365 protein-coding genes, 9 tRNA genes, 5 pseudogenes, 1 riboswitch and 1 other annotated feature (1 of these 381 running past the window's edge) are annotated in these 351,271 nt (G+C 46.5%); of the genes and pseudogenes, 342 read left to right on the top strand and 37 right to left on the bottom strand.

Annotation, left to right across the window (positions count from 1 at the left end; all coding sequences use genetic code 11):
• Positions 1-807: argininosuccinate lyase (gene argH, locus AC5SXE_RS09770; protein ID WP_493917274.1), on the top strand; the 807-nt coding region annotated here is incomplete at its 5' end.
• Positions 808-872: 65 nt separating this feature from the next.
• A tRNA-Lys gene (locus AC5SXE_RS09765) sits at positions 873-948 on the top strand.
• Positions 949-1,619: 671 nt separating this feature from the next.
• On the opposite strand, the gene AC5SXE_RS09760 is transcribed toward AC5SXE_RS09765, so the two are convergent.
• From AC5SXE_RS09760 to AC5SXE_RS09740, 5 genes are all read right to left on the bottom strand, one after another.
• On the bottom strand, positions 1,620-2,159 hold the full coding sequence (locus AC5SXE_RS09760) for a hypothetical protein (protein WP_323721672.1): 540 nt from the start codon (positions 2,157-2,159) through the stop codon (positions 1,620-1,622).
• 21 nt (positions 2,160-2,180) lie between these two features.
• Positions 2,181-3,581, bottom strand: coding sequence for a DNA methyltransferase (locus tag AC5SXE_RS09755; protein WP_323721671.1), 1,401 nt, complete (start codon positions 3,579-3,581; stop codon positions 2,181-2,183).
• 395 nt (positions 3,582-3,976) lie between these two features.
• Positions 3,977-5,296 (bottom strand): HEPN domain-containing protein, encoded by a 1,320-nt coding sequence (locus AC5SXE_RS09750; RefSeq protein ID WP_303884145.1) that lies wholly within the window; start codon positions 5,294-5,296, stop codon positions 3,977-3,979.
• Positions 5,297-5,392: 96 nt separating this feature from the next.
• Complete coding sequence (locus tag AC5SXE_RS09745) at positions 5,393-5,863, bottom strand: ImmA/IrrE family metallo-endopeptidase (protein WP_493917273.1); 471 nt, start codon at positions 5,861-5,863, stop codon at positions 5,393-5,395.
• Positions 5,864-5,896: 33 nt separating this feature from the next.
• Positions 5,897-6,340, bottom strand: a complete 444-nt coding sequence (locus tag AC5SXE_RS09740; RefSeq protein WP_493917272.1) for a helix-turn-helix domain-containing protein — start codon at positions 6,338-6,340, stop codon at positions 5,897-5,899.
• Between the two features lie 169 nt (positions 6,341-6,509).
• Between AC5SXE_RS09740 and AC5SXE_RS09735 the strand changes: the two genes are divergently transcribed.
• The 16 genes and pseudogenes from AC5SXE_RS09735 to AC5SXE_RS09660 all read left to right on the top strand — a co-directional run bounded on the left by AC5SXE_RS09735 (position 6,510) and on the right by AC5SXE_RS09660 (position 15,363).
• On the top strand, positions 6,510-6,773 hold the full coding sequence (locus tag AC5SXE_RS09735) for a helix-turn-helix domain-containing protein (RefSeq protein ID WP_493917271.1): 264 nt from the start codon (positions 6,510-6,512) through the stop codon (positions 6,771-6,773).
• Between the two features lie 2 nt (positions 6,774-6,775).
• The gene (locus AC5SXE_RS09730) at positions 6,776-7,402 is read left to right on the top strand and encodes a putative metallopeptidase (protein WP_493917270.1); all 627 of its coding nucleotides are present in this window, start codon (positions 6,776-6,778) and stop codon (positions 7,400-7,402) included.
• A gap of 37 nt (positions 7,403-7,439) precedes the next feature.
• Positions 7,440-8,732 carry a hypothetical protein gene (locus AC5SXE_RS09725; RefSeq protein ID WP_493917269.1) on the top strand — a complete coding sequence of 431 codons (1,293 nt, stop codon included), beginning with the start codon at positions 7,440-7,442 and terminating at the stop codon, positions 8,730-8,732.
• Entirely contained in the window at positions 8,729-10,027 is a 1,299-nt protein-coding gene (locus AC5SXE_RS09720) for a DnaB-like helicase C-terminal domain-containing protein (protein WP_493917268.1), read from the top strand. Before AC5SXE_RS09725 ends, AC5SXE_RS09720 begins: the two co-directional genes overlap by 4 nt.
• A 12-nt stretch (positions 10,028-10,039) precedes the next feature.
• Entirely contained in the window at positions 10,040-10,432 is a 393-nt protein-coding gene (locus AC5SXE_RS09715; RefSeq protein ID WP_493917267.1) for a RusA family crossover junction endodeoxyribonuclease, read from the top strand.
• Between the two features lie 5 nt (positions 10,433-10,437).
• Complete coding sequence (locus tag AC5SXE_RS09710) at positions 10,438-10,599, top strand: hypothetical protein (RefSeq protein ID WP_493917266.1); 162 nt, start codon at positions 10,438-10,440, stop codon at positions 10,597-10,599.
• The gene (locus tag AC5SXE_RS09705) at positions 10,596-10,739 is read left to right on the top strand and encodes a hypothetical protein (protein WP_461368997.1); all 144 of its coding nucleotides are present in this window, start codon (positions 10,596-10,598) and stop codon (positions 10,737-10,739) included. The genes AC5SXE_RS09710 and AC5SXE_RS09705 overlap by 4 nt, the downstream gene beginning before the upstream one ends.
• Positions 10,736-11,040, top strand: a pseudogene (locus tag AC5SXE_RS09700) (dATP/dGTP diphosphohydrolase domain-containing protein). Before AC5SXE_RS09705 ends, AC5SXE_RS09700 begins: the two are co-directional and overlap by 4 nt.
• 368 nt (positions 11,041-11,408) lie before the next feature.
• A complete protein-coding gene (locus AC5SXE_RS09695) occupies positions 11,409-11,549 on the top strand; it encodes a hypothetical protein (RefSeq protein ID WP_493917265.1) in 141 nt (46 codons plus the stop codon).
• Complete coding sequence (locus AC5SXE_RS09690) at positions 11,539-12,201, top strand: hypothetical protein (RefSeq protein ID WP_493917264.1); 663 nt, start codon at positions 11,539-11,541, stop codon at positions 12,199-12,201. Before AC5SXE_RS09695 ends, AC5SXE_RS09690 begins: the two co-directional genes overlap by 11 nt.
• Positions 12,202-12,222: 21 nt before the next feature.
• Positions 12,223-12,960 (top strand): hypothetical protein, encoded by a 738-nt coding sequence (locus AC5SXE_RS09685; protein ID WP_493917263.1) that lies wholly within the window; start codon positions 12,223-12,225, stop codon positions 12,958-12,960.
• A 352-nt stretch (positions 12,961-13,312) separates the two neighbouring features.
• Positions 13,313-13,735: a hypothetical protein gene (locus AC5SXE_RS09680; protein ID WP_493917262.1), complete on the top strand. Its 423-nt coding sequence runs from the start codon at positions 13,313-13,315 to the stop codon at positions 13,733-13,735.
• 332 nt (positions 13,736-14,067) lie between these two features.
• Complete coding sequence (locus AC5SXE_RS09675) at positions 14,068-14,283, top strand: DUF1659 domain-containing protein (RefSeq protein ID WP_493917261.1); 216 nt, start codon at positions 14,068-14,070, stop codon at positions 14,281-14,283.
• Between the two features lie 36 nt (positions 14,284-14,319).
• Complete coding sequence (locus tag AC5SXE_RS09670) at positions 14,320-14,532, top strand: DUF2922 domain-containing protein (RefSeq protein WP_493917260.1); 213 nt, start codon at positions 14,320-14,322, stop codon at positions 14,530-14,532.
• A gap of 109 nt (positions 14,533-14,641) precedes the next feature.
• Entirely contained in the window at positions 14,642-14,815 is a 174-nt protein-coding gene (locus AC5SXE_RS09665) for a YvrJ family protein (RefSeq protein WP_303883994.1), read from the top strand.
• Positions 14,816-14,925: 110 nt separating this feature from the next.
• On the top strand, positions 14,926-15,363 hold the full coding sequence (locus AC5SXE_RS09660; protein WP_493917259.1) for a glycoside hydrolase family 108 protein: 438 nt from the start codon (positions 14,926-14,928) through the stop codon (positions 15,361-15,363).
• Between the two features lie 103 nt (positions 15,364-15,466).
• Here the strand turns inward: AC5SXE_RS09660 and AC5SXE_RS09655 are convergent, their stop codons facing one another.
• Complete coding sequence (locus AC5SXE_RS09655; protein ID WP_493917258.1) at positions 15,467-17,470, bottom strand: DUF2779 domain-containing protein; 2,004 nt, start codon at positions 17,468-17,470, stop codon at positions 15,467-15,469.
• A gap of 252 nt (positions 17,471-17,722) precedes the next feature.
• Between AC5SXE_RS09655 and AC5SXE_RS09650 the strand changes: the two genes are divergently transcribed.
• The 4 genes from AC5SXE_RS09650 to AC5SXE_RS09635 all read left to right on the top strand — a co-directional run bounded on the left by AC5SXE_RS09650 (position 17,723) and on the right by AC5SXE_RS09635 (position 21,304).
• Positions 17,723-18,913 carry a hypothetical protein gene (locus AC5SXE_RS09650; protein ID WP_493917257.1) on the top strand — a complete coding sequence of 397 codons (1,191 nt, stop codon included), beginning with the start codon at positions 17,723-17,725 and terminating at the stop codon, positions 18,911-18,913.
• 98 nt (positions 18,914-19,011) lie between these two features.
• On the top strand, positions 19,012-19,572 hold the full coding sequence (locus tag AC5SXE_RS09645) for a hypothetical protein (RefSeq protein ID WP_493917256.1): 561 nt from the start codon (positions 19,012-19,014) through the stop codon (positions 19,570-19,572).
• A 184-nt stretch (positions 19,573-19,756) separates the two neighbouring features.
• Positions 19,757-20,251: a hypothetical protein gene (locus tag AC5SXE_RS09640; RefSeq protein WP_303882144.1), complete on the top strand. Its 495-nt coding sequence runs from the start codon at positions 19,757-19,759 to the stop codon at positions 20,249-20,251.
• A 24-nt stretch (positions 20,252-20,275) separates the two neighbouring features.
• On the top strand, positions 20,276-21,304 hold the full coding sequence (locus tag AC5SXE_RS09635; RefSeq protein WP_493917255.1) for a hypothetical protein: 1,029 nt from the start codon (positions 20,276-20,278) through the stop codon (positions 21,302-21,304).
• A 664-nt stretch (positions 21,305-21,968) separates the two neighbouring features.
• Here AC5SXE_RS09635 and AC5SXE_RS09630 read toward each other — a convergent pair.
• From AC5SXE_RS09630 to AC5SXE_RS09620, 3 genes are all read right to left on the bottom strand, one after another.
• Positions 21,969-22,094 (bottom strand): DUF3800 domain-containing protein, encoded by a 126-nt coding sequence (locus AC5SXE_RS09630; protein WP_323720845.1) that lies wholly within the window; start codon positions 22,092-22,094, stop codon positions 21,969-21,971.
• A gap of 234 nt (positions 22,095-22,328) precedes the next feature.
• Positions 22,329-23,120, bottom strand: coding sequence for a hypothetical protein (locus tag AC5SXE_RS09625; RefSeq protein ID WP_323720846.1), 792 nt, complete (start codon positions 23,118-23,120; stop codon positions 22,329-22,331).
• A 290-nt stretch (positions 23,121-23,410) separates the two neighbouring features.
• Entirely contained in the window at positions 23,411-24,358 is a 948-nt protein-coding gene (locus tag AC5SXE_RS09620) for a tyrosine-type recombinase/integrase (protein ID WP_310848763.1), read from the bottom strand.
• A gap of 513 nt (positions 24,359-24,871) precedes the next feature.
• On the opposite strand from AC5SXE_RS09620, the gene AC5SXE_RS09615 reads away from it, so the two are divergent.
• From AC5SXE_RS09615 to AC5SXE_RS09465, 31 genes are all read left to right on the top strand, one after another.
• Positions 24,872-24,947, top strand: a tRNA-Glu gene (locus tag AC5SXE_RS09615).
• Positions 24,948-24,962: 15 nt separating this feature from the next.
• Positions 24,963-25,038, top strand: a tRNA-Thr gene (locus AC5SXE_RS09610).
• Between the two features lie 75 nt (positions 25,039-25,113).
• Complete coding sequence (gene fliW, locus AC5SXE_RS09605) at positions 25,114-25,611, top strand: flagellar assembly protein FliW (RefSeq protein ID WP_310848765.1); 498 nt, start codon at positions 25,114-25,116, stop codon at positions 25,609-25,611.
• Complete coding sequence (gene csrA, locus AC5SXE_RS09600; RefSeq protein ID WP_310848767.1) at positions 25,612-25,848, top strand: carbon storage regulator CsrA; 237 nt, start codon at positions 25,612-25,614, stop codon at positions 25,846-25,848.
• Positions 25,849-26,030: 182 nt separating this feature from the next.
• Positions 26,031-26,678 (top strand): histidine phosphatase family protein, encoded by a 648-nt coding sequence (locus AC5SXE_RS09595; protein ID WP_303882162.1) that lies wholly within the window; start codon positions 26,031-26,033, stop codon positions 26,676-26,678.
• Positions 26,679-26,718: 40 nt separating this feature from the next.
• Positions 26,719-27,297 (top strand): sigma-70 family RNA polymerase sigma factor, encoded by a 579-nt coding sequence (locus AC5SXE_RS09590; protein WP_303882161.1) that lies wholly within the window; start codon positions 26,719-26,721, stop codon positions 27,295-27,297.
• A gap of 31 nt (positions 27,298-27,328) precedes the next feature.
• Positions 27,329-28,009 (top strand): hypothetical protein, encoded by a 681-nt coding sequence (locus AC5SXE_RS09585; RefSeq protein WP_310848771.1) that lies wholly within the window; start codon positions 27,329-27,331, stop codon positions 28,007-28,009.
• Between the two features lie 16 nt (positions 28,010-28,025).
• Positions 28,026-29,615, top strand: coding sequence for a BamA/OMP85 family outer membrane protein (locus AC5SXE_RS09580; protein WP_493917254.1), 1,590 nt, complete (start codon positions 28,026-28,028; stop codon positions 29,613-29,615).
• Positions 29,587-29,859 carry a BamA/TamA family outer membrane protein gene (locus AC5SXE_RS09575; protein WP_493917253.1) on the top strand — a complete coding sequence of 91 codons (273 nt, stop codon included), beginning with the start codon at positions 29,587-29,589 and terminating at the stop codon, positions 29,857-29,859. Before AC5SXE_RS09580 ends, AC5SXE_RS09575 begins: the two co-directional genes overlap by 29 nt.
• A 321-nt stretch (positions 29,860-30,180) precedes the next feature.
• Positions 30,181-30,256 (top strand) — tRNA-Glu (locus AC5SXE_RS09570).
• Between the two features lie 15 nt (positions 30,257-30,271).
• Positions 30,272-30,347 (top strand) — tRNA-Thr (locus tag AC5SXE_RS09565).
• Between the two features lie 75 nt (positions 30,348-30,422).
• On the top strand, positions 30,423-30,920 hold the full coding sequence (gene fliW / locus AC5SXE_RS09560; RefSeq protein ID WP_310848765.1) for a flagellar assembly protein FliW: 498 nt from the start codon (positions 30,423-30,425) through the stop codon (positions 30,918-30,920).
• Positions 30,921-31,157: a carbon storage regulator CsrA gene (csrA, locus tag AC5SXE_RS09555; RefSeq protein ID WP_310848767.1), complete on the top strand. Its 237-nt coding sequence runs from the start codon at positions 30,921-30,923 to the stop codon at positions 31,155-31,157.
• A 182-nt stretch (positions 31,158-31,339) separates the two neighbouring features.
• Entirely contained in the window at positions 31,340-31,987 is a 648-nt protein-coding gene (locus AC5SXE_RS09550) for a histidine phosphatase family protein (RefSeq protein ID WP_493917252.1), read from the top strand.
• Between the two features lie 46 nt (positions 31,988-32,033).
• Positions 32,034-32,612, top strand: a complete 579-nt coding sequence (locus tag AC5SXE_RS09545; RefSeq protein WP_493917251.1) for a sigma-70 family RNA polymerase sigma factor — start codon at positions 32,034-32,036, stop codon at positions 32,610-32,612.
• A 32-nt stretch (positions 32,613-32,644) separates the two neighbouring features.
• A complete protein-coding gene (locus tag AC5SXE_RS09540) occupies positions 32,645-33,325 on the top strand; it encodes a hypothetical protein (protein ID WP_493917250.1) in 681 nt (226 codons plus the stop codon).
• Between the two features lie 16 nt (positions 33,326-33,341).
• Entirely contained in the window at positions 33,342-35,120 is a 1,779-nt protein-coding gene (locus tag AC5SXE_RS09535; RefSeq protein WP_493917249.1) for a BamA/OMP85 family outer membrane protein, read from the top strand.
• Positions 35,104-35,268, top strand: coding sequence for a BamA/TamA family outer membrane protein (locus AC5SXE_RS09530; protein ID WP_493917248.1), 165 nt, complete (start codon positions 35,104-35,106; stop codon positions 35,266-35,268). The genes AC5SXE_RS09535 and AC5SXE_RS09530 overlap by 17 nt, the downstream gene beginning before the upstream one ends.
• 43 nt (positions 35,269-35,311) lie before the next feature.
• Positions 35,312-35,920 (top strand): hypothetical protein, encoded by a 609-nt coding sequence (locus tag AC5SXE_RS09525; protein WP_493917247.1) that lies wholly within the window; start codon positions 35,312-35,314, stop codon positions 35,918-35,920.
• Entirely contained in the window at positions 35,805-36,518 is a 714-nt protein-coding gene (locus AC5SXE_RS09520) for a hypothetical protein (RefSeq protein ID WP_493917246.1), read from the top strand. Before AC5SXE_RS09525 ends, AC5SXE_RS09520 begins: the two co-directional genes overlap by 116 nt.
• A 25-nt stretch (positions 36,519-36,543) precedes the next feature.
• On the top strand, positions 36,544-37,605 hold the full coding sequence (gene lpxD, locus AC5SXE_RS09515) for a UDP-3-O-(3-hydroxymyristoyl)glucosamine N-acyltransferase (RefSeq protein WP_493917245.1): 1,062 nt from the start codon (positions 36,544-36,546) through the stop codon (positions 37,603-37,605).
• Positions 37,574-38,209, top strand: a complete 636-nt coding sequence (locus tag AC5SXE_RS09510; protein ID WP_493917244.1) for a UDP-3-O-acyl-N-acetylglucosamine deacetylase — start codon at positions 37,574-37,576, stop codon at positions 38,207-38,209. The genes lpxD and AC5SXE_RS09510 overlap by 32 nt, the downstream gene beginning before the upstream one ends.
• Positions 38,210-38,216: 7 nt before the next feature.
• Entirely contained in the window at positions 38,217-38,417 is a 201-nt protein-coding gene (locus tag AC5SXE_RS09505; RefSeq protein ID WP_493917303.1) for a UDP-3-O-acyl-N-acetylglucosamine deacetylase, read from the top strand.
• 8 nt (positions 38,418-38,425) lie between these two features.
• Entirely contained in the window at positions 38,426-38,884 is a 459-nt protein-coding gene (gene fabZ, locus AC5SXE_RS09500) for a 3-hydroxyacyl-ACP dehydratase FabZ (protein ID WP_493917243.1), read from the top strand.
• Positions 38,884-39,699, top strand: coding sequence for an acyl-ACP--UDP-N-acetylglucosamine O-acyltransferase (gene lpxA, locus AC5SXE_RS09495; protein ID WP_493917242.1), 816 nt, complete (start codon positions 38,884-38,886; stop codon positions 39,697-39,699). The genes fabZ and lpxA overlap by 1 nt, the downstream gene beginning before the upstream one ends.
• A 60-nt stretch (positions 39,700-39,759) precedes the next feature.
• Complete coding sequence (locus AC5SXE_RS09490; protein ID WP_493917241.1) at positions 39,760-40,167, top strand: KdsC family phosphatase; 408 nt, start codon at positions 39,760-39,762, stop codon at positions 40,165-40,167.
• A 5-nt stretch (positions 40,168-40,172) separates the two neighbouring features.
• Positions 40,173-41,303 (top strand): LptF/LptG family permease, encoded by a 1,131-nt coding sequence (locus AC5SXE_RS09485; protein ID WP_493917240.1) that lies wholly within the window; start codon positions 40,173-40,175, stop codon positions 41,301-41,303.
• Between the two features lie 4 nt (positions 41,304-41,307).
• On the top strand, positions 41,308-42,117 hold the full coding sequence (locus AC5SXE_RS09480) for an LpxI family protein (RefSeq protein ID WP_493917239.1): 810 nt from the start codon (positions 41,308-41,310) through the stop codon (positions 42,115-42,117).
• The gene (locus AC5SXE_RS09475; protein ID WP_493917238.1) at positions 42,114-43,217 is read left to right on the top strand and encodes a lipid-A-disaccharide synthase; all 1,104 of its coding nucleotides are present in this window, start codon (positions 42,114-42,116) and stop codon (positions 43,215-43,217) included. The genes AC5SXE_RS09480 and AC5SXE_RS09475 overlap by 4 nt, the downstream gene beginning before the upstream one ends.
• Entirely contained in the window at positions 43,214-44,317 is a 1,104-nt protein-coding gene (locus AC5SXE_RS09470) for a glycosyltransferase family protein (RefSeq protein WP_493917237.1), read from the top strand. Before AC5SXE_RS09475 ends, AC5SXE_RS09470 begins: the two co-directional genes overlap by 4 nt.
• On the top strand, positions 44,305-46,089 hold the full coding sequence (locus tag AC5SXE_RS09465) for an ABC transporter ATP-binding protein (protein ID WP_493917236.1): 1,785 nt from the start codon (positions 44,305-44,307) through the stop codon (positions 46,087-46,089). The genes AC5SXE_RS09470 and AC5SXE_RS09465 overlap by 13 nt, the downstream gene beginning before the upstream one ends.
• On the opposite strand, the gene AC5SXE_RS09460 is transcribed toward AC5SXE_RS09465, so the two are convergent.
• On the bottom strand, positions 46,086-47,684 hold the full coding sequence (locus AC5SXE_RS09460) for a Na/Pi cotransporter family protein (RefSeq protein WP_493917235.1): 1,599 nt from the start codon (positions 47,682-47,684) through the stop codon (positions 46,086-46,088). The genes AC5SXE_RS09465 and AC5SXE_RS09460 overlap by 4 nt on opposite strands.
• Before the next feature lie 147 nt (positions 47,685-47,831).
• Here AC5SXE_RS09460 and lpxK point away from each other — a divergent pair, with 147 nt between their 5' ends.
• From lpxK to AC5SXE_RS09420, 8 genes and pseudogenes are all read left to right on the top strand, one after another.
• Positions 47,832-49,418 (top strand): tetraacyldisaccharide 4'-kinase, encoded by a 1,587-nt coding sequence (lpxK, locus tag AC5SXE_RS09455; RefSeq protein ID WP_493917234.1) that lies wholly within the window; start codon positions 47,832-47,834, stop codon positions 49,416-49,418.
• Between the two features lie 25 nt (positions 49,419-49,443).
• A complete protein-coding gene (locus AC5SXE_RS09450; RefSeq protein WP_493917233.1) occupies positions 49,444-50,133 on the top strand; it encodes a hypothetical protein in 690 nt (229 codons plus the stop codon).
• Positions 50,126-50,878: a 3-deoxy-manno-octulosonate cytidylyltransferase gene (gene kdsB, locus AC5SXE_RS09445; protein WP_323720854.1), complete on the top strand. Its 753-nt coding sequence runs from the start codon at positions 50,126-50,128 to the stop codon at positions 50,876-50,878. The genes AC5SXE_RS09450 and kdsB overlap by 8 nt, the downstream gene beginning before the upstream one ends.
• A pseudogene (gene kdsA / locus AC5SXE_RS09440) lies at positions 50,863-51,713 on the top strand (3-deoxy-8-phosphooctulonate synthase). Before kdsB ends, kdsA begins: the two are co-directional and overlap by 16 nt.
• A gap of 7 nt (positions 51,714-51,720) precedes the next feature.
• Complete coding sequence (locus AC5SXE_RS09435; RefSeq protein WP_493917232.1) at positions 51,721-52,737, top strand: KpsF/GutQ family sugar-phosphate isomerase; 1,017 nt, start codon at positions 51,721-51,723, stop codon at positions 52,735-52,737.
• Positions 52,738-52,782: 45 nt separating this feature from the next.
• The gene (locus AC5SXE_RS09430; protein ID WP_493917302.1) at positions 52,783-53,985 is read left to right on the top strand and encodes a 3-deoxy-D-manno-octulosonic acid transferase; all 1,203 of its coding nucleotides are present in this window, start codon (positions 52,783-52,785) and stop codon (positions 53,983-53,985) included.
• Positions 53,986-54,024: 39 nt separating this feature from the next.
• Entirely contained in the window at positions 54,025-55,188 is a 1,164-nt protein-coding gene (locus AC5SXE_RS09425; protein WP_493917231.1) for an iron-containing alcohol dehydrogenase, read from the top strand.
• On the top strand, positions 55,188-56,393 hold the full coding sequence (locus AC5SXE_RS09420; protein ID WP_310848806.1) for a DegT/DnrJ/EryC1/StrS family aminotransferase: 1,206 nt from the start codon (positions 55,188-55,190) through the stop codon (positions 56,391-56,393). Before AC5SXE_RS09425 ends, AC5SXE_RS09420 begins: the two co-directional genes overlap by 1 nt.
• Positions 56,394-56,463: 70 nt before the next feature.
• On the opposite strand, the gene rimI is transcribed toward AC5SXE_RS09420, so the two are convergent.
• On the bottom strand, positions 56,464-56,958 hold the full coding sequence (gene rimI, locus AC5SXE_RS09415) for a ribosomal protein S18-alanine N-acetyltransferase (protein ID WP_493917301.1): 495 nt from the start codon (positions 56,956-56,958) through the stop codon (positions 56,464-56,466).
• 201 nt (positions 56,959-57,159) lie between these two features.
• Here rimI and AC5SXE_RS09410 point away from each other — a divergent pair, with 201 nt between their 5' ends.
• From AC5SXE_RS09410 to AC5SXE_RS09395, 4 genes are all read left to right on the top strand, one after another.
• Positions 57,160-57,693: a DUF8052 family protein gene (locus tag AC5SXE_RS09410; protein ID WP_493917230.1), complete on the top strand. Its 534-nt coding sequence runs from the start codon at positions 57,160-57,162 to the stop codon at positions 57,691-57,693.
• Between the two features lie 6 nt (positions 57,694-57,699).
• On the top strand, positions 57,700-59,325 hold the full coding sequence (locus AC5SXE_RS09405; protein WP_493917229.1) for a carbon starvation CstA family protein: 1,626 nt from the start codon (positions 57,700-57,702) through the stop codon (positions 59,323-59,325).
• Between the two features lie 105 nt (positions 59,326-59,430).
• Positions 59,431-59,706: a DUF7990 family protein gene (locus AC5SXE_RS09400; RefSeq protein WP_303883535.1), complete on the top strand. Its 276-nt coding sequence runs from the start codon at positions 59,431-59,433 to the stop codon at positions 59,704-59,706.
• A 58-nt stretch (positions 59,707-59,764) separates the two neighbouring features.
• Positions 59,765-60,700: an ArsA family ATPase gene (locus AC5SXE_RS09395; protein ID WP_303883534.1), complete on the top strand. Its 936-nt coding sequence runs from the start codon at positions 59,765-59,767 to the stop codon at positions 60,698-60,700.
• An 86-nt stretch (positions 60,701-60,786) separates the two neighbouring features.
• Here AC5SXE_RS09395 and AC5SXE_RS09390 read toward each other — a convergent pair whose 3' ends face one another.
• Both AC5SXE_RS09390 and AC5SXE_RS09385 read right to left on the bottom strand, forming a co-directional pair.
• A complete protein-coding gene (locus AC5SXE_RS09390) occupies positions 60,787-60,948 on the bottom strand; it encodes a hydrogenase expression protein HypA/HybF (protein ID WP_303883533.1) in 162 nt (53 codons plus the stop codon).
• 58 nt (positions 60,949-61,006) lie between these two features.
• Positions 61,007-61,723: a DUF554 domain-containing protein gene (locus tag AC5SXE_RS09385; protein WP_323720862.1), complete on the bottom strand. Its 717-nt coding sequence runs from the start codon at positions 61,721-61,723 to the stop codon at positions 61,007-61,009.
• 251 nt (positions 61,724-61,974) lie between these two features.
• Here AC5SXE_RS09385 and glgB point away from each other — a divergent pair, with 251 nt between their 5' ends.
• Together glgB and AC5SXE_RS09375 are read left to right on the top strand one after the other, a co-directional pair.
• On the top strand, positions 61,975-63,891 hold the full coding sequence (gene glgB, locus AC5SXE_RS09380) for a 1,4-alpha-glucan branching protein GlgB (RefSeq protein WP_310848817.1): 1,917 nt from the start codon (positions 61,975-61,977) through the stop codon (positions 63,889-63,891).
• A 44-nt stretch (positions 63,892-63,935) separates the two neighbouring features.
• Positions 63,936-66,344 carry a DUF3536 domain-containing protein gene (locus AC5SXE_RS09375; protein ID WP_310848819.1) on the top strand — a complete coding sequence of 803 codons (2,409 nt, stop codon included), beginning with the start codon at positions 63,936-63,938 and terminating at the stop codon, positions 66,342-66,344.
• 75 nt (positions 66,345-66,419) lie between these two features.
• Here the strand turns inward: AC5SXE_RS09375 and AC5SXE_RS09370 are convergent, their stop codons facing one another.
• From AC5SXE_RS09370 to AC5SXE_RS09355, 4 genes are all read right to left on the bottom strand, one after another.
• Positions 66,420-67,121 carry a hypothetical protein gene (locus tag AC5SXE_RS09370; protein WP_332636338.1) on the bottom strand — a complete coding sequence of 234 codons (702 nt, stop codon included), beginning with the start codon at positions 67,119-67,121 and terminating at the stop codon, positions 66,420-66,422.
• A gap of 20 nt (positions 67,122-67,141) precedes the next feature.
• Positions 67,142-67,627 carry a 2-amino-4-hydroxy-6-hydroxymethyldihydropteridine diphosphokinase gene (gene folK, locus AC5SXE_RS09365; protein WP_310848824.1) on the bottom strand — a complete coding sequence of 162 codons (486 nt, stop codon included), beginning with the start codon at positions 67,625-67,627 and terminating at the stop codon, positions 67,142-67,144.
• Between the two features lie 5 nt (positions 67,628-67,632).
• Positions 67,633-68,478, bottom strand: a complete 846-nt coding sequence (gene folP / locus AC5SXE_RS09360) for a dihydropteroate synthase (protein ID WP_310848826.1) — start codon at positions 68,476-68,478, stop codon at positions 67,633-67,635.
• Between the two features lie 77 nt (positions 68,479-68,555).
• A complete protein-coding gene (locus tag AC5SXE_RS09355) occupies positions 68,556-69,209 on the bottom strand; it encodes a histidine phosphatase family protein (RefSeq protein WP_310848828.1) in 654 nt (217 codons plus the stop codon).
• A gap of 268 nt (positions 69,210-69,477) precedes the next feature.
• Between AC5SXE_RS09355 and hrcA the strand changes: the two genes are divergently transcribed.
• The 73 genes and pseudogenes from hrcA (at position 69,478) to lptB (ending at position 147,348) form a co-directional block, all read left to right on the top strand.
• On the top strand, positions 69,478-70,494 hold the full coding sequence (hrcA, locus tag AC5SXE_RS09350; protein WP_493917228.1) for a heat-inducible transcriptional repressor HrcA: 1,017 nt from the start codon (positions 69,478-69,480) through the stop codon (positions 70,492-70,494).
• Between the two features lie 26 nt (positions 70,495-70,520).
• A complete protein-coding gene (locus AC5SXE_RS09345) occupies positions 70,521-71,147 on the top strand; it encodes a nucleotide exchange factor GrpE (RefSeq protein WP_310848833.1) in 627 nt (208 codons plus the stop codon).
• Positions 71,140-72,982, top strand: a pseudogene (dnaK, locus tag AC5SXE_RS09340) (molecular chaperone DnaK). Before AC5SXE_RS09345 ends, dnaK begins: the two are co-directional and overlap by 8 nt.
• Positions 72,983-72,995: 13 nt before the next feature.
• On the top strand, positions 72,996-74,126 hold the full coding sequence (gene dnaJ / locus AC5SXE_RS09335; RefSeq protein WP_310848836.1) for a molecular chaperone DnaJ: 1,131 nt from the start codon (positions 72,996-72,998) through the stop codon (positions 74,124-74,126).
• A 175-nt stretch (positions 74,127-74,301) separates the two neighbouring features.
• A complete protein-coding gene (locus AC5SXE_RS09330) occupies positions 74,302-75,168 on the top strand; it encodes a 50S ribosomal protein L11 methyltransferase (protein WP_310848838.1) in 867 nt (288 codons plus the stop codon).
• On the top strand, positions 75,140-75,883 hold the full coding sequence (locus AC5SXE_RS09325) for an RsmE family RNA methyltransferase (RefSeq protein ID WP_493917227.1): 744 nt from the start codon (positions 75,140-75,142) through the stop codon (positions 75,881-75,883). Before AC5SXE_RS09330 ends, AC5SXE_RS09325 begins: the two co-directional genes overlap by 29 nt.
• A complete protein-coding gene (gene mtaB, locus AC5SXE_RS09320) occupies positions 75,871-77,220 on the top strand; it encodes a tRNA (N(6)-L-threonylcarbamoyladenosine(37)-C(2))-methylthiotransferase MtaB (RefSeq protein ID WP_323720872.1) in 1,350 nt (449 codons plus the stop codon). The genes AC5SXE_RS09325 and mtaB overlap by 13 nt, the downstream gene beginning before the upstream one ends.
• Positions 77,221-77,248: 28 nt before the next feature.
• A complete protein-coding gene (locus AC5SXE_RS09315) occupies positions 77,249-78,301 on the top strand; it encodes a bis-aminopropyl spermidine synthase family protein (RefSeq protein ID WP_323720873.1) in 1,053 nt (350 codons plus the stop codon).
• 36 nt (positions 78,302-78,337) lie between these two features.
• On the top strand, positions 78,338-79,927 hold the full coding sequence (locus AC5SXE_RS09310; RefSeq protein ID WP_493917226.1) for an Hsp70 family protein: 1,590 nt from the start codon (positions 78,338-78,340) through the stop codon (positions 79,925-79,927).
• Positions 79,924-80,835, top strand: coding sequence for a J domain-containing protein (locus AC5SXE_RS09305; protein ID WP_310848846.1), 912 nt, complete (start codon positions 79,924-79,926; stop codon positions 80,833-80,835). Before AC5SXE_RS09310 ends, AC5SXE_RS09305 begins: the two co-directional genes overlap by 4 nt.
• A gap of 31 nt (positions 80,836-80,866) precedes the next feature.
• Positions 80,867-81,208, top strand: a complete 342-nt coding sequence (locus tag AC5SXE_RS09300) for a histidine triad nucleotide-binding protein (protein WP_310848848.1) — start codon at positions 80,867-80,869, stop codon at positions 81,206-81,208.
• 32 nt (positions 81,209-81,240) lie between these two features.
• The gene (gene rpsU, locus AC5SXE_RS09295; RefSeq protein WP_303883042.1) at positions 81,241-81,414 is read left to right on the top strand and encodes a 30S ribosomal protein S21; all 174 of its coding nucleotides are present in this window, start codon (positions 81,241-81,243) and stop codon (positions 81,412-81,414) included.
• Between the two features lie 280 nt (positions 81,415-81,694).
• Positions 81,695-82,150 carry a transcriptional regulator NrdR gene (gene nrdR, locus AC5SXE_RS09290; protein ID WP_310848851.1) on the top strand — a complete coding sequence of 152 codons (456 nt, stop codon included), beginning with the start codon at positions 81,695-81,697 and terminating at the stop codon, positions 82,148-82,150.
• A 20-nt stretch (positions 82,151-82,170) separates the two neighbouring features.
• Positions 82,171-84,294, top strand: a complete 2,124-nt coding sequence (gene nrdD / locus AC5SXE_RS09285) for an anaerobic ribonucleoside-triphosphate reductase (RefSeq protein WP_310848853.1) — start codon at positions 82,171-82,173, stop codon at positions 84,292-84,294.
• Positions 84,291-84,971 (top strand): anaerobic ribonucleoside-triphosphate reductase activating protein, encoded by a 681-nt coding sequence (locus AC5SXE_RS09280; RefSeq protein WP_310848855.1) that lies wholly within the window; start codon positions 84,291-84,293, stop codon positions 84,969-84,971. Before nrdD ends, AC5SXE_RS09280 begins: the two co-directional genes overlap by 4 nt.
• Positions 84,972-85,002: 31 nt before the next feature.
• The gene (locus AC5SXE_RS09275; protein WP_310848857.1) at positions 85,003-86,184 is read left to right on the top strand and encodes a glycine C-acetyltransferase; all 1,182 of its coding nucleotides are present in this window, start codon (positions 85,003-85,005) and stop codon (positions 86,182-86,184) included.
• Positions 86,185-86,502: 318 nt separating this feature from the next.
• Positions 86,503-87,648 (top strand): ABC transporter substrate-binding protein, encoded by a 1,146-nt coding sequence (locus AC5SXE_RS09270; protein WP_310848859.1) that lies wholly within the window; start codon positions 86,503-86,505, stop codon positions 87,646-87,648.
• Positions 87,649-87,737: 89 nt separating this feature from the next.
• Positions 87,738-88,631 carry a branched-chain amino acid ABC transporter permease gene (locus AC5SXE_RS09265; RefSeq protein ID WP_310848861.1) on the top strand — a complete coding sequence of 298 codons (894 nt, stop codon included), beginning with the start codon at positions 87,738-87,740 and terminating at the stop codon, positions 88,629-88,631.
• Positions 88,631-89,674, top strand: a complete 1,044-nt coding sequence (locus AC5SXE_RS09260) for a branched-chain amino acid ABC transporter permease (protein ID WP_323720878.1) — start codon at positions 88,631-88,633, stop codon at positions 89,672-89,674. Before AC5SXE_RS09265 ends, AC5SXE_RS09260 begins: the two co-directional genes overlap by 1 nt.
• A complete protein-coding gene (locus tag AC5SXE_RS09255; protein ID WP_493917225.1) occupies positions 89,667-90,464 on the top strand; it encodes an ABC transporter ATP-binding protein in 798 nt (265 codons plus the stop codon). The genes AC5SXE_RS09260 and AC5SXE_RS09255 overlap by 8 nt, the downstream gene beginning before the upstream one ends.
• A complete protein-coding gene (locus tag AC5SXE_RS09250) occupies positions 90,451-91,155 on the top strand; it encodes an ABC transporter ATP-binding protein (RefSeq protein WP_323720880.1) in 705 nt (234 codons plus the stop codon). The genes AC5SXE_RS09255 and AC5SXE_RS09250 overlap by 14 nt, the downstream gene beginning before the upstream one ends.
• 46 nt (positions 91,156-91,201) lie before the next feature.
• Positions 91,202-91,723, top strand: coding sequence for a CDP-diacylglycerol--glycerol-3-phosphate 3-phosphatidyltransferase (gene pgsA, locus AC5SXE_RS09245; RefSeq protein ID WP_493917300.1), 522 nt, complete (start codon positions 91,202-91,204; stop codon positions 91,721-91,723).
• Between the two features lie 24 nt (positions 91,724-91,747).
• Positions 91,748-92,971: a M20 family metallo-hydrolase gene (locus tag AC5SXE_RS09240; RefSeq protein ID WP_493917224.1), complete on the top strand. Its 1,224-nt coding sequence runs from the start codon at positions 91,748-91,750 to the stop codon at positions 92,969-92,971.
• A 202-nt stretch (positions 92,972-93,173) separates the two neighbouring features.
• A complete protein-coding gene (gene secA, locus AC5SXE_RS09235; RefSeq protein ID WP_493917223.1) occupies positions 93,174-95,840 on the top strand; it encodes a preprotein translocase subunit SecA in 2,667 nt (888 codons plus the stop codon).
• 3 nt (positions 95,841-95,843) lie between these two features.
• Positions 95,844-97,721 (top strand): hypothetical protein, encoded by a 1,878-nt coding sequence (locus AC5SXE_RS09230; protein ID WP_493917222.1) that lies wholly within the window; start codon positions 95,844-95,846, stop codon positions 97,719-97,721.
• A 19-nt stretch (positions 97,722-97,740) separates the two neighbouring features.
• Positions 97,741-99,417 carry an arginine--tRNA ligase gene (gene argS, locus AC5SXE_RS09225; RefSeq protein WP_493917221.1) on the top strand — a complete coding sequence of 559 codons (1,677 nt, stop codon included), beginning with the start codon at positions 97,741-97,743 and terminating at the stop codon, positions 99,415-99,417.
• Entirely contained in the window at positions 99,418-99,714 is a 297-nt protein-coding gene (locus AC5SXE_RS09220) for a septum formation initiator family protein (protein WP_310848876.1), read from the top strand. It begins immediately after the preceding gene.
• 167 nt (positions 99,715-99,881) lie between these two features.
• A complete protein-coding gene (gene rpsF / locus AC5SXE_RS09215) occupies positions 99,882-100,166 on the top strand; it encodes a 30S ribosomal protein S6 (RefSeq protein ID WP_310848879.1) in 285 nt (94 codons plus the stop codon).
• Between the two features lie 12 nt (positions 100,167-100,178).
• Positions 100,179-100,652: a single-stranded DNA-binding protein gene (locus tag AC5SXE_RS09210; protein WP_303883025.1), complete on the top strand. Its 474-nt coding sequence runs from the start codon at positions 100,179-100,181 to the stop codon at positions 100,650-100,652.
• A gap of 25 nt (positions 100,653-100,677) precedes the next feature.
• Positions 100,678-100,908 carry a 30S ribosomal protein S18 gene (gene rpsR, locus AC5SXE_RS09205; RefSeq protein WP_303883023.1) on the top strand — a complete coding sequence of 77 codons (231 nt, stop codon included), beginning with the start codon at positions 100,678-100,680 and terminating at the stop codon, positions 100,906-100,908.
• Positions 100,909-100,982: 74 nt separating this feature from the next.
• A complete protein-coding gene (locus AC5SXE_RS09200; RefSeq protein WP_310848884.1) occupies positions 100,983-101,939 on the top strand; it encodes a YybS family protein in 957 nt (318 codons plus the stop codon).
• Between the two features lie 6 nt (positions 101,940-101,945).
• Complete coding sequence (gene rplI / locus AC5SXE_RS09195; RefSeq protein ID WP_310848886.1) at positions 101,946-102,389, top strand: 50S ribosomal protein L9; 444 nt, start codon at positions 101,946-101,948, stop codon at positions 102,387-102,389.
• Between the two features lie 5 nt (positions 102,390-102,394).
• Positions 102,395-103,738 (top strand): replicative DNA helicase, encoded by a 1,344-nt coding sequence (dnaB, locus tag AC5SXE_RS09190; RefSeq protein ID WP_310848888.1) that lies wholly within the window; start codon positions 102,395-102,397, stop codon positions 103,736-103,738.
• 97 nt (positions 103,739-103,835) lie between these two features.
• On the top strand, positions 103,836-104,813 hold the full coding sequence (locus tag AC5SXE_RS09185) for a DUF72 domain-containing protein (RefSeq protein WP_310848890.1): 978 nt from the start codon (positions 103,836-103,838) through the stop codon (positions 104,811-104,813).
• Positions 104,810-105,205, top strand: a complete 396-nt coding sequence (gene queD / locus AC5SXE_RS09180; RefSeq protein ID WP_310848892.1) for a 6-carboxytetrahydropterin synthase QueD — start codon at positions 104,810-104,812, stop codon at positions 105,203-105,205. Before AC5SXE_RS09185 ends, queD begins: the two co-directional genes overlap by 4 nt.
• Entirely contained in the window at positions 105,202-106,170 is a 969-nt protein-coding gene (locus AC5SXE_RS09175; RefSeq protein ID WP_310848895.1) for a 2-hydroxyacid dehydrogenase, read from the top strand. Before queD ends, AC5SXE_RS09175 begins: the two co-directional genes overlap by 4 nt.
• 34 nt (positions 106,171-106,204) lie before the next feature.
• Positions 106,205-106,903, top strand: a complete 699-nt coding sequence (locus AC5SXE_RS09170) for an HAD family hydrolase (RefSeq protein ID WP_310848899.1) — start codon at positions 106,205-106,207, stop codon at positions 106,901-106,903.
• On the top strand, positions 106,904-109,123 hold the full coding sequence (locus tag AC5SXE_RS09165) for a vitamin B12-dependent ribonucleotide reductase (protein ID WP_493917220.1): 2,220 nt from the start codon (positions 106,904-106,906) through the stop codon (positions 109,121-109,123).
• 103 nt (positions 109,124-109,226) lie between these two features.
• Positions 109,227-110,072, top strand: coding sequence for a biotin/lipoyl attachment domain-containing protein (locus AC5SXE_RS09160; protein WP_493917219.1), 846 nt, complete (start codon positions 109,227-109,229; stop codon positions 110,070-110,072).
• Positions 110,066-110,770, top strand: a complete 705-nt coding sequence (locus AC5SXE_RS09155) for a YggS family pyridoxal phosphate-dependent enzyme (protein WP_493917218.1) — start codon at positions 110,066-110,068, stop codon at positions 110,768-110,770. The genes AC5SXE_RS09160 and AC5SXE_RS09155 overlap by 7 nt, the downstream gene beginning before the upstream one ends.
• Before the next feature lie 30 nt (positions 110,771-110,800).
• Entirely contained in the window at positions 110,801-111,190 is a 390-nt protein-coding gene (gene sepF / locus AC5SXE_RS09150) for a cell division protein SepF (RefSeq protein WP_323720893.1), read from the top strand.
• Positions 111,183-111,647: a DivIVA domain-containing protein gene (locus AC5SXE_RS09145; protein WP_493917217.1), complete on the top strand. Its 465-nt coding sequence runs from the start codon at positions 111,183-111,185 to the stop codon at positions 111,645-111,647. The genes sepF and AC5SXE_RS09145 overlap by 8 nt, the downstream gene beginning before the upstream one ends.
• Positions 111,634-113,724 (top strand): ATP-dependent DNA helicase RecG, encoded by a 2,091-nt coding sequence (gene recG / locus AC5SXE_RS09140; RefSeq protein WP_332636318.1) that lies wholly within the window; start codon positions 111,634-111,636, stop codon positions 113,722-113,724. Before AC5SXE_RS09145 ends, recG begins: the two co-directional genes overlap by 14 nt.
• A gap of 124 nt (positions 113,725-113,848) precedes the next feature.
• Positions 113,849-115,207, top strand: a complete 1,359-nt coding sequence (locus tag AC5SXE_RS09135) for a sodium-dependent transporter (RefSeq protein ID WP_303883528.1) — start codon at positions 113,849-113,851, stop codon at positions 115,205-115,207.
• 90 nt (positions 115,208-115,297) lie between these two features.
• Positions 115,298-116,821, top strand: a complete 1,524-nt coding sequence (locus AC5SXE_RS09130) for a sodium-dependent transporter (protein WP_303883525.1) — start codon at positions 115,298-115,300, stop codon at positions 116,819-116,821.
• A 468-nt stretch (positions 116,822-117,289) separates the two neighbouring features.
• A complete protein-coding gene (rny, locus tag AC5SXE_RS09125) occupies positions 117,290-118,828 on the top strand; it encodes a ribonuclease Y (RefSeq protein WP_310848923.1) in 1,539 nt (512 codons plus the stop codon).
• A gap of 10 nt (positions 118,829-118,838) precedes the next feature.
• Positions 118,839-119,645 carry a TIGR00282 family metallophosphoesterase gene (locus AC5SXE_RS09120; protein WP_310849328.1) on the top strand — a complete coding sequence of 269 codons (807 nt, stop codon included), beginning with the start codon at positions 118,839-118,841 and terminating at the stop codon, positions 119,643-119,645.
• A gap of 143 nt (positions 119,646-119,788) precedes the next feature.
• Entirely contained in the window at positions 119,789-120,025 is a 237-nt protein-coding gene (locus tag AC5SXE_RS09115) for a HypC/HybG/HupF family hydrogenase formation chaperone (protein WP_310848925.1), read from the top strand.
• Positions 120,003-121,091, top strand: a complete 1,089-nt coding sequence (gene hypD / locus AC5SXE_RS09110) for a hydrogenase formation protein HypD (protein WP_310848927.1) — start codon at positions 120,003-120,005, stop codon at positions 121,089-121,091. The genes AC5SXE_RS09115 and hypD overlap by 23 nt, the downstream gene beginning before the upstream one ends.
• Positions 121,091-122,068, top strand: coding sequence for a hydrogenase expression/formation protein HypE (hypE, locus tag AC5SXE_RS09105; RefSeq protein WP_310848930.1), 978 nt, complete (start codon positions 121,091-121,093; stop codon positions 122,066-122,068). Before hypD ends, hypE begins: the two co-directional genes overlap by 1 nt.
• A gap of 87 nt (positions 122,069-122,155) precedes the next feature.
• Positions 122,156-122,251: riboswitch (glycine riboswitch) on the top strand.
• A 119-nt stretch (positions 122,252-122,370) separates the two neighbouring features.
• A complete protein-coding gene (locus tag AC5SXE_RS09100; RefSeq protein ID WP_310848933.1) occupies positions 122,371-122,787 on the top strand; it encodes a GrdX family protein in 417 nt (138 codons plus the stop codon).
• Positions 122,771-123,091, top strand: a complete 321-nt coding sequence (locus AC5SXE_RS09095; protein ID WP_303883000.1) for a thioredoxin family protein — start codon at positions 122,771-122,773, stop codon at positions 123,089-123,091. The genes AC5SXE_RS09100 and AC5SXE_RS09095 overlap by 17 nt, the downstream gene beginning before the upstream one ends.
• A gap of 36 nt (positions 123,092-123,127) precedes the next feature.
• Complete coding sequence (locus tag AC5SXE_RS09090; RefSeq protein WP_310848936.1) at positions 123,128-124,417, top strand: glycine/sarcosine/betaine reductase component B subunit; 1,290 nt, start codon at positions 123,128-123,130, stop codon at positions 124,415-124,417.
• Between the two features lie 25 nt (positions 124,418-124,442).
• The gene (grdA, locus tag AC5SXE_RS09085; RefSeq protein WP_310848938.1) at positions 124,443-124,928 is read left to right on the top strand and encodes a glycine/sarcosine/betaine reductase complex selenoprotein A; all 486 of its coding nucleotides are present in this window, start codon (positions 124,443-124,445) and stop codon (positions 124,926-124,928) included.
• Positions 124,929-124,953: 25 nt separating this feature from the next.
• On the top strand, positions 124,954-126,261 hold the full coding sequence (grdB, locus tag AC5SXE_RS09080) for a glycine reductase complex selenoprotein B (RefSeq protein WP_310848939.1): 1,308 nt from the start codon (positions 124,954-124,956) through the stop codon (positions 126,259-126,261).
• Positions 126,262-126,367: 106 nt separating this feature from the next.
• Positions 126,368-127,918 carry a glycine/sarcosine/betaine reductase complex component C subunit beta gene (grdC, locus tag AC5SXE_RS09075; protein ID WP_310848941.1) on the top strand — a complete coding sequence of 517 codons (1,551 nt, stop codon included), beginning with the start codon at positions 126,368-126,370 and terminating at the stop codon, positions 127,916-127,918.
• Positions 127,919-127,953: 35 nt separating this feature from the next.
• Complete coding sequence (gene grdD / locus AC5SXE_RS09070) at positions 127,954-129,096, top strand: glycine/sarcosine/betaine reductase complex component C subunit alpha (RefSeq protein WP_493917216.1); 1,143 nt, start codon at positions 127,954-127,956, stop codon at positions 129,094-129,096.
• A 253-nt stretch (positions 129,097-129,349) separates the two neighbouring features.
• On the top strand, positions 129,350-130,726 hold the full coding sequence (locus AC5SXE_RS09065) for an alanine/glycine:cation symporter family protein (protein WP_310848945.1): 1,377 nt from the start codon (positions 129,350-129,352) through the stop codon (positions 130,724-130,726).
• A gap of 599 nt (positions 130,727-131,325) precedes the next feature.
• A complete protein-coding gene (locus AC5SXE_RS09060) occupies positions 131,326-132,702 on the top strand; it encodes an alanine/glycine:cation symporter family protein (RefSeq protein ID WP_310848948.1) in 1,377 nt (458 codons plus the stop codon).
• A 67-nt stretch (positions 132,703-132,769) separates the two neighbouring features.
• Positions 132,770-133,885, top strand: a complete 1,116-nt coding sequence (gene alr, locus AC5SXE_RS09055) for an alanine racemase (protein ID WP_310848951.1) — start codon at positions 132,770-132,772, stop codon at positions 133,883-133,885.
• An 81-nt stretch (positions 133,886-133,966) separates the two neighbouring features.
• Entirely contained in the window at positions 133,967-135,085 is a 1,119-nt protein-coding gene (ald, locus tag AC5SXE_RS09050; RefSeq protein WP_310848954.1) for an alanine dehydrogenase, read from the top strand.
• 223 nt (positions 135,086-135,308) lie between these two features.
• Positions 135,309-137,237, top strand: a complete 1,929-nt coding sequence (locus AC5SXE_RS09045; RefSeq protein WP_310848957.1) for a transketolase — start codon at positions 135,309-135,311, stop codon at positions 137,235-137,237.
• Between the two features lie 5 nt (positions 137,238-137,242).
• On the top strand, positions 137,243-138,028 hold the full coding sequence (locus tag AC5SXE_RS09040; RefSeq protein ID WP_310848959.1) for a tRNA (adenine-N1)-methyltransferase: 786 nt from the start codon (positions 137,243-137,245) through the stop codon (positions 138,026-138,028).
• 1 nt (position 138,029) lies between these two features.
• The gene (locus tag AC5SXE_RS09035) at positions 138,030-138,563 is read left to right on the top strand and encodes an epoxyqueuosine reductase QueH (RefSeq protein ID WP_310848962.1); all 534 of its coding nucleotides are present in this window, start codon (positions 138,030-138,032) and stop codon (positions 138,561-138,563) included.
• 10 nt (positions 138,564-138,573) lie between these two features.
• A complete protein-coding gene (locus AC5SXE_RS09030) occupies positions 138,574-139,548 on the top strand; it encodes an AIR synthase related protein (RefSeq protein WP_310849331.1) in 975 nt (324 codons plus the stop codon).
• 92 nt (positions 139,549-139,640) lie between these two features.
• The gene (gene rd, locus AC5SXE_RS09025) at positions 139,641-139,799 is read left to right on the top strand and encodes a rubredoxin (RefSeq protein WP_303881179.1); all 159 of its coding nucleotides are present in this window, start codon (positions 139,641-139,643) and stop codon (positions 139,797-139,799) included.
• 156 nt (positions 139,800-139,955) lie between these two features.
• Positions 139,956-141,170 (top strand): ISL3 family transposase, encoded by a 1,215-nt coding sequence (locus tag AC5SXE_RS09020; protein ID WP_310846065.1) that lies wholly within the window; start codon positions 139,956-139,958, stop codon positions 141,168-141,170.
• A 66-nt stretch (positions 141,171-141,236) separates the two neighbouring features.
• Positions 141,237-141,466, top strand: a binding site (T-box leader).
• Between the two features lie 48 nt (positions 141,467-141,514).
• Entirely contained in the window at positions 141,515-142,558 is a 1,044-nt protein-coding gene (thrC, locus tag AC5SXE_RS09015; protein WP_493917215.1) for a threonine synthase, read from the top strand.
• On the top strand, positions 142,552-143,508 hold the full coding sequence (gene thrB, locus AC5SXE_RS09010) for a homoserine kinase (RefSeq protein WP_310848967.1): 957 nt from the start codon (positions 142,552-142,554) through the stop codon (positions 143,506-143,508). Before thrC ends, thrB begins: the two co-directional genes overlap by 7 nt.
• Positions 143,490-144,740: an aspartate kinase gene (locus AC5SXE_RS09005; protein WP_493917214.1), complete on the top strand. Its 1,251-nt coding sequence runs from the start codon at positions 143,490-143,492 to the stop codon at positions 144,738-144,740. The genes thrB and AC5SXE_RS09005 overlap by 19 nt, the downstream gene beginning before the upstream one ends.
• A gap of 1 nt (position 144,741) precedes the next feature.
• Positions 144,742-145,740 (top strand): aspartate-semialdehyde dehydrogenase, encoded by a 999-nt coding sequence (locus tag AC5SXE_RS09000; RefSeq protein ID WP_323720913.1) that lies wholly within the window; start codon positions 144,742-144,744, stop codon positions 145,738-145,740.
• Positions 145,741-145,765: 25 nt separating this feature from the next.
• Positions 145,766-146,614: an LptA/OstA family protein gene (locus AC5SXE_RS08995; protein ID WP_310848972.1), complete on the top strand. Its 849-nt coding sequence runs from the start codon at positions 145,766-145,768 to the stop codon at positions 146,612-146,614.
• A gap of 8 nt (positions 146,615-146,622) precedes the next feature.
• Positions 146,623-147,348, top strand: a complete 726-nt coding sequence (gene lptB / locus AC5SXE_RS08990; RefSeq protein WP_310848974.1) for an LPS export ABC transporter ATP-binding protein — start codon at positions 146,623-146,625, stop codon at positions 147,346-147,348.
• Here lptB and AC5SXE_RS08985 read toward each other — a convergent pair.
• Positions 147,338-147,793, bottom strand: coding sequence for a hydrogenase maturation protease (locus tag AC5SXE_RS08985; protein WP_310848977.1), 456 nt, complete (start codon positions 147,791-147,793; stop codon positions 147,338-147,340). The genes lptB and AC5SXE_RS08985 overlap by 11 nt on opposite strands.
• A gap of 70 nt (positions 147,794-147,863) precedes the next feature.
• Here AC5SXE_RS08985 and murJ point away from each other — a divergent pair, with 70 nt between their 5' ends.
• The 125 genes and pseudogenes from murJ (at position 147,864) to AC5SXE_RS08360 (ending at position 265,335) form a co-directional block, all read left to right on the top strand.
• A complete protein-coding gene (murJ, locus tag AC5SXE_RS08980) occupies positions 147,864-149,411 on the top strand; it encodes a murein biosynthesis integral membrane protein MurJ (protein WP_493917213.1) in 1,548 nt (515 codons plus the stop codon).
• 1 nt (position 149,412) lies between these two features.
• A complete protein-coding gene (gene hslO / locus AC5SXE_RS08975) occupies positions 149,413-150,300 on the top strand; it encodes an Hsp33 family molecular chaperone HslO (protein ID WP_493917212.1) in 888 nt (295 codons plus the stop codon).
• Positions 150,297-150,842, top strand: coding sequence for a hypothetical protein (locus tag AC5SXE_RS08970; RefSeq protein WP_310848984.1), 546 nt, complete (start codon positions 150,297-150,299; stop codon positions 150,840-150,842). The genes hslO and AC5SXE_RS08970 overlap by 4 nt, the downstream gene beginning before the upstream one ends.
• A gap of 200 nt (positions 150,843-151,042) precedes the next feature.
• Positions 151,043-152,029 (top strand): tRNA (adenosine(37)-N6)-threonylcarbamoyltransferase complex transferase subunit TsaD, encoded by a 987-nt coding sequence (tsaD, locus tag AC5SXE_RS08965; protein WP_310848986.1) that lies wholly within the window; start codon positions 151,043-151,045, stop codon positions 152,027-152,029.
• A gap of 198 nt (positions 152,030-152,227) precedes the next feature.
• On the top strand, positions 152,228-152,518 hold the full coding sequence (groES, locus tag AC5SXE_RS08960) for a co-chaperone GroES (RefSeq protein WP_303881203.1): 291 nt from the start codon (positions 152,228-152,230) through the stop codon (positions 152,516-152,518).
• Positions 152,519-152,568: 50 nt separating this feature from the next.
• The gene (gene groL, locus AC5SXE_RS08955; protein ID WP_310848989.1) at positions 152,569-154,188 is read left to right on the top strand and encodes a chaperonin GroEL; all 1,620 of its coding nucleotides are present in this window, start codon (positions 152,569-152,571) and stop codon (positions 154,186-154,188) included.
• Between the two features lie 118 nt (positions 154,189-154,306).
• Positions 154,307-155,053, top strand: a complete 747-nt coding sequence (larB, locus tag AC5SXE_RS08950; protein WP_493917211.1) for a nickel pincer cofactor biosynthesis protein LarB — start codon at positions 154,307-154,309, stop codon at positions 155,051-155,053.
• On the top strand, positions 155,050-157,005 hold the full coding sequence (gene rnr, locus AC5SXE_RS08945) for a ribonuclease R (RefSeq protein ID WP_493917210.1): 1,956 nt from the start codon (positions 155,050-155,052) through the stop codon (positions 157,003-157,005). Before larB ends, rnr begins: the two co-directional genes overlap by 4 nt.
• A gap of 5 nt (positions 157,006-157,010) precedes the next feature.
• Positions 157,011-158,108 (top strand): AI-2E family transporter, encoded by a 1,098-nt coding sequence (locus tag AC5SXE_RS08940; protein WP_493917209.1) that lies wholly within the window; start codon positions 157,011-157,013, stop codon positions 158,106-158,108.
• Between the two features lie 18 nt (positions 158,109-158,126).
• Positions 158,127-158,762 carry a molybdopterin-guanine dinucleotide biosynthesis protein B gene (locus tag AC5SXE_RS08935; RefSeq protein ID WP_310848994.1) on the top strand — a complete coding sequence of 212 codons (636 nt, stop codon included), beginning with the start codon at positions 158,127-158,129 and terminating at the stop codon, positions 158,760-158,762.
• A gap of 231 nt (positions 158,763-158,993) precedes the next feature.
• Entirely contained in the window at positions 158,994-160,955 is a 1,962-nt protein-coding gene (locus AC5SXE_RS08930) for a sodium-translocating pyrophosphatase (protein WP_310848996.1), read from the top strand.
• 114 nt (positions 160,956-161,069) lie between these two features.
• The gene (dnaG, locus tag AC5SXE_RS08925; RefSeq protein WP_493917208.1) at positions 161,070-162,821 is read left to right on the top strand and encodes a DNA primase; all 1,752 of its coding nucleotides are present in this window, start codon (positions 161,070-161,072) and stop codon (positions 162,819-162,821) included.
• A 137-nt stretch (positions 162,822-162,958) separates the two neighbouring features.
• The gene (gene rpoD, locus AC5SXE_RS08920; RefSeq protein ID WP_493917299.1) at positions 162,959-164,053 is read left to right on the top strand and encodes an RNA polymerase sigma factor RpoD; all 1,095 of its coding nucleotides are present in this window, start codon (positions 162,959-162,961) and stop codon (positions 164,051-164,053) included.
• A 28-nt stretch (positions 164,054-164,081) separates the two neighbouring features.
• A complete protein-coding gene (locus tag AC5SXE_RS08915; protein ID WP_493917207.1) occupies positions 164,082-165,227 on the top strand; it encodes a baeRF10 domain-containing protein in 1,146 nt (381 codons plus the stop codon).
• A 211-nt stretch (positions 165,228-165,438) separates the two neighbouring features.
• On the top strand, positions 165,439-165,711 hold the full coding sequence (locus tag AC5SXE_RS08910) for an RNA-binding S4 domain-containing protein (RefSeq protein ID WP_303881230.1): 273 nt from the start codon (positions 165,439-165,441) through the stop codon (positions 165,709-165,711).
• Positions 165,712-165,734: 23 nt separating this feature from the next.
• Positions 165,735-167,027, top strand: a complete 1,293-nt coding sequence (gene eno, locus AC5SXE_RS08905) for a phosphopyruvate hydratase (RefSeq protein ID WP_310849005.1) — start codon at positions 165,735-165,737, stop codon at positions 167,025-167,027.
• A complete protein-coding gene (locus AC5SXE_RS08900) occupies positions 167,024-167,662 on the top strand; it encodes a redox-sensing transcriptional repressor Rex (RefSeq protein ID WP_310849007.1) in 639 nt (212 codons plus the stop codon). The genes eno and AC5SXE_RS08900 overlap by 4 nt, the downstream gene beginning before the upstream one ends.
• A gap of 110 nt (positions 167,663-167,772) precedes the next feature.
• Positions 167,773-168,078: a preprotein translocase subunit YajC gene (yajC, locus tag AC5SXE_RS08895; RefSeq protein ID WP_303881237.1), complete on the top strand. Its 306-nt coding sequence runs from the start codon at positions 167,773-167,775 to the stop codon at positions 168,076-168,078.
• A 67-nt stretch (positions 168,079-168,145) separates the two neighbouring features.
• Complete coding sequence (gene secD / locus AC5SXE_RS08890; protein ID WP_493917206.1) at positions 168,146-169,549, top strand: protein translocase subunit SecD; 1,404 nt, start codon at positions 168,146-168,148, stop codon at positions 169,547-169,549.
• Entirely contained in the window at positions 169,549-170,448 is a 900-nt protein-coding gene (gene secF, locus AC5SXE_RS08885) for a protein translocase subunit SecF (protein WP_493917205.1), read from the top strand. Before secD ends, secF begins: the two co-directional genes overlap by 1 nt.
• Before the next feature lie 168 nt (positions 170,449-170,616).
• Positions 170,617-170,913, top strand: a complete 297-nt coding sequence (locus AC5SXE_RS08880) for a hypothetical protein (RefSeq protein WP_310849011.1) — start codon at positions 170,617-170,619, stop codon at positions 170,911-170,913.
• A 36-nt stretch (positions 170,914-170,949) separates the two neighbouring features.
• The gene (locus AC5SXE_RS08875) at positions 170,950-172,401 is read left to right on the top strand and encodes a radical SAM/SPASM domain-containing protein (protein ID WP_310849013.1); all 1,452 of its coding nucleotides are present in this window, start codon (positions 170,950-170,952) and stop codon (positions 172,399-172,401) included.
• Between the two features lie 33 nt (positions 172,402-172,434).
• Positions 172,435-172,800 (top strand): LapA family protein, encoded by a 366-nt coding sequence (locus AC5SXE_RS08870; RefSeq protein ID WP_303881248.1) that lies wholly within the window; start codon positions 172,435-172,437, stop codon positions 172,798-172,800.
• A gap of 101 nt (positions 172,801-172,901) precedes the next feature.
• Positions 172,902-174,449: a DHH family phosphoesterase gene (locus AC5SXE_RS08865; protein ID WP_310849016.1), complete on the top strand. Its 1,548-nt coding sequence runs from the start codon at positions 172,902-172,904 to the stop codon at positions 174,447-174,449.
• A 24-nt stretch (positions 174,450-174,473) separates the two neighbouring features.
• Positions 174,474-176,765, top strand: a complete 2,292-nt coding sequence (locus tag AC5SXE_RS08860) for a RelA/SpoT family protein (RefSeq protein WP_493917204.1) — start codon at positions 174,474-174,476, stop codon at positions 176,763-176,765.
• 6 nt (positions 176,766-176,771) lie between these two features.
• The gene (dtd, locus tag AC5SXE_RS08855) at positions 176,772-177,227 is read left to right on the top strand and encodes a D-aminoacyl-tRNA deacylase (protein ID WP_493917203.1); all 456 of its coding nucleotides are present in this window, start codon (positions 176,772-176,774) and stop codon (positions 177,225-177,227) included.
• Positions 177,224-177,862 carry an MBL fold metallo-hydrolase gene (locus AC5SXE_RS08850; protein WP_493917202.1) on the top strand — a complete coding sequence of 213 codons (639 nt, stop codon included), beginning with the start codon at positions 177,224-177,226 and terminating at the stop codon, positions 177,860-177,862. Before dtd ends, AC5SXE_RS08850 begins: the two co-directional genes overlap by 4 nt.
• Positions 177,863-177,946: 84 nt before the next feature.
• Positions 177,947-178,984, top strand: a complete 1,038-nt coding sequence (locus tag AC5SXE_RS08845; protein ID WP_310849023.1) for a rod shape-determining protein — start codon at positions 177,947-177,949, stop codon at positions 178,982-178,984.
• A gap of 40 nt (positions 178,985-179,024) precedes the next feature.
• Positions 179,025-179,831: a rod shape-determining protein MreC gene (gene mreC / locus AC5SXE_RS08840; RefSeq protein ID WP_323720941.1), complete on the top strand. Its 807-nt coding sequence runs from the start codon at positions 179,025-179,027 to the stop codon at positions 179,829-179,831.
• Positions 179,832-180,296: a hypothetical protein gene (locus tag AC5SXE_RS08835; RefSeq protein ID WP_310849027.1), complete on the top strand. Its 465-nt coding sequence runs from the start codon at positions 179,832-179,834 to the stop codon at positions 180,294-180,296.
• The gene (gene mrdA, locus AC5SXE_RS08830) at positions 180,297-182,030 is read left to right on the top strand and encodes a penicillin-binding protein 2 (RefSeq protein ID WP_493917201.1); all 1,734 of its coding nucleotides are present in this window, start codon (positions 180,297-180,299) and stop codon (positions 182,028-182,030) included.
• A gap of 2 nt (positions 182,031-182,032) precedes the next feature.
• On the top strand, positions 182,033-182,674 hold the full coding sequence (gene minC, locus AC5SXE_RS08825) for a septum site-determining protein MinC (protein WP_310849030.1): 642 nt from the start codon (positions 182,033-182,035) through the stop codon (positions 182,672-182,674).
• A 27-nt stretch (positions 182,675-182,701) separates the two neighbouring features.
• Complete coding sequence (minD, locus tag AC5SXE_RS08820; RefSeq protein WP_323720943.1) at positions 182,702-183,502, top strand: septum site-determining protein MinD; 801 nt, start codon at positions 182,702-182,704, stop codon at positions 183,500-183,502.
• Between the two features lie 38 nt (positions 183,503-183,540).
• Complete coding sequence (gene minE / locus AC5SXE_RS08815) at positions 183,541-183,810, top strand: cell division topological specificity factor MinE (protein WP_303881273.1); 270 nt, start codon at positions 183,541-183,543, stop codon at positions 183,808-183,810.
• Between the two features lie 11 nt (positions 183,811-183,821).
• Positions 183,822-184,919 carry a rod shape-determining protein RodA gene (gene rodA / locus AC5SXE_RS08810; RefSeq protein WP_493917200.1) on the top strand — a complete coding sequence of 366 codons (1,098 nt, stop codon included), beginning with the start codon at positions 183,822-183,824 and terminating at the stop codon, positions 184,917-184,919.
• Positions 184,920-184,950: 31 nt separating this feature from the next.
• On the top strand, positions 184,951-186,744 hold the full coding sequence (locus AC5SXE_RS08805; RefSeq protein ID WP_310849040.1) for a TIGR03960 family B12-binding radical SAM protein: 1,794 nt from the start codon (positions 184,951-184,953) through the stop codon (positions 186,742-186,744).
• Positions 186,741-187,325: a TIGR03936 family radical SAM-associated protein gene (locus AC5SXE_RS08800; RefSeq protein ID WP_323720945.1), complete on the top strand. Its 585-nt coding sequence runs from the start codon at positions 186,741-186,743 to the stop codon at positions 187,323-187,325. Before AC5SXE_RS08805 ends, AC5SXE_RS08800 begins: the two co-directional genes overlap by 4 nt.
• Positions 187,326-187,350: 25 nt before the next feature.
• Positions 187,351-188,847, top strand: coding sequence for an Rne/Rng family ribonuclease (locus tag AC5SXE_RS08795; protein ID WP_310849046.1), 1,497 nt, complete (start codon positions 187,351-187,353; stop codon positions 188,845-188,847).
• The gene (gene smc, locus AC5SXE_RS08790) at positions 188,822-192,229 is read left to right on the top strand and encodes a chromosome segregation protein SMC (protein ID WP_323720946.1); all 3,408 of its coding nucleotides are present in this window, start codon (positions 188,822-188,824) and stop codon (positions 192,227-192,229) included. The genes AC5SXE_RS08795 and smc overlap by 26 nt, the downstream gene beginning before the upstream one ends.
• Positions 192,226-192,966, top strand: coding sequence for a tRNA1(Val) (adenine(37)-N6)-methyltransferase (locus AC5SXE_RS08785; protein ID WP_323721131.1), 741 nt, complete (start codon positions 192,226-192,228; stop codon positions 192,964-192,966). The genes smc and AC5SXE_RS08785 overlap by 4 nt, the downstream gene beginning before the upstream one ends.
• Entirely contained in the window at positions 192,963-193,811 is an 849-nt protein-coding gene (gene rsmI / locus AC5SXE_RS08780) for a 16S rRNA (cytidine(1402)-2'-O)-methyltransferase (protein WP_493917199.1), read from the top strand. Before AC5SXE_RS08785 ends, rsmI begins: the two co-directional genes overlap by 4 nt.
• Positions 193,801-195,741 (top strand): methionine--tRNA ligase, encoded by a 1,941-nt coding sequence (gene metG, locus AC5SXE_RS08775; RefSeq protein ID WP_493917198.1) that lies wholly within the window; start codon positions 193,801-193,803, stop codon positions 195,739-195,741. The genes rsmI and metG overlap by 11 nt, the downstream gene beginning before the upstream one ends.
• Positions 195,742-195,773: 32 nt before the next feature.
• The gene (locus tag AC5SXE_RS08770; RefSeq protein WP_493917197.1) at positions 195,774-196,547 is read left to right on the top strand and encodes a TatD family hydrolase; all 774 of its coding nucleotides are present in this window, start codon (positions 195,774-195,776) and stop codon (positions 196,545-196,547) included.
• A gap of 3 nt (positions 196,548-196,550) precedes the next feature.
• Positions 196,551-197,681 carry a tRNA guanosine(34) transglycosylase Tgt gene (gene tgt / locus AC5SXE_RS08765; RefSeq protein ID WP_493917196.1) on the top strand — a complete coding sequence of 377 codons (1,131 nt, stop codon included), beginning with the start codon at positions 196,551-196,553 and terminating at the stop codon, positions 197,679-197,681.
• Complete coding sequence (locus AC5SXE_RS08760; protein WP_493917195.1) at positions 197,678-198,670, top strand: L-threonylcarbamoyladenylate synthase; 993 nt, start codon at positions 197,678-197,680, stop codon at positions 198,668-198,670. The genes tgt and AC5SXE_RS08760 overlap by 4 nt, the downstream gene beginning before the upstream one ends.
• Positions 198,671-198,732: 62 nt before the next feature.
• Positions 198,733-198,819: transfer RNA gene (locus AC5SXE_RS08755), tRNA-Leu, on the top strand.
• Positions 198,820-199,009: 190 nt separating this feature from the next.
• On the top strand, positions 199,010-202,552 hold the full coding sequence (rpoB, locus tag AC5SXE_RS08750) for a DNA-directed RNA polymerase subunit beta (protein WP_310849060.1): 3,543 nt from the start codon (positions 199,010-199,012) through the stop codon (positions 202,550-202,552).
• Positions 202,553-207,508, top strand: coding sequence for a DNA-directed RNA polymerase subunit beta' (gene rpoC, locus AC5SXE_RS08745; RefSeq protein ID WP_493917194.1), 4,956 nt, complete (start codon positions 202,553-202,555; stop codon positions 207,506-207,508).
• Positions 207,509-207,618: 110 nt separating this feature from the next.
• The gene (locus tag AC5SXE_RS08740) at positions 207,619-207,888 is read left to right on the top strand and encodes a ribosomal L7Ae/L30e/S12e/Gadd45 family protein (RefSeq protein WP_323720953.1); all 270 of its coding nucleotides are present in this window, start codon (positions 207,619-207,621) and stop codon (positions 207,886-207,888) included.
• A 19-nt stretch (positions 207,889-207,907) separates the two neighbouring features.
• On the top strand, positions 207,908-208,279 hold the full coding sequence (gene rpsL, locus AC5SXE_RS08735; protein ID WP_303881384.1) for a 30S ribosomal protein S12: 372 nt from the start codon (positions 207,908-207,910) through the stop codon (positions 208,277-208,279).
• Between the two features lie 27 nt (positions 208,280-208,306).
• The gene (gene rpsG / locus AC5SXE_RS08730) at positions 208,307-208,777 is read left to right on the top strand and encodes a 30S ribosomal protein S7 (protein WP_310849067.1); all 471 of its coding nucleotides are present in this window, start codon (positions 208,307-208,309) and stop codon (positions 208,775-208,777) included.
• Positions 208,778-208,813: 36 nt separating this feature from the next.
• A complete protein-coding gene (gene fusA / locus AC5SXE_RS08725; protein ID WP_493917193.1) occupies positions 208,814-210,889 on the top strand; it encodes an elongation factor G in 2,076 nt (691 codons plus the stop codon).
• A 58-nt stretch (positions 210,890-210,947) separates the two neighbouring features.
• A complete protein-coding gene (gene tuf / locus AC5SXE_RS08720) occupies positions 210,948-212,150 on the top strand; it encodes an elongation factor Tu (RefSeq protein ID WP_493917192.1) in 1,203 nt (400 codons plus the stop codon).
• A 29-nt stretch (positions 212,151-212,179) separates the two neighbouring features.
• Positions 212,180-212,485, top strand: coding sequence for a 30S ribosomal protein S10 (gene rpsJ, locus AC5SXE_RS08715; RefSeq protein ID WP_303882624.1), 306 nt, complete (start codon positions 212,180-212,182; stop codon positions 212,483-212,485).
• A gap of 32 nt (positions 212,486-212,517) precedes the next feature.
• Positions 212,518-213,147 (top strand): 50S ribosomal protein L3, encoded by a 630-nt coding sequence (gene rplC / locus AC5SXE_RS08710; protein WP_310849073.1) that lies wholly within the window; start codon positions 212,518-212,520, stop codon positions 213,145-213,147.
• A 2-nt stretch (positions 213,148-213,149) separates the two neighbouring features.
• Positions 213,150-213,776: a 50S ribosomal protein L4 gene (gene rplD, locus AC5SXE_RS08705; protein ID WP_493917191.1), complete on the top strand. Its 627-nt coding sequence runs from the start codon at positions 213,150-213,152 to the stop codon at positions 213,774-213,776.
• Positions 213,773-214,072: a 50S ribosomal protein L23 gene (gene rplW / locus AC5SXE_RS08700; protein WP_303882630.1), complete on the top strand. Its 300-nt coding sequence runs from the start codon at positions 213,773-213,775 to the stop codon at positions 214,070-214,072. Before rplD ends, rplW begins: the two co-directional genes overlap by 4 nt.
• A gap of 13 nt (positions 214,073-214,085) precedes the next feature.
• Positions 214,086-214,919 carry a 50S ribosomal protein L2 gene (rplB, locus tag AC5SXE_RS08695; protein WP_493917190.1) on the top strand — a complete coding sequence of 278 codons (834 nt, stop codon included), beginning with the start codon at positions 214,086-214,088 and terminating at the stop codon, positions 214,917-214,919.
• A 16-nt stretch (positions 214,920-214,935) separates the two neighbouring features.
• Complete coding sequence (gene rpsS / locus AC5SXE_RS08690; RefSeq protein ID WP_310849080.1) at positions 214,936-215,217, top strand: 30S ribosomal protein S19; 282 nt, start codon at positions 214,936-214,938, stop codon at positions 215,215-215,217.
• An 11-nt stretch (positions 215,218-215,228) separates the two neighbouring features.
• Complete coding sequence (gene rplV, locus AC5SXE_RS08685; RefSeq protein ID WP_303882633.1) at positions 215,229-215,561, top strand: 50S ribosomal protein L22; 333 nt, start codon at positions 215,229-215,231, stop codon at positions 215,559-215,561.
• Between the two features lie 12 nt (positions 215,562-215,573).
• Complete coding sequence (gene rpsC / locus AC5SXE_RS08680) at positions 215,574-216,248, top strand: 30S ribosomal protein S3 (RefSeq protein WP_310849083.1); 675 nt, start codon at positions 215,574-215,576, stop codon at positions 216,246-216,248.
• A 7-nt stretch (positions 216,249-216,255) separates the two neighbouring features.
• The gene (gene rplP, locus AC5SXE_RS08675; RefSeq protein ID WP_303882638.1) at positions 216,256-216,684 is read left to right on the top strand and encodes a 50S ribosomal protein L16; all 429 of its coding nucleotides are present in this window, start codon (positions 216,256-216,258) and stop codon (positions 216,682-216,684) included.
• Positions 216,681-216,896 (top strand): 50S ribosomal protein L29, encoded by a 216-nt coding sequence (rpmC, locus tag AC5SXE_RS08670; RefSeq protein WP_310849086.1) that lies wholly within the window; start codon positions 216,681-216,683, stop codon positions 216,894-216,896. The genes rplP and rpmC overlap by 4 nt, the downstream gene beginning before the upstream one ends.
• A 13-nt stretch (positions 216,897-216,909) precedes the next feature.
• The gene (gene rpsQ / locus AC5SXE_RS08665) at positions 216,910-217,203 is read left to right on the top strand and encodes a 30S ribosomal protein S17 (protein WP_310849089.1); all 294 of its coding nucleotides are present in this window, start codon (positions 216,910-216,912) and stop codon (positions 217,201-217,203) included.
• Between the two features lie 5 nt (positions 217,204-217,208).
• Positions 217,209-217,577 carry a 50S ribosomal protein L14 gene (gene rplN, locus AC5SXE_RS08660; protein ID WP_310849091.1) on the top strand — a complete coding sequence of 123 codons (369 nt, stop codon included), beginning with the start codon at positions 217,209-217,211 and terminating at the stop codon, positions 217,575-217,577.
• Positions 217,578-217,592: 15 nt separating this feature from the next.
• Positions 217,593-217,919 carry a 50S ribosomal protein L24 gene (gene rplX, locus AC5SXE_RS08655; RefSeq protein ID WP_310849092.1) on the top strand — a complete coding sequence of 109 codons (327 nt, stop codon included), beginning with the start codon at positions 217,593-217,595 and terminating at the stop codon, positions 217,917-217,919.
• 19 nt (positions 217,920-217,938) lie between these two features.
• Complete coding sequence (rplE, locus tag AC5SXE_RS08650; protein ID WP_303882648.1) at positions 217,939-218,481, top strand: 50S ribosomal protein L5; 543 nt, start codon at positions 217,939-217,941, stop codon at positions 218,479-218,481.
• A 19-nt stretch (positions 218,482-218,500) separates the two neighbouring features.
• Positions 218,501-218,686, top strand: coding sequence for a type Z 30S ribosomal protein S14 (locus AC5SXE_RS08645; protein ID WP_303882649.1), 186 nt, complete (start codon positions 218,501-218,503; stop codon positions 218,684-218,686).
• Between the two features lie 26 nt (positions 218,687-218,712).
• Entirely contained in the window at positions 218,713-219,117 is a 405-nt protein-coding gene (gene rpsH / locus AC5SXE_RS08640; RefSeq protein ID WP_303882651.1) for a 30S ribosomal protein S8, read from the top strand.
• Positions 219,118-219,131: 14 nt separating this feature from the next.
• Positions 219,132-219,671 (top strand): 50S ribosomal protein L6, encoded by a 540-nt coding sequence (rplF, locus tag AC5SXE_RS08635; protein ID WP_493917298.1) that lies wholly within the window; start codon positions 219,132-219,134, stop codon positions 219,669-219,671.
• A 15-nt stretch (positions 219,672-219,686) separates the two neighbouring features.
• Positions 219,687-220,055, top strand: coding sequence for a 50S ribosomal protein L18 (rplR, locus tag AC5SXE_RS08630; protein ID WP_303882653.1), 369 nt, complete (start codon positions 219,687-219,689; stop codon positions 220,053-220,055).
• Between the two features lie 15 nt (positions 220,056-220,070).
• A complete protein-coding gene (gene rpsE, locus AC5SXE_RS08625) occupies positions 220,071-220,568 on the top strand; it encodes a 30S ribosomal protein S5 (protein WP_303882654.1) in 498 nt (165 codons plus the stop codon).
• Between the two features lie 15 nt (positions 220,569-220,583).
• A complete protein-coding gene (rpmD, locus tag AC5SXE_RS08620; RefSeq protein ID WP_310849093.1) occupies positions 220,584-220,766 on the top strand; it encodes a 50S ribosomal protein L30 in 183 nt (60 codons plus the stop codon).
• 16 nt (positions 220,767-220,782) lie between these two features.
• A complete protein-coding gene (rplO, locus tag AC5SXE_RS08615) occupies positions 220,783-221,229 on the top strand; it encodes a 50S ribosomal protein L15 (RefSeq protein ID WP_303882656.1) in 447 nt (148 codons plus the stop codon).
• Positions 221,230-222,522 carry a preprotein translocase subunit SecY gene (gene secY / locus AC5SXE_RS08610; RefSeq protein ID WP_493917189.1) on the top strand — a complete coding sequence of 431 codons (1,293 nt, stop codon included), beginning with the start codon at positions 221,230-221,232 and terminating at the stop codon, positions 222,520-222,522.
• A 25-nt stretch (positions 222,523-222,547) separates the two neighbouring features.
• A complete protein-coding gene (locus AC5SXE_RS08605) occupies positions 222,548-223,207 on the top strand; it encodes an adenylate kinase (RefSeq protein WP_323720957.1) in 660 nt (219 codons plus the stop codon).
• Complete coding sequence (gene map / locus AC5SXE_RS08600; protein ID WP_493917188.1) at positions 223,194-223,967, top strand: type I methionyl aminopeptidase; 774 nt, start codon at positions 223,194-223,196, stop codon at positions 223,965-223,967. The genes AC5SXE_RS08605 and map overlap by 14 nt, the downstream gene beginning before the upstream one ends.
• Positions 223,964-224,263 (top strand): KOW domain-containing RNA-binding protein, encoded by a 300-nt coding sequence (locus AC5SXE_RS08595; RefSeq protein WP_310849335.1) that lies wholly within the window; start codon positions 223,964-223,966, stop codon positions 224,261-224,263. The genes map and AC5SXE_RS08595 overlap by 4 nt, the downstream gene beginning before the upstream one ends.
• A 20-nt stretch (positions 224,264-224,283) precedes the next feature.
• The gene (infA, locus tag AC5SXE_RS08590; RefSeq protein WP_303882662.1) at positions 224,284-224,502 is read left to right on the top strand and encodes a translation initiation factor IF-1; all 219 of its coding nucleotides are present in this window, start codon (positions 224,284-224,286) and stop codon (positions 224,500-224,502) included.
• A 22-nt stretch (positions 224,503-224,524) separates the two neighbouring features.
• Positions 224,525-224,650, top strand: coding sequence for a 50S ribosomal protein L36 (rpmJ, locus tag AC5SXE_RS08585; RefSeq protein ID WP_303882663.1), 126 nt, complete (start codon positions 224,525-224,527; stop codon positions 224,648-224,650).
• Positions 224,651-224,656: 6 nt separating this feature from the next.
• Positions 224,657-225,040, top strand: a complete 384-nt coding sequence (gene rpsM, locus AC5SXE_RS08580; protein WP_303882676.1) for a 30S ribosomal protein S13 — start codon at positions 224,657-224,659, stop codon at positions 225,038-225,040.
• Positions 225,041-225,070: 30 nt separating this feature from the next.
• Positions 225,071-225,463 carry a 30S ribosomal protein S11 gene (gene rpsK, locus AC5SXE_RS08575; protein ID WP_310849096.1) on the top strand — a complete coding sequence of 131 codons (393 nt, stop codon included), beginning with the start codon at positions 225,071-225,073 and terminating at the stop codon, positions 225,461-225,463.
• A 36-nt stretch (positions 225,464-225,499) separates the two neighbouring features.
• Complete coding sequence (gene rpsD / locus AC5SXE_RS08570) at positions 225,500-226,126, top strand: 30S ribosomal protein S4 (protein WP_303882678.1); 627 nt, start codon at positions 225,500-225,502, stop codon at positions 226,124-226,126.
• Between the two features lie 20 nt (positions 226,127-226,146).
• On the top strand, positions 226,147-227,175 hold the full coding sequence (locus AC5SXE_RS08565) for a DNA-directed RNA polymerase subunit alpha (protein WP_493917187.1): 1,029 nt from the start codon (positions 226,147-226,149) through the stop codon (positions 227,173-227,175).
• Between the two features lie 3 nt (positions 227,176-227,178).
• Positions 227,179-227,532, top strand: a complete 354-nt coding sequence (rplQ, locus tag AC5SXE_RS08560; RefSeq protein WP_310849098.1) for a 50S ribosomal protein L17 — start codon at positions 227,179-227,181, stop codon at positions 227,530-227,532.
• 6 nt (positions 227,533-227,538) lie between these two features.
• Positions 227,539-228,375, top strand: a complete 837-nt coding sequence (locus AC5SXE_RS08555) for an energy-coupling factor transporter ATPase (RefSeq protein WP_323720960.1) — start codon at positions 227,539-227,541, stop codon at positions 228,373-228,375.
• A complete protein-coding gene (locus tag AC5SXE_RS08550) occupies positions 228,366-229,217 on the top strand; it encodes an ATP-binding cassette domain-containing protein (RefSeq protein WP_493917186.1) in 852 nt (283 codons plus the stop codon). Before AC5SXE_RS08555 ends, AC5SXE_RS08550 begins: the two co-directional genes overlap by 10 nt.
• A complete protein-coding gene (locus AC5SXE_RS08545; protein ID WP_493917185.1) occupies positions 229,205-230,017 on the top strand; it encodes an energy-coupling factor transporter transmembrane component T family protein in 813 nt (270 codons plus the stop codon). Before AC5SXE_RS08550 ends, AC5SXE_RS08545 begins: the two co-directional genes overlap by 13 nt.
• Entirely contained in the window at positions 229,930-230,805 is an 876-nt protein-coding gene (gene truA, locus AC5SXE_RS08540) for a tRNA pseudouridine(38-40) synthase TruA (RefSeq protein WP_493917184.1), read from the top strand. The genes AC5SXE_RS08545 and truA overlap by 88 nt, the downstream gene beginning before the upstream one ends.
• A gap of 29 nt (positions 230,806-230,834) precedes the next feature.
• Positions 230,835-231,881 (top strand): rod shape-determining protein, encoded by a 1,047-nt coding sequence (locus AC5SXE_RS08535; RefSeq protein ID WP_310849103.1) that lies wholly within the window; start codon positions 230,835-230,837, stop codon positions 231,879-231,881.
• A gap of 36 nt (positions 231,882-231,917) precedes the next feature.
• Complete coding sequence (flgF, locus tag AC5SXE_RS08530) at positions 231,918-232,691, top strand: flagellar basal-body rod protein FlgF (RefSeq protein ID WP_310849104.1); 774 nt, start codon at positions 231,918-231,920, stop codon at positions 232,689-232,691.
• A gap of 34 nt (positions 232,692-232,725) precedes the next feature.
• The gene (flgG, locus tag AC5SXE_RS08525; RefSeq protein ID WP_310849105.1) at positions 232,726-233,514 is read left to right on the top strand and encodes a flagellar basal-body rod protein FlgG; all 789 of its coding nucleotides are present in this window, start codon (positions 232,726-232,728) and stop codon (positions 233,512-233,514) included.
• A 3-nt stretch (positions 233,515-233,517) separates the two neighbouring features.
• On the top strand, positions 233,518-234,435 hold the full coding sequence (gene flgA, locus AC5SXE_RS08520; protein ID WP_493917183.1) for a flagellar basal body P-ring formation chaperone FlgA: 918 nt from the start codon (positions 233,518-233,520) through the stop codon (positions 234,433-234,435).
• Positions 234,432-235,010 carry a flagellar basal body L-ring protein FlgH gene (locus AC5SXE_RS08515; RefSeq protein WP_323720965.1) on the top strand — a complete coding sequence of 193 codons (579 nt, stop codon included), beginning with the start codon at positions 234,432-234,434 and terminating at the stop codon, positions 235,008-235,010. The genes flgA and AC5SXE_RS08515 overlap by 4 nt, the downstream gene beginning before the upstream one ends.
• A gap of 29 nt (positions 235,011-235,039) precedes the next feature.
• Positions 235,040-236,173, top strand: a complete 1,134-nt coding sequence (locus tag AC5SXE_RS08510; protein ID WP_493917182.1) for a flagellar basal body P-ring protein FlgI — start codon at positions 235,040-235,042, stop codon at positions 236,171-236,173.
• 1 nt (position 236,174) lies between these two features.
• Positions 236,175-236,504 (top strand): hypothetical protein, encoded by a 330-nt coding sequence (locus AC5SXE_RS08505; protein ID WP_310849109.1) that lies wholly within the window; start codon positions 236,175-236,177, stop codon positions 236,502-236,504.
• Positions 236,461-236,913 carry a YkgJ family cysteine cluster protein gene (locus AC5SXE_RS08500; protein ID WP_310849110.1) on the top strand — a complete coding sequence of 151 codons (453 nt, stop codon included), beginning with the start codon at positions 236,461-236,463 and terminating at the stop codon, positions 236,911-236,913. Before AC5SXE_RS08505 ends, AC5SXE_RS08500 begins: the two co-directional genes overlap by 44 nt.
• A gap of 118 nt (positions 236,914-237,031) precedes the next feature.
• The gene (lat, locus tag AC5SXE_RS08495; protein ID WP_493917181.1) at positions 237,032-238,399 is read left to right on the top strand and encodes an L-lysine 6-transaminase; all 1,368 of its coding nucleotides are present in this window, start codon (positions 237,032-237,034) and stop codon (positions 238,397-238,399) included.
• A gap of 123 nt (positions 238,400-238,522) precedes the next feature.
• Positions 238,523-239,719 carry a DUF3084 family protein gene (locus AC5SXE_RS08490; RefSeq protein ID WP_323720970.1) on the top strand — a complete coding sequence of 399 codons (1,197 nt, stop codon included), beginning with the start codon at positions 238,523-238,525 and terminating at the stop codon, positions 239,717-239,719.
• A gap of 46 nt (positions 239,720-239,765) precedes the next feature.
• A complete protein-coding gene (locus AC5SXE_RS08485) occupies positions 239,766-239,996 on the top strand; it encodes an alcohol dehydrogenase (protein WP_310849115.1) in 231 nt (76 codons plus the stop codon).
• A 2-nt stretch (positions 239,997-239,998) separates the two neighbouring features.
• Positions 239,999-240,421, top strand: coding sequence for a GNAT family N-acetyltransferase (locus AC5SXE_RS08480; RefSeq protein WP_310849117.1), 423 nt, complete (start codon positions 239,999-240,001; stop codon positions 240,419-240,421).
• A gap of 135 nt (positions 240,422-240,556) precedes the next feature.
• Positions 240,557-241,756 (top strand): methionine adenosyltransferase, encoded by a 1,200-nt coding sequence (gene metK / locus AC5SXE_RS08475; RefSeq protein WP_310849119.1) that lies wholly within the window; start codon positions 240,557-240,559, stop codon positions 241,754-241,756.
• 18 nt (positions 241,757-241,774) lie between these two features.
• Positions 241,775-242,431: a ComF family protein gene (locus tag AC5SXE_RS08470; protein WP_493917180.1), complete on the top strand. Its 657-nt coding sequence runs from the start codon at positions 241,775-241,777 to the stop codon at positions 242,429-242,431.
• A 201-nt stretch (positions 242,432-242,632) separates the two neighbouring features.
• Complete coding sequence (flgM, locus tag AC5SXE_RS08465) at positions 242,633-242,911, top strand: flagellar biosynthesis anti-sigma factor FlgM (protein WP_310849124.1); 279 nt, start codon at positions 242,633-242,635, stop codon at positions 242,909-242,911.
• A 7-nt stretch (positions 242,912-242,918) separates the two neighbouring features.
• On the top strand, positions 242,919-243,380 hold the full coding sequence (flgN, locus tag AC5SXE_RS08460) for a flagellar export chaperone FlgN (protein WP_493917179.1): 462 nt from the start codon (positions 242,919-242,921) through the stop codon (positions 243,378-243,380).
• 20 nt (positions 243,381-243,400) lie between these two features.
• Entirely contained in the window at positions 243,401-244,390 is a 990-nt protein-coding gene (gene flgK, locus AC5SXE_RS08455) for a flagellar hook-associated protein FlgK (RefSeq protein WP_493917178.1), read from the top strand.
• Positions 244,391-244,583: 193 nt separating this feature from the next.
• Positions 244,584-245,873 (top strand): flagellar basal body rod C-terminal domain-containing protein, encoded by a 1,290-nt coding sequence (locus AC5SXE_RS08450; protein WP_493917177.1) that lies wholly within the window; start codon positions 244,584-244,586, stop codon positions 245,871-245,873.
• Positions 245,874-245,899: 26 nt separating this feature from the next.
• Positions 245,900-248,578 (top strand): flagellar hook-associated protein FlgL, encoded by a 2,679-nt coding sequence (gene flgL, locus AC5SXE_RS08445; RefSeq protein WP_493917176.1) that lies wholly within the window; start codon positions 245,900-245,902, stop codon positions 248,576-248,578.
• Between the two features lie 19 nt (positions 248,579-248,597).
• Positions 248,598-251,153 (top strand): motility associated factor glycosyltransferase family protein, encoded by a 2,556-nt coding sequence (locus AC5SXE_RS08440; RefSeq protein ID WP_493917175.1) that lies wholly within the window; start codon positions 248,598-248,600, stop codon positions 251,151-251,153.
• Positions 251,154-251,275: 122 nt separating this feature from the next.
• Complete coding sequence (locus tag AC5SXE_RS08435) at positions 251,276-252,919, top strand: flagellin N-terminal helical domain-containing protein (RefSeq protein WP_303883794.1); 1,644 nt, start codon at positions 251,276-251,278, stop codon at positions 252,917-252,919.
• A 137-nt stretch (positions 252,920-253,056) separates the two neighbouring features.
• Positions 253,057-253,443 (top strand): flagellar protein FlaG, encoded by a 387-nt coding sequence (locus AC5SXE_RS08430; RefSeq protein ID WP_303883792.1) that lies wholly within the window; start codon positions 253,057-253,059, stop codon positions 253,441-253,443.
• A 355-nt stretch (positions 253,444-253,798) separates the two neighbouring features.
• Positions 253,799-254,881: an FkbM family methyltransferase gene (locus AC5SXE_RS08425; protein ID WP_303883790.1), complete on the top strand. Its 1,083-nt coding sequence runs from the start codon at positions 253,799-253,801 to the stop codon at positions 254,879-254,881.
• A gap of 60 nt (positions 254,882-254,941) precedes the next feature.
• Complete coding sequence (locus AC5SXE_RS08420) at positions 254,942-256,087, top strand: glycosyltransferase family 4 protein (protein ID WP_303883789.1); 1,146 nt, start codon at positions 254,942-254,944, stop codon at positions 256,085-256,087.
• A 151-nt stretch (positions 256,088-256,238) separates the two neighbouring features.
• On the top strand, positions 256,239-257,243 hold the full coding sequence (gene pseB, locus AC5SXE_RS08415) for a UDP-N-acetylglucosamine 4,6-dehydratase (inverting) (protein WP_303883787.1): 1,005 nt from the start codon (positions 256,239-256,241) through the stop codon (positions 257,241-257,243).
• Between the two features lie 2 nt (positions 257,244-257,245).
• Positions 257,246-258,442 carry a UDP-4-amino-4,6-dideoxy-N-acetyl-beta-L-altrosamine transaminase gene (gene pseC, locus AC5SXE_RS08410; RefSeq protein ID WP_310849147.1) on the top strand — a complete coding sequence of 399 codons (1,197 nt, stop codon included), beginning with the start codon at positions 257,246-257,248 and terminating at the stop codon, positions 258,440-258,442.
• A 25-nt stretch (positions 258,443-258,467) separates the two neighbouring features.
• The gene (locus AC5SXE_RS08405; protein WP_303883783.1) at positions 258,468-259,184 is read left to right on the top strand and encodes a glycosyltransferase family protein; all 717 of its coding nucleotides are present in this window, start codon (positions 258,468-258,470) and stop codon (positions 259,182-259,184) included.
• On the top strand, positions 259,181-260,236 hold the full coding sequence (gene pseG / locus AC5SXE_RS08400; protein ID WP_310849148.1) for a UDP-2,4-diacetamido-2,4,6-trideoxy-beta-L-altropyranose hydrolase: 1,056 nt from the start codon (positions 259,181-259,183) through the stop codon (positions 260,234-260,236). Before AC5SXE_RS08405 ends, pseG begins: the two co-directional genes overlap by 4 nt.
• A 1-nt stretch (position 260,237) precedes the next feature.
• Positions 260,238-261,176 (top strand): NAD-dependent epimerase/dehydratase family protein, encoded by a 939-nt coding sequence (locus AC5SXE_RS08395; RefSeq protein ID WP_493917174.1) that lies wholly within the window; start codon positions 260,238-260,240, stop codon positions 261,174-261,176.
• Positions 261,177-261,218: 42 nt separating this feature from the next.
• Positions 261,219-262,214 (top strand): ATP-grasp domain-containing protein, encoded by a 996-nt coding sequence (locus AC5SXE_RS08390; protein ID WP_493917173.1) that lies wholly within the window; start codon positions 261,219-261,221, stop codon positions 262,212-262,214.
• Positions 262,215-263,267: a pseudaminic acid synthase gene (gene pseI, locus AC5SXE_RS08385; protein WP_493917172.1), complete on the top strand. Its 1,053-nt coding sequence runs from the start codon at positions 262,215-262,217 to the stop codon at positions 263,265-263,267. It abuts the gene before it with no gap.
• 245 nt (positions 263,268-263,512) lie between these two features.
• Positions 263,513-263,710 (top strand): hypothetical protein, encoded by a 198-nt coding sequence (locus AC5SXE_RS08380; RefSeq protein ID WP_493917171.1) that lies wholly within the window; start codon positions 263,513-263,515, stop codon positions 263,708-263,710.
• Positions 263,652-264,014 (top strand): annotated as a pseudogene (locus AC5SXE_RS08375) (Rpn family recombination-promoting nuclease/putative transposase). The gene AC5SXE_RS08380 and the pseudogene AC5SXE_RS08375 overlap by 59 nt, the downstream one beginning before the upstream one ends.
• Positions 264,015-264,135: 121 nt before the next feature.
• On the top strand, positions 264,136-264,294 hold the full coding sequence (locus tag AC5SXE_RS08370; RefSeq protein WP_493917170.1) for a hypothetical protein: 159 nt from the start codon (positions 264,136-264,138) through the stop codon (positions 264,292-264,294).
• 317 nt (positions 264,295-264,611) lie between these two features.
• Positions 264,612-264,980 carry a hypothetical protein gene (locus AC5SXE_RS08365; RefSeq protein ID WP_493917169.1) on the top strand — a complete coding sequence of 123 codons (369 nt, stop codon included), beginning with the start codon at positions 264,612-264,614 and terminating at the stop codon, positions 264,978-264,980.
• A gap of 280 nt (positions 264,981-265,260) precedes the next feature.
• Positions 265,261-265,335, top strand: a tRNA-Ala gene (locus AC5SXE_RS08360).
• A 153-nt stretch (positions 265,336-265,488) separates the two neighbouring features.
• Here AC5SXE_RS08360 and AC5SXE_RS08355 read toward each other — a convergent pair.
• The gene (locus tag AC5SXE_RS08355; protein ID WP_303882879.1) at positions 265,489-265,752 is read right to left on the bottom strand and encodes a type II toxin-antitoxin system HicB family antitoxin; all 264 of its coding nucleotides are present in this window, start codon (positions 265,750-265,752) and stop codon (positions 265,489-265,491) included.
• Between the two features lie 235 nt (positions 265,753-265,987).
• On the opposite strand from AC5SXE_RS08355, the gene speD reads away from it, so the two are divergent.
• The 5 genes from speD to AC5SXE_RS08330 all read left to right on the top strand — a co-directional run bounded on the left by speD (position 265,988) and on the right by AC5SXE_RS08330 (position 270,954).
• Positions 265,988-266,398 (top strand): adenosylmethionine decarboxylase, encoded by a 411-nt coding sequence (speD, locus tag AC5SXE_RS08350; protein WP_493917168.1) that lies wholly within the window; start codon positions 265,988-265,990, stop codon positions 266,396-266,398.
• Positions 266,399-266,448: 50 nt separating this feature from the next.
• Positions 266,449-267,540, top strand: a complete 1,092-nt coding sequence (locus AC5SXE_RS08345; protein ID WP_493917167.1) for a mechanosensitive ion channel family protein — start codon at positions 266,449-266,451, stop codon at positions 267,538-267,540.
• A gap of 10 nt (positions 267,541-267,550) precedes the next feature.
• Positions 267,551-268,252: a nucleotidyltransferase domain-containing protein gene (locus tag AC5SXE_RS08340; protein ID WP_493917166.1), complete on the top strand. Its 702-nt coding sequence runs from the start codon at positions 267,551-267,553 to the stop codon at positions 268,250-268,252.
• 82 nt (positions 268,253-268,334) lie between these two features.
• A complete protein-coding gene (locus tag AC5SXE_RS08335) occupies positions 268,335-269,492 on the top strand; it encodes a MalY/PatB family protein (RefSeq protein WP_493917165.1) in 1,158 nt (385 codons plus the stop codon).
• 133 nt (positions 269,493-269,625) lie between these two features.
• Entirely contained in the window at positions 269,626-270,954 is a 1,329-nt protein-coding gene (locus AC5SXE_RS08330; RefSeq protein ID WP_493917164.1) for an N-acyl-D-amino-acid deacylase family protein, read from the top strand.
• Here AC5SXE_RS08330 and AC5SXE_RS08325 read toward each other — a convergent pair.
• The 3 genes from AC5SXE_RS08325 to AC5SXE_RS08315 all read right to left on the bottom strand — a co-directional run bounded on the left by AC5SXE_RS08325 (position 270,951) and on the right by AC5SXE_RS08315 (position 271,392).
• Positions 270,951-271,202 carry a hypothetical protein gene (locus AC5SXE_RS08325; RefSeq protein ID WP_310850171.1) on the bottom strand — a complete coding sequence of 84 codons (252 nt, stop codon included), beginning with the start codon at positions 271,200-271,202 and terminating at the stop codon, positions 270,951-270,953. The genes AC5SXE_RS08330 and AC5SXE_RS08325 overlap by 4 nt on opposite strands.
• Before the next feature lie 24 nt (positions 271,203-271,226).
• Positions 271,227-271,302: transfer RNA gene (locus AC5SXE_RS08320), tRNA-Glu, on the bottom strand.
• Between the two features lie 15 nt (positions 271,303-271,317).
• Positions 271,318-271,392 (bottom strand) — tRNA-Gln (locus tag AC5SXE_RS08315).
• Positions 271,393-271,574: 182 nt separating this feature from the next.
• Between AC5SXE_RS08315 and AC5SXE_RS08310 the strand changes: the two genes are divergently transcribed.
• The 23 genes from AC5SXE_RS08310 to AC5SXE_RS08200 all read left to right on the top strand — a co-directional run bounded on the left by AC5SXE_RS08310 (position 271,575) and on the right by AC5SXE_RS08200 (position 298,913).
• Positions 271,575-272,846, top strand: coding sequence for a class II fructose-bisphosphate aldolase (locus AC5SXE_RS08310; RefSeq protein WP_493917163.1), 1,272 nt, complete (start codon positions 271,575-271,577; stop codon positions 272,844-272,846).
• A gap of 91 nt (positions 272,847-272,937) precedes the next feature.
• Complete coding sequence (locus tag AC5SXE_RS08305) at positions 272,938-274,698, top strand: ribonuclease J (RefSeq protein WP_310850169.1); 1,761 nt, start codon at positions 272,938-272,940, stop codon at positions 274,696-274,698.
• A complete protein-coding gene (locus tag AC5SXE_RS08300) occupies positions 274,695-275,489 on the top strand; it encodes an undecaprenyl-diphosphate phosphatase (protein WP_493917162.1) in 795 nt (264 codons plus the stop codon). Before AC5SXE_RS08305 ends, AC5SXE_RS08300 begins: the two co-directional genes overlap by 4 nt.
• A gap of 36 nt (positions 275,490-275,525) precedes the next feature.
• Positions 275,526-276,128 (top strand): Maf family protein, encoded by a 603-nt coding sequence (locus tag AC5SXE_RS08295; protein ID WP_310850166.1) that lies wholly within the window; start codon positions 275,526-275,528, stop codon positions 276,126-276,128.
• Positions 276,125-278,047 carry a DUF5693 family protein gene (locus tag AC5SXE_RS08290; RefSeq protein WP_493917161.1) on the top strand — a complete coding sequence of 641 codons (1,923 nt, stop codon included), beginning with the start codon at positions 276,125-276,127 and terminating at the stop codon, positions 278,045-278,047. Before AC5SXE_RS08295 ends, AC5SXE_RS08290 begins: the two co-directional genes overlap by 4 nt.
• Positions 278,031-279,080 (top strand): polysaccharide pyruvyl transferase CsaB, encoded by a 1,050-nt coding sequence (csaB, locus tag AC5SXE_RS08285; protein ID WP_493917160.1) that lies wholly within the window; start codon positions 278,031-278,033, stop codon positions 279,078-279,080. Before AC5SXE_RS08290 ends, csaB begins: the two co-directional genes overlap by 17 nt.
• Complete coding sequence (locus tag AC5SXE_RS08280; protein ID WP_493917159.1) at positions 279,059-279,910, top strand: transketolase; 852 nt, start codon at positions 279,059-279,061, stop codon at positions 279,908-279,910. Before csaB ends, AC5SXE_RS08280 begins: the two co-directional genes overlap by 22 nt.
• Positions 279,907-280,854 carry a transketolase family protein gene (locus AC5SXE_RS08275; RefSeq protein ID WP_493917158.1) on the top strand — a complete coding sequence of 316 codons (948 nt, stop codon included), beginning with the start codon at positions 279,907-279,909 and terminating at the stop codon, positions 280,852-280,854. Before AC5SXE_RS08280 ends, AC5SXE_RS08275 begins: the two co-directional genes overlap by 4 nt.
• A 4-nt stretch (positions 280,855-280,858) precedes the next feature.
• On the top strand, positions 280,859-281,554 hold the full coding sequence (locus AC5SXE_RS08270; protein ID WP_310850155.1) for a cell division ATP-binding protein FtsE: 696 nt from the start codon (positions 280,859-280,861) through the stop codon (positions 281,552-281,554).
• Positions 281,541-282,425 (top strand): cell division protein FtsX, encoded by an 885-nt coding sequence (locus tag AC5SXE_RS08265; protein ID WP_493917157.1) that lies wholly within the window; start codon positions 281,541-281,543, stop codon positions 282,423-282,425. The genes AC5SXE_RS08270 and AC5SXE_RS08265 overlap by 14 nt, the downstream gene beginning before the upstream one ends.
• Positions 282,426-282,448: 23 nt before the next feature.
• The gene (locus AC5SXE_RS08260) at positions 282,449-283,675 is read left to right on the top strand and encodes a murein hydrolase activator EnvC family protein (protein ID WP_493917156.1); all 1,227 of its coding nucleotides are present in this window, start codon (positions 282,449-282,451) and stop codon (positions 283,673-283,675) included.
• A 184-nt stretch (positions 283,676-283,859) separates the two neighbouring features.
• A complete protein-coding gene (locus AC5SXE_RS08255) occupies positions 283,860-285,035 on the top strand; it encodes a S41 family peptidase (RefSeq protein ID WP_493917297.1) in 1,176 nt (391 codons plus the stop codon).
• 72 nt (positions 285,036-285,107) lie between these two features.
• Positions 285,108-286,052: a divergent polysaccharide deacetylase family protein gene (locus AC5SXE_RS08250; protein WP_493917155.1), complete on the top strand. Its 945-nt coding sequence runs from the start codon at positions 285,108-285,110 to the stop codon at positions 286,050-286,052.
• Positions 286,053-286,092: 40 nt separating this feature from the next.
• Positions 286,093-287,379 (top strand): adenylosuccinate synthase, encoded by a 1,287-nt coding sequence (locus AC5SXE_RS08245; protein WP_493917154.1) that lies wholly within the window; start codon positions 286,093-286,095, stop codon positions 287,377-287,379.
• 53 nt (positions 287,380-287,432) lie between these two features.
• Positions 287,433-288,773, top strand: coding sequence for a mitochondrial fission ELM1 family protein (locus AC5SXE_RS08240; RefSeq protein WP_493917153.1), 1,341 nt, complete (start codon positions 287,433-287,435; stop codon positions 288,771-288,773).
• A 166-nt stretch (positions 288,774-288,939) separates the two neighbouring features.
• Positions 288,940-289,989: a glycosyltransferase family 4 protein gene (locus AC5SXE_RS08235; RefSeq protein ID WP_493917152.1), complete on the top strand. Its 1,050-nt coding sequence runs from the start codon at positions 288,940-288,942 to the stop codon at positions 289,987-289,989.
• Positions 289,983-291,173: a glycosyltransferase family 9 protein gene (locus AC5SXE_RS08230; RefSeq protein ID WP_493917151.1), complete on the top strand. Its 1,191-nt coding sequence runs from the start codon at positions 289,983-289,985 to the stop codon at positions 291,171-291,173. Before AC5SXE_RS08235 ends, AC5SXE_RS08230 begins: the two co-directional genes overlap by 7 nt.
• 2 nt (positions 291,174-291,175) lie before the next feature.
• Positions 291,176-292,249, top strand: a complete 1,074-nt coding sequence (locus tag AC5SXE_RS08225) for a glycosyltransferase (RefSeq protein ID WP_493917150.1) — start codon at positions 291,176-291,178, stop codon at positions 292,247-292,249.
• Positions 292,250-292,296: 47 nt separating this feature from the next.
• Positions 292,297-293,514: an O-antigen ligase family protein gene (locus AC5SXE_RS08220; RefSeq protein WP_493917149.1), complete on the top strand. Its 1,218-nt coding sequence runs from the start codon at positions 292,297-292,299 to the stop codon at positions 293,512-293,514.
• Complete coding sequence (locus AC5SXE_RS08215) at positions 293,507-294,568, top strand: glycosyltransferase family 2 protein (protein ID WP_493917148.1); 1,062 nt, start codon at positions 293,507-293,509, stop codon at positions 294,566-294,568. The genes AC5SXE_RS08220 and AC5SXE_RS08215 overlap by 8 nt, the downstream gene beginning before the upstream one ends.
• Positions 294,569-294,582: 14 nt before the next feature.
• A complete protein-coding gene (locus AC5SXE_RS08210; protein WP_493917147.1) occupies positions 294,583-295,593 on the top strand; it encodes a glycosyltransferase family 9 protein in 1,011 nt (336 codons plus the stop codon).
• A 27-nt stretch (positions 295,594-295,620) separates the two neighbouring features.
• A complete protein-coding gene (locus AC5SXE_RS08205) occupies positions 295,621-296,685 on the top strand; it encodes a glycosyltransferase family 4 protein (RefSeq protein WP_493917146.1) in 1,065 nt (354 codons plus the stop codon).
• Positions 296,686-297,098: 413 nt separating this feature from the next.
• Positions 297,099-298,913 carry an S-layer homology domain-containing protein gene (locus tag AC5SXE_RS08200; protein ID WP_493917145.1) on the top strand — a complete coding sequence of 605 codons (1,815 nt, stop codon included), beginning with the start codon at positions 297,099-297,101 and terminating at the stop codon, positions 298,911-298,913.
• A 58-nt stretch (positions 298,914-298,971) separates the two neighbouring features.
• On the opposite strand, the gene AC5SXE_RS08195 is transcribed toward AC5SXE_RS08200, so the two are convergent.
• Positions 298,972-300,066: a glycosyltransferase family 4 protein gene (locus tag AC5SXE_RS08195; RefSeq protein WP_493917144.1), complete on the bottom strand. Its 1,095-nt coding sequence runs from the start codon at positions 300,064-300,066 to the stop codon at positions 298,972-298,974.
• Positions 300,067-300,268: 202 nt separating this feature from the next.
• Here AC5SXE_RS08195 and AC5SXE_RS08190 point away from each other — a divergent pair, with 202 nt between their 5' ends.
• Genes AC5SXE_RS08190 through AC5SXE_RS08175 form a run of 4 tightly spaced genes read left to right on the top strand, consistent with a single transcriptional unit; the run spans position 300,269 to position 302,880 of the window.
• Entirely contained in the window at positions 300,269-301,027 is a 759-nt protein-coding gene (locus AC5SXE_RS08190; RefSeq protein ID WP_493917143.1) for a hypothetical protein, read from the top strand.
• An 11-nt stretch (positions 301,028-301,038) separates the two neighbouring features.
• The gene (gene pfkA, locus AC5SXE_RS08185; protein WP_323721134.1) at positions 301,039-301,998 is read left to right on the top strand and encodes a 6-phosphofructokinase; all 960 of its coding nucleotides are present in this window, start codon (positions 301,039-301,041) and stop codon (positions 301,996-301,998) included.
• A gap of 25 nt (positions 301,999-302,023) precedes the next feature.
• Positions 302,024-302,398 (top strand): glutamate cyclase domain-containing protein, encoded by a 375-nt coding sequence (locus AC5SXE_RS08180; RefSeq protein WP_493917142.1) that lies wholly within the window; start codon positions 302,024-302,026, stop codon positions 302,396-302,398.
• Complete coding sequence (locus AC5SXE_RS08175) at positions 302,365-302,880, top strand: glutamate cyclase domain-containing protein (RefSeq protein ID WP_493917141.1); 516 nt, start codon at positions 302,365-302,367, stop codon at positions 302,878-302,880. The genes AC5SXE_RS08180 and AC5SXE_RS08175 overlap by 34 nt, the downstream gene beginning before the upstream one ends.
• Here the strand turns inward: AC5SXE_RS08175 and AC5SXE_RS08170 are convergent.
• Together AC5SXE_RS08170 and AC5SXE_RS08165 are read right to left on the bottom strand one after the other, a co-directional pair.
• Positions 302,877-303,146 (bottom strand): ubiquitin-like small modifier protein 1, encoded by a 270-nt coding sequence (locus tag AC5SXE_RS08170; protein WP_493917140.1) that lies wholly within the window; start codon positions 303,144-303,146, stop codon positions 302,877-302,879. The two genes, AC5SXE_RS08175 and AC5SXE_RS08170, sit on opposite strands and share 4 nt — an antisense overlap.
• Positions 303,147-303,148: 2 nt before the next feature.
• Positions 303,149-303,379, bottom strand: coding sequence for a putative Se/S carrier protein (locus AC5SXE_RS08165; RefSeq protein ID WP_323721013.1), 231 nt, complete (start codon positions 303,377-303,379; stop codon positions 303,149-303,151).
• 216 nt (positions 303,380-303,595) lie between these two features.
• Between AC5SXE_RS08165 and AC5SXE_RS08160 the strand changes: the two genes are divergently transcribed.
• A complete protein-coding gene (locus AC5SXE_RS08160; protein ID WP_310850100.1) occupies positions 303,596-304,024 on the top strand; it encodes an OmpH/Skp family outer membrane protein in 429 nt (142 codons plus the stop codon).
• 93 nt (positions 304,025-304,117) lie between these two features.
• On the opposite strand, the gene AC5SXE_RS08155 is transcribed toward AC5SXE_RS08160, so the two are convergent.
• Positions 304,118-304,690 (bottom strand): hypothetical protein, encoded by a 573-nt coding sequence (locus AC5SXE_RS08155; protein WP_493917139.1) that lies wholly within the window; start codon positions 304,688-304,690, stop codon positions 304,118-304,120.
• Positions 304,691-304,904: 214 nt separating this feature from the next.
• Between AC5SXE_RS08155 and AC5SXE_RS08150 the strand changes: the two genes are divergently transcribed.
• Genes AC5SXE_RS08150 through AC5SXE_RS08140 form a run of 3 tightly spaced genes read left to right on the top strand, consistent with a single transcriptional unit; the run spans position 304,905 to position 307,401 of the window.
• The gene (locus AC5SXE_RS08150; protein ID WP_323721015.1) at positions 304,905-305,756 is read left to right on the top strand and encodes an HAD-IIB family hydrolase; all 852 of its coding nucleotides are present in this window, start codon (positions 304,905-304,907) and stop codon (positions 305,754-305,756) included.
• A complete protein-coding gene (locus AC5SXE_RS08145) occupies positions 305,749-306,246 on the top strand; it encodes an adenosine-specific kinase (protein ID WP_323721016.1) in 498 nt (165 codons plus the stop codon). The genes AC5SXE_RS08150 and AC5SXE_RS08145 overlap by 8 nt, the downstream gene beginning before the upstream one ends.
• A 57-nt stretch (positions 306,247-306,303) precedes the next feature.
• Entirely contained in the window at positions 306,304-307,401 is a 1,098-nt protein-coding gene (locus tag AC5SXE_RS08140) for a hypothetical protein (RefSeq protein WP_493917138.1), read from the top strand.
• Between the two features lie 14 nt (positions 307,402-307,415).
• On the opposite strand, the gene hisIE is transcribed toward AC5SXE_RS08140, so the two are convergent.
• Genes hisIE through AC5SXE_RS08110 form a run of 6 tightly spaced genes read right to left on the bottom strand, consistent with a single transcriptional unit; the run spans position 307,416 to position 311,971 of the window.
• On the bottom strand, positions 307,416-308,057 hold the full coding sequence (hisIE, locus tag AC5SXE_RS08135) for a bifunctional phosphoribosyl-AMP cyclohydrolase/phosphoribosyl-ATP diphosphatase HisIE (RefSeq protein ID WP_493917137.1): 642 nt from the start codon (positions 308,055-308,057) through the stop codon (positions 307,416-307,418).
• Positions 308,058-308,063: 6 nt separating this feature from the next.
• The gene (gene hisF / locus AC5SXE_RS08130) at positions 308,064-308,825 is read right to left on the bottom strand and encodes an imidazole glycerol phosphate synthase subunit HisF (RefSeq protein ID WP_493917136.1); all 762 of its coding nucleotides are present in this window, start codon (positions 308,823-308,825) and stop codon (positions 308,064-308,066) included.
• Complete coding sequence (locus tag AC5SXE_RS08125; protein ID WP_493917135.1) at positions 308,818-309,531, bottom strand: 1-(5-phosphoribosyl)-5-[(5-phosphoribosylamino)methylideneamino]imidazole-4-carboxamide isomerase; 714 nt, start codon at positions 309,529-309,531, stop codon at positions 308,818-308,820. The genes hisF and AC5SXE_RS08125 overlap by 8 nt, the downstream gene beginning before the upstream one ends.
• A gap of 32 nt (positions 309,532-309,563) precedes the next feature.
• Positions 309,564-310,130: an imidazoleglycerol-phosphate dehydratase gene (locus tag AC5SXE_RS08120; RefSeq protein ID WP_493917134.1), complete on the bottom strand. Its 567-nt coding sequence runs from the start codon at positions 310,128-310,130 to the stop codon at positions 309,564-309,566.
• The gene (gene hisG / locus AC5SXE_RS08115; RefSeq protein ID WP_332636193.1) at positions 310,123-310,770 is read right to left on the bottom strand and encodes an ATP phosphoribosyltransferase; all 648 of its coding nucleotides are present in this window, start codon (positions 310,768-310,770) and stop codon (positions 310,123-310,125) included. The genes AC5SXE_RS08120 and hisG overlap by 8 nt, the downstream gene beginning before the upstream one ends.
• Positions 310,763-311,971: an ATP phosphoribosyltransferase regulatory subunit gene (locus tag AC5SXE_RS08110; protein ID WP_332636192.1), complete on the bottom strand. Its 1,209-nt coding sequence runs from the start codon at positions 311,969-311,971 to the stop codon at positions 310,763-310,765. The genes hisG and AC5SXE_RS08110 overlap by 8 nt, the downstream gene beginning before the upstream one ends.
• 267 nt (positions 311,972-312,238) lie before the next feature.
• Here AC5SXE_RS08110 and radA point away from each other — a divergent pair, with 267 nt between their 5' ends.
• The 5 genes and pseudogenes from radA (at position 312,239) to holA (ending at position 319,170) form a co-directional block, all read left to right on the top strand.
• Positions 312,239-313,579 carry a DNA repair protein RadA gene (gene radA, locus AC5SXE_RS08105; RefSeq protein ID WP_493917133.1) on the top strand — a complete coding sequence of 447 codons (1,341 nt, stop codon included), beginning with the start codon at positions 312,239-312,241 and terminating at the stop codon, positions 313,577-313,579.
• A complete protein-coding gene (locus tag AC5SXE_RS08100; protein ID WP_493917132.1) occupies positions 313,576-314,901 on the top strand; it encodes an NfeD family protein in 1,326 nt (441 codons plus the stop codon). The genes radA and AC5SXE_RS08100 overlap by 4 nt, the downstream gene beginning before the upstream one ends.
• Positions 314,882-315,681 (top strand): annotated as a pseudogene (locus AC5SXE_RS08095) (slipin family protein). Before AC5SXE_RS08100 ends, AC5SXE_RS08095 begins: the two are co-directional and overlap by 20 nt.
• 79 nt (positions 315,682-315,760) lie before the next feature.
• Positions 315,761-318,235 (top strand): leucine--tRNA ligase, encoded by a 2,475-nt coding sequence (gene leuS / locus AC5SXE_RS08090; RefSeq protein WP_493917131.1) that lies wholly within the window; start codon positions 315,761-315,763, stop codon positions 318,233-318,235.
• Positions 318,235-319,170, top strand: coding sequence for a DNA polymerase III subunit delta (gene holA, locus AC5SXE_RS08085; protein ID WP_493917130.1), 936 nt, complete (start codon positions 318,235-318,237; stop codon positions 319,168-319,170). The genes leuS and holA overlap by 1 nt, the downstream gene beginning before the upstream one ends.
• On the opposite strand, the gene rpsT is transcribed toward holA, so the two are convergent.
• Positions 319,155-319,457 carry a 30S ribosomal protein S20 gene (gene rpsT / locus AC5SXE_RS08080; RefSeq protein WP_323721028.1) on the bottom strand — a complete coding sequence of 101 codons (303 nt, stop codon included), beginning with the start codon at positions 319,455-319,457 and terminating at the stop codon, positions 319,155-319,157. The genes holA and rpsT overlap by 16 nt on opposite strands.
• Positions 319,458-319,609: 152 nt before the next feature.
• Here rpsT and AC5SXE_RS08075 point away from each other — a divergent pair, with 152 nt between their 5' ends.
• From AC5SXE_RS08075 to coaD, 11 genes are all read left to right on the top strand, one after another.
• A complete protein-coding gene (locus AC5SXE_RS08075) occupies positions 319,610-320,542 on the top strand; it encodes a DUF445 domain-containing protein (RefSeq protein WP_493917129.1) in 933 nt (310 codons plus the stop codon).
• 104 nt (positions 320,543-320,646) lie between these two features.
• Positions 320,647-320,808, top strand: a complete 162-nt coding sequence (rpmH, locus tag AC5SXE_RS08070) for a 50S ribosomal protein L34 (RefSeq protein ID WP_493917128.1) — start codon at positions 320,647-320,649, stop codon at positions 320,806-320,808.
• Positions 320,809-320,813: 5 nt separating this feature from the next.
• On the top strand, positions 320,814-321,218 hold the full coding sequence (rnpA, locus tag AC5SXE_RS08065) for a ribonuclease P protein component (RefSeq protein WP_323721030.1): 405 nt from the start codon (positions 320,814-320,816) through the stop codon (positions 321,216-321,218).
• Entirely contained in the window at positions 321,211-321,462 is a 252-nt protein-coding gene (gene yidD / locus AC5SXE_RS08060; RefSeq protein WP_310850074.1) for a membrane protein insertion efficiency factor YidD, read from the top strand. Before rnpA ends, yidD begins: the two co-directional genes overlap by 8 nt.
• 9 nt (positions 321,463-321,471) lie before the next feature.
• Positions 321,472-322,272: a YidC/Oxa1 family membrane protein insertase gene (locus AC5SXE_RS08055; protein ID WP_493917127.1), complete on the top strand. Its 801-nt coding sequence runs from the start codon at positions 321,472-321,474 to the stop codon at positions 322,270-322,272.
• Positions 322,273-322,294: 22 nt separating this feature from the next.
• On the top strand, positions 322,295-322,948 hold the full coding sequence (jag, locus tag AC5SXE_RS08050) for an RNA-binding cell elongation regulator Jag/EloR (RefSeq protein WP_323721032.1): 654 nt from the start codon (positions 322,295-322,297) through the stop codon (positions 322,946-322,948).
• Positions 322,949-323,081: 133 nt separating this feature from the next.
• On the top strand, positions 323,082-323,342 hold the full coding sequence (gene rpsO / locus AC5SXE_RS08045; RefSeq protein ID WP_323721033.1) for a 30S ribosomal protein S15: 261 nt from the start codon (positions 323,082-323,084) through the stop codon (positions 323,340-323,342).
• Positions 323,343-323,383: 41 nt separating this feature from the next.
• Complete coding sequence (locus tag AC5SXE_RS08040; protein WP_493917126.1) at positions 323,384-325,597, top strand: polyribonucleotide nucleotidyltransferase; 2,214 nt, start codon at positions 323,384-323,386, stop codon at positions 325,595-325,597.
• Between the two features lie 2 nt (positions 325,598-325,599).
• A complete protein-coding gene (gene dut, locus AC5SXE_RS08035) occupies positions 325,600-326,052 on the top strand; it encodes a dUTP diphosphatase (protein WP_323721035.1) in 453 nt (150 codons plus the stop codon).
• Positions 326,053-326,093: 41 nt separating this feature from the next.
• Positions 326,094-326,600 (top strand): RsmD family RNA methyltransferase, encoded by a 507-nt coding sequence (locus AC5SXE_RS08030; protein WP_493917125.1) that lies wholly within the window; start codon positions 326,094-326,096, stop codon positions 326,598-326,600.
• Positions 326,601-326,602: 2 nt separating this feature from the next.
• Complete coding sequence (gene coaD, locus AC5SXE_RS08025) at positions 326,603-327,094, top strand: pantetheine-phosphate adenylyltransferase (protein WP_323721037.1); 492 nt, start codon at positions 326,603-326,605, stop codon at positions 327,092-327,094.
• On the opposite strand, the gene AC5SXE_RS08020 is transcribed toward coaD, so the two are convergent.
• Positions 327,087-328,295 carry a nucleotidyltransferase gene (locus tag AC5SXE_RS08020; RefSeq protein ID WP_493917124.1) on the bottom strand — a complete coding sequence of 403 codons (1,209 nt, stop codon included), beginning with the start codon at positions 328,293-328,295 and terminating at the stop codon, positions 327,087-327,089. The two genes, coaD and AC5SXE_RS08020, sit on opposite strands and share 8 nt — an antisense overlap.
• A gap of 48 nt (positions 328,296-328,343) precedes the next feature.
• Between AC5SXE_RS08020 and AC5SXE_RS08015 the strand changes: the two genes are divergently transcribed.
• The 11 genes from AC5SXE_RS08015 to fabF all read left to right on the top strand — a co-directional run bounded on the left by AC5SXE_RS08015 (position 328,344) and on the right by fabF (position 337,473).
• A complete protein-coding gene (locus AC5SXE_RS08015; RefSeq protein ID WP_493917123.1) occupies positions 328,344-329,549 on the top strand; it encodes an acetate/propionate family kinase in 1,206 nt (401 codons plus the stop codon).
• A gap of 41 nt (positions 329,550-329,590) precedes the next feature.
• Positions 329,591-330,217, top strand: coding sequence for a DUF177 domain-containing protein (locus tag AC5SXE_RS08010; RefSeq protein ID WP_493917122.1), 627 nt, complete (start codon positions 329,591-329,593; stop codon positions 330,215-330,217).
• Positions 330,174-330,371, top strand: coding sequence for a 50S ribosomal protein L32 (gene rpmF / locus AC5SXE_RS08005; protein ID WP_303881895.1), 198 nt, complete (start codon positions 330,174-330,176; stop codon positions 330,369-330,371). The genes AC5SXE_RS08010 and rpmF overlap by 44 nt, the downstream gene beginning before the upstream one ends.
• A gap of 207 nt (positions 330,372-330,578) precedes the next feature.
• Positions 330,579-331,145: a transcription factor FapR gene (fapR, locus tag AC5SXE_RS08000; protein WP_323721041.1), complete on the top strand. Its 567-nt coding sequence runs from the start codon at positions 330,579-330,581 to the stop codon at positions 331,143-331,145.
• Positions 331,146-331,200: 55 nt separating this feature from the next.
• Complete coding sequence (gene plsX / locus AC5SXE_RS07995) at positions 331,201-332,202, top strand: phosphate acyltransferase PlsX (protein WP_323721042.1); 1,002 nt, start codon at positions 331,201-331,203, stop codon at positions 332,200-332,202.
• A 1-nt stretch (position 332,203) separates the two neighbouring features.
• Entirely contained in the window at positions 332,204-333,202 is a 999-nt protein-coding gene (locus AC5SXE_RS07990) for a 3-oxoacyl-ACP synthase III family protein (protein ID WP_493917121.1), read from the top strand.
• Positions 333,203-333,213: 11 nt separating this feature from the next.
• Positions 333,214-334,176, top strand: coding sequence for an enoyl-[acyl-carrier-protein] reductase FabK (gene fabK, locus AC5SXE_RS07985; protein WP_493917120.1), 963 nt, complete (start codon positions 333,214-333,216; stop codon positions 334,174-334,176).
• Between the two features lie 12 nt (positions 334,177-334,188).
• A complete protein-coding gene (gene fabD / locus AC5SXE_RS07980; protein ID WP_493917119.1) occupies positions 334,189-335,142 on the top strand; it encodes an ACP S-malonyltransferase in 954 nt (317 codons plus the stop codon).
• On the top strand, positions 335,139-335,885 hold the full coding sequence (gene fabG / locus AC5SXE_RS07975; protein ID WP_493917118.1) for a 3-oxoacyl-[acyl-carrier-protein] reductase: 747 nt from the start codon (positions 335,139-335,141) through the stop codon (positions 335,883-335,885). Before fabD ends, fabG begins: the two co-directional genes overlap by 4 nt.
• A 25-nt stretch (positions 335,886-335,910) precedes the next feature.
• Positions 335,911-336,162, top strand: a complete 252-nt coding sequence (acpP, locus tag AC5SXE_RS07970; RefSeq protein ID WP_493917117.1) for an acyl carrier protein — start codon at positions 335,911-335,913, stop codon at positions 336,160-336,162.
• Positions 336,163-336,234: 72 nt separating this feature from the next.
• Positions 336,235-337,473 (top strand): beta-ketoacyl-ACP synthase II, encoded by a 1,239-nt coding sequence (gene fabF, locus AC5SXE_RS07965; RefSeq protein WP_493917116.1) that lies wholly within the window; start codon positions 336,235-336,237, stop codon positions 337,471-337,473.
• A 157-nt stretch (positions 337,474-337,630) separates the two neighbouring features.
• Here the strand turns inward: fabF and AC5SXE_RS07960 are convergent, their stop codons facing one another.
• Positions 337,631-337,786, bottom strand: coding sequence for a hypothetical protein (locus AC5SXE_RS07960; protein WP_493917115.1), 156 nt, complete (start codon positions 337,784-337,786; stop codon positions 337,631-337,633).
• A gap of 47 nt (positions 337,787-337,833) precedes the next feature.
• On the opposite strand from AC5SXE_RS07960, the gene pyrR reads away from it, so the two are divergent.
• From pyrR to AC5SXE_RS07920, 8 genes are all read left to right on the top strand, one after another.
• Positions 337,834-338,373 (top strand): bifunctional pyr operon transcriptional regulator/uracil phosphoribosyltransferase PyrR, encoded by a 540-nt coding sequence (pyrR, locus tag AC5SXE_RS07955; RefSeq protein ID WP_323721049.1) that lies wholly within the window; start codon positions 337,834-337,836, stop codon positions 338,371-338,373.
• Positions 338,374-338,389: 16 nt separating this feature from the next.
• Positions 338,390-339,319 carry an aspartate carbamoyltransferase catalytic subunit gene (locus tag AC5SXE_RS07950; protein ID WP_323721050.1) on the top strand — a complete coding sequence of 310 codons (930 nt, stop codon included), beginning with the start codon at positions 338,390-338,392 and terminating at the stop codon, positions 339,317-339,319.
• Positions 339,316-340,629, top strand: a complete 1,314-nt coding sequence (locus tag AC5SXE_RS07945; RefSeq protein WP_323721051.1) for a dihydroorotase — start codon at positions 339,316-339,318, stop codon at positions 340,627-340,629. Before AC5SXE_RS07950 ends, AC5SXE_RS07945 begins: the two co-directional genes overlap by 4 nt.
• Positions 340,619-341,395, top strand: coding sequence for an iron-sulfur cluster-binding protein (locus AC5SXE_RS07940; protein WP_493917114.1), 777 nt, complete (start codon positions 340,619-340,621; stop codon positions 341,393-341,395). Before AC5SXE_RS07945 ends, AC5SXE_RS07940 begins: the two co-directional genes overlap by 11 nt.
• Positions 341,382-342,332 carry a dihydroorotate dehydrogenase gene (locus AC5SXE_RS07935; protein ID WP_493917113.1) on the top strand — a complete coding sequence of 317 codons (951 nt, stop codon included), beginning with the start codon at positions 341,382-341,384 and terminating at the stop codon, positions 342,330-342,332. The genes AC5SXE_RS07940 and AC5SXE_RS07935 overlap by 14 nt, the downstream gene beginning before the upstream one ends.
• Positions 342,333-342,337: 5 nt before the next feature.
• Positions 342,338-343,009: an orotidine-5'-phosphate decarboxylase gene (pyrF, locus tag AC5SXE_RS07930; protein ID WP_493917296.1), complete on the top strand. Its 672-nt coding sequence runs from the start codon at positions 342,338-342,340 to the stop codon at positions 343,007-343,009.
• Between the two features lie 2 nt (positions 343,010-343,011).
• A complete protein-coding gene (gene pyrE / locus AC5SXE_RS07925) occupies positions 343,012-343,593 on the top strand; it encodes an orotate phosphoribosyltransferase (protein ID WP_493917112.1) in 582 nt (193 codons plus the stop codon).
• Positions 343,594-343,703: 110 nt separating this feature from the next.
• Positions 343,704-344,489, top strand: coding sequence for a TroA family protein (locus AC5SXE_RS07920; RefSeq protein ID WP_323721055.1), 786 nt, complete (start codon positions 343,704-343,706; stop codon positions 344,487-344,489).
• Here the strand turns inward: AC5SXE_RS07920 and selD are convergent, their stop codons facing one another.
• Entirely contained in the window at positions 344,490-345,536 is a 1,047-nt protein-coding gene (selD, locus tag AC5SXE_RS07915; RefSeq protein ID WP_493917111.1) for a selenide, water dikinase SelD, read from the bottom strand.
• Entirely contained in the window at positions 345,533-346,312 is a 780-nt protein-coding gene (locus AC5SXE_RS07910) for a biotin--[acetyl-CoA-carboxylase] ligase (protein ID WP_323721057.1), read from the bottom strand. Before AC5SXE_RS07910 ends, selD begins: the two co-directional genes overlap by 4 nt.
• 106 nt (positions 346,313-346,418) lie before the next feature.
• On the opposite strand from AC5SXE_RS07910, the gene prfB reads away from it, so the two are divergent.
• The 6 genes from prfB to AC5SXE_RS07880 all read left to right on the top strand — a co-directional run.
• Positions 346,419-347,538 (top strand): peptide chain release factor 2 gene (gene prfB, locus AC5SXE_RS07905; RefSeq protein WP_323721058.1). Its coding sequence is split into 2 segments (ribosomal slippage): positions 346,419-346,484 and positions 346,486-347,538, totalling 1,119 coding nucleotides; the frame shifts between segments, so codons are not numbered across the junction.
• 2 nt (positions 347,539-347,540) lie between these two features.
• A complete protein-coding gene (locus AC5SXE_RS07900) occupies positions 347,541-349,316 on the top strand; it encodes a SpoIVB peptidase S55 domain-containing protein (protein ID WP_493917110.1) in 1,776 nt (591 codons plus the stop codon).
• Between the two features lie 29 nt (positions 349,317-349,345).
• Complete coding sequence (locus tag AC5SXE_RS07895) at positions 349,346-350,125, top strand: MlaE family ABC transporter permease (protein WP_323721060.1); 780 nt, start codon at positions 349,346-349,348, stop codon at positions 350,123-350,125.
• Positions 350,125-350,892, top strand: coding sequence for an ABC transporter ATP-binding protein (locus tag AC5SXE_RS07890; RefSeq protein WP_493917109.1), 768 nt, complete (start codon positions 350,125-350,127; stop codon positions 350,890-350,892). The genes AC5SXE_RS07895 and AC5SXE_RS07890 overlap by 1 nt, the downstream gene beginning before the upstream one ends.
• Positions 350,889-351,206, top strand: coding sequence for an MlaD family protein (locus AC5SXE_RS07885; RefSeq protein ID WP_493917108.1), 318 nt, complete (start codon positions 350,889-350,891; stop codon positions 351,204-351,206). Before AC5SXE_RS07890 ends, AC5SXE_RS07885 begins: the two co-directional genes overlap by 4 nt.
• Positions 351,182-351,271 carry the 5' portion of an MlaD family protein gene (locus AC5SXE_RS07880; RefSeq protein ID WP_493917107.1) on the top strand. It continues 978 nt past the right edge of the window, so the window shows 90 of its 1,068 coding nt (coding positions 1-90); the start codon lies at positions 351,182-351,184; the stop codon falls past the right edge of the window. The genes AC5SXE_RS07885 and AC5SXE_RS07880 overlap by 25 nt, the downstream gene beginning before the upstream one ends.

Below are 351,271 nucleotides of genomic sequence, written 5' to 3'. Positions count from 1 at the left end.
ACCTTTCCTTTGGATCGGCATCTATCTGCCAAGTTGTTACGCTTCTTTAAGCCTACTGAAAACAGCATAGATTCCGTTGCTAACCGCGATTACATTGCTGATTTTTATCACTTCGCTTCTTTGTTTTTAGTTCACTGCAGTCGACTAGCGGAAGATTTAATAATATACAGCAGCGACGAGTTTGGGATTGTGCAGCTTCCTGATGCTTTCTGCACCGGTTCAAGTATCATGCCGCAAAAGAAAAATCCCGACGTGCTTGAATTAGTGCGCGGTAAGGTCGGTCAGGTTTTGGGAAGCTATATGGACCTTCTAATCATGCTGAAAGGCCTTCCCCTGGCTTATAATAGGGACCTGCAAGAAGATAAGCGAAGCCTGATGAATGTTTTGCAGACCTTACATGGCATATTAGACGTTTTGCCACCGCTGATTTTAAAAGTAGAAATTGATGTCGATGGGGCGTCTAAAGCCTTCGAGGATGGATTTATTCTGGCTACAGATGTAGCTGACTATCTGGTCTTGAAAGGTGTTCCTTTCAGGAAAGCTCACTGGCTGGTGGGCAATGCCATTAAGTGGTGTTTAAATGAGGGCAAAAACTTTTTAGATTTGAGCCTGGAGGAATGGCGAAGCCTGATCCCTCAATTTGACGAAGAGATTCTTGAAAATTTAAACCCTCGCTCCTCCGTTGAAAGGCGCAAGACTTACGGAGGAACTGCATTTTCAGAAGTAATGCGTCAGCTAAGTGAGGGTAAAAAGATCATTGAAGAGGTGGAAAAATTTTTGTCTCTATGGCCGGAAGATGTTGACTAATTTCGCAAGCTGTGATAACTTGCTATTGCTCGGGCTTGAGGTTATTGCTGATAAACTTTACAAAAGGGCCGTTAGCTCAGGTGGCAGAGCACCGGACTTTTAATCCGGGAGTCGCAGGTTCGAATCCTGCACGGCTCACCAGAAATCAGTTCCTGACAGCCTTCTTGGCCTGTCGGGAATTTTTTTGTCCAAATTTAGGAGCGCCGGACTGGATTTTATAATGCAGTGCTTTAGATAACTCCTAGAAATCCGCATCTTTCCCAAAATGTAAGGTCTTTCCTCCCTTCCTGTGGTGTAATATGTTTTTATTCCAGTTAGTTTATATTCTATTTCTCAACGATATTCAAGTCCGGCGTTTATCTTTCATGGACGGTTTTGCGTCTCCGGCAGTTGTGGCCGGTAAACATGAAAAGCTGCCGTCCAGACGCCTTGGAAGGCCTCAAAAAGAGGAAAGACGATGAATGTATCGTCTTGGTCGAAGATGACGCCTTAAAACAGCTCCTGGGACTAACAGGCAAAAGTATGTTTAAAGGCATTACGACCTGCGACATGTCTTTACCATGTCTTACCTGCGAAAGGTTGGGGATCTGCTGTCGTTGCAGAGTATTATGGGCCATACCGATTTTGCAATGACCAAACGTTACGTAGCCTACACGCTAGGCAACATAAAAGAGCAACATGCCATGCCTCGCCTGTCAATAAGCTTGTGTCGGCGAGGAAGAGGGTGGGGAGGGTGAAAGATGCGAAGAAATAAGAGATAACGTTGGATTAATATCAAGGTTGTTTCAATTTGTCTGGCATATTTTTATTTTTTATTTATCTAGTAAATGTTTATATTTCTCATATAAAGATGAGACCTCATTTTCATCCTTGCATTTTTTTAACATATCGTAATTGTTCTTTAAAAATGGTATTTTATTGATTGAGATACTATTCTGGTTAAGTTTTTCAATTAATATTGTGGGAACAAAGTAAAGATCATATCCCTTATCTCCCTCATCATTCAATCGAGGAGTTACTCCGATGACAACATCGGATGTTTTTTTAGATTGTCTATAAATCTTAACGCCTGATTTGTATTCCCTATCGACTCCGCCCCTAGTGCCACCAGTGAAAGATATAGATTTAGTAGCAGTTTTTACCTGAGCGCGGATAATATTTTCTGAACCATCTTCAGCTTTTAGAACTATGATTAAGTCGTAGGGCGATAGAGGCAAATCCACTAAGGAGACATTTTGGTATCGCTTCATTAAAATCCCAGCAGCTATAAGCTCATGGGCAAATCCACTTACTGATGCTTGTTTCCCCTTTTCTTGATTTTGGCTCAGTTCGGTTTCTTGATTGCTACTCATTTTAATCCACTACCTCGCTTTCTATCTTTTCGTTAACACCAAAATCCAATCTGTATCTATACGCTCTTCTCGTGGTACTTTAATGAAATGCTTAATAATTTCTGACGCGAAATAATTTTCTAATACAAATCCTATATTTTCTGCCATCGAAATTATATATTTCCAATTTTCAAAAACTTCACCTCTTATTTTATTATTGCCGACAACTATAACGTATTTTCCATTGGACTTCAAAACTCTGTAAATTTCTTTTAAGTTGGTTTCCATATCCATCAAATACTTATAAGCTATGTATGCTCTGCGAGGGTCCTTGTTATATATCCTTGTAATCACTTTATCGGCCTCTTTTATCCCAGTTAAGTGTAAATCTTTGTACTTTTTAGCAGTTACACTTTCCGTTCCTACCTGTTTTTTCTTTAATGTTGCAAGAGAGCCCTTAGCAAAACCTAACCAATAAGTTTCTAGCTGATGCATCCTTGGATAGTCCACTGCATTAGCATAAGGTGGAGAAGTTAGTGCAAGATCAAAAGTTTCATTTTCGTATTTTATATTTCTCGCATCCATATCTTCGGGAAAAGTAACGCTTATATTTTTGGGGCACAAATTAGAAAATTCTATCATTTTAGGGATATTTGTAAGAATGACCTCTGCAAACCTCCTGAGTGCATCAGAGGGGTTCACTGTTTTTTTAAGCTTTTTGCGTATCACTGTTCTAGTGCAATTGTCATCGGCATTGGAAACGGAGCGAATTATAGATGAAAAACATATTTTAAAAAAATCTTTAATATCTTCACTAGTATCTAAATTTTCAATGCATTTTTTAATATATGCTAATTCTAATATGATTTCTTTATTAAACCAATTATCACGATAAGGAAAGGTAGGTATATCTTCATTAGCTACTTTTTCGGGGCGATAATTCACCAATAGGCGTAACATTCCTTTTTTGCACCTTTCAAGCTCTTGTTCATTTATCGGCGTAACTTTGACCTTAGCGAGAAACCTGGAAAAGGGAGAAATGTCTATGCCAACAGAATGTCTTCTTGCTAAAAGTGCTTCTACATTTGTTGTGGCACTGCCCATAAATGGGTCAATAACTAAGTCTTTATCTTTTGAATAGCGTTTTATTAACCAACGTGGAAGTTCGGGAAAAAATTTAGCTGGATATTTATGCAAACCATGCGTCAAACTAGATTGATCATAACTTATGAACAAAAATCTATCTCCATTGTTAATTGGTAGATCGACCGGTATCTCGCCATCAACTCGAATAATTTTCTCACCAAAATCATTTGTAATTTCTTTCACGTTGTCCAGAGGTTCGACATCTTCGCATTTTTGCATCCAGTTTCGTTTTAGTTTTTTTAAGACTTTTGCCTCTATTTCATCAAGTGAGATAGGATAATAATCTGATACCTGCATTTGAAAGTATTCACCCCTTTTATGTTTAGAATTTGATGTTTACCGTTTTACTAACATAAGAAATTCTAGTCTAAGCTTGTGTTGCAAGTAAAACAGCTTTAAAAGAAATTTAATAGACTTAACATTATCAGCGATACTAAATTTAGCTACAAAATCACACAGATTTATTAAAACATACGCTAATACTAGAAAGGTATTATTGCCATAACTAAGGGCTATTGAAATGATATCATGAATATGTCCAAATTAGAAGGTCAAAAATGTACAACATGATTGCTTTTCGCGGCTTCACCCCCCAAGAAATTTATTTTCTGGGAAAGGTGGGGCGGCTCAGTTTCGCAAACTCTGCCCTTTTTCTATGAGTCCACAGATCATCACCATTCCTACTTCATATTTTACTGAGCGTCATCCACTAATAAACGCCCTGACAACATGGCTTGATCAAACCAATTGTCTATTTCCTGCTCTTTGGTCATCGACGTAAAAGGCTTTTCAGTAAGTATACGCTTTATACAGGCGATCGTTAATTTGCTAATCTTTCCAACATCCGCATCGGTCACCTCATAGTGGCCAGAGTGAACGATTTCTGACCTTATATCATACAAATCTCTGACTTCCTTTTTGATTTCTGTTCGCTTTTCCAGCGTTTCTCCAGCCAAAAGCGCCGTACGCATTCTCAATTTATATGCAATTTCCTTATTTTCCTGCCTTCCCAGCATTATGGTCTCAAGAGCGATCGCGTAATGGAGGAATGCCTCTTCGGGGCGTTGTTGCAGTTTTACTGCAGCTCGGCCTGCCCATTGAACGGATGCCAATATTCGCTCCTCGATTTGGCTTCGGTCATCTTTTGCAAGGATTTCATTTATACGATAAAAACCTACCTTTTCTGCTCTGGATGGTTCTATATCCTTTAAAGACAAAAGGGCAAAAGGCCCTATGCGCCTGGGTAATTGGTAATAAGAATGCTGATGAGTTTCAAAAGCTAATAAAACTTCTCTCGTAGGCTGGAGTTCCCCTACAAAATATATCTGGGCGCCAAGGTCAGGTCCGCTATAGAAATTGATCACGTCCATGGTTAAACGCAATTCGCGCCGTGCCGCAGAGCAAGCGGCTTCTCCGTCACAAGCGCATACTTCTACCGTTGCTATTGGATGATTAAAAAAATATCTTTTAATAAAATCCTCAAAATCGGTTTTCAAAAATTCTTTTGTTTCTAGAGGTTCCGTCCTGGAATCGACGATGGCATTATGCTTATCTTTCAATTTTTCTAAGTTATGTTCATCGGCTATCCAAAACTCAACTTTTCCAAATTTATATGGCAGATCTTCTGGCGCCACCCCACCAATGCGCATATGAACCTTCCAATGCGTTGGGGAAGTAATAAGCTTGTCTCTCAGTTTATTTATAGACTCACCTAAGCGATCCTTAAATGGTTTATCAGGCCTCTTGTGATTGATATCCAATGCATGCAAGATCGCTTCTTGGATAAACAGTTCAACAGCTTTTTTGCTGTGCTGTTTGTATATATCGACAGAATAAGATTTCCTTTTATATTTAGAAAAATAAAGTTCATTTAGACATTCCCGATATTTATCCATATATCTCAAAAATATCCCAATCTCAGAAGGCTCTAACTTCCGTTTGCTGAGGTCTCCCTTTTCTTCAAGGCTTGTTATAAAGCTCTCGAGCTCGTCTAAGGCATCTTCCATTGTCATGACTTGCCCTCCCAGTAAAAATATTATATAGCTGACAAATGACTAAAAATTGTAACAGCACGATCAATTATTAATATTACATTAATTGTAACAAGGTTAACTCCCTTTGCACACCAACCCCAGCTCTTTAAGCCTTATCTCCATGGCCTGCATGGAGACCAAATAGCGGCGGGCAAGGGCCCTTAGGCTGTATCTGTGCGCCTCGCGGGCCAGGAGCTTTTTGGGCATCAAAAACTCCGCGGCGAAGGCATTGGCCGCGCGCTCCTGCCTGGGGTCGCGCTTTATCATGCCGGCTCCGCTCTCGGAAAAGGAAAGCGAGTTGTGCCCAAGCAGGTAGTGGCCTATTTCGTGTGCAACGGAAAACCGCCTCCGGCACAGCGGACGGCTTGAGTTTACCGCTATGACGGGCTTACCGGGCGGAACGTGGATCAGCATTGCGTCGATGCTGTCCGCCATGCCCCGTATCACCTCGATGCCGAGCTTCCTCAGTGCCAATAAAACGACATCTTCATCGCAAGGCGCGCCGACCTCCTCCAAAAGCCGACGCGCCGCTATTGATGGATCCATAGCAGCGCCTCCTGTATGTGAAGTTGGATATTTTTACTCTTCCATGCGCTCCCTGACGCTTTTCAGCGCGTATGAGATTGTGTTTATGATGAACTTCTTGTCCGCGGGCGAGAGCTTGTCCCAGCTTTCCATGACGCTTCGCAGGTTTGCCACGGCCTCTGCGTCCCGCTCCATGAGGATGGCAAGCAGCTTTTCGAGCTCTGCCGTGTACTCGTCGGCTTCTTTCGACATCTCCTCTTCCGCCCCGGTCAGGAAATACGACACCGGGACGTTAAGCGCCTCTGCCAGTGCGAACAGTTGAGGCACGCTCACCCCCCGCCTGCCTCCCTCAATGGCGCTTAAGCTCATCGGATGCATGCCCACCTTCTCGGCCAGGTCTTTCTGCATCATTCCCGCCTTTATCCTAGCAAGCTTGATCCTTATCCCTATGCGCTTTGCCAGCTGAGCTTCGTCTTTACCTTCAGAACCCCTGCTCAAAGATGTATCCCCCCATGTATATCATTTAGGTTATATATTATTCCATTTGTTTGTATTAAGCAAGTTGTACCTATCCGGCTTTATATAAAGCATTATAGATTTTCTCATTGAAAGAAAGTCAATTTGCCTGTATAATCGATGCCGAAAGCCAGTGAAAGGGGGAAGGTGCGTGTACACCTGGGACAGGAAGAAGATCGGCAAGAACCTACGGATCATGAGGGTAAAAAAGGACCTCTCGCAGGCAGAGCTGGCAGAGGCTTTAGGCGTCGCCCAAGGGCACTACTCAAATATAGAACTTGGCAAGCGTCAACTTTCGCTGCATTTGTTAGCAAAGATATGCGAGATGTTCGGCGTCGATCCGGCAGAGATCATCGCCGACATAGACGAACCTTCGACGTCTCCCGATCCGGAAGATGAAAAGGCAGAGGTCTAACCATGCTCACGCTTGAGCTTGCAGCAAAGCTTAGCAAGGGCAAAAACAGGGTTGCCTGCGTATATCGGCGGGCGGCCTGGATGCTCGTCAAAAAGTTCGACATGCCGGCAAACCCCGACGAGATATTGTTCCTCGTCGACTGCGTCTCAAGGAAGGCAAAGGAGCCTGCCTCCATTTGGCAGATGCCCGAGTGGGTGGAAGACGTCATCTACCAAATAGCGGGCGTAAGGCTGAAGTTCGTCATAAAGCTACGCCTTGCGATGCTCGACCGCCTGCCGCCTTCTGCCGTTACGGCCGTTTTATACCACCAGCTGAGGCACATAAAGGAGGACGCGGACGCGACGACTTACCTTGACATGCGACACGACGTCGAGGACTTTCAGGAGCTTTTGCCCTTCAGAAACTACGTTTACGGCGCAGACATACCGAACCTGCTTGACGTAAACCCGGCGGAAGTCTTTACAGACATGCCCCTGCAGCTTCAGCTTGGAGTGAGCGGAAGCGGACAAGGGCAGGGAAAAGATGCGGCGGATGCAGCAGACATGGAAGACATGCAATACGAGAAATACGCGGAAGACGCGGAAGGCTCGGCGGAAGGCGAAGAGGTGGGAAGCTATGAAGTGGTTTAAGCACGACACCTCATCATCACGGACGGAAAAACTTGCCATGCTCAAGGCGACGAGAGGCCTTGAGGGGTACGGCTTTTACTGGAATATCTTGGAGATCATAGCGGAAAGTGCCGGGAAAACGGGCGCGTCCGCGTCGGGTTCCGCCTGCTTTCCGCTTCAAACTTGGTGCGGACTTATAGGAGTTCCGCCTCAAACCTTCCGGAAACTTGCGGAAAACTGCCGGGAACTTGGCCTGTTTTCGGTGAGTTTCCGCAAAGTTTCGGGCGTGGAGGTGGCGGAAATCTCGACCGACGCTTTAGCGGAAATGGCCGACGAATACAGCAGCCGCAAGGCTTCTCGAAAAAAGGAGCAGGCGGAAACCTCGGAAGAGTGTCGGGACAGTGTCGGGACAATGTCCGCTGTAGATAAGAATAGAACAGATAAGAATAGAGAAGATATAGATATTACTTCCGCTTACGCGGAAGCGTCCGCGGACGAATCCGACGGACTCACCAGTAGGGCAGAAAAACTGACAGGTACATCTCAAGATACGGCAGTTAGGGCAGAAGCCGAAACTTCCGAGACGAAACCGACAGAACGAACAGAAAGCTGCGATGCGGTAGAACCTAAAGACAGCTTATGCCCTAACCAGCCTAAAGTACTTGAAACTACCGCCAGCGCCACGGGCGGCCCTGCCGGCTCGGTTGGCCCGACCGCTTCAAATACCGACGCCGAGGCCGGCGAAAAGCCCGCCTCCGTCCCGCCCTGTCCGCACAGGGACATCGTCGCCATTTACCATGAGGTCTTGCCCGAGCTTCGGGCCGTCAAAGTCTGGAACTCGACGAGAGAAAAGCGCTTGAGGGCGAGGTGGCGCGAGGACAAAAGCCGTCAGACGCTCGACTGGTGGCGGAAGTACTTCGAGTCCGTACGGGCAAGTGACTTTCTGATGGGACGCAAGGCCGACTGGTCAGCGGATTTTGACTGGCTGATTTGTCCCACGAACATGGCAAAGGTGCTTGAGGGCAGGTATCACGACGGATCGGCTGTCTCCAGTTTACCCAAAGGTATGGCGGATCGCCTTGAGTCGCTCTTCCGCGACCTTGCCTCGGCCTGGCCCGCCGACAGGATAGGCGACGCAAAGGAGGCAAAAAGGCTATTTTTTGCTGTCTTTTCGCCCGATGTGCTGGCAGACAAGGAGAGGGCAAATATGCGCCTTTCAAACATCGAGGCCTGGGCCCGTGTCGTGCTTTCCCGAGACGTGCAGTACGTGCCGCGCCTCGACCGCTGGTTGTCCGGCTTAGATCCTGACATCGCGCCCGCCGACAACGGCGAGAGGGAGGAGGTGGCATGACGATGGCGGATAAAATGCGCACAGAGACAGCCCAGACGGAAACAGCAGAAGGCCCGACATGGGACACGAGCTGGACGGACGAAGACGACACGCCAAAGCCCGAAATTAGGCCGGAATCCGAGGACGATCACGTCGCCCGCGTGGTCGCCGTAACGAGCGAGCTCGTCTCTTCCATGCCCCACGATGAGGGCTTGTTCGTCATCGAGCAGATGATCGAATCGGAGACAAAAAGGCTTTACGGCCGTGGCCTGAAGGCGCCCGACATCGCCGCCTATGTCCGAGACATCATAGGCAGGGTTGGTTTTCCCTTGCCCGAGCAGGCCTTGAGGCGCGCCGTAACGCGGGCCATAACAGAAGAGGTAGCGTCGGCAGGCAGGCTTGATTTTACAGCTACCGGCTACGTCCGTCGGCTAAAGGAAGAGGTCAGAAGGTGGGACGACTCAGACAAGTTCGGCTTCGGCATCGAAGAGCTTGACAACTCCTTCGGCCGGCTGCTTCCCGGTGAGCTTCTCGTGCTGGTCGGCGCTCAAGGGTCGATGAAATCGTCTTTGATGCTCACCGGGATCGAGCAGTACCTCACAACAAACCAAAACGGCACGGCCATGCTTTTTTCCCTCGACATGGCGCCCGAAGTGATAGCCGAAAGGCTGCTTCAACGCGAGATGCATGCTACAGCCGACCGCGTGCGCTGGCATGTCAAAAACGAGACGGAAAGCTTTAAATGCGCGATGAAAAAGATACGGGAAAGGTACGCCGACAGGCTCTTGATCTACGGGGCAGAGGCTCCGACGGCGCAGCTTCTCGGCAGGTGCGAGCGCATGACCATAGACGACTTAAAAAACGAGGTTGAAGCCTACATGCCGTCGCTCGTGGCGGTAGATTACCTGACGCTTCTGCGTAAGCCGCGGCAGTCAGACCTCGACTGCGTAAACGAGGTCATGCCGACTTTGAAGGAGCTGGCCCAGAGGTACGGCATTATGTTTCTCCTCCTTTCGCAGATGGGAAGGGCAAGCAAGCAGCTTCAGGCTTCCGGTTCGCTGTTTTCTGGTAGCGCTAAAGGCGGCGGCATCGTCGAGGAATTGGCCAACGCCCAAATAGACCTTTTTAAGGACGCACCCCTTGAACCTTACGGCGCGCCGCGCATCATCGCTACTGTCTCAAAGACCCGTCGGGGCGTGGCTGGGCGGTCTTTTGAGCTCGCCTACGATGGCGAGTCGATGAGCTTCACGGGGCAGGCAAGGCCGGTGAGGCGAGAGCGCGAAGTTAAGCCGATCTTCAAGGCGGGGTTGTTTTAGGTGGTTGCCATGATGACCTCGGACGGGGCAAAGACTTTTGAGGCAGAAATCCCGGGAGTGCCGCCGAGTTTGTGGCGCTGCTACGGCGTAAACCCGAGGGGCGGGATATTTCTCACGAAGACGGGCCGCAGCTGGAAGAGGGAGGCGATGTTTGCCCTGCTTCAGGTTCCTCACGACAGGCCGCTTCGAGGGCGCATAGCCATACGCGTGCAGTTTTTTGCCCACTCGCGGGGCAGGTGGGACATAGACAACAGGTTTAAGGTGCTCTTTGACGCCATGACGGAAGCAGGAGTTTGGTCCGACGACTCGCAGGTAGACAGGTTAGAATCCGAGGTCGTCATTGTGCCGACGAAGACGGCGTCAAGGACGGTAGTTGTGGTAAGCGAAATTGAAGAAGGGAAGTGATCGCGATGCTCTTGTTCGTGAAGTGCAGCAAATGCGGGACGAAGGTCGAAGATGAGGATATATGCATGCTTGGGACGCATTTTCCATGGACGTGTCCGGCATGTGGAGCGGAAAACAGGCCCTTGAAAGTCCACTTTGAGACGGCGGACGAGGACGAAGAGCTATGACGGACAAACTTAAGGCCATGTGCGGAAACTGCCTGCACAGGTCGGGCGGGAAGTTCTGCAAGGTCGTGGGCGATGACGTGCCCGCCTGGGGCCTGCCCTGCTTTCTTTACACGCCCATAGTAAGAGGGGACGAAGAATGACCCAGGCCGTAAAAGACGACGCGGGAAAGCTCAGATACGACCTCATCCCGCCCTTTGCCCTAAAGGAATTGGCCCGTGTCTTTTCGTACGGTGCCGAAAAGTACGGGGAAAGGAACTGGGAGGCGGGCCTTGATTGGGGGAGGCTTTTCCGGCCGCTCAAAGGCACCTCTGGAGCTGGTGGGCAGGGGAGGACGCAGACGAAGAGACGGGCATAAGCCACCTGGCCCATGCCGCATGGAACTGCCTCGCCCTGCTTGAGTTTGCCAGGACTCACCCGGAAAGAGACGACAGACCGCTTTAGCTGCTTTAAAGGAAAATTTGACGGCCTCGGGACGCAAGCCCGGGGCCTTTTATTTTGGCCGGCTTCCCGCCCGCCGCGTGCCCTTGCCAGCTCGCACATGGCTGCCCTCGCCCACGCCCCGAGGGCGTGTGCTCGCGGTCGGCGGGTGCTCGCTGGCTGCGCTCACGCGGCGGGCGGGCGGTGGGGCGGGGCGGAAGAGAGGGCGAGCCGCTTTCGGATTCAAGGCCAGCTTTCCCGGCCCGCAGCGGCTGACGCCGCCCATAAGGAAGGTCAGCAATGGTCATATAAAGTCTATATGATTTTATCATTGACATAAAGCCTTTAAGATATATAATATACCTATAAGACATGAACAAGGAGGCAAAATCATGAAGATTGTCAAAGAAAACGGCGCGGTCGTAGCAAGCACGGGAAGCTGGACCATCAAGATCGAAAACGACGAGCAGGCCATCGCGGCACAGCTTGCCGCCTACAGGTGGGCCAAAAGGGGCGATAAAAATGGCGACTAAGAGAGCTTTTAAGAGGGCAAGGGCGCATCAGCGTTACCGCCTCGCGGACGGAACGATCGTTCCGGGCGTAACCACAATAGTTGGCCTCTTAAACAAGCCTCACCTCGTGGCATGGGCGAACAAAATGGGCCTGCAGGGCATAGACACCACCGCCTACACGGCCGCCGCAGCTGGTGCCGGCAGCTGCGCCCACGAGATAATCCAGGCCATGGTCGGCGGCCCCGAAGTCGATTTTTCAAAGTACACGGGCGAGGAAATCGAGGCGGCTCGCAACGCAGCCGACAAGTTCCGCGCATGGCTTGTAAACCACGACATGCAGACCCACATGATAGAGGAACAGATTGTAAGCGAACGCTACCGCACAGGCGGGACGATCGACTGGTACGGCGAGCTTGATGGGAAGATGACTTTAGTTGATATCAAAACTTCCGGAAACGTCTACGCCGAGCACGTCATACAGGTCGCGGCATATGCGCAGCTTCTGAAAGACGAAGAATACCCGATCGAAGAAGTGAGGATCCTGCGCTTTTCGCGGGAAGACGACGATGACCACCGCGACATGAGGGTGAGCGACCGCCTGCTTGAGGCGGGGTTCAATATTTTCCTGCACCTTCGGGAAGTTTACGACCTTCAGAAAGAAATAAAAATCTAAAACATACAGGAGGGCATAAAGATGGCGACGGTAAGAGAAGATGTGATGATTGAAAGGGTGGAAGACGAGCTTTCGATAGTAGCCAGAAAGGACCCGCGCGAGCTCGCCGCGGCACTGGCAAAAATAGGCGCCTTTCAGGAGCTTGTCAAAACGCAGCTGCAGGAAGGCAGGGACTACGGCGCAATACCCGGGGCGGGGGATAGAAAGGTGCTCTTGAAGCCCGGCGCGGAAAAGATAACGGTCTTGCTGGGACTGCGCAGCAGATTTGAGATAGTCGGGAAAGTCGAAGACTTTGAGGCCGGATTTTTTGCCTACATGGTGCGCTGCTCGCTGGTGGCCGCAAACGGCGAGACGATCACCGAAGGCTTAGGTCAGGCGAACACGAAAGAGCGCAAGTACGCCAAGCAAGACCCGTATACGCTTGCGAATACTGTTTTGAAGATGGCCAGAAAGCGCGCACTTGTGGACGCAGCGCTGACCGTAGGTTCGCTTTCAGACATCTTCACCCAGGATCTCGAGGATGCAGACCTCGCCGCCGAGGTGCGCGAAATTCCTCCGGCAGGCGCAGCATATTCCGCCTCTGCCCGCGCCGTGCCGCTTCACGCCGAGCGCATGGCCACGGAAAACCAGCGCAAGGCCATATTTGCCATATGCAAGAAGGCCGGGGGGACGAAAACACGATCCGAAACATCATCCATGACCGCTACGGCGTATCGAGCACGGCAGACCTCACGATGGAGCAGGCAAGTGAGCTTATAGATTACCTTGACGCGAACTTAAGGCAGGCAGCCAACGAGAGATAAAGAAAACTAAGGCAGGCCCGGCACACAGCCGGGCTTTTCTTTTGCCTGCCCCCGCGAGCAAGCGAGCGGGAAAAGAGGGACCACGCAGGCAACAGCGCGCCGAAGTGCGCGCCCACGAAGGCAACCCGAGCACGACAGAGGAGTGGAAACCTAAACATTTTTCCCCAAACGGGGGCGGACGCCTTTGTCTTTGCGAGAGCAAAGGCGCCTTGTCAAGCGTCGGCGCAGCCGACCCGGAGGGCCTGCGCTTGACAAGGCGACTGCTCGAGCATGCTTTTTAGTCCGCCCACCGTTTGGGGGCGGAAAATGTGATGTTTCCTTGTTTTCTCTCCCCCCTTTTGGGGGGAGACCCCGAGAATCGGGAGAGGGGGGGTTATGAAGGCCGCCGCCGTGCGAAGCGAAGCGCGCTTTTGCGAGCGGGGGCGGGCGGGGGGAGGGAGCTAAAGCGCGCAAGCGGAAGCGAGGCGGCGGGCAACCTCCAGGCCTTGAGGCTGCATGAGATAAAAGCCCTGCGACCGCCTTCCTGTCCTTTCCCTTGCCCTCCGTCGGCAAGCCATGCGCCATCTGCGGCTTTGCCCGCCTTTGCTGCGCAGGCTTTTGCGCATGGCGCCGACGGGGCTAGGCCGCCTGTTGAGCGCGCAGGGCATGCATGCTTTCAAGCCGCCATTGAGTTGAATGGCTTGACCGCGGCAACCTGCGCGCTCGTGGCGGCCGTGAAAGCTCCTCAATGAAGATGTTTTTACCTTGCAAGATGCCTTTTACCGTAAAGGCCGGCCTTTTCTCGCCTCCTGCCTAAAGCCTGCGACGACAGGTTTTCCATGCTTTCACGTCTTCCTTTGGCCGCACGTCGGCTGGAAATGCTTCTGTCATTCCTTTTGCCTAAGGTCGCAGGGCATTTGCCTTGCCGTTAGCGCCTGCCGGGCGAACTGGCAAATGGCAGAAAGACAGCGTCCGCCCTCATGTCTGCAACTTTCTTCCTGTTACCGCGTAAATTATGCGAATTGAATGTGTCTTTACTCCAGTGTATTGTGAGCTTAAAGACATTTGAGAAGGGGGGATAAAGATGGCAGAATATCAGCCCATAGCAAGCCGTCTTACGTTGAGGCTCAGGACCGGTGCGGACGAGTGGGGAAAGCCTAAGCTCAGGAGCAAGTCCATCGCAGGCATCGACGTAGCGGCCGAAGCTGCTGACGTGCAGGCGGTGGCTAACGCAATCGCCGGACTTTTGGCATACCCGCTGGTCGAGATCCAAAAGGTAGACACGGACAGAGTGCAGTAAGCTTTAGCAAACTTTAACGAATGGAGGTGATACGAAATGGAACCTAAACAGACCAGAAGGCTGAGGATGACCTTTGAGACCGAAGACGGCCCGTGGACTTTGACTATCTCCGACGTAAAGGACGGACTGACTGCCTCAGAAGTGGAGTCGGTGATGAACACTATCATATCTCAAAGCATATTCGGCATACCGCCCACGGCGATCGTCAAGGCCGAGCTCGTAGAGACCGGCACCGTTCAGCTGGTGTAGCAAAACTACTTAAGGGCGCTGCCCTACCTATGTGGGACCTATGTGGTGATTGCATTCACGGCGGGAAGCATCGCTCCCGCCTTTACCTTTAACAAAAGGAGGTGAAACCTTGGAAGAGTTTTTTACTTCGACCGTCCAGACGACCTTTTCCATCGCCGTGGCGGCTTACCTGCTCGTCCGCATGGAAACGCGCATGAGCGAGCTCACAAAAGCGATTAACGAGCTGCAGGCCGGCTTGAGGAAGTGCATAGAGTGCGACTTTTACAAGACAGAAAGGAAGTGAGAAGATGACTAAAGAGGCTGAATTGTTCATCCTGGCCGCAGAAGGCGGCTGACGTAGACCACCCGAAAGACCCTGGCGGTGCCACGAACTACGGCATCACCACCGCCACCTTGAAGCAGGCAAGAAAGACGATCCCGGGCCTGCCCGGTAACGTTAGAGACCTCACGGCCGAGCAGGCTTTAAAGATATACGACGCCTTTTACTGGAAGCCGGCAGGGTGCGATAAACTGCCCAGCCCTATCGACCTGCTCGTCTTTGACGGGGCCGTAAACTGCGGCGTCAGGCAGGGTGTGAAGTTCCTGCAGGAGGCGCTAAACGTGATGAACGAAGACAAAGACAAAGACCAGCTCGTAACTGACGGAATCATCGGCAAAAAGACCCTGGCGGCCGTGGCCGAACGGGCAAGTTCCTTAAGGTCTTTATGCGCCGTCGTCTTATGGCAGCGGACGCTTTACTACCAAAGCCTAACCGCCGACAAGGCAGCCTTCCGCGCCTTCCTTCGAGGCTGGATAAACAGGCTGGCAAGGCTGTGGGAGAGGTGCCGGTGAAGTTTAACGTGTGGATTACCGTGCTTACAGATTTTAATGGCCCTCCAGCTGTTTTGTTTTGCATGATGCCGGAGGGCCATTGATGTTTTTATCTATTAGATTCTTAGGCGCCCACCATATCTGCCCACCCCTGGTAGATCATGACCATTGCCAGCGTGTCAAGCTCACAGTATTTCAGGAGAGCTTCTGTGATCATTTTCCGCTCGCTGTCGGACATCTCCGAAAACTGCATCCTGCACCAGGCCATGGTGGCCGTTCCGCCCTCGTGAATTTCGTCGAAACAGGAGAGGAAGTCCTCGAGTTCTTCTTTGTCGAGGCCCTCAAAAATCTTTGGAAGCAGGCCGTAAGGGTCGCAGACGCGTCCGTTTTCCTTTTTCACCCAGGTCCAATCCATGAAGTTAAAGCTTTTGATGCCGTCTTTGGCGCCGTATACTGGCCTGCCGTAAAATTCCTGCAGGAAAGCGGAGCCGTTGAGCATCGCAGGAAGCACCGCCTTGATGGAGTTGGAACCCTTCATGGCCGGGTCGTAATAATATCTTTTTACCAGTTCGAGCATGTCGACCATGTTCCTCGGGCCGGCGACCTTTTCCCTCGTCTCCGCGTTTCTCGTTTCCGTTATCTCCCGTATAAAGGAGATGAGATCAGAAGCGTCTGCGGGAGGCAGAGGGTCATCCTGAAGCTGGGCCGCTATGAAGTTTAAATATGTATTTTCGTGAGCTCCGTACCTGAATATCGTGCCGTCGTCTTTTTCAAGCTGGCTTTTCAAGGCTCGAACGAAGCTGTAGTTTGGAAAAACTCCAGGGCTTGATTCGATGAACTGCCCGGCGTGGCGGACCGATCCGTCCCGCTCGACGACGTGGTGCGAAAACTGGAAGGCGATCGCTTCGTAAGGACGGCGTCCTTTGTTGAAGGGCACTGCAACCGTGGCGGTCTCGAAGTCGATGAAGTGAAGCGGAAACCTCCAGGACCGCATCTCGCTTTTAAGGCCCTCTTTGTCGATGTAAGGACTGCTGTCGCCGGATACGGCCTTTTCTATCTGCAGCCACTGCCTTTCGCTCGTCGTTAGGCCTCTGCTTTTGTTCTTTGGCTTGGGCAGGTCCTCTTTACCCAGATCGGCCAGAAAAATTTTCTTCCGGGAGATCAACTCGTCCTTTTTGCGGAAGTTCCACAGGTCGAGGATCAGCGGTTTGTTAAAATCGCTGTCGGTCAAATTAAAGCTTTCCTTCCAGCATTCCCTGAAGCCGCAGCAAAGACCCTGCTGTATCTGTTCCTCACTAGCCTTAAACTCGCAGTACTGGCACTTGGCGCCGGGCTGAGGTTTTATCTTTTCGTCTTTCAAGTAAAAGTCCGCAAGGCCCAATATAACCTCCTCCAGAGTTTTGCCGTCGAGCATGTCGTGAAGGCTGTCTGCCCTGCTTTCAAGGAGCGCGCAAACGGCCTCTTCCGCCGGAACTTCCTCAAGTATGCGCTCGCTCAGGTCTTCATCGGCAAGGTTGCTTTGGATTTCGACGCCCTTGCCGTCGGGGAACCTTTTTATCCGTATCCTCTGGTTTAGGCCGTCGGTGGGGCACCTTTTGGCCTTGTCAGGCATCATGAGGTACGGTTTCACGGTGTAACCCGGCATGGCCTTCCCGAGGACGAAGTACTGGAAGGCTAAGTCGAGCAGGTAGGGCAGCCATTCGGGGCTGACGCTTCCGTTTTTCGACAAAAAGCCCGCACCTTTCGCCGAGTCGTACGATTTGGCCTTGACCTCGATTAAGCGCAGGGTGTTTCCTTCTTTCTTCAGGATGTCTGCCCGCATGAAGAGGTTTTTATACCCAAATGCCGGCTCAAATAGGACAACGGAATCCTTTTGCAGCAGATCGTACGTCCTGCGCTTTGCCTTGTCGGGGTCTGTCTCGTTGACCATGGTGGCTTCGCCTTCGTGGCGGTAATACTCCCTGGCAAGCTCTCCCACCTGGAAGCCTCCGTCGGCCAGAGCCTGCAAAAAGGGATCGTCCAGGGTCCTGTTGGCGTACTCTTTTTTTCCCGCGTAGTACAGCTTTGTCGGGCACGTCATCGCGAGGTTAAAAAGGGTTTTCGTCAAGAAACGAGGTTGTGTCTGCATAGGCTTACTGCTCCTTTCCGGGTTTATCGTTAAAAAATTGGCGTGAATTTACGACATTATATCACCTTAGAATGACATCGGCATATCAGCAGCTGCTAGCCGAAGGCCAGGCCTTTGAACAATTTATGCAACAATATAATAACAAATCCTAAAAACCCTTGGTAAACAGTCCTGAAAGGTATTGACAAGTATCCTTATGCAGGTATAATTGTGTATAAACAAATTATACAAAAAGAAGGGGAAGTGATTTTGATGAAAGTACTATCTGCTTTTTTGGGGGACAGAAAGAACGAAAGGTTGGCGTTTATGGCCGACAAGGCAAATTACTATCTGGGTTTGGAGAAAAAGGTCATACTGCTGGCGTCAGATGCCGATACCCTAGGGATCTTGAAAGAAGCTGAAGTCCTGGCACCAGGCCATGCCGAAGACTTTGCCGTAGACTTTGCCCAGGACGTAATGGTGGCGATAGGGAACGTGAACGTAGCTGCCAGAGACCTGGCTAAGGCGCTGGTCCCGGACGATGTCATAAGCAATGCTAACGAACCCTTTTGGGAAACGAGCGCGAAAATGTGCATCGAAGCCATCATAAAGACTGCGGCCCATGCAGAAGCATTTATCCGCAGCAACACCCAGCCTCCCTACATGTCCTTAGCAGGCAGGATAACGACGATCCACTCCGAGATGGCAGAGAAAGTGTATGCCAGCCTAGAAAAGAAAAAGTGGTGGGAGGAATACCTTCCAGACCAGACCATTGAGACCATGATATTCAGCAACGCAAAACGAACGGCCTCCTGCATGCTTTCGGTGGTGCAGTCGTACCTGGAGCCGCTTTGTCGGATATCCAGCTCTGAAAGGACGGCTCCGGTAAACGACAATAAACGGCCTCTTGCAATATACGCGCCGGCCTACGACATAGTGGAGCTAAAGCTCGTTTTAAAGCTCCTTTCCGCCATATATCCAAAGGACTCCGTGCTGCTCGTTCCAGAAGCGGACAACTATAAGGAAGCGGTGGAAAATACGAGCTGGGACGTCGTCTTTTCCTCGTGCCGTCCGGTGGCCGATTCGGATTCCGTCGTCTTCGGCTTCAGCCGCCATTCCCTTCTTTACTTTGTAAACATGACGAAGGAGACCACGGGATTTGAACGGCTTACGAACCTGGCCTACGAAAGGCCGGATGTCCTGACTTACGGCAAGGGCATAGCCTGGGAATTGGGCGAGTGGCACATCGTAGACTTGCCCTATGACGCTGTTTCTCCGAGAAACCTGGTTGCGAACTCAAGGGAATTGGACGAGACCGTAGCGGCTTTAATTGCTCCCACGCCGAAAGACGTCAAGGGCAAGGAGTTTGACCCGGAACCCTTCCTGCATGACGATGATGAGTTTTACGACCTCGATCAGTTGCTAGCTAACAGTGATTATCAGTTGCTAACTGACGATGATTAGCGGCGATAGGTAATTAGCATTGGGTTGCGTAAGCTGGACAGGTTTAAATTTTCAGCTGTCAAGCTTCTAAATATGGGCCGAGATTGGGGTGTTTTAAGGTGTCGGATGAAATAGAAAAGGTGATGGAAATCCTTAAACGAGCTGCTGTTTCAAGACCTAAAAGAAACGTCTGGAAGCCTGTGGCGGTGATAAGTACGACGGCGCTGGTCTTTTTATTGGCTTTCGCAATATGGTCCAACCTGCCCAAGGTCCCTCCGGAAGGGGAAGTGGCGGATCAGGTTACGCGCATATTGGCAGGCTCGGGGCCCTCGTATAGCTGCGGCTACCTCCATGGAGCAAACGTCAAGCTGACCTCTCGTGGAATTGCGTCGGGAAACATAGACGTTACCTGCTTTTTCATGCCCTACAGGGCGTCTAAAAGGCTTGATGAGATTAAAATGTATTGCACCGCGAAGCTGAAACAGCTCTATGAAGAGCTTCCATGGCTGAAGGAGTGCTCCTTTACGATAAAGTGCCCTTATCACAGCAGGCCCGGAGGGCCGATAGAGTGGCGCCAGGAAGTTAGCTTTAAGTTCGACAGATCCCTTTACGAAAAGATAGACTGGGGAAAGTTTTTCTACGCAGACATCTTGAAAGTCGCAGAAGACGTGGAATTTTAAGGACTGCAGGCGTGCTGACTGCCTCATCATCAGGGCAGTCAGCATTTTGCCCGTGGGGGGAAGCCCGAAGATGTAGTTTTACACAAACAACTTCAAGGTTTGACTGCAATATGTTCAGCAGTTACAATTGATTTAGTTGCTAGATATTCGGCATCGTACATTGCTTTTTAAGGGAGTGAATGCTGTGGAAGAGCGAGACGTCGTAGTTCCTGCGGAAGTCATACGAAAAATACAGGAGGACTTTGAGTTAGACAAATACGAACTGGCAAGCTTTTTCGGCATAAGCCTGCGTTCCGCCATAGACTGGCTTAAACACGGAATAAGAGGGGAGAGGGGTCTAAACGTCGCCATGATAGACTGCCTCCTTTCCCTACAGATCCTTGCCCAAAAAGACCCGGAGTCCTTTATGACCTTCCAACAGCTTAGAGGTTTGACGCAGAAAATAGTGAGGGAGCCGAGCCTCGTGTTTTTTCAGTTTACGCCCTACGAAGACAGCCTTGATCCCATAGCTCTCCTGTCCCTAAAGCACCCGAGGATAACTTCCCTTTTTATGTCCGCGATCTTCGCCTTATATTTGAGGAACAAGGGAAAGCCCTTCAAATTCAAGGACACTTCAAAGGCCTTTGAAGACCAAAACGTTTACAAGTTCTTTATGGACCAATTGCCGGAGGACAATTGAGCGTGGGCGGCGGGAGGCGGCAAGATGACGCAGGACGAACTTAAGGTATGCACGGATTGTCTGAAGGCGGGCGGAGACGTTACTTACGAGGAAGCCGACGGCATATTTCGCTTACTTTGCTGTAGCAAAACGCCTGAGGAGGTAGGTCTGCTCCTCGAATGGTACAGGGCCGTGCTAGACAGGCTCGAGGCGGGCAAGGGGAAATTTGTCAATACCCTGCCCGTTTCTTATAACTACGCTTATCTTCTTTGCCGGGAAATTGCGCAGGTTATCTCGCAGTGTTTGAGACTGCTTGACCCTCTTGAGAAAACTCCATCGTGCACGCTCGGCCGGGGTAATGGGAAGGTTATTTCAAAGAGCTTCGGCAGGGCCTTTGCCGTGAAGCGGGAATTTCAGGATCAGGAATTCGAGGAGATCTGCGCAGGCGATCTTGTCAACGGCTGCAAGCTGTGGCACGACGTTAAAGAACATTCTAAGATGACAAAACGAGAGGTGCTTTTAAAGGTCTGGCTCATGCCTGAGGGCGCTGAGGTCGAAGCGGCTTTTATAGAGTACCTGCGCTGTCGAAAAGGCATAGACGTCATGGTCTTTAAGAAGGAATACGGCTTGCATAACAAAAAAGATGACTATAGGGGCGAGTACTCTCTGGCCGTTCCGAGGGTACACGTTTCAACGGCGGAGAATCTATTTAGAGGTTTGTTTAGGAATTGCTTAATGGAGTGTGAGTTAGCATATTATGAGGCTTACAAAACGCTGCTGTCTGGGGATAAGCCAGATGAGGAGCCTAAAAGCTTAGTGAACGCGAGGTGGCTTGACTCCACCCTTCGTTTGGCGCTTGTTTTCGACGGGAAGCATTTGTACCTGTCGAGCGTGCCGTCTAAAGGCGAAAGAACCGGCAAGGAAGGCAAGGCAAGCTTTTACAGGTTGAAATCGACAAATATATTCCAGATCATGATGGATCTGTTTGATAGCAGGATTAAACTAGCAGCTGAATACCTAAGGCAGAGAGAAGAAGCACTTAATGACGATAGTTGGCTTGAATTTAATCGTTAGCCGTAGGTTTCTACCCTATTAGCCCATACCTTTAACCTTAGCCCATTGCTCATGTCAGGCCTTCAAGTTTTATGAGCGAACCCTTTGGCCTTACCCGTGCGAGAAACCTTGGCCAGTTGACATACGATCGCAAAACAAGGCGATGCCGTCTCGTGTGCCTCCCTCATGTCGGACTCGGCCAATGCGATGTAAAGCTTTGCGGTCTCAAGATTTAAGTTTCTTTTTATGGTCTATAAAACAGAGGGGCTTATGCCGCTGCCTAGGAAGAGCCTTGCCTTCACTGCCGTGTGTAAGTTTAAAGTAACATCTGCATTAATTATCCGGAAAGGCCGGAAAATCATACATAAGCTCGTCGCGACTCAAAACCTAGAGCCAAAAATTTGGCTGTTATTTAAATTTTGTTATAATATCATTATGTAATTGAGGGCTGGGGGCTGCGTAGCGGACTCCAGCCCTTAATGTTTAATCTTTCGGCAGTGCAATCAACCCGTAACCTTCTATTCGACCAGTTTTGCTGTCCTTACGAAATTTAGTTTTTATGATTTCCCAATCCTCGTGTGCCCTTTTCCCATTGCCCACCAGCCAATAGGGGTTACGACAAGGTCAGCTATCTGAAGCCCGGCTGCGTTATCTTTCTTATCCACCAGTTTTAGTTCCCTATCAATCAGAGAAAAGATTTGTGTCTCGGACAGATAATAGGTGCCCTTTCTGCGAGGACAAAGACCGGATATGCAGGGTCAACATTGCGTAAATTGGTATCTCCAGATTCATCCAAAAACAAAATTTTCATATAACAGCATCCTCCCAGTGAAGACAAGATCGACGACATTAAAAGATAGACCTGTCCCTTACCTCGCCCGAAGAGATGAAAAAGGCGCTTGAAGAGCTCACAGAACGCCCGTCTTGTCGCTGACATGGCAGAAGATAAACTTTTTTAAAGTTTATCAAAGAACCCATCAAACCATAAAGGCGTATTTTAGTGCGCTTTGGTTGTGCGTTGTCTCAAATGACAGATTCTTGCAGCCTAACAAGGCCTAGCTTCCAAAGGGCATCTTTTAGGTTTTGACCTTGCCCGTTCCAAAAACCTTGACCAAACGACACCATAGCTTCCGAGCTCTTCTGGTATGGCTTTAAGTATCGCTTCAAGGTGCCTGGCAGTTTCGCCGAAAGGATCCTTTGCTATCCTTCGTGCAAGCCTTTTTGCGTCTTTGAAACTGCCGCGCAGGATTGCGTCTTCAATGCCCGGCGGCGTCATGTTAAAGTTGTCGTCAACGTGGCGGTGTTTAGTTTTCGGCTCGCCGTTTTCGTTGGTTTCTTTACCCTTCAGCATGAGATTATCGAACATGATGTCTGCTATCTTTTGGCATCTTTCAAGGACGCATTCCCAGGAACAGGGCACGTTGCGCTTCCTTTCGTCCGTAAGGTCGTAGGGCTTCGGATCGCTCAACATCCGTATCAGCTGAAAAAGTGCCTTTTCCGAACACTCAGGCTGCGGGTAGCAGTCGTCGAATTTTGACAGAGCTTCGATTATCTCGTCAGGCGACATAGTATCGCAAAACGAGACGAAGTCTGCGTACTCGTTTACGCCGTTCCGCGTAATGACGAGCCACCCCTTTATCCTGCACATTTCGGCCTTCGTAGGCACTTTTACTCCGTTTACTACTTCCGTTTCAAGCGGCATGTCCCTTTTAAAGTTCCGTATGCCTATGTCAACGCCGCAAAAATGCTTCAGGTTTAAGGACGAAATCCCGGAATGTTTCGTACCAATCCCGGCTAACAGCTCTAAGGAACCTAAGTCGTCCTGCAGGTCTTTCAAACCGTTGACACGCTCCTTTGTTGCTGTTTTTTATTCACGTACGACGCTAAAACAATTTGAAGCACTTGGGCTGTGCCTATAGGGTACATTATACGGCGGCTTTTGTTCTTAAATTAATAATAATTAATATCGTGAGGCTAATTTCGCACAGATAGGCAGAACGTACCGCCCTATAAGCTCTTTCTAGGTTAGATTGACAGCAATGACTAGTCAAACAATAGTCTGCAACCTTGTGCGCCGATGTGCCTCGCATTGCTGGTTTGCCGTTGCTTTCTGCCTGCCGTCCATCCTCACCTCACCCTCTTGTTCTTCCCTATCAATCTTCTCACCGGCGATGCCTTTTCCTGCGCCTCGCGTATGTCGGCCTCGACCAGCGCTATGTAGTGCTTCGTGGTCTCTAGGTTTGAATGTCCCATGATGGCCTGAAGGGCAAACGGGTTCATGCCGTTTCTAAGGAAATACAGCGCCGCGTCGTGGCGCAGGTCGTAGGGCGAAAGGCGCTTAAGGCCGAGCTTTGGCGCGTAGTGCCTCTGCAGCTTCTGCCTCCAGCCGGAAACGGTTAACATGTCTCCCTCGTGGTTGGTAAAAAGCAGCTTCGTGTCCCACTCCTTCGGCCGCATTGAGATCATGGCCTGCAGGGCCTTTGCCGTCTCAAGAGAAAAGGGCAATATCCTGCTTTTTCGCGTCTTTGAGACGGAAGCTCGAACCAGCACGGTCAGATCGTCTAAATCCACGTCGTCAAGGGTCAAAGCCAGCGCCTCGCCCGGCCTTATCGCCGTGTCGATCGAAAGGCATATAAGGGCGTAGTCGCGCTTGCCGCAGTAAGTAGACTTGTCCGGAAGCTTAAGCAGCTTTTCCAAGACTTCCGCCGGATGCTGGACGATCCTCGGTTCGGCCTTCCTTCTTTTGATCCCCCATGCCGGATTTTCCGGGAAGGCGCCTTCAGCCACCAGCCAGGAGAAGAAGGCCTTTATGTAGTTCAGCCTCAGATTAAACGTGGCGGGAGCGATGCCGTCCTGGGCCAGATAGGAAAGCACCGCCGCCTTGGCCTTGCTCGGGCATGCCGGGTCCCAGGCCTGCGGGCGTTCCTTAAACAGGTGCGCGATGTGGTAGCGGTAGTCCTCGATCGTCCGCTTCGAGTATCCTTCGGCCTTCCTGAAGAGGATAAACGCCTCGAGCGCCTCCTCCCATGAGGCAAATTTCTCGTTAAACAGTACAATCTTTCCCTTTTCTTCCATAACATCAACCAGACATCTCGGAAAGCCTGCGTTTTTAGGAGCGCCGGACAAGGCCTTTTTTATGAAAATTTTGCGAAATGGGCTTGAACAAAAGTCCGCATATATGCTACTATAAGCTGCGCCGTGAGATCGGTTAGCCGGACGTGGCCTTTTAATCCGGGAGTCGCAGGTTCGAATCCTGCACGGCTCACCATTTTTAAGAATTCAGATGTTACAGGCATTTTAGACACTTTTCGTCAGACTCTTAACTTCTTTAGCTTAAATATACTTAAATATAACCAAAAAGCTTGAGCTCGTAGTGCATGGCCAGCCAAGTTATTTGCACTCCTACCTTTCACTCCCTTGCCGCCGACACGAGGCGGAGGGGAGTGTTTTTATGGCTGTCATGCCTTGAAAATTGTAGTAAAGTTGATGCGATCCAAGTCTCAATAAACTTGACTTATAAAATACGTGCATGATAATATACAACGGCGGTAAGCGGAAATGCGAGATCCATTTCGTGTCCCTCGGAGCGGTCCCATCGTCTAGAGGTCTAGGACACCGCCCTTTCAAGGCGGCGGCACGGGTTCAAATCCCGTTGGGACCGCCATTTTATAATCGTCATGCCGGTGTAGCTCAACAGGAAGAGCAGCGCACTCGTAATGCGCAGGTTGGCGGTTCGAGTCCGCCCGCCGGCTCCATTTTTGACTCAACGTATGCCCCATCGGATTTTCCTGGCGATAAAATACAAAAGGTTGAACCTGGAGGACAGTTAAATGCGAGAGTTTAAAACCTTGAGATTTGGGGTGTTGAAATACGACGACAATGACATCGTGTATTTTCCCAAAGGTATTCCTGGTTTCGAAGACCATAAGGCGTGGTTGTTGGTCGGGAACGATGAAAGCGCTATAAAGTGGCTTCAAAGTTTGAAAGATGGCGACGTTGCCCTTCCCATTGTACCTCCCGATTTTATAATTTCAGATTATGACCCACAATTGTGTAAGAGCGACATAAACGAGCTAAAAGCTCCTATAAAAGATCTTTGTTTTTTCGTGGTAGTAGCTGTTCCTGAAAATGCTCCGTGGGAAGCTACCGCAAATATTCGTGCTCCCATAGTGGTGAATGCAAAAGAACGCCTAGGCAAGCAAGCAATAGGTCAGAGGGAAGATTACGACATAAAGCATTATATATTTGACGACTCCACTAGAGAGAAGATGAGGAGTGCTTTTGCTCAGGCTAGCAGTGCGGCACCAAGTAAAGGGGGTGCCTCTTAAGTGTTAGTATTGTCCCGCAAAGAGGGCGAATCTCTGGTCCTTAATGGTACGATTGAGGTAATGGTGGTTCAGATAGGCAAGGGACAGGTTCGCTTGGGAATTAAAGCGCCAAAGGATGTTTTGATCCTGCGCAAGGAACTTACCGAAGAGGTAGCCGAGTCAAATAAGCTTTCTGCACAAACTAGAGATATAGAGATTTTGGGATCTGCTCTTAAAAAGTCACGGGTGCAATCTTAAAGTAAATCGTATCCGATGACTAGTGAAGATTTGCCAGTTTACATAATAGAGGCTGCCTTAATAGCTGGTCGCAAAATTTGCATGACCCCCTAAGATTAAGGGGGCTTTTATTTTTTAAGACATAGAGAAAAAGGACTTTTAACGTTAATATATCTATAATACATGCGATGAGGTGATGTCGCTTGAAGCGTATCATTTTTTTGCGTCACGGCAAAACTGAATGGAACATGCAATCTCGCTATCAAGGTAAAACCGATGTTCCTCTTAGTGATGAAGGTCGTTTGCAAGCGCGGCGAGTTGCTTTGAGGCTAAAGTCTTTGGGTATAGATGCCATATATGCAAGTTCGCTTGCGCGAGCGAGCGAAACTGCTGCAATAGTGTCTAAGCTTATAAAAGTACCGATAAAAGGCTTGCTGAAAGAGCTGCAAGAGATGGATTTTGGGGCTTGGGAGGGAATGGTGGTTACCGATGTTGAAAGAACGTATCGTGATGCTTACCGCTGGTGGAGACAATCTCCTGAAGAGGCCAAAATTCCCGGAGGAGAAGATTTTGTAGAAGTAGTTGAGCGCGTGACCGGTGGAATGCAAAAAGTTTTAAAGGAAGCCGGTGAAAACATCTTGGTTGTTGCTCACGGTGGTTCAATAAGGGCTGCATTAGTGGGACTTCTTGCTTTGGATGCTTCCGCCGTTTGGAGGATTAGGATAGATAACTGCAGTTTAACTTCCATGGAGCTATGGGATGGGAGAGTGATGTTGGCCTTCGCGAACGATACACTCCATCTTTTGGTCGATGATCTGGATCTAGTGTGCAACCTCCCTATATTGGCGTAATTTCGGTCTGTTTTTAGAAATTAGAAAAGGAGACAGTTAAATGCGTGATATCGAGCCTGAACCTTCTAATGATTCGAATCTTTATGAAGATGAATTAGAATTATGGAAAAAGATAAGGTCTGGTGACGAAAAAGCACGAGAAGAAGTGATAATTTCTTATAGACCCATGGTGTTTTGGCTTGCGAGCAAATTACATGTGTCTCCGGATTCTCATCAAGATTTGATACAAGAAGGCATGGTGGCCTTGATAGAGGCGGTCGATAGATATGATTTCGAAAGGGGAGCCAAGTTCATAACTTATGCCTACTATCGCGTTAAAGGGCATATGATTAATTTTTTGGAAAGATCGGAGGCAAAGGCTCCTGAGCCAGTGGATTTGGATAACTATGTTTATCAGCGTGAGACCGTCTATATTGACGAGAGGGAAGGTTGGCTCATTGACCTTGAAAGGGCCATAGAATCGTTAACGGCCAAGGAGGCTGAAGTTATAAGAGCGATTGACCTGGATGGATTAAGCGCTAAAGAGGTGGCTCGAAAAAGGGGAGTAGACATTAGCTACATTTACAGGCTAAGAAGAAGGGCTATTGCAAAGCTCAGAGAGATTTTAGGGGTAACGTAACCTAATTTTTTAAGTCTGAGGGGGCCTTTTAATGGAGAGGCGTCTTTTGAGAATTAGGCGTTGGATCGATAGGAGCATAGAAGCATGGAGGCGTGGAAGGCCAAAGGAAGTTATCATGGAACTTGAGTGTGCCGAGGCGGAGATGCGAATCGCAAAAGACGAAATTTTTACTCACGTCTCTTCCGACAGCAAGATTGGGCGACGCCGCGGTGCTTTGGAGCAAGTTTTGATTTCCTTGCTTGCAGCTGCAATATTTTTGATGGCCTTGGCTTTGCCGACCTCGAGAGAAAGTTTTGTGCAATACCAGGAGGGCCAAAATCTATCTACAAAGCGGGAGGCCAACTCGCTTCACTTGAGCTTGATAACGGATGACGAAGAGCGGCTCATCGTGGCCTTGAGGAAGAGCTTAAGTGATACTAACATGGCACGGGTCTACGACGTGGGCGATGTAAAAGTTGCCTCCTCTCAATTAGAAAAAGTAGCAGCAGTAGCAGAAAAAGATGAACAAAAAATCAGCAACACTCCATCCAAGAGCGGTGAAATAAAGCGCATTATTGAGGCGAAAGAAAATACGCCAAAGGAATTACCCGAGAAAAGGGATCATGATGTATCATTTGAAGAAGAGATGCTAGAGGAATTATTCAAGTTGGTTCGGCTGGGAGAGAAAGCCCTTCGCGATCAAAGTGGAATAGATGTGGAGCTTTCAGACTGAAGGAGTGATCTTGAAGATGAAGTTTTGCACGAAACTTATGCTAGTGAGCTTAGTTTTTTTATTGCTAAAACCATCTTTAGTTTTTGCTCAAACCTACCCTGACGTCGTTGAATTGAAGGTGGAAGGCAACCAGCAGGTGGATACTAATTACATATTATCTGTCGTTGGAACCAAAGTTGGCCAACCCGTGGATAAGGAACAGCTCGACAAGGACATCGAAGCCATCTACAATTTAGGTTTTTTTGCCTATGTCGACGTTATGATTGAGCCCTTGGTTGAAGGTGTCAGGGTAACTTACGTCGTACAAGAAAATCCCATTGTTCGGGAAGTTAGATTTGAAGGAAATGAAGTATACACCGAAGAGGAGCTAAAAGAACTCGTCTTCACAAAACCTGGCAACATCTTTAACTCCGTGTTTTTCAGGCACGACCTCGAGAGGATTAGAGATAAATATCAAGAAGACGGATACGTTATGATGCGAATCCAAGATGTACAAATTCAGGAAGGCATCATAACGGTCAAGATCTTAGAGCCAAAGGTAGGAGAGATCGTAGTTCAGGGAAATGAAAAGACGGAGACGTTTGTCATCGAACGGGAGATAAAGCTTAAGTCGGGCGATTACTTTAATGCTAAGGTGCTCAGGCATTCCTTGAACAAACTTCAAAGGCTTGGGTATTTTGAGACTGTAAACGTCGGATTTGAGCCCACAGAAGACCCAAGTATCGTAAACATCATCGTATCCGTGGAAGAACAAAGGACGGGAAGGATAGGACTGACCATAGGACACGGTTCAAGCAGTGGATGGAGCGGTGGCTTGTCTTACGAGGACACCAACTGGAAGGGGTTAGGGCGTACCGCATCCGTCGGCTTTGAAACCGGAAAAAGAGATCAATATTGGATCACCTACGAGGAACCGTTCATGGACGTGGATTATTATTCCTGGAGAGTGAATTTATTTCGATGGGAATGGGAAGACATAGAAAATTATGTAGGCGGCGAGTCGGTATTCGAATACGAAGAGACCAGGACGGGAATATCAGTCGGAGCCGGAAAGAAGTTTCCCCGCGATCCCAGACTTAGTTGGTATGCAACGCTTAATTGGCACGATTCTGATATATCAGAAGATTCAGTTAATTGGTTTCTTTTTAGGACGGATAAGGAGAAAAAAGAATTAATTGATTGGATGGTAAAGCACGACGTTGGCAAGAAATATATAGACCCTGAAAGTATAGGGGAAATCCCAGATGATGAAATAGTAAAACGTATTCAGGATAAGTACTTCGAGGAACACATGAAGTCGGGAAAGACCTTCTCCGTCACGGGCAGGTTTCAGCGTTCCACCTTGGACGAGTACTTAAGCTATCCCAAAGGAGATGTAATGAGCATTAACGTGGAACAGGCTTTGGATTTTTTGGGGAGTGACTGGAATTTCACTAAATATTGGTTTGAAGCCAGGTATTATACTCCCGTGACCAGGATTGGAGAGGTATTCGATATAGAGTTGGGAACGAGGGATACGCCGGTTTTGTTTGCCGCAAGGGTCAGGGCCGGTTTTTCGAGCAGGCGACATTCCCTTCATGGATCAATATTTTATCGGAGGGGATAGAGATCTGCGGGGATATGAAGAAGATGAATTCTATGGGACCGAGATGTTATTGGCCAATTTTGAACTCAGGATACCCATCGAAGAAGCCTTTGGCCTGGTTTTCTTCTACGATGCCGGCAATGCATGGGGCGATAGCGATCCCTTTGTAGATTATCTTTACAGGACTGTGGGACATGGTGCTAAGAGGACTTCCAGCTTCGATATAACCATTTTTTTAAGAATTCAGATGTTACGGGCATTTTAGGCACTTTTTGTCAGACTCTTACGTTCTTTAGCTTAAATATGCTTAAATATAACCAAAAAGCTTGAGCTCGTAGTGCATGGCCAGCCAAGTTATTTGCACTCCTACCTTTCACTCCCTTGCCGCCGACACGAGGCGGAGGGGAGTGTTTTTATGGCTGTCATGCCTTGAAAACTATAGTAAAGTTGATGCGATCCAAGTCTCGATAAACTTGACTTATAAAATACGTGCATGATAATATACAACGGCGGTAAGCGGAAATGCGAGATCCATTATCGATGATACGGAAAGTTATCACTAGTGATTTTTCGTGCTCCTCGGAGCGGTCCCATCGTCTAGAGGTCTAGGACACCGCCCTTTCAAGGCGGCGGCACGGGTTCAAATCCCGTTGGGACCGCCATTTTATAATCGTCATGCCGGTGTAGCTCAACAGGAAGAGCAGCGCACTCGTAATGCGCAGGTTGGCGGTTCGAGTCCGCCCGCCGGCTCCATTTTTGACTCAACCTATGCCCCATCGGATTTTCCTGACGATAAAATACAAAAGGTTGAACTTGGAGGACAGTTAAATGCGAGAGTTTAAAACCTTGAGATTTGGGGTGTTGAAATACGACGACAATGACATCGTGTATTTTCCCAAAGGTATTCCTGGTTTCGAAGACCATAAGGCGTGGTTGTTGGTCGGGAATGATGAAAGCGCTATAAAGTGGCTTCAAAGTTTGAAAGATGGCGACGTTGCCCTTCCCATTGTGCCTCCCGATTTTATAATTTCAGATTATGACCCACAATTGTGTAAGAGCGACATAAACGAGCTAAAAGCTCCTATAAAAGATCTTTGCTTTTTCGTGGTAGTAGCTGTGCCTGAAAATGCTCCGTGGGAAGCTACCGCTAATATTCGTGCTCCCATAGTTGTGAATGCAAAAGAACGCTTAGGCAAGCAAGCAATAGGTCAGAGGGAAGATTACGACATAAAGCATTATATATTTGACGACTCCACCAGAGAGAAGATGAGGAGTGCTTTTGCTCAGGCTAGCAGTGCGGCACCAAGTAAAGGGGGTGCCTCTTAAGTGTTAGTATTGTCCCGCAAAGAGGGCGAATCTCTGGTCCTTAATGGTACGATTGAGGTAATGGTGGTTCAGATAGGTAAGGGACAGGTTCGCTTGGGAATTAAAGCGCCAAAGGATGTTTTGATCCTGCGCAAGGAACTTACCGAAGAGGTAGCCGAGTCAAATAAGCTTTCTGCACAAACTAGAGATATAGAGATTTTGGGATCTGCTCTTAAAAAGTCACGGGTGCAATCTTAAAGTACATCGTATCCGATGACTAGTGAAGATTTGCCAGTTTACATAATAGAGGCTGCCTGAACAGCTGGTCGCAAAATTTGCATGACCCCCTAAGATTAAGGGGGCTTTTATTTTTTAAGACATAGAGAAAAAGGACTTTTAACGTTAATATATCTATAATACATGCGATGAGGTGATGTCGCTTGAAGCGTATCATTTTTTTGCGTCACGGCAAAACTGAATGGAACATGCAATCTCGCTATCAAGGTAAAACCGATGTTCCTCTTAGTGATGAAGGTCGTTTGCAAGCGCGGCGAGTTGCTTTGAGGCTAAAGTCTTTGGGCATAGATGCCATATATGCAAGTTCGCTTGCGCGAGCGAGCGAAACTGCTGCAATAGTGTCTAAGCTCATAAAAGTACCGATAAAAGGCTTGCTGAAAGAGCTGCAAGAGATGGATTTCGGGGCTTGGGAGGGAATGGCGGTTACCGATGTTGAAAGAACGTATCGTGATGCTTACCGCTGGTGGAGGCAATCTCCCGAAGAGGCCAAAATTCCCGGAGGAGAAGATTTTGTAGAAGTAGTTGAGCGCGTGACCGGTGGAATGCAAAAAGTTTTAAAGGAAGCCGGTAAAAACATCTTGGTCGTTGCTCACGGTGGTTCAATAAGAGCTGCATTAGTGGGCCTTCTTGCTTTGGATGCTTCCGCCGTTTGGAGGATTAGGATAGATAACTGCAGTTTAACTTCCATGGAGCTATGGGATGGGAGAGTGATGTTGGCCTTCGCGAATGATACACTCCATCTTTTGGTCGATGATCTGGATCTAGTGTGCAACCTCCCTATATTAGCGTAACGTAACTATGGTATATTTTTAGAAATTCAAAAAAGGAGACAGTTAAATGCGTGATATCGAGCCTGAACCTTCTAATGATTCGAATCTTTATGAAGATGAATTAGAATTATGGAAAAAGGTAGGGTCGGGTGACGAAAAAGCACGAGAAGAAGTGATAATTTCTTATAGACCAATGGTGTTTTGGCTTGCGAGCAAATTACATGTGTCTCCGGATTCTCATCAAGATTTGATACAGGAAGGCATGGTGGCCTTGATAGAGGCGGTCGATAGGTATGATTTCGAAAGGGGAGCCAAGTTCATAACTTATGCTTACTATCGCGTTAAAGGGCATATGATTAATTTTTTGGAAAGATCGGAGGCAAAGGCTCCTGAGCCAGTGGATTTGGATAACTATGTTTATCAGCGCGAGACCGTCTATATTGACGAGAGGGAAGGCTGGCTCATTGACCTTGAAAGGGCCATAGAATCGTTAACGGCCAAGGAGGCTGAAATTATAAGAGCGATTGACCTGGATGGATTAAGCGCCAAAGAGGTGGCTCGAAAAAGGGGAGTAGACATTAGCTACATCTACAGGCTAAGAAGAAGGGCTATTGCAAAGCTCAGAAAGATTTTAGGGGTAACGTAACCTTATTTTTTTAAGTCTGAGGGGGCCTTTTAATGGAGAGGCGTCTTTTGAGAATTAGGCGTTGGATCGATAGGAGCATAGAAGCGTGGAGGCGTGGAAGGCCAAAGGAAGTTATCATGGAACTTGAGTGTGCCGAGGCGGAGATGCGAATCGCAAAAGACGAAATTTTTACTCACGTCTCTTCCGACAGCAAGATTGGGCGACGCCGCGGTGCTTTGGAGCAGGTGTTGATTTCTTTGCTTGCAGCTGCAGTATTTTTGATGGCCTTGGCTTTGCCGACCTCGAGAGAAAGTTTTGTGCAATACCAGGAGGGTCAAAATCTATCTACAAAGCGGGAGGCCAACTCGCTTCACTTGAGCTTGATAACGGATGACGAAGAGCGGCTCATCGTGGCCTTGAGGAAGAGCTTAAGCGATACTAACATGGCACGGGTCTACGACGTTGGCGATGTAAAAGTTGCCTCCTCTCAATTAGAAAAAGTAGCAGCAGTAGCAGAAAAAGATGAACAAAAAATCAGCAGCACTTCATCCAAGAGCGGTGAAATAAAGCGCATTATTGAGGCGAAAGAAAATGCGCCAAAGGAATTACCCGAGAAAAAGGATCATGATGTATCATTTGAAGAAGAGATGCTAGAGGAATTATTCAAGTTGGTTCGGCTGGGAGAGAAAGCCCTCCGCGATCAAAGGGGAATAGATGTGGAGCTTTCAGACTAAAGGAGTGATCTTGAAGATGAAGTTTTGCACAAAACTTATGCTAGTGAGCTTAGTTTTTTTATTGCTGAAACCATCTTTAGTTTTTGCTCAAACCTACCCTGACGTCGTTGAATTGAAGGTGGAAGGCAACCAGCAGGTGGATACTAATTACATACTATCTGTCGTTGGAACCAAAGTTGGCCAGCCTGCGGATAAAGAGCAGCTCGATAAGGACATAGAAGCCATTTACAATTTAGGTTTTTTTGCCTATGTTGACGTTATGATCGAGCCCCAGGATGAAGGTGTCAGGGTAACTTATGTCGTGCAAGAAAATCCTGTCGTCCGGGAAGTTAGGTTTGAGGGAAATGAAGTATATACCGAAGAAGAGTTAAAAGCGCTCGTCTTCACAAAGCCTGGCAACATCTTTAACTCCGTGTTTTTCAGGCACGATCTCGAGAGGATTAGAGATAAATATCAGGAAGACGGATACGTTATGATGCGAATCCAAGATGTACAAATTCAGGAAGGCGTCATAACGGTCAAGATCTTAGAGCCAAAGGTAGGAGAGATCGTAGTTCAGGGAAATGAAAAGACGGAGACGTTTGTCATCGAACGGGAGATAAAGCTTAAGTCGGGCGATCACTTTAATGCTAAGGTGCTCAGGCATTCCTTGAACAAACTTCAAAGGCTCGGGTATTTTGAGACTGTAAACGTCGGATTTGAGCCCACAGAAGAGCCAAGTATCGTAAACATCATCGTATCCGTGGAAGAACAAAGGACGGGAAGGATAGGACTGACCATAGGACACGGTTCAAGCAGCGGTTGGAGCGGCGGTTTATCTTATGAGGACACCAACTGGAAGGGAACGGGTCGGACGGCGTCCATCGGATTTGAGACCGGAAAAAGAGATCAATATTGGATCACCTACGAGGAACCGTTCATGGACGTGGATTATTATTCCTGGAGAGTGAATTTATTTAGATGGGAATGGGAAGACATAGAAAATTACGTAGGCGGCGAGTCGGTATTCGAATACGAAGAGACCAGGACGGGAATATCAGTCGGAGCCGGAAAGAAGTTTCCCCGCGATCCCAGACTTAGCTGGTATGCAACGCTTAATTGGCATGATTCTGATATACCGGAAGATTCGGTTAATTGGTTTCTTTTTAGGACGGATAGGGAGCGAAAAGAATTAATTGACTGGATGAAGAAGTATGATATTGCAGGTAAGTATATAGATAGAAATGCTAACTTTGACGATGAATTCAGCAGATGGCTGGCAACAGAAAAAATTAAGGATAAGTACTTCGAGGAACACATGCAATCGGGCAAGACTTTTTCCGTCACCGGCAGGGTGCAGCGTTCTACCTTGGACGAGTATTTAAGCTATCCCAAAGGGGATGTAATGAGCATTAACGTGGAACAGGCTTTAGATTTTTTGGGAAGCGACTGGAACTTCACTAAATATTGGTTTGAAGCCAGGTATTATACTCCCGTGATCAGGATTGGAGAGATATTCGATATAGAGTTGGGAACGAGGGATACGCCGGTCTTGTTCGCTGCCAGGGTCAGGGCCGGTTTTTCAAGCGGTGAAATTCCCTTCATGGATCAGTATTTTATCGGAGGGGATAGAGATCTGCGGGGATATGAAGAAGATGAATTCTATGGGACCGAGATGTTATTGGCAAATTTTGAACTCAGGATACCCATCGAAGAAGCCTTTGGCCTGGTTTTCTTCTACGATGCCGGCAATGCATGGGGCGATAGCGACCCCTTTATAGACTATCTTTATAGGACCGTTGGGACATGGCGCTAAGAGGTCTTCAAGCTTCGATTTATCGGATCTGCATGATTCATATGGCATAGGCGTTCGAGTCAGGACGCCGCTCGGTAATTTACGTATAGATTTGGCTGAAGGAGAATACGAGACTTATACTCATTTTGGGTTCGGGGAGTTGTTTTAGGATGCCAACATGAGGCAAAAAAAAGCGGGGATCGTGGTTTTTATTGTTATTATGGGCGATCCTTTTTGGGGCCATTCGGGCACAGGCGAGCGTGATTGTAAAAGGGCCGCCCGAGTGGCTTTCTAATGCTGTTAAAGAAAGCATTATAGCTGTAATGAGGGAAATGCCTAGCTATGATTTGGCCAGCCAAGAAAGGCTTCTTGCTATGGTTTCAGATAGGATCTTTGAGGGCTACAAAATAAAGTCACTTAGCGTCAAAAGCAGAGACGATGTCTTCGTTGAATTTGTGCCAACCAAGCTTGTGGACTGGAAGATCAAAGTGACGATTCCCAGGTTAAATTCGCCCTGTGACGAATGGTTTCGCCTCGACGCTTCGGGTCTTGAAGAAATCCTTTTGAGCATGGTCCAAGGCGTGCCCGTCGAGGCGTTAAAATGGGCTGACGAAGTATTTTTAAAAGAAGTAAAAAAAATAACCTCTTTGCGCATGCCAGGGTGGGAGCCTCATGTCTTAGTAAGCAAGGAGGACAATTTCACACGTGGTGAATCTATCCTTTGTAGCCACTCAAGATTTGGTGCTAACCGTGGATACCCACGTTTTCTCGAAGTCGCTGCCCTCTTTTTGGCAGTACGAGATGCGCGAGAAGTTGCTTGAAAGCCTCTCTCCAATTATCGGTGTTCCCGTGGATTGGGCTGCTAAGCATCAGGATAAAATAGAGCGTCTGATTAGTGCAAAGTTAAAAGGCACAAGACTGGCGAGCACCGCTAAGATCGAGTTCGATACGCAGTTTGTTCCTTCCAGGATAGCGAGGACCGACGTGAGAGCAGAAAGCAAAAGATACTCGCTTTACGTTTGGGGAGCAGCTTATGGAGGTACGGAGGAAAAATCCACCGAACTTGGGTTGCACTTAGGTCGCAAGGCGCAGCCTTTTCCTTCGTGGGATATAGAGCTTTACGGCGAAGCAATACTTTTTTTGGACGATGGTGATAGCGAGGAAAGACTTGGCTTAAGATGGTCTCCTTATAGGGACATTTGGTTGGGGGCAGAAAGGGAATTGGAGGAGGACAAAACTTGGTATCGTCTATGGGTGGAGGGAGGTATAAAAGCCTTTTACGTGTGGTGGCGTCATTCCGATGAGAGCGAAAATAACGCCGCTTTAGGATATAGATTCACGGAACACCTTTCCTTGGAATTATACCTAGATGAGCGTGACGACGACGAGGTCAGCGTAAGGGCGGTTGGCAATTTTTGATCTTTGCATGGAAAGGAGAAGAGAAGTGAAAGAGTTTGACAAGGCTTGGAAGCTTTCACAGGTCGCTTCCTACTTGGGCGGCAACCTGGTTGGCGATCCCGAAAGGCTCGTCTTGGGAGTGGCTTCTCCCGAAGAAGCCACCTCAAAACATATATGCGTCCTTTGGGAAAAGAGATCTTTTAAAGAGTTAAAAGAAGATGTTCCAGTGGTAGTGCCCTGCAATTGGCTTGAGCCTAACAGAGTGGGCGTGGAGGTTAAAGATCCCAAGCTAGCCTTTGTAAAGTTACTTTCGCTCTTTGAGAAACCACGTGCCACGAAAGGTGAAATCCACCCGACAGCAGTGGTATTTGATGGTGCCCGTGTTCACCCTCGTGCTTATGTTGGCCCGCTATGTGTTGTCGGAGAAGGGGCAGATATTGCTGCCGATGCTGTTTTAGAGGCACAAGTTTTTGTCGGGAAAAACGTTCACATAGGTGAGGGTACTATAATTGAACCGCATGCCACCATATATCATGATGTAGCCTTGGGAAAAAGATGTCTAATTCACGCCGGCGTATCACTGGGGGGCGAGGGTTTCGGTTTTTATAGCGTAAATGGCAAATTAATCAAGATCCCTCAAGTCGGGGGTGTTGTTATCGGCGATGACGTTGAGATTGGTGCTTTGACGAGCATCGATAGGGGAACTATAGGCAACACCTACATAGGTCCCGGTACCAAGATAGGTGATTGCGTTCATGTTGGTCATAACGCTAAAATTGGCGCCAATTGTATTTTGGTTGCCATGACTGGGATTGCGGGAAGCGCTGTGATCGAGGACAACGTGATAATGGCTGCTCAAAGCGGTGTAAAAGATCACGCGAGGATTGGCAAAGGTGCAATAATTGCCGCTAAGTCGGGTGTTACAAAAGACATACCTCCCGGCAAGATAGTTTCTGGTTTTCCAGCAAGAGACCACCGCGAAGAGCTTAAAGTTCAGGCTCTTACGCAAAGATTGCCCGAAATGTATGAAAGGCTTTTGCGTCTTGAACGCCTATACAAAGGGGTCGAAGGCGAAGATGAAGAGGGTAACTCTTCAAAGGCCAATTGAAGTTAAAGGATTAGGGTTGCATAAGGGAAAAGAAACCAAAGTTCTCATGCTTCCCTCTGAAGAAGAAAGTGGTATAATGATTGGCACCTCAAAAGAGGGGCGACGGTATCCTATCGGAGAATGCGAGCTTTTTTCTCCGGGACGTGCTTCATGTATTCTGCTTCCCGATGGTCAGATGATTTATACCATGGAGCATCTGCTGTCCGCTTTTTATGGCATGGAAGTCGATGACGCCGTGATATTAGTAGATGGCGAGGAAATTCCGATTTTCGATGGCAGTGCTGAACCTTGGGTTCGAAGCATAATAGAAGCGGGTTTAAGGGAAAAAGAAGATACAAAAAGAACGGCTTGTACTTTGCTATCCCCCATTTACCTTGAGGATGATTTCGGTGAAGCTTGGATTGCTTGCTTTCCATCGGAAACCCTTAAGGTAAGTTATATAATATCTTTTGATGATGCCTTTATAGGAACTCAAATATTTGCCAGTTTTGTCACCAGGGAGACGTTTTGTAAAGATATCGCGCCTGCCAGGACCTTTGTACGGTTAAAAGACGTGGAGGAACTTCAGAAAAGAAGGGTTAGCCCTTGGTGGAAACTTGAATAATGCTTTGGTGTTCGACGACAAGGGCCTTCTTAATTCGACGCAGCTGCGTTTTCGTGACGAGTGCGTACGGCATAAAGCACTTGACTTGCTGGGTGATCTTGCTATGTTGGGCTTACCATTGCAAGCTCATGTGGTTGGCTACAAGGCTGGACATAGGCTTCATTTGCGTATGGTTCATCGTTTAAGACGTTTGCGTAGGGGTGGTTGAAATTGTCTATGGACTTTAAGCAAATGGTGGATATTCACAAAATAATGGAGTTTCTTCCCCACCGATATCCATTTTTGTTGGTGGACAGGATTTTGGAGGTTGGTGAGGGGAGAATTGTGGGGTTGAAAAACGTCACCATCAATGAGCCTTTTTTTCAGGGCCACTTTCCCGGCGAGCCGGTCATGCCCGGAGTTCTTGTCCTAGAGGCAATGGGGCAAGTTGCGGCGATGATGATAGTCCTTCGCCCCGATATGCAGGGCATGGTAACTTATTTGACCGGGGTAGATAAAGCTAAGTTTCGTAAGCCTGTCTGCCCAGGAGACCAGTTGATCACGGAGGCAAAGGTGTACAGGCTGAGGGGGCGTGTCGGACAAGTGAAGGCTGTGGCTCACGTAAATGACGAAATGGTGGCAGAGGCAATGTTTAGCTTTGTGGTCGCCAAGAACTTGCTGCAGAGGGGTAGTTGATGAAGAGGACTATACATTCAACTGCTATTGTATCTCCTAGGGCCGAGCTCGGCGAGGGGGTTATCATTGGACCCTATAGCATCATAGAAGATGAGGTTTGCATAGGGGAAAATACTGTCATTGGTGCTTACGTAAGGGTGCTTAACTTCGTCGAGATAGGTGAGGATTGCAAGATATACGAAAATTCGGTTTTAGGCAGGGAACCGCAGGACCATGCATTTCGTGGAGAGGAAACGAAGGTCATCATAGGCGACCGAACCATAATAAGGGAGAACGTAACCATAAATCGCGCCACAAGCGAGGGACAGGCGACGGTTATCGGTCAAGACACGTTCTTAATGGAAGGCGTACACATAGGACATAATGTAAAAATCGGAAATTATGTCATTGTGGCGAACAAGAGCGGATTGGCGGGCTACTGTGAAGTAGGAGATTTCGCTAATCTCGGCGGAATGGTTGGCGTTCATCAATTTACTAAGATTGGCAAATTGTGCATGATAGGCGGCCTGTCCAAGGTGGTCAAAGACATTCCGCCCTTTACATTGGCTGACGGGCGTCCTGCGAGGATTTATGGGATAAACAAGGTTGGCTTGCAGCGTGCAGGCTTTAATGTGATGCAAAGGAAGCAAATAAAGGAAATATACAAAAAGCTCTATCATGATAATTTGCCATTAAGGCAAGCTGTTGAAATGATTCGCAAAGAAAATATCAATGATGCGATTGTGGCCGAGATAGTGAAGTTCTTTGATAATTCTCAAAGAGGATTAGCACCATGGCCCCACGGCCATGTTTCTTTCGGAGATGTTGGAGAATGAACATAAAGCTTCTTGTTTTAGACGTTGATGGAACTTTAACCGATGGATCGGTGTACATGGATGGCGAAGGCCACGAATTTAAGACGATTTGATATCCAAGACGGCATGGGCATTGTCATGCTTAAGCGCGAAGGTATCGAGGTAGCCATTATCAGCGGGCGTTTTTCGGCATCTACGGATCAACGGGCTAGTGATTTAGGTCTATCGTTTGTGTTTAACGGAGTAAAGGATAAATTGGCGACTCTAATGTCTTTGTCGGAAAAATTGGGCTTAAAAGCAGATGAAGTGGCCTATATGGGCGATGACATTAATGACATCGACTGCATCAAATGGGCTGGCTTTGGAATTGCGGTATCAAACGCTAGATTAGAGGTAAAAGAGATAGCCGATTATGTCACAAAATCTCCTGGGGGTCAGGGAGCCGTTAGAGAAGTAGCAGACTTACTGCTTAGCAAGGGGCATCTATAATAATTATGGCTGAATTGCGTGACGGATTTGACCTTTTTACATTCAAATTTAAATTGTTGGATAAGTTTGTCATTAACGAATTTTATCCGACCTTTGTATTTGGAGTCATGGTGTTTACCGTTCTTTTGGTCGCGGGCGATTTGCTTTTTGATATCGCCGATTTACTTATTCAAAGTCGAGTGCCATTCAATGTTGTCGTGAGGCTTTTTTTGTATCGATTGCCTGGTGTGGTGGTGCTTACTCTGCCTATGGCCGCGTTGCTGGCTACGATACTAAGTTTTGGGAAGATGGCAACACAATCGGAGTTGACGGCTCTAAAAGCTTCAGGAATAAGTTTTTACCGCATTTTACGTCCTATCGTTTTGGCCAGCATCATAGTTGGTGGTTCTGCCCTTCTTTTTAACGAAACCATAGTTCCTTTGACGGATAAGGCTGCTGATAACATCATGAGATATGAAGTGGCTCGGCAGAAGCCGTCGCTCCTCAAGGAGCAGATGTTTCTCAGGGAGGAAAAAAATGGCGAACTCTCGAGGGTCATCTATATCGGAAAGTTGTACCCCAGTGAGGGCAATATGAATAATGTGCTAATCCAGGAGTTCGAAGGCGGTGAGATCGCCCGCATAATGACGGCTAAAAGCGGCGAATGGAAGGAGGGGGAATGGTGGCTTCATAATGGCCAGGTTTTCAGTGTTAAGGATGATGGGTTGGTAGAGCCACTCTTTGGTTTCGAAAGGCAGCAACTTGCTCTCCCCCTGTCTCCGTCACAAGTCGTTGAAAGCTTACAAAACCCAAAGAAAATGGGTGCCTTTGAGCTTTATAACTATATAAAACTGATGAAAATCCAGGGAACAGATGTCGAATCTCTGTGGGTACTTTTGCATTTGAGGTTGGCTGTTCCTTGGGCCAGTGTGGTGTTGGCTTTGGTTGGGGCTTCGGTTGGAGCAGGGACTAAAAAGTCAGGTTCCGGCATGGGCATAGGGGTATCCATTATCTTAGTTTTCTCCTACTATGTTTTTATGTCTTTTTGTCGTTCTTTAGGTCAAGGTGGTTATATTCCTCCCATCGCAGCAGCTTGGATTCCGAACCTCATGTTCCTTTCATGCGGAGTATTTATGGTTAAAAAGGCTAACAGGTGAAAAGATGGCACACTTCAAGAATATTGCTCTCATAGCAGGAGATGGTCGCCTGCCCCTGGAAATTGCACGCCGCCTCACTTTTAAGGGGTGTCCTCCTGTCATATACTCCTTCGGTGAGCATGTTGAGGATCTTTCAAAATTCGCCTTGGAACTGGTTAAGTTGTCAAGTTTAAATCTTGGCCTCATCGTTAATGATATGCAATGCAAGGGAATACACGAGATAATCATGGCGGGACTGGTGCCCAAAACGTTGATGTATCATCAAAGGTTACATGACGAGGAGCTAGATAAATTGCTCCGGGGTTTGCATTCCAGAGACGATCATAGCTTGCTGGCCAATATCGTCTCGGCTTTAGAGAGCAAAGGGTTCAATGTCATTGGCTACAAGGATATTATACCGGACTGGCTTGCTCCCGAAGGTCACTTTGCAGGTAGGCTTCCGACTCGGGAAGAGCTTGATGATATAAAATATGGAAAAAAAATTGCAAAAGTTCTGCTGCCGCTCTCCTTTGGTCAGACATTGGTAGTTCACAAAAAAGCCATCGTCGCTGTGGAAGCCATGGAGGGAACGGACGCCATGTTGCTCAGGGCTGGCGGTTTGTCTAGTGGGGGAATAGTCCTTAAAATGATGCGTCCCGATCAAGATGAACGTTATGACTTGCCCACTGTGGGGGTAAGGACTTTGCAAAACATGCTTGACGTCAGACTTAAATGTCTTGCCGTAGAGGTGGGCAGGACGGTGATCATAGAGCCTGAAGACTTCAAGAGCTTCGCTGCCGATTCTGGTATAGCGGTTTTGGGGGTAAGGCATTGAGCCTTTTTGTGAGCTGCGGTGAAGCCTCGGGCGATCATTACGCGGGAAGTCTCGTAAAAGCCATAGAGGGTAAGCTCGGTCGTTGTTGGGGCATGTTAGGGCCCGAAGGCGTATCAGCTGGCGGTCAGGCTCTTTGGGATTACAACCAGCTTCAAATCATGGGAGTTATGGAAGCACTAAAGAGCGTTCCTCGGTTGGTTCGCCTAAAGAACCGGATGACGAATAAGATATTAGAAGATATGCCATCATGCGTGGTTGTCATAGATAGCCCCGACTATCACATTCCTTTGATAAAGGACCTTAGAAGAAAAGGATACTCTAAGCCTATTTTTTACGTTTCACCGCCTACGGCCTGGGCGTGGAGAAAGCGTAGAGCAGATGTGATAAGGGATCTAAAGGTCATATGCCTTCCTCTCTTTGGGCTAGAGCATAATTTTTACAGGGATAGGGGCATTGAAAGTCACTGGCTAGGTCATCCGCTTTTAGATGATTTATACGATTACGTTCCGAGCCCAGATGTGTTAAATATATACGAAGGCAGGTGCGTAGTTGCACTTTTACCCGGCAGCAGGTCGGCTGAAGTCAGACGCCTCGCTCCTGTTTTAAAAGAAGTCGGCCTTTGTTTGATAAAGGCGGGTTATTATCCGGTGTTTTCCATCGCAGAAAGCTTATCGCCCGCCAGCAAGGAGGCCTTAAAAAAAACGGGCAACCCCCTGCCCTTCTTTGAGGGAAGTGGAGTTGATCTCATTTATGTATCCAATTTTGTCATAGGTGCCTGTGGAACTGCAGCCGTGGAAGCTATGATATTAGAGAAGTTCATGCTTGTTTTGTACAAGGCTTCGCTACTGAGTTATATAGTTTACAAGTTGATGGTAAAGACGCAGTGGGTGTCAATGCCAAATGTCTTGTTAGGACGGGAAGTCTACCCAGAGTTACTTCAAGGCAAGGCTAATGCCTCTTTGATAAAAGAGTCGCTGCAAAGATACTTGCAAGACACGACAAAAATACGCGAGGATTTGCTCGAGGCCAAAAAGAAATTGGGCCAGCGAGGTTCCTATAAGTTTTGGGCCGATGTCATTGTCAAGAGGGTGGAGAAATGAAGCACGTATACATACTTACCAATGGTCCCGGTGAGCTTTGGGATTGGGCTCGCCCCTTGGCTCATGAACTAAACCAGAGGGGAATCAGGCCCGTTCTTTGGTTGCTGCCATGTCAATACGCTTCTGGCATGGAACGCGCTTGTGCAAAGTCTCTTCCCTTTTACGATGTAATTGGCCCTTACGGCTGGGCGAAAACCTTTTATGAATTGAGAAAGACAAAAGATGTAGGCTTGATTGTACAGCTTGGCGGAGATTTAATGTTTGGCAGATTTTTGTCCAAAGCCACCAATGCAGAACTTTTTTGCTATACCTATGGCAAGAAAAAGGGCTTGAGCAGTTGCAGTTGCGTGTTTACTGCCTATGAGGTTATGGCTAGAAATATCGAAAGTGATGGTGTTTATCCCATCGTCATCGGTGATCTGGTCGCAGATTCATTAAAGTTAGATATGGAGAAAAAACGTGAAGCGAGTTTGCCCGTGGAAGATTCGTCTTCTTTTAAAGTTGCCTTTTTTCCGGGAAGCAGGCCGACGATAAGGCGAAGGGCTTTGCCCTTCTTGTGTGAGGTATACGAGCACTTGAGTTCTATTTTGGATGCGGATGTAGTGACTTTGCTTTCTCCCTTTTCCTTTGATGAGGAGGTAAAGATCTGGGAAGATGCGGGTTTAAACCCGAGCAAGGAAAGTACCCCCGTTGCCTTAAAAGGGGTGGATTTGGCTTTGACGCAGCCTGGTACGAATACTCTGGAACTGCTTTACTTAAAGGTACCGACGCTGGTGGCCGTTCCTTATGTCTTTCTTGAAGATATACCTTTTAGTGGATTAAAGAGATTTATATTTCGTTTGCCCTTGGTTAAAACTAGGTTGTTGAAGGTTTTTTCCGAGAATAAAAGGATGCTGTCGTGGCCGAATATAATAATGGGGAAGGAATTGATCCCGGAACTTGTGGGAGACTACACGCCAAGACAAATTGCCGAAAAAATGGCAAACTATTTATGCGATAGCTCGTGGTTAAAAAATATTTCTGACTTAATGAGCAAGTTCCCATCGGTTCGGGGTGCTTCCAGAAGATTAACGGAGGAGATAATTGGATGTCTTCCATAAAGAAGCCTAATCTGCGTAAAGCTCAAAGGAGTACTTACCTGCGATTAATAAGTTATTTAAAGCCTTACGTGGGAAGGCTATTTGCAGCTATGGCATGTATGGCCATTTCTTCGATATTAGCGGTATTGCCACCTTGGTTGCTCAAAAACATTGTTGACGATGTGTTGATACAAAAAAACCTCTTGATGCTCAATTTTCTGGCTTTGGGGATCATCGGGATTTATTTGTGCAAGGCTCTGTTTTCTTACGGTCAGACCTATTTGATGAATTGGGTTGGGCAACGCGTAATAATGGACATAAGGGTTCAGCTTTACGATCACATGCAGAAGATGTCGTTTCGATATCTTTATAAGTCGCGGATTGGTGATTTGATATCGCGAATGACGAACGACGTTATGATCCTTCAAAATTTAGTTACAAATGTCGTTGTAGACTTAGTAGTTCAAAGCATTACCTTTGTTGCCGTGATCATATTTTTGCTTGCCTTGAATTGGCGGCTTGCCTTGCTCACCTTTATTGTATTGCCCCTTACAGGATATGTTTTAAATGTAGCTTCGAAAAAGCTTCGCTCTGTGGGCTACCGGATTCAGGAAGAGTTGGGCAGAGTCGTGTCCATAGCCCAAGAGGCCCTTTCCGCCGTAAGGATAGTTAGGTCCTTTGCCACTGAGGATGAGGAGTTGGATAAATTTAAGGATCAAAACAAATCAAACTTCCGCGCTCTCATGCATGGAATACAAATTCATGCCGTTTTAGAGGGAGCCGTAGAAGTCATATTAATAGGAGCCCTTGCCTTAATTTTGTGGGTCGGCGGGAGGGAAGTCGTAGGGGGCAGGAGCACGCCAGGGGAGTTGATAGCCTTCATAGGTTATCTAGGACTGCTGGTCCAGCCCGTTAGAGTATTGAGCAAGGTCGTTTCGGGGGTACAGAGGGGTTTGGCTGCGGCTGACAGGATATTTGAGGTGCTTAACATCACGACAGAGGTATGTCCACCTCGTTCGCCCGTGATATTAAAGCGCATAAAGGGAATGATAGATTTTGAAGATGTCTATTTTGCTTATGAGGATGAACTTTGGATTTTAAAAGGTATTACCCTTCACATCGAGCCTGGAGAAAAGATTGCTATCGTTGGTCAGACGGGGGCAGGAAAGTCCACCTTAGTTGATCTCATTCCCAGATTTTACGATCCGGACAGGGGAAGAGTTAAGATAGACGGATGCGACGTGAGGCAGCTGGACTTAAAGACGCTTCGAAGACACATAGGCATCGTGCCTCAAGATCCCGTATTGCTCAAGGGTTCCATAGCTTATAACATTGCTTACGGATGTCCTTGGGCTTCCCATGAAGATATCGTAAGGGTGGCTGAACAAGCCGGCATACTAGATTTCGTAAGAAGCTTGCCAAATGGTTTTGATACTGAGATTGGCGAGCGAGGACTGACACTCAGTGGTGGACAACGTCAACGCATTGCTATAGCAAGAGCAATAGTGAGAAATCCTCGAATCCTTATAATGGATGAAGCCACATCATCCTTGGATGCGGCCATGGAACGACATATTCAGGAATCTATGCAAAAAGCTGCAGAGGGTAGGACATCCCTTATCATAGCCCATAGACTTTCTACCGTGCGAAATGCAGATCGCATAGTTGTCTTAGATCAAGGAGAAATCGTCGAAGAAGGCGATCACGAGGCCTTGCTGAAATCAAAGGGGTTATATGCAAAGCTTTATTCGCTTCAGGTGGGAGAGAAAAGCCCGAGTGCTATAAATGGTTAAGTCGCAATTATTTCTTCGGCTATGTTCACAGCGTGATCTCCAATTCTTTCAAGGTGACTAAGCATGTCCAGGAATACCACGCCTGAAGCGGGATAGCATATACCGTGATTTAACCGTTTTATGTGCCTTGCACGCAGCTCCCTTTCCAGATCGTCAAGTATATCGTCCATAGCGATTATGCTTGCTGCTTTTAGCTTGTCATTATTTTCAAGGGCATCAACTACAACCCTCACTGATTCGACCGCCTTTGAGATCATGTCATCTAGCTCCTTAACTGCTTCATCGGAAAAGGGAAGATTGTGGTTTTCCTTGTAATCTGCAAGCTCAACTATTGCCGTAGCATGATCTCCGATGCGTTCCAAGTCAGCGGAGATACTTATGGCGGAAGTTAAAATCTTTGCCTGAGCACTATTTACTTCTTGTTGAAAGATCTTAGCCACATAATAGCTGATGGCTTCCTCGATTTCGTCAATCACGTCTTCTATGTTATCGAAACGTTTTCTGTCCTTTCTTTTATCTCCCCAAAATATTGCTACCGCAGTTTCTAGATTCTCGAGGCATAGCTTTGCCATCCTAACTACTTCCTTTTGCGTTTGTACAACTGCCATGAAAGGAATGGATACGAGCTTTGCGTCCAAGTACTTGGGACCATGCTCGAGAGTTAGTTCGTGCCCCTTTACTAGCTTGCAAATTAAGGCTACAAATTGAGGCGCTAAAGGAAGTAGCAATAGAGTAGTTACTACGTTGAAAATGGTATGCGCGTTAGCTATTTGTCTCGCTGCGTTTAAGCCTGAACGAGCTGCTATGCTTTCAAGCGGCCCTAAAAGAGGCAAAAATATCAGCACGCCGATTGCATTAAAGAGGAAGTGAGCATAGGCTGTTCTCCTGGCGGCCAAAGATGTATTTATAGAAGCCAGCAGTGCCGTGAAGGTTGTTCCAATGTTTGCACCCAGTAGCATCGGAAGGGCTGCGCTTAAATCCATGACGTTCCGAGAGGCCAAAGTCACGAGGAGGCCTGTCAATGCCGATGAAGATTGCAAAAGCGTCGTAAATATTGTTCCCATGACTATTCCAACTAGAGGGTGCGTTTTTCCAATGTGCAAAAGATTTACGAAAGGCGCGTAAGATTTTAAAGGTGCTACTGCGTCTCCAGTAATGGATAGGCCTAAAAACAGCATGCCAAACCCCAGAAAGAAATCGGCGCAACCTTCTTTTACACTTTTCCTTTTGCCTAACAACATTAATGCCATACCCAGAGCAATTGCGGGCAATGCCACCTTTTCAAGCTTAAAGGCTACAATTTGTGCGGTGACCGTGGTCCCTATGTTTGCGCCCATGATCACCCCTATTGCCTGTTCAAGCTCCATAATACCAGCATTTACAAAGCTTACACACATCACAGAAGTGGCGCCAGAAGATTGAATTATCGCTGTCACTATTAGTCCCACAATTACGGCCGAAAGGCGATTAGATGTAAGAGTTTCAAGGAACTTTCTTAGCTTATCGCCGGCAATCTTTTGTAGACCCTCGCCCATTTTTGCCATTCCATACAAAAATAGGGCTACTCCTCCTAAGGCCATTAATATCGTTTCCAAATCAAGGTCCCCCACTTTTAGTATTTGACCTATATTATTTTATAGCATACTTTCGATAAGTTGAATGATATAATTAACGATACCGTTTTTCTCTTAATTTTGACAGCTTCTGAAATATACCATGTTTATCCTCAGATGGTGATTCGAATGTCAGGATCTTTAAACAATTATCTAGAGTATACGAGAGGGAAGGTAAACAGCGTCCTTTATGGACTGTTTTTTACTCCTTTAAGTTTGATTTATGGACTTGGCGTCTCGCTTCGTAACTTTGCCTATGATCACGGCCTGGTTTCATCTTTTGAACCCTCGCTTCCAGTTATAAGCATTGGGAACATAACGATGGGTGGAACAAATAAAACTCCCTTTGTAGAGATGCTTGCCAGAAAATTTTTAACCTTAGGTTTAAATCCCGGCTTGGTCACAAGGGGATATGGCGGAAAACACAAGGACAAGGGCCCGATTCTCGTAGTAAACGGCAAGGGTGATCGCGGTCAGGTCGGAGATGAATCCCTCCTTCTTTCATCTAGACTGCCTGGTGTTCCTGTCGCCGTTTCGCTCGATAGGCTTGCGGCACTTGAGATGTTGCGATGGGAAAACAAGGTTGATATTGCCATATCGGACGACACCTTTCAGCACAGGCGAATGGTGCGTGATGTAGATATAGTGTTGATAGATGCCACATGCCCCTTCGGCAACGGCAAGCTTTTTCCTGCCGGTGCCTTGAGAGAGTCCCCTAAAAATTTGAAGCGAGCTCACATTTTGGTGATCACTAAGGCGGATCAGGTAAAAGAGGAAGCGCTAGCTGAACTGATATCTTTGGTCCGCAAGTATGCATCCGACAAACCAATTTTCACGTCAAGGTTAGTTTTAGAACGGTGGCAGAAGTGGGATGGAGACCAATTTGTCGACACAGATCCTTTAAATCCCAATCTCCCTGTATCGATTTTTTCAGCCATAGGAAATCCAGAGAGCTTCCGTAATTTCATCGAGAATATGGGGTATAACGTTAAAAGCGAAATGCGTTACAGGGATCACCATATGTACTCGAAAAAGGACTTGGACAACATAGCCCGTCGTTGCAAGCTGGTAGGTGCAAAAGTCGCAATATGTACCGAGAAGGATGTTTATAACTTACCACAGGGTTGTTTGATCGATATTCCTATCTATGTTCCAAGTGTAGTGACTGTGGTAAGTGAAGAAAGTCGTTTTTTTGAAACCCTAATAGAAACGTTGCGACCAAAAATTGTCATCTCGTCCAACGGCCATGGCGAAGATTCGATGGCATGTCTTTTGGCCGAACGCATACGAAAAGACCTTCCTAAGGCCAAATTGTACGCCTTTCCTTTGGTTGGAAAGGGTAAAATTTTTGAGGATTCGGGCATAGAGGTGTATCCTCCCCCTCTTGATACTCCAAGTGGTGGTGTAATAAAATACAGTTTCTTTGAGCTCATAAAAGACGTTCGGGCGGGGCTTTTAGGACACGTGAAAAGACAACTGGATGCATGGTCCCGGCTCAGAGGCAAGATTAGGACTCCCATATGCGTAGGTGATGTTTATCTATTGTTGCATGCTTTGTACGGGCAGGGAGTGCCGCCCCTTCTTTTGGCAACAGCTAAAACAGTTTATTTGAGGGGCCATTTCCTGATAGAAAAACAGATTCTGAGGAAGAAATCGAGAAAGGTTTGGACGAGGGACGAAATGACGGCTCGTGAACTGAGAAAAAGTTTCAGTTAACGCCGTTTACGTGGGAAATCCAATTATGGATTTGACAGGTGATAATAATAATGCAGCCTGTAAAGATCCGTGGACGGATAAAGAAGGACGTAGGATACTACTGTTGCCTGGTAGCAGGCAGGATGCCTACAAAGATGTAAGATTGCTTTTAAAGGCGGCTGAGCTGGTAACGAAGCAAATAAAGGCTAACTTTTTGATGGTCATAGCTCCCAGCATTGAGTGGAGCAAGATGATATCAAGCCTTGAGGGGTATTTGTTTGAGGACAATCTATTAAGGAAGGGCGATTTAGAAGTTGCGATATCCTTTTGTCCTGTTGCCACGGCTGCAAAAAAAGCGGATCTGTTGCTCGGGCTTGGCGGTACGGCCAATCAGGTATGCGCGGGTCTGGGAGTTCCAGTAGTCTCTGTCGATGACAAGGGAAAAAGGGTTCAGAAAAAACTTTTGGGTGATGCCGAAGTGCTCCTTAAAAGAGACCCGCAGGTAATTGCCGCCGAAATTATATCGATTCTGGGTGATAGCGAGAGGTACCAAGCTATGTCTTTGGCGGGCAAGGAGAGGATGGGCGAGCCTGGCGCAATAGAGGATGTAGCAAAGTATGTTTTGTGCGAGTTGGGATGGAAGCATAGGCATGATTTGTATTGCGCTCTGCAAAGAAGATTTCTCTATCCCCTTGAAAGTGTGAAGAAAGAAGAGGTGGAGGTTAGCGTTGAGTAAAGACATTTTAGCGGTAGTCCCTGCAAGGCATGGCAGTACGAGATTGCCCTGTAAGCCTCTCGTGAAAATAGGTGGCAAGCCTCTGCTGTATTGGGTTTTAAGGGGTCTATCTGAGTGTGAGGTCAGCGAAATAGTGGTAGCCACCGATCACGAAGAGATAGCCGAATTTGTTTTCAAACAAGGTTACGAGGCTGTGATGACGCCTTCAGAATTGCCTTCCGGTAGCAACAGGACGGCTTGGGTTGCACAAAGGAAGTCTGCTGACATAATATTGAACGTTCAAGTTGACGATCCGATGGTGGGTCCGGATATGGTCGATCCTTTAATAAAGGCCTTGGCGAACTCGGAGGAAGCAAATGTTGCCTTGCTTGTGAAGCAGATTGAAAAGGCAGATGAAATTTCTAACCCCAACATCGTAAAGGCAGTGTTTGACCAAAAGATGCATGCGCTTTATTTTAGCAGATCTCCCATTCCATATGAGAGGAACAAAGGCGCAGTGTATTATAAACACATAGGTCCCTATTGCTACAGGCGCGAATTTTTGCTTGAATTCGATTCGTGGCCGCAAAGCCCCTTGGAGAAGACGGAAAGCTTAGAGATGTTACGTATACTTGAAAGAGGTTACGATATCTTATGCATAGAATCCGAGAGGGACACAATTGAAATTGATACCCCAGAAGACGTTATGATCTTCGAACGGTATTTAGAAAAGCACGGAGATGAGATGCCATGGTTAAAAGGGTAAAGGTTGGTGATATAACGATAGGGGAAGGGCGGTTTGTATTGGTTGCGGGTCCCTGCGTCCTTGAAAGTCTAGAGTTGGTTCTTGAGGTGGCTAGCGGAGGTCAAAAAAATGTGTGATGATTTGGGTTTAGCTTACATATTTAAGTCCTCCTTCGATAAGGCAAATCGCACGTCTATCCATTCCTTTCGTGGCCCTGGCCTTGAGGTTGGTTTGAGGTGGTTAGAACAGGTGAAATCAATGATTGGAGTCCCAGTGCTTACCGATATTCACGAGCCAAATCAAGCAGAACGCGCAGCTCAAGTTGTAGACGTAATACAGATACCAGCATTTTTATGTAGGCAGACCGATTTGCTCGTATCCGCGGCAAAAACTGGCAAGCCGCTCAATATAAAGAAAGCTCAATTCGTGAGCCCTTACGATATGCGTTTTGTGCTTGAAAAGGCAAGGGAATCGGGCAACGATAGGGTAATTTTATGCGAGAGGGGAGCTGCTTTCGGTTACAATGAGCTAGTTGTGGATTTCCGTTCCATCCCCATTATGAGGTCCTTTGGGTGTCCCGTTATGTTCGATGCGACACACAGCGTGCAAATGCCTGGAGGACTGGGAGGGGTAAGCGGTGGGGACAGGAGGTTTGTCCTACCTCTTGCAAGAGCCGCGGTGTCCATCGGGATAGATGCTTTATTCATGGAGGTTCACCCGAAGTCCGAACGAGGCAAAAAGTGATGGTCCCAATATGATAGCTTTGTCCGATTTAAGGGATCTCCTTGGTCAATTAGTTGCCCTCGATGACCTGGTAAAAGGCAAACTTGGATATGTTGACGTGGGGGAGGCGTAACTTGGTAGTGAAAAAGGATTTCGCTGACAGAGATGTTTTAACTCTTTCTCATGAGGATGAAAGGTTGCTCGAAATCGGGAAGAAAGTGTTGATGCAAGAGGCAAGGGAGTTGATCAATGCGTCATCTCGTTTTGGGCTAGAAATGATAGAGGCCGCTAAATTAATATTTGAATGTAAAGGCCGCGTAGTCGTTTGTGGTTTAGGAAAGTCCGGAATAATAGCGAAAAAGATTGCTGCAACATTCGCGTCTTTAGGCACGCCCTCTATTTTCCTCCATGCTACTGAGGGAGTGCATGGCGATTTAGGAATGGTGTGTCGCGGAGATATAGGCATTTTTTTGAGCAACAGCGGGCAAACCAACGAAGTATTAAAAATAATTCCCTATTTCAAACGGCTTGGCATTCCTGTCATAGCAATAACCGGCAACGTTTCTTCAAGATTGGGCAAGGAAGCGGACATAGTGATAGATGCGAGTGTGGAAAAAGAAGCTGACCCTCTGGGGTTGGCTCCCACGAGCAGTGCGGTTGTTCAGCTCGCCATTGGAGACGCCCTTGCAGCCATGGTCGCAGATTTGCGAAAACTTAAAAAAGAGGATTTTGCCCTTTTTCATCCCGGAGGCTCCTTGGGGAAAAAACTTCTTCTAAGAATTAGCGATGTTATGGCGAGCAATGAAGGGCTTCCTGTGGTCTCAGAAAAGGCGTCCGTAAGAGAAGCGCTCTTTGAGATAACTAGTAAGGGGTATGGCGCTACGATTATAGTGGACGATGAGGGCAGGTTAAAGGGCATATTTACAGATGGCGATCTTCGTAGATTGATAGAGGATCGAGGGGAGACGGGAGTGCTTTCGTTACCGATTGTGGAAGTAATGACCAGAAATCCAAAGACGATCGGTGTAGATGAATTAGCCGTTAAAGGAGTTCTTTTAATGGAAAAATACGAGGTAAGCGTCCTTGTCGTCATGAAAGAGGGATTTCCCGTGGGGATGGTTCACCTACATGATATGCTGAAGGCGGGGGTGGCTTAGCTGAATTTAAAGTCCTACTCTTTTTTGATCAGCCTTACCTATTTGGTGCTTTACCCTTATTTAAGAATTCGTTACCGGGAAGGTTTTAGCGATAGGGTAGGCAGGGTGAATAAAGAGCAATTTAAAGCACTTGACAATGATCCTATATGGGTTCATGCGGTCTCAGTTGGTGAAGTTCAGGCAGCTTTTCCCTTGATTTTACGAGCACGTAAATGTAAATACAGTGCTCCCATATTCATTTCAACGGTGACTTGTACCGGAAAAAGGATGGCTCAAAAGCTGCTTTCTGATCTGGTCGATGGTCATTTTTATTACCCTTGGGACGTTCCATGGGTGATAAGGCGATCATTGGACATTCTCAATCCTAAGGCGTATATAAGTGTGGAAACTGAAATTTGGCCCTATCTTCTCCACGAACTAAAAAAAAGAGAGATACCGTCCTTTTTGGTTAACGGAAGGTTTTCCGATAGATCCTTTAAAAAGGCTTGCAGATCACTCCAATTTTGGAAAGAGACCTTGGAGTGCTTTTCTGGTATTTTAGTCAAGTCGTCCGATGATGCTGAGAAGCTTTATTATTTAGGGGTCAACCCAGATAAAGTAAAAATCATTGGCGATGTTAAAATAGATGCCCTGCTTTTAAGGCAAGATAGGGTCAATCCAGAAAAGCTGAGGAAGAGGTTGCGTATAAAGAAAGGAAACCCTTGTTTCATAGCAGGCAGTACCCACAGCGGCGAGGAAACCGTGGTGCTTGAGGCCTTTGAGTTAGTAAAAGAAAAACTACCCCAGTCCCAGCTGGTCTTGGTGCCGAGACATCCCGAGCGTGCAAAGGAAGTTTGTGCTTTAGCTGGTCAAAAGCACAAAGTCTCCTTGGTTTCTGAAATAAAGCAAGGCTGGGATGTGTTAGTAGTAGACGAGGTGGGACTTTTGTTTGACCTTTATTCACTGGCAACAGGTGCCTTTGTTGGAGGTAGCTTAATTCCCAAGGGGGGACAAAACGTGCTTGAGCCCGCCTGTTTTGGAGTACCGATTGCCTTTGGTCCCTACATGGAAGATTTTTCATTACCAGCTACAGAACTGCAACGCCGTGGCGTAGCTGAGGTCGTAAAAAACGGCCAAGATCTTGCCAACGTTTGGTTGCGTGCATTAAACGTAGAAGCTGAACTAAAGAAGAAGGCTGTGGACTATATAGAAAGTTTGAGCGGAGCTTCAAAGCTGGCGTGGAATGAGATAGCTTCATGTTTGAGATGATTTTACTTTGACTTTGATGAATTGATGGGAGGGATTGGCTTGTCCTTTGAGATGTTTATTCCTGGAAAGGCATTTTTCGGAGCGGGTGTGGTTTCTAAAGTTACAGAGTTAATAGGCAATGACGTAAAAAAAGTGTTTCTGGTGACGGACGAAAATTTAGTGAAGCACGGTACGGCAAGCAGGGTTAAGCAAATTCTCGAGGCAGGGGGCGTGGAAGTCGAGATTTTCGGCGAAGTAGAACCTGAGCCATCGGTCGAGACCACGGATAAAGCGGCTGCCTTAGCACGAAATTTTGGGGCTCAAGCAGTGGTAGGTTTAGGCGGAGGAAGCTGCATGGACGTAGCTAAGGCCGTAAGCGTGCTTGTAACGAACGAAGGCTCAGCAGCCAATTATCAGGGTTTAGGCCTAGTTAAAAAACCGGGAGTTTTGAAGATTATGATCCCCACGACTGCGGGCACTGGTTCCGAAGTTACGTTTACTGCAGTATTAATACGTAGAAGTGATGGGTTCAAGGGCGGGATAAACGATGAAAAGTTGTTTGCTGATTACGCCATTTTAGATCCAGAGCTTACCATGACAGCCCCACCCAAAGTCACGGCTGCATCTGGCATGGATGCTTTAATTCATGCCCTGGAAGCCTATACGAGTATACACGCGACGTGGTTTAGCGATATGTTTGCCCAAGAAGCCATCAGACGTATAGGAAAGTGGATCAGAATTGCTACATGGAATGGCAAAAACTTGGAGGCCAGAAGCCACATGCAGTATGCGGCTTATTTGGCTGGTTTGGCCTTAGTTCACGCAGGGGTAGGAGCTTGTCATGCCCTTTCATACCCCTTGGGTGGGATGTTTGGGGTGGGGCATGGAATTGCCAATGCTCTGTTAATACCTTACGTAGTCAGGGCCAACGCTTTCAGTTGTCCTGGCCGTTATACCAACGTCCTCAAGTGGTTAGGGTATGTCGATGAAGGAAGCAATATCAATGTTCGTGACGGTGCTTTGCTTTGTGCTGAAGCTTTAGATGAGTTGCTTGAAGATTTGGAGTTGCCCAGGACTTTAGAGTCCCTGAGCGTAGGTATAACGAGCGAACATTTTCCCGAGATGGCAGAAAAAGCTTTAGCCGTAAGCAGGCCTATGGAAAATAATCCTAGGCCTTTTGATAAGGAGCTTTGCATCAAAATTTACGAGGAGGCGATGAAATAATGCCGGGCTTTGAGTTGTTCGATCAGAAAGAAATTGATGCCTTGGCGGATGTTATCAAAAGAAAAGTTGTGCACAGGTATTCCTTCCAGGACGTCAGAGAAGGAATTTATCGGGTAGCAGAATTTGAAGAAGCCTTTGCAAAAAGGGTAGGGACTAAATACGCTTTAGGCGTGAGCAATGGCTCGGCGGCTCTCTACGTAGGCCTTAAGGCCCTTGGTATAGGGCCTGGCGATGAAGTGATCACTAGTGCTTTTACCTTTATCGCAAGCATTGAGGCCATACTGGAGTGCGGGGCTATTCCTGTGCTGGCAGATGTCGACGAAAGCTTGAATCTTGATCCGAGTTCCGTTGAAAGTTTAATTACGGATCGGACCAAAGCTATAATGCCTGTTCACATGTTTGGCGCAGCTGCCGATATGGACGCCTTCAAGGAGATATGCGATCTGCATGGCCTTTATTTGATTGAAGATGCGTGCCAGGCTATCGGGGCTACTTACAAGGGCAGGGGTTGCGGCGGTCTTGGAGTTTGGGGCGCCTACAGTCTCGATCCTTATAAGGTCATAACCGTGGGCGAAGGCGGAATGTTATTCACTAACGATGAAGAATTGTACAAGAAAATGGAGTACTACCATGATCATGGCCATATACACGACTTGAATATAGATAGAGGAGCTGAGGGAAAGGCTTGTCTTGGTTTCAACTTCAGAATGGGTGAGCTTCAAGGTGCCCTGGGGTTGGCGCAATTATCTAAGCTTGATACAGTCATTGAAGCGCAAAGGAATAACAAGAAAAAAATCTTAGATGCTATAGGTGAGGTAGAGGGAATTTCCTTGCGGGATTTACCTGACAGGGAAGGCGAAATTGCGTCTCATTTGATTTTAATCTTGCCAGATGCCAGCGCTGCGATGCGTTTCAAAGAGGCATGCACCGAAGCTGGGGCAGGCTGCTCCATATTGTCCGATAACACCTGGCATTATGCGAAACACTGGGCCACCTTGAGGGAAGGTAAGTACTACTCCAGGGTGCGCTGTCCCTTTGACTGTCCCTACGCTGAGGACATGCCCTTATATCGTCCCATTGAATGGACTCAAACCGAGGAAATACTTTCGCGATCCGTCATGTTTGCTATAGGCGTAGTGATGGACGATGCGAAGATAGAAAAAATTGCCAATGCAATAAACGCAGGTATAAAGGCAGCCCTTTAAGCTGAATCGAGAGTACTTTTAAAGAAAGGGTCGCGATCTTAATGACTAGGTTAGCGGTGCGGCCCTTTCTTCATTCGGACTGAGTTTCTGCATTATCCTTTGGCAATACGATCTGAAAAGGCAACGGCGATTCCATTAAGTAGGCGTCTTCGCCATCTTGATAATAGTGCGACAGGAGACGTATGGGCTTAAACCCAAATTGCTCGTACAACAATCGCGCAGGATGATTGGTGACCCTTACCTCTAAAAGGACACTTTTACACCCTAAGCTTACTCCCAGCTCTCCCATTGCAAGCAGTAACTGAGATCCTATCTTGTTGCGCCTGAAGTCAGGATGGACAGCGAGGTTCATGATTTTAAGCTTTCTCTTTTCTCGACGACAGGTGCCAAAACCACACAACTTGTCTTCCCACCAGGCGCCTATGTAAAAAATCCTGCCTATTTTACGCTTAAGATCCGCTTCGAAGATTTCGTAAGGCCAAGGGTATTCGTAAGCTGCCCTTTCAATGAAATAAATTTCGTTTAAGTCTTTTAAACTGCAATACCTTATATCGACTAAAAACATCACTAGAGGCCCCTTCTATCGTTTTTCTTGCTACCGCTACAAATACAAAATAGATCCAAAGACCTCAGAAATATTTTACAACCAAAATTGTTTTTTGCGACGTATGAAAACGTTAAGTATAATGGAATTACAGGTTTACTAACTTAAATATCCCTAAAGACGCAGCGTGCTTAAAGGAAGCGAAATAGAGGTGTTTGAAAGGTGGATAAAACGGCTTACCTGATGATGCTTGAAAATAGGCACAAACGATACTTTGATGTCTATAGAAATTACGAGATAAAAGGCAAATCCTTCGATTTATACGCCGAGTGCCATGTTCGGACCGAGCGCACGATACTGGGATATGCCCTTGATGCTTACGAAGCTCATGATTATAGAATGATAAAGTGCTACGATGGGCTGCCGCTATCGGAGATAGTCGACCTTTACAGTTGGATTACCTTAGAATATGATAATTGGGTAAATCCAAAGGAGAATCATATGTGCACATTTCTTACTTTAGTGGTAGTATTGAGCAAAGGAGCTTCACGTGAGCTCGTTCGTTTCGTTGAAGGAGTAAAACATGGTCGTCATTTCAAATTTGGCTTGAGGGGATGGTACGATTTGAGGTTTTTACTCGTCGATTTAAGCAACGAACGGGTGTGGAGCAATGTTAGTGGAAGGCAAATAAAAGAGGATTTTATTATAAAGCCAGAACCTAAGAGTTTTTTGAAAAAAATATTTACGTGGAGGTGAGCTTTGATGAGCGGTGTAATGTTGATGTTGGTCTCTTTCTTGCTTTTTTTATTGGCTTACATATTTTACGGCGGTTGGCTTGCAAAGCAGTGGGGTATAGATCCGCAAGCAAAAACCCCAGCTCATGAGCTTTACGACGGAATTGACTACGTTCCTGCAAAGGCTCCTGTCCTACTGGGTCACCACTTCGCTTCCATTGCGGGAGCAGGGCCAATTAACGGCCCAATACTGGCTGCGGTCTTTGGATGGCTGCCTGTTACGCTGTGGATCGTCATTGGCAACATATTTATTGGAGCTGTTCACGATTTTGGTTCTCTTGTAGCTTCGATCAGACATAAAGGCTTGTCCATCGGCGGCATCATCGATGCAAACGTCGGAAGGGCAGCCAAGAGGCTATTTTTGCTCTTCTCCTGGCTTACCCTAGTACTCATCATTGCGGCTTTTGCCAATATAGTAGCTGACACTTTTGTCTCTACCCCTGAAGCTGCTACGGCGTCGCTATTGTTTATTCCCTTAGCCATGGTTTTTGGATTTGCAATATACAGGAGAAATGCCCCATTGATCGTGAGCACTGTTGTTGGTGTTGCGCTTTTGGCGTTGTGCATATGGCTTGGGGTTGTCTTCCCACTGAAATTGTCCAAACAAGCGTGGTTGATAATATTGTCACTGTATATTGTAGTGGCTGCTATTTTGCCTGTGTGGATGTTGCTTCAGCCTAGAGACTACCTTAACTCTTTCTTGTTATATGCCATGATCCTGGGTGGGTTTATAGGCGTTCTCTTATACCATCCCAGGATAGCAATGCCAGCGGTGACTGCTTTTAAACATCCAACTCAAGGTTATCTTTTTCCAATGCTTTTCATAACGATAGCCTGCGGAGCTATATCGGGTTTCCACTCGCTTGTTGCTTCTGGTACTACGGCAAAACAGATTGACAAAGAAGGAGACGCAAAAGTAATCGGTTACGGTGGCATGTTGATAGAAGGTGCACTCGCAATTCTTGCTACTCTTACGGCAGTTTACCTAACTTCGGATGGTTATGCGGAACTTTTAAAAGGAGGACCTGTTAACGTATTTTCAACTGGGTTAGCTACCTTCATGACCAGCTTTGGCGTAGATGCTACGATGGGAAAAACCTTCACTGCCCTGGCTGTGTCGGCCTTTGCGCTTACCACTTTGGATACAGCAGGTCGACTTGGAAGATTTGCCTTTCAGGAATTCTTCCAGGAAACGTCTGCTACGGAGTCATCAACATCTGGAACGTCGATCCTTAGCAATAGATACGTTGCTTCCGTCATAACAATTGGCGTTTCAATTTACTTGGCCTTTACGAGTTGGGGATTAATATGGCCCATGTTTGGTTCTGCCAACCAACTTTTGGCAGGCGTGGCTTTCCTCGCAGTGGCTGCGTGGCTTGCCAACAAGGGAATGAATAACAAGATGTTAATAGCTCCGATGATATTTATGTTTGTAGTCACCCTTACAGCCCTGGTATTCTTGATCAAATCAAATATTGCAAAGGGAAACTATATATTGGTCTTCTTTGGAGCCCTTCTTTTTGTACTGGCAATTATCTTGATAGCATTAAGCTACAATGTTTTAACTGGAAAGAAGAAAGAGCAGCAGGCATAGTTCCTTTGATCCCCAGGGGAATGTGTTTTTCGTGGATTCCCCTGGGGATGTCGGGATCTGGAGTTTAAATGTGAATTTTTGTAATTTAATAAAGGGGGAACAGTGATGTGGAAAAAGGTGGCGGCCTTCTTTAAGGACTTTTTTGCCACCCTATTGAAGCCTATAAATAAAACTCACCCCATGGTGATGAAAGAGGCGCTCGATACTAATGATGCTTTTATGATCCTCGTTTTTGGCGATCTTCTAGGCATACCTAATCCAACATCTTATTACACTTTAGAGTTGTTGCCTTACTTGGCTGACGATATAGAGCGTTGGCAACAACGCATGGCGGTTAAAGGCACAGTCTTGGAAGAAAAGGCTGCGCAATTTGATTTCTGATGTTAAACTTTCACCCCGTTGGGGTGATTTCAAGGAAATTGGGAGGACGTGACACTATATGAGCGTGGCTGTTTTATTCGACAAAAAATACGTGTTTTTTGGAGGCAAGGGCGGCACTGGTAAAACAACTTGTGCCGCCGCTTTTTCTTTGAAAGCGTCAGAGAGGGGCAAGCGAATATTGCTGGTTTCCACCGATCCAGCTCACTCTTTGTCCGACATCTTCGATAAAACCATTGGTCCAAAGGGAGCTCAAATTTTAGATAATCTGTTTGCTCTTGAGGTAGATCCGGAAATCGAGGCTAAGAAATACATTGAAGGCGTCAAAAGACAGCTATCAGGTGCGGTCAGCAGCGTTGTAATTGATGCTCTGCAAAAACAAATTGATGCAGCCTACATGTCACCTGGTTCGGAGGAAGCGGCAATATTCGATAAGTTCATTGAAGTCATGGAAGAAGCGGAGAAATCCTTTGATATGGTGGTCTTCGATACCGCTCCTACGGGGCATACTTTAAGGCTCTTGTCCTTGCCCAAGCTTCTTGACCTGTGGATCAATGGCCTCATAGAAAAGCGCGAAAAGGCGTTAAAATTATTTCAAAGGGCATCCGGCGTTGTAAAAGAGGACCCGATTTTACGCATTTTGCAAAAGAGAAAAACCCTCTTTGAAAAGGCGTGGGACGTGTTAAGCGATCACGAAAAGACGGCCTTCGTCTTTGTGGTAACTCCGGAGCGATTGTCTGTCTTTGAGACGGAAAGAGCCCTTAAATATTTAGAAAGCTCGGGTATCAAGGTCGCCGGCATTGTGATCAACGGCGTTATCCCGCAGGAACTGAGCGGGAATTTCGTAGATAAGCGAAAAGAAGTTCAAGAAAAATACATAAATGTGATTTACGAAAAGTTTGGCGATAAGGTGTTGACAAAAATCGAGCTTCTTGACAAAGACGTGTGGGGTTTGATGGACCTTAGAATCATAGCGGACATGTTGATTGCGGGATAGGACATATTTATATTTAGCAAAAACAGTAGGGATAAAAGCACTTCCCTACTGTTTTATGAAAACTTCTAATGAAATTTTCATAAAGATTAACTTACGCTAAAGCTTTTGCTGCTCCAGGGTTTACCCCTAAAAGGTTCTCCTTCAACTAGCTCGATGAAGCGGGCGTGACACTTCGGGCACTTCATCACAGGGGGGACGTCTTCTACCTCAAATTCGTACTTACAAACGAGGCAGCGAAATTTTCTCATGATGACACCTCCCATCTTGCCTTTACTTATATTATACACAACTTTGGCCATTCGTGTTTTATAAAAATAGCGAGAATGCTATTACAAAGAGTAAAGAAGGGATCATGTTGAATACTTTAAAATGTTTTATATTTAATAGGGAAAGACTAAGTCCAAGAAGTAAGATCCCTCCAACTGCTGTTATGTTATCGATTAGCGTGTTTGATATGAAGTCGTTGAAGCAAAGGGTTCCCAAGGTGATTCCTCCTTGATACAGCAAAAGGGGAATTGCAGAAAAAAGCACTCCGACCCCTAAAGTGGAAGCCAGTGCAATTGAAGAGACTAAGTCCATCAAGGACTTGACCAGTAACAACCTGGGCGGCTTGCCGATTCCTTCTTCAAAAGCGCCCAATATCGCCATCGATCCCATGCAGAAAAGCAAAAAGGCAGTTAAAAACCCCTCGACCAAGTGGTCTCCGCCGAATTGAAATCCCTGCTCAATCATGTTAGTTCTCAAGCCCTTTAGTCCATTTTGCAATCTTTCTTCCAGTTCTAGTGCTTCCCCAACTATTGCGCCTAGGAGCACGCTCAACATCATGATTAAAATGTTTTTTCCCTGCATGGTCATCTGCACTCCCAGCGTTAATATGAACAATCCTATGACTTGAAAGGCAACCATTGTAATTCTTTCTGGTATTCTTCTTTTTATTATCAGGCCAATGGCGCTGCCCAAAACAATTGCTAAGGCATTTATTATGGATCCTGCCGCAGGGATGTTGCTTATAAAGTCATACATTTATATACCTCCCGTTGATAAAAACATATACAAGGAATTCTACCTTCAACGAGAAGAATATTCCACCCGCACGTCAGATTTGAGGTGGGTTTTTTTAGCTTGGATCAACGTTACAAGGTTGTAACTCAGAAAATTTAACGGGTCTGATTTAATAAAAAGAAAGGGTATAATTTGTCATATGTACGAGGTGGTTCAAAAGGTGCGAATGCTTTGTTTATAATTTTCTTATAAGCGGAAAGGTGTGATCTTTTTTGGAAAAAGTAAGATACGATATATCGCTTTGGTCCGATTTCGATATATATTTATTTAAACAAGGGAATCACTTTAATTTGTACGAAGCGATGGGCTCTCACCTCGTTGAAGCAGATGGGGAAAAGGGCGTTTATTTCGCGGTATGGGCACCGAATGCCAGTTCGGTTTCCGTAATGGGGGATTTTAATAATTGGTCTAAGGAGGCACATCATTTAAAGGTAAGAAGTGATGATTCGGGAATTTGGGAGGGTTTTATTCCCGGTTTACAGGAAGGGGTTCATTACAAGTATCATATTTCATCTCAATATAATAACTATAAAGTGGACAAAGGCGATCCTTACGCTTTTTTCTGGGAAAAGCCACCCAAAACCGCCTCCATTGTCCATGATCTGTCTTACCAATGGAACGACGAATGGTGGATGAAAAATAGGACGTCACGCAACTCTCTAAAATCGCCCATTTCTATATACGAGGTGCACCTGGGATCTTGGGGACGCGTTCCCGAAGATGGCAATAGGTGGCTGACTTATAGAGAATTGGCCCATCATTTACCGGAATATATAAAAAAGACGGGATTTACCCATGTGGAATTTTTGCCGGTAATGGAACATCCCTTTTACGGCTCCTGGGGATACCAGATCACTGGATACTTTGCCCCAACCAGCAGGTACGGCACACCACAAGATTTCATGTATTTGATTGACAGGCTTCATCAAGCGGGAATTGGAGTCATTTTGGATTGGGTACCTTCCCATTTTCCAAACGATGAGCATGGGTTGGTCTACTTTGACGGGACGCATCTTTACGAACATGCCGATCCCAGAAAAGGATTTCACCCCGATTGGAAAAGCTGCGTTTTTAACTATGGCAGATATGAGGTTAGGGCCTTTCTCATAAGCAATGCCAGATTTTGGTTCGAGAAATATCATATTGATGGCATAAGAGTGGACGCTGTGGCCTCCATGCTATATCTCGATTATTCCAGAAAAGACGGAGAGTGGATTCCAAACGAATATGGTGGGAGAGAAAACCTGGAGGCCATATCTTTTTTGAAGCGATTAAACGAAGTTATTTACATGGACTTCCACGGCATTCAGACCATCGCCGAGGAATCGACCGCATGGCCAATGGTAACTCGTCCTACCTATATCGGTGGACTTGGTTTTGGCATGAAATGGAACATGGGGTGGATGCACGATACTTTATATTATATGTCGCTTGACCCTATATACCGAAAGTATCACCATGATCAGCTGACTTTCAGCATATGGTATGCCTTCAGCGAAAATTTTGTACTTCCTTTGTCTCATGATGAGGTAGTACATGGCAAGGGCTCGCTCATTTCAAAGATGCCAGGCGATCAATGGCAAAAATTTGCGAACCTGCGCCTGCTTTATGGGTACATGTTTACTCATCCCGGAAAGAAGCTATTGTTTATGGGAGGAGAACTGGGGCAGTGGTCCGAATGGAACCATGAAAGCAGCATTGATTGGCATTTACTGGCATATCCCTTCCACCAAGGGGTTCGACGATGGGTACATGACCTCAATGAATTATATACTGGTGAACCGGCTTTTCACGAGTACGATCACGAACCTGAAGGCTTTGAGTGGTCCAACTTTTCTGATTGGCAGCAAAGCGTAATCTGTTATCTGCGAAAGGGGACGCAGGAAAAGGGTCTTTTCTTAATTGTATGTAACTTTACTCCCCTTCCCCGTTTCGATTACAGGGTTGGCGTGCCAAGGACTGGTTTTTGGAAGGAGGTATTAAATAGCGATGCCATTGATTATGGAGGAAGCGGCGTGGGTAATTTGGGAGGGGCGGTGTCTGAGCCTATTCCTTTTCAAAGGTGGCAATATTCCTTACCCTTAACACTTCCACCTTTGGGAATCTTGGTATTCAAACATGAAGGCTAAATTTACAATAATTGACTATTATTCATTGAAAAGAGGGTGCGAAGGTGAAACGTTACGTGTGTATTCATGGCCATTTTTATCAACCACCGCGGGAAAATCCGTGGCTTGAGTTTGTGGAGCGTCAAGAATCCGCCCATCCCTATCACGATTGGAACGAAAAAATTACCATCGAGTGCTATGCTCCCAACGCCGCCTCGAGGATATTAAACAGTGACAAGCATATAATTGCTATTGTAAATAATTACTCTAAAATCAGCTTCAATTTTGGCCCTACACTCCTTAGTTGGATGGAAAAGGAATTTTCTTGGGTTTATGAGTCTCTGCTAGAGGCCGATCGGATCTCGATGAAAAACTTTGGTGGACACGGATCGGCAATAGCTCAGGTATACAATCACATCATCATGCCCTTGTCTAGCTATCATGATAAATGGACACAAGTTTATTGGGGAGTTAGAGATTTCGAAAGGCGGTTCAATCGTTTTCCCGAGGGCATGTGGTTGCCCGAAACCGCAGTTGATTTGGAGACTCTTGAAGTCCTTGCTGACCAGAATATCAAATTTACCATACTAGCACCACATCAGGCAAAACGCATTAGACCTCTTAGGGGCGGGAGATGGAAGGAAGTGACAGCCGCAACTTTGGATACAAAAAAAGCTTATTTGTGCCGTCTTCCTTCCGGCAAAGATATTTCGCTGTTTTTTTACGACGGACCCATTTCGCAAGATGTGGCCTTTGGCGGACTTTTGAGTGATGGAAAGCTTTATGCGCAAAGACTCTCGGACGCTTTCAGGCAGGATGACGGTTTCCCGCAACTGGTTAATATCGCAACGGACGGGGAAACATACGGCCACCATCACCGCTTTGGAGATATGGCTCTTGCATACTGCATATATTTCTTGGAGTCCAAAAACCTGGCAAGGATTACGGTTTATGGTGAGTATTTAGAAAAGTTTCCGCCTAAAGATGAGGTGCAAATAGCGGAGAACACCTCTTGGAGTTGTGCCCATGGCATAGAAAGATGGCGCGGCAACTGTGGATGTGACACCGGAATGAATCCGGGGTGGACACAGGAGTGGAGAAGACCTCTTAGAGAGGCAGTAGACCTGCTGGACGAAAGGGCAACGGCAATTTACAAAACTTATTCTTCAAAGCTTTTAAAGGATCCCTGGCGCGCAAGGGACGATTATATAAATGTGATATTGGACCGCACTCCCAAAAACGTTGAAGACTTTCTCCATCGCAACGCCAGGAAGGATCTTTCAAAGGATGAAAAAGTAATCGCCTTGAAGTTGCTTGAGATGTCAAGAAACGCCATGTTGATGCTCACCAGTTGTGGCTGGTTTTTTGATGACATCTCGGGTCTGGAGGCCACGCAGATCATGACTTATGCCGCACGCGTTGTTCAATTGGCAAGAGACATAAGCGGTAAAAATTTAGAAACGGATTTCCTCACTTTGCTTGAGAAAGCTAAAAGCAACGATCCGGCAATGGAAAACGGCAAGCGGATATACGAGAAAATTGTGTTCCCTAAGGTTTTGGACCTCCTCAGAGTTGGCGCCCATGGAGTGATGGCATCCATGTTCCTAAACGGAAGTGTTAAAAAGAGCGTTTATTGCTATGAAGCTGAGAATGTGGATTTAAAAAGTTTTGGATTGAGAAAATTTGTTTTACACTTGGGCAAGGTTCGCGTATTCTCTTCAATTACTTGGGAAGAAGATCTTTTGGGGTTTGCCTCTTGTTATCTTGGTGGATTGCAGCTTTTCTGCAGCGTGATCGAACATGTAGACGAGGCATCTTATGCTTTAATGTTGAGAGAGCTGGAAACCGCCTTTGAAGATCAGGATGTTCCTGAGATAGTTAGAAAGATGGATAAGCACTTCAAAGGCAGGATTTTTTCCTTAAAGCATCTCTTTCGAGATGAGCAGTACAAGATTGTCGATAGCTTGATTGAAGATGCTCTAGATGTGATCATGGTGGCTTATGAAGAGGCATTCAACGCGAACTATTCTACAATGAAGGTGCTTCGGGAGTTGAAAATCCCCCTTCCAAGGGCTTTTCGCGCCACAGTTGATGTAACATTGAGTGGCAAGCTAGATGAAATTTTAAAGAATCCAGAGATTGACGTCGAGGACTTGGAGAAGATATGCAGGGAAATAAAGGATTGGAATGTACTGATTGACGAAGGTCAAATTAGCAAGATAGCATGTGAGAAGATCAACTCACTATTGGAAAGTTTTAAAGCTCAGGGAAGAGATTTAAGCTTATTGCTCAAGGCCGGAAGGATCATAGAACTTTTATCGCAGATTGATGTGAAGTTAGATCTATGGAAGGCGCAAAATATATATTTTGATATCGTCACTAACTACTTGGGGCAAAACAAAACTATCGAAAGCGAAGCTTGCAATGTAATTAAACGTCTTGGTTTACAGTTAGGCGTAGAGGTTCAGGTTTAATGTTTGGTGACTAGCGTTTAACGAGTGCTCATTACAAAGAGAAAGCTCTGTCAAAGGCCCTTTGAACCAAAATCGCTACCAGGTTATTTTAAATTCCTTTTTGAGATTTAACATCTTAGCTATATTATCGATATTTTCGCCCTGAGCAAGCTGAGTAAGGGTGCCTATTGTTTTTTGCGTCCTTTCGCTTTCAAAAATTCCTTTAGATTGCGCAAAGGTTATAGCAAGTGGTATGAGTTGCTGGTATAGTTCCGTTACTGGCGTGAAAGTTAGCCCCTTTTTTGTAAGCGTTATAGTGAATATATTTGACAAAGATGTCTCATCCCCATCGGGCTCATAAGATATAAAAAGGAACACTCCTTCAGGAAGTGGTAATTGCAAGATTGCTCTGGACCATTCGTTGCGTCGTGATTTGCCGCTGGCAACCTCTATGATTTTCTTCTCCTGTATGTAGGCAATCCATAGTTGCATCAACTCTGCGGGATTGTCTGGCTTTGCGAAGCCTAATTTCCACAAAAAGCACCGGGTACCTTTATTTGCTTTTGTATTGACCATTTCTTGTTGCTTCAAAACATATCCTTCTATGGATTTGATTTGATGCGAACCAGCCGGTGTACCCAAATAGGCTTGAGAGATTGTGCCATCTTTTTCTTCCATCACGAGGTAAATGGGACATTTCTTTGCAGTAACAATAGACATAGCTGAAGCTATCCTGCTCGTTAAGAGCAAAAGGATTAATGAAAATAGGAGCTTGTCACAGAAAAAGCGTCTTTTCATAGGTAAATCCTCCCATCACATCAAAGGTTTGTTATCCTGATTACTGAAGAAGCATCAATATTTTTGTATAGATCTTCTACGGTGACACCTAGTAAGGGGTGTCGCCATTTAGGACATATCTGGAGCAACGGCATAATCACAAAGGGCCTTTTATGAAGTTGTGGATGAGGTATGACGAGCTCATCGTTACTGAGCACTAAATCATCGATAAACAAGATGTCTAAATCAATTTCACGTGGTCCCCAACGCTCGCGCGACTTTCTCCCGATTCTTGCCTCGATCTTTTTGAAGCACCTTAATATCTCCTCTGGCTTTCCATCGTACTCTGCCAGAAGGCAGGCATTTAAGAAATATGGTTGTTCTTCAACTCCGAGAGGCGGAGTCTCAAAGACATCGCTTCGATCTTTTACAAGAAAGCCACAATTTTTAAGCAACTCTACGGCTTGGCGCAGATTGTTCAAGCGATCCCCTAGATTGCTGCCTAATCCGACACCTATTGTCCGCATTTCAATCAAACCCTTTGAATGGCGGATATCATATCCACGATGTGCCTATTTTCCAAAACATCATGGACTCGAAGTATTTCGATATTATTTAGGGCACAATAAGCAGAAATGGCTAACGTTCCGTAGAGCGCCTCTTCAGGGCCTTTGCGTCTCAATACTTTGTATATCGTGCCCTTCCTCGAGTGGCCTATTAAAATAGGCCTCTCGAGCGATCTAAATTCCTGAATATGCTTTAATATGAGCAAATTGTGCTCATCGGTTTTTCCAAATCCCAGCCCAGGGTCCAGTATGATTTGATCTCGTCTTATGCCATGTTCAACTGCAAGTTCCATTTTCTCTTTCAGGAAATCTTTGATCTCCCTTATGACGTCATCATATCTTGGATCTTTTTGCATATCCTTGGGTGTACCTTTAATGTGCATTATTATTATGGGAACTCCGAAGCTTGCCACCATGTTGGCCATGTTGGCGTCAAAGGATAAGCCCGATATGTCATTTATTATATCTGCTCCAACTTCCAGTGCAGCCTCTCCGACCGTGGACTTATAAGTATCGACTGATATGACGGCCTCGGGCAAAGCATTTCTTAACGCTTTAAGAGCCGGTATAAGTCTTCCAATTTCCTCTTCTAATGGAACGGGGTCTGCGCCAGGTCTTGTGGATTCAGCTCCAACGTCTAAAATGTCCGCTCCTTCTTCGATCATTTTTTTTGCCCTTTCAACGAGCAGGGTCATATCGGGTATTCTGCTTTGTGGAAAAAAAGAATCGCTGGTTAGATTTAAAATTCCCATTATTAACGGCTTTTCGCCGAGTGCTAGCTTTCGTTCTCTTGGCAAGTCTAAAGCTATCATTAAAATCTAACTCCTTTGTCTTTAAGTGAAGTCTTTCATTTTAATTATATTTTATTATTTATAATACTACTTATAACTTATACCCACTCGCTTGTAAAACTCTTTAAATGCTTTGTTTGATTGAGCAGGGTCAAGCAGTATCCTCTATTTTCGTCGTGCATTATTATGCTATAGGATGCAGTATCTACGTGTATCCGCCAAAAATAGGGGTCAGCTATCTGAAGGCAAGCGGCGATTAGGGGCTTTATGACAGCACGATGACTTACTATTACAAGAGCCTTTCCTTTATATTTTTGCACGATGAATTCCAGGGTCGAAAAGGCACGTCTTTGCACATCGGGTATGCTCTCCGCGTTAGGCAACCTTAATCGTTCGGGGGAATTTATCCACAAGGCCCATTCTTCGGGATATTCCTGCATTATGTCCGATTTTTTGCGGCCCTCCCAGGGACCCAGGGAGATGTTGGTAAAACCCTGCAAAGGCGTTATTGAGACTCCCCCGTTTTTCTGGGAGATTATTTGAGCCGTATGAAACGCTCTTTTAAGTGGACTGGTAAAGATGGAGTCTATCGGGCCCAGGCTTGCGATTTCCTCTGCTAAGTATTGAGCCTGTTTGATGCCGTTTTCGTTCAAAGGGAAGTCGCTGCGACCTCGAAACAAGCCCTCTATGTTGCCATGACATTCCCCATGTCTAACCAGTAAAATCTTAGTTGCCCCCACAGGATTCGACATTAAGTCATCCCCCCATCTTAATGGATTTCGCCTGAACCATTGTACACCTAAGTTCGAAGAAAAACGCTTAGATTGTATTATTTAACTATGGATCTCGAACTCACTAAAACTTTTAATAAATGCATACATGAAGTACCCTTATAAAAAGAGGGCTCATTTGACCTGTCTTGACAATCCCCGTGTAAAGTTGATAATCTATTCTGCGAGCAATTAGCACCCAAGGGAGGTAAGTGCTAACTAGGTGTCCTTGCTCTAGGGGGTGGGAAAGGTGTTAAAGGAGTTAACGGACCGTCAGTTGGATATACTGTATTCCATAGTACATGAATATATAAGGACGGGAGAACCTGTAGGTTCGAGGACAATATCTAAGAAGTATCTAACACACAGAAGTGCGGCGACCATTCGCAACGAAATGGCAGATCTGGAGGAAGCGGGATACTTATGCCAACCCTACACGTCAGCGGGGCGCATCCCAACGTCCAAAGCATATAGAGTTTATGTGGATATGATATTGCAAAAAAGGTCATTACGGGCACCTTTAGTAGCCAGAGAAAAGCTGGAAGCATTGAAGGAAGAAAAGAGAAGCATAGAAAAGATGTTGTCCTATTTAACCCAGCTTTTAGGCAGCATAACTCATTATATATCTGTCGCAGGCATAACCGTCTTAAGCGACGCAACGTTAAACAGGTTAGATTTAGTTAAAGTGGATAGCTTTCACGTGCTGTTACTGATAATACTAGAAGGCGGTTTTGTGCACCATGACGTTATAAGGACTGAGCAAGAAATAACGCAAGAAGAGCTAGATGATTTGAGTTCTTATCTCAACTGTATAATATCGGGTCGTTCTTGGTTCGAGGCCCGCGATGTCATTAGAGAAAAGATGCTTAGAGAACTCATCCATTACGCTGAAATATGTCTTCAAACGCTGGATGAAGTGGATCTCGTTTTGAAAAAGTCTCGTTATAGATTTTTTACGGGTGACACTAGCAACATATTGCTGTTGCCAGACTTCAGGGACATGGAAAAATTGCGCTCCTTGCTGGTTTTGCTCGAAAACGAGGAAGAATTTGCAAGAATCTTGGAAGCCTGTGCCACTGAGGAGCCCATAAGCGTAATTATCGGCGATGAAAACCCCGTGGAAGCCATGAGAGATTGCTCTCTGGTGCTTGCGAGTACCGAAAATGGCGTTAAAAAGACCATACTCGGGGTAATAGGTCCAGTTAGAATGGATTATGAAAGGACAATCGGAGTGCTCGAGATGTTGTGCGAACACCTGTTGGATTAGATTCTCTATGAGGGAGGAGTTTGAAGTTGCCTGATAAAGATTTAAATGCAGGACTGAAGGAAGGGCTTGAAGAGCTGGCAGGGGACAGCGAAGTCGACAAAAATCGAGTCCTGGATTTTTGCAAGGCGAAAGATATCGAGGAGCTTATTAATGAAAAAGAGACTCTAGAAAAGGAGCTATCCAATCTGAAGGAGCAATACAATGCTTTGTACAACGAAGCTGCGAGGGTAAAGGCTGATTTTTATAATTATAAAAGGAGAATGGAGTCCAATATTGAGAAACAAAAAAACTCGATCGTTGCAGAAATTATATTAAATTTACTGCCGATAATGGATAATTTTGAACGCGCCTTAGATTGTGAGGTTGAAAAGGGATCCGCCTTCTATGAGGGAACATCAATGATTTACCGGGAGTTTTTGAACGTCTTGGCTAAATTCGGTGTAACTCCTATAAAGGCGATTGGCGAACCCTTTGACCCTCTGTTTCACGAGGCCGTCGCGGTACAAACAGTTTCTGATATTGACAGCGACGGAAAGGTCGTTCAAGAGGTGCAAAAAGGGTACACTTTGAAAGGAGAAGTTATCAGGCCTGCAAGGGTAATAGTAGGTAAATTGAACGAAGAAACCGATAAAGAGGTGGGTAACGATGAGTAAAGTAGTGGGAATTGACTTTGGAACAACCAACAGCGTCGTTGCTGTGAAAGAAGGAGATAATGTTGTAGTGATACCGAATGCCGAAGGAAGTAGACTAACTCCTTCGGTGGTAGCCTTCACAAAAGACGGAGAGCGCTTGGTGGGCCAACTGGCTAAGAGGCAGGCTATCATTAACCCTGAGCGCACTGTCCTCTCCATAAAGAGAAAAATGGGAAGCGACTACAAGGTCAAAATAGACGAAAGAGAGTATACTCCTCAGGAAATTGCAGCCATGATCTTGCAAAAGTTAAAAAACGACGCCGAAGATTATTTAGGTGAAGAGATAAAACAAGCAGTCATAACCGTTCCAGCCTATTTTACCGATGCCCAGAGACAAGCCACGAAGGACGCAGGTAAAATAGCAGGGCTAGAGGTCCTTAGGATAATTAACGAGCCCACAGCTGCCTGTTTGGCTTACGGAACTGAAAAGGGCGGAGAATTCAAGGTTTTAGTCTTTGATTTAGGGGGAGGCACCTTCGACGTGTCTATATTGGACATAGGAGAGGGTGTATATGAGGTTATGGCTACAAGTGGCGATAACCATCTAGGTGGCGATGATTGGGATCAGCGCCTTGTAGATTGGATGATCGAGGAATTCAAGCGCCGCGAGGGCATTGATTTGGGAAGAGATAAAATGGCTGTACAGAGGTTGCGCGAGGCTGCGGAGAAGGCAAAGATTGAGCTATCTTCCATGTCTGAGACCATGATATCCTTGCCTTTCATTACAGCCGATCAAAATGGGCCCAAACATCTCGAACTTGAAATAACCAGGGCAAAATTTGAGGAGATGACGGCGGACTTACTGGAAAGGGTCGTAGGTCCGGTTCAAAGGGCCTTATCAGACGCCGGATTAACTTACGCCGAAGTGGACAAGATCCTATTAGTTGGCGGGGCAACGCGCATGCCAATGGTGCAACGCAAAATTAAGGAGTTGTTGGGCAAGGAGCCAACAAAAGGAATAAATCCGGATGAATGTGTTGCCGTTGGAGCGGCCATTCAGGCAGCCATCTTGTCAGGGGAGCATAAGGATATAGTTTTGGTCGACGTTACGCCGCTTTCCCTGGGAGTAGAGACATTGGGTGGTGTGTTCACCAAGATAATAGAAAGAAATACAGCCATCCCCGTGTCGAAAAGCCAGATCTTTACCACAGCTGTCGACAATCAAACACGAGTTGAGATACACGTCTTACAGGGCGAAAGGCCAATGGCGGCAGATAACGTCTCTTTGGGGAGGTTTTTCCTAGATGGCATACCTCCAGCACCGCGCGGTGTGCCTCAAATTGAGGTCACCTTCAACATCGATGTGAACGGCATCTTAAACGTGACGGCCAAAGACCTGGCTACGGGCAAAGCACAGCAGATTACGATTCAATCCTCCAGGCTATCGGAAGATGAAATTGAACGTATGCGCAGGGAGGCCGAAGCGAATGAAGAAGCCGACAAGAGAAAGAGAGCTGGCCGATGCCAGAAACGAGGCCGACAGCGCCGTATATAACGCTGAGAAGTTGTTGCGCGACTTGGGTGACAAGGTGACTCAGGACGAAAAAAACAAGGTGCAATCAAAGATAGAGGCGGTCAAACAAGCTTTGAGCAAGGATGACGTGCTGGCGATTAAATCTGCTTGCGAAGATCTGACGAAGGATTTAAACGAATTGGCTGTCAGGCTGTATTCTCAAGCTGCTCAAGAGAAGGCAGGGGTTGGAAGTGCTGGAACTTCCGAAGCAGGGAAGTCTCAAGAAAATCCTAGTGAGGGTCCCACGGTTGATGCTGAGTACAAAGATCGCGGAGAGGCATAAGAGGTGACCGAAATTGCCAGGCCCCGCTAGCGGAAAAGATTATTATGAAATATTGGGCGTAAGGCGGGATGCCTCACAGGAAGAGATAAAAAAAGCATACAGGAAGTTGGTGCGTCAGTACCATCCCGACGCCAACCCCGGTAACAAAGAAGCTGAAGAAAAGTTCAAGCTTATAAACGAAGCTTACGAGGTCTTGAGCGACCCTCAAAAAAAGGCCCAATATGACCAATTCGGCTTTGCGGGCGACGTTCCTCCCTATGGCGGCGAAAGCGCCTGGGATTTTGGTGGTTTTGGAGACCTCTTTGGCGATCTCTTTGGTGACTTCTTTGGAGGATTTGGCCCCAGAAGGGAAGTTAGGACGCCGCAAAGAGGATTGGATTTAGAGATGCCCCTAATCGTCACCTTAATGGAAGCCGCTTATGGTGCCACCAAAGTTGTGCACATACCCAAATGGGAAAAGTGCACGACTTGTGGTGGTAGTGGAGCAGCACCTGGGACCTCACCTGTACGCTGTTCCCTTTGCGGAGGAAAGGGTCAGGTAGAGACGAGGTCAAAAACGCCCTTTGGTGAATTCGTTACAGTTCGCACTTGCTCTCGTTGCGGAGGGTCGGGTTATGTCATCAACGATCCTTGCAAAGATTGCGGAGGTCGAGGAAGGATCAGGGTAAAGCGCAAGATAGAAGTTAACATACCCCCTGGAGCAGATACAGGAACTCGCCTTAGGATACGAGGCGAAGGTGAAGAGGGCAAAAACGGCGGACCGCCGGGCGACCTGTTTTTGGTCATAGAGGTTGAAGAAGACCCCATCTTTCAAAGGCAAGGCGATGATCTTCATATGACGGTCGATATACCCTTTCCGGTGGCGGTCTTGGGAGGCAAGGTAAAGGTACCTACGCTGGAAGGAGAAGAGGAGTTAGAATTAAGCCCAGGAACTCAAGCAGGCGCTACCAAGAAGATCAGAGGCTTAGGCATGCCCCGACAGAGGGGCAGTGGGCGCGGGGACCTGATAGTTCATATAAATATCGCTGTTCCACGTAATTTGACTGACAAGCAAAGGGCCTTGATAGAGGCCTTGGCTTTGGAGATGGACGTGCCTGTCAAGTCCTCTGGACTGATCGAAAAGCTAAAGGGGTTGTTTGCTTAACAATTGCATGATAGAGGGAAATGCGCAGAACTGTAATTTAATGGTCGATGGTTCGCTTCTATGAATAACGAGTTTTACTAAAATAATGAATGTTGATTTTTTTGTGCAAGGGGGGCTTGAGGCTCCCCTTGATGCTTCTTGAGTAGGAAGAATTGCTAAGGATGGAGTGGCATATATGAAGGACGAAGTTTATTGGTGGTATATTATTTTAGAGTCGAAAAAGGGCTCGGAAGAAGTTCTTTATCATGTTGCTCAAGCATCAAATAGCATAGGAGCTGAAACATCCGAGGCCCAAGATGGCTTAAAGACAAAATTGTATTACCGCTCGGATATGGAGTTGGAAGAATGGATTGGAAGGGTATCGTCACTGATAAAGGGCTTTGTAGACCTTTGCATCTGCGACGCTGGCAAAGAGGAATGGCGGCCGTGGATAAAAATGCACAAGGATGCCTTTCCTCCGCTCTTGGTGGGGGATCGCTTGGTGGTGTTGGCGCCATGGCATAAACACAAGGCACCACCCGGGCGGATACCCATATACATCGAGCCAGGTAGCGCTTTTGGCACAGGATACCATGCCAGCACGCAAATAGCTTTAAAGTTGCTTGAAAAGTATTTAAAACCGGGAGACAAAGTTTTAGATGTAGGTACTGGCTCTGGTATACTTTCCATAGCAGCACTCAAGCTTGGAGCTGCAAAAGTAATCGCCAGAGACATAGATCCCGCGGTAAAAAAGGAAGTTGAGAAAAATGCCCTTTTAAACGATGTAACTACTGGGTTGATTCTTGAGATTGCGGATGGGACGATAGGTTTCGGCGAAATTGTTGACTGTATAGTTGCAAATATATTGTATGAGCCCTTGGTTGCTATGCTGGATTCATTTAAAAAGATACTAGCTGAAAGCGGGTTTATGATATTATCTGGTTTGTTATTGAAGGAACGCGAATCCTTTGTTGAAGCGATGGAAAGGGCAAAATTTTCGATCGTAGAAGAGCTCGAGAAGGAGGACTGGTGGGGTGTCGTTGCCTCGCACGAGGTTAGATAAGGCCGAGAGTCTTTCTAGCAACGTATGGGTTTTGGATGCCAGGGAGTCTCACCATTTGATGCACGTAAGGCGATGTCGCATAGGAGATGAAATTGAAGGCCTGCTTGAAGGCAGAAAGCTTTTGCTTGTCATCGAGGGATACAAAGATGGCAGGGTCATCGCAAGGGAGATAGATAAGCTTCCTCTGAGTGAAATGAAAATTCGAACGACGCTCTTAGTTGCCCTTGTGAAATCTAGTGCCTTTGAAGACGTGCTGGGCCATGTTACTGAGTTGGGTGTAACCGAAATTATACCTCTCTTGGCCGAACGATGTATTGTTAAATTAAAGGGAGATACCAAACGTAAAAAGGCGAGATGGGAAAGGATCATCGATGAGGCCACAAAGGTCAGTGGTATAAGCAGTCATCCGATTTTGCACGAACCTTTGAGGATTTCCGATTTGAAAGCAGAGAAGTTGCCTCCCCTTCGCTTATTTGGTGCTTTAACTGATGATGCGAAACCCTTGGGCCAAATTAGAGTAGATGGCGAAAGAGATGTGGCATTTGCCGTTGGTCCCGAGGGCGATTGGACGGAGGAGGAAATGTCTTTGTTTTTAAAAGCGGACTTTATTCCTGTTTCACTGGGACCGAATATATTGCGGACAAACACTGCGGCGGTAGCTGGATTGTCCTATATAATTTTGAGTGCTGAAGGTGTGTCATCTTGCGATCCTTAGAGGGCGTAAAGGTAAGGATTAAATGTTTGGGATGTCGAACTAACATTTACGAAGCTGAGGCGATAGCCGACTGCTTTCGAAATGAGGGAGCCATCATCGCTGACGGTAGCGAATTTGACGTTGGTGTGTTGGTGAGCTGCGCTGTGACCAAGACGGCGGAGAAAAAGTGTAGGCAGGCGCTGCGGCGTATGCAGAGAGAATCTCGCCAAGCCATGACGGTTTTATGTGGTTGTTATGTGCAGGGAAGACCCGATGAGGATCTGCTCGAATTGGGCGCAGATCTTTACGTAGGAAATAGATTGAAGGCGGAGTTGACGAACATTGTAGCTAGCATGATTAAAGGAGGGATAAGAAAGCCTTTAATTTTAAAAACGGATGTGTTGCACGACGAAAGGTGGGATCCCCTTAGGCTATCAAAAGTTAGCTTTCATACAAGATCTTTTGTTAAAGTGCAGGACGGATGCGACTCCTTTTGTTCTTATTGTATAGTACCTTTTTTGAGAGGGCGTCCTACCAGTAGGGATATGCAAGAAGTTATAGATGAAGTCGAACGTCTAGTTAGCCAAGGGTGCAAAGAGGTTGTGTTGACGGGCGTGCATCTTGGGCTTTACGGCAGCGGGTGTGATTTTGACCTTGGAGACTTGGTTAAATCGCTTACCAAAATAAAGGGGCTGAAAAGGCTGCGCTTTGGTTCGATAGAACCTCTGGCCCTGGATGACAAGTTACTGCGCCTTTTAGCGGAAAGCGAGATCTTCTGCCGCCACCTCCACATCCCACTTCAAAGTGGCGATGATGGCATTCTTGATCTCATGAAAAGAGGTTACAGAGCCAAGGATTTCGCGAACATCATTGAAAATGTGCGACGTCATTTGGGAGATGATGTTCACGTAAGTACAGATATCATAGTGGGGTTTCCGGGAGAGGGCGAAAGGGCTTTTGAAAACACTTTGACTTTAATCGATAATTTGGGAATAGGGAGGGTTCATGTTTTTCCCTTTTCACCTCGCAAGGGAACGAAGGCTTACACCATGCCCGAAAGATTGGACAAGCGCGAGCTTGAGTCAAGAATAGACAGGGCAATTAATCTTGGAAGGAAACTTTTGCAAAGGTTTGCTCGTAGGTGGGTGGGACAAAGGGTTGAAATCTTGGTTGAACATTGCGATGGAGCAAGAGTTAAAGGTCTTTCAAGGCATTACTTGGAAGTGGAGGCTGACATAGATCGAAGGCCAAAAGAGCCGCGAGGATGTCTTGAAGGGCAAATTGTGGGTCTTGAACGTCAAATTTATGTAACGAAAGCCGAGCATGGCATCTTGCATGGCGTCTCATCTGAGACTTAAGGTTAGCAGACTAAAGGGGGAGTTTGATGTGAATAAGGACATTTTATCTAAATACGTTTCGAAGAACGCGAACATCCCTTGGGGAACCCGCAATGCAGAGAGAGTTTTATCTGCTTTGCTTGTAGCAGACAACTTTTGGGATATAGTTTCTTTTAGTTGCGAACCCTTGCCAGCAGTGGCAGAAGCTTTAAAGCTACTTGCTGATAGAGGTCTGATAGAATTTACCGACCAGGGTGTCTTATTAACCCAAAAAGGGCGCATGTTTATTGAAAAAGAGGGCGTTTTTCCCTTACATTTTCATACATGTCCTCGTTGTGACGGCAAAACAGTAGTAATAGATGAGTTTAGGAAAGCCTTTGATGAGTTTTTAAGGATCCAAATCGACAGACCGGAGGCAATTAGGGAATTCGATCAAGGTTACGTTACCCCGGAAACGACATTTGCCCGCATAGCGTTAGCGGACAGTAGGGGCGATTTGAGGGGTAAGGAAGTTGTAGTATTGGGTGACGATGATTTAGTTGGAGTTGCCTTAGGCCTCACAGGTTTGGTTAAAAGTGTTGTGGTGCTTGAATTGGATGAGCGTCTCGTTGCCTTCGAGCAAAGAATTGCTACGGAGCTTGGTCTTCCATTGCAGGTTATCAGACATGACTTAAGAAAGCCGCTAACAAAGGAATTGCTCAGTAAGTTTGATGTATTTTTCTGTGATCCACCCGAAACTATTGAGGCCTTTGATGCCTTTGTCGGCAGAGGGATTATCGCATTAAAGGGTGAGGGATGCGCTGGCTATTTTGGCATCACCCATGTGGAAAGCTCCTGTTATAAGTGGCGCTTGCTCGAAATGAAACTACTTCAAAGAGGGCTGGTCATCACAGATATCATTCATGATTTTAACGTTTATATGAATTGGGAATATGTTGATGAAATGCTGGCGTGGGATTTAGCGCCCATTAAGCAACCCCCTATTCGAAATTGGTATAAATCCTCGATGGTAAGGGTTGAGATGGTGGAGAAACTTGAGATACCTAACGAGGATTTGACCAATCGCGATATATATAACGATCCAGAAAGCTCAACTACATAGCGAAACGTGACTGTTGGAAAGAGGAGTTGACCCTACATGGAGAGTATCCCCGTGGGAATCGATGTGGGTACGCGACATTCAATCCTGGCCATTATCGATGACCATATAGGACCAAGGGTCATCAAGAATCGATGGGGAAATGAGAAAACTTCTTCCTTCGTTGGCTGTCGTCACGGTAGATTATGTGCAGCGGAAGATGTCCTTCCTGCAGTTTTTGCTTACCCTGGTGGCTCTTGCGTGAGCGTAAAGCGTCATATCGGTGCTTCGCAAAAGCTACGACTTGGGGGCAGGACATTTGCAGCCGAGGAACTTCTTCAGGTTCTTTTGCTTTACCTTAGAGAAGATGCCGAGGCTTATCTGCAAGCAGTTGTAAGGGAATGCTTTATCGCTGTTCCTTCCTGCTTTGATTTCAAACAAAGGGATATGGTAAAAAGGGCAGCCCAAAAAGCTGGATTTAGTGGTGTCAAATTGATAAATGAACCCACGGCTGCCGCTATGGCGGTGAGCCTAGAAGGAAACGTGCTGGTGTTTGATTTCGGTGCCGGGGCTGTTGATATATCGGCCGTTGAAAAGAAAAGCGATCTTTGTCATGTGCTTGAAAGTATCGGATCGACCAAGTTTGGAGGTATGGATCTAGATAAAGAAATAGCTCTTTATATATGGAAATTAATGGGAGAAAGAGGAGATCCTAGTGAGGATCCAAGATGGCCTTTACTCTTAATGGAGGCTGAAGCGATCAAGGAATCATTGTCCTTTACAAATGTGGTGAATTGGTGGCCAAGGACTGGTGGATTTATTCTTCATAGAAACAAACCATTAGCAATATATCGTGAAGAAATAGAAAGCTTGATCGCTCCATTTATCTTGCCTGTTTTAGATCTGGCAAAAAGGACATGGGATAGATATAATTGCCAGATACTTCTTTTGGCAGGAGGTTCTGCGCGGATGCCGTTAGTGCGTCGGTTGTTGGCTGAAGCAATAACTGAACCGGAAAAAGTGCAAATTTGTCCCGATGAGGCCATCGCTGTGGGAGCTGCCGTCTTAGCCGGGAAGCGAGGAAAGCTTTTTATAGATGTATTGTCCTGTGATTTAGCCATTAGCACGACCGATGGCGGGATCTCGGTGATCGCTTCGAAGGGCACGCCGCTGCCCATTAAGTTGGCAAAGCGGTTTATGGTGGTTGGGTCGGGCTCGGTTGAAGCGAAGGTTTTGCAGCTCAAAAGCGATGAGTCTGGATCGAGAGTAGAAACACTGTCTACTTTAGTTATCAAAGGGACAAGATCAGGGGATGTGGTGAAAGTGATCTTCCTTGTTGATGGTAGTGGGCTTTTAAGAATCGACGTGGCGAATGAAAAAGGGAATTTGTATCTAAGCCAGGATGTCGAAATTCCCAATTTTCCTTCCCGCGATTATTATTTCAAAGAGCGAAAGCATAAAATTGAGGAACTCGAAAGAAAGTTGGCTCTCTTTTCGTATCTCTTCGATCCCCCTTTGGAAAAGAAAATAACCGAACTTTTTAACAGCGTTAGATGTCTCCAAAGTGCGGAAGAAGACCTGTGGCAAGATGCCTTGGCGGTTTTGGAATCAACCGTAAACATGATTGCCCAGGTGGTGAAAAATAAGTGAAGTCGCTTGAAATGAGTTATAAGCTTTTAGATTTACAACCCGGCGTTTGCTTTGCTGACGTTAAAAAAGCGTTCCGCAAGAAAGCGCTTCTGTGCCATCCCGATATTGCAGGGGAGGAATACTCTTTTCAATTTCAACAGATTAATGAGGCTTATCTTGCTTTGAAAAATGCCTTGCTCAATAAATCGGCAGTTAAGAGTCCCGCAAAAAGTCATACTAAAACTAGTGGTGATACAAAAGATCTTTTGATAAAAAAAGAGATAGAAAATATACTCAAGGAAGCCCAGGAATATCTATCGGAGCTTGTAAAAACAGTTGGTGATGACTGTAAAATAAAATTATCTGATATTCTTTTGCGCTTGCAAAGCAGACATCCCGAGGTGAGGTTTATAGCAGCTGATCACTTAAGAAGGTTGGAATGGGAAGAAAGTTACATGGATGAACTGATGAAAACAATACCAAAGATCCTGTTCGATGATGCTATGCTCGATGTCATGCTTGATTTTCTGAGCAAAGCTCCTCGGCATTGCCAAAAACAGATAATCCCACTGTTCTCAACTGGCGTTAAAAATCTCGGTGAGAGAGCGTGTATTAAACTTTTATATTGGGGTAAGCAGGCAGGTTGGAGCGTGAAGGCATTAATGCCTCTTTTATCCCATCCTTCAAGTCGAGTTGTTTCGCTTGCCCTATCCATGTTACCATCGATTGATGAAGTTCCTTTGACGGTTGTGTTATCCCTCATTAAAGTGAAGGACGAAGAGGTGTTGATACCTTTACTCAAGAAATTAAAGGGGAACAGATATTTATGTTGTTTGCAGGGAAAAGTAAGAGAACTTGCCGCAGATCATCCCTCGTTAAATGTTCGCGCATGGGCGAGTTGGCTTGTACGAGACATGAATGTAGGGTAAAATAGATTAAAAGGTTTTGGAGGAATGGCGTGTGGTTAGTAATTGCGTCTTTTGCAAGATCATAAATGGCGATATAAAAAGTGACGTTGTATACGAAACGAAAGATGTCTTAGCAATTAGGGATGTAGCACCACAAGCACCTCATCATTACTTGATAATCCCAAAATTACACATACCAACCTCTCAAGACGTAAGAGATCCTTCCATCTGGGCTAATCTCATGGAAGTTTTAACAATAGTAGCACAGCGGATGGGGCTAGTAGACTCTGGTTACAGGGTCGTTATAAATTGCGGGAGCCAGGCGTGTCAGAGCATATTTCATCTTCACCTACATTTGCTTTCTGGGCGCAAATTTGGTTGGCCCCCCGGTTGAAGCTGTCATGAGATGCGAAAGGGGGGAGAGAGATGGCTAAAGTTTACAGAAGGGAAAACGAATCGATAGATGATACTTTGCGCCGCTTTAAAAGAGAGGTTAAGAAAGTTGGAGTTCTTCGAGATGCGAGGAAACACGAGCACTACGAAAAGCCGAGCGAGATAAGAAAGAAGAAAAGATCAAGTCCAAGAAAGCGCCGGGGTTAGTGAGTCCCCGCTATAAAAGTCGGGCTTGTTGTTTTCTGCTTGCAAGTTAAAAGGGGAAGACGAATATTCGTCTTCCCCTTTTAACTTTTAAATAAGTGCAACACAGTCTTGAAGATTGGTAGACATCAAATAACAAACCAAAGCCTTTCAAGTTTGATTGAGTCCTAAGGACCAAAAATTAGAGCAACTTTAAGCGTAAAGGCCTTTCAGTCATTCCGGACAGGAATTACACTATATGTAGTAAATAAAAAAGACATATACCATACAGGTAGGGTTATGCATGCGTTGTCCAAGATGTAACCATGATGATAGCAGGGTTATAGAGACGAGAGCGGTGGAAAATGGTATCGTCATCCGCAGAAGGAGGGAATGCCCTAAATGCGGTCGGCGATTTACGACTTATGAGAGGATCGAAAGGAGCACGGTGCTTTTGGTCGTCAAAAAAGACGGTCGAAGAGAAGCTTTCGATAGGGAGAAGGTTTTAAGGGGGATGATACGCGCCTGTGAAAAACTACCCGTGCCCTTGGAAACCCTGGAAAGCGCGGTTGCTTCAATAGAAGAGGAGCTTTTCGGGTTAGCCGTGGGAGAAGTTTCGAGCGCAATGATAGGAGAGATGGTGGCAGATGCCTTGAAGAGCATCAACCACGTTGCTTACGTTAGATTTGCCTCCGTATACCGTGAATTTACAGATTTAAATAGTTTTATTGAAGAGATATCAAGGCTTTTGGAGAGGTAAGAGGGGAGGAGAATATAGCGATGGCTTCGTCTATGAAGTTTGACCGTTTTTGCGATGAGGAAATGAGCATACAGCAATTTTTGTTCAACAGGCCAGAATCAACGGATCTTGCCTTGATGGTGGAGACTCATTCCAAGGAGGAACGCAGTCCATGGGACGCCGCTAAAATAAAGGATGCCCTCATCAGAGAGGCTGGGGTCGATCCAGAAACGGCCCTTTCGATTGCCGTAGAAATTGAGGAAGAGGTGATTCGCCGCGGCAAGGACAGGCTAACCACTTCGATAATAAGAGAAATGGCTAACACCAAACTTTTTCAAAGGGGGTTGGATGCTTATCTTGTCGATCATTCCAGGGTAGGTATACCTGTTTATGATCTTGAGACTTTGATGTTTTCTCCAAATAAAGAAAATAGCAATACATCTTACAACCCGGAATCCGTTAATTTGACGATAGCCGAGATGATCATAAAAGATTACGCCTTGAGTAAGCTCTTTTCCCGCGATGTCGCACGCGCACATCTAGATGGCGACATTCACCTTCACGACCTTGGGATGGTAATAAGGCCCTACTGCAGCGGACAGAGCCCCGCATATGTGGCTAGGTTTGGGCTAAACTTGCCTTCCATAACGAGCGTCTCATCCCCGGCCAAACATCCGGATGTGCTTTTGGCCCATTTACTCAAGATGACTTCGGTGTTGCAGAATAACTTTGCCGGGGCCATCGGTTGGGATGCCATTAACATGTTTTTCGCTCCCTATCTTGAGGGTTGCAGCGATCGCGATCTACGTCAATTGGCCCAGATGTTGATATTTGAATTTAATCAATTAGCTGGTGGCAGGGGAGGGCAAGTAGCCTTCACGGACATAAACTTGTACTATGAAATTCCAAAGCACTTCCGCCATGTGCCAGCCATTGGCCCTGGTGGTAAGTTAAGTGGCAAGACTTATGGAGATTACAGTTTAACCTCAAAACGTTTTTTGCGAGCCTTGTTTGAAGTTTACTTGGAGGGAGATAGCAGGTCTCAACCCTTCTTTTTCCCAAAACCGCTTCTTCACATAACTGATGCCTTCTTTGAGGAAGATGGATGGCAAGAGATGCTTGAGTTGGCTTGTATGGTAGCTTCGGAAAAGGGCAACACCTATTTTGTTTTCGACAGAGGAGGCGTGACTAAGCTCAGTGAATGCTGTCGCCTCTCCTTCGAGCTAACTGAGGAAGACTTGCTAGAAGCCAAAACTCCCTGGAAAATGAGATATTCAGCCTTGCAGAACGTAACTATAAATTTGCCCCGCGTTGCTTACAGGTCTCAAGGTGATCTCGGGACATTTTTTGGAATACTGGAAAATTTGATGGAAATTGCGCTTAAAGCACATGTTCAAAAAAGAAGCTTCATTAAAAATCTGCTAGATTTAAAGGACAAAGGGCCGTTGTCCCTCTTGACAGTAGAGCATGATGGCGAGAGTTACATAAGGCTGGAAAAAGCAAGCCACTTAATAGGATTGCTTGGCCTTAATGAAGCGGTGCAAGTTTTATGTGGCAAGCAGCTTTACGAAGGAAAGGAAGCAGAAGAGCTAGGGTTGGCCATAGTAAAGTTCATGGAACTCAAATGTCAAGAAATGACCGAACGAGTTGGATTTAAAGTTGTGTTAGAACAAACTCCAGCCGAGAGCGCTGCTCATAGGCTTGCCAGATTGGACTTGAAAAAGTTTCCCGAGGCAAAGCACGTAGTTAAGGGCAATGTTGAGGCAGATGAGGTATTTTATACGAACAGTACCCATATACCCTACGAAGCGGATGTTGACCCAATTGAAAGGGTAGTCAGAGAAGGACGATTCCATCCCTTCATCAAAGCTGGTGCTATAACTCACGTATGGATGGGAGAACATAAACCTGATGCCAAAGCTTTGGCCTCTTTTGTTCGCAAAATTTTCTTGCATTCTCAGAACGCACAGGTGGCCTTTAGCCCAGAGTTCACCATATGCAACGACTGCGGCATAGTTGAGAGGGGCTTGCTGTCTTCTTGCAATAGATGCCGTTCGACGAACGTTGATGGAGTGACGCGAATAACGGGGTATTTTACCAAAATCTCCTCTTGGAATGCTGGAAAAAGGGCAGAGCTTGAAGGCAGAAAGAGATGGAGTTTATGAGGCCTGATATTAAAGGCATAGGAGGCTATATTCCTTCGTCATTCATAGACTGGGAGGGACATGTGTCGGCTGTTTTGTTTTTTAGGGGGTGTAATTTTAGATGCCCCTTTTGTCATAATGGTTCAATGGTAATGGGGCAGTTGCCTGATTTAAACGAGGAGCTCATTGTGGAGCACATTAGATCGAGGAAAGATTTCTTGGACGGGGTTGTCATAAGTGGCGGTGAACCTACGCTGGATCCCCATCGTTTGAAGATGTTATTGTCACGCTTTAAGGATATGGGCTTGCCCATAAAGCTAGATACGAATGGCAGCAACCCCATAGTCATTGAAGAATTGCTGTCAAGGAGACTTGTCGATGCTATCGCCATGGATGTAAAGGCGCCTTGGGGAAAATATGATCTTTTGTGCGGTTGTACCGTCGATACAAATCTGCTGCAAAGATCCCTGTCTTTGTTATTGCATCTTGACCTCGAAGTCGAAATTCGAACGACCTTCGTCCCAGCTTTAATGAATTATGATGACCTTTCTATAATTCAAAGCTATTTAGTCGAAAACGTCCGTTGGGTGATACAGTGTTTTAGGCCTGGAAATGCCATGGATGAAACTTTGAAGAGAACAAAGGAGCCTGAACGTGAGGTTTTGCGTGAGAAGTTTCCCAGTGCTATCATTAGATAGAATATGACAATCTCAAGGAGGGACTGCGGGCATGTCATCTAAAATGAAGTTCGTGGAGGAGGAGCTTAAGCGCCTTAAGGACGAGGGATTGTACGTCCATATAAGGGTCCTTGAAAGCCCTCAAGGTCCATGGGTACAAATAGAGGGAAGACAAGTTTTAAACTTGTGTTCAAATAATTACCTAGGGCTTTGCAATGATCCCAGGTTATGCGAAAAGGCCAAAGAATACATCGATAAATTCGGTGTTGGACCGGGCGCCGTTCGCACTATCGCTGGTACGATGTCAATACACGTAGAGTTAGAGAAAAAATTGGCGGCCTTTAAGGGTGCCGAAGCTGCCCTCGTTGTACAATCCGGCTTTTGCGCCAACTTGTCGGCGATTCCACCGCTAGTTGAAAGAGGCGATCTCATATTCAGCGATGAGTTGAATCACGCCTCGATAATTGACGGTTGCAGGTTGAGCAGGGCTGAGATAGTAAGATATGCCCACTGTGACGTGGTTGACCTCGAGGCTAAGCTGAAAGAATATGTAGATAAAGATTGCAGGAAGCTCATAGTCACCGATGGGGTCTTTTCTATGGATGGGGACATAGCTCCTTTGCCTGATATAGTGGAATTGGCGGATCGGTATGGTGCCATGGTCATGGTCGATGATGCCCACGGCGAAGGTGTTTTAGGTCGTGGAGGAAGGGGAATTGTTGATCATTTCGGTTTGGGCGAAAAAGTTGACATTGAAGTTGGCACTTTATCCAAGGCTTTTGGTGTTGTCGGAGGATTTGTTGCAGGAAGCAAAGAGTTGATCGAGTTTTTGCGTCAAAAAGCTCGCCCTAACTTGTTTAGCAGCGCTCTAACTGTTCCTGACGTTGCTGCCAATATCGCGGCTGTGGATATCTTGGAAGAAAGTGACGATTTAGTGAAAAAGCTTTGGGAAAATGGCAACTACCTCAAGAAGTCCTTGAAGGAGAAAGGGTTTGACATCGGTAGGTCTCAAACACCCATCACTCCGATAATGGTTGGTGATGCGAATAAAGCAAAGGAGTTTAGTTTGAAATTGTTTGAGGAGGGAATATTTATACAATCCATCGCCTATCCGACCGTTCCCTTAGGCAGCGCCAGGTTGAGGACCATGGTTTCAGCGGCACATTCTAAGGAGGATCTGGACTTTGCTGTCGACAAATTTTCTAAAGTAGGAAGGTCCTTGGGCATTATCTAAAAATAGATCCTACAAGCGATTAAAGCTAAGTGAGTGGCCTAAAAATCCATTACTTTGCTCATTACTTAAAGGGATAGCGATTTGCTTAAATTCAAATAGCGGTAACAGGCGTTTTCCGGGCATGAGACTATATAAAATATGTATTTGTTTGTAAAAGCACATTACAGCCTTTTGATGAAAAGGCCCCGCTAAATTGAGATTCCTTTTTTAATCTGGGTATTTTTCAGCTCAAAATAGTTAACACAGCTTCCATTCTCAGCAGGCTTTTTATATAATAACAAAGGGCATTCTAATATCAATACTAGAGGAGGGGTGTAAATGAAAAGATTTATGCGGTTTCTTTTTTTTGCCGGGTTAATTTTGGCGGTTTGTGGGATAACGGCTTATGCTGCCGAAGAGGTGATTAAGATCGGTGTTTATGAGCCACTCACAGGCCAAAACGCCTTCGGTGGTCAGCTAACCGTTGAAGGAATACAGCTTGCCCACGAACAAATTCCCAAAGTACTGGGCAAAAAGGTTGAATTAGTGATTGTGGATAACAAATCCGATAAAGTTGAAGCAGCGAACGCCGTTAAACGCTTAATTGAAAGGGATAAAGTTGTTGCAATCATCGGAAGCTATGGATCCTCGCTATGTATGGCCGGAGGTGAGGTGGCTGAGCAATACGGCATACCTTGTATTACCGACTCAGCGACTAATCCTTTGGTTACGCAGGGTAAAAAATATTATTTCCGTATGTGTTTCATCGATCCCTTCCAAGGTGCAGCCGCTGCTAGATATGCCTACGAACAGCTAGGTGTTAGGAAGGCTGCAATATTGAAGGACGTAGCGCAGGACTACTGCGTTGGGTTGGCGGCTTTCTTTAAGAAGGCCTTCTTGGACCTTGGGGGCGATGTGGTAGCCGACCTCAACTATCAATCAGGCGATCAAGACTTTACTGCACAATTGACCGAAATTATAAGCAAAGACGCTGAACTTCTTTATATCCCTTCCTACTTCGCCGAGGGGGCAATAATCATGAAGCAAGCCCGTGAATTGGGTGGAAAGTTCCATATCATGGGCGGAGATGCAATGGATAATCCCGACATGATCAAAATAGGCGGGGAGGCAGTAGAGGGCTTCATCTACACAACATTCCCCTATGCGCCAGAGATGCCTGATATGAACCCCATTGCACAGGAATTTACCAAAGCCTTTCGGGAGAAGTTCAAAAAAGAACCTAATGCCAATGCTGCCCTTGGATATGACTGCTATATGTTGCTCATTGATTGCATAAAGAGGGCCGGAAAGGCAGATCCTGAAGCCATCAGGGAGCAGCTTGCCGCGACGAAGGATTGGGTTGGAGTAACTGGCCCCACGACTATCGATGAAAACCACAATGCTATCAAATCTGTGGGAATTAAGATGGTTAAAGAAGGAAAACAGATCTACGTTGCTACCGTACCTCCTGAAGGCGGGAAGTAAGGCTAGGCAGCTTTTGGCAAGTGACACAGATACTGCGGGGGAGGCATGCCTCCCCCTATTTTTAGGATGTTGTTTAGAGGAGGAAAATCATGTCGTATCAGATGTTTATACAACATTTTCTGAACGCGATTACCCTGGGAAGTTTGTATGCCTTGATCGCCATAGGCTATTCGATGGTATATGGAATATTGAGGTTGATAAATTTCGCCCATGGCGAAATTTTCATGTTGGGAGCCTATTTCGTCTTCTGGGGGACAACTCTTTTCCATCTGCCATGGGTGGCAGCCGTTCCGGTTGCCATAATAGCCACGGCCTTTTGTGGGGTTTTGGTGGACAGGTGCGCCTATAAACCCTTAAGGGATGCTCCGAGGATTTCTGCCCTGATTAGCGCTATAGGTGTTTCCTTTTTCTTGCAAAACTTTGCCATCGTAGTGTTCTCGGCCATACCACGTCCAGTTTATCGCCCCGACTGGTTGGTAACGCCTTTATTTGTGCATGGCGTTCATTTTTTGCCTCTAACTCTTGTGGTGCCATTAATATCCTTCGTTTTGATGTTAGTGGTTCTTTACGTGGTTTATAAGACTAAACCAGGACTTGCCATGCGGGCGATTTCCAAGGATATCGAGACGAGTCGTTTAATGGGTGTCTCGGTAGACCAAATTATAGCCATAACCTTCATGATTGGTTCGGCCCTGGCTGCAGCTTCGGGCATCATGTGGTCTTTAAGATATCCTCAGGTTCATCCCATGATGGGAATGATTCCCGGATTTAAGGCCTTCATCGCCGCAGTTGTGGGAGGCATAGGTTCTATTCAGGGAGCTGTGATTGGGGGCATGTTCCTTGGCTTCATTGAAATAATGATAGTGGCTTTTTTCCCTAATTTATCAGGGTTCAAAGATGCTTTTGCCTTTATCCTTCTCATTTTCTTGTTGCTTTTAAGACCAACCGGCATTATGGGAGAACGATTGGAGGAGAAGGTATAATGTCATTATCGCGTAACTATATATTAAATCTTTTAGCCGTTGCGGTGTTTGGCCTATTTTTGTGGTGGGCCGAGGGACATCTTTCCGGATATCAGATTCAAATTATAAATTTAATAGCTATAAATACAATATTAGCTTTAGGCCTTAATTTGATCTATGGATTCGGAGGCATGTTTTCTTTAGGGCACGCGGGCTTTATGGCCATAGGAGCCTACACATGTGCACTTTTAATATTACCGCCACTGCAAAAGGAGATGATTTTCATATTGCAGCCTCTAAGGTGGCCTTTTTCGGTATTGCAAGCGCCCTTTTTGGCTGCAGTTCTTTTGGGAGGTGCCATAGCTGCGATCTTTGCAGTATTGATCGGGATTCCCATTCTTAGGCTTGGCGGTGATTATCTTGGAATAGCTACCATGGGTTTCGCCGAGATAGTTAGGGTAGTGGCTAATAATATTCCAAGCATAACAAATGGAGCCTTGGGTTTGAAGGGAATTCCGCCTTATGCAAATCTATGGTGGAATTATGGTTTTCTCTTCGTCGTACTATATATGATGATTAGACTAGTTAACAGCAATTACGGTAATGCGCTAAAGGCAATAAGGGATGACGAAATGGCTGCGAAAGCTATGGGGATCAACGTCTTCAGATATAAGATCGAAGCTTTTGCCATGGGCTCTTTTCTTGCGGGTATCGGTGGAGCATTACAGGCAAGCTTTATAACAACCATAGATCCGAAAATGTACATGTTTACCTTAACCTTTAATGTCCTCATGATGGTGGTAGCTGGAGGGCTTGGATCCATAACTGGCACATGCATAGCAAGCGCTGTAATTACTATATTGTTGGAGTGGCTTAGGATAGTTGAAAGTCCTATGAATCTGGGGCCCATCCATATCCCTGGGATACCCGGCATGAGGATGGTCATCTTCTCGCTAGCCTTGATATTCATAATACTTTTCAGGCGCGAAGGCATAATGGGCATGAGGGAGCTGACGTGGGATGACCTTTTTGGCTACCTGGGGAGGTTTAAAGGACATGAATGATTCCATTGGTTCTACCTTGAAGTTGGAAGGTCTAACTATGAAATTCGGTGGGTTGACGGCCGTCAATGATCTTTCCCTTGAGGTCCCTAAAGGCAGCATAGTAGGTCTCATAGGGCCAAATGGTGCTGGAAAGACTACGGTTTTCAATGTGATAACCGGGTTTTATCAACCCACTGCCGGCAAGATCCTATTTAGGGGAATGGATATATCCGGCAAACAACCCCATGAGGTGTGTTCCTTAGGAATCGCGCGTACTTTTCAAAACATCAGGTTGTTTGTCAACGAGACGGTGCTTCAAAACGTGATGGTAGCTTGCAACGTAAGGATGCCCGTAAAGTGGTGGGAGCCGCCGTTATTGCTACCCTCCACTCTTAAAAAGGAGCGCATGATTAAAGACAAAGCCATGGATTTATTACGTAAGGTTGGGCTAGAGCACCTGGCCGACGAAGTGGCAACCTCCCTTCCTTACGGTCAACAAAGGCGTTTGGAAATAGCACGTGCCATGGCAACTGACCCGGAAATGCTCTTGCTGGATGAGCCGGCGGCGGGGATGAACCCAAGAGAAACCCGCGAATTGATGGAGTTTATCAAAGAGATTAGGGATGTTTTTGGCTTAACTATAATGCTCATTGAACATGACATGCGCGTGGTGATGGGAATATGCGAGCATATATGGGTCTTAGATTATGGCATTTTAATTGCGGAAGGTCCTCCTTCCTTTATTCAATCCAACGAAAGGGTTATTGAAGCTTATTTGGGAGAGGAGTACGCTCGTTATGTTAATAGTTAAAGACCTTCACGTTTATTACGGAGGCATTCACGCCATAAAGGGCATTTCCATTGAAGTGGCAGATGGAGCTATCGTTACCTTGATTGGAGCGAACGGAGCTGGCAAAAGTAGTACTTTAAGATCCATAGCCGGTTTGATTAAACAGAAAAGCGGGAACATAACTTTCAATGACGTGGATATTTCAAAACTGCCTCCCGAAAAAATCGTAGAAAGCGGAATTGTATTGGTCCCTGAGGGTAGAAAGATTTTCCCAAATCTCACTGTCATGGAGAACTTGATGCTCGGTGCATATCTAAGAAAAGATGACGAGGGAATAAAAAGGGATTTGGAGCAAGTTTTTGAGCTTTTTCCGCGGCTGAAGGAAAGGTCGTGGCAGAAAGGGGGAACTTTATCTGGAGGCGAGCAGCAGATGCTCGCTCTTGGCAGGGCACTTATGAGTGATCCGAAACTTATAATGATGGATGAACCATCTTTGGGACTTGCGCCAATCTTGGTAAAAGAAGTATTTGATATAATAAAGAAGATAAATGCGCAAGGAAAGACCATACTTCTCGTCGAGCAGAACGCTTTTGCTGCCCTTAACCTTACTCATTATGCTTACGTCTTAGAAGTGGGCGAGATCGTCCTTGAAGGTTCGGGGGAAGAGTTGATAAGAAATCCGCAGGTGAGGGAGGCTTATCTCGGTGTGTAACGAACCTATTTGCGACGAGAAGTCATCAAAGGAGGGCGCAACTAAGATGGGTAGCGTGAATCTTCCTAATGCATTGAGCCTCTCGAGAGTCTTTTTGGTCCCACTGATGCTAGTTTTTTTAAGTATAGGAATAAAGCATGGCGACGTACTAGCAGGAATTGTGTTTATCATAGCTGCATTTACCGACATGGCCGATGGATATATCGCAAGAAAGCACGGCATGGTCACTAATTTAGGCAAGTTCATAGATCCTTTGGCAGACAAGATTTTGGTCACAGCTGCCTTGGTTGCCTTGGTGGAGCTTCAAAGGTTACCAGCCTGGATAGTAGTTGTCATCGTTTCAAGGGAGTTCATCGTAACAGGATTGCGAATGCTAGCGGCTGCTGAGGGCGAGGTAATTGCGGCATCAAAGGGCGGTAAGGCCAAAACAGTTAGCCAAATTATCGCCATCTTTATGATGATGTTCGAGATCTCTGGTGGCATGGTCATGATGTGGATCGCCATGATTTTGACGATTTGGTCTGGGATGGATTACTTGATAAAGGGCAAAGAGTTTCTTATTAAGTGACGGCGGCAAAGGGGGACGCATTTGTTGGAGGAAAACATGACGGATCTTTTGGATTCCCTGGAAGAGGCTATGGTTCAGCTGCTTTGCGATTTGGTGTCGGTGCCTGCAATTTCACCCGAAAGCGGCGGTAGGGGGGAGGCAGAGAAGGCAGCCTTCCTGAGCCAATGTATCAGGAAATTGGGGATCGGGCATCCGGAACGTTTTGATGCAAGCGATCCCAGGGCAGAAGGAGGCTTGAGGCCAAACATTGTGGTCCGGATGCCGGGCAGCACAACTCAACGCCTTTGGATAGTCACGCATATGGACGTGGTGCCAGAAGGGGATAGGTCCTTATGGAAAACTGACCCCTTTTCCCCAGTAGTTAAAGAAGGCAAGGTATATGGTCGCGGGGCCAATGACAACGGGCAGGAAATCGTCGCCTCTATTTTTGCTGCTTATGCCCTTAAAAAGTTAGATTTACCGCCTGCTAGGGAAACGTGTCTTTGTTTTGTAGCTGACGAAGAAACGGGAAGCCTTCACGGCATTCAATATCTTTTAAAAAACGGCCTGTTTTCACCGCAAGATTTGGTAGTAGTGCCTGATGGTGGAACTGAAATAGGAGACTTTATTGAGATTGCCGAGAAGTCAATCTTGTGGTTTAATGTTCGGGTCTTCGGCAAACAGGTTCATGCAAGCAAGCCCAATGAGGGATTGAATGCCTGCAGGATAGCAAACGAACTTTCGGTGGATTTGGACCAGGCGTTACATTCTGCTTTTCCCGATAAAGATGACATTTTTATACCTTCCCTTTCAACTTTTGAACCCACAAAAAGGGAGCCCAACGTTGCCAATATCAACACAGTTCCTGGAAAAGAAGTTTTTGCCTTTGACTGTCGCATTCTTCCAGGTGTGCTTTTAGATGATGTGCTAAAAGTTATCGATGAAATATGCAGACGCAAAGCAAATGAGAGCGGAGCGCTTATAGAATACGAAATTTTGCAAAGAAATGACGCTGCGCCTCCCACAAATTCCGATGCACCAGTCGTACGTTTGTTGAAAAAAACTGTCAAAGAAGTTTTAGGAGTGGGCCCCGTCGTTGGTGGCATTGGCGGAGGTACCTGTGCGGCATTTTTTAGAGCTCGAGAAATTCCAGCAGCTGTATGGGCTCAGGAAGCCGATACAGCTCATATGCCCAACGAGTACGCAGTAATAGAACATATGATAAATGAGGCAAAAGTCTTCGCTCGTCTTATGCTCCAAGGTCTGTAATCTTGTATATTTGTATATAAAGAAATAAAAACAACTGATTGATTTGTTCGGGAAACATCAAGGTGAGGACGGATTATGCGATAAATAAAAGGGGGTTTGTTCCTTAAGTCAAAAGGCGGATCCCCTTCTTTGCGTTTTTGGATTATAAGAATATTAGAAGTCGTTGATTTTTGGATATTCAGTGTTTTATGAGGTGAAAGGTATGTTTGATGGGTTAAAAAAGATTTTGGGATTAGATACAAATGAAAGAATGTTAAAAAGATATACAGAGGTTGTAAATAAAGTTAATGCCTTGGAAGATGACATTGCTGTTTTAAGCGATGAGGACTTGGCAAGAGAAGTCCAGAGAATACGCCATGAAGTCGTCGAAAATGGACAATCCTTGGACGAAGTTATGTGTGACGTATTTGCCATAGTGAGAGAAGCTGCAAAGCGGAGCTTGGGCATGCGACATTTTGACGTGCAAGTCATGGGTGCCATAGCTTTGCACGAAGGGAAAATTGCCGAAATGAAGACAGGGGAAGGGAAAACCCTAGTTGCCACGATGCCTGTCGTGCTAAATGCTTTGACAGGAAAGGGTGTACACGTAGTAACGGTGAATGATTATTTGGCTAAACGTGATGCCGAGTGGATGGGAAGGGTTTACCGCTTTCTAGGTTTATCTGTAGGCGTGATTTATCCCTTCATGAGCATCGATGAAAGAAAAAAGGCCTACGAGGCCGACGTCACTTATGGCACTAATAGCGAATTTGGTTTTGACTATTTAAGGGACAACATGATTATTTCACCCACGCAGTTGGTGCAAAGGGGCCATCATTACACAATAGTGGACGAAGTTGATTCCATTTTGATCGATGAAGCTCGAACCCCACTTATAATATCTGGTCCATCTGAGGAATCGGTTGAACCTTATAAGCTTGCTGATAAAATTGCGAGATCTTTGACTTTAAATGAGGACTTTGAGATAGACGAAAAGGAAAAAAATGCTGCTTTGACCGAGGCTGGAATAAGGCATTGTGAAAAGATACTAGGGATTGATGATATCTATGCAGAGGTTGAAACCTCTGAATTACTTCATAAAATAGTGCAAGCACTTAAGGCAAGACATCTATTTAAACGAGATGTGGATTATGTTGTAAAAGATGGAGAGGTAATAATAGTAGACGAATTTACGGGTAGATTAATGTACGGACGCCGATATTCCGATGGATTGCATCAAGCAATCGAGGCCAAAGAAGGTGTTACCATTGGCAAGGAAAATCAAACCCTTGCCACCATCACTTTGCAAAATTACTTTAGGATGTACGATAAGTTGGCAGGCATGACTGGTACTGCCGCTACGGAGGCAGAAGAGTTTAAGGAGATATATGGATTGGAAGTAGTGGTTATCCCAACCCATAAGCCGATGATTCGTTGTGATTTCCCTGACGTAATTTACAGGACAAAACGAGAAAAATTTGCGTCTGTGGCGGATGAAATAAAAGAATGTCATGAAAGTCAACAGCCAGTATTGGTGGGGACTACTTCAATAGAAGATTCCGAAAAGTTAAGCAGGCTTCTTGCTGCACGCCATATACCACATCAAGTCTTAAATGCAAAATATCATGAAAAGGAAGCGAAGATAATTGCCCAAGCAGGACGCGTTGGCGCTGTGACGGTGGCCACCAACATGGCAGGAAGGGGTACCGATATATTGCTTGGTGGCAACCCGGAATTTCTTGCACTGGAGGAAGCACAAAAAAAGGGCATTGACATAGAGAAAGACGAAGAGGACTACGAGGCTATCTTAAAAGAATTTAAGAGATTATGCGACAAGGAACACGAAAAAGTAGTCTCTTTGGGCGGTCTTCACGTTGTAGGCACTGAAAGGCACGAGTCCAGAAGGATCGATAATCAGCTAAGAGGACGTAGCGGTCGTCAGGGGGATCCGGGCTCATCCAGGTTTTATCTTTCCTTGGAAGATGATTTGCTTCGCCTCTTTGGGTCAGATAAGATACAAGGCATTATGGAAAAGCTGGGAATGAAGGAAGGGGAGTCCATAGATCATCCCCTTTTAAGCAAAGCCATAGAATCAGCTCAGAAAAAGGTTGAGCAATATCATTTCGACATAAGGAAGCAATTACTGCAATACGATAGCGTGATGAATCAACAGAGAACAGCTATTTATGAGGAAAGAAAGAACATCCTTTTAGCCGAGGATTTGATCGAACACACTTGGCAGATTATAACGGACGCCTTGAACGGGATACTAGAGGCGTATTTCCCTGACGATAAAGAAGCAGATCCCAGGGGTGCCTTTTTAAAGGTCAAGACCATATTCGGCGCTAAAATTGCTGAATGCTTGTCCAAAGTGGACGATCGCTCACTTTTACCCGAAGCACGAGAAAAGATGATAGCGCTTTTGAGAGAAGGATTTGACGCAAAGCTCAAGGAATTGGGTCCGGAAGCGGCGAACGGGATATTCAAAATGATTTTGTTGCGCGTTATTGATGTCCATTGGAAAGAACACTTGCTCGCTATGGATGAGCTGCGCAGGGGTATCGGGCTGAGGGCGTTAGGACAGAAGGACCCCTTGTTAGAGTATCAATTTGAATCCTACAATCTATTTCAGCAGATGTTGGGAAGCATTCGCGAAGGTGTAGCGAGGTTAGCTTTAAGGGTCTCTGTTGTGCCCGAAGAGAGCAGGCCTCTTGCTTCCTTGCGAGAAGGTAGGGACATTGCCTTAGTCGCTTCTGCCCGCGAGCACGGCTCTGACAAAAAGGCGGAATCCAGCCATACCCCGAGACGAGTTCATAAAGTTGGGCGTAATGCGCCTTGCCCCTGTGGAAGCGGAAAAAAGTACAAATACTGCTGCGGAGGGGATGCGTAAACCATGCAAAGGATGGGAAACTTCAAGGGGGGATCGTTTCTTAAGGCCGCTGTTTTGCCTTTTGTTGCCTGTCTTTTGTTGCTTTTAGGGATATCTTCAGTTTTTGCCGAGGAAGAAGATACTTTGGCGCTGATACGAAAGTACGTTCAGCAATCGCCCCCCTTGACCGCATATGGGAAAAATGTTAAGGCAATGGTATGGCATAGAAGTCATACATATAAAATGCTTGCCGATGGCACTTTGGTTAAAACTTCAAGGTGGCTTATATACTCGGAATCGCCTTTGCCAGAAAGTTGGGGCAAGTGGATAATTCCCTTAGTCGGCGACGAAGGGGTAGAGCTTAAAGAAGCCGCGATTTATGATCCAATAGACTTTAAACTGATCAAGACTCTTTCTTCTATTACGGTTGATCATCGAGGCTTATCGTGGCTTGAAATCGATGTTCCTCCTATGGATATTCCTCACGTTTTTTCGCTTTGCTACCTGAAAGAATTTCCCGGCAGATGGAATGTAGATGACGTGGTCCCCATAGATCTTGACCTTCCTCAATGGAGAACTATTGTAAGCGTGAGCGTGCCACATGATTCTTCGCTTGTTTGGGCTACTACCAAGAACAACCATATGGCTCCTGGCCTCGTGCAAGGTGTAGAGGATACCTATCTATGGGAATTTGTAAACCGATTCCCCGCAAGCGAATTTGCCTTGGAAGTAGAAAATAGCAATTTGCTATCATTTAGCATGCGAAACGGTTGGCTCAATGCGATAAAGCCGTTAGAAGACTGGGCAAATAGCCTTAAAACTGTAATGCCCGAGGACGTAAAGAAAATTCTGGAGAAGAAAGACAAATCAAAAAGTGGCCTAGAAATTTTGCAGTGGGCTAAAAATAAGCAGCTACTCCTGGGCAACTCTAGTATTTGGAAGATAAGAAGAAGCGCTGAAGAGATACCTAAGGAGGGGCCATGGACTTTGTGGGAAAGAAATGTCTTGCTAGCTCATTGGCTTTCTTTGGCGGGATGGGATGTGCGGATCAACTGGTTGCCCCTCTTTGTACCGAACAAAAACGAGAATGTCCCCGGCACCCCGCATATGATTTCACGACCAATATTTGAGGCAAGATCACCTGGTAGCGGTTCTTACAAGTTCTATGATTTTGGTGGATCTTTGAGGGAAGAAACAGGCCTTATGCCCGATGCTTTATGGGGAAAAACAGTCTGCTTATACGATGGAATGGACGTAAAGCTCAGGCAATTAGACCGTGGGAACATCGCCGATCATCGATTAAGGGCGAGATGGAATTTAGAACTAGCCGATACTGGAGAAGTACAAGGAACCCTTGAATTAATGTTAAGCGGAGGATGGCCTTACGTTATATTTGGTTGCCAAGGTTATTCTTTGGACATGTCGTCCGTTACCCATCTTTATCCCCCTCAAGTGGATGTAAAGTGGAAAGAAGGGGAAGTCTTAGAAAAACCAAACGGGTTAACCATCATATATCCTGTTACAGGGATGTTGGGAATCACAAGCGGTAACCAAATGCTTTTGATGTTGCCATCGATTTCGTTTGATAGTTTAAGGGCTTTAAGAGGGCTCGATGTTGGAGCAAAATTACGCTTTCCCTTTTTATTAGAAGGGTTCGTGACAATCAAATTGCCTTCAGGATATGAAGCCTTTTCGCTGCCTTACCTGTCATCTAAATCGGATGGAAAAATACGGTGGGAACAATCTATTGACGAGAAAAGTCGTGGTAGAATTGTTGATGCAAGGTGGCGCTTCTTGGTGGAGGAATCCTCTTTGGAAGAAGAGGCACTCTCTACTTTGCACGCAGGCCTTAAAGTGTTGCAACAATGGAGCAATAGAACTGTTCCCATTCGCAGAAGATGACGGAGGGTTGATTGATGTGATGATTGACATGGAATCTCATATAAAAGATCTTTTATCGGATGCCATAAATTCGGCTGTAAGGAACAAAGACTTGGTTTTTCCGGAAGGACTTGAGATAATTCTCGAAAGACCTCGTCGAGAAGGTCAAGGCGATTATGCTACTAACGTGGCAATGTTGATAGCTCGTCAGTGGGGTATGAAGCCAAGGGATGCAGCTGAGATCATAAAGGCGCATTTAGGGCAAAGCGAGTATGTAGAAAAGGTAGAGGTAGCAGGACCGGGCTTTATAAATTTCTTCCTATCCGATGCGTGGCTAACGGGTGTCATCAAAGATATCCTTGCAAAAGGTCCTGATTATGGAAAGTCCAACATTGGCAGGGGTAAAAAAGCCCAAGTAGAGTTTGTGAGCGCTAACCCCACGGGACCTTTACACATAGGTCACGGTAGGGGTGCTGCGGTTGGTGATGCAACGGCGAGCATATTGTCCTTTGCCGGGTGGTACGTGGAAAGGGAATATTACATTAATGACGTAGGACTCCAAACCAAGATCTTGGGCAGATCCGTTCAATCGCGATATTTTGAGTTGCTAGGAAAGCCAGAGCATGCGCCTTTTCCCGAGGATGGCTATAAAGGTGACTATATCTACGAAATTGCTGAAGAGATCATTGCAGAAGAAGGAGATAAATTTTTTAGCCTTCCTACTGAAGAGACCCTTGATTACTTTAGAGATTACGCCCTAGAGGTTATATTAAATGAAATTAAAAAGGATTTGGAAGATTTTCGCGTTAACTTTGACGTATGGTTTTCCGAAAAATCCTTACATGAGCGGGGTCTCATCGATGAAATGGTGGATTTTTTAAAAAGAAGAGGGCTTGCTTACGAAAAGGATGGAGCTCTATGGTATAAATCGACGTTGTTTGGTGACGAAAAAGATAGGGTATTGATTAAATCTAACGGGGAACCTACCTACTTTGCATCCGATGTGGCATATCATAAGGATAAATTCGATAGGGGTTTTGATCTCGTCATAGATGTATGGGGCGCCGATCATCATGGATACGTGCCTCGCATGAAGGCGGCCGTTCAGGCGCTTGGCAAGTCTCCCGATGCCTTGCAAATCCTTCTTATACAATTTGTTAGTTTGATCAAGGGCGGGAAGTTGGTGCCCATGTCAACGAGAGCCGGGCAGTTTGTTACCTTGAGAGAAATGATGGACGAAGTAGGCGTAGACGCGATGCGGTATTTCTTCTTAATGAGGAAGTGCGATTCTCACCTGGATTTCGATATAGATCTTGCTAAGAGCGCGTCAACCGATAACCCTGTATATTATGTACAATATGCTAGTGCAAGGATACACAGCATATTCAAGGAGGCAGCTTCCAGGGGTGTTGCTGTAGTTGATCCCGAAAAGGTTGAACTTTCCATGCTTAGTACTGAAGAAGAGAAGGCACTTATAAAGTGTCTAGCCAGATTTCCTGAAGAGATAAAAAAGGCGGCAAACGATCTCGCTCCTCACATACTCATATACTACGTGTACGATTTGGCCAAGGCCTTTCATTCTTTCTACAACGCTAACAGGGTTTTGGGGGAGGAAAACTCTTTGACTAACGCAAGGTTGACTTTAGTCCGTGCTGTTAAGGTGGTCTTACTTAACATATTGCATTTACTGAAAATAAACGCCCCAGAAGTGATGTAAATGCCGAGGCTAAGGTGGATAGTCATATCGCTTTTTTCAATAATAGTGTTTTTAATGTTATTCAATGGCTATATCCGAGAGGTGAAAAAGCTAAACGAACTCTCGAATTGTATCGATGAACGGGTTCGAATTTTGGTCCAATTAAGATTAGATATTGAGGATAAAAGCGAAAAGATAGCTTACTATAATACGGCTGAGGGAATAGCCAGGTTGGCGCGCCAGGAATTTAACCTTGTCCTACCGGGCGAGAAGATCTATATTTTGGAGTACTATACGCCTGAGGAAAACAAAGAATGATCCCTATCAATCAAAATTGACACATACTTGATGCATATAACATAAAAAACCTGAAGTATGGATCTTGTTAAATATGGCGTTTCTGTTTATAATGCTTTTTCGTTGGTGTCCCTATCCCCTTCATAGCGAGGGGATCTTAAAGGCCAAAGGGAGGAGGTGTTGGTGATATGCGACCCTATGAGTTGATGGTGCTTATTCATCCCGATACTGAGGAAGTAAAAGTTCAGGTCGATGAAATTTCTGAGATTATCAAAAGCTTAGGAGGAGAATTTCTCAAGGCTGATATCTGGGGAAAAAGAAGACTGGCATACCCTATTAACAAGCAAATAGAAGGGTATTACGCCTTGCTCGATTTCAACTTGGAGCCTTCCTATATAGGCGAGGTGGACCGGTTATTGAAGTTGCGCGATTCTGTTTTGAGGCATTTGATAGTACGTCTTGATGAGAAGTAGGAGAAGATAAAAATGGCGCGAGGATACAATAGAATAATACTGATGGGGAACCTTGCTCGCGATCCCGAGATAAGGTATACTGCCTCCAAACAGGCAGTGGCAAGGCTCACTGTAGCTGTGGGACGCAGTTGGAGAGATCACGATGGCAATCAGCAGGAGCGTACCGACTTCATCCCCGTAGTCGTGTGGGGCAATCAAGCTGAAAATTGCGAGAAGTATTTGCATAAAGGGCGTCCTGTATTAGTTGAGGGAAGGTTACAGGTTAGAAGCTATGAAACTAAAGTCGGCGAGAGGCGATGGGTCACGGAGGTTGTGGCGCAAAACGTCATCTTTTTAAGCGGTGGATCTCGCGAATCGCAAGATTATAGGGCATTTCCGGAGCCTGCATCGACCATTGGAAGCTTAAGGGATGAATTCCCCGATGAATTTCCCACGGATATATCTGAGATGGAAGATGAAGGGGAAGAGGCTGATATCCCATTTTAGTTTTTGAAAAGGGAGGTTATTGTGCATGGCGGAGTTTAGACGTCGAAGACGTCGTCCTAAGGTGTGCAGTTTTTGTGCGAATAAGATAGAATACGTGGATTACAAAAACGTTGAACAGCTTAAGAAATTTTTGACCGAGAGGGGAAAGATTTTGCCCCATAGGGTGACGGGAAACTGTGCCAAACACCAGAGACAACTTGCTAGGGCCATTAAAAGGGCCAGGTTCATGGCGCTTTTGCCGTTCACGGTAGAGTAGTTTATAAACTATCAAACTGGCAACGATTTGGGGAGAGGATGTTCTCTCCCCTTTTTTTACCGGGAGGTATTTAGATGAAAAGTACTCGAACCATGGTAGAAACATCGTTACTAGTCGCGCTTTCTGTCGTCCTGTTTCTGGCGAGTCATTTTTTGCCGGTCATCGGAATTATAATATCTTTTTTTTGTCCCGTGCCGCTGGTAATACTAGGACTTAAGGAGCCCGTTCAAAATGCCTTTACAGGAGCCTTCGTAGCTTTTGTCCTTACAACATTCGTCCTGGGATTGTTAGGAGGGTTCTTTTTTCTTTTCGGGTTTGCCTTGATGGGTGTATCACTTGGCGTTTTGGGGAGGCGCTTTGAAAAGGTGTCCGATATTTTGTCCTATGGCTTTTTGATTTCTCTTTCTTGCAAACTTGTCCTCATGGCTTTAGTAAAATTGCTGACAGGCATGAACCCCTTCGCAATTGATCCCGACACCCTTATGGAATCTTTCAATAATGTCATGGGCGTGCTTTCTGGCAGTCATGGAGAAGCTTTTTTAGAGACAATGAGGATGCAGTTTGAGACCATGAGTAGAATAATGGTACATATCTTGCCAGCCATTTTAATGGCTGCCTCCTTTTTGGATTGCGTCATAAGTTATGTTATTAGCGAGAAAATTGCCCGAAGGTTCAGGATAGTTTTCTTGCCCGGGATGCCTCCTTTCGGCGAGTGGCGTTTTCCTAAGAGCACCTTGTTCGCTTTTTTCATTGCCCTTGTTCTTTCTTTTTTTGGCCGCAGCGGTAATAATATTGGTGTGTTATATGTAGTGGGCTTAAACTTAAGGGTTATTTCAATGATGATCTTTTTGATTCAAGGTTTGGCGACTGTTTGGTATTTATTATCGAAATTATCAAAAGATAACATGAAAAGATGGGTCGGCATTTTAGTCGTGGTAATGATTATATTTGTTCCGATCCTCTCTATGGCTGTGATAATGTTAGGTTTTTTGGACATTTTAGTGGATCTTCGGTCAAAATTTTGGAGGTGATCTGATTTGCAGGTAATTTTGAAGCAGGATGTTGATAAATTGGGAAAGAGAGGGGATCTCGTAAAGGTTGCTGATGGTTACGCGAGAAACTATTTGATACCTCGTGGTCTAGCTGAGGAAGCAACGCCCGGTAAAATTAAAAAGCTAGAGGAAATTAAAAAAGTTGAGGAGAGACGAGCGCAAAAGATGGAAGAGGAGGCGCGCGAAAAATCAAAACTACTTCAAGGCAAGCAAGTAACTATACGCGTTAGCGCAGGGGAAAAGGGAAAGTTATTTGGAAGTGTTACCAATGCCCACATCAGCGAGGCTATTTTAGAGCAGTTGGGAGTTGAAGTGGATAAAAGGCTTATAAAAATGGAAGAACCCATTAAAGAGCTGGGTCTTTATCCCATAAAGATAAAACTTCACACAAATGTTGAAGTGGAAATGAAGTTAAAAGTGGAGGCGTGAAAAGCTTGAACCAAGAAATTGACAGGGTAATGCCACATAATCTCGATGCCGAAAGGGCAGTGCTGGGATCTTGCTTGCTCGATAAAGATGCTGCTTTATATGTGGTCGAGACGTTGCGAAAAGATGATTTCTACGATGCTATGCATCAACTGTCATATGAAATTATTTCAGAGATGCTTAAAAAAGACAAAGCGGTGGATCCCCTAACCTTTATAGAGGAGGCAAAAAACCGAGGCTTCCTCGATAGATTGGGAGGGCAATCGTTCATCGCTTCTTTGATAGATACAGTTCCTACAACTGCAAACGTGGAATATCATGCTCGCATTGTAAGAGATAAGTCTGTACATAGAAAGATGATTCAAGTTGGCACTTATATTACAAAATTAGGTTACTCAGAAGAGGTGGAGTTTGAAGAAATTTTGGATGAGGCCGAAAGGGCTGTCTTCGACGTCGCAACTCGCGGTAATTTGGTAGTATTTAAAAAGATAGGAGAGATATTAAAGGCATCCTTCAAAGATTTAGAAAAACAATTTAGTCAGGGCAAGGTTGTTACCGGAATTCCTTCAGGTTATATTGACTTTGATCGGATCACGGGAGGGTTTCATCCAGGATCTTTGGCCATTCTAGCCGCTCGCCCCTCCATGGGAAAGACCGCCTTGGCCTTGAACATAGCGCAGCATGTGGCCATAGCACAGAAAACTCCCGTATTGATATTTAGCTTGGAGATGGGGGCTGAACAGCTTTTACTGCGGTTGCTCGGGTCTGAAGCCAAAGTTAACATTCATGATATGCGAACTGGGGTTTTTCCGGAGGGTGCCTGGGATGAGCTTGTTAAAGCCGCCGGCACGTTGAATGAAGCTCCGATCTACATTGACGATAGCTCTTTTCTGTCCACTTTAGATCTTCGCGCTAGGGCTAGGAGATTTAAAGCGCAATATCCAAATTTGGGACTGATAATTGTCGACTACCTTCAATTGATGAGCTTATCGAGAAGGGTGGAAAACAAGCAACAGGAAGTCGCTGAAATATCAAAATCACTAAAAGGTGTAGCAAGGGAATTAAACGTGTCTGTTCTGGCACTTTCTCAGCTGTCTCGTGCTGTTGAGCAAAGACAGGTAAAAAAACCTCAACTTGCAGATCTCAGGGATAGCGGTGCTATAGAACAAGATGCAGATTTGGTGGTTTTTCTTTACAGGAAGGGTTATTACAATGAAAACGAAAGTGACGATAATATTGCGGATCTAATAATTGCAAAACATAGAAATGGTCCCACTGGAACGGTTCAGTTGCTTTTCTTCAAGGAATATACGCGATTTGAAAATCTTGCCTCCTGGAACTTGCCTAAGTAATTAAATAATCCCTAGGAAACTAATTTATTTCGGGCCTTCTCTTTTGTGTAAATTTGCAAATTGGACATGGCTCGAGGCGGAGGGAATAAAGAGGATTATGAAGTTGGATGTAGATTTTAGGATTGGCACCTGCTCTTGGGCTGACAGGTCACTTCTTTCCAGCGAGTGGTATCCCAAGAATTGCCAAAAGGGCAGGGAAAGATTGCGGTATTATTCCTCATTTTTTGACACAGTAGAAGCAGATAGCTTCTTTTATGCCTTGCCCGATCCATCGGCAATTTATTCTTGGATAGCTGCAACGCCGCCGGAATTTTTGTTCAACGTCAAAGCGCACGCGCTTTTTACAAACCATTTTGTTTCAACGAGGAACCTGCCGCCTTGGTGCAGGGCGAAACTTGACGAAAAAACAATGCGCGTTACTTTAAAGGATCTGGATAAAAAGACTAGAAGGCAATTACTTGAAGAATATAGATCTTTGCTTTCTATCCTGAAATCGACGAATAGATTAGGTTACGTCTTATTTCAGTTTTCTCCATACACGAGGTTCGATGAGCGATGGCTTGTATACATGAAAAGGATACGCGAGATGCTTCCATCCTATCATATCGCCATAGAGGTAAGGCATGTTTCATGGTTCAGTGAAAAGGCGAAAGATAGGTTCTTGGGTTTACTGACAGAAGAAAATATGGCCTATGTGGCTGTCGATGAACCTGCGTTGTCGTGGACGATACCTAATGATTGGTATGTAACCGCTTCTTGGGGAAGCATAGTTAGATTCCACGGAAGAAATGCGGCAGGATGGAGTAAGGGGGCTACAGTTCAAGAGAAATACAAGTATAAGTATACCCTAAAAGAGTTGGAAGCGTGGAGAGACCTTGCATTGAACATGACTTTGCCCAAAAGGGTATTTATAATGTTCAATAATTGCTATAAAGATTACGCAGTTCAAAATGCCCTTTCGATGAAAAGATTGTTTGGGTTGACAAAAGATGATGCTTTGCCGCTACAAATTAGCTTGCTTGGGGCTTTAAAAGAAGCTGAAGATGACGAGATAAAAGGGAGGGAGTTGAGGTGATATTAAAGCGAGAGTTTACCTTTGATGCCGCACATTATTTACCCGATTATCATGGCAAATGCGAGAAATTACATGGACATACCTATAGAGGGGCCATCTATATCGAAGGGGCCCCCGATGAAGAGGGCATGGTCATGGATTTTGTTGAGTTGAAGGAACTCATTCAGGAGAAAATATTATCTAAGCTGGACCATGCCTGTCTCAACGATATTATAAGACAGCCGTCGGCGGAGTACATAGCTCTTTGGATTTGGAGAGAAATTTCGCCTTTTATAAATGATGGTGTGCGTGCATTGAAGCACGTTCAAGTATGGGAAAGTCCTAAAAGCTCCGTTCTCATCGATGAAACGGACTTCAAGAACTTTTGCAACCGTTTAGAGGCTCTATCATGAAGGTGCTTTTTTCTAACACGAGTTTTGAGCGCCTCAAGGAAATAATAGAACCTCTTTTTAGGGGTCACGAGGTTCGCTATGTCAATATCCTCGAGGACCCGAGGCCTCTTCGATGGGCTGAAGTTCTCATAAAAGGTACGGAGCCTTTTACCGCTGAAATGCTTTCTCTTGCGCAAAACTTGAAGATGGTTTGTCAATGGGGAGTTGGCGTTGAAGGCATCGACATCGGAGCTTGTTCGGCGAATGGTGTTTTCGTTTGCAACGTTCCTTCCATTAACACAGGTAATGCTGAAGGGGTTGCCGAAGTGGCCATTTTGCATATGCTGCTTTTGGCCAAAGGTTACAATAAATCGCAAGAGAATTTGCAAAGGGGCAAGATGTTTTCGCCAAGGGGCTTGACGCTTTGGCGTAAGCGAATTTCCATAGTTGGGTTGGGTAACGTCGGCATGGTCTTGGCGAGGCGCTTAAGTGCCTTTGAGGTGAACTTAGTGGGAGTGAATAGATCACGGAAGATGGAATTTGATTCTTTGCCGTTAACTCAATTTTTTAGCCTTGATGATTTAAGTGCCGCTGTAAAAGGGTGCCGATTTGTGGTTGTAACTTTGGCCTTGACTCCCGAGACCAAGGGGCTAATCGGCGAAGAAGTGCTTGAGAGCATGGACGAGAACGCCTTTTTGGTAAATGTCGCACGTGCGGACATAGTACAAAAAAGGGCCCTGGAAAGGGCTTTGAAGGAGCGCAAAATTGCCGGATGTGGATTTGACGTTTTCTGGGAGGAGCCTCCTGACCCAAGCGATTCTTTATTGAAGTTGCCCAACTTTTACGTAACGCCTCACATTGGTGGAACTAACGATGAAACCCTTAAGGGTATACCTGCTTTTATTGCAAGCAACGTGGATAGGTTGTCAAAGGGAGAACTTCCTATTTCTTGCGTCAATATTAATTCGATCCGAAAAGCCACATGACTTTTACTTTGAACTTGAAGCGGAGGTGTTTTTTGTGGAGATAAAGGCGATTATATTTGATTTTGACATGACTTTAGTTGATACGAGCCGTGCCATAGCTTATGCTATGAACCGCTTTGCCGAAATAATGGGATTACGAAAGGTCAGTTACGATGAGGTGTTGGCCACGATTGGCTTGCCCATGGAGAAATCTTTATCTGTTTTGTGGCAGGGGGCAAAGCCAGAGTGGTTGGACATCTACTCAAGGGAATGCAGACCCTTGGAATATGAGAAAATGAGACCTTTTCCTGGCGTGCCTGAAACTTTAAAAGCTTTAAGGTACATGGGATTGAAGCTTGCAATCACATCAAATAGAAGAAGTGTTAAAAAGGCCATTGACTATCTAGGTTTGGGAGAGTATTTCGATCTAGTTTTGGGATTAGAAGAGGTAAATATACCTAAGCCCGAACCCCACATCCTTTTAGAGGCAATTGAAAGCTTAGGAGTTGACCGCGACCAAGTGGCTTATGTGGGAGACACTGTTATCGATATGCTCACCGCAAAAAATGCAGGTATAGTTGGCATAGGATTGACTACCGGACCATCTAGCGAGGAGGAGCTCATGGAAGCCGGGGCTTTTCTGGTCTTGTCAAGCGTAAATGATGTACTGAAAATATTTTTAGATAACACGATTCTCCAGGCGAACGCGATGAAACTACGTGGTAAGCATGCATCGCAGGAGGGTGATCTGTAAATGTCTGAACAAATGAGGCCTTCTTTTTCGCAAAATGCGATCAAGGTTTTAGAGCGTAGATATTTATTAAAAGATGAAAAAGGAAATCTCATGGAAACGCCCGAGGATATGTTATGGCGGGTGGCACGTGCCGTTGCAAAGGCCGAAAGGTCCTTTGGTGACGAAGGAGCAGAAAAAGAGTGGGCCGAAAGGTTTTTCGAAATGATGGCAAGACTTGATTTTTTGCCCAATTCTCCCACGTTGATGAATGCTGGGACACCCGCAGGGCAATTGTCGGCTTGTTTTGTCCTGCCCATCGGCGATAGCATGGAAGAGATATTTGACGCTCTTAAGTATACCGCCTTGGTTCATAAATCTGGCGGAGGGACGGGGTTTAATTTTTCGTCACTTCGTCCTTATGGTGATATTGTAAAAAGCACTAAAGGCGTCGCTTCTGGCCCTGTTTCTTTCATGGAACTTTTTGATCACACTACTGATGTAGTAAAACAAGGTGGGATGAGGCGCGGTGCCAACATGGGGATATTAAATGCTGATCATCCCGATGTGGTTAAATTCATCAAGGCTAAGGTAGAAGAAGGTAAGTTAAGAAATTTCAACATTTCGATAGGCGCCACTCAAAAGTTTATGCGAGCTATTTTAAACGACGGAGATTGGGATCTCGTAAATCCGCGAACGAGAGAAGTAGTGGATAGAATAAAGGCTCGGTATTTATTCGATCTTATCTGCGAAATGGCCTGGAAGACGGGGGATCCCGGAATGATTTTTCTAGATAAAATCGAAGCTTCAAACCCTACCCCTCATTTAGGTCCCATTATCGCCACCAATCCCTGTGGCGAGCAGCCACTTTTACCCTTCGAATCTTGTAATTTAGGAAGCATTAACTTATCAAACATGATTTCATCAAATCGAGAAATTGATTGGAATAAACTAGAACAAACTACTCGAATGGCTGTTCGTTTTTTGGATGACGTGATCGAGATAAACCAATTCCCAATAAAAGAGATTGCCGATAGGACTAAAGCTACAAGGAAAATTGGATTAGGCGTTATGGGTTGGGCTGACGTGCTTTTCAAGGCTCGCATTCCTTACGATAGCGAGGATGCATTGGAGTTCGCTCGTCAAGTGATGTGCTTTATAAGCAAAATCGGACATGAAGAAAGTTCAAAACTTGCGGAAGAAAGGGGCCCCTTCCCTGCATGGAAGGGAAGCAAGTGGGAAGAAAGCGGCCTTCTAATGAGAAACGCCACAGTTACCACCATTGCGCCCACAGGGACCATCTCGCTCATTGCCGAGGTGTCAAGTGGCATAGAACCAGTCTTTGCTCTTGCTTATAAACGAAAGGCCTTTGGTGGAAGTGCTAGCTTGACTTACGTCAATGAAATTCTGCTCGATGCCATTAAAGAAGAGGGATTATATACTGAAGAGCTGATCGAGGAGATATTGACAAAGGGGTCCCTAAGGGATTTGGATTTACCCGAAGACATAAAAAAAGTTTTTGTAACAGCGCACGACATCGTCCCTGAATGGCACGTAAGGATGCAGGCAGCTTTTCAGGAGTTTACCGATAATGCGGTGAGTAAAACCATAAACTTACCTCACGATGCTTCTATAGAGGATGTAAAAAAATCTTTTTTGTTGGCATACGAGCTTGGTTGCAAGGGAATAACAATTTTTAGGGACAGGTGCAAGGAAGACCAAGTGCTCTACGTAGGTGCCAAGCAAGAAACAGGAAAAGAAAGCGATAAAATTGCCGTAATGAGTGTAGTTGAGCAAAGCTATGTTAAGCCCAAGAAACGCCCTCCTGTGCTTTCGGGAAAGACCGTTAAAATTGGGACAAGCTATGGCAATCTCTATCTTACTTTGAACTTTATCGATGGACAGCCCTTTGAAGTATTTGCTACTTTGGGGAAGTCTGGTAAAGATACGCAAGCGCATACAGAGGCTTTGGGAAGGTTAATTTCTTTGGCGCTAAGAAGTGGCATACCCATAGACGAGATAATAAAACAATTAAAAGGAATAGGAGGAAGCACTCCTTTTCTTGAAGGTGATTCCTTGATTTTGAGCTTGCCTGACGCAATAGCGAGGGGATTGGAAAAGGCTTTGGGCAAATTGGTGGAAGTGCAAGAAAGAGGAGATATGTGTCCCGTTTGTGGTGCTCCCTTAATTCACGCAGAAGGGTGTGAACGATGCATCAGTTGCGATTACTGTAAATGTGATTAGGCATATGTAAATATACACGGAGATGAAAGAGAACAAAGGTTTCGCTCAAATCATTTATGCCATATGGTGTGTAGTGCTTGTCTCATTAGCGGTGTTTTTCTTTTTGGCTTGGCAAAACCATCACCGTTTTAAGCATCCTAATGTGGTTATAGCAAAGCCCGCCCTGCACGTTGATGAATTTCCCGTAGAAGGTTGGTTGTTGTGGCAGGAAGAGGCAGTTAGCTCGCCGGTAAAGGGCGTCCTTAAATTTGTTAACGGCGGAAAGGTGGCCAGAGTAGCTAAAAGCGAGGCCATTGCTGTCATAGAAGGCGATGAACGAAAGGTAGTTTGGGCGCCAAAGGCTGGTTATTTTGTTCCGGCGCTGGACGGAGAAGAAGGAAATTGGAACTTTGCCAGGGTTTGGTTGGATTACGACAATTTGCCCAAAGCGGTAAAGGCAAGGACTGTGCCACAAGGAGTTAACGTGCAAAAGGGGACACTCATCGGAAAAGTTATTCCCTTACCCCAGGCGTTACGCTGTGTCTTCTATGTGTATTTGACGCCCAAGGTGAAAGAAAATCTGCAGAAAAATTTTCTGTGGATACGACTTGATGAAATGGACGTTCCCTTTAGGGTTGAAGTGCTTGCGAAGGAAATTTTAGGATTGAAGGCAAGGGTTAACATTGCCTTGACGCCGTATTTTCCTGCTCATTTGACGATTGATCGCAAATTAAACTTCATGATATACGAAGGCAGAAGGCACGGGGTGCTCCTTCCCGAAGAAAGCGTGATTCTCAAGAAAGGCAAGCAAGGAGTATATGTAGTCTCTAAAGGTTTGGCAGCTTTTAAGGAAATAAAAGGCATTCCCATGGAAGGCAATATGTACTTCGTAGAAGAGGGTTTGCTTCCTGGCGAGATCGTGATATTGAACGGTGATAAGGCTAGAGAGGGGAGGGTCTTTCTATGGTAAGCGCAGATGTATATAATAATATCGAAATAGTGAAGTATAAAATCGCTAAAGCTGCAGCAAGCATCGGCAGAGATCCTGATCAAATAAAGATAATCGCAGCCACAAAAGGTCAACCTTTGGAAGCGATGATTCAGGCTGTAGAGACTGGATACATCGATGGAATTGGCGAAAACAGAGTCCAGGAAGCTAGAAAAAAGAAAGAAAAATGGCCTAAAAGCTTAAGCACTACTTGGCATATGATTGGTCATTTGCAACGCAAAAAAGCTAAGTTTGCCGTTCAATTGTTCGATGTCATACAAAGTATCGATAGCGCTAATCTGACAGATATTTTAGAGCAGCGATTAGTGTTGTTGGGAAAGACTATGCCTGTGCTTATCGAAGTAAAGATATCTGGCGAAGCCTCGAAGTATGGCGTTGAGCCAGACCATGCCCGTGCTTTGGCGGAGCATATTTCGGGTTGTTGTCCACATTTAAAATTAATCGGATTGATGGGGATAGGTCCTTTGACGGACGAGAAAAAAAGGATAAGATCGTCTTTCGCTCTGCTTCGCCGCCTAAAGGAAGAATTGGAAGAGGATCTTGGCGTAGAGCTTCCCGAATTATCCATGGGCATGAGCGATGACTTCGAGATGGCGATCGCGGAAGGAAGCACTATGGTGCGTTTAGGTCGTGCCATATTTGGTCCTAGGGGAAATTAAATAAAGTTTACTTTAGGAGGAGAGAGGGGAATGCTTGAACGACTCCTGGCACTGTTGGGCATCACAGTGCAAAAAGAGGAGAATTTGCAAGAGGAAGGCCTAGAATCATATGAAGATGTTGATCGCATCCCACAATCACGTGCCAAGCAGGCTGCATTGGTGTTTTGTAAGGGTTACATGTGTGCGGAACGAAGGGAAGATTTGGCAGAAGCTTTACATAACGGTAAGATCATTATAGTTGACTTGCGCAACGTCGATAAAGCCGAAGGACAGAGCGCCCTCGATTTCATTTGCGGTGTGGCTTATGCTATGAGAGGTGTTGTCATGAGGGTAGCGCCAGCGGTCTTTTTGGCTTCGCCTAATAGAAGCCTCATCGATTTATGGGAGGAGGAAAAAGAGGTGGCCCAAAACCATGAGTGAAGTTTTGTCGGCACTTGACGTCATAAATAAAGATTTTAAGAGATCTTTGCGAGGATACGATCCTATCGAGGTGGATGACTTCTTGGATTTGGTTGCAGAGAGTTTGCACTTTTATGCAGAAAAATGTGGCGAGCAGGAGCGCAAAATTCATAACCTTGAAAGGCAGCTTGAGGATTACAGAAACTTAAGGGAGTCCCTTCAGGAAGCCCTTCTCATGGCGCAGCAAAGTGCAGATGAAAAGATAGAGGCCGCAAAAAGGGAAGCCGAAGCCATCGTCGCTGAGGCAAAAGCCAGGGCCGAAAGGATGCTCAAGGAGGCTTCGCGAGCTTTGGACAGGAATAAAGCCGAGATTGAGAGGATGAAAAAACTCAAAATATCCTTTGTTGCCGAATTTAGGGCAGTTTTGAATAAATATGCTGAAATGATAGAGGCTGAAATGACAGATGATGAAAGTTAACTCATCCGAAGAAAACGTCCTAGGCAAGAGCGTTAGGTTTTTAAAAGGGGTAGGACCCAAGAGGGCCTCCCTTTTGCTAAAACTAGGGGTAAGATCAATCGAGGATTTGCTTTTTTTCTTTCCCCGTCGCTATGAAGACAGAAGGAACGTAATGCCCATAGGGTTGCTTAAGCCTGGCACGTTCGCTACTCTTTTGGTAAGAATCGTGGGAGTAGAAAAAAGGACTACTAGGAGACGCAATTTAGATCTCACAATAGCTACAGTTACTGATGGAGCGGAAATAGCTCAGGCAATTTGGTTTAACAGGAAAAGGCTAGAAAACATCCTTACCCCTGGATCTGTTGTGGCTTTATATGGCAAGATTAAGGAAAACTTCGGTTTATTACAGATAATAAATCCTGAATTTGAGGTGATAGATTTAGAAGCGCCTTCAGAAGAAATGGGACGGATTGTGCCTGTTTATCCCCTCACAGAAGGATTGAGCCAGCGATGGTTGAGGCTTTTAATAAGGGAGGTACTTTCAGAATATCTGCCCTTTGTAGAAGAATTCATGCCCTCCGAGATTTTGCTACGAAATGAGTTATTGCCCCTCAAGGAAGCCATCTGGGGTTATCATTATCCTGATAGCGAAAAGCAGTGGGGCTTATGTCGCAAAAGGCTCGTTTTTGATGAGCTGTTTCTTCTTCAGCTTGGGTTGGCCTTGAAAAAGGAACAATTGGAAAAGGAGACTAATGCCCCAGTTTTACTTTGGCACGGTCCCCTACAGAGTGCTTTCATCAAAGAATGTTTAACCTTTAAACTCACTTGTGCTCAAGAAAGGGTTTTACGGGAAATAGCGGAGGATGTGTCAAAAAGCGTTCCTATGAATCGTTTGCTTCAGGGAGATGTAGGCTCGGGCAAAACCGTAGTTGCGGTGGCAGCGATGCTTGCCTCTGTGGATGCCGGATATCAAGCTGCAATGATGGTTCCGACCGAGGTTTTGGCCAAACAGCATTACACCAAAATAGTAAATTGGTTGTCTAGGTTAGATCTAAATGTTACTTTATTGACTAGCGCCCTAACTCCTCAAGAGAGAAAAGAAAGGTACGAAGATATCTGCGAGGGAAGATCGCATATCGTCATTGGGACACACGCTTTAATTCAAGAAGGGGTTGAATTCCAAAGGCTGGGTTTGGTAGTGATCGACGAACAACATCGTTTTGGAGTGTTGCAACGACGAACCCTGATGGACAAGGGCAGACATCCTCATACTTTAGTCATGACTGCTACTCCCATCCCGCGAACGTTGGCATTGACCGTGTACGGAGACCTTTCCATGTCCGTAATTGACGAACTGCCTCCAGGTAGGAACCCGGTTAGAACCCAATGGATAAGAAAAAATAAATTGCCCGCTCTTTACGAATTTATTAAAGCAAAATTATCCTCAGGCAATCAGGCCTATTGGGTGTGTCCTTTGATAGATGAAAGTGAATCCATAGAAGCGACTTCCGTGCAAGAACGCTATAAGTCTTTATGTCAGGAGTTTTCAAACTTCAGGGTAGGCTTGCTGCATGGTCGTTTGGAGGTTTTTGACAAGGACGAAGCTTACCAGGCCTTTGTGCGCCAGGAGATAGATTTGCTTGTGGCTACCAACGTAATAGAAGTGGGCATTGACGTGCCCAGCGCTAACATAATTGTAATAGAGGACGCATACAGATTTGGTCTGTCTCAGCTTCATCAGCTTAGAGGAAGAGTAGGACGCGGCAAAAGTCAGGGCTTTTGCTTTTTATTGGGAGAAGCTCCTACCCCTGAGGCTAGAAGGCGATTTAAGGTCTTGTGTTCTACCAATGACGGTTTTATAGTAGCTGAGGAAGATTTAAAACTGAGAGGGCCAGGTGCTTTTTGTGGAGTCAGACAGCACGGTATAACGGACTTTAAAGTCGCAGACCTCGTAAAAGATGTTGGCTTGTTGCATAAAGCCCGCACCGAAGCCCGAAATTTGACTTGCCTTGATCCCACCCTATTTCAATATCCAAATTTGAAAAAAAAGCTACTGTTGTCTTTGGGCGACGCCCTATCCCTGATCTTTACAGCATAGTATAATATTTGCTCATTAGTGCCAATTCACTTTATCATTTGTTTGAGTTGGGTCTTTAATCCTAATTTACTTTATATCTAATATGCTATAAAATGATATGCACAATAAAGAGGGGGTGATTGCAGTGGCTGAGAGGGAACAATTAGCTTCCAGATTAGGCTTTATATTGGTGTCCGCAGGATGTGCTATAGGTCTGGGAAATGTGTGGAGATTTCCCTATATTACCGGCCGATATGGTGGAGCAGCTTTTGTAATAGTTTATTTGATTTTTTTGGCCATCATGGGCCTTCCCATCATGGTATGCGAATTTGCCATGGGTCGAGCTAGCCGTAGAAATTTAGCCGGTGCGATGCTTGTCTTGGAGCCGCCTGGAACCAAGTGGCATATTTACGGTTATCTTGGTGTGCTTGGGAACATGATATTAATGATGTTCTATACTACTGTGACAGGTTGGGGCCTGGCCTATACTTATCATGTTGCGGCAGGTCACCTTTCCATGCTTTCTCCTGAGGAGGTGGGCGCCTTTTTTGGATCTTTTATATCCAATACTCCTAAACTGACCATGTGGATGGCCTTGGCTGTCGTCATCGGTTTTCTCGTTTGCTCGATCGGCCTTCAGGCGGGAGTTGAACGGGTTACCAAGATATTGATGTCCGGACTATTCTTATTGCTAATCGTTCTTATCGTGCGTTCCGTTACTTTGCCCGGCGCTGAAAAAGGCTTGGCCTTTTACCTTAAACCTGATTTTTCCAAGCTAAGTTGGGAAGCGGTTTATGCCGCCATGAGTCAGGCCTTCTTTACATTAAGCCTGGGCATAGGAAGCATGTTGATATTCGGAAGTTATCTGAGCAGAGAGAGGACGCTTGCCGGGGAATCGGTTTACGTGGTGATTCTGGATACCCTTGTAGCCCTGATGGCCGGATTGGTCATATTCCCGGCCTGCTTTGCCTTCGGAGTGGATGCCGGAGCCGGCCCCGGATTGATCTTCGTGACCCTTCCAAACGTATTTAACTCCATGATGGGCGGAAGGCTGTGGGGTACTCTTTTCTTCGTCTTTCTCTCCTTTGCCTCCCTCACCACGGTCATAGCCGTTTTTGAGCATCTTATCGCTTTCGTCATGGACGAGTGGAAGTGGAGCCGGAAAAAAGCTTCTTACATCGGCATACTTGTCATGTTCATAGCTTCCCTTCCCTGCGTTTTGGGGTTTGGCCCCTGGAGCGGATTTCAACCCTTTGGAGAAGGATCAGTAGTCCTCGACCTGGAAGATTTTATAGTAAGTTTTAACTTGCTTCCCATTGGTTCGCTTGTTTTTGTGCTCTTCTGCACTTCTAAGTACGGATGGGGGTGGGACAATTTCATAAGGGAGGCCAACACGGGCATAGGACCGAAATTCCCAGAGGGCTTGAGAGGTTATATGACTTATGTCTTGCCGGTAATTATCGCCGTTATATTGATCATGGGTTACATCCAGTTCTTTGGTTAATCAATGTAGGGGAGGTGAAAAAGAAATAGAGATGATTAAATTTGTTTATTTGATTGGCAAGAGTAAAACTTAAAAAAGGAGGAGAGGAGTATGGCAGAAGCTGGAAGAGAAAAGTTTTTAAAGCGGCGTCATATGATTTTTGCAGCAATTGGGTCAGCTGTCGGTTTGGGCAACGTCTGGCGTTTCCCATACATGTGTTATCAATATGGAGGCGCGGCCTTTTTGGTTGCTTACATCATAGGCATCTTTGCCATCGGGATTCCGTGGCTTCTTACCGAGTTTGGAATGGGGCATTATTTTCAAAAAGGGGCACCTGGCGTGTTTAACAGCATAGGTAAAAAATGGGAATGGGTAGGATGGTTTCCAAGCATATCGGCCTTTTTAATTGATACTTATTATTGCGTCATCATGGCTTGGACCCTAATTTACATGTTTAGTTCCATGACTTTAGCTTGGGGTGCCGGAGAAGCCGGCGCTCATCAGGCTGGGGATTATTTCTTCAAAACAGTGCTCAACCTTTCAGAGAGCCCGGGAGAGCTGGGTGGCTTGCAGTGGCCAATCGTAGGAGCTTTGGCCTTCACCTGGATCATAATTTATTTCGTGATATACCGGGGGGCCGAGATCGTAGGAAAGGTATCGGAAGTAGTCATGGTTCTGGCCTGGGTTTTGATTATAGCTATATTGATCAGAAGCTTAACACTGCCCGGAGCCGTGAAGGGGCTTAATTATTACCTCGATGTCGATTGGTCGGTCTTGAAGGGGCCGGGTGTTTGGTTTGCTGCCTTTAGCCAGATAGCTTTTTCGCTTTCCGTCGGCATGGCGGGAATGTATGCCTACGGACGTTTTATCGCTAGAAAGGGAGATATAACGAACAACACCGTTATTACCGTGTTTTGCGATACCAGCTTCGCCTTTCTGGCGGGGTTTGCGGTTTTTAGCACTGTCGGTTATATCATGCAGGCTTTGGGTGTATCCTTGCAAGAAGTGACCATTGCCGGCATAGGAGTAGCTTTTGTTACTTACCCCGTCGGTATATCTTTGATGCCTGCTTTAAATCGATTAACAGGCGTTTTATTCTTCCTCATGTTTTGGATAATAGGACTCAGCTCAGCATATTATTTGGCTTACGCCGGATACATAGTCCCAATGATGGATAAGTTCGGATGGGAGCGGAAAAAAGTCACTTTTTGGGGATGCCTAGTCGGATTTTTGATCGGACTTCTTTATTGTACTCAAGGAGGACTTTATTGGCTCGACATCGTTGACAGGACGGTGGCCTTCTATACCTTGCTCATAGGTGGCGCCATCGCTTCGCTGGTCGTAGGGTGGGTCTTTGGTGCCGATAAGCTTCGCGATCACGTGAATGCTACTTCCGATATCAAGGTAGGTCCCTGGATGGATTTTCTCATCAAGATTGTGGTTCCGGTAGGACTTCTTTTCGTCGTAGTTTACGGCGGTTTTATGCAGGACCTTAAGGAACCCTATGGTGGGTATGGGGGTTGGTCTAACTTCATTTGGATTATCATGGTGGCAGTCCTGATCGCTAGCTTCGTATTGCAAGGCATGAAGTCCAAGACAGAAATAAGCAAGCAAGAAGGAGGGGAGGTTAGATGACGAACGCTGCGATTGGAACAACCATATTCATGGCCGTAATTATCATAGGGGGGCTCGCTTTTTGCTTCAGTCGTATTGGCAAGGGGGGCGGAGAGTGGGAGGATTAAACCTGAAGGTTTTTCTCCTCACAAGTGTTAATAAATATAAAATGACATGAGTAAATCAAATAAATCGGGAAGGAAGATCTCCTTTCCCGATTTTTTAATGCGCCCAGCATGGTCGTTATCTTTAAGGCGAAGTTCTGGAGATGTGAAGAAAATGAGAAGTCATAGTTAAGAGACGAGAGCGGAGCTCCCTTTTTTGCTTGATTGGGTACCTGACTTTCACAATCGCACTTGTAGTATTATGAGACATTCTGTAAAATAATGCCCAGGATGTATTTTAAAAACTATTAAATTGCGATGATCTTTTAAAGCGCGTTATGGACATGTCTTGTACCTTGACAATTGAATGAGGGGTGATTTCTAAATGGGATTTGTCATGCTCTTATCGAGCGTGTTGGCTGGCGTGGTCGGTATTGCCGTTGGCTATTACGTTCGAAAAATACATGATGAAAAAAAGATTTTAAGCACGAAGAAAATTGCTGAACAGATAGTTGAAGAAGCAAAACGAGAGGCCGAAACTAAGAAGCGAGAAGTTCTTGCTGAGGCTAGAGAAGAAGCGCTGAGGATTCGACACGAATTGGAAAGAGAACTTAAAGAGCGCAGGAGCGAAATTCAGCGAGCCGAAAGAAGGCTTGAACAAAGAGAGGAAAGTCTCGACAGAAAACTTGAAAATTTAACGAAGAAAGAAGAAGAGCTAAAGGCCAAGTTGACGGAAGTCGAAAAGGCAAAACTGGAGGCCGAAAGACTTTTGCGGGAACGGATCGTTAAACTGGAGGAAGTCGCTGGACTTTCGCGAGAAGAGGCAAAAGAACTCCTACTTAAAGAGGTAGAAGAGGAAGTTTCTTCCTCTATTGGGTTGAAATTGAAGGAGTTGGAGGAAAATTTTAAACGTGAGGCCGATAAGAAAGCAAGGGAAATTTTAACCACAGCAATTCAACGGTGTGCCGTCGATCATACTTCTGAAGTTACGGTTAGTGTCGTACCATTGCCTTCCGATGATATGAAGGGCAGAATAATCGGCAGAGAAGGAAGGAATATCAGGGCCTTCGAAAGTTTGACAGGCGTCGATTTGATTGTGGATGATACGCCAGAGGCGGTGACACTAAGCTGTTTTGATCCTGTGAGGCGTGAGATTGCCCGTATTTCCCTGGAGAGGCTTATACTTGACGGAAGGATTCATCCGGCGCGCATTGAGGAGATCGTAGAAAAAGTGCGCAAGGAAGTTGACGAACATATGCTTGAGGCAGCCGAAAATGCTTTGCTCGAGGTTAATATAGAAGGTGTACATCCTGAGATCGTCAAGACCTTGGGGAGGCTTACCTATAGATCGAGTTATGGCCAAAATGCCTTGGCTCACAGCTTGGAAGTTGCTCACTTGGCTGGGGTGATGGCAGCAGAACTTGGGCTTGATGAAATGATCGCGAGAAGAGCAGGACTGTTGCACGATATCGGTAAAGCTATAGATTGCCAAGTGGAGGGCTCGCACGCTTTAATAGGCGCAGACCTTGCAAAACGATACGGCGAGTCGCAGGTCATAGTAAACGCGATTGCCGCTCATCACGAGGAAGAAGAGCCTAAAAGCGTGTATGCTGTCTTAGTACTTGCTGCCGATGCCGTAAGTGCTTCAAGGCCTGGGGCGAGGCGCGAAAGCATAGAAGCCTATATAAGAAGACTTGAAAAACTGGAAAATTTAGCTTCTTCCTTTACGGGAGTGGAGAAAGCATACGCCATCCAGGCTGGAAGGGAAGTGCGAGTCATGATATCTCCTGAAGCAGGAGATGACGGTACCATATATAAGATTGCATACGATATTGCTCGAAAGATAGAAGAAGACCTTAAGTACCCTGGCCAAGTCAAGGTAACAGTCATAAGGGAGCTCAGGGCCATTGAGTTCGCGAAGTAGGAATGTTGTCATGAGAGTGCTTTTTATAGGAGATATCGTTGGCAGACCAGGGAGAAGGACGCTTCAAAAGCTCTTGCCCAAGGTAAGAAACACTTATGGACCTTTTGATTTCGTCATTGCAAATGTGGAAAACTCTGCCGGTGGTTTTGGTATAACCCAAAAGGTATTAGACGATCTATTGGCAATGGGAATCGATTGCATGACGTCGGGCAATCACATATGGGACAAAAAAGAAGGTTTATCCCTATTGGATTCGGAACCCAAGTTGCTACGACCTGCCAATTATCCTCCAGGCTGTCCCGGCCGAGGAAGCGCAGTTTTGAAGTGCGGAGAGGGAAGGTTGTTAGTTTTGAACCTCTTGGGTCGAACATTTATGTACGACGTGGATTGCCCTTTTAGAAAGGCCGATGAAATCTTACAGGAGGCTTCAACCACCACCGTATTGGTGGATATTCACGCCGAGGCAACATCGGAAAAAAGAGCCTTAGCATTATATCTTGATGGGCGCGTATCGGTGGTCTTAGGCACCCATACCCATGTTGCGACGGCAGATGAAGAGATACTTGACAAAGGAACTGCCTTTATAACCGATGTGGGTATGACGGGAGGGCACGCCGGAGTTATTGGCATGAGGAAGGAATCGGTCATAAGTCGTTTTTTGACGTCAATGCCAGCTCGATTTGATGCGTGCAACGAGGATTTAAGGCTTAACGGCGTTTGTTTGGATATAGATGCGCTAACGGGCAAGGCTTTGAGCATTCGCAGAATTAGCGAGCAAGTGGATGAGAAAAACGATGAACTGGCAACGGACTCATAAGGGTTTCAGTTGCCCCGGGCGATAACGTCGAAAGCTTGTTGAATTGCTTGAATGAACGTTCGGCACAAAAGACGAAGCGGGGCCAAAATTCAATAGGTCCCGCTTTTTTACGCGTTTTAATGGAAGGTGAAGGAGGTAGAAATATGTGTCTGGCTGTTCCACATAGAATAGAAGAAATTTTGGATTCGCGCAGGGTAATTGCACGGGCGGGATCCTTGAAAGTGGAGGCAAGAACGGACTTGATCGATAGTGTAAATGTGGGCGATGTGGTTTTAGTGCACGCTGGTTTTATCATAGAAAAGTGCGAAGAAAAAGAGGGCCAAGAATTGGAAGAATTGTGGAAAGAAGTGTTGAAAGTTGCAGGAAAAAGGCACTCTTAGGGACAAAGCTGAATTACTTCAACGTGCTTTAGGATTTTTTGCCAAAGAGCCCATGACCTTCATGGAAGTTTGCGGCACACACACGGTTGCCATCTACAGGAGCGGATTAAGATCATTGCTTCCAAAAAACATTTCACTTGTCTCCGGGCCTGGCTGTCCCGTCTGCGTTACAGACCAAGGAGAAGTGGACGCGGCGATAAAGCTTGCCGAAAAAAAAGGTTTGGTTTTTGCTACTTACGGAGATATGATGCGCGTTCCCGGTACTAAAGGCTCTTTGCGAAATCTTAGGACTCAAGGAGCTGACGTTCGGGTGGTGAGATCCTGCGATGAGGCGTTGGACCTAGCTTTGAAAAATCCAACGAAGGAAGTTGTCTTTTTAGGTGTTGGATTCGAGACGACAGCTCCCTCTACGGCTGCTATCATTTTAGAGGCAGAAGAGAAAAAGGTCCGAAACTTTTCCGTTCTTTGTTTTCATAAACTTGTTCCGCCGGCATTGCGGCTTCTTGCTGAGTCAGGAGAACTGAAGGTGGACGGTTTTTTGCTGCCGGGGCACGTAAGTGTTGTCCTAGGCATAATGCCCTATGAATTTTTGCCCAGAGATTTTAAAATATCCTGCGCGATTGCGGGATTTGAACCCCTAGATATCATGGAAGGTTTGGTGGAACTAGCTAGACAAGTTCACGATAAGGACCCCAAGGTTAGTCTGCTTTATGCTAGGGCAGTAAGGCCAGAGGGAAACACCCGAGCCAAAAAGTTTATAAGACAAGTCTTCGATGAAGCGGATGCCAGATGGCGAGGACTTGGGAAGATTAAAAATTCTGGGTTACGGTTAAAGCCCGAATTTGCCCGCTTCGATGCCATTACGAGGTTTGATTTAGACATCAAAGAAGTTCCCTTGCCCTCTGGTTGCAAATGCGGTGAAGTATTGATGGGCAAATTAAGGCCGGAGGAGTGTCCCTTGTTTTCGATTCGTTGCACTCCCGATGATCCGGTAGGTCCATGTATGGTATCTAGCGAAGGCAACTGTGCTGCTTGTTATAAGTATTCTTATAAGGTGATGCGATGATGTTTATAGAATTAGGACATGGTAGTGGTGGCAGGCCAACTCAACAACTTATCAAAGAAATATTAAATATATACGGCAATCAGAGCAATAAGGATATGGAAGATTGCGCCTTGATTGAAAATGGCATTGGCGTCACAATTGATGGTTTTACCGTAAGTCCGAGATTTTTCCCTGGGGGAGACATTGGCAAGCTTGCAATATGTGGCAGCACTAACGATCTAGCAGTAAGAGGAGTTAAGCCACTTTATTTAGCTATGGGCATTCTCATAGAAGAAGGATTACTGAAGGAAGAATTGTTAAAAGTCATCGAGAGCGCCTATCGCGTAAGCAGGGATCTGGATGTTAAGCTCATTGCTGGTGATACTAAAGTTTTGCCCAGGGGCCAGGCGGATGGCATGTATATAACTTGTTGTGCCTTAGGAGAAGTCCTTACTGACAACCACTGGGGAATTAAAAATCTATCCCCGGGCGACTCTTTAGTCGTTACTGGTCCTATAGGACAACACGGTGCTTTAATATCGGCCCTTCACTACGGCCTTGAGGTGGATGAATTGATAAGCGATTGCAAGCCTTTGTGGCCACTTATGGAACCCTTAACCGGCATACCAGGCGTTAAGTGCGCAAGGGATTGTACGCGAGGCGGTTTAGGGACTGTCCTGTGCGAATGGGCTGAAGGATCCAACCTCGGCATAGAGATCGAGGAGGAACTCATACCAGTAAATTCAGAGGTAGTATCCGTAGCCGATGTTTTGGGTTTTGATGTGTTGCATTTGGCTTGCGAGGGTACGGCGGTTCTTGCCGTAGATCCGGATTATTTAAGAGAAGTTCTTTCGTCTTTGAAAAAGGTCGCCCCCCATTGTTCTGTCATAGGTAAGGTTACAGAAGATCATGCCGGGATCGTGGGGCTTAAGACAAAAATAGGAGGCATGAGGGTGATCGATATGCTTGTTGGAGAGATGGTGCCGAGGATATGTTAGTGCCTAAAGTGGTCTTGTGGATAAAAGCATGCTTGACCCTTTGAAATCATATATATAAAATGTTAGATGGAAGAATGCACATTCCGGATGAGCATCGCAAGAGATGTCTTGCCTTCTGGGCGAGAAGCCGAAGGTGTAAGGAAAAAGTCCTAATCTCTCAGGCAAAAGGATTGCGATGTGACGGGGCCCTGGAAAAGACCTTTGAAGGTCTGCCAAAGGGGCAAGCCCGATGAAAAGCGGCGAATCCCCGAGGGTAAAGAGGACAGGGGCCAAATTAACCGAATGGAGGGGAGGTTTGGCTAATGTCCTCCTCGTATTATCTTATATCCAATAATCCGCGAATAAGAACCCTTCCCAGGTGCATCTACGTAGAAGGATTTGTTTTAGATGTGCTGGTAGCTGCTCGTGATAAGGTGCACGTGGGATACAAAATTTTATCTCATCCCTTATCTGGGAATATAGCTCCTTCGATGAGGATTTTTATGACAATTATCCTTGCTCAATCCCCCTTTGAAGGTCATTTCACTGATATAGAATCGCTTAATGTAATTGAAAGTGCCTTAGAATTTTGCAAAGATCAAAGTCTTTCAAACATCAAGCTTGATCAGAAAGTTCTGGAAGATATGCAATACCTTGACGAACAGTTGATCATGCCCGTACTTTGTCGGTATGGGATCGTATCAAAACAGGAGGTGTGTTTAATTGATAGAGGTAAATAAGGACAATTTTGAATCGGAAGTTCTGCAAAGTGAATTACCGGTAGTTGTAGATCTCTGGGGACCAAAATGCGGTCCGTGCCTTGCGTTGATGCCTCAGGTGGAGGAGCTTGCCTCTCAATATGAAGGTAAAGTTAAGTTTTGTAAACTTAATGTGGCCGAGAACCGCCGTTTGGCAATTAGTCTAAAGGTCATGGGGGTCCCGACGTTCCTATTTTATCAAGGAGGGGAATTGAAGGATAGAATTACGGGAAATGAAGTTACAATAGAGGCGATAAAAGAGCGAGTGGAAAAGATATTGCAGTAGTTAGTAATTTTAAAAATGAAAAGGAGGTGTGTGTTAGTGAGGCTTGAATTACACAAAGTCAAAATAAAGGACATTAAATGGGGAAATACCACCAAAGTTGAAGACAACGTCCTTTATATTAACCAAGAAGAAATAAGTTCCTTGCTTTCTAAAGACGATCGCTTTGAATCCGTCGAAGTGAATTTGGCTCGTCCTGGAGAAAAGGTTCGCATCGTGCCGGTTAAAGACGTAATAGAGCCCAGATGTAAAATTGAGGGTGAAGGAGACGTTTTTCCTGGCTTCATTGGAGACGTGGAAGGAGCCGTAGGAGAGGGAAAGACCTTAGCTCTCGTCGGAGCAGCAGTGGTCACTTGTGGTAGAATAGTAGGCTTTCAAGAAGGCATAATAGATATGTCTGGGCCGGGGGCGGATTATACCCCTTTTTCCAAGATAAATAATGTGGTCTTGGTCTTTACTCCAAGGGCGGGTATTGAAAGGCATGACTATGAAGCTGCTTGCCGCGTAGCCGGGTTAAAGGTTGCTCACTTTTTGGCCACAAAGGCTAAAGATGTGTCTCCAGATGAAGTGTCTGTATACGAACTTGAAGAGATTACAAAAAGATCCAAGGAACTTGAAAAACTCCCTAAAGTGGCCTACATCTATATGTTGCAATCGCAGGGGTTGCTTCATGATACCTACGTGTATGGGGTAGATGCAAAAAAGATACTGCCTACTTTAATTCACCCTAATGAAGTTTTTGACGGTGCGATAGTATCGGGAAACTGCGTATCGGCTTGCGACAAAAATAGTACCTATGTTCACCAAAATAACCCGGTAATAGAGGCATTATTCAAGCGTCATGGCGAGAAAATAAACTTTATAGGCTGCATAATAACAAACGAAAATGTCACGTTAGAGGATAAAAAGAGAAATTCCTCTTACTCAGTAAAACTTGCCAGGATGTTGGGTGTCGACGGTGTAATCATTACTGAAGAAGGATTCGGCAATCCCGATACAGACCTCATCATGAACTGTAAAAAGGCAGAACTCGCTGGTATAAAAACAGTTCTGATCACAGACGAATATGCGGGTAGAGATGGAGCGAGTCAATCTCTTGCCGATGCGTCGCCGGAGGCCAACGCTGTAGTAAGCGTCGGAAATGCTAACCCTATTGTAAAGTTGCCGCCCATGGAAAGGGTGATTGGTTTTAGTGAATATGTTGACATTATAGCTGGAGGATTTTCCGGAAGCTTAAAGGATGACGGTTCCATCGAGGTCGAATTGCAGGCGATAACTGGAGCTACCAACGAGCTTGGTTTTACCTGTTTCTCGGCCGAGACCAGATAAAATAAAATGGGAGGTGTAATAAGCTATGGCAAAGGGCAAATTGGCCGGTAAAAAGTTGATTCTCCTTGGCGAAAGAGATGGCATTCCTGGCCCTGTCATGGAGGCCTGCTTGAAGGATAGTGGCGCAGAAACAGTGTTTTCCGTGACCGAATGTTTCGTCTGAACGGCCGCGGGAGCCATGGACCTGCAGAACCAACAGCGCGTGAAGGATGTTGTTGAGAAATATGGAGCTGAGAATGTAATAGTTATACTTGGAAGCTCCGATCCTGAAGGCGCCGAAATTTACGCAGAGACCGTGACAAACGGTGATCCGACTTACGCAGGTCCTTTGGCGGGAGTCCCGTTGGGACTCGCAGTTTACCACATTTTTGAGCCAGAAATTAGGAAAGAAATAGATCCGGCAGTTTGGGAAGAACAGATGGAAATGATGGAAATGGTCTTGGATTCCGAGGCCCTGTCTCAAGCAGTTGCAAATATGCGCGAGCAATATAGCAAGTACACATTAGAGTAGCAGCAAGAGATAGGGGGGATAATTAGTGGCTTATAGAGTGGTCCATTATATAAACCAGTTTTTTGCCGGTATAGGTGGCGAGGAAAGGGCAGATTATCCTCCGGAACTTCGCGAGGGCGTTGTGGGCCCTGGCCAGGCTTTGCAGGCAGCTTTAGGAGAAGAGGCTGTTGTGGTTGCTACCTTAGTCTGTGGAGATGATTATTTCGCGGAACATACGGAGGAAGCTGTCGATAAGATCATCGGGCTATTGGAAAGCTATCGCCCAGATGCCTTAGTTGCAGGTCCTGCTTTCAACGCCGGGCGTTATGGGATGGCATGTGGTGCCCTATGCGATGCCGTGAGCAAAAGGTTGGGCATACCAGTTGTTACTGCCATGTATCCAGAAAATCCAGCCGTAGAAATTTACAGAAAAGATTTATACATCGTAGAAACCTCTGATAGCGCTAGGGGCATGCGCGATGCCATACCTAAAATGGCGCGTTTGATACTAAAACAGTTAAAGGGCGAACCCTTAGGGCGTCCCGAAGAAGAAGGCTACATAGAGCGGGGCATACGTGTCAATATCTTTCGTGACCGAATAGGTGCGGAGCGAGCCGTTGACATGCTCATAAAAAAATTGAAAGGCGAGGATTTTGCAACCGAGTATCCTATGCCTTCCTTCGATCGCGTTCCTCCGGCACCAGCAATAAAGAACATAAGGGAGGCTAAGATTGCCCTCGTCACATCTGGGGGTATAGTCCCAAAGGGAAACCCCGATAGGATCGAAGCTTCAAGCGCCACTAAATATGGTGAATACAGCATAGCAGGTCTCGAAAACCTTACGCCCGAAACTCATGAGACAGTTCATGGCGGTTATGATCCGACTTATGCTAACGACGATCCAGACAGAGTGCTGCCATTAGATGTAGCCAGGGAACTTGAAAAAGAAGGCGCCTTTGGCTCACTCCACGATAAATACTATGCAACTGTCGGTAACGGCACGCCAGTCGCTTACTCCAAGATGTTTGGCGAGGAAATCGCCAAAAAGTTGAAAGAAGCTGACGTTGACGGAGTGATACTTACCTCTACTTGAGGGACTTGTACTCGTTGCGGTGCAACGATCGTGAAGGAACTTGAACGAGCTGGCCTACCCACCGTCCACGTATGTACTATTGTCCCCATTTCGCAAACAGTGGGAGCAAACAGGATAGTACCCGCTGTGGCTATACCGCATCCCTTGGGCGATCCCACCAAGCCCCTTGAGGAAGAGAAGGCAATAAGGCGTCGTTTGTTGCTCAAGGCCCTAGAAGCTTTGCAGGCTGATATTGAGGAACAAACTATTTTCGGAAATTGATGAATGTCGTAGCGTTAAAGGGGCCAAAGAATTAAATCTTTGGCCCCTTTTGTGAACTTTTGTAAGATTGAACAGTCATTTTGACAAGAGGAGCGTGCATGATCACATGCGAAAAGTTGCGATAAAAGAGTATGCTTATTGCCTCAATCACACGCCTGAATTAGCTTATCACTATGGCAATACGCCTTTTTGGGAGAGAAAGATTAAGGGAGAATCAGAGTTTCTGCTTTCTCTGTCAAAGTCCATACGAACCTACGACGAAGCCATCGGTTACGCACCAAATCAAGCTTTTATTGGAGGAATATCCCTTGAAGAATTAGAGGCACATCAAACGCCCTGGTATCAAAACCCGTTAAAGGACGTTTCGCGTTACGGTACATTTGGAGAGATAATGCCTGAGGATGAGTTTCTCGGTTTGATGGATATCTGCGATGTCTTTGATATCATTTGGTTGGAGCAGTCTTTTTCTAAAAAAGTTGAAGATAAACTTCAGGCGCATCCGTTGATGAATTCAAGCATTTTGCAGCGTTTGGAGAAGGGGCATATTTTCGAGGAAATTGAAAAGGAAATAAGGGAAGATGGAGCTGTGCCGCTTTATTCGGGGGGCGAAATTGTTGGATGTTGCAGAAAGGCCCATGAGTTTGACGAGTGCTTATCATCTTATGTATTGCTCGAGAATATTGCCTGCAAAGCGGGCGGTGTTTTAGCCTTGCTGCATTTATTGAAACGAGCGAACATGAAGCCAGAGGAAGTGGATTTCATCATTGAATGTTCAGAAGAAGCAGCCGGCGACATGAATCAAAGAGGTGGGGGGAATTTTGCTAAATCCATAGGCGAGATTGCTGGTTGCAGCAACGCTAGCGGATGTGATATACGGGGCTTTTGTGCAGGTCCGGTTTATGCCTTGGTGGACGCAGCAGCACAAGTAGCCTCGGGCGTGAGGGAAAACGTAGTAGTATTGGCGGGTGGGGCCCTTCCTAAGCTTTATATGAACGCGAGAGATCATGTCAAAAAAGGCATGCCAGCATTGGAGGACATGTTAGGCAATTTTGCCGTGTTAATTGCCCCCGAAGATGGAGAGTCCCCAGTAATGAGGCTTGACGCCGTAGGAAAACATTCCATAGGAGCGGGAGCATCTCCACAAGCCATAACGGAAGCGTTGGTTTACAAGCCACTGAAACGCATAGGTTTAGGATTTCTGGATGTGGACAAATACGCTGCAGAATTACAAAATCCAGAAATTACATTGCCGGCAGGAGCAGGCAATGTTCCTGAGGCGAACTTTAAAATGATCGCTGCTTTGGCCGTTATGAAAAAGGAACTTGATAAAGCGGGTATGACTGATTTTATAAAAACTCGCGGAATGCCCGGCTTTGCACCGACCCAAGGCCACATCCCTTCAGGTGTGCCGTTTATAGGTCATGCTTGCGAAAATATAAAAAATGGCAAGATGAAACGAGCCATGATCATCGGAAAAGGAAGCTTATTTTTGGCTCGTTTAACTAATCTTTCTGATGGAGTGTCATTCATGATAGAGGCTCCATTGCCAGCAGTTGAAGAAAAAGTAGAAACCCTTACCAAGGAAGAAATAAAGGACACGATTCTTGAAGTGCTTGCCGATATCGCTGAATCCCTGAAGGGTGCGAATGCGAAGTGAGGTCCGAGAGGTGAAGTATAGTGGAGGAGTCTAAAGTGAAAAAAATCATTGGCGAGGCATTAGATGAGATTGTGAGAGCAGCAAAGGGAAGCGGTGAGCTTGTTCCTATAGGTTTAATGAGCAGCGGAAGCGAACTGGGCTCAAATGAGTTAGCCTTGGGAGGCAGGCTTGCGCAAGAGCAATACCGCTTCATCAAGGTTGTAATGATAGGCCCTCGAATTGAAGGTTTCAGCGACCTTGAATGGATAGAGACCGACGATTGTGAAGCTGACATTCAAAAGGCCATGGAAGAGGCCTTAAGGGAAGGTCTCATAAAGGGAGCGGTAGCTCTTCACTATCCTTTTCCTTTGGGGGTTGCAACCGTTGGAATGATATACACTCCTGCGAAGGGAAGACCCCTAATAATTTCGACTTCGACCGGTACCACCTCGACCGATAGAGTGGAAGCAATGATCTTGAACGCTATTTATGGCACAGCTGTAGCTAAGGCAAGGAACATCGAATACCCGAAGGTCGGTATTTTAAATGTGGATGGGGCACAGATTGTTTACAGATCCCTAAAGCGACTGGAAGAAAATGGGTATGAGATCACATTTGGCAGTACTGTGAGGCAAGAGGGAGGGTCTATCCTGAGGGGAAACGATCTTATAGCTGGCTCGGTTGACGTTTGTGTCACCGATACTTTGACGGGAAATGTCTTAGTCAAGGTATTTAGCGCCTACAACACGGGTGGAAATTATGAGTCGCTTGGTTGGGGGTACGGCCCCTCGGTTGGTGAAGATTGGCCTTACGTTATTTCCATCATTTCTCGAGCCTCAGGGGCTCCTGTCGTTGCAAATGCGATTCATTTTACGGCTGAAGTTGCTTTAGCCGGTTTACCGTCATTGGTCAAACGAGAAGTGACAATGGCAAAAGATGCAGGCCTTGAAATAGTGTTGGCGGAACTTCAGGGCAAGAAGGAAGAGAAAGAAGTTGAGATTGAACCTCCAAAGCCGGAGCCAACTGACGAGGAAATCCAAGGCATAGATGTATTGACCATTGAGGATGCCGTAAAAGTGCTTTGGTCTCATGGCATTTATGCAGAATCAGCCATGGGTTGCACTGGTCCGGTTATAAAGGTACCGTCTCGCTTTCTCGTTGAAGCGAAGCAACTTTTAAAAGAAGAGGGTTATTTATGAGCAAAAACAAACTTTACGCTCATGTCGTACGGCTTTTCCTTTGAATGTTTGTAGGACTTAGGTCGCATAAAAATAACGGAAGGAGTATTGCAATACTCCTTCCGTTATTTTTATGGAAATGGTATAATGCAAGCGTTCAATTTAGTATACCAATATACTAAATAGGGGGTGATATAAACATCCTAGTAGGATAGAAGATCTTTTTGTTAGCCCTGAGAGTCAAAGTCAGTTTGATGAGGAGGGAGAGCTAGGTATGGAATTATTGCTACAGATTAACGGCGTGGTAAATTCTATAGTATGGGGACCTTGGATGTGTGCCTTTTTGGTTGGCACAGGTGTTTATTTGACGATTATATTGGGTGTACCCCAGATACGTTATTTTACCCTTTCTTTTAAGAACGTATTTTCAAAGGGCGCAGTGAGGGGCTATGGCGAGGAAGGGACCATATCTCCCTTTGCAGCGCTAGCTACGGCTCTTGCTGGGACCCTGGGGTCTGGCAACATCGCAGGGGCTGCCACGGCTATTCACTTGGGAGGCCCTGGCGCGGCCTTTTGGATGTGGGTTAGCGCGATATTTGGGATGACTACAAAAATGGTAGAAGTTATTTTGGCGACCCGTTTTAGGGAAAAAGACGAAGCGGGAAACTGGCGTGGCGGCACAATGTACGTATTAAGGGCGGCCACGGGGCAAAAGTGGTTGGCCTGGCTTTTTGCCCTCTTTGCAGCACTGGCAGCCTTCGGAATTGGCAATATGACCCAAGCCAATTCTAGTGCAGAAGCAGTAAAACTAGGTTTTGGCGTCCCTCATATATATACTGGAATAGCACTTGCTTTTTTAACGGCCCTGGTTGTAATTGGTGGCCTAAAAAGCATAGCTAACGCTACCGTCATCATAATTCCTTTTATGTCTGTATTGTACTTTGCTGGAGGCGTGATACTCCTTGTGATAAATATGGACAAATTGCCTGCTGCTTTTGGGGCTGTATTTCGTTATGCCTTCCATGATCCTATGGCAATGCCTGGAGCCGTGGCCGGGTGGACATTAAGGCAAGCATTAGTAAAAGGCACCGCTAGAGGTATCTTTTCAAACGAAGCTGGTTTAGGGTCGGCCCCGATGGTGCACTGTACAGCCATAACGGATCATCCCGTGCGTCAGGGAACAATGGGTATTTTTGAGGTATTTTTGGATACTATAATTATATGCACAATCACTGTTATAAGCATTATTGCCACGGGAACTCTCACTGGTCGACCTGAGCTTACAGGAGCTCAATTAACCTTAACCGCCTTTAGTACCGTTTGGGGCAATATAGGTATGATATTTGTGGCTATCTCTCTTGCCCTTTTTGCCTATTCGACGGTGCTTGCATGGTACTGGTACGGTGAGACAGGAGCGACCTATATATTGGGAGTAAAGGTGATTCCTTACTATAAGGCTCTTTGGATCATCTGCATAGTTCTTGGCGCTTGGGGTGGAAGTGAGTTTTTACGGAACATTTGGGACTTTGCCGATACTTTAAATGGCCTGATGGCTATACCAAACCTAATAGCTTTATGGTGGGTGTCTGGTGAGGTGCGGCGGTTAGTGAGAGATTTTGATGCCAAACGAGCTCGTGGTGAGCTGGCATAGGCGCCAATGCAAAAAAGGGGGCCCTTAGGGCCCCCTTTTTCTTTTTCATCCCGGGGTATCCAGTTATTTGGGGTCCGGGATACAAATATTTTACGCCACCCCCACGCAAGTCTTCATGTATATTTTACTAAAATATATTGTATAATAAATAAAATATTGTATAATTAACGTTGAAGTAGTAGCTTTATTTAAATCATTTAAAAAAGAGGCATTTTTAAAAATGGATTTAGGTTATCCGAAAATGATAAAGGATAACATTTCCAGGATGTAGCTTACCCTCTACAACCGCTAGAAGTGATGTGGCATTTTGAATCGGATAGACGAAAATTACGTGCAAATATCGTACTGCTAAAAACCACCATCATTACAATGTTAGTTTTACTCCCGGAAAAATCAAAAGAGAGTTGATCTTTCACCAGCTCATTTTCAAATGCTTAGTTGAACCATTAAGTCGATAATTTAGATGAATGAAAATTTTAATTTTTGCGACTTTTTAAAATCCCTGCTCAAGGAGGTGACGTGATCTTCATAAAACAAAGCAGAAGCTTTATTGGTTCTTTGTGCTCTAATTCTACCTAATAAGCAAGGAGGGCGAGAATATGGAGGTTTTATTGCAGATTAACAGCGTGGTAAATTCTATAGTATGGGGGCCTTGGATGTGTGCCTTTTTGCTTGGCACGGGAGTTTATTTGACGATTATATTGGGTGTACCCCAGATACGTTATTTTACCCTTTCTTTTAAGAACGTATTTTCAAAGAGCGCAATGAGGGGCTATGGCGAGGAAGGGACCATATCTCCCTTTGCAGCGCTAGCTACGGCTCTTGCTGGGACCCTGGGATCTGGCAACATCGCAGGGGCTGCCACGGCTATTCACTTGGGAGGCCCTGGCGCGGCCTTTTGGATGTGGATAAGTGCGCTCTTTGGCATGACTACAAAAATGGTCGAAGTTATTTTGGCGACCCGTTTTAGGGAAAAAGACGAAGCAGGCAACTGGCGCGGAGGGTCTATGTACGTATTAAGGGCGGCCACGGGGCAAAAGTGGTTGGCCTGGCTTTTTGCCCTCTTTGCAGCACTGGCAGCCTTCGGAATTGGCAATATGACCCAAGCCAACTCTACTGCCGAGGCGGTAAATTTGGGTTTTGGCGTCCCTCATATATATACTGGAATAGCACTTGCTTTTTTAACGGCCCTGGTTGTAATTGGTGGCCTAAAAAGCATAGCTAACGCTACCGTCATCATAATTCCTTTCATGTCCGTGCTATATTTCGTTGGTGGCTTAGTCTTGTTTTTAATGAACATGGATAAATTGCCGGCTGCTTTTGGTGCAGCATTTCATTATGCCTTCCATGATCCTATGGCAATGCCAGGTGCCATTGCCGGATGGTCCGTGAGACAGGCAATGATAAAGGGCACCGCCCGGGGCATCTTTTCAAACGAAGCTGGCCTTGGGTCGGCCCCGATGGTGCACTGTACAGCCATAACGGATCATCCGGTCCGTCAGGGGACCATGGGCATTTTCGAGGTATTTTTGGACACATTTGTGGTATGCACTGTAACAGTTATAAGCATCATTGCCACGGGAACTCTCACTGGTCGACCTGAGCTTACAGGAGCTCAATTGACCTTAACCGCCTTTAGTACCGTTTGGGGCCGCACAGGCGCGATGTTTTTGGCAGTTTCTCTTGCCCTTTTTGCCTATTCGACGGTGCTTGCATGGTACTGGTACGGTGAGACAGGAGCGACCTATATATTGGGAGTAAAGGTGATTCCTTACTATAAGGCTCTTTGGATCATCTGCATAGTTCTTGGCGCTTGGGGTGGAAGTGAGTTTTTACGGAACATTTGGGACTTTGCCGATACTTTAAATGGCCTGATGGCTATACCAAACCTAATAGCTTTATGGTGGGTGTCTGGTGAGGTGCGGCGGTTAGTGAGAGATTTTGATGCCAAACGAGCTCGTGGTGAGCTGGCATAGTAACTGAGACAAAGGAGGAGACTTTAAAGCCTCCTCCTTTGTCTTTTATTAGGAGGGGGTGCTTGGGTTGAATTTAAGACCTACGAGGTATGAAGTTAACCTGAAAAATTTACAATATAACTTTATTAACATAAGGAATTTCGTCGGACCAGAGGCACAAGTAATATCGGTGGTGAAGGCGAATGGTTATGGAATGGGAATTGCCAGGATCTCAAAGGCTTTAGTGGAAGCTGGTTGTCAGAGGCTTGCCGTCGCTACACCCGATGAGGCCGTAAGTTTACGGGAAGCAGGTATCCAAGAACCCGTGCTTGTCCTTGGTCCCTCACCCCATGAAGCTGCAGAATATTATGTCAGATATGATATAGCTGCAGCATTGACCGATATGTCCTTTGCGCATACAGCAAGCCGGACAGCAGAAAAACAAGGTAAACTAGCACGCCTTCACCTAAAAATTGACACAGGCATGGGGAGAATTGGCTTTTTGCCCGAAGAATTGGCGAAAATATTGCCGGAACTAAAAAGCTTGCCTTGTCTCGATATTGAGGGAGTTTTTACTCACTTTGCTACGGCCGATGAGCCTAACCTGGATTATACTCATTGGCAGTTTAAAAGATTTGCTAAAGCCCTGGACATATTGGAGGAATATGGAATTAAAACTAGGTTGCGCCACGTTTGCAACAGTCCGGCGACACTCAATACCCCAGACTATCATTTGGATGCTGTTAGGCCTGGGTTGATATTATATGGAATGTGGCCGTCTGAAACATGCAACAGGCCCTTCGAGCTAAAGCCTGTCTTTCAGATCAAGACTGAAGTGGCTGTTTTGAGGACATTGCCGTTGGGAAGCGGTGTGGGTTACGGATTGCGCTATATGACTCGAGGGGAGGAAAAGATAGCCGTTTTGCCCATAGGATATCACGATGGCTATCCGCGCAACCTTTCCATGAAGGCAAGCGTTTTAGTAAGGGGAGTGCGTGCTCCCATAGTAGGAAGCATTTGTATGGACCAAATGATGGTAAACGTTACCCACATACCGGACGTAAATGTGAAAGACGAAGTAGTGCTCCTAGGAAGTCAGGGAGAAGAACGCATAACGCCAGAGGAGATAGCTAGCTTGCTGGGAACCATGAATTACGAGATACCTAATTTGTTTACTCCGCGAGTCCCTCGTGTATATTTGTGAGAATTTTGTGAGAATATATTGTATAATTAAAGTCGAAGTGATAGTTTTATTTATCTCAATTAAAAAGGGGGCATTTTTTAAATGAGGATAGGCTGTCCGAAGGAGGTAAAAGATAACGAGTTCAGGGTGGGGCTTACTCCAGCAGCCGCAAGGAGTTATGTTGATGCCGGACATGAAGTGGTGGTAGAAAAAGGTGCCGGTACTGGTTCAGGAATTACTGACGAAGAATATAAGGCTGCCGGGGCTAAAATATTGGACACGGCTAAAGAGGTTTGGTCTACTGCTGACATGATCGTAAAGGTTAAAGAACCGCTTCCCCAAGAATACGATCAAATGCGTGAGAACCAGTTAATTTACACTTATTTTCACTTTGCTGCAGATGAGACGTTGACTAAAGCCTGCCTGGACAAAAAGATAGTAGCTGTAGCTTACGAGACCGTTCAAGAAGCCGATGGCTCGTTGCCTTTGTTAAGACCGATGAGCACCATTGCCGGGCGCATGGCCTGTTTAATGGGAGCTTACTACCTGGGGAAGCCTCATGGGGGTATGGGATTGCTTCCCACGGGCGTTCCGGGAGTTGCTCCAGCCAATATATTGGTAATTGGCGGCGGAGGCGTGGGAAGCAATGCCGCGAGAGTTGGCGCCGGACTTGGTGCAAAGGTGACCATACTTGATGTAAATCCGAAGGTTCTTGAAAATTTGACTCAAATCATGCCTCCAAATGTGTTTCCTCTGTTTAGCGATAGCCATACCTTGGAAGCAGAGTTAAAAGAAGCAGACATAGTAGTAGGTGCTGTGTTAATACCTGGTGCAAAAACGCCAAAGCTGGTTCGCAAAGAACATTTGAAGCTAATGAAGCCAGGTTCCGTGATCGTAGACGTGGCGATCGATCAAGGTGGATGTGCTGAAACTTCGAAACCAACAACTCACTCTGATCCCGTATTCGTGGTAGATGGCGTGGTTCACTACTGTGTCGCAAATATGCCTGGGGCTTATTCCAGAACTGCCACCTTTGCTCTCAGCAACAATACCATACGATACGGACTACAGATTGCCAATAAAGGTGTAGAGCGTGCCTGCAGGGAAAATCCAGCGCTTTCGAAGGGATTAAACATGTATAAAGGCGTTATTACCTATAAACCCGTGGCAGAAGCCTTTGGCATGGAAGATTTGTATAAGCCTGTAGAAGAAGTCATATAAAAAGCTGCTTCCTCATAACCCGATAGGTTGTCAAAAGGCGGAAGTTATGCGACTTCCGCCTTGATTTATCCAGCCTTCGCCCGCCATGGCAAGAGATATGAAGAGGTTGCAATAGCCTTTGGTTGCTGGTATAAGGTATGCGTTAACTTTAGTTTGCTGTTTTGTCTATGGATAAAATGTTCAAGTCAATTGTTCTTAATTTTTTTCTGTTGGAGGTAGCCATATGAAAGAATTGCTTTTTTCCCTCACTCATTTTCCTAAAGATGAATTGGATGAGGCGGAGTTAGCGGCTTTCCGCCGTGCTGCTAAAACGTGCCGAGGTTGGATCCTGACAATGACTACGGCAGCAAATAGTGGACATCCCGGAGGTTCCATGTCAAGCATCGAGATGTATTTGCTGACCTATGCCGTTTCGGATTTGCGCAGACAAAACGCCGATGACATAAATAGAGACTTTATCGTCATTAGCCATGGTCATACTGCGCCCGCTGCCTACTCAACACTTGCCTATCTTGGATTCTTTGACCCTACAGAACTTTTGGGAAATTTTAGGCGAGTTGGGAGCCCTTTTCAGGGTCACGTTGAGCGCTCCGTGCGTGGCATAGATTGGGCGAGTGGAAATCTGGGACAAGGATTAGCCGCAGGCGTGGGTTATGCCTTAGCGCAAAAGAAAAGACAAAACAACGGTCACGTATTTGTTTTGATGGGAGACGGCGAACAGACTAAAGGACAAGTGTCCGAAGCGCGAAGAATCGCCGTGAAAGAAGGCTTGGATAACATCACGGCCCTGATAGATTTTAATCATATTCAAATCAGTGGTTTCGTTGAAGAGGTCATGCCCGTTCAATATAAAAAGCTGTGGGAAGTTGATGGTTGGCAAGTATATGAATGCGATGGGCATGACCCTTCGAATATTTACTCTGCTCTGAAAAAGGCATACGAGGACCAAAGACCAAGCGTGGTGTTTTGTAACACCATTATGGGCAAGGGGGTCTCTTTCATGGAAGCCATTCCTGATTTTCATGGCAGGGCGCTGAGCAAGGAACAATATGTGAAAGCAATGGAAGAGCTAGGAGAAGACCCATCGATGTTAGAGGATGCGTTAAGAGCGCGAAAAGGTCCTCTGCCTAATGGCAGGGCTGTTTATCCCACGTCCTTGCCCATTGAAGTAGGTACTCCTTTTGTTTACCCTCCAACCGCCAAAATGGATAACAGGAGTGCTTTCGGTAAAGCTTTGGCAAACATTGGAGACTTAAATTACGGAAAGCCGGTACCCGTTTTGGTCTTTGATTGCGATTTGGCTTCTTCCGTTAGAGTGGATGAATTTGCAAAGAAGTGTCCTGATTGGTTTATAGAAACTGGAATTCAGGAGCACGCTACAGCTACTGTAGCAGGTGCATCGTCTTGTGGGGGCGCAGTGAGCGTTTGGGCCGATTTTGGTGTGTTTGGGCTTTCTGAAGTATACAACCAGCAACGGCTGAACGATATCAACAGGACCAACCTCAAGCTTTTTTTGACACATGTGGGTTTAGACGTAGGAGAAGATGGCATGACCCATCAGTGCATAGATTACTGTGGATTACTTCGCAATCTTTTTGGCTGGAAATCGGTCGTACCCATTGATCCCAACCAAACCGATAAAGTCACCAGATGGGCGCTATGTCAGGAAGGCAACGTATGCGTTGCCATGGGCAGGAGCAAAGTTCCTGTTTTGACGAAAGAAGACGGAGTTACCCCTTTTTATGACGAGGATTACGTCTTTAATTACGGAACTATTGATATGATTAGAGACGGTCACGATGCTTCCGTGTTTGCGATGGGTCATATGGTTTACCGAGCCCTTCAGGCAAGAAAATTGCTGGAAGAAAAAGGCGTTTCCCTGCGCGTTTATGGAGTTTCCTGTCCCTTAGCCTTAGACGATGAAGTTGTGACGAAAGCTGTTAAAATGGGACCTATCTTTACCTATGAAGATCATCATATCCGCACGGGATTGGGTCAGGAGATGATATCAAAGCTCCAACGTTTGGATTTGAAGGGAAGGGTAAAGCCCTTAGGAGTTTGGCGCTTTGGTGATTCAGGACCTTCTGAAGAAGTCTTTGAAGCGATGGGATTGGACTCTAAAGCATTGGTCCATTGTATTTTACAGGAGTGACATTGATGTTAGAAGAGGGGACGCTTGTTTTTTTGCGTTCGGCCAATAGAAAAGATAGTTTTTTGGTTTCTTTGGAAAGCGAGGGAAAGCTAGAAACTCGACTAGGTATAGTATTCCATAAAGAGGTCATGAAGGCCGGTTTTGGCGGTAGGGTTTGCTCCCATAACGGCAACGTTTTTTACATCATGAAACCGACCTTGGGGGAATATCTGCGCAGGATTAAACGTAAAACCCAGATAGTTTTTCCGAAGGAAGCAGGTTTTATATTACTTCAACTTGATATAGGACCTGGTTCAAGGGTAGTGGAATGTGGCACAGGGTCGGGAAGTTTAACTACGGCATTCGCTCACTTCGTTGGAGATGAAGGCCGCGTTTATTCTTATGATGCGCGCGAGGAATTTGTTGAGCTTGCTCGCCGTAATTGTAGGAAGTGGGGCGTTGAGCATAGAGTGGAATTTAACGTGAGACACCTTTCCCAAGGCTTTGAAGAAACTGACGTTGATGCAGTTTTTTTAGATTTGCCTGATCCGTGGAACTACTTGCTGCAGGTCAGAAGCGCCCTTGCATTAGGTCGCCGAATGGGAGCGTTGCTTCCAACTTTCAATCAGATAGAAAAACTCCTTCGCGCTTTGGAGGAAAATTATTTCGTTGACATTGAGGTCCTGGAAATATTTCTCAGAAAACTAAGAATCGATCCGGACAGGATAAGACCTGAGGATAGAATGATAGGTCACACTGGCTACCTAATTTTTGCGACATCAATTGCCCCTTTGAATGGCGGTGTTAGATGACATGAAGGTTTTGCTGCACCTTTGTTGTGCTCCCGATGGCACTATACCGCTTGAGCGTTTGCTCTTTGAGGGTAATTTTGTAATTTGCTTTTTTTATGGCCATAACATCCATCCTCAATTGGAGTACGAAAAGCGTCTTCAAGCCGTAAAGAAGCTGGTTGAATATTTTGGAGTTCAACTTTTAGCACCAGCCTACGATCCCCATCGCTGGTTTCTTGAGACAAAACATTTGGCGAAAGAACCTGAGGGCGGAAAAAGGTGTATGTTGTGCTATCGCCTGCAAATTGAAGAAGCGACGAAGCATGCGATCGCATTTGATTGTAATGCTTGTGCTACGAGTCTTACTGTCAGTCCACATAAGGATCCTGAATTGATAAACGCGATTGGAAAAACCTTATCAAACAATGTAGGTCTAAGCTGGATAGATCGAGTTTGGAGAAAACGCGGTGGATTTATTGAATCTGTCGCAAAAAGCAAGGAGCTCGCGCTTTACAGGCAACGTTATTGCGGTTGTGTGTATAGCATTAGGGGGTGAACGCGTATTGATGGATGACGCTTCCATACCGGTGGGAAAGGTTCCCCCGATTTTATTGCAGCCGCTTCTCAAGGAGCTGAGAGGATTTCATAGAGATGAAGTGTTAATAGGACCGCAGATAGGAGAGGACGCAGCTGTTATCGGGTGGCCTGCAGGTGCCTTTCTGCTTGCTACATCCGATCCCATAGTTGGAGCAGTTAAGGGAACCGGCAATTTGTTGGTTAACGTAAATGCCAACGATATTGCGGCCAAAGGCGGCGATCCAGCTTATATGATAGTGGTCATAATATTGCCCAACACGATGGCGCTAGATGATGTGGCTTCGCTGATGAAAGAGGTTGACGATGAAGCCAAGAAGCTGGGGGTTGCCATCATCGGAGGGCATACGGAATTTTCCGATCGTTACAATTATCCCATACTAGTAGGCACTATGCTTGGGATTGGTCATAAGGTTTTAAGAGCAAGTTCGATCAGACCTGATGACCTAATACTTTTGACAAAGCACGTTGGTCTCGAGGGAATGGTTATACTTGCCAATGATAGGGAGGATTTGCTCGCATCTGTTTTATCTTCTGAAGAAATCGCTGAAGTAAAAAACTGGGCTTCTATGCTATCGGTAGTACCTGAGGCAAGGCTCTTGAGAGACCTGGCTTCCTTCATGCATGACCCCACCGAGGGAGGCGTTGTTGGTGGAATATCTGAGATTGTTTCCCTGACTTCCTTAAAGGTCAAGTTGGATTTTGATGCTTTCCCAATACATCCCATTACTGAAAAGGTTTCCGAGGCTCTAGCCTTCGATCCCTTGCATCTCATTTCTTCGGGAGTGCTTTTGGCAGTCCTGCCGCCCGAGAAAATCGATGTAGCGAAAAATCGCTTGAGAGAACAAGGCATCGCTTATTCAATTGTAGGAAAGTTTGATGATACCGGTATGGGGACAAGTGATCTCATGACCAAAGAGGAACTCTGGCAATTGTTGAGTCGTTGATAAAATTTTTATGCCTTTCCGATGGTGTTGGGTCGACGATTAGTTTATAATCATTACTAGCTTTAGTTTAGATTATTGGAGGAGGGAAGGTCATGGAATACGTTTGCACGGTTTGCGGTTATGTTTATGATCCGACGGAGGGTGACCCCGATTCGGGTATTTCGCCGGGAACTGCTTTTGAAGATTTACCCGATGATTGGGTATGCCCCGTATGTGGAGTCGGAAAGGACATGTTCGAACCGGCAGAGTAGAAGACCTTAACCGTTTTATTTTTGATTGGGCTTAATCGTACAGACAATTGTGGGAAGTTTTGCGGCTCTATAATCTTTAGTGTGGAAAATTTGACTTAAAAATATAATGGTGGTAAGAACCAACCAAACCCATTAAGAAAGGAGGCTCCTACCACCATGGCCAAAGGCCATTTAAATGATATCACTAATTTGCTTGGGTTGGAAGGTCTAAGGGTCATACAAGTAGTTAAAGAGGAAGATTTTGTAGTAATTAAAGTTCAGGCCAAAGGGGAAAGGGCGTTTTGTCCTCATTGCGGCTCAAAGCACCTTTACAGACACGGCCATGCAAGACCAAGAAGGGTGCTGCATGCTTTTATCTGTGGCAAGAGGGTATATCTTGAAATATGGGGACTGCAGAGGTGGAAGTGCAGGTCCTGTGGTCGCACCTTCACTTGGAGGCTTGAAATCCTAAGGCCAAGGAGCAGGCTTACCAATATGGCCGAGATGTGGGTACTGTGGTTGCTAAAGTTCATGAGCTTCAAAGAGGTGGCAAAGCTTCTTCACATATCCTACGGCAAAATTAAAAAGGTGTTGATGGACTTCGTGAGGATGGCTGACTTACCGGGATCAATGATAGACGACTTAGAAGAACTTCACCTAGGGATAGATGAACACAGTTTCAGGCATCAGGACATGGTGATAGTGGTGACAGACGTAATGGCAAAGAGGGTGCTTGGAATACTAAAGGACGATCGCCTTTCTACCCTGGAGGAGTTTTTAAAGAAGATCCCAAGCCAAAGGGTCAAGGAAGTATGCATAGACATGAAGGAGGGCTTTAGAAAGTTGGCTCAAAGGCTTTTCCCCAAAGCCAATGTAGTCGTAGACCATTTCCACATCATAGCAGACGGAAACAGACGCATGGACGAGGCAAGGAGGATAGAACAAGACGTACGTAACAAAAGAAAAGTAAGGATACCCAAAAAGATATTCCTCGTGGGATTTGAGCGGTTAAGCGAAGGCGGAAAAGAAAAGCTAGACGAGCTTTTAAGCCAATACCCAAACCTCAAGGACTTTTACTGGGCTAAGGAAGCTTTGAGGAAACTTTACAGTGCAAGGGACAAAAAAGAAGCTTTAAGGCAGTTGGAGCTAGTCATCATAAACTTAAAGGCCTCTGACGACGCTGAAGCCCGAAGGTGGGCAAATACGCTTAAAAGATGGCGTGAGCCCATCTTAAATTACTTCGACAACAATACTACCAACGCCTATACCGAAGGATGCAATACGAAGGTGAAGATGCTAAAACGAATCTCTTTTGGCCTTAGAAACATAGAGGTCTACGTCAGAAAGATGATGCTAGGGTTCTTGCCACAGAAATTTTTCCACACTATTTGAAATAGAGCCAAGTTTTGCTTGACATATCTCGGAAAAGGTATTATAAGAACCATTAAAGTTGACAAATATGGCGCGATGACGGGGAAGAGTAGTTCATTTTGGCGAGCTCCAGAGAGGGAGCTTTTCGGTGTGAGGTTCCTGTTCGCGGATGGATGAAGACCACCCCTGAGCTGCTATCGAAGCCAAAGCTTTTTGGATAAGATAGCGGGGTCCGCCCCTTAAAGCGGGAAGAGATCCGAAAGAATTTGTTTCGGAAAGTGGAGTGGGACCGCGGGAGCCCTCCTCTCGCCTCCAAAAGAGGCTTGAGGAGGGCTTTTGATAACTTTGTGGAAGGTGGAAAGCTGATGGTTTGTTTATTGGAAAAATATGCTGAATATTTCCCGGTGACCTCAAAAACCCCAATTTTATCGCTGGGAGAGGGCAATACCCCTTTGATCCCTCTTGATAATTTGAGCCTGAAACTTGGCGTCGAGCTTTATGCTAAATGCGAGGGGCTTAACCCTACGGGTTCTTTTAAGGACAGAGGCATGGTGCTTGCTGTTTCTAAAGCTCTCGAAGCAGGAGCCTCCGGCATTATATGCGCTTCTACGGGAAATACATCGGCTTCGGCTGCAGCCTATGCTGCCAAGGCGGGAATAAAATGTCACGTTGTCCTCCCTGCTGGCAAGGTGGCACGGGGTAAACTTATCCAGGCTTTGATATACGGGGCAAACGTTTTAGCCATTCATGGAAACTTCGACGTTGCCCTTGATATGACGCGCAAACTTGCCGATGATCTAGGATTAGATATAGTGAACTCCGTTAATCCCTATCGATTGTGGGGGCAAAGAAGCGGAGCATGGGAAGTATGCGATGAGATTGGGGCTCCCGATTGGTGCGTATTGCCCGTTGGCAATGCTGGCAACATTTCGGCTTATTGGGCGGGCTTTGTTCAATACAGGAGGGCTGGCCTCATTGCTTCCATCCCGAGGATGATCGGAATACAGGCCAAAGGCGCTGCTTCGCTTGTCATGGGAAGGCCCTTTGAAAAGCCCGAGACCGTGGCTACAGCTATACGAATTGGCAATCCCGTAAACGCTAAAAAGGCGATGGCTGCTGTTAAAAGCAGCAAGGGGATGTTTTTGGCTGTTTCTGACGAAGAAATACTAATTGCTCAGAAAGATTTGGCGAGCAGCGAGGGTATTTTCGCCGAACCTGCCTCTTGTGCTACCCTTGCAGGTTTGTATAAGTTGAGGAAACAAGGCGATTTGCCAAAGAAAGTAAGAGTTGTAATGGTGTTAACTGGCAACGGCTTAAAGGATCCAGAGATAGTTGGCAAGATGATTCTGTCGCCGAATGAAGTTGCTGCAGAATACGAGACGTTAAGGGAGGCAATTTTGTCATGTTAACTGTGATTGTCCCAGCATCGAGTGCTAATGTAGGATCGGGGTTTGATTCCTTCGGTGTTGCTTTATCTTTGTATAATCGCTACCAAGTGCTCGATTTACTGCCTCCGCATACATATGATATCGAAGTGATTGGTGAGGGTGGAAAAGACTTAGCTGCAGGCGAGGATAATTTGATCATCAAATCTTTCGAGGCGGCTATAGCAAATTTCGATATACCTCCTGTGGGATTGAAGTTAAGGTCTTACAACGCCATACCCCTATCTAGAGGGCTAGGAAGTTCTGCTTCGGCCATAGTCGGGGGAGTGATGTTGGCAAAGGCAGTAGGGAAGCTCGAACTTTCAAAAGAAAGACTTCTTCCCTTGATGGTGGAGCTGGAGGGTCATCCCGATAACGTTGTTCCTTGCTGTATTGGCGGATTTGTCATAAGCGCTTGGGATGGAAAAGAAGTAAAATATGTAAAGCTGCCGTATTTTAAAGAAAGGATAAAGATAGTGGTTGCCGTACCCGATGTAACTGTGGATACGAAAAAGGCTCGAGAAGTGCTTCCGCAAGAGGTTTCACTCCAAGACGCTATATTTAACTTAAGTCGGGCAGCGTTGCTAGCGGCTTCCTGGGTTACCGGCAAATTAGAAAACCTGCCGTGGGCGATGGAAGACAAGCTTCATCAGCCCTACAGGGCTAAACTCTTTCCTGGAGGGGAAGAGATATTAGAACGTGTAAAATCTGTACCAGGTTGCTTAGGGGTTGCAATAAGCGGATCTGGCCCGAGCATGCTGGCCTTTGTGAAGGGTGATCCAACGCGAACGGCAAAAGAAATGTGCTCGGTTTTTACCGAAAAAGGGCTGAGGTCTCGTTTCTTCGTTTTAGATGTTGACCAGGAAGGTGCAAGAATAAAGGAGACAAAAGCCAAAATGCTTGAGGAAGTGGATCGATGTCCGACCATTGCGTAGTGTTAAAATTTGGCGGGAGTTCCCTTGCCACGGTAGAGCGAATTCGTAACGTCGCGGTGCGCGTAAAGGTCGATTATTTGGATAAAGGGTTTAACGTGGCCGTCGTTGTTTCGGCTATGGGCAAAACGACTGATGGCTTGGTTGAGCTTGCACAAAAGACCTCCAGCGTGTTTAATGGCAGGGAAATGGACCAGCTTTTAGTCATTGGCGAGCAACAAAGCGTGGCTTTATTAGCCATGGCTATGGAAGAAATGGGCATTAAGGCCAAGTCCTTTAATGGACTTCAAGCTGGTTTTATCACAAAAGGCCACCATACTGAAGGAAGGATAGTAGATGTCAACCCCAAAAGGGTTGCTTGTTGGATGGATGAAGGAGGCACCGCTGTAGTTACGGGTTTTCAGGGAATTAATGAATTTGGAGATTTTATGACCCTGGGTAGAGGCGGTTCCGATCTGTCAGCCGTTGCGCTATCCGTTGCTTTAAAAGCGGAATTCTGCCATATATACACGGATGTAGACGGAATATTTACGGCCGATCCAAGGCTGGTCTCTAACGCCAAGAGACTGTCTAGTGTTTCTTATGATGAGTGCATTGAAATGGCCGCTTTAGGGGCAAGGGTACTTCAAGCAAGGAGCATCGAGTTTGCCTCATTGTACAAGATGCCGATTTATGTTAGTTCGAGTATATTAGATGGGGAGGGAACATGGGTGAAGGAAGCAAACATGGAAGAAAACATAAAACATGGAAAAGTTAAAGAAGGTTTGACTATTAAAGCTATCGTCCATGACAAAAACATTGCTAAAATAGCTGTGCTAGGTGTTCCCGATGTTCCCGGGATAGCTGCTGGCCTGTTTAGCAAACTGGCAGAGCGTGGAATAGGCGTCGAGATGATAATACAAAGTGTTATGCGAGGCGATGTCAATGATATAGCTTTTCTGGTCAAAGAGGCGCTGCTTGGGGAAGCCATCGAGGTTTGCAACGACTATGCGCGGGAAATTGATGCTCAGGGCGTGACCTATGATTCGGAGATAGGGAGGGTATCGGTTGTCGGAATTGGCCTGTCGGTATATCCTGATATACCGACTCAAATGTTTTCGGTCCTGTCGCGAGAAGGCATCAATATTGACATGATTTCCTCTACTTCAAATTCGATTACCTGCGTTATATCCTCCTCCTCGATAGACAAGGCTGTATCTTCTTTGCATAGACATTTCATGGAAGGAGAAAAGTGACATGAGGGTAGCAGTATTGGGCGCAACGGGTCTTGTGGGACAGGAGATAATTAAAGTCTTGGAAGAAAGGAACTTTCCAATTTCTGATTTCGTTCCTTTAGCCTCCAGTAAATCAGCTGGAAAGGTTGTTGAATTTCATGGGGCTCCAGTGGAAGTGAAGGAGGTTGCTGACGATGCCTTCAAAGGCGTGGATATCGCATTATTTGCAGCCGGCGCAGGCGTATCCAAAAGATGGGCCAAGGTAGCAGTTTCTAAAGGCGCAGTAGTAATAGATAATAGTTCTGCTTGGAGATTAGATCCTGAAATTCCTCTCATCGTTCCCGAGGTGAACCCAGAAGACGTTATGCGTCACAACGGCATAATAGCCAATCCCAATTGTGCCACAATTCAGGCTGTTGTGGCTCTGGCTCCCCTTCACAAAAGATATTGCCTTGAGTATTTTTCGGCGGTTACATTTCAATCGGTATCTGGCACAGGTAGGCAAGCTCTCGTTGAGCTTGATGAGTGTACACGTGCCATTTTAGAGGGCAAATCCTTTGAGCCGCAAGTCTATCCCCTGCCCATAGGGTTTAATGTGTTGCCCCACATTGGAGCCATGGACGATTCGGGTGTTTCCGATGAAGAGTGGAAGATGTTAAATGAATCAAGAAAAATTTTACATCATCAAAAGTTGCAGGTTAGCTGTACTACTGTCAGAGTGCCTGTTAAGCGAGGCCACTCGGAGGCTATAGTGGCTCAATTTGAAGAACGAGTAACGTTTGAAGAAGCAAATGCAATTTTGTCCGAGGCTCCTGGCATAATAGTCATGGCTGAAAATAAGTATATAACTCCTCTGCAAGCCGCTGGTAGTGACCTGGTTTATGTATGTCGTCTGCGGTGTGATCTTGGAATGCCAAGAGCTCTATCCATGTGGGTCGTTTCGGATAATTTAAGAAAGGGCGCAGCACTCAACGCCGTACAGATAGCCGAGCTAGTTGCATCTAGGACGAAAGCTTTTTAGCGTACTACAACATAGGGGGAACAAAATGAAAAGAAAAAAATTCCTCGGCGTCTTATTGATCTTTTCATGCCTTTTGTTTTTGCTGCCACAATCATGTAGAGGAGAAGAGAGTGCTATAACTGAGGTTATACTGCATTCTGACGAGCTGTTCTACGATCCCAACACTGGCAGGGTAACCGCGAAGGGAAGTGTTGAGGTCACGAAAGAGGACCTAATTGTAAAAGCACCCTTCGCGGAAGGGCTTATAGACGGGGAGCAGTTTCGGTTTTGGGATAATGTTGTCGTTTCTTGGCCTTCGCAGGAAGCAACTTTGACATGTGTAGAGTTAGAAATTAATAGGGACGAAAGGGGCACTTTGTTTCATTCTTTCGGCAAGAGTCATCTGATACGAGGTCAAGACGAGGAAATACGCAGTGATGAACTTGAGTGGCTGCAAGGAGAAAGCGTTTACTACAGCGCAGTTGGCAATGTAAAGGCACAAATGGGAGAAATGAGGATTATAGCGGAAAAAGTGACCAGGCAAGGCGAAAATTTCAAAGCAATTAAAGTGCGCCAATTTGAAGATAAAGGGCGCAATGTTCGTGTCAGTGCCCAGGAAGTGAGTGGAAAGATAACGGAGGAACAGATAGAGGAATTGTGGGCTACAGGAAATGTTGTAGTCATTCACGAGCCTTCAGATGGTGAAAGAACTCATATTACTGGAAAACAAGCTCATTATCTTCGCGGCAAGGGAGTACTCGAAGTTACAGGCGATGCAAAAGCGGTTCAGGAAGGTAGGACCATAGAAGCTGAAAGCTTAATATATTACGTAGATGACAGGCATATAGAGGCATTGGGAAGACCTAAAGTTGTCATTGAAGTTAAGGAGGATTAAAAGTTAACATGGCAGACCTGCTATCTGTTGTCAGACTAGAAAAATCCTTTAAACAGAGAAAGGTTGTCTCAAACGTTACCTTTCAAGTTAGAAGAGGAGAGATAGTTGGGCTATTGGGTCCTAATGGCGCTGGCAAAACCACCACCTTCTACATGATAGTTGGTTTGCTTTACCCTGATGCTGGGGAAGTTTATCTTGATGATGTGGAAATAACGTCCTTTCCCATGCATCACCGAGCAAGGTTAGGATTAGGCTATTTGCCCCAAGAGGCTTCGGTATTTAGGTCTTTAACAGTGGAGGAAAACTTGCGTTTGATTTTGGAGGAACAAAATTTAAAACGCGAAGACATTGAAGAAAGAGTATCCCGTTTAATGACGGAGTTTGGATTACAGAAGATTTCGGACGTTAAAGGCCATTCTCTGAGCGGAGGAGAAAGAAGGCGCGTTGAAATTGCCAGGACCTTGGCAATAGAGCCTGATTTTTTGATGCTGGACGAACCCTTCAGCGGTATAGACCCCATAGCAGTTTACGACATCCAGCAGCTGATATTAGGCTTGCGACATAGAGGTTACGGCATAATACTGACCGATCACAACGTGCGCGAGACATTGGCCATAACTGATAGGGCTTGCATCATTCACGAAGGGCAAATCTTGGTGGAGGGGCACCCTGACATGGTCGCCGAAAGCGAAATCGCGAGGAAATATTACCTCGGAGAGCGATTTAGTTGGTAAGCGGTGGAATGTCGTGCAACCTTGATGCCATGATAATTTTAACAAGTTTTCTTGCAGCCTCATGCACAGAACTGGAAAGTTTTGTGGAGAAACCTCTTGTTTCCGGTTGTATGCCTATTATGGTAACATGACAATTTTTTATTTGAGATTCCAGCAGTGTCAAGAAGGGCAAGCTGTGTGTCAATACAAAGCCCTCGGATTGTGCCAAAGGAATCCTTCTGATACTTCCAGGCGGCAAATTCATTAAGGCTGCATCCACGATGATGAGTTCTTGGGGCTTTTTTCTCCTCAAGGGAAGAATAAAATTTTCGGGAACACTTTCACATATTGTAACTTCAATATAAGGAGGCGAAAGTCTTTTTAACATTTTGGCGACAAATATTCCAACTCCGTCGTCACCCAAGGTGCTGTTACCGACTCCCCAAACGTGAATTTTTACATTCATTGACATCACCTTATAATAACAGATGTAGTTTTTACAACCAAAAAGCAAGAAGCGGGAGGATTGAAAATAATTGGCCAAAGCAATCGATACCATTATACGACATTCGATGGTGATGACCATTGGCACCTTTGCCAGCAGGATATTGGGGCTTATACGCGAAACAATTATAGCTGCCTTTTTTGGTGCGACGCGACAACTTGACGCCTTCTTGGTGGCATATACGTTAGCCAACTTGGCAAGGCAGCTCCTTGCTGAGGGTGCTTTGTCCGCTACTTTTGTTCCTGTTTTTTCTCGAGCTTTAAGCGCGCAAGGAGAAACGAGAGCTAAGGAATTGGGACGCCAAGCTTTGACGCTTTTGATAGTGATTGGTCTCTTTGTAGTTTGTCTTGGTATCATACTTTCCCCCCAGTTGGTTTCACTTATTGCTCCGGGCTTTTCGGGCGAGGAAGCTGCCCTGGCAGTATCTTTTACAAAAAGGCTTTTCCCCTTTTTGTTAATTATCTCTCTTTCTGCACTTGTCATGGGGGTGCTTAACAGCCTAGGTTCTTTCTTTGTACCCGCTGTAGCGCCAGCTGTAAGTAATGTGGTGTTTATCGTGATTGTCCTTTTCTTTTATAAAAAATACGGTATTTCAGTGCTTCCCATTGCAGTCTTAGCGGGTGGGGTATCTCAATTTTGCGTTCAGTGGATATGGAGCGCCTGGAGGGGGTTTGTGCTTTATCCCACTAAAATCAATCGCGCTGACGATGAATTGAAGACGATGATGCGCCTTTTTCTCCCATACGTGGTAGGCCTCTCCTTCAATCAATTGCATCCCATTATAAGTAGGGTAATGGGTTCTTTTTTGGAGGCAGGTTCTATCTCGGTATTGAATTACGCTGACAGATTGCTTCAACTTCCTTTGGGGTTATTTGTAATAGCCATATCGCAGGCGGTATTGCCGACACTTTCTAAGGTGTCATCTAATAAAGATGAATTTGTCGAAATCTTTCGTGATTCGCTTCGGTTTTCATTTTTTTTAATCTTGCCCATCTCGATCATGGCAGTGATATTTTCACCAGAAGCGGTCAATTGCGTATTTTATAGAGGTGCCTTTGACGATTGGGCTTGGAGGGCCACTAGCCAGTCCTTGGCCATTTACTCCCTTGGGTTGCTGGGAATGGCGTTGACTAACGTTACATTAAGGGCAATATATGCCTGTGGTTTGCCTAAGGGTGCCATGCTCGTCACATCCTCCACGGTCGTTGTAAACTTTCTGATAAGCGCCTCTACCATGAGGTGGTTGTCCTATAGGGGTTTAGCCCTTGGCGTGGCTTGCGCTTTTACCAGCGGAGCTTTTTTAGGCATAAGCTATTTAGCAAAGGCAACCGGAAAAAGCTTAAAGATATTCAATCTCAAGTGGTGTGCTAAGTTGGCCCTTTCTGCTTGTCTATTGGTTCTATTTTCTATAGCCTACAAATTTTTGTTACCCTATCCTTTTGGGAGGAGTACAATAGCGAAGGCGCTATGGTTAATTGGTGCCGGAGTTTTAGGAGTATCGGTTTATGGTTTTATAACTTTGTTTTGCAGGCTACAAGAGTGGAAGTGGATAATACGCTCCATCAAAGGGGAAGATTAAAGTGTCTCAAAACGATGGGCATAAAGCAATAGTGCACAGATGCCTGCTTGGAGAAGGAGATGCTCGGGCTATTGCAGTAGAGGCAACCGAGTTGGTGAAATTACTCCAAGATATACATATTTTGTCCTTTTTGGCAACAGCTGCCCTTGGGAGATTGGTCATGGCCTCCATGATGATGGTGGCCGATCAGAAGGTTAAAAGAGCGAGAATTACCTTAAAGGTTGAAGGAGATGGCCCCTTAGGCGAAGTAGTGGCCGACGCTGAAAATCGAGGAAAAGTAAGAGGTTACGTGAAAAACCCGTGGGTTGAACTTCCTCTTACTGAAGAGGGTAAGTGGAACGTGAGTGCTGGCGTGGGCAATAATGGATATCTAACCGTGATAAAGGATCTTGGACTAAAAAGACCGTTGACTTCCAAAGTCCCTTTAGTCTCAGGTGAAATTGCTGAAGATATAGCTTATTACTACGCTAAGTCCGAGCAAATTCCAACAGCAATTGCACTTGGAGTTTTGCAGAAACCCTCCTTAGGTGTCGTATCGGCCGGAGGCTTAATGGTACAACTTTTACCCGATGCCGATGAGTCTTTTGTTGGCATGCTCGAAAGATTATTAGAAAAATATGACTCCATCAGCAGGTTGGCAGAACAGGTTGGATCTTCGCAGGATATACTTGAAACAATATTTAAAGATCTGAGTAAAAAATGGCTGGGAAGTACTTCTTTTGAGTTTGGTTGTAGATGTTCAAGGAATCTCGTCAAGGCATTGCTGCTTTCAATGCCCGAACTAGAGAGTGAACAGGATGTTTTAGAAGTCAGGTGTCATTTTTGCAATAAAGTGTATACTTTTATTCCTGAAGAGATAGAGGAGCTAAAAGGTGGTGGAAGGAGTTGAAGAAACTTTTTTTTCTCATGATAACGATTTTGTTGTCCGTGTTTATCGCAATGATTACATCTGGTGCTGGCGAACTCTGCGCTGATGAATTTGAAGATTTGGTGATAAAGCGGATCACTACGATGTACATCGAGGGTCAAAAGTTTGAAGACTTAGTATTAGGGGCTAGGGCAAGGTTCGATTTTCTTTACATCGATGACTTGCTCGTTAAGGCGTCTATAACTTCTGGAAAGACGCCAGATTGGCTCAAGTGGCACTTGGGTCATTTGGGAAGTCCTCAAACGCGGGGGAAAGAACTCTTTGTGTTGCGATATGAGACCTATAAACCGTTCGAATTTGATCCTTTTAAGATAGTAGTCAACGGGGTGTATTTAACAGAAAAAGAGGTTTTAACAAAGCTTACGCGAATACCATCAGGATCTTTGCCCTCCGGAGCGGTTGGTGACTTAGCTTTTGCGGTTCCTAGGTCTTCGGATGGGGTATATAATATAATTTATGAAGGAAATGAAATTAGAATTGACCTGGATAATTTTGAAAATTGAGCGATAAAGAAAGGGTGATCTTTTTGCATAAATATCGTTGTGTCAGTTGCGATGCTGAGTTTACAAGTACAACCTTCGCTCATAGTTGTCCTAATTGTAGGGGGAAGATATTAATTCATTTGGAGGGAGAAACACCGAGGAAAAAGTCTTGTGCCAGCGGAAGTTGTTCTTCTTGTCATGGTTGTGGCAGGTGACGTTAAATGTTGACCTTGGGCATTGAGACAAGTTGCGACGATACATCTGTCGCGTTGCTTGAAAATAACAAGAATTTACGCTGTTTTTTGGTTGCAAGTCAGTTAAAAGATCACGAGACCTTTGGTGGTGTGGTTCCCGAACTTGCCTCACGCAAACATTTAGAAAACCTTATACCTTTGCTTTCTCAGCTCTTGGATGAATGCGAGATTAAAAATCCACCACGGGAGATACATTTGATTGCCGTCACAGATGGCCCCGGCTTAATGGGTTCGTTGCTAATCGGAACAACGGCAGCGAAGGCATTGGCCCAAGCTTGGGAGGTTCCCTTAATAGCTGTCAATCATTTAGAGGGCCATATATTTTCAAATTATCTGGCACATGACGATTTATTGCCTCCTTTTATAACATTAATAATTTCAGGAGGTCACACAGAGCTTATCCTAGTAAGATCCTTCGGAGATTACAAGTTGCTTGGGGCTACCAGGGATGATGCGGTGGGTGAAGCATTTGACAAGGTGGCACGCTTGTTGGGTTTGGGTTATCCAGGAGGGCCAATGATAGAAAAAATGGCAAGAGGGGGAGATCCCTTTGCTATACCGTTACCTGTCCCGATGGCCGATAGCCCTAGTATTGAGTTTAGTTTCAGCGGTTTGAAGACAGCCGTACTTTGGGCTTTAAAGAGAAATCCGAATTTGAGGGTGGAAGATGTATGCGCCTCCTTCCAGCGTGCAGCCATTGAGGCTCTACTGCGAAAGGTGGATTTGGCTGTAAAAATAACTGGCATAAGTAAAGTTGCTATCTCAGGCGGTGTTGCTGCTAATTCTTGGCTTCGGGAGAAAATAGAAGGAAAGTCTTTGCATGCCTATCTTCCGCCAATAGAGCTGTGTACCGATAATGCCGCTATGATTGCCGCGGCTGGCTACAATGCTTATAAGAGAGGGGAAAGGTCGCCGCTGTCCTTCGTGCCCGATCCTTCCAAATCTTTGGCGTGAAAACCCCAGAAAAATAAAGAAAAAACGACATATTTGCCTCTATTTAGCAGTAAGTTGGCATAAATGCTGTTATTTCTACTTGTAATAAATAGAGGAAGGACCTTAATATATTTATCGGCTTGTTAGCACTGATTGGCAGTGAGTGCTAACAAGCCGATAAACGTGATTATCATTCATTTTAGCAAGGAGGGATGTTAAATGCAGCTCAAGCCTCTAGGAGATCGAGTAGTTATTAAGGTTCTAACCCAAGAAGAAAAGACCAAGGGTGGAATAGTACTGCCAGACACAGCTAAGGAAAAACCACAAGAAGGAGAAGTAGTCGCGGTAGGAAGTGGCAGGGTATTGGAGAATGGTCAGAAGTTGCCCCTTGAGGTGAAAGTCGGGGAAAGGGTAATTTTTAGCAAGTATGCCGGAACAGAAGTAAAGATAGAGGACGAAGAATACCTTATTTTGAGCGAACGTGATATCTTGGCTGTGGTTATGAAATAACTGAAAAATGCCTGATGATCAACCTGAAGCTATAAAGGAGGGAATTTATAATGCCGAAAATACTGAAGTTCGAGGAAGAAGCTCGCAGGGCATTAGAGCGAGGCATAAATAAAGTTGCCGACACGGTGGGCATAACCTTGGGGCCCAAGGGACGAAATGTGGTATTGGAGAAGAAATTTGGTTCTCCCACGATTACCAATGATGGCGTCACCATCGCCAAGGAAATTGAACTGGATGAGCCCTTTGAGAACATGGGGGCACAGCTTTTGAAAGAAGTAGCGTCAAAGACTAACGATATTGCTGGCGACGGAACAACAACTGCCACGGTGCTTGCTAGGGCCATGATACGTCATGGCATGAAAAACGTTGCGGCTGGAGCCAACGGCATGTTGATGCGAAGGGGCATCGAGATGGCGGTAGACGTAGTTGTAGATGAATTGAGGAAGATGGCAATACCTGTTAAGGATAGATCCAAGATTGCCCAGGTGGCGGCTATTTCAGCCAATGACAGAGGAATTGGGGAACTAATCGCCGAAGCTATGTCCAAGGTTGGAGAAGACGGAGTTATCACAGTTGAAGACAGTCAGTCCGTGGGTACCACTTTGGAGATGGTCGAAGGGCTTCAATTCGACAAAGGATACATCAGCCCCTACATGATCACCGATCCCGAGCGAATGGAGACCGCCTTTGAAGATGCATACATCCTGATTCATGACGGAAAAATCAGCAATGTAAAAGATCTGCTTCCCATATTGGAAAAGGTCGTTCAAACCGGAAAACCGCTTTTGATCATTGCTGAGGACGTAGAAGGCGAGGCTTTGGCGACTTTGGTGGTCAACAAATTGCGCGGAATCTTGCAAGTTTGTGCTGTTAAGGCGCCTGGATTCGGCGATAGAAGGAAAGCTATGCTGCAGGATATCGCCATAGTGACTGGTGGTCAAGTCATTAGCGAAGAGCTGGGAATTAAGCTTGAAAACGCCGATCTTTCCATGCTTGGTCACGCCAAAAAAGTGCGTGTTACTAAAGAGGAAACCACAATAGTTGAAGGAGCAGGCGACAGCGAGGCTATAAGGAAACGTGCTGCTCAAATTAAAGCGGAGCTAGAAGAAGCTACATCCGAATACGACAAAGAAAAACTTCAAGAAAGGCTTGCTAAACTAGTAGGTGGCGTAGCTGTTATCCAGGTAGGCGCGGCTACTGAGACCGAACAAAAGGAGCTGAAGCATCGCATAGAAGATGCCTTGAGTGCGACCAGAGCCGCCGTAGAAGAGGGCATCGTAGCGGGTGGCGGAGTTGCATTGCTAAATTGTGTCCCTGCACTGGAGTCCTTCATCGAAACTTTGAGTGGGGATGAGAAGATTGGGGCTCAGGTGGTGTTGAATGCTCTCGCTGAACCCCTGCACTTAATAGCTAAAAATGCCGGATTTCAGGGAGACGTGGTTGTGGAAAAGGTACGAGGCTTGCCCAAGGGGCAGGGCTTAGATGCGGTTACTGGCGAGTATGTCGACATGATCGAAGAAGGCATAATAGACCCTCTAAAGGTTACTCGTAGTGCCCTACAAAATGCCGGCTCGATCGCGGCCATGGTGCTTACGACGGAAGTCTTGGTGGCCGAAAAACCGGAGAAAAAAGAAGCTCCAAGGATGCCTGAAATGCCGGAGTATGATTAATACGCGTGCCAATATAAAAAAACCGCGTTGATTATAAAGGGCTATGGCTTAAGCCATAGCCCTTTATAATTTATAATAGTGATAGATAAAACGGAACGAGAAAGAGGGAACGAGAGCCATGGAAATGCAAAATAGCTTACGGCGTATTTTGGAATTGCTAGAAAATGGGAAAATTGACGTAGATACGGCCATGGAAAATTTATCTTTATTACCCTACGAAGATCTCGGAGATGTCAAATTAGATTGGCATCGATCTATAAGGCGAGGAATCGGTGAAATTATATATACTCCTGGCAAGTCTGACGAACAATTGATAAAGATAGCACAAAGCATCGCCAGGAATCGCTCAAATGCTATCTTTAGCCGTATATCAATGGATAAGCATGAGTTATTGAAGGACTACATTTCAAATATAGAATATCGCAAGGATTCCAGGTTGTCCCTGTGTCGCTTTGAGCCTCCTCAAAAACGGGGCGAAGTTGTCGTAATCGCTGCTGGGAGTTCTGATAAGCCGGTAGCTGAGGAGGCGGCTGATGTTGCGGAATTTGCAGGTTGTCAGGTGAAGAGATTTTGTGACGTTGGCGTAGCTGGCATACATCGATTATTTCCCTTGCTTCCAGATATTAGAAAGTCGCGCGCGATAGTGGTAGTCGCTGGTATGGAGGGTGCTCTTCCAAGCGTCGTGGCTGGTTTAGTTTCGTCCATTGTCATTGCCGTTCCAACCTCTGTCGGTTATGGTGCAAGTTTTGGCGGACTTGCAGCTTTACTTTCCATGCTCAATGCCTGCAGTGGCGGAGTGGTAGTAGTAAACATCGATAATGGTGTCGGAGCGGGCTTAGCAGCTGCATTAGTGGCGTCAAAATGAAATATACCAGAAGGACTAAAAGAAGGGGACGCAGAAGATCCCCTCGAAGAAATATTGCTATAGGCAAACTGGGACTTAACCCTAGGGGCTTTGGTTTTGTCCGCCCCAGGGATAAAAGATTGCCTGATATTTACATAGCCGAAGAAGATATGGACGGAGCCATCCATGGAGACGAAGTTAAGATAGTTATAAGTAAAAACTATCAGAAAAATAGGTTATATGGCAAGGTAAAAAAAGTACTGTCAAGGGGTACCACTGAGATCGTGGGCATAACGAGGTGTCGAAACGGTGTCCCGTTATTGTTTCCCTTAGATCGACGATATAATTTTATTCTCACTTTGGATGATGGCGAGGCTTTGAAGGATGGGGCTGTTGTCGTCGTTGCGATAAAAAAATATCCCCGATTCCCATTTCCCGGAGAAGGCAAGGTGCTAAGAGTTTTAGGCGATGAGGATGATCCCCAAGTCCGGGTGCTAGCTTTGATGGAAGAATATAAAATTAAACCCAATTTCCCGAAAGATGTGCTCGCAGAAGCGGAAGCTTTAAAAAATATCCCCCTCCTTCGCAATTTGCCCGGTGAAAGGAAAGATTTTAGAAATAAATTCACTCTTACCATAGATCCTTCGGATGCCAAGGATTTTGACGATGCCCTTTCTATTGAAGAGATTGATGAGGGTTGGCGCTTAGGAGTTCACATAGCGGATGTATCGGAATATGTTAGACCCGATAGCTGTATTGACCTGGAAGCTAAAGAAAGGAGCTTTTCTGTTTATTTGGTCGATAGGGTAATTCCAATGTTGCCTCCCCAGCTTTCTTCTGACCTGTGTAGCTTAATTGAGAACGAGGACAGGTTGTGTCTTACAGTTGAAATGGTGTTGGATCGCAGAGGAGACATCCTGAGATATGAAATTGTACCAAGCGTGATACGTGTCCGAAAGCGGCTGACCTACGAGGAAGTCCAAGAAGTTTTAGATGGTAAAAGGACCTTGGGAAGAGAGGCTGATAAGATCTTAAGTCACCTTGCAATCCTGTCAAATGCGCTATACAAAAAAAGGAGAAAAGCGGGAATGATAGAGTTCGATTTCCCGGAGACGAAGGTAGAACTTGATGAAGAAGGGACGCCAATCGATATAAAGGCCATTGAGCGGACATTTGCCCATCGCATTATCGAGCACATCATGATACTTGCTAATATCGTAGTAGCGGAATATATATTTAGTAATAGTGCATTAACGATCTATAGAGTTCATGAAAAACCAGATGTGGAAAAATTAACACAGCTGGAAAAAACTCTTTCTTCCATTGGAGTGGGAACAAAGAAAATAAGTCCATCAAACAAGGCCATAAATCGCCTGCTAAAAGGAGTTGAAGGGCTACCTTGCAAGAGATTGGTCCACACTCTAGTTTTACGTTCCTTGCCAAGGGCACGCTATGATTCCAGGTGTTTGGGACATTTTGGGTTAGCACTAAAATATTATTTACACTTTACTTCACCCATAAGAAGATATCCCGATTTAGTTGTTCATAGGATAGTGCACACCTTGATTCAAAAGAACCGGGAAACACTAATTGACTTTAGCGTCCAAGAGCTTTCGAACCTTTCAGCCTATATCAGCGCAACGGAAGAAAAGACAGAAGAAGCGGAGAGGACCTCCATCAAGATCAAAATTGCTGAATATATGGAGAGTAAAGTAGGCGAGGTTTTCGATGGCGTCATATCTTGGGTCACCCCGAGGGGGATGTTCATCGAGCTTGATAATACGGCGGAGGGGTTTGTCCCTTTGGAAAGACTTGAACCTTATGACCATTTTTTTTACGACGAAGACGATCTTTGTTTAAGAGGGCGCAAGGGCAAGGCTTTTCGCTTAGGTGACATTGTAAGGGTGCGATTGACATATGTCGACAAGGTTTCAAACTTGATATACTTTCAGTTGTTCCCTGGTAAGGAGTGATGAGCATGAAAGAGTCTTTCGTCCATAAACCGCCTCAAGGGGGATACCTGCCATTTTTGCTGGTCTTTGCTTTGTTGGCTTTACTTGGCATCTTTATAACTATGCCAATAATTCGTCCTTTGATGTGGGCTGTCATCTTTTCTTTTATTTCATATCCATTGAATGAAATATTGCATAAAAAAGTGTTTCGGGGTAAGCACAGAAACTTAGCGTCTCTTGTTTCTACCGCCTGTGTCGTTTTGCTGCTTTGTGTTCCAATGGGGTTTATTGGGATATCTTTAGCAAAGGAGGCTATAAAGTTTATCTCAAGTTTATCCGATAACCTTGAATCCATACAGCAAGTTTTGATTTCAGCATGGTCTGGTTTGGTAGAGAGACTACCCGATCACTTAATACGATACGCTGGAATTAAAGACGACCCTGCCTTTTTACAAGATTTAATCCATCGTGCGGCTAGCTACTTGGCCTCGTCGTTAGGGGATTTTTCCAGAGGTTTATTGGGCAACGCTTTCAAGATGGGCTATCAACTATTTGTGATCTCCGTTTCTACTTTTTATTTGTTGCGGGATGGTCACATCGTGTTAGAGTTCTTGAATGATGTATTGCCTTTGCCTAAAGAAGAAAGAACGGCGCTTTTTGATAGTGCTACAAGGACGATGAAGTCCATCGTGATTGGCACCACTTTAACGGCGGGAATTCAGGCGTGCTTGGGCGTGACCGGTTGGATATTTGTTGGGCTTCCAGCCCCCATATTGGCCGGTGTTTTTCTTTTTGTATGTGCCATGATTCCTTTCGTAGGCACTCCCTTCGTCCTCATTCCGGGTGCCTTGTATCTTTTTCTGATTGGGAACGTAAAAGAGGGCTTGATATTGGCTTTTTGGGCTGTCTTGGTTGTTAGCACGATTGACAATTTAATCCGGCCCCTCTTCATATCCGAAGGCAGCAAAGTTCATTTCCTTCTGGTCTTTTTGGGTGTGATCGGCGGTATAAGAGTTTGGGGTTTCCTTGGCGTTTTTTTAGGGCCAATAGTTTTGTCTTTGTTCGTATTTTTCCTTGACTGTTACAGGAGGATTTGGAGGACTAAACGAGAGTATTCGGATTAGTTTTTGGAGGTGAGGGCCATGCCTTATATGGTCTCAATTTGCGGCCACAAAAGCAGTGGCAAGACGACGTTGTGTAAAAGATTGATCGAGATCTTAGGCGGCAACTTAGGTTTGGATGTGGGATACATTAAACATTGTCACGATAGCGTAATTTCACCTGAAAACACCGATAGTGGTACCATCGCCACATCAGGAATAAAGGCGGTGTTGTGGGGAACAGATGGGATTAGGGCCGAGGTTTTAAAACAAGATTTTGCATTGCGCGATGTAGAAAGAAGCTTCTTCCCACAACAGGACATCGTTCTTGTCGAAGGTGGCAAATCGTTGCCTCTTCCTAAAATATGGGTTGGAGGGAAGTCCCCCTCTGCCGATGTAAAGGGTATTTTTGCCGTCTTCAATGGCCCGGAAAACTTGTTCCCAAAGTTACCTCATTTTCAACCTCAAGAGGAAGAGAAGCTTGCTGAATGGATTTTACAAAGAATGGGGAGAAAAAGGGAACATGTGGTTCTTTATGTGGGTGGACAAAAGATAGGACTAAACGATTTTATAATGAACTTCATAGCAGGCACTGTTAGAGGGATGATGAGTTCCTTAAAGGGCATCGAGGGAAAAAATCGGGATATTGTTTTGGTGATAAAAGAACAAAAAGGATAGAATAGCAAGAGGCCTCTGTCGTTTTTGTTATTATCGTTGAAATACTTGTTATATAATTGTAATATAAATTTTGCGAGCCTCGAGACTTTCTTTTGCAAATGGTTAATGACTTTTGACCTTGCAAAAAAGGGTCAACCTGCCTATAATTAGGAGCGCTTTGATCGAATACCTAATGCGCCCGCCTTCAGATAAAGGCGGGCTTGAAATTATCGTAAATGGGGGGATCTTTTTATGAACGGGTATGCGTTATGGGCTTCAGCAGGCACAGGTCTAATAGCATTATTATATGCTATAATAATAACTAATCATATCGACAATTACAAGGTCGATCATGAACGAATTAACTATCTTTCCAATATCATTCAAAGGGGAGCTATGGCTTTTCTTTACAGAGAATATAGGGCTCTCGTTCCTTTTGTCATTGTTGTATCTTGCTTGCTTGCTTGGAAGTTGGGAGTCCCCCTCGCAGTGTCATTTTTACTGGGGGCTTTCTGTAGCGGCATTTCGGGCTTTCTTGGAATGAAGGTCGCGACGCGAGCCAACGGTAAGACCGCTTTTGCTGCAACGAACGGAATGAATCAGGCTTTAAGGATTGCTTTTTGGGGCGGTTCTGTCATGGGTATGACGGTGGTTGGCGTCGGAGTTTTGGGCATAGTAATTACTTATGTGTTGTATAAAGATCCAAATATAATAACAGCTTTTGGCTTTGGCGCCAGCTCCATAGCGCTATTCGCGCGCGTGGGTGGCGGCATATACACGAAGGCAGCTGACGTCGGTGCTGATCTAGTGGGTAAAGTGGAAGCTGGGATACCTGAAGACGACCCACGTAATCCCGCAGTTATTGCCGATAACGTGGGTGATAACGTGGGTGATATAGCGGGAATGGGTGCCGATCTTTTTGAATCCTATGTTAATTCGATCATAGCAGCTATGGCGATAGGAGCTGTCCTCTTTGGAGGAAAGGGAATAACCTTCCCCATGTTACTTGCGGCTGTTGGTATTCTTGCATCTCTAATAGGTACATTTTTCGTGCGCATCAAAGAAAAAGGGGATCCTCAATTAGCGCTAAGGAAAGGCACCTTTGCGACTGGCATTTTGATGATCATCGGTTCTTTCTTGCTAACGCGGTTCATGTTTACTGACTTAGCTTTGTTTTGGTCCGTCTTGGCGGGTGTAATTTGTGGGGTAGCAATAGGCTATATTACGGAAGTATACACCTCCTCTTTTTATAGTTCAGTGAAGGAAATTGCCAATGCATCCATCACGGGGTATGCGACTAACATCTTAACAGGGATAGCTGTTGGCATGAAATCTACCATGTGGCCGGTGTTGCTCATATGTGCAGCTATTTTTGTTGCTGTACAATCCGGAGGGCTGTACGGCATCGCTTGCTCTGCAGTAGGCATGTTGGCCATTACGGGAATGACCTTGAGCGTAGACGCCTACGGACCAATAGCAGACAATGCCGGTGGTATATCTGAAATGAGTCATTTGCCTGCGGAAGTAAGAAAGATTACCGATAGGCTGGATGCCGTTGGCAACACGACGGCTGCCGTAGGCAAGGGCCTTGCCATAGGTTCAGCAGCGTTAACTGCTATAGCGCTTTTTTCTGCATATGCCAGTGTTGTTGGGCTCAAGATCATTGATCTAATGGATGCACGCGTGTTAATTGGGCTCTTTATCGGCGGCATGTTGCCATTCGTTTTTTGCTCCAGGGCAATTCAGGCCGTTGGCAGGGCCGCTCAAAGCATGATCGAAGAAGTTCGCCGTCAGTTTAAGGAGATGCCTGGCATTATGGAGGGAACGCAAGAACCTGATTATGAGCGTTGCGTCGATATATCCACCAAGGCTGCTCTCAAAGAAATGATTGTGCCCGGAATGATGGCCATACTATCCCCGGTAATCGTTGGGTTGGCGCTGGGAGCCCCTGCTTTAGGCGGGCTACTTGCCGGTTCCATCGTCACAGGGGTGATGTTGGCAATATTTATGGCGAACGCCGGGGGGGCTTGGGATAACGCGAAAAAATACATAGAAGAAGGAAACTTAGGAGGAAAAGGAACGCCTCCGCATGCTGCCGCTGTCGTTGGCGACACTGTTGGAGATCCTTTCAAGGACACGGCTGGTCCCAGCCTTAATATATTGATTAAATTAATGTCAATCATAGCTTTGGTCATGGCACCTTTGTTAATGTAGTGCGATATGCTATCTATTCATATCTAATTTCATAAAAATTTCCTGTAGTTAAGGGCTATTTTCGGGAGGGCTGATGTCTAACCCCTCCCTTTTCAGTTTTTGGAGGGATAACCCTTGGATAAAACTCAAATAGATGAAATAAAAAGAAGGGTAGATATCCTGGAGGTAGTTGGAGATTATGTGGAGCTACATAAATCTGGCAAAGGTTATAGGGCTCTGTGCCCTTTTCATAGCGAGAAAACACCGTCCTTCTATGTGATGCCTGATAGGCAGTTTTACCATTGCTTTGGCTGTGGTAAAGGAGGAGATGTGATATCTTTCGTCATGGACGTAGAAGGATTTAGTTTCACCGAGGCCATCGAATTGCTTGCAAAGAGAGCCGGTGTGAAGGTTGAAAAAAGAGCCAGAAAAGATAGTTACCCTAATTTTAGCGATGTTTTGGAAAAGGCCCTCAAAATATATCGTGACTACCTTGAAAGTCCCGCAGGCGAAATAGCAAGGAGATACTTAGTACAAAGGAACTTGCCCAAAGAATGGTGGCCTTATTTTGAAATTGGTTGGGCTCCACCCGCGTGGGATTACCTGTGGCGTTCTCTTTCAAGGATGGGTATATTATCTAAGATTGCCATTGAGTGTGGTTTGGTGGTTGAGGGTCCGCGAGGCATATATGACAGGTTTAGAGGCAGAATAATTTTTCCCATAAGAGACGTTACTGGACGTCTAGTAGGATTTGGAGGTCGGTCAATTTCGGGCGAAGGTGCTAAATATATAAATACTCCAGAGAGCCCGGTGTTTCATAAAGGTTCTTGTTTGTATTTGCTTAATTTGTCCAAAAACGACATGCGCAATAAGGTGCGTGCGATTCTGGTTGAGGGTTATATGGATGCTATAAGGCTACACATGGCAGGATTTCACGAAACCGTGGCGTCGCTTGGAACAGCTTTGACGGAAAATCAGGGCAAGTTGTTAAGGCGATATGCCAGGTCTTGTTATGTCTGTTACGATGCTGATACTGCGGGGCAGGAAGCAGCAATAAGGGGCATGTATTTGTTACAGTCGTTGGGCTTGCAAGTGAGGGTAGTAGCGTTGCCAGCCAATGTGGACCCCGACGAGTTTTTACAGAAAGAGGGAAGCAACGCCTTCGAGGACCTTTTGAGCAAGAGTCTTCCCCTTCCTTTGTACCACCTTGAGACCAGAGAAAAGTTTTTGAAGGATCTAAATGTTCGAAAAAGAGTGATTGAGGAGTTGCTCGAGGGTTTTTCAAGGATTCCTTTGCCGGATTTAGCTCCTTTTATGTCTCAGATTGCAGCAGCGCTTGAGATTCCCAGATATGCGCTTGAGGCTATGTTGTTAGATTTCAAAGCAAATATGAAAAGGGGAACAGAGAAAAAAGGGAAACGTGGCGACTTCAGCGTATATATAAATAGACAAAAGCAACAAAAACAAAAGAAACATGTAACTGACGCACAAGAAGCAGCGTTGTTTTCGCTTTTGTGGAATGATCCTGCAAAGAGACGGGGTTTAGATGAAGAGCACATATTTCCTTTAATAAAGGATGTGCGATTAAAAAATCTAATAGCGGCGTTATTAAATGGCGAATCCCCGGAAGAGCTGGAGGAGCGTTGGCTAAAATCAGGGGATCGATTTCCATTGGAAGCCCTAGCGCTAGGTAATGCCTTTTGCCAGCAGTTTGACGAGGGAGTGGATATTTTTGACGTAATCTCAAGCTCCCTTAAGACTAAAGCCATGAAATCGAGATATAACGTTCTTTATTCCAAAATGTTGAAAGGCGAGGCAACCCGCGAAGAAATTGAGGAGATGCAGAAAATAGCTTCCGCATTAAAAGGGGGACGGGAAGACAAATGACTGCAGCAGAAAGAAAAGAATTAAATTATGATAAAAACGGCAATAAGAATGCGAATGCAAGAAACTCTAATGATGATGACGAGGAAAAAGAACATAACGAGCACATTGAGGACCAGGAAGATCTGGACTTCGAAGAAATGGGATCCCAGGAGATAGCAGAGCTTATCGAAAACATTCGCGAGCTTTTACAAGAGGGACGTCAAAAAGGGTTCATCACATACGATGACCTAGAAAAATATTTGCCCCAAGAGGCTTTAAGCGAAGCGGAGATAATGGATAGTGTATATTCTAACCTTCTGGAGCTGGGCATAGATGTTCGTGACGAAGAAAAAATACTGGAACTTCAACAGGCCGAATTACTGCCACAGGCAGACTTAAGCGAACTTACTGAATTAGAAAGCGTTTCAATTGCCGATCCGGTGAGGATGTATTTGCGAGAGATAGGGAAAATCCCTTTGCTTACTAAGGAGGAAGAAGTTGAGCTTGCAAAAAGAGTAGAGGCCGGAGACGAGGAAGCAAAGAAAAAGTTAATCGAAGCAAATTTGCGCCTTGTCGTAAGCATTGCTAAAAAATACATTGGAAGAGGACTTTCTTTCCTAGATTTGATTCAAGAGGGTAATTTGGGTTTGATACGTGCCGTTGAGAAGTTCGATTACAGGAAGGGATTTAAGTTTAGCACCTACGCTACGTGGTGGATAAGACAAGCGATTACAAGGGCTATAGCCGATCAGGCACGTACCATTAGGATACCTGTTCATATGGTCGAGACCATCAATAAACTTATTCGGGTTTCCAGGCAATTGGTTCAACAATTGGGAAGAGAGCCAACCGTAGAGGAAATCGCTCAAGCGCTAGAATTGCCGCCGGAGAAAGTAGAAGATATTCAAAGGATAGCTCAAGAACCAGTTTCCCTTGAAACTCCTATTGGCGAAGAGGAAGATAGTCAGCTTGGCGATTTTATAGAAGACAAGGATTCACCCAATCCCGAGGAAGCCACTGCCGGTCAATTGTTGCGTGAGCAATTGGAAGAGATGCTCGGGGAGTTAACGGAAAGAGAGCGAGAGGTGTTGCGTTTGCGATTTGGCTTGGAGGATGGGCGTGCCCATACCTTGGAGGAGGTTGGCAAGCGCTTTAACGTGACTAGAGAGAGGATTAGACAAATTGAGGCAAAAGCCCTTCGCAAGTTGCGCCATCCAAGCAGGAGCAAACGATTGCGCGATTATTTGGAATGACAATTCGATAACAATGGAGGTGAAATGAGTGTTTGAAAGTGTTGCGAAAACTTTATTAAAAGAATGCGAAGGAAGATCGATGCTAATGTCCTTTTACATCGATTGTGACAGGAGTCGTAGATCCGTCAAGGAAATTTCGATTGATCTTAAGAACCTTCAAAAAAAGGCCATTGAAGAGGGAGCTCTTTTTTGCGGAGAGAGCGATTGTAAACAATATAGTGAAAAAATCACTTCTATTTTAAACAGGCTCAACGAGGAACTGGTTCACGGAGGCTTAGGTGAGGCCAAAAGTATCGCTTGCTTTGTTGATCTGCAGGGCGATTATTATCGATTTGTAGGACTTCCAACTCCAGTAAAAAATCAGGTGAAGTTCTCGGATCATCCCTTCTTGGCGCCACTCATAGAAACTCTATGCCCTCACAAGCTTACCCTCGTGGCAGTTGTAGAGGCAAGGAGAGCAAATTTCTTCCGAGTGTATGCAAGTACTGTAGACAAACTTTTGACCCTAGAGGAAGACGTGCCTCCTAAAGTCAAATCGGCGGGTTGGTATGGCCTTGAAGAGACTCGGATAAAAAGGCACGTAGAGAATCACGTCAAAAACCACCTTAAAAATGTAGCAGCTACTCTTAGGGCACTCTACGAAGACGATGATTATTCCTTGATATTGGTTGGAGGAAACTCAAATTATGCCCTCGTTGTAGCAGACCTCATCAAGGAGATCATAACTAGCGTTCCTATTGATGTCTCAGGGGAATTAGGCATCACCGATCAATCTCATGCAGTTGTGGAAGCGGTGACAACTTATGCCCTAAAGTCCTTCGTGGTAGAAAGCTCAAAGCTAGTTGAAGAGATAATAACTGAATACGAGAAAGGTGGACTGGCAGTTGCTGGGCTCAGGGGCGTCGTTTATGCCTCCAATCTTTTCGCTGTGCATCAACTTCTAATCGATGAATATGAGCCCGTTGCGGGAAAACAGTGTCAGTCGTGTGGTGCTTTGGGGGTCGATGAAGTTGAATGTCCTTTATGCCATGGCGAGATGGGAGAGATTGAAGATTTGATTGATCTTTTAATCTACAAAACGTTGCGAGATAACGGGGACGTATTGGTAATAGGTGGACAATCTCCTTTAAGAGAATATGATGGCATAGGTGCTTCACTTCGCTTTGCTGTGTGAGCTGTATTAAATCAAGTCGAGCAGAAAGGTGTTTTTTTCTGCTCGACTTGATTTTTGTAAAAGCGACTTCATTTACGCTTCTCTTTTCGACTTGAACTTTTTAGGCGTTAATTATAGCTAAAGTTTAGTCAAAACTAAAAGCCTTTGTGTTGATCGATGCGCTCATTGTATTTATACTCATGCAGGAGATCACGACAGGGGAAGTGAATTGATGAGGATAGATAAGTACTTAAAAATTTCGCGAATGGTGAAAAGACGTACTGTAGCACAGGAGATGATACAGGCTGGTGTGGTAAGGCTTAACGGTAGACCTATAAAGCCTTCTTCTGTCGTTCGGGTGGGCGATGTCATCGAAATAGCTTTCCCGAGAAGAATTTTAAAGGTTGAGGTTCTTTGTGACGATGAAATTATGGTGAAAAAGGGGAAAGAAGCTTACGCAATTTTAGAGGAACGCTCAGTAAGTTTAGACGATTCTACAATATAGTATTTGAAAGGGGTGATTTTAAAATGGGTCATATAGTGGGCGTTTACGCTCGTGAAATTTTAGACTCCAGGGGTAATCCTACTGTAGAAGCGGAAGTATGGCTGGATAGGGGTTTAATGGCGAGGGCTGCTGTTCCTTCAGGTGCTTCTACCGGTAAACATGAAGCCGTCGAATTAAGGGATGGAGACAAACGCTATGGCGGAAAGGGAGTACTCAGGGCTGTTGAAAATGTCAATGAAAAAATAGCTCCCGAGATAATTGGCCTCGATCCCACCGAACAAAATCTAATTGATGAGATAATGATTGAACTTGACGGTACGCCGAATAAAAGCAACTTGGGGGCAAACGCTATTCTTGCGGTTTCATTGGCAGTAGCTAGGTTGGCAGCGCTGGAAAGAGACCTCCCTCTCTGGAGATATATAGGCGGATTGGGGCCATTTTCATTGCCGACCCCTCTAATGAACGTTATAAATGGCGGAGCTCATGCGGATAACGACTTGGACATACAGGAGTTCATGATCGTTCCCCATGGAGCTGATAACTTCAATGAAGCTCTTAGAATGGGAGTGGAGATATATCACTCTTTAAAGAAGTTGCTAAAAGATAAGCACAAGAATACTTCTGTTGGCGACGAGGGAGGCTTTGCTCCGAATTTAAATGGAGCAAAAGAAGCACTGGATCTCTTGGTGGAAGCCGTAATTGCTGCTGGATATAAACCGGGAGATGAGGTAAGTCTTGCCCTAGACGTGGCCGCGTCAGAGCTTTACGAAGATGGCCTTTATCACTTTCAGGGCGAGGGTAAAAAATATAACAAAGAACAATTGGTTGAATATTATGTAAAATTGTGCCAATCTTATCCTTTCATCATATCAATAGAAGACGGGATGGCAGAAGACGATTTCGAGGGATGGAAATTGTTAACGCAAGCCCTAGGAAATGAAGTTCAACTCGTGGGTGACGATCTCTTTGTTACCAATGCACGAAGGCTAATGCAGGGAATAACCGAAGGCATGGCCAACTCAATCTTAATCAAGCTCAACCAAATAGGCACGTTAACTGAAACTCTTGAGGTCATAGACATGGCTATTAAACATTCTTATTCAGCCGTAATATCACATAGATCAGGGGAGACAGACGACTCATTCATAAGCGACTTGGCGGTCGCTGTGGGCGTGGGACAAATAAAGACTGGTGCGCCTGCTAGGATCGATAGGGTTGCTAAATACAATCAACTTCTGCGCATTTCAGATGACCTTGGCGGCTTCGCAACCTTTAGCGGACTGAGCACCTTTCGTGGAAAGGAGAGGAAGAGATGAAAATAGCTGAACCCACGGTTGAGAGGTTAGTGCAATACATTCGCTTCCTTCAACGTTGCCGAGAGGCTGACAAAAAGGTAATATCTTCCCAGGAAATCGGGGACGCGCTTGGAATAAAGGCAAGTCAGGTGAGAAAAGATCTTTCCTATTTCGGTGAGATTGGGAAAAGGGGGGTTGGTTATGACGTAGAAAAGTTGTACCAACATTTAAACTCCATATTTGCTCCACCAAAAACGTGGAAGATAGCAATGATTGGTATTGGCAACCTGGGCGAGGCATTGCTCGGGTATAAGGCTTTTGAAAGCGAGAAGTTTCGTATTGTAGCTTTGTTTGATATTGATCCTGACAAAGTTGGGCGCAAGATACACGATATTCCGTGTTACGATGTGGGAATGATGCCCCGAGTACTTAATGACGAGGGCGTAGAAGTTTTGATAATAACGACGCCTTCATCTGCGGCTCAGGAAGTCGTAGATAAAGCGACATCTAGCGCCTCGATTAAAGGAATATTGAACTTTGCTCCAACAGCATTGGCGGTGCCAGAGCATGTTATACTTTACAATGTTGATATATTTGTTGAGCTTGAAAAGTTACTTTTTTACATAAAACTTAAAGAGGAAAGTGGTAAAGTTTAAAAGCTAGCGGGGTAATGAGTCCACGCTTCGGTTGCTATGCAATTTATGCCGAAGCAAATGATAGGCTAGTGTAATAATATATTAATATATACTATTAGGAGGGGTTTTCCTTGGGCGGACAAGCTGGATTGTTAGGAATGATGTGGCCGTTGTTGCTTTTCATAGTGATATTCTATTTTTTGTTGATAAGACCGCAGAAAAAGCGTCAGAAACAACATCAAGATATGCTGAATTCTATAAAGCGCGGAGACCAAGTAGTGACCGCCGGTGGTATTTATGGAACCGTTAGGGATGTTAAAGATGACAGCTTCATTCTGGAAGTTAGTGATGGCGTAAAAATTCGTGTCCTTAAAAACGCGATATCCTTTAAACGAAGTGCTCCCGAAGCCGATGAAACTGAATCAGAGGAGAGATAAACGGCCAAGATAATTGCTTTGCAGCAAAAATTTAATTGTTGCTCACTATTTAGGAGGTAGAAGTCAGTTGCCTAAACATGAACGCTGGAAAATCATATTGATCTTGGTAGTTCTTTTTGCATCTCTTTGGGCTGTGTATCCTCCCAGTGAAAAAATAAAACTCGGATTGGATCTCAAGGGTGGCGTTCATATATTGCTTCAAGCAAAGGGAACGCCAGATAACCCTATTAGCAGTGATACTATTGAGCGCTTGATAGCAGTTTTACGAAATCGCATTGACCAGTACGGAGTTGTCGAACCAGTTATACAACGCGAGGGTAATGACAGAGTAGTTGTTGAGTTGCCTGGTCTGGATGATCCCGAATCTGCCATTGAACTTATTGGGAAAACGGCAATGCTGGAGTTTCGTCCGGTCATTGACGCGACGCCCCGACTTCCTCGAAAGCCTGAGAGGCAAAACTATGGCAGCGATGAAGAATACGAGACAGCGATTAAACGATGGGAAGAATACGAAAGACAAGCTTTGGCAATGGAAAAAAAGTTGTGGAAACATGTCGAAGAAAATCCGTCGCTGTCTGTCTTAAAAGGTGAAGAAGGACAGTCCTATTTGTTGGGACCTGCAGGCATTACAGGTCAACATTTGTTGGATGCAAAGGTCGCTTTTGACAACTTAGGAAGGCCTGTGGTGACGCTCAAATTTAACAAAGAGGGCACACGCCTGTTTGACGAACTCACTGCCCGCAATATTGGAAGACAAGTGGCGATTGTCCTTGATGGGGTCGTAATTTCCGCTCCTGTCGTGCAAGAACGAATAAGCGGCGGAGAAGCTCAGATCAGTGGCCGCTTCACGACGGATGAAGCCCAGAGGCTCGCGATAATGCTTCGAGCTGGAGCATTGCCTGTTACTGTTGAGATCCTCGAAACGAGATCGATAGGGCCTACATTAGGCACCGATTCGATTAGATCAGGCATTAAAGCTGGGCTGATAGGGGCCATCCTGGTCTTTCTGTTCATGTTCATATATTACTCTCGCATGGGGTTGGTAGTTGACCTCGCTTTGGTGATGACTATTATTCTTGTCTTGGCTGGCCTTGCAAGTTTTAGGGCTACCCTTACAATGCCTGGAATAGCTGGGATCATCTTGACATTAGGCATGGCCGTGGATGGGAATATATTGATCTATGAGCGCATAAAAGAAGAGCTGCGGAGCGGAAAAACTGTCATGGCAGCTATTGATGCCGGTTTCAGGATGGCCTTTGTCACAATCATAGATGCAAATTTAACTACCCTCTTCGCAGCTGCATTTTTGTTCTACTATGGCACTGGGCCTGTTCGAGGTTTTGCCGTTACATTGAGCATTGGCATATTCGCAAGCCTTTTCTGCGCTGTTTTTGTGACAAAAGTCTTGCTACGCTTCTTTATGGGCAGGCGAAAAAGTTCAGTCCTTCCCGTGACTAAGGAGAGATCGTGATGTTGGTCAAGTTCAAAGAGAATATCAATTTTATGAAATATCGGAGAATTGCTTTGGCAGTTAGCCTGGCCTTGGTACTAGTAAGCATAGGATTGTTGATGGTGAGAGGGCTGAATTTTGGGATCGATTTCTCTGGCGGTATATTGTTTCAACTGGAGTTCGATGCACCCGTAACGGTCGCTGAGATTAGAAGTTCCTTGAACAAAATGGGCTTCGATAGCTCTGTAATACAGTCTTATAGCGAAAGAGGCGCATTGGTTCGTTTAAAGGACGACAGGGAAAGTGACCAAAGAGAGATACTGAAGTCTCTCAGGAAAACTTTGGGAGTGGATTTTAAGGTTTTGCGTGTTGAGATGGTTGGGCCCGCTGTGGGTAGCCAGTTGCGCAAGAGTGCGACATTGGCCACAATATTAGCATTGCTTGCTATGCTGATCTACATCACCTTTAGGTTTAAGTTTATGTTTGCCGTAGGGGCTGTCATTGCTCTAATGCACGATGTAATCGTTACGCTTGGGATATTTAGCCTTACTTTCCAGGAAGTTTCGATGCCATTCATTGCCGGAATGTTAACTCTTGTGGGTTATTCGATTAATGACACCATAGTGATTTTCGATAGAGTTAGAGAAAACTTTAAACATTTAAAGGATTGGGAAATTGTCGATATTCTTGATAATTCCATAAACCAGGTGTTATCTCGTACCATCAATACATCGCTTACCACTCTCTTTCCTGTATTGACACTTTTCTTGTGGGGTGGTAAGGCCATTTCTGATTTTTCTATGGCACTTTTGGTGGGGATCATTGTGGGCACTTACAGTTCCATATACGTTGCCGGGGCGGTTGTGGTGGAATGGTATTTACGATCCCCGGGAGGATCGCGAAAGCTACAAAGGCGTTAAAGATCATTTGAGCGACCTTAGGAAAGGCCTTAGACTTCGTTCGACAGATTAGCAAATGATGATAACTCTGGTTTTGCGAGAAGTTGCATTGTGCTTGTATATATTATATTTATTAAGTTAGAATAAGTTTAGGGTAAGAGCTTTGAGATAAAAGGAGGGTCCTCCTGTATGGATTCAATAATACAATTACTCTTAGGGGGTTTTGGCGTTAGTGACGACCTTGTCTCTCTGTGTAGGTCTTATATGAGTTCTCTTGTGGAAGAAGGAGCCATGGAACGGTGGGCCGCAGATAAGGTTTTAATGCAGCTTGAAGAGGAACTTGCCAGACGACGAGATACCTTGGTAAGGGGATTTAAAAATGAGATTGAAAAATTTTTATCCTTCTTTCCTTTAGTAACGATAGAACAATTCGAAGCATTAGAGTCAAGGGTAAAGGCGTTGGAGGAGCAGAGAGCTAACCCTTAAGATAAGTTTTTTGTGAGCTCAAAGGAGGCGTTTTTCATGGTTATGAGTTTAGCAGACCGGCTAAAGGGGATGATTTCTGTAGCTCTCTTAAACCAGGTCGTTAAGTTGATTGAAGAGGGCGATGACGAAAAGCTTGCGTCGCTATTTGATGGTATATCACGTTTGGCACCTGCTAAGTTCCAGCGCGAGACCTTTAAAGAACTGGCAGAATTGGCAAGGGAAAATCATCCCTTTGTTGGGGTCTTTAGAAGGGTTTTTGAAGAGCTTCATCCTAATTGCCGAAAGAAGCTAATCGTAAACTTGATAGTGAACTTTATGGTTCTTTCTCGAGGTATTAGAGATAGGAAGATGAATGAGTTAGGGATTCATATTCCTAACTTTATGGTGATAAGTCCAACGATGAGGTGCAACCTAAAATGCAAAGGGTGTTACGCTGGATCATACGATACTTCCAGCGACCTAACCACAGAGGAAATAGATGATCTTATCTGCCAAGCTAAGGAGCTCGGGATGTACTTTTTTACCATATCCGGCGGTGAGCCCTTTACAAGAAAGGACTTGTTTGATATTTGGGCCAAACACGATGATTGTTACTTTCAGGTTTACACTAACGGTACGTTGATTACCGATGAGGTAGCCGATAGGCTAGTTGAGCTGGGCAATGTAGCGCCCATGATTTCCATAGAGGGTACGCCAGAAGAAACGGATTTCCGGCGAGGTCCCGGAATGTACGATAAAATAATAGAAACATATCGCAGGCTTAGAAAAAAGGGAGTGCTGTATGGCTTTAGCGCCACCTGCACTCGTACAAGTGCTTCCTATATATCCAGCGATGAATTCATAGAACACATGCTAGAAGAAGGATGTAAGGTTGGCTGGTTCTTCCAATACATACCCACTGGCCATGACCCCGATCTGTCTTACATGGCTACACCGGAACAGAGAGCTTATTTGAAGAAGAAGGTAGATGAGTGGAGGTCGAAATATCCGATATTCTTGGGAGATTTTTGGAACGATGGTCCTTATGTTGATGGTTGCATAGCAGCTGGTTTTAGATATTTGCACGTGATTTCCAATGGTGACGTTGAACCTTGTGTATTCTGTCATTTTGCCGTAGATAACATTAGGGAAAAAACTCTCGTCGAGGTTCTGTCAAGCCCCTTCTTTGAGGCGGTACGATCACGTCAGCCTTACGATGATGACAATTTGCTTCGCCCCTGCCTCATCATCGATCATCCGGCGGTATTAAGGGAATTAGTGGCCGAGTATGGTGCACATCCAACCCACCCCGGTGCGGACAAGTTGCTCAATGAACTTGCAGCGGGTTTAGACGAATATGCCAGAAGAATGAAGGAGATATACGATCCGCTTTGGGAGGAAGTTGGGCGGGAAAAATATCTTAAAAATCTTGAAAAAGAAGATAGTCCAATGATTCGAAGCAGATATAATCAACGCTGCCTCCATTGCAGTGGGAAGGGTGGAAAATAGTTTAATATATTAATTTTAAAAGGTGGGACTCCCATGAAGAGCTACGTGCTGGCATTAGCATTGGGAATGTTATTAGCGGCTTTTTATGCTGTTCAGAATAGCGGCATGGTGATAGTAAAATTTTTAATGTGGCAGTGGTCACTTCATCAAGGCATATGGGAAGTACTTGTCTTTGCAGCTGGGGCGGTTTTAATGTGGATAACTTCATTTGCTGCTCATATTGAATCTCGAAATAAATATAGAAATGATATCAAGGAGCTAAAAAAGCGCATTGCCGACTTAGAAGAAGAGAAGCGTTCTCTGTTGGATGCTTTGCAACGTGGAAGTGCCTCTTTGACGAAAGAGGCTTCGTCTGAAACTGAATTCGTTGCAAACGAAGGGACAGAATTTGAGAAGTGATTCCTTTACATCCTTATTCGAAATTGCGCGTGTGGAGTTTTGATGATCTTCCCTGTGAGCTGGCGCAATCACTTCAATGTCATGAGTTGGTGGCGCTGGCGTTGTATATAAAATATGGCGAACATTTGGATTTTCAAAAGGCTCGGGCATGGTTGCGTCCGAGCCTTGACTTGTTGATGTCAAATCTTTTCTTATGTAGTAGTGGACGAGATGTGTTTGCTATATTGCAATCGCTTCCGAGGGGAAGTAAAGTGGCACTTTATGGCGATTACGATGTGGACGGCGTTACTTCCGCTCTCCTTGCAAGCGAGTTTGCAAGCTCTATGGGTTGGCATGCGAGATACTACTTGCCTCACAGATTAAAAGATGGATACGGACTGAACGCCGCTGTAGTGAAGACCATTGCGCGTATGGGATTTAATCTTCTAATCGTTACTGATTGTGGAACCAAAAACGAGACAGAAATTGAACAAGCTTTAAATATGGGCTTAAAAGTTGTCATTTTTGATCACCACCATGCGGATACAATATGTCATCATGGATGTATAATAAATCCTTACCTAGGAGGAGATAATGAAGCCAAAACGTTATCCGCAACGGGAGTATTATGGTCTTGGTTGTGGCAAAGCGGGCTCATTTCAAAGGATTGGTTAATGGAAAGATTAGAGATCGTGGCTTTGTCCGTGGTTGGAGATTCGATGCCCTTAGGGGTGTTAAATCGTGCTTTAGTAAAAGAGGGCCTTAAGGGGCTGGAAATCACGCGAAGGCCAGGTTTGCAATATCTTTTCGACAAACTCTCCATAGTGTATCCTATGGATGAAAATCAAATTGCGATGAAGATTAATCCTTGCTTAAACTCTGCAGGGAGGATTTCGCTTGCTGAGATCGCATTGCAAGCGCTTGAAGCTTCGCCTAAGAGCAAGCTAGCAGCACGTGAACTTCTTTCCTTGAATTATCAAAGGAAGAAGCTAAGCAGTACCGTGTATGATCAAGCTGCTTCCCGTTTGCGGACTGGACATTTTAGATATGTGTTAGATTCCGCGCATTGGCCTCTTGGCCTTTTAAGCAGCGTAGCAAGTCGTTTGTGCTATGAATATAATAGACCAATAATTTTAGCTGCACCTCACGGTAGAAATATGAGGGCTTCTCTTCGAGTTCCGGAGGGTTTAAATGCCATCAAGGTGTTGGAAGGCATTGCTTCCTATTTGGCTAGTTGGGGTGGGCACAAAGGAGCAGCTGGATTTAGCGTTGAGGCCAAAAGATGGTCGAGTGTCAAGAAGAAATTGGAGGAAAGCTTGACCGAGATTAGTACAAACTGCAGCGAAGATCGATTTGAAGACGCTATTTCTTTGGAGCCAAAAATATGGAATCTTAAACTGTGGAATTGTTTCAGGGAGCTAGCGCCCTTTGGGGAAGGCAACGAAATGCCCTACTTTTTTGTCAGCCATGAAGTTGGGGATGTTATAAAGCCCTTGAGGGGCGGAGATAATTACCGTGTTTCGTCGCAAAGGGGAGAATTACTGGCCTTTGGCTTTGACGAGATGTCAAGATATAATAATAGGATTAAGGGCTGGTTATATCGCCCATTTGTGGATTCGTTTAGAGGTAAATTGAAAATATCTTCAAAGGTAGAGAAGGTAGTTGTATAGATTAATTAAGGGAGCAATATGATAATGGAAGGTAGCGAAAGCCACATGATATCTGGCTACCAGCAAGGTGAACCAGCACTTTCGTCCTCTAAGGGTATGGAAAGAGCTTTAAGAATATTGCGCGATAGCTTCATGGGTCGCATTCCCGAAGAAGATAGGGCTACTGTTGTCAGTTTGGCTTGGCAAGAACTTTGGAGTAAGGCTGCAAAGTACCTCGAAAAGGACAAACTTAAACTCTTAGGGGAAGCTTTCGTGTTTGCAGCGAACAAACATAAAAAACAAAAAAGGGTGACAGGAGAACCTTACATCATACATGCTCTCTCAGTGGCAGGGATACTTGCGGACATAAATATAGATATAGAGACTCTTGTAGCGGCGCTACTTCACGATGTGGTAGAGGATACCGATGCCACGTTTGAAGAAGTTAAGGAAAAGTTCGGCACGAATGTAGCCTTCTTGGTAGATGGAGTGACCAAGCTTGGCAATATTGACTTTAAAACCATGGAGGATTATCAAGCTGAAAATTTGCGGAAAATGTTCCTGGTCATGGCTAAGGACATTCGGGTCGTGTTGATCAAGTTGGCCGATAGGCTTCACAATATGCGCACCATTCAAGTTTTAAGGAGGGACAAACAGCTTCGCATTGCGAAGGAGACCCTGGAAATATATGCTCCTTTGGCTCACCGACTGGGAATTTATCATATGAAGCGTGAACTCGAGGACTTGGCCTTTAAAGTGCTGGAACCAGATATGTACTATGAAATCCGGCGAAGGGTAAGGAAAAAACTTCCCGAGAGGGAGACGATCATAAAGGAAGCTATAGAAATTTTATCTAAAAAATTAGACGAAGTAGCTACAAAGGCCTTTATAACGGGAAGAGCAAAGCACTTTTATAGTATTTACGAGAAGATGAAGCGCAAGAACCTCACGGTCGAACAGATGTATGACCTTCTTGCTCTGAGGGTGATAACTAACTCGGTTGAGGATTGTTATCAGGTTTTAGGTATAGTGCATACAATATGGAAGCCGATCCCGGGTCAATTCGACGATTACATAGCTAATCCCAAAAGTAATATGTATCAATCACTTCATACTACTGTAGTGGGGCCGAGCGGAGAACCACTGGAAGTTCAGATTAGGACATGGGACATGCATTGGATAGCTGAATATGGGATCGCCGCCCATTGGAGATATAAAGAAGGTCAAATAAAACCAGATGACTTAGATACCAAATTGACGTGGATAAGGCAAGTTTTAGAGACTCAGCTCGAGACTTCGGAGCCCTCCGAGTTCTTGGAGAATTTAAAGGCCGATGTTTTGTCGACGGAGGTATTCGTATTCACCCCGAAAGGTGATGTAATATCGTTGCCTAAAGGGGCCACCCCCCTGGATTTCGCTTTTGCTATTCATACGGAAATTGGCAGCAAATGTGTTGGTGCGATGGTAAATGGTCGTATCGTACCCTTGAGTTATGAGCTTAAAAATGGAGATATCGTAAGAATTCTCACTTCCCCCCAAGGACATCCTTCTAGAGATTGGCTGAGCATAGTCAGCACCAGCCGCGCTAAATCTAAGATCAGGGCTTATTTCAGGGCAATAGAACAGACCGAGAAGAAGGAGCGCCTGGAGAAGGGACGCGAACTCTTACAGGCTGAACTAACCAAGCACGAAGAATATAGAGACTTTGACATCGAATTATCGTCAAGTTCTTTAAATAAAGTGGCCAGAGATTTCGGCTTGTCCAATAAGGAGGAACTTTTCGTTGCTATTGGTGAGGGAAACATGTCCCCTTCAGCCGTTGTCGCAAAGCTTACTGAAGCCGAGCAATATAGGGTAAAAGGCCCCGCTAAGGTTCCTATCCAGGACAAGACGAAGGAAACGGATTCTGAAATAATGGTAGAAGGAACGGGCGGGGTTATGGTTTCTCTGGCTCATTGTTGTTGTCCTGTGCCTGGTGATCAAGTTGTAGGTTACGTTACCACGACTAGAGGAATAACAGTCCATAGGGCTGATTGCCCTAATTTATTAAGGACATCTGCTGATCGAAGGGTTGTCGTTTCTTGGGGGCAGAGGACTAAAGCCTTTTATACCACTAGGCTCAGGCTAGAAGCAGTCGATAGGGCTGGTTTGTTTGCTGACGTAACACAAGCCATAAGCGCTGCTGAGGGCAGCATCATTTCTATTAGTGCTCATGTTGTAGACGAAAGCAGAGCCAGGATGAACATGGAAATTCAGGTTAAAGACGTCGAACAGCTTTATCGCATTATAGCACGCATTAATTCTATTGAAGGAGTGCTAATGGTCCTGAGGGGGTAAAAGGATATGCGCGTTGTTCTGCAAAAAGTGCTTTGGGCAAGAGTTGAAGTTGATGATGTCGTCGTTGGGGAAATAGGCCCCGGGCTATGTCTTTTAGTCGGGATTTCAAGAGAGGATACCTCAGAAGATGTGAGGTATATGGCTAACAAAATCCCTAATCTAAGGGTTTTCCCTGATGCAGAAGGAAAACTCAACCTTTCATTGATTGATGTAAAAGGTTCGATTTTAGCTATATCCCAATTTACGCTGTTCGGAGATTGCAGTAGAGGCAGAAGACCTTCTTTTTCAAATGCGGCGTTACCGGAATTGGCCCATAAATTTTTCGAAGAGTTTTTGCATGAATTAAAAAAAGTCGGGCTCGATGTGCAAACGGGACGTTTTCAAGCACACATGAAGCTGAGCTTGTGCAACGATGGGCCCATTACTTTGATACTAGATAGCAAAGAGGTGCTTAATAAGTGAGGATTGTGAGATTTCCTTTAGGAGCGTTGCTTGCGAATGGTTATTTAGTATACGATGAGCTAGGCAAGGCCTTTTTTGTGGATCCAGGCGGAGATCCTGATGACGTTATGGCTACTATTGATGGAAATTCCCTGAAGCTAGAGTGGATTCTTTTGACTCATGGACATGCAGACCACATAGGTGGGCTGAACGCTTTGAGGAGGCGTTACAATTGTCCTATAGCCATACACGAAAGGGACGCCCAAATGCTTATCGATCCTATGAAAAATCTTTCTCAATTTACGGGGGAAAATATAAAAGTTGATTATCCTGTCCACTTGCTTTCAGACGGAGATGAGATAAAGGTGGGATCGATCTCTATCCTCGTAATACACACTCCGGGGCATACCCCAGGAAGCGTTTGTTATTTGGCAAGTCATGGCAATGAAAAGGCGCTTTTTTCCGGGGACACAATTTTTGCATTGAGCGTGGGTAGAACTGATTTGCCTGGAGGAGATTTTAGCGTCTTGGAGTCATCTTTGATGAAATTGGAAGGCATGCCCGATGATTTAAGAATTTTTCCCGGGCACGGGCCGGAGACAACTTTAGGTAGGGAGAGAAGAAATAATCCCTTTTGGCCGAGAGAGGCACAATGAATATATACAGTTTGCTCGAGGGCCCAAGGATCCGAAGGACGAAGTTTCACGTGACCTTAATTTAATTAGAGGGGGTTCGTTCGTTTGTTTAGGTTTTTATCGGGGTTGTTCGCTCGAGATATGGGCATAGATTTAGGGACCGCCAACGTAGTTGTTTATCAAAAAGGGAAGGGCATTGTGGCGGATGAACCGTCGGTCATTGCTTATCGCAAATCACCGAACACAAAGGATGAAATAATAGCCATCGGAAGGCGTGCTAAGGACATGATAGGCAAGACGCCCCAGAGCATCATCACCTTAAGACCGCTTAGACATGGCGTAATTGCAAACTTTGACGTGACCGAAGCGATGCTGCAATTTTATATAAAAATGGTCAATGGAGAGAGACGGCTTTTCGCGCATCCCAGGGTTATCGTAAGCGTTCCAGCTTGTGTTACAGAGGTGGAAAGAAAAGCGGTAATAGACGCCTGCTTGGGCGGAGGGGCAAGGGAGGCCTATATAATTGAAGAACCCCTCGCTGCCGCCCTGGGCGCCGGATTGCCGATTCACGAACCTAAGGGATCTATGGTCATGAACATTGGGGGGGGCGCTACAGAGGTGGCTGTTTTATCCTTGGGAGGAATAGTTGAGAGTTCTTCCTTGAGAGTAGCCGGAGATGATATCGATGAAGCCATCGTAGAATTACTTCGGCAGAATTTTAAAATGTGCATCGGCGAAGCTACGGCTGAGGAAATAAAGATTTCTGTGGGTTCAGCTTGTCCTCTGGATGAAGAACTATCCATTGAGGTCAAGGGGCGTGACCTGAGCAACGGTTTGCCTAAGACATTGGTTGTTACTTCTTCCGATGTCAGGATAGCCTTAGAGCCCTTGATTAGGAGGATGGAAGAAACAGTACGAGAGACATTGGAGCGTACCTCTCCGGAACTAGTCCGGGACATCGTCGAGCGGGGAATAATTTTGACTGGAGGAGGGGCCATGCTAAAGGGCTTGTCCAAACGACTCTCGCTGTCTTTAAATATTCCTGTAATGTGTGCCGAGCAGCCGCTTTATGCTGTGGCCTTAGGGATTGGAAAGGTCTTGGATGAGTTGGAAAAGATGAAACGAGTTTTGATTTCTATTTAAGTCAAAAAATAACTTTCAAAAAAAGAGGTGCTACTTCCTAGTGCGGAATCGGAAGTTAGCTGAGTTCTGGCAAGTCGCGATAGTTCTCATGGCTTTTTCTATGGTGCTTATGGCAGCACTTGAGTATAATGCCGGTTTCGACCTAAAAATTAGAAATACATTTTACAAGGGTGCGAAGTACTTGGAGCTGCCCGCTGTGGTGCTCAGAGATACGGTCGAAGGTATATTTATTATTAGCAAGGAAAAAGAAGCATTTTTAGAAGAGATAAACTTGCTTCAAAGGGAGAACATCGCCTTAAGATTGCAGCTCAACAAGTTGCGAGAACAGCAAGATGAAGCAATTGCACAGGCCTATCTTCCTTCTCAGGAAGATAGCAATGCTTTGAGGGCGAAGATAATTTACAGGCATCCCGGTTGGTGGTGGAGGTACATGACTGTCGATAAAGGGAGAAAAGACGGTGTGAAGCGTGGCATGCCTGTACTGAGCGGGGAAAATGTTGTAGGGAGAATTTTTCTGGTCGAGGACACGACATCCGTTGTTGAGCTGATAACCTCGCCCGATTTAAGGATACCGGTAGTTGTCGATGATACGAGAGACATTGGCGTGCTTTCAGGTGATGGTAAGGGCAAAATGATTTTACACTACATGCCTAAAGATATTACACTGCCAAGCGATATACAAGTAACAACGGCCTTTGCTATGGGCAACTTCCTTCCAGGATTACTCGTTGGCACCATCGAAAGCCTGCAAGAGGACATGAGTGTAGGGGATTTTACGACATACAAGGTAAAACCAAACGTTAATTTCTCACGGTTGAGAAGAGTCACCATTTTGGAGGTAATGTAGGTGCCTTCTTTGTGGCTCGTTATAGTTATTTCATGGATTGCACAGGACTTATTGAGGGCCCTCATAACCCCTTTTATGGCTGTCCCGGATATGTATATCTTGGCTTTGGGGATGTTGTTTACTAAAGAAAGCTATAACGAGGTTTTAATCTTGGTAGCCGCTTTTATCGGTGGGCTTTTGTGGGATGCGCGGTGGGGTGCTCCTCTAGGTTTTACTTCCATGCTGTACGTTGGATGCTTGATCGTCGTTAAAATAGCCTGGGGAGCAGTATCTCATGCTGCAAAGACTCCCGCTGTGGCGTTTTTTCTCGTTTTCTCGGTACACCTTTGTGCTTCTCTTATTGAGTTGATATTATACCGCAATACGGTCTTATTTCCCGGTTTTTCCTTTATGATGAAGCAAATAGGCGCACTGATCTTTTGCCTCTTTGTACATGCTCGTTTGTTACGTGAGGAGATGGACTGATTGAAGCGGCTTGATCGTCCCATCATAATTGATAAACGCCTCTTATCTTGGATGTATTTGCTTTTCGGCACCCTTATTCTTCTGGCAGTTGCTCTGTTTCAGTTTCAAGTATTGCATGGCGACGATTACGTTAGACTGGCCACTGAAAATAGATTGAGGGTAATCAGGCTCACTCCACAGAGGGGAACCATTTATGATGCTAACCAGATTCCCTTAGCTGTAAGTTTGAGGACCTTTTCTATCCAGGGTTATCCTCTCGCCATTCAAAAGGATGAAACTATTGAAAGGATTGCTTCTTTTTTTAGGAGACATGGGATCATCAAAACTCCCGAGGAACTCAAAGAGATGTTAAAAGGGCAATACACGGTACCCTACAGGTCGGTGGCTTTGGTCAATAATTTGACGCTTGCTCAAATGGCTTCCATAGTGGCAGACCCCGACTTTCCGCAGGAATTGGTTCCCGTCTCCCAATGGCGTCGAGTTTATCCGGCAGGAGACGTGGTAGCACACGTTGTAGGTTACATCGGGAGCATTAATAAAGAAGAGTTAAAAAAATATGGCAGCGAAGGGTATCAGGGTGGCGATGAAATTGGAAAGGCGGGAGTTGAGGCGGAATTTGAAAAAGTTTTGCGCGGACAACCGGGTGGCGAAGCCATTGAGGTGGACTCAAGGGGAAGGCTGGTTCGCAAATTGGACCAAAAGCAGCCGAAGCAGGGCGAAAACGTTTCACTTACCATAGATTTGATAGCTCAACAAAAAGTTTCAACTTTAATGGAGGATCAACGTGGAGCAGTCGTTGTGATGGATGTACACAATGGCGACATAATGGTGCTTTATTCGACTCCTTCATATGATCCGAATCCTATGGTCTGGGGTTTGAGAGACTTTGAATGGAGAGCCTTGACCCAAGACACTTCCTATCCCATGATGAATAGGGCCATAAGTGGTCTTTATTCACCAGCTTCTACTTTTAAAATTGTAGCTGCAATATCCGGACTGTCAGAAGGTGTAATCACACAAAATACTAAGCTGTACTGTCCAGGCTATTTCGAGGTGGGCAACAGGAGGTTTCGCTGCGTTAAATGGCACGGTACCGAAAACGTCGTAGGTGCTTTAAGGGATTCCTGCAATGTTTTCTTCTTTCAAGTCGGCTTAAAATTGGGGGTTGACGTATTGTCCGAGTGGGCTTACAAGTTAGGTTTTGGAAGAATTACGGGAATACCACTGCCTGGAGAGGTCCCCGGAAACCTGGCTGGACGTAAGTGGAAAAAGACAGTTCTTGGCGAGGCGTGGTATCTTGGTGACACTGCTAATTATGTTATCGGTCAGGGATTTGTGTTGGTTACGCCGATACAGCTCGCGAGGGCTTATGCAAGTATAGCGAATGGTGGATTTTTACCCAAGCCCAGGTTGCTTAAAACAGATGCGGTCGATGGGGAATATATATCAGTAAATGAAGAAGTTTTAAGCGTAGTTAGGCGAGGATTGGAGCAGGTGGTAAAAGCTGGCACTGGGCGTTCGGCCGGAAGGTACGGGGTTGAAATAGCCGGTAAGACAGGAACAGCTCAGACGTCGCGGAATAAAAACGATGCTTTATTCGTTGGTTATGCTCCTGCCGCCTCTCCCAAATATGTGGCAGTTGTCTTGCTTGAGGAAGGAGAATCAGGAGGCAGGAAGGTGGCTCCCCTTGCGGGAGAGATTTTGGCCTTTTTGTTGAATGAAAGAGGGGAGTGAACATGGAGTCGTACATCCTTTTAAAGGGTACAAAGGAAGGCATACGGTGTATTTTCCCGGAAGATGAAGGTATAATGAAGATCGAAAAGATGTGTGATGAAGTTTTGAAGGAAAGCGGCCGCATAATGTATGACAGTTCTTTGGTCATTGACCTTCAAGGCAGAGAAAGCGACGAAGAGGAAATTATTGCTATTTTAAGGAACCTAGTTTGGCCCTCTGGAGCAAAGAATGTTGTATGGAGATCCTATGATCCCAAGACAAGAAAATTTTTGAAAACGGCCGGGTTTTGCATAGAGGAGTATCCAAGTTATAAGGGTTCTAGGGGCAGAGGGTTGTTCATATATAAATCGCTCAGGTCTGGACAGAAAGTAGAACATGATAGCGATGTCTTCATCATAGGAAACGTAAACGACGGCTCAGAAGTTTGGGCATCGGGAAATATTTGGATATGGGGCAAGCTTCAGGGAGTTGTTCATGCAGGTTGTCAAGGAGATGAAGAGGCACATATTTTGGCAAAGGTCTTTGAATCAAATCAAGTTAGGATAGGAAAGTTATATAGTAGCATCGAGAGAAACAGCTCTTACTGGGGTAAATCCACGTTGATTTATGCTCAAGAAAACACGCTAATTTTTAAAGAAATTTAAAGTCAGCGTTTCAGGGAGGCGGGTGCATTGGCTGCGAGAACTATAGTTATAACATCGGGCAAAGGGGGGGTTGGTAAAACTACCACGGCTGCCAACCTTGCCGTTGAACTGGCTAAAATCGGCATGAAAGTCGTTGCTGTCGATGCCGATATCGGTTTAAGGAACCTGGATGTGGTAATGGGTCTTGAAAACAGAATAGTATACACTCTTGTTGATGTCATTGAAGGAGCCTGTCGGTTAAACCAAGCCCTGGTTCGCGATAAGAGAATCGAAAATTTATACCTCCTTCCTGCAGCGCAGACGAGGACGAAGGATGCAGTAACTTGGGAGCAGATGTGTGAAATTTGTTCTATGCTCTCCAGCGAGTTTGATTTCGTTCTCATCGATAGCCCGGCGGGTATAGAAAGCGGTTTTAAAAACGCTGCAGCTCCGGCTCAAGAAGCTCTTGTCGTCACTACTCCTGAGATATCTTCCGTGAGGGATGCCGATCGCATCATTGGACTTCTGGAATCCATGGAAAAAGAGAGCATTTCTTTGGTCATCAACAGGCTTTCCCCGAAGATGATCAAAAGGGGTGATATGCTAGACATATCGGATGTGGTTGAAATACTATCCGTCAACCTGATTGGCATCGTCCCTGAGGATGAAACGGTGATTATTTCCACCAACAAAGGAGAGCCTTTGACGTTAGAATCCACCAGTCCAGCTGCAAGGGCGTTTAGCAATCTCGCCAGGCGCCTTCTCGGCGAAAAGATACCCTTCGACGAGCTTGAGTACGTGAACAGTAAGGGTATGTTGGGGCGCATCAAGAAGTTTTTGGGACTCTAGCTTTATAATTATTAGACGTAAATTTGGAGGCATGGAATATGGCTTTTTTGGAAAGATGGTTTGGAAAAGATAAGACAAAAAATCAAGCCAAGGAGCGCCTTCAGCTCGTTTTGATTCACGATAGGACCGATCTTGCTCCAGAGTTGTTGGAGCAATTGAGAGCCGAGCTGATAAAAGTTATATGCAACTATCTTGAAGTGGACGATGAACGCATCGAGCTAGGCCTTGAAAAGGAAGACCGCGCTGTTGCCCTGGTGGCAAATATACCCGTTAAAAACGTAAAAAGATATTTATCAAGTGCAAAATAGATAAGGAATAGATGGTTAAGCGTGGTAAATTGCCCCAAATATTTGGTTTGATCGATTTGCCACTTCTGTTAGTTGTTATAATATTGTACGTCCTTGGCATTGTAACGATATATAGTGCAACCTACCGGCAAGGGTTCGCTTTTGTCGAAAAGCAGTTAATTAATGGCCTCATAGCTGCCGTTTCTTTGGTTGTCTTCTTTTGTCTCGGCGTAAAAAGGCTATTTAACTGGTCTTACTTTCTATATGGCGGACTCATTTTTGTTTTGGTAGTGCTTCTGTTTTTAGGAGACGCAACGCGCGGCTCGCATAGATGGCTTTACGTTGGGAACTTTGCCCTTCAGCCTTCCGAGGCAGGCAAGCTCATATTATGTTTAACTCTGGCTCGATTTTTGGCTCGGGAAGGGGCGAACACCCCTGGAAGATTGCTAAAAGTTTTCGCACTGTCTGGTGCAAGCGGCGTGTTGATCCTGTTGGAGCCCGACCTGGGCACGTCAATAGTTTATGGCGTCATTACGTTGTCCTGCCTTTGGTCGTGCGGTTCGCCGAAAAAATATTTTTTGGCCCTGTTTGCTTCAGGCCTTGCCGCATTACCTCTAATGTGGGCATTTCTTAAGGATTATCAAAAACTTCGAATTTTGGCGTTTTTGAATCCCAACCTTGACCCCTTAGGTGCGGGATATAATGTGATTCAATCTCGAATAGCTGTTGGTTCGGGCAGTATTTTCGGGAAAGGTTTTTTGCAGGGGACGCAAAGCAAACTGCAATTTTTGCCGGAACCGCACACTGATTTTATATTTGGCGTTTTTGCCGAAGAATTTGGGTTTATAGGCAGTTTAATAGCGCTTGCGCTATTTGCCTTTCTTATCTGGAGAATCGTTCTTATAGCCTTAAAAAGCAAGGATGTGAGAGTCAAAATCTTTGCCGGTGGCTTTTCCGGCTGGCTCATTTTTCATGTATTTGAGAGCGTGGGCATGAGCGTGGGGTTAATGCCCGTGACGGGTCTTGCTCTGCCTTTCATGAGTTATGGGGGAAGCTCACTTATTACGATAAGCAGCGCCTTAGGACTCCTTTTGAGCGCCTGTCTAGATTTCCCTAAAAGATATGAATAGTAAAAACTTTGGCTTTTTGCGAGGGGATCAAATGGAAGATCTTTCGTTGGATTTGCATTGGGATAGACGGTGGGATTATCTTACTCAGGTGAAGAGGCCCTCGCGATATATAGGAGGGGAATGGGGAACATTGCCGCCCAAAAGTGGCGAGGAAGATCTCATCAACCTCTGTCTTGCATATCCCGATGTTTATGAAGTTGGTATGAGTTATGTGGGATATCAAATTTTATATTTTTTAGTTAAATCCCTTGATATAGCCGATGTAGACAGGGCCTATGCTCCTTGGCCGGATATGGAAAAATTGCTTTTAAATGACCGGGAACCCTTGATATCCTTGGAGATGAAACGCCCCCTAAAAAGTTTTGATGTCATTGGTTTTACTCTGCAGTATGAGTTGAATGCTACCAACATCCTGACTATGCTTGATTTGTCCTTCATTCCCTTGCGTTCTGTGAATCGTAGCGAGGGTGATCCAATAATCATCGCGGGGGGTCCGGGGGCTTTGGCTCCAATGCCTTACGCTCCTTTCATCGACGTCTTTTGCATGGGCGATGGGGAGGAGTTGGTTGTAGAGCTCTTAACTTTGCTGTCGGAGAGTCGTTTACTGAAGAGGCATGAAAAATTGAAGTTGCTTTCCGAGATCGACGGATGCTACGTGCCCATGATTTCCGGCCCAAATAAAAGCGTTAAAAGAAGAATACTGTCTTTACAAAGGGCATTCGCTCCGGAAGGTTGTATTGTGCCTTCGGATAAAATAGTACATGACCGCGCCTCGGTCGAGGTTTTCAGAGGTTGCTCAAGGGGTTGCAGGTTCTGCCAGGCAGGAATGATCTACAGGCCGGTGCGCTATAGAAATCCCGAAGAGGTGTGCCGGTTAGCGAAAAAAATTCTTTCCAAGAGTGGCTACGAAGAGTTAGGTCTAGTTTCTCTTTCAACGTGCGATTATCCATGGCTTGAGGATGTTTTGGATAATTTGAGCCCTTTTCTGTCAGAAAACAAGGCGATCCTAAACCTTCCAAGCTTGAGGATGGATGAGAAGGCAGTCGATATAGCTTTAAAGTTGGAGAACATGAGGAAAAAGAGTCTTACATTTGCTCCGGAGGCGGGGACTCAACGCTTGAGAAACGTAATAAACAAGGGCGTCACGGAAGAGGATATAAAAAACACGTTGAAGACAGTCTTTGAAGCAGGATGGAACAGGGTTAAACTTTATTTCATGATGGGGTTGCCCACGGAAAGAGATGAAGATCTTCAAGGCATAGTTGATGTTACACGACTTGCTTATTCTATTGGTCGATCCTTTAATAAAAGGGCTTCCATTTCGGCTTCGATAGCTGGATTTGTACCAAAAGCACATACCCCTTTCCAGTGGGAGCCCCAGGATTCTATAGATGAGCTTAAAAATAAGGGGCTTTGGATTAAAAGCCGGTTCCGCGAGAGAAACATATCGGTTAGTTATCACGAACCTACTCAAAGTTTTATCGAGGCGGTAATAGCAAAAGGTGATGAAAGGGTGGGCGACGTCATAGAAAGGGCTTGGAAGTATGGGGCACGATTCGATGGCTGGGGAGAGACCTTTAAGTTTTCTCTTTGGCAAAGGGCATTAGAAGATTGCGGAGTAGATCCCTACAAAATAACGGCAAGACAACTTTCTTACGATGAAGTCCTTCCTTGGGATCATGTAGATGTTGGTGTGACGAAAGAATTTTTGTGGTTGGAGCGAACCAAGTCATTAGAAGGAGAAGTGACCGAGGATTGTAGATGGAGCAGTTGTAACGAATGCGGCCTGCAAAGATTGTGTTTTGCAGATGAGGGTGCGCCATGAGGGTTAGGATTACCTATGAAAAGACTGGTACGGTATGTTTCGTTCCGCACGTGGAAATGCCAACCCTGTTTTCAAGGTCTTTGAGGAGGGCAGGTTTAAGGCAGGTCTTCACAGAAGGCATGTCTCCCCATCCTAAGGTAAGCCTGGGTCCTCCTTTGCCGGTCGGGGTGTTTTCTTTGTGTGAGTTGGCGGACTTTTGGCTAGAACAATGGACGTCTTGCGATTTGACTTCTTGGAACAAATGTCTGCCTAAAGGCTTGAAGGTAACAAAGGCCTGCCCCACAGAAGGCCGTTCTTTGAGCAAATTATGTGACGCTGCTCAGTACATACTTCAATTTAGGTCAATGGGAGAAGTCACCGCTGCCCTTGCTGTTTTAAAAGAGTTCGTTGAATGGGCGAAGATTGTTCCATCGATTGAAAATAGCATAGAGGTAATGCTCCTAAGGCCTTATGAGGTAAGTCCCACCCTTTTTGTCAAAGTACTTTCTGAAAGAAGGGTTATATCTTCTTGGAAGGACATTAGAATTGTAAGGACGATACTCGGAAGATTACATGCACAAAGCGTAGTTTCCCTTCTGTGACTTTCTGTTTTAGGAGGTAGTGTTTTTGAACAATGGCGATAAAAATATCATAGCAAACGTCATAGACCCGGAAGAAGCGCGAGTTGCCATATTGGAAGAAGGGCGTTTAGTGGAGCTTTTTGCTGAAAGGATGTGGGAAAGGCAAAGAGCGGGCGAGATATATAAGGCTAGGATCGACAACATCCTTCCCGGAATCAACGCAGCCTTTGTAAACTTGGGCGAGGGACGAAATGCCTTTTTGTACCTAGGTGACGCAAAGAACGTCAGCGTGAAACCCAACGGTGAAATAGTTGTTCAAGTGACAAAAGTTGCAAGGAAGGACAAAGGGCCGAGGGTCACTGCTCGTATATCTTTGCCTGGAAGGTATGTTGTATTGCTACCCTGCGCTCGCGAGGTGGGGGTTTCTCGGCGCATTGACGATGCTCGCGAGAAGGAGCGACTGAAGGGACTAGCCAAGCAATCCGTGCCTCCAGGCTTTGGAATAATTATTCGTACTGCAGCGGCAGGGATCGATGAGGAAACTTTAAGAGGAGAGATTGATGAGCTTCTAAGCCTATGGCAGGAAATAATGGATCTGGCCGCCAAAATGCCCACGCCTTCTCTTTTATATCGCGATACAGGTTTGCTTGGGAGAGTTCTTCGGGACGAGTTAGATGAAAGGGTTTCTCGGATAATAGTTGATGACCCGGATCATTACGAACAAGTGTTGGATTACGTGGCTAAATATGCCAACCAAACTCATCCTACCGTTGAGTTGTATAATAAAAACATTCCTATATTTGAGTATTTTGACATAGAAAGAGAGATCAGCGCCATCCTGGAAAGGAAGCTATGGCTTCCCTCAGGTGGGTTTTTGATTATAGATCAAGCGGAAGCGATGACAGTAATAGATGTTAACACCGGCAAGTATGTGGGAACCAGCGATTTGAGACATACAATTTTAGAGACGAACATTGAAGCAGCTAAAGAAATTGCAAGACAGCTGAGACTACGAGCGATTGGAGGCATAGTCATCGTCGATTTCATAGACATGGACTATTCCGAAGACAAACAGAAGCTTTTGGATTGCCTGGAGCAGCTTTTTAGAGAAGACAGACACAAATCCAAAGTTTACGGCGTAACGAAGCTTGGCCTGGTAGAAATCACTCGTAAACGCTCAAGGCCTGACCTTAAAACCTATATGACCAGGCCTTGCCCTTTTTGTTCCACGACGGGGTGGGTGTTAAAAGAAGACGTAGTCGCAATGGACATAAAGCGTTTTATGCGCAAGGTGATATTATCAAGTAGGACGGAAGCTTTAATACTAGAAGCTCATCCATCGATAGCATGCTATATCGGCGAAATTTTTTTGTCCCAATGGGTCGAGGAACTTGGACGAGCCATATTTATCGTCGGATCAAAGGATCTGGCATGGGATAAATATCGAATAGAGTTTCAAGGCGCCCTGGATCAAGCTCTATACAAAATAAACTTGCTTGAAGAAGAAGGAGATCTCGTTGTATATAGAGCGCATCGCCCTTAAGGGGTTTAAAAGCTTCGGAGAGCATGTAGAAATATTGCTATCGAGGAAATTAACCGTCATTGCGGGTCCAAATGGGAGCGGGAAGAGCAACATTTTGGATGCTGTTAGATGGGTATTGGGAGAACAATCTCCGACCCGCTTGAGAATCTCAAAGCAAAGCGACTTGCTCTTTCAAGGAAGTCCCTCGTGGCCACCGGCCAAGGAAGCATGGGTTTCGTTTGTGGCTAAACATGATGGCAAATCACGAATCTTCAAGCGCATACTTGATGAAAATGGCTCCACCTTTATAGTGGATGGAAAAAAGATCAGACTCTATGAAATGGAAGAAGAAAAGCGCCTTTTGGGATTAGAGGGGATTGATTTTGCCTTCATAAGCCAGGGTGAAGTATTGGAAGTTATAAACCAAAGACCCAACGACAGAAGAGAAAACCTGGAACTCCTATTTGGCATAGCTTCCTATCGCAAAAAGAGGGAAGAAGCGCTTTTAAAGCTTGTTGGCGTAGATGAGGAAGCACGAAGACTTAAAACATTAATTGATGAGCTAAAACGTAGGCGAAATGATATTCACCCACAGGTGTTAAAGGCTACGAGAAAGAAAGAGCTTCAAGATTCCTTGGAAAATATTACAAAGAGGATGAAGGAGCTTGAATACGCAAAAATTTTGCGTGACCTTGAGGTTCATGTAGCGCACAAAACAGAGATAAATCGCAAATGTTTCGCTGCAGAGATGTGGGTTTTACTTTGGGAAAGGGCCTTGAATTTTTTTGAAGAAAAAGTCAAGGCCCTGGAGATCAAGTATAAGGAAAATAAAGAAAACCTTTTAAATCTTTCTGCAGAAGTTAGAAATTTGAAGAAGAAATTGTCTTCTTTATCTTTGGAACGTAAGAGTACAAAAGACCTCTACTTGCGATTAAAGAAAGAGATTGATGTGGCTCGTAGGTCCATGCAAAAACTTGAGTCGGAGAAGGGAAAACTAGAGTTCGTCATCGAGGACTTAAGTAGCGAGTTAAACGCGAGGAAAAAACAATATAGTGAATTGGGATTGATGATAAATGAGCAGATTTCAAAGATAAAGGAGCTTGCTATAACCAAGGAAAAACTGCTCGAAAAAAAAGCTTATCATGAGGCAGCTGCTCTAGAGTTAAAGCGCAAGATCCGTTTTATGGGGAAAAGCTACGGTGATTTGGTGGCCCAAAGGCTAAATATTCAAAAAGAGCTGTTGAAATATGAAGAGACTTTAAAGGAGATTGATTTCCACTTACATGTGGAAGAGAAGGCCTTTGAGGATTTATCGTCAGAGCGCTCTAAGGCCTTTGCTCAGGTCCAAAATTTAGCCTCTGAGTTGCAGTTTAGAAGGAAAGAAGAGATCAAACTAAGCTCTGATATCGAAAGAATAAAGGACATGCTGGCTTCTGGGGCTTATCCTAGACCGGTAGAATTTCTATTGGCAGCCAAAAGGCTCGGAAAGCTAAACGTAGATTTCAAGGCATTTGTGGATGTTATATCTTGTCCGAAGGAGTACATTGTTGCCTTGCAATCTTTTTTGGGTGGCAGGCAGTTTTGGATACTGGTACATGACGAAGACAGTGCCCACAAGTGTATCGACTATATAAAGAAGGCAAACGTGGGAAGAGCCACCTTCCTGCCTTTAAATAGAGCTAATCCGCGGAGGAAAGCCTTAAATTTCTCACCTAACGGGACAGATGTGATTGGTTGGTTAATTGAACTAATTGATTACGATGCCAAGTGGGATAAGGGAGTCATGCATCTTCTTGGAAACTTGCTGCTCGTAAGAGATTATGAAAGGGGAGCTCAGATCTCAAGGACGCATAAAGCCTTTCCCGTGGTTACCCTGGAAGGGGAGGTATTTTTACCTAGCGGGACAATATCGGGTGGAGGTGTGGTCGAGCCCTCAAAAAATGTGTTAGATCTTAAAAATTCTCTGAGAGAAAAAATAAATGCAATTAAAACCCTTCGAGGAGAAATAAAACAGTTAAATCTTGCGTTAACCAGAGAAGAAAAACGAGAGATATCTTTAAAAGATGAGACTCAAGCAAAATTAGATTTAGTAAACAGTCTTAAGGGAAAAAGAGAAAAAACAATGACATTGCTAGAAAGTGATAGCGAAAAGATTGCCGGACTTGATGTTGAAATTTCAAAATTGAAAAAAGAAATTCGCGAGTGTATCTCTCGTTTGAGCGAGCACAACTTGGGGCTTCAAAAAGCAATTTCTGAAATTGCAGAAATGAAGGAATTAGATTTAAACGATAAATTGCAGGACGACTTAAGCGTGCTGACTAGAGAAATAGAAGTGATGCAAGAGAGGATAAAAGGACGTCAAGATGTTTTAAAGAAGGTTCAGGAAGAGCTGTCCTCCATCGAGGACTACATATCTACGAGGCAAAAGGAAGCGATTAAGGCCGAAAATTTAATCACGGATTACAGTTTTAAGATTTCCAAGGAGGCGTCAGTCTATAAAAATCTGTGGCATGAACAGAGGATGCTTGAAGAGGAGATAAAAGCGTTAGAGAAAGAAAGAGAGAAGGCCGGGAAGTTAGCGCGTAAGATATCTTCAAAGCGCGAAAGAGCCAAAGATCGATATAAACGACTTGAAGTTGAAAGTTCTTTATTGGAAGAAAAGTTGAAAAACCTGTTTGAACAAAAGGCAAAGCTTGAGGAAAACGATGGCAGCGAAATAAAGGAAGTATCCTGCGTTGACGACGATGAAATAAAGAGCCTTAAGACGAAGACCAAGAAGATACAGCATGAGCTTGCTCAGTTTTTTGATGTAGACAACGGTGTTTTGTCCGAAGATGCGTCCTTGGCAGCACGCATTTCTTATTTGTCGGAACAACATAACGATGTGTGCGTGGCTAAAAAAGAGCTCGAATCAATGATAGAAGATACGGACAGACAGGCGGGTATTTTGTTCGAAGAAGCTTTAAGCGCGATAAACCGACGTTTTAACGCGATATTCGTCAGGCTATTCGGAGGTGGCGAAGCGCATCTTGCGATGAGCGATGAATTTGACCTTTGGAATTCAGGCGTAGATATTTCAGCCAGGCCACCTGGAAAGCGTCCTCAAAGTTTAGCCCAGCTTTCCGGAGGTGAGCGCTCCCTTACGGCCATAGCTTATCTTTTTTCGACCATGGAGGAAGCTCTTGTTCCCTTGGCTATCTTAGATGAAGTTGATGCTTCTTTGGATGAAGCTAACCTAAGGCGTTTTGCTGAATTGGTGGAGGAGTATTCGCAAAACATCCAGATAGTGGCAATTACTCATAGAAGGTTAACCATGGAGAAAGCAGACATAATGTATGGTGTTACCTTAGAGGAGCCAGGATTGTCTAAGGTAATAGGAGTAAAACTTTCTGAGTGGGAATGATTCCATTGATAGAGAGCACTTTTGATGACATACTTTATGGAAAATTAAAGATGCGCCAACCCTTGCACGGGCCACGCATATCTGTAGATACGATATTGTTGTCTTGGTTTGTAAAACTCAAAAACGATGACAACGTTATCGAGCTGGGCACGGCTAGCGGAGCAGTGGCCTTGATCCTGGCTAAAAGATGGCCCAAAGTTCCCTTAATAAGGGCCATTGACATTCAAGAAGATCTGATAAAGATGGCCAAAGAAAATGCGGCTATTAACGTCCTTAGCGATCGTGTGGTATTTGAAGTGGGGGATATAAGAAAGATACACGCCCTTTACCCAACCCAATCCTTTGACGTTGTCGTGGTTAACCCCCCTTATAACGAAATTTCTGGAAGCAGGATCAGTCCCAAACGAAATCTGGCCATCTCAAGGCAAGGGATCGCCTGCACGCTCGAAGATGTAATAAAGGCGTCATTTTACTTGTTAAAGGACAAGGGGAGACTTTATCTCATATTGAGGGCAAAGCGCATTTCAGAGCTTTGCTACTTTCTTGAAAAGAGTCGGATGCCGCTTAAAAGGCTCAAATCCGTGTACCCTAAACCGGGAAGGGAGGCCTCGGTAGTCTTGGTTGAGGCCAGGAGGAACGCCGGCCGAGGAACACGTATAGAACCACCTCTATATATCTGTGACGAAACTGGAAATTACACGCCCGAACTTCTTTCGGCTTACAAAATAGGTGAATGACGGTGCCCCTTTTTGTCGTACCCACGCCCATCGGCAATTTAAAAGATATAACTTTAAGAGCGCTTGAGACGATAAAAACTGCAGATGTCCTGCTTTGTGAAGATACGAGACGCACCATGAAGCTCCTTAACTATTACGACATTAAGGTCAAAACGCTTTCTTATCACGAACATAATGAAAGAAGTCGTACGAAAGAAGTCCTAGATATGTTGAGCAAAGGGTTAAAGATAGCTCTGATCTCCGATGCTGGTACCCCCTGCATATCTGATCCGGGGTACATCTTGGTGTCAGAGGCAATAAAGGCTGGATTTGAAGTTGACGCGCTGCCAGGACCATCTGCTATTTTGCCAGCCCTTATCATGTCAGGTCTCCCAATGGATCGTTTCTTTTTTCTGGGCTTTCTTCCGGACAAGAGAGGTGCAAGGCGGAAATTTTTGGTTTCCTTGAAGGAGCTTGCCTTCACTTCAATTTTTTACGTTGCCCCCCACAAATTAAAGCGCGATTTGTCGGATATCATCGGAGTGTGGGGCGACAGACGAGCCGCCCTGATTAGGGAGATATCCAAATTACATCAGGAATGCCGTCGCGGCTTGCTGTCTGAACTCTTAAAAGAAGCCGAAGGGATAAAAGGAGAGCTGACACTTGTGGTGGATGGTTCTCAAGATGTATTTCAAAAAGAAGAGGACGAATCTTGGCAAAAAGTGGCCACTCATTTGCGAAATTGCGGTATGCCACTAAAAGATGTTGCAAAAACGCTATCCGAAAGCTATGGTATAAAGAAAAATCTAGTCAGAAAATTCGTCTTGGATCAAGAAAGATTGGAGGAGGAAAAAGATGAATCGTGAAAGTTGCTTTTATATCACAACTCCCATTTATTACGTGAACGATGTTCCTCACATTGGTCATGCTTACACAACGGTGGCTGCCGATGTGATGGCCAGGTATAAGAGGATGCACGGCTTTGACGTTCTTTTCTCGACCGGTACTGACGAACATGGTCAAAAGGTTCAGCAGGCAGCTCAAAAAGAAGGCGTGACACCTCAGCAGTTGGCCGACAGGACCGTCCAAAATTTCAAAAAGCTATGGGAGAAACTAAACATTTCTAATGACGACTTCATAAGGACTACTGAACCAAGGCACATCGAAGTAGTGCAATACATTTTTAAAAAACTTATGGACCAAGGCGATATCTACAAGGGAACATACGAAGGTTGGTATTGTGTCCCCTGCGAAACCTATGTATCGAAAAGTCAATTGGGCGAAGACAAGATCTGCCCGGACTGCAAGAGACCTTTGGAAAAGATGACTGAGGAAAGCTACTTCTTTCGCATGTCCAAGTATGAGCAGCCGCTTCTTGAGTTTTACGAGAATAACCCTACGGCGATCTTGCCTGAGTCTCGCTACAACGAGATAGTTAGTTTCATAAGGATGGGCCTGAAAGATCAGTCCGTATCTAGGACAACCTTAAAATGGGGAATACCAATACCGGGTGATGACGCTCATGTAGTATACGTTTGGTTTGATGCCCTTATAAATTACTTGACAGTTTGTGGATATCCCGAGGACGAACAAAGGTGGAGGAAATATTGGCCCGTAGTGCATCACTTGGTTGGCAAGGATATACTTCGTTTTCATAGCGTGGTATGGCCTGCTATGCTTCTGGCGCTTGGGGTTAATCCTCCTAAACAGGTCTTCGCTCACGGATGGTGGACTGTTGAAGGAGAAAAGATGTCCAAATCCAAAGGCAACGTCGTGGATCCCTTTGAAATTATCGAGATTTACGGCGTCGATCCCTTTCGCTACTTCCTGCTGAGAGAGGTGTCCTTCGGTTTGGACGGAGACTTTTCGGAAAAGGCGTTGGTGCAGAGGATCAATTTCGATTTGGCGAACGATCTAGGGAATTTGCTATCTAGAACGTTACAGATGGTTGTAAAATATTTCGGTGGAATTGTGCCAGAACCCATGCTTGAGCCCACCAAGGAAGATGCCGAGATAGGAAAAGAAGCAGTTAAAAGACTGATGCAAAAATTTGACAGCTACATGTCTCGTTTTGCCTATGATGAGGCTTTAAGGGAGATATGGGGTTATATTAGTTTAGCCAATAAGTATATAGACGTAACTATGCCCTGGAAATTGGGGGAGGAAGGCGAAAAGGATCGTTTGAGCAACGTGTTGTACAACTTGTGCGAAGCTTTAAAAAACATAGCCCTTCTTGTTGCTCCCTTTATGCCTGAAAAATCGTTTGAGATATGGGAACAGCTCGGCCTAAAGGATAAACTTTCTATGGATAGCTTTGAAACAATAGACAGGCCCTTTCCAGCGGGTACGGCCATCAGTAAAAAGGATGTCCTTTTTCCTCGCATCGATTTAAAAAAATGGGCTGTTGAAAAAGCGGAAAGAGATTCCAAAAAAGGCTTACAACCAGATCCCGGAGAACACGAAGACGAAATATCGATCGATGATTTCAAAAAAGTTGAACTTAGAGTGGCAAAGATCGTTGCCGTTGATCACATCCCCGGAGCCGATAAACTTTATAAGCTGTCGATTGATCTTGGATATGAGCGAAGGGTGATAGTTGCAGGTATAAAGGAATTTTATTCCCCAGAGGACCTTGTAGGCAAAAAAATTGTGGTGATATGCAACTTGAAGCCCGCTAAGCTTCGAGGAATTGTGAGCAATGGGATGCTTTTGGCTGCGGAGTCTCCGGATGGATCCCAACTAGCGCTCCTTACTGTGGACAACGAAGACATACCCTTGGGAAGCCGGGTACATTGAGACGATAATAATTTAAGGGAGTTGTAACTGTAGTGTCCCTAGTTGATACTCATTGTCATATATACATGCCAGCATTAAAGTCAAGACTCGATGACGTCTTGTCAAGAGCTGCCGGTAGGGGCTTAATACGCTTGTTGGTGGTGGGTGCTGACGAGGCCTCAAGCTTTGAGGCCCTATCGCTGGCAAAGGAGATATCTTCGATAAGGACATTCGCTGCTGTCGGCGTTCATCCACATGACGCTAAAGAGTTAAATGGAGTAATACCTGAAGAACTCATTTCTTTGGGTGAAAACGAACATGTCATTGCCATAGGGGAGACGGGATTGGATTATTATCGCAACCTCTCCCCTGCCAGTGCCCAGCGGGACATCTTTGCAAAGCACATAGAGTGGGCCAAAAGCTTGAAAAAACCGCTGATATGTCATATAAGGGATGCTTACGATGAGGCGTTAGCTATCCTAAAGTCGGAAGGCGCCCATGAAGTGGGCGGGATTTTGCATTGCTTTCAGGGGAACAAAGATCATGCAATGAGGGCAATCGATATGGGATTTTATATCTCCTTTGCATGTAATATCACTTATAAGAAAAATGAAGCCTTAAGGGAGGTGTCCGCGTCCATTCCCTTGGACAGGGTACTTTGTGAAACTGATTCTCCTTATCTTTCGCCTGAAAATTCGCGGGGAAAGGTAAATGAACCGGCCAACGTGAGTTATGTTTATGAGACCATAGCTTCATTGCGGGGCATGCCTTTTGATGAGTTAACAAAAGTTGTAATGGAAAATTCGATGAGTCTTTTAGGATGGTAATTTATGAGAAACTACGATTTTTTTAATTACGAGATTGTTGCGGAATGTCCTCATACAGGAGCAAGAGCTGGAAGGCTTTTAACTCCTCACGGAATCATAGAGACGCCTTGTTTCATGCCTGTTGGCACTCAGGCCACCGTCAAGGCCATGGCGCCATTTGAACTGGAGATGTTAGGAGCTCGGATCATCTTGTGCAACGCCTACCACCTATATTTGCGCCCAGGTATCGATGTCATTGAGAAAGCCGGAGGTTTGCACGAGTTTATGAGGTGGGATAGGGCCATTTTGACTGACAGCGGAGGTTTTCAGGTTTTTTCCCTGACCTCTTTCAGGAAAATAAATGATGAGGGTGTCGAATTTCAGTCTCACCTGGATGGCAGCAGGCACTTTTTATCCCCCGCATTAGTCATGTCAATAGAAGAATCGCTTGGCGGTGATATAGCCATGTGTTTCGATGAATGCACTTCCTACCCTATAACCGAAGACGAAGCTAAAGGGGCGACTTTTAGGACCATAAAATGGGCAAAGTTATGCAAGCAGGCCCATTCCAGGAAGGATCAAGCCTTGTTTGGCATAGTGCAGGGGTCGGTGTTTCCTAGTTTGCGCAAATATTGCAGTGATGCCTTAGTTGATATGGATTTTCCCGGTTATGGGATAGGCGGATTGGCCGTAGGCGAACCCAGGGAGTTGATGTATGCTACCTTGGAGCTAATGGATCAAGTATTGCCCAAGAATAAACCCCGGTACTTGATGGGCGTTGGCCATCCTCTTGACATGACGGAAGGGATTGCTAGAGGTATGGACATGTTCGACTGCGTCCTACCGACGCGAAATGCGAGAAATGGCTCCGTTTTGACGTCTAAGGGCAATTTAAACGTTCGAAGGCTTGAACTTCGGGAAGATTTTTCCCCCTTAGATCCGGAGTGCAACTGTTACGTATGCAAAAATTTTAGCCGGGCTTACATTCGTCATCTCCACAAAGCAGGGGAGATCTTGGCCTCAAGGTTATGTACCTGGCACAATCTTCATTTTATGTTAGAGCTTGCGCGTAAATCCAGGAATGCCATTATTGAAGGTAATTTTCCCCAACTCTTGGAAGTTTGCAAAAAAGTATTTGGAGATGAAACTGATTGAAAAAAGTTGCCGTATATAAGGTGGATAAATGGAATCCCGACGTTGAGGTAATAAAACTCGCCGCTAAAAAGATAAGGGAAGGATGTTTGGTAGCTTTCCCTACTGAGACCGTATATGGCCTTGGAGCGAATGCTTTAGACGAAGAGGCTGTAAGAAAAATTTTTCTCGCAAAAGGAAGGCCTCAGGACAACCCCTTGATCGTACATGTAGCAAGTCTGGAGGCGGCACAAAAGATCGCTTACTGCAGTCAAAGGGCCTTAAACTTAATGAAGGCATTTTGGCCTGGCCCATTGACGTTGGTCATGAAGTCAAAAGAGATAGTTCCAAAGATTACAAGCGGAGGGCTTGACACTGTTGCTATAAGGATGCCTTCTCATCCGGTGGCGCTTGCGTTGATAGAAAAATCAGGTATACCCATAGCCGCCCCTAGCGCAAACACTAGCGGAAGGCCCAGTCCCACAAACGCTGAGGCAGTCTACGATGATCTGGGAGATAAGGTAGATGTCATACTGGACAGCGGTCCAACCGATGTTGGCGTCGAGTCCACAGTCATCGATGTTACGGGAGAAAGGGTGGTGCTTTTAAGGCCGGGAGGACTGCCCGTTGAGGCCTTGGAGAGTTTTGGCGAAAGGGTAATACTGCCTGAGGGCTTAAATCGAAACGAAAGAACAGACGAAAAAAGAAGGTCACCTGGCACCCGCTACAGACATTATGCACCGAGTTGTAAGGTTTTGTTGTGGAAGGAAGGCGAGGATTGGCCCGAGCTTGAAGTCAAAAAGATTGGTTATTTGGGCATAAGGAAACCGCCTTCAAGCGTGGGCGATGATGTCATCTTATTTGAATCTCTCGAACATTATGCTCGGGGGCTGTTTATGGCTTTAAGATACCTTGAAAAGAGGGGAGTAGAAGTAATCGTTGCTGATTATCCAAAGAAGGAGGGACTGGGTTTAGCCATTAGGGATCGACTTTACAGAGCGTCCTTGGGCTGAGTTTGACGAGAGGTTATGAAACATAGTATAATGATTAATTGCTTAGAACGTGGTTGAAATGAGGGTAGGTGGCGGAAAGGTAGACGCGCTGGCCTCAGGAGCCAGTGGGCAAGATGCCTGTGGGGGTTCAAATCCCCCCCTGCCCACCATTACATGTCTAAATTATATACATAAATCCCTTCAGAAACGCAGAATATCCATAATTACCTCAAATTATGGAAAAGGTCATTTTGTGATATTGACAGAGTCTTTGGCATCTGTTATCATGTTCGCTTGCATTATAAGCAGTTATTCCCTTTTAACCCATCAAAAACATAGAATAGGGAGGTCGTTGCTCCCATGCCGGAGTTTGTAAAAATGGGGAGAAAACGCAAAAGGTTAACCTTTGGCCCTTCAAAGGAGCTAGTTGCTCTACCTTATTTAGTCGAGTTGCAACATGAATCATATAGTTGGTTCTTGCAACCGGATGTTCCTCCAGATTACAGGAAATCCCAGGGGCTTCAGGAATTGCTCGAGGAGATTTTCCCGATAGAAAGTTATGACGGATCCTTTGTCATAGAGTTCGTGCGCTACTACATCGACCCACCCACTTTGACTGAAGAGGAGGCCAGGCAAAAGGACCTGACATGGTCGATGCCGTTACGTGCCACTGTTCAGCTTGTAAATCGCAATACAGGTGAGATAAAAGAAGAAGAAATTTTCCTCGGAGATTTCCCTGTCATGACGGATAGGGGAAGTTTCATAATTAACGGAACGGAAAGGGTTGTCGTGAATCAGCTTGCTCGTTCCGCTGGTGTGTATTTTAGCATCGAATCGGGTTCACCGGGACAGGAAGTGTGTAAAGCTAAAATAATTCCCGATAGAGGCGCTTGGCTCGAATTTGATCTTACTCCAGGTGACGTCTTGTCCGTGAATATAGACAATCGCCGCAAGGTGCCAGCAACCGTATTGCTGAAGGCCTTTGGCCTTAAGGACAACACAGAGTTGCTGAGAACATTTGGCGGTGTTGAAGAGGAAGTCGACCTCGTCGAGGAAGATGTTAGAGGACGTCTGATAGCGGAGGATATCATAGATGACGCAGGACATGTCATCATACCCAAAAATGACCGCCTTACTAAAGAACACGTGGAAAAATTGTGGGATAGCGGCCGTACGAAGGTGAGACTGTGGAATGTAGATCCTGTTTTTCCCGCTACGCTTGAACGTGACGGGACTGACTCTTCGGAAGAAGCGATGTTGGAGATTTTTAAGCGCATGCGTCCCAACGAACCTCTAAGGGTAGAAAACGCAAAGGAGTACGTTAACTCACTTTTCTTCGATACGAGGCGTTATAACCTTGGTCGAGTTGGAAGATATAAGCTAAATCGAAGATTAGGACTTAATATCTCCGAAGAGGTTCGATTGCTCACAATCGAGGATTTAATAACGATAACTAAGGGAATACTTAACTTGAGAGATGGAATAGAGCGAGAGGACGACATAGACCATTTGGCCAATAGGCGCGTGCGTTCAGTCGGCGAACTTCTTCAAAATCAGATCCGCATCGGATTGCTGAGGATGGAACGAATAGCAAAGGACCGGATGACGACCACACCAGACCTTTCTGCAGCAACTGCACATGATCTTATAAACATACGTCCAATTTCAGCGGCTATAAGGGAATTTTTCGGTTCGAGTCAGTTATCCCAATTTATGGATCAAACTAATCCTTTGGCCGATGTAACTCATAGACGCAGGTTGTCAGCCATGGGACCTGGTGGCTTAACAAGAGAAAGGGCTGGTTTTGAGGCCAGGGATGTGCACCCCTCTCATTATGGCAGGATATGTCCGATAGAAACGCCGGAAGGTCCAAATATCGGATTGGTTACCTCATTGGCCAACTACGCTAAGGTGAATGAATACGGATTTTTAATGTCGCCTAAACGAGTCGTTAGGGACAGCTATGTCACTGACGAGATTGTGTATTTACCAGCTGACGAAGAAGACGAGGCTTTCGTGGCAAGAGCGAACATTCCGCTCGATGAAAATGGTCGAATTAATCAAGAAGACGTACACGTCAGACATCGTGGCTCCATAGTTATAGTGCCTCCTGAACAAGTCAACTATATCGACGTGACGCCAAAGCAGATAGTATCAGTATCGGCAGCTTTGATTCCCTTTTTGGAGCACGATGATGCTAACAGGGCATTGATGGGATCCAATATGCAACGACAAGCCGTTCCTCTGATACAAAGCGAGGCCCCCTTGGTTGGGACTGGCATAGAGGAAAAGGTAGCAAGGGATTCGGGTTCTTGTATCTTGGCAAAAAAGGCAGGTACCGTTACATACGTGGACGCCAATAAAATCCAGGTTACTGCCGATGACGGAGAAATCGATACCTATACCTTGATCAAGTTTAGGAGGTCAAATCAGGGCACAGTTATACATCAACGTCCTATCGTTAAAAAAGGCGATGTTGTTGAGGCAGGTGATTTCCTGGTAGACGGGCAAGCTGTCGATCAAGGCGAGCTGGCCCTTGGAAGAAACGTGTTGGTCGCCTTTATGGGGTGGGAAGGTTACAACTTCGAGGATGCTATTCTCTTGAGCGAGAGGCTCGTAAAAGAAGATGTATACACCTCTATTCACATAGAGGAGTATGAATTAGATGCAAGGGATACGAAGTTAGGGCCCGAGGAGATCACTAGAGACATACCTAATGTTGGTGAAGATCAACTGAAAAATCTGGATGAAAGAGGGATCATTCGAGTAGGAGCCGAGGTAAGGGCGGGAGACATACTGGTTGGCAAAGTTTCTCCAAAGGGAGAAACGGACCAAACACCTGAGGAAAAGTTGCTGAGGGCCATATTTGGAGAGAAGGCGCGCGAGGTTAGAGATACTTCTTTGCGTGTACCTCACGGTGAGGGTGGTAAGGTGGTTGCCGTAAAAAGGCTTTCCCGAGAAGAATATGGAGATGATCTTCCCCCAGGCGTCAACGAAGTTGTTAAAGTTTTTTTGGCCCAGCTCAGGAAAATAACCGTTGGGGACAAGATGGCCGGGCGTCACGGCAACAAAGGCGTGATTTCTCGCATCTTGCCAGTCGAAGATATGCCTTATTTATCGGACGGCACTCCAGTTGATGTAGTCTTAAATCCCCTGGGCGTGCCAAGTCGTATGAATCTGGGGCAAGTGCTCGAGACTGTGCTGGGACTCGTGGCCTATTACAATGGATGGAACGTGGCTACTCCGGTTTTTGAAGGCGCTTCGGTGGAAGAGATATGCGAGTATATTGAAGAAATTCGAGATCGCAAATTCCCTGATCTTACGAGAGACGGAAGCATTGTCCTTTACGATGGTAGGACTGGCGAACCCTTCGAAAATAAGGTAACCGTGGGATATATGTACATGCTTAAGCTTATTCATCTCGTAGATGACAAGATTCACGCACGATCCGTTGGTCCTTATAGCTTGATTACGCAGCAACCTTTGGGAGGAAAGTCCCAATTTGGTGGGCAGCGGTTCGGAGAGATGGAAGTATGGGCTTTAGAGGGGTACGGAGCAGCCCATACCTTACAGGAGATGTTGACAATCAAGTCCGACGACGTGCAAGGGCGACTTAAGACCTTTGAAAGCATTGTTAAAGGTCAAAATATAGGCAGCCCTGGCGTTCCGGAAAGTTTCCGAGTGCTGATCAAGGAACTTCAGGGATTAGGTCTGGATGTGCAAGTGCTATATGACGATGAAAGCATAGGGTATGCCGAGGAGGAAGAAAAACACCTGAAGAAAGAGCCGGAGAAAAAACCGGTCGAAACACAGGCGAAAGAAGAAGCGAAAGTAAAATTGGAAGCCAGGATCTTTGGAAATCCAAGCGAAGAAGAGGTTGACCCTGAGGGGGATGATGCATAAATGGATAAGCGTGAGATTGTTGGCGTTCGAATTAGATTGGCAAGTCCGGAAAGGATAAGAGAACTGTCAAGCGGCGAAGTGAAAAGGCCGGAGACGATAAATTACAGGACGCTTAGGCCTGAAAAAGACGGGCTGTTCTGCGAGCGTATATTTGGTCCTGTGAGGAGTTATGAGTGTGCATGTGGAAAATATAAACGCAACGGACCAAGGTTTAAAGGGATAATTTGTGATCGCTGTGGCGTGGAGGTAACCGACAGCAAGGTAAGGCGGGAACGGATGGGTCATATAGAACTGGCATGCCCCGTTGTTCACATTTGGTATCTGCGCGGTATTCCGAGCAGGCTTAACTTGTTTTTGGGGACGACAGCCAAAGATTTGGAGAGAGTAATTTACTTCGCGCCTATTAGGAGAAGAGAGCTTTTGTATAAGGTCGTCATGGAGGGCAAAAGGCCTGATTTGGCCAAAAAAGGCGATCTCATTCCTGCCTGTGAAGAGCGCATACATAGGCATTATGATCCAAAGTTTAAGGCAGAAGAGGCTTATCGCATTACTAGCGTAGATGATCTACCCTTGAAGGATGGGGATGTGCTCTCGGCTCAGCAGGTATCTCGTTATCGGACGGAGTATGGGGATGACCTCTTTAGGGTTGAGCCGGCTTACACTATAACCGAGATCGAAGAGGGTGCAACCCTGAAGGTAGGGGACGTAGCAAGCCAGAGTGATATCGAACGACTTAAAAAGCAAGGCATAAAAGTCGAATTTGAGAGGTTGGCCATCAAGAATCAGGAAGCCTTTTTGGTAATCGCTACAGTTCGCCTTCCCTTCTCGAAAGATGACATAGTTTCAGCGTCGGAGCTGCAGCTTTATATGAAAAATTATCCTGAAAGGTTTGCTTCTCAGCAGGAAACTGTGGTCGTCGAAGATCCGTCGTATATAGTGATCGATGGCAGCGATTCTCCTTTCGAACAGTGCGACATCATAATAGAAAGGGAACAAAAGTTATGTAAGGCTTACGATAAGGACTTTGCGGCTGGCATCGGAGCTGAAAGCATTTTAGAGTTGTTAAAGATAATAGATATAGATGAATTGGCTGCATCATTGAGAGAGGAAACCGCAAATTCGACGGGTCAAAAGAAGCGCAGGCTGATAAAGCGCCTGCAGGTTGTCGAGGATTTTAGGAAGGGCGACAGTAAGCCCGAATGGATGATATTAAGCGTCTTGCCCGTAATTCCTCCTGATCTGCGACCGATGGTACAGTTGGATGGAGGAAGGTTTGCTACATCTGATTTAAACGACCTTTACAGGCGTGTTATAAATCGAAACAATCGGTTAAAGAGATTGCAGGAACTTCGTGCGCCCGAGATGATAATCAGGAACGAAAAGAGGATGCTGCAAGAGGCAGTTGATGCCCTGATAGACAACGGCCGAGTTGGCAAAGCTGTCCTAGGAGCGGGCAATCGCCCCCTTAAAAGCTTAACGGATTTGCTAAGGGGGAAGAAAGGTCGTTTTCGTCAAAATTTACTTGGCAAGCGCGTTGATTACTCGGGAAGGTCTGTAATCGTTATAGGACCTGAGTTAAAACTATACCAGTGCGGATTGCCAAAGGAAATGGCCTTGGAGTTGTTCAGACCCTTTGTGATGCATAAGTTGATAGAAAAGGGCATAGCTTCAAATGTGAAAGGGGCAAAACGCATAATAGAGCGCAGAAGGGATGAAATCTGGGAAGCCTTGGAAGAGATAATAAAAGATCATCCCGTCATGCTAAATCGTGCTCCCACGCTTCATAGATTGGGAATCCAGGCCTTTGAACCATTGCTCATGGAAGGCAAGGCCATTAGGCTGCATCCCTTGGTCTGCACTGCATTCAACGCTGATTTCGATGGAGATCAAATGGCCGTGCACGTTCCTTTATCCTTAGAATCCCAAGCTGAATCCAGAGTGCTGATGCTTGCAGGACACAATTTATTATCGCCGGCGCATGGGCGGCCTATAGTCACGCCCACACAAGACGTAGTGCTCGGAATATACTACTTGACAGCCATGGTCGAAGGCCAAAAGGGAGAAGGCATGACCTTTAAGGATATAGAAGACGTACTTATAGCACTTGACCACGGGAATGTCCATCCCCATGCAAAGGTCAAAATGCTGTGGGAAGGAGAGTTCATTGAAACCTCTCCTGGAAGGGCTTTGTTTAACAGCGTGCTTCATCCATCTCTCAGATATATAAACAGACAAATAGCCAAGAAGGATTTAGGGTCAATGTTAGATCTGGCTTTTGATAAGGTAGAACACGAAGATCTCGTAAAAATGCTGGATGACATTAAGTTCTTGGGTTATAAGTGGTTTACTAAAAGCGGTGTTTCCTTGAACATTGATTCCGTCGTCACTCCTCCCGAGAAGGAAGAAATTGTAAGAGAGGCCATGAAAAAGGAAAGCGAGCTGAATGCTCAATATGGCATGGGCATTTTGACAGAGGATGAGTACCTCAGAGAAACAGAGTTGCTTTGGACGGAAGCGGCGGCAAGAATTGCAGACTGCATCTTAGAACACATGGATGGATTAAACCCTCTTCGAATGATGGTGGATTCCGGAGCGCGTGGCAGCAAAAGCCAGCTATCGCAGTTGTCCGGTATTCGAGGGGTTATGGCCGACCCATCGGGCAAAGTCATTGATTATCCCATCATATCGAACTTCAGAGAAGGCTTAAACATGTTGGAATATTTCATTTCTACCCACGGAGCAAGGAAAGGGCTTGCTGATACAGCTTTGAGGACGGCCAAATCGGGATATTTGACGAGACGTCTCGTTGATGTATCGCAAGACTTGATCATCCTGGAAGAGGATTGCGGCACCGATAAGGGCGTATTTGTAGCACCCTTGCTTCAAGATGGCAAAGTTGTGATTCCTTTGAGCGAAAGGGTATACGGAAGGACTGCGCTTGAAGATGTGCGACATCCGCTTGAAGGGACAGTACTCGTAAAAGCGGGCGAAATCATAGATCAAGTCAAGGCCGAAAACATAGAAGCGGCAAATATCGAAGGCATATGGGTAAGAAGCCCCATGACTTGTGCCTTACGCAACGGTGTATGTCAAAGGTGTTATGGTCTTGATCTGTCCACGAGGAAGCCCGTTGCCATAGGAGAATCCGTAGGCATTGTCGCTGCCCAATCGATTGGAGAGCCTGGCACTCAACTTACGATGAGGACATTTCATACCGGCGGAGTCAGGATCACGGGAGAGGATATCACCCAAGGCTTACCCCGCGTCGAACAGTTGTTTGAGGCGAGAAAGCCTAAAAAGATAGCCCTACTTTCTGAAATTGACGGTACAGTGGTTGAAATCCGAGATATGGGAGGAAAGAGAAAGATAGTTATACATTCGGATAGCAGGGATGAGAAAACCACATTTAATGTGCCATCGGCCCAGCTGCTTTTGGTGGAAGAAGGAGATGTCGTCAAAAAGGGCCAGATTTTAACGGAAGGCTATATCGATCCGCAACAACTGATGGAAGTAAAGGGGATCGAGGCCGTTCATACATATTTGGTCGATGGAATACAAGAGGTTTACAAATCCCAGGGAGTTTCGATAAACAACAAACATATTGAGGTCATCTTGCGTAAGGTAGCTCCGATGAACAAGGTGCGCATAGCCGATGAAGGTGATACTTCTTACGTGGTTGGAGAGATAGTATGGATAGATGAGCTGGAAAAGGAAATTCAAGAAATCCAGAGCCACAATCAGCGTTGCCTGGATGAATCAGTTGCCTTGTTAAAGGGCAAGATTTTGAGAGATGTTATCGGCAAGGGATCTTTAGAGCATGCGGCGCAATATAAAGGGGAAGTACTCGATGAACAGGCAATAAAAATTCTGCTTCAACCCGGCACAGCGCTTACAGAATTGATCGTAGAAGACGAAGGGGAACTAGTTCGTGTCATAGTTGGAGAGTCGCTTTTCCGGCGCGAACTTGAGGGATTAGAGCTCCTTGAACCCTACGAAGTAGGCGACAGAGTGCGCATTGAGGCCAACTCCCCCTTAACCATCAAACAGCTTGCGCTTATAACCCAAGATTTGCGAAAGCCCTTGCAGGTTTTGGATACCGATAAGCTGTTCTCGCTCTGCGATGTCACTTATTTGGCTGAAGATGTCCTTTGCGATGGGGAGGTCATAGCACATAAAGATGCACTCTTAACGAAGGATATAGCTCTGAAGTTGAAGGAAAAATCGATCAAGGAAATCAAAATATGGAAGGCACCCGAGACCATAGATCTATCCGACGCAATTCAGGAATATTTGATCAGCAAGATTTGGGGACGCTCGCTGAGCAAGGTCATCGATTCAAGTGGTAACGAACCTGAGGACATTCCTCCCATTGTCGATGGCAGCATAGTTCGCGGAATAATCGAGGGCAAAACAACAGCTATTGAAGCAGACGGTGAGATTTACTCGAGGCAAAAGATACTGCATAGCGTGATGACAGAAAAGATCTATGGCAAGGTTTTGCTGGAACCGGTGAAGGATAATTTGGGCAATATAGTGGTTTCTGCCGGAACGGAGATAAATCAACAAGTCCTGGAGCGCATCATAGAGGTTGAACCTACAAAGATTGTTGTAAGACCCATATTGGCCCTTTCTCAAGTCGAAAGGTTAATTCAAAGGGTTATCTTCGTGAGAAAGCTTCGCCAAGAGCCAATATGGAAACCGGTGTTATTGGGGATCACCAAGGCTGCCCTTGCAACTGACAGTTTCCTATCTGCGGCATCATTCCAGCAAACGGCTCAGGCCTTAGCTTCTGCTGCCGTTCGTGGCGAAATAGATTATCTGAGAGGTTTAAAGGAAAACGTCATAATTGGACATCTGATTCCCGCTGGCACTGGAGCAGCCGCAAATCGCAACTTTGAAATAGTGGAAGCCGAAGGAGAAATTTTGTACGAACCTGTGTCCGTGGATCGTTCATGATAAGGTGTATTTCGATCATGGGGTCGACCTGCAAGGAAGACCCCACTTGACATAAAGTCCCAGCGTTGATATTATTCCACGGTGCTCATGTCGTTAAGAGGAGGTTTGTCATGTCCTTACATGAGCTTGTTGAAAGCGATCGCGTCGTAGGAGCCAAAAGTGTTTTGCGTAGATTATTAAGATCTGAGATCAAGAAGATATTTTTCGCACGTGACGCTGAAAGAAAGGTCATCGAACCCATATTAAAGGAAGCAGAGATTAGGGAAATACCCGTGGAATGGGTTGATAATTCCAAGATATTGGGAAGGGCTTGTGTCATTGAAAGACCAGCGGCTGTAGCCGGTTTGTTAAAGGATAAACAGACAAAGGAAGCTCAATAAAGCTAAAGGGGGGACTTTTGTGGCTACCATAAATCAGCTAATACGTCAAGGACGTAAAGGAAAAAAGAAACGTTCTGGTGCTCCTGCGCTTCAGGGAAATCCTCAAAAAAGAGGCGTTTGCACGAGGGTATATACCGTCACTCCCAAGAAGCCGAACTCTGCATTGAGGAAAGTGGCTCGCGTGAGATTGACGAATGGTATTGAAGTGACCGCCTACATTCCAGGCATAGGCCATAACTTGCAGGAACACTCAGTGGTATTAGTTCGTGGGGGACGCGTCAAGGATTTGCCGGGCGTCCGTTATCATATAATACGCGGGGCACTTGATTGTGGCGGTGTGGAAAATCGCCGTCAGAGTAGATCTAAGTACGGCGTGAGAAAGCCAAAATAGCCAAGAACAAGCGAGGAGGTTGATGTCATGCCGCGAAAGGGGCATGTGGCAAAAAGAAAAGTTGATCCTGATCCGTTATATAAGAGCGAGGCCATAGCTAAGTTCATTCATTGTCTAATGTACGACGGCAAGAAGAGCGTTGCTGAACGCATTGTTTACGAGGCCTTGGAACAAGCTGGAAAAAGGCTTAATGTTGCCCCCGATGAAGTATTCGAAAAGGCCTTAGAGAACGTTAAACCTTTAGTTGAGGTCAGGCCTAGACGTGTCGGAGGAGCAACTTATCAAGTACCGGTCGAGGTGGCACCTTATCGGGCCCAGGCGTTAGCAATACGGTGGATTATAAAGAGCGCCAGGTCTCGTAAGGGAATTCCCATGATCGAATGTTTGGCCAGGGAATTTATCGATGCCTACAAAGGAGAAGGTACAGCTATAAAGAAACGAGAGGACACACATAGAATGGCGGAAGCGAACAGGGCATTTGCCCATTATAGATGGTAGGAAACAGGTATCATGCAGGGTGGTGATTTGTAAAGCATGAGCGACGGAGGAATAGATATTCGAAGCATTCGAAACATAGGCATAGCAGCTCATATTGATGCTGGCAAGACGACGACTTCGGAGCGAATATTGTTTTATACTGGTAAAATCCACAAAATAGGCGAGGTTCATGAAGGCGCTGCAACCATGGATTTCATGGAGCAAGAGCGTGAGCGGGGTATTACCATATCTTCAGCGGCTACTACATGCTATTGGAAAGATCACATGATTAACTTAATTGATACGCCCGGGCACGTGGACTTTACGATGGAGGTTGAACGCTCCCTAAGAGTGCTAGACGGGGCAGTTGCCGTATTTTGCGCTGTTGGCGGGGTGGAACCTCAGTCAGAAACTGTATGGCGTCAGCTTGATAAATACAGGGTGCCGAGGATTGCCTTTATAAACAAAATGGACAGAGTTGGCGCTAACTTTTTTGATGTTATGAGGCAAATAGATGAGCGATTGGGGGCAAACCCGGTTCCCATTCAATTGCCCATGGGCGCGGAAGATGCCTTTAGGGGCATTATTGACCTGGTTGGGATGAGAGCCGTAGAGTATGCAGATGAACTGGGCACTCGCATGGAGTTGGATGAGATACCGCAAGCATATTTGGCTGAGGCTCAAAAATGGCGCGAACATCTGATAGAGGCCTTGGCTGAAATAGATGACAAAATTATGGAAGCCTATCTCGAAGGAAAAGAGGTTTCTGAAGAGAAGATTCGAAAAGCATTGCGCCTTGGGACCATCGATCTAAAGCTGGTTCCGCTTCTTTGTGGATCTGCCCTTAAAAACAAGGGCATTCAACTGTTGCTTGACGCTATCATTGACTACCTTCCATCTCCTTTAGAAATTCCTCCGGTCAAGGGCGTTGACCTAAGAACTGGAGAGGAAGTGGTGCGCCACACTGATCCGGAGGGGCCCTTTTCAGCTTTGGCTTTCAAGGTCCTGGTGGATCCCTTTGTGGGCAGAGTGGTTTATACAAGAATATATTGTGGGACATTGCATACTGGCATGACGGTCTTTAACGCAAATACTGAGAAAAGAGAGCGTGTCGGTAGAATATTGAGGGTTCATGCTAGCAAACGCGAAGATATTGAGTCCGCGCCAGCCGGTACGATCGTAGCGCTACCCGGTTTAAAAAGCACTCGAACGGGCGATACCCTATGTGACGAAAGAGAGCCCATACTGTTGGAGGGCATGAACATCCCGGAGCCTGTGATTTCTCTAGCCATCGAACCGGCGAGCAAGGCAGATCAAGTCAAATTGTCAAAGGGTTTAGCTGCCATGTCGGAAGAAGACCCTACTTTTAGGGTTGCAATAGATCACGAGACTGGCCAGACGATAATCTCTGGCATGGGTGAACTCCATTTGGAGGTCATAGTGGAGAGGTTGAGAAGGGAGTTTGGGGTCGACGTGAGGGTCGGCAAACCTCAGGTTGCCTATCGTGAAGCGATCAAAAAACCTGCGGCAGGAGAAGGCAAATTCATACGTCAGTCTGGCGGTCGAGGCCAATATGGTCATGTAGTGCTCGAAATAGAACCAATGTCAGGACATGCGGGTTACGAATTTGAGGATAAAATTGTTGGTGGCGTTATACCTAAAGAGTTTATACCAGCTATACAAAAAGGAATAGAAGAAGCTCTTACCAGTGGCATTATAGGAGGGTACCCCGTCATAGGAGTCAAGGTTTCTTTGGTGGATGGAAGCTTTCATGAGGTTGATAGCTCCGAGATGGCCTTTAAGATAGCTGCTTCTATGGCCTTTAAAGAGGCCATGAGAAAGGCTAATCCTGTATTGATGGAACCAATCATGGAGGTAGAAGTAGTAACTCCGGAAGAATATTTAGGTGATGTGATTGGAGATCTGTCATCACGAAGAGGTCGCATTGAAAACATGACCACTCGATCAGGAGCTAAGGTTGTGAAGGCTTATGTACCGCTGGCGGAGATGTTTGGCTATGCCAGTGCGCTGAGGAACAAGACATCTGGTCGAGCTACCTTTACAATGCAATTTAGTCATTATGAGGAAGTGCCGCCCGAGGTGGCCGAGAAGCTTTTAGCATCGGCGTCTTAGACGTCCGTTTATTAACAATTTAGGCAAATTATTAAATTTTTTAGGGAGGCTGACAAGCATGGCAAAGGCAAAGTTTGAGAGGGTAAAACCACATTTAAACATAGGAACCATAGGGCACATAGACCACGGCAAGACTACCTTGACCGCTGCCATAACGAGGGTGCTGTCCACCGTAGGGTATGCCGACTTCACGGCCTTCGAAGAAATAGACAAGGCACCCGAGGAAAGGGAGCGGGGAATAACGATAAGCATATCCCACGTGGAATACCAAACGGACGAGAGGCACTACGCCCACATAGACTGCCCCGGTCACGCTGACTACATAAAAAACATGATCACCGGAGCAGCTCAGATGGATGGGGCCATACTCGTGGTCTCAGCAGCAGATGGACCCATGCCCCAGACGAGGGAACACGTCCTTCTGGCAAGACAGGTCAACGTGCCGGTCGTAATAGTCTTCATGAACAAGGTGGACATGGTAGACGACGAGGAGTTGCTTGACCTGGTGGAGATGGAAGTAAGAGAGCTTCTTTCAAGCTACGACTTCCCCGGAGACGAAGTTCCCATCATAAGGGGTTCTGCCCTAAAAGCCCTAGAATGCGGATGCGGCAAGAGGGAGTGCGAGTGGTGCGGCAAGATATGGGAACTGATGGATGCCTGCGACAGCTACATACCTCTCCCCGAAAGGCCCATGGATCAACCCTTCCTCATGCCCATAGAGGACGTATTCTCCATAACGGGCAGAGGTACCGTGGTTACGGGAAGGGTAGAGAGGGGAAGGATCACCCCCGGAGAGGAAGTAGAGATCGTCGGAATGAGGGAAGACAAGATAAAGACCGTTGCCACTTCCCTTGAGATGTTCAGAAAAATACTGGACGAGGCCATAGCAGGCGATAACATAGGCATACTCCTTCGAGGCGTGGACAAAGATGAAGTAGAAAGAGGTCAAGTCGTGGCAAAGCCGGGGACCATCACTCCCCACAAGCGCTTCAAGGCCGAGATCTACGTCTTGAAGAAGGAAGAAGGCGGAAGGCACACTCCCTTCTTCAACGGATACAAGCCTCAGTTTTACTTCAGGACGACCGACGTCACGGGCGAGATAACCCTTCCCGAGGGCGTCGAGATGGTAATGCCCGGAGATAACGCCAACATAGAAGTCAAGCTCATAGTTCCCGTAGCACTCGAAAGGGGACTGAGGTTTGCCATAAGAGAAGGCGGTCGTACGGTAGGTGCCGGCGTAGTGACCGAGATACTGGAGTAATCCCCTTAAGGTGAAAGGGGGGACGTGGAATGGCTCAAAACATAAGGATTAGGTTAAAGGCCTTTGATCATCGGGTTTTAGACGCTTCGGCGCTGCAGATTGCAGAAACGGCCAAAAGAACGGGGGCCAAGGTTTCAGGCCCCATACCCTTGCCGACCGTAATTAATAAATATACAGTGCTAAAATCGCCGCATAAGGATAAGGACGCGCGTGAGCAGTTTGAGATGCGCACTCACAAGCGACTAATAGACATAATTGATCCTACACAGAAGACTATGGAAGCGCTGATGCAGCTGAACCTCCCCTCAGGGGTAGATATACAAATACAACTGTAGGGGAGCTCTGAGCTGAAAGGAGAGAAATTTGGATGAGTTTGGGAATATTAGGTTATAAAGTGGGTATGACCCAAATATTTGATGACGAAGGTGTAGCGGTGCCCGTGACCGTTGTAGAAGCAGGTCCGTGTACCGTCGTTGCATTGAGGAAACCGGAAGTTGAGAGGTATTCGGCTATAGTTTTAGGTTTTGGAAGGGCTAAACTAAATAAGTTAAATAAACCATTACAAGGAATGTTTAAAAAGACGGGCATTGAACCAAAACGTTGGTTGCGAGAGTTTCGCGTAGATGACGTTACGGCCTACGAGGTTGGTCAGACCATAGATGTGTCCATCTTTAAGGAAGGCGAAATTGTGGACGTAACTGGGACTAGCAAGGGCAAAGGTTTTGCAGGCGTCGTAAAACGGCACGGCCTTGGAGGCGGTCCTGCGAGCCACGGCACTTCTTTGTTTCACAGAAAACCAGGATCATCGGGGGCCAGCAGTTCCCCGGGCCATGTTTTTAAGGGAAAAGCCATGCCTGGTCGTATGGGAAACGAAAGGGTAACCGTTAAAAACCTTACTGTCGTGGCGATAGACAAAGAAAACAACTTGCTATTGATTAAAGGAGCCATTCCAGGGCCACGTAATGGCCTTGTTATGGTGCATAAAAAGGAGGGCTAGTTATGCCTACTGTCGATGTAATTGGAATCGATGGACAAAAGGTGGGCGAAGTTGCCCTTGCCGATGAGGTTTTTGCGGCCAGAATTCATGTTTCCGCCATGCATCAGGTTGTTGTGGCTTATTTGGCAGCACAAAGACAAGGTACCCATTCGACGAGGACAAGAGGAGAAGCCCGTGGTGGCGGAAGAAAGCCGTGGAGGCAAAAACACACCGGAAGGGCCAGACACGGGAGCATACGCTCTCCTATATGGGTTGGAGGAGGAGTTGCGCATGGGCCTAAGCCGCGTTCCTACGATCAGAAGGTTAATAAAAAGGTCAGGCGTTTGGCCATCAAGAGCGCATTGAGCTTGAAGGTAAGGGAAAACAAATTGCTCTTGGTCGAAGGCATCGAGTCCATGTCGCACAAGACTAAAGATATGTATGCCTTTCTGGCACGCGCTGACGTTCAAAAAAAGCCTTTGATCGTAATACACGAGTCTATGCCTAATCTTTACATGGCTTCTAAAAACATACCTGGGACAAAGGTCTTGCACGTAGATAGCATCAACGTTTATGAGATCTTGAACCACGAGCATCTGATACTCACGAAAGACGCGGCACAAAAATTAGAGGAGGTGTACTCGGCGTGAAGTTAACGGCATACGATATAATACTGCGGCCTATAATTACCGAGAAAAGTAGCCGTCACATGGTTTATAACAAGTACACCTTTGAGGTGCATCCAGGGGCAAACAAGGTGGAGATTAAAAAAGCTGTAGAGGAAATATTTAAAGTCAAAGTTGAAAAGGTCCATACTGTCAACATAAAACCGAAACCAAAGCGCCTTGGGCGATTTTTAGGACGCTCGAGAAGGTGGAAAAAAGCGATCGTTACGTTAGCCCCGGGCGAACGCATTGAGTTCTTCGAGGGCGCTAGGACGATTTGAAGGGGGAAGTCCAATGGGAATTAAGAAATACAAGCCCACGACTCCTGGTAGACGCCAAATGGCTATTGCGAATTTTTCTGAAATTACCAGGAAAGATTTCGAGAAAAGCCTAGTTGTTTCGCCGAAAAAAAAGTCGGCTGGAAGAAATAACGCAGGAAGGATAACAGCCGGTCATCGCGAAGGCGGACACAAGAGGCTCTATCGAATGATTGATTTCAAGAGAAACAAAATTGGCGTTCCTGGGAAAGTGGCCGCAATCGAGTACGACCCCAATAGGTCCGCGAGGATTGCGCTTATACATTATATCGATGGAGAGAAGCGCTATATCCTGGCACCTGTGGGTTTAAAAGTAGGAGACCAGATTATGGCGGGTGAAAACGCTGATATCAGGCCGGGCAACGCTTTAAAGTTGCGTGATATACCCGTTGGTACATTTGTTCACAATGTGGAGTTACAGCCGGGCAGAGGCGGAGTTATGGCTCGTTCGGCAGGAGCTCAGGTTCAGATCATGGCAAAAGAGGGTAAGTACGTATTGCTTAGGATGCCGAGCGGCGAAATAAGATACGTCTTGCAAGAATGCGTTGCTACGGTCGGTCAGGTCGGTAACGTCGAACACGAAAACGAAGTTCACGGAAAAGCCGGCAGGAAAAGATGGCTTGGGAGAAGGCCTCGCACTCGACCTATAGCCATGAATGCCGTCGATCACCCCTTGGGCGGTGGTGAGGGCAGAACGAAGTCGAACAAGCATCCCGTTTCAGCTACCGGAATTCCAGCTAAGGGGTATAAAACTCGAAAGCCCAAGAAGGCCTCGAACAAGCATATTGTTCGCCGCAGGAAAGTTTCGTAAGGGAGGGAATTAACTTATGCCCCGTTCGGTGAAAAAAGGTCCTTATGTGGACCCAAAGTTGCTAAAAAGGATTGAGGAAATGAATGCGACCGGAACGAAGCGAGTCATTAAGACATGGTCCAGAAGATCGACGATCGTCCCAAGCATGATTGGGCATACCGTTGCAGTTCATAACGGACGCACTCATATACCGATTTATATAAGTGAGAATATGGTGGGTCATAAACTTGGCGAGTTTGCTCCAACGCGCAAATTTGGCGGACACGCAGGTCAAGAGCGCAGGACTAGGATAAGGTAGGGTGAGTAAAGATGGAAGCAAGAGCTGTATCCAGACAAGTTAGAATTTCACCCTTTAAGGCGAGACAAGTTTTGTCATTGATCCGTGGCAAGAAGGCGGATGAAGCGCTCTTAATCTTGCGCTATTGTCCCAAAAAAGCAGCACGCTATATTGAAAAAACATTAAACAGTGCTATTGCCAATGCAGATCACAACTTTGGCTTGAGCGTGGACGAACTCTACGTGGTTAAGGCCGTCGCGGATGAAGGCCCCACTTTAAAAAGATGGAAGCCTGTTTCAATGGGAAGGGCTCATCCCTTCAATCACCGAACTTGTCACATTACCATAGTAGTGGCTGAAAAGTAAGGAGGTATAAAGATGGGACAGAAGGTTCATCCCGTTGGTTATCGTCTAGGCGTCATCCGTGACTGGGAGTCTCGATGGTATGCCGACAAAAAGAATTTTGCCAAACAATTGCATGAAGATATCAAGTTGCGAAAGTGGATAAAGAATAGATGGGGACATGCCGGTGTTTCAGCGGTCGAGATAGAAAGAATTGGAAATGTAATACGATTTACGATTTGGACTGCAAGGCCCGGAGTTGTCATAGGCAGAGGTGGAAGCGAAATACAGGAAGTTCGCGATGAACTTCAGAAAATTACTGGTTCCCGGGTAATGATCAATGTGCAAGAAATTAAAGATCCCGATAAGAACGCTCAAATAGTCGCTGAAGGTATAGCATCTGCTTTAGAGAGAAGGGTTTCCTTCAGGCGGGCCATGAAACAAGCCATATTTCGTGCAATGAAAGCAGGTGCATTGGGGATTAAAACCCAATGTTCCGGTCGTTTGGGCGGTGCGGAAATAGCCAGGCGGGAGTGGTATCTAGAAGGTCGATTACCATTATCGACCTTGAGGGCAGATATAGATTACGGATTCGCCGAAGCCAGGACGATGTACGGCATTATAGGCGTAAAGGTGTGGATCTATAACGGAGATGTATTACCCTCGCTCGAAGAAAGACCTCGCGATGAGGTTGCGAGCGAGAGGAGGTGAAGTGGTTATGTTGATGCCAAAAAGAGTCAAGTACAGAAAACCTTTTCGTAGGCCTTTGCGAGGCAGGACGAAGGGTGGCGCAACGGTCGCCTTCGGAGATTATGGATTGCAGGCCCTCGAAAACATCTGGTTAACGGCCAGGCAAATCGAGGCGGCACGTATTGCCATAACACGTAAGATGAAGAAGGGCGGTAAGCTCTGGATAAGAGTTTTCCCTGACGTTGCATATACGAAGAAACCTTTAGAGACAAGAATGGGTAAGGGCAAAGGTAACCCGGAATTTTGGGTTGCTCCAGTTAAACGAGGACGAGTGATCTTCGAAGTGGCAGGAGTTCCCAGGGAAGTAGCAGAAGAAGCGTTCCGTTCAGCTGCGCATAAGTTGCCCATTAAGGTACGAGTGGTTGAAAGGGAAGAAATAGGTGGTGGAGGACAATGAGGCCTAAAGAGTTGCGTGACCTGACCGTTGAAGAGTTAAAGGATAAGCATAAAGAATACAAAAAAGAGTTGTACAATCTTCGCTTTCAGCACGCGATTGGTCAACTTTCCAACACTGCTAGGATAACAGAAGTGAAGCGAATTATTGCCAGGATACTCACTATCATGCGAGAGAAAGAAACCGGGCGAGATCGCTCCTCGGTATTGAGTTAAGGGAGGGAGTTCTATGGAGGGGCGTAAAGCTCAAAGAAAAGTCAAAAGAGGAATTGTAGTCAGCAACAAGATGGATAAGACGGTTGTGGTCAGGGTAGACAGAATAGCAAAGCACGCGTTCTATCACAAGCCTGTCCTAAAGAGTAAGAAATTCATGGCTCACGACGAAGAGAACGCATGCTTAATGGGCGATAAAGTTTTAATTGAGGAAACGCGACCACTTTCACGAAGAAAAAGATGGAAAGTCGTAAAAATTTTGGAGCGTGCTCCTCTCTTGGAGCATACTGAGGCTGTCGAGGAGGAATAAAGGCCATGATACAGTTTCGTACAATGTTGAACGTGGCCGATAACTCGGGTGCGAAGAAAATCAGATGCATCCAAGTCACGGGAGGAAGTCAAAGACGGTATGGTACTGTAGGTGACGTGATTATTGCCTCCGTTAAAGAGGCTATACCGAACAGTAAAATAAGAAAAGGCGATGTTGTGCGCGCCGTTATAGTGCGTGTGAGAAAGGAAATTAGGCGGCGGGACGGAACCTATGTTCGATTTGACGATAACGCAGCCGTGATAATCGATAACCAGGGGAATCCGCGTGGTACACGCATATTTGGTCCTGTGTCCAGAGAATTAAGGGATAAGGGCTATACGCGCATCGTATCGCTAGCCCCCGAGGTCGTTTGAGGAGGCGGATGGCTTATGTCTAAGATGCGAATTAAAAAAGGGGATCTTGTCCGCATAATTTCAGGTAAAGATAAGGGGAAAGAAGGTAAGGTTTTGCGGCGCATGTCTTCAGGAGGCATGGTATTGGTCGAGGGCATAAACATTGTCACCAAGCATACTAGGCCTTCGCAGAAAAATCCTAAAGGCGGGATTGTCCGCCAAGAAGCCCCGATTCACGTGGACAAGGTTATGTTGGTTTGTCCTGCCTGCGGAAAAGCGACACGGGTATCTCGTGCGTTTTTAGAGGACGGACGGAAGGTTCGCCTTTGCAAGAAGTGTGGCGAAATAGTTGATAAGCTTTAAGTTGAGGGGGAACAAGTAAATGGTTCCGCGATTACTTGAAAAATACAGAAGTGAAGTTATTCCGCGCATGATGAAAAACTTCAATTACAAGAACGTCATGCAAGTGCCAAGGATCGAAAAGATCGTCGTGAACATAGGCGTTAGCGAAGCGAAACAGGACATAAGGTATCTAGACGCGGCTATGAACGAACTTGCTATGATTACGGGACAACGGCCGGTTTTAAAAAGGGCAAAGAAGTCTGTTGCTGGCTTTAAGCTCAGAAAGGACATGCCTGTAGCTTGCTGTGTAACGCTGAGAGGCCCGAGGATGTGGGAATTCTTGGACAGACTAATATCGCTCGCTTTGCCGAGAATAAAGGACTTCCAAGGTGTATCGCGCAAAGGACTGGATGGGCGAGGAAACTATAACTTGGGCTTAAAGGAGCAATTGATCTTTCCAGAAATCGATTACGACGATATTTTGCGCATCCGGGGCATGAACGTGAGCATCACGACGACGGCAAATACGGATGAGGAAGCTTACGGGTTGCTAAAAGAGCTAGGAATGCCCTTTAGGCAATGATGAGGGAGGTCAAGATCAGATGTCAAGGAAAGCTCTTGAGATAAAAGCCCAAAGAGAACCAAAGTTTAAGGTGAGAAAGTACAACAGATGTCCCCTTTGCGGTCGCCCTAGGGCTTTTATAAGGAAATTTAACATGTGTAGGTGCTGTTTTAGGGATTTGGCGCGACAGGGAAAAATACCCGGCGTCGTAAAGTCCAGCTGGTAGCCCTATGAAATAAAGGAGGATCGGCAATGTATGTTACAGATCCGATTGCTGACATGCTAACGCGTATACGCAATGCGAACATGGCCTACCACGAGATGGTGGATGTGCCGATGAGCAACATAAAGCATCGTATAGCGCGAGTATTGAAGGAAGAGGGTTACATCAAGAATTTTAGAGTGATAAACGAACCTGGGAAGCCTTATCAGATATTGCGGTTATACTTGAACTATGGACCCAATAAGGAACGCGTAATTCAGGGGTTGCGTCGAGTCAGCAAGCCCGGAAGGCGCATATATGTCAATAGCAGGGATATACCTAAAGTTATTGGTGGGCTTGGAATTGCGATAATATCGACTTCAAGCGGACTAATGACCGATGCGGAGGCCAGAAAAAAAGGCCTCGGCGGGGAAGTCCTATGTTACGTGTGGTAGAAGGGGTGAGGATGTTGTCTAGGATTGGACGAAAACCGATACCCATCCCAAAGGGGGTAAGCGTTACCCTGAACGGTCGTACTGTCAGGGTAAAAGGTCCAAAAGGGGAGTTGAGCTTTGATTTGCTTCCCAACATCGATGTAGAACTAACCGATGAGTATATAAAGGTCACTCGGAAAGGTGAAGACAAAAAAACGAAAGCCTTTCATGGACTCGTTAGGGCGATGTTGAACAACATTGTCCACGGTGTGACTCAAGGGTTCGAAAAGGAGCTTGAGTTGGTTGGAGTGGGATATAGGGCGCAAATGCAGGGGCAAAAGCTCTTGCTCAATCTGGGCTATTCTAATCCCGTTGAATACACACCCCCAGAAGGAGTGGCCGTTACGACCGATGGTCCGACTAAGATAAAAGTCTCAGGGGCAGATAAACAAGCGGTCGGACAAGTAGCCGCGATAATAAGATCTTTCAGGGCACCTGAGCCTTATAAAGGCAAAGGAATTAGATATGTTGGTGAAGTTGTTAAGCGCAAAGCTGGCAAGGCTAGCGCTGCATAAGGGAGGTGGGCCAATTTGATTAAGCGTAAAACGCGTAATGAGATGCGCCTTTTTCGGCACAAGAGGATTAGGAAAGAAGTCCACGGTACTTCCGAAAAGCCGAGACTCTGCGTATTTCGGAGCCTAAAACATATATATGCGCAAGTGATTGATGACGAGCAGGGATGCACCTTAGTTTCCGCTTCAACTTTGGACAAGGAACTCAAACCTCTTCAGACGAACCCAGGTTCCCTTGCGGCAGCTAAAGCAGTTGGACAGCTTATCGCAAAGAGAGCGACAGAGCAAGGCATTAAGGAAGTCGTCTTCGATCGTGGCGGCCATACCTATCACGGCAAGGTCAAGGCGCTTGCAGATGCTGCTCGCGATGCCGGATTGAAGTTATAAAGGGGGAGTCTTTGCATGGTTAGGATAACGATACCAAAAGGCGTGGAACTCACTGAAAGGGTTATCGCTATAAATAGAGTCAGCAAAGTGGTAAAGGGTGGAAAGAGGTTTAAGTTTAGCGTCCTCGTAGTGGTAGGCGATGGCGATCGCTATATAGGCGTTGGCCTTGGGAAGGCCAGAGAAATACCGGAAGCAGTGCGAAAAGGTATCGAAAAGGCTAAGAAAAATCTTGTTGAAGTCAAAAAAGTAGGCAACACCATTCCGCATCCTGTGATAGCCAACTTTGGGGCGGCAAAAGTGTTGTTGAGGCCAGCTGCCCCTGGAACAGGCGTCATAGCAGGAGCCGTTGTGCGTGCCATTATGGAGTTGGGCGGAGTTAAAGACGTGTTGACCAAGGTCATAGGAAGGACGTCAAATCCGATTAATGTCGCCTATGCTACACTTGAGGCGGTCAAAGCCTTGCGTAATCCTGATGAAATAATGAGATTGCGCGGAAAAAGCGAACAGGCTTAGCGGGGGTGATGGCATATGCCCAAGATTCGTGTTACCTGGAAAAAAAGCACCATAGGTCGCCCAGAAAGACAAAAGAGGTGCATACGAGCTTTAGGTTTTAAAAGATTAAATCAAAGCGTGATACATGAGGACACTCCTCAAATTCGGGGCATGATACGCGCTGTTGAACACCTTGTAGTTTGGGACATGGTCGATTAGTTGGGAGGGAATGGAAATGCGTATACACGATTTGCGCGCTCCGATAGGTGCAAAAAAGAAGCCCAAAAGGGTAGGGCGAGGCAGAGCAAGCGGGCATGGCGGTACCTCCACTCGTGGATGTAAAGGGCAAAAATCTCGAGCTGGCGGAAACATACCGATACGATTTGAAGGCGGACAAATGCCTCTAGTTAGAAAGATCCCAAAGCGAGGATTTAATAACGCCCGTTTTGCTAAGAGGTATCAATATATAAATATTTCTTCCCTGGAGGAGAAATTTGAGCCAAATAGCGTTGTTGCGCCGGAGCAAATGTATGAAGCAGGTCTGATAAAAGATGCTTTCGTTCCAGTGAAGGTGTTAGGAAAGGGCGATATCACGAAACCGCTTGTAGTGAAGGCGCACATGTTTAGTGCGAATGCTGAAGCTAAGATCGAGTCAGCAGGCGGCAAGGCAGAGGTGATTTAGGTGTTTAGCGCCCTGCGTGACGTGTTTCGCCTGCCCGATTTAAAAAGCAAGATCTTATTTGTCCTTGGGATCTTGTTTGTGTTTCGCTTAGGGGCACACATTCCTACACCGGGAGTGGACGCGAAGGCGATGGCAAGCTTGTTCGAACAGGGTGGGGTTCTAGGTTTGTTCGACCTTTTTGCTGGCGGTGCGCTTCGTCGATTCAGCATATTTGCTCTCGGAGTGACCCCTTATATAAATGCAAGCATCGTTATGCAGCTTTTGGCTGTTGTGGTGCCTGCCATTGAAAAAATGCAAAAGGAAGGCGAAGAAGGTAGGCGAAAAATTACCCAGTACACCAGAGTATTGGCTATATTGTTTGCCACCATTCAGGCAGTGGGCATGGTATTGTGGCTCAAGAGCATGAACATCATTTATGTGAGCGGTGTTTCTGTGCTGGTCGCCGTCATTACGCTTGTCGCAGGTTCGATAGCTGTCATGTGGCTTGGAGAGATGATCTCCGATCACGGCATAGGCAACGGGATATCGCTTTTGATTTTTGCCGGGATCGTCGTGCGCGTACCGGAGTCCGTTGTTAGAACATTCGTCTTGCTTCGTGCTGGTGAAATGAACTTTCTCACTCTGATAATAGCTGGCGTTATCATGATAGTAGTCATCGCTGGTTGTATCATACTTCAAGAAGGCCAAAGGCGTTTACCCGTTCGATACGCTAAACGAGTCATCGGAAATAAGATTTACGGTGGCCAATCTACGTTCATACCTTTAAGGGTTAATAGTGCAGGGGTAATCCCGATAATCTTTGCTTCTTCCGTTTTGCTGTTTCCTAGTACCATTGCGAGATTTTTTTCTGCCAGTTTTGCACAAACTATATCTAAGGTACTTTCTCCAAGCAGTCCGATTTACATGATTCTTTACGTGCTATTAATTATCTTTTTTACTTACTTTTACACGGCCATCGTGTTTAACCCCATAGAGGTAGCCAATAACCTCAAAAAATATGGAGGCTTCATCCCCGGCATCAGGCCAGGTCGCCCTACAGCGGATTATATAGAAAGGGTATTGTCCAGAGTTACTCTGGGGGGTGCGATATTTCTTGCAGTCATTGCCCTACTTCCTTCGTTATTGACGCAAATGCTTGGTATAACCACTTTTTACTTTGGAGGCACTGCGGTGTTGATCGTTGTTGGCGTAGCGCTGGAAACCGTCCAACAAATCGAGGCCCAGTTGCTCATGCGCCATTACGAGGGCCTTGTGAGGCGGAAAGGGAAAGCAGGCGGAATACTTCGACTGTAATTAACGTGATTAAGGAGGAAGGAAGTTGCGCATGATATTTTTAGGTCCACCTGGCGCTGGAAAGGGAACCCAAGCGGTTAAGCTGGCTGCTAAATACGGGATAGCGCATATATCGACGGGCGACATGCTGCGCGAACACGTTAGAAATGAAACTGAGTTGGGCAAAGAGGCCAAAATTTATATGGATTCTGGTCGTTTAGTGCCCGATGAATTGATCATAGAAATGGTTAGAAGAAGGCTTAAGAAAGAAGACTCTAAAAAAGGTTTTATTTTGGATGGGTTTCCCAGAACGGTCAAACAAGCGGAGGCCCTGGACGAGCTTTTGAAATCCGAAGGGATTGTACTTGATGCTGTCGTGTTCTTCGATGCCGATGAAGAAACGTTGGTGCGACGTCTGTCAGGTAGGCGGGTTTGTCCCAACTGCAATGCGATTTACAATGTCTACAACGAAGATTACCCGAGTGAAGATTGCTGCAAAAATTGTGGCGTCAAGTTGGTGCAGCGCGATGACGATAAGCCCGATGTCGTAAGACAGCGCCTAAAGGTATACGAAAAAGAAACAGCTCCCTTGCTGGCTTATTACAAAGATAAAGGCAATCTCATCGCTGTCGATGCTTCTTTGGAGAGCGATGAAGTTTTGCGCGCCATTGAAGGTTTATGTGGAGGCAAAGATGATTCGAATTAAGAAAAAATGGGAAATCGAGAGAATGAAACGAGCTGGATTGATTGTAGCAGATGTATTAAAGCTCATGAATGACCTCATAAGACCTGGAGTGGATACCAGGAGCTTAGATGTCAGGGCTGAGGAGATGATAACTAAAAGCGGCGGAGTTCCCGCATTCAAAGGCTATTCTTTCCCGGGCGCGCCCTGTCCTTTTCCGGGGAGCATCTGTGTTTCGATCAATGACGAGATCGTTCATGGCATTCCAGATCCGAACAGGATATTAATGGAAGGAGATATTGTAAGCATAGATGTAGGTGCCTGTTTTGAGCGTTACTTTAGCGATGCCGCGTGCACCTATCCTGTTGGAAGCGTGAGCAGAAGCAGGGCCAGACTACTTGAGGTGACGAAAGAGGCTTTATATAGAGCTATAAGAACAGCAAAGGCCGGTAGCACATTAGGTGATGTGGGATATACCATTGAGCATTTCGTAACTTCGCAGAATTATGGGCTTGTTCGAGATTACGCCGGGCATGGCATAGGAAGAAACCTTCATGAGGCGCCCCAAGTTCTAAATTTTGGGAGACAGGGTGACGGGATTGTGCTTAAAAGCGGCTTTACCCTCGCCATAGAGCCAATGGTAATAGCGGGGAAAAACGAGGAAGTGATCGTTTTAGACAATGGATGGACCGTTGCCACGGCCGATCACTCAGACGCGGCACATTTTGAGCATACCGTGCTTATTACCGAGGATGGCGGAGTCATACTTACACCGTGGGAGTGACGATCTTGGATCTCGAGGATTTTGAAATAGGCAGGGTCGTCATCTCTAAAAAAGGAAAGGATAAGGGCACATTTTATGTAATAATAGGCAAGGATGCATTGAATAATCGGGTTTATGTGGCTGACGGCAAGCACCGTTCCATAACCCGCCCGAAGCCAAAAAACCCTAAACATCTTCAGGCTACCAATTGGTACTTACGCGAATTGAAGGAGCGCCTGGAAGATAATCGTGAGATTAGCGATGAGTGGATACACCAACAATTGTTGGTCTACTACGAAAAGAAGGGTTTTAATTAAGAGGGGGTAGGTCAGCGCGCATGGCGAGGGAAGATGTCATCGAGTTACGGGGTACGGTGCTTGAGCCGTTGCCTAATGCAATGTTTAAGGTGGAGCTTGAAAACGGGCATATATTGCTAGCCCATGTCTCGGGTAAGATGCGAATGCACTTCATAAGAATCTTGCCGGGAGACAAAGTCCTGGTTCAAGTATCGCCTTATGACTTGACAAGAGGGCGAATTGTATATAGATATAAGTAGCTTTAAAGGGGGAAGTAGAATAATGAAAGTCAGACCTTCTGTGAAACCTATCTGTGAGCATTGTCAGGTTATTCGACGCCACGGAAGGGTATGGATAATATGTAAAAGAGATCCGAAACATAAACAACGACAGGGTGTAAGGAGGTAATCGAGCATGGCTCGAATAGCAGGGGTTGATTTGCCCAGAGATAAGAGAATCGAAATAGCATTGACCTATATCTACGGAATAGGCCTTCCTTCAGCAAAAAATATCCTGGCTGCCACCGGTATTAATCCTGACACCAGGGTGAAAGATCTTACCGAGGAAGAGATCAATAAATTACAAAGGGAAATAGAGAACAACTATAAGGTCGAAGGAGATCTTAGGCGTGAAGTCAGTGCCAACATCAAGCGATTGATGGATATCGGTTGTTACCGAGGACTGAGGCACCGATTGGGTCTTCCTGTCAGGGGACAGCGCACTCGAACGAACGCTCGTACCCGAAAAGGCCCCAGGAGGGCTATTGCCGGCAAGAAAAAAGCCACAATGAAGAAGTAAGAGAAGTTATTATTTAAGGAGGGAAATTGAGTGGCTAAAAGCACCAAGAGGCGCACGAGGAGAAAAGAAAGAAAGAATATAAATTATGCCGTTGCCCGTATCCACTCTACTTTTAACAACACGATCATTAGCATAACCGATAAACAAGGCGGTGTTATCGCATGGGCATCGGGAGGAACGGTTGGCTTTAAGGGAACGCGTAAATCCACTCCCTACGCTGCTCAAATGGCAGCTCAAGCAGCCGCAAAGCAGGCACAAGATCACGGAGTGGTTGAGGTGGATGTTATAGTTAAAGGCCCCGGGCCCGGCAGAGAATCGGCCATCAGAAGCCTGCAGGCGGCAGGTCTTCAAATAAACATGATAAAGGATGCCACCCCAATTCCGCACAATGGGTGTCGTCCTCCAAAGCGACGACGAGTATAATTTTAGTTTGGAGTCGAAGGAGGGAAAGATCACGATATGAGCAGATATACAGGTCCTTCCTGCAGATTGTGTCGCAGGGCAGGAGTTAAACTTTTCTTAAAGGGCGATAGATGCTATTCGGAGAAATGTGCCATAGCGCGAAGGAACACTATTCCAGGGCAACACAGCCATAGACGCAGAAAATTTAGCGAATACGGACTCCGATTGCACGAAAAGCAAAAACTCAGGAGAATGTACGGCATGACCGAGAGGCAATTCGAGAGGTTCTTTGAGAATGCGAGCAGGATGGCTGGGCAAAAAGGTCATAATTTTATTCAATTGCTAGAGCGACGTTTGGACAACGTAGTTTATCGTCTTGGCTTTGCCTCAAGCAGAGCGCAAGCTCGGCAGTTGGTCTCTCACGGCCATATAACAGTTAATGGCAAGAGGTTAGATATACCAAGCGCTTTGGTAAAAGTGGGCGATGTCATAGGAATTGCCTCAAAGAGCAGAGATATACCCATAATCAAAGAAAACCTGGAGGTAGCTTCGGCTCGAACCACGCCCGAATGGCTGGAATTGCAGGCGGAACGCATGGAGGGGAGAGTAATATCCCTTCCAACGAGAGAGCAAATTGATGTTCCTGTCAACGAACAGCTCATCGTCGAGTTCTACGCTCGATAATTATTAAGGAGAGGATTAGTTTGGAACGCGTTGTGCCGGATATTAATATTGAAGAATGCAGTTCGGGTTATGGGCGAATAAGGATAGAACCCCTAGAAAGGGGTTATGGCGTGACTTTAGGGAACGCCATTAGGCGCGTTTTGTTGTCGTCCATATCGGGAGCTGCTGTTTCTGCCATAAGAATAGATGGCGTATTGCACGAGTTCAGCACAGTGCCCGGCGTGGTAGAGGACGTTTTAGAGGTTATTTTAAATATCAAAAAACTGGCTGTTATATCGCATAGCGAAGAGGTGCGAATACTCAGGCTCGAGGCGCAGGGGCCAAAGATCGTGACTGCCGCAGATGTAGTTCCCGACAGCGAGGTGGAGTTTCCGAATCCTGAGGCCTATATATGCACCTTAGAAGAAGGTCATAAGTTGGGTATGGACCTTTACGTGGAACGAGGCGTTGGCTACTTTACCATGGACAGGCCCAGGCCTAACTATCTGCCCGTGGACGTGTTGTTAATAGATGCGGTGTTCTCGCCGGTTTTGAGGGCTAATTATAGTATTAGTGCTGCAAGAGTTGGTCAGCGGACGGATTACGAGAGTTTGCTGCTTGAACTGTGGACTAATGAAACTATAGCACCCACGAAGGCCTTTCTCGAGTCAGTTAAGATATTAAATCAGTATTTCAGTCACATTGCTTCTCTCTTGGTGAAGAAACCGTCTGCTCCAGAGGAAGTTGGGGTATTGCAGGCACTCTCCGAAGAAGAGGAAGTGGACCCCTTGCTATCACGGCCCATCCGCGACCTGGAACTGTCTGTTAGGAGCGAGAACTGTCTACTTCGTGCGGGCATTCGTACAATCGGAGATTTGATCCAATACACGCGAGAAGATCTCTTGAAGATCCGCAACCTAGGAAAGATTTCATTAAAGGAAATAGAAGAAAAACTTGGGGCCTTTGACCTGACTTTGAGTTCTATCAAGGCAGAATCAAAGGAGGGCAAGGGTCAAGAGGATGACAACACCGGAAACGATTCAGGTGAAAACAAAGGCAAGGAGGAGTAAAGGATGAGGCATCGGGTACGCTCTAGGACGCTTGGGCGCTACAGCGCTCATAGAAATGCGATGCTCATAAACATGGCAGCAAGCCTTATCGTTCATGAAAGCATAGAAACCACGTTGCCGAGAGCCAAAGAGCTTAGGAGATTCGTGGAAAAGTTGGTAACTCGAGCTAAGGGCGGAAGTTTGCATGACAGAAGAATCGTCATATCTAGATTGCGAAACAAAGAGGCGACATTGAAGTTGTTCAATGAGTTGGCGCCTCGTTATGCCAATCGCCCGGGAGGCTATACCAGGATAGTAAAGTTAGGTCATCGTAAGGGAGACGCTGCCCCGAGAGCGATCATCGAGTTTGTCCAGTAATTAAATATGAGTGAAGAGACGATTTTTTCTTTACGGGATGTAACGTTTTATTATCCCGATACAAAGAGACCCGCCATTTCAGGAATAACAATGGACGTGGAAACCGGATGGTGGGTTTCAATCGTTGGGGATAACGGATCGGGTAAGTCTACCCTGGCGAAACATTTAAACGCCCTGCTTGTGCCAACGCAGGGCGTTTGTTTCGTGTTGGGAAATGACACGAAAGACTCGTCTTCGCACTGGAAAATAAGAAAGAATGTGAGCATGGTATTTCAAAATCCTGAAAATCAAATTGTGGCTTCCGTGGTAGAAGAAGAAGTAGCTTTTGGTCCGGAGAACCTCGGGTTATCAAGCGAGGAAATAAAAAAGCGCGTCAATTGGGCATTGGACGTGACTGGCCTTGCTGAATTTGCCCAAAAACCCACATATGCTCTTTCCGGTGGCCAAAAGCAGCGCTTGGCCCTTGCAGGAGCGTTAGCCATGAAACCTAAGTGCATAGTCTTGGATGAAGCTACGAGCATGTTGGATCCGGAAGGCAGAAGAGATTTGATGGAGGTCTTAAAGAAACTGCACGAAGGTGGCATGACAGTAGTCACGATTACCCATAGAGTAGAAGAGATCTTAATGTCAGATTACGTTGCCGTACTTAGACAGGGTAAATTAACCTTCTATGGAAGATTAGGTGATGTTTTAGAGGACTCAAAACTGGTAGAGTTTGGAATAAAGGAACCGGCTATCTTCAGGCTCTGGCGGGATCTTAAGACAAGGGGCCTCCTTGATGACGAGGTTTTTCCTCGTGCTGAAGATATGGCTGAAAATGTGGTGCAAAAGTTATGTCGATAGAGGTACGTGACGTCAGTTATATATATCATAAAGATACTCCATTGGAGACGGTATCGCTTAGTAACGTCTCATTTTGTGTTGAATCGGGAGAATGGGTGGCCATAGTGGGGCATACCGGTAGCGGAAAGACCACTTTGGCTCAAATGCTTAACGGATTGCTGTTTCCCTCTCAAGGCGAGGTTTTCGTGGATGGATTGAAGCTTTATCCCAAGGCTCCTCATCTTAAATCAGTGAGACGCAAGGTTGGTCTTGCCTTCCAATACCCAGAACATCAGCTTTTTGCGGAGACGGTTTTGGAGGAGATGATGTATGCTCCCAAGAACTTTGGTATTCCCGAGGAGGAGGCTCTCAGAAAGATAAAGGAAGCCTTGGAGATCTTTGATCTCGATGAAGAGGTGCTTTCAAGAAACCCCTTTGAGCTGTCTGGAGGGCAGCGAAGAAAAGTGGCTTTAGCGTCCATCGTTGTGACCGAACCTTCCTATCTGGTTTTAGATGAACCAACGGCCGGGCTTGACTTTAAGGGCAGACAAGGTTTGTTTTCCGTTCTTGAAGCCTTTAAAGGCAGAGGTGTGGCCATAGTACAAATCACCCATGATATTGAGATGGTTCTTGACTATTGCGATAGATTGTTAATACTTGAGGATGGACTAAAGAAATTATGCGGACCTCCCGGCGAAGTTGTCGAGGAGCTCATCGAAAGGCCGGCAAAGGGCCTTGTGCTTCCGGATGTTTTGGAATTTGCGCTGCATTTGCGGCGAGCAGGTTTAAATGTCCCCCTTACGTGGAGGGAAGATATTTTACTAGAGAACATTGAAAAAGAGGTGTCTTCATGTCTTTCTTAGAACACCTGTCTCTAGGGCAATACGTCCCAACCCAATCTTTTGTGCATTCATTAGATCCAAGGGCCAAGATCTTAAGTGCTATAGCATTGATAACCTCCGTTTTTCTTGCAAGTACTTCCCTTTGGCCATATTTTCTGTGGTTTATCGTTCTTATCGTCATTAGCGCTTTGAGCAAGCTTTCGTTAAAGACGATTATGGTTTCGATAAAACCGGTCTTGATATTGATAATTTTTACAGTGTTGATAAATTTGTTATTTACCAGCGGCGAAGAATTATTCAGGGTTTTCTTCATATCCGTAACAAAAGAAGGTCTCGCTGCCAGCATTAAGATGGGACTGAGGCTTTTGTTTTTAATATTATTTGCCAATATAACCATGATGACAACGAGCCCCATTGAATTGTCCGACGGAATAGAATCCCTGCTTTCGCCTTTTAAGCGTTTTCACGTGCCTGCGCACGAATTCGCCATGATGATGACAATAGCCCTACGTTTCATACCTACACTTCTTGACGAGACAGATAGAATAATAAAGGCTCAGTTGGCACGAGGCGCGGATCTTGATAGCGGAAGTCTCATAAAAAGATTTAAGGCCTTCATACCTGTATTGGTTCCTCTTTTCGTCATCGTATTTCAGAGGGCAGACGAATTGGCCATCGCCATGGAAGCCAGATGTTACCGCGGTGGCATTGGACGCAGCAGGATGAAACCCCTATGTTGGACTTCATCCGATGGGCTTTACTTGCTGGCCGTCCTTTTGACTTGTTCAAGCGGGGTGGTGCTGGACAAGTGGGTGCTGTGACTCGCTATGCTGCGTTGATATCCTATGACGGTTCAGCCTTTCACGGTTTTCAACGACAAAGGGACCTTTTGACAGTGCAGGCCGTTTTAGAAGAGACTTTGTCTGTTCTAAATAAAGAAAGTGTTAAGGTAACGTGTGCAGGCAGAACTGACAGCGGCGTCCATGCCCTGGGACAAGTTGTTCATTTTGATATGTATTGGCCTCACGGTTTACGAAGCCTGAGAAGGGCCCTGCAAGCGAATTTGCCTCCTTCCATTGGCGTATTTGATGTGGCTTCTGTGAGTGACGATTTCGATGCGAGAAAAAGTGCCCTCTGGAGAAAGTATGTTTATTTTATATGGAAGGGCGAATCCAGGCTTCCTCTCTTAAATAAGTACATTTGGTGGAACAAAAACGCTTGGGACATGGAAAAAGCCAGGTCTTTTCTAACGATGATTGAAGGTTGTCACGATTTTGGCGCTTTTTGCAGAAAGGCCGATCGTCCGTCAAATACGCGACGTACGATAATTGAAGCTGGGATGGAAACTGACGGTTTTGCAGTAAAGGTGACGATAACAGGAAGGTCTTTTTTGACGAACATGGTTAGGATTATTATTGGTACAATGGATCAAATAGCAATGGGTCGTAAAAGTTTATCGGATGTTGGCAGACTTTTGGAAGAAGGATCCCGCGAAGACGCGGGGCTTACTGCTCCAGCTAAAGGGCTTTTTCTGTGGCAAGTTCAATATGACCCATTGCCCTGGAATTCCGCGGAATACATTGCTACCGCACGTAATTTCATTTTTTAAGCTTAAAAGAAAGAAGGAGGTTGCCGTAGGTGTTGGGCATGGATATAGGTATAGATTTAGGGACGGCCATGATATTGATTTACATAAAGGGAAGAGGAGTGGTTATGAGGGAGCCATCGGTGGTTGCCATAGATCAGAACACCAACAAGATTTTGGCCGTTGGCTCGGAGGCAAAAAGAATGCTTGGGAGAACGCCGGGCAACGTCGTAGCAGTGCGTCCCCTTCAAAGTGGAGTCATCGCCAATTACACCATGACGGAGGCCATGATACGACATTTCCTGAAAAAAGTTATGTCCGGCATCAATAAGTTTTTACGCCATCGAGTGATGATCGGGGTGCCTTCGGGTGCCACCGATGTCGAAAGAAGGGCTGTATTGGAGGCAGCCTTGGAAGTTGGAGCCAAAGAAGCGTACCTCATTGAGGAACCTATGGCCGCGGCAATAGGCGCCGGGCTTGCAATCGAAGAGCCGAGAGGGAACATGATCGTGGATGTCGGCGGAGGAACATCCGATATCGCGGTCATCTCCCTTGGAGGACTTGTGGTTGCGGAATCCCCGCGCCTTGGCGGTGATGCGATGGATGAGGCAATAATAAGATATGTTCGAAAGAAATATAACTTGGAAATAGGTTCGCAGACTGCTGAAGCCTTAAAAATATCTATTGGAAACTGCTGCAAAATTTCAAATGATAAGGCAAGGACAATGATCGTAAAGGGCCGAGATGTTGTCCTAGGCCTGCCAAGACAAGTCGAGATGACGACCGATGACGTCAGAGAGGCAATCGAAGACATCGTTTCATCCATAATTCGAAGCATTAGGCGCGTACTCGAGCTAACGCCAGCGGAACTTTCTGCCGATATTATTGACAGAGGGATCGCGCTAACAGGAGGGGGAGCTTTACTTCAAGGATTGCCGGAGCTCATATACGAACAAACGGGCATTCATACCTATGTGGCTGATTCGCCCTTGGAATGTGTAGCCCTGGGTACGGGTAAAGCGCTTGAGGAGTTGAATGCCTTAAGAGAGGCCGGGGCTGTTTATTCGGCTTTGAAGAAGAGCTCAAGCCCTTGGCGTTAGGTGTTTAAGATTTTAAAGAAAGGTGGGCTTTTGGGGATGTATCGCGGTATATATGGCGCTGCATCGGCGATGCTGGTTCAGGAAAAAGCAATTGATGTAACGTCTAATAACCTTGCAAATATTGATACCGTGGGTTTCAAGAGGAGGATTGCGGTCAATAAATCCTTTCCCGAGGTTTTAGTGCAACGCAGAGAGTCTGTTGAGCCTTACGGCAAAGCGGTGTACTGGCCCATAGGCAATTCCAGTCTCAACGTAGTGCTTTCCGAAACGGCAATAGATGCTTCTGAAGGCGTTGTCAGAGTGACGGATAATCCCTTTGACGTAGCCATCTCCGGAAGAGGTTTTTTCTCCCTTCAAGACGGTGCAGGCAATGTATTTTATACCAGGGCAGGCAATTTTACCCTCGACTTCAACGGAGTCCTTGTGACTCAGGAAGGTCAAAGCGTCCTTGGCGAAGGTGGCACCCCCATAGTCGTAGGTGACGCTGATATCGTTGAAATCAATGAGTCAGGCGCGGTCATAGCGGACGGAGAAGTTGTGGGTCAAATCCAGTTGTTTGACTTTCAAGATCCTACTCACCTTAGAAACGTCGGAAAAAATTTGTTTCAAGTAAGCGACGCTTCGGGCGAACCTTTGGCAGTGGAGGTGACTCATCTTATCCCAGGAGCCCTGGAGAGATCCAACGTAAACGTTGTACACGAAATGGTGCGACTTATAGAGGGCCAAAGGGCCTACGAGGCGTCTGCTCGGAGTTTGACCGTTCAAGACGAACAAACGGGATCTTTGATAACGACATTTGGAAGATCGTGATTGATTTTTTGAGTTTTTGCAAGAGGTGATAATGATGATACGTGCTTTGTGGTCAGGAGCCACGGGTATGATCGCCCAACAGTCTAACCTTGACGTCATTTCCAATAACCTCGCAAATGTCAATACCACAGGCTATAAGAAGATGAGGGCAGAATTCGAGGACCTCATATACCAAATAGGGAGGGAACCTGGCGCGCCTGTCGAGCCCGATTCGATGATTCCCACCGGGATACAGATAGGCTTGGGCACGAGGCTGGTAGGTACAAGCCGTGTAATGAGTCCTGGAAATTTGCAGGTTACTGACAACCCTTTGGATTTGGCTATAGAAGGTGACGGATTCTTTCAGGTAACCCTACCCGACGGCACTATTGCCTATAGCCGTGACGGAAGCTGGCACATCGACGGGGAAGGCCAGATAGTCACATCTGACGGCTATCTTCTGGAGCCACAAATTACCATTCCGGAAGATACCGTGGAGATCACCATAAGTCCTACAGGTGAAGTGTACGCAAGACAGCCGGGCGATATCGAGCCTGATGAAATTGGCCAAATTGAGCTGGCTCGTTTTGTCAATCCCCAAGGTTTGAGGGCAATAGGAAAGAACCTATTTTTGGAGACCCCCGCCAGCGGATTTCCCATATTGGGGGAACCGGGCGAGGAAGGAATTGGCACTCTTCGCCAAGGAGCGTTGGAGATGTCGAACGTTCAGGTGGTGGAGGAAATGGTGGCAATGATAGTTTCGCAGCGGGCCTACGAAGCTAATTCAAAAACCATACAAACGGCGGATGAATTGTTGCACATAGCAAACAACCTGAGGCGATAATTTATGTCGTATGTGTGGGGTAAGACTGCTTTTAGAGTTTTATCTTCTCTGGTGCTTTTGCTAGCCCTTACATGTTTAGGTGCACGCCCGGTCTTTGCTGCCCCGGATGTGACAATAAAGATCGATCAAGTTATCATTTTGCCTTCTTCATCATCGGTGAAATTGGGTGCCATATCGGAGATATCAGGAGACCCTCGCTATGGCATGGCAGTGGCAAACATTTCCCTAACGCCACATGACGAAGATGGCATCACGAAGGATTTAATCCTTGACTCGATTCAAACCTCGGGATTGCAAGGGATAACCATTTCCCTCATCATGCCCGACAAGATAAATTTTTCCCTCGAGGATCCTTATAGTGCGGAAATTCGACGTCAAGCCGGGTGGCCTTGGAAGCTAAAAATAACCTCAAAGGACAGTATAGAAGGCGACATGCTTGAAGTTGCGAGAGTCAAACCCGGCACTGAAAAAGCATCTGTCAAGATTCGCCTAAAAGACGGCTCAGTTCGTTACAAGCGCTTTGACGTAAACTGGATAGCACCTACCTTTACGTCGGTGTCTAGTCTTGAATATGGCGATGTTTTGACGCTTAATGATATTGATTTTAAGACTTGTACATGTCGACGCGAAGACATTGCCGGATCCCCGGACGAGCTTTTGGGGAAAAGGCTAAAATGCTCTCTTAAACCGGGTGAACCCATTTACGCACGAGATGTCGAGCCTGTCTATTTGGTCAAAAAGGGAGATAAGGTGCGTTTTTATTCAAAATCCGGAGCTGTTACGATCGAGGCGATAGCAAGGGCCTTGGATTCGGGGGCATTGGGCCAGATTATAAAGGTGGTCAATCTGGACAGCCGTCGTGTAGTTTTGGCTAAAGTCGTTGGTGATGGGGTGGTTGTGGCGAAGGAGGGAAGTTCATGAAAAGACATTTATCATCCTTGTTTTTGCTCTTTCTTCTTATTATAAGCTTTGGGAGTGCAGCGCAAGCTCAATCGCTATGGCAGGATGGCGCCAACCTCTACGCCGATCCCAAGCCATCTCGCGTGGGGGATATCGTCACGGTCATAGTTGAAGAAAGTATAAGAGCAAATGACGAGGCCAATACCGATTTGACCAAAGAAATCAAGCATAACGTTGATGACGGAACGGGCATATTTGATTTCATACGCAAGTTTGGAGTGAAGGCAGATACGGACATGTCGGGGGATACGAGCACTGAAAGGGATTATTCCTTGAAGACTACGATAAGTTGCGTGGTCACGGAAGTCCAGGACAATGGCAACTTAGTGATAGAAGGCTACAGAGATCTTAAAACTCACGATGAAACGCTCAAACTCACTCTTAGAGGAGTGATAAGACCTCTTGACGTCTCTTTCAATAACACCATATCAAGCACTAAGCTGGCCAACCCTGAGCTTTTCGTGGAAGGAAAGGGCTCTTTGTCCAGAGTCCAGAAACCCGGCTTGATTACGCAGATTCTTCAGGCCTTGTTTTAATGTAACGGATAAAAGGAAGGTGTGATCTAATGTTTCGGCGTTTTTTAACACTATGCTTGGTATGCTCAGTGGCCTTCTGTTTTTTAAATCCGATTGGTATTCTTCCTTTGGCGGCATATGCGCAAGAGCTCTCGCCAAAGGTGCGGGTTAAGGACTTGGCCGTGGTGGAGGGTGCAAGGAGCAACCAGTTGACGGGCATGGGGCTTGTGGTTGGACTGCCCGGAACTGGCGATAGGACCGGCATGGCCACGCGCATGATCAGAAACATGGCAGAGCAGTACGGTCTTTCCCTGGGTACGAGAGAGATACGCTCTAGGAACATTGCTGCTGTCTCGGTGGTATGCAATCTTCCTCCTTTTACGAATCCGGGCCAGACAGTGGATGTTTTAGTGAGCACCTTGGGCGACGCCAAGAGCTTGGAAGGAGGTGTATTGCTTCAGACACCCCTTAAAGCCGCCAATGGCGGAGTTTATGCAGTAGCACAAGGTCCCGTTACGGTAGGGGGCTTTACGGCAGAAGGGATGGCGGCTCGCGTTTCCAAAAACGTCACAACCACGGGTAGGATTGCCGGAGGAGCTATTGTCGAAAGGGATGTCCCCATGGGGTATGCGAGTGACTCTAAACTGACCTTGCTGCTTCGTCAACCCGATTTCACTACCGCTCACCGCTTAGCTTCTTCAATCAATGAGAAATTCGGCCGGATAGCTTTACCCATCGATGCAGGTAGGGTGGAAGTAGCCTTTCCGCCGGCATACGCCCAATATCCCGCCAGCTTCGTAGCATCTTTAGAACAATTGGAAATTCGGCCGGACACTGTGGCCAGGGTGGTCATAAACGAGCGTACCGGTACGGTGGTATTGGGAGGAAACGTTAAGATAAGCGCCGTTGCTGTCTCGCACGGCAATTTGACCGTTGCCGTCGCCGAAGCGCCGGAAGTCGTGCAACCCGAACCCTTTGCGGGCGGGAGTACGGCTATAGTGCCAAGAACCGAAGTGGTCGTAGAAGAACAAAGAGGAAGAGTCCTGTCGATGAAGGCCAGTGCTTCAGTTGAGGATTTGGTCGACGCTTTAAATTCTATTGGCGCCACCCCGCGGGATATCATAACTATACTGCAGGCCATCAACGATGCCGGGGCCCTTCATGGGGAACTAGTGGTGATGTAATATGCCATACGATATTTATGTTCCAATCGAACGTTCTTTCTTTGCTGAAGGCCCGTCAAGGAATGACAAACCAAAGGAGCACGATCGTGCTGATGAGGCTTTGAAGAACGCATGCCAGCTCTTCGAGGGATTGTTGTTAGCAGAGATTTGTAAGTCTCAACTGGCCGTGGCGAGGGCCTTGGGGCCTAATCCTAAAGGCCCTTTTCATCAGCTTGAAGAGGTTGCCCTGGATATGGTATGCGAACAAGTTTCGAGCAGTGGCGGCGTTGGCTTTTGGAAGTTTCTTTATGAGGAGATTGCGACAGACTACGATGGGCGAACAGAAAAATAAACGATGGTGGGATGACGGTTTATATTTTTCTTGCCTTGGGTGCGGGAAATGTTGCGGCGGCGAGCCCGGTTTTATTTGGCTTGATTTGAAAGAAGCACAGAAAATAGCCGAATTTCTTGGCATTGAAGCGCCCTTTTTCTTGGCAACTTACACGCACAAAAAGCTTGGCAGGATCAGTATTAAAGAGAAAGAAAACGGGGACTGCCAGTTTTTAGCCGGGGGAAAGTGCGAAATCTATCCGGTAAGGCCTCTTCAATGCAGATTGTACCCTTTTTGGCCCTCTATTCTTTCAAGCCCTCGCAGTTGGAGTTGGGAAGGACGCAGATGTCCGGGCATCGGACAAGGTCGATTTTATCCCGCCAAAATTATAGATCGTATGCTGGTTAAGGCACTACCTTTGGGGCTTTGACACTAAGTTAACCATGCCTAATTTGCTTGTATATATTTTCTCTTCAAGTTAGAATTTAAAATGTAAACCAAAGCAACAAGCAAGTTAAAGATGACTTTAATAACAGGGGGCGATAGGCATGGTTAATGTCAGGTGGGCTGTTACGCCAGAAGAGGTTTTTCCTGTGTTGGAAAGGTGGATCTTGCGCGATGGCTTCAATATAGTCATCGATATGGAAAAGTCAGAAGGCAGTTGGATTGTAGATGCACGCACGGGTGAAAAGTGGCTTGATTTTTACACCTTCTTTGCATCGGCTCCTTTCGGCATGAATCATCCCAAGCTCGCAAATGACGAGTTCAAGGAAAAGATCTTCAGAGCGGCCATTAATAAGGTCGCAAACTCCGATATCTACACCGTGGAGATGGCGGAATTCGTCAAGACTTTTTCGGAGGTAGCAGTGCCAAGCGGTTTTAATCACCTCTTTTTCATCGATTATGGAACTTTAGCCATCGAAAACGCTCTTAAAGTGGCCATGGATTGGAAGGTTAGAAAACTTTTGGCTCAGGGCAAGATAACCAAAGGCGTAGCCATTGATGGCAAAAAGGGAACCAAGGTAATACACTTCAGGGATTCCTTCCACGGAAGAAGCGGTTATACTTTAACTTTGACGAACACTGCTGACCCCAATAAGCATCAGTATTTTGCCAAATATGACTGGCCAAGGGTGCTAAATCCCAAGATCATTTGGCCCCTTGAACAACACATAGAGGCCGTAAAATGGGAAGAAGAGGTCTCTGAAAGCCAGATTTTAAAGTTGCTGTGGGATGACCCTGACGACTATTGCGCCATCATAATAGAGACAATTCAGGGCGAAGGTGGAGACAATCACTTCAGAACTGAGTTTTTCAAGAAGCTGCGCAAGATATGCGATGAGTACGATCTCATGCTGATTTTGGATGAAGTCCAGTGCGGCATGGGCATTACCGGTAAAATGTGGGCCTTCCAGCATCACGACTTTATGCCCGATATCGTGGCTTTCGGCAAAAAATCACAAGTATGCGGGATAATGGTCGGGCCCAAGGTAGACGAAGTACCAGAAAACTGCTTTACTGTGTCAAGTCGCCTTAACTCTACTTGGGGTGGCAATATTTGTGACATGGTGAGGTCTACAAGATACCTTGAGATCTATCGCGATGATAATATCCTGGACTACGTTGCGAACATAGCCGGGCCTCAGCTATTCAATGGATTGCAAGCCCTCGGCGCTGAATTTCCGAAACTTGTTACAAACGTGAGGGGCAAAGGGCTCATGTGTGCCTTTGACTTACCCTGTCCGGATTTGAGGAACGAATTCTTGAAGAAAATGCGAGAAAGACACGTTCTCCTGCTTGCCTGCGGTACGTGTTCCGTGAGGTTCCGTCCAGCTTTAGATATAGCGCCCGAGGAGATAGATCGTGGCCTTTCTCTTGCAAAAGAAACTTTGGCCGAATTGAGCAAAGAAGCGTAGGTTTTTCGGTCGGTTTACTTTTCGTCTGAGAGCATAAGGCGGGGTAGCAACCCCGCCTTTTTGCGTAATTTGCATATGGCAAATTTCAAGTTATAGTGGTATGTTTCAATGGGAGGTGGATCTTTGCATTCCAGTTTGAGCGAGCTTAACTGGGGGTTAGTTGTTTCTCTAATCGTCGCAAGCGCAATAGTTGCTTATATAGGTGATATTTTGGGGATGAAGCTGGGCAAGAAAAGGATCAGTCTTTTTGGCATGAGACCGAGGCGCACGTCCCGTTTTATCACCATAGTGACAGGTGTTTTGATTGCCCTGGTGACGCTTTTTGTTATGGCGATTGCCTCTGATGCCGTAAGAGTGGCCCTTTTTAACATGAAATATATCCAGCGGCAAATATCTACTCTAACAACCGAGCTAAGCAAGAGCCGAAGCGAGCTTGAAGCGCTTCAACTGGATTTATTCAAGAGCCAAACTGAATTATCGGCCAAGGGAAGGGAGTTGCAAGAGGTCGAAGAGAAACTTAGAGAAAGCCTGGCAAACTTGAAGGAAGTAGAAGCCGAAGTGGCGAGGTTAAATAAAAAGGCAAAGGAACTGGAGAGGGATCGCGAGAGGTTGGGCAAGGAACTTGAGGCGATGAAGCAGGAACGAGATAGCCTGGAGACTCAGATTGCCGATCTTCGCCTTCAGGCAGATAGGCTGAGAGAGAGCCTTGAGAAGATGAAAGAAGGCAGGATACTGGTTTTGGCCGGCGAGTTGTTGACGCAGATGCCCATTGACCCCACAAATATTGGCGAGAAGGAAATCGAAAATGCAATTGAAAAGCTGATAAGTAACGCCAAGCTAGCCTTGTCCATACGTACGGGCCTGCGACCGGAAGACATCGATATCCATGTAGGCGAAGAAGAACTGAAAAAAGCCATAAAAGAAACAATGGAGAACAAGAGGCGAAAGGTTGTCAGATTGATAGTAGCCACCAATGCTGTTGTGGGCGAAAGTATCGATTGTCTGGTAAGCGTAAAAGATAGCGTGCTAGTGTATAAGGCAGGAGAAGTACTTGCAAGTGAAGTGTTTACGGAACGCCTGAGCGAGGAGGAAGCAGAATTGGCATTGTACAATTTGCTAAGACAAGTTAACGTTCGAGCCCAGGGAGATGGCATACTTCCCGATCCCATTACTGGTGCAGTTGGTAATCTGGAGGCCACTGAGTTTTTTGACGCCGTGGAAAATTTAAGCAGCGCGAGCCCGCCCTTTAAGGTAAATGTAATTGCTGTCTCAGATATCTACACAGAAGGGCCCGTTCGCGTTAAAATAGAAGTTGACTGAGGGGAAGAGCAATCAGAAATACTAATAATAGGGAGGCGCTTGGTCAATGCTCATAGTCGAATGTCAGGTGTGCGAGGAAATTAAAGTCCTGGCTGGAGATCCGGATTATGACGGGATGGCCAGGGCTTCGTGGATATGTTCTAAGTGCGGTACAGGCCAACTTGTGCAATTACCAGTCAGCAGGGATGCACGAGGAATTGATTTAAGGAAGATTTTGCACGGGATGTCCGTTCATTCTGCTTCGGGCGGTTATATCTCAGTGAACGCCCGCGATTAACCATGGATTTAAGCGAATACACCTTTTATGACAACAGACTTGCCGTCGCTCCTTGGGAGGTAAAGGCGCTATATCGATTCATATGGTGGGGAAAAAGTCGCACTGATGAGGGCATAGCTCGGATGTTGCAGGAAAGCAGCATGTGTTTCTCCGTGCGATATAAAGGTGAATTGGTCGGTTTTTGCCGACTCCTAACCGATTTTGTTTATCGTGCCTCCCTCTGGGATATCATCATTCATCCCGATCACCAGGGGCAAGGACTTGGCACGGCTCTTATGAACTATGTGCTTGAACATCCTGCCGTTAAGGACATTCCTCTAATAATCACTTATGTTAGCGATCTGTATCCTTTTTTGGAAAAGTGGGGCTTCAAGCAGCTACCGGGTGCAGTGCTGCTTTTGCGAAGTCCAATTGAATACTCATGAAAAGATTGGACTTGACAGAAAGGCCAGTTGCGGGTTATAAGAACATGCACCTTTACCTATTGTGCCTATGGGCCCTGGTGCTTTCGTATCCGTGGCATCAGGGTCCGCTATTTTTCATATTCGGAGGTGGAGTTGATGCCAAAAGAGCAGTTGTTGCTTACGTCGGAGTCTGTGACTGAAGGACATCCCGATAAATTGGCCGATCAGATATCAGATGGGATATTGGATGCCATACTTGCCCAAGATCCCATGGGAAGAGTAGCCTGCGAGACCTTGGTTACTACTGGTTTAGTCATGGTTGCCGGAGAAATAACTACTAACTGTTATGTTGATATACCCCGATTAGTTCGAGGTATCGTTAAAGATATTGGTTATACGCGCGCTAAATACGGTTTTGACGGAGATACCTGTGCCGTCATAACAGCCATAGACGAGCAATCCCCGGATATTGCCCAGGGCGTCAATAGGGCACTTGAGGTTAGAGAAGACGATATGACGGATGACGAAATAAACCTCGTAGGTGCCGGTGATCAGGGCATGATGATCGGATATGCTTGCGATGAAACCGAAGAACTGCTTCCCATGCCCATTTCCTTGGCCCACAGGTTGGCAAGACGTCTTGCACAGGTTCGTCGCGAAAAAATAATCCCCTACCTTCGTCCTGATGGCAAGACTCAAGTTACGCTCGAATACGATAATGGCAAACCGGTCAGGGCGGATACAATCATAGTCTCTGCCCAACATCATCCTTCCGTGGAGCAGGCGCAGATAAAAGCGGATATCGTAGAACACGTCATCAAGCCTATAGTTCCACCGGAGCTAATGGAGGATTCCCCAAGGGTACTTGTCAACCCTACGGGTAGGTTTGTACTAGGAGGCCCCTTGGCCGATACGGGTTTGACTGGAAGGAAGATAATAGTCGATACCTATGGAGGAATAGTGCCTCACGGCGGGGGTTGTTTTTCTGGCAAAGACCCCACAAAAGTGGATCGTTCGGGCGCTTACATGGCAAGGTATGCGGCTAAAAATATCGTCGCTGCAGGGTTGGCACGTAAATGTCAAATTCAGGTAGCCTATGCCATAGGCGTGGCCAAGCCGGTTTCCATATCGGTTGAGACCTACGGGACGGGCGTAATACCCGATGAAAAGATAGCAAGGCTTATAAGAGAACACTTTGATTTTAGGCCAGCCGCGATGATAAGGGATTTAGATTTGCGAAAACCACAATATTTACCGCTTGCTGCATATGGTCACATGGGGCGGATTGACTTAAATCCCCTGCCGGCATGGGAGAGGACGGATAAGGCGGAGGAATTAAGAAGGGCAGCCCAGTAAGCGAAGGTCATTTTTGTCATGGCGGGGATAGTGCCTTTTCTTTTGCATTTGATATTTCCCGTGAGGTGTCCTTTGTGCGGAAGGGCAGGCTCATGTGGCTGTGTAGAATGCATAAAAGAGGTGCTATCCCCAAATTTTTCCCTCTGCATCAAGTGCCTGGGGCCTTACCCTTGTTCTGAACACAGTTCCTCTTTTCCCCATTATTGGGGCGCTCGCCATGAAGGTATGGCGCGAAAACTCGTACATCTCCTCAAGTACGAAAACAACGGCGCCCTGGGAGTATCCATGGGAATGGCTTTGGCATCGTACGTGACGGGGATGTCTGCCGACGCTTTGGTTCCCATACCCCTTCACATCGGAAGTCCCAGGTTATTCAATCAATCCAGAAAAATAGCCCAAGGCCTCTCCTTGAAGTTTGACATTCCCATGCGCGATTGTCTTGCCTGGAACATTGAAGTCGCCCCGAGAGCGTCCAAAGGCAGTACAAGAAGTGAACTTCCGGAAAATTCCTTTAAAGTCACCGGTTCGCTTGGGGGTATAAAAACCGCGATAATATGTGATGATGTATGCACTACGGGAGCTACAATACAAAAGGCTGCTTCCTCACTAGCTAAAATAGGCATCGAAGTCGTAGGTTCCATTAGCTTCACCGTAGGCAAAGGGCCGAAGCTCTGAAAGCAGGTCAAATTTAACCCTTTAAACAAACCTGACGAACTTTTTCGCAAGCCCCAGAAACGCCTTTGCGATTGCGTGTTTTTCCTTTGCCATCAAAGCATCAAAGGAGGTGGGAAACTTATAAATTTTACCCCCCGCTAGTAAAGCTATGGCGAATTTATGCCGATAAAATTAACAGGAACGAAAAAAGAGGTGATGACGATGGTCGAACCAATCGATCCAATAAATAGAGCACATGAAACGAAACCGGTCAAAAAGATTCGTCCCAGATCCGAAGAGATACGAAGCGGCGAGGGCGACGAGTTTCAGGTAAGCTCCTTTGCCAAGACTCTAAAGAAGGCCGTCGAGGAAGCTAAAAAAATTCCGGAAGTTAGAGAAGATAAAGTCGAAATATTAAAACGCAAGATACAAGACGGCACGTACGAGCCGGATTTAGATGCGCTCGCTCGGATTTTGCGGAAAGCAGGTTTTAAAGGATGATGATGCCTTGAACGCAAGAGGCTTACCGCCGGAAGAATTGGTCGAAGAGATGACGAGTCTCCTTGATGGGATGTCGCATCAGCTTGAAGATATGGTTGAGCTGCTCAAGAAAGAACGACATCTCTTAGGAGGTGGCGATTATGCTGCCTTGCAGTCCTTGGTCAAAGATTTAGAAAAAAAGACAATAGACTTCTTAGAGCTTGAATCAAAGCGCAACAGCATTGCCCAGATGATTGCCGATGCACTTGTCTGTGAACCTAAAATATCCGAGATAGCTTTAATCATGGGCGAGGAAAAGGCAGCGTCTTTGCTTGAAGCGGCAAGAAAGCTGGAGCGTTCCATGAGAAATTTAAAGTCCGAGTTTGACATAACGACGCACCTGCTCGATGAATCCAAAAGATTCAGCGAGCTTCTCCTGTCCCAGTGGCGTGAGCTGGCAAGCGGAGGCACATTTAGCATTCAGGGTTAGACAAAAAGGGGAAAATTTCGATGATTAATTCATTTTTTGGCTTGGAAATGGGCCGACGGGCGTTGGACTACTTTCGCAGGGGGATGGAGACTGCCGGGCATAATATATCGAACGCCGATGTCGAAGGTTACTCCAGACAAAGGGTAGAGGCAGGTACCACCACGCCCTTTACCGACCCCGCCTTTAACCGTCCGGCAACCCCCGGCCAAATAGGCACGGGCGTTCAAATTGAGGCCATAAGGCGACTGCGCGACTCCTTCTTGGATGCCCAATTCCGAGAGGAGATGTCCGCTTTAGGTTATTGGGAAGCCCTAGAGGAAGCCATAGGACATATAGAGCTTTTCGTGAACGAACCTGCGGGAGAAGGCTTAAAGGTAGCGTTGGACGAGTTTTGGTCTGCCCTGGAAGAGCTGTCGAAGCGACCAGATAACGCGGCAGCCCGGGAAGGCGTGATACAAAGCACTAAAAACCTGACCGTCTTTTTGGATCAGCTGGCGAGAAATTATGACCAATACAGGACGTCTTTGAACCAGGACTTGGAATCTTTGGTCACCGAGGCCAATTCTTTGATAGACCAGATAGCAGCGTTGAACAAAAAGATCTCACAAGTTAAGGCTGTGGGCGGCAACCCAAACGATCTGCTCGACCGGCGGGACCTGCTGACAGAGAGGTTGAGCGAACTCATCGATATATCCGTATCTACCCCCATCCAGGAAGAAGACGGTGACTATAAGATCGACCTTCATGGCAAGATCTTGGTGCAGGGCTCCCAAACGCGGCATCTTGTGTTGGTACCCATACCGGGCAACGACGGCTTTTACGACGTTCAAGTAGAAGACAACCTTTTTGATCCCGTGGATAACACGGATGTGATTTTAGCAGCCATAGAACAGCGAGCCTTAAAGGCCATACACTCCGTTATCGTCCACAGGCTGGCGAGCGAGACCGCCTGGAAGGTCGGCACGCCGGGAAGCATGCCAAATGTGGTAAGCCCTAATCAGGCAGCTTAACCTGCACGGTTCTTTTTCGCTTCAGGTCAGTTCCGGCGGAGTTGTTAAGACTTCACATCAATTTAGCGGCGGTATTCTCCCGCCTCCGGGAACGGACGATCCCCAGCAATACAGCTTTCGCCTGGCGGCAGACGGCTTTGAAAGCGTCATTTCGATAAATTGGAACGGTACAGGATGGAAAATAAGCGACAACATGGGCAACAGCTACGCACCGGTTTCCACTATGGATGTACTGCATTTATCCGAGTTTATAAACACAAATTATTCTTCATATTTTGACGCGGCCACCACCTCAGATGACCGCCTGACGATCGAATCGTCGGACAAGCATTTGGTCTCCATCGTCGATATAAAGGGAGATCTGGCCGGCAAAATGGGCATTGCTGACTCCGCAAAGGTGGTCACCATAAACGTTGAAGAAGAAGACAGCTTAACTGCCATAGCAAACAAGATAAACGGGGCTTACATGAGCGGCGATGGCGCTCCTTCAAAGCCTGAGGAATGGCTCAGGGCTTCCGTGGAGCAGGCTCCCGACGGCACTTATTATCTCGCCCTTGAAAGCCAGGTCATCGGAGAAGCCCAAAGAATCAACGTCCTTGGCGATGAAAACGGCGGCCTTTACGTGGCAAGCAACCTGGGCCTTTTAAGAAGCGACGGGACAACTAACTTCATGACGACCTCAAGCGACGCCCTGTTTACTTTTGACGGCAAAAATTACCTTTCCTCAGTCAACCGTTTTGCTGAGGCAAGGCAGATAACCTCTGCAGACGGTTACGCCGCAAAAACCATGAGCGAGGTGTCTCCCGGCATCACGCTTGAATTAAAGAAAGAAGGAAGTGCTTCCATAACCGTAGATCACCATGTGCAGGGCGGTAAGATATACGGCACTTTGGAGGCGCGCGATGACCTCATTTTATCTCACCTTGCGTCTTTTGATGAGCTGGCCTACCAGTTGGCTTTGGAAATGAACGCCTTGCATTATTCGGGCCACGGCATGGGAGAAAATTCCGCCCTCACGGGAACGGCCTTTTTCGTCCCCCTGCTCAAACAGAGAGGTGCGGCGAGCTCCTTGCTGATTAATCCGCTTTTGGAAAAAGACACGAGCTTAATTGCCGCTGCGGCAGACGACGGAAACGGCAATACTTTGGGAAGCGGCGACGGCACGAAAGCACTTGCCATGGCCAGGCTCAAACAGACAAAGGTGTTGTCCGGTGGCAGCGCCGATTTCAACGAATTTTACCTGAGCTTCATAGCGGAAATAGGGGCTCAGGGCAAAAGGACCGTAACCATGGCGGCTAACCAGCGGGCTTTGACGGATCAGATAAATGCCCAGAGGCAATCGGTCATGGGCGTCAACATCGATGAAGAGATGATGGACATAATAAAATTTCAACAGGCATTCAACGCAATGGCACGTTATATTACGACGATTGACGAAATGCTCGATACGATAATCAACCGCATGGGAACGGTTGGAAGGTAGTATTTTTCTTTCGGGAGGTATGCGAGATGAACCGCGTGACCAATTCGATGATGAACCAGATCTTTTTGGCTGACATGCACAGCAATTTGGAGCGCATGTTGAAGCTGCAAAGGCAGATGTCGACAGGCAAGCTTCATCAGCACCCTTCCGATGACCCTCTGGCAGTCGGCAGGGAATTGTCCCTGTCGACGACAATATTTGAGAACGAGCAATACCTGAAAAACCTGGATGACGGCATAATGTGGCTTTCCAATACCGACGCTGCTTTAAACCAGATCACCGACGTGATACAGCGCATCAGGGAGCTGGCCATTTACGTGGGAAACGGAACCTTCGAAGAGGCCGAATATGCGGCCATCGCCGAGGAGTTGTATCAGCTTCAGGAGGAGCTCATGAACACCGCCAATTTCTCGGTGGAGGGAAGATATTTGTTTTCCGGCCTGAACGCCACACAAAGGCCCTTCGTGCGCGACGCGAATGGCAAAATCGTATACATGGGAAATCAATTGCACGTCGAATATGAAGTGGAAAGGGGAGTTACGGGGCAGGTTTCCTTTCACGGCCGCGAAGTGTTCCCGATTCGCTACCAGCAATACACATTGGCAAGTTACGAAGTCCCCTTGTCCTTCTCATGGACGGGCAGGAGTGAAATACTTCAGATCCGGGTCGGAGACAGGACGGCCAAAGTGTTGATCCCCGAAAAGTGGTCTGACGACGACAAAGACGGAATACCGGAACCTTCCGACGGTAATAACTTTCGAGACGCAGGGGAACTTGCCGGCTACAGCTTGGACGAACTGGCCACCCTCATAAACGAAAGCCTGGCCATGGGAGACGTGGGAAAGCTCGTTTCCCTATCCGTTGAAAAGGACTACAATCGCGATGTTCAAAAACTCGTCATAAAGGGCCACACCGGCGAACCGCTTTCAATTACATCGTGGCCCGCAGCCGACTTTGAGCCCCTTCCGAGCGACGAAACGGTAGGCAAGCCTTTAGATCACAGCCACATAGGTTTAGCCTCCTATTTGGGCATCGAAACTTCCTTGAAAAGCATCGAGTTTTCTCTTTCGGACACGATCGATCCTGCAAGCAATCCGATTTATTGGAGGCTTGAAAGCGGCGACAATTTCGCCGAAATCCGCATAGACAGCGGCCCCAATCTTACCCTTCAAGACCTGGCAGACAGACTGAACAGCGCCGCAGGAAATTGGTTGCAGGCTGTTGTCCAAACGGACGAGGAAGAAATATCAGCAAACGCGGATCACGAAGCGGATCACGAAGCGCCGACTCAAAAGCTCGTTCTTCGCACCCTGGACGGCTCGGCCTTAAACATCTACGACCTCGACCCCACGGCAAGCAAATCGGCTGCCGACTTTGGATTGCAGACGGCATTGGTCATGGATGATACGAATGCCATATTCCCCTTGGACGGGCTTGATCCCAACATGCCTGCCTTGGTAAATGTCGAAGTGGGAGGGCAAAGTTACACCGTTAAGCTTTATCGCGACCAAGTGGGCAGCCTTTCCGGCAGCACCTGGAATGTGGAAGCTCTGAAGGTCGCAAAAGCCATACACTCTCAGGTGGGTTCGGATTTAATCGGCTACCGTGAGCTCGATGACGGCAGGGTGGCCCTTTATTCCAAGACTGGTCAGTCTTTGAGAGTGACTGATTTGTCCTTTGGCGATCCTGCCTTTTCGAATTACACGGCAGGCATTGCGGCAAACCTGGGCATACATTCAGGCATTACGGGAAGCGAAGTTACAGCAGATTCTGCGCCCTCAGACGGCGTCATTCGCATCCGCTCGGGAGGACATGCGGTGGACGTTGCTGTCTCATCGGGCGACACGGCCGAAGATATTGCCAAAAAGATCAAGGGTCTGGCCGGTTCGTGGCTTGACGTCAGCCTGTATGATTCTAATTTGAGTCAATCAGGCGGAAGCGTGCTCCTTTCCCTGGCTTCCAAGGACGGCTCGCCCTTGTCCGTTTACGACGTCCAGGGCGATGTCGCGAACAGCTTTCTGCAAATAGATACGGCTTTGCGGAGTGCCTCCGATGTTTCCGGTTGGACGGGGAACGGGCCGTTAAACATCACAGTTAACGGCTATACCCATACCATAGACACAGCGGGCATGGACATGAACGATCTGGTAAACACCGTTAACGCCAGATTCCAAAGCGGCGACGTCAGGGCTGAAGTTGTAGAAGACTCTCCGGGCGATATGCGGCTTGTATTGTGGTCGCCGAAAGGATACGTAATCGAGGCTCAAGGTGACACTCCGTCATTGCCCGGTTCCCCTTCGCCCTCGAGGGGCGGTGTAGGGCCTTATAATCAGATAACGACCGTTCGAACTTCGGCCGATATCGGCTCCACCGACTTCTTCGGCTTGCTCGACGATCTCATGCAGGCCGTAAGGCAGGGTGACGTCAAAGGTATATCGAGCATAATTTTGCCTAAACTCGACAAGGCCGTCGATGACATCCTTTGCGTTCGCACCCAGACGGGCGCGCTTCAGAAAAGGTACCAAACCTCAAGCTCCAGACTGAAACAGATGAACTTGAATTACAACGAACTTTACAGCAAGGTGTCCGACACCGATCTTGCCGAAGCTGTTACGAAGTTTGCCATGGCCCAAGCCGTCTATCAGGCAAGTTTGGCCACCATAGCCAGGATAATACAGCCCACGCTGGTAGATTTTTTGCAGTGACAGATCGAGGTGTAAGAATATGTCTGTAGCTGTTAAAGAACTTGAATTGACCTGGAAGGCTAATTTAGAAGCCTTAAAACTTATCCAACCTTACCTAATAGAGCTTCTTGAGCAAAGGGCAGAAGATCTGGGCCTTGCTTCGTGGACGGTAAGCTACAAGGGCCCTTACGTCGAACTTCGCGACGTCGATGGCAAACTCCGCTTCGTCGAAAACACAGGGTTATGTTATAACTGCATCAATGAAAATGTCGAAGGCAAGAGCGCCATCGTGTTAGGCTTGGGCCTTGGCGAGCATTTTTTGACCACCTTTGACTCGATGGATGAAAACATAAGGTTTATTTGCTGTGAATCGCATATACCTCTTTTGTATTGGGCATTACATCTGCACGATTTCTCTCGTTTGATTTCCAAAGGAAAGTTATTTTTCGTCGTTGGGGAAAAGAGGGCCGACAGGGAAGCTCAGTGGCGCAGAATATCCCCATGGGTAAGGCTCATGGGCAAAATAGAACCTTCTATATACATACACAAGCAGTATTCCGGAAGCGATATCTCAAAGATGAAGCAGTTCTTGAGCGAATACAGGGGGATGCTCCTTTCCACCATATCAACGAGCACCATTCCCCTGTTCAGAAATTTGACGGAGACGGCTCAGACCGCGGTAAATGCCTATATATACAGGGATAAAAATATCGTAACCCTTGAGGAAATGCAGGAACACTGGAAAGGAAGGCCTGCCATAGTCGTTTCGGCGGGACCTTCCCTGGACAGGCAGGTCGAGCTTTTAAGGAAAGCGCAGTACCACTGCGTGATCGTTGCCAACGACGTCATCACATATTATTTGATGGAAAAGGGCATAATGCCACATGTTGTGGCAGCCCTGGATTATTCCCATATAGTCTACAAAAAATTGGAAAAAGCGATCAAATTCCTATCTTCCTGCGACCTTAAGCCCGTTCTCGCCTTCGGTAGTAAGGTATATCCCAAACTGATCTACGAATGGCCCGGTCCTCTTTTCCCCAACAAATCGGATGCCGTGGGCCCCAAGGTTTGCGAAATATTGGGCTTAAATCCCTTGGATAACGGCTCCTCTGTAGCTCATTTTTGTTATTCTATAGCGCAGGCCATCTGTCCCGAAGAAGTGATATTTGTGGGCCAGGACCTTGCCTACGGAGAGGAAGGCAGGAGCCATTCAGTTGGTTTTGCTGAAGGATCGGCGCCTGCTGATTTGGAGCTTGAGATCACTTCCTGGGACGGTCGCGGAACGGTCAAGACCAACAGGCATTGGTATGGATTTCTCAGTATATTTGAGCACCTTATAACAGCTTCCCCGGTGCCCGTATATAACTGCACCGAAGGCGGCGCGAAGATAAACGGCGCCATCCATGTGCCTTTCAAGGAAAGGCTCGATGTGCATGTTGAAGTTCCTGCTCCACCCTATTTAAAAGGTTCGAGGATAGAAAATATAGGACTTACCTCGGATAACCAACGCCGTATATTAAAATTGATAAATGGTGTTTTGAAAGATACGGAAGATATAAGAAAGGAATTTCTAAAGGTCAAGAGATTGCCTATTTCAAGGTCCGTTAGCTCCATCAAGAAGACCTATGGTGCGGCTCTTGAAACCTGGCGGGATATTTTTTACCACTGTGAGTTTTTAAGGGGTGCAATCACTTCCCTCAGGTTCAGCAGCAGCGGCGATATATTGAGCAAGGCAATGGTTTTAATAAGCAATATTCAAGGCGCAAAAGAGATCGCCGATCTCTTTCTAGATGATGTAGAGTTCGCTCGGGTCTACTTGCAGGAAATAAAAAGCATTTGGTCCATGTTTTCGCCCATCTTTGAAAAAAAGTGTCAAGAAAATCAGGAAAGCCGGAGAGAAAGCGGCTCCATGCAAATGCACGAGTTATGGCTTGCAGTGGCTTCCTCTGGAGAAAGGCCGTGGTGGAGTGTCTTTTTGAATGCAGAGGACGTAAACTACGAAATATTTCTGGAACTTGTCGCGAAGGCTCACGGTGCCCATCTTCAAGCCCCCTTAAACCAGATGATAGAGGATATACAGGAGCGGGTTCCTTCATGGCTTTACGATCTTTCGAGGAGCTGGTACGACTTTTTATATCATGGACATTTCGAGAAATACCTGATGTTTTTGAGGTCTTACCATAAGGCTGAGCAATTTTTAGCAGCTACGGAGTTGTCCATGGGATGGCTTGAAATCATGGCGTCCTTTCTTCCTGCGCAGCTTAGAGCGTTGGCGCCTTTTGTAAAATTTAGCGACTTCAATGATGAAGCCGATACTTCCCTTTTGGCCGACATGATCAACGTCGAAGCCTTATATTGGGAAGGAAGGCGCAGGGAATTTCTGTCCGAGTTGTCCAAATTGCTGGATAAATTTAAAGCAGAACGCAAAGTTGCACTGGCAATAGCCTCGGCCGGAAGGGGAACGTGGGTTACATCTCTTGTGATTCGGACGTTGAATGCCTGCCTGTGCGCCCGTGTTCCTGCGGAAAAATATCAGGAAAAATTTTCTGAAGCCTTTGGAATTCATGTAAAGCTACAACCTCAAAATGCCGATTAATAAAGAGGGGGGTGATTGCCACAAAGATAAAGGTCGATTTATAGGTGTAGCAGGTTTTGCAATAAGGCTTTCTGTCAGGACGGACAGAAAAAATTTACAACTCACGGAGGAGGTTTTGCAAAATGAGAGTGTACCATAACATTCCTGCCCTATTTACGTATAATTCACTGAGCACTACGAACGATCAGCTTCAAAAATCCATCAACAAATTGTCCACGGGTTTGAGGATCAACAGCGCCGCCGATGACGCCGCAGGGCTGGCCATCAGCGAAAAGATGCGCGGTCAGATCAGAGGCTTGGACATGGCCGTAAGAAATGCCCAGGATGGCATATCAATGATCCAGACGGCCGAAGGCGCATTGAACGAGACTCAGTCCATCTTGCAGAGGATGCGCGAACTGAGCGTTCAGGCCGCTAACGATACCCTGACGGCAAACGACAGGCAGGCCATACAGCTTGAGATAGACCAGCTAAAAGAAGAAATCGACAGAATCGCAAACACTACTCAGTTTAACAAGAAAAAACTGCTTGATGGTTCTGCTTCCATCCTATGGTCTACCGATACCCCCGACACCAAGGTCTTCGTCAGGGGCGGCTTGCGCCAGGTCGATGCTTATGGGCAAAAGACTGCTTTGGAAGGCAACTATAAGGTAACGATAGAGGCGCAGGAAATAGGCCAGGGCCAGGTTCTAAAAACCGACATATTCAAACTTAAGCACGGAAGCGCAGCGGAGATCGGCCAAGTAGCATCCTCAGACAGCAAGCTTTACGACATAGATAAATTCTGGGATGCCAACGGCAAATTCATGCTCGACGATCCCCAAACGCTTACCCTCGTTATGGGCGATGGACAACAGCGCAGCGTGACGATATATGCAGATGACACTCTGGCATCATTGGCTGAAAAACTGGGTGGAGCTATACAGGATATGCAGAGTGCCTATGTGTCTACGGCAGCTGTTACAGCAGGCAATCTAGTCCAGTATGTGGCCCCGGGGAGTGCTACTACATCTGGAAACCTTACCGTAGAGGGTACTATTGTCATATCCAGTGCCGTCGTAGGCAAGGCCGGGGAGATCACGTTTATAGGTGACGAGGACCTGCTTAAAGCTTTGAGCTTGAGCCAAGTCCAGGAAAGCAAAGAAAATAGGTTTACGGTTACCGTTACCGATGCACACAGCGGTGATTCGGTGGCTGAGGCCAGCGTTACGGGGAACCTGCTCGTCGGCATAGTCCACGAAAATGTCGATGTGGAGTTCAATAGCATGGCAGATGTAACTGTTTCTTGGTCAATTACAAATGGCAACTGGTCTTTTAAACAGATTAGTTCAGGACCAACTGATGCATTTACCACATATATCCATTTAGCCGACAATACCACAGTCTTTCAGATCGGGGCTAATGAAGGCGAAGATATGGGAGTTGACCTCGGCGATATGTCTGTCCGATCGCTGGGGATCCATCGCGTGTTGGTTACTGACCGCGAATCGGCTGCCCGGTCCATATCTATCATTGACGGTGCCATTGATAAGGTTTCTAGTCAAAGGGCAAAGCTAGGCGCTTACCAGAACAGGTTGGAACACACCATAAACAACCTGACCACTGCATCCCAGAACCTGACCGCTGCCGAAAGCCGCATCCGCGACCTCGACATGGCCCAGGAAATGATGAACTTTACTAAGCTGCAGATCTTGATGCAGGCCGGCAACGCCATGCTCGCCCAGGCTAACATACTGCCTCAGGCCGTGTTGCAGTTGCTGCGGTAACAGGTTAGTTAAAAACGCACAATAATTTGGGCAGTTACTCCTAGCCTTCGCAAGGGAGGAAACCTCCTCCCTTGCGAAGCGATTAAGCGTAGCAACATTTTAAAGCGCGGGTTTCCGTTTCGAGGAGGGTGCGTGTCATGAGCGTCGACGGCATCAGCAGGTTGAGTTCTTTCTCTCAGGGAAACAACGTACCAAAGGCAACTGAGACTAACCTTGAGGGAGCTGTTTACAAAGAAAGCATCAATTTTGAAAGAATACAAGCAAAAGCAAATGATGAAAAAAGTTTGCGGGAATACTCCAAAGAGGACATCAAATCCGCCATCCGCAAGGCCGAACAGATGGCTATTATCTTCGACCGAAGCCTTAAGTTCAAGTACATCGAAGAAGCCGACATCTACCAGGTTCACGTCATCGACCACGCCCACCACGACAAAGTTATCCGTAAAATTCCCCCTGACGAATTAATACATTTTATAGCAAGGGTGAACGAAATGATCGGCGCTCTTTTCGAGGCCAAGGTCTAAAATTCCGGGGTCAGGTCTTTAATCTTGAATTTTAGTTAAACAGGTTAACACAGTTGCTGAAAAATGTTTCATTTCCCTTTAAATAAACTGAGGCCTAAATTAAGGCTAAGCAAAACCAAGTTCTATTGAGCATTTTTGTGATATTGTCAGTTTGCAATGTAATATATATTGGGCTTTTTCTGTAATCTTTTTATCTAAATTAATCGAGTAAAGCAACATAGCCTGATTTTAAAGAATGTACAAGATTTTATGTTTTAATCCCGTTGCTAAAAATGATATCCGGCTATTCAGTTACGTTGCTGAAGATTTTATTAAGATGATGCAGTATTTGAGGAGGTTGGCTTGAAGCGAGATCATGGAAAGCATAAGGGAGCTTGAAAGAGGATTTGTAGACGCGGAAGAAAAGCTTAACAACGCTAAAGAGATCATTGTTTTTGGAGCAAGCAGCGGCGGCAAGAATGTTAAAGCATATTTGGAAACGTATATGAAACTTCGCGTTCATTATTTTGTCGATAACGATCCGGAAAAGTGGGATAAAAGCATAGATGACGTACCGATCATTTCTCCTTCGAGATTATTGGCTATTTATAGTTCATTTACCAATCCGCTGATATGTATCGCCAGCGATTGGGCAAAAGATATAGTACATCAACTGCGAGAGATGGGGGTAAAAAACTACATCGACATTAACTATTTAGGTAAAATGCAAGATAGTTCCGACCGTGAAAAACTCGCAAGTCATATAACAGAGTTGGAAAAGGTATGTCATTTTCTTGCTGATACTGAGTCAAAGGAAATTTTTCTCTCGGTTTTGGAGCATCGCAAATCTTTAGATCCTATCTGTTTAAGAGTTTCTGAGTACGATCAATATTGCCACCCCTTAATAGGTTTTGCGAGATGTAGGGTTTTATTTGATGTTGGGGCATGGACGGGGGATACAGCAATTAAATTTGCAAAACTTATAGATCAAAATGGTAAAATTGTGGCCTTTGAACCGACACCGCATAGCATGGCTAATTTATGTAAAAATATTCACGATGAAGGCCTTGAAAATAAGGTCATTCCGGTAGCTGCAGGAATAAGCGACAGAAACGGATATGCATGGATTCAGCTGAACCAGCACAGCAGTTCTAATTGCATTTCATCAACGGGTTCCGTGTTGGTCAACATCACAACCATAGACGATTTCTGCAATGAAGTCAATTTGGTGCCCAATCTGATAAAGATGGACATAGAAGGTAGTGAGATGGCGGCATTACGCGGGGCAAAGAATACCATTGTTAAATATGGCCCAGGACTTCAGGCGTGCATTTACCATCGCTGTGAGGATTTATGGGAAATTCCGCTTTTCCTCAAAGAACTTCGGCCTGATTATAAGCTTTATTTAGGGCACCATACTCAGAATCTTCGTGAAACTGTGTTATACGCTATGCGTTAAAAAATAATAAACTACGAAGATCTTTTAGTAAGAAGAATTAAATTGAAAGGAATATGATATATGAATATCCTGATGTGTACTACTTTTTTGCACGGCGGTGCAGGAAAGGTAGTTTGCGATTTATCTTGTAGTCTTTTAAATCGGGGCCACAAAGTGTTTGTTTTTGCTTCTAAGACCACATATCCTGGGTATGAACATTACGAAAAGTATCTAGAAGACCTACGACGTCAACATGTCTCAATAATCTTGTGCGATTCCACTTTTAAACGAGATATATATCAAAATATAAATGCCTCTATGGCTCTACGACAGTTATTGATAAAGGAAGATATAGATGTCATTCACTCCCATGCCGCAGTCCCAAGCATGGTGGCAATGATTGCCAGGTCAGGCTTAAATAGATACATTCCGATTTTACAAACTATGCATGGTTGGGGAATGAACAAAACTATGGAACAAGAAAAGATGGATGTTTTTTTACTCGATTGTGTTGACCAGGTCATAGCTGTTTCCAAAGGGGATTATATATTATTGAGATCATTAGGAGTGCAAAACCCTAATATGCGAGTACTCTATAACGGAATTTGTGAGTGTCTTAATTGTGAATATGAATATGATGATCCGGATTGGCAAAAACTGATTTCCCTTAGGCAATCTGGAGTAAAAATCATTGGTTGTATAGGAACTATTGGAAAAAGGAAAAATCAGGCTTTACTTGTTGATGCGTTAAATAAAATCCCATCAGATTGCGGAAAAATAATGGCCGTTTTTATAGGTGAAGGCGATATTGAAATGTTGCGACAGTTAGCTGATGAATTAGGCATAAGAGGCAGTGTTGTTTTTACCGGTTACAAAAAAGAGGCGTCCCATTTTTTAAAGCTTATGGATATGCTAGTGCTTCCTTCAGTGAGCGAAGGGTTGCCGTTAAGTTTAGTTGAAGGAATGCGAGAGAAAGTTATAAGAGTTGGTAGCAATATTCCAGGAATTAATGAAGTAATTGCGGATGGAGAAACAGGCTTTTTATTCCCAAGTGGGGATGCTGACTCCTTGGCCAGAGTATTGATTCACGTACTTGAGATGGATGATGCAGAAAAGAAACGGATTATCGATAAAGCATATGCCGATTTTAAAGCCCGATTTACGTTAGATAAAATGATAAGTTGTCACCTTGACCTATACAATGAAATGCTGAATAGGAGGATATAACTCTGGAAACTATGATGGGTTTTTGTAAGATTGTTTATTAAGTAAAGATAAAGTAACCATTATCGGCACCATTGCTTATCAAAAAATGCAACGGTGCCGATAATTTATATAGAATTTGTATGTGCATGTCATCGAGCAGGGGGATAGTTTTATGTATATGGACGGTAAGGTTATTTTAGTTACCGGGGGGACCGGGTCGTTTGGGAAAAAATTTACCCGCACGCTCCTTGAAACCCACAACCCCAAGGCTGTAAGGATCTTTTCTAGAGGAGAATATTTGCAGTACCAGATGCGCCAAGAGTTCGACGATGACCTTAGGCTAAGGTTTTTCATAGGAGACGTCAGAGACAGGGAGCGCGTATATCGTGCGATGAACGGCGTTGATATAGTCGTCCATGCCGCGGCCTTAAAGCAGGTCCCAACGTGCGAATACAACCCCATCGAAGCAATAAAGACAAACATCGACGGGTCGGCAAACGTCATAGATGCCGCAATAGATAACGGCGTTGAAAAGGTCATGGCCATAAGTACGGACAAGGCCGTGCAGCCCGTCAATCTCTACGGAGCCACTAAGCTTGTCGCGGAAAAGCTGTTCGTTCAGGCCAATGCCTACACGGGGAGCAGAAAGACTAAATTCAGCGTCGTTCGCTACGGGAACGTCGTGGGAAGCAGGGGAAGCGTGGTGCCTTTGTTTTTAACCCAGCGGGAAAAGGGCAGGATAACGCTTACCGACGAACGTATGACCAGGTTTTGGATCACCCTGGAGCAGGGAGTGCGTTTCGTCATCGACAGCATCGGCAGGATGCAGGGCGGCGAGATTTTTGTGCCTAAAATTCCAAGCATGCGCTTAGTTGACCTTGCTGACGTCCTGGCTCCGGGGATATGCAAGGAGACCATAGGCATACGTCCGGGCGAAAAACTTCACGAATGCCTGATTACGGCAGAAGAGGCAAGACACGCCAGGGAATATGACGGCTTTTACGTCATCGAACCGGAGCATTCCTTTTGGAAGAAAGATGACGGCGACGGCGGTAAACCTTTGCCGGACGGTTTTTGCTATACCAGCGACAGCAACGGCTGGTGGCTTACGGGAGAAGAACTTAAAGACATGGTCGAAAGCCTGGACGATTACGCAAAGCAAGGCAAGGTGAATTGAGCTTGGACGATAAAAATACTTTAACTGTAGAGGGAGGTAGTCCCGTAAGAAATACGCTCCTGCCTTACGGCCATCAGTGCATAGACGAGGACGATATAAAAGCGGTCGTCGACGTACTGCGCTCGGATTGGCTGACCACAGGGCCCAAAGTGGCGGAGTTTGAAAAGCGCTTTGCCGAAATGGTGGGGGCTAAATATGCCGTCGCCGTAAACAGCGGTACGGCAGCGCTTCATGCTGCAGCCTTTGCTGCAGGCATAGGTCCGGGAGACGAGGTCATAACGACGCCTATGACATTTGCTGCAAGCGCAAACTGCGTGCTTTACTGTGGGGGACGTCCCGTCTTTGCCGATGTTGAGGCCGACACGCTGCTTTTGGATCCTTCCTCGGTGGAGTCGAAGGTCTCGCCCAAGACGAAGGCCATAATAGCAGTAGATTACGCGGGTCAACCCTGCGATTATGACGCCTTAAAAAAACTTTCCGATGAACACGGTCTTATCCTCATAGCCGATGCCTGTCATGCGCTGGGTGCTACATACAAAAACCGTAAGGTTGGAACGCTTGCCGATATGACCGTTTTTAGCTTTCACCCCGTAAAGCATATAACTACAGGTGAAGGCGGGATGGTTATAACAGATAATCCTGAATTTGCCGTAAAATTGCGCGCCTTTAGAAACCACGGCATTACCACGGACCACAGACAGCGCGAGGCTAACGGCTCATGGTTTTACGAAATGGCCGAACTGGGCTACAATTACAGGTTACCCGACATAAACTGCGCCTTGGGATTAAGCCAATTAAAGAAGCTCGATAAATTCGTGGCAAGAAGAAGGCAAATAGCTGCCCTTTACGACTCGGCCTTTGCTGATATGCCTGCACTTTCTCCATTAGCCCAGCGGGACGACAGGAAGTCTTCGTATCATCTTTACGTAGTTAGGCTTAATTTAAGCAAGCTTAACGCGAATCGCCAGCAGGTCTTTGGCGCCCTGCGGGCCGAAAACATCGGCGTTAACGTGCACTATATTCCCGTTTATTGGCATCCTTATTACAATAAGTTGGGTTATGGAAAAGGTTTGTGCCCTGTGGCGGAGAAAGCTTACGAAGAAATCGTTACGCTTCCCTTGTTTCCTGCGATGAGCGACAGGGACGCCGAGGATGTCATTAGGGCGGTTAAAAAAGCGCTTAGCGCGTACGCTGAGTAAATTAAGCATTTTGGGGTGAATGGATATGACTCGCATAGTAGCTATAGTTCAAGCCCACATGGGAAGCACGCGCCTTCCGGGCAAGGTGTTAAAGGATTTGGCAGGAAAACCCATGCTTGCAAGGGTCGTAAACCGCATGCGAAGGGCTAAGTTGCTGGACGAGGTCGTCGTGGCAACCACGACAAAACCCGGAGACGATGTCCTGGTAGATTTGTGCAAAAGCGAAGGCTGGCCCTGGTTTCGGGGAAGCGAAGAGGATGTGTTGGACCGTTATTACAGGGCAGCAAAACAGTTTTCTGCCGATGTGGTCGTTCGCATCACATCGGACTGTCCTTTGATAGAGCCTGAAGTTACTGATTTGGTGATTAAAGAATTCATCGAGGCAAAACCGGATTATGCCCATACCCGTAATTATCCGCGCGGACTTGATACTGAGGTCTTTGGCTTTGACGTTTTGGAGCGAATATGGCATGAGGACAAAAACCCCGCCTGGCGCGAGCATGTTACGCCTTACATTTACCGCCATCCAGAAAAATTTAGCATAAAGGCCGTTTGCAACGACGAAGATCTGTCTTTCATGCGCTGGACGGTGGACACCCAGGAAGACCTGGAATTTGTCCGCCGTATTTACGACCACTTTGGGCACGATTTGTTCTCCTGGCGCGAGGTGCTAGATTTGCTAAAAGAACACCCCGAATGGCTTGAGATCAATAAACACATCGTACAAAAGACACTGCCATGAGTTTGGTAGGCAATAACGTTTTGTTGGTACGCGTCGACTCCGGCATAAATTTAGGCAGCGGCCATGTAATGCGCTGTCTGGCCCTGGCTCAGGCTTGGCAGGATGGCGTCGGTGATGTGGTTTTTGTCTTGGCAACGGAATCGCCCAACGCAGAGGCAAGACTCACCGCCGAGGGGTTTGAGGCCCTTCATATAAACGCGAAGCCCGGCAGTGCGGAGGATGCACGTTTGACGATGAAGCTGGCGCATAAGTATGGGGCCTCATGGGTCGTTGTTGACGGATATCATTTTGGCGGAGATTATCAAAAGATCATAAAAGAAGCAGGCTTAAATCTTTTGTTCATCGACGACTACGGACATGCAGACTATTACCCTGCCGACATAGTTTTAAACCAAAACATACATGCCGACGAAAATCTTTACCGAAACAGGGCTTCCTATACGAAACTTCTGCTTGGAACCCGCTACGTGCTCTTAAGGCGTGAGTTTTTAAGGTGGCAAGGTTACAAGCGGGAAATACCAGAGATTGCCCGAAAGATGCTTGTCACGATGGGGGGAAGCGACCCGCAAAACGTCACGCTAAAGGTGCTTCAGGCGTTAAAGAATATCGACATAGACGGCTTTGAAGCCGTTTGCGTAGTCGGTGGCAGCAATCCTCATTATGATGCCTTAAAAGATTTTGTTGAGACCGCAAATTTGCCTGTTCGCATCGAAAGAGACGTTAAAGATATGTCCCAACTGATGGCCTGGGCTGATGTGGCTATAACTGCAGGAGGCACAACCTGTTGGGAGCTGGCGTTTATGGGGGTGCCGTTCGTTGGATTGAGTCGTGCGAAGCAAGAGGCAATTTTATTACAAGAAACTACCCGTATAGGCATGTCATTGAACATGGGTGAACATCAGAATCTTGAGCCATGTGATATTAGTGAGGTATTAATGCGTTTGATCAAAGACAAAAGACAGCGCTCGACAACGATCTCTATTGGGTGTTTAAACATAGACGGATTAGGTTTTCAACGACTTATCAAAGCGATGAATGAGGGTGAAATTTGATATGAGGTGGAATGGGAAAAAAGTATTGATTACAGGTTCTATGGGAATAATAGGAAGAGCGCTTGTCAGCCGATTGGTTTCGGAGAGCGCTCAACTTTTGTCCGTGGATATAAAACCTACCAACTGGAGCGATAATTCTATAAAGCACGTTCAAGCAGACCTTTCAAAGGTAATACCTGATGAATGCGCTTCATTTGGGCCTGAGGTGATCTTTCATCTGGCAGCTACTTTTGAAAGAACGATAGAAAGCCCGGGCTATTGGAAGACCAGTTTTGACAACAATGTTTTAGCCACGCACAGGTTGCTGGAAAAGGTATCTTCATTGGATTCTCTTAAGCTGTTTGTCTTTGCTTCCAGTTATTTGATATATGATCCCAAGTTGTATATGGGAGCTATAGAAGTTTGCAGTTTAAAAGAGACTGATCCAATCGCTCCAAGAAACCTGGTGGGTCTTGCCAAATATTTCACGGAGAGGGAGTTAAGTTTTCTAGAAGACACAGAGAGGCAATTTCGAGCAGTTTCCGCGCGTATTTTTAGGGTATATGGTCGAGGCTCGCGCGACGTCATTTCTCGATGGGTTCGCGCTGGATTGCGAGGAGAGCGAATTGAAGTTTGGGGGAAAGACAGCCGATTTGATTACATTTATGCCGATGATGTGGCCGAGGGCCTGATTAAACTCGCCGAATCGCAAAATGCCGAAGGCATTGTTAACCTAGGTTTAGGCAGGTCTAGAAGCATTGGCGAAGTAATCGATATTTTGAAGCAAAGGATAGGTACCTTGCAGATTAACGAAATTACTTCTGATATTCAGAGGGAGTCAAGCCAAGCAGATATGTCTCTGTTTAATAAGATAACAGGCTGGGTTCCCAGCACGACGCTCGAAGAAGGCACACAACAAATTGTCGAATATGAAAGGAAGCTAGTGCGGAATGGACAATAAGTATAAAGTTTTATCCTGGCAACTAGAGGAACTGATTGCTCGATGAACGTCCTAATCACCAGCGTCTCCCGTAAGGTATCGCTCGTAAAAGCCTTTAGCCGGGCTTTAAGCGAAGAAGGCGGGGGAAAGGTAATAGCAATAGACGCAAGCCCAAAGTCCGCAGCGCTGTATTTTGCGGATAAGGCATACATTGTCCCGACAGGTCTGGGCGAGGATTTTCGTGAGACGGTGCAGAATATTTGCAGGAAGAACGAGATAAAACTTCTCATACCTACAAGAGATGAAGAGTTGCCCTTCTTTGTCGGGGAGCGGGAAAGGCTGAACGATATCGGTGTATGCGTGATGGTTTCAAGCTCGCATGCTATTAAAATATGCCAGGACAAAGGCCTGTTCGTTGAATTTTGTTTGAAACACGGCTTTTCAGTGCCTAAAACTTATAAAGAAACGGATATAGTTTTTGATTTCCCCCTTTTCGTCAAGGACAGGTTTGGCAAGGGAAGCAAGAGCGCGTTTCGCGTGAATTCAAAACCTGAGCTGGATTACTTTTTAAACCGCCTAGAGGATCCAATCGTTCAGGAATATGTTGAGGCGCCGGAATATACCGTTGACCTGTTTGCGGATTTCGCGGGTAATATATTGAGCGTAGTTCCCCGTCAGCGACTGTCGATATTTGGCGGTGAGTCGTTCATAGGCAGAACGTGCAAAAATTGGGATATAATTAACGAATCGATGCGCTTGGCCAAAGCCTTAAATTTAATCGGCCATAACACTATTCAATGTTTCTTGCATAACGGACAGGTAAAGTTCATAGAAGTCAATCCCCGCTACGGAGGAGCGGCAAGCCTTGGCTTCGCTGCCGGTGCGTTTACGCCTCGAATGCTTGTGCGCCTTGTTTTAGGTAGAGAAGTCAAACCTTGTGTCGGAGATTTTAAGGATAATCTGCATATGCTTCGCTACACTGACGACATCTTTGTTGATGAAGATAAAATGAAACAAATTGCGCATCGAATAGATGAAATGCGAAAGGAGCCGGGGTAAATGGGTACAACTTTTGCAATTAATAATCGTGATATAGGGCCTGGTTATCCTACCTACATAATTGCCGAAATGTCGGCCAACCACAGTCAGTCTTTCGAGCAGGCCGCAAAAACCGTACGCGCTGCCAAAGAGGCAGGAGCTGACGCTATAAAGCTTCAAACCTATACGCCCGATACCATGACCGTTAAATCAGATTCCTCCTTGTTTTGTCATAAATCCGGCAGCCTTTGGGAGGGCAAGTCGCTTTACGACCTTTATTCCGAAGCCTATATGCCCTGGGAATGGCAACCCAGGCTAAAGGAGATAGCAAACGATATGGGACTTGACCTGTTTTCTACCGCCTTTGACCCGACGGCCGTGGATTTTTTGGAGGAAATGAACGTCCCCGTCCATAAGGTGGCTTCCTTTGAGATAGTCGATATCCCCTTGATCGAAAAAATGGCCAAAACGGGAAAGCCTTTGATAATTTCCACCGGCATGGCAACTTTAGCGGAAATAGATGAAGCCGTAACTGCGGCCAAAAGGGCAGGAGCGACGCAAATTGCTCTGCTTAAGTGTAACAGCGCATATCCCGCGCCCCCTGGGGAGATGAATCTGCGCACGATACCTCACATGGCCGAGGGTTTTGGCGTACCCGTAGGGTTGTCCGACCATACCCTGGGCATAGAAGTGCCCGTTGCTGCCGTTGCCGTCGGAGCCTGCATAATAGAAAAGCATTTTACATTGTCTCGCGATATCCCAAGCCCTGACAGGGCATTTTCCATAGAACCTCACGAGCTTAAGGCTTTGATCGATGCCGTAAGGACGGTCGAGAAGGCCTTGGGCAGGGTCTACTACGGCGTTAGCGAAAAGGAAACGCAAAGCAGGGTCTTTAGACGGTCCTTGTTTGTGGTAAAGGACATGAAGGCCGGCGAAACCTTTACCGAAGAAAACGTGCGTTCCATCCGCCCCGGCTATGGCCTCCCTCCCAAATTTTTAAAGGAAGTTTTAGGCCGAAAATCCGCACGGGACATAAAATTTGGGACGCCGCTTTCGTGGGATTGCATATCGTAAACTCTGGGGAACTCTGGGGTCGGATCTTTAATCTTGAATTTTAATTCAAAAGTTAACAAAGCTGACGGAAAATGCCTAATTTTCCTTTAAATGCAACTAAGGCTTAAATATAGACTAAAGATCAAGTTACGTTCGGCATCTTTTCGTGATATCATCAGCAAACGATGCACCATGTGCCAGCTTTTAGCATTTTCATGCCTTGATTGCTGTATTAAAATCATCTTCAACCAAAGGAGGCCTCACCTTTGCCAAAAGACGACCTAACGCCCAAAGACCCACATGACAGACTGTTTAAAAGGGTAATGTCTGACGAAGCAAACGTAAGACAATTCATAAAGGAATTCCTGCCAATAGGAGCTTTCAAGTCAAATAGATTTAAAGGAAATGAAACTCATTCCCAACAGAAAAGATCAAAGGCTACAACAAGTACTACATGGACATAGCCGTGGAATGCAAAATAGCTCAGACACAAAAGGACAGCTTTACTTCGTATTTGAACACAAGTCATACCCTGATCCCGGAGTTTTACTTCAAATACTAAATTATATGACTCGTCCACGTGGGATGAGCAAAGAAAGAAAAATATAACCACTGACACCTGTAATTCCCGTAGTTATCTATCACGGCTCTTCAAGCTGGAACGTAACAACCCATTTTCAAGGACAGTTCAACAGCTTAAACGAATCCATAAAACCTTACGTTCCTGAGTTCAACTACGTATTGAGTGGACCTAACCCAAATTCCTAACAAAGAGATAGAACAAAAGGCAAAAGATACACCCTTTTTGACTGGCAAGTTTGACTTTTAATGAAGCTGGTAGCCCTAGGGGATATAGAAGGAATCATAAGGATAGCTGTTATAATAAAGCTTGTCCGAAGAGGAAAGGATAATACTGATCCTTTATTTGTTTTATACTCTTGATGTAGACCAAGACACCATGCAACGGATAGTAAAAGAACTTGGAGGTGAAGAAATCATGCCGTCTCTGGCAGAGAAGATTGATGAGACAAGGGGAATCAAAAGGTGAAATCAAAGGTAAACAAGAGTCTGCTTATAAAACAACTGCGCCGCAAATTCGGCCTGTCATCATGCTGAGGAGAAGATGATCCGCTCCGTCACCGATGAAGCTAAACTCGATACCGCAGCCGAAGCCATACTTGATGCAAAATCGAAGGACGAAGTACTTAAAATGCTAGGGTAAAAATTTTGGGTGTGCATCGAACCTTGAACTTTTAGCTACAAACCGAATGGCCCCGGCCCATGGAAATGTCGGGTTTTGTACAGCATGCACTTGCATGAGCGAAAGCATCAACTTTCAAATAATAAAATACGAGAGTTAATTCTATGAGTGCATTAAATTCGCCGATTGATCTTAAAAACATTTCTCCCATGGTTAAGGAAGTTACGAAGGAATGGATGAGAGAAATCCTAGCTTCAGATGAATCCGAAGACCGTTACGATTCAATAAGAAACTTATACAAGAAGTTTAACGAAGCCTTGATGAAGGAATATGGCGATAAAGGATCTGAGTGTGTAAACCAAAAATTCGGTGAGTTAAAACCACAAGTTGACTTTTTAGCCTCTCTTTTTTATTGCATAAACGATGACCTGCGAAACAGGCAAAGGGAGATGAAGTTTGACTCTCCCAAAGAGGGAGACGATTTTTTGCATGGCAGAGACTTCAACAGAGGCCTGCTCGACAGTTCGAGATGAGGAATTTGATGCTGTTCTTGAATCTTTGTTGAGTAAAGTGCGATCCCTCGTAAAAAACGATGCCCTTGAGGCCGGTTGGGCGCTTAATCCCAAAGATCCGCCGTTGAACACATTGGGGTTGGACCTTTAATCTTGGAGGATTTGATATTTCAAGGTAAACCTCTATCTCTAGCGCAGGGAGTATACTTATAAAATCTTTTTCATATAATTCGTTAGTTAAAAAAATTTTAAAATTCCCGTTGACAAAAGCCTCGTCCATTCCTATAATGAGCACTGTCCTGGGGCTGTGGCGCAGAGGGAGCGCGCTTCCTTGGCATGGAAGAGGTCAGGGGTTCGAATCCCCTCAGCTCCACCAGTGAAAATAAAGCCTCCTTTTGCATGTGTATTGCGAAAGGAGGCTTTTGTTTATTCTCATGCCATGTATGGGTGTTTCCCACCCACATATGGACCATCGAAGCCAAACTTGCGTAGCGTTCTTATCAAATCATGCCAGCCAGTTGGTGTGAGTTTAGCCATTAGCCATGAGTCTTCTTTCTGGCTCAGTGATGCGATGTTGTCCTATTGGAGGAATTGCAAGTCCCCGCTGCAGTCTTATGACAATCCAGCCTTCGAGTGTTTCTTTCAAATTGCGCCTGCATTCCTCTAGGGTCTTTCCAGTGGCCCAAACGCCCTCTAATTCAGGAATGGCTCCATAATAAGGCTCTTCGTCCTCGATAATTTCATATTTGGCGCTTTCCAATGCTGCTTCGATGTATTCTGTGAGCACCTGCATCACCTCCAGGCCATATCACCCTTTGTTGCTTTTTATTATACTACAAGTCTCGCAATGTATTTTCTTGACCGCTTGGAAGGTTGAGCGGCCCTTTTCTTATTTTGTTTGCCTCAGGCGTCAAATTGGCTTTTTATATGAGCTCCTTTGTATTAAACTTAGCTTGGTCTTGCTTGGGTAGGTAGGAAAATGTTGGTTGTCCCGTATTAGCCACAAATATAAAAAGGGGGTGTTTTGCATGGATCCGAGGGGACATCATTTTATCGTCGAGGCCTCTGGCTGTAATGACGTGATAGGGGAAATCGAGAAAATGCAGGGAATACTTGTCGAAGCGGCGAAGCGCGCAAAAGCTCATATTTGGACAGTTTCCTTTCATCGCTTCCCGCCGAATGGAGTAAGCGGAGTGGTGGTCATAAGCGAATCTCACCTTTCAATACACACATGGCCCGAGCTGGGGTATGTGGCTTTGGATATATATACCTGCGGCAGCGAAAGTCTTCCGGAGGTTGCCGTGGATTACGTGCTTGAGAGGGTAAATGCAAAACACACCCACGTGACAGAAATCACCCGCGGGCTGGATTATGGCGACCGCGAATTTTATCATTCCATCGTCACTTGGGAAGAGCGACTTCGGGGAAACGGCGGATAAGTGGCCAGCTAAGACAAGTAAATTGACGTAACTTGAAGGAGGTTTTGCCTATGAGCTTGCAAATTTGGGGCAACACCCTGGGCACATGGCTTGCCGCAATAGTCGTCATGGCCATTTCTTTCTGTGTCTTATATTATGCAAAAAGACTCGCGGATAAGTACATCTCGATTCTTTATGACCGCAGGCCCAACGTGGTTTTAGGTTTAATGCTGAATTTGGTGCGGCAAATAAACGTCTATTTTCTGGTTTTGCTCGCCATTCTCATAGGTTCCTCGCTTTTGACCCTCCCCGTAAGGCTGTCGCGAGCTATATCGATTTTGGTGATACTTTTCTTGCTCTTTCAGGTGGGCTTGTGGGGGGATAAGGCCATAAACTATTGGCGAGACACAAAAATCAAGAAGAAAGCCGACGAAGATCCCTCAATGGCAACGATGCTCTCGGCGCTGGGCTTCATGGGAAAGCTCCTTTTTTGGGGTATAATTGTCCTGATCGCACTGGAAAACATGGGCATCGATGTTACGGCCCTGATCGCAGGCTTAGGAATAGGCGGCATCGCCGTGGCTTTGGCGGCGCAAAGCATACTTGAGGATCTTTTTGCCTCCTGGTCAATAGTGTTGGATAAGCCCTTTTTGGTGGGCGATTATATCGTCATAGATGGTTATTCCGGAACGGTCGAACACATCGGCTTAAAGACCACCAGGATGCGAAGCTTGACGGGCGAACAGCTCGTTTTTTCAAACTCAGATCTTTTAAAATGCAGGATCAGGAACTATAAGCGCATGTACGAAAGAAGGGTCGCCTTTTCCTTCGGCGTTGTACTTCAAACTCCCCTTGAAAAGTTAAAAGAGATTCCCCACATCGTCGAAGAAATCATCACTTCCATAGAAAACACGCGCTTTGATCGGGCCCATTTTGCAAGTTACGGCGAATTTTCCCTCAACTTTGAAGTGGTTTATTACGTGTTATCCTCGAGCTATGCCCTCTACATGGACATTCAGCAGGAAATCAACCTGGCGATTTTAGAGGAATTCCAAAAGAGGGGCATAGAATTTGCTTACCCGACTCAGATGGTCTACGTATCGGAAGCTGCGCCGATTGGCCTTTCGGCGAAAAAGCTTGAAGAGGGAGGGGCGTCAAATTAGGGGCGAGATTATGGATGAAATGATCCAATCAATAGTTGAAGTGCTTAAACGAGAGTTTAGCCCTCTTAAGATCATATTGTATGGTTCTTTTGCCAGGGGTACGCATACTTGGGACAGCGATGTAGATTTTTTGGTCGTTGTTCCTCGTGGGGTTAATAAAAGGGATATGGCGGTGGCGATGCGAGTGGCGTTGAGCGATTTTCTGTGCGGAAAGGACGTGGTCGTCGCTACCCCCGAGGAGTTGTCGATCAAGGGCAGCATCCCTGGAACTTTATTGTACTCCATGTTAAAGGAGGGCAAGGTGTTATACGAGGATATGAAGCCTTACGTAGAAGAAGCGCGTATTTGGCTTGACTGCGCGAAAGATGATGTCGAGGTTGCCGAAAAAATTTTGGGACTGGGCTTTAATCGGCATGCCTGCTGGCTGTCTGCCATGGGCGCCGAAAGGGCTTTGAAGGCCTTTTTAATTTCAAAGGGTATTCCTTTTCCGCGGAGCCACGATCTTAACGCCCTTTACAAGCTCATATTAGAGCATTGCCCCTGCGAGGGGCTGTCTTTAGATCACAGTGAGCTTGCGAAATTTTCAGAGTGGGCCGTAGAGGCGGGACACCCCGGCGACTGGCCTGCCGTATCGGACGAAGAGGCTAAAGGGGACGTAGCCTCGGCTAAAAAAATTGTCTCCGCCATTTCAAGCCTTTTTGTTGACAGCTAAGTTTTTCAGGGACATTTCATGCCATGCCTGTAGATTAAGTGTATGAGCGGGCTTGGCCAACTTCACCGGAAGGAGCATTTACATGGCTAGATATGATTTTGATGAGGTCATAGATCGCAAGGGAACGTGCAGCGAAAAGTGGGATGGGCTAAAAGAGCACTTCGGAACAGATGATGTCTTGCCCATGTGGGTGGCCGATACGGATTTCAAGTCGCCTCCAGAAGTGATAAAGACTGTCGTAGAAAGATCTAAACACGGGATCTTCGGATACCCCATGAGGACGGAAAGCTATTATGAGGCCATAATAAATTGGGTCCGCGAGCGGTATGGTTGGGAAATAAAAGGCGATTGGATCGTCGACGTGCCAAGCGTCATGCCCGGGATAGCCGCCGCTATCTTAGCTTTTACCTCACGGGGCGACAGCGTCATAATCCAGCCGCCGGTATATCCTCCCTTTTTCGAGGTGATAGAATCGCTTGACAGGCAGGTTCTTCCCAACCGTTTGCAGCTTGGCGAAAAATGGCACATGGATTTCAGTGAGCTTGAAAGGCAGTTGCCTTCTGCAAAGGCTTTCTTGTTGTGTAACCCTCATAACCCGGTGGGACGCGTTTGGACTGCCGAAGAGCTGCTCTCCCTTTCAAGGGCCTGCCTCAAAGCGGGAGTCCCGATCTTATCCGACGACATTCATTGCGATTTCGTATACCCAGGCCACAAATATACCCCCCTTGCCTCGCTGGACGAAGAGTCCCTGATGAACACGGTGACTTTCATGTCCGCCAGCAAGACCTTTAACATCGCCGGATTTAAAAATGCTTACGCCATCGTGCCAAATGCGGAAATGAGGGAAAAACTTTTGAGGCTATTAAAGGGTCTTCATTTTGGTTCGGGCGACCTTTTTGGTATACTTGGGCTTGAGGTTGCTTACCGATATGGAAAAGATTGGCTCGACGAGCTTATTTTGTACCTGGAAGAAAATAGAGATATTGCAGTTTCTGCCCTGCAAAAAGCAGGTGTGGACGTAATAAGTCCCGAAGGAACCTATCTTTTGTGGCTTGATCTTAGAAAACTTGGTTTATCACAAGATGAATTGATGAAGTTTTTGATAGAAAAAGCGAAACTTGGTTTAAACGATGGTTTGAACTTTGGACCCGACGGTGCGGGCTTTGTCAGAATGAACATAGGGTGTCCCAGAAAGACCTTACAGGAAGGCCTAAACAGGCTTGTAAAGGCTTTATCATAAATTTCAAAAGTTTCGTGAAAGCCTGAAGGCTTCGCGAATACGTGCATTTTTTAAATAACCCCTGTTTTTGCGCGAGAACTTACCCTTTGACGTGCCTTAAAAGGGAGAAGGGGTTTAAGGCAGGGAGGATAAAATGAGCTTAGACCTTTTTGTAATGAACGGTTCCGTGATTGACCCGCAAGAATGTCAGATCTATGAGGCTAACATCGGAGTTGCGGACGGCAAGATAGTTTACGTGGGAAGCGATCTCATCGAGGAGGTCGAAATCTTAATTGACGCCAAGGGGCTTTACGTTTCGCCCGGTTTCATCGATACCCACATGCACAATGAGAACTCGGCCGAAAACGAGGTCGAAAAAGCTCTGCTCTTACAGGGAGTTACGACGGCCATAGCGGGAAACTGCGGAGTGGGACCCATAATAACTGAAGAGTTGCTTCAAAGGCTTCGCTACCTCAGGCTGGGATTTTTTACGGGGCATCAGGTTTTGAGGGAAAAAGTCGGCCTGAACAATCACTATATGCCCGCGAGCGCTTCATCCATAGAGGCCATGGTCGAAATTTTAAAGCAGGAGTTATCGAAGGGCAGTTTCGGCTTTTCACTGGGGCTAGAGTACGTGCCAGGAACAAGCTACGAGGAGATGTGCAAGCTTGCCAAAGTCGTAGCGCAATATGATAAAAGATGGGTATCCATGCACATGCGGTATGATGGTGAAAAATCCCTTGAAGGCGTAAAAGAGGCCATATCTTTGGCCAAAGATTGCGGTGTCAGGGTTCAGATATCCCACTTGGCGAGCATGGCTTCCTTCGGCTGCATCCGGGAGGCATTGAAATTGATAGAAGAAGCCAAGGCATACGTCGATGTGACCTTTGATTCCTATCCCTATAAGGCTTTCTGCACCCAGATTGGCTCTGCAGTCTTTGACCCGGGCTTTGAAAAGCGCTGGAAGAAGGGCTTTTCATGCTTGCAAGTTGCATCGGGCAAGTACCGGGGGAAAAAGCTGACTCAAGAACTTTATATGAAGCTCAGAAAAGAAGAACCGGACACGCTCATTGTTGCTCATGTGATGGATGGCGAAGAGGTAAAAGCCGCCTTAAAACATCCTGATTGCATAATAGCTTCCGATGCGGTTTTAAAAAATGGCCAGGGACATCCGCGCGTGTGTGGCACTTTCCCGAGGGCCTTTAAGATCCTCTTAAGAGAGGGATTCTCTTGGCCTGAAGCAATACGCAAAGCCACCTATTTGCCGGCAAAGGCATCTTTCTTTGAAGACAGAGGAAATATAAAAGTGGGATATAAGGCTGACTTAGTCATATTTAATCCCAAAAAACTCAGAGACTGCGCTACCTTTAAGGATCCGCTTATTTCCCCGAAGGGAATTGAGTACGTGATCCTCGGCGGCAAAATAGCAGTCCAAAAGGGGACGGTCCTTCAGCCTCACGGTGAGGTCATGTTGCGTAACTAATTTCCATTTACGGGAATCCACGGGCCCTCTTCGGTGTCGCGTCGTGAAGGGTCATATATCCACAACTTGCCCGAAGAGGAGTCAAACTTCATCATCGTGTCGTCTTCTTTGATGATTAGTTTATATCTGTCGGGATGGGCAAGAAGGGCGTTTCCCAGGTTTACCGAAAAACCCACAACTATCCCCACGGTGAAGCTGATTATTATTACGATTGCTATTATGCCCACTGAAAGGTAGCTTTTCGCCATGGCCGAAAACCCTCAATAAAAAAATGGTAGCCCCAAGGGGATTCGAACCCCTGTTGCCGGACTGAGAACCCGGAGTCCTAGACCACTAGACGATGGGGCCACAACTTTAAATTTATGGCTGGGGGAGGTGGACTCGAACCACCACTACATGATCCAGAGTCATGCGTCCTGCCGATTAGACGATCCCCCAGGGTTATGCCTTTCGGCGAAAGTTATGTTATCATGACTCTTGCGGCAGTGCAAGGGCTTTCTTAAAAATATTTAAGACTAATTTCGCTTTGCATGTTACAATTTATTTGTTCTTAAGTTTAATCGTTAGCTTGACGCTAAATTCTGTGTCATGGTCTGAAAAATTGGCAGGAGGTGTCTCAGTTGAAAGTAGAAAGCCTATCCTATAAGGAGCTGCTAAAAAAAAGACCCTTAAACGTGCAGGCAATATATGGGGATGAGCCTGTTGGCTTGGTCAGCGGGAGGGATATAATCGAGGTTGCCAGAAAAAAGGGTGCCGTCGTTTTGGCCGCCAACGCTAGAAATCCCCTGACGATAAAAGGCGTATTTCGGGCCGCGAAGAAGCTCAACTCGGTGGTTTTGATAGAACTTGCCAAGTCAGAATCCACTTATTGCGGTTGCACATATGACAACGTCCCCGATTATGCCGTAAAATATTCAAAGGAACTCGGACATGGCGTGATCTTCGGGTTGCATGTGGATCATTACACCATAAAATCCATGTCTGATGTATATAAGGCTATAGCGCACTTGAGGCAGATAATAGAACGAGGCTGGACGTCAGTGGCAATTGACGCCTCCCGTAATCCCGATTGGGAAAATTTGATGTATACGAGAGATGTGGCCCAACATATTCCCGCCTACTTGGGCTTGGAAGTGGAAGTGGGCGAAATAAAGGGTCCCGGAGAGCTGACCACCCTTGAAGAGGCGCTCTTCTTCGTTGGTGGGCTTAATGCCTGGTGCATTTTCCCCGATCTTCTCGCCATTTCCAACGGGAGCATGCATGGGACCTATGACAAAACGGTAGGACAAATAGAGGGGATTGACCTGAATCGTACAAAAGAAATTGCCGATGCCATTGCTCGTTACGGGGTTTCCATAGCGCAGCACGGCATATCGGGCACCCCCTTGGATAAGGCGGCGATGTTTCCCAAGTACGGGATAAACAAGGGAAACGTTGGCACCTTGTGGCAGAACATAATTTTCGGGCTTGAGATCGAGCCCGAGACCGGCAACGCTGTGATAAAGGACGGTTCCTACGTCAAGGACCCAAAGAGAGGCATTCCCATGGATTTGTGGAATAAGATCGTGGCTTGGGCTGACGAGCAGGGCTACAGCAGGAAATCGGGCGATTACAAGAAGGCGAACAAGCCCTTCCATGACCAGATAATGGCGTTGCCCGAAGAAATACAGGAGCAAATTGTCGCCGAAACGGAGGAATGGGCTACCAAATACATAAAGGCTTTTGCGAGCGAGGGCACGGCCGAATTGATCTTTGAGGCAATTTCTTCTCGAAGAGATCACAATTCCACGCCCGAGCGCAAAGTGTACCATTCACGGAGCGAGTTCACTCCGGAGAAGGCCCCTGATGCCTGCAGGAGAAGGAAAAAAGATGATAAAGATTACTCAGATTAGAAAGGTGTTTTAAAAGCTTATTCGTAGACTTACGTGAGCTTTGGAGGGAGACAAAGGTCCCCCTCCATTTTGACGTGGAGGTGAAGTGTTAGTGCAAAGAAACGCAGCGAAATGCAAGAAGCGTTCGCGAAATAGCAGAAGAACTACCGCCTTGAGGTTCATTCCTCTTGGTGGTGTTGGAGAAATAGGAAAGAACATGAACGTGCTCGAATACGGGGACGACATGTTAGTGATCGATTGTGGATTGATGTTTCCAGATGAGGAGATGCTGGGCATAGATTTCGTAATACCTGACCCGGCATATCTTTTGGAAAATAAAAAAAAGATCCGAGGCATCATCATAACTCACGGTCATGATGACCACATAGGGGCTTTGCCCTTTATACTTCCAGAGTTGGATTGCCCCGTGTATGCCACTAAGCTTACCCTTGGGCTTATAAAGGGGAAGCTCGAAGAAATAGCGCCAGACTACGAGCTCAAGGCCCACGAAATCGTGGCGGGAGACGAGATAGAGCTCGGGTGCTTCAAGGTACGGCCTTTTTCCGTTTGTCACTCGATACCGGACGGTGTCGGATACGCAATATATACGCCTGCTGGGGTCGTGCTTCACACGGGAGATTTTAAACTCGATCCCACTCCCATTGACGGGCGGGCAACGGATTATGCTTTGCTTGCAACGTTAGGGAAAGAGGGCGTGCTTTTGATGTTGTCCGATTCGACAAACGTGGAGCGTGACGGGTTTACTCCTTCAGAGCGCATGGTTGGAAAGACTATGGAGCAGACCTTCAGGCTTTACAGAAACAAGCGCATCATAATATCCTCCTTTGCAAGCAACTTGCACAGGGTTCAGCAAGTAATAGAAACGGCCATGAGGTTTAATCGCAAAGTTGTGCTCATAGGAAGAAGCATGGTCGCAAACGTCGCTCGCGCCAGGGAGCTGGGATATATGGACGTGGACGATGACGTTTTCGTTCAACCCTCGCAAATCGAGGATTTTCCGCATAACAAGCTGGTGGTCGTAACTACGGGAAGTCAGGGCGAGCCCTTTTCGGGTTTAGTGCTCATGAGCCGTGGCAATCACAAGTACATTAAACTTGGCTCAAAGGACCTGGTCGTCATAAGCGCCCTTCCCGTCCCAGGAAATGAAAGGCTTGTTCACAGAACGATAAACGACCTCTTCAGGCAGGGTTGCGAGGTAATATACGAGGCAGAACAAAATGTTCACGTATCTGGGCACGCCTCGCGCGAGGAATTAAAGATGATGTTAAGCCTGATCAATCCTACTTACTTCGTGCCCCTTCATGGGGAATACAGGCACCTGGTCAGGCATAAGCAGCTGGCGGAAGAAGTGGGAGTGCCGGCGAGAAACGTATTCATCATGGAAAAAGGGGACGTTTTAAGCATAACCAAAAAGCAAGCCAGGATCTCGAAAAAAGTACCAGTAGGGGCATATATAGTGGACGGTCGCACTTACGGAGATCTGAAGGGAGGGCTTCTTGGCGAAAGAAAGGATCTCGCTGAGGACGGCGTCGTGTGCATCTCCATTGCACATGACCCTTACGGCAACCTGGTGGCCCCCGTTTCTGTAGAAAGCAGAGGCTTTTTGCATCGCCTGGATGCCAACGAGCTTTACAGCAACATCGAGGAGGCCGTGGAAAAGGCTGTCAAAACCTTCAGGATGGGAAATAAAGCGGGAAAGAAAGACGATGACGTAGCTTCGCGAGTCAAAAGCGCGGTGAGAAAAGTGCTTCGAAAATTTTCCCTATCTCCGCCGGTGATCTTAGTCATGGTAAACGAGGTTCAGGGTAATGGTTATGCTTCAAAGATTGCTCAAGGAGAGCTGGCAAGATGAGCTTTTTTCACACTTTGTTCCTGGGCGTCCTTCAGGGAGTTGCGGAGTTTTTGCCGGTCAGCAGCTCGGGTCATCTCGCCCTGGCACAAAATCTGTTCGGTTTTGATGACCCTCCCCTGGCCTTCGATGTTTTCCTCCATTTTGCCACCATGATGTCAATCTTTGTATATTTTTTGCGTGATATCCTGGAGTTATCGAAGGAATGGTTCCTTGGCTTGACCGATAAAAGCTTAAGAGAAAGTTCGGGTTGGAAGTACGGTTGGGCAGTAATACTTGGGACATTTGTCACCGCTATAGTTGCCTTACCCATTGAAAGCGTAGCTTCCAGGGCTTTTGGCGTCCCCTGGGCCGTTGCTTGCGGCCTCATCGTTACGGCTTCGCTTTTAAATTGGGCAGGACGCATTGCTTTGAGCGATAAAAGCATCAATATTTGGACCGGTCTGATTGCCGGTCTGGCCCAGGGATTTGCAGTTATGCCCGGAATATCAAGATCGGGCAGTACAATCGTGGCTACCTTGATGACGGGAGCTAAAAGAGAAGAGGCCTTTCGCTTTTCCTTTCTTCTTTCGCTCCCGGCCATAATGGGAGCAACTTTGCTCGAGGGCCGAAAGGTCGTTCAGCAACAGGCGGTCTTGCCCGACGGCTGGCTTTATGCTTGCGTTTTGGCCTTTTTTTGTGGCCTGGCGTCGCTTCGTTTCATGAAAAAAATAGTGATTTTTGGAAGGTGGAGGTTCTTTTCCCTCTATTGTCTTCTTGCGGCGGGCATAGGTTTTGTGATTGGAATGTTTTGATATTATGTTTCTAAGCGAAAGGATGAGCCATTGAAGGTGAGACGTGACGTGCGAATTGTTTTGGCCTCAAATAGCCCCAGGCGTAGGGCGTTGCTGACCGAGCTTTTAGGGTGGGACGTATTGTTTTTATCTCCTGACGTCGAAGAAGATGTCGAGGTTTTTCCCTCTCCTGCCGAAGCGGTAAAGCGCCTGGCGACCAAAAAAGCCTCATCGGCGGCGCCTCTTTATCCGGACCTTTACGTGATCGGTGCCGATACGGTCGTTTGCATTGACGGTCAGGTCCTTGGCAAGCCTTCGTCCTTGGATGAAGCTTATGGGATGTTGCTGAAGTTGAACGGTCGCACCCATGAAGTTTATACGGGACTGGCCGTCATGAAGGAAGGCATATTACTGACCGATCACGAGGTAACGCGTGTAACCTTTAGAAACATGAGCCGCAAAGCCCTTTGGGCTTATGCGGAAACGAGGGAAGGCATGGACAAAGCCGGCGCCTACGGAGTTCAGGGCTCAGGAGCTCTTCTTGTTGAAAGGATTGAAGGCTGCTTTTTTAACGTGGTCGGTCTTCCCTTGGCTAAATTGTCCCAATTGTTGGAACGAATGGGTTGGCCCCTCGAAGACCAGTGGAGGTGTGTCGAGTGAGAGCTTTTTTAAAGAAATTTACCTTGCCCTTGCTGGCATTGACCATCGTGGCCGGAGTGCTGGGATTAACTGCCAGGTTCAAGGAAGAATCGATGAAAAAAGACGTAACCCTGCTCGTGGAATACGCGGATGTCGAGGCTATGGCGCGTCAGTCTGGGGTTGAATTTGAAGAAATGTTAAATCGCTTACTCAATGGCGGAATAACGGCCGTTTCCTTCAAGGACTTAACGGGAGCAGATTTGCGAGATGGCGATTCCCCCGTTTTATGGGGTACTTTAAGAAGCCTTCTTCCCGAGAAAAGTTCCGATAGTTTTTCCGATAATGCAGCCCTCTTCATTCCGAAGGAATATGACGACTGGTTTTTTGAAAAATATCTGAAGGCCCGCTTTCCGGGTTGCGCCACATACGCTGTTTCCAAAGGCAGCATATACGTCTTGCCCAGGGAGCCAAAAGAGCTTCTGGAGGTTGGCGTCATACCGGACCTGGTTGCTTGCAGGCGCCTTTCTCGCTTAAACGTTCCTTTAGTTTACAGGCCTTCTCCCACCTTTGGGATTTCTTCCGAAGACGCAGCTAAAAGCTTGGATTTGCTTTTTGCCTCTCTTTGGAGGCTCAGGGGCATTTTGCCGCAAGGTTCAGTGATCTTTGGCTATCCCGATTTTTCTCCCATCATGGAAGTGATGAATAAATATGGCGCCGTGCTTTTGCAGCCGGAATTTGCTCGTCTGATTGGCGGAAACGAGATTTCTTGGATGTCTTTTCCCAATATTCTTCCCTTGCATAGCGTTACCACGCAGGAGATCATCTCCAGAAACCTGTCTCGACCGACGTTGGTCGAACGATTTGCAAGGGCTGCCAGGGAGAGGTCAGTCAGAGTGTTGCTCTTGCGCCCCTACGAGGTCGCGTCAGGTCCCTGGATCGAAAGCTTCGAGCAGGATTTAGCCTACTTAAGAAGTTTGCTTGAAAGTGACGGATTTGTCTTCAAATTCGGCGAACCCTACCCTGAGTGGGAGCGCAATTCCTGGGCTGTCCTTTCTTTTTTGACGGCAAGCCTTTATCTTTTGGTCTTTTTAGCTTCGATGGGGGAAGAAAAGGTCTTTGTATCGACAAAATGGCTTTTGGGAATTGCCCTTGTTGTCTCCGTGCTGGCCCTTGGGGCCAACTATCTTGGTACAGCTGCAAAGATCATGGGAGCTTTTCTTGCATCCTTTGGGGCTTTTGCTGCTACTATTGCGGTGCTTGAGTCCAAAAAGCCCTTGTACGGATTGCTAAAGGGAGTATGCACAGTACTTGCCGTGGGTCTTGCTTTGTCTTCTTTTTTCGGCACCCCCCTTTACATGCTGCGTCTTTTGACCTTCTCCGGCGTAAAGGCAACGCTGGCACTTCCGCCTTTGCTGGTATTGCTGCACGATATGACGAGGCGGCGTTACCCGGAAAAGGTGGGCGATGTTTTAAGGCGTCCTCCCATTTGGGGAGAGCTCTTAATTTTGTTCGTCTTGGTTTTGGCGGCGGCCATAGTTTTGCTCAGAAGCGGAAACGTTCCCTTTGTGCCAAAATGGGAGGTGGCCTTGCGGGACGCCTTTGAACGCTACCTGGTGGCAAGGCCGAGGAATAAGGAGATATTTATCGGTTATCCTGCGCTTTGGCTCGCGCTCGCCATGGGGATGGCAAGGTCCAAGGCCTCCTTCACGCGATTCGGGTCACAGCTTTATTTGCTTGCCAGGATGGCTTCTTCCCTGGCATTTGCCTCCGCCGTAAACAGCTTCTGTCATTTCCATACCAGGATATATTTCATATGTTGGAGAGTCTTCAATGGCCTTTGGGTGGGATCCTTTTTCGGCCTCATACTTGTGGTCCTGTTTTTCTTGGCCCTAAAGGTCAAGGCCTTCAGGAGGTTACTTTTTGGTGGCGAGGAAATATGATCTTGTCATATGTGGATATTATGGTTTCGACAATTTGGGAGACGAGCTGATTTGTCTTGCCCTGATTGAGATGGCCCTTGAGGCGGGTTTAAAAAAAGATCGCATTTGTGTACTTTCATCGGATCCTCGAAAAACGAAGTCTCGCTTCGGCGTAGCCTCAGTTAACAGATGGAATATCTTCGAGGTTTTAAATGCCTTAAGGCAAAGCAGAAGCTTTCTTTTGGGTGGCGGCGGGCTTTTTCAAGACTCGACGAGCCTCAGGTCATGTCTTTATTACTGGGGAGTCGTGCTCTTGGCTCAAGTGGCGGGCGTCGTGCCGTGGGCTTTTGGGCAGTCGGTAGGGCCGCTGAATTCGAAAGCGGCAAGAATGCTGGCCAGAGATGCCCTGAGACGCTGTCGCGTCAGGTTCGTAAGGGACGAAGCTTCAAAAAAACTTTTGGCTTCCCTGGGGCTTGATTCAAAAATAGCGCCGGACCCCGTATTTTATCTAAAATTCGATAAACTCGATAAAGAAGTTTTTAAAAAAACTTTGGTCTTTAACGTAAGGCCAACGCGAGACGACAAGAGCATGTCCAAATTGCTGGTGCAAAATGTGGAATTATTTGCTAAGATGCATGAATACGATCTTAGGGCGATATGCATGTCCGAGGAAGACCTGCTAGAATTAAAGCGTCTGGAAAGCTTCGTCAAATTCGATGACGTGGTTGTGCCAAAAGACCTAAAAGACGCGATACTTGCCTTTGAAGGAGCGGTTGCAGCGGTCGGCATGCGCCTTCATTTTTGTATATTGGCTTTGATGAACCAGATTCCTACCGTCGCCGTTCCATATGACCCAAAGGTGAGGTCTTTTGCCTTAAGGTGGAATATACCTTTGTGGGAGGGCGAGGGAGATTTAGATCGTAAGATCACGGGAATTAGAAAGGCTAAGCCTGAAGAAATAGCTTCGGCGAGAAAGACTTTGCAAGAGGCTTTTTTTCTCGCATTAAGGGCGACATTGGGAGATGAGAAATTTTGCAGCGCGAGCTTGAAATAAAATTGCGCCGTATAGCCGTAGAGGTAAGAAAAGACGTATTGCGCATGATATCCATGGCCGATTCCGGCCACCTGGGGTCCGCTTTTTCCTGCGTAGATCTGATCGTTTACCTTTATTTTCATCTCATGAGGGTAAACCCCCAACTGCCGGGGTGGCAAGAAAGGGACAGGTTTGTATTGAGCAAGGGACATGCCTGCCCGAGCCTTTATGCGGTTTTGGCCCGTAGGGGATATTTTGAGAGACAAGAACTTTGGAACTACAGAAAGCTCGGATCCTTGCTTCAAGGACACCCGCTTTACACAAATGCCCTCGGCATAGATGCCCCTTCGGGATCTCTTGGCATGGGCATTGGCATATCTTGCGGGATGGCCATGGCGTTAAAGACCGATTTCCCCGAAAGCAGGGTTTTTTGTCTGGTGGGAGACGGCGAGCTTCAGGAAGGCTCTTGTTGGGAGGCATTGATGACGGCTTCTCATTGGAAGCTGGACAACCTCTATGTCATCGTTGATCGCAACGGCCTGCAGATGGAAGGGGAGACCGAAACGATAAAGGCCTTGGAACCTTTGAAGGAAAAGTTCGAGGCCTTTGGCCTATTTTGTCTTGAGACCTGTGGCCACGACTTTCCTTCCATACACGAGACGTTCGCCAAAGCCGCTCAGGAAAAGGGCTTCCCTAAGGCCATAATAGCGTACACTAAATGGGGCAGGGGAATAACTTTGGCCGAAAACGGCGAGATGCCTGTAAAGGCAAGCTTATCGCGAAACCAGGTAACTTTGTTGTTGGACGAACTCAGCAAGGAGTCGGCAGCCTTGAGCGAGGAAGAGCGATGACGATGGAAAAAAGGAGCACGCGCGAAGCTTTGGGGGACGGCTTGACGGAGCTTGGGAGATTAAATGAAAATATCATCGTGATTGATGCTGATGTTGCCTCTTCAACCTACGCCAAAGCCTTCGCGGATGAATTTCCGGACAGATACTATAACGTAGGTATAGCAGAACAAAACATGGTCGAAGTCGCCTCCGGCATGGCCTTGGCCGGTAAAAAGCCCTACGCTGTGGCTTTTTCTTCTTTTTTGATCGGTAGGGCTTATGATCAGATAAGGTGCTGTGTGGCCATGCCCAATCTTGACGTGAAACTTGTGGCGACCCACGCGGGCATCACCGTGGGAGAAGACGGTAGCACACATCAGATGCTCGAAGACCTTGCCCTCATGCGAGTGCTGCCCAACATGAACATATTCGTGCCAGCTGATTACTGGTCGGCACGAAATATGATTGTTTCGTCTTACAAGAATGACAAACCGCTTTACATCAGGCTGGGACGACCTGAGGTTCCTCTTTTTTATTCTCCCTGGGACGAGTTTCATATAGGTGGCGGGAGGATAATCAGGGAAGGAAGTGATGTCAGCATAGTAGCTTGTGGTATCATGTTGTTTGAGGCCTTAAGGGCGGCCGATATACTGGCCCGTCAAGGCATCGAAGCAGAAATCATTGATTGCTACAGCGTAAAACCATTGCCTGAGGAGCTGATTCAATCGTCGGTGAGAAGAACGGGTTGCTGCGTCGTTGCAGAGGAGCATAACGGCATGGGCGGGCTTTGCGGTGCTGTGGCGGAAAGTTTAGGCATCAACTATCCTGTGCCCTTGAGATTCGTTGCCGTGAAAGACCGCTTTGGCGAAAGCGGTACGCCTGCCGAGCTTCAGGAATACTATTCCCTTAAATATCGCGAGATAGTGGGCGCGGTCGCTCAGGTCTGGACTACGAGAAGGCGGTGAGCGGATGGAGATAAGGATGGCCGGAGTATCCAAGATCTTCGACCCCGACATTGTTGCCCTGGAAGACATATATCTTTACATAAAAAAGGGAGAGTTTGTATACTTTATAGGGCACACCGGCTCAGGCAAAACCACGCTCCTTCGCCTGATAAACAGGGAGTTAGTTCCTTCGTCGGGTCAGGTAATGGTGGGCAACTATAACTTAAGGAAGTTAAGGTTGGGACAACTTCCTTACTTTCGAAGACAAATAGGCGTTGTTTTCCAGGACTTCAAACTCTTATCACACCTTAACGCCGCAGAAAACGTGGCTTTCGTCCTGGAATCCATAGGGATGCCTAAAAGGCAAGTGCAAGAAAGAGTAAAGGCAGTGTTGTCCATGCTGGGCTTGTGGAGGAGACGATTTTTATATCCTGAACAGATGTCCGGGGGAGAGCAGCAAAGGCTCGCGATAGCAAGAGCCATAGTCAACATGCCGTCTCTGCTCATCGCCGATGAGCCGACTGGGAATGTGGACATGGAAACGGCTGAATCCATAATGGAGATCCTTTTTTCCATAAACGCTTCCGGCACGACGGTGCTCATGGCTACGCATAATCAATATATCGTGGATGCCTTTAGGGCGAGGGTGGTCGAATTAGGCCATGGGCGCATCGTTAGAGACGAACCCAAGGGAGAGGTGCAGCTTTATGGCGACCTTTAGATACGTCATAAGGGATACGATAAGGCAGCTTACGCGTCATTTTACCGTCGTCTTTTTGACCCTGCTTACCATAGTGGCCGTATTTTTAGCCGTGGGAATGAGTATTTTGCTTTCCATCAACGTTACCGCCCTGGCCTTCCAGATCGAAAGCGACCTCACGGTTGAAGCTTACCTAAAAGATCAAAATGCAGTCGAATCTGTCATGGGCAGGTTGAAAAACATGCCTCAAATTACAAACGTGCGCTACATCTCGCCCGAAGAGGCTTTAAAACGGCTTGACGAAAAAATCGGGCAAGGAGACCAAATCATTTCGCTTTTAGGTGACAATCCGCTTCCTCCAAGTGTTATAGTAACAGTGGACAAGGCAGAAAATCTCAACTTGGTGGCCAATGAAATTGATGCCTTTCCGGAGGTAGACGACGTGATTTATGCCGGAGAGGTTGCCGAACGCCTGGCCTCTTTGGCTTACTTTTTAAACAGATTTGCCATGGCGGTATTTTTGGTTGCCCTCATAACGAGCCTTGTCGTCATGATGAACACCATAAGGATAGCCTTGTATTCCAGGCGCGAGGAAATTGGCGTCATGCTTTTGGTAGGAGCAACACCAAACTATGTATCGCTGCCCTTTCTCTTGCAAGGTGTTGTATTGGGAGGCATGGGAGCTCTCATGGCCCTATTTTTCTTGGTGAAGGCCTATCGACGACTTCTCGAGGTTTTGTCCAGGGTACTTCCCTTTTTTAACATGTTGGATTCACCGGAGATTACGCTTTGGCTTTTTTGCCTGTTAGTGGGAGGTGGAGTGGCTTTAGGCTGGATATGCAGTTGGCTGGCGGTCCATAAGCACATCCGCAGATCATTGAAGCCGCGATGACCCCGATGGGGGAGGTGAAGCTCGTGAGTAAGGCAGAGCATTTTCGCGAAAAACTGACTCATAGCCGGAAAAGTACGAGTTTATGGCATGTTTTTATTTTTTTTATCCTAGCCGGACTTTTCGTCTTGGAGATACCTTCTTTTGCTGACGACTTGGAAAACCAAATAAAGCGGGAACAACAAAGGCTTGAATACATACAAACGAAGATCACCCAACACAAAAAGGAAGCCGCTTCTTACGGAAAAAAGGAAAAAAGCTTGCTGTCGGAACTTGAGGAGATAAATCAAAAGGAAGAATTGACAAGGCAAAATATCAAGGTCTTGGAGCTGAAGGAAAAAAAGCTAAACGCCAGGATCAAAGAGTTAACGCAAAAGATCAAAGAAGAAGAAGCGCTCCTTGCAAAGGCAAAAAGTGCCTTGAGCAATAGGGTGGTTTCTCTGTACAAGTATGGCTCAGTTAGCCAATATAAACTCCTTTTCTCGGCTCGAAACGTGCAGGAAGCCATGAGCATTTCTTATTTGCTCGGCAGGGTCGCCAGAGCTGACGGCGAATTAATAGTGGAGGTAAGAGAGAGAAAACGATCCCTTGAAGCGTCAAAAGAGGAGCTTCAAAGGCAAAAAAACGACCTTTTGGCCAACAAAAAGTCCTTGGAGTCGGAGCGAAAGAAACTGGTCCAAGCTCAAGATGAGCAAAAGAAATTGCTTTCCGAGATAAGAAAACAAAAAAGCTTGCACGAAAAGGCGGCGGCCGAATTTGCGGCCTCGCAAAGGGAGCTTCAGGATAAGATCAAATCCCTTCTTGCCGAAAAAAGAAGAAGAGCAACCGTATCCAGCAGCCAAAGGCCGGTCCTAACGGCACCAAAGGGAAAACTTCTCTGGCCCGTGAACGGTACCGTAATGAGCAATTTTGGAACGAGGGTGCATCCTGTCTTTAAGACCAAGACCGTGCATACGGGGATCGATATCGATGCCGCTCACGGGACCCCTGTTAAGGCAGCTGCGAGGGGAGAGGTGCTTTTTACCGGCTGGCTTAAAGGTTACGGACAGGTTGTGATACTTGATCACGGTGGAGACATGACGACGGTATATGCCCATTTGTCTGCCATAAGTGTCAGGGAAGGCCAGGTGGTAAATCAAGGCAGCATAATAGGACGGGTAGGAAATACCGGTGTTGCCACGGGACCGCATCTGCACTTTGAGGTTCGCATAAACGCGAACGCCGTCGATCCGCTTAAATACCTGCCAAGATAAGTAAGCAAAAGGGGGCGTAGGTCAAGCAGACTTTAGAAGTTTTATTCGATGCATGAATCGACGCTTTGGTTTAGCTTGATGAATTTGTCAATCTATTATTGAAACTATTATTGAAAGCTTCCCTGGAAAGCGAGTGATTTAGGTGAGAGGGTTCGTCGAAAGAAATAAGTGCCTTATTTTCGGCATGCTTGCCCTCGTGGCACTTCTTGCCGGAGGGCTTTTAGCTGCCAGAGCAAGCGGTGAATTTCAGCTTAAGGATATTTTGCCCTTCGATGCTCAATACGTGTGGATGATGAAGCAGACAAGGTCAATACTTGAGACCTATCATGTAAATGACGGTGAGCAAAAAAGCGACGAAGAGCTTTTTTACGGCGCCATGAAGGGAATGGTGGCCGCCTGGGGCGATCCCTACAGCAGGTTTGTGGATCCTGACGAGTTAAAACAAGAAGAAATAGACATAGAAGGAGAATACGGCGGGCTTGGTATATACATAGGCAGTAGAGACGGTAAGATCTTGGTGATAAGTCCCATTGAGGGGACTCCCGCTCACGAAGTGGGTTTGGAGCCCATGGATGAAATAGTCAAAGTCAACGATGAAGTCGTGTTGGGCTGGAACATAAATGACGTGGTCAAAATGCTGCGCGGGGAGCCCGGCACGAAGGTTACCGTTTGGGTTAGGCGTGAAGGTCACGATGAACTTCTCCGATTCGACATAACAAGGGAGCTCATAAAGATCGAATCGGTCAGTCAAAAGCGATTGACGAATGACATTGCTTACATCAGGATAAAGCATTTTACTCAAAAGACGGCGGAAGAAATGCTGAGCGCCTTAAAGGTCGCAGGCGAAACGAAAGCAAAGGGTTTGGTACTTGACTTGCGAAACAACCCCGGTGGCTTGCTCGATGCCTCCGTTGCCGTAGCTGACTACTTTCTAGACGGGGGTGAAATCGTGAGCATACGTGGTAGGGTTGAGAAGGCCAACGAGGTTTTTACCGCAAAGCCCGGGACGGCCTTTGATGGACCCGTGGCCGTTTTGATAAATGAAGGAAGCGCAAGTGCCTCAGAGATCGTTGCAGGTGCGCTCAAAGACAGGGAAAGAGCCGTCTTGGTGGGAGAAAAAAGCTTCGGCAAGGGTTCGGTTCAGACGCTTTTCAGGCTTCCCGACGGTTCGGGTTTGTTTGTGACGATCGCCAAGTACTACACGCCTTCGGGTGTCATGATAGATGGTGTTGGCGTTGAACCCGATATCGTGGTCGAAGGTAAGTACACGGGAAAGCTAGATGATGATGAACAGTTGAAACGTGCCATAAAAGAGGTTGAAGCCCTCTTGGTCAAAGTGCCGGCTAAGGCGGCCAAATAGGCCCTACAGGCAGGTAGAGGAGTCAAGTTATAGCTGTTTTTTAAACTACTACGAAAGTGACGCGGGCGTGTTATGAAGAGGCTAAGTGATAAATATAAATGGGCGATAATTTTGTTCTTGACAGGTCTCGGGCTGGGCTTGATTTTTAGTGCTTTAAAGAGAGATGTTTCAATCGAGGCTCAAGTCGAAACGGTCCTTGCCAAGGGAGAAACCGGTACCAAGGTTATTTCAGAAGACGAAGCAAGCGATTTGAAGCACTTGAATTCGGATCAGGGGGAGTTAAATTCAAATAGAGAACCAAACTTAAATTTGACTGACGATTTAAGACCTGCTTTGGAAAAGGGGCCCTACGTGGCCATAGTAGTTGACGACTTAGGGTTTTCTTATGCGAGGGCTAAGGAGCTTTCAAGGATAGATCTTCCGTTGACATGGGCTATCATACCCTTTCAAAGCGCAAGCAGGCAGACGGCAGATCTCGCTAAAGAAAAGGGGATTCCCTTTCTGGTTCATATTCCCATGCAGGCCTTCGGAGACAAAGATGGTGGTGGCTATCTAGTGGGCCTTTCCATGGGCTGTGAGGAGATAAAAAGAAACGTTAAAAAGGCCATCGAATCGCTTCCGGGTGCAATAGGCGCGAACAATCACCGCGGTTCTGCTGCAACCTCGGACATGAGGGTTATGCGCGCTGCGATGGAGGGATTAAGAGAAACTGGATTATCCATATTTTTGGACAGCAGGACCGCTGCTTCATCCGTGGCAGCGCTTGAGGCCAAAAGGGCAGGACTTCTTGCGCTCGAAAACGGCGCCTTCATAGATCACTTGGACGACGTTAACTTCATGTGGTCTCAGCTTAAGCGAGCCGCAGGGCTTGCCCAAAGACGGGGATACGTCGTCGCCATATGTCATGTACGACCCGCGACTTTAGTTTTTTTGAATCAGCTGGCATCCAGTCCCGATGTCGGCGTAAAATTTGTGACCGTAAAAGAACTTGCGCGTCTTTTGGCGGCTTCCAGGTGAGTAAAACCGCGGCTTTTTATCGAGGGGGAAGTGGATGTACATGAAGGGCAAAGCTGAAGTTATCGTCGGAATGCAGTGGGGAGACGAAGGAAAAGGCCGAGTTGCAGACGCCATAACTCCAAAATCCGATGTGATCGTCCGTTATCAGGGCGGTGCAAACTCGGGACATACGGTCATCGTCGAGGGCAAAAAGTACATCTTTCACATCCTGCCTTCGGGGATGCTTTATTCCGGAAAGACCTGTGTAGTTGGAAACGGCGTGGCACTTGACCCCGATCGCTTGTTTGAAGAACTTGACGAATTGTCCTCTCAGGGTATGGACAGAGCAAGGCTCATAGTGAGCGGTTCTGCTCACGTGGTCATGCCCTACCATAAAATATTAGATCACTTTGAAGAAAGCAAAGGGCTCAAAAGACGCCAAGGTACCACGGAACAGGGGATAGGCCCTTGTTACGTGGATAAGTTCGGCAGGACGGGCATCAGGGTTTGCGACCTCATGCACCCGGACATGCTACGAGATAAACTAGATTATATTTTGGGGCTCAAAAACCAGATAATTACCAGGATATACGACGAAAAGCCGATTTCCTTCGATGCCCTTTACGATAAAGCCATGGCATGGAAGGAAAGATTATCCCTTTACGTCGGCGACTGCTCGAAGGTCGTTACGCAGGCCTTAAATGAAGGCAAATGCATCTTATTTGAGGGAGCTCAAGGGACAATGCTGGATATAGATCACGGGACCTATCCTTATGTCACCAGCTCAAACCCGACTTGCGGGGGAGTGTGCACCGGAACGGGCGTAGGCCCTAAAAACATAGACAGGATCATAGGCGTAGCCAAAGCCTACTGCACCAGGGTTGGCGAAGGGCCTCTTCCTACGGAGGACCTGGAAGAAAAAGGTCAATATTTGAGGGAAAAGGGGCGCGAGTATTGTGCCGCAACCGGGCGTCCCAGGAGGTGCGGTTGGCTTGACCTGGTGGCCCTTAAATACGCCGCCAGGATTAACGGTACGACCCATCTGGCCATCACCAAGTTGGATGTCCTTTCGGGATTGGAAGAGATTAAAGTCTGCGTTGCCTACGATTGCTATGGGAAAAGGTCCGAAGAATATCCGGTCGACACGCACATTCTGTCCGCTGCAAAGCCGGTTTACAAGACCTTTAAGGGTTTTTCTCAAGACATGAGCGAGGCAGAGACCATAGAAGACTTGCCCCAGGTTGCGCGCGATTATGTGAAGTTCATAGAAGACCAAACGGGCGTACCCGTCGTTATCTTGGGTGTTGGACCCGATAGGAAAGAAACAATCTTCAGGGAAACTCGATAAATAATTCAAAAAACCAGTTTTGCAGGCAGCAGTTGAGGTGAATGCGTCTTTAAATGGCTGAGTCAGAAAGATTAAAAGGGCTAATTGGCGTTATTTTTATAATAAGCGACGAGATTCGCGGTCACATAAACCAAAGCCGAGGCGTCGCCCATTTTTTGTCCCTAATTACTGGATGCGATGTGCACGAGCTTGAAGTTAGGCCCGATTTTTTAATTGAAAATGTCAAACTAAATTGGACAAGAAAACCTCTTTATCCTGTTGAGCGCTTTTGTATCATGAAGATGTCAGCTAAAAGACTGGCCGGTCAGGATAAACGCGGGATCTTTCGCTGGTTACGCCGTGCCGGCGGTGAGCCCCTTTTAAAAGAGGTACGAGAGGTTTTAGATCGATTAAAAGAAAACAAAGCTGCTCCAAAATGGGAAGCGACCCTCGATCAATCGGATTTTTACGAGGGAAAATCAGAGGCAATAACGACCGCGAGCACGCCAAATGCGCTTTTTTTATCTGCAGGTAGCTTGCCGGCTCCTTACTGTCTTGCACTGGCCCGTTTGTGCGGCGGCAAGTGCGTTACGATAATGACTCCATCGGCTTTGGGCGTAGAACCCTTTGATTTTGCCATAGTGCCGGATCACGATTTCCCAAAGGCTTCAAAAAAAGTGCTGGTTACCTTGGGTGCCCCGAATTTTGTGACGCCCGAAAGAATAAAAGAGGAGTCAAAAAAATTAAGCGGGCTTTACCCGCCGCGTTCCGATGTCCGAATCGGGCTTCTTTTGGGCGGCAGCGACGGCAATTACCAAATAACCCCGAAATGGGTAAAAGATAATGTAAGGCCCCTGTTGGAGCTTGCCTACCAAGGAGGAGCGGACCTTTACGTCACTACTTCGAGGCGCACCTCCCGTGAAACGGAGCAAGTCTTAGAAGCGTTATCTGAAAAATATCCCTGCATTAGGTATTTGTGCATAGCTTCCCGCGATCCTTACAATCCGGTGTATGGCATATTTGGCATTGTCACGCATGTTTTAGCTACGGAAGACTCCGTTTCCATGATATCCGAGGCTGCAACGGCAGGTTTTTGCACTGGCGTGCTTCCTGTGGAACATAAAAAAAGTTTCAAAAGAGTCCTGGAAGCGAGTGCCCTGTTGTGCGTCGAGCGAAAAATTTTGTCTCCAAAGAGGCTTTTTGGTATCCCTAAGTTCACCCGTGCCATAGACAACTTTTGTGAGCGCGGGCTTGCCCGTTGGGTTAAAGACGTAACCGACTTGAGCTGCTTGCCCGGCAAGCATGGCCTCGAATTTTGTGAGGCCAAAAGGGCTGCAGAGTGGATAGCGAGCAATTTGTCGGCCGATGGCATGAAGAAAGGCCAAGCCGGTAATTCCCGGAACACTGATGGCTGAAAATTAGAAATAAATTAGAAATATGGTAAGCTAGGTGAAAGACGTTTTTTAAAAAACGAAAACGGCTTGTTTCGTTATATGGGGTATTGTTAAGTTGATATCACGAAAAAATTAAATCTTGCTATATTTTAAATTTCATATGTTGTGAGGAGAAATTGTTGAAGCGATGGGCAAACCCTTGAAAGTAATGCAAATCCTTCCTGAGTTTCACGAGGGCGGCGTGGAGCGCCACGTTTTGTGGCTTTCCAACGAGATGGCAGAGAAAGGCCATGAAGTGCTCCTTGTCACAAAGGGAGGAAAGCTAGAAAGTCATCTTGATGAAAAAGTCAAAGTTTGGCATCTTCCCGTGCACGCAAAAAACCCGGTCACGGCTTTTTTTTGCGCCATGAGCATTGCCCGGCGGGCTGAAAAAGAAGGCTGGGATATCCTGCACGCCCATTCCCGTGTTCCCTTTTGGATCGCCTGGTGGGCAAGCTGTAAAGGAAGGGTTCCCTGGGTGGCCACTCTGCACGCTACTTTTAAGCATTCACGCGTGCTGCTTCCCTTAAAAAAAGCTTGTGCCTGTATAGCCGTAAGCAGTTCGGTAAAGGATCATTTGACTCCTTACCTTCCAGAAAATTCTTTTGTAATATACAATGGACTACTGCCGATGGAGACGACGTGGCAGGGGAGATTAGACGACAATCCCTTTAAGTTCCTGTTCATAGGGCGCTTGACGCTAAAGAAGGGATTGCAGGTCGCTTTAAAGGCGTTGGCGGACGTGAAGGGAGACTGGGTTTCAGACGTCCTCGGAGACGGACCCGTGAGGAAAGATCTTGAAAGCCTGACCGGCGAGCTCGGGCTTTCCGGCAAAGTCCGATTTTGGGGCTTTCGCGAGGATACCGACGATTGGCTTGCCCGTTGCTCGTGCCTTCTGTTTCCCTCTTTTGAAGAAGGCATGAGCATGACGCTCATAAGGGCGGTAAAGATGGGAGTTCCCGTGCTTGCTTCAGATATACCGTCGGTCAGGGAGCTGTGCCTTAACCCTGAAGCGTTGATTGAGCCCAATGACGAATCGGCATGGAAAAAGGCCATCGAAGTCATGCTAAAAGAAAGAAAGGCTGTCCAACTTTTCGACAGCGGTAAAATACCGACCGTGGAAGAGATGACAAGAAAAGTCTTGGAAGTATATCAAAGATGCATGCCCTTTAAAGAGAAAGAAGTGATATTGTGTTAACTAAAATAAAACAATGGCCTACATCCGTTTCAGGCCATGACTTTACGGTCTCTTTAAACCGAGCTCTGCCGAACGATTATCCTGAAGAACTTTACAGTCCTTGGTATGAGGACCCCATATACAAGACTTTGGATGTAAAAAGGATTTTAGTATACGTGGGTGGCGGAGGAATGGGCGATATCGTGATGATAAATCCCTTTTTCAATGCGCTTCGATCGGCATGGCCTGAAAGTCAAATTACCTGGATTGGCGGGTTTTCCAATCCGATCAAGTGCTTATTAAAGGACAGCGGCCTCATAGATGACGTGCTTTATACGGTGGTAAGAAAGCACAGGCCCTCTGCCTTTCCCGAGTACGTCAAATGGTGGCGTGAAGGAAGACGTATAGGCAAGGTGGATCTATTTGTAGATACGCAGCGTCAGTTCGTTCCCTCCTTGCTTTTTTCTTTATGTTTTAAATATAAGCATCGCATCGGCTACTCGAGCAAATGTTTTTTCAGCGATTGGAAGTTCAAAGAGCCAAACAGACATGAGGTACACGATGCATTCCAAACTTTGGTCATGGCAAGGAGGCTCGGGATCAAACCTCCCAAACCGCTGCATCGCATTTGCATACCCGAAAAAATCGACGAAATTGCACAGAATTTATGGGAAAATTACCGTTTTGGCGAGGCAATCTCGATGTTTCCTTATAGCTCGAAGCTGATAAAGAATTGGGGTGAAGATAATTATACTGCTCTGGGTCGCATACTGCTCGAAAAAGGCTTTAAAGTGCTATTATTTGGCGGGCCAAGCCAATTTGAAAGCTTAAAAAACATGGCCTCTTCGATGGGCGATGGCGCTTACATTCCCTACCTTCTTTCGGATCTTTCCCTTGACGATGAAATGTACCTTTGTATGGCTTTGCTTAAAAGGTCCGCGCTGACGGTATCGGGCGATTCCGGAGGTGCGCATCTGTCTGCGGCTTTGGGTACCAGGACATTGGTAATCAGCTTACTTTCGCGCGTCAGCAAATTTATGCCCCTGGGCGAGCGTGTTTGGAGCATTTATCCCGAAATTGAGTGCTCTCCCTGTCCGGGAAGGGACATGAAGGCCTGCAACGGACAACGATGGTGCGCAGAGGGAATTACCCCGCAGATTTTGTGCGAAGCAGTAGCTTTGCTGCTTGCAAATAAGGAGGTATGACGATGGTAGAAAACAAAAAGGTTCTAGATAAACCTTTAAAGATCGTTCAAGCCATCGATGCCGGTGGTTGGGGCGGGGCGGAAAAAGTCGTGGTGATGCTCGCAAACGGCCTAACGAAGGCGGGCCACGACGTAGAGGTTTGGGTGAGGAAAAATTCTGTTTTATGCCAAGAACTGACGCCTGAAGTAAAGGTAAGGGTCGTCCCCTTTCTAAACGATTATGAACCTTTTACCCCCATGCTTTTCGCAAAAGCGCTTAAAACTCACGATATAGTTCACGTACATTTGGGCCGCGCGGCGATATTAAGCGGTTACATCGCGCACTTTTTATCGCCAAACACGAGAAAGAGGCTGTTGTGTCATATGCACTTATACCATAAACCGAAACATTACAAGGGTCAAAAACAGATCATCTGCGTGTCAAAGGCTGTAGAAGATTACGTTAAAAGGGCCATGCCCTGGGTTGAGCGCACTTGGGTAGTATATAACGGAATAGACATGAAGGATGCAAAAACTTCCCCTCCCCTGATTCCCAAGGACGATCACGCTTTGCGAATTGGACTGCTTGCGACTTTTAAAGCTCAAAAAGGTCACGCTGACTTACTCAAGGCTTTCGCTAAAATTTGTGATGGGCTTCCGGTGAAATTGATACTTGGGGGTGACGGTCCCCTGCTGCCCGACATGAAAAAGCTTGCAGGCGAGCTTGGCATCTCAGAGAAGGTAAAATTTACCGGCTTTATCCCTCCGGACAAAATTTTTCCCTTTTTGAGATCTTTGGACGTTGCTTGTATTCCTTCAAATGCCGAGGGCTTTTGTCTGTCCATGGTAGAGGCCATGGCTTGCGGTCTTCCCGTTGTCGGATATGCTGAAGCGGCCCTTTCCGAGGTGGCTGGCGACGCGGCGATTTTAGTTCCTGTGTGGGACGTCAACGGCTTGGCTGAGTCGCTTAAAAGAGTCGTTGAAGATGAAGAATTAAGGGCCAAGTTGAGCGATATGAGCTTGAAGCGAAGCGAACAATTTACGAAGGAAAGGATGGCCGAAAACACTATAGAAGTTTACAAAGATGCATTGAAATAGCGAAAATTTCGATACGATGAATACGATTTAGCACGGGAGGTTTTTCTATGAACATGAGCCATGTAAAAAACAAATGGCCGATGCACGTATTTTTCATAAGCCAGGGAGTTTCTTTATTTGGCATTGGTTACGCGGTTTTGCCGGTGCTTATACTGCTTTTCTGGCTCGTCAAGACCGCGATTAAAACTCCCGGGATGTTTAAAGATCTCTTCACGGACGATCGTTGTTATTGGGTTTGGATTTATTACCTTTTGTTTATTGTAACGGTGATCATTTCCGATTTAACGGTTGGGGGCAAATTAACTCATTTGGACGGTCCTTTATATAATCTGGCTCTTGGAGTTTACATGCTTTTGGGGTATTTGGTTGCAAAATCTTACGATTCAGATGAAGTGTTTGACCATGCTCACCGATGGCTTGCTCTTTGGCTTTTTTTATTGTTAATAGTTGCTGAAATTTATTATCATGAAATATATAGATATCACCATGGCATATTTGCCCATACGCACGTTTTTTTCAGTGGCCTTGTGATGATAGCTCTCGTAAACGTGGTTTTTTTAATTGAACGCTTTGAATATAAAAGAATTTTATTGTGGTTTTCTTGTATTTTAGCGCTATGGGCATTATTTAGCGCTTATAAGTACTCTATCTCAAACATCGTACCCCATCTTTATATAGTTGGCGTAGTCTTGCTTCTTTTGCTTTCGGGCAGAAGACATTCGATGAGTATTCTAACCTTTTTGTTGTTGGGAACGGCCGTTTTTATTGCCCTAAACTCTAATGTACTGACAAAACTTCAAAACATAGATTTGACGTCACAAGGTTTGTGGATGAATTTGTTGAACCTTCGTGAATATGTGTGGACCGCAACGTTGAGGATCTGTGGCCGCCATCCGCTTTTAGGAGTTGGATCCAGAAATTTTAGCTTCGTTTGCAAGGAAATTTTGGCAGAAATGGGAATAGTAACCCCAGAGGATTTTGCTCACTCCCACAACATCTTTTTTCAGAGCGTTGTTGCACATGGTTTCATAGCGGGCTTTGCCTATCTGGGGATTATGCTTTCTCTTTTTAGGTTGGTGGTGCGATCACTAAAATCCGTTTCCAATGAAATTATGACTTGGGCCGTCTTTTCTATTTTATTTGTGTATGTCTTGCATGGTTTGGTGGACGTTGCCCCCTATAATGAGGAATTAATCCCTTTCATCTGGGGAAGCGTTGGACTCCTCATGGGCATGGTCGCCAAGGAGGTAAAAACGGATGAGTGAAACTTCAAGGGTAAGTGTCATCATACCCGCATATAATTCTGAACAGCACATAGGAAGATTGCTCGAATCTCTCGCGAAGCAAACCCACCGTAATTTCGAAGTCATCCTTGTGGATGATTGTTCAACTGACAATACATATGAAGTGGCAAGAAATTTTATGGAAGAAAATAGAATTGATTATAAAGCTTTAAAGCTGTCGCGCAATCGGGGAGAAAGTTGTGCACGCAACGAGGGATTGAAATTGGCAAGTGGTGAGTATGTTTGTCTGATTGATCATGACGATGCCCTGAAACCAACATATCTTGAAAAATTAGTTAACAAGGCTGACAAGGAAAACCTCGACATGGTTTTTTGCGGTTTTTACGAAATAGATGTGAATGACGGGAGCGTAATATCGCGGTATGACGAGCGATTTGACTACATCACTGGCGTTATAAACGGTATAGATTGTTTCAAAAAAAATATTAAAGACGAAATCTTGGTCATGATATGGGCAACCTTGTTCAGCAAAGAGTTAATAGATAGATTGCAGTTGCGTTTTCCTCCCTTTGTAAAGGTTTTTGGAGACGCAGAATTTGTTTATAAGGCCTTTTTAGAATCAAAGAGGGTTTCGTCCGTCCCCGAGTTGCTTTATTGTTATTACAGGCATCCGCGTCAAACGACGAGGCAGAAATGGCACGATAAGCTTGAATATTGTTTTAGTGTGGGTTTCTCCTTGAAAATGATGAAATATATTCAGGAAAAGGGTTATGGTGAGGAACTGATAACGTTACTGAAAAGATATTACACTTCACGTCAGGCGTTAAAGATGCTATCTAATTTCATTTTACAGGGTGACGATGAGATATACTGGAAGGCGTTGCGTAACCCCAAGATAAGGGAGATGCTAAAATATTCATATCCGACCTTTTGGGATAAACCCGAAGTTCCCTTCAAGGCATTTCTGGCTTTACATTTCCCTAAAATTTTTTACAGAAGGTATGTCAAACAGCGCGAGAAAAACTTCAAAAAACAACTCAATAAAGAAATCTGTCACTTTCAAGAAAGGCAATGAAAGGAGCGCGACGGTTGAAACGTTACTGTCCGCCGCAAGGCAAAGAAGGAGAAAAGCTGCTTTTTATACGCTATAGTGCTTTGGGCGATGTGGTGAGGGGTATCCCGCTTGCCGCGACGATAAAGGAAATCTTGCCAAATGTTCCGCTGACGTGGCTTTTGGTGCATCCTTACGAGGAGTTGGTGAGCGGTCAGCCTTACGTGGATGATGTGTTGGTGTGGGATCGAAGCATCGGTCTCAAAGGTTTCATAGACGTCATTTTAAGGGTCAGGAAGTCCGGTTTTACTCATCTTCTTTCCTTTCAGGGCACCGACAGGTCGGCCATCATCGCCTTGTTTTCCGGGATAAAAAACAGGGCGGGAAGGCACGATTGGGCATCTTTCGTTTATAATCTTCCCAGGGAAGACATCTCTCAAATGCTGGGGCGTCCCGTAAAGGTGGACGAGCATCGCCTTTATTACGTGGTCTCGGACAAGCTCAGGGCCTTCAGGGACGGGCTTTTAAAGAAAGTGCCCTTGCCCAGGATAGCCTGTGTCATAGGAGCAAGCAAGGAGGTCAAAAGATGGCCCCTTTACCATTGGGCTGACCTCATAAATATGATCGCTTCATCAAATGGAAGCGCCGTTTTGCTCGGCCACGGAGAAGACGAAAAAAACATGGCCAAGGAAATTGAGGAGGTTTTATCTTCAAGAGCAGCTGAAAAGACAGTAAATTTAGTCGGAAAGTTGCGATTAGACGAGATGGCTGCCGTCATCGAGGGTTGTGATGCGGTAATCGGCGGTGATACGGGGCCGATGCACTTGGCTTTGGCATTGCATAAGCCCGCGATAGGGTTTTTCGGTCCCACCCTTCCGAAGCAGGTTGGCCTCGAAGCTTTGAGCGTCAAGATCGCTGTCTCTTGCGAAAAAGCGGGCTGTCAAAACTGGGATTGCCCGAAAGGGTGTCTTTCGGGCATAGGCCCGGAAAATGTATTTGAAGCTTTGCATAAACTGAGCTTCAATATCGAGGTCCGAGATGCCCTTTGAAGTTTTTGTTTTGAAGGAGGATTGTAATTGGCGATCAAGGTGTTGCATGCCATTGACGGAAGAGCTTGGGGAGGAGCCGAGAAGGTAGTTGCCATGATAGCCTCAGGCCTTAAAAAGAAGGGCTATTCCGTCAGTATATGGACATCGAGAAAGGGCGGATGCGCATCGATATTTCGAGAAAAGTTAAATGAAGGGGTGGAAATAAAGGAGTTGCCCCTTTTAAATGACGCCGATGTCATTACGATGGCGCATTTTCATCGCGCTTTAAGAAGGTACGACGTGGTTCATCTCCACTTGTCCCACGCGGCGGTACTTTGTGCGTTTGCCTTAGCTTTTCTGCCAAAACGATACAGGCGCAAGGTAGTGTGCCATTTTCATATTTTCACGGCTAACCCAAAACACTACAAGGCGTATTCCCAAGGAATTTGTGTATCAAAAACTGTCGAAAAAAACGTAAAGGCAAGTATGCCCTGGATGCGTACGTGGTGCGTCTATAACGGCATAGACATGAGCGAGGCAGCGGGTTGTTCGCCTCTTTTGCCTTCCTCCGACAAGATGAGGATCGGGTATCTGGCCAGGATGAGCGAAGGTAAGGGTCACGAAGACTTGATCAAAGCCTTTGCAAAGCTGGCGAAAGGCGAAAATGTCGAATTGATAATCGGTGGAGACGGCAAACTTATGCCATACCTCCAAAACCTGGTTAAAGAAATGGGCCTCGTTTACAAAGTAAAATTTTTGGGTTTTGTCGATCCGAAAGATGTTTTTTCCTTTTGGAAATCCATTGATATAGCATGTTTCCCTTCGTATGCAGAAGGGTTTGGCCTGGCTGTGTTTGAGGCAATGGCTTCGCGAGTGCCCGTAGTTGCCTATGCGAATCCGGCCTTTGTGGAAGCTGTGGCGGGAGCAGGTGTCCTTGTTCCAATTGGTGACGTCGAAGCTTTGGCGCATTCGCTCCAGAATTTGCTTGACGACGGCGATTTGCGTCTGCGTTATCAAAGGCTTGCATACGAAAGGGCACAAAACTTCACAAAAGAATCTATGGTGGAGGGAGTGGCATCCGTCTACCGCGAGATTTTGAGCTCATCTCTTTGAAGCAGGGGTTAATTAGAACATAATATGTAATAAATTGGGACTTAAGACCTATTGTCTTCATGTGCGGTAATCACTAGCATATATAGTGAAATGTGAGTAAAGATCTTGTTCTTGCTTGCATTTAACTTCTAAGGTCAGTCTTTGACCGCAAAAAAGCACCTTGACAATGTAACCTTGGTACAGCTTCTAACACCTGCGTCGATCCCCGAAGGCAATGAAAGGAGGTGCGAAGACCCCCGGCCAAAAAGGGAGAGCGGGTGAGGAAGGCGGAAAGGAAGGCACGCGAAGGCGCGACTTTTCGAGGGAAAAAGGGGAAGGAAACGAGGAAACTTCTTCAAAATCCCCCGAGGAAGCGCAAAGAGGTGTCCTTTGGTCCGCAAAATATAGACATTCACCAAGGGGGTTGAATGAACATGAAGAAGTTACTAGCATTGGTAGCTGTCTTTGCCCTTGTGGCATTTGCAGCTCCTGCCTTTGCGGCAAATCCCTTCGTTGACGTTCCCATGAACCACTGGGCTTACGACGCAGTATCGCACTTGGCCGCAAAAGGCATAATTCAGGGTTACCCAGACGGCACATACAGAGGCAACCAACCCATGACGCGTTACGAGATGTCCATGCTCGTAGCCAGGGCATTGGCCACCGTCGACATGGAGAAGGCCAGCAAGGAAGACGTCGAGATGCTCAAGAAACTGGTCGTCGAGTTCAAAGACGAGCTTGATGCTCTCGGAGTTAGGGTTGACGCCCTCGACGAGCGAGTAGCCGTCTTGGAAGAAAACCTCGGCGGATGGAAGTTCTGGGGAGAGCTGCGTTTCGACGCCCGCTGGGCCGATGAGGGCGACAGAGCCTACGCCAACAGCGACAGCCAGAGTGGCTATCGTCACAACGGCGAAAATGAGTTCGATCTGAACAGGTATCGTCTGTGGATGAGCCGTCAGATCGACGATAAGACGAAGTTCACAGCTCGTCTTGGCCGCAGCGGCAGTAAAGACGTTGGCTGGGAACGTTACTTCGCTACGATCCAGTTACCTTGGGATTCTTTCCTCATGGCAGGTAGATGGAACTACGACTGGGAAGGCGAAGCGGGCCTTTACATCGACGAAGACGCGTGGTTTAGCGACCAAACGTTGACGGGCTTTTACTGGAGGAAGAACCTGGCTAGCGGCGATATAACCTTCTTTGTTACTCATGATGATGAATACGACGAGACTAAAGCCTATCAGCAGCTCAAGGACATGTACAACTACGGCGCACGCTTCAACTTTAACATGAACGACAAATTCCGCATCGCCATCAGCGGGCTGTACTTCGACTACGACAACGACGGAACTGCGAAGATGGGCTACAGCAGTGCTAACGAACCTAGATATCTGTACGATCCAGTAAGTGATGATGTTATCCCGTCGAAGCCAGTGGCAGTAGGTAAAACTGCTCCTATAGTTTACGAAGGTCAGGTGTTTTATGTTAACAGCGATGTAGTTCTTAATCCTGATACAAAGTTGATCGATGGTAAGGAATATCAACTTGTTGTGGATGGAGTTACATTAAAGGGAAAATATGATAAGGATAAAGACGGATTTGTAGTTTCAAAGGACGTAACGATAGACGTTACAACTACGGCATTTGAATCCAAATACTACGACTACGGCGTCTACTGGGCAGATTTCGGTGTCAAATTCTCTCCGGGATTCGAGTTCAAGGGTGCTTACTACATCCAGGATCACGATGGACCCAGCGGAGTGAAGCACTTTGACGATTCTCCCAACGCCTACAAGGCTATTATTGACGTATCTCAAGACGTCATGAAGTTTACGAGCCTCTGGATCGAGTACGCCAAATTTGATCCCAACTTCCACACTGCTCTTGATCCCTGGGACGCCTTTGGCGCTGAGCTTACGCCAAACTTGACAATGCCTGCGGTAGCGAACGTTTGGGAGACCGAAGTGATCTTTGTCAGCTTGCAGCAGCAGTGGAGCGACAAGTGGGTGACCTATCAGCGCTACGGACAGTTCGATCACAGCATGGAGGGCTACGCCCGTCAACATTACGGTCCTGGCAGCTATGACATCACTAACTGGACCTTCGGCGTGCAGTACTGGTACACCCCGACTGTCATGTTTGAACTGGCCTACGACGACGTAGATTACGACGACGGATGGACCAAAAATATTGACAAGGACCTTAAAGACGACAATTTAATCCGCTTCCGCACCTACGTATTCTTCTAAGGTTCGTTTTTGAAATAAGGTCAAAAAAGACCGGGCAATTTGCCCGGTCTTTTTTATGTCAGCCTACCAAAGGATAAAAAGACTGGTAAACCTCAAGATATGATGTTGCTACGCGCGAGACGTCAAGTTTTGCGGCTTTCTGCATCGCTTGGGCCCGCATCTTGCCGTCGGGGAGGTGATTTAAGGCCCTTTGAAGTGCGCCTCTCAGCGAATTGACGTTGCCCGGTTCGGCAAGCCAGCCGTTTACGCCTTCTTTTACGATGTCTGGGGCCCCGCCGCAGTCAAAGGCGACTGCCGGAAGTCCCGCGGCCAATGCCTCGACCAGGGCCAAGCTGAAGCCCTCAGGGCCTCCGGAGCCTGGCACGTAAAACGACGGCTGAACGAAAAGGTCTGCTGCCCAAAGGTAGGGCCTTACGTCTTCTGTGAAGGGAAAAAAACGCACCTTGCCGGGGTCAGTTTCGGCGAAATACCTTTTTGTCTTTTGAAGCAGGTCTTCCTTCATGGGGCCATCTCCCACGATCCAAAGGCAAAAAGGTTTGTCGGTCTTTAGCGAGGCTGTCGCTTCGATCAAAAGGTCAAAGCCCTTCCAGGCGACGAAGCGGCCCATCGCGAGCAATACCAGGGTATTTTCATCGGTGCCCTCGGCACTTCTAAATCGGGTTCTTTCCTCTTCCTTTGGGGCGTAGTCGGCCACGCGTATCGGGTTTGCGATGATCACTATTTTCTCGCCGCCAAAGCCTTGGTCTTTCATGTGTCGTGCCACGGCGCGAGAGGGGGCGACGAGGAGCGAGCTGTTTACGTAATATTTGCCCTTTGGGTATTTATCCACCGTCGAAACGACGGGGATTCTGGCCTTTGTTGCCCAGTATCCTGCGATTGCGGAAGCCGTTGAAAGGCGGGTATGCACGACGTCGGGCCTGAAGTCTTCAAGTATTTCTTTAAAACCCCTGCACAGGGGCGGACACCACGCCGCGGCGGGCTTATAAGCAAACACCTTAAATCCTGCTTCTTCAGCTTGTCTTTTTAACGTGCCGCCGGGTCTGCAAAGGATGGCCTGCTCGACGTCATCCTTTTTACCGATCTCTTCGAGGAGCTGAAGCCATGGCTTGCTCCAGGACAACATGTTTTCATCAACGTAATGAAGTATTTTCATTTGCCACTCTGCCTTTCTCGTGTTATTGCAATCCTATTTAGGGGATTTCATTTTATATTATACTTTAAGTCATCCTTTAGGGAATGATGTCACCTTTCGCATACGCAAGTCCTGCTCTTTTATTTTGAGCTCCTGTGGGCTATAATTTTTCAGGCTTATATGCCTTTTTTAAGAAAAATTCGAGCGTCATGGGGGTTTTAAGATGAAAAAAAGCGTAAGGGCAATTTTTTGCGTTTCGGTTATTTTGCTTTGCATGTTTACATTTGTGACCTTTTCTTTGGGAGCTGACTTTGATTCTGTTTTGCAGAAATGGAGCAGGACCTATAAGACGAAGGGCGAACTGGGAGATGAACTTGTGATAACGGCCACTTATTACTCGGCAGAGTACATAGAGGCGCTGGTTCAAAAAGAGGCCGAGCTGAACCTTTGGACCGAAAGCGAGATGGAAGACTACAAATACGAGCTGTTAAAAGTTTTAAAGCTCACCGAGTACATTCCCATAATGCTTTCCTTTGATATGAAGGGCTCACCTCTGAGGATGGCTCCCTTCGACAGCAAAGTGACGCTGTGGGCCGGCAGTAAGAAACTCTCTCCCGCCGATTACGACAAGCGCTTTAATTTTAAGTTGTCAGGATACAGGGAAGGCCTTGTTTACTTCCCTCGCTACGACGAAAACGACAAACCCTATCTTGAAGGCATCTTGACTTTAAAACTTACGATAGACGGCGATATCGGTCCCATAACGATGGGAAGGCAGATAGATTTTTACTGGGACGTATCGCATGACGATCCTTCAAGGCTGTATGCGGGGCGTGCAGCGGCTCGCCTTGAACTAGAACGGCTGATCAAGAGGTTAAACCAGCTTAAAGACGAAAAAAGCAAGCTGGAAGAGCAAATCGCGGGGATAGACAAGGAGATCCAAATGGTGCAGTCTCGCATTGAAGAGCTTGAAAGGGAGTAGTTTCGATGACCATTAAACGCATTGGCGTTCTTACAAGCGGGGGCGATGCTCCGGGCATGAACGCCGCCATCAGAGCAGTCACGAGAAGCGCCATTTATGAGGGCCTTGAGGTCGTGGGGATAAAGCGGGGCTTTGAAGGCCTGCTCGAAGGAGACGTGATCCCTTTGATGAGCAGGACTGTGGGGGGCATCATCCACAGGGGAGGGACCATACTTCGGACCGCGCGGAGCGAGCGCTTCAAGAGGCCTGAAGGGCTGCTTGAGGCCTTAAATCGCTTGAAGGAACTTTTTATCGATGCCTTAGTTTTAATAGGCGGAGAGGGCACCTTAAAGGGCGCCTGGACGCTTTACGAAAAGGGCTTCCCCACCGTGGGCATCCCCTGCACGATCGATAACGACATAGCGGGCACGGACATCACCGTAGGGTTTGATACGGCCGTAAATACAGCGCTTGATGCCATCAGAAAGCTTCGCGATACGGCCTCAAGTCACGACAGGCTTTTTATAGTGGAAGTCATGGGACGGGAGGCGGGTTTTCTGGCCGCCGACGTCGCCCTGGCCTCGGGGGCCGAATATGTGCTGATACCTGAAATCCCCTTTGACCTGGACAAATTATGTCAAAGGCTTCGCTATGCGAGAAGGCAGGGCAAGACTCATTCGCTCATCATCGTGGCCGAAGGCGTGATGGGCGCACCCGATTTGGCTGCTCGGCTTAAGGATACCGCAGGCTACGAAGCGCGCGTCACCGTTTTGGGCCACATACAGCGTGGGGGAAGCCCCACGGCTGCCGACGCGATCCTGGCCTCCAAAATGGGAGCATGCGCCGTTGAAACGCTGCTCGAAGGCAAGTCAGGTGTCATGGTGTGCTGCCAAAATGGCCATATGGTCACGCGCCCTTTGCCTGTGGCTTGGGAGGAAGAAAAAATTTTGAGCGATGAGGTTCTGTCTCTCATGGAAATGCTTTCAATATAATGAGGCGAAGAAAGGCAACTACATCATGTGCGGCGAGGATTTGATAAAAAACGTTTCATTCATCGTGGCTTCGGGTTCTGCGCGCAAAGGTGCGTCTTTGCTTTCAAATGAACATCACTGGAAAAATGCCCTTGAACTTCTGCTTTTGTGTAAGCGTCCCGTGATCGTCACGGGTTTTTACGCGAAAGAAAGGCGTGCACCCGAAACGGACGGCCCCATGGGTGCCGCCATTTTAGGTCGGGCTTTAAAAAGCTTGGGTAAAAAGGTATTGTTGGTGACCGATTGGCGATGTCGCGGCGTCGTTGAAGCGGCGTCTTTGCCCGCGAGGGGGCCAAAGACGCTGGTAGCTTCGGGGGAGAACAGATTTTGCGACTTAGACCGGACCTTCTGGTCTTCCTAAAAAGGCCCGGCAAGGCAAGGGACGGCAGGTATTATAACATGAGAGGACTTGATATAACTGACGTGACTGACCCCCTTGACGAGGCGGTTTCAATCGCTAAAGACGTTTCAGAAAACTTAAAAGTAATTGGCATTGGAGATGGCGGGAACGAAGCCGGGATGGGATTTTTTCTGCAGGAGCTCCTATTATCCGAGCCCGAGTTTGGCAAGTATTTCTCCGTCGTCAAAGGTGACGCAGCAATTGCCTGCGACGTATCAAATTGGGGGGCTTACGGATTGGTTGCTTTGATGTCTTGCGTCACAGGGAGGTTCTTATTACACGACGAAGGCGAAGAGCTTCAGATGATCATGGCAATGCTTGACGCAGGCGCCGTTGACGGTAAGACCTTAGAAAAAAGTCCCTTCGTAAAGGGCCTTCACTTATCGAGAAACCAGGAAATCGTATCTCGCCTAGGCTTGGTTGTGAAAGAAACTTATCTTTAACCTCCCGCCACGGGCGGGAATATATCTATGGTACAGTCTTCGCTTAAAGGGGTATCTAAACCTTGAAGGTGTGCGATGTGGGTGCCGTTTACAAGCACAATTGCACCCGGAATTAAAGAGTCGCCTTGCAGCAACAGCTTTTCAAAACAATTGCCGTATTCGCAGACGAGTCCTTTTAAAAGCTCACCCACGGTTTTATATCCTTTTGTGTTTTTTTCTTTTGTGCCGGTTATCTCTCTTAATGTGGCGTAAAATTTTACGATCATTTTTAGTCCTCCAGGTGGTGGAAGGCTTCCACCTCGATGTTTTTTAAATTGCAAATATTTTTTATTTCTTTTTCGGCCTCGCATGAATACCTGCAGGCAAGTCCGCAGCTTGCCGAAATCTTCCGCGGCACGGGAACGATTCTTACGTCATAGCCTGCTTTTCTGCACTCTTTCTCAAACCTCAAGGCCATGTGCGTGACAAAAAAGGTAGCAATGCAGGTCAAAATTATCACCTCTAAAGCGTAAGCGCAAAGAACTGTCTTAGGTAATTATACCTGGACTTAAGGGTTTTGTAGAAGTAAAATTTGTCTGTCCTGGTCAACTTGAAGGAAGATCTCGCAAAATTTGCGGATGGTACAAGTTTTGCGAGCGTTGTATATTCTTGTGATGCAGGAAAAGCTTTTTGTCTTAAATTTTTATCGCGTATATTTGTAGGAGGGTGGTAAGTAGTGGTTCGCAAAATGGTTTTTGTGTGTTTGGTTGCCGTCCTTTGTTCTGTTGTGGCCTCCGGCGTCGCATTGGCGGATGAAAAGATAGCCATCATCGATCCGCAAAAGGTGTTGTTTAATCATCCGAAATTTCAGGAGACGCAAAAGCAGATCCAGACCATGATGGACAAAAAACAGCAGGAGACGAAGATGGCAATGGAGGCCGTCAAAGGCGAGGATGAGCAAAGAAGGGTTTTTTTGCAGAAAAGACAGGAAGCGGCCATCGAGGAGCAAAAGTTGATGGAAAGTTTATTTAAGGATATCGATATGGCCATCCGTGTAGTGGCCCAGGCAAAGGGTTTCACCCTTGTCTTGGACAAAAACCAGGTCTTTTTTGGCGGAACGGATATTACCAACGACGTTGTGCTTGAGTTAAACAAGAAAAAGTAAGCTTGAAACTTCCTCAAACTAGAACAGCAAGCGAAAGCTCGCGTGAGCCTTCGCTTGCTGTTCTTTCGTGCCTTTAAGCTTTATTAAGCGGTATTATGGTAATTTTTCTTCCGCTTCTTCCGTCAAGTCTTCGTGAGTCTCCTCAGGAGCCGGAGTTTGCTCGCTCATTTCCGTGATTTCTGCCTCTGCATCGGGTTCGATGTTAGAAGACTCTTCTGAAACTTGAGGCGTCTCCGCTTCAGGTACAGGAGCTTCCTTTGTTTCAGGTTCTTCTACTTCTGCTTCGGGTTCCGGTTGCTCTATTTCCTGAAGCTCTTCGTGCTCGATGACTTCACCGGTTGGGGCTTCCGCCGGAGCTGTCACGTCTTCTGGTTCCCGATCGACCTCTTCTGCAGCTTCTTCTTCGGCGGGTACTTCCTCTGCAGCCTCGGGCGCTTCTTCAGTAACCTCAGGTGCCTCCTCTGCAGCCTCGGGCGCTTCTTCAGTAGCTTCAGGTGCTTCCTCTACGGCCTCCGGTTCTTCTGTTTCTTCCGGCGCCGTTTCGGTTACGGCGGCTTCTTCTTGCGTTGGTTGGGCTACCTCGACGGGAGCCTCCTTCGGCCTCAAAGCCAATACTCCCAAAATGATCAAAACTACGACGATTACCACGATCCACACTTTTTTCATCCAAGTTCACCTCCTCTGTGAATTATGTTATAACTTGTTACATACACAGGGGCTCATCCCCTTCTGTATCCAATATATCTGAGGTATCCTACAGACATCATTAGGTGCCTAATCATTTTATCCTAAAATTTGCTTCCTGTGTCGAGGGTTTTCAAAAAGTGGCCGCCTGGGCTAAAATAAATATACCTACAAACTCTTAAAAAAGGATGACGATATGAAAGAAAAACTTGCCTTGACAGATAAGTGGATAGTTGTGGACTTAGATGGCACTATACTTCATAATGACAGGGTACCCCCCAAGGTTTCAAGATCAGCCCAGATGCTTCAAGCCTCTGGCTGGAGCCTTATCGTGGCCACAGGAAGGATACTGGCTGGGGCTTTGCCCCACATAAAGTCACTGAAAACCTGGTGTCCTGCTATTGTTTACGATGGCGCTCGCGTCATGGGTCCAAAGGCGAAGGAAGTTTACTTTGAAAGAAAAATACCAAAAGATCTTGTCGGCGAAATAATAAGCATGGGATTTAATTTTCCCCTCGAGGTGCAGGTTTACGGCGACGAAGAAGTTCTTTGCAGGCCGAGCGATCTTCTTACCATAACCTATTTTAAATCGCTAAATGTTGCCATAGAACCTGTTTTGTTATCACCCAGGCTGGAAAAAGATGTCTTCAGAGTGATATTTTTTGGCAAGCCTGCCTTGGTTGCAAAGCTAAAGGCGATGTTTGAAGAAGCTTTAAAGGGAAAGGTGAGCGTTACTTTGGCAGGAGACGATTTTTTGGACGTGCTACCCTTGGGCGTTTCGAAGGGAAAGGCCTTAGAGGTGCTAAAGGGCCTGAGCGGCATAAGGGACGTGTACGTCGTTGGCGTCGGCGATCACATGAACGACCTCGAATTACTGTCCGAGTCAGACTTTAAGGTTGCACCCGCTGACGCTATTCCTGAGATACTTAAGATTGCCGACTTCATAATGCCGCCGGCCTCCAAGGAAGGGTTTTGCGACCTTTGCGAATTGCTCTTGAGCAAAAATTTTGACGCTATACTTAACAGGAGGTGTAGGTGCGATGTCTGAACTGGTAAAATGGGAGCTGGTCGACATGGAGCTGCCGGAAGAATGCAACATTATATTGGGACATAGTCACTTCATCAAGACCGTGGAAGACTTATACGAGGCGCTCGTAACGGCCTCGCCAACGCTCGAATTCGGCATTGCCTTTTGCGAGGCCTCAGGTCCTTGCCTTATAAGGTGGGACGGCAATGCGAAGGACTTGATCGATGTGGCCATAAGGAATGCCCAAAAGATCTCTGCGGGGCACACCTTTGTGATCTTGCTACGCAAAGGTTTTCCAATTAATGTACTGGACAGAATCAAGAATGTGCAAGAGGTATGCTGCGTATATGCTGCCACCGCAAACCCGATCCAGGTCTTGGTCTTTGAGACCAATTTAGGCAGGGGCGTAGCCGGCGTCGTCGATGGGGATGCCTCTAAGGGTGTGGAAGATGACTCTCACATCGCGGAAAGAAAAGCCCTTTTGAGAGATATAATAGGCTACAAAAGATAGGGGGTATAAGGGCTGCTTTCTAATTTAGCTCAACGCAAGGGTTTCAGTTTTGCGCTCTTGATTTTGGTCTTTTGCCTTCCTTTGCTCGCTGCGCCAACGAAGGCTTTTTGCTACGATCCAACAAAGCCCATAGAGGAGGGATGGGCCCTTCCTGTTTACGCAGTTCCTCCTGAGGGAGGGTGGGATACGCCCGAGGGCAGGTCCCTTTGGAAAGGCCTTTTAACTTACGCACAGGAGATAGCCGGAACCAGGGCGGGGATTAAAGGGTATGAATTGGCTTTCCTAAGGAAATTTCGCGAGGACGTCGTTGCGATTATAAGCTTCCTTGAGGGGGGCGAGGGCGACGCTTTGGTTAAAGCTTGTGGCCGAGATGGTCCTGTGCTTATCTCGGCCTTCGGGGAGGATTTAACCCTACAAGACGGGAAAGGGCTAATGCCCTACGCTTTTGCCCTCGATCTTCCGAGGGGATGCGTTGGAGCCGCCCTGGGAAGGCATTTGACCTTAAATGGCCGAGGCGAGCGCTTCGCTTTTTTGGCCGATCCACTTGATGCCTACATGAGGCCCATTGTTAAAGGCTTTTTGGATGAAGTCAAAGGAGATAACATACTTCCCTTTTGGATCCAAGGGGGAATTTCTGTAGATGAAGTCTTAAGGGAAATTCAAGGGGCGCGGGCGGGAGGGGTTGTGAGCTTTTTGGGCGTAAAGCACACACAATACCTTTGGGGAGAGTGCCGAAAAAGAGGCTTAACGTTGCTTACCTCACTTCCCCGCTGGGCAGTTTCTCCGATGCTTGAGGGTATCGTGATTGCAGACCAAGGCTGGGTCGTGGAAAATGACCCAGCCGTACATAGCCTGTCCGTTAAAGTCTTGGACGCCACGAAAACTCAAGTCGAACGTCCCGACATGGCCGCGCGAGCTTATGCCGTTGCTTCTTGGCTTGGGAATGCCTTGAATTCCTCTGAAGGCGACCCTGCCAAATTAAAAGAGGGGATGAAAAAAGCTTCTTCCTTTCCTCTGGGTTCTCAAATTTTGCGTCCTGACCCCGAAACCCACAGACCTAGCCGTCGAAAAGTTGCCGTCTTAACCGTGAGCGAGGGCAACTTTGAGGTTTTAAGCGAACTTTTCTTGAACTCTTGTCTGAAATCAGAGCCTTAGTTGCAACTTTTTCTTTAATCGCTTCCTTCGTGACGGGACTCAAGCTCTCGCCATACTTCTTCCAGGGAGACGTTTGCTGCTGTGAGTCCCACCAAAAGGTGATATAAAAGATCTGAAGCCTCGTATATTACTTGTTCTGCGTCACCTAAAGCCAAAGCTATGGCCAGCTCAACGCCTTCTTCTCCTATCTTTTGGGCGATCCTTGAAGTGCCTTCCTTAATGAGCCTGGCAGTGTAGCTTTCCTTTGGGTCCGCTTCCTTTCGCTTGAGCAAATATCTCCATAGCCTGCCGAAAAACGCAGCGTCGCCTTTTGGTTTTTCCGTCAGATTATTAAAAAAACAGCTCTTCTTTCCGGTATGACAGGCAGGCCCACTTGGGTCCACCTTGACGAGCACGGCATCTCCATCGCAGTCAAGGCACAAATGTCGGACCTTCATCGTGTTTCCGCTGGTTTCCCCTTTGTGCCAAAGCTCGCCCCTGGAGCGGCTGAAAAGGTAAAGCTCGCCCTTTTTTAGTGTAAGTTTTAAGGCTTGCTCGTCGGCATAGGCCAGCATCAAAACCTCGCCGCTGACGTAATCCTGGACGACGACGGGGACGAGTCCTTCTTCGTCGTATTTGATTTCCATCGTGTTTTCCTTTGCAGTATTTTTATTCATTGGCCTTCACCACGTCTTTCTTACGGGAAAGCCCTCTTTTTCCAGGGCTTTTTTTACTTGCGTTATGCTGTAAATGCCCAAATGAAAGACCGATGCGGCAAGCACCGCATCAGCTCCTGCCTTTAGGGCTTCTATAAAATGAGTCAAGCTTCCCGCTCCGCCGGAAGCTATTATGGGAACGTCTACGGCTTCTCTCACGGCTTCGATGAGCTTCAGATCGTAACCTGAATCAGTGCCGTCTCGGTCTATGGAGGTGAGCAGGATCTCTCCGGCTCCCAGGCTGCATCCTTCTTTAGCCCACTCAATTACGTCTTTGCCGGCAGGAAGCGTTCCTCCCTTCGCGTAAACCTCCCAATTGCCTTTTTTGGTTGCCTTTGCGTCGATGGCGAGGACCACTGCCCGGCTTCCCAAGAGCAGGGCACATTTTTTTATTATATTAGGGTCATCCAATGCTTTCGTGTTTATGGAGATCTTGCTTGCTCCGAGCGCCACGATGCATGAGGCCCTTTCAACTGAGTCCACGCCGCCGCCGATGATGAACGGTATCGATAATTTGTCTGCAACTTCTTTTATCCAATTTTCGTTCCTTTTCCCCTTTTCGCAAGAAGCGGATATGTCAAGAAAGACCAGCTCGTCGGCTCCTTCGTTCATGTATTTTATGGCCAGCCTGACGGGGTCTCCCATTGGTTTTAAATTTTTAAAGCGCTTGCCCTTTACGACAAGGCCGTCTTTTATGTCCAGGCAGGGTATCACTCTTTTTTCACGCATTTGTTGTCTCCTCAAGAAGTGTTTTTAAATCTATGCTGCCGTCGTACAAGGCTTTTCCTATGACTGCTCCGAAGACGTTGAGCTTGGCCAAAGCCCATACGTCTTCTGTGGTGCCTATGCCTCCGGCTGCGATGATTTTCATTTCCGGGGCTACCTTAAGCAGTTTTTCGTAAAGTTCGAGGTCGGGACCCCTTTTTGTCCCGTCCCTTTCGACCGCCGTCACCAATACGGTCTCGTATCCCAAAGTCTTCAGATGCAGGATCGCTTCATCGGGCCTTATGGATGCCGTCTTAAGCCATCCCGATAGGGCTATGAAACCCTTTTTTACGTCCAGGGCGGGTATTATCCGGGATTTAAAGGCAGTGAGCGCCTTTTCTGGCCCTTCGTCCCAGATGAGACTTGCTATCATGACTTTGTCAGCTCCCATGCTTAAAGCCATCTTTACGTCCGCGGGGCTCCTTAAGCCCCCGCCGTAGTGTAGGCATTGAAAGAGATCCTTCATTTTTGGGATGACGTGGACATTGACGGGCTTTCCTTTTTTCGCGCCTTCCAAGTCTACAATATGTATGTACCGTGACCCTGCTTTTGCCAAGGCTTTTGCCACCCTTAGGGGGCCACTGCTTATCGTGGTGAATTTGCCAAAGTCGCCTTGGTATAACCTCACAACTTTGTTTTCGTATATGTCGATTGCGGGATAAATTTTCATGTTTCATCACGCCCGTTTTATAATGTTTTTTGCTATGTGACGACTTCCTTGGTGCTCGAAGGTCTTTCAGAGGGTTTCAAAGCTTGCCTCAAAGCCCTGCCGACTCCTTTGAAACTTGCCTCTGCCAAGTGGTGTGAGTTGTCCACGCTGAGGGCGTGAAGGTGAAGCGTCAAGGCCGCCTCGCGGCTGAAGGCTTGCCAAAACTCCGGTATGAGCTCCGTGTCGAAATCGCCGCACTTAGGTGTAGGAAAGGTGCCCTTCCAGACCAAACTTCCTCTTCCGCTTAAATCTAAGGCTGCTATGACGAGCGTGTCGTCCATGGGCATGGCGGCCCAACCGTACCTTTCCCTGGCTTCGGCCGTCCAAAGGTCTTTTAGGGCTTTGCCCAATACTATGGCTACGTCTTCTACGATATGATGGTCGTCCACATGCGTGTCACCCGAGGCGTTGACCTGGGCAGAAATTCCTGCATTAAAGAAAAAGAGCTCCAGCATATGGCCTAAAAATCCCAGGGGAACGTCGATTTTTATGTCTTGCTCTTTTAGGGATAAAAGAACTTTTACGCTTGTTTCCGTGGTCTTCCGAAAAGCTTCATACATCTTTGGACCTCCTGACTCGATTTTTTATGCCTTCCGTTATGTTAAGACATTCCCGCCAATAGGAAGCGCTTCCGTATCTTCGGGAGACGAGCTTTAATGAAACGGGACATACCTCCTCTAAGACGATGAGGTCATTTGCCTCAAGGGTCTTTCCCGTTTGGGTTATGTCTACGATACAGTCGGCTATGTTAAGCTGTGGAGCAAGCTCTACCGAACCATGAAGCTTTATTATCTCGACGCGAACCCCCTTGGAGGCGAAATGCCTTTCGGCTATGTTTGGATATTTAGTAGCCACGCGAAGCCACATGAGCTCCTTCTCGTGGCCGTCAAACCTGGATTTTAAGCTCCAAGGCCCCGCGACAACCAACCTGCACTGTCCAAGGCCCGTATCGGCCAGTTCGAGCAAGTTAACCGATACTTCCATCAATACGTCGCTTCCCGCCAAGGCCAGATCGGTGGTGCCGTAATAGACGTAAAGGGGCACGTCCATTGGTTTTGCCAGGAAAAACCTGAAATTATCCTCGTCGATGGAAAGTTCTCTTGAGGCCTTTTCTAAGTTGTTCGTGGGAACTCCCGCCGATTTTAAGACCTTGATCGCATCTTTTTGAACTCTACCCGTCGGTATGGCTATTTTAATCATCGATATCTCCTCCGAGAAAATCGTCCAGAAAGGTCTCGTCTCCGGAACATAAGTCGGTAATGCTTCTTTTGTTTAGGTCCAACAGCAGATTGCAACCCCTTGTCTTAGCCAGCTCCGACACCTCGGGAGCTCTTTCGCGCCACAGGATCTCCACGTAATAGCCCAAAGATATGAGCTCCTTAGTACATGTTAAAACCGAAGCCGGTTGGCTTCCCTGCGCCCAAAGAAGTATTTTTTGTGCTTCGGTAGTAGGCTTGGTCGTGTTTAAGGCAAGCACTTCTAAGTCCAGCGCAAAGCCAACAGCTTGGCCCAACATGCCGTGGCGTTCAAGCAGCGTGTCATATCTTCCTCCTCCCCCTATGGGTATGCCCGTGTCTTCAAAGTAAACGTCGAATATGGGACCGCTGTAGTAATCAAGTTCTCTTACGAGCGAAAGGTCAATGACTATACAGTCCCCGTAGCCCATTTTGACAAGTTCAGCGTATATGGATTTGAGCGGTTCTATCGCTTCCTCGATGCCCTTTAAGAGCCGGGAGGCCCTATAAAGTATTTCGGCGTTTCCTTTAAGCCAGGGCAATTCCTCGAAAAAAATCGACAGAGGAGAAGGGGGAAGATCTCGGGCTATCCTTGCGTATTCGTCCATCTTTCCTTCTTCCAGGCAGCCAAGCAATGACATGGCGTAAGCGCGAGGCAAATATTTGATCGCTCGCTGTATTAAAGAAACATCTCCTAGGGCGATCCCTATCTTAGGGCAGTTGAGCTTGTTGAGGTAGGCCAGCAATAAACCTATGAGTTCGACATCTGCTCCTTCTCCTTCCCACCCTATCAGTTCGGCTCCCATCTGAAGTCTTTCCATGTTTTTATCGGGGGATTTGGGCCTTCGATATATTCGTTCCGTGTAGCACAACCGCAAGGGCCTTTCGTGAGCCTCAAAATGAGAGGCACAATAATCTACAACGCCTAAGGTGATATCGGCCCTGAGGGCACAGGGTTCTCCGTGAAAGGAGTTTGTAACGACGAGTCTGTTTTGCAAATTTGGGCTTACCTTGTCTGCTATGGCTTCGAGCAGCTGCAGTCCCGTGGGCCAAAAGGGCTTGTACCCGTAGGTTATGAAGATATCCATGAAGTCCTTCCTTAAATCTTCCGCAGCCATGGCTACGTCGCCTCCTACGTTTCTGCATCCCCGCGGAGTTAACTTCACTTGAAATCCCCACCTTGTGCTGTATTTTCGCAGCAAATGGCACTGCAAATTAACATTTTAATATGATATTCAAACGAGGAATTGCCTGACGGCAATGATATCATGGGTTTGACCTTATGTAAAGGGGTTAAAGTTCGAAGAAAGTCGACTTTATGGGAAGACTTTGCTATTATTTAAAAGAGTAATAGGGCGGAAAAACCGGGAAAGGTTTGAAAAAATTGACATTGATCAGCTGCTTTTTGTAGATTTTAAAACGGGAGGATTTTTATGTCTAAGACCTCAAAGATCAAAAGATACAGATGTGCCGATTGCGGCGCTATAAGCCTTACCTGGAGCGGCAGATGTACGGCCTGCGGCGCTTGGGGAACGCTTTTTGAAGAAGTTGAAGTCCACCAAGGGGGTCCTAGATCTGGTTTTCGCGCAAAAAAACTTAGCCTCAAAGAAGTCAGGGAAGTCCTTCGTATTTCGTCCAAGAACAGTGAGCTGGACAGGGTTTTGGGGGGAGGATGGGTTGAAGGTAGTGTAGTGCTTCTTAGCGGTGAACCTGGAGTGGGTAAATCTACATTGCTGCTTCAAAGTGCCATAGCAATTGCCTCTGAAGGAAAAAAGGTCCTTTACGTTTCGGGAGAGGAGTCTCCTTCGCAAGTTGCTTCGAGAGCCAAACGACTGGGAGCAAAAGACGAATCTTTGTTTTTGCTTTGCACCGATGATATCGATGAGGCCTTAGATGCTTCAGGAGACGTGGAGTTTTTGTTCGTGGACAGCATACAAACCATGAGGGATAAAAATGAAAACGGCTGGCCCGGAAGTCCCTTGCAGGTTAGGGTCACGGCTCAAAAGTGCATCGAATTGGCTAAAACGAGGGATGTGCCAGTGGTAATGGTGGGTCACATTACCAAAAGCGGCCAGATAGCCGGGCCCAAGCTTTTAGAGCACATGGTGGACGTCGTGCTGTTTTTCGAGGGCGATAAAACTTCGCGCTATAGAATTCTCAGGCCTGAAAAGAACAGGTTTGCAAGCTCCGACGAGATTGGAATATTTGAGATGACGGAGGGCGGTTTGGTGCCCGTCTTCGACCCTAGCAAGATGTTTTGGAGTGAAACTCCCATCGCTGAGGCCGGCGTCGCGATGGGGATGGTACTTGAAGGATCGAGGCCTTTGGTGGCAGAATTTCAAGCCCTGGCCTGCTCAACGCCATTTATGTATCCCAAACGCACATCTCGAGGCATAGACGTCAACAAATTACACCTCCTTTTGGCTGTGCTGGAAAAAAGAGCGGGACTTAGCGCGAGAAATTTTGACGTCTACGTCAACGTCGTGGGAGGCCTTACGACGAAAGACCCAGGGGTTGATTTGGCCCTTTCTATGGCCATAGCTTCGTCGATTATAGATCGCCCGATACCTCCGGATGTATGTTTCATAGGCGAGGTGGGATTGGCTGGTGAAGTAAGACCAGTGGCACGGTCTTCTCTGAGGATGAGGGAAGCCGAGAGAATGGGCTTTAAAAAAATTGTCATGAGCAGGTATGAAAGGGTAGGAAAAAGCGGCAGTATAAGGCAAACAGGCGTTGAAAGCCTGAAAGAGGCGGTGAGGATGATGTTTCCATGAAACGCTTATTGTCTTTGCTTTTGTTGGTTGTCGCGTTACTTGCTTGTCAAGCCGGGGCTGCCGAAAAAAGCGCTTTGGTGATGGTTGTGCCCTTGGATGGTACCGTTGGGACCGTAATGGAGACCTACGTCATAGACGTGTTAAATCGCGCTGCGGAGGAGGCTTATTTGGTTGTCTTTGAACTTGATACTCCGGGAGGACTCGTTACATCAATGACGGAGATAACCAAGCAAATAACGCAGGCTCGGGTTCCGGTGGTCCTGTGGGTTTACCCCAGCGGTGCCAGGGCTGCTTCTGCCGGTGCTTTTTTGGTAATGTCCGCTCACGTTGCCGCCATGGCGCCGGGTACCCGCATGGGAGCTGCTCACCCTGTGCTTGCCTCAGGTGGCGATGTTGATGATACGATGGGAGAAAAAATAACTAACGACCTTGCAGCGCAGATGCGCTCCCTTGCGAGTGCCAGGGGAAGAAACACCCATGTTGCTGAAAAGATGGTCACGGAAAGCCTTTCTTTGACGGCTGAGGAAGCGCTGAAAGCGGGCGTCATAGACTGCATCGCAGCAGATCTAGAAAGCTTGATGGCCGCGATTGACGGGCGCACCGTAAACCTGGCAACAGGAGACGTTACTTTGGACTTGTCCAATTACAAGGTGTTTTACGAGGAAATGCCGGCACGCTTAAGAGCTCTGGAGTTCATCTCTCGTCCCGATGTAGCTTACCTGCTTTTGGTCCTGGGCATATACGCCATAATATTTGAGGTTCTTTCACCCGGCGGGTTTGTAATGGGTGCGGCCGGAGCGATCATGGTGTTGCTGGGGGCTTATGGCTTGAGGATGCTGCCCTTAAACTGGGCCGGGGTCATCTTGCTCGTCGCGGGAATCATCGTCATGGTGCTTGATCTGTTTATAGGCGGCATAGGAATTTTAAGTGCCTTCGGAGCTGTGGCTCTTATCGTGGGTAGCCTCATAATATATAGGGCGCCGGGGGGTGAGCTCTTGAGGTTTTCTATGACGTTTTTGGCGGGTGCTATCATAGTTTTGTCCGTTTTCTTTGCCGTGGCAGCTTGGGCAGTCTTAAGGGCCATGAAGCGTAAGGTGGCTTCTGGCCGGGAAGAACTTGTGGGAATGACGGGTAAAGTCGTTCAGGATTTAAACCCAGAGGGCACGGTCTTTTGTCGCGGAGAATATTGGAAGGCCAAAAGCACCGACGGCAGCCTTATTGGCAAGGACGAATGGATAGTGGTTGAATCCGTCGACGGCTTTGTATTGAAAGTCAAAAGGAATGACGGAGGGAGGAGTGAAGATGTTAGACGCGATATTTGAGGGGATATTCAGCCTGGGAGGTTATCTGGGCGCGGTAATCATAATAATCTTAATCCTTACTTCGGCGATTAAGATTATCCCGGAATATCAGAGAGGTGTTGTCTTCAGGCTGGGTAGGGTTATGGATCCCAAAGGGCCTGGGATCATAGTCATAATTCCGATAGTTGATAAATTGGTGAGAGTTGACCTTCGCGTGTTTACCATAGATGTTCCGGTGCAGGAAGTTATAACGAGGGATAACGTTCCAATAAGGGTGAACGCAGTCGTATATTTCCGAGTAATGGATCCAATCAAGTCCGTTGTGGCCGTCGAAAACTACATCATGGCCACCAGTTTGCTGTCTCAGACAACTTTAAGGTCCGTGGTTGGGGGATCCGAGTTGGATGAAGTCTTGTCTGAAAGGGAAAGGATCAACGTAGAGCTTCAGCAAATCATCGACGAGAGGACAGATCCCTGGGGCATCAAGGTGTCCGCCGTCGAGGTAAAAGAGCTTGAATTGCCCGATAACATGAAACGCGCTCTGGCCAAACAGGCCGAGGCCGAGCGAGAACGTAGGGCGAAGATAATAAACGCCGAGGGCGAATATCAGGCCGCGGAAACGTTGTTACAAGCAGCGAAAGTTAATGGAAGTCTTCTCCAGTTACTTTGCAATTGCGATATTTGCAAACTTTAAAGGAAATGTCGAGTGAGAAAAATGCTACGATAATAGTTCCCTTTCCCGTGGAATTTTTAAATGCCTTTCCCAAGGGAGGCGCAAAAGAAAGGGAAAAACAAGAGTGAGCGTGAAGTTCAAGTATCCTGAAATTTGAGATCTTGGTGTATAATTGGGCTCAGTTTCGCAGTAGAGGAGGTCGAAGATATGCCTTACGATTTTGCTGCTATCGAAGCTAAATGGCAAGAAAAGTGGGAAAGTGAGGGTACCTTTTACGTTAACCCCGACGAGAGTAAGCCTAAATTTTATTGTTTAGAGATGTTTCCATACCCAAGTGGGGCTTTGCATATGGGTCATTTGAGAAACTATTCCATCGGCGATCTGATGGCCAGGTTCTTGACGATGCGAGGATACAACGTCCTTCATCCTATGGGATTTGACGCCTTTGGCCTTCCTGCGGAAAACGCTGCCATTAAGTATGGAGTGCATCCCTACGAATGGACGTGGAACAACATCGAGAAGATGACGGAGCAATTGAAGAACATGGGATGTAGCTACGATTGGAGGAGGCGAATAACTACTTGTCACCCCAGTTACTACCGTTGGAATCAGTGGTTTTTCCTGAAACTTTACGAGAAAGGATTGGCTTACAGGGCAGAATCTCCAATCAATTGGTGTCCCAGCTGTCGGACTGTGCTTGCTAACGAGCAAGTCATTGAGGGCGGTCACTGCTGGAGATGTGGGAGCGAGGTAACCAAAAGAAAGCTTGAGCAATGGTTTTTTGCCACGACGAAATATGCCCAGGAGCTGTTGGATAGCTTAGACGACCTTCCGGGGTGGCCGGAAAATGTCAAGATAATGCAAAGAAATTGGATAGGGCGCTCCGAGGGCGTGAGGCTTAAATTTGAAGTCCCCGAGCTAAAAGAAACGCTCGAGACATTCACCACCAGGGTAGATACCATATTTGGAGTGACCTATATCGCCCTTTCTCCGGAGCATCCTTTGGTGTCAAAGATCATGGCCTTGAGCCCCCACAAGGATGCTGTAGGATCCTTTGTCCAAAGGGTCACAAACATGAACGCCACATCTGCGCACTTGCAAGAGACGGAGAAGGAAGGCGTTTTTACCGGGTTTTACGCGATAAACCCCGCTAATGGAAAATCTGTTCCCCTTTGGATAGCTAATTATGTCCTCATGGAGTACGGCACGGGGGCGGTGATGGGAGTTCCTGCGCATGATCAGAGGGATTTCGAGTTTGCTCAAAAGTATGGCATCCCCATAATATGGGTTGTGCGACCAGTTGACGGGGATATTGAAGATATGACGCGTGCCTTTGAGGAAGAAGGCTTGTCCTGCAATTCAGGACAGTTCGACGGTCTCACGACCAGCGAAGCCCTAGAAGCGATGGCCAACTGGGCCAAGGAAAATGGCTTTGGCAAAAAGGAAGTTCAGTACAGGCTTCGTGATTGGCTGGTGTCTCGTCAGCGTTATTGGGGAACGCCCATTCCGGTCGTTTATTGTGATCGCTGCGGCATCGTGGCCATTCCTGAAGAAGACCTTCCCGTCATCCTTCCAACTGATGTTAAAATGCCCAAGGAGGGCAGCAGTCCCTTGCCCCATTTAGAGGAATGGATCAATACGACATGTCCCAAGTGCGGTGGGCCTGCCAGGAGGGAGAGCGATACCCTTGATACCTTCGTATGTTCGTCTTGGTATTTCTTGAGATTTTGTTCTCCTTGGTGCGACGATAAACCCTTTGATGACGAGGTGCACTATTGGATGCCCGTAGATCAGTACATAGGAGGCATTGAGCATGCCTGCCTGCACTTAATATACTCGCGCTTTTTCACCAAGGTTTTGGCTGACATGGAATTAGTTAACTTCAGGGAGCCCTTCATTAATTTGCTCACGCAGGGCATGGTGATAAAAGACGGTGCAAAGATGTCAAAGTCCAGGGGTAATGTTGTCGACCCGGATGAAATAATCAAGCGCTATGGAGCCGATACGGCACGGCTTTTTATACTTTTTGCCTCTCCACCGGACAAGGACTTAGAGTGGTCCGATCAGGGCGTTGAAGGTGCACATAGGTTCTTGTCGAGACTATGGCGTTACATGGAGGAAAACATTGAAAGCTTAAACAATGCCGATCCGACGCCCATTGCCATGGATTCATTGGTTGAGCCCGATAAGAGAAACTTAAAACGAAGGATTCATAAGACAATAGAACTTGTGACCAGGGATATAGAAGTAGAAAGGCAGTTTAACACGGCAGTTGCCAGGTTTATGGAGCTATTCAATGAGATGAATTCCTACGAGCCTAAGGACGAGACTGATTGGTCCCTCTTGCGCGAGGCTGCAGAAACTCTGGTGGTATGTCTTTCTCCCTTCGTGCCTCACATTTGCGAGGAGCTTTGGGAGATGTTGGGACATAAAGGCATGGTCGCAAAGCAGCCATGGCCCGAGGTTGATCCGGAAGCATTAAAAGAAGACGAGATCACCATAGTTGTACAGATAAATGGAAAGGTTCGCGAAAGGCTTGTCCTTCCTGCCGGGTTGTCCGAGGATGAGATGGTGAGAAGGGTATTTGAGGATCCGAAGGTTCAAAGGAGGATCGAGGGGCTGGAGGTGGTAAAGACCATAGTGGTACCCGACAAGTTGATAAATCTGGTGGTGAAGCGTTAGTGCCTCATTTTGTTGCGGTGGAATTGGGCTCGCCTCACCAACGAAGTGTAGTAGCGCACGTCCTGGAGAAGATAAAGGCCCGTGGTTACGAACTGGCGGGCAAGCTTGACGGATCGATGACATGGGATGAGCTTCTTGCCATGACTTCTACGCAGGGCCTTTTTATGGACCGGTTGGCTTATCTTGTTGACGATGCCGAGGCCTTAGGGCCATTCCCAAGCAAGTTCGAGGGCTGGCTTGAAGGAAAGGGCGCCTTAAACGTGGTTTTGCTTGTATATGGAAACAGGTGCAACGCCTTTCCAAGGAAAATGATGGAGAAGGTGACATTAATCCAGGCCAGGAAGCCGCCTCGCCGCAAAAAAGATCGCATCAAGCAGATCACGGATATGGCGGCGGAAAAAGGCATGACTATGACACAGGAAGCAGCCATTTTGCTCGATGAATGGATCGAAGATCCTGAAGAGATGGCTACTGAGATCGAAAAGCTTCTCTTGGCTGAGAATAAGACCGTAACTTTGGATCTCGTAAAGGAATTGTCAAAGGATGAAGGATCGCGCGCGCTGTTTCGTCTCTTGGATGGCCTGTGTTTTAAAGACGAAAAAGCTGTGATACTTGCTCTAAAGCAAGTACAAAAAGGTGCGGAACTTCTGATGGTCATTGCAGCCATCTACAACAGGCTTCGATTGGCTTCTTTCTTGGCTTCCTTCGGAGAAAAATCCTTGGATGCTTTGGGTGCGAGGTTTTACCAAAGCAAGATGGCTCGAGTGGCGGCGAAACTTTACGATAAAAAAACTCTTTGGAAAGCTGTTGCATCCTTGGCATTGCTGTCGGGAGCAGAAAAAACGGGGATGGGAAGAGGCTGGTTGGGCCTGGAGTTGATCCTTTTGGAGATGATCCGGACCCAACCTCCTTTTTCCCATCAGTCGTTTTCCTGAGTGGGGGGTTTTATCTCGGGTGTTTCCTTGAGGTTGGCAATCAATCTGGCAAGCCTGGCTTTGCGTCGAGCAGCTGTGTTTTTGTGTATGACTCCCTTAATGACTGCTTTATCGATGACGGATTGAGCCTCGTTGAAAAGCTGGACTGCCAGGTCTAAATTTTTCTCCTCGACTGCCGCAGCGACTTTCTTCACGACAGTTTTGGTCCTTGTCTTCCAGGCGCGATTATACATCCTGTCTCTTTCTCCAACGCGTATCCTTTTGGTTGCCGACTTTGTGTTGGGCATCTTTTGTTGTTCACCTCCCCGTCGATCCTATTCAAGCGCTGCTCATTCTACCATGGTTTTATGTCTCAAGGCAACATTTTTGCCCTTGACGATACATTTTATCTAAGGCGCGTTTTTTCTAAAAAGTGTGTGCAAGCTTGGGGGGTTGAAGTATGACTCATATCGATGATGGTGAAAAAGAGGCCAAGGTGTTGGATTTCATAAAAAACTTGACGTCCGCTTGCTTTGTGATTGCCGCCGCAGTGGGAATTTATTTGAGCACAAGGGGATGTCCGTGGGGTCAATTGCTAAGCGCCGTGGGCGTATCAGGGGGCGTTGGAATATTTACGAACATATTGGCAGTCAAGATGCTTTTTCATCAAATGTATATTCCCTTAATTGGCCTAGCTGTTCCGGGAAGCGGTGTCATAGAAAAAAACAGGGAACGTATCCTAAATACCTTTGCCGAAGAGGTGAGAAACAGGCTCCTTACGCCCGAAGCTTTAAGGCAAGCCGTTAGCGACGAGACCCTTTTTCAGTCGGTAAGTCCGATACTTCAAAGAGAGGTAATGCGGCTTTATTTAAGAAAAGACAACCTGAGGGCGTTGCTCAAGGTTCTTGAGGAACCTCTGACCGATTTCTTTGACAGCCCTGGATTTGAGCAAATGGTAAGAGAAAGATTGATTGAGGTCGAGCAATCCCACTTTATTCTCTCCTTGGCCTCCAAGGTGGGCTTGTTTCGAGTGGAGAATTTGACCCGATGGATTGTCTCCCTTGTCAAGGACAGATGGAGGTATTTTTTGCAGGGAGAAGAGGGGCTTAAGGAAATTCAAAGACAAGTAGCTGCTATGCTTTCTAAGATATCATGGGAAGAAGACGAAGTGTTAAATATTTTCAAGGAAATCTTTGAAAGGATTATTCAAAAGGTGCTGACAAAGATAGACCTTGGGGAATTAGCCAAAAGATCCTTAGGTGAGGTGGAAGAAGGAGACGTCGAACTTTACCTAGAGAAGCTGGCACATAGATATCTATTTTGGATCGAAATGTGGGGCGGCATAGTTGGTTCGCTGATAGGCCTATGCATGGGGATTTGGTTCGTCCTTTAAAACCTTTTTTCTTGGATCCCACGAAACAAGGTGTTGCTACCTGAACGCCGCTTATGATATAGTATCCTGGCTCCTTTATTGGTAAAGTTTCGTATAATTTCTTAGTGTCGAGATTGGAGGTGCTGTACGTGCCCAAGAGGACCTTGCAACCACATGTCAGGCCTCGCAAGCGCAAAATGGGGTTTCTGGCTCGTTCCAGTTCTCCAAGTGGCCGACGCATTCTTCGCAACAGGAGGCGCAAAGGACGTCAAAGGTTGACAGTTTAAGGGCGATGTCTTTTGGTTATCCAAAATCAGCCAGGTTGCGTCGCAGGGAAGAGTTTAATTATGTGTTTAGTAAGGGCAAAAAGGCCCGCGGTAAATACGTCAAGATGCTATATGTTACATCTCCTGACGGGGAAACTCGCATCGGCGTTGCTGTTGGAAAAAAACAAGCCAAGTCGTGGGCGCGAAACAGGGGTAGACGCATGCTCAAGGAAGCAGCGAGGCGTCTCCTGCCCTGGTTAAAAGAAGGATATTGGATAGTATTTTTACTCTCAACTTCAGGTTTGGCAAAGGGAGCGCGAGAGATCTATTTTGATATGGCAAGTTTGTGTAAGCAAGAAGGCCTCATGCGGATAGAATGGCCAGGCATCGATTTTACCCCATGGGAGAATAAGGACGAAAAAAATGGGTAAAGCATCTGCTTTATCTGTAAAAATGCTGATAGGCTTGATCAAGTTTTATCAGCATTTCATATCACCCTTGTTGGGGCGGAACTGTCGTTATTACCCGACGTGTTCTCAATACGCCATTGAAGCGGTCGAACGGTGGGGTATAATTCGAGGGGGCTGGTTGGCCGCAAGGAGGTTGTGTCGTTGTGGCCCATGGCAGCCGGGAGGATATGATCCCGTTCCCGGAACAGATCGAGAAACAGGGTAGGTGAAAATATTGGGTTCTTTGTGGCAATTGGGTACTGATTTGCTTTTGGGAGTGCTTAACTTCTTTTATGGTATCAGTCATTCTTATGGAGTAGCTATAATACTTCTAACCATCTTGATAAGAGTGCTGCTGTACCCTCTCTCGCACAAGCAGCTCGTCAGCATGAAGAAAATGCAGCAGATTCAGCCTCGTATTATTACTTTGCAGGAAAAGTATAAAGATGACAAGCAAAAATTAAACCAAGAGATAATGAAGCTTTACAGGGAATACGGGGTTAATCCTGCCGCGGGTTGCTTGCCCTTGTTGGTGCAGTTGCCGATTTTGATCCTTCTTTTTAGGGTGATAATGAACTACGATTTTGGAGATGAGTTTTTCCTCGGCATATCGCTGGAACACTCTCTTTTGGCACTGTTAAGCCAAGCTTTAGGGTCAACGGCCCCTAAGGTCGGCATAACGACAGTCATAAATGCCATTTCTTCAAACCCGGCAGGTCTTTTGAACTTCAGCGTATATGGAGGAACGCTGCTTCTTTGGCTCGGAATAGGCTTTGTTATGTGGTTTCAACAAAGGATAACTGCCGGAGCTGCCGCTAGCGAGCAAGCGGCCTTTATGGGTTGGTTCATGCCTCTGTTTATGATGTTTATATGCCTCAATCTTCCCGGAGGCGTCATGCTCTATTGGGGAGTATCTTCCTTGATAGGCGTGGTGCAGCAGATATGGGTGCAACGTAAAACTTCTGATGAGGCGACCAACAAACCCGTCTTGTACAAGGAGAAACCGCGATCGGCCGAAAAATCGAAGGACATTTAAAGAAAGGTGGGGCGATTATCCCTTGAGCAAAAAGGAAGTTATTGTCGTTGAGGCTTCTTCGCTAGAGGAAGCGAAAATGATTGCTGCGCAGGAGTGGGGAATAAGCCCAAGCGATGTGATCGTTAACTTGTTGGAGGAGGAAAAAAAACTTTTTGGCATTTTGGGCAAGCGCTTGAAGGTAGAAGCCAGGCCCGCATGTTCTCTGGGTTTGCTAAGGGCAAGAGAAATATTATCAGAGTTGTTGGAAAAGATGGATTTAAATGTGTCTTTGTCCCTGAAGGATGACCACACGATAAATATAAGCGGCGACGATGTGGGCATCGCCATCGGAAGATATGGTGAAACCTTGATGGCCTTGGAACGCTTAGTTAACCTCATGCTCAATCGAAGCGTTGGAGTAAATTTTAGAGTGCGCTTGGATAGCAATGGCTATCGCGATAGGCGGGAAGAAAGCATCAGGCGGATAGCTGCATCCGCTGCGAAAAAGGCAATTAGCAAAAATAAACCCGTAGGGCTTCAACCCATGTCAAACTGGGAGCGAAGGATCGTTCATATGACGTTGCAGTCAATGGATGGCGTAGAAACGCGTTCGGTGGGGCAAGAACCCCGCAGACGTGTGTTAGTTTGTCCGAAGCCAACTGCGAAGGTTAGAAAAGAAGGCGCCAGAAGAGATTAAAGCAGAATTTAACAGAGCAAGAGGTGCTTGCGTCGCTTTAGTTGTGATGTTAATATTGACACATACCCTCGACTAGGTGGTTCGGTTAACGTCCTTCTTGGTCAAGGGATTTTTTTGACGAGGTGATTGTGTGATGGAAGAGTGGAAGCAGAAGATTATTGATGAGTACAGGATTCATAGCGCCGACACGGGTTCGCCCGAAGTGCAGGTAGCTATTCTTACTTATCGCATTCGCTACCTGACGGAGCATTTGAAGGTCCATAAAAAGGACTTTCACTCAAGAAGAGGACTCCTCAAAATGGTAGGAAAAAGAAGAAAGCTCCTTAAATATTTACAGGAGAAAGATTTTAACAGGTACAAAACCTTAATCGAAAAATTAGGACTGCGTCGTTAAAGATGGAGAATTTGATGGAAAATTTAATGAGGGAAAATTGCATGCGTTTTGAGATAGAGGTAGGAGGGGCTGCGCTCGCCTTTTCGACGGGGTATCTTGCCAAACAGGCTAACGGTGCTGTTTATGCTCGTCACGGCGATACGGCCGTTTTGGTTACATCGTGCATGGAAGATACGCCACGGGAAGATGTGGACTTTTTCCCGCTGCTCGTGGATTACGAAGAGCGTTTCTACGCTGCCGGAAAGATACCGGGTGGTTTTATAAAGCGGGAGGGAAAGCCATCCGATGCGGCCATCCTTAGCGCCAGGCTCATAGACAGGTCAATAAGATCGCTATTTCCTGAACACATGAAAAATGACGTTCACGTTGTCGCCACAGTATTATCGGTGGATCAGGCTAACCCCCCCGATATTTTGGCCATAAACGCAGCTTCGATAGCACTCGTCATTTCTGACATCCCTTGGAATGGTCCGGTTGGGGCGGTTCGCATTGGATATATAGACGGGCGTCTAGCTGTAAACCCACAGGAAGAAGACATGCAAAGAAGCGAGCTCGACCTGGTGGTGGCCGGCCACAAGGAAGGAATTACCATGGTCGAAGGCGGCGCCAACGAGGTCTCGGAAGAGGTCTTGATCGATGCTCTGGAGTTGGCTCAACAGGAAATTAAGCGCTTTGTGGATTTTCAATTAAAAATAAAAGAAGAGGTCGGAAAAGCCAAGTACGAATTGCCCGATCCGTTAAAAGTGCAGGAAATAGAGGAATTCGTAGAGACAAAGCTTTATGGTGAAATATACGAAGCCGTTAAAATACATGCCAAGAAAGAGCGTAGCAATGCCATTAAGGCCATAGAAGAAAAAGCATGGGAGGAGTTTAAGGAGACCTACCCTGAATACGAGGGTTACATCTCTGAAGTCGTGACGAAATTCGTCAAAAAGGCAATGCGGTCTCTCATACTGGACGAAGGAATGAGGGCAGATGGTAGGGCCATGGACGAACTCAGGTCCATCACGTGTGAAGTTAGCTTTTTGCCCAGAGTTCATGGCTCTGCGGTGTTTACCAGAGGCGAAACGCAGGCTTTGGTGGCTGCGACGCTTGGAATGTTTGGCGAGGACGAACAGATATTAGACGGGCTCAAACTGGATGAACCGCCAAAGCGCTTCATGTTGCACTATAATTTTCCGCCCTTCTCCGTGGGGGAGGTTAGGCCCATGCGTGGGCCCGGCAGGCGCGAGATCGGACATGGAGCTCTTGCCGAGAGAGCGGTGAAACCTCTAATTCCGTCTGAATCCGAGTTTCCTTACATAATAAGAGTTGTATCCGATATTTTGGAGTCCAACGGCTCAAGTTCCATGGCCAGTGTTTGTGGAGCTTCCATGTCCCTCATGGATGCCGGTGTTCCAATCAAAAAAAGCGTAGCCGGCATTGCCATGGGGTTGATAAAAGAAGGAGAAAAATGTGCCATCTTGACCGATATTCAGGGACTTGAGGATCATTACGGCGATATGGACTTTAAGGTGGCTGGAACCTGCGATGGCGTTACGGCGCTTCAGATGGATAATAAGGCGGGCGGGATTACCAGGGAGATATTGGTCCAAGCCTTAGGACAAGCCAAAAGAGGAAGACTTCAAATTTTGGAGATAATGGACAGTGTCATCGAGCGGCCAAGAGATGAGCTGTCTGAATATGCCCCGCGCATATATACGATGAACATTGATCCCGAAAAGATCAGAGACGTCATAGGGCCAGGCGGCAAGACGATCAGAAGTATCGTCCAAAAAACGGGCGTCAAGATCGATATTGAAGACGAGGGCATTGCATACATTGCTGCTTCATCCGAAGCTGCAGCAAATGAGGCCATGTCCATAATTAAGTCCTTGACGAAGGAAGTTGAGCCCGGAGAGGTGTACATCGGCAAGGTGACGAGGTTGGTGAACTTCGGGGCCTTCGTCGAATTGCTTCCGGGTAAAGAAGGACTGCTTCACATAAGCGAGGTCAGCTCCGCTCATGTGCCGAAGATTGAGGACTTTTTCAAGGTGGGTGACCCTGTTTTGGTGGTGGTCAAGGAGATCGACGAGCTCGGTCGAGTAAATTTGAGCAGGAGAAAGATCTTGGAAAGGCCGGACGATTTCCCCTTGAGCCCCGAGATGTTAGCCTTTTTAGAGGAAGAAAAAAAGAGGGATTCTTCTTTGAACAAGAATTTGCCAAAGAAGAGGGAGACAGAAAGAGGCCGTCGCCCCAGACCGAAAAGGGAGTAACCATGAAAGTTAATCAAGTAAAGGTGAAAATCCTCAGAAAGGGCAATGCCTTAGAATTCGACATTCCTGCTTATATGACTCCTTCATCTTCCGGTGTTGACTTGAGGGCAGCCGAGGGAAAACGTCTCGAGCCCGGTTGTTGGGCTGTTGTGGGGACAGGGCTTTACCTTGAAATTCCTTCTGGCTTCGAGGCCCAGATAAGACCTCGCAGCGGTCTTGCCTTAAAACACGGCGTAACCGTATTGAACGCTCCCGGTACCATCGATGCCGACTACAGAGGAGAGGTAGGCGTGATCTTGATAAACTTGGGCAAAAAACCCTTCGAGGTCAAGATAGGCGATCGTATCGCGCAATTGGTGGTCTCGGCCGTTTCGAGGGCCGAATTCGAAGAAGTGCACGATCTAAGCGAAACGAGTCGAGGTGCCGGAGGTTTTGGCAGTACGGGTCTTAAATAAGAAGGTCAACCCTTGTAAATTGTTAGGGAGATCAAAACACTTTGAGAAAGACTTCTAACAAGGTTCTTTTGGCCCTTTTTAACATAATAGGTGATATAGAAGGAAAAGCCTTTTTGGATCTTTTTTCAGGCAGCGGGCAAATTGCTGAAGAGGCGTGGAAAAGGGGCGCAAGGCCTGTCGTGGCAGTCGAAAGCGACCGCATGTTATGTACCGAACTGCGAAGATTGGCTGAGGACAAAGAGAGCTTTGAGGTTTTCTGCATGGACGTGAGGCGAGCCTTGCCGAGCCTTTCAAAGCGAGGATATAAATTTTCTTTAATCTTTGCCGACCCACCTTACGAACATGGTTGGATAAAAAGGCTGTTGTTGCTTTTAGCCAAATATGAAGCTCTTTTGATGCACGATGCGTTGTTGGTGTTTGAGCGATCAAGGAGGGAAAAATTGCCCTTGCATTGCAAGGCCTGGAAGCTGCTTAAGGAAAGATCTTATGGAGATACGGTATTGTCCTTATTTAAGTTGGATGTAGGACGCCGAGCGGAGGTGGAATAGTCTTGCTCAAAGCCGTTTATCCCGGTTCTTTTGATCCCATCACCAACGGACACTTATATGTCGCTGAAAGGGCGGCCGCTTTGTTTGACGAGTTAATATTGGCCGTATTGATCAATCCTCAAAAGAGATCTACATTTACCGTTGAAGAGAGAAAAACCATGGCTCGTGAAGCTTTGAGCCATGTTACCAACGTTAGGGTTAAAAGCTTTGAAGGCCTTTTGGTGGATTTTATGAGGCGGGAACGTTGTCGTGTTATTGTGAGGGGAATGAGGGCGTTGTCCGATTTTGAATACGAATTCCAGATGGCCCTCATGAACCGTGAGCTGGCACCCGAGATTGAGACAATATTCATCGTGACGGATGCTCAATATTCCTACCTTTCAAGCAGTGCCGTAAAGGAGGTCTTTCAGTTCGGAGGCTCAATCCAGGGAATGGTACCTCCAGGGGTGTACAGGAGGCTAAGGGAAAGGTTTCCCCCAAAAGATCTCATGTGACGACGGGCTTTTGGCGGATTTCCTTTCTTCTTTGAGGATTTGAACAAAGCATTTCCCAAAGTTCCGAGGCCCTATACTCTAAAGCCATTATGGTTTCGCCGTAAGGTGACGGTAGGGTTTTGAATCTACTCAAGACCGGGAGTTTAGCTTCGGTTTTCATTTTTTTTAGAAGCCTACGCCCTTTATCGTCGAAGCCTAAAATTCGAATGTAGGGGACTGATAGCCTTTGAACCGCCTTGTTGGTCCAGTGATCATAGGAAAGCAGAATATGCATTAAGTGGCGTTGTACCCGAGACTTTGGATATCTTTTGGTAGCTATCATGTCGATCAGTTCTTGCCAGCTATGTGCCTCCTTGACGGCCTTAATGATCCTATTTTCGATGCCCTCACTAACTTCCGCATAATTTGCGAGCTTGCCCGGCGAGTCCCTCAGGCAGGAGGTCACCACTACCTTAAATAGCAAGTCGTCGTTTATGGCGCATCTTCCTTCTTTCGTGGCCTTTTTCAAGATCGAAAAGGTCTCATTGGGAACGAAAGGAAGGATCTCTTCGATGCCTTTTGCTCTGATCGCTTCCCTTATCGCTGTCGCGCTTGCTATATCTGACAACGCCTCGTCCAGATATCCTTTGCCTATCCTTTTTACGGGTACGGGAATCAAGGGATACTTTTTTTGGGCGATCCTCATCATATAACCTACGGCCAAGATGTTGTTCGAGCATGAAAGCAGCCCTCCTGCGCCCGGTATAAGTTCGTCCAAGGCTCGCGAGCGAGCTTCTGCGAAGGAGTAGCCCTTATTTAGGTAATTACGAAGTTTTTTCTTGAAAGAAAGGGGTTCCTCGATTAATATATCGATGGTTCCTTTAAGTGAATGGAAGGACGTTTCTTCCATTCCAAAGGAGATATGCGTGACCATGCCCGTGCCGGCAAGCAGATCGACTCCGGCAGAACAAAAGATGCCCGCGTTGTGGCATGAGAAGGCCGAGGGAATTTCTATTACCAGGTTTGCGCCCTGCGTCAAAGCCATCTTTGCGCGCTCCCATTTGTCCACTATTGAGGGTTTTCCTCTCTGGACAAAATTGGACGAGAGTGAAACGACGATGCAGCTTGCCTTCGTGATCTCCAGGGCTTTGTTTATGTGGTAGAGATGTCCATTATGGAAGGGGTTGTATTCGGCTATTATCCCTAAAACGGTTTCTTTCATCGAATCGACCTCTTTATCATTAATAATTTTTTAGGGGGGTTCTGTAAAGTGAAAATTTTGGTGCTTAATTGCGGTAGTTCTTCGCTGAAATATCAGTTATTCGATATGCCTAAAGAGATGGTGACGGCAAAGGGCTTGGTCGAACGGATTGGCATCGAGGGCTCGAGGATCAAGCACACTAAAGTGGGATCAAATGCCGTTGTAAAGGACGTCGATATCGCAAATCACAAAGTTGCCCTTAAATACGTCGTTGATCTACTTTTAGACGAGAACAATGGAGTCTTAGAAAATTTGAGCGAATTGGCCGCGGCGGGACATCGGGTCGTTCACGGCGGAGAAAAGTTCGCTTCTTCAGTGGTCATAGATGTCGAGGTAATTGAAGCCATAGAAGAATGCGTTCCCCTTGCCCCCTTACATAATCCGGCGAACCTCATGGGCATAAGGGCGATGAAAGAACTTCTCCCTGATTTGCCGCAGATTGCCGTCTTCGATACCGCCTTTCACCAGACAATGCCGCCCAAGGCTTACGTATATGGCCTCCCCTATCGATATTATACGACCTATAAGGGGCGTAGATACGGATTTCACGGCACTAGCCATTATTATGTAGCTTATAGGGCTGCACAGTTGTTGGCAAAGCCCATAGAAGACCTCAAGATCGTTACCTGTCATTTAGGAAACGGAAGCTCGATAACGGCTGTTGACGGGGGCGTTTCTATCGATACTTCCCTAGGTTTTGGCACTGTTCCAGGCGTCTTAATGGGCACCAGGAGTGGCAGTGTTGATCCGACGCTCATACTCCATATTATGGAACAGGAAGGGTTAAATCCTGCCCAGATGAGCCACGTTTTGCATAAGGAAAGCGGCTTTTGGGGCTTAACTGGCATAAGCAGCGATCTGCGTGATATAGAGGAAGCCATGGAGAAGGGAAATGAACGGGCTACCTTGGTCGTAGAGATATTAGCTTATGGCATTGCAAAGTTCATCGGTGCTTATGCGGCGGCGATGAAGGGATTGGATGCGATCGTATTTACTGCAGGAATAGGGGAAAATAGCGCCCTTATAAGAAATAAGGTCTGTGATTATCTTGGCTTTTTGGGAGTGCATTGCGATCCAGGTAAAAACGATGAGATGACGGGTGGCAAAGAAGGAGATATCAGTAAAGATGATTCGTCCGTGAAGGTGCTGGTCGTTCCGACCAACGAAGAGCTGGTGATCGCCAGAGACACTTATCAGTTGGTCAGCCAAAGTTAGCTTAGGGTAACATATAAATTTTTCTTAGGGGGCAAGGTATTTTGTATCATAGGTTCGATTTGCATTACCTCTTGAACCTTGAAGAAGTGAAAAAAGAAGAAATTTACAACGCCTCTGGTTCGTTCAGGCGTCCTGATGGCGTTGTCGATTACTGGGGACAGGAATATCTTCTGAAATTTCCTTTAGATTTCGAGATATGTGCCTATTGGGCCAATGAGGACCTAAAGCTCGATATGGGCCTTTCTTTTAAGGTTGAGATTGCCTGTGCAAGGTGTCTTAAGCCTGTTTTGCTCGATATTTCGGGACAATACAATTACATCTATACTTTGCGACCTCCGAGCCTCGAGTCCGATCATCAGTTGTCGAAAGAAGAGATGTCCATGGTCCATATGGATTTTTGGCCCACTAGTCTTGACTTAGCACCTCAATTATGGGAAAGTATTATCTTGTCTTTGCCGTCGATTGCTTTGTGCTCGCCGAATTGTCGGGGTTTGTGTCCCCATTGCGGCAGGGACTTAAACGAGGAATCCTGTAGTTGTGCTTCCATGGAGGTCGATCCTCGCTTGGAAGTGTTAAAGAAAGCGATGGCGATGCTAGGCGATTCGGAAAGGGGGAAGAAAAGTCATGGCCGTTCCAAAAAGAAGGGTCTCTCACGCAAGGGCCGCTAGGCGACATGCTCAGTGGATTAAAAGATTAAAAGGGTCCGAGCTCACTACATGTCCTCATTGCTCTGAAGTTGTGATGACTTATAGGGCATGCCCCGAATGTGGGTACTATCGAGGTCGTCCTGTAGGAAGACTTGCCGGAAAAGAAGAAAAGTAAGAGCCTATTGCTGACAAACTAACAGGGGAAAACTAGTTTTCCCCTGTTAGTTTGTTTTTAAGTGATTTTCAATGATACTTTGGGGAAAAGTTGATAAGTTTTTACATGGTTTTTTTGAGTATGTCTTGACCGCTTCGAAAGGTTGGCATATACTTGCCGATAATACCTGTTATTAAGACCAGGTGATAATATTTGGAGGTTGATTATGTGTCAACTTCGAATAATAGGAAGCGTCGACATCAAAAGATGCTGAAGCTCTTAGGTGAGAATCCCCTGCTTACCGATGAAGACTTGGCGAAGGCCTTGAGCGTGTCTTTGAGCACCATTCGGTTGGATAGGACTCTTCTGGGGATACCTGAGCTTAGAGAGAGAATGAGAAGGATGGCCGAAGAGGCAACCAGTCACCTGCGCTCCCTGAGATACGAGGAAGTTGTGGGAGAACTGCTTGAGCTTCAGCCGAACAAATGGGCTTTGTCAGTGCTTAAAACCGCTAAGGATATGGCGTTTCGTCATACCGATCTTGTTGCAGACCACCACATTTATGCTCAAGCAACGTCCTTAGCTGTAGCCGTGATAGAAGCTGATTACGTCATCACTGCCTCTGCACACATTAGGTATAAGATCCCTGCACACGTGGGAGATGTATTAGTGGCAAGAGCCAAGGTTGGCACGCACAAACAGAACAAATATGTTGTGAGCGTCAGGACTGAAGTAGAAGGCAAAGAAATTTTTGTTGGCAGATTTATAGTTGTTGCCCTTGAAAGTTTTCCCTAAAAGAGGGTAAAAAGAAACCTAGTGCGGAGAGTACAGCTGATAGAGGTGAATTGCTTTGATCTTAGCTTTGGATGCCATGGGAGGAGATTTCGCTCCCGGTGAGATATGCCTGGGGGCCATGGTAGCTTGCTCTAAGTATCCCGATCTGGAAGTGATCCTGGTCGGAAATGGCAGTCTTATAGAAAAGGCAATAGAGGGCGCGGAGCCCTTTGTTTCAAAAAGAATTCATATAGTGCATACTGACGAATATATAGCCATGAACGAATCCCCAATGGTTGCTTTTAGGAAAAAGAAAAAAGCGAGCATCAGGATGGCCATGGAGATGGTAAAGAGCGGTGATGCGCAGGGATGCATATCAGCGGGAAACACGGGAGCCGTCGTGGCGGGAGGCGTTTTGATCCTGGGCCGGATACCGGGCATAGATAGGCCCGGATTGGGCGTGCCCATACCCCTTCCCAACAGGATTACGCTTCTTATCGATGTAGGTGCTACTATCCGGTGCAAACCCATCAATTTATACCAGTTTGCCATTATGGGCGAGATCTATATGAGAAATACCTTGGGCGTGAAGTCTCCCGGCGTTGCCTTGCTTTCCAACGGTGAGGAAGAAATCAAAGGAGACGAGGTTGTGTGTGAGGCAAGAAATATGCTTGCCAAAGCGGACATTGACTTTATGGGATACATCGAAGGAAAAGATATACCCCTTGGCGTGGCGGATGTGGTCGTCTGCGATGGATTCACCGGAAACGTCCTGCTCAAGTTCGTGGAAGGCATTGGTGACGCACTTTATAAGCTTTTAAAGGATGAGATGGAACAAAGAATCCTGCCCAAAGTTGGGTTTCTCTTTTTTCTGCCCATGCTTAAGGAACTTTGGGGGCGGTTCGACTACGAAAAGTACGGAGGGACACCCCTCCTTGGAGTAAATGGAGTGGTCATAAAGGCACATGGAAGGTCGAAGGCCAAAGCAATCGATAGTGCTTTAAAAGTTGCCAGGGATTTCGTAGTGCATCGTGGCGTCGATTTGATCAGAGATGGCTTAGATCGAGGAGGGATGTAATGTGACTATTTTTAAGGGAAGGCCGGTGTCCCTTTTGGGTAGCGGTATTTACGTTCCCGAAAAAGTTCTAACTAACTACGATCTCGAAAAGATGGTTGATACTAGCGATGAGTGGATTCGCACTCGCACTGGCATAGTTGAACGAAGGATCGCTGCAGAAGATCAGGTTACGAGCGACCTGGCTTATTTAGCCGCTGTTGAGGCCTTAAAGTCGGCTTCCACGAGCCCTGAGGAAATTGACATGGTCATTGTGGCCACCAATACGCCCGATACCATATTTCCTTCTGTGGCTGCCAAAGTGCAGGGGAGGTTGGTGGCAGTGAATGCCGGGGCGAGCGATATACAATCGGGTTGTACTAGCAGCGTTTACGCCCTATCTTTTGCGGCAGCGGGCATCGCGTCATCTGTTTGGGACAAGGTCCTGGTGATCGGAGCTGAAGTTTTGACCAAGCTGCTCAATTGGGAAGACAGGGCTACTTGCGTCTTGTTTGGCGATGGCGCGGGCGCGATGGTTTTGGGGGTAAGCCCTGACGGCAAGAACAAGGTAATATCCACTTCTCTTAAAAGCGATGGCACTAAAAGCGACCTGATCATTCTTCCGGGGGGCTTGGTAGAGTGCCCGGCCTCGGTGGAGATGATCCAAAAGAAACTTCATACCATCCACATGAAGGGAAGTGAAGTTTTTAAATTCGTAAACAAAGTATTGCCTCTTTTTCTCGAGCAGTTTTGCGAGGAATCGAATCTTTCGCTTAATGATATAACTTGGTGGATTTTCCATCAAGCAAACTATAGGATTATAGAAAGTGTTTTAAGACGGCTGGATGTTCCTGTGGAAAGGGCAATACTGAACATAGATAAATATGGAAATACCTCAGCAGCTTCAGTCTTTTTGGCATTTCACGAAGCGTTGGTTGATGGAAAGGTGAAAAAGGGCGACAAGGTCATTTTCGTGAGCTTTGGATCAGGGATGACTTATGGAGCTACTTTGATGGAGATATGAGGTGGTTGGCCATGTTGAAGAGGACTAGAATTCAAGATTTACTTGGTATAGAGTATCCTATAACGCAGGGAGGAATGGCGTGGGTGGCAAACGCCAACCTGGCTGCTGCCGTCAGCAACGGCGGCGGTCTAGGAGTTGTAGCGGCCGGGAGCATGCCTCCGGAGCTTTTGGATGCCGAGATAAAACGGGTCAGGAAGATGACGAACAAACCCTTTGCCGTAAACATAATGTTGATGTCTCCTACGGCAGAGGCAGCGATAGAGGTGGTTGCCGAAAATCGCGTTCCCATCGTGACTACCGGAGCCGGCAGTCCGGGGAAGGTGATAGAAAGGCTAAAACCATTAGGAACCATCATAATTCCGGTCATAGCATCCGTTGCTCATGCAAGAAGGGTTGAAAGACAGGGAGCTGACGCCGTCATTGCTGAGGGCATGGAGGCAGGCGGACACATAGGAGAGATTACCACCATGGTCTTGGTGCCACAAGTCGTTGATGCCGTTGATATACCAGTCATAGCAGCCGGAGGAGTAGCGGACGGAAGAGGTGTCATTGCCGCCTTCGCGCTTGGAGCTGAGGGTGTACAGGTTGGTACGCGTTTTGTTTGTGCTACTGAAAGTCCGGCGCACGAAACTTATAAAGAGGCCATTATTAAAGCCACAGATAGATCCACGGTCATAACGGGTCGAACGACGGGTCATCCCGTGAGGTGCATAAAGAACAAGCTTACGAAGAAATTCGATGAACTTGAGAGCAAAGGCGCTTCCCTAGAGGAGCTTGAGGCGTTAGGGACCGGCAGGCTAAGAGCAGCAGTTATCGATGGTGACATTGAATGGGGATCTGTCATGGCTGGTCAATCGGCCGGAATGGTCAAAAAAATTCAGCCTGCAGCCGAAATAATAAGGGAACTTTTTAGCGATGCCGAAAGAATCCTCCGCGAAATGCAGTCTTATTTATTAAATGAACGTGACGAATAGAGGTGAAGTCAATTGGCCTATGCGTTTGTTTTCCCCGGTCAAGGAGTTCAAGAAGTAGGCATGGGAAAGGACTTCTATGGCGAATTCTCCGTTTCAAGGGAGATATTCTTGCGTGCCGACGAAGCCCTTGGGTTTCCTTTGAGCAAGGTTGTTTTTGAGGGACCCGAGGATGAGTTGACGAAGACGGAGTACGCTCAACCCGCTATTCTGACCGTCTCAATCGCTGCCTTTGAAGCGCTAAAAGCGATATCCGAAGATTTAAGCCCTTCATTTGTGGCAGGTCACAGCCTTGGGGAGTATACGGCCCTTGTGGCTTCTGAGGCGTTGGAGCTCGAAGACGGAGTCAGGCTAGTTAACATCCGCGGGAAGCTGATGCAGCAGGCCGTTCCTCTGGGCGTTGGTGCCATGGCAGCCATTATTGGTTTGAATAAAGAGATTGTGGAAGAGCTGTGTCAGTTTGTATCGACGGCTGAATGTCTTTGTGAACCGGTGAATTACAATTCGCCACAACAGATTGTGGTCTCGGGTCATGCCGAAGCGGTAAAGCGCGTTGCGGAGCTTGCAAAAGAAAGAGGTGCAAGAAGAGCCTTGATGCTCAACGTGAGCGCCCCTTTTCATTCTCCTTTGATGCGACCGGTTGCGGAAGGCCTGGCTGAGGCTTTTAAGAGTTGTGAGTGGCGAAGGCCAAAATGGCCCGTAGTGGCAAACGTAAATGCCAAGCCTCTTGAGAGCATTGAGGAAATACAGGATGCCTTACTTCTTCAAAGTTATAATCCGGTGTTGTGGACTCAATCGGTTGATTTCATGAAAACAGCGGGCGTTGACGCCTTTCTTGAGATCGGGCCTGGAAACGTGCTGGCTGGATTGATTAAAAAAATTGCCAAAGACGTAAAGGTTTATTCTTTAGATTGTTCCGATAAATTAAAAGAAGCCCTTGATTTTATAGGGGGTGCTAAAGTAGAATGACTTCGGTTTCTAGGGTGGTCTTGGTTACAGGTGCTAGCAGGGGCATAGGTCGTGCCATTGCCCTTAAGATGGGAAGCTTGGGTCACACTGTAGCTTTAAATTGCAGGGCCTCAGTAGAGCAGGCCGAAGAAGTTGCTGCCGAGATCAAGAGGCTTGGCTCTGAGGCTGATGTATTTGTTGCTGACGTCGGAAATGCAGAAGATGTTAAAAATATGTTTGACGCGATAAGAAACAAATTAGGTCCCCTTTCCGTTTTGGTGAACAATGCTGGCGTGGTCAGAGACAACATCTTGCTGAGGATGAAGGACGATGAATGGGAAAGCGTTTTAAAATCTGATCTTACATCTGCTTTTTATTGTACGCGGGAAGCAATTCGCGATATGACGAGGGCTAAATGGGGAAGGGTTATATGCATCAGTTCCGTCGTTGGTCTAATTGGAAATGCGGGGCAATCCAATTATTCGGCAGCAAAAGCCGGCCTTATAGGGTTTGCTAAAAGCGTTGCCAGGGAATACGGGGCCAAAGGAATAACGGCCAATGTTGTAGCGCCTGGTTTTATAGAGACCGATATGACCAGGCAGTTGGGTGACCGATACAGAGAAGAATTCCTGCGCCAGGTACCTCTAAAGCGTGCCGGCAAGCCGGAGGATGTTGCAAACCTGGTGGCTTTTTTAGCGTCAGACGAAGCAGACTACATCACCGGTCAGGTAATAGCGGTAGACGGCGGAATGGTAATGCAGTAATTTTTTGGAAGGAGGTGAAGCTACAATGCGAATGGAGGAAATAAAAGACAAACTTAAACAGATAGTCATTGACAGGTTGGACGTCGATGAGGATCAGATCAACCCGGATGCCTCATTTGTCGAGGACTTGGGTGCCGATTCGCTCGATATAGTTGAGCTGATCATGGGCATCGAGGAAGAGTTCGACATTGAGATCCCCGACGAAGACGCTGAAAAACTTACAACCGTTGGAGGAGCATTGGAGTATATTAAGTCCAAACTTGGCGTGGAAGAATAGGGGGCTCTTGTAGGGGGGAATTTCCCCCCTTTTTAAGGGCCTTTACTCCACTAAATTGAAGGAGTGAACATTTTGAGAAGAGTGGTGATAACAGGAATTGGCGTCGTTAGCCCCATCGGACTTGGCAAAGAAGAGTATTGGAAGGCCTTGGAAGATGGGAAAAACGGAGTAGGGCTTGTTACGCTTTTCGATGCCTCTGATTTTCCGGTGAGGATTGCTGCTGAGGTTAAAGATTTTGAACCAGAGCAATGGCTGGACAAAAAGGAAATACGAAGGACAGACAGGGTCATTCATCTCGCTGTTGCTGCATCTGATATGGCCGTCGAAGATGGCGCATTGGATTTAAATGAGGAAGATCCGACCAGAGTAGGGGTCTATTTGGGAAGCGGCGAAGGTGGAATAGGCACTAGCTTCCAAAGTATTAAAACGTTGTTAGAAAAAGGCCCGAATAAAGTAAGCCCCTTTTTCATTCCCATGATGATAAGCAACATGTCCGCGGCTTATGTCGCCATTAGGCATAATGCTAAAGGCCCGAGCCTTTGTGCTGTCACCGCTTGTGCTACAGCAACCCATACCGTAGGAGAAGCGATGTATGCTATAAAGCGCGGAGAAGCCGATGTGATTTTGGCGGGCGGCTCCGAAGCCGCAATTACACCCGTCGGAGTGGCGGGTTTTGCTGCCATGAAGGCCCTTTCGTCCAGGAACGAAGACCCCGAACATGCCTCTCGCCCATTTGATGTGGATCGCGATGGCTTTGTTTTGGGGGAGGGCGCCGGTGTACTTTTGCTTGAAGAACTTGAACATGCAAAAAAAAGGAACGCAAAAATATATGCCGAACTTGTAGGTTACGGAAACACTACGGACGCCTATCATATAACAGCGCCGGATCCGGAAGGAGTCGGAGCTATAAGAGCCATGAAAATGGCTATTACCATGGCCGGTTGGGACTTTGCCGACGTGGAGTTAATTAACGCTCACGGCACATCTACGCCTTTAAATGACATCATGGAAGCCAAGGCCATCAGGTCTCTTTTTGGGCAACATACCGATAACATATTAGTTCATTCTACCAAGTCTATGATAGGACATGGCTTGGGGGCCGCCGGTGTTTTAGAGCTGATAGCCTTGCTTTTGGCTTTCGAAAGAGGTGTCGTTCACCCCACCATTAACCTTGAAAGACTGGACGAGGAATGTCCTATCAGGGTAGTAGACAGTTCCCCGGTTTATAAAAAGATCAATCGCGCTATTTCTAATAGCTTCGGCTTTGGGGGACATAACGCGGTTTTGGCTTTGCAACGTTATGAGAGCTAGAAAAACGATTAAAATTTGGTCGGGTGTCTTGAAGAACCTTACGCTTTTTTCCGGCTTAAACAATAGGGCAATCGAAGGGGGAGACCCAGTTTTGAGCGAGCATGCAAAGGGGTCTTCCCTTTATATTTTATTAAGTCGGGATATTTCTGCTTAAATTTTATGCAACCGGTTGCATAAAATTTAAGCTTTTGATATACTCTTTTAAGATCGCCATTTGGCTTTTTGCGGAGAGATCGATTTCTATGATATCGAGGGAAAATATTAAAACAAAGATCTGCAAAAAAGGCATGCAAAAAGTTAACGTAGCTTCCATGAGGCTATCCTCATGGAAGCTTTTTTTAATGAAAGGGGGGTAGCAAAATGAAAGTTAAGGCAATTGTGATGGACGAGCAGGAAATGGATCTTACGATAAGAAGGATAGCTCATGAAATTTTAGAGAAGCTTCGTGGTGCAAAAGGGGCTGTATTGATAGGCATCCAAAGAAGGGGGGTTCACCTTTCGCATAGGATAAGAGATGTGCTTAAATCATCAGGTTACGGCGAATTGCCGTGCGGGGAACTAGATATAACCTTTTACAGGGATGACCTTTCATTAATGGCCGATCATCCTATGGTCCACAGCACTTCGATTCCTGTCGATATAACGGGAAAGGATATTGTCTTAGTAGATGACGTGTTGTTTACGGGTAGGACTGTTAGAGCGGCCTTGGATGCATTGATGGATATGGGTAGGCCAAGGAGGGTTTTGTTGGCGGTTTTGATAGACCGTGGTCATAGGGAACTTCCCATACATCCCGATATAGTGGGAAGGGTTGTTCCCACGTCCAGGGACGAATCGATCGAGGTCTTTGTCAAGGAACTTGACGGCAAAGACGAGATTGTCATCGTGGCCAAGGAATAGAGAGGAGGCGTTTGATGTGGCGTGGAAACATCGACATCTCGTTGACGTGGATGTCTTTAGCGACGATGACTTTTATACTGTCTTAGAGGAAGCTCGTCACATGGAAGAGGTCATGGAAAGGCCTTTAAAAAAGGTCCCTGCATTAAGAGGGAAGGTCATAGCAAATTTGTTTTTCGAACCATCCACCAGAACCCGAACCTCCTTTGAGTTGGCAGAAAAATACTTGAGCGCTGATGTGATAAACTGGTCATCTTCTGGTTCTAGCACTGCGAAAGGAGAGAGCTTGCAAGATACGGCCAAGACAATTGAAGCGATGGGAGTGGACGCCGTCGTCATTCGAAATCGGGAGGTTGGCACGCCTGAGTATCTCATAAAAAAACTCAACGGAGCATGTGTCATAAATGCAGGAGATGGTGCAAGAGCTCATCCCACGCAGGCATTGCTAGATCTTTATACGGCTTGGAAGCACTTCGGCTCTTTAAAGGGACGCAAAATGGTGATAGTGGGCGACGTGCTTCACAGCAGGGTAGCACGTAGCAATATTCATGCCTTCTCAAAAGTTGGCGTGCATGTGGTGGTATCTGGTCCCAGGTCTCTCATACCGCTTCACGTCTTTGATCTAGCCGAGTATGAACCTGATACTAAAAAGGCCGCAAGTGGTGCAGATATCGTTTATGCTTTGAGGATTCAGCGTGAAAGGCAGGAAGAAGGATTGTTCCCAAGCATCGATGAATATCACAGCCGATGGGGAATAACTGCGAGTGTTCTTTCCTGTGCGAATAAGCAAGCGATTGTAATGCACCCCGGTCCCATGAACAGGGGCGTTGAGATAGAAAGTTTCATTGCCGACGGAGACAGATGCTTGGTGCTGAATCAGGTTAAAAGCGGTGTAGCCGTGAGGATGGCCCTGCTTTTTTTATACTTGACTGGAGGTGCTGGCAGATGATCTGGTTGTGCAATGCCACGTTGTACGACGGAAAGGACTTGAGGGATGGAAAATGGGACATCTGCGTAGAAAGCGGCAAGGTAGTCGAAATAACTCCTTCGAGGGGAAAAAAATCGAATTTTCAGGACGATATTTATGATTTAGAGGGACACATTGTCTGTCCGGGCTTCATAGATCTTCATGTCCATTTAAGGGACCCAGGTCAAACGTGGAGAGAAGACATAGATAGCGGTTCTCTGGCAGCAGCTGCAGGTGGGTTTACCCACGTAGTTGCTATGCCAAACACCACTCCTCCTATTGATGACCCTTCAGGCGTGCGCTACGTGCGCGAGAAGGGCAGAAAGGCCAAAGGGGCAATTGTGTTGCCCGCGGGAGCTGTCACTGTAAACAGAGAGGGAAAGATGATCACTGAGATGATTGGCATGGTGGATGAAGGGGCGGTGCTTTTTACCGATGACGGCTCCCCTGTCATTTTAGCAAAGGTCATGCGAATTGCCCTTCTTTATTTGAGAGATCTTGGCATTCCGCTCATGGAACATCCGGAAGAACTGACCCTTTCGGAAGGGGGGCAGATGAACGAGGGAAGAGCGAGCGCCCTTTGCGGTCTAAAAGGCATACCGCGTAGCTCCGAAATCATAGGCGTTGAAAGGGCAATTGCCCTGTGCAGAGAAACGATGGGTCGCGTTCATCTAACTCATATAAGCACTAAAGAGGCCCTGGAATCAATAAGAAGAGCCAAGCAGGAAGGGTTGCCCTTGACCTGTGACGTCACGCCACACCATCTGGTTTTCGATGAAGAAATGATCATTAAATCATATTATTCGTCCGCCTTCAAGGTTAACCCGCCCCTAAGGGCCAGGGAAGACGTAGAGGCCCTTTTCGAAGGTTTAAGGGATGGAACCATAGATGCTATAGCCACCGATCATGCTCCCTATCACGTAGACGAAAAAGATTTACCCTTCGAGGAGGCGTCCTTTGGTATAGCTTCGCTTGAATGTGCGGTGGCGGCGGTGTTAGATCTATGGCACAAAATAGGAAAGCCCTTTTCCTTAAAAAAATTGCTCGAGCTTCTTACGATAGGACCAGGCAGCATAATTGGTATCGATAGAACGCTAAAGCCCGGCTCAAGAGCAGATATAACGGTTCTCAATTTGGAAAAAGAGGAAAGAGTGGATGCTGAAAAATGGAACAGCAAAGCGCGGATAACACCTTACGATGGCTTGACCTTAAGAGGCTGGCCGGTCATGACCCTATTGGGCGGCAGGATAGTTTATGATAGCCTAAGGCAAGAGGTATGTCATGAGGTATAGCGGTGGGCTTGAAAGAGAAGGTCGTTTAATTGAAAATGCCCGGGTTGGAGAAGATGTTCATTTACTTCGTTTTGAGGTAGAAGAAACCTTGCCTCACTCATTCCCGGGGCAGTTTTTTATGGTCAGGCCTTCGCGGTGGGAGAGAGACCCCTTTTTGCTGCGTCCCTTTGCTGTTGTCGATCAGTCAGATAAAACTGTCGATTTTTTGGTTAAAGTGGTTGGAAGGGGAACGAAGGATATATCGGCAAGTGATATTGGCGTTTCCTTTCGATTGCGAGGTCCGCTGGGAGGGAGGGGTTTTACCCCCTCCCGTGACAGCGTTGTTCTGGTTGCAGGAGGCATTGGCATAGCTCCCTTGCTTTATGCGTGGAAGTTGCATTCAAAGTTTGTCGTCAGATTTATTTTTGGAGTGCCGAACAAAGGGTGGTCAGATATCGTAAATTGGATTAAATCCCAAGTTTCCGGTGCAGAGGTAGCTAGCGAGGATGGATCGCTCGGTGTCAAGGGAACTGCCGTCGATTTGCTTTTAAGCGAACAAGGGTATGCTGAAGAAATATGGGCTTGCGGCCCCGTCCCCATGCTTAAGGCGATATGTGATGCATTTAAAGATAAGACACATATTTTGGGGTCCTTTGAATCCAGAATGGGTTGTGGCATTGGAGGATGTCATTCTTGCGCAATTCCAACGCGAGGTGGAATGCTTAAAGTTTGCCATGACGGCCCGGTTTTTGATTTGTCGGAGGTTTATTTAGATGAACTTCTCTAAGTTTTCGGAAAAGTTGCCCGATATGAGCGTTTCCGTGGGAAATTTAACTTTGTCTTCCCCTTTGATAATAGCTTCGGGCGTTTGGCCGCATGAGGCCAAATTTTGGAGAGAACCTTACACCAATGGCGTTGGTGCGATCTGCAGCAAAGGCTTGACGCGTCACCCCAGGTCGGGTAACAAGGGAACGAGGATATGGGAGACTTCCTCGGGCTTACTAAACAGCATTGGCCTTCAAAACAGTGGTATTGAAGCTTTTGTTGCAGAAGAGTTGCCCGAGATATCCGGAAACCAGGTTCCGGTCGTGGTCAATTTGGCTATCGAGACATTAGAGGAAGCTGAAGAAGGCCTTATCTTGCTTAAATCCGCAAAAGAGCATATCGCGGCGATAGAGCTTAACGTTTCCTGCCCTAACGTCGATTTTGGGGGCATGGCTTGGGGCGTAAGCGAGGAGGGAGTAGCTCAGGTTCTTGCTGCGACAAGGCCCCTTTGGGAAGGAGAACTTTGGGTGAAGCTGACGCCACAGGTTAGTAACTTGGTAGACGTTGCCAAGGTTGCCCAGGAAATGGGCGCTGATGCCCTAGTGATGGCCAACACCTGGCTGGGCATGGCGATTGATGTGGATCGCAAGAAACCCGTTTTTGAGCGAGTTGTGGCAGGTTTATCCGGGCCTGCTGTGTTTCCTTTAGCGCTTAAATGTGTTTATGAAGCGGCAGGTGCAGTTTCGATTCCGGTAATAGGGTGCGGTGGGGTTAGTTGCGGTAATGACGCGTTGGCCATGTTGCTTGCAGGAGCTGTTGCGGTTGAGGTGGGCAGCATGCTGTTGCATGATTTGCTGTGCATGGCCGAGATTCACGACCAGGTAAGAAGAAAGCTGACGGAGTGGAATGCTTCTTCTGTGAGGGATATCATAGGAAAGGGAAGGAGTGAAGGTTTTTGAGCGAAGTGGTGCTAGCCTTAGATACCGAAGATTTGACTTCAGCCAATGAGATTCTAGAATTGTTGGGCACAGAGCTTAAATACGTTAAAATCGGGCCTCGACTTCTTTATCTCGGAGGTAAGGAGTTTATATTTTCCCTGATGAAGTGTTGGAACGTCTTTTTGGACGTCAAGTTGCATGATATCCCAAACACCGTTCGAGGAGCGGTTTCCGCACTTGCAGGGATGGGAATATTTGGGCTTACGCTTCATGTCGCGGGAGGAGAGAGGATGTTGCGGGAAGCAGTGAAAATGCGCGATGAGACAAACCCTGAGATGAAGATTTTTGGAGTTACCGTGCTTACCAGTATCAATGACGAAGAATGGAAATCACTGGCCCCTGGGTCCGTGCTTGAAGATGCCGTAAAGTCCAGGACGAAGTTGGCAGAGAAAGCGGGTATAGATGGAGTAGTGTGTTCCCCAAAGGATTTGGACGCAGTCAAAGGTACGTCCAAGAAGTTACTGACCTTGGTTCCGGGAGTAAGGCCTAAAGGTGTTTCTTGCGATGACCAAGCAAGGGTCATGACGCCGGCTGAGGCCAAGGAAAGGGGAGCGGATTTCATAGTTATAGGAAGGCCAGTTCTTGCCGCACCGGATCCGCTGGAAGCTTTGATTGGGATAAAAAAAGAGGTTGGCTAAGAATGAGCGGCGCTGAAGTAAAAGATAGATTGGAAAAGATGTTATACGACAGCGGGGCTTTGCTCGAGGGACATTTCCTTCTCACCTCGGGGCTACACAGCGGATATTATTTGCAATGTTCCTTGCTTCTGCGATTTCCTTGGTATGCCGCTTTTGTGGGAGAAAAATTGGCTAAATTAGTCGAGCCCTTCGATCCGCAAATAATAGCGAGCCCGGCTTTAGGGGGCATAATAGTAGGCCATGAAGTAGCAAGAGCTTTAGGCGTGCCTTTTATATTTTGTGAACGAGAGGAAGGACAAATGAGGTTGCGCAGGTTTCCTGCACCGGAAGGCATGAGGTTCGCAGTGATCGAAGACGTGGTGACGACAGGAGGATCTGTGAGAGAAGTTGGCGAGGCGCTGGAAATCTTAGGAGGAAAATGGGAGGCCTCAGGATGTATAGTGGACAGAACAACACAGGATGTCCAGTTGCCCGTAGAGCTTTTGAGCCTAACAAAGAAGACCTTCCCCGTCTATAAACCTGAAGAATGTCCCTTTTGTAAGAAGGGATACCCCTTGGTAAAACCGGGCAGCAGAAAGCGTTGATAAGGTCAGGCCAATTTTTGGAAGATATGAAACAGAAGAGATTTATGACAAGATGCAATAACTTTAGGACGAAAGGACACCAAATTATTAAGGGAGCTTTAATTTTTTTAGTGTTTTTAATAATTTGTTTTTATCCTTACATTGCCCTCTCCGCTGAGAAAAAGGTTGCTACCATCATAGCGGTGCCTCCCGAGGTGGCATTACTTACCCGATTTATCGGCGGACCCGTTGTGGAGGTGTTATCCTACCTGGATTGGGCAGAGGATGGGACGCTTGTTGTTCACACAAAGAATTTTCCTAAAGATACCATCCTCATTGCTTTGACGCCTAAGGAAAAGAAAATTCCCAAAGGTATGTCCCAGGTAAAGTACTTGTACGAATTTTTGCCCCAAGGAAGAGAGGAGTTCGATAAGTATTTTTTTGATCCTGCCTCGTTGTCTTTTATGGCAAGCCGCGTTTTGATCGCTTTGACGGAGTTGGACCCGTCAATGTACGATTACTTTCAAAGGCGGTTGGCCGAATTTCAAAGCAGATTGGACAGCGTAGTTAACGTAGGCAGAGAAATCTTATCGGGCGTTTCCATGCTTGATTTATCCGGAAGGATGGAATTTTTGTTAAAGGCGAGTGGCGCTAAAGTAAAAAGGCCGTCGCAGGAGTGGTTTGATCTGTGGGAAAGGGGCGAGGGAAGCAAAGAGCTGTTTGAGTGCATAGAAGAGGTCAAATCACAAAATACGCTTGTGGTTGCCGATACGTGGTCGCCTAAAATAATAAAAGACGAAGTTTCCAATCTTTCATGTGGAATCTTGCTTCCGGCACCCAAACTTGACGACATGTGGACTTCCTATCTGCATGACCTTTATTTAGCTCTATGGAACCGTTTTAAAGCGGTTCCATAGTCATACGATTTCTATCTTTCCCGTACCTTGCACGACCTCTCCTATGAGTCTGCTTTCTTCAAAGCCCTCCTCTTTTAACAAGTCCAGTGCTTTTTCTGTTGTTGAGGGGTCAAGTGCCAAAAGCAATCCGCCCGATGTTTGCGGGTCGAATAAAATATCCTGGAGATCTTCATGTAGCGATTCTAATCCCTTTATTTTGCCCGTTTCGGTGTAGCAAGCCTTATTGCGATAGGTGCCGGCGGGCACCAGGCCCATTGAAACCTTCTCTAATGTTCCTTTTAAGAGAGGGATATCTTTTACATTTAGTTTGATGTCTATATTTTCATCTAACATATCCAATAAGTGTCCTATCAACCCAAAACCCGTGACGTCTGTACAGGCATGAACCTGGAGACGTATCTCCTTGGGCAGTCGCAAAGGAAGATCGTTTAATTGAACCATGGTTGAGGTCATGTTCGCCTCTTCTTCTTTACTCAGCATGGCGGCCTTAAAAGCCGAGACGAGCGCGCCGGTTCCCAATGGCTTAGTCAGAATGATGTTGTCACCCGGCTTTGCCCCCTTGGTGTACCATATCTCGGTCAATGGGACTTCACCATAAACTACCAACCCAAATTTAGGCTCCTCATCCTCTATCGTGTGACCTCCTGCCACGATTGCTCCCGCCCTTGTCGTCCTTTCCATGCTTCCTTCTAAAATTGACGAAAGCACCTCCAGGGGCATGCAGTTTACCGGAAACCCAACGACGTTTAAGGTAAGCAGAGGTCTTCCTCCCATAGCGAAGACATCGCTCAGGGAGTTGGCCGCTGCGATTTGTCCCCAAAGATAAGGATCGTCAACGACGGGAGTGATGATGTCCACCGTTAAAATGGCGGCTCTCTCATCCGTCAGCACCCAAAGGGCCGCATCTTCTCCTCCTTTCCATGAGGAGAGCAACCTTGGGTGATCTTGCGGGGTAAGTCTTTTAAGCAGCTTATCAAGGTCCGCCGGACCCAGCTTAGCCGCTCAGCCACTGGTTTTAGCCAGTTCAGTCAAACGAAACTTTGTCATATGTCATCCCTTCTTATATGAACTACATCTCCGGTGGCAAACAAAAGAGTTTCGCCTGCCGCAAGGACTTGCAATGCGCCCTCTTCAGTAATATCCACCGCCAGACCGCTTATTGTCTCGTTATCTAAATATACGCTTACTTGTGAACCCAAAGTTACGCAATGGTTTTTATAGCTCTCGATGACCTTCTTTTGACCATTATCCGTTTTCAAGAACGAAAGCCACTTGAAGACTTCTTCTGCTGATACTGAAAGCAGTTCATTTAAGTCTACCTCTAGCCCAATTATATCCTTTAAGGATGTGGCTTTAGCCCTCACCTCGCATGGTAGTTCGGAAATGTCTGTGTTGACATTTATGCCTACGCCTACTATTGTGTAGTGGATTTTTTGGCCGTAAATGGCTGATTCACTCAATATACCACATAGCTTTCTTTCTTGGTACAATATATCATTTGGCCATTTTAATTCGCAAGATATGTTACAAAACTGCTTTAGCCCGTTTCGAATCGCCATTCCTGCTGCCAAGCTTACCAACTGGGGAGAGCGTAGATCTCCTAAGTCTTTCTGAAACAGCGAGAAATACAATCCGCCTTTCGGCGAATGCCAACGCCTTTCCCTTCTGCCCCTCCCCTTGAACTGCCTTTCGGCCCAGACTACGAAAGCATCGTAGCTGTATCGGCGGTAAAGCTCTTTGGCCATAGTTTGTGTTGATTCCACGCAATTAAACTTGAAGATCGAAAACTTTCCGACCTCTGTGGTTATCTTAATTTCTTTCACTATCGATGACACTCCTGCTCTTTAAAATCTATGTCGATGATATAATAAATTTTACCTTAGGTGCAAAAAGGTGCAAAAAAAAATTATAAATAGGAGGAGTACTTATATGGAATTACACCCTGTTTCCACGGTGTTGGAGGAACTGCACTCATCGATGGGTGAGTTGCGGGAAAGCCTTTGACATAGATTCTTTAAAAGAAGACGCGAAAATCCTGCTTAAAAAGGCCTCGTCTCCCGATTTTTGGACATCCCCGGAGGCTCAAAAGGTAACACAGAGGCTTTCTCGCCTGCAAAACCTTTTAGATCGGTGGCAAAAAATGGAACACGAACTGGAAGAGTTAACCATTTTAGCAGAGTTGCTTGAAGAGACTAACGATCAGGAATTACAGGCGGAGTTTTACGACAGGGCTTTACGCCTGCGAAAAGAGATCGACTCGATGGAAATGGAACTTTTGCTCGACGAGAAGTATGACGAATCTAACGCGATTTTGACTGTTCATGCGGGTGCAGGTGGCCTTGATGCGCAGGATTGGGCGGAAATATTGTCTCGAATGTACTTGCGGTGGGCAGAAAGGCATGGCTATGAAACTGAAATAATAGATATTCTACCTGATGACGAGGCAGGAATTAAATATGTAACTATATTAATAAAGGGATTTTGTTCATATGGCTACCTCAAAGCCGAGAAGGGTATCCACAGGCTTGTAAGGATCTCACCTTTTGACTCGTCTAAGCGAAGGCATACGAGCTTTGCTTCCGTTGAAGTGATACCCGAGTTGCCAGAAGACGTTGACGTTGAAATCAGGCCGGAGGAAATAAAAATGGAAACCTTTCGAGCCAGTGGTGCAGGTGGCCAGCACGTAAATATGACCGATTCTGCCGTGAGGTTGACACATATCCCTACGGGCATAGTTGTTACATGTCAAAACGAAAGGTCGCAACATATGAATAGACAGACGGCCTTGCGATTTTTGAAGGCGAAGTTATACGAAAAATACCAGCAGGAGAAGCAAAAAAAGATAGAAGACTTGCATGGTGAGAAAAAGGAAATAGGATGGGGCAGTCAAATAAGATCCTATGTGCTGCATCCTTATACGATGGTCAAAGATCACCGCACAGGATATACGTCTTATAATGTTGACTCTGTCTTAGATGGAGATATAGACGATTTCATAATAACTTACCTTAGGATGCGCAAAAATACCATAAAAGCCAAGGGGGCTTAACGATGTATCAATTTATTTCATTCAAAGGCATCTCAATCAAGATGGAGAATTTTTTCACAATAGTGGCGGTGTTAGTCATTGCTTTTATACTATCTTTCTTCGCTGATATAGCTTGTGCTGACTCTTTTACACCAAACATCGATGTCTTTCCTTTGAGCGATCTTCGTCCGGGAATGCAAGGAGAAGTGTTTACCGTGGTGAAAGGTCTGGAGCGGGTTTCCTTTCCGGCAGAAGTGATCAGCATAATACCAAGTCCTAGTGAACCCAAAAGACTCATCTTAATACGTGCTCAAGGACCTTTGGTGGAAAAAATCGGTGGCATAGCTGCCGGAATGAGCGGAAGCCCTTTCTTCATAGATGGGCGCCTTGTCGGAGCTATCGGATATGGTTGGGACTTCAGTGATCATAATTTAGGTTTAGTGACGCCCATAGAAGAGATGAGCAAAGCCTGGGATTGGCAGGCTAAAAAGGGGATCGAGGGGGGCAAGGTCAAGTTTCACGAAAGTAAAAACGCGCCCTTGATCGTTTCGGGCATCAGCTCCAGGGGTGCTGAAAAGATATCTCGCGACTTCAAAGGCGAGGTAGAAGTTTTGCCCTTTGACTTGCCCGTGGGCGGAATTGCCGTAGATTATGATGCTAAATTACAACCCGGAGACTCCGTTGGGGTGCTCCTTGCTTGGGGGGATGTCAGCGTCGGCTCGACGGGAACTTTAACGGCTGTAGACGTCGAAGGTAACTTTTTAGCTTATGCGCACCCCTTTTTGAATCGGGGAGATGTTTCCTTTCCCTTGACTCGCTCGTGGGTTCACGAAGTTATTCCCAGCATTAAAAGTCCCTTTAAGTTGGGAAGTCCTGTTTCAATTGTTGGTGTTGTGCGCCAAGACAGACCTCAAGCCATCGCCGGGAAAATAGGTCACTTTCCTAAGGGCGTTGAGGTATCCGTCAAGTTCACCGATGATTCCGGAACGACTGCCTTTAAGCGCTTTCAGGTAGTAAATGATCCTTTTTTGATGAACCAAGTACTTCCGGGAGCCTTGCTTGGCTTGTTTGATGATCTGTGGGGGAGGGCAGGCGAAGGGACCGGGTTTGTCACTGTAAAGATCGAAGGCAAGGGATTCGTAGAAGGTATTTCAAGAAAAAATGTCTATTTCTCTGATAGCGATCTAATTGGGCAAATTGTAAGTCGTGAGATTATGACACTTGTCCCCCTGCTTTCTTTGAACAGATTTAAGGAAATTGATCCCTTGGGCATACATGTTGAATTGCAGGTGACAAAACAGCCTAAAGTGGTATACATAGAAAAGCTGGAAGTTCCTAATAAAGACAACGTCAAGAAAGGCAAAAATTTGGATATTGAGGTTACGCTGAGAAACTTTCGCGGTGATCCCGAGGTTAAAAAACTTTCGTTGAAAGTCCCCGATAATGCGTCAGGGTTGTGTGAAGTGGTAGCCAGAGGAGGAGGCATAGCCGAACCGTCACAAGTATCGCTGATGTCCGGGTGGAGAGCGATATCCTCCTTTGAAGAGTTTTTAAATGAAATCGAGGCAGCTGAATCAAATAATCAGGTAATCGTGGAATTGCTTTACGGACCTTTGCTTAGAGAAGAAGATGAAGATGAAGATTTTTCGTTAGATGAGGAATATGAATTGGTATCTGAAATGAAAAAACGGAGAATGGAAGAAGGTACACTTCGTATTTTCGAGACGGACCATTATGTAGAAGGATTGCTCAGGCGTTGTCTTACCATCATTGACGAAGGAAGCAATAAAAGTCGATAACTAAAGGAGATCGCTGGAAAGGGTAAGTTATGTTTAAATGGTTCGAGCTCATAGGCAAGGCAATTATGTCTTTTCTCGATTTGTTGGGTTGGATAGCTTCATTGGCTATTCATTTATTACTTCACTGGCCTCGGGCCAAGTGGGATGTTCGCTCAATTGTAGACCAGCTGGAGCGAGTTGGTGTCCAGTCGGTCTTCATGGTCTCCGTGATAAGCGCCTTCACAGGCATGGTAATGGCGGTTCAGACCTTGGATCAATTTCTAAAGTTTGGCGCCTCACGGTACATAGGCGGAGTTATCGCTTTAAGCATGGTTAGGGAGATGTCGCCTGTACTCACGGGCATAGTGGTTGCAGGAAGAGTCGGGTCTTCCATGGCGGCCGAAATAGGGACCATGAAGGTCACTGAACAGTTGGACGCGCTCAGGGCCTTTGGATTGGACGAGTATGTCTTTGTCGGATTGCCCAGAATTTTAGCTAGTTTGGTAATGGTTCCCATTTTAACGATCTATTCAATGGTCGTTGGCACCTTAGGCGGATATTTTTATGTTGTAGTTCGAGGCGTCCATTCCTTGATCTTCAAGGATTCCATAAGGCTGTTAGTTGACACCTACGATATCAACGGCGGATTGATAAAATCAGTGGTGTTTGGCTTTGTGGTGTCAATAGTAGCCTGCGCATGTGGTTTTAGAGCGCAAGGAGGAGCCAAAGGCGTCGGGGAGACGACAACTCTGGCTGTCGTGTGGAGCAATATGTTAATCTTGGTACTGAATTATATACTTTCGACAATTCTTTTTGGAGGAAAGGTTTAGTGACGGAGGAAGTCTTGCGTCTCGAGGAAGTTATAAAATCTTTCGGCGATAATGTGGTGCTAAAAAACCTTTCTTTTTCGGTAAAAAAAGGCGAGATTATAGCTTTGATGGGTCCGTCGGGCTGTGGGAAGACGACGGTTTTGAGGCTTGTGTTGAGGTTAATTGAAGCCGATGAGGGCAGAGTGTGGCTTTACGGAAGGGACATAACTCATCTTCCCGAAAGGGACTTGATAGATATAAGGAGGAAGGTTGGCATCGTATTTCAAGGCGGAGCCTTGTTCGATTCCATGACAGTGTTTGAAAATGTGGCATTTCCGCTCCGTTACTGTCTGGGCATTAAAGACGAAGAAAATATGCGCGATATGATTGCCATGATGTTGGAATCCGTCGAGTTGCCCGGCATTGAAGATTTGATGCCTGCCGATTTGTCCGGAGGGATGAGAAAGCGAGTTGCACTTGCCCGTGCGCTCGTGTATAATCCATCTTTTCTATTGCTCGACGAGCCAACAACGGGGCTTGATCCTCAAACGGCCAGACACATTGACCGCCTCGTAGTTAATTTGAGCAAAAAATATAACGTATCGGCCATGGCCGTAACTCACGATGTGGTATCCGCTTTAGGCGTTGCAGATCGCATTCTCTTAATGAAGGATGGAAGGATAGCATGGCTAGGTACGCCTGAGGAGTGGGAAACTGCGACGGATCCAGAAGTCGTTTCCTTTCTCCAAGGCACTAAATCCATTCGCCAATGGGGGTGTGCCCCGTGAAACGTGAGATAAAAATCGGTCTCGTCGTCTTTGTAGGATTGGTACTGCTCGGTGGATTGGTTTTCCTTTCAGGTGGTCGTTTGATACGCGAAAGGGGCAATGTTTTATATGTCTTATTGCCGGAGGCGAGGGGATTGCCCCCAGGTGCCTCCATTTACATATCTGGAGTGGAATCAGGATACGTGAAAGATGTACTCCTGACCAAAGAGGGAGTAAAGATCCTTGCCTTTATAAAGAATGGGCTAAAAATTCCCATCGACAGCGAGTTTATTGTGCAAGGGGGGGACTTTTGGGAGAGGCATCACTTCAGATAAGACGAGGGACGAGCGATACCTTCATTGAACCTCCCGGTCCTGTAAAGGGAACGGTTGCACCCGAT

It is taken from the genome of Acetomicrobium sp., assembly GCF_059026225.1.
This window is presented reverse-complemented; position numbering and strand designations above follow the sequence as displayed.

Coding starts and splice junctions, on each gene's coding strand:
- AC5SXE_RS09760 (WP_323721672.1), bottom strand. CDS start 2,159: ATGAGTAGCAATCAAGAAACCGAACTGAGCCAAAATCAAGAAAAGGGG.
- AC5SXE_RS09755 (WP_323721671.1), bottom strand. CDS start 3,581: ATGCAGGTATCAGATTATTATCCTATCTCACTTGATGAAATAGAGGCA.
- AC5SXE_RS09750 (WP_303884145.1), bottom strand. CDS start 5,296: ATGACAATGGAAGATGCCTTAGACGAGCTCGAGAGCTTTATAACAAGC.
- AC5SXE_RS09745 (WP_493917273.1), bottom strand. CDS start 5,863: ATGGATCCATCAATAGCGGCGCGTCGGCTTTTGGAGGAGGTCGGCGCG.
- AC5SXE_RS09730 (WP_493917270.1), top strand. CDS start 6,776: ATGCTCACGCTTGAGCTTGCAGCAAAGCTTAGCAAGGGCAAAAACAGG.
- AC5SXE_RS09725 (WP_493917269.1), top strand. CDS start 7,440: ATGCTCAAGGCGACGAGAGGCCTTGAGGGGTACGGCTTTTACTGGAAT.
- AC5SXE_RS09720 (WP_493917268.1), top strand. CDS start 8,729: ATGACGATGGCGGATAAAATGCGCACAGAGACAGCCCAGACGGAAACA.
- AC5SXE_RS09715 (WP_493917267.1), top strand. CDS start 10,040: ATGACCTCGGACGGGGCAAAGACTTTTGAGGCAGAAATCCCGGGAGTG.
- AC5SXE_RS09710 (WP_493917266.1), top strand. CDS start 10,438: ATGCTCTTGTTCGTGAAGTGCAGCAAATGCGGGACGAAGGTCGAAGAT.
- AC5SXE_RS09705 (WP_461368997.1), top strand. CDS start 10,596: ATGACGGACAAACTTAAGGCCATGTGCGGAAACTGCCTGCACAGGTCG.
- AC5SXE_RS09695 (WP_493917265.1), top strand. CDS start 11,409: ATGAAGATTGTCAAAGAAAACGGCGCGGTCGTAGCAAGCACGGGAAGC.
- AC5SXE_RS09690 (WP_493917264.1), top strand. CDS start 11,539: ATGGCGACTAAGAGAGCTTTTAAGAGGGCAAGGGCGCATCAGCGTTAC.
- AC5SXE_RS09685 (WP_493917263.1), top strand. CDS start 12,223: ATGGCGACGGTAAGAGAAGATGTGATGATTGAAAGGGTGGAAGACGAG.
- AC5SXE_RS09675 (WP_493917261.1), top strand. CDS start 14,068: ATGGCAGAATATCAGCCCATAGCAAGCCGTCTTACGTTGAGGCTCAGG.
- AC5SXE_RS09670 (WP_493917260.1), top strand. CDS start 14,320: ATGGAACCTAAACAGACCAGAAGGCTGAGGATGACCTTTGAGACCGAA.
- AC5SXE_RS09655 (WP_493917258.1), bottom strand. CDS start 17,470: ATGCAGACACAACCTCGTTTCTTGACGAAAACCCTTTTTAACCTCGCG.
- AC5SXE_RS09650 (WP_493917257.1), top strand. CDS start 17,723: ATGAAAGTACTATCTGCTTTTTTGGGGGACAGAAAGAACGAAAGGTTG.
- AC5SXE_RS09635 (WP_493917255.1), top strand. CDS start 20,276: ATGACGCAGGACGAACTTAAGGTATGCACGGATTGTCTGAAGGCGGGC.
- AC5SXE_RS09630 (WP_323720845.1), bottom strand. CDS start 22,094: ATGAAAATTTTGTTTTTGGATGAATCTGGAGATACCAATTTACGCAAT.
- AC5SXE_RS09620 (WP_310848763.1), bottom strand. CDS start 24,358: ATGGAAGAAAAGGGAAAGATTGTACTGTTTAACGAGAAATTTGCCTCA.
- fliW (WP_310848765.1), top strand. CDS start 25,114: ATGCGAGAGTTTAAAACCTTGAGATTTGGGGTGTTGAAATACGACGAC.
- AC5SXE_RS09590 (WP_303882161.1), top strand. CDS start 26,719: ATGCGTGATATCGAGCCTGAACCTTCTAATGATTCGAATCTTTATGAA.
- AC5SXE_RS09585 (WP_310848771.1), top strand. CDS start 27,329: ATGGAGAGGCGTCTTTTGAGAATTAGGCGTTGGATCGATAGGAGCATA.
- AC5SXE_RS09580 (WP_493917254.1), top strand. CDS start 28,026: ATGAAGTTTTGCACGAAACTTATGCTAGTGAGCTTAGTTTTTTTATTG.
- AC5SXE_RS09575 (WP_493917253.1), top strand. CDS start 29,587: ATGGATCAATATTTTATCGGAGGGGATAGAGATCTGCGGGGATATGAA.
- fliW (WP_310848765.1), top strand. CDS start 30,423: ATGCGAGAGTTTAAAACCTTGAGATTTGGGGTGTTGAAATACGACGAC.
- AC5SXE_RS09545 (WP_493917251.1), top strand. CDS start 32,034: ATGCGTGATATCGAGCCTGAACCTTCTAATGATTCGAATCTTTATGAA.
- AC5SXE_RS09540 (WP_493917250.1), top strand. CDS start 32,645: ATGGAGAGGCGTCTTTTGAGAATTAGGCGTTGGATCGATAGGAGCATA.
- AC5SXE_RS09535 (WP_493917249.1), top strand. CDS start 33,342: ATGAAGTTTTGCACAAAACTTATGCTAGTGAGCTTAGTTTTTTTATTG.
- AC5SXE_RS09510 (WP_493917244.1), top strand. CDS start 37,574: ATGAAGAGGGTAACTCTTCAAAGGCCAATTGAAGTTAAAGGATTAGGG.
- fabZ (WP_493917243.1), top strand. CDS start 38,426: ATGGACTTTAAGCAAATGGTGGATATTCACAAAATAATGGAGTTTCTT.
- lpxA (WP_493917242.1), top strand. CDS start 38,884: ATGAAGAGGACTATACATTCAACTGCTATTGTATCTCCTAGGGCCGAG.
- AC5SXE_RS09490 (WP_493917241.1), top strand. CDS start 39,760: ATGGCGAAGGCCACGAATTTAAGACGATTTGATATCCAAGACGGCATG.
- AC5SXE_RS09485 (WP_493917240.1), top strand. CDS start 40,173: ATGGCTGAATTGCGTGACGGATTTGACCTTTTTACATTCAAATTTAAA.
- AC5SXE_RS09480 (WP_493917239.1), top strand. CDS start 41,308: ATGGCACACTTCAAGAATATTGCTCTCATAGCAGGAGATGGTCGCCTG.
- AC5SXE_RS09470 (WP_493917237.1), top strand. CDS start 43,214: ATGAAGCACGTATACATACTTACCAATGGTCCCGGTGAGCTTTGGGAT.
- AC5SXE_RS09465 (WP_493917236.1), top strand. CDS start 44,305: ATGTCTTCCATAAAGAAGCCTAATCTGCGTAAAGCTCAAAGGAGTACT.
- lpxK (WP_493917234.1), top strand. CDS start 47,832: ATGTCAGGATCTTTAAACAATTATCTAGAGTATACGAGAGGGAAGGTA.
- AC5SXE_RS09450 (WP_493917233.1), top strand. CDS start 49,444: ATGGATTTGACAGGTGATAATAATAATGCAGCCTGTAAAGATCCGTGG.
- AC5SXE_RS09420 (WP_310848806.1), top strand. CDS start 55,188: ATGCCGGGCTTTGAGTTGTTCGATCAGAAAGAAATTGATGCCTTGGCG.
- rimI (WP_493917301.1), bottom strand. CDS start 56,958: ATGTTTTTAGTCGATATAAGGTATTGCAGTTTAAAAGACTTAAACGAA.
- AC5SXE_RS09405 (WP_493917229.1), top strand. CDS start 57,700: ATGAGCGGTGTAATGTTGATGTTGGTCTCTTTCTTGCTTTTTTTATTG.
- AC5SXE_RS09400 (WP_303883535.1), top strand. CDS start 59,431: ATGTGGAAAAAGGTGGCGGCCTTCTTTAAGGACTTTTTTGCCACCCTA.
- AC5SXE_RS09395 (WP_303883534.1), top strand. CDS start 59,765: ATGAGCGTGGCTGTTTTATTCGACAAAAAATACGTGTTTTTTGGAGGC.
- AC5SXE_RS09390 (WP_303883533.1), bottom strand. CDS start 60,948: ATGAGAAAATTTCGCTGCCTCGTTTGTAAGTACGAATTTGAGGTAGAA.
- AC5SXE_RS09385 (WP_323720862.1), bottom strand. CDS start 61,723: ATGTATGACTTTATAAGCAACATCCCTGCGGCAGGATCCATAATAAAT.
- AC5SXE_RS09370 (WP_332636338.1), bottom strand. CDS start 67,121: ATGAAAAGACGCTTTTTCTGTGACAAGCTCCTATTTTCATTAATCCTT.
- folK (WP_310848824.1), bottom strand. CDS start 67,627: ATGCGGACAATAGGTGTCGGATTAGGCAGCAATCTAGGGGATCGCTTG.
- folP (WP_310848826.1), bottom strand. CDS start 68,478: ATGATAGCTTTAGACTTGCCAAGAGAACGAAAGCTAGCACTCGGCGAA.
- AC5SXE_RS09355 (WP_310848828.1), bottom strand. CDS start 69,209: ATGTCGAATCCTGTGGGGGCAACTAAGATTTTACTGGTTAGACATGGG.
- AC5SXE_RS09330 (WP_310848838.1), top strand. CDS start 74,302: ATGAAGGACGAAGTTTATTGGTGGTATATTATTTTAGAGTCGAAAAAG.
- AC5SXE_RS09310 (WP_493917226.1), top strand. CDS start 78,338: ATGGAGAGTATCCCCGTGGGAATCGATGTGGGTACGCGACATTCAATC.
- rpsU (WP_303883042.1), top strand. CDS start 81,241: ATGGCTAAAGTTTACAGAAGGGAAAACGAATCGATAGATGATACTTTG.
- nrdR (WP_310848851.1), top strand. CDS start 81,695: ATGCGTTGTCCAAGATGTAACCATGATGATAGCAGGGTTATAGAGACG.
- nrdD (WP_310848853.1), top strand. CDS start 82,171: ATGGCTTCGTCTATGAAGTTTGACCGTTTTTGCGATGAGGAAATGAGC.
- AC5SXE_RS09280 (WP_310848855.1), top strand. CDS start 84,291: ATGAGGCCTGATATTAAAGGCATAGGAGGCTATATTCCTTCGTCATTC.
- AC5SXE_RS09275 (WP_310848857.1), top strand. CDS start 85,003: ATGTCATCTAAAATGAAGTTCGTGGAGGAGGAGCTTAAGCGCCTTAAG.
- AC5SXE_RS09270 (WP_310848859.1), top strand. CDS start 86,503: ATGAAAAGATTTATGCGGTTTCTTTTTTTTGCCGGGTTAATTTTGGCG.
- AC5SXE_RS09265 (WP_310848861.1), top strand. CDS start 87,738: ATGTCGTATCAGATGTTTATACAACATTTTCTGAACGCGATTACCCTG.
- AC5SXE_RS09260 (WP_323720878.1), top strand. CDS start 88,631: ATGTCATTATCGCGTAACTATATATTAAATCTTTTAGCCGTTGCGGTG.
- AC5SXE_RS09255 (WP_493917225.1), top strand. CDS start 89,667: ATGAATGATTCCATTGGTTCTACCTTGAAGTTGGAAGGTCTAACTATG.
- AC5SXE_RS09250 (WP_323720880.1), top strand. CDS start 90,451: ATGTTAATAGTTAAAGACCTTCACGTTTATTACGGAGGCATTCACGCC.
- pgsA (WP_493917300.1), top strand. CDS start 91,202: ATGGGTAGCGTGAATCTTCCTAATGCATTGAGCCTCTCGAGAGTCTTT.
- secA (WP_493917223.1), top strand. CDS start 93,174: ATGTTTGATGGGTTAAAAAAGATTTTGGGATTAGATACAAATGAAAGA.
- AC5SXE_RS09230 (WP_493917222.1), top strand. CDS start 95,844: ATGCAAAGGATGGGAAACTTCAAGGGGGGATCGTTTCTTAAGGCCGCT.
- argS (WP_493917221.1), top strand. CDS start 97,741: ATGATTGACATGGAATCTCATATAAAAGATCTTTTATCGGATGCCATA.
- AC5SXE_RS09220 (WP_310848876.1), top strand. CDS start 99,418: ATGCCGAGGCTAAGGTGGATAGTCATATCGCTTTTTTCAATAATAGTG.
- rpsF (WP_310848879.1), top strand. CDS start 99,882: ATGCGACCCTATGAGTTGATGGTGCTTATTCATCCCGATACTGAGGAA.
- AC5SXE_RS09210 (WP_303883025.1), top strand. CDS start 100,179: ATGGCGCGAGGATACAATAGAATAATACTGATGGGGAACCTTGCTCGC.
- rpsR (WP_303883023.1), top strand. CDS start 100,678: ATGGCGGAGTTTAGACGTCGAAGACGTCGTCCTAAGGTGTGCAGTTTT.
- AC5SXE_RS09200 (WP_310848884.1), top strand. CDS start 100,983: ATGAAAAGTACTCGAACCATGGTAGAAACATCGTTACTAGTCGCGCTT.
- AC5SXE_RS09185 (WP_310848890.1), top strand. CDS start 103,836: ATGAAGTTGGATGTAGATTTTAGGATTGGCACCTGCTCTTGGGCTGAC.
- AC5SXE_RS09175 (WP_310848895.1), top strand. CDS start 105,202: ATGAAGGTGCTTTTTTCTAACACGAGTTTTGAGCGCCTCAAGGAAATA.
- AC5SXE_RS09165 (WP_493917220.1), top strand. CDS start 106,904: ATGTCTGAACAAATGAGGCCTTCTTTTTCGCAAAATGCGATCAAGGTT.
- AC5SXE_RS09155 (WP_493917218.1), top strand. CDS start 110,066: ATGGTAAGCGCAGATGTATATAATAATATCGAAATAGTGAAGTATAAA.
- sepF (WP_323720893.1), top strand. CDS start 110,801: ATGCTTGAACGACTCCTGGCACTGTTGGGCATCACAGTGCAAAAAGAG.
- AC5SXE_RS09145 (WP_493917217.1), top strand. CDS start 111,183: ATGAGTGAAGTTTTGTCGGCACTTGACGTCATAAATAAAGATTTTAAG.
- recG (WP_332636318.1), top strand. CDS start 111,634: ATGATGAAAGTTAACTCATCCGAAGAAAACGTCCTAGGCAAGAGCGTT.
- AC5SXE_RS09130 (WP_303883525.1), top strand. CDS start 115,298: ATGGCAGAAGCTGGAAGAGAAAAGTTTTTAAAGCGGCGTCATATGATT.
- rny (WP_310848923.1), top strand. CDS start 117,290: ATGGGATTTGTCATGCTCTTATCGAGCGTGTTGGCTGGCGTGGTCGGT.
- AC5SXE_RS09120 (WP_310849328.1), top strand. CDS start 118,839: ATGAGAGTGCTTTTTATAGGAGATATCGTTGGCAGACCAGGGAGAAGG.
- AC5SXE_RS09115 (WP_310848925.1), top strand. CDS start 119,789: ATGTGTCTGGCTGTTCCACATAGAATAGAAGAAATTTTGGATTCGCGC.
- hypE (WP_310848930.1), top strand. CDS start 121,091: ATGTTTATAGAATTAGGACATGGTAGTGGTGGCAGGCCAACTCAACAA.
- AC5SXE_RS09100 (WP_310848933.1), top strand. CDS start 122,371: ATGTCCTCCTCGTATTATCTTATATCCAATAATCCGCGAATAAGAACC.
- grdC (WP_310848941.1), top strand. CDS start 126,368: ATGCGAAAAGTTGCGATAAAAGAGTATGCTTATTGCCTCAATCACACG.
- AC5SXE_RS09065 (WP_310848945.1), top strand. CDS start 129,350: ATGGAATTATTGCTACAGATTAACGGCGTGGTAAATTCTATAGTATGG.
- AC5SXE_RS09060 (WP_310848948.1), top strand. CDS start 131,326: ATGGAGGTTTTATTGCAGATTAACAGCGTGGTAAATTCTATAGTATGG.
- ald (WP_310848954.1), top strand. CDS start 133,967: ATGAGGATAGGCTGTCCGAAGGAGGTAAAAGATAACGAGTTCAGGGTG.
- AC5SXE_RS09045 (WP_310848957.1), top strand. CDS start 135,309: ATGAAAGAATTGCTTTTTTCCCTCACTCATTTTCCTAAAGATGAATTG.
- AC5SXE_RS09040 (WP_310848959.1), top strand. CDS start 137,243: ATGTTAGAAGAGGGGACGCTTGTTTTTTTGCGTTCGGCCAATAGAAAA.
- AC5SXE_RS09035 (WP_310848962.1), top strand. CDS start 138,030: ATGAAGGTTTTGCTGCACCTTTGTTGTGCTCCCGATGGCACTATACCG.
- AC5SXE_RS09030 (WP_310849331.1), top strand. CDS start 138,574: ATGGATGACGCTTCCATACCGGTGGGAAAGGTTCCCCCGATTTTATTG.
- rd (WP_303881179.1), top strand. CDS start 139,641: ATGGAATACGTTTGCACGGTTTGCGGTTATGTTTATGATCCGACGGAG.
- AC5SXE_RS09020 (WP_310846065.1), top strand. CDS start 139,956: ATGGCCAAAGGCCATTTAAATGATATCACTAATTTGCTTGGGTTGGAA.
- thrC (WP_493917215.1), top strand. CDS start 141,515: ATGGTTTGTTTATTGGAAAAATATGCTGAATATTTCCCGGTGACCTCA.
- thrB (WP_310848967.1), top strand. CDS start 142,552: ATGTTAACTGTGATTGTCCCAGCATCGAGTGCTAATGTAGGATCGGGG.
- AC5SXE_RS09005 (WP_493917214.1), top strand. CDS start 143,490: ATGTCCGACCATTGCGTAGTGTTAAAATTTGGCGGGAGTTCCCTTGCC.
- AC5SXE_RS09000 (WP_323720913.1), top strand. CDS start 144,742: ATGAGGGTAGCAGTATTGGGCGCAACGGGTCTTGTGGGACAGGAGATA.
- AC5SXE_RS08995 (WP_310848972.1), top strand. CDS start 145,766: ATGAAAAGAAAAAAATTCCTCGGCGTCTTATTGATCTTTTCATGCCTT.
- lptB (WP_310848974.1), top strand. CDS start 146,623: ATGGCAGACCTGCTATCTGTTGTCAGACTAGAAAAATCCTTTAAACAG.
- AC5SXE_RS08985 (WP_310848977.1), bottom strand. CDS start 147,793: ATGAATGTAAAAATTCACGTTTGGGGAGTCGGTAACAGCACCTTGGGT.
- tsaD (WP_310848986.1), top strand. CDS start 151,043: ATGTTGACCTTGGGCATTGAGACAAGTTGCGACGATACATCTGTCGCG.
- groES (WP_303881203.1), top strand. CDS start 152,228: ATGCAGCTCAAGCCTCTAGGAGATCGAGTAGTTATTAAGGTTCTAACC.
- groL (WP_310848989.1), top strand. CDS start 152,569: ATGCCGAAAATACTGAAGTTCGAGGAAGAAGCTCGCAGGGCATTAGAG.
- larB (WP_493917211.1), top strand. CDS start 154,307: ATGGAAATGCAAAATAGCTTACGGCGTATTTTGGAATTGCTAGAAAAT.
- rnr (WP_493917210.1), top strand. CDS start 155,050: ATGAAATATACCAGAAGGACTAAAAGAAGGGGACGCAGAAGATCCCCT.
- AC5SXE_RS08940 (WP_493917209.1), top strand. CDS start 157,011: ATGAAAGAGTCTTTCGTCCATAAACCGCCTCAAGGGGGATACCTGCCA.
- AC5SXE_RS08935 (WP_310848994.1), top strand. CDS start 158,127: ATGCCTTATATGGTCTCAATTTGCGGCCACAAAAGCAGTGGCAAGACG.
- AC5SXE_RS08930 (WP_310848996.1), top strand. CDS start 158,994: ATGAACGGGTATGCGTTATGGGCTTCAGCAGGCACAGGTCTAATAGCA.
- rpoD (WP_493917299.1), top strand. CDS start 162,959: ATGGGATCCCAGGAGATAGCAGAGCTTATCGAAAACATTCGCGAGCTT.
- AC5SXE_RS08910 (WP_303881230.1), top strand. CDS start 165,439: ATGAGGATAGATAAGTACTTAAAAATTTCGCGAATGGTGAAAAGACGT.
- eno (WP_310849005.1), top strand. CDS start 165,735: ATGGGTCATATAGTGGGCGTTTACGCTCGTGAAATTTTAGACTCCAGG.
- AC5SXE_RS08900 (WP_310849007.1), top strand. CDS start 167,024: ATGAAAATAGCTGAACCCACGGTTGAGAGGTTAGTGCAATACATTCGC.
- secF (WP_493917205.1), top strand. CDS start 169,549: ATGTTGGTCAAGTTCAAAGAGAATATCAATTTTATGAAATATCGGAGA.
- AC5SXE_RS08880 (WP_310849011.1), top strand. CDS start 170,617: ATGGATTCAATAATACAATTACTCTTAGGGGGTTTTGGCGTTAGTGAC.
- AC5SXE_RS08875 (WP_310849013.1), top strand. CDS start 170,950: ATGGTTATGAGTTTAGCAGACCGGCTAAAGGGGATGATTTCTGTAGCT.
- AC5SXE_RS08870 (WP_303881248.1), top strand. CDS start 172,435: ATGAAGAGCTACGTGCTGGCATTAGCATTGGGAATGTTATTAGCGGCT.
- AC5SXE_RS08860 (WP_493917204.1), top strand. CDS start 174,474: ATGGAAGGTAGCGAAAGCCACATGATATCTGGCTACCAGCAAGGTGAA.
- dtd (WP_493917203.1), top strand. CDS start 176,772: ATGCGCGTTGTTCTGCAAAAAGTGCTTTGGGCAAGAGTTGAAGTTGAT.
- minC (WP_310849030.1), top strand. CDS start 182,033: ATGGAGTCGTACATCCTTTTAAAGGGTACAAAGGAAGGCATACGGTGT.
- minE (WP_303881273.1), top strand. CDS start 183,541: ATGGCTTTTTTGGAAAGATGGTTTGGAAAAGATAAGACAAAAAATCAA.
- rodA (WP_493917200.1), top strand. CDS start 183,822: ATGGTTAAGCGTGGTAAATTGCCCCAAATATTTGGTTTGATCGATTTG.
- AC5SXE_RS08805 (WP_310849040.1), top strand. CDS start 184,951: ATGGAAGATCTTTCGTTGGATTTGCATTGGGATAGACGGTGGGATTAT.
- AC5SXE_RS08800 (WP_323720945.1), top strand. CDS start 186,741: ATGAGGGTTAGGATTACCTATGAAAAGACTGGTACGGTATGTTTCGTT.
- AC5SXE_RS08785 (WP_323721131.1), top strand. CDS start 192,226: ATGATTCCATTGATAGAGAGCACTTTTGATGACATACTTTATGGAAAA.
- rsmI (WP_493917199.1), top strand. CDS start 192,963: ATGACGGTGCCCCTTTTTGTCGTACCCACGCCCATCGGCAATTTAAAA.
- metG (WP_493917198.1), top strand. CDS start 193,801: ATGAATCGTGAAAGTTGCTTTTATATCACAACTCCCATTTATTACGTG.
- tgt (WP_493917196.1), top strand. CDS start 196,551: ATGAGAAACTACGATTTTTTTAATTACGAGATTGTTGCGGAATGTCCT.
- rpoB (WP_310849060.1), top strand. CDS start 199,010: ATGCCGGAGTTTGTAAAAATGGGGAGAAAACGCAAAAGGTTAACCTTT.
- rpoC (WP_493917194.1), top strand. CDS start 202,553: ATGGATAAGCGTGAGATTGTTGGCGTTCGAATTAGATTGGCAAGTCCG.
- AC5SXE_RS08740 (WP_323720953.1), top strand. CDS start 207,619: ATGTCCTTACATGAGCTTGTTGAAAGCGATCGCGTCGTAGGAGCCAAA.
- rpsG (WP_310849067.1), top strand. CDS start 208,307: ATGCCGCGAAAGGGGCATGTGGCAAAAAGAAAAGTTGATCCTGATCCG.
- fusA (WP_493917193.1), top strand. CDS start 208,814: ATGAGCGACGGAGGAATAGATATTCGAAGCATTCGAAACATAGGCATA.
- tuf (WP_493917192.1), top strand. CDS start 210,948: ATGGCAAAGGCAAAGTTTGAGAGGGTAAAACCACATTTAAACATAGGA.
- rpsJ (WP_303882624.1), top strand. CDS start 212,180: ATGGCTCAAAACATAAGGATTAGGTTAAAGGCCTTTGATCATCGGGTT.
- rplC (WP_310849073.1), top strand. CDS start 212,518: ATGAGTTTGGGAATATTAGGTTATAAAGTGGGTATGACCCAAATATTT.
- rplD (WP_493917191.1), top strand. CDS start 213,150: ATGCCTACTGTCGATGTAATTGGAATCGATGGACAAAAGGTGGGCGAA.
- rplB (WP_493917190.1), top strand. CDS start 214,086: ATGGGAATTAAGAAATACAAGCCCACGACTCCTGGTAGACGCCAAATG.
- rpsS (WP_310849080.1), top strand. CDS start 214,936: ATGCCCCGTTCGGTGAAAAAAGGTCCTTATGTGGACCCAAAGTTGCTA.
- rplV (WP_303882633.1), top strand. CDS start 215,229: ATGGAAGCAAGAGCTGTATCCAGACAAGTTAGAATTTCACCCTTTAAG.
- rpsC (WP_310849083.1), top strand. CDS start 215,574: ATGGGACAGAAGGTTCATCCCGTTGGTTATCGTCTAGGCGTCATCCGT.
- rplP (WP_303882638.1), top strand. CDS start 216,256: ATGTTGATGCCAAAAAGAGTCAAGTACAGAAAACCTTTTCGTAGGCCT.
- rpmC (WP_310849086.1), top strand. CDS start 216,681: ATGAGGCCTAAAGAGTTGCGTGACCTGACCGTTGAAGAGTTAAAGGAT.
- rpsQ (WP_310849089.1), top strand. CDS start 216,910: ATGGAGGGGCGTAAAGCTCAAAGAAAAGTCAAAAGAGGAATTGTAGTC.
- rplN (WP_310849091.1), top strand. CDS start 217,209: ATGATACAGTTTCGTACAATGTTGAACGTGGCCGATAACTCGGGTGCG.
- rplX (WP_310849092.1), top strand. CDS start 217,593: ATGTCTAAGATGCGAATTAAAAAAGGGGATCTTGTCCGCATAATTTCA.
- rplE (WP_303882648.1), top strand. CDS start 217,939: ATGGTTCCGCGATTACTTGAAAAATACAGAAGTGAAGTTATTCCGCGC.
- AC5SXE_RS08645 (WP_303882649.1), top strand. CDS start 218,501: ATGTCAAGGAAAGCTCTTGAGATAAAAGCCCAAAGAGAACCAAAGTTT.
- rpsH (WP_303882651.1), top strand. CDS start 218,713: ATGTATGTTACAGATCCGATTGCTGACATGCTAACGCGTATACGCAAT.
- rpsE (WP_303882654.1), top strand. CDS start 220,071: ATGGTTAGGATAACGATACCAAAAGGCGTGGAACTCACTGAAAGGGTT.
- rpmD (WP_310849093.1), top strand. CDS start 220,584: ATGCCCAAGATTCGTGTTACCTGGAAAAAAAGCACCATAGGTCGCCCA.
- rplO (WP_303882656.1), top strand. CDS start 220,783: ATGCGTATACACGATTTGCGCGCTCCGATAGGTGCAAAAAAGAAGCCC.
- map (WP_493917188.1), top strand. CDS start 223,194: ATGATTCGAATTAAGAAAAAATGGGAAATCGAGAGAATGAAACGAGCT.
- infA (WP_303882662.1), top strand. CDS start 224,284: ATGGCGAGGGAAGATGTCATCGAGTTACGGGGTACGGTGCTTGAGCCG.
- rpmJ (WP_303882663.1), top strand. CDS start 224,525: ATGAAAGTCAGACCTTCTGTGAAACCTATCTGTGAGCATTGTCAGGTT.
- rpsM (WP_303882676.1), top strand. CDS start 224,657: ATGGCTCGAATAGCAGGGGTTGATTTGCCCAGAGATAAGAGAATCGAA.
- rpsD (WP_303882678.1), top strand. CDS start 225,500: ATGAGCAGATATACAGGTCCTTCCTGCAGATTGTGTCGCAGGGCAGGA.
- rplQ (WP_310849098.1), top strand. CDS start 227,179: ATGAGGCATCGGGTACGCTCTAGGACGCTTGGGCGCTACAGCGCTCAT.
- AC5SXE_RS08555 (WP_323720960.1), top strand. CDS start 227,539: ATGAGTGAAGAGACGATTTTTTCTTTACGGGATGTAACGTTTTATTAT.
- AC5SXE_RS08550 (WP_493917186.1), top strand. CDS start 228,366: ATGTCGATAGAGGTACGTGACGTCAGTTATATATATCATAAAGATACT.
- AC5SXE_RS08545 (WP_493917185.1), top strand. CDS start 229,205: ATGTCTTTCTTAGAACACCTGTCTCTAGGGCAATACGTCCCAACCCAA.
- truA (WP_493917184.1), top strand. CDS start 229,930: ATGTTGGACTTCATCCGATGGGCTTTACTTGCTGGCCGTCCTTTTGAC.
- flgF (WP_310849104.1), top strand. CDS start 231,918: ATGTATCGCGGTATATATGGCGCTGCATCGGCGATGCTGGTTCAGGAA.
- flgG (WP_310849105.1), top strand. CDS start 232,726: ATGATACGTGCTTTGTGGTCAGGAGCCACGGGTATGATCGCCCAACAG.
- flgA (WP_493917183.1), top strand. CDS start 233,518: ATGTCGTATGTGTGGGGTAAGACTGCTTTTAGAGTTTTATCTTCTCTG.
- AC5SXE_RS08515 (WP_323720965.1), top strand. CDS start 234,432: ATGAAAAGACATTTATCATCCTTGTTTTTGCTCTTTCTTCTTATTATA.
- AC5SXE_RS08510 (WP_493917182.1), top strand. CDS start 235,040: ATGTTTCGGCGTTTTTTAACACTATGCTTGGTATGCTCAGTGGCCTTC.
- AC5SXE_RS08505 (WP_310849109.1), top strand. CDS start 236,175: ATGCCATACGATATTTATGTTCCAATCGAACGTTCTTTCTTTGCTGAA.
- AC5SXE_RS08500 (WP_310849110.1), top strand. CDS start 236,461: ATGAGGAGATTGCGACAGACTACGATGGGCGAACAGAAAAATAAACGA.
- lat (WP_493917181.1), top strand. CDS start 237,032: ATGGTTAATGTCAGGTGGGCTGTTACGCCAGAAGAGGTTTTTCCTGTG.
- AC5SXE_RS08485 (WP_310849115.1), top strand. CDS start 239,766: ATGCTCATAGTCGAATGTCAGGTGTGCGAGGAAATTAAAGTCCTGGCT.
- AC5SXE_RS08480 (WP_310849117.1), top strand. CDS start 239,999: ATGGATTTAAGCGAATACACCTTTTATGACAACAGACTTGCCGTCGCT.
- metK (WP_310849119.1), top strand. CDS start 240,557: ATGCCAAAAGAGCAGTTGTTGCTTACGTCGGAGTCTGTGACTGAAGGA.
- AC5SXE_RS08470 (WP_493917180.1), top strand. CDS start 241,775: ATGGCGGGGATAGTGCCTTTTCTTTTGCATTTGATATTTCCCGTGAGG.
- flgM (WP_310849124.1), top strand. CDS start 242,633: ATGGTCGAACCAATCGATCCAATAAATAGAGCACATGAAACGAAACCG.
- flgK (WP_493917178.1), top strand. CDS start 243,401: ATGATTAATTCATTTTTTGGCTTGGAAATGGGCCGACGGGCGTTGGAC.
- AC5SXE_RS08450 (WP_493917177.1), top strand. CDS start 244,584: ATGGGCAACAGCTACGCACCGGTTTCCACTATGGATGTACTGCATTTA.
- flgL (WP_493917176.1), top strand. CDS start 245,900: ATGAACCGCGTGACCAATTCGATGATGAACCAGATCTTTTTGGCTGAC.
- AC5SXE_RS08440 (WP_493917175.1), top strand. CDS start 248,598: ATGTCTGTAGCTGTTAAAGAACTTGAATTGACCTGGAAGGCTAATTTA.
- AC5SXE_RS08435 (WP_303883794.1), top strand. CDS start 251,276: ATGAGAGTGTACCATAACATTCCTGCCCTATTTACGTATAATTCACTG.
- AC5SXE_RS08430 (WP_303883792.1), top strand. CDS start 253,057: ATGAGCGTCGACGGCATCAGCAGGTTGAGTTCTTTCTCTCAGGGAAAC.
- AC5SXE_RS08425 (WP_303883790.1), top strand. CDS start 253,799: ATGGAAAGCATAAGGGAGCTTGAAAGAGGATTTGTAGACGCGGAAGAA.
- AC5SXE_RS08420 (WP_303883789.1), top strand. CDS start 254,942: ATGAATATCCTGATGTGTACTACTTTTTTGCACGGCGGTGCAGGAAAG.
- pseB (WP_303883787.1), top strand. CDS start 256,239: ATGTATATGGACGGTAAGGTTATTTTAGTTACCGGGGGGACCGGGTCG.
- AC5SXE_RS08405 (WP_303883783.1), top strand. CDS start 258,468: ATGACTCGCATAGTAGCTATAGTTCAAGCCCACATGGGAAGCACGCGC.
- pseG (WP_310849148.1), top strand. CDS start 259,181: ATGAGTTTGGTAGGCAATAACGTTTTGTTGGTACGCGTCGACTCCGGC.
- AC5SXE_RS08395 (WP_493917174.1), top strand. CDS start 260,238: ATGAGGTGGAATGGGAAAAAAGTATTGATTACAGGTTCTATGGGAATA.
- AC5SXE_RS08390 (WP_493917173.1), top strand. CDS start 261,219: ATGAACGTCCTAATCACCAGCGTCTCCCGTAAGGTATCGCTCGTAAAA.
- pseI (WP_493917172.1), top strand. CDS start 262,215: ATGGGTACAACTTTTGCAATTAATAATCGTGATATAGGGCCTGGTTAT.
- AC5SXE_RS08365 (WP_493917169.1), top strand. CDS start 264,612: ATGAGTGCATTAAATTCGCCGATTGATCTTAAAAACATTTCTCCCATG.
- AC5SXE_RS08355 (WP_303882879.1), bottom strand. CDS start 265,752: ATGCAGGTGCTCACAGAATACATCGAAGCAGCATTGGAAAGCGCCAAA.
- speD (WP_493917168.1), top strand. CDS start 265,988: ATGGATCCGAGGGGACATCATTTTATCGTCGAGGCCTCTGGCTGTAAT.
- AC5SXE_RS08345 (WP_493917167.1), top strand. CDS start 266,449: ATGAGCTTGCAAATTTGGGGCAACACCCTGGGCACATGGCTTGCCGCA.
- AC5SXE_RS08340 (WP_493917166.1), top strand. CDS start 267,551: ATGGATGAAATGATCCAATCAATAGTTGAAGTGCTTAAACGAGAGTTT.
- AC5SXE_RS08335 (WP_493917165.1), top strand. CDS start 268,335: ATGGCTAGATATGATTTTGATGAGGTCATAGATCGCAAGGGAACGTGC.
- AC5SXE_RS08330 (WP_493917164.1), top strand. CDS start 269,626: ATGAGCTTAGACCTTTTTGTAATGAACGGTTCCGTGATTGACCCGCAA.
- AC5SXE_RS08325 (WP_310850171.1), bottom strand. CDS start 271,202: ATGGCGAAAAGCTACCTTTCAGTGGGCATAATAGCAATCGTAATAATA.
- AC5SXE_RS08300 (WP_493917162.1), top strand. CDS start 274,695: ATGAGCTTTTTTCACACTTTGTTCCTGGGCGTCCTTCAGGGAGTTGCG.
- AC5SXE_RS08275 (WP_493917158.1), top strand. CDS start 279,907: ATGACGATGGAAAAAAGGAGCACGCGCGAAGCTTTGGGGGACGGCTTG.
- AC5SXE_RS08270 (WP_310850155.1), top strand. CDS start 280,859: ATGGAGATAAGGATGGCCGGAGTATCCAAGATCTTCGACCCCGACATT.
- AC5SXE_RS08265 (WP_493917157.1), top strand. CDS start 281,541: ATGGCGACCTTTAGATACGTCATAAGGGATACGATAAGGCAGCTTACG.
- AC5SXE_RS08255 (WP_493917297.1), top strand. CDS start 283,860: ATGCTTGCCCTCGTGGCACTTCTTGCCGGAGGGCTTTTAGCTGCCAGA.
- AC5SXE_RS08250 (WP_493917155.1), top strand. CDS start 285,108: ATGAAGAGGCTAAGTGATAAATATAAATGGGCGATAATTTTGTTCTTG.
- AC5SXE_RS08245 (WP_493917154.1), top strand. CDS start 286,093: ATGAAGGGCAAAGCTGAAGTTATCGTCGGAATGCAGTGGGGAGACGAA.
- AC5SXE_RS08240 (WP_493917153.1), top strand. CDS start 287,433: ATGGCTGAGTCAGAAAGATTAAAAGGGCTAATTGGCGTTATTTTTATA.
- AC5SXE_RS08235 (WP_493917152.1), top strand. CDS start 288,940: ATGGGCAAACCCTTGAAAGTAATGCAAATCCTTCCTGAGTTTCACGAG.
- AC5SXE_RS08225 (WP_493917150.1), top strand. CDS start 291,176: ATGGTAGAAAACAAAAAGGTTCTAGATAAACCTTTAAAGATCGTTCAA.
- AC5SXE_RS08220 (WP_493917149.1), top strand. CDS start 292,297: ATGAACATGAGCCATGTAAAAAACAAATGGCCGATGCACGTATTTTTC.
- AC5SXE_RS08215 (WP_493917148.1), top strand. CDS start 293,507: ATGAGTGAAACTTCAAGGGTAAGTGTCATCATACCCGCATATAATTCT.
- AC5SXE_RS08200 (WP_493917145.1), top strand. CDS start 297,099: ATGAAGAAGTTACTAGCATTGGTAGCTGTCTTTGCCCTTGTGGCATTT.
- AC5SXE_RS08195 (WP_493917144.1), bottom strand. CDS start 300,066: ATGAAAATACTTCATTACGTTGATGAAAACATGTTGTCCTGGAGCAAG.
- AC5SXE_RS08190 (WP_493917143.1), top strand. CDS start 300,269: ATGAAAAAAAGCGTAAGGGCAATTTTTTGCGTTTCGGTTATTTTGCTT.
- AC5SXE_RS08180 (WP_493917142.1), top strand. CDS start 302,024: ATGTGCGGCGAGGATTTGATAAAAAACGTTTCATTCATCGTGGCTTCG.
- AC5SXE_RS08170 (WP_493917140.1), bottom strand. CDS start 303,146: ATGATCGTAAAATTTTACGCCACATTAAGAGAGATAACCGGCACAAAA.
- AC5SXE_RS08155 (WP_493917139.1), bottom strand. CDS start 304,690: ATGAAAAAAGTGTGGATCGTGGTAATCGTCGTAGTTTTGATCATTTTG.
- AC5SXE_RS08150 (WP_323721015.1), top strand. CDS start 304,905: ATGAAAGAAAAACTTGCCTTGACAGATAAGTGGATAGTTGTGGACTTA.
- AC5SXE_RS08145 (WP_323721016.1), top strand. CDS start 305,749: ATGTCTGAACTGGTAAAATGGGAGCTGGTCGACATGGAGCTGCCGGAA.
- hisIE (WP_493917137.1), bottom strand. CDS start 308,057: ATGAATAAAAATACTGCAAAGGAAAACACGATGGAAATCAAATACGAC.
- hisF (WP_493917136.1), bottom strand. CDS start 308,825: ATGCGTGAAAAAAGAGTGATACCCTGCCTGGACATAAAAGACGGCCTT.
- AC5SXE_RS08125 (WP_493917135.1), bottom strand. CDS start 309,531: ATGAAAATTTATCCCGCAATCGACATATACGAAAACAAAGTTGTGAGG.
- AC5SXE_RS08120 (WP_493917134.1), bottom strand. CDS start 310,130: ATGTATGAAGCTTTTCGGAAGACCACGGAAACAAGCGTAAAAGTTCTT.
- hisG (WP_332636193.1), bottom strand. CDS start 310,770: ATGATTAAAATAGCCATACCGACGGGTAGAGTTCAAAAAGATGCGATC.
- radA (WP_493917133.1), top strand. CDS start 312,239: ATGTCTAAGACCTCAAAGATCAAAAGATACAGATGTGCCGATTGCGGC.
- AC5SXE_RS08100 (WP_493917132.1), top strand. CDS start 313,576: ATGAAACGCTTATTGTCTTTGCTTTTGTTGGTTGTCGCGTTACTTGCT.
- leuS (WP_493917131.1), top strand. CDS start 315,761: ATGCCTTACGATTTTGCTGCTATCGAAGCTAAATGGCAAGAAAAGTGG.
- rpsT (WP_323721028.1), bottom strand. CDS start 319,457: ATGCCCAACACAAAGTCGGCAACCAAAAGGATACGCGTTGGAGAAAGA.
- AC5SXE_RS08075 (WP_493917129.1), top strand. CDS start 319,610: ATGACTCATATCGATGATGGTGAAAAAGAGGCCAAGGTGTTGGATTTC.
- rnpA (WP_323721030.1), top strand. CDS start 320,814: ATGTCTTTTGGTTATCCAAAATCAGCCAGGTTGCGTCGCAGGGAAGAG.
- yidD (WP_310850074.1), top strand. CDS start 321,211: ATGGGTAAAGCATCTGCTTTATCTGTAAAAATGCTGATAGGCTTGATC.
- rpsO (WP_323721033.1), top strand. CDS start 323,082: ATGGAAGAGTGGAAGCAGAAGATTATTGATGAGTACAGGATTCATAGC.
- AC5SXE_RS08040 (WP_493917126.1), top strand. CDS start 323,384: ATGCGTTTTGAGATAGAGGTAGGAGGGGCTGCGCTCGCCTTTTCGACG.
- dut (WP_323721035.1), top strand. CDS start 325,600: ATGAAAGTTAATCAAGTAAAGGTGAAAATCCTCAGAAAGGGCAATGCC.
- AC5SXE_RS08020 (WP_493917124.1), bottom strand. CDS start 328,295: ATGAAAGAAACCGTTTTAGGGATAATAGCCGAATACAACCCCTTCCAT.
- rpmF (WP_303881895.1), top strand. CDS start 330,174: ATGGCCGTTCCAAAAAGAAGGGTCTCTCACGCAAGGGCCGCTAGGCGA.
- fabK (WP_493917120.1), top strand. CDS start 333,214: ATGTTGAAGAGGACTAGAATTCAAGATTTACTTGGTATAGAGTATCCT.
- fabG (WP_493917118.1), top strand. CDS start 335,139: ATGACTTCGGTTTCTAGGGTGGTCTTGGTTACAGGTGCTAGCAGGGGC.
- acpP (WP_493917117.1), top strand. CDS start 335,911: ATGCGAATGGAGGAAATAAAAGACAAACTTAAACAGATAGTCATTGAC.
- AC5SXE_RS07960 (WP_493917115.1), bottom strand. CDS start 337,786: ATGGAAGCTACGTTAACTTTTTGCATGCCTTTTTTGCAGATCTTTGTT.
- pyrR (WP_323721049.1), top strand. CDS start 337,834: ATGAAAGTTAAGGCAATTGTGATGGACGAGCAGGAAATGGATCTTACG.
- AC5SXE_RS07945 (WP_323721051.1), top strand. CDS start 339,316: ATGATCTGGTTGTGCAATGCCACGTTGTACGACGGAAAGGACTTGAGG.
- AC5SXE_RS07940 (WP_493917114.1), top strand. CDS start 340,619: ATGAGGTATAGCGGTGGGCTTGAAAGAGAAGGTCGTTTAATTGAAAAT.
- AC5SXE_RS07935 (WP_493917113.1), top strand. CDS start 341,382: ATGAACTTCTCTAAGTTTTCGGAAAAGTTGCCCGATATGAGCGTTTCC.
- pyrE (WP_493917112.1), top strand. CDS start 343,012: ATGAGCGGCGCTGAAGTAAAAGATAGATTGGAAAAGATGTTATACGAC.
- AC5SXE_RS07900 (WP_493917110.1), top strand. CDS start 347,541: ATGTATCAATTTATTTCATTCAAAGGCATCTCAATCAAGATGGAGAAT.
- AC5SXE_RS07895 (WP_323721060.1), top strand. CDS start 349,346: ATGTTTAAATGGTTCGAGCTCATAGGCAAGGCAATTATGTCTTTTCTC.